Annotated in this window: 381 protein-coding genes, 5 tRNA genes and 1 pseudogene (2 of these 387 only partly in view); 198 read left to right on the forward strand and 189 right to left on the reverse strand. The window is 61.6% G+C overall.

Annotation, left to right across the window (positions count from 1 at the left end):
- Nucleotides 1–845, reverse strand: partial view of a peptide MFS transporter gene (locus KW842_RS01495; RefSeq protein WP_218302316.1) — the 5' portion only. 658 nt of this gene lie to the left of the window's left edge; the window shows 845 of its 1,503 coding nt (coding positions 1–845); it begins with the start codon at nucleotides 843–845; its stop codon lies off the left edge, out of view.
- Nucleotides 846–1,064: 219 nt separating this feature from the next.
- On the opposite strand from KW842_RS01495, the gene ppnN reads away from it, so the two are divergent.
- Nucleotides 1,065–2,435, forward strand: a complete 1,371-nt coding sequence (gene ppnN, locus KW842_RS01500) for a nucleotide 5'-monophosphate nucleosidase PpnN (protein ID WP_218302317.1) — start codon at nucleotides 1,065–1,067, stop codon at nucleotides 2,433–2,435.
- Between the two features lie 98 nt (nucleotides 2,436–2,533).
- Nucleotides 2,534–4,273, forward strand: a complete 1,740-nt coding sequence (locus tag KW842_RS01505) for a diguanylate cyclase (RefSeq protein ID WP_229223432.1) — start codon at nucleotides 2,534–2,536, stop codon at nucleotides 4,271–4,273.
- Between the two features lie 65 nt (nucleotides 4,274–4,338).
- On the opposite strand, the gene lysS is transcribed toward KW842_RS01505, so the two are convergent.
- The 3 genes from lysS to prfB all read right to left on the reverse strand — a co-directional run bounded on the left by lysS (nucleotide 4,339) and on the right by prfB (nucleotide 7,673).
- The gene (lysS, locus tag KW842_RS01510; protein ID WP_218302318.1) at nucleotides 4,339–5,868 is read right to left on the reverse strand and encodes a lysine--tRNA ligase; all 1,530 of its coding nucleotides are present in this window, start codon (nucleotides 5,866–5,868) and stop codon (nucleotides 4,339–4,341) included.
- Nucleotides 5,869–5,894: 26 nt separating this feature from the next.
- Nucleotides 5,895–6,563, reverse strand: coding sequence for an HAD family phosphatase (locus tag KW842_RS01515; protein ID WP_218302319.1), 669 nt, complete (start codon nucleotides 6,561–6,563; stop codon nucleotides 5,895–5,897).
- A gap of 5 nt (nucleotides 6,564–6,568) precedes the next feature.
- A protein-coding gene (gene prfB, locus KW842_RS01520; RefSeq protein WP_218302320.1) for a peptide chain release factor 2 occupies nucleotides 6,569–7,673 on the reverse strand; the annotation gives its coding sequence in 2 pieces (ribosomal slippage) (nucleotides 6,569–7,591 and nucleotides 7,593–7,673; 1,104 coding nt in all).
- A 163-nt stretch (nucleotides 7,674–7,836) separates the two neighbouring features.
- Here prfB and KW842_RS01525 point away from each other — a divergent pair.
- The 12 genes from KW842_RS01525 to KW842_RS01580 all read left to right on the forward strand — a co-directional run bounded on the left by KW842_RS01525 (nucleotide 7,837) and on the right by KW842_RS01580 (nucleotide 22,815).
- Entirely contained in the window at nucleotides 7,837–9,849 is a 2,013-nt protein-coding gene (locus KW842_RS01525; protein ID WP_218302321.1) for a bifunctional 2',3'-cyclic-nucleotide 2'-phosphodiesterase/3'-nucleotidase, read from the forward strand.
- A 182-nt stretch (nucleotides 9,850–10,031) separates the two neighbouring features.
- Nucleotides 10,032–11,189 carry an ABC transporter substrate-binding protein gene (locus KW842_RS01530; protein ID WP_218302322.1) on the forward strand — a complete coding sequence of 386 codons (1,158 nt, stop codon included), beginning with the start codon at nucleotides 10,032–10,034 and terminating at the stop codon, nucleotides 11,187–11,189.
- A 142-nt stretch (nucleotides 11,190–11,331) separates the two neighbouring features.
- Nucleotides 11,332–12,222, forward strand: a complete 891-nt coding sequence (locus KW842_RS01535) for a branched-chain amino acid ABC transporter permease (protein ID WP_218302323.1) — start codon at nucleotides 11,332–11,334, stop codon at nucleotides 12,220–12,222.
- A gap of 3 nt (nucleotides 12,223–12,225) precedes the next feature.
- Nucleotides 12,226–14,154: an ATP-binding cassette domain-containing protein gene (locus tag KW842_RS01540; protein WP_218302324.1), complete on the forward strand. Its 1,929-nt coding sequence runs from the start codon at nucleotides 12,226–12,228 to the stop codon at nucleotides 14,152–14,154.
- Nucleotides 14,155–14,167: 13 nt separating this feature from the next.
- On the forward strand, nucleotides 14,168–14,893 hold the full coding sequence (locus tag KW842_RS01545; RefSeq protein ID WP_218302325.1) for an ABC transporter ATP-binding protein: 726 nt from the start codon (nucleotides 14,168–14,170) through the stop codon (nucleotides 14,891–14,893).
- 223 nt (nucleotides 14,894–15,116) lie between these two features.
- Nucleotides 15,117–15,812 carry a PEP-CTERM sorting domain-containing protein gene (locus KW842_RS01550; protein ID WP_218302326.1) on the forward strand — a complete coding sequence of 232 codons (696 nt, stop codon included), beginning with the start codon at nucleotides 15,117–15,119 and terminating at the stop codon, nucleotides 15,810–15,812.
- A gap of 33 nt (nucleotides 15,813–15,845) precedes the next feature.
- Entirely contained in the window at nucleotides 15,846–17,741 is a 1,896-nt protein-coding gene (locus KW842_RS01555) for a S8 family serine peptidase (protein WP_218302327.1), read from the forward strand.
- An 84-nt stretch (nucleotides 17,742–17,825) separates the two neighbouring features.
- Nucleotides 17,826–18,662, forward strand: a complete 837-nt coding sequence (locus KW842_RS01560; protein ID WP_218302328.1) for an aldo/keto reductase — start codon at nucleotides 17,826–17,828, stop codon at nucleotides 18,660–18,662.
- Between the two features lie 13 nt (nucleotides 18,663–18,675).
- The gene (locus tag KW842_RS01565) at nucleotides 18,676–19,749 is read left to right on the forward strand and encodes a DUF4272 domain-containing protein (RefSeq protein WP_218302329.1); all 1,074 of its coding nucleotides are present in this window, start codon (nucleotides 18,676–18,678) and stop codon (nucleotides 19,747–19,749) included.
- An 81-nt stretch (nucleotides 19,750–19,830) separates the two neighbouring features.
- Complete coding sequence (locus KW842_RS01570) at nucleotides 19,831–20,223, forward strand: RcnB family protein (protein ID WP_218302330.1); 393 nt, start codon at nucleotides 19,831–19,833, stop codon at nucleotides 20,221–20,223.
- 49 nt (nucleotides 20,224–20,272) lie between these two features.
- A complete protein-coding gene (locus tag KW842_RS01575) occupies nucleotides 20,273–20,740 on the forward strand; it encodes a YbaK/EbsC family protein (RefSeq protein ID WP_218302331.1) in 468 nt (155 codons plus the stop codon).
- On the forward strand, nucleotides 20,737–22,815 hold the full coding sequence (locus KW842_RS01580; protein WP_218302332.1) for an alpha/beta hydrolase domain-containing protein: 2,079 nt from the start codon (nucleotides 20,737–20,739) through the stop codon (nucleotides 22,813–22,815). Before KW842_RS01575 ends, KW842_RS01580 begins: the two co-directional genes overlap by 4 nt.
- On the opposite strand, the gene KW842_RS01585 is transcribed toward KW842_RS01580, so the two are convergent.
- The 5 genes from KW842_RS01585 to KW842_RS01605 form a co-directional block, all read right to left on the reverse strand.
- Nucleotides 22,781–23,098, reverse strand: a complete 318-nt coding sequence (locus KW842_RS01585) for a DUF2288 domain-containing protein (protein WP_218302333.1) — start codon at nucleotides 23,096–23,098, stop codon at nucleotides 22,781–22,783. The two genes, KW842_RS01580 and KW842_RS01585, sit on opposite strands and share 35 nt — an antisense overlap.
- A gap of 1 nt (nucleotide 23,099) precedes the next feature.
- Nucleotides 23,100–23,789, reverse strand: a complete 690-nt coding sequence (locus tag KW842_RS01590) for an RES family NAD+ phosphorylase (RefSeq protein ID WP_218302334.1) — start codon at nucleotides 23,787–23,789, stop codon at nucleotides 23,100–23,102.
- Nucleotides 23,790–24,224, reverse strand: coding sequence for an antitoxin Xre/MbcA/ParS toxin-binding domain-containing protein (locus tag KW842_RS01595; protein WP_218302335.1), 435 nt, complete (start codon nucleotides 24,222–24,224; stop codon nucleotides 23,790–23,792).
- Nucleotides 24,225–24,294: 70 nt separating this feature from the next.
- Nucleotides 24,295–25,989, reverse strand: coding sequence for a single-stranded-DNA-specific exonuclease RecJ (gene recJ / locus KW842_RS01600; protein WP_218302336.1), 1,695 nt, complete (start codon nucleotides 25,987–25,989; stop codon nucleotides 24,295–24,297).
- Nucleotides 25,986–27,026, reverse strand: coding sequence for a hypothetical protein (locus KW842_RS01605; RefSeq protein ID WP_218302337.1), 1,041 nt, complete (start codon nucleotides 27,024–27,026; stop codon nucleotides 25,986–25,988). The genes recJ and KW842_RS01605 overlap by 4 nt, the downstream gene beginning before the upstream one ends.
- Before the next feature lie 257 nt (nucleotides 27,027–27,283).
- On the opposite strand from KW842_RS01605, the gene KW842_RS01610 reads away from it, so the two are divergent.
- The 10 genes from KW842_RS01610 to dcd all read left to right on the forward strand — a co-directional run bounded on the left by KW842_RS01610 (nucleotide 27,284) and on the right by dcd (nucleotide 45,981).
- Entirely contained in the window at nucleotides 27,284–33,361 is a 6,078-nt protein-coding gene (locus tag KW842_RS01610) for an SdrD B-like domain-containing protein (RefSeq protein ID WP_218302338.1), read from the forward strand.
- Nucleotides 33,362–33,379: 18 nt separating this feature from the next.
- Nucleotides 33,380–34,105, forward strand: coding sequence for a PEP-CTERM sorting domain-containing protein (locus KW842_RS01615; protein ID WP_218303117.1), 726 nt, complete (start codon nucleotides 33,380–33,382; stop codon nucleotides 34,103–34,105).
- 147 nt (nucleotides 34,106–34,252) lie between these two features.
- Entirely contained in the window at nucleotides 34,253–35,518 is a 1,266-nt protein-coding gene (locus KW842_RS01620) for a lipoprotein-releasing ABC transporter permease subunit (protein ID WP_218302339.1), read from the forward strand.
- Entirely contained in the window at nucleotides 35,511–36,206 is a 696-nt protein-coding gene (lolD, locus tag KW842_RS01625; RefSeq protein ID WP_218302340.1) for a lipoprotein-releasing ABC transporter ATP-binding protein LolD, read from the forward strand. The genes KW842_RS01620 and lolD overlap by 8 nt, the downstream gene beginning before the upstream one ends.
- A gap of 4 nt (nucleotides 36,207–36,210) precedes the next feature.
- Entirely contained in the window at nucleotides 36,211–37,011 is an 801-nt protein-coding gene (locus KW842_RS01630) for a TatD family hydrolase (RefSeq protein ID WP_218302341.1), read from the forward strand.
- A gap of 204 nt (nucleotides 37,012–37,215) precedes the next feature.
- Nucleotides 37,216–40,098 carry a TonB-dependent receptor gene (locus KW842_RS01635; protein WP_218302342.1) on the forward strand — a complete coding sequence of 961 codons (2,883 nt, stop codon included), beginning with the start codon at nucleotides 37,216–37,218 and terminating at the stop codon, nucleotides 40,096–40,098.
- Nucleotides 40,099–40,176: 78 nt separating this feature from the next.
- The gene (locus tag KW842_RS01640; protein WP_218302343.1) at nucleotides 40,177–41,976 is read left to right on the forward strand and encodes a glycosyltransferase 87 family protein; all 1,800 of its coding nucleotides are present in this window, start codon (nucleotides 40,177–40,179) and stop codon (nucleotides 41,974–41,976) included.
- A gap of 97 nt (nucleotides 41,977–42,073) precedes the next feature.
- Entirely contained in the window at nucleotides 42,074–44,497 is a 2,424-nt protein-coding gene (locus KW842_RS01645) for a DNA internalization-related competence protein ComEC/Rec2 (RefSeq protein WP_218302344.1), read from the forward strand.
- A gap of 74 nt (nucleotides 44,498–44,571) precedes the next feature.
- Nucleotides 44,572–45,393 carry an alpha/beta fold hydrolase gene (locus KW842_RS01650; RefSeq protein ID WP_218302345.1) on the forward strand — a complete coding sequence of 274 codons (822 nt, stop codon included), beginning with the start codon at nucleotides 44,572–44,574 and terminating at the stop codon, nucleotides 45,391–45,393.
- Between the two features lie 21 nt (nucleotides 45,394–45,414).
- Nucleotides 45,415–45,981 carry a dCTP deaminase gene (dcd, locus tag KW842_RS01655; RefSeq protein WP_155467252.1) on the forward strand — a complete coding sequence of 189 codons (567 nt, stop codon included), beginning with the start codon at nucleotides 45,415–45,417 and terminating at the stop codon, nucleotides 45,979–45,981.
- A gap of 53 nt (nucleotides 45,982–46,034) precedes the next feature.
- Here the strand turns inward: dcd and KW842_RS01660 are convergent, their stop codons facing one another.
- The 3 genes from KW842_RS01660 to KW842_RS01670 form a co-directional block, all read right to left on the reverse strand.
- Nucleotides 46,035–46,295 carry a hypothetical protein gene (locus tag KW842_RS01660; RefSeq protein WP_218302346.1) on the reverse strand — a complete coding sequence of 87 codons (261 nt, stop codon included), beginning with the start codon at nucleotides 46,293–46,295 and terminating at the stop codon, nucleotides 46,035–46,037.
- 73 nt (nucleotides 46,296–46,368) lie between these two features.
- Nucleotides 46,369–47,928, reverse strand: a complete 1,560-nt coding sequence (locus tag KW842_RS01665) for an ATP-binding protein (protein WP_218302347.1) — start codon at nucleotides 47,926–47,928, stop codon at nucleotides 46,369–46,371.
- A gap of 3 nt (nucleotides 47,929–47,931) precedes the next feature.
- Nucleotides 47,932–48,624, reverse strand: a complete 693-nt coding sequence (locus KW842_RS01670; RefSeq protein WP_218302348.1) for a response regulator transcription factor — start codon at nucleotides 48,622–48,624, stop codon at nucleotides 47,932–47,934.
- A gap of 201 nt (nucleotides 48,625–48,825) precedes the next feature.
- Here KW842_RS01670 and KW842_RS01675 point away from each other — a divergent pair, with 201 nt between their 5' ends.
- The 3 genes from KW842_RS01675 (at nucleotide 48,826) to KW842_RS01685 (ending at nucleotide 51,050) form a co-directional block, all read left to right on the forward strand.
- Entirely contained in the window at nucleotides 48,826–49,407 is a 582-nt protein-coding gene (locus KW842_RS01675) for a Spy/CpxP family protein refolding chaperone (protein ID WP_218302349.1), read from the forward strand.
- Nucleotides 49,408–49,439: 32 nt separating this feature from the next.
- Entirely contained in the window at nucleotides 49,440–50,069 is a 630-nt protein-coding gene (locus KW842_RS01680) for a hypothetical protein (RefSeq protein ID WP_218302350.1), read from the forward strand.
- 75 nt (nucleotides 50,070–50,144) lie between these two features.
- Entirely contained in the window at nucleotides 50,145–51,050 is a 906-nt protein-coding gene (locus KW842_RS01685; protein ID WP_218302351.1) for an intradiol ring-cleavage dioxygenase, read from the forward strand.
- Nucleotides 51,051–51,275: 225 nt separating this feature from the next.
- Here the strand turns inward: KW842_RS01685 and KW842_RS01690 are convergent, their stop codons facing one another.
- From KW842_RS01690 to wrbA, 15 genes are all read right to left on the reverse strand, one after another.
- On the reverse strand, nucleotides 51,276–53,528 hold the full coding sequence (locus tag KW842_RS01690) for an arginine/lysine/ornithine decarboxylase (RefSeq protein ID WP_218302352.1): 2,253 nt from the start codon (nucleotides 53,526–53,528) through the stop codon (nucleotides 51,276–51,278).
- Between the two features lie 196 nt (nucleotides 53,529–53,724).
- A complete protein-coding gene (locus tag KW842_RS01695) occupies nucleotides 53,725–54,297 on the reverse strand; it encodes a DUF4337 domain-containing protein (protein ID WP_218302353.1) in 573 nt (190 codons plus the stop codon).
- Between the two features lie 21 nt (nucleotides 54,298–54,318).
- Nucleotides 54,319–54,804, reverse strand: coding sequence for a dihydrofolate reductase (locus tag KW842_RS01700; RefSeq protein WP_218302354.1), 486 nt, complete (start codon nucleotides 54,802–54,804; stop codon nucleotides 54,319–54,321).
- Nucleotides 54,805–54,877: 73 nt separating this feature from the next.
- On the reverse strand, nucleotides 54,878–55,573 hold the full coding sequence (locus KW842_RS01705; protein ID WP_218302355.1) for an alpha/beta fold hydrolase: 696 nt from the start codon (nucleotides 55,571–55,573) through the stop codon (nucleotides 54,878–54,880).
- Nucleotides 55,570–56,541 carry a thymidylate synthase gene (locus KW842_RS01710; RefSeq protein WP_218302356.1) on the reverse strand — a complete coding sequence of 324 codons (972 nt, stop codon included), beginning with the start codon at nucleotides 56,539–56,541 and terminating at the stop codon, nucleotides 55,570–55,572. The genes KW842_RS01705 and KW842_RS01710 overlap by 4 nt, the downstream gene beginning before the upstream one ends.
- Before the next feature lie 62 nt (nucleotides 56,542–56,603).
- The gene (locus tag KW842_RS01715; RefSeq protein WP_218302357.1) at nucleotides 56,604–58,118 is read right to left on the reverse strand and encodes a DEAD/DEAH box helicase; all 1,515 of its coding nucleotides are present in this window, start codon (nucleotides 58,116–58,118) and stop codon (nucleotides 56,604–56,606) included.
- Between the two features lie 15 nt (nucleotides 58,119–58,133).
- Nucleotides 58,134–59,219 (reverse strand): low specificity L-threonine aldolase, encoded by a 1,086-nt coding sequence (locus KW842_RS01720; RefSeq protein WP_218302358.1) that lies wholly within the window; start codon nucleotides 59,217–59,219, stop codon nucleotides 58,134–58,136.
- 32 nt (nucleotides 59,220–59,251) lie between these two features.
- Nucleotides 59,252–60,010 (reverse strand): sterol desaturase family protein, encoded by a 759-nt coding sequence (locus KW842_RS01725; protein WP_218302359.1) that lies wholly within the window; start codon nucleotides 60,008–60,010, stop codon nucleotides 59,252–59,254.
- A gap of 67 nt (nucleotides 60,011–60,077) precedes the next feature.
- Nucleotides 60,078–61,913, reverse strand: a complete 1,836-nt coding sequence (locus KW842_RS01730; protein ID WP_218302360.1) for an ABC transporter transmembrane domain-containing protein — start codon at nucleotides 61,911–61,913, stop codon at nucleotides 60,078–60,080.
- 52 nt (nucleotides 61,914–61,965) lie between these two features.
- Complete coding sequence (locus KW842_RS01735) at nucleotides 61,966–63,060, reverse strand: carotenoid 1,2-hydratase (RefSeq protein ID WP_218302361.1); 1,095 nt, start codon at nucleotides 63,058–63,060, stop codon at nucleotides 61,966–61,968.
- On the reverse strand, nucleotides 63,060–65,639 hold the full coding sequence (locus KW842_RS01740; protein ID WP_229223434.1) for an FtsX-like permease family protein: 2,580 nt from the start codon (nucleotides 65,637–65,639) through the stop codon (nucleotides 63,060–63,062). Before KW842_RS01740 ends, KW842_RS01735 begins: the two co-directional genes overlap by 1 nt.
- On the reverse strand, nucleotides 65,639–66,070 hold the full coding sequence (locus KW842_RS01745) for a DUF4124 domain-containing protein (RefSeq protein WP_218302362.1): 432 nt from the start codon (nucleotides 66,068–66,070) through the stop codon (nucleotides 65,639–65,641). The genes KW842_RS01740 and KW842_RS01745 overlap by 1 nt, the downstream gene beginning before the upstream one ends.
- 11 nt (nucleotides 66,071–66,081) lie before the next feature.
- Nucleotides 66,082–67,488, reverse strand: a complete 1,407-nt coding sequence (locus KW842_RS01750) for an FAD-binding oxidoreductase (RefSeq protein ID WP_218302363.1) — start codon at nucleotides 67,486–67,488, stop codon at nucleotides 66,082–66,084.
- 7 nt (nucleotides 67,489–67,495) lie between these two features.
- Nucleotides 67,496–67,903, reverse strand: a complete 408-nt coding sequence (locus KW842_RS01755) for a DUF2069 domain-containing protein (RefSeq protein ID WP_218302364.1) — start codon at nucleotides 67,901–67,903, stop codon at nucleotides 67,496–67,498.
- Nucleotides 67,904–67,908: 5 nt separating this feature from the next.
- Nucleotides 67,909–68,514 (reverse strand): NAD(P)H:quinone oxidoreductase, encoded by a 606-nt coding sequence (wrbA, locus tag KW842_RS01760; RefSeq protein ID WP_218302365.1) that lies wholly within the window; start codon nucleotides 68,512–68,514, stop codon nucleotides 67,909–67,911.
- 63 nt (nucleotides 68,515–68,577) lie between these two features.
- Here wrbA and KW842_RS01765 point away from each other — a divergent pair, with 63 nt between their 5' ends.
- Nucleotides 68,578–69,954, forward strand: a complete 1,377-nt coding sequence (locus KW842_RS01765; protein WP_218302366.1) for a YihY family inner membrane protein — start codon at nucleotides 68,578–68,580, stop codon at nucleotides 69,952–69,954.
- Here the strand turns inward: KW842_RS01765 and KW842_RS01770 are convergent.
- On the reverse strand, nucleotides 69,938–70,705 hold the full coding sequence (locus KW842_RS01770; protein ID WP_218302367.1) for an alpha/beta fold hydrolase: 768 nt from the start codon (nucleotides 70,703–70,705) through the stop codon (nucleotides 69,938–69,940). The genes KW842_RS01765 and KW842_RS01770 overlap by 17 nt on opposite strands.
- A 1-nt stretch (nucleotide 70,706) precedes the next feature.
- A complete protein-coding gene (locus KW842_RS01775; protein ID WP_218302368.1) occupies nucleotides 70,707–71,795 on the reverse strand; it encodes a PLP-dependent transferase in 1,089 nt (362 codons plus the stop codon).
- A 195-nt stretch (nucleotides 71,796–71,990) separates the two neighbouring features.
- Between KW842_RS01775 and KW842_RS01780 the strand changes: the two genes are divergently transcribed.
- The gene (locus KW842_RS01780) at nucleotides 71,991–72,446 is read left to right on the forward strand and encodes a CBS domain-containing protein (protein WP_218302369.1); all 456 of its coding nucleotides are present in this window, start codon (nucleotides 71,991–71,993) and stop codon (nucleotides 72,444–72,446) included.
- 68 nt (nucleotides 72,447–72,514) lie between these two features.
- Here the strand turns inward: KW842_RS01780 and KW842_RS01785 are convergent, their stop codons facing one another.
- Nucleotides 72,515–74,776 (reverse strand): bifunctional diguanylate cyclase/phosphodiesterase, encoded by a 2,262-nt coding sequence (locus KW842_RS01785; RefSeq protein WP_218302370.1) that lies wholly within the window; start codon nucleotides 74,774–74,776, stop codon nucleotides 72,515–72,517.
- 251 nt (nucleotides 74,777–75,027) lie between these two features.
- On the opposite strand from KW842_RS01785, the gene aroC reads away from it, so the two are divergent.
- The 3 genes from aroC (at nucleotide 75,028) to KW842_RS01800 (ending at nucleotide 78,089) form a co-directional block, all read left to right on the forward strand.
- Entirely contained in the window at nucleotides 75,028–76,137 is a 1,110-nt protein-coding gene (gene aroC / locus KW842_RS01790; RefSeq protein WP_218302371.1) for a chorismate synthase, read from the forward strand.
- A gap of 3 nt (nucleotides 76,138–76,140) precedes the next feature.
- Nucleotides 76,141–77,292: an MFS transporter gene (locus KW842_RS01795; RefSeq protein ID WP_218302372.1), complete on the forward strand. Its 1,152-nt coding sequence runs from the start codon at nucleotides 76,141–76,143 to the stop codon at nucleotides 77,290–77,292.
- Nucleotides 77,293–77,570: 278 nt separating this feature from the next.
- The gene (locus tag KW842_RS01800; protein ID WP_218302373.1) at nucleotides 77,571–78,089 is read left to right on the forward strand and encodes a DUF4351 domain-containing protein; all 519 of its coding nucleotides are present in this window, start codon (nucleotides 77,571–77,573) and stop codon (nucleotides 78,087–78,089) included.
- 12 nt (nucleotides 78,090–78,101) lie between these two features.
- Here KW842_RS01800 and KW842_RS01805 read toward each other — a convergent pair whose 3' ends face one another.
- Both KW842_RS01805 and KW842_RS01810 read right to left on the reverse strand, forming a co-directional pair.
- Complete coding sequence (locus tag KW842_RS01805; protein ID WP_218302374.1) at nucleotides 78,102–79,598, reverse strand: HDOD domain-containing protein; 1,497 nt, start codon at nucleotides 79,596–79,598, stop codon at nucleotides 78,102–78,104.
- Nucleotides 79,595–81,268: a bifunctional diguanylate cyclase/phosphodiesterase gene (locus tag KW842_RS01810; RefSeq protein WP_218302375.1), complete on the reverse strand. Its 1,674-nt coding sequence runs from the start codon at nucleotides 81,266–81,268 to the stop codon at nucleotides 79,595–79,597. The genes KW842_RS01805 and KW842_RS01810 overlap by 4 nt, the downstream gene beginning before the upstream one ends.
- A 258-nt stretch (nucleotides 81,269–81,526) precedes the next feature.
- Here KW842_RS01810 and KW842_RS01815 point away from each other — a divergent pair, with 258 nt between their 5' ends.
- From KW842_RS01815 to KW842_RS01830, 4 genes are all read left to right on the forward strand, one after another.
- On the forward strand, nucleotides 81,527–83,197 hold the full coding sequence (locus KW842_RS01815; RefSeq protein WP_218302376.1) for an isovaleryl-CoA dehydrogenase: 1,671 nt from the start codon (nucleotides 81,527–81,529) through the stop codon (nucleotides 83,195–83,197).
- Nucleotides 83,198–83,250: 53 nt separating this feature from the next.
- Nucleotides 83,251–83,901, forward strand: a complete 651-nt coding sequence (upp, locus tag KW842_RS01820; protein ID WP_218302377.1) for a uracil phosphoribosyltransferase — start codon at nucleotides 83,251–83,253, stop codon at nucleotides 83,899–83,901.
- Nucleotides 83,902–83,904: 3 nt separating this feature from the next.
- Nucleotides 83,905–84,258: an Hpt domain-containing protein gene (locus KW842_RS01825; RefSeq protein WP_218302378.1), complete on the forward strand. Its 354-nt coding sequence runs from the start codon at nucleotides 83,905–83,907 to the stop codon at nucleotides 84,256–84,258.
- 246 nt (nucleotides 84,259–84,504) lie between these two features.
- Nucleotides 84,505–84,708, forward strand: coding sequence for a cold-shock protein (locus KW842_RS01830; RefSeq protein ID WP_020703630.1), 204 nt, complete (start codon nucleotides 84,505–84,507; stop codon nucleotides 84,706–84,708).
- A gap of 57 nt (nucleotides 84,709–84,765) precedes the next feature.
- On the opposite strand, the gene KW842_RS01835 is transcribed toward KW842_RS01830, so the two are convergent.
- Entirely contained in the window at nucleotides 84,766–85,674 is a 909-nt protein-coding gene (locus KW842_RS01835) for a LysR family transcriptional regulator (protein WP_218302379.1), read from the reverse strand.
- A 157-nt stretch (nucleotides 85,675–85,831) separates the two neighbouring features.
- On the opposite strand from KW842_RS01835, the gene aceB reads away from it, so the two are divergent.
- On the forward strand, nucleotides 85,832–87,424 hold the full coding sequence (aceB, locus tag KW842_RS01840; RefSeq protein ID WP_218302380.1) for a malate synthase A: 1,593 nt from the start codon (nucleotides 85,832–85,834) through the stop codon (nucleotides 87,422–87,424).
- Nucleotides 87,425–87,494: 70 nt separating this feature from the next.
- On the opposite strand, the gene gloB is transcribed toward aceB, so the two are convergent.
- The gene (gene gloB / locus KW842_RS01845; RefSeq protein ID WP_218302381.1) at nucleotides 87,495–88,301 is read right to left on the reverse strand and encodes a hydroxyacylglutathione hydrolase; all 807 of its coding nucleotides are present in this window, start codon (nucleotides 88,299–88,301) and stop codon (nucleotides 87,495–87,497) included.
- Between the two features lie 20 nt (nucleotides 88,302–88,321).
- Between gloB and KW842_RS01850 the strand changes: the two genes are divergently transcribed.
- From KW842_RS01850 to KW842_RS01865, 4 genes are all read left to right on the forward strand, one after another.
- On the forward strand, nucleotides 88,322–89,098 hold the full coding sequence (locus KW842_RS01850; protein ID WP_218302382.1) for a class I SAM-dependent methyltransferase: 777 nt from the start codon (nucleotides 88,322–88,324) through the stop codon (nucleotides 89,096–89,098).
- Nucleotides 89,091–89,531, forward strand: coding sequence for a ribonuclease HI (rnhA, locus tag KW842_RS01855; RefSeq protein WP_218302383.1), 441 nt, complete (start codon nucleotides 89,091–89,093; stop codon nucleotides 89,529–89,531). Before KW842_RS01850 ends, rnhA begins: the two co-directional genes overlap by 8 nt.
- Nucleotides 89,532–89,565: 34 nt before the next feature.
- Nucleotides 89,566–90,291, forward strand: coding sequence for a DNA polymerase III subunit epsilon (gene dnaQ, locus KW842_RS01860; protein WP_218302384.1), 726 nt, complete (start codon nucleotides 89,566–89,568; stop codon nucleotides 90,289–90,291).
- 59 nt (nucleotides 90,292–90,350) lie between these two features.
- Nucleotides 90,351–90,425 (forward strand) — tRNA-Val (locus KW842_RS01865).
- 473 nt (nucleotides 90,426–90,898) lie between these two features.
- On the opposite strand, the gene KW842_RS01870 is transcribed toward KW842_RS01865, so the two are convergent.
- Nucleotides 90,899–91,237, reverse strand: a complete 339-nt coding sequence (locus tag KW842_RS01870; RefSeq protein WP_218302385.1) for a hypothetical protein — start codon at nucleotides 91,235–91,237, stop codon at nucleotides 90,899–90,901.
- A gap of 14 nt (nucleotides 91,238–91,251) precedes the next feature.
- On the opposite strand from KW842_RS01870, the gene KW842_RS01875 reads away from it, so the two are divergent.
- Nucleotides 91,252–91,875: a hypothetical protein gene (locus tag KW842_RS01875; RefSeq protein ID WP_218302386.1), complete on the forward strand. Its 624-nt coding sequence runs from the start codon at nucleotides 91,252–91,254 to the stop codon at nucleotides 91,873–91,875.
- Nucleotides 91,876–91,964: 89 nt separating this feature from the next.
- Here KW842_RS01875 and KW842_RS01880 read toward each other — a convergent pair whose 3' ends face one another.
- The 3 genes from KW842_RS01880 to KW842_RS01890 all read right to left on the reverse strand — a co-directional run bounded on the left by KW842_RS01880 (nucleotide 91,965) and on the right by KW842_RS01890 (nucleotide 93,761).
- Nucleotides 91,965–92,192 carry a hypothetical protein gene (locus tag KW842_RS01880; RefSeq protein ID WP_218302387.1) on the reverse strand — a complete coding sequence of 76 codons (228 nt, stop codon included), beginning with the start codon at nucleotides 92,190–92,192 and terminating at the stop codon, nucleotides 91,965–91,967.
- Nucleotides 92,193–92,384: 192 nt separating this feature from the next.
- Nucleotides 92,385–92,651, reverse strand: coding sequence for a translation initiation factor IF-1 (gene infA, locus KW842_RS01885; protein ID WP_161006096.1), 267 nt, complete (start codon nucleotides 92,649–92,651; stop codon nucleotides 92,385–92,387).
- An 828-nt stretch (nucleotides 92,652–93,479) separates the two neighbouring features.
- Nucleotides 93,480–93,761, reverse strand: a complete 282-nt coding sequence (locus KW842_RS01890) for a hypothetical protein (RefSeq protein ID WP_218302388.1) — start codon at nucleotides 93,759–93,761, stop codon at nucleotides 93,480–93,482.
- A 240-nt stretch (nucleotides 93,762–94,001) separates the two neighbouring features.
- Here KW842_RS01890 and KW842_RS01895 point away from each other — a divergent pair, with 240 nt between their 5' ends.
- Complete coding sequence (locus KW842_RS01895; protein WP_218302389.1) at nucleotides 94,002–94,313, forward strand: hypothetical protein; 312 nt, start codon at nucleotides 94,002–94,004, stop codon at nucleotides 94,311–94,313.
- Nucleotides 94,314–94,386: 73 nt separating this feature from the next.
- Nucleotides 94,387–94,809, forward strand: a complete 423-nt coding sequence (locus KW842_RS01900; protein ID WP_218302390.1) for a hypothetical protein — start codon at nucleotides 94,387–94,389, stop codon at nucleotides 94,807–94,809.
- Nucleotides 94,810–95,058: 249 nt separating this feature from the next.
- Here the strand turns inward: KW842_RS01900 and KW842_RS01905 are convergent, their stop codons facing one another.
- From KW842_RS01905 to KW842_RS01920, 4 genes are all read right to left on the reverse strand, one after another.
- A complete protein-coding gene (locus KW842_RS01905) occupies nucleotides 95,059–95,304 on the reverse strand; it encodes a hypothetical protein (RefSeq protein WP_218302391.1) in 246 nt (81 codons plus the stop codon).
- A gap of 5 nt (nucleotides 95,305–95,309) precedes the next feature.
- Nucleotides 95,310–95,549, reverse strand: coding sequence for a hypothetical protein (locus tag KW842_RS01910; RefSeq protein WP_218302392.1), 240 nt, complete (start codon nucleotides 95,547–95,549; stop codon nucleotides 95,310–95,312).
- 74 nt (nucleotides 95,550–95,623) lie between these two features.
- A complete protein-coding gene (locus KW842_RS01915; RefSeq protein WP_218302393.1) occupies nucleotides 95,624–95,830 on the reverse strand; it encodes a hypothetical protein in 207 nt (68 codons plus the stop codon).
- 236 nt (nucleotides 95,831–96,066) lie between these two features.
- Nucleotides 96,067–96,414, reverse strand: coding sequence for a hypothetical protein (locus KW842_RS01920; RefSeq protein WP_218302394.1), 348 nt, complete (start codon nucleotides 96,412–96,414; stop codon nucleotides 96,067–96,069).
- Between the two features lie 183 nt (nucleotides 96,415–96,597).
- On the opposite strand from KW842_RS01920, the gene KW842_RS01925 reads away from it, so the two are divergent.
- The 3 genes from KW842_RS01925 to KW842_RS01935 all read left to right on the forward strand — a co-directional run bounded on the left by KW842_RS01925 (nucleotide 96,598) and on the right by KW842_RS01935 (nucleotide 99,629).
- Nucleotides 96,598–96,804, forward strand: a complete 207-nt coding sequence (locus KW842_RS01925; RefSeq protein WP_218302395.1) for a hypothetical protein — start codon at nucleotides 96,598–96,600, stop codon at nucleotides 96,802–96,804.
- Between the two features lie 147 nt (nucleotides 96,805–96,951).
- A complete protein-coding gene (locus KW842_RS01930; RefSeq protein WP_218302396.1) occupies nucleotides 96,952–99,093 on the forward strand; it encodes a TonB-dependent siderophore receptor in 2,142 nt (713 codons plus the stop codon).
- Between the two features lie 269 nt (nucleotides 99,094–99,362).
- Nucleotides 99,363–99,629 carry a DUF6447 family protein gene (locus tag KW842_RS01935; RefSeq protein WP_218302397.1) on the forward strand — a complete coding sequence of 89 codons (267 nt, stop codon included), beginning with the start codon at nucleotides 99,363–99,365 and terminating at the stop codon, nucleotides 99,627–99,629.
- On the opposite strand, the gene KW842_RS01940 is transcribed toward KW842_RS01935, so the two are convergent.
- From KW842_RS01940 to KW842_RS01950, 3 genes are all read right to left on the reverse strand, one after another.
- Nucleotides 99,626–100,303, reverse strand: coding sequence for a DUF2459 domain-containing protein (locus KW842_RS01940; protein WP_218302398.1), 678 nt, complete (start codon nucleotides 100,301–100,303; stop codon nucleotides 99,626–99,628). The genes KW842_RS01935 and KW842_RS01940 overlap by 4 nt on opposite strands.
- 67 nt (nucleotides 100,304–100,370) lie before the next feature.
- The gene (locus KW842_RS01945; protein ID WP_218302399.1) at nucleotides 100,371–100,637 is read right to left on the reverse strand and encodes a zf-TFIIB domain-containing protein; all 267 of its coding nucleotides are present in this window, start codon (nucleotides 100,635–100,637) and stop codon (nucleotides 100,371–100,373) included.
- A complete protein-coding gene (locus tag KW842_RS01950) occupies nucleotides 100,638–101,597 on the reverse strand; it encodes a TerC family protein (RefSeq protein ID WP_218302400.1) in 960 nt (319 codons plus the stop codon). It lies immediately after the preceding gene.
- Between the two features lie 111 nt (nucleotides 101,598–101,708).
- Here KW842_RS01950 and nhaR point away from each other — a divergent pair, with 111 nt between their 5' ends.
- Nucleotides 101,709–102,608, forward strand: a complete 900-nt coding sequence (gene nhaR, locus KW842_RS01955; RefSeq protein ID WP_218302401.1) for a transcriptional activator NhaR — start codon at nucleotides 101,709–101,711, stop codon at nucleotides 102,606–102,608.
- A 57-nt stretch (nucleotides 102,609–102,665) separates the two neighbouring features.
- Nucleotides 102,666–103,763, forward strand: coding sequence for a calcium:proton antiporter (locus KW842_RS01960; protein ID WP_218302402.1), 1,098 nt, complete (start codon nucleotides 102,666–102,668; stop codon nucleotides 103,761–103,763).
- Nucleotides 103,764–103,792: 29 nt separating this feature from the next.
- Here the strand turns inward: KW842_RS01960 and KW842_RS01965 are convergent, their stop codons facing one another.
- Complete coding sequence (locus tag KW842_RS01965) at nucleotides 103,793–105,823, reverse strand: glycoside hydrolase 43 family protein (protein WP_218302403.1); 2,031 nt, start codon at nucleotides 105,821–105,823, stop codon at nucleotides 103,793–103,795.
- A 108-nt stretch (nucleotides 105,824–105,931) separates the two neighbouring features.
- On the opposite strand from KW842_RS01965, the gene KW842_RS01970 reads away from it, so the two are divergent.
- On the forward strand, nucleotides 105,932–106,933 hold the full coding sequence (locus KW842_RS01970) for a LacI family DNA-binding transcriptional regulator (protein ID WP_218302404.1): 1,002 nt from the start codon (nucleotides 105,932–105,934) through the stop codon (nucleotides 106,931–106,933).
- On the opposite strand, the gene KW842_RS01975 is transcribed toward KW842_RS01970, so the two are convergent.
- Nucleotides 106,930–108,456, reverse strand: coding sequence for a cryptochrome/photolyase family protein (locus tag KW842_RS01975; protein ID WP_218302405.1), 1,527 nt, complete (start codon nucleotides 108,454–108,456; stop codon nucleotides 106,930–106,932). The two genes, KW842_RS01970 and KW842_RS01975, sit on opposite strands and share 4 nt — an antisense overlap.
- 144 nt (nucleotides 108,457–108,600) lie before the next feature.
- On the opposite strand from KW842_RS01975, the gene KW842_RS01980 reads away from it, so the two are divergent.
- The 4 genes from KW842_RS01980 (at nucleotide 108,601) to KW842_RS01990 (ending at nucleotide 113,034) form a co-directional block, all read left to right on the forward strand.
- Nucleotides 108,601–108,870 (forward strand): iron transporter, encoded by a 270-nt coding sequence (locus KW842_RS01980; protein WP_229223435.1) that lies wholly within the window; start codon nucleotides 108,601–108,603, stop codon nucleotides 108,868–108,870.
- The gene (locus KW842_RS01985; protein WP_218302407.1) at nucleotides 108,867–110,474 is read left to right on the forward strand and encodes a PepSY domain-containing protein; all 1,608 of its coding nucleotides are present in this window, start codon (nucleotides 108,867–108,869) and stop codon (nucleotides 110,472–110,474) included. Before KW842_RS01980 ends, KW842_RS01985 begins: the two co-directional genes overlap by 4 nt.
- Nucleotides 110,471–110,848 carry a DUF3325 domain-containing protein gene (locus KW842_RS27375; protein WP_229223436.1) on the forward strand — a complete coding sequence of 126 codons (378 nt, stop codon included), beginning with the start codon at nucleotides 110,471–110,473 and terminating at the stop codon, nucleotides 110,846–110,848. Before KW842_RS01985 ends, KW842_RS27375 begins: the two co-directional genes overlap by 4 nt.
- A gap of 74 nt (nucleotides 110,849–110,922) precedes the next feature.
- The gene (locus tag KW842_RS01990; protein WP_229223437.1) at nucleotides 110,923–113,034 is read left to right on the forward strand and encodes a TonB-dependent siderophore receptor; all 2,112 of its coding nucleotides are present in this window, start codon (nucleotides 110,923–110,925) and stop codon (nucleotides 113,032–113,034) included.
- On the opposite strand, the gene KW842_RS01995 is transcribed toward KW842_RS01990, so the two are convergent.
- A complete protein-coding gene (locus KW842_RS01995) occupies nucleotides 113,035–114,318 on the reverse strand; it encodes a M20/M25/M40 family metallo-hydrolase (RefSeq protein ID WP_218302409.1) in 1,284 nt (427 codons plus the stop codon).
- Between the two features lie 21 nt (nucleotides 114,319–114,339).
- Entirely contained in the window at nucleotides 114,340–116,544 is a 2,205-nt protein-coding gene (locus KW842_RS02000; protein WP_218302410.1) for an ATP-binding protein, read from the reverse strand.
- A gap of 129 nt (nucleotides 116,545–116,673) precedes the next feature.
- Here KW842_RS02000 and KW842_RS02005 point away from each other — a divergent pair, with 129 nt between their 5' ends.
- Both KW842_RS02005 and KW842_RS02010 read left to right on the forward strand, forming a co-directional pair.
- Complete coding sequence (locus KW842_RS02005) at nucleotides 116,674–117,834, forward strand: branched-chain amino acid ABC transporter substrate-binding protein (RefSeq protein ID WP_218302411.1); 1,161 nt, start codon at nucleotides 116,674–116,676, stop codon at nucleotides 117,832–117,834.
- Between the two features lie 166 nt (nucleotides 117,835–118,000).
- Nucleotides 118,001–119,620 (forward strand): glycosyltransferase family 39 protein, encoded by a 1,620-nt coding sequence (locus KW842_RS02010; protein ID WP_218302412.1) that lies wholly within the window; start codon nucleotides 118,001–118,003, stop codon nucleotides 119,618–119,620.
- A 21-nt stretch (nucleotides 119,621–119,641) separates the two neighbouring features.
- Here the strand turns inward: KW842_RS02010 and KW842_RS02015 are convergent, their stop codons facing one another.
- Nucleotides 119,642–121,882: an outer membrane beta-barrel family protein gene (locus KW842_RS02015; RefSeq protein ID WP_218302413.1), complete on the reverse strand. Its 2,241-nt coding sequence runs from the start codon at nucleotides 121,880–121,882 to the stop codon at nucleotides 119,642–119,644.
- A 143-nt stretch (nucleotides 121,883–122,025) separates the two neighbouring features.
- Between KW842_RS02015 and KW842_RS02020 the strand changes: the two genes are divergently transcribed.
- The 3 genes from KW842_RS02020 (at nucleotide 122,026) to KW842_RS02030 (ending at nucleotide 124,905) form a co-directional block, all read left to right on the forward strand.
- Nucleotides 122,026–122,415, forward strand: coding sequence for an OsmC family protein (locus KW842_RS02020; RefSeq protein ID WP_218302414.1), 390 nt, complete (start codon nucleotides 122,026–122,028; stop codon nucleotides 122,413–122,415).
- Nucleotides 122,416–122,503: 88 nt separating this feature from the next.
- Nucleotides 122,504–123,505: a choice-of-anchor J domain-containing protein gene (locus KW842_RS02025; protein ID WP_218302415.1), complete on the forward strand. Its 1,002-nt coding sequence runs from the start codon at nucleotides 122,504–122,506 to the stop codon at nucleotides 123,503–123,505.
- On the forward strand, nucleotides 123,502–124,905 hold the full coding sequence (locus KW842_RS02030) for a PA domain-containing protein (RefSeq protein WP_218302416.1): 1,404 nt from the start codon (nucleotides 123,502–123,504) through the stop codon (nucleotides 124,903–124,905). The genes KW842_RS02025 and KW842_RS02030 overlap by 4 nt, the downstream gene beginning before the upstream one ends.
- Before the next feature lie 14 nt (nucleotides 124,906–124,919).
- On the opposite strand, the gene KW842_RS02035 is transcribed toward KW842_RS02030, so the two are convergent.
- Nucleotides 124,920–125,252, reverse strand: a complete 333-nt coding sequence (locus KW842_RS02035; protein WP_218302417.1) for a PilZ domain-containing protein — start codon at nucleotides 125,250–125,252, stop codon at nucleotides 124,920–124,922.
- A gap of 84 nt (nucleotides 125,253–125,336) precedes the next feature.
- Between KW842_RS02035 and KW842_RS02040 the strand changes: the two genes are divergently transcribed.
- Nucleotides 125,337–126,665: an ATP-dependent DNA helicase RecQ gene (locus tag KW842_RS02040; protein WP_218302418.1), complete on the forward strand. Its 1,329-nt coding sequence runs from the start codon at nucleotides 125,337–125,339 to the stop codon at nucleotides 126,663–126,665.
- Here KW842_RS02040 and KW842_RS02045 read toward each other — a convergent pair.
- From KW842_RS02045 to KW842_RS02055, 3 genes are all read right to left on the reverse strand, one after another.
- Entirely contained in the window at nucleotides 126,570–127,700 is a 1,131-nt protein-coding gene (locus tag KW842_RS02045) for an esterase-like activity of phytase family protein (protein ID WP_218302419.1), read from the reverse strand. The two genes, KW842_RS02040 and KW842_RS02045, sit on opposite strands and share 96 nt — an antisense overlap.
- A gap of 17 nt (nucleotides 127,701–127,717) precedes the next feature.
- Nucleotides 127,718–128,866, reverse strand: a complete 1,149-nt coding sequence (locus KW842_RS02050; RefSeq protein ID WP_218302420.1) for a GTP-binding protein — start codon at nucleotides 128,864–128,866, stop codon at nucleotides 127,718–127,720.
- Nucleotides 128,867–128,951: 85 nt separating this feature from the next.
- The gene (locus tag KW842_RS02055) at nucleotides 128,952–129,377 is read right to left on the reverse strand and encodes a Fur family transcriptional regulator (RefSeq protein WP_218302421.1); all 426 of its coding nucleotides are present in this window, start codon (nucleotides 129,375–129,377) and stop codon (nucleotides 128,952–128,954) included.
- 44 nt (nucleotides 129,378–129,421) lie between these two features.
- On the opposite strand from KW842_RS02055, the gene KW842_RS02060 reads away from it, so the two are divergent.
- Both KW842_RS02060 and KW842_RS02065 read left to right on the forward strand, forming a co-directional pair.
- On the forward strand, nucleotides 129,422–129,760 hold the full coding sequence (locus KW842_RS02060) for a hypothetical protein (protein WP_218302422.1): 339 nt from the start codon (nucleotides 129,422–129,424) through the stop codon (nucleotides 129,758–129,760).
- 96 nt (nucleotides 129,761–129,856) lie between these two features.
- Nucleotides 129,857–131,845 (forward strand): TonB-dependent receptor, encoded by a 1,989-nt coding sequence (locus KW842_RS02065; protein ID WP_218302423.1) that lies wholly within the window; start codon nucleotides 129,857–129,859, stop codon nucleotides 131,843–131,845.
- 9 nt (nucleotides 131,846–131,854) lie between these two features.
- On the opposite strand, the gene KW842_RS02070 is transcribed toward KW842_RS02065, so the two are convergent.
- Entirely contained in the window at nucleotides 131,855–132,424 is a 570-nt protein-coding gene (locus KW842_RS02070; RefSeq protein WP_218302424.1) for a TetR/AcrR family transcriptional regulator, read from the reverse strand.
- A gap of 151 nt (nucleotides 132,425–132,575) precedes the next feature.
- On the opposite strand from KW842_RS02070, the gene KW842_RS02075 reads away from it, so the two are divergent.
- Entirely contained in the window at nucleotides 132,576–134,183 is a 1,608-nt protein-coding gene (locus KW842_RS02075; protein ID WP_218302425.1) for a methyl-accepting chemotaxis protein, read from the forward strand.
- A gap of 62 nt (nucleotides 134,184–134,245) precedes the next feature.
- The gene (locus KW842_RS02080) at nucleotides 134,246–134,950 is read left to right on the forward strand and encodes an ABC transporter substrate-binding protein (RefSeq protein WP_218302426.1); all 705 of its coding nucleotides are present in this window, start codon (nucleotides 134,246–134,248) and stop codon (nucleotides 134,948–134,950) included.
- Between the two features lie 6 nt (nucleotides 134,951–134,956).
- On the opposite strand, the gene KW842_RS02085 is transcribed toward KW842_RS02080, so the two are convergent.
- The 4 genes from KW842_RS02085 to hmpA form a co-directional block, all read right to left on the reverse strand.
- Nucleotides 134,957–135,682 carry an ABC transporter ATP-binding protein gene (locus tag KW842_RS02085; RefSeq protein ID WP_229223438.1) on the reverse strand — a complete coding sequence of 242 codons (726 nt, stop codon included), beginning with the start codon at nucleotides 135,680–135,682 and terminating at the stop codon, nucleotides 134,957–134,959.
- Nucleotides 135,661–136,515 (reverse strand): ABC transporter permease, encoded by an 855-nt coding sequence (locus KW842_RS02090; RefSeq protein ID WP_218302427.1) that lies wholly within the window; start codon nucleotides 136,513–136,515, stop codon nucleotides 135,661–135,663. The genes KW842_RS02085 and KW842_RS02090 overlap by 22 nt, the downstream gene beginning before the upstream one ends.
- A gap of 11 nt (nucleotides 136,516–136,526) precedes the next feature.
- Nucleotides 136,527–137,513: an aliphatic sulfonate ABC transporter substrate-binding protein gene (locus KW842_RS02095; RefSeq protein ID WP_218302428.1), complete on the reverse strand. Its 987-nt coding sequence runs from the start codon at nucleotides 137,511–137,513 to the stop codon at nucleotides 136,527–136,529.
- A 94-nt stretch (nucleotides 137,514–137,607) separates the two neighbouring features.
- Nucleotides 137,608–138,789: an NO-inducible flavohemoprotein gene (gene hmpA, locus KW842_RS02100; protein ID WP_218302429.1), complete on the reverse strand. Its 1,182-nt coding sequence runs from the start codon at nucleotides 138,787–138,789 to the stop codon at nucleotides 137,608–137,610.
- A gap of 147 nt (nucleotides 138,790–138,936) precedes the next feature.
- On the opposite strand from hmpA, the gene KW842_RS02105 reads away from it, so the two are divergent.
- Nucleotides 138,937–141,015 carry a TonB-dependent siderophore receptor gene (locus tag KW842_RS02105; protein ID WP_218302430.1) on the forward strand — a complete coding sequence of 693 codons (2,079 nt, stop codon included), beginning with the start codon at nucleotides 138,937–138,939 and terminating at the stop codon, nucleotides 141,013–141,015.
- A gap of 142 nt (nucleotides 141,016–141,157) precedes the next feature.
- Entirely contained in the window at nucleotides 141,158–141,907 is a 750-nt protein-coding gene (locus tag KW842_RS02110) for a Crp/Fnr family transcriptional regulator (protein ID WP_218302431.1), read from the forward strand.
- Between the two features lie 15 nt (nucleotides 141,908–141,922).
- Here KW842_RS02110 and KW842_RS02115 read toward each other — a convergent pair whose 3' ends face one another.
- Entirely contained in the window at nucleotides 141,923–142,150 is a 228-nt protein-coding gene (locus KW842_RS02115) for a hypothetical protein (protein WP_218302432.1), read from the reverse strand.
- 168 nt (nucleotides 142,151–142,318) lie between these two features.
- On the opposite strand from KW842_RS02115, the gene KW842_RS02120 reads away from it, so the two are divergent.
- Nucleotides 142,319–143,755, forward strand: a complete 1,437-nt coding sequence (locus KW842_RS02120; protein ID WP_218302433.1) for a SulP family inorganic anion transporter — start codon at nucleotides 142,319–142,321, stop codon at nucleotides 143,753–143,755.
- A 90-nt stretch (nucleotides 143,756–143,845) separates the two neighbouring features.
- Here the strand turns inward: KW842_RS02120 and KW842_RS02125 are convergent, their stop codons facing one another.
- The 6 genes from KW842_RS02125 to KW842_RS02150 form a co-directional block, all read right to left on the reverse strand.
- Nucleotides 143,846–146,140, reverse strand: a complete 2,295-nt coding sequence (locus tag KW842_RS02125) for a hypothetical protein (protein ID WP_218302434.1) — start codon at nucleotides 146,138–146,140, stop codon at nucleotides 143,846–143,848.
- Nucleotides 146,137–146,856, reverse strand: a complete 720-nt coding sequence (locus tag KW842_RS02130; RefSeq protein ID WP_218302435.1) for a DUF3142 domain-containing protein — start codon at nucleotides 146,854–146,856, stop codon at nucleotides 146,137–146,139. Before KW842_RS02130 ends, KW842_RS02125 begins: the two co-directional genes overlap by 4 nt.
- 50 nt (nucleotides 146,857–146,906) lie before the next feature.
- The gene (locus KW842_RS02135; RefSeq protein WP_218302436.1) at nucleotides 146,907–148,346 is read right to left on the reverse strand and encodes a catalase; all 1,440 of its coding nucleotides are present in this window, start codon (nucleotides 148,344–148,346) and stop codon (nucleotides 146,907–146,909) included.
- A 131-nt stretch (nucleotides 148,347–148,477) separates the two neighbouring features.
- A complete protein-coding gene (locus KW842_RS02140; RefSeq protein ID WP_218302437.1) occupies nucleotides 148,478–149,005 on the reverse strand; it encodes an OmpA family protein in 528 nt (175 codons plus the stop codon).
- Nucleotides 149,006–149,120: 115 nt separating this feature from the next.
- Nucleotides 149,121–151,295, reverse strand: coding sequence for a 3'-5' exonuclease (locus KW842_RS02145; RefSeq protein ID WP_218302438.1), 2,175 nt, complete (start codon nucleotides 151,293–151,295; stop codon nucleotides 149,121–149,123).
- Between the two features lie 3 nt (nucleotides 151,296–151,298).
- Nucleotides 151,299–152,426, reverse strand: a complete 1,128-nt coding sequence (locus KW842_RS02150) for a LacI family DNA-binding transcriptional regulator (RefSeq protein WP_218302439.1) — start codon at nucleotides 152,424–152,426, stop codon at nucleotides 151,299–151,301.
- Nucleotides 152,427–152,614: 188 nt separating this feature from the next.
- Between KW842_RS02150 and KW842_RS02155 the strand changes: the two genes are divergently transcribed.
- From KW842_RS02155 to KW842_RS02180, 6 genes are all read left to right on the forward strand, one after another.
- On the forward strand, nucleotides 152,615–153,865 hold the full coding sequence (locus tag KW842_RS02155) for an Hsp70 family protein (protein ID WP_218302440.1): 1,251 nt from the start codon (nucleotides 152,615–152,617) through the stop codon (nucleotides 153,863–153,865).
- 3 nt (nucleotides 153,866–153,868) lie between these two features.
- A complete protein-coding gene (locus tag KW842_RS02160; RefSeq protein WP_218302441.1) occupies nucleotides 153,869–154,492 on the forward strand; it encodes a PolC-type DNA polymerase III in 624 nt (207 codons plus the stop codon).
- A 75-nt stretch (nucleotides 154,493–154,567) separates the two neighbouring features.
- On the forward strand, nucleotides 154,568–155,947 hold the full coding sequence (locus KW842_RS02165) for an SEL1-like repeat protein (RefSeq protein WP_218302442.1): 1,380 nt from the start codon (nucleotides 154,568–154,570) through the stop codon (nucleotides 155,945–155,947).
- 79 nt (nucleotides 155,948–156,026) lie between these two features.
- On the forward strand, nucleotides 156,027–156,779 hold the full coding sequence (locus KW842_RS02170) for a hypothetical protein (RefSeq protein ID WP_218302443.1): 753 nt from the start codon (nucleotides 156,027–156,029) through the stop codon (nucleotides 156,777–156,779).
- Between the two features lie 1,104 nt (nucleotides 156,780–157,883).
- A complete protein-coding gene (locus KW842_RS02175; protein ID WP_218302444.1) occupies nucleotides 157,884–158,336 on the forward strand; it encodes a hypothetical protein in 453 nt (150 codons plus the stop codon).
- A gap of 464 nt (nucleotides 158,337–158,800) precedes the next feature.
- The gene (locus KW842_RS02180; protein ID WP_218302445.1) at nucleotides 158,801–159,046 is read left to right on the forward strand and encodes a hypothetical protein; all 246 of its coding nucleotides are present in this window, start codon (nucleotides 158,801–158,803) and stop codon (nucleotides 159,044–159,046) included.
- A 197-nt stretch (nucleotides 159,047–159,243) separates the two neighbouring features.
- Here the strand turns inward: KW842_RS02180 and KW842_RS02185 are convergent, their stop codons facing one another.
- From KW842_RS02185 to KW842_RS02195, 3 genes are all read right to left on the reverse strand, one after another.
- Entirely contained in the window at nucleotides 159,244–159,411 is a 168-nt protein-coding gene (locus KW842_RS02185) for a Flp family type IVb pilin (protein ID WP_090177941.1), read from the reverse strand.
- Nucleotides 159,412–159,456: 45 nt separating this feature from the next.
- Complete coding sequence (locus tag KW842_RS02190) at nucleotides 159,457–159,624, reverse strand: Flp family type IVb pilin (RefSeq protein WP_154360730.1); 168 nt, start codon at nucleotides 159,622–159,624, stop codon at nucleotides 159,457–159,459.
- Nucleotides 159,625–159,801: 177 nt separating this feature from the next.
- The gene (locus tag KW842_RS02195; protein WP_218303067.1) at nucleotides 159,802–161,556 is read right to left on the reverse strand and encodes a GGDEF domain-containing protein; all 1,755 of its coding nucleotides are present in this window, start codon (nucleotides 161,554–161,556) and stop codon (nucleotides 159,802–159,804) included.
- Nucleotides 161,557–161,765: 209 nt separating this feature from the next.
- Here KW842_RS02195 and KW842_RS02200 point away from each other — a divergent pair, with 209 nt between their 5' ends.
- The 6 genes from KW842_RS02200 (at nucleotide 161,766) to KW842_RS02225 (ending at nucleotide 170,175) form a co-directional block, all read left to right on the forward strand.
- Nucleotides 161,766–162,389 carry a methylamine utilization protein gene (locus KW842_RS02200; RefSeq protein WP_218302446.1) on the forward strand — a complete coding sequence of 208 codons (624 nt, stop codon included), beginning with the start codon at nucleotides 161,766–161,768 and terminating at the stop codon, nucleotides 162,387–162,389.
- Nucleotides 162,390–162,391: 2 nt separating this feature from the next.
- Nucleotides 162,392–164,806, forward strand: coding sequence for a bifunctional diguanylate cyclase/phosphodiesterase (locus KW842_RS02205; RefSeq protein WP_218302447.1), 2,415 nt, complete (start codon nucleotides 162,392–162,394; stop codon nucleotides 164,804–164,806).
- Nucleotides 164,807–164,896: 90 nt separating this feature from the next.
- Nucleotides 164,897–167,071 (forward strand): prolyl oligopeptidase family protein, encoded by a 2,175-nt coding sequence (locus KW842_RS02210; protein ID WP_218302448.1) that lies wholly within the window; start codon nucleotides 164,897–164,899, stop codon nucleotides 167,069–167,071.
- A gap of 156 nt (nucleotides 167,072–167,227) precedes the next feature.
- Complete coding sequence (locus KW842_RS02215; RefSeq protein WP_218302449.1) at nucleotides 167,228–168,430, forward strand: ammonium transporter; 1,203 nt, start codon at nucleotides 167,228–167,230, stop codon at nucleotides 168,428–168,430.
- 187 nt (nucleotides 168,431–168,617) lie between these two features.
- On the forward strand, nucleotides 168,618–169,346 hold the full coding sequence (locus tag KW842_RS27380; protein WP_229223439.1) for a PEP-CTERM sorting domain-containing protein: 729 nt from the start codon (nucleotides 168,618–168,620) through the stop codon (nucleotides 169,344–169,346).
- Nucleotides 169,347–169,452: 106 nt separating this feature from the next.
- Nucleotides 169,453–170,175, forward strand: coding sequence for a PEP-CTERM sorting domain-containing protein (locus KW842_RS02225; RefSeq protein ID WP_229223440.1), 723 nt, complete (start codon nucleotides 169,453–169,455; stop codon nucleotides 170,173–170,175).
- Here KW842_RS02225 and KW842_RS02230 read toward each other — a convergent pair.
- The gene (locus tag KW842_RS02230; RefSeq protein WP_218302450.1) at nucleotides 170,172–170,747 is read right to left on the reverse strand and encodes a helix-turn-helix domain-containing protein; all 576 of its coding nucleotides are present in this window, start codon (nucleotides 170,745–170,747) and stop codon (nucleotides 170,172–170,174) included. The two genes, KW842_RS02225 and KW842_RS02230, sit on opposite strands and share 4 nt — an antisense overlap.
- A gap of 115 nt (nucleotides 170,748–170,862) precedes the next feature.
- Between KW842_RS02230 and kbl the strand changes: the two genes are divergently transcribed.
- The 3 genes from kbl to KW842_RS02245 are packed head-to-tail and all read left to right on the forward strand — an operon-like array spanning nucleotide 170,863 to nucleotide 174,463.
- Complete coding sequence (gene kbl / locus KW842_RS02235) at nucleotides 170,863–172,065, forward strand: glycine C-acetyltransferase (protein ID WP_218302451.1); 1,203 nt, start codon at nucleotides 170,863–170,865, stop codon at nucleotides 172,063–172,065.
- 17 nt (nucleotides 172,066–172,082) lie between these two features.
- Nucleotides 172,083–173,051, forward strand: a complete 969-nt coding sequence (locus KW842_RS02240; protein WP_218302452.1) for an NAD-dependent epimerase/dehydratase family protein — start codon at nucleotides 172,083–172,085, stop codon at nucleotides 173,049–173,051.
- A gap of 35 nt (nucleotides 173,052–173,086) precedes the next feature.
- Nucleotides 173,087–174,463, forward strand: coding sequence for an L-serine ammonia-lyase (locus KW842_RS02245; RefSeq protein ID WP_218302453.1), 1,377 nt, complete (start codon nucleotides 173,087–173,089; stop codon nucleotides 174,461–174,463).
- Here KW842_RS02245 and KW842_RS02250 read toward each other — a convergent pair.
- Both KW842_RS02250 and KW842_RS02255 read right to left on the reverse strand, forming a co-directional pair.
- Nucleotides 174,444–175,640 (reverse strand): M56 family metallopeptidase, encoded by a 1,197-nt coding sequence (locus KW842_RS02250; protein ID WP_218302454.1) that lies wholly within the window; start codon nucleotides 175,638–175,640, stop codon nucleotides 174,444–174,446. The genes KW842_RS02245 and KW842_RS02250 overlap by 20 nt on opposite strands.
- Nucleotides 175,630–176,010: a BlaI/MecI/CopY family transcriptional regulator gene (locus tag KW842_RS02255; RefSeq protein WP_218302455.1), complete on the reverse strand. Its 381-nt coding sequence runs from the start codon at nucleotides 176,008–176,010 to the stop codon at nucleotides 175,630–175,632. Before KW842_RS02255 ends, KW842_RS02250 begins: the two co-directional genes overlap by 11 nt.
- 118 nt (nucleotides 176,011–176,128) lie before the next feature.
- Here KW842_RS02255 and KW842_RS02260 point away from each other — a divergent pair, with 118 nt between their 5' ends.
- Nucleotides 176,129–178,051 carry a cytochrome c/FTR1 family iron permease gene (locus tag KW842_RS02260; RefSeq protein WP_255583225.1) on the forward strand — a complete coding sequence of 641 codons (1,923 nt, stop codon included), beginning with the start codon at nucleotides 176,129–176,131 and terminating at the stop codon, nucleotides 178,049–178,051.
- Here the strand turns inward: KW842_RS02260 and KW842_RS02265 are convergent.
- A complete protein-coding gene (locus KW842_RS02265; RefSeq protein WP_218302457.1) occupies nucleotides 178,048–180,774 on the reverse strand; it encodes a bifunctional diguanylate cyclase/phosphodiesterase in 2,727 nt (908 codons plus the stop codon). The genes KW842_RS02260 and KW842_RS02265 overlap by 4 nt on opposite strands.
- A 146-nt stretch (nucleotides 180,775–180,920) precedes the next feature.
- Between KW842_RS02265 and thrC the strand changes: the two genes are divergently transcribed.
- From thrC to moaD, 3 genes are read left to right on the forward strand one after another with little or no spacing between them, the layout of a single operon-like run.
- Nucleotides 180,921–182,399, forward strand: coding sequence for a threonine synthase (thrC, locus tag KW842_RS02270; RefSeq protein ID WP_218302458.1), 1,479 nt, complete (start codon nucleotides 180,921–180,923; stop codon nucleotides 182,397–182,399).
- A complete protein-coding gene (gene glp / locus KW842_RS02275) occupies nucleotides 182,399–183,616 on the forward strand; it encodes a gephyrin-like molybdotransferase Glp (protein WP_218302459.1) in 1,218 nt (405 codons plus the stop codon). The genes thrC and glp overlap by 1 nt, the downstream gene beginning before the upstream one ends.
- Nucleotides 183,616–183,870 (forward strand): molybdopterin converting factor subunit 1, encoded by a 255-nt coding sequence (gene moaD / locus KW842_RS02280; RefSeq protein ID WP_218302460.1) that lies wholly within the window; start codon nucleotides 183,616–183,618, stop codon nucleotides 183,868–183,870. The genes glp and moaD overlap by 1 nt, the downstream gene beginning before the upstream one ends.
- Nucleotide 183,871: 1 nt before the next feature.
- Here the strand turns inward: moaD and KW842_RS02285 are convergent, their stop codons facing one another.
- Nucleotides 183,872–184,117 (reverse strand): hypothetical protein, encoded by a 246-nt coding sequence (locus KW842_RS02285; protein WP_218302461.1) that lies wholly within the window; start codon nucleotides 184,115–184,117, stop codon nucleotides 183,872–183,874.
- Nucleotides 184,118–184,161: 44 nt separating this feature from the next.
- On the opposite strand from KW842_RS02285, the gene KW842_RS02290 reads away from it, so the two are divergent.
- A complete protein-coding gene (locus KW842_RS02290) occupies nucleotides 184,162–185,430 on the forward strand; it encodes a TIGR03862 family flavoprotein (protein ID WP_218302462.1) in 1,269 nt (422 codons plus the stop codon).
- On the opposite strand, the gene KW842_RS02295 is transcribed toward KW842_RS02290, so the two are convergent.
- From KW842_RS02295 to hpnD, 4 genes are all read right to left on the reverse strand, one after another.
- Nucleotides 185,417–186,223, reverse strand: a complete 807-nt coding sequence (locus KW842_RS02295; RefSeq protein WP_218302463.1) for a head GIN domain-containing protein — start codon at nucleotides 186,221–186,223, stop codon at nucleotides 185,417–185,419. The two genes, KW842_RS02290 and KW842_RS02295, sit on opposite strands and share 14 nt — an antisense overlap.
- 10 nt (nucleotides 186,224–186,233) lie before the next feature.
- A complete protein-coding gene (locus KW842_RS02300) occupies nucleotides 186,234–187,028 on the reverse strand; it encodes a DUF1700 domain-containing protein (protein ID WP_218302464.1) in 795 nt (264 codons plus the stop codon).
- Between the two features lie 119 nt (nucleotides 187,029–187,147).
- Nucleotides 187,148–188,515, reverse strand: a complete 1,368-nt coding sequence (gene hpnE, locus KW842_RS02305; RefSeq protein WP_218303070.1) for a hydroxysqualene dehydroxylase HpnE — start codon at nucleotides 188,513–188,515, stop codon at nucleotides 187,148–187,150.
- A 52-nt stretch (nucleotides 188,516–188,567) separates the two neighbouring features.
- On the reverse strand, nucleotides 188,568–189,401 hold the full coding sequence (gene hpnD / locus KW842_RS02310) for a presqualene diphosphate synthase HpnD (protein ID WP_218302465.1): 834 nt from the start codon (nucleotides 189,399–189,401) through the stop codon (nucleotides 188,568–188,570).
- Between the two features lie 120 nt (nucleotides 189,402–189,521).
- Between hpnD and KW842_RS02315 the strand changes: the two genes are divergently transcribed.
- The gene (locus KW842_RS02315; protein ID WP_218302466.1) at nucleotides 189,522–189,935 is read left to right on the forward strand and encodes a hypothetical protein; all 414 of its coding nucleotides are present in this window, start codon (nucleotides 189,522–189,524) and stop codon (nucleotides 189,933–189,935) included.
- A gap of 142 nt (nucleotides 189,936–190,077) precedes the next feature.
- On the opposite strand, the gene hpnC is transcribed toward KW842_RS02315, so the two are convergent.
- On the reverse strand, nucleotides 190,078–190,920 hold the full coding sequence (gene hpnC, locus KW842_RS02320) for a squalene synthase HpnC (protein ID WP_218302467.1): 843 nt from the start codon (nucleotides 190,918–190,920) through the stop codon (nucleotides 190,078–190,080).
- 167 nt (nucleotides 190,921–191,087) lie between these two features.
- On the opposite strand from hpnC, the gene KW842_RS02325 reads away from it, so the two are divergent.
- From KW842_RS02325 to KW842_RS02380, 12 genes are all read left to right on the forward strand, one after another.
- The gene (locus KW842_RS02325) at nucleotides 191,088–192,209 is read left to right on the forward strand and encodes an efflux RND transporter periplasmic adaptor subunit (protein WP_218302468.1); all 1,122 of its coding nucleotides are present in this window, start codon (nucleotides 191,088–191,090) and stop codon (nucleotides 192,207–192,209) included.
- Complete coding sequence (locus KW842_RS02330; protein ID WP_218302469.1) at nucleotides 192,206–195,295, forward strand: efflux RND transporter permease subunit; 3,090 nt, start codon at nucleotides 192,206–192,208, stop codon at nucleotides 195,293–195,295. The genes KW842_RS02325 and KW842_RS02330 overlap by 4 nt, the downstream gene beginning before the upstream one ends.
- A gap of 172 nt (nucleotides 195,296–195,467) precedes the next feature.
- Nucleotides 195,468–195,554, forward strand: a tRNA-Leu gene (locus KW842_RS02335).
- A 32-nt stretch (nucleotides 195,555–195,586) separates the two neighbouring features.
- Complete coding sequence (gene tig, locus KW842_RS02340) at nucleotides 195,587–196,927, forward strand: trigger factor (protein WP_218302470.1); 1,341 nt, start codon at nucleotides 195,587–195,589, stop codon at nucleotides 196,925–196,927.
- A 161-nt stretch (nucleotides 196,928–197,088) separates the two neighbouring features.
- Complete coding sequence (gene clpP, locus KW842_RS02345) at nucleotides 197,089–197,706, forward strand: ATP-dependent Clp endopeptidase proteolytic subunit ClpP (protein ID WP_373925132.1); 618 nt, start codon at nucleotides 197,089–197,091, stop codon at nucleotides 197,704–197,706.
- Between the two features lie 160 nt (nucleotides 197,707–197,866).
- On the forward strand, nucleotides 197,867–199,135 hold the full coding sequence (gene clpX, locus KW842_RS02350; protein WP_218302471.1) for an ATP-dependent Clp protease ATP-binding subunit ClpX: 1,269 nt from the start codon (nucleotides 197,867–197,869) through the stop codon (nucleotides 199,133–199,135).
- Between the two features lie 265 nt (nucleotides 199,136–199,400).
- Nucleotides 199,401–201,812: an endopeptidase La gene (gene lon, locus KW842_RS02355; protein ID WP_218302472.1), complete on the forward strand. Its 2,412-nt coding sequence runs from the start codon at nucleotides 199,401–199,403 to the stop codon at nucleotides 201,810–201,812.
- Nucleotides 201,813–201,993: 181 nt separating this feature from the next.
- Nucleotides 201,994–202,266: an HU family DNA-binding protein gene (locus KW842_RS02360; protein WP_218302473.1), complete on the forward strand. Its 273-nt coding sequence runs from the start codon at nucleotides 201,994–201,996 to the stop codon at nucleotides 202,264–202,266.
- A 49-nt stretch (nucleotides 202,267–202,315) separates the two neighbouring features.
- Nucleotides 202,316–202,391: transfer RNA gene (locus KW842_RS02365), tRNA-Val, on the forward strand.
- A gap of 58 nt (nucleotides 202,392–202,449) precedes the next feature.
- Nucleotides 202,450–202,526, forward strand: a tRNA-Asp gene (locus KW842_RS02370).
- Nucleotides 202,527–202,555: 29 nt separating this feature from the next.
- Nucleotides 202,556–202,632, forward strand: a tRNA-Asp gene (locus tag KW842_RS02375).
- A gap of 174 nt (nucleotides 202,633–202,806) precedes the next feature.
- Nucleotides 202,807–204,720, forward strand: a complete 1,914-nt coding sequence (locus KW842_RS02380; protein WP_218302474.1) for a SurA N-terminal domain-containing protein — start codon at nucleotides 202,807–202,809, stop codon at nucleotides 204,718–204,720.
- A 42-nt stretch (nucleotides 204,721–204,762) separates the two neighbouring features.
- On the opposite strand, the gene mnmH is transcribed toward KW842_RS02380, so the two are convergent.
- Complete coding sequence (mnmH, locus tag KW842_RS02385) at nucleotides 204,763–205,815, reverse strand: tRNA 2-selenouridine(34) synthase MnmH (protein WP_218302475.1); 1,053 nt, start codon at nucleotides 205,813–205,815, stop codon at nucleotides 204,763–204,765.
- Complete coding sequence (locus KW842_RS02390; protein ID WP_218302476.1) at nucleotides 205,812–206,459, reverse strand: arylesterase; 648 nt, start codon at nucleotides 206,457–206,459, stop codon at nucleotides 205,812–205,814. The genes mnmH and KW842_RS02390 overlap by 4 nt, the downstream gene beginning before the upstream one ends.
- A gap of 31 nt (nucleotides 206,460–206,490) precedes the next feature.
- Here KW842_RS02390 and KW842_RS02395 point away from each other — a divergent pair, with 31 nt between their 5' ends.
- Nucleotides 206,491–207,204: an ABC transporter ATP-binding protein gene (locus tag KW842_RS02395; protein ID WP_218303071.1), complete on the forward strand. Its 714-nt coding sequence runs from the start codon at nucleotides 206,491–206,493 to the stop codon at nucleotides 207,202–207,204.
- An 11-nt stretch (nucleotides 207,205–207,215) separates the two neighbouring features.
- Here the strand turns inward: KW842_RS02395 and KW842_RS02400 are convergent, their stop codons facing one another.
- The gene (locus tag KW842_RS02400; RefSeq protein ID WP_218302477.1) at nucleotides 207,216–208,727 is read right to left on the reverse strand and encodes an NAD(P)H-hydrate dehydratase; all 1,512 of its coding nucleotides are present in this window, start codon (nucleotides 208,725–208,727) and stop codon (nucleotides 207,216–207,218) included.
- A gap of 105 nt (nucleotides 208,728–208,832) precedes the next feature.
- On the opposite strand from KW842_RS02400, the gene KW842_RS02405 reads away from it, so the two are divergent.
- Together KW842_RS02405 and KW842_RS02410 are read left to right on the forward strand one after the other, a co-directional pair.
- Nucleotides 208,833–212,429 (forward strand): hydantoinase B/oxoprolinase family protein, encoded by a 3,597-nt coding sequence (locus tag KW842_RS02405; protein WP_218302478.1) that lies wholly within the window; start codon nucleotides 208,833–208,835, stop codon nucleotides 212,427–212,429.
- A gap of 270 nt (nucleotides 212,430–212,699) precedes the next feature.
- Nucleotides 212,700–213,701 (forward strand): TraB/GumN family protein, encoded by a 1,002-nt coding sequence (locus KW842_RS02410; protein ID WP_218302479.1) that lies wholly within the window; start codon nucleotides 212,700–212,702, stop codon nucleotides 213,699–213,701.
- Here KW842_RS02410 and KW842_RS02415 read toward each other — a convergent pair.
- Entirely contained in the window at nucleotides 213,698–215,338 is a 1,641-nt protein-coding gene (locus tag KW842_RS02415; protein ID WP_218302480.1) for a response regulator, read from the reverse strand. The genes KW842_RS02410 and KW842_RS02415 overlap by 4 nt on opposite strands.
- A 226-nt stretch (nucleotides 215,339–215,564) precedes the next feature.
- Between KW842_RS02415 and purL the strand changes: the two genes are divergently transcribed.
- Nucleotides 215,565–219,614: a phosphoribosylformylglycinamidine synthase gene (gene purL / locus KW842_RS02420; protein WP_218302481.1), complete on the forward strand. Its 4,050-nt coding sequence runs from the start codon at nucleotides 215,565–215,567 to the stop codon at nucleotides 219,612–219,614.
- Nucleotide 219,615: 1 nt separating this feature from the next.
- Here purL and KW842_RS02425 read toward each other — a convergent pair whose 3' ends face one another.
- From KW842_RS02425 to KW842_RS02455, 7 genes are all read right to left on the reverse strand, one after another.
- The gene (locus KW842_RS02425) at nucleotides 219,616–220,293 is read right to left on the reverse strand and encodes a DNA alkylation repair protein (protein ID WP_218302482.1); all 678 of its coding nucleotides are present in this window, start codon (nucleotides 220,291–220,293) and stop codon (nucleotides 219,616–219,618) included.
- Between the two features lie 76 nt (nucleotides 220,294–220,369).
- Entirely contained in the window at nucleotides 220,370–221,146 is a 777-nt protein-coding gene (locus tag KW842_RS02430; RefSeq protein WP_218302483.1) for a peptidylprolyl isomerase, read from the reverse strand.
- 92 nt (nucleotides 221,147–221,238) lie between these two features.
- On the reverse strand, nucleotides 221,239–222,015 hold the full coding sequence (locus KW842_RS02435) for a peptidyl-prolyl cis-trans isomerase (protein ID WP_218302484.1): 777 nt from the start codon (nucleotides 222,013–222,015) through the stop codon (nucleotides 221,239–221,241).
- 92 nt (nucleotides 222,016–222,107) lie between these two features.
- Nucleotides 222,108–222,389, reverse strand: a complete 282-nt coding sequence (locus tag KW842_RS02440) for a BolA family transcriptional regulator (protein WP_218302485.1) — start codon at nucleotides 222,387–222,389, stop codon at nucleotides 222,108–222,110.
- Nucleotides 222,386–223,015 carry a septation protein A gene (locus tag KW842_RS02445; RefSeq protein WP_218302486.1) on the reverse strand — a complete coding sequence of 210 codons (630 nt, stop codon included), beginning with the start codon at nucleotides 223,013–223,015 and terminating at the stop codon, nucleotides 222,386–222,388. Before KW842_RS02445 ends, KW842_RS02440 begins: the two co-directional genes overlap by 4 nt.
- Before the next feature lie 23 nt (nucleotides 223,016–223,038).
- Nucleotides 223,039–223,437 (reverse strand): peptide-methionine (R)-S-oxide reductase MsrB, encoded by a 399-nt coding sequence (gene msrB, locus KW842_RS02450; RefSeq protein ID WP_218302487.1) that lies wholly within the window; start codon nucleotides 223,435–223,437, stop codon nucleotides 223,039–223,041.
- 14 nt (nucleotides 223,438–223,451) lie between these two features.
- The gene (locus KW842_RS02455; protein ID WP_229223443.1) at nucleotides 223,452–224,843 is read right to left on the reverse strand and encodes a protein adenylyltransferase SelO; all 1,392 of its coding nucleotides are present in this window, start codon (nucleotides 224,841–224,843) and stop codon (nucleotides 223,452–223,454) included.
- A 210-nt stretch (nucleotides 224,844–225,053) separates the two neighbouring features.
- Here KW842_RS02455 and KW842_RS02460 point away from each other — a divergent pair, with 210 nt between their 5' ends.
- The gene (locus KW842_RS02460; RefSeq protein WP_304514693.1) at nucleotides 225,054–226,679 is read left to right on the forward strand and encodes a 3-(methylthio)propionyl-CoA ligase; all 1,626 of its coding nucleotides are present in this window, start codon (nucleotides 225,054–225,056) and stop codon (nucleotides 226,677–226,679) included.
- A gap of 249 nt (nucleotides 226,680–226,928) precedes the next feature.
- Nucleotides 226,929–228,545, forward strand: a complete 1,617-nt coding sequence (locus KW842_RS27690; RefSeq protein ID WP_218302488.1) for a methyl-accepting chemotaxis protein — start codon at nucleotides 226,929–226,931, stop codon at nucleotides 228,543–228,545.
- A gap of 36 nt (nucleotides 228,546–228,581) precedes the next feature.
- Here the strand turns inward: KW842_RS27690 and KW842_RS02470 are convergent, their stop codons facing one another.
- Nucleotides 228,582–228,803, reverse strand: a complete 222-nt coding sequence (locus tag KW842_RS02470; RefSeq protein WP_218302489.1) for a DUF2798 domain-containing protein — start codon at nucleotides 228,801–228,803, stop codon at nucleotides 228,582–228,584.
- Between the two features lie 96 nt (nucleotides 228,804–228,899).
- On the opposite strand from KW842_RS02470, the gene KW842_RS02475 reads away from it, so the two are divergent.
- Nucleotides 228,900–229,799: a LysR family transcriptional regulator gene (locus tag KW842_RS02475; RefSeq protein WP_218302490.1), complete on the forward strand. Its 900-nt coding sequence runs from the start codon at nucleotides 228,900–228,902 to the stop codon at nucleotides 229,797–229,799.
- On the opposite strand, the gene KW842_RS02480 is transcribed toward KW842_RS02475, so the two are convergent.
- The 6 genes and pseudogenes from KW842_RS02480 to KW842_RS02500 form a co-directional block, all read right to left on the reverse strand.
- A complete protein-coding gene (locus KW842_RS02480; protein WP_218302491.1) occupies nucleotides 229,792–230,484 on the reverse strand; it encodes a DUF4197 domain-containing protein in 693 nt (230 codons plus the stop codon). The genes KW842_RS02475 and KW842_RS02480 overlap by 8 nt on opposite strands.
- 51 nt (nucleotides 230,485–230,535) lie before the next feature.
- Nucleotides 230,536–231,075, reverse strand: coding sequence for a chemotaxis protein CheW (locus KW842_RS27825; protein WP_373925133.1), 540 nt, complete (start codon nucleotides 231,073–231,075; stop codon nucleotides 230,536–230,538).
- A gap of 48 nt (nucleotides 231,076–231,123) precedes the next feature.
- Nucleotides 231,124–232,053: pseudogene (locus KW842_RS27830) on the reverse strand (chemotaxis protein CheW); the annotation flags it as partial.
- Entirely contained in the window at nucleotides 232,046–232,621 is a 576-nt protein-coding gene (locus KW842_RS02490) for a chemotaxis protein CheD (RefSeq protein WP_229223444.1), read from the reverse strand. The gene KW842_RS02490 and the pseudogene KW842_RS27830, both read right to left, overlap by 8 nt.
- 11 nt (nucleotides 232,622–232,632) lie before the next feature.
- Nucleotides 232,633–233,448 (reverse strand): protein-glutamate O-methyltransferase CheR, encoded by an 816-nt coding sequence (locus tag KW842_RS02495; RefSeq protein WP_218302493.1) that lies wholly within the window; start codon nucleotides 233,446–233,448, stop codon nucleotides 232,633–232,635.
- A gap of 2 nt (nucleotides 233,449–233,450) precedes the next feature.
- Nucleotides 233,451–235,148, reverse strand: coding sequence for a methyl-accepting chemotaxis protein (locus tag KW842_RS02500; protein WP_218302494.1), 1,698 nt, complete (start codon nucleotides 235,146–235,148; stop codon nucleotides 233,451–233,453).
- 288 nt (nucleotides 235,149–235,436) lie between these two features.
- Here KW842_RS02500 and KW842_RS02505 point away from each other — a divergent pair, with 288 nt between their 5' ends.
- The 3 genes from KW842_RS02505 to KW842_RS02515 all read left to right on the forward strand — a co-directional run bounded on the left by KW842_RS02505 (nucleotide 235,437) and on the right by KW842_RS02515 (nucleotide 239,125).
- A complete protein-coding gene (locus KW842_RS02505; RefSeq protein ID WP_218302495.1) occupies nucleotides 235,437–237,518 on the forward strand; it encodes a 3-hydroxyacyl-CoA dehydrogenase NAD-binding domain-containing protein in 2,082 nt (693 codons plus the stop codon).
- 199 nt (nucleotides 237,519–237,717) lie between these two features.
- Nucleotides 237,718–238,368: an FxDxF family PEP-CTERM protein gene (locus tag KW842_RS02510; RefSeq protein WP_218302496.1), complete on the forward strand. Its 651-nt coding sequence runs from the start codon at nucleotides 237,718–237,720 to the stop codon at nucleotides 238,366–238,368.
- Between the two features lie 142 nt (nucleotides 238,369–238,510).
- Nucleotides 238,511–239,125, forward strand: a complete 615-nt coding sequence (locus KW842_RS02515; RefSeq protein ID WP_218302497.1) for a transposase — start codon at nucleotides 238,511–238,513, stop codon at nucleotides 239,123–239,125.
- 42 nt (nucleotides 239,126–239,167) lie between these two features.
- Here KW842_RS02515 and KW842_RS02520 read toward each other — a convergent pair whose 3' ends face one another.
- Complete coding sequence (locus tag KW842_RS02520; RefSeq protein WP_229223445.1) at nucleotides 239,168–240,865, reverse strand: MFS transporter; 1,698 nt, start codon at nucleotides 240,863–240,865, stop codon at nucleotides 239,168–239,170.
- 201 nt (nucleotides 240,866–241,066) lie between these two features.
- On the opposite strand from KW842_RS02520, the gene KW842_RS02525 reads away from it, so the two are divergent.
- From KW842_RS02525 to KW842_RS02550, 6 genes are read left to right on the forward strand one after another with little or no spacing between them, the layout of a single operon-like run.
- Nucleotides 241,067–242,245 carry an acetyl-CoA C-acyltransferase gene (locus KW842_RS02525; RefSeq protein ID WP_218302498.1) on the forward strand — a complete coding sequence of 393 codons (1,179 nt, stop codon included), beginning with the start codon at nucleotides 241,067–241,069 and terminating at the stop codon, nucleotides 242,243–242,245.
- A 5-nt stretch (nucleotides 242,246–242,250) separates the two neighbouring features.
- On the forward strand, nucleotides 242,251–244,092 hold the full coding sequence (locus tag KW842_RS02530; protein ID WP_218302499.1) for an acyl-CoA dehydrogenase: 1,842 nt from the start codon (nucleotides 242,251–242,253) through the stop codon (nucleotides 244,090–244,092).
- Between the two features lie 22 nt (nucleotides 244,093–244,114).
- Complete coding sequence (locus tag KW842_RS02535; RefSeq protein WP_218302500.1) at nucleotides 244,115–244,894, forward strand: SDR family oxidoreductase; 780 nt, start codon at nucleotides 244,115–244,117, stop codon at nucleotides 244,892–244,894.
- Complete coding sequence (locus tag KW842_RS02540; RefSeq protein WP_218302501.1) at nucleotides 244,891–245,895, forward strand: NADP-dependent oxidoreductase; 1,005 nt, start codon at nucleotides 244,891–244,893, stop codon at nucleotides 245,893–245,895. The genes KW842_RS02535 and KW842_RS02540 overlap by 4 nt, the downstream gene beginning before the upstream one ends.
- Nucleotides 245,892–246,803, forward strand: a complete 912-nt coding sequence (locus KW842_RS02545) for an SDR family oxidoreductase (protein WP_218302502.1) — start codon at nucleotides 245,892–245,894, stop codon at nucleotides 246,801–246,803. Before KW842_RS02540 ends, KW842_RS02545 begins: the two co-directional genes overlap by 4 nt.
- Nucleotides 246,804–246,849: 46 nt before the next feature.
- Nucleotides 246,850–247,275, forward strand: a complete 426-nt coding sequence (locus tag KW842_RS02550) for a GNAT family N-acetyltransferase (RefSeq protein ID WP_218302503.1) — start codon at nucleotides 246,850–246,852, stop codon at nucleotides 247,273–247,275.
- An 8-nt stretch (nucleotides 247,276–247,283) separates the two neighbouring features.
- On the opposite strand, the gene KW842_RS02555 is transcribed toward KW842_RS02550, so the two are convergent.
- Complete coding sequence (locus KW842_RS02555) at nucleotides 247,284–247,655, reverse strand: flagellar protein FlaG (RefSeq protein ID WP_218302504.1); 372 nt, start codon at nucleotides 247,653–247,655, stop codon at nucleotides 247,284–247,286.
- 94 nt (nucleotides 247,656–247,749) lie between these two features.
- On the opposite strand from KW842_RS02555, the gene KW842_RS02560 reads away from it, so the two are divergent.
- Nucleotides 247,750–249,198 (forward strand): pyridoxal-dependent decarboxylase, encoded by a 1,449-nt coding sequence (locus tag KW842_RS02560; RefSeq protein WP_229223446.1) that lies wholly within the window; start codon nucleotides 247,750–247,752, stop codon nucleotides 249,196–249,198.
- Nucleotides 249,195–250,412 (forward strand): RimK family alpha-L-glutamate ligase, encoded by a 1,218-nt coding sequence (locus KW842_RS02565; protein WP_218302505.1) that lies wholly within the window; start codon nucleotides 249,195–249,197, stop codon nucleotides 250,410–250,412. Before KW842_RS02560 ends, KW842_RS02565 begins: the two co-directional genes overlap by 4 nt.
- Here KW842_RS02565 and KW842_RS02570 read toward each other — a convergent pair.
- From KW842_RS02570 to KW842_RS02585, 4 genes are all read right to left on the reverse strand, one after another.
- On the reverse strand, nucleotides 250,401–251,336 hold the full coding sequence (locus KW842_RS02570) for a hypothetical protein (protein ID WP_218302506.1): 936 nt from the start codon (nucleotides 251,334–251,336) through the stop codon (nucleotides 250,401–250,403). The two genes, KW842_RS02565 and KW842_RS02570, sit on opposite strands and share 12 nt — an antisense overlap.
- Before the next feature lie 119 nt (nucleotides 251,337–251,455).
- Entirely contained in the window at nucleotides 251,456–252,199 is a 744-nt protein-coding gene (locus KW842_RS02575) for an NRDE family protein (protein ID WP_218302507.1), read from the reverse strand.
- Nucleotides 252,190–252,477 (reverse strand): DUF4936 family protein, encoded by a 288-nt coding sequence (locus tag KW842_RS02580; protein ID WP_218302508.1) that lies wholly within the window; start codon nucleotides 252,475–252,477, stop codon nucleotides 252,190–252,192. Before KW842_RS02580 ends, KW842_RS02575 begins: the two co-directional genes overlap by 10 nt.
- A gap of 1 nt (nucleotide 252,478) precedes the next feature.
- Nucleotides 252,479–253,495 (reverse strand): folate-binding protein YgfZ, encoded by a 1,017-nt coding sequence (locus tag KW842_RS02585; protein ID WP_218302509.1) that lies wholly within the window; start codon nucleotides 253,493–253,495, stop codon nucleotides 252,479–252,481.
- 156 nt (nucleotides 253,496–253,651) lie between these two features.
- Here KW842_RS02585 and mltG point away from each other — a divergent pair, with 156 nt between their 5' ends.
- Genes mltG through KW842_RS02605 form a run of 4 tightly spaced genes read left to right on the forward strand, consistent with a single transcriptional unit; the run spans nucleotide 253,652 to nucleotide 256,695 of the window.
- Complete coding sequence (gene mltG / locus KW842_RS02590; protein WP_218302510.1) at nucleotides 253,652–254,641, forward strand: endolytic transglycosylase MltG; 990 nt, start codon at nucleotides 253,652–253,654, stop codon at nucleotides 254,639–254,641.
- 9 nt (nucleotides 254,642–254,650) lie between these two features.
- Nucleotides 254,651–255,256, forward strand: a complete 606-nt coding sequence (gene tmk / locus KW842_RS02595) for a dTMP kinase (protein ID WP_218302511.1) — start codon at nucleotides 254,651–254,653, stop codon at nucleotides 255,254–255,256.
- Between the two features lie 16 nt (nucleotides 255,257–255,272).
- Nucleotides 255,273–256,301 carry a DNA polymerase III subunit delta' gene (locus tag KW842_RS02600; RefSeq protein ID WP_218302512.1) on the forward strand — a complete coding sequence of 343 codons (1,029 nt, stop codon included), beginning with the start codon at nucleotides 255,273–255,275 and terminating at the stop codon, nucleotides 256,299–256,301.
- Between the two features lie 10 nt (nucleotides 256,302–256,311).
- Nucleotides 256,312–256,695: a PilZ domain-containing protein gene (locus KW842_RS02605; RefSeq protein ID WP_218302513.1), complete on the forward strand. Its 384-nt coding sequence runs from the start codon at nucleotides 256,312–256,314 to the stop codon at nucleotides 256,693–256,695.
- Nucleotides 256,696–256,698: 3 nt separating this feature from the next.
- On the opposite strand, the gene KW842_RS02610 is transcribed toward KW842_RS02605, so the two are convergent.
- Both KW842_RS02610 and KW842_RS02615 read right to left on the reverse strand, forming a co-directional pair.
- Nucleotides 256,699–257,247, reverse strand: a complete 549-nt coding sequence (locus KW842_RS02610; protein WP_218302514.1) for a DNA-binding protein — start codon at nucleotides 257,245–257,247, stop codon at nucleotides 256,699–256,701.
- 21 nt (nucleotides 257,248–257,268) lie between these two features.
- Nucleotides 257,269–258,474, reverse strand: coding sequence for a cation:proton antiporter (locus tag KW842_RS02615; RefSeq protein ID WP_218302515.1), 1,206 nt, complete (start codon nucleotides 258,472–258,474; stop codon nucleotides 257,269–257,271).
- A 154-nt stretch (nucleotides 258,475–258,628) separates the two neighbouring features.
- Here KW842_RS02615 and KW842_RS02620 point away from each other — a divergent pair, with 154 nt between their 5' ends.
- Nucleotides 258,629–259,408, forward strand: coding sequence for a TatD family hydrolase (locus tag KW842_RS02620; RefSeq protein ID WP_218302516.1), 780 nt, complete (start codon nucleotides 258,629–258,631; stop codon nucleotides 259,406–259,408).
- Nucleotides 259,405–260,064, forward strand: a complete 660-nt coding sequence (locus KW842_RS02625; protein ID WP_218302517.1) for an ankyrin repeat domain-containing protein — start codon at nucleotides 259,405–259,407, stop codon at nucleotides 260,062–260,064. Before KW842_RS02620 ends, KW842_RS02625 begins: the two co-directional genes overlap by 4 nt.
- Here the strand turns inward: KW842_RS02625 and KW842_RS02630 are convergent.
- Complete coding sequence (locus KW842_RS02630) at nucleotides 260,061–260,858, reverse strand: alpha/beta fold hydrolase (protein WP_218302518.1); 798 nt, start codon at nucleotides 260,856–260,858, stop codon at nucleotides 260,061–260,063. The genes KW842_RS02625 and KW842_RS02630 overlap by 4 nt on opposite strands.
- Nucleotides 260,859–260,977: 119 nt before the next feature.
- Between KW842_RS02630 and KW842_RS02635 the strand changes: the two genes are divergently transcribed.
- The 3 genes from KW842_RS02635 to KW842_RS02645 all read left to right on the forward strand — a co-directional run bounded on the left by KW842_RS02635 (nucleotide 260,978) and on the right by KW842_RS02645 (nucleotide 263,553).
- Nucleotides 260,978–261,901 (forward strand): methyltransferase domain-containing protein, encoded by a 924-nt coding sequence (locus KW842_RS02635; RefSeq protein WP_218302519.1) that lies wholly within the window; start codon nucleotides 260,978–260,980, stop codon nucleotides 261,899–261,901.
- A gap of 57 nt (nucleotides 261,902–261,958) precedes the next feature.
- Nucleotides 261,959–262,207, forward strand: coding sequence for a hypothetical protein (locus tag KW842_RS02640; RefSeq protein WP_218302520.1), 249 nt, complete (start codon nucleotides 261,959–261,961; stop codon nucleotides 262,205–262,207).
- Nucleotides 262,208–262,311: 104 nt separating this feature from the next.
- On the forward strand, nucleotides 262,312–263,553 hold the full coding sequence (locus KW842_RS02645; protein WP_218302521.1) for a hypothetical protein: 1,242 nt from the start codon (nucleotides 262,312–262,314) through the stop codon (nucleotides 263,551–263,553).
- Nucleotides 263,554–263,567: 14 nt separating this feature from the next.
- On the opposite strand, the gene KW842_RS02650 is transcribed toward KW842_RS02645, so the two are convergent.
- Entirely contained in the window at nucleotides 263,568–264,476 is a 909-nt protein-coding gene (locus KW842_RS02650; protein WP_218302522.1) for a LysR family transcriptional regulator, read from the reverse strand.
- Between the two features lie 99 nt (nucleotides 264,477–264,575).
- Between KW842_RS02650 and KW842_RS02655 the strand changes: the two genes are divergently transcribed.
- Complete coding sequence (locus KW842_RS02655; RefSeq protein ID WP_218302523.1) at nucleotides 264,576–265,028, forward strand: ester cyclase; 453 nt, start codon at nucleotides 264,576–264,578, stop codon at nucleotides 265,026–265,028.
- Between the two features lie 20 nt (nucleotides 265,029–265,048).
- Here KW842_RS02655 and KW842_RS02660 read toward each other — a convergent pair whose 3' ends face one another.
- Genes KW842_RS02660 through KW842_RS02670 form a run of 3 tightly spaced genes read right to left on the reverse strand, consistent with a single transcriptional unit; the run spans nucleotide 265,049 to nucleotide 267,939 of the window.
- Nucleotides 265,049–266,140 carry a S41 family peptidase gene (locus KW842_RS02660; RefSeq protein ID WP_218302524.1) on the reverse strand — a complete coding sequence of 364 codons (1,092 nt, stop codon included), beginning with the start codon at nucleotides 266,138–266,140 and terminating at the stop codon, nucleotides 265,049–265,051.
- Nucleotides 266,141–266,158: 18 nt separating this feature from the next.
- Nucleotides 266,159–266,908: a LytTR family DNA-binding domain-containing protein gene (locus KW842_RS02665; protein ID WP_218302525.1), complete on the reverse strand. Its 750-nt coding sequence runs from the start codon at nucleotides 266,906–266,908 to the stop codon at nucleotides 266,159–266,161.
- The gene (locus KW842_RS02670) at nucleotides 266,905–267,939 is read right to left on the reverse strand and encodes a sensor histidine kinase (RefSeq protein WP_373925121.1); all 1,035 of its coding nucleotides are present in this window, start codon (nucleotides 267,937–267,939) and stop codon (nucleotides 266,905–266,907) included. The genes KW842_RS02665 and KW842_RS02670 overlap by 4 nt, the downstream gene beginning before the upstream one ends.
- Before the next feature lie 242 nt (nucleotides 267,940–268,181).
- Between KW842_RS02670 and KW842_RS02675 the strand changes: the two genes are divergently transcribed.
- On the forward strand, nucleotides 268,182–268,379 hold the full coding sequence (locus tag KW842_RS02675) for a hypothetical protein (protein ID WP_218302526.1): 198 nt from the start codon (nucleotides 268,182–268,184) through the stop codon (nucleotides 268,377–268,379).
- On the opposite strand, the gene KW842_RS02680 is transcribed toward KW842_RS02675, so the two are convergent.
- Entirely contained in the window at nucleotides 268,376–269,413 is a 1,038-nt protein-coding gene (locus tag KW842_RS02680; protein WP_229223447.1) for a phospholipase A, read from the reverse strand. The genes KW842_RS02675 and KW842_RS02680 overlap by 4 nt on opposite strands.
- 233 nt (nucleotides 269,414–269,646) lie before the next feature.
- Here KW842_RS02680 and fusA point away from each other — a divergent pair, with 233 nt between their 5' ends.
- Nucleotides 269,647–271,758: an elongation factor G gene (fusA, locus tag KW842_RS02685; protein WP_218302528.1), complete on the forward strand. Its 2,112-nt coding sequence runs from the start codon at nucleotides 269,647–269,649 to the stop codon at nucleotides 271,756–271,758.
- Here fusA and KW842_RS02690 read toward each other — a convergent pair.
- A complete protein-coding gene (locus KW842_RS02690) occupies nucleotides 271,755–272,243 on the reverse strand; it encodes a hypothetical protein (protein ID WP_218302529.1) in 489 nt (162 codons plus the stop codon). The two genes, fusA and KW842_RS02690, sit on opposite strands and share 4 nt — an antisense overlap.
- A gap of 57 nt (nucleotides 272,244–272,300) precedes the next feature.
- Here KW842_RS02690 and KW842_RS02695 point away from each other — a divergent pair, with 57 nt between their 5' ends.
- On the forward strand, nucleotides 272,301–273,530 hold the full coding sequence (locus KW842_RS02695; RefSeq protein WP_218302530.1) for a hypothetical protein: 1,230 nt from the start codon (nucleotides 272,301–272,303) through the stop codon (nucleotides 273,528–273,530).
- 2 nt (nucleotides 273,531–273,532) lie between these two features.
- Here KW842_RS02695 and KW842_RS02700 read toward each other — a convergent pair whose 3' ends face one another.
- The gene (locus KW842_RS02700; protein WP_218302531.1) at nucleotides 273,533–274,588 is read right to left on the reverse strand and encodes an acyltransferase family protein; all 1,056 of its coding nucleotides are present in this window, start codon (nucleotides 274,586–274,588) and stop codon (nucleotides 273,533–273,535) included.
- A gap of 215 nt (nucleotides 274,589–274,803) precedes the next feature.
- Between KW842_RS02700 and KW842_RS02705 the strand changes: the two genes are divergently transcribed.
- The 3 genes from KW842_RS02705 to KW842_RS02715 are packed head-to-tail and all read left to right on the forward strand — an operon-like array spanning nucleotide 274,804 to nucleotide 279,571.
- Nucleotides 274,804–276,390, forward strand: coding sequence for a methyl-accepting chemotaxis protein (locus KW842_RS02705; protein ID WP_218302532.1), 1,587 nt, complete (start codon nucleotides 274,804–274,806; stop codon nucleotides 276,388–276,390).
- A gap of 2 nt (nucleotides 276,391–276,392) precedes the next feature.
- Nucleotides 276,393–278,189: a sensor domain-containing phosphodiesterase gene (locus KW842_RS02710; protein ID WP_218302533.1), complete on the forward strand. Its 1,797-nt coding sequence runs from the start codon at nucleotides 276,393–276,395 to the stop codon at nucleotides 278,187–278,189.
- A gap of 8 nt (nucleotides 278,190–278,197) precedes the next feature.
- Entirely contained in the window at nucleotides 278,198–279,571 is a 1,374-nt protein-coding gene (locus KW842_RS02715; RefSeq protein ID WP_218302534.1) for a DUF2799 domain-containing protein, read from the forward strand.
- On the opposite strand, the gene KW842_RS02720 is transcribed toward KW842_RS02715, so the two are convergent.
- Entirely contained in the window at nucleotides 279,568–281,757 is a 2,190-nt protein-coding gene (locus KW842_RS02720; protein ID WP_218302535.1) for a TonB-dependent siderophore receptor, read from the reverse strand. The two genes, KW842_RS02715 and KW842_RS02720, sit on opposite strands and share 4 nt — an antisense overlap.
- 119 nt (nucleotides 281,758–281,876) lie before the next feature.
- On the opposite strand from KW842_RS02720, the gene KW842_RS02725 reads away from it, so the two are divergent.
- The 6 genes from KW842_RS02725 (at nucleotide 281,877) to KW842_RS02750 (ending at nucleotide 286,525) form a co-directional block, all read left to right on the forward strand.
- Nucleotides 281,877–283,046: a PepSY domain-containing protein gene (locus KW842_RS02725; protein WP_218302536.1), complete on the forward strand. Its 1,170-nt coding sequence runs from the start codon at nucleotides 281,877–281,879 to the stop codon at nucleotides 283,044–283,046.
- A complete protein-coding gene (locus KW842_RS02730) occupies nucleotides 283,043–283,228 on the forward strand; it encodes a hypothetical protein (RefSeq protein ID WP_218302537.1) in 186 nt (61 codons plus the stop codon). The genes KW842_RS02725 and KW842_RS02730 overlap by 4 nt, the downstream gene beginning before the upstream one ends.
- 75 nt (nucleotides 283,229–283,303) lie before the next feature.
- Entirely contained in the window at nucleotides 283,304–284,245 is a 942-nt protein-coding gene (locus KW842_RS02735; RefSeq protein ID WP_218302538.1) for a phosphate acetyltransferase, read from the forward strand.
- A gap of 4 nt (nucleotides 284,246–284,249) precedes the next feature.
- The gene (locus KW842_RS02740) at nucleotides 284,250–285,443 is read left to right on the forward strand and encodes an acetate/propionate family kinase (RefSeq protein WP_218302539.1); all 1,194 of its coding nucleotides are present in this window, start codon (nucleotides 284,250–284,252) and stop codon (nucleotides 285,441–285,443) included.
- Entirely contained in the window at nucleotides 285,440–286,216 is a 777-nt protein-coding gene (gene fabI / locus KW842_RS02745) for an enoyl-ACP reductase FabI (RefSeq protein ID WP_218302540.1), read from the forward strand. The genes KW842_RS02740 and fabI overlap by 4 nt, the downstream gene beginning before the upstream one ends.
- A gap of 12 nt (nucleotides 286,217–286,228) precedes the next feature.
- A complete protein-coding gene (locus tag KW842_RS02750) occupies nucleotides 286,229–286,525 on the forward strand; it encodes an RNA-binding protein (RefSeq protein WP_218302541.1) in 297 nt (98 codons plus the stop codon).
- Here the strand turns inward: KW842_RS02750 and KW842_RS02755 are convergent.
- Genes KW842_RS02755 through KW842_RS02785 form a run of 7 tightly spaced genes read right to left on the reverse strand, consistent with a single transcriptional unit; the run spans nucleotide 286,522 to nucleotide 294,977 of the window.
- A complete protein-coding gene (locus tag KW842_RS02755; protein WP_218302542.1) occupies nucleotides 286,522–288,183 on the reverse strand; it encodes an FAD-dependent oxidoreductase in 1,662 nt (553 codons plus the stop codon). The two genes, KW842_RS02750 and KW842_RS02755, sit on opposite strands and share 4 nt — an antisense overlap.
- Before the next feature lie 40 nt (nucleotides 288,184–288,223).
- Entirely contained in the window at nucleotides 288,224–289,588 is a 1,365-nt protein-coding gene (locus KW842_RS02760) for an FGGY-family carbohydrate kinase (RefSeq protein ID WP_218302543.1), read from the reverse strand.
- Nucleotides 289,585–290,592, reverse strand: coding sequence for an ABC transporter permease (locus tag KW842_RS02765; RefSeq protein ID WP_218302544.1), 1,008 nt, complete (start codon nucleotides 290,590–290,592; stop codon nucleotides 289,585–289,587). Before KW842_RS02765 ends, KW842_RS02760 begins: the two co-directional genes overlap by 4 nt.
- A complete protein-coding gene (locus KW842_RS02770) occupies nucleotides 290,589–291,584 on the reverse strand; it encodes an ABC transporter permease (RefSeq protein ID WP_218302545.1) in 996 nt (331 codons plus the stop codon). The genes KW842_RS02765 and KW842_RS02770 overlap by 4 nt, the downstream gene beginning before the upstream one ends.
- Nucleotides 291,575–293,092: a sugar ABC transporter ATP-binding protein gene (locus KW842_RS02775; RefSeq protein ID WP_218302546.1), complete on the reverse strand. Its 1,518-nt coding sequence runs from the start codon at nucleotides 293,090–293,092 to the stop codon at nucleotides 291,575–291,577. The genes KW842_RS02770 and KW842_RS02775 overlap by 10 nt, the downstream gene beginning before the upstream one ends.
- 11 nt (nucleotides 293,093–293,103) lie before the next feature.
- On the reverse strand, nucleotides 293,104–294,090 hold the full coding sequence (rhaS, locus tag KW842_RS02780; protein ID WP_229223448.1) for a rhamnose ABC transporter substrate-binding protein: 987 nt from the start codon (nucleotides 294,088–294,090) through the stop codon (nucleotides 293,104–293,106).
- 17 nt (nucleotides 294,091–294,107) lie between these two features.
- The gene (locus KW842_RS02785; protein ID WP_218302548.1) at nucleotides 294,108–294,977 is read right to left on the reverse strand and encodes a DeoR/GlpR family DNA-binding transcription regulator; all 870 of its coding nucleotides are present in this window, start codon (nucleotides 294,975–294,977) and stop codon (nucleotides 294,108–294,110) included.
- A gap of 268 nt (nucleotides 294,978–295,245) precedes the next feature.
- Here KW842_RS02785 and KW842_RS02790 point away from each other — a divergent pair, with 268 nt between their 5' ends.
- From KW842_RS02790 to KW842_RS02800, 3 genes are read left to right on the forward strand one after another with little or no spacing between them, the layout of a single operon-like run.
- Nucleotides 295,246–297,324 (forward strand): bifunctional rhamnulose-1-phosphate aldolase/short-chain dehydrogenase, encoded by a 2,079-nt coding sequence (locus tag KW842_RS02790; RefSeq protein ID WP_218302549.1) that lies wholly within the window; start codon nucleotides 295,246–295,248, stop codon nucleotides 297,322–297,324.
- Nucleotides 297,325–297,339: 15 nt separating this feature from the next.
- Nucleotides 297,340–298,635, forward strand: a complete 1,296-nt coding sequence (rhaI, locus tag KW842_RS02795; protein ID WP_218302550.1) for an L-rhamnose catabolism isomerase — start codon at nucleotides 297,340–297,342, stop codon at nucleotides 298,633–298,635.
- A complete protein-coding gene (locus KW842_RS02800) occupies nucleotides 298,632–298,952 on the forward strand; it encodes an L-rhamnose mutarotase (RefSeq protein WP_218302551.1) in 321 nt (106 codons plus the stop codon). Before rhaI ends, KW842_RS02800 begins: the two co-directional genes overlap by 4 nt.
- Here the strand turns inward: KW842_RS02800 and KW842_RS02805 are convergent.
- Nucleotides 298,940–299,797, reverse strand: coding sequence for an alpha/beta hydrolase (locus KW842_RS02805; RefSeq protein ID WP_218302552.1), 858 nt, complete (start codon nucleotides 299,795–299,797; stop codon nucleotides 298,940–298,942). The two genes, KW842_RS02800 and KW842_RS02805, sit on opposite strands and share 13 nt — an antisense overlap.
- A 60-nt stretch (nucleotides 299,798–299,857) precedes the next feature.
- Here KW842_RS02805 and KW842_RS02810 point away from each other — a divergent pair, with 60 nt between their 5' ends.
- Nucleotides 299,858–300,487, forward strand: a complete 630-nt coding sequence (locus KW842_RS02810; RefSeq protein WP_218302553.1) for a DUF1080 domain-containing protein — start codon at nucleotides 299,858–299,860, stop codon at nucleotides 300,485–300,487.
- Nucleotides 300,488–300,595: 108 nt separating this feature from the next.
- On the opposite strand, the gene KW842_RS02815 is transcribed toward KW842_RS02810, so the two are convergent.
- The gene (locus KW842_RS02815; RefSeq protein ID WP_218302554.1) at nucleotides 300,596–301,549 is read right to left on the reverse strand and encodes a LysR family transcriptional regulator; all 954 of its coding nucleotides are present in this window, start codon (nucleotides 301,547–301,549) and stop codon (nucleotides 300,596–300,598) included.
- 127 nt (nucleotides 301,550–301,676) lie between these two features.
- Between KW842_RS02815 and KW842_RS02820 the strand changes: the two genes are divergently transcribed.
- On the forward strand, nucleotides 301,677–302,807 hold the full coding sequence (locus KW842_RS02820) for an alkene reductase (RefSeq protein WP_218302555.1): 1,131 nt from the start codon (nucleotides 301,677–301,679) through the stop codon (nucleotides 302,805–302,807).
- Nucleotides 302,808–302,870: 63 nt separating this feature from the next.
- Here KW842_RS02820 and KW842_RS02825 read toward each other — a convergent pair whose 3' ends face one another.
- From KW842_RS02825 to KW842_RS02840, 4 genes are all read right to left on the reverse strand, one after another.
- Nucleotides 302,871–306,077: a di-heme oxidoredictase family protein gene (locus tag KW842_RS02825; RefSeq protein ID WP_218302556.1), complete on the reverse strand. Its 3,207-nt coding sequence runs from the start codon at nucleotides 306,075–306,077 to the stop codon at nucleotides 302,871–302,873.
- A gap of 249 nt (nucleotides 306,078–306,326) precedes the next feature.
- Nucleotides 306,327–309,053 carry a pentapeptide repeat-containing protein gene (locus tag KW842_RS02830; protein WP_218302557.1) on the reverse strand — a complete coding sequence of 909 codons (2,727 nt, stop codon included), beginning with the start codon at nucleotides 309,051–309,053 and terminating at the stop codon, nucleotides 306,327–306,329.
- Nucleotides 309,050–312,952 carry a hypothetical protein gene (locus KW842_RS02835; protein WP_218302558.1) on the reverse strand — a complete coding sequence of 1,301 codons (3,903 nt, stop codon included), beginning with the start codon at nucleotides 312,950–312,952 and terminating at the stop codon, nucleotides 309,050–309,052. The genes KW842_RS02830 and KW842_RS02835 overlap by 4 nt, the downstream gene beginning before the upstream one ends.
- Before the next feature lie 106 nt (nucleotides 312,953–313,058).
- A complete protein-coding gene (locus KW842_RS02840) occupies nucleotides 313,059–315,029 on the reverse strand; it encodes a U32 family peptidase (protein ID WP_218302559.1) in 1,971 nt (656 codons plus the stop codon).
- A 162-nt stretch (nucleotides 315,030–315,191) separates the two neighbouring features.
- Here KW842_RS02840 and KW842_RS02845 point away from each other — a divergent pair, with 162 nt between their 5' ends.
- The 4 genes from KW842_RS02845 (at nucleotide 315,192) to KW842_RS02860 (ending at nucleotide 320,419) form a co-directional block, all read left to right on the forward strand.
- A complete protein-coding gene (locus KW842_RS02845) occupies nucleotides 315,192–315,773 on the forward strand; it encodes an RNA polymerase sigma factor (RefSeq protein ID WP_218302560.1) in 582 nt (193 codons plus the stop codon).
- Nucleotides 315,770–316,726, forward strand: a complete 957-nt coding sequence (locus KW842_RS02850) for a FecR domain-containing protein (protein WP_218302561.1) — start codon at nucleotides 315,770–315,772, stop codon at nucleotides 316,724–316,726. Before KW842_RS02845 ends, KW842_RS02850 begins: the two co-directional genes overlap by 4 nt.
- 69 nt (nucleotides 316,727–316,795) lie before the next feature.
- Nucleotides 316,796–319,174: a TonB-dependent receptor domain-containing protein gene (locus KW842_RS02855; RefSeq protein ID WP_229223449.1), complete on the forward strand. Its 2,379-nt coding sequence runs from the start codon at nucleotides 316,796–316,798 to the stop codon at nucleotides 319,172–319,174.
- Between the two features lie 9 nt (nucleotides 319,175–319,183).
- Nucleotides 319,184–320,419 (forward strand): ComEC/Rec2 family competence protein, encoded by a 1,236-nt coding sequence (locus KW842_RS02860; RefSeq protein ID WP_218302562.1) that lies wholly within the window; start codon nucleotides 319,184–319,186, stop codon nucleotides 320,417–320,419.
- Here KW842_RS02860 and KW842_RS02865 read toward each other — a convergent pair.
- The 5 genes from KW842_RS02865 to KW842_RS02885 all read right to left on the reverse strand — a co-directional run bounded on the left by KW842_RS02865 (nucleotide 320,361) and on the right by KW842_RS02885 (nucleotide 327,474).
- Complete coding sequence (locus KW842_RS02865) at nucleotides 320,361–321,809, reverse strand: PepSY domain-containing protein (RefSeq protein ID WP_218302563.1); 1,449 nt, start codon at nucleotides 321,807–321,809, stop codon at nucleotides 320,361–320,363. The genes KW842_RS02860 and KW842_RS02865 overlap by 59 nt on opposite strands.
- Nucleotides 321,810–321,826: 17 nt before the next feature.
- Nucleotides 321,827–324,217 carry a TonB-dependent siderophore receptor gene (locus KW842_RS02870; protein ID WP_218302564.1) on the reverse strand — a complete coding sequence of 797 codons (2,391 nt, stop codon included), beginning with the start codon at nucleotides 324,215–324,217 and terminating at the stop codon, nucleotides 321,827–321,829.
- A gap of 81 nt (nucleotides 324,218–324,298) precedes the next feature.
- On the reverse strand, nucleotides 324,299–325,288 hold the full coding sequence (locus KW842_RS02875) for a FecR domain-containing protein (protein WP_218302565.1): 990 nt from the start codon (nucleotides 325,286–325,288) through the stop codon (nucleotides 324,299–324,301).
- Between the two features lie 11 nt (nucleotides 325,289–325,299).
- A complete protein-coding gene (locus tag KW842_RS02880; RefSeq protein ID WP_218302566.1) occupies nucleotides 325,300–325,830 on the reverse strand; it encodes a sigma-70 family RNA polymerase sigma factor in 531 nt (176 codons plus the stop codon).
- Nucleotides 325,831–325,896: 66 nt separating this feature from the next.
- Nucleotides 325,897–327,474 (reverse strand): DUF5605 domain-containing protein, encoded by a 1,578-nt coding sequence (locus KW842_RS02885; protein WP_218302567.1) that lies wholly within the window; start codon nucleotides 327,472–327,474, stop codon nucleotides 325,897–325,899.
- A 118-nt stretch (nucleotides 327,475–327,592) separates the two neighbouring features.
- On the opposite strand from KW842_RS02885, the gene pelA reads away from it, so the two are divergent.
- A complete protein-coding gene (gene pelA / locus KW842_RS27395) occupies nucleotides 327,593–330,040 on the forward strand; it encodes a pectate lyase (protein WP_229223450.1) in 2,448 nt (815 codons plus the stop codon).
- A gap of 36 nt (nucleotides 330,041–330,076) precedes the next feature.
- Here pelA and KW842_RS02895 read toward each other — a convergent pair whose 3' ends face one another.
- The 17 genes from KW842_RS02895 to KW842_RS02975 form a co-directional block, all read right to left on the reverse strand.
- Nucleotides 330,077–330,505: a hypothetical protein gene (locus KW842_RS02895; protein ID WP_218302568.1), complete on the reverse strand. Its 429-nt coding sequence runs from the start codon at nucleotides 330,503–330,505 to the stop codon at nucleotides 330,077–330,079.
- A gap of 7 nt (nucleotides 330,506–330,512) precedes the next feature.
- On the reverse strand, nucleotides 330,513–332,603 hold the full coding sequence (locus tag KW842_RS02900) for a DUF4157 domain-containing protein (protein ID WP_218302569.1): 2,091 nt from the start codon (nucleotides 332,601–332,603) through the stop codon (nucleotides 330,513–330,515).
- An 18-nt stretch (nucleotides 332,604–332,621) separates the two neighbouring features.
- Nucleotides 332,622–336,767, reverse strand: coding sequence for a G8 domain-containing protein (locus KW842_RS02905; protein ID WP_218302570.1), 4,146 nt, complete (start codon nucleotides 336,765–336,767; stop codon nucleotides 332,622–332,624).
- Between the two features lie 137 nt (nucleotides 336,768–336,904).
- Nucleotides 336,905–338,263 carry an ATP-binding protein gene (locus KW842_RS02910; protein ID WP_218302571.1) on the reverse strand — a complete coding sequence of 453 codons (1,359 nt, stop codon included), beginning with the start codon at nucleotides 338,261–338,263 and terminating at the stop codon, nucleotides 336,905–336,907.
- Nucleotides 338,257–341,889: a contractile injection system tape measure protein gene (locus KW842_RS02915; protein WP_218302572.1), complete on the reverse strand. Its 3,633-nt coding sequence runs from the start codon at nucleotides 341,887–341,889 to the stop codon at nucleotides 338,257–338,259. Before KW842_RS02915 ends, KW842_RS02910 begins: the two co-directional genes overlap by 7 nt.
- 5 nt (nucleotides 341,890–341,894) lie before the next feature.
- Nucleotides 341,895–344,813 carry a glycoside hydrolase domain-containing protein gene (locus KW842_RS02920; protein ID WP_218302573.1) on the reverse strand — a complete coding sequence of 973 codons (2,919 nt, stop codon included), beginning with the start codon at nucleotides 344,811–344,813 and terminating at the stop codon, nucleotides 341,895–341,897.
- Nucleotides 344,810–348,352: a hypothetical protein gene (locus tag KW842_RS02925; RefSeq protein WP_218302574.1), complete on the reverse strand. Its 3,543-nt coding sequence runs from the start codon at nucleotides 348,350–348,352 to the stop codon at nucleotides 344,810–344,812. The genes KW842_RS02920 and KW842_RS02925 overlap by 4 nt, the downstream gene beginning before the upstream one ends.
- 14 nt (nucleotides 348,353–348,366) lie before the next feature.
- Nucleotides 348,367–348,786, reverse strand: coding sequence for a GPW/gp25 family protein (locus tag KW842_RS02930; protein WP_218302575.1), 420 nt, complete (start codon nucleotides 348,784–348,786; stop codon nucleotides 348,367–348,369).
- Between the two features lie 3 nt (nucleotides 348,787–348,789).
- Nucleotides 348,790–349,089 carry a PAAR domain-containing protein gene (locus KW842_RS02935; RefSeq protein ID WP_218302576.1) on the reverse strand — a complete coding sequence of 100 codons (300 nt, stop codon included), beginning with the start codon at nucleotides 349,087–349,089 and terminating at the stop codon, nucleotides 348,790–348,792.
- A 19-nt stretch (nucleotides 349,090–349,108) separates the two neighbouring features.
- Entirely contained in the window at nucleotides 349,109–350,908 is a 1,800-nt protein-coding gene (vgrG, locus tag KW842_RS02940; RefSeq protein ID WP_218302577.1) for a type VI secretion system tip protein VgrG, read from the reverse strand.
- Nucleotides 350,905–351,585: a tail protein X gene (locus KW842_RS02945; RefSeq protein WP_218302578.1), complete on the reverse strand. Its 681-nt coding sequence runs from the start codon at nucleotides 351,583–351,585 to the stop codon at nucleotides 350,905–350,907. The genes vgrG and KW842_RS02945 overlap by 4 nt, the downstream gene beginning before the upstream one ends.
- Before the next feature lies 1 nt (nucleotide 351,586).
- Nucleotides 351,587–351,775, reverse strand: a complete 189-nt coding sequence (locus KW842_RS02950; protein ID WP_218302579.1) for a DUF5908 family protein — start codon at nucleotides 351,773–351,775, stop codon at nucleotides 351,587–351,589.
- Nucleotides 351,772–352,317 carry a phage tail protein gene (locus KW842_RS02955; RefSeq protein WP_218302580.1) on the reverse strand — a complete coding sequence of 182 codons (546 nt, stop codon included), beginning with the start codon at nucleotides 352,315–352,317 and terminating at the stop codon, nucleotides 351,772–351,774. The genes KW842_RS02950 and KW842_RS02955 overlap by 4 nt, the downstream gene beginning before the upstream one ends.
- Nucleotides 352,314–352,769 carry a phage tail protein gene (locus KW842_RS02960; RefSeq protein ID WP_218302581.1) on the reverse strand — a complete coding sequence of 152 codons (456 nt, stop codon included), beginning with the start codon at nucleotides 352,767–352,769 and terminating at the stop codon, nucleotides 352,314–352,316. Before KW842_RS02960 ends, KW842_RS02955 begins: the two co-directional genes overlap by 4 nt.
- Before the next feature lie 38 nt (nucleotides 352,770–352,807).
- The gene (locus tag KW842_RS02965; protein WP_218302582.1) at nucleotides 352,808–354,592 is read right to left on the reverse strand and encodes a phage tail sheath C-terminal domain-containing protein; all 1,785 of its coding nucleotides are present in this window, start codon (nucleotides 354,590–354,592) and stop codon (nucleotides 352,808–352,810) included.
- Nucleotides 354,593–354,635: 43 nt separating this feature from the next.
- Nucleotides 354,636–355,823 carry a hypothetical protein gene (locus tag KW842_RS02970; RefSeq protein ID WP_218302583.1) on the reverse strand — a complete coding sequence of 396 codons (1,188 nt, stop codon included), beginning with the start codon at nucleotides 355,821–355,823 and terminating at the stop codon, nucleotides 354,636–354,638.
- The gene (locus KW842_RS02975; protein WP_218302584.1) at nucleotides 355,820–356,416 is read right to left on the reverse strand and encodes a DUF4255 domain-containing protein; all 597 of its coding nucleotides are present in this window, start codon (nucleotides 356,414–356,416) and stop codon (nucleotides 355,820–355,822) included. Before KW842_RS02975 ends, KW842_RS02970 begins: the two co-directional genes overlap by 4 nt.
- Nucleotides 356,417–356,671: 255 nt before the next feature.
- Between KW842_RS02975 and KW842_RS02980 the strand changes: the two genes are divergently transcribed.
- Nucleotides 356,672–357,361, forward strand: coding sequence for a hypothetical protein (locus KW842_RS02980; protein ID WP_218302585.1), 690 nt, complete (start codon nucleotides 356,672–356,674; stop codon nucleotides 357,359–357,361).
- 1 nt (nucleotide 357,362) lies between these two features.
- Here the strand turns inward: KW842_RS02980 and KW842_RS02985 are convergent, their stop codons facing one another.
- Nucleotides 357,363–358,151 (reverse strand): sigma 54-interacting transcriptional regulator, encoded by a 789-nt coding sequence (locus KW842_RS02985; protein WP_218302586.1) that lies wholly within the window; start codon nucleotides 358,149–358,151, stop codon nucleotides 357,363–357,365.
- A gap of 273 nt (nucleotides 358,152–358,424) precedes the next feature.
- Between KW842_RS02985 and KW842_RS02990 the strand changes: the two genes are divergently transcribed.
- A complete protein-coding gene (locus KW842_RS02990) occupies nucleotides 358,425–360,263 on the forward strand; it encodes a DUF4157 domain-containing protein (RefSeq protein ID WP_229223451.1) in 1,839 nt (612 codons plus the stop codon).
- 229 nt (nucleotides 360,264–360,492) lie between these two features.
- Nucleotides 360,493–361,521 (forward strand): hypothetical protein, encoded by a 1,029-nt coding sequence (locus tag KW842_RS02995; protein ID WP_218302587.1) that lies wholly within the window; start codon nucleotides 360,493–360,495, stop codon nucleotides 361,519–361,521.
- Between the two features lie 12 nt (nucleotides 361,522–361,533).
- Here the strand turns inward: KW842_RS02995 and KW842_RS03000 are convergent, their stop codons facing one another.
- From KW842_RS03000 to KW842_RS03010, 3 genes are all read right to left on the reverse strand, one after another.
- Nucleotides 361,534–362,208 (reverse strand): Hpt domain-containing protein, encoded by a 675-nt coding sequence (locus KW842_RS03000; RefSeq protein ID WP_218302588.1) that lies wholly within the window; start codon nucleotides 362,206–362,208, stop codon nucleotides 361,534–361,536.
- Nucleotides 362,209–362,251: 43 nt separating this feature from the next.
- Nucleotides 362,252–368,233, reverse strand: a complete 5,982-nt coding sequence (locus KW842_RS03005; RefSeq protein ID WP_218302589.1) for a response regulator — start codon at nucleotides 368,231–368,233, stop codon at nucleotides 362,252–362,254.
- A gap of 144 nt (nucleotides 368,234–368,377) precedes the next feature.
- Nucleotides 368,378–368,638 (reverse strand): NHLP-related RiPP peptide, encoded by a 261-nt coding sequence (locus tag KW842_RS03010; protein ID WP_218302590.1) that lies wholly within the window; start codon nucleotides 368,636–368,638, stop codon nucleotides 368,378–368,380.
- A 116-nt stretch (nucleotides 368,639–368,754) separates the two neighbouring features.
- On the opposite strand from KW842_RS03010, the gene KW842_RS03015 reads away from it, so the two are divergent.
- On the forward strand, nucleotides 368,755–369,948 hold the full coding sequence (locus tag KW842_RS03015) for a putative peptide maturation dehydrogenase (RefSeq protein WP_218302591.1): 1,194 nt from the start codon (nucleotides 368,755–368,757) through the stop codon (nucleotides 369,946–369,948).
- Nucleotides 369,949–369,983: 35 nt separating this feature from the next.
- On the opposite strand, the gene KW842_RS03020 is transcribed toward KW842_RS03015, so the two are convergent.
- Nucleotides 369,984–370,289: a carboxymuconolactone decarboxylase family protein gene (locus KW842_RS03020; protein WP_218302592.1), complete on the reverse strand. Its 306-nt coding sequence runs from the start codon at nucleotides 370,287–370,289 to the stop codon at nucleotides 369,984–369,986.
- A 171-nt stretch (nucleotides 370,290–370,460) separates the two neighbouring features.
- Here KW842_RS03020 and KW842_RS03025 point away from each other — a divergent pair, with 171 nt between their 5' ends.
- Nucleotides 370,461–370,775 (forward strand): hypothetical protein, encoded by a 315-nt coding sequence (locus KW842_RS03025; protein ID WP_218302593.1) that lies wholly within the window; start codon nucleotides 370,461–370,463, stop codon nucleotides 370,773–370,775.
- 14 nt (nucleotides 370,776–370,789) lie between these two features.
- On the opposite strand, the gene KW842_RS03030 is transcribed toward KW842_RS03025, so the two are convergent.
- On the reverse strand, nucleotides 370,790–371,818 hold the full coding sequence (locus KW842_RS03030; RefSeq protein ID WP_218302594.1) for an AraC family transcriptional regulator: 1,029 nt from the start codon (nucleotides 371,816–371,818) through the stop codon (nucleotides 370,790–370,792).
- On the reverse strand, nucleotides 371,815–372,708 hold the full coding sequence (locus KW842_RS03035; protein ID WP_218302595.1) for a GGDEF domain-containing protein: 894 nt from the start codon (nucleotides 372,706–372,708) through the stop codon (nucleotides 371,815–371,817). Before KW842_RS03035 ends, KW842_RS03030 begins: the two co-directional genes overlap by 4 nt.
- 307 nt (nucleotides 372,709–373,015) lie before the next feature.
- On the opposite strand from KW842_RS03035, the gene KW842_RS03040 reads away from it, so the two are divergent.
- The 3 genes from KW842_RS03040 to KW842_RS03050 all read left to right on the forward strand — a co-directional run bounded on the left by KW842_RS03040 (nucleotide 373,016) and on the right by KW842_RS03050 (nucleotide 379,952).
- Nucleotides 373,016–375,580 carry a TonB-dependent receptor gene (locus KW842_RS03040; RefSeq protein ID WP_218302596.1) on the forward strand — a complete coding sequence of 855 codons (2,565 nt, stop codon included), beginning with the start codon at nucleotides 373,016–373,018 and terminating at the stop codon, nucleotides 375,578–375,580.
- Entirely contained in the window at nucleotides 375,581–377,443 is a 1,863-nt protein-coding gene (locus KW842_RS03045) for a phytase (protein WP_229223452.1), read from the forward strand.
- Nucleotides 377,444–377,546: 103 nt separating this feature from the next.
- The gene (locus KW842_RS03050) at nucleotides 377,547–379,952 is read left to right on the forward strand and encodes an acyl-CoA dehydrogenase (RefSeq protein ID WP_218302597.1); all 2,406 of its coding nucleotides are present in this window, start codon (nucleotides 377,547–377,549) and stop codon (nucleotides 379,950–379,952) included.
- Here KW842_RS03050 and KW842_RS03055 read toward each other — a convergent pair.
- Nucleotides 379,909–380,718 carry a ferritin-like domain-containing protein gene (locus KW842_RS03055; protein ID WP_218302598.1) on the reverse strand — a complete coding sequence of 270 codons (810 nt, stop codon included), beginning with the start codon at nucleotides 380,716–380,718 and terminating at the stop codon, nucleotides 379,909–379,911. The two genes, KW842_RS03050 and KW842_RS03055, sit on opposite strands and share 44 nt — an antisense overlap.
- Nucleotides 380,719–380,894: 176 nt before the next feature.
- Between KW842_RS03055 and KW842_RS03060 the strand changes: the two genes are divergently transcribed.
- From KW842_RS03060 to KW842_RS03095, 8 genes are all read left to right on the forward strand, one after another.
- Entirely contained in the window at nucleotides 380,895–381,425 is a 531-nt protein-coding gene (locus tag KW842_RS03060) for a PRC-barrel domain-containing protein (RefSeq protein ID WP_218302599.1), read from the forward strand.
- A gap of 98 nt (nucleotides 381,426–381,523) precedes the next feature.
- Entirely contained in the window at nucleotides 381,524–382,954 is a 1,431-nt protein-coding gene (locus KW842_RS03065) for a circularly permuted type 2 ATP-grasp protein (RefSeq protein WP_218302600.1), read from the forward strand.
- Nucleotides 382,955–382,956: 2 nt separating this feature from the next.
- Nucleotides 382,957–383,904, forward strand: coding sequence for an alpha-E domain-containing protein (locus tag KW842_RS03070; RefSeq protein ID WP_218302601.1), 948 nt, complete (start codon nucleotides 382,957–382,959; stop codon nucleotides 383,902–383,904).
- A gap of 13 nt (nucleotides 383,905–383,917) precedes the next feature.
- The gene (locus KW842_RS03075; RefSeq protein WP_218302602.1) at nucleotides 383,918–384,718 is read left to right on the forward strand and encodes a transglutaminase family protein; all 801 of its coding nucleotides are present in this window, start codon (nucleotides 383,918–383,920) and stop codon (nucleotides 384,716–384,718) included.
- A gap of 41 nt (nucleotides 384,719–384,759) precedes the next feature.
- Complete coding sequence (locus KW842_RS03080) at nucleotides 384,760–385,635, forward strand: proteasome-type protease (protein ID WP_218302603.1); 876 nt, start codon at nucleotides 384,760–384,762, stop codon at nucleotides 385,633–385,635.
- A gap of 49 nt (nucleotides 385,636–385,684) precedes the next feature.
- Nucleotides 385,685–386,059, forward strand: coding sequence for an Hpt domain-containing protein (locus KW842_RS03085; protein WP_218302604.1), 375 nt, complete (start codon nucleotides 385,685–385,687; stop codon nucleotides 386,057–386,059).
- A 289-nt stretch (nucleotides 386,060–386,348) separates the two neighbouring features.
- Nucleotides 386,349–386,777, forward strand: a complete 429-nt coding sequence (locus KW842_RS03090) for a hypothetical protein (RefSeq protein WP_218302605.1) — start codon at nucleotides 386,349–386,351, stop codon at nucleotides 386,775–386,777.
- Between the two features lie 72 nt (nucleotides 386,778–386,849).
- Nucleotides 386,850–387,761: a LysR family transcriptional regulator gene (locus KW842_RS03095; RefSeq protein WP_218302606.1), complete on the forward strand. Its 912-nt coding sequence runs from the start codon at nucleotides 386,850–386,852 to the stop codon at nucleotides 387,759–387,761.
- Here KW842_RS03095 and KW842_RS03100 read toward each other — a convergent pair.
- A complete protein-coding gene (locus KW842_RS03100) occupies nucleotides 387,758–388,813 on the reverse strand; it encodes an SDR family oxidoreductase (protein ID WP_218302607.1) in 1,056 nt (351 codons plus the stop codon). The two genes, KW842_RS03095 and KW842_RS03100, sit on opposite strands and share 4 nt — an antisense overlap.
- On the reverse strand, nucleotides 388,813–390,093 hold the full coding sequence (locus KW842_RS03105) for a nucleotide sugar dehydrogenase (protein WP_218302608.1): 1,281 nt from the start codon (nucleotides 390,091–390,093) through the stop codon (nucleotides 388,813–388,815). The genes KW842_RS03100 and KW842_RS03105 overlap by 1 nt, the downstream gene beginning before the upstream one ends.
- A gap of 134 nt (nucleotides 390,094–390,227) precedes the next feature.
- Between KW842_RS03105 and prsT the strand changes: the two genes are divergently transcribed.
- From prsT to KW842_RS03120, 3 genes are read left to right on the forward strand one after another with little or no spacing between them, the layout of a single operon-like run.
- Nucleotides 390,228–392,777 carry an XrtA/PEP-CTERM system TPR-repeat protein PrsT gene (gene prsT / locus KW842_RS03110; RefSeq protein WP_218302609.1) on the forward strand — a complete coding sequence of 850 codons (2,550 nt, stop codon included), beginning with the start codon at nucleotides 390,228–390,230 and terminating at the stop codon, nucleotides 392,775–392,777.
- A gap of 44 nt (nucleotides 392,778–392,821) precedes the next feature.
- Nucleotides 392,822–394,726, forward strand: coding sequence for a hypothetical protein (locus tag KW842_RS03115; protein ID WP_218302610.1), 1,905 nt, complete (start codon nucleotides 392,822–392,824; stop codon nucleotides 394,724–394,726).
- Nucleotides 394,723–395,475, forward strand: coding sequence for a serine protease (locus KW842_RS03120; RefSeq protein WP_218302611.1), 753 nt, complete (start codon nucleotides 394,723–394,725; stop codon nucleotides 395,473–395,475). Before KW842_RS03115 ends, KW842_RS03120 begins: the two co-directional genes overlap by 4 nt.
- Here the strand turns inward: KW842_RS03120 and KW842_RS03125 are convergent.
- Both KW842_RS03125 and KW842_RS03130 read right to left on the reverse strand, forming a co-directional pair.
- Nucleotides 395,417–396,187 carry a long-chain N-acyl amino acid synthase gene (locus KW842_RS03125; protein ID WP_373925122.1) on the reverse strand — a complete coding sequence of 257 codons (771 nt, stop codon included), beginning with the start codon at nucleotides 396,185–396,187 and terminating at the stop codon, nucleotides 395,417–395,419. The two genes, KW842_RS03120 and KW842_RS03125, sit on opposite strands and share 59 nt — an antisense overlap.
- Nucleotides 396,188–396,276: 89 nt before the next feature.
- Nucleotides 396,277–396,870, reverse strand: coding sequence for an XrtA/PEP-CTERM system exopolysaccharide export protein (locus KW842_RS03130; protein ID WP_218302612.1), 594 nt, complete (start codon nucleotides 396,868–396,870; stop codon nucleotides 396,277–396,279).
- 125 nt (nucleotides 396,871–396,995) lie between these two features.
- On the opposite strand from KW842_RS03130, the gene KW842_RS03135 reads away from it, so the two are divergent.
- The 13 genes from KW842_RS03135 to KW842_RS03195 are packed head-to-tail and all read left to right on the forward strand — an operon-like array spanning nucleotide 396,996 to nucleotide 414,067.
- On the forward strand, nucleotides 396,996–398,519 hold the full coding sequence (locus tag KW842_RS03135) for an XrtA system polysaccharide chain length determinant (protein WP_218302613.1): 1,524 nt from the start codon (nucleotides 396,996–396,998) through the stop codon (nucleotides 398,517–398,519).
- Nucleotides 398,520–398,530: 11 nt separating this feature from the next.
- Nucleotides 398,531–399,268: an XrtA-associated tyrosine autokinase gene (locus tag KW842_RS03140; protein WP_218302614.1), complete on the forward strand. Its 738-nt coding sequence runs from the start codon at nucleotides 398,531–398,533 to the stop codon at nucleotides 399,266–399,268.
- Nucleotides 399,252–400,781 (forward strand): TIGR03016 family PEP-CTERM system-associated outer membrane protein, encoded by a 1,530-nt coding sequence (locus KW842_RS03145; protein WP_218302615.1) that lies wholly within the window; start codon nucleotides 399,252–399,254, stop codon nucleotides 400,779–400,781. Before KW842_RS03140 ends, KW842_RS03145 begins: the two co-directional genes overlap by 17 nt.
- An 11-nt stretch (nucleotides 400,782–400,792) precedes the next feature.
- On the forward strand, nucleotides 400,793–401,935 hold the full coding sequence (wecB, locus tag KW842_RS03150; protein WP_218302616.1) for a non-hydrolyzing UDP-N-acetylglucosamine 2-epimerase: 1,143 nt from the start codon (nucleotides 400,793–400,795) through the stop codon (nucleotides 401,933–401,935).
- Nucleotides 401,935–402,765, forward strand: a complete 831-nt coding sequence (locus KW842_RS03155) for an XrtA system polysaccharide deacetylase (protein ID WP_218302617.1) — start codon at nucleotides 401,935–401,937, stop codon at nucleotides 402,763–402,765. The genes wecB and KW842_RS03155 overlap by 1 nt, the downstream gene beginning before the upstream one ends.
- A complete protein-coding gene (locus tag KW842_RS03160; protein WP_307729782.1) occupies nucleotides 402,762–403,796 on the forward strand; it encodes a FemAB family XrtA/PEP-CTERM system-associated protein in 1,035 nt (344 codons plus the stop codon). The genes KW842_RS03155 and KW842_RS03160 overlap by 4 nt, the downstream gene beginning before the upstream one ends.
- Before the next feature lie 5 nt (nucleotides 403,797–403,801).
- A complete protein-coding gene (locus KW842_RS03165; protein ID WP_218302618.1) occupies nucleotides 403,802–405,043 on the forward strand; it encodes a TIGR03087 family PEP-CTERM/XrtA system glycosyltransferase in 1,242 nt (413 codons plus the stop codon).
- Nucleotides 405,040–406,602 (forward strand): exosortase A, encoded by a 1,563-nt coding sequence (gene xrtA, locus KW842_RS03170; protein ID WP_218302619.1) that lies wholly within the window; start codon nucleotides 405,040–405,042, stop codon nucleotides 406,600–406,602. Before KW842_RS03165 ends, xrtA begins: the two co-directional genes overlap by 4 nt.
- Nucleotides 406,589–407,752, forward strand: coding sequence for a TIGR03088 family PEP-CTERM/XrtA system glycosyltransferase (locus KW842_RS03175; protein WP_218302620.1), 1,164 nt, complete (start codon nucleotides 406,589–406,591; stop codon nucleotides 407,750–407,752). The genes xrtA and KW842_RS03175 overlap by 14 nt, the downstream gene beginning before the upstream one ends.
- Nucleotides 407,753–407,754: 2 nt before the next feature.
- Entirely contained in the window at nucleotides 407,755–409,680 is a 1,926-nt protein-coding gene (locus KW842_RS03180) for an XrtA/PEP-CTERM system amidotransferase (protein ID WP_218302621.1), read from the forward strand.
- Nucleotides 409,680–410,891, forward strand: coding sequence for a TIGR04063 family PEP-CTERM/XrtA system glycosyltransferase (locus KW842_RS03185; RefSeq protein WP_218303084.1), 1,212 nt, complete (start codon nucleotides 409,680–409,682; stop codon nucleotides 410,889–410,891). The genes KW842_RS03180 and KW842_RS03185 overlap by 1 nt, the downstream gene beginning before the upstream one ends.
- Entirely contained in the window at nucleotides 410,888–413,314 is a 2,427-nt protein-coding gene (locus KW842_RS03190; RefSeq protein ID WP_218302622.1) for a glycosyltransferase, read from the forward strand. Before KW842_RS03185 ends, KW842_RS03190 begins: the two co-directional genes overlap by 4 nt.
- A gap of 12 nt (nucleotides 413,315–413,326) precedes the next feature.
- Nucleotides 413,327–414,067 (forward strand): class I SAM-dependent methyltransferase, encoded by a 741-nt coding sequence (locus KW842_RS03195; protein WP_218302623.1) that lies wholly within the window; start codon nucleotides 413,327–413,329, stop codon nucleotides 414,065–414,067.
- Here KW842_RS03195 and KW842_RS03200 read toward each other — a convergent pair.
- From KW842_RS03200 to KW842_RS27400, 6 genes are all read right to left on the reverse strand, one after another.
- A complete protein-coding gene (locus tag KW842_RS03200; RefSeq protein ID WP_218302624.1) occupies nucleotides 414,054–415,208 on the reverse strand; it encodes a hypothetical protein in 1,155 nt (384 codons plus the stop codon). The two genes, KW842_RS03195 and KW842_RS03200, sit on opposite strands and share 14 nt — an antisense overlap.
- A gap of 1 nt (nucleotide 415,209) precedes the next feature.
- Nucleotides 415,210–416,613 carry an MBOAT family protein gene (locus tag KW842_RS03205; protein WP_218302625.1) on the reverse strand — a complete coding sequence of 468 codons (1,404 nt, stop codon included), beginning with the start codon at nucleotides 416,611–416,613 and terminating at the stop codon, nucleotides 415,210–415,212.
- A complete protein-coding gene (locus KW842_RS03210) occupies nucleotides 416,603–417,646 on the reverse strand; it encodes a glycosyltransferase family 4 protein (protein ID WP_218302626.1) in 1,044 nt (347 codons plus the stop codon). The genes KW842_RS03205 and KW842_RS03210 overlap by 11 nt, the downstream gene beginning before the upstream one ends.
- A 2-nt stretch (nucleotides 417,647–417,648) precedes the next feature.
- A complete protein-coding gene (locus KW842_RS03215; RefSeq protein WP_229223506.1) occupies nucleotides 417,649–418,977 on the reverse strand; it encodes an oligosaccharide flippase family protein in 1,329 nt (442 codons plus the stop codon).
- A 71-nt stretch (nucleotides 418,978–419,048) separates the two neighbouring features.
- Nucleotides 419,049–421,127: a glycosyltransferase gene (locus KW842_RS03220; protein ID WP_229223453.1), complete on the reverse strand. Its 2,079-nt coding sequence runs from the start codon at nucleotides 421,125–421,127 to the stop codon at nucleotides 419,049–419,051.
- Between the two features lie 18 nt (nucleotides 421,128–421,145).
- The gene (locus KW842_RS27400; protein WP_229223531.1) at nucleotides 421,146–421,319 is read right to left on the reverse strand and encodes a hypothetical protein; all 174 of its coding nucleotides are present in this window, start codon (nucleotides 421,317–421,319) and stop codon (nucleotides 421,146–421,148) included.
- Between KW842_RS27400 and KW842_RS03225 the strand changes: the two genes are divergently transcribed.
- Nucleotides 421,258–422,466 (forward strand): putative O-glycosylation ligase, exosortase A system-associated, encoded by a 1,209-nt coding sequence (locus KW842_RS03225; protein ID WP_229223507.1) that lies wholly within the window; start codon nucleotides 421,258–421,260, stop codon nucleotides 422,464–422,466. The two genes, KW842_RS27400 and KW842_RS03225, sit on opposite strands and share 62 nt — an antisense overlap.
- A complete protein-coding gene (locus tag KW842_RS03230) occupies nucleotides 422,463–423,296 on the forward strand; it encodes a polysaccharide deacetylase family protein (RefSeq protein ID WP_218302629.1) in 834 nt (277 codons plus the stop codon). The genes KW842_RS03225 and KW842_RS03230 overlap by 4 nt, the downstream gene beginning before the upstream one ends.
- Here the strand turns inward: KW842_RS03230 and KW842_RS03235 are convergent.
- Genes KW842_RS03235 through KW842_RS03245 form a run of 3 tightly spaced genes read right to left on the reverse strand, consistent with a single transcriptional unit; the run spans nucleotide 423,226 to nucleotide 427,816 of the window.
- The gene (locus KW842_RS03235; RefSeq protein WP_373925123.1) at nucleotides 423,226–425,037 is read right to left on the reverse strand and encodes an asparagine synthetase B; all 1,812 of its coding nucleotides are present in this window, start codon (nucleotides 425,035–425,037) and stop codon (nucleotides 423,226–423,228) included. The genes KW842_RS03230 and KW842_RS03235 overlap by 71 nt on opposite strands.
- Nucleotides 425,034–426,260, reverse strand: coding sequence for a pyridoxal-dependent decarboxylase, exosortase A system-associated (locus KW842_RS03240; RefSeq protein ID WP_218302630.1), 1,227 nt, complete (start codon nucleotides 426,258–426,260; stop codon nucleotides 425,034–425,036). The genes KW842_RS03235 and KW842_RS03240 overlap by 4 nt, the downstream gene beginning before the upstream one ends.
- The gene (locus KW842_RS03245) at nucleotides 426,257–427,816 is read right to left on the reverse strand and encodes an acyl-CoA ligase (AMP-forming), exosortase A system-associated (RefSeq protein WP_218302631.1); all 1,560 of its coding nucleotides are present in this window, start codon (nucleotides 427,814–427,816) and stop codon (nucleotides 426,257–426,259) included. Before KW842_RS03245 ends, KW842_RS03240 begins: the two co-directional genes overlap by 4 nt.
- Before the next feature lie 160 nt (nucleotides 427,817–427,976).
- On the opposite strand from KW842_RS03245, the gene KW842_RS03250 reads away from it, so the two are divergent.
- The 6 genes from KW842_RS03250 to KW842_RS03275 are packed head-to-tail and all read left to right on the forward strand — an operon-like array spanning nucleotide 427,977 to nucleotide 432,402.
- Nucleotides 427,977–428,678 carry a GNAT family N-acetyltransferase gene (locus KW842_RS03250; protein ID WP_218302632.1) on the forward strand — a complete coding sequence of 234 codons (702 nt, stop codon included), beginning with the start codon at nucleotides 427,977–427,979 and terminating at the stop codon, nucleotides 428,676–428,678.
- Nucleotides 428,657–428,899 (forward strand): acyl carrier protein, encoded by a 243-nt coding sequence (locus KW842_RS03255; protein WP_218302633.1) that lies wholly within the window; start codon nucleotides 428,657–428,659, stop codon nucleotides 428,897–428,899. Before KW842_RS03250 ends, KW842_RS03255 begins: the two co-directional genes overlap by 22 nt.
- Entirely contained in the window at nucleotides 428,896–429,732 is an 837-nt protein-coding gene (locus tag KW842_RS03260; protein ID WP_218302634.1) for a hydrolase 2, exosortase A system-associated, read from the forward strand. Before KW842_RS03255 ends, KW842_RS03260 begins: the two co-directional genes overlap by 4 nt.
- Nucleotides 429,732–430,559 carry a hydrolase 1, exosortase A system-associated gene (locus tag KW842_RS03265; RefSeq protein ID WP_218302635.1) on the forward strand — a complete coding sequence of 276 codons (828 nt, stop codon included), beginning with the start codon at nucleotides 429,732–429,734 and terminating at the stop codon, nucleotides 430,557–430,559. The genes KW842_RS03260 and KW842_RS03265 overlap by 1 nt, the downstream gene beginning before the upstream one ends.
- Nucleotides 430,553–431,800: a glycosyltransferase gene (locus tag KW842_RS03270; protein WP_218302636.1), complete on the forward strand. Its 1,248-nt coding sequence runs from the start codon at nucleotides 430,553–430,555 to the stop codon at nucleotides 431,798–431,800. Before KW842_RS03265 ends, KW842_RS03270 begins: the two co-directional genes overlap by 7 nt.
- Entirely contained in the window at nucleotides 431,797–432,402 is a 606-nt protein-coding gene (locus KW842_RS03275) for a tetratricopeptide repeat protein (protein WP_218302637.1), read from the forward strand. The genes KW842_RS03270 and KW842_RS03275 overlap by 4 nt, the downstream gene beginning before the upstream one ends.
- Here the strand turns inward: KW842_RS03275 and prsR are convergent, their stop codons facing one another.
- Genes prsR through KW842_RS03290 form a run of 3 tightly spaced genes read right to left on the reverse strand, consistent with a single transcriptional unit; the run spans nucleotide 432,403 to nucleotide 437,094 of the window.
- Nucleotides 432,403–433,743: a PEP-CTERM-box response regulator transcription factor gene (gene prsR / locus KW842_RS03280; RefSeq protein WP_218302638.1), complete on the reverse strand. Its 1,341-nt coding sequence runs from the start codon at nucleotides 433,741–433,743 to the stop codon at nucleotides 432,403–432,405.
- Nucleotides 433,715–435,730 carry an XrtA/PEP-CTERM system histidine kinase PrsK gene (gene prsK, locus KW842_RS03285; protein ID WP_218302639.1) on the reverse strand — a complete coding sequence of 672 codons (2,016 nt, stop codon included), beginning with the start codon at nucleotides 435,728–435,730 and terminating at the stop codon, nucleotides 433,715–433,717. The genes prsR and prsK overlap by 29 nt, the downstream gene beginning before the upstream one ends.
- A complete protein-coding gene (locus KW842_RS03290; protein WP_218302640.1) occupies nucleotides 435,730–437,094 on the reverse strand; it encodes a TIGR03013 family XrtA/PEP-CTERM system glycosyltransferase in 1,365 nt (454 codons plus the stop codon). The genes prsK and KW842_RS03290 overlap by 1 nt, the downstream gene beginning before the upstream one ends.
- 165 nt (nucleotides 437,095–437,259) lie before the next feature.
- On the opposite strand from KW842_RS03290, the gene nadB reads away from it, so the two are divergent.
- On the forward strand, nucleotides 437,260–438,873 hold the full coding sequence (nadB, locus tag KW842_RS03295) for an L-aspartate oxidase (protein WP_218302641.1): 1,614 nt from the start codon (nucleotides 437,260–437,262) through the stop codon (nucleotides 438,871–438,873).
- Entirely contained in the window at nucleotides 438,870–439,409 is a 540-nt protein-coding gene (locus KW842_RS03300) for a GNAT family N-acetyltransferase (protein ID WP_218302642.1), read from the forward strand. The genes nadB and KW842_RS03300 overlap by 4 nt, the downstream gene beginning before the upstream one ends.
- Here KW842_RS03300 and KW842_RS03305 read toward each other — a convergent pair.
- The 5 genes from KW842_RS03305 to KW842_RS03325 all read right to left on the reverse strand — a co-directional run bounded on the left by KW842_RS03305 (nucleotide 439,396) and on the right by KW842_RS03325 (nucleotide 444,187).
- Complete coding sequence (locus KW842_RS03305) at nucleotides 439,396–440,175, reverse strand: ABC transporter substrate-binding protein (RefSeq protein WP_229223454.1); 780 nt, start codon at nucleotides 440,173–440,175, stop codon at nucleotides 439,396–439,398. The two genes, KW842_RS03300 and KW842_RS03305, sit on opposite strands and share 14 nt — an antisense overlap.
- 51 nt (nucleotides 440,176–440,226) lie before the next feature.
- Nucleotides 440,227–441,093, reverse strand: coding sequence for a carboxylating nicotinate-nucleotide diphosphorylase (gene nadC, locus KW842_RS03310; protein ID WP_218302643.1), 867 nt, complete (start codon nucleotides 441,091–441,093; stop codon nucleotides 440,227–440,229).
- Entirely contained in the window at nucleotides 441,090–442,244 is a 1,155-nt protein-coding gene (nadA, locus tag KW842_RS03315) for a quinolinate synthase NadA (protein ID WP_218302644.1), read from the reverse strand. Before nadA ends, nadC begins: the two co-directional genes overlap by 4 nt.
- A 6-nt stretch (nucleotides 442,245–442,250) precedes the next feature.
- Entirely contained in the window at nucleotides 442,251–443,852 is a 1,602-nt protein-coding gene (locus KW842_RS03320) for an ABC-F family ATPase (protein WP_218302645.1), read from the reverse strand.
- Nucleotides 443,853–443,977: 125 nt separating this feature from the next.
- On the reverse strand, nucleotides 443,978–444,187 hold the full coding sequence (locus KW842_RS03325) for a hypothetical protein (protein ID WP_218302646.1): 210 nt from the start codon (nucleotides 444,185–444,187) through the stop codon (nucleotides 443,978–443,980).
- A gap of 182 nt (nucleotides 444,188–444,369) precedes the next feature.
- Between KW842_RS03325 and KW842_RS03330 the strand changes: the two genes are divergently transcribed.
- Nucleotides 444,370–444,828, forward strand: a complete 459-nt coding sequence (locus tag KW842_RS03330) for a hypothetical protein (protein ID WP_218302647.1) — start codon at nucleotides 444,370–444,372, stop codon at nucleotides 444,826–444,828.
- Here KW842_RS03330 and ldcA read toward each other — a convergent pair whose 3' ends face one another.
- From ldcA to queE, 5 genes are read right to left on the reverse strand one after another with little or no spacing between them, the layout of a single operon-like run.
- Nucleotides 444,829–445,749, reverse strand: coding sequence for a muramoyltetrapeptide carboxypeptidase (gene ldcA / locus KW842_RS03335; protein WP_218302648.1), 921 nt, complete (start codon nucleotides 445,747–445,749; stop codon nucleotides 444,829–444,831). It abuts the gene before it with no gap.
- Nucleotides 445,750–445,759: 10 nt separating this feature from the next.
- Nucleotides 445,760–446,704, reverse strand: a complete 945-nt coding sequence (locus KW842_RS03340) for an alpha/beta fold hydrolase (protein WP_218303088.1) — start codon at nucleotides 446,702–446,704, stop codon at nucleotides 445,760–445,762.
- Nucleotides 446,705–446,753: 49 nt separating this feature from the next.
- Nucleotides 446,754–447,236 (reverse strand): tRNA adenosine(34) deaminase TadA, encoded by a 483-nt coding sequence (gene tadA, locus KW842_RS03345; RefSeq protein WP_229223455.1) that lies wholly within the window; start codon nucleotides 447,234–447,236, stop codon nucleotides 446,754–446,756.
- Nucleotides 447,226–447,675: a 6-carboxytetrahydropterin synthase QueD gene (gene queD, locus KW842_RS03350; RefSeq protein WP_218302649.1), complete on the reverse strand. Its 450-nt coding sequence runs from the start codon at nucleotides 447,673–447,675 to the stop codon at nucleotides 447,226–447,228. Before queD ends, tadA begins: the two co-directional genes overlap by 11 nt.
- 11 nt (nucleotides 447,676–447,686) lie before the next feature.
- A complete protein-coding gene (queE, locus tag KW842_RS03355; RefSeq protein ID WP_218302650.1) occupies nucleotides 447,687–448,322 on the reverse strand; it encodes a 7-carboxy-7-deazaguanine synthase in 636 nt (211 codons plus the stop codon).
- Nucleotides 448,323–448,472: 150 nt separating this feature from the next.
- Here queE and KW842_RS03360 point away from each other — a divergent pair, with 150 nt between their 5' ends.
- The gene (locus KW842_RS03360) at nucleotides 448,473–449,234 is read left to right on the forward strand and encodes a sensor histidine kinase (protein WP_218302651.1); all 762 of its coding nucleotides are present in this window, start codon (nucleotides 448,473–448,475) and stop codon (nucleotides 449,232–449,234) included.
- A 43-nt stretch (nucleotides 449,235–449,277) separates the two neighbouring features.
- On the forward strand, nucleotides 449,278–450,198 hold the full coding sequence (locus KW842_RS03365; RefSeq protein WP_218302652.1) for a GGDEF domain-containing protein: 921 nt from the start codon (nucleotides 449,278–449,280) through the stop codon (nucleotides 450,196–450,198).
- On the opposite strand, the gene KW842_RS03370 is transcribed toward KW842_RS03365, so the two are convergent.
- From KW842_RS03370 to KW842_RS03380, 3 genes are all read right to left on the reverse strand, one after another.
- Nucleotides 450,199–451,917, reverse strand: coding sequence for a DUF4214 domain-containing protein (locus tag KW842_RS03370; RefSeq protein WP_229223457.1), 1,719 nt, complete (start codon nucleotides 451,915–451,917; stop codon nucleotides 450,199–450,201).
- A 100-nt stretch (nucleotides 451,918–452,017) separates the two neighbouring features.
- Nucleotides 452,018–452,266, reverse strand: a complete 249-nt coding sequence (locus KW842_RS03375) for a hypothetical protein (RefSeq protein WP_218302653.1) — start codon at nucleotides 452,264–452,266, stop codon at nucleotides 452,018–452,020.
- Complete coding sequence (locus KW842_RS03380; protein WP_218302654.1) at nucleotides 452,263–453,045, reverse strand: DNA/RNA non-specific endonuclease; 783 nt, start codon at nucleotides 453,043–453,045, stop codon at nucleotides 452,263–452,265. Before KW842_RS03380 ends, KW842_RS03375 begins: the two co-directional genes overlap by 4 nt.
- Nucleotides 453,046–453,335: 290 nt before the next feature.
- Here KW842_RS03380 and KW842_RS27695 point away from each other — a divergent pair, with 290 nt between their 5' ends.
- The gene (locus KW842_RS27695; RefSeq protein WP_218302655.1) at nucleotides 453,336–454,934 is read left to right on the forward strand and encodes a methyl-accepting chemotaxis protein; all 1,599 of its coding nucleotides are present in this window, start codon (nucleotides 453,336–453,338) and stop codon (nucleotides 454,932–454,934) included.
- Here the strand turns inward: KW842_RS27695 and KW842_RS03390 are convergent.
- Nucleotides 454,885–455,538, reverse strand: a complete 654-nt coding sequence (locus KW842_RS03390) for an HAD family phosphatase (RefSeq protein WP_218302656.1) — start codon at nucleotides 455,536–455,538, stop codon at nucleotides 454,885–454,887. The two genes, KW842_RS27695 and KW842_RS03390, sit on opposite strands and share 50 nt — an antisense overlap.
- Nucleotides 455,539–455,721: 183 nt before the next feature.
- Between KW842_RS03390 and KW842_RS03395 the strand changes: the two genes are divergently transcribed.
- Nucleotides 455,722–458,397 (forward strand): PAS domain S-box protein, encoded by a 2,676-nt coding sequence (locus KW842_RS03395; protein WP_218302657.1) that lies wholly within the window; start codon nucleotides 455,722–455,724, stop codon nucleotides 458,395–458,397.
- On the opposite strand, the gene KW842_RS03400 is transcribed toward KW842_RS03395, so the two are convergent.
- The gene (locus KW842_RS03400) at nucleotides 458,394–459,032 is read right to left on the reverse strand and encodes an FABP family protein (protein ID WP_218302658.1); all 639 of its coding nucleotides are present in this window, start codon (nucleotides 459,030–459,032) and stop codon (nucleotides 458,394–458,396) included. The two genes, KW842_RS03395 and KW842_RS03400, sit on opposite strands and share 4 nt — an antisense overlap.
- 51 nt (nucleotides 459,033–459,083) lie before the next feature.
- Nucleotides 459,084–460,052 (reverse strand): MBL fold metallo-hydrolase, encoded by a 969-nt coding sequence (locus KW842_RS03405; protein WP_218302659.1) that lies wholly within the window; start codon nucleotides 460,050–460,052, stop codon nucleotides 459,084–459,086.
- Between the two features lie 153 nt (nucleotides 460,053–460,205).
- Here KW842_RS03405 and KW842_RS03410 point away from each other — a divergent pair, with 153 nt between their 5' ends.
- A protein-coding gene (locus KW842_RS03410) for an NCS2 family permease (RefSeq protein ID WP_218302660.1) crosses the window boundary here: on the forward strand, nucleotides 460,206–461,373 show its 5' portion. It continues 131 nt past the right edge of the window; 1,168 of the gene's 1,299 nt are visible here — the first part of the coding sequence; its start codon is at nucleotides 460,206–460,208; the stop codon falls past the right edge of the window.

Here is a 461,373-nt window from a genome sequence, read left to right on the forward strand (position 1 = left end):
TTACCGTTCTTGATGCCTTCGACCAGCAGCATGACCGCCAGAATGATGAACAGTATGCTCAGCACTACCTGCAAGTTCTTGGCGCCCGCAGCCAGCAGCGTGTACACCAGCGGGATCACGCACAGCGAACCGATAATCACGTACAGCAGGCGTTTCGGATCGGCAGTCTGCGCATCCGGTGCGCCGATGCCTTTCAGTTGGGCGCGGCCGATGTAGAACCATACCAGGCTGACCAGCATACCGACGCCAGCCGAGATGAACACCACCTTATAGGCCGGCATGCCGCCGGTGCCGAAGACGGCCGAAGCCAGCCACTCGGTCAGCACTGGCGCCACCATCGCGCCGGCGTTGATGCCCATGTAGAAAATGGTGAAGCCGGAATCACGGCGCGGATCAAGCGTGGTGTACAGCTTGCCGACCATGGTCGAGATGTTCGGCTTGAACATGCCGTTACCGACAATGATGGTCGCCAGGCCGAACTTGAATATAGTTTCATTCGGCAGCGCGATCATGAACAGGCCGGCCGCCATGAAGCCGGCGCCGACCAGGATGGAGCGCTGGTAACCCAGCACGCGATCGGCCACATAGCCGCCGAACAGCGCCGCCGCATACACCAGCGCCAGGTAGGAACCGTACACCAGGTTGGCGGACGATTCGCCGGCCGCATCGCCATTATAGAACTGTGCCACCACGTAGAGCACCAGCGCCCAACGTATGCCGTAGAACGCAAAGCGTTCCCAGAACTCGGTCATGAACAACATCCACAGTGGGGCAGGGTGCCCCATGATCTGCTTAAACTCCGGAATAGCGGCTTCCGTGTGGGTGGTGGTGGTCGCACCGCTCATGCGGCTCCTCCTAATAATTATGGTCTAAAGGACTGGCTTCCCTTGTGGGGCAGCCAAATTGGGCGCCATTTTAATCTACAAATCGTTTACATCGGACATTTTGATAGCTGCACTGCACAAATGTATTCAGTGTGATAACGATTCAGTAGCCCACGGACGGCTGAGTTGTCGTATATTGATGGCGCAACACCCATAGAAACTGAATAGGATTTACGCATCATGGAACATGACGTTGTCGATACCCAGATTTCCCCCGAAGGCCACCTGGAGATACTTTCCAAGGCCGAAGTCAACAAACTGCTCGATACCAGCCAGGGTGGCCTGTATAACGTGTTCCGCAAATGCGCGCTGGCGGTGCTCAACTGCGGCAGCACCATCGACGATGGCAAGGAACTGCTGGAACGCTATGAATCGTTCGACATCAGCATCGTCCAGCGCGAGCGCGGCATCAAGCTGGATATCAAGGGCGCGCCGGCGATCGCTTTCGTCGACGGCAAAATGATCAAGGGCATCCACGAGCACCTGTTCTCGGTGCTGCGGGATATTGTATTTGTCAGCAACGAGGTGACCGACAATCCCAAGTTCGACCTGGGCAAGACCGAAGACATCACCGATGCGGTGTTCCACATCCTGCGCAATGCCAATGTGCTGAAGCCGATGCTGAACCCAAACCTGGTGGTGTGCTGGGGCGGCCACTCCATCAACCGCGCCGAATACAATTATTCGAAGGAAGTCGGCTACGCAATGGGCCTGCGCGACCTGGATATCTGCACCGGCTGCGGCCCTGGCGCGATGAAAGGCCCGATGAAGGGCGCCACCATCGGCCACGCCAAGCAGCGCCTGCACCGCGGCCGCTATCTGGGCATCACCGAGCCGGGCATCATTGCGGCGGAATCGCCGAACCCCATCGTCAATGAACTGGTCATCATGCCGGACATTGAAAAACGCCTGGAAGCGTTTGTACGCACCGGCCACGGCATCGTGGTCTTCCCAGGCGGCGCCGGCACGGCCGAAGAAATCCTCTACATTCTCGGCATCCTGCTGCACCCGGATAACGCCGGGATCCCGTTCCCGCTGATCTTCACCGGGCCGGAAACCTCGCGCGACTACTTCGTGCAGATCAACCAGTTCATCCACGATACCCTGGGTCCGGAGGCGCAGCAGCGCTACAAGATCATCGTCGATGATCCGGAGCTGGTGGCGCGCGAAATGCAGGCCGGGATCAAGGCGGTGCGCGAGTTCCGCAAGGCGCGCAGCGATGCGTATTACTATAATTGGAGCCTGAAGATCGACGCCGAGTTCCAGCGTCCGTTCCCGCCGACGCACGAGAATATGCGCAACCTGAGCCTGCACAAGAACCAGCCGGTGCACCTGCTGGCCGCCAATCTGCGGCGCGCGTTTTCCGGTGTGGTGGCTGGCAACGTCAAGGAAGAGGGCATGCGCGCGATCGAGCAATACGGTCACTTCGAGATCCACGGCGACAAGGAAATCATGGGGCCGATGGACGCGCTGCTGGCCTCCTTTGTCGCGCAAAGCCGCATGAAACTTGCAGGAAAGCCTTACACCCCGTGCTATCGCGTGATTCAATAAGTACCAAGGCGCGTGCGTGGCTGGTCCACGCGCGCGTTGTTTTGCTACTGATTCTTTGTTGTCTGAGTGGTCCTTCGCTTGCCGTCGATGCCTCGGCTTTGCCGCATGGGTCGCTGTCGCTGACGCCTTACCTGACCGTGCTGGAAGACCTGCAATCGGTGCTGGACTTCGACGCCGCGCGCCAGCGCGCGTCAGCATTCCGCAGCGCCGGCAAGGCGGATGAAGCGCTGAGTTTTGGCTACACCCGTTCCACCTACTGGTTGCGGCTGGAGCTGACTAACCCCACCGACAAGCCGCTGGACCGCATGCTGGAGATCAGCAATGCGCGCCTCAGCGACATCCAGTTCTACCGGCCGGACGCGCAAGGGCGCTACAGCGTGCATCGCACCGGCAGCGCACACCCGTATGCGACGCGGCCGTATCCGAATCGCTACTACGTCTATACACTGCAACTGGCGCCGCACGCGCAAGAAGTAATCTATGTGCGCATCTGGTCCGAGGGGGCCAAGCTGATCCCCATGACCCTGTGGGAGCCAATTGCCTACGCGGCCTACGAGCGCCAGGACTATCTGGTGCAGGGCGCGTATTTTGGCACGGCGCTGGCGATGACGCTGTTTAACCTGGTGCTGTTCCTGACACTGCGCGACCGCTTGTACCTGCTATATGTCGCCTTCGTGCTGTTTACGGTGATTGCGCTGTCCGGCCAGAACGGACTGGCGCATGAATGGCTGTGGCCTGCTATCGGCGGCAGCTGGCCGAACAAGGCGGCCTCGCTGGGCTTCTCGCTGTCGGCCGGCATGCTGACGGTGTTCATGCGGCGCATGATCAATACCCGTGAAGTGGTGCCGCGCCTGGACTGGATACTGCGCGTGCTGCTGGTGTTCTTCTTCACTGCGCCGATCGCAACCATCTTCTTTTATGTGGAAACGGCGGGGCAGATCACCACTGCCTGGGCGGTATGTTCGCCGCTGATCATGCTGGTGGGTGTGGTGTGCGCGCTTAAACGCCAGCGCAGCGCCTACTATTTTACTGCGGCGTTTGTGCTGCTTTTCGTCGGCAATTCCTCCAGCTCGCTGGCGGCGCTGGCTATTTTGCCGCACAATCCGCTGACCAATTACGGCAGCCAGATCGGCTCCTGCGTTGAAATGATGATGCTGGCGTTTGCGCTGGCGGACCGCGTCAACGTCATGCGCCGCGAAAAAGAAACGGCGCAGCGTGAGGCGCTGGAGGCGCAGGCCAACCTGATCGTTGGCTTGCAGGCGTCCGAACGCATGCTGGAATTGCGGGTGGAACAGCGCACGCATGAACTGCAAGTGGCGAATGACCATCTGGCGGCGCTTAGCATGACCGACGGCCTGACTGGCATCGCCAATCGCCGCCGCTTCGACGAGGTGCTGGCGGCGGAGTGGGGCCGTGCGGCCCGCCAGCAGCATCCGCTGGCGATCGGCTTGCTGGACATCGACTTCTTCAAGCAATACAACGACCACTATGGCCATCAGGCGGGCGATGATTGCCTGCGCCGCGTGGCGCAGGCGTTCAAGGCGCAATTGCAACGTGGGGGTGACTTGGTTGCGCGTTACGGCGGCGAGGAATTTGTCTTCATCGCGCCAGCGGTGGACGCCGAGCGCGCGATGCGGATTGCGGATGCGGTGTGCAAGGCGATTGAGTCGCTGGGGCTCCCGCACATCAAGACGCCGGGCGGCACGCTCACCGTCAGCATCGGCGTCGCCGCATGGATACCGCTGCCCGGCACCTCATCGCAAGACATCCTGCGCGCCGCCGACCAGGCCCTCTACCGCGCCAAACAGCTCGGCCGCAACCGCGCCGAAGTGCACTGAGATGCGGCTCAGTCAAACGAAAAAAAAGCCGCTCGGTTGAGCGGCTTTGGGTGGGGTGTTGAAGATTACTCTTCGCGGCGCAGGTGCGGGAACAGCAGCACGTCGCGGATGTTCGGCGAATCGGTGATGATCATCATCAGGCGATCGATACCGATGCCGCAACCGCCGGCTGGCGGCATGCCGTATTCCAGCGCGCGGATGTAATCGGCGTCGTAGAACATGGCTTCCTCATCGCCAGCATCCTTGGCGGCGACTTGCGCCAGGAAGCGTGCCGACTGGTCTTCCGCGTCGTTCAGCTCCGAGAAGCCGTTGGCGATCTCGCGGCCGACCATGAACAGTTCGAAGCGCTCGGTGATGCCTTCACGGCTGTCGGACGCGCGCGCCAGTGGCGACACTTCGACCGGGTAGTCAATGATGTAGGTTGGCTCCCACAGTTGCGCTTCCGCAGTCTCTTCAAACAGCGCCAGTTGCAGCGCGCCCAGGCCGGCGGTGGTGAATGGCTTCACGCCGAACTTCAGCAGTTCCTTCTTGATGTACTCTGCGTCGTTCAGCTGCTCGGCCGTGTACGAAGGCGCGTACTTGTTGATCGCTTCCACAATGGTCAGGCGGTGGAATGGCTTCGACAGATCCAGCTCGCGGCCGCCGTAGGTCAGCTTGGCGGTGCCGTGTGCGTCGATCGCAGCCTGGCGGATTACCGCCTCGGTGAAGTCCATCAGCCACTTGTAATCGGTGTAGGCCGCGTAGAACTCCATCATGGTGAATTCTGGATTGTGACGGATCGACACGCCTTCGTTGCGGAAGTTGCGGTTGATTTCGAACACGCGGTCAAAGCCGCCGACCACCAGGCGCTTCAGGTACAGCTCAGGCGCGATACGCAGGAACATCTGCATGTCCAGCGCATTGTGGTGGGTGATGAACGGCTTTGCGGCGGCGCCACCTGGAATGGTGTGCAGCATCGGCGTTTCGACTTCCATGAAGTCGTTCTTTTCCATGAAGCGGCGGATCGACGAGATGGCGGCGGTACGTGCCTTGAAGGTGCGGCGCGTCTCTTCGTTCATGATCAGGTCCACGTAGCGCTGGCGGTACTTGGTTTCCTGGTCGGCCAGGCCGTGGAACTTGTCCGGCAGCGGGCGCAGCGACTTGGTGATCAGGCGCAGTTCGCTGACCTTGATGGTCAGTTCATCGGTCTTGGTCTTGAACAGCGTGCCGACCACGCCCAGGATATCGCCCAGGTCATAGTGGTGCAGCGCGGCCATGGCGGCTTCGCCGGTCAGGTCCAGCGTGGCGTAGATCTGAATGCGGCCGTCGGCTTTCGGGCCGGAGGCATCCTGCAGCGTGGCGAAAGCGGCCTTCTTGCCTGCTTCGCGCTTCAGCATCATGCGGCCCGCCAGCGTGACGGTGACCGGAGCAGCTTCCAGCTCTTCGCGGGTCTTCTCGCCGTATTGCGCGTGCAGGTCGGCAGCCTTGTGTTCAGGCTTGAAGTCGTTCGGGAAGGCGACGCCTTGTTCGCGGATGGCGGCCAGCTTGGCACGGCGCTCCGCAATGATTTTATTTTCGTCAGGAGCGGCTGCTTGGTCTTGAAGATCCGTAGTCATGGTCTTTACTTTTGTTGAGGTGATGATTAGTTAGTGGCGGAGGCGAACAATTCGTCCACATCCAGCTCGCTGAAGTCGCGTACGACGGCGATCACGTTGTCGAACTCCTTAAACGCTTCAGCCGGCAAAGTGGTTGTCAACACCACCGCGCGCATACCGGCACGGCGTGCTGCTTCCACGCCCAGCGGCGCGTCTTCAAACACGATGCTGTCAGCCGGCTGCGCGCCGGCGCGCTCGGCGGCCAGCAGGAACACGTCCGGATTCGGCTTGCCGCGCGCCACATCGGCGGCGCCGGCGATGGCGTTGAATTCCTTGCGCAGATCCAGGCCATCCAGCGTGAAGTCGATGTTTTCGTTCGGCGCGGCGGTGGCAACGGCCAGCTTGATGCCGGCTGCCTTGGCGCGCGTGATGAAGTCGACGAAGCCGGTGGTCGGCGCCAGGTGCGGTGCATACATCTCGCGGTACAGCGCTTCCTTCTCGAAATCGAGCGCCGCGCTTTCTTCCTTGCTCAGCGATTTGCCGAAGTAGGTGCTCATGATTTCATGGCCCTGGCGACCCGCCGTGTTACGGAAGAAGTCATCCGCGTCGATCACATGACCGCGGCGCTGGAAAAATTCCAGCCACGATTTCACGTGGAAGGACATATTGTCGACAATGGTTCCGTCCATGTCGAAGATGAATGCACGCTGAGTCATTAAAATTACACGCCTTGTTTGAGCGAAGCCGAAATGAAGTCGTCCAGGTCGCCATCCAGCACGCCCTTGGTATTGCCGGTTTCGAAGTTGGTGCGCAAGTCCTTGATGCGCGACTGGTCCAGCACGTACGAGCGGATCTGGTGGCCCCAGCCGACGTCGGTCTTGGAGTCTTCCAGCTTCTGCTGCTCGCTCATGCGCTTGCGCAGTTCCAGTTCGAACAGCTTGGCCTTCAGCATTTCCATCGCCTCGGCCTTGTTGCGGTGCTGCGAACGGTCGTTCTGGCACTGCACCACGATGCCCGACGGGCCGTGGGTCAGACGCACTGCGGAGTCGGTTTTATTAATGTGCTGGCCACCGGCGCCCGAAGCGCGGTAGGTGTCGATACGCAGGTCGGCAGGATTGATCTCGATGTCGATCGAATCATCCACTTCCGGATAAACGAACAGTGACACGAACGAGGTGTGGCGGCCGCCGGCCGAGTCGAACGGCGATTTGCGCACCAGGCGGTGCACACCGGTCTCGGTGCGCAGGAAGCCGTAGGCGTATTCGCCTTCCACTTTCAGCGTCGCGGTCTTGATGCCAGCCACCTCGCCATCGGATTGCTCCATGATCTCAACCTTGAAGCCCTTGCGTTCGCAATAGCGCAGGTACTGGCGCAGCAGCATCGATGCCCAATCCTGCGCCTCGGTGCCGCCGGCACCGGCCTGGATGTCGACGAAGCAGTTGTTCGGGTCCATCGGATTGCTGAACATCCGGCGGAATTCCATGCCTTCGATGACCTTGCGGACTTCTTCCGCATCGACGATCAGCGCTTCCAGCGTATCGTCGTCGCCTTCTTCCTTGGCCATGTCGATCAGGTCGGCCATGTCTTTCAGGTCGGCGTTGGCCTTGGTCAGCGCGTCAACAACGGCTTCCAGCGATTTTTTCTCTTTGCCCAGGTCCTGGGCTTTCTTCGGATCGTTCCAGACGGCTGGATCTTCCAGCTCGCCGTTTACTTGCTCAAGCTTGTCGACTTTGCGATCGAAGTCAAAGATACCTCCGAAGTTCGGCTTCGCGCGTGGTCAAATCGGCGAGCAGGGAGGTGAGGGCGTTAATGCGTTCGGCTTCCATGGTTTTCTTCTTTTCTAAGGCTGAAATCAAACCTTGGATTATACCGTAAGCGGCTACGCTCTCCCAGCGCCGCGCCGCCAGCGGTGTCGCGGCGCCGAAATGCTGCCATTTATGCCACAAAACGACGGTAAACGTATAGAATATCGCAGCCTGTCACTTCATCATGCCATTCATGCGTCTCGTTTATTTCGCCTTGCCGTCACTGCTGATCGGCTGCACCAGCCTGCCACATGGCGGCGTCACGCCCGCCGGCGCCGAGGCCAGATTCGCGCTGCTGGAAACCAGCGACCTGCACGCCAATGTGCTTAGTTATGATTACTATAAGCTCCAGGCCGATCCTGCCGTCGGCCTGGAACGCACCGCCACGCTGATCAAACAGGCGCGCGCCGAATACCCGAACAATCTGCTGCTCGACAATGGCGACGCACTGCAAGGCACGGCGTTGGCCGACTACCAGGCGCTGGTCAAGCCAGCAGGCTGCGGCGACACGCTGGCCATCTACAAGGCCATGAACCAGCTGGGCGTCGATGGCGCCGGCATCGGCAACCATGAATTCAACTACGGCCTGGCCTATCTGAACCAGGTCACCGGCAGCCATTTCAATGTGGATGGCGTGCCGGCCGACGCGCCGCGCTGTGCTGGCCCGGCTTTCCCCATCGTGCTGGCGAATATCTACAGCGTGAAATCGAAGCAGCCGCTGTTCCAGCCCTACCGCATCCTGACCCGCCAGATCCAGGCCACCGGCCCGGATGGACAGCCACTGACGGCCAGCATCAAGATCGGCATTATCGGCTTCACGCCGCCGGGCGTGCTGTCGTGGGACAAAGCCTGGCTGGAAGGGAAAGTCTACGCCGAGGGCGTGCGCGAAGCGGCGCAAAAATACATCCCGCAAATGCGTGCCGAGGGTGCCGACCTGGTGGTCGCCATTTCCCACGGCGGCGTGGACGGCGCGCCGTACACGCCGGAGATGGAAAACGCTAACTACTACCTGGCCCAAGTGCCGGGCGTGGATGCGCTGCTGATCGGCCACGCACACCTGCCGTTCCCGGACGCCGCCAGCAAGGCGGCCGGCTTCAACCTGCCGGGCGTCGACAAGGTCAAGGGCACCATCCACGGCGTGCCGGCGGTGATGGCCAACCTGTGGGGCAAGCACCTGGGCATGATCGGTCTGCACCTGAAATATGACGGCAGCCGCTGGCTGGTCGACCAATCGCGCACCACGGTCGAGGCGCGCGCCACCCGCCAGGCGGATGGCAGCTACGTCGCCGCCGACCCGGCCATTGCGCCGCTGGTCGCCGCCGAACATGCGGCCACCATCCGCTATGTGCAGACGCCGGTTGGCAGCAGCGATTTCCGCATGAGCAGCTACTTTGCCGACGTTGGCGACATCAGCGCGATTGAGCTGGTCAACCAGGCGCAAACCGCCTATGTGCGCGACTACGTCAAAGCCAACCTCCCGCAATATGCATCGCTGCCAGTGCTGTCGATGGCGTCGCCTTTCAAGACCGGTGCGGCCGGTGTCGCCGACTACACTGACGTCAGGCCGGGCGCGGTGGCGCTGAACAATGCCGCCGACCTGTATCTGTACCCGAACGCGCTGCACGCCGTGAAGCTGGACGGCGCGCAGCTGAAAGCCTGGCTGGAAAAATCGGCTGAGCGCTTCAACCGCATCGACCCGGCCAGCAGTGCTCAGCAGGAACTGGTCAACACCGGCTTTGCCGGCTTCAATTTCGACATGCTGACCAGCGCGGACGTCAGCTACCAAATCGACGTGACCCAGCCGCTTGGCCAGCGCATCGTCAATCTGCGTTACCAGGGCGCGCCGCTATCGGCGTCGCAGTCCTTCCTGGTGGCGACCAATAACTATCGCGCCAGCGGTGGTGGCGGCTTCCCCGGCCTGGACGGCAGCAGGACCGTGATCGCCGCACCGGACTCCAGCCGCGACGTGCTGATCGGCTACATCCAGAAAACCAGACAATTGAGCCGCACCCGCAACGGCGCCACGCGCAGCTGGCGTTTCGCACCGGTCGCCACCAAGGGCGCAGTGGTGTTCCATTCCGCACCCGGCCTGCTGGAACTGGCGCGCGAGGCTGGCCTGGCCGGCGTCAGCCAGCTGAAAGCTGACGATGGCGGCGGTAAAGGCTTTGCCCTCTACGCGATAGACCTCAGCAAATAAAGCGCCCGCGCCTGGCATGTAATCCTTACCGCTGGCTTACATGCTTGCACCGTGCGAGCGTGCTGCGATGCCGCACATCTATCTGTTGCTGATGACGTTCTACTAACCTACAATGGTTTTCCGATGGGGCGACTTTCCAGCGTACGACTACTATAAAAACGTTGTATAACAGGAGATGACACATGAATTTCAATTTGAAATTGCTCGTTGCAGGTCTGGCACTCGGTTTCGCGGCTACCTCTCAGGCAGCTGAGCCCATCAAGATCGGCGTGGCCGGTCCGTTCACCGGCGGTTCCGCGCCGATGGGCGTCTCGATGCGCGACGGCGTCAAGCTGGCGGTGGCGGAGATCAACGCCAAAGGCGGCGTGCTCGGCCGCCAGATCCAGCTGATCGAACGCGATGACGAAGCCAAGAACGAACGCGGCGTGCAAATCGCGCAGGAACTGATCAACAAGGAGCGCGTGGTCGCCACGGTCGGTTACATCAACACCGGCGTGGCGCTGGCCTCGCAGCGCTTCTACCAGGAAGCCAAAATCCCGGTGATGAACAACGTCGCCACCGGCTCGGTCATCACCCAGCAGTTCGCCAAGGAGCCGGAGAACTACATCTTCCGCAACTCCGCCAATGACCAGATCCAGTCGCAGATGATCATCAAGGAAGCGGTCGATAATCGCAAGTTCAAGAAAGTCGCCATCCTCGCCGACTCGACCAACTACGGCCAGCTGGGCCGCGAAGACCTGGAAAAAGTGCTGGCCTCGCGCAGCATGAAAGCGGTGGCGGTGGAGAAGTACAACATCAAGGACGTTGACATGACCGCCCAGCTGCTGAAGGCCAAGCAGGCCGGTGCGGAAGTGGTGCTCACTTATGGCATCGGTCCTGAGCTGGCGCAGATCGCCAACGGCATGGAAAAACTCGGCTGGAAAGTGCCGCTGATCGGCAGCTGGACGCTGTCGATGGCCAACTTCATCGACAACGCCGGTAAGAACGGCAACGGCACCCGCATGCCGCAGACCTTCATTCAGGAACCGAACACGCCGAAGCGCAAGGCCTTCATCGACGCCTACATCAAATCCTACAACCCGCCGCAAGGCCGCATGCCGTCGCCGGTGTCGGCAGCGCAGGGCTATGACTCGATCTACCTGCTGGCTGCCGCGATCAAACAGGCCAACAGCACCGATGGTCCGAAGGTCAAGGCCGCGCTGGAAAACCTCAACGAAAAAGTTGAGGGCGTCGTCACCACCTACGACAAGCCCTACGGCAAGGACGATCACGAAGCCATCACCGCCGACATCACCGTCTTCGGTGAAGTCAAGGATGGCAAAGTCGTACACGCCAAGTAGGAGCGCTTGGCAGCGTCGTTCCCGCGCGGGCGGGAACCCATACGAAGTTTCCCGGCAGGCGCTCTATGGATTCCCGCCTGCGCGGGAATGACGGCTATCGTGGCGGCGCTCGCCATTTTCTTCTCGTCCGCAGGGGAATACTATGGAAATCCTGTTGCAACTGGTGTTCAGCGGTATCGCGCTGGGCATGATCTATGCGGTGATCGCCTTCGGCTACCAGCTCACCTTCGCCACCTCCGGCACGCTGAACTTCGGCCAGGGCGAATCGCTCATGCTGGGCGCTTTGGTGGGACTCAGCCTGGTCGGCACCATCCACGGCGGTCCTTACATGAGCTACTTGCTGATGATCCCGCTGGTGATCGTATTCGGCGCGCTGCAAGGCATGTTCGTTGAATGGATAGGCGTGCGGCCGGCTATCAAGATCAAGTCCGAATTCGGCTGGATCATGTCGACCATCGCGCTGGCCATCATCTTCAAGAACGTGGCCGAGAACATCTGGGGCAAGGATGATCTGACCTTTCCATCGCCGCTGTCGTCGGCGCCGATCGAGATCCTCGGCGCTAACGTGCAGCCGATGCAGATCGCGGTGGTGGTGGGCGCGCTGGCCATCATGGCGGCAGTCGAAATCTTCAATCGCAAATCGATCTACGGCAAAGCGGTGGTCGCCACTGCCAATGACCGTGACGCGGCAGGTCTGATGGGCATCAACACCGGCGCGGTCATCACTTTTTCCTATGCGTTATCGTCGGCTGTCGCCGCCTTTGCCGGCGTGCTGGTAGCGCCGCTGACGCTGACCGGCGCCACCATGGGCGCCTCGCTGGGCCTGAAGGCGTTTGCGGTGGCGATCATCGGCGGCCTGACCTCGGGCGTTGGCGCCATTGTCGGCGGGCTGATACTCGGGATCACCGAAACCACCGCCGGCTATTACATCTCGACCGGGTACAAAGACGTGCCGGGCCTGTTGCTGCTACTGCTGGTGCTGGCGGTGAAACCGTCCGGCCTGTTCGGCAAAGCTGCCATCAAAAAGGTCTGATCCATGAAGAGGACGATCATCGCGGCAAGCGTGGCGGGGCTGGCGGTACTGGCACTATATCCGGTACTGATTCCTAATCCTTACTATATCCATCTATTTGAAACGATACTGATCTACGCGATACTATTATTTGGCCTGGACATCGTGGTCGGCTACACCGGCCAGGTGTCGCTTGGCCACGCGGGCCTGTTCGGCATCGGCTCCTACGTCACCGGCGTGATCGTCTTCAAGCTGGGCGCGCCGTTCTGGATCGCCATTCCTGGCAGCGTGATCGGCGCAGCGGTGTTCGGCGCCATCCTCGCGCTGCCGGCGTTGCGCGTCACCGGCCCGTATCTGGCGATGGTCACGCTGGCCTTCGGCACCATCATCCAGATCCTGATCAACGAAATGACCTTCCTGACCGAAGGGCCGATGGGCATCAAAATCTCCAAGCCAGTGCTGTTCGGAGAAAAGCTCAGCGAAGTGCAGTACTACTACATGGTCGCGGTGCTGATGGTGATATCGCTGGTGGTGGTGCACCGCATACTCAAGTCCAACCTGGGCCGCGCGTTCGAAGCGCTGCGCGACAGCCCGATCGCGTCGGACTGCATGGGTGTCTCGGTGTACCGCTACAAGGTGTACGCCTTCATCATCAGCGCCGGCTTCGCCGGGCTGGCCGGCAGCCTGTACGCGTATTCGGAAGAATATATCTCGCCCAACACCTACAATTTCGAGCTGACCATCCTGTTCCTGCTGGCGGTGATCATGGGCGGCCGCAAGACCCGCTCCGGATCGCTGATCGGCGCGCTGATCGTGGTCATGCTGCCCAGCCTGCTGGCCGATATCGAACTATTCCGCAAGATCGCCGTGGCCGCCGCCGTGCTGGGGGTGATCGGCTCGGCCGTCGCGATTGCCCGCAAGCGCGCCACGCCGCGCGGCGTCGCCGTGCCGCTGATCGCCACCATCGGCATGGCCGCGTTCTCGTACAAGCTGGAAAACATCGTCGATTGGCGGCTGACCATCTTTGGCCTGATGACGCTGTTCGTGGTCTACTATCTGCAAGACGGGATAGTCGGCTTCCTGCAAGGCTTGTTCGGCCGTGCACGTGCGCACGCCAAGCCGGCGGCATCGGGCGCCGGCGCCGAGCCTTTCCCGCGCGCGCAAGGCGGCAAGGCTGGCGACACGCTGCTGGATGTCGAACAGATCCTGATGCAGTTCGGCGGCCTGAAAGCGCTCAACCAGGTCAACCTGAACGTTGTGCAAGGCTCGGTGCATGGCCTGATCGGTCCTAACGGCTCAGGCAAAAGCACGATGATGAACGTCCTCACCGGCATCTACAAACCGACCGCAGGGAAGGTGGCGTTTGCCGGTGCGGTGATCTCCGGACGCACACCATCCCAGATCGCGTTGGGCGGTGTTGCACGCACCTTCCAGAACGTGCAGCTATTCGGCGAAATGACCGCCACTGAAAACGTGCTGGTCGGCCTGCACAACACCTTTGCCTCAAATGTGCTGGACGTGATGCTGCAAACGCCGCGCTACAAACGTGAAGAGCAGGCCGCGCGCGAACGTGCCGCCAGCATCCTTGAATTCGTCGGCCTGGTGGACATGGTCAACGAAGAAGCGCGCAATCTCCCTTACGGCAAACAGCGGCTGCTGGAAATCGGCCGCGCGCTGGGCCTCAGTCCGCGCCTGCTGCTGCTGGACGAGCCGGCGGCCGGCCTGACCGCGCCGGACATCAAGGAGCTGATGGCCATCATTCGCAAGATCCGCGACCACGGCATCACCATCATCCTGATCGAGCACCACATGGACGTGGTGATGGCCTTGTCCGACACCGTGACGGTACTGGACTTCGGCCAGAAAATCGCCGAAGGCAAACCGGCCGCCGTGCAAAGCGATCCGAAAGTGATCGAAGCTTACCTTGGCGGCAGCAGCGACGCCGCGCACTGAGAAGGATACCCATATGCTCTCGATCGCCAATCTGCACGCCGCCTACGGCAAAGTCGAAGTCTTGCACGGCATCTCGCTGGACGTCCCGAAAGGCAAGCTGGTGACGCTGATCGGCTCCAACGGCGCCGGCAAAACCACCACCATGCGCGCCATCTCCGGCATGATCAAGCCGAAGGGCGGCAAGGTCACGCTGGACGGCAAGGACATCACCGGCAGCGACTCGCACAAAATCGCCCGCGCCGGGCTGGCGCACTCGCCTGAAGGGCGGCGCGTGTTTGCCTCCATGAGCGTGACCGACAACCTGCTGCTGGGCGCCTTCCCGCGCTTCACCCGCGCCCGCCCGAAAGGCGACATCAAACACGATCTGGAAAAAGCCCTGGAACTGTTCCCGCGCCTGAAAGAACGCCAACACCAGCTGGCCGGCACACTATCCGGCGGCGAACAGCAAATGCTGGCGATGGCGCGCGCCGTCATGCTCAATCCCGAAGTGGTGCTGCTGGACGAACCCTCAATGGGCCTGGCGCCTATCCTGGTCGAAGAAGTATTCCGCATCATCCTGCGGCTGAAATCCGAAGGTGTCACCATGCTGCTGGTGGAGCAGTTTGCCGCCGCCGCGCTCAACGTCGCCGACTACGGCTACGTCCTCGAAAACGGCAGCATCTCCGTCCACGGCCCCGCCGAAAGCCTGAAAACCGACCCCAAAGTCATCGCCGCGTATCTGGGTGGTGGGCACTCCTAGGGAACTGGATTCGTTGCTCGATAGGCATGATTAAATATCATGAGTGTCATAAATGCATGAGGCTGTCAACATGCACTCTATAGCTTTAGTTGTTTTGACGACAAAATATTTATTGTTGAACAGTTTTCAATCTGACTTGTAATCCAGTATAAAATCGATTGCATAGATGACATGATTAAAAATCATCTATCTCTCATTCTTATACATAGACCAGGACAGATCGATGACTAAAAAAGTACATTTTACGCAGTCCTTGCGCACGCTTGCAGGCGCAACCTTGCTGCTTCTGGCGACTGGCGCCGCCCACGCTGCTGCGGTAAGCGAAAGCGGCGATGCCGGCGAACTGATCAACTCGGCCCAAACCTTTTCCGGTAACAGCGCCATTTCCTCCATCACGGGCTCGCTGCTGAGCACCTCGCAAAGCGATTATGCCGACCTGTTCCGCGTCTATCTGTATGCCGGCAGTATTTTCAGGGCGACTACCACCGCCTCGGTATGGAATACCAATAACTTCGATACCGCACTGTTTCTGTTTGATGCAAGCGGCCACGGCGTAGTGGCGAATGACGACGATCCCAATGTCGGGCCCCAGTCCACCATCACGATCACCCAGTCGGTTGGCGCCAGCGGCTACTACTACCTGGCCATTGCCGGCGCAGGCTATACCCCGGTGAGCGCCGGCGGTTCGATTTTCGGCGATCTGATCGGCAAGGACCAGGTGCAGGCAGTCGGTGTTGGTGGTAGTGGTGCATTGAGTGCCTGGCAGAGCACCAGCGGCGAGGGTGACCGCTATCAGATCGTGCTGCAAGGCGCTTACGCCAGCGCGACGGCAGTGCCGGAGCCAGTCAGCATCACCATGTTGATGGCTGGTCTGGGTCTGGTCGGTGCTGCCGCGCGTCGCCGTCGCGCCCAGGCCTGATCCGTCGAACGCAATTCAGAGAAGATGACATCCATGAAAACCGCACACATCACTCCTTTACTGGCGCTGCTGCTGGCTGGCGCTACCGGCCTGGCCCAGGCCCAGCACACCAAACTCGATGCTGGCCTGTCCGACCTGGTCGACAAGCTGAAAACGCCTGCCGCCGCGCGCCAGGCCGCTACCACCGGCTTGCAGGCCACCCATGAAGGCCTCACTGACAGCAGTGGCCGCGTGCTGGTCGATATCTACCTGGATGGCCAGAATACGCTGGACGCCGTGGTCGCCAGCCTGAAAGCCGCCGGCGCGAATGTTACCGGCATCAATGCGGCGTTCCGCCGTGGCGCGGTCTCGGCCTATGTGCCGCCCAACCAGATCGAAGGCCTGGCTGCGACCACTGGTCTGCGCGTCATGAAACTGTCGCTGCGTCCGCAGCGCAATGTCGGCGTGACCACCTCGCAGGGGACCAAAGTACTGCGGTCGGATGCGGCCAACGCCGCCGGCATCACCGGCGCCGGCGTCACTGTCGGTGTGCTGTCCGATTCGTATGATGGTTCACCGGCCAGCTTCACCAGCATCCGTGCCGCCCACGACATCGCTAGCGGTGACCTGCGCGCGCCCAAATTTGTCATCGACCTGAATGACGCAGGCAACACCGACGAAGGCCGTGCGATGATGCAGATCGTGCAGGACGTCGCGCCTGGCGCCGACCTGTGCTTCGCCACCGCTTTTGCCGGCGAGGCCGCATTTGCAGACAACATCCGCACGCTGCGCACCCACCCGAGCTGCCGCGCCGATGTCATTGTCGATGACGTGTTCTACTTCGACGAGCCGTTCTTCTCGGACGGCCAGGTAGCACAGGCGGTCAATGATGTGGTCACCAGCACCACGCTGGCGGGCAAGCAAGTCAGCTACTTCTCGTCGGCCGGCAACCAGGGCGCGGCCGGCGGCGGCGGTGCTATCGATGTCACGAACCCCAGATTTTCGATCGCGCCGGCCAATATCGGTAACATCAAGCTGGCCTCCACTGCGACCTGCAGCAGCTCGCCAGTGAGCGGTTCGACCAAGGCCAATGTCGGTGGTGGCTGGCTCGATTTCGGTGGCGGCAGTTATGTCACCCGTGTCAACTACGCGCCGGCCGGTTCGCGTCTGGTGTTGCAGTGGGATGATCCGTTCTACGCTGGCGCGGTCAGCACTGACCTCAATCTGTATTTCTTCGACGACGCCGGCAACTGCGTATTTACCTTCGCCAGCAATAACATCGCGACCGACAATGGGATGGAGTACATCAGCCTGTCCGGCGGCACCGGCCTGACCTCGTTGCGCATTATGATAGCCCGAACCAGCGTTGGTGCGCACACTGCCACACGCGTGCGCCTGGCTAATTTTGACGGTTTCGACGGCGGCGCCTTTGGCACCTTCACTAGCCCGACCACCTTCGGCCACAGTGCGGCGGTGAATGCCAATAGCGTGGCGGCTTACCGTTACACCTATCCGGCCACGCAGGTATCGCCGTACAAACCGGTGCTGGAACCCTTCAGCAGCGTCGGCCCGGTGGTAATCACGCTGGACGCGGACGGCAGGCGCCTGCCGGTGGCCGAAGTGCGCAAAAAGCCTGACCTGGCCGCACCGGATGGCGGCGATACCACCTTCTTCTTTCCTGGCCAGGACTACGAAGGCAACGGCCGTCCCAACTTCTTTGGCACCAGCGCGGCCGCACCGCACGCTGCCGGCGTCGCAGCGCTGTTGTTGCAGAAAGCCGGCGGTCCGACCAAGCTGACGCCGAAGCAGGTCAAGAGCTTGCTGCAAACTTCGGCACCAGCCCGCGTGCCGCCGTATTCGCCAGCTGGTACTGCGGCATCCAAGCTGTGGAGTGTGTATGACGGCTTTGGCCTGATCGACGCCACGGCAACACTGAATAAGCTGCCTTGATCGCTGATTCAGCCCGCTGAAAATCCGGCGCCCAGTGGCGCCGGATTTTTTTATACTGTTGGTTCGACTACACAGGAGACAGCCATGAAGACGCTGCAGATGGGCGAACGCGAAGTGCCGGTGCTGGGGCAGGGCACCTGGAATATGGGCGAGCAAGCGAGCCGCAGGCAGCATGAGGTGCGGGCGCTGCAGCTTGGTCTGGATCAGGGCGTGACCTTGATCGATACCGCCGAGATGTACGGCGAGGGCGGGGCGGAGGAGGTGGTTGGCGAGGCGATTTCCGGCCGGCGTGACGAGGCCTTCATCGTCAGCAAAGTCTATCCGCACAACGCCAGCTTTGAAGGCGCGCAGCAGGCTTGCGAGCGCAGTTTACGGCGCTTGAAAACCGATTGCATCGATTTATATCTGCTGCACTGGCAAGGCCATCACCCGCTGGCCGAAACCTTCGACGCTTTCGAAACGCTGAAGCAAGCCGGGAAGATCAAAGCCTACGGCGTCAGCAACTTCGATCTGGAAAACATGGAAGAGGCGCTGACCTACGGCGCGCCCGCTACCAATCAGGTGCTGTACAACCTGAGCAAACGCGGCATCGAGTTCGATTTGTTGCCGTGGGCGCGCGAGCGGCAGATCCCGGTCATGGCTTACTCGCCATTGGAAACCTCCGGCCGCGAGCAGGCGGTGCTGCTGAATCATCCTGGCCTAAAGGCCGTCGCCGATGCGCACAACGTCACGCCGGCGCAAATCGCGCTGGCCTGGGTGCTGCATCAGGATGGCGTGATTGCTATCCCCAAGGCTGTCGATCCTGTACACTTGCGCGCCAACCGCGCCGCGGCCGATATCGTCCTCTCAAGCGATGATCTGGCCGCATTGGACCGAGCATTCCCGCCGCCGCGCCGCCGTCGCCCGCTGGATATGCGTTAACGATGAAGAGACTATGTTAAATCGACTGAAGCAGCTGTTTTCCCCGAAAGACATCAGCAACCACGTTCTGCTCAACGCGTATAGCACCGTGGCTGATGCGCCCAAGCCGGCGTTCCCGCATGTGCTGAACGGTCGCAGAGACCTATCCGACGCTGAAATGGGCCCGCACCTGAATGGCTTCATGCACTACCTGGCCGAGCAGAACGAAGGCAAGATGACGCGCACCCGCTACCACGTGATTCGCCATCTGCAACGCACGCAGCAACATCTGAGCTTCGCCGTGGACGCCGCCGATCTGGACGCGTTCCGCGCGTGGGCCGCAGCCGCCAATGCACTGATCTTCATGCAGGACGGCAGCGTGCGCGATCCGCAAGGCCGCGTGCTGCTGGCGGTGTCCGGCGAAGATGGGGATCCGGAGGCGGTTATCCCTTATCCGCCACAAGCCTGGGAGCGCAAGGCGCGCACCGAGGCGCTGCTGGCCGGCCGCAAGATCGATGTGCCGGCGAGTCTGCCGCCGCTGGTATCCGAGCCGGAGCTGCGCCTGCGCGCGCCGGAAGATATCCTGCGCCGCATGCTGGCGCTGTTCGTGGTCGCCATTCGCGCAGAGTCGCTGACCAGCAAGAACCCGATTGCGGTAGATGATCTGCAACAGCGCTTCCCGCCGGCCTTCGCCAACCTGACCGACGCCGAACGCGCCTTCCTCGCGCAGGAAACCCCAAGCGAGCAGGAAATCACGCAGTTCCTGTGGCGTTACGAAGCCATCCTGGTGCTGCAATGGGCGCTCGGCCTGCAAGCCGAACTGCCGTTCCCGGATGCGATCTGCGATGTATCGTCGATCTCCGGCAAGGTGATCGAACGCGGCACCGATGGCTTGCGCAAGCAGCTGACTGCGCGCACGCCAGGCGAAATCCTGGATGCGCTGGACCTGCACTACCGCCTGCACTGGGCCAGCCGCCAGGCCATCCTGAAGAAGGCGCCGGTGGCGGCTGGTCTCAACGATGGCGTGCTTCAGGAGCGCCACTATGCGCTGAATTGGCTGGTGCGTTTCGAAGACCGCGAATGGGATGATGTCGATACGCCAACCTGAGTAACGTTCGTTTGCGTACAGAAGCTTATCCCGCCCGAAGGTAAGCTGTATCTATCGAAGCACTTTACAAAGGAGTTCGATATGAACCGCAAACTGATTACCGCTGCCGTGCTGGCAGCCATGGTAGGCATGACTGGCGCAGCTTCGGCGCAAGACCGTCACCGCAACGACGACCGCCGTGGCGGCCCTGATTTCAGCCGTCACGACGAGCGCCGCAACGATCGTAACGACTATCGTCATGACGACCGCCGCGACGGTCGCCCTGATCATCGTGGCGCCGGCCCGCGTCATAACTTGTACAAGGGTGGCCGCCTGCCGCCCGAATACCGCAGCCGCCAGTATGTGGTGAACGACTGGCGCGGACACCGCCTGAGCGCTCCGCCACGCGGCTACCATTGGGTCCAGACCGGCAGCGATTACGTGCTGGTTGCGATCACCACCGGCGTCATCGCCAGCCTGCTGCTTGCAAACTAAATAGCTCTGCTAATATGCTGGATAGTCCACACTATCCAGCATATTTTCTATGAGCCTGCAATCGGTACGAGAATTCTTCCACGCCCGCGATATCCAGATCCCCATCATTGAAACGGATGCCAGCACCGCGACGGTAGCCCTGGCGGCGGAGGCGCACGGCGTTGAGCCGGGCCGCATCGCCAAGACGCTGGCTTTTCGCGTAGCGGAGGACAAGGTGATACTGGTGGTGGCCAGTGGTACGGCGCGGGTCGATAACCGCAAGTTCAAGGAAGCCTTCGGCAAGGGCAAGATGCTGTCCGCCGATGAGGTGGTGGCCCTGACCAGCCACCCGGTTGGCGGCGTTTGCCCATTCGGCCTGCCGCAACCGCTGCCGGTGTATCTCGACCACACGCTGAATCACTTCGACGAAGTGCTGCCCGCCGCCGGCTCGATCAATAGCGCCATCCGTATCACGCCGGCGCTGATGGCGACCTTGACCGCTGGCCAGTGGGTGGATGTCTGCGGGAGCGCGGCATGAAGCGCTCCTTGATGGCATTGGCCGTAGCCGCAACCGTCGCCAGCGCACACGCCGCCGTTGAGCGCATTGAGGTTACAGAACGCATGCCGTTCGCGCCTGGCGTCACCTTTGGCGAATACGGCGCATATGAAAAGATACGTGGCGTGGCCTACTATGCGCTTGATCCGAAGGCGGCCGCTAACGCATCCATCGTGGACCTGAAGCGTGCGCCGCGCGACAAGAAAGGCCGCGTGCTGTTCTCCAGCGAATTCGTGCTGCTGCGACCGACCGGCGCACAGCCGACCACCTTGCTGTATGACGTGAATAATCGCGGCAATATCGCCATCCTCGGCCAGGTCAACGGCCACAGCCCGGCGCAGAACGATCCGGGCAGCGCCGCCGATGCCGGCGATGGCTTCCTGATGCGGCACGGCTTTTCGCTATTGTTCTCGGCATGGACCTGGGACGTGGCGCCGACCGTGTCGGCAGCAGGCACGCCGCCATCGCGCCCGCTGGTGTTCGCGCCGCCAATCGCCAAGGGCGTCAAGGGCAAGGTGCAGAACGAATTCACCGTCAATACGCCGGCCGACATCGTCAGCTACGCTGGCATGCGTGGCCTGACCTATGAACCGGCCACGCCGAACGATCCGCATGCGCAGCTGACCCAACGCGCGCGCCAGGGCGACAAGCGCCAGCAGATCCCGCGCAGCGCGTGGAAGTTTGTGGCGCCAGAATTGAAAGGCGGCCCTGGCCGCGTGCAGCTGGAGGGCGGCTTCCAGCCGGACACCATTTACGAGATTACCTATGTCGCCAAAGATCCCTACATTACCGGTGCGGGTCTGGCCGGTATCCGTGATCTGCTGTCTTACTTCCGCGATCATCCGTTTGAAGGTGCGCCGGCGCCGCGCAATGTGCTGATGTTTGGCATCAGCCAGTCAGGCCGTTTGATCGGCCGCATGATGCATGATGGCCTCAATGTTGATGAAGGCGGCAAGCTGGTATTCAACGGTGCGTATTTGCAGGTGCCGGGCGCCGGTGGCTCGGCGGGCTTCAACAGCCGCTTCGCGCAGCCGACCCGCCATCCATCGATGATGGAGGAGCACGACTATCCGGCCGATGCATTCCCGTTCACCAGCACGCCAACACGCGACCCGGCTAGCGGCAAAACCGCCTCCACGCTGGACAAGGCGCGCGACAAGCAAGGCAATCTGCCCAAGCTGTTTTACGCGAATACCTCTACGGAATTCTGGAATCGCGGCGCTTCATTGATCGGTACGACACCGGATGGCGAACGCGATGTCGCGCCGGCCGATAACGTGCGCATCTACGGTTTCATGGGCGCTCAGCACTACGTCGGCCGCTCGAACAAGCGTGCACCGTTCAGCGCCTGCGTCTCCACCAGCGATCACTACCTGCCGATGCGCGCGCTGATCGTCGCGCTGGACGAATGGACTGTCAAAGGCACGCCGCCGCCAGCCAGCGCTTATCCAAGCCTGGCCGACGGCACGCTGACCACTGTTGCCGACTACCGCGCCATCTTCCCCAGAGGATTGGGCATCACGCCGCCAGAGCAGAACTTGCGCGAGCCGCGCCTTAATTTTGGCTTGCGCTTCGCGTCGCAAGGCATCGCGGATACGGTCCCGCCCAAGCACGGCGATGACTACGAAACCCGCGTGCCCACGCCGGATGCTGACGGCAACGATAGGGGAGGCGTGCGCCTGGTGGAGCTGCAAGCGCCGCTCGGCACGCACACCGGCTGGAACCTGCGCGCACCTGAAACCGGCTTTGCATGGGCCACTTCGCGTTTCGATGGCAGCTTCGTGCCATTCGCGCGTACGGAAACGGAACGTGTGGCGTCCGGCGATCCACGTCCTAGCCTGGAAGTACGCTATGCCAATCGGGACGCCTATGCGGCCGCTGTGCGCGCCGCAGCGGAGCGGCAGGTGGCGGCGGGCTTGCTGTTGAAGGAAGATGTGGAACGCACGCTGAACAAGAACCTGGGCCTGTACGACCGCATCCTGGCGCGCGATCCCGCCGACCAGGGCTGCGGTTATTTATTCCCTAATTCAGCGCCTTCTGCTCCTGTACCAGGATGAACGGGCTGACCACGCAGGCCCACAGCTCGGCGTTCGCTTCGAGCCAGGCCTGCGCCTGCTGGTCGTTGACCTTGGCTATCTGGCCGGAGTTCATCCATTGCGTGATGTTGGCCTTGTCGTCGTGCGAGATGCGCACCGCCACATCGACCAGGTCGAGCGAGTTGGCGACCCACACCACATTCCCCTGCGCGAAGTGTTTCAGCAACTCGGTCCACGGCAGGCGTGCCGTTTCGCGGTTCACTTTGTTGCGGAGTTCAAGGTCTTTTTCTGGTTTGGTTTGCATATTAAATAATTTCTATCTTCGGTACAGGGCGACCTTGCCATGTTAACCGATAGGCCGCGCCTTTGCGAACATTGCCCACCAGCGCAGGACGGAAGCAGGCCAGATTGGTGCCGCCTGCACGCCGCACGCTCGGGTAGATGACGCCCAGGGAGCCGCCTTCCAGCAGGCGCTCCGCCAGTGTCTGCGATTCGATATAGCTGTCCGGCGCCATGCACGCGGCGTAGCGCGCTTGTCCGCGCAGGTCGTGGAAGGTAGCGGTGAAATCCGCCAGCATGCATTGATACTGCGCGCTGTCGTCGAAACGGTTGATCTCGGCGTATTCCACCGCCTTGTGGAAGCTGACTTCCGCCAGCGCCGTCTCCACGTCAAACGCGCAGTACCACGCGCCACGGCGGCCGTCGTTAAAGCGGCTGCCTTGCGGATGCGCGTAGGTAAAGGCGGCGTTGACGATGCGGAAGTTGGGCACGCCGAATACCAGTTCATCGACACTGATGCCAGCCGCGCCGCCGTTCTGCGTACGCAGGCGGGCGTTGGTGGCGTTATCCAGGTCGAACAGATCGTGCAGATGGTCGTCGCTGTCGGCCAATGGCGCCAGCACTGAGTCCTCCACATCCGCAAAGCGGGAGGGCAGCAGACGGCAGGTGTCGAACTGGCGCAGCGTGGTTAAAGGCGGAACGAGGCTGACCGGCACTTACAGCCCTCCGCGACGGGCGTCCAGCAACTGGCGCACGGTTTGCATGGCAATCAGGCCGCCGCTCAGCATATAGGCCAGCGGCGTGCGGCCCTCGAAGATTTGATTGTTGTTGGGCAGGGCTATCCATTCGTCGGCGAGCTGGTCGCCGTAGATGATGTGCAGCGCCTTGTAAATGCCGAGCAGGTAGGAAATACGCGTGATGCAGTCGACTTCCAGCGTGCGCTCCGGATTTTTTTTCCAGTCGTAGTAGGCGCTGTTTGACAGGCCGCCCAGCAGCTGGCGCGCGTCCTCGTCGCGCACCTTCCAGGTGGCGGCCAGTTTGAAAAAGCCCTTCAGGGCCGACTTGGACAGCCGCTCGCGTTCGGCCTTGGCGTTCAGGTCCACCAGCACGGTTGGCTCGAAGCGGCTGCGGGGGTAGGCGTAGGTCAGCATAAATCCTCCGGTAATGGATTCTTTATACTCCTTTTTCGGATGAATTGCAATCCTTTTCAGGATTGGCGCGCTAGGCCGCCTCTGCGTGCTCCACCAAAAGTTGCACTTTGGTTACGCCGTTGTACTCGTTGGCGTCCAGCCGGAACGCCACGCGGGCGCGGTCGCCGAGGGCGTCGGTATGGCCGAACCAGATGGCGTCGTAGCGGGCGCCGTTCTTTTCCAGCAGCAGCTTGAGGTGGCGTTCTTTCAGAATGCGCTGGCTGACGACCCGGAAGTCGTCGCAGAACACCGGCGGCGCAAAGCCCTGGCCCCACACCTGGCCGGCCATCAGCTCGATGAAGGTGGTGGTGTAATAGGCGTCTTCCAGCGGGCCGTCCGTCTCGACTACGCGTTCCAGTTGCTGCTTGCTCAGCCACGCGCGGCCGACTTCCTCAAACGCCTCGGCAAACGCGTCAAACGCCTCCGCGCGCAGCGTCAGGCCTGCCGCCATGGCGTGGCCGCCGAACTTGTCGATCAGTGATGGCGCTTTTTTGTAGACCAGGTCCAGCGCGTCGCGCAAATGGAAGCCCGGAATCGAGCGGCCGGAGCCCTTGATCCAGCCATCGGCGCCCGGCGCGAAGGTGATGGTCGGGCGGTAGAACTTTTCTTTCAGGCGCGAGGCGACAATGCCGATCACGCCCTGGTGCCAGGTATCGTCAAACACGCAGATGGTACTGCGCTCGGCCGGTTCGAAGGCGTCGAGGTGCAGCATGGCCGTGTCCTGCATATCGGCTTCGATTTCGCGGCGCTTCAGGTTGATGTCGTTGAGCTGTTGCGCCAGTTGCCAGGCGCGGTCCTCGTCATCGGTGACCAGACATTCGATGCCCAGCGACATATCCTCCAGCCGGCCGGCCGCGTTCAGGCGCGGGCCCAGCGCGAAGCCGAGGTCGAAGGGATTGGCGTTGCGCGCCTCGCGGCCGGCCACGCGGAACAAGGCAGCCACGCCGGCGTGCATGCGGCCGGCGCGCATGCGCTTCAGGCCCTGCGCCACCAGGATGCGGTTATTGGCGTCGAGCTTGACCACGTCGGCCACGGTGCCCAGCGCCACCAGGTCCAGCAGATTGTCCAGCTTGGGCTGGGTCTGGGCGTCGAACACGCCGCGCTTGCGCAACTCGGCGCGCAGGGCCAGCAGCACGTAGAACATCACGCCAACGCCGGCGATATGCTTGCTCGGAAAGCCGCATTCCGGCTGGTTCGGATTGACGATCACGCGCGCGGCGGGCAGGGTGTCGGCCGGCAGGTGGTGGTCAGTGACGACGACTTCAATGCCGCGCCGGTTGGCTTCGGCCACGCCGTCGATGCTGGCAATGCCGTTGTCGACGGTGATGATGATGTCTGGCTGCTTCTCGCGCGCGGTCAGTGCCACGATTTCCGGCGTCAGGCCGTAGCCGTACTCGAAGCGGTTGGGCACGATGAAGTCGATATCGGCGCCCATGGCGCGCAGGCCGCGCAGCGCGACCGCGCAGGCGGTGGCGCCGTCGCAGTCATAGTCGGCCACGATCACCATGCGCTTGCGCGCCCCGATGGAGTCGGCCAGGAACGCGGCGGCCGCATCGATATGCAGCAGGCCGGACGGCGGTATCATCGCCGTCAGTTCGCTGGATAGTTCTTTGACGTCGGTCAGGCCGCGCGCCGCATACAGGCGCGCCAGCACGGGGTGGACGCCGTTCTGGCGCAGCATTTCGGATTCGCGGAACGGGAAGGTACGGGTGCTAATACGGGTCATGATTGGTTCAACAGGGTATTCAGGGTGGGCTTGCGCCAGAATTTTCTTTGCGCCAGCTTGTTGCTGGTGACCGTAGTCCAGCCATGGCGATGGCTCAGCACCAGCTTGACGCTGTCGACGCGGCCGTCTTTGAGCGCGGTCAGCAGCGGTGCAAACCAGTCCTGCTCCAACTGCTGCATCCGCGCCAGCCAGTCGGCCCAGTCGCCCACCTGTGCGGCGGAGATCAGGCCGCCGAGCATGGCGACGCCTGGCTGGACAATCAATTGCTGCGCGTCCGGCTGGTGCTGGGGCGCGGCAGCCAATGCCGCCATCCACGGCGTGCCATCGCCGATCGCCACGCAACCCGACGAGGCGGCAGGTCCGGCGCCGCCCCACAGCCAGCAGGAATTGATCGGTTGCAAGCCGCGCGCCTGGCGTGCCTGATTGATCGGATGTTCATGCCACAGCATCTGCACCTCGTTTTGCAGGCGGCGGAAGTCGCGCGCGTGCTCGCCCTCGGGCAGCCAGTCAGTCATGCTTTGGGTGGTGGTGGCGTCTGGCGACGCGGTATTCAGGTCTGCCCAGTCATCGGCGCGCATGAACCACAGGCCGGGCGCGCCATGCAGCAGCGTCTTGCCGACCTCCTCAAAATAGGGGCGGGCGATGTCGTACAGTCCGCGCGAGTCGGCTTCGCTGATTTGCAGCGAGCGCAGGTCGGTCAGCAGCATATGGGTGCGCGAGATCTGCACATGCGACGGTTGCAGCATGAACCAATGGCCTTCGGCCGCTTGTGCCGCGAGGCCGCAGCCGCGCATGCAGGCGGTGGCCAGCGGCGCGCTGGTGTCGGCGCGCTCGGGCGCGGTGGCCAGGCCCAGCGTGTGCGCCAGCCACGCTTCGTGCGGCAACACCCGGCTGTTGTTGTCGAAAATAGTATATTGAAAGCTGCTGTGGCGAGACAGCAATGCAGCCAGTGCGGGGGCGTTCAGCGCGCGTATCAGGTCGCTGGCCAGCTCCGGCGGTGGTAGTGCAAAAGGGAGTGCGAGGGTAATTTCAGTCATCCCGAGATTGTAGGGCATTGCGAGTTTTGATGAATAATTCTTTATAGAAACAATAATTTCGAAAATACCACAAAGATATAAAAAAACTTAATGATTGTAAGTAAATGTTCGCTATAATTGCGGCAACTAATATGTTTTAAATGCATTACTTCAAATTGCGTGATGCACCCAGGTCTACCTGCCACTGCCTACCCAATCCCCCGTAGCAGCCGTGCTGGCCCAACTGATAACTCCAAAAACAACTTTGAAGGCCTTGTATGAGCTCGATTAATATTGCTACTTCTATTCACGTTTACGAAGATACCAACGGTACTTTTGATATCCGCGACATCCTGGCCGCCGCCGGCTACACCGCCAGCAATTCGCTGAAAATCAGCTCGATGACGGTGGCGCTGCCGGACGGCAAACTCTCGTCCAAGGACACGCCACTGTTCGGCAAAGTCGACGCGGATACGATCTACGTGCGTCCGGGGCAGTGGGCAGAGCACTATAACGGCAAGTTTGTGACCTATGAATTTGTGATGGACCAGGGGGCTGCAAACACCATCACGCTGACGCTGGATGTCATCATTGATCCGGTCAACGATGCGCCGACCGGCGCCAACAAGACTTTCAATCTGGGAAATGGCGCGCCGGTGGTGCTGGCACAGGACGACTTTGGTTTTGTGGACAAGATCGAGCACGACGCGTTTAAATCGGTGATCATCACCTCGCTGCCATCATCCGGCAAGCTGACGCTGAACGGCGCGGCAGTTGCCGTCGGCGCCGAAATCTCTGCGGACGACATCGCTGCCGGCAAGCTGGCGTTCGAGCCTGGCCAGAACACCTCCGGCAGCTTCGACGTTGGCTTCAAGGTACGCGACAACGGCGGCCTGGTTGGCACCGGTGCGGCCGATACCAGCGCCACGCCGAACTACCTGACCTTCAACGTGCCGCAAGCGCACATCGGCGATTTCGTCTGGGAAGACAGCAATGGCAACGGCGTGCAGGACAGCGGCGAAGCTGGCCTGGCGGGCGTGACCGTGCAACTGAAAGACGCCAGCGGCCAGGTGGTCAAGACCACCACCACCGACGCCAGCGGCCAATATCATTTTGATGCCGATGTGGGCACTTACAGCGTCAGCGTCAAGCCGCCGGCAGGCTATGCCGCCACCCAGCAGGGCCAGGGCGGCAACGGCGCGGCCGACAGCGATATCGACGCCAGCGGCAACACCGGCGCCATCGTGCTGACGCCCGGCGACACCAACAACAAGGCCGACGCTGGTCTGTATCGCCCAGTGTCGCTGGGCTCCACCGTCTGGTACGACAGCAATCGCAATGGCGTGCAGGATGCCGGCGAGGCGGGCGTGGCTGGCGTCAAGGTCACGCTGCTGGACGCCAGCGGCAATCCGGTGGCCGGCGCTACTGCCACCACCGACGCCAGCGGCCACTACCAGTTCAGCAATCTGAAGCCAGGCGCTTACAGCGTGCAGTTCGACAAAATCAGCCTGCCGGCCAATTATCTGTTCACCAGCGAAGGCAAGGATTCGGACGCCAATGCCGACACCGGCGCTACCGCACAAGTCACGCTGGCCTCGGGCGACAGCAGCCAGCACCTGGACGCCGGCATCGTCATCAAGCAAGCCACCGTGGGCGACCTGGTCTGGGAAGACCGCAATGGCAATGGCGTGCAGGACAGCGGCGAGCAGGGCATTGATGGCGCGACCGTCACCCTGAAAGACAGCAACGGCAACACCGTCGGTACCGTGGTGACCCATGACGGCGGCCAGTACAGTTTCAGCGTCGATCCTGGCACCTACAGCGTGTCGGTCAGTGCGCCGGCTGGCTATGTGGCGACCGGTGCGGGCCTGGGTGGCAACAGCACTGCCGACAGCGATATCGACGCCAGCGGCAAGTCCGGCGCTATCACGCTGGCACCAGGCCAGGTCAAGGCCGATGTGGATGCTGGCTTCTACCGCTACGCCTCGCTGGGCGATAAAGTCTGGTACGACAGCAACCGCAACGGCGTGCAGGACAATGGCGAAGCGGGCGTGGCTGGCGTGAAGGTCACGCTGCTGGACGCCAGCGGCAATCCGGTGGCCGGCGCTAGCGCCACCACCGACGCCAACGGCAACTACAGCTTCACCAACCTGAAACCAGGCAACTACAGCGTGCAGTTCGACAAAGCCACGCTGCCAGCCGATTACGACTTCAACGCCGGCCAAGGTTCCACCGTTGACGCCAGCGGCAAGAGCGGCCAGGTCGCGCTGAATTCCGGCGACAACAATCTGGACCTCGACGCCGGCATCGTCATCAAACAGGCCACCGTGGGCAACCGCGTGTGGAACGACACCAATGGCAACGGCGTGCAGGATAGCGGCGAGCAGGGCGTCGATGGCGCTACTGTGTCGCTGAAAGATGGCAACGGCAATGTGGTCGGCACCGTGGTCACCCACGATGGCGGCCAGTACAGCTTCACCGTCGACCCTGGCACCTACACCGTATCGGTCGCACCACCAGCAGGCTATGTGTTCACCGGCGCGGGCAAAGGCGGCAACGGCGCGCTGGACAGCAACGTTGATGCCAATGGCAATGCCACCGTGACGCTGACGCCAGGCCAGAGCAACCAGGACGTCGATGCCGGTGTTTACCGCCCGGCCTCGCTGAGCCAGGTGGTATGGTTTGACGCCGACCGGGACGGCCGCCTGAACAACGGCGAAACCGGCGCCGCCGGCGTCAAGGTGATCCTGCTGGACGCCAATGGCACGCCAGTGCCGGATGCCGTGGCCACCACCGACGCGGACGGCCACTACCAGTTCACCAACCTGGCGCCAGGTGTGTACAGCGTGCAGTTCGACAAGAGCACGCTGCCGGCCGGCTACAACTTCACCAGCGCCGCACAAGGCGCGCCAGGTAATGGCGGCTCCGACGCCGACACTGGCACCGGCAAGACCGCCCAGATCACGCTGAGCGGAGGCGAAGACATGACACTGCGCGCCGGCCTGGTGGTACAGCAAGCCACCATCGGCGACCGCGTATGGGAAGACAAAAACGGCAATGGCGTACAGGATGACGGCGAAGCCGGCATCGTTGGTGTCAAGGTCGACCTGAAGGACGAGAACGGCAACGTGGTCAAAACCACCACCACCGGCGCGGACGGCAAATACAGCTTCACTGTTGATCCGGGCAAGTATGCCATTTCGGTCACCGCGCCAGGCGGCATGACCGCCACTGGCCAGCATGGCGGCGCGGACGGCGTTGACAGCGATATCAACGCCGACGGCCAGAGCGATCTGATCACGCTGACGCCGGGCCAGTCCAACACCAATGTTGACGCGGGCTTCTACAAAGGCGCGGCGCTGGGCGATCGCGTGTGGCTGGATGCCAACCGCAACGGTGTGCAGGACAGCGGCGAAACCGGCGTGGCCGGCGTTAAAGTGCTGCTGCTGGACGCTTCGGGCAACCCAACCGGCGCCAGTGCTACCACCGACGCCAACGGCAACTACAGCTTCACCAACCTGAAGCCAGGCACCTACAGCGTGCAGTTCGACAAGGCCACGCTGCCGGCCAACCATGTATTCACCAGCGCCGACAGCGGCAGCAACGACGCCAAGGATTCGGACGCCAGCGTCAACACTGGCAAGACCGCCAACGTTACCCTCAACTCGGGCGATGTCTACAGCGACCTGGACGCCGGCATCGTGGCTCTGCCAGCCAAGCTCGGCGACACGGTATGGGAAGACAAGAACGGCAACGGTGTGCAGGATGCGGGCGAGGCCGGCATCGGCGGCGTCACCGTTCAGCTGAAAGACAGCACCGGCAAAGTGGTGCAGACCACCACCACCGCAGCCGATGGCAAATACAGCTTCAGCGCCGATCCGGGCAGCTACACCGTGTCGGTGAAAGCACCCAATGGCTACCAGTTCACCGGCAAGGATGCGGGCAGCGACGACAATCTGGACAGCGATGTCAACGCCACCGGCCAGAGCGGCCTGATCACGCTGGGTGCCGGCGAAATCAACAACACCGTGGACGCTGGCCTGTACAAATCCGCGTCGGTCGGCGACCGCGTCTGGCTGGACAGTAACAAGAATGGCGTTCAGGACAGCAGCGAGTCCGGCGTCAGCGGCGTTAAAGTGATGCTGATGGATGCCGAAGGCAAGCAGGTTGGCCTCACTGCCACCACCGACGCCAACGGCAACTATCTGTTCAGCAATCTCAAGCCGGGCAGCTACACGGTGGTGTTCGATAAATTGACGCTGCCGGAAGGCATGACCTTCGGCAACGCTGCGAACGCTACGCAGACGGTGACGCTGACGTCGGGCCAGGTCAACAAGAATGTGGACGTGGGCGTGCTGGCTGCCGCCACCATCGGCGACCGCATCTGGCTCGACAAGAACGGCAACGGCGTGCAGGACGACGGCGAGAGCGGCAAGTCCGGCGTGACCGTTGAGCTGCGCGACACCAGCGGCAAGGTGGTCAAAACCACTACCACCGATAGCAGCGGCAATTACAAGTTCTCGGTGGAAGCGGGCACCTACGCGGTCAACGTCAAGGCGCCGAGCGGCTACTATGTCGCGGGCAAGGACGCCGGCAGCCTGGGCACCGTTACCGTGACTGCTGGACAGAACGTCACCAATATGGACGCCGGCGTGTATCAAAAGGGCGAAATTGGCGACAAAGTTTGGATCGACCTGAATGGCGACGGCATTCAGCAGAGCAATGAAAGCGGCGCCAAGGGCGTCAAGGTCACGCTGCTAAACGAAAAAGGCGTGGCGATCGCCACCGACATCACAGACGCCAGCGGCGCGTACGCGTTCACCGACCTGGCGCCGGGCAAATACTCGGTCAAGTTCAGCGCGCCGGACGGCTATGGCTACACCAAACAGGATCAGGGCAGCAACGACAACGTCGATTCCGACGCTGACGCCAACGGACTGACCGCGCAGTTCACGCTGGCTTCGGGCCAGGTGGACAAGACCCGCGATGCCGGCATCGTCAAGCTGGGCAGCATCGGCGACCGCGTGTGGGAAGACGCCAATTACAACGGGGTTCAGGACAGCGGCGAGAAGGGCGTGGACGGGGTGACCGTCAAGCTGTACGACGCCGCCGGCAAACTGCAGGCCACCACCGTCACCCATGACGGCGGCCAGTACCTGTTCGACGATCTGGCAGCCGGCAACTACAAGGTGGAAGTGGTCAACAACAGCGGCTGGTACTTTACCAAGTCCGGCCAGGGCAATGACGGCAACGACTCGGACGTCACCACGGTGTCGGGCAATAGCGGCAAGACCGGCAATATCAACCTGGGCATTGGCCAGAACATCACCACCGAAGACGCCGGCATCTACCGCAAGGCCAGCATCGGCGACAAGGTCTGGCGCGACGCCAACCACAATGGCGTGCAGGACAGCGGCGAAGAGGGCATAGGCGGCATCAGCGTGGCGCTGTACGACGCCAGCACTGGCAAGCAAGTTGGCTCGAGCATCAAGACCGACGCCAATGGCAACTACAAATTCAGCGATCTGAATCCAGGCAACTACTACCTGCAGTTCGACAAGACCGATGTGAAGGTGTATTTCGCGTCGGACCGCTCGACCTACAATATGAGCAACTGGAAGTGGGGCGTCAAAAACACCGGCAGCAACGATGCGATCGATTCGGATGTCAAGGGCGACGGAAAGGAATACACCAACGTCACCAAGACCGACACCATCACGCTGACCTCGGGCAAGAACGACCTGAGCTGGGACGCCGCCATCACGCCGATCGCGATCGACCTGAATGGCGACGGCATCCACACCATCGCCCGTGAAGACATGACCGGCAGCTTCGATCTGCTGGGCACCGGCAAGGCAATCCAGTCGGGCTGGCTGTCGAAAGGCGACGGCTTCCTGGCCATCGATCGCAATGGCAACGGCGCGATCGACGATATCAGCGAACTGTTCGGTGGCGCCAGCAAGGGTTCGGGCTTCGCCAAGCTGGCCAGCTACGACAGCAATGGCGACGGCGTGGTGGACGCGCATGACGCCGATTTCGCCAGCCTGCTGATCTGGCAGGACGCCAACAGTGACGGCAAGACCGACGCCGGCGAACTGATGACGCTGACCCAGGCCGGCGTCATCAGCCTGACCGTGGCGCACACCGAGCTGCCATTCCTGGATGCCAACAACAATCTGCACCTGGAGCGCAGCAGCGTCACGCTGGCGAATGGCAAATCGGCCGATATGACCGATGTGTACTTCAATGTGGCGGCATCGGACGCGGCAGCGGCCGGCGTCAGCTTGCCAAGCATGGGCGAACTGTTGCAGGAAACCGCCCAGCTGGTGGGCCAAAACCCGGTCGCCATCGCTTAAGAGAGAAGAGAACACACCATGAACATCAAATTTGCACTGAAAGCAGCAGCCTTCGCCACCACGCTGGTAGTTTCGACTTTGAGCCTGGCCGCCGATGCCGATCCTTATAGCCACGTAATTAACGACGGCGACCAGATCGTGGACGTGGGTCACCTGTTCCGCAACAACGACAAATCGATGCTCCAGCAGCAGGGCATTGGCATCTACGATATGACCAACCTCAATAAGGCGTCGCAGAGCTTCCTGGCGTTCTGCATTGAACCTACGGTTGATCTGGTCGGCACAGCGCAGTATTACGCCAACTACAATACCAATTTGTTGGGCACATTCAGCGCGGACCAGGTCAAGGGCATCAAGGCCTTGTATGAAACCTCGTTTAAAACGCTCGACTCGCACGAAAGCAAGATGGCATTTCAGCTGGCGCTGTGGGACATCAGCGCCGACGACGGCAGCATCTACGCCCCGACCGGCATCCAGTATTTCTCCAGCACCGAAGAGGGCGAGCCGGTCGCGCTGGCGGATGGCATGCTGACCAGGGCCAAGGCCTACCTGGCCAGCGGCGGCACGCTGAATACCTATACCTACACCACGTTCACGGCGCAGGATTCGCAGACGCTGCTGGGTGCATCGATCACCGCTGCCGTACCCGAGGTTGAAACCTGGGCCATGCTGGTTGCCGGCCTGGGCCTGGTCGGGTTCATGGGCCGCCGCCGCAGCGGCAAGACGGGAAAAATCACGGCTTAATCCGTTCTTAAGCCGCCAGGCCGCGCCACGCAGCTGAATGCTGTCCGGCGCGGCTTTTTTATGGGGAAAAGGTTCGGTGTTTCACCCATGAAAGCCTGTTTATATGGCACACTTCGGGCTTATCGAGTTTGATCCCTCCCGGAGCATATGAGCATTATCAAGAATCTGCCGTTCGAGTGGCTGGTGGGCCTGCGCTATACGCGGGCTGGCAAGCGCAGCGGACGCAATAGTTTTATTTCGTTTATCTCGCTGATTTCCATGGCCGGCATTGGCTTGGGCGTGGCGGCGCTGATCGTCGTGCTGTCGGTGATGAACGGCTTCCAGAAAGAAGTGACTGACCGCATGCTGTCGGTACTGGCCCACGTCGAAATCTTCGATGGCCGTGGCGCGATGCCGAACTGGCAGCAGGAAGCGCTGGAAGCGCGCAAGAATCCGGCCGTGATCGGCACCGCGCCGTTCGCTGAAACCCAGGGCATGCTGGTGCGCGATGACGTGCTGCGCCCGGCGGTGATCCGCGGCGTGCTGCCGGAAGAGGAGCCGCAGGTTTCCGATGTCGCCAAACAGACCAAGCGCGGCAGCTTCAATGCGCTGCAACCGGGCGCCTATAACATCGTGCTGGGCATCGAACTGGCGCGCGCCTTGCGTGTCAACCTCGGCGAGAAAGTGACGCTGGCGCTGGCACAAGGCCAGCCGACGCCGGCCGGCGTGCTGCCGCGCCTGCGCTCGTTCACCGTGGTCGGCATCTTTGAGGCGGGCCACAACGAGTTCGACTCGGCGCTGGCCTTCGTGCACCTGACCGATGCCGAAAAGCTGCTGCGGATTGAAGCGCCGGCCGGTCTGCGCCTGCGCCTGAAAGATATGCACCGCGCGCCGGAAGTGGCGCAGGAGCTGAAGAATTCGATGTCCGGCGACCTCTATGTGCGCGACTGGTCCAAGCTCAACGCCAACTGGTTCGCCGCCGTGCAGACCGAAAAACGCATGATGTTCATCATCCTGACCTTGATTATCGCGGTGGCCGCCTTCAATCTGGTGTCGACGCTGGTGATGACCGTGACCGACAAGCAGGCCGACATCGCCATCCTGCGCACACTGGGCGCATCGCCACGCTCGGTCATGAAGATATTCATGATCCAGGGCGCGCTGGTCGGCATCCTCGGCACCGCGCTGGGCGTGGGCGGCGGCGTACTGGTGGCGCTGAACATCGACGTCATCGTGCCGTTTATCGAACATTTATTGGGAGTGCAGTTCTTGTCGAAGGATATTTACTACATCAGCAGCGTGCCGTCGGACCTGCGCTGGCCGGACGTGTTCAAGATTGGCGGCGTGGCCGTGGTGCTGGCGTTTGTCGCCACCTTGTATCCAAGCTGGTGGGCCGCCCGCGTGAAACCTGCGGAGGCGCTGCGCTATGAGTAATTTGGAACCTGTTGTCCTCTCGTGCCGCAACCTCGGCAAGACCTTCACGCAAGGCGCGTACTCGGTCAACGTCTTGTCCGGCATCGACATCGATGTGCGGCGCGGCGAACGCGTGGCGATTGTCGGCGCGTCCGGCTCGGGCAAATCGACCTTGCTGCACCTGCTGGGCGGCCTCGACACGCCAAGCAAGGGCAGCGTCACGCTGCAAGGTAATGACTTCGCCAGCCTGAGCGAAACCGCACGCGGCGACCTGCGCAACAAATCGCTGGGCTTTGTCTACCAGTTCCACCACTTGCTGCCTGAATTCAGCGCGCTGGATAATGTGGCGATGCCGCTGATGATACGCCGCGTCAAGCGCGACCAAGCCACCTCGGCCGCGCAGCAGATTTTGCAGCGCGTGAACCTGGCCAAGCGCGTGTCGCACGTGCCGGGCGAGTTGTCGGGCGGTGAGCGTCAACGCGTGGCGCTGGCGCGCGCGCTGGTCACGCAGCCTGCCTGCGTGCTGGCCGACGAGCCGACCGGCAATCTGGACACCGCCACCGCGCAGCAGATTTTCGACCTGATGCTGGAGCTGTCGCGCACCTTGGGCACAGCCTTCGTCATCGTCACCCACGATATCGAACTGGCGCGCCGCTGCGACCGCGTGCTGCGCATGACCGAGCAGGGATTGCAGCCGGACGAGGGCTGACGCGATGTGGATCGACACCCACTGCCACCTCGACGCCCACGAATTCGGCAGCGAATCCGCGGCGCAGGCGGCGCAGGCCCAAGGGCAGGGTGTGGGCATGATCGTCATTCCGGCGGTGGAGACGGCCAACTTCTCCATCGTCGCGGAACTTGCCGGCAGCATTGACAACGGTTGCTACGCGCTGGGCATCCATCCGATCTACGTACCCAAGGCCCAAGAGGACGACCTGCGCGTGCTGCGCGAGCAGGTCGCTGCTGCCATGTCCGATCCGCGCTTTGTCGCCTTGGGCGAGATCGGCCTGGACTTCTTTATCCCCATGCTGACTGAGCCGGCGATGCGTGAGAAGCAGATCTACTTCTTCCGCGAACAGTTGAAAATCGCCCGTGAATTCGGGCTGCCGGTGCTGATGCATGTGCGCCGCTCGCAGGACGTGATCCTCAAGCATGTGCGGCAGATCCCGCCCGCCGGTGGCATCGCCCACGCCTTCAACGGCAGCGACCAGCAAGCCAAAATGTATATCGAGCTGGGTTTCAGGCTTGGCTTCGGCGGCGCCATGACCTTCACCCGCGCTTTGCAAATCCGCCGCATGGCGGCCGAGCTGCCGCTGGAATCCATCGTGCTGGAAACCGACGCGCCCGACATCTCGCCGGCCTGGATACACCCTGGCCGCAACAGCCCTGACCAGATTCCCCGCATCGGCGCCGTGCTGGCCGAGCTGCGTGGCCTGAGTCTGGAAGAAGTGGCTGCCGCCACCACCGCCAACGCCCTGGCAGCGTTGCCGCGCCTTGCAATGCCTGCTAAGTAATCGATTAACGTTGCAAATACGCCTCAGCTGCTTCCAGTATGGAAGCAGCCTGCAGCGTTCATTCCTCAGCGCTGCGCTTGGGGCGATATACAAAACAGTATCAAACCAGGAATAAATGTGATTGGATTGCGTGTTGCGATCTCCATAAGATGATTTTTGAGCGGTACTAAAACTGCATCAAAAAAATTAGACAAGGGAGACAAAATGCACCACCAATCTATCCGCACTGCGGCGGCCTCCGTTCGCCCACTCCACCTGAAACTGTCGGTTGTCGCGCTGCTGGGCGCTGGCCTGCTGAGCAGCGCCTCGGTGTGGGCGCAAGCCGCCGACGAAAAGACCGAGCCAACTGACAGCACGACCGTGGTCGTGACCGGCGTCAAGGCATCGCTGATCAAAAGCCTGGCGATCAAGCGCACCAGCGACCAGGTGGTGGAGTCGGTCGTTGCAGAGGACATAGGCAAGCTGCCCGATAACAATGTGGTCGAAGCGCTGCAGCGCGTGACCGGCATTCAGGTCACCAACCGCGCCGGCGGCGAAGTCGGCACCTTGTCGATTCGTGGCTTGCCCGACGTGCAAACCACCTGGAACGGCCGCAATATCTTTACCGCGTCCGGTACCCAAGTCGCGCTGCAGGATATTCCTTCGACCCTGGTGCGCCAGATTGACGTCTACAAGACGCGCGACGCCAGCCAGTTGGACACCGGCATTGCAGGCCAGGTCGACGTCAAGTCGCTGCGGCCGTTCGACTTCAAGGGGCCGAAAGTGTCGATCTCGGCGCGTGGCACCTATCTCGAACCGGCGGAAAAGACCAACCCCCAGCTTAGCGCCATGTTGAGCAACCGCTGGGAAACCGGCATCGGCGAAATCGGCGCCCTGGTCAATCTGTCGGCCACCCAGACGAAGTACCGCAATGAAAGCGTGACACCGGGCGCCATGGTGCCGTTCACGAGCCCGAACGCCTCTGAAGTGCCCCCAGGTTACACGCCCCTGCAGCGCATCACCGACACCAGTATCTGGACCCCTGGCACCCATACCGGCTTGCCGACGACAGCCGGTTCGACGCTGGATTTCAACGGCAAAGCCTATCCGTATTATCTGGCCCGCGACGCCGTGTTCCAGAGCGACGTTCAAGGCAAGCGCGAGCGTCCGGCCGCCAATCTCGCCTTGCAGTGGAAGCCGGACAGCGATTCGGTCTACACCTTCGAATCGATGTACAACGGTTATCGTGACAAGTCCTTCAACCAGTTGCTGTTCAGCTTTGTCGACTGGTGGGGCGACCTCGGCAGCAACCCTGCCAGCACGATGACGACCTTCCCAGGAACCAACATCATCAAGAGCCGTACCGTCAACAACGTGTATGGCTTCAACAGCGGCGACTACACCACGTCGGCAACCGATTCCCGCATTTATGCCCTGAACGGCAAATGGAACGTTGGCGACCGTCTGAAGCTGGACGGCGATCTGTCGTATCAAAGCAGCACCTATCACTCGGAATTCACCGCCACCCGTATTGATCGCGTTGCGCCTTCCATCAACGTCGACTTCAATGCCGGCGGCGGTAACACGGCCTTCAGCTTCAACAACAACGCCGATCTGACCGATCCGACCAAGTGGAATGTTGCGCAGTTCTACGATAACGCCAACCGCAACAAGGGCAGCGCCACGACGGCGAATCTGACGGGCGTCTACGATGCCGACTGGGGGCCGCTGGAGACGCTCCACTTCGGCGTGCGCTTCGACGACCGCAAGGCGTCCGAGGCGAACCGGACGCAATCGGGCACCTTGAACCGCAATCTGGCCTCGCTGGGGCCTGAGTATGCCTCGACCAATGCGAACTTTGGCACCGACATCTCCAATGTTCCGCGTTCATGGCTGGAGCCGAATGCCTACTACATCCGCAGCCATATCGACGACTGGCGCAAGCTGTATAACTCGGTCGATCCGAACTTCCTGACCACGGACAAGCTGAGCCTGCAGAAGACCTTCGAAGTCGAAGAAAAGACCAGCAACCTGTTCTTGATGGGGAATACCCGGCACGAACTGTTCGGCAATCGCCTGCGCGCCAACTTCGGCGTGCGCTACGTCAAAGTCGATACCGACATGACCTTCTACAAGGTGGATGCCACCACCAAGGCGGTCACGCCTTCCGGCGCCAGCAAGTCGACCAGCAAGGTGCTGCCGAGCATGACGCTGATCTACGATCCAGCCAAGGACGTGGTGCTGCGCTTGAACTACGGTGAAACCCTGCGCCGCCCGAACTTCGGCGATCTGAATCCGGTCCTGCAACTGGCTGACGACGTGTCGAAGGTCGGTTATGGCTCGGGTAGCGGCGGCAATCCGGACCTCAAGCCGACGCGCTCCAAGAACCTCGATCTGACCGCAGAGTGGTACTTCCAGAAGGACAGTGCAATTTACGGCACGGCGTTCAAGCGCAAGATCGACGGCCTGGTCGTGGGTTTGCGCCGCAAGGTGCACGTCGATCCTGCCAACGATCCGTTCCGCAACTCGACCTCGGGCGGCGACCATACGAACGGCTATGACTATGTCATCAACTCGCCGGTCAACGCTTCCGATGGCGACATCAGTGGCGCCGAACTCGGCTTGATCTACTTCCCGAAAGGCCTGCCGAGCCTGCTGGACGGCCTGGGCTTCCAGGGCAGCTACACGCAACTCACCTCGTCGCAGAATGTGCCTGAGGTTAATGATGCCGGCGACGTTGTCGCCCAGCTCAAGACCCCGTTCTTCGGCGTGTCCAAGCGCTCGTACAACGCCACCCTGGCTTACGAAAAAGGTCCGGTCAGCGCGCGCCTGTCCTATGTCTGGCGCTCGGGCTTCCTGGCCGCCAATGAAGCCGCCTTGTTTGCCAATCCGATTGGTATCTGGCGTCATCCGGAAAAGAGCGTGGACATGCAGGTCTCCTACAAAATCAACGACAATATGTCGGTCGACATCAGTGGTGTCAACCTGACCAACGAAATGCAGCAGCAGTACTACCACTTCGGCAATGCGGGTAACGCGCAGCTGACCAATTTCGGTACGCTCCAGATCGGACGTTCGGTATCGGTTGGCTTGCGCTGGAAGATGTAAGTCAGCGGGGCGGCGGGGCGCAAGTCGCGCCGCCTTGGCTTTTTTGTAAAATTGCAAAGTGGAACTATAATATTGGCCTTGTCTTCCTTGTCCGCCAATATGAAAGCACGCATCGCCGTAGTGCTGGTTCCCATCCTGTTCGGATTGTTCTCGGTCATCATCGGCCAGGACGACAACTGGGACCTGCGCAACTACCACGTCTACAACGTCTACGCGCTGCTGAACGATCGCATCGGCTACGACCTTGCGCCAGCGCGCTTCCAGACGTTTTTCAATCCCACCATCGACCTGCTGTACTACGGCCTGAACCTGGCGCTGTCGCCGGTAAGCGCCGGCTTTGTCATGGGCGTGTTGCACGGTCTGAATTTTGTGCTGCTGCTGGCAATCGGACGCCAGCTGGCTGGCCCGGAAGGGGGCGGCCGTTGGCCGTTGCTGTTGGCGCTCGCCGGCGTGCTTGGTCCGGGTTTCCGTGGCGAGCTGGGCAACACGATGGGCGACAACCTGACCGCTCTGCTGGTGCTGGGCGCGCTGTACGTGCTGTTGCTTCGCTGGGAAGCGCTGGCGGCGCGCGGCGGCCGGGCGCTGATGGCGGCTGTGCTTGCCGGCTTGCTGATGGGCCTGGGAGCGGGTTTGAAGCTGACCAACGCCTTGTATGCCATCGCACTATGTCTGGCGTGCCTGGGCCTGCCGCTGGCATGGCCGCGCCGCCTCGGGGTGGCGCTGCTGTTTGGCATCGGCGTGCTGGCCGGCATGGCCGTCACTGGCGGCTGGTGGTTCCTCAAGATGTGGCAGCTGTTTGGCAATCCGACCTTCCCACAGTTTAACGACATCTTCCATAGCCCTTGGGCCTTGGAGAACGGTGTCATCGACACATATTTCCGGCCGAAGAACTGGCTGGAGTACCTGCAGTGGCCGTTCATTTTCGGCGTCAACTGGCGCCGTGTGACGGAAGTGGCGCACCAATTGGGCATGTGGCCGGTGCTGTATGTGTTGTTTGGGGTGGCGGCCTTGGCGGCGCTGTGGCGTCGCGCGCGCGGCGCGGCGCAGGCGGTGCTTGATCCGCGCGCATGCTTCTTCCTGTTGTTCTTCGGCCTGGCGTATCTGGTGTGGATGCGGGTGTTCAGCATCTATCGCTATCTGATCGCGCTTGAGCTGTTGGCGCCGCTGGCGATCTGGCTGCTGTGGCGCAGTATTGCGGTGACGCCGAAGGCGGCCAGGCGGCTGGCAGGCGTTACGCTGGCGGTGTTGCTGGTGTGCGCTGTGCCAACGCCGAAGTGGGGGAATGCCGCCTGGGGCGAGCGCAACTTCAGCGCAACGGTGCCAGCGTTTGTGCAGCCAGAGCAAAGCGTGGTGTTTATCGCACAGCCGGATCCACCGTTGTCCTGGCTGACCACGATGTTCCAGCCGCAGCTTAAGTTTATCGGCGTCGATATGGGTTTTCCGGAGTCCGACGCGTGGCGCACCCGTATGCGCCGCGCTGTGGCTGAGCGCAGCGGACAGCACTATGTGCTGCTCAGTGCCGTCAAGGATGAGAAACTGGATTCGCTGCAAAACAAGCGCGTCGCGGCGGAATGGCTGGGCTGGACCAAGGATGCATCCGGTTGTGCCAGGCTGGAATGGCTGGGGCGCCACGTGCGCTTGCAGGCGGACATACGACACTTGCCAGGTGGCGCTTGCACGCTGGAACTGCTCGCGCAACATCGCAACATCGATCTGGAAACGCCGAATCGCGCCATAGCGGATGCAGCAGCCGCCCATCTGGCGCGTCATGGTATTGCTTTGGACGTCGCCAGTTGCCGAGCGCATCCGGCCGCCGTGGGCAGCCGAACCTATATGTACCAATTGTGCCGTGCTACGCCAGATGCGGGCTGGAGATAGTCCACCCGCCAATTCACTGAGCTGTATCAAACGGCGGCAGGCTTGACGGCCTGCCGCCGTTGTCGTTTGCGTAGTATCGCAGCAGGGAGGCGAGGCTATGCGGATGGCGTTGATTGGCTTTGCGTTGGGCGCGGCGGGCTTGCAGATGCAGGCCAGCCTGCCGTCGCTGGCGCTGATGGCGGCCATGGCGTGTGCCGTCGCCGCCTTGCTGCTGGCGCGGCGCTTAATGGGCCGTTGCCACGCTGTCATCCGAGCAGGCGCGGCTTGCCTGGGTGGCGCCGCGCTGGGCTTTCTGTGGGCGGCGTGGCTGGCGTACCGGGCGCTGGCGCCGCAACTGGCCTTCGAGGATGAGGGGCGCGACATCAAGCTGGTTGGCATTGTCGATAACCTGCCATACCGTTTCACGCAAGGCGTGCGCTTTAACTTTGCGGTGGAGAGCGCAGAGGGGACCGCCGTGCCGCCCAGGATTGCGCTTTCCTGGTATGCGGGGTATCGCGATCAGCTGGCCGAAGTGCCGGCGCTGCTGCCAGGCGAGCGCTGGCAGCTGACGGTGCGCTTGCAGCGGCCGCACGGCAACGCCAATCCCTATTGTTTCGACTACGAAGCCTGGCTGCTGGAGCAGGGCTTGCGCGCCACCGGCTATGTGCGCCTGGCCCGCGACAACCGGCGGCTGGACAGCTTTGTACCCGGCGTCGGCAATCTGCTGGAGCGCAGCAGGACGGCGCTGCGCGAGCGCATCCTGACTGCACTGCCAGGCAAGCCGTATGCCGGAGTGATCGTGGCGTTGGTGATAGGTGAACAGCGCGGCATCGACCAAGCTGACTGGCAGGTGTTTAACCGGACCGGCATCGGCCATCTGATATCGATTTCGGGATTGCACATCACGATGGTCGCTGGTTTGTTTGCATTGCTTGCATTTAATTTGTGGCGCTGCTCGTTCTTCACACGCGCTCAGCTGCCATTGCGGCTGCCGGCCCAAAAGGTGGCCGCTTTGGTGGGCGCGGTGGCCGCGCTGCTGTATGTGGCCCTGGCCGGATTCGGCGTGCCGGCACAGCGCACCTTGTACATGCTGATGGTGGTGGCGGCCGCACTGTGGCTGCATCGCCTGACCAGTATTTCGCATGTGCTGTGCACCGCGCTGGGCGTGGTGGTCCTGATCGATCCGTGGGCCGTATTGTGGCCGGGTTTCTGGCTGTCGTTTGGCGCGGTGGCGATTATCCTGTACGCCACACTGGGCCGCACCGCGCAGCGGGCGGCACGCCGCACGCCGCGGCGCGTGCCGCTGCCGTTATCGTGGCGCACCCGCTTGTGGCGTTCGCTGCAAGTGGGCGCGCAGACGCAATATGCGGTGACGCTGGGCCTGATCCCGCTGACGATGCTGCTGTTCGGACAGGTTTCGGTGGTGAGCCCGCTGGCCAATGCGGTGGCGATACCCTTGATCAGCCTGATCGTCACGCCGCTCGCACTGGCCGGCAGCATGCTGCCGATGGCGCTGGCCGCACCCGTGCTGGGCGTTGCGCACTGGCTGGTCGAGATGCTGGCGGCTTCCTTGCAATGGTTTAGCGCCTTGCGGCACGCGGTATGGGCGGCGCCGGTGCCGCCGTTCTGGCTGTTCTGCTGGACGATGTTCGGCACGCTGTGGCTGCTGGCGCCGCGCGGATGGCCGGCCCGCTGGCTGGGCCTGGCCACCTGGATAGCGCTGCTGGCGGCCGAACCATCGCACCCGCAGCCGGGCCGGATGACGGTGACGGCGTTTGACGTAGGGCAGGGCATGGCGCTGCTGATTGAAACCAGCCATCACCGCCTGCTGTACGACAGCGGCCCCGCCTATAGTCCCGAGTCCAACGCCGGCAACCGCATTATCCTGCCGTATCTGCGAGGGCGTGGCATCGGCGCGCTGGACGGCCTGATCATCAGCCATAGCGACGCCGATCACTCCGGCGGCGCGCTGAGCGTGCTGGACGGCGTGCGCACCGGCTGGGTGCTGTCCTCGCTGTGGCCGCAGCACGCGATTGCCCGCGCCGCGCGCCAGCACGTGCAGTGCGCCGCCGGCCAGCGCTGGACCTGGGACGGCGTCCACTTCGAGATCCTGCACCCGCTGCCAGCCAGTTACGCCAACGCCGCGCTGAAGCCCAACGCGCGCGGCTGCACGCTGAAGATTACCGCTGGCGGCAAATCCATGCTGCTGGCTGGCGATATCGAAGCGGAACAGGAGGCGCAATTGCTGGCGCGCGCTGCGGCGCAGCTTCGCGCCGATGTTCTGCTGGCGCCGCATCACGGCAGCGGCACCAGCTCGACCCCGGGCTTTCTGCTGGCGGTGCAAGCGCAAGCCGCCATCTTCCAGGTCGGCCACCGCAATCGCTACCGCCATCCAAAACAGGAAGTGTACGACCGCTATGGCGCGATGCGGATACAACGCTACCGCACCGACCAGCAGGGGGCGCTGACGCTGGAATTTGGCGATACGCTGGCCATTTCCAGCTACCGTGCCCGTCATCCCCGTTATTGGCAGGCCCGCTAAATTAGAACGTTTCCACCAGCCGACCCGGCGCGCTCCCATTACAATGGGGCAAAATAACCATACGGAGACTGCTTGTGAGCAAGCCCAAGCTGCATTTCGCGCACGCCAACAGCTATCCGGCGGGCGTCTACCGCCAATTTTTCGCCTTGCTGGCCGACGATTTCGAACTGCAAACCCTCGACATGCATGCGCATAACCCGCGCTACCCGGTCACCGACGGCTGGCCGCATCTGGTCGAGGAGTACATCAACGAATTGAGTACCCGCTACACCGAGCCGGTGATCCTGGTCGGCCACTCGCTGGGCGGTATGCTGAGCCTGATGGTGGCGCAGCAGCGTCCCGACCTGGTCCGCTGCGTGGTGATGCTGGACGCGCCGGTGGTCGGAGGCTGGCGCGCTTTCGCCTGGCGCATGATCAAGCGGCTGGGCCGCGCGTACACGGTGCCGCCGGCCAAGTTCTCTATCCGCCGCCGCAACGTCTGGCCGACTGTCGAGGCGGCGTACCAGCACTTTGCCGCCAAGGATATTTTCGCCGCCTGGGCGCCAGGCGTGCTGGGCGATTATATGGAGAGCGGCCTCAAGCCGCATCCGGACGGCGTGCAGCTGCGCTTCACGCGCGAAAACGAGACCGCCGTCTACGCGACTTTGCCGCACCACCTGCCCAGCATCCTGCGCCAGCCTTATCCGGTACCGATCGGCTTCATCGGCGGCGACAATTCCTGGGAAACCAGCCAGTCCGGCCACCAGCACACGCAGGCGCTGGTCGGCAAGCACTTTCGTATCATCCAGGGCGGCCACCTGTTCCCGATGGAGAGTCCGGCCGCAGCAGCGCAGGCGACCAAGGAAATGATTGTGGCGTTGCTCTCAGGCTTTAGCGTAAAATCCCGGGCATTGTAAAAACTTTAGGATTGCCTCGCGATGACGATTAAAAGCGATAAATGGATACGCCGTATGGCGGAGCAGCATGGGATGATCGAGCCTTTCTTCCCGGACCAGATACGCCAGGAAGACGGCCGTAAGGTAATTTCATACGGCACTTCGTCGTACGGCTACGACATCCGCTGCGCCGATGAGTTCAAAGTGTTCACCAACATCAACAGCACCATTGTCGATCCGAAGAACTTCGATTCGAACTCCTTCGTGGATGTGAAAAGCGATGTCTGCATCATCCCGCCGAACTCGTTCGCGCTGGCGCGCACCATGGAATATTTCCGCATTCCGCGCAGTGTGCTGACGGTTTGCCTGGGCAAGTCGACCTACGCCCGTTGCGGCATCATTGTCAACGTGACGCCGTTCGAGCCGGAATGGGAAGGCTATGTGACGCTGGAGTTCTCCAACACCACGCCGTTGCCGGCCAAGATTTACGCCGGCGAGGGCTGCGCGCAGGTGCTGTTCTTTGAAAGCGATGAAGTGTGCGACGTGTCGTACAAAGACCGCAACGGCAAATATCAGGGCCAGCACGGCGTGACCCTGCCAAAAGCGTAAAATTCCTTACCGATCGTCTGACAATGCCGCCCCGTTCAGGGCGGCGTTGTCGTTTACAGCTTGATATCCTGCGGCCGCAGCGCGACGTAAGGCTGGATCGACAGCAGGCTCGGGTCGATATCGGCCAGGTCGCTGGCGTAGCCGCGCGCCTTGGCGTCGTCCGACGCTTCCTCGGCGGCATACAAGCCTTGCAGCATCAGCAGAAAGCGTTCGCCGTCGGTGGCGGTCTGCTGCAGTTCGGCGTCCACTTGCGCCAGCGCTTCATCCGGCTTTCCTTGCACACGTAATTGCGCGACCTTGAGCAAAGTTTCCATGACGACTCCATGTCGGTAAAACTGTACTATATCAAATTATTTCCATGTGGAAATAATTAATTAAAGCACAGCGTTACCGTTTTATCGGCAGCAGCATTTCCACGCACAGGCCGCCGCCGGTGCGATTGCTGGCCTTGATGCTGCCGCCATGCGCCTCGATGACGTGCTGGGCAATCGCCAGGCCCAAACCGTGGCCTTCGGCGCCGGCGTTGCTGGAGCGGAAGAAGGGCTGGAAGATGATTTCCAGGTCGGCCGGGGAGACGCCCGGTCCGCGGTCCAGCACACGGATCACCAACTGGCTGGCGTCCGGCAGCGTGCGCGCCTGCAACTGCACCTCGCCGCCTTCCGGACTGTGCTTGATGGCGTTGCGGACCACGTTTTCAATTGCTCGGCCGAGCAGGTCCGGCTGGCCGATCACCTGCACATCGGCTTCGCCTTCCTGCACCACGCTGCGCTGCTGGCTGGCGGCTTCGTAGCTGGCGTCGTCGGCGATCTGGCCGAGCAGGTCGGCCATGCTGATTTCTTCCTGGCTGGCCTTGATGGCGCCGGCTTCCAGGCGGGCCAGTGTCAGCAGCTCGCCGACCAGCTTATCCATGCGCACGCTTTCCCGTTCGATGCGCTCCATCGACGCGCTCCATTTTTCCGGCTGCTGGTGGGCCAGGCCGATGGCGGCCTGCAAGCGCGCCAGCGGCGAGCGCAGCTCGTGCGACACATCGTGCAGCAGTCGCGTCTGGCCGTCGATCAGGCTGCGCAGGCGGGCGGTCATGATGTCGAAGTCACGCCCCAGGTCATTCAGCTCGGTGCCGCTCTTGCCGCTGGCGCCGGCAAAGCGGGGCGACAGATCGCCGTTGGCGGCGGCGTCAAACGCCTGGCGCAAGGCGCGGATGGGGCGCGAGAAGTACCACGCCAGCAGCACAGCGACCAGCAGGCTGGCGGCGGTGGCGGCGGCAAGCGGTAGCCAAGGTCCCATCGGCTGGAAGCGTGGGCCCCAGGCGCGGTCACCCCCTATGTCAGGGCCACCCTGCATGCCCGGTCCGGGCATGGCGCCAAAGCCTGGGCCGGGGCCGGGTGCACCTGCGCCCGGATCAGATTCGCGTGGCGGGCCGAATTGCTGGCGCCGGCCACGGTCATCGTCGCCTTGCAGTACTGAGGCGGCTTTCATCGCCATCTGCGGACCGCCGCCGAGGTTGGACAGCAGTGGACGGTTGTCGCCGCCATCCATGCCGCGCAGGCGTTCGCCCGACGGCAGGAACAGCAGGTAGCGCTTGCCGTCGTCACCGGTCACCTGGCGCACGCCACGGCGGCGGCCATCTTCCTTCAGGCGCTGACGCGATTCCTGTAGCGTCTTGGTGTTGACGATGCGGCCCAGCAGTTCGTGTTCGTTCTCGTCCACCGCATAGACACGGTGGCGGTCCATATTCTCCAGCATCCGCGTCAAGGCTTTGACGCCGCCGTATTCCAGCGTGGCGGCGGCCGCATTGATGGCCATTTCTGCCGGCGGGCTGGTGTCCAGGTTGACTTGAGGGATTTGTTGATTGCGGTTTTTCAGCCAGATCGCGCCGCCGATCCCGACGGTCGCTGCAAACTGCGCCAACAGAATGGACAGGAAAAACTTCCAGAACAGACGGCCCAAAGCTTACTCCTTGATCAGCTGATAGCCGAGGCGGTACACGGTTTGCAGGCAGGAGCGGCCGTCGGCGATGGTGCCAAGCTTGTGACGCAGCGAGCTGAGGTGAACGTCGATATTGCGGTCGAAGCGTGCCAGCGGGCGGCCCAGGCCTTGTTCCGACAGGGTGTTCTTGCTGACCGGACGGCCGGCGTTACGTGCCAGCACTTCCAGCAGGTTGAATTCGGTGCTGGTCAGCTCCAGCTTGTCGCCGGCCCAGGTGGCGCGGCGCTGTTCCGGCCACATGGTCAGCTGGCCAACGGTGATCGCGGTTTGCTGGCCGTTGTCGGCCGGGGCGCTTTGCGCGCGGCGCAGGATGGCGCGGATGCGCGCGGTCAGCTCGCGCGGGGTGCAGGGCTTAGCGACGTAGTCGTCGGCGCCGAGTTCCAGGCCGACGATGCGGTCGGTGTCGTCGCCACGGCCGGTCAGCATCAGGATCGGCAACTGGCTGTTGGTGCGGATGCGGCGCAAGGTTTCCAGACCATTCATGCGTGGCATCATCACGTCGAGGATGGCGATCGAATACAGGCCGGTAAAGGCTTCGGCAGTGCCGGCTTCGCCGTCGTGGGCGGTCTTGACTTCAAAGCCTTCCTGCTCCAGGTATTCCTTGAACATACCCACCAGTTCGATGTCGTCGTCTATCAGCAGAACTTTACTCTTCATTGCATTTTCTCTAGGTACAGTTCATTCATCTTAACAGTTCAAGGTGGCGCCAAGGCGTGGTTTTACCCGGTTTTACAACATCTTGCTGTTGGGTAATTGGATGTCAGAACGTCATTTTTACCTTGATTTACGTTGCCCTAACGTTACTTAACACAGCCGGCCCAGAGAATGATGGTTCACTACCAATCAAGGATTATGGGCATGAAAACATTCAAACTAAACCTCCTGGCCGCCGTGCTGGCGATGCCGTTGATCACCATGGGAGGCGCCGCCCGCGCCGATGAGACGAGCGCAGATCAACCGCCGATGGCGCAAGGTGAACACGGTCCGCGCGGTCCCGGGCATGATGGTCCGGGCCCAGGCGGTCCGGGCGGTCCACAGCGCGGCGGTCCTGATCGCGGGCCTGAACATGGTCCTGGCTTTGGGCCTGGTCCTGGCTTCGGTCCTGGCCCCGGTTTCGCCGCACGTCCGCCATTCTTCCGCGGCGTGGAGCTGAGCGAAGCGCAACAGGACAAGGTGTTCACCATTCTGCATGCCGAGGCGCCTTACCTGCGCGAACAATCGAAAGCTGCCGCCAAGGCGCGCGAGGCGCTGCGCCAGTTGGCCACCGCCGACAAGTACGACGACGCCAAGGCCGCCGCATTGGCCAGGGAAGCAGCCAGCGCGGACGCCAATATCGTGCTGCAGCATGTGCGCACCCAACAAAAATTGCTGGCCGTGCTGACAGCGGAACAGCGCAAGCAGCAAGCGGAAGAAAAGCCACGCCATCCGCAGCGCCCGTAATCCTTCCTTCAACCTGATCAGCGGAGATTCGTATGTCCATCAGCGCCCTGAGTTCCACCAGCGCCGCCAGCGCGCTCAGTTTTCTGAGCCGTCTGGGCGGTTCCAGTAGCAGCGCCAGCAGCACGCAAGAGGTGCGCCCGCCGCCACCGCCGGAAGGCGGCGGATTCGCCGACGCCATCGCCGAAGCGCTGAAATCGATCGGCATCACCGACACCAGCAGCGATACGTCGGCCACCTCGGCCAGCGCCGACAGCAGCACCGACAGCACCGACGCGACCGATGTGGCGGCGGCACTGGGCAGCTTCCTGCAAACCTTGATGGGTGCGCTGCATGCGCAAAACAGCGATGCTGCGGAAGCACCGCCGCCATACGCTGACCAGCAGGGCGGCGGTGGTCCAGGCAAGCTGGAATCGGACCTGCAAAGCCTGATCGCCAAGCTGAGTTCCGGAGTAACGGATAGTGGCGACGACGCCGTCGACCAGCTGGAGTCCTCATTCGCCAATCTGCTGGATAAGCTGGGCACCACCAGTGCGGCCAGCACGGACAGCAGCGATGGCACCAGCACCGACGCCGCCACCAAGCTGGCGGCCTTCCTGCAAGCGCTGTCGACCAAGGTTGGCGGCAGCGGCACCAGCGGCAACCTGGTCAACACCACGGTTTAACGCCTTCAACCAGTAGCAACCGCCGCCGCATGCCATGTGCGTTGCGGCGGCTTTCTGACCCAAGTAGGAGCAGGCATGGAAAACCATCACGACGAACACGAACATAGCCTGGCGGCCGATCTGGCCGCGATGCTCAACCTGAATAGCGACCGTCGCCAGACGCTGCGCTGGCTGCTGGCTGGCGCCTCGGTGCTGCCGGTGGCCGCCTGCGGAGGCGGTTCCGGCAGCGACGCCAGCACAACATCGACCTCCACGAGCACGGCGACGACTACCACGCCAACCACCACCACGCCAACGACGACCACGCCTACCACCACCACACCAACTGTCGGTTCGTGCTCGGTGATTCCGGAAGAAACCGGCGGTCCGTACCCGGCCGACGGCACCAACAGCAACACCAGCGGCGTGGTCAATGTCCTGACTCAGTCCGGTGTGGTGCGCAGCGACATCCGCAGCAGCTTTGGCAGCGCCAGCGGTACTGCGGCTGGTGTGCAGCTGACCGTCAAGCTACAAATCGTCAACGCCAACAACAACTGCGCGGCGCTGGCGAATGCCGCCGTCTACCTGTGGCATTGCGACCGCGATGGTAACTACTCGCTGTACTCCAGCGGCGTGACCAATCAGAACTACCTGCGCGGCGTGCAGGAAACCGACAGCAGCGGCAACCTCACGTTCACCACCATCTATCCGGGCTGCTACTCGGGCCGCGTGCCGCATGTGCACTTTGAGGTCTACCCATCGCTGGCCAAGGCGAGCAGCGCATCGAACCGCATCAAGACCTCGCAATTCGCTTTTCCGGATGCGACCAGCAACGCGGTGTATGCAACCACGGGCTACAGCGCCAGCGTGCGCAATATGGCGTCGATCAGCCTAGCCACCGACAACGTCTTCAGCGACGGCTACTCGCTGCAGATGGCCACCATCACCGGCAACGTCACCGACGGCTTTGTCGCCACGCTGGTGGTGGCTGTTTCGGCCTGATGATTGCCGCCTGCGGGCGGCTTACTCTTTCGGACGCATCATCTTGGCCATGTTGACCAGGCGCGCTTTGGTACTGCCCGCAAAGGTGGCGGCTGATCCACGTCGTACACCTGCTCGACGGTGATCTTTTCTATCTTCTGCGGTACTTTGGACTTTACCAGTTAAGTTTCTTTTTGGGAATAAAAAAGGCAGCCGAAGCTGCCTTTTCCGTTACGCGTTACGCGCTTATTGTTTGACGCAATCCACGAAGTAACCACGCTTGCCGTCCACCTCGCGCTTGACCAGACCGTGCACATCGGTCTCGAAGCCTGGGAAGCGTTCGTTGAAATCGCGCGCGAAGCGCAGGTAGTCAACGATGGTCTTGTTGAAGCGCTCGCCCGGAATCAGCAGCGGAATGCCTGGTGGGTAAGGCGTCAGCAGGATCGAGGTGATGCGGCCTTCCAGTTCGTCGATCGCCACGCGTTCGATCTCGCGGTGCGCCATCTTGGCGAAGGCGTCCGATGGCTTCATCGCCGGGATCATGTTCGACAGGTACATCTCGGTGGTCAGGCGCGCCACGTCATAGGCTTTGTAGAAGTCGTGGATCTGCTGGCACAGGTCGCGCAGGCCGACTTTTTCGTAGGCTGGATTGGCGGCCGCGAACTCTGGCAGGATGCGCCACATCGGCTGGTTCTTGTCGTAGTCGTCCTTGAACTGCTGCAGCGCGGTCAGCAGCGTGTTCCAGCGGCCTTTGGTAATGCCGATGGTGAACATGATGAAGAACGAGTACAGGCCGCACTTCTCGATGATGACGCCGTGCTCGGCCAGGTACTTGGTGACGATCGATGCCGGAATGCCGGTCTCGTCGAACTTGCCGTCCAGCGACAGGCCAGGGTTGACGATGGTCGCCTTGATCGGGTCCAGCATATTGAAGCCCGGTGCCAGCTTGCCGAAGCCGTGCCAGTCGTCTTCCGCCTTGATGATCCAGTCTTCGCGCGAGCCGATACCTTCTTCGGCGAACTCGTTCGGGCCCCAGACCTTGAACCACCAGTCGCTGCCCCATTCCTGATCGATCTTCTTCATGGCGCGGCGGAAGTCCAGCGCTTCCAGAATCGATTCTTCCACCAAGGCGGTGCCGCCTGGCGCCTCCATCATCGCAGCCGCGACGTCGCACGAGGCGATGATCGAGTATTGCGGCGAGGTCGAGGTGTGCATCAGATAGGCTTCGTTGAAGGCATCCTGGTCCAGCTTGACCGATTCCGACTCGCGCACCAGCACCTGCGAGGCTTGCGACAGGCCGGCCAGCAGCTTGTGGGTCGACTGGGTCGAGAAGATCATCGACTCCTTGGCGCGCGGACGGTCCTTGCCGATCGCGTGCATATTCTTGTAGAAGTCGTGGAAGGTGGCGTGCGGCAGCCAGGCTTCGTCGAAGTGCAGGGTGTCGATCTGGCCGTCCAGCAGCTCGCGCAGCGTTTCCACGTTGTAGACCACGCCATCATAGGTCGACTGGGTGATGGTCAGAATGCGCGGCTTCTTGTTCACGGCTTCGCGCGCGAACGGGTTGGCTTCAATCTTGCGCATGATGCTCTCCATCGAGAACTCTTCCAGCGGGATCGGGCCGATAATCCCCAGATGGTTACGCGTTGGCATCAGGAACACTGGAATCGCACCGCACATGATGATCGAGTGCAGGATCGATTTGTGGCAGTTGCGGTCAACTACCACGATGTCGCCAGGCGCGACGGTCGAGTGCCACACCATCTTGTTCGAGGTCGAGGTGCCGTTGGTGACGAAATAGCAGTGGTCGGCGTTGAAGATGCGCGCGGCGTTGCGCTCGGACTTGGCTACCGGGCCAGTGTGGTCCAGCAGTTGGCCCAGCTCTTCGACCGCGTTGCAGACGTCGGCGCGCAGCATGTTCTCGCCGAAGAACTGGTGGAACATCTGGCCGATCGGCGACTTCAGGAAGGCCACGCCGCCCGAGTGGCCAGGGCAGTGCCACGAGTAGGAACCGTCGTTGGCGTATTCCACCAGCGCGCGGAAGAACGGCGGCGCCAGGCCGTCCAGGTAGGACTTGGCTTCGCGGATGATGTGGCGCGCGACAAATTCCGGCGTATCTTCAAACATGTGAATGAAGCCGTGCAGCTCGCGCAGGATGTCGTTCGGGATGTGGCGCGAGGTGCGGGTTTCGCCGTACAGATAGATTGGGATATCAGCGTTCTTGTGGCGGATTTCCTCGACGAAGGCGCGCAGCGATTTCAGCGCGGTGTCGGTGTCCTCGGTCGAGCCGGTGCCGAATTCTTCATCGTCGATCGACAGCACGAAGGCCGATGCGCGCGATTGCTGCTGGGCGAACTGGGACAGGTCGCCGTAGCTGGTCACGCCCACCACTTCCATGCCTTCTTTTTCCATCGCATCGGCGAGGGCGCGAATGCCCAGGCCGGACGTGTTCTCGGAACGGAAATCCTCGTCAATAATGACGATGGGGAAACGAAATTTCATGCATGTCTCCAAAAAAGCAAGCCGCCCCTGACTTATGTGGAGGGGCGGACAGGGCGCGACCAACACGGCCGCAAAAAATAAGAACGGGATTCTCGCAGAAATAGCGGCTCTGCGGGAAAAAAATTATCGTAACAGAATGCACGACCGAGATGACGCCACCGTGACAGTCGGCATCATGTCGTTCAATCAATATTGCTTAGTGGCCACCGAGCCATGCCAGGGCGCCCAGCACCAGGCCGACGCCGGCCACGCCATAGGCCAGGCCCATCATCCACTTCTTGCGTGTCAGCAGGGTGATGGCCGCCAGCGAGATGGCGATTTGCTCGGCGGTGGTCGCCAGCGCCCACTCGTGGTGCTTGTGCATGGCTTCTTCCGACTTGTGATTCCACTCCTTGGAGGATTCCTCCCACTTTTCGGCTTCCTTCTTGATGTCTTCCTTTTCCTTCTTGTAGCGGGCGACATCGGCCTCATAGCGCTTTGGCTCGACGCCGGGCAAGGTCATGGCCAGCTCGGCCAGATTCTGGCGCGCCGATTTGGCCTGATAATAATTCCAGCGATTGGCGGCCTCGGTCTTGTCGATGGCGGCATTGTTCTTGTACATCGCCGCGTCATTCTGCGTGGCGCCGCCAAGGTAGCCGAAGGCTGCGCCAACGGTGGCGAGGATGGCAGTCATGACGGCGATATTGTTGGAAAAACCGTCATTGCCGTGCGCTGCGTGTTCCACCGCGTGATCGTGCGGGCCGTGCACATGGAAGCCTGAACCTGACATGGGTATCCTTGAATATAAGACTTAGGCCTTGCGGCGCAGGGTGACGAAAGCGTAGTGCAAGCCGGAGGCTTCCGATACGTGCTCTTCGCGGGCGGCTTCCTGCCACGCGCTGGCGTCGATTTCGGGGAAGAACGCATCACAATCGAAGGTATGGGCGATTTGCGTAATAATCAACTGCTCGGCCAGCGGCAGCGCTTGCTGATAAATCTCGGCGCCGCCGATGACAAAGCCTTCCGCACCGTCCAGCAGCGCGATGGCGGCTTCGATCGAAGCAACCACTTCCACGCCGTCTTTTCGCCAATTAGCGTTACGCGTAACGACAATATTCCGGCGGTTCGGCAGCGGGCGGCCAATCGAGTCAAAAGTCTTGCGGCCCATGATGATCGGATGGCCGGTGGTGGTGCGCTTGAAATGCGCCAGATCTTCCGGCAGCTTCCACGGCAGCGTGTTATTGATGCCAATACCGCGCTGTGCGTCGGTGGCGACGATGATGGTGAGTTTGCTCATATTTTCCAATCCGGGGTCAGTTCTGCCAAACGTACACGAGCTCGTGTACGTTTGGCAGAACTGACCCCAGGTTTTAGTTGTAAAAGGCTTGCATTTGCTCGGCCAGGATTTGCGGCGCTTCCAGCGGGATCATGTGGCCGCTGCCTTCTGCCAGCATGTGCAGCTGTGCGGCCGGCCAATTGGCGGCGAGGGCGCGTACGTCATCGGCGGGTGCGAGCTTGTCGTGCTCCGCGCCGATAATCATGGCCTGGCATTGCAGCGCATGCACGCGGTCCATCAAGTCGGGGCGCTCGATGGTGCTGCGGAACTGCGCCAGCAACACGTCCTTGCCCAGGTCTACCGCCATCTGCTGGATCACGCCGACAATGGCGGGATCGTCCAGGTGCTCGGGCGCGACGATTTCACGCAGCCGCATCTGCGTCATGCCGGTGTAGTGGTTCTTCTCCAGCTGCGGAATGATGCGCAAGCGGGTGGCCTTTTCCTTGTCGAGCAGCTTTTTGCCGGCGCTGCCGATGATGGTCAGCGATTGGACGCGTTCTGGATGCGCCAGCGCGTATTCCATCGCCAGGTAGGCGCCCAGCGAGAAACCGACCAGATTGGCCTTGGGCGCGCTGTGGGCGCCGATCAGCTCCAGCATCTGCTCGCGCGTGTGGGCCTTGTACAGCGGGACGTGGTTGAACTCAAAGCCTTCGCCCAGCAGCGGCAGCAGGCGGCCCCACATGCGCTCGTCGCACAGCGTGCCGGGCACAAAGTCCAGCCGTGTCGTCATACCGCCATCGGCGCGGTGATAGGCGCGTGGTGCTGGTAGCCTTCCAGAGAGAAGTCGGATGGTTCGATTTTTTCCAGCCACTCCGGCTCGTACTTGCCGGTTTGCGCGAACGACGGCACGCGGTCGGAGATAAGCAGCTGCGGCAGCGGGAAAGGCTCGCGCTTCAGCTGTTCCTGCACCATGTCCATGTGGTTCTCGTAGATGTGCGCGTCGCCGATGAAGTAGGTGAACCAGCGCGGCGTGTAGCCGGTCAGGCGGCCCACCAGATGCATCAGCGCGGCGCCTTCCGCCAGGTTGAATGGCGTGCCGAGGCCCAGGTCATTCGACCGCACGTAGAGGCACATCGACAGTTCTTTGGTGGCCGGATTCGCAATGAACTGGTACAGTAAATGGCAGGCCGGCAGCGCAACCGCGTCCAGTACGGCCGGATTCCAGCCGTGGAACAGGATGCGGCGGCTAGCCGGATTGTTGACGATGGTGTCCAGGCATTCGCGCAGCTGGTCGATGGCTTTGTACAGCAGAACCTTTTGCACGCCATCTTCCTCAAGCTGGGAGACGACGGTAAAGCCGTTCTTCTGCGCGTTGGCGATTTGTTCGGTCTGCACAGCGTCCAGCAGCTTGTAGCCTGGCCACTGGCGCCACTGCACGCCGTACACCGGACCCAGGTCGTCCGTGCCCAGCCGGTAGGGATTGTCGAGCCATTGCTGATTTTCGTTGGCGTTCTGGTCCCACACTTTGCAGCCCAGCGCGCGGAAATCGGCGGCGCTGCGCGAGGCGCGCAGGAAGGCGCACAGTTCGCCGACCACGGATTTGAATGCCAGTTTCTTGGTCGTCACCGCAGGAAAACCTTTACTCAGGTCGAAGCGCATCATCGCGCCCGGCACGCTCAGCGTGCGGATGCCGGTGCGGTTGTCCTGCCAGCTGCCGCTGTCGATGACGGTCTGGATCAATTCCTGGTATTGCTGCATTCAGTTCTCCAACATGGGTGTCGCTCAAAGACGCGTATTTTAGCAGGGCGCCCGAACCGGCGTCAGCGCGCGCCCGGCTTGGATTTGCGCGCGCCCGGCTTGGCTGCGGCGCGGCCATCTGAGCGGGCTTGCGACTTGGCACCGCGTCCGCCAGTCACCACGATGGCGCCTTTGGGTGTGCCGCCGGTGGCGCCGCCCAATCCGCGTCCGCGCGGTTTGGCGGCCGGGGCGCGCTCACGCTCGCGGTTTGCCGGTTTGGCGACTTTCTCTGGTGGTGTCCACACGCCCAGCGACTCGCTGCCGCCAGCGGGACGCGCAGCAGCCTTGTCTGCGGCCGGCGCCTTGGCAACCGGTGCAGCGCCGGATGGGCGTTTGGCAGCGTTAGGAGCGGGACCCTTGCGCGCCGGCGCTGCGGAAGTGCCGGATGAAGTTTCGGGGACGCGGTGATCCGCTTCGAAGCCTGGCTCGACGTAGCGAGGAATCGGCTGGCGGGTCAGCGTTTCAATCGCTTTCAGCACATCCACTTCATCTGCGCAGACCAGCGATATGGCTTCGCCTTCCATGCCGGCGCGGCCGGTGCGGCCGATGCGGTGGATGTAATCTTCCGCTACGGTAGGCAGGTCGAAGTTCACCACTTGCGGCAGCGCTTCGATATCCAGGCCGCGCGCGGCGACGTCGGTGGCGACCAGCAACCGCACTTCCTTGCGCTTGAACCGCTCCAGCGCGCGCAGTCGGGCCGGTTGCGTCTTGTCGCCATGGATGGCGTCTGCCGTAACGCCGTGTTCATGCAGGGTTTTCACCAACGCATCCACGCCTTTGCGGGTCTTGACGAAGACCAGCGCCTGCGCCCATCCCAGCTTGTTCAGCAGGTGCAGGAACAGTTCCGGTTTGCGGCGCTTGTCGGTGGTAATCAGCCACTGCTTGACGGTTTTGGTGGCGGTGTTGGCCGCCGCTACCTGGATCGATACCGGGTCTTTCAGCATGCCGCCGGCCAGCTTGCGGATCTGGTCCGAGAAGGTGGCCGAGAACAGCAAGGTCTGACGCTGCTTGGGCAGTGCCGCCAGCAGAATGTCGAGGTCACGCTCGAAGCCCAGGTCCAGCATGCGGTCGGCCTCGTCCAGCACCAGCGTTTGCAGCAGCTCGAAGTTGATGGCGCCCTGATCGTACAGGTCGATCAGCCGGCCCGGCGTCGCCACCAGCACATCCAGCCCCTTGCGCAGCTTGGCGATCTGCGGTGCGATATCGATGCCGCCATAGGCCACGGCGCTGCGCAGCGGCAGGTTGCCGCCGTAGCTGCGGAAGCTTTCGTAGACCTGCTCGGCCAGTTCGCGGGTTGGCACCAGCACCAGCGCGCGCGTGCATTGTGGCGCGGTGACGCCGTCCATGGTCAGGCGTTGCAGGATGGGCAGGGCGAAACCGGCGGTCTTGCCGGTGCCGGTCTGCGCGGCCGCCATCACGTCGCGGCCCGCCAGTACGGCGGGAATGGCTTGCTTCTGAACTGGTGTGGGCTGCTTGTAGCCCAGCGTGTTCAGCGTGCGCAGTAAAGGATCGATCAGAGCGAGTGCTTGAAAAGTCATGTAGGTGTTCAGTAGTTAGTTGGCCAGCGCGCCGGACCATAGAGTCAGAATCTCGCGCACGCGCTGGTCCGGCAGATGAAGCAGATTGTCGCCGACATACAGCTCGACCGAGCTGCGTTCCGGCAGCGCCGCATGGTTGGCGCCATTAAATAGCCACACGCCATGCTGTTCGGCGATGCGGCTGCGGATTTCCAGCGCCCGCTCGCGGCCGACCGGCAGGTGGATGTGCAGCATGTTGGCATGCGGCTGCGCCGGGTTCGGTGTCAGCAAAGGAAAATCGCGCAGCGCTTCGTACAACCACTGCGTGCGCTTGAAATAGTCCGGCATGGCCGCTAGCCGCTCATCGAACTGCATCGCCGCCGCAACCACATATGGCGTGCGCTGATGGACATTGCCGCCCTGGCGCCGATACCATTCCGCTGCCTTGGCGACAAACGCCGCGCTGCCGGCCAGCATTGCGCCGCCCATGCCGGCTATGCCTTTGTACAGCGATACGTAGACGCTGTCGAAGCCAGCCGCGATGGCGCCGGCGGACTGGCCATACGCTGCTGCGGCTTCCCACAGGCGCGCGCCGTCCATATGCAGGTGGATGCCTTGCGCGCGGCAGTAGGCCTTGATGGCGGCCAGTTCGTCCCAGCCTGGGCACTGCCCGCCGATTTCACGGGCCGGCAGTTCCAGCGCGGCGGCGCCCAGCTGGTCGGGAATCGCTTGCAGTTCATCCAGCGTCCAGGGACGGTGCGGGTCGCCGATTTGCAGCGCGTGGAAATGATCGAACAGCTGATGGTTGCCGCGTTCGTGCTTCAGAATATGCGAGGTGGGATGCAGCGCGACCAGCTTGCTGCCGCGCTCCGCGCAGGCGATGCGCAGCGCCGTGGCTTGCGTCATGGTGCCGGTGATGCAGAACACCGCCGCCTCAAAACCGAGCAGGCGCGCGACTTTCTGTTCAAAATCCTGTATCAGCCTGTCGCTGCCATAGACATCATGCGCGACGCTGTGCGTCTCGCACCACTCGCCCATGGCCGCAAACAATTCGGCCGGCGAGAGGGCGCGATGGCCTGGCAAATGCGTGCGGCACCGTTGTTTGAGTTCTGCGTCGGTCATGGGGAGTTCCTGAAAGGCAGAATGTTACCACTTTAGCCCGCCCCGGCGCGGAATCCCGCCGTCTGGTAATGCTGGTCATAGTCCGGTGACAGTGTGCCCAACATGCGGTCCCAGAACAGAAAGTACCAGCTGAAGTTATAGCGTGCCCTGGCATGGTGGACGTTGTGTGCGGTTGCCGTGTTGATCCAGCGGCCCAGCCAGTGCTGCGACATCGCGCGCGGATAGAGTTCATAGCCAAGGTGCGTGTAGACCGCATACGCGGTGTTGATCAGGCCAAAAATGAACAGCGCCCAGCCGGTCATGGGGATGATCAGCAGCGTCAGCACGGCTGCGCCGCTGTCAACCAGCGCTTCCAATGGATTGACCGAATACGTCGTCCATGGATTGGTATGGGTGGAGCGGTGATGTGTGCGGTGGAACCAGCGAAACAGCCGGCGGTGATGCATCAGCCGGTGCGTCCAGTAGAAGTAGGTGTCCTGCACGATCATCGCCAGCAGTATGCTGAGGAAGAAATAAGCCCAGCCGTGATGGGCGATGCGCGAATAGAACTGCGTGTATTCGCCAAAGCCGAGAAAGAACAGGATCGGCAGGAAGCTGGAAAACACGATGATGCTGCCGACCGAGGTGAATAGCTCGCGGCGGATTTGCGCAGGCTGCACCCGCGCTGCCTGCAATGGCAAGCGCTTGCCGGGCCGCGCGCGCCACCACAGCCACAAGGCGAAGAACACGCCGGCGATCACCGCATAATACAAAACTGTCTGCTGAAGGCTGAACAGGATCTGGTGCAGCATGGCGTCTCCGTGGGGATGGGAAACGCCATCTTAAGGTCGGCGCGGGCCGGCTGTGCTTATGAAAGCATTAATGCTGGGTGTGGACGTGATGGAACTGCAACGCGGCCAGGTTGGCGTAAATGCCGCCCAGCGCGACCAGCGATGCGTGCGTACCGGTTTCGACGATTTTGCCGTCTTCCATGACGATGATGCGGTCCGCGCGCTGCACGGTGGCCAGGCGGTGCGCGATGATGACGGTGGTGCGGCCGACCATGGCCGCTTCCAGCGCCGATTGCACCAGGCGCTCCGATTCCGCGTCCAGCGCGCTGGTGGCTTCGTCCAGCAGCAGCAACGGCGGATTTTTCAGCAGCGCGCGCGCGATGGCGATGCGTTGGCGCTGGCCGCCTGACAGGCGCACGCCGCGCTCGCCCAGGAAGGATAGGTAGCCTTGCGGCAGGCGCTCGATGAATTCGTGGGCAGCGGCCAGCTTGGCGGCGGCGATCACTTCCTGGTCGGTGGCGCCAGCGCGGCCGTAGCGGATGTTTTCCATCGCGTTGGCCGAGAAGATCACCGTATCTTGCGGCACGATGCCGATGGCTTCGCGCAGCGTGTGCAGGTCCAGCTGCGTGATATCGACGCCGTCCAGCTTGATGCGGCCGCGTTGCGGATCGTAGAAGCGCAGGAACAGCTGGAACAGCGTGGTTTTGCCGGCGCCGGATGGGCCGACCACGGCCACGGTTTCACCCGGCTTGATGTCCAGCGAAACGTGATCGAGCGAGTTGGTTTCAGGACGCGAAGGGTAGGAGAAGATCACATCGTCCAGCGTCAGCGCCGCGCCGTTGGCGGCGCGCGGCGGCAGCGACAGCGGTTGCGCGGGCGACTGGATTTTGGATTTGACCGACATCAGCTCCAGCAGTCGCTCGGTGGCGCCGGCGGCGCGCTGTGCTTCGCCCATCACTTCGGACAGCGCGCCGATCGCGCCTGCCACGATGGAAGCGTACAGGATGAACTGGCCCAGGTCGCCGCCGGTCATGTCGCCCGACAGCACGGCATGCGCGCCCAGCCACAGCACGAACACGATGGCGCCGAACACCAGCACGATGGCCAGCATGGTCAGCACCGCGCGGGCACGGATGCGGCGCATCGCGGTCTGGAAAGCACCCTCGACCGAACCGCCAAAGCGCGTCGATTCGATCTTCTCGTGCGTGAAAGCCTGCACGGTTGGCATGGCGTTGAGGATTTCGCCGGCCATGGCGGAAGCATCGGCCACGCGGTCCTGCGAGTCGCGCGACAGCGTGCGTACGCGCCGGCCGTACATCACGATCGGCAGCACGGTCAGGATCAGCAAGCCGATGATGATGGCCGACAGTTTGGGACTGGTCACAAACAGCATCACCAGACCGCCGATGAACAGCAGCACATTGCGCAAGGCCATCGAAATGCTGGTGCCGACCACCGATTGAATCAGCGTGGTGTCGGTGGTGATGCGCGACAGGACTTCGCCGGTCTGCGTGGTTTCAAAGAATTCAGGGCTTTGTGTGACCACATGCTTGTAGACCGCGCTGCGGATGTCCGCTGTAACGCGTTCGCCCAGCCAGGAGACGGTGTAGAAACGGGCCGCTGTTGCCAGCGCCAGGATGGTCGCCAGGCCGAACAGCGCCAGGAATACCAGGTCGACGTGCTGGATGCTCTTGGCGCCGGCGCCGCCGAAACCCAGGTCGATCATCTGTTTGAAAGCGGCCGGAATGGCCAGCGTGGAGGCGGCGGCCACCACCAGCGCAACCCCGGCCATGAAGAACTGGCGCTTGTACGGCGAGAGGAAAGGCGCCAGTCCACGCAGGGTGGCGAGGCTGCCTTTTTTCAGTTCACGGGAAGTGCTCGGTGCAGCGGCGGTTGGCGTGCTGGCGGTGGTGCTATTGGTCATCTGGTAGCTGCGCTTACTTTAATATACTTTAATATCTTGTTAGACGTTGTTCTTACAGTTTTATTGCACGGACATAGCCGGTCATTTCCAGGTAGGCGCGTCCGGCCGGCTTGCCGTCGCGGTTCAGCGTCACCGCGCCTTCCCAGTACACCGCGCCGGTGGAGCGGCGCGAATCCAGTTCCTGATCGTCCTGCAGCGGCACGATGTCCCACACCGTCCCGCCAGTGGTCAGTTGCGTCGCCACCGGATACACAGCCTTGGTGCGCGGCGACTGCCAGCGCTTTTGCGGCGTGAAGCGCACCTGGTCCGGGGCAAACTGCGTGATCTTACCGGATGCATCGCGCCATGTCGCGTGCGCCCATAGTGTAGCACCTGTCTTGCTTCTGACCTGGAATGCCATCAAGGCCCCGCCGTCATTGAGGTTGGCGCCGAGCCAATCCCAGCCCGTGGCCTCGGCGTCCAGCGCTTCGCTGGACCATTCGTGGTCCAGCCATGCGGTCCCGGTGACGCTTGTCTGTTGATTAAGACGGCTGATGCTGCCGCTGACTTGCAGGTGCGGCTGGCTGTAGTAATAACTGCTTTGCGCCGGACGCGGGCCTTTGCGCGAGTAGCCGCGTTCACCTTGCAGCAGGTCCGGCTGGGTTGGCGTCAGCTTCAGGTCGTACTTGAATTCCGGTCCGTCGACGTGAACGGTGTAGCTGCCATCCGCGCCGCGCACCATATGCCAGTCTTCCAGCTTGACGTTGGTGTCGCCGGTCTTGGCGTAGGACAGGCCGAAGCCTTCGCGCGCGCTGCGCTGGTCGTGCAGCAGCTTGCCATGGGCCGGATCGGATAGCGCGGCGTGGCCGATGATCAGCTGCTTGGGCGCGAATTGGCTGGGATTGGCGCGGTCGTGCGTACTGGCGCTGCGGAAAAAAGTGACCTGGAATCCCAGTGGCTTGCCGTCCGGCGTGTTGAGCCAGCCGGTCACGTACCACCATTCGGTTTTGTAGTCCGGATGCGCGCCGTAGTCTTTGGGGAAGGCCAGCGACTGGCCGGCCGGCAGCGGGACCACGACGGGAAACTGTGGTGCGGCCGCATAGGCGGGCAGCAGCGTGGCAGCAAGGGCCAGCATGGCAGCCAGCGCACGAGCGATGCGGATGAACATTACCAGTCCTCCCTGACGGCGCGTATCGGTCCGCCGGACAATGATTGACGGCCGGCCAGCAGCGCTGTGAGCGCGGCGGCGGCCAGCAGCAGTCCGGCCACGCTGGCCAGCAGCGGCCATGGCATGTGCAGCTGCATGGTCCAGTGGAAGGACTGTGGATTGACGACGAAGACCAGTATCAGACTGATCACCCAGCCCAGCACAAAGCCGGTGACGATGCCCAGGCCGGTCAGCGAACCGCCCTCGATGGCCAGGATCGCCAGCACCTGCTTGCGCGTGACGCCGACGTGGCGCAGCATGCCGAATTCCCTGGCGCGCGCCAGCGTCTGCGCCGAGAAGGTGGCCGCCACGCCGAACATGCCGATGACGATAGCGATGGCTTCCAGCAGGTAGGTGATGGCAAAGCTGCGGTCGAATACGCGCATGCTGATGGCGCGGATCTCGGACGGTTCGCTGGCGTCCAGCGCGGCGGAGAAGGGCAGGTGTTTCAGTGCCGCCAGTGTGGTTTCGGGCTTGGCGCCCGGCTTGAGTGTCAGCGCCACGCCGCTGGCGTCCTGCTCGCCGGTGATGGCGCGGTAGTCGCCCAGACGCATCTGGATGGTGCCTGTAGGGCGGGCGTAATCGCGCCACACGCCGGCCACGGTGAAGGCGTGCAGCTTGCCGTTCAGCGGCAGTTCGATGCGCGCGCCTGGCTTCATGCCGTACAAGTCGACCATGGCTTCGGATGCCCATACCGGCGGAGGCGCGCCTGGGCCGGGAACTTGCGTTTCACTGACGATGGCCAGCGAACGGCCCGGATCGGCGGCGTCGATGTTGCGCGCCATGAGAGTGACGGCAGGGCGGCCGGGCGCCAGCGAGACGTTGCGCGTGCGTAGAAAGTCGGCGCTGGCGACGCCGGGCAGCGCCGCGACCGCAGCTTGTTCATCCGGCCGCAAGCCCGCCGTGACGCCGCCGCTCGCCGTGCTGACATAGATATCGGCCGGCAGCACATGCAGCAGCCAGTCATCCAGCGATACACGGAAACTGGCGACCATGATGGCCATGGCGACCATCAGGCTGAAGCTCGACAGCACACCGCCAAGCGCGATGCCGGCCTGGCTGGAGGCATTGGCAAGCCGCGACAAGGTCAACGTCACCACCGCCGAGGCACCCGGCCGGTGAGCGGTGGCGGCGCTCCAGCGCTGGTGCGCGAAGCGGAACACGATGGCGGCCAGGCGCGGCATCAGGCCGATGGCGCCGATCAGCAGCAGCGCGATCGACAGGTAGCCGAACAGCGGCAGCTCAAATACCGGCGGCGCTTGCGACAGCAGCGCGGCCAGCGCCATGCACGCTAGCGATGGCCAGGCGCGCGCCAGTCGCGACATTGCGGCTTCCTCAGTACCGGATTTCAGCGCGACTGCAGGTTTCGCGCGGGCCGCGTCCAGCGCTGGCGCGGCGCAGCCCAGCAATGCGACCGCCACGCCCAGCGCGAAATAGATGGCCGCCGCCACTGGCGTGAAATGCACTTGCGGACGTACGCCGGAGAAAAAGCCCGCGCCGAGGTCTGCGCCCATGAAGTGCAGTGCGGCGGCGGCAATGCCATAGCCCGCCGCGATGCCGAGCGCCGATCCGGCGATGCCCAGGCACAGGCCTTCGATCAGGATCTGGCGTAGCAGCCGATGGCGGTCCAGGCCCAGCACGCGCAGCAGCGCGAACTGGCTGCGGCGGCGTATCACCGACAGGGCCTGGGTGGAGAACACCAGGAAGGCGCCAGTAAACAGCGCCACCAGCGCCAGTACGGTCAGGTTGACGCGATAGGCGCGGCTCATGCCTTCATTGCTGCTGTTTTGTTCCTGGTCGTTGGGCTGGTTGATGCGGAAGCGGCCTGGATACTGGCTTTGCAGGTCTTTTTCCAGTTGATCTTTGAATACTTCGCGGTTGACGCCATCACGCAGTTTGAGGTCGATGCGCGAGAGCTGTCCGAGTTTCCCGAACCGCCATTGCGCCGCGCCGATGTCCATGATGGCGATGCGCTGGCCAGCGCGGGCGCCAGGTACAGGACCAGCAACGCGCAGCGACAAGCGGCTGGTGCCTACTTGTAGCGTGATGCTCCCGCTAGCGGGTTGCAGCCATTGCTGGGCGGCGGGCGATAGGAAAACGGCGTCGTCGGATAAGGTGTCGCCGATATTGTCATCGGCCGGGATGCCGACCAGGTCGGGGGAGATATAGCCGGCGCGGAACGCATCGGTGGCGATGATTTTCAGCGCGGTACGTTCGCCAGGAACGGAGGCGTCGAATTCCAGCACCGGAGAGGCGACGGCGACGCCTTCGCGCTGGGCCAGCGCCGGATAAATTTGCTCGTCGAAGAAGGGCTCGGTGCCGCGCACCTGGATGTCGGCCACGCCGGAAAGACCTTTGATGGCGGCGGAGAATTCGTTGAAGGCAGCAGCGTTGATCAGATGGATGGCGAAGCCCAGCGAGATGCCGACCGCAATCGCCGCAATCGCCACCAGCGCCCTGACCGGATGCGCGCGCCATTCGCCCAGCAGCAGCCAGCGTGACAGCTGCCGCATTGAGGGCGAGGGTGGGTGGTCGGACATCAGCGGGGACACTCCAGCGCCATCGCTTCACCGGCGCGGTGGGCGCGCAGGCGCGCGGCTTCGGTGGCCTGGCCGGTGGCGCGGCGGGCGTCTTCATCGGCCCAGCGTTTGTTGAGTTTCAGCTTGTCGCACTTTTTGCGCTGCACGGCGGCCGCTTGCGCTGCGCGGGTGGAATCGCGGTCATCGCGTTCCTGCTGCTTGAGGCGCGCCTTTTCCAGCGCGTCGGCCTGTTTCCGCTGGCGTTTCAGGTCGCGCGCGGCGCTGGGATCGGCTTTTGGCGGTGCAGGCGCGTCCAGCGTGGCCATTTGTGCGCCGGCCGCGCAGGGCGTATCGCTGTAACTGACCTTGCCGTTCATCGTGCACTTGTAGATGCTTTGCGCGTAAGCCGCCGCAGTGGCGGCCCACAGCAGGACCATAATCAGCAATTTCATTTCAGCCTCGCTCACAGGATTTTCCCTGGATTCATGATACCCAGCGGGTCCAGCGCGGCTTTGATGGCTCGCATGATATTCAGCTCTACCGGCGATTTATAGTGTGCCAGTTCCTCGCGTTTCAGTGCGCCGATGCCATGTTCGGCGGAGATCGAGCCGCCGAAGGACATCACGCTGTCGTACACCACGCGGTTGACCTTGTCCTGGTTCAGCAGGAAAGCTTCGTCCGAGATGCCGGCCGGCGGTGCGACGTTGTAATGCAGGTTGCCGTCGCCCAGATGGCCGAAGCACACCAGCTGGCAGCCGGGGAAGGCGGCGTCCAGATGCGGCCCGGTGGCGGCAATGAAGTCGGCGATGCGCGATACCGGCAGCGAAATATCATGCTTGATGTTTTTGCCCGCCCTGGCCTGCGCCAGCGGGATATGTTCGCGCAACTGCCACAGGCCCGTCGATTGCGCCACCGACGACGCTACCACTGCATCGCTGATGACATTGCGCTCCAGCGCCGCGCCGATGGCCTGTTCCAGCAGGCCGACCGCATGCTGTTCCGATTCGCTGCTCGACAATTCCAGCAGCACGTATTGCGGATGTGCGGCAGCGAAAGGCTTCGGCAACTGCGGGAATTGCCCGGCCACCAGATCCAGGCAGTAGCGCGACATCAGCTCGAAGCCGCTCAGGCTGGCGCCGCAATAATCCTGCATCAGCACCAGCAGGCGCAGCGCGTGCGCCGGCGAAGGCAACGCCGCCAGCGCGGTAATGCTGGCTTTCGGCTGCGGGTACAATTTGAGCACCGCGCCGGTGATGACACCCAGCGTGCCCTCCGCGCCGATGAACAGGTCGCGCAAATCATAGCCGGTATTGTCCTTGCGCAGGCCGCGCAGGCCGTTCCAGATTTCGCCTTGCGGCGTCACCACTTCCAGTCCGAGACACAGCTCGCGGGTGTTCCCATAGCGCAGAACCGCCGTGCCACCCGCATTGGTGGCCAGGTTGCCGCCAATGGTGCAACTGCCTTCGGCGGCCAGCGACAGCGGGAACAGGCAGCCCTCAGCGGCGGCAGCCTCCTGAATGCGTTGCAGGATGCAGCCCGCATCCACCGTCATGGTGCGGTTGACCGGGTCTACCTGGCGGATGCTGTTCAGCCGCGACAATGACAGTACCACCTGCGCGCCGCTAGTATCCGGTACGCTGCCCAGCACCAGGCCGGTATTGCCGCCTTGCGGCACCAGCGCCACGCGATGTTCGGCGCAGGCGCGGACCAGCGCCGCCACCTGATCCACCGATGCGGGACGCAGCACCGCCAGCGCCTTGCCGGTAAAACGCTTGCGCTGGTCGGTCAGGAAGGACGCCATGTCGGCCGGCGTGGCCAGCACATGGCCGTCGCCGACGATGGCGCGGCATTGCGCGAGGAAGTCCATCATAAATCCCTCATTTGACCGTGTTGATCTTTACCTTGTCCAGCAGCTCCTTGGCCATCTTCCTGGCGGCGCGCTTGTAGGGACGCAGGTACAGCACCGCGCACACAAAATAGACGCATACCACGGCCGCCTCGCCCCAGCCCAGCCAGGCCGACAGGTCGCCGGTGTCGCTCCAGCCGCGCACCACGCCTTCGGCAAAATACAGCAGGATCATCATCGAGGTCCATTGCAGCGTGTAGATATCGCGCTTGTAGACGCCGTACAGCGGCAGCAGCAGCGGCGCCGCCTTCAGCACCAGCCACGAGCCGCCCGGCTTCAGCGGCGCCAGCACCATCTCCCACAACACACACCAGACAATCAGCGTCACCAGGCTGCCGATCGCGCCCCAGTGAAAATACTTTTGCATTGTGGTTTCCATGGCGCCTAACCCTTCAATTTGACTGCTGTTTCGGCCAGCCGCTTGCCTAAAGCGATGGCCAGGCGTTTTTCGTCTTCGGTAATGACCTTTTTGCCATCCAGGCCCGACCAGTGGCTGGCGCCGTAGGGCGTGCCGCCGCTGGAAGTGGTCATCAGTTCGGGATTGGTATATGGCAGGCCCATTACCATCAGGCCGTGGTGGAACAGCGGGATCATCATCGACAGCAGCGTCGATTCCTGCCCGCCGTGCAGGCTGCCGGTGGAGGTGAATACGCAAGCCGGCTTGCCAGCCAGTGCACCGGACAGCCACTGGCTGGCGGTGCCGTCCCAGAAATACTTCATGGCCGAGGCCATATTGCCGAAGCGCGTAGGCGAGCCAACGGCGATGCCGGCGCATTCGGCCAGATCGTCCAGCTCCACGTAGGGGGCACCATCTGCCGGCACGTCCGGTTCGGTGGCCTCGGTCACGCTGGAGACGGCGGGTACGGTACGCAGCCGTGCGTCGCAGCCGGGCACGCTTTCGATGCCTTGCGCGATCAGTTCCGCCAGTTTGCGGGTCGCGCCGTGGCGGGAGTAAAACAGTACGAGAATAGTCAGATTAGAAGGGTTCATCAGCGGTATTATAGGGCGCTTTGGCGGATGGTATCATTGCCACTGTTGTCACGATTGATACTTATGTACGAAAAATATCTCCGCCCGACCTTGCTGTACCTGTTCCGCACCTGCCGCAGCGGCATCCAGGTGGTTCGCTCGCTGTCCTGGCCCGAGGTGCGCGACCTGATTCTGTTCGCGCGCCGCCGCTTGCGCGAAGAGAGCCTGCCGCAGGTCGCCGGCAGCCTGACCTTCACCACCGTGTTCGCGCTGGTGCCGCTGCTGACCATCGCGCTGGCGATCTTCACCACCTTCCCGATGTTTAACGCGTTCCGCAGTTCGCTGGAAGCGTACTTCGTGCAGAGTGTGATGCCGAAGACGATCTCCAACAACATCCTGAATTACCTGACCATGTTCGCCTCCAAGGCGACGCGGCTGTCGGCGGTAGGCGCGGTGACGCTGATTTTTACCTCGATCGCGATGATGAATCTGATCGAGCGCGTATTCAACCGCATCTGGCGCGTGCGCGGGCAGCGCAGCTGGACCCGGCGCATTCTGGTCTACTGGGCGCTGATTACGCTGGGACCCTTGCTGATCGGCGTGTCGCTGACGATGTCGTCGCAGGTGTTCATGGCGACCAGCGACCTGGTGGGCCATGTGCCGGTGCTGGGCGCGCTGATCTACACCGTGCTGTCGCTGGCGCTGACCATGGCCACCTTCACGCTGCTGTATGTGGTGGTGCCGAACCGCGACGTGGACTGGCATGACGCAGCCTGGGGCGGGCTGGTGGCCGGCCTGGCGTTCGAGCTGGCCAAGCGTGGCTTCGCCATCTTCATTACACAGTTTCCGACGTATTCCAAAATTTACGGCGCATTGGCGGCGGTGCCGCTGTTCCTGCTGTGGGTGTATGTATCCTGGATGATTACGCTGATCGGCGCCTTGCTGGCGGCCGCGCTGCCGGTGGTGAAGTATGAGCGCTGGTGGCACGAGGCGCAGCCGGGCGGGGAGTTTGTCGATGCGATGGCGATCCTGAAAGTGCTGCATGTGGCGTGCAAGTGCGGCGATACGGCATTGGTCAGCGCCGGCCATATCCGCGAGCGCACGCGTCTCGGCTTCGATGAGATGGACAATCTGCTGGAGCGCATGCTGGCCGAAGGCTGGGTCGGCCGGGTGGCTGTTGCAGCGCCGAAGCGGGTCCAGTGGGGCAAGCGTGTCAGCGATGGTTCTGACCATTGGGTGATCCTGGCGAATGTGGAAAAACTGACGCTGGCGGAGGTCTACCGCCTGTTCGTCTTCGCTGGCATGCCGGTTAACGCCGGCGTGGTGGCGGACGGCGAGGATGAGCGCGACCAGCGCGCCGCGCGTGAAGCGGCATTGCTGGCGCGGGAAGTGGAAACCGCCGTGGAAGTTGGCCTGGGCAAGAGCCTGGCCGATCACTTCGGTCCTATCGACTGCCGATAAAGTCGAGCAGGGCGTTCAGCACGCCTTGCGGCTGTTCGCTCATCAGCGCGTGGCCGCTGTCCAGTGTCGCCGTTTGTGCGTGCGGGATGGCGGTGGCGAGTAACTTGCTTGATTTTGGCGGCGTCATCATGTCGCTGGCGCCCAGCAGGAGCAGGGTGGGGCAGCGTACCGAGGCTGCCGCCAGCTCGCCGTTGGCGTAGCTGTTGCAGGCGGCGAGATCGGTGTGCAGGCAGCCCGGCATGCGCTGCATCAGGCGTCGCGCGGCGTTGCGGGTGGTGTGGCTGGCCAGCGGCGAATGCGACCAGCCGGCCACCATGTCGATGGCCGCCAGCTCGTTGTCGCGCGCTGAAGCCAGCAGCGTGTCCGCGACTTTCATCGGGTAAGCGCTGCCCGCCATGGCCAGCTGCGTGACCCGCTGTGGCGCCTGAAATGCCGCCTCCAGCGCGATCAGCGAACCCATGCTGTGCCCTATCAGTGCCGCTTCACGCACATCCACCGCATCCATCAAGGTCAATAGCCAGCCGGCCATCTCCGGCACACTGGCTTTGGGCGCGCCCTGGCTGCGCATATGGCCGGGCAGGTCAACCGCCAGCACGCCATAGCCGAGATGCGCGAAGCTGCGCGCCTGCTGCGTCCATACGGAGTGATCATTCTGTGCGCCGTGGATAAAGATCAGCGTCGGCCGGGCCGGATCGAAGGGCAGGCCGCCGGTGTAGCAGTAGCTTGGGATGCCTTGTACAGTCAGCAGCATGTCAGGCTCCTTTCTGCGACAGTTTCAGGGCGCGCGACAGGTCGTTCAGCAGGTCGTCCGCGTCCTCCAGCCCTATCGACAGCGACAGCTTGCCGTGCTCCGATGCCGGCGGGATGATCTGCGACCGGGAGCCGCCGACCTCGCCGGCGGCCGAAAACAGCTGCAGTGCGTCGGCGAAGCGCTGCGCACCCTTGAGCTGGAAGGACAGCGCCGAACCGCAGCCTTTCGGCAGCAGGCGCTGCGCCACCGCATGGTCCGGATGCGAAGGCAGCTCCGGATAATGCAGGGCCGATACCGCCGGGTGTGCGGCCAGCAGTGCAATCACCTTGCGGGTATTGGCGATATGGCGCTCCATGCGCAGCGGCAGCGTCTCCAGACCTTGCAGGATGATGGCGGCGTGGTGAGGACTGATCGGCGCCAGGTTTTCGTGCCGCGCGCGCAAGGCAAAGGCAGTGACGTCCGATTCTTCGGCAAACACCACGCCGGGGATGGCGTCGTATGGTTCGCACAGCTCGGCGTAGCGGCCGCTGTGGTCGTAGGCGGCTTGCCAGTCGAACGAGCCGGCGTCCACCAGCAGGCCGCCCATCGCGGCCGCGTGCAGCACCAGGTCGGCGCCGTGGTCGATGGGCTTGAGCAGCCAGGGCGTGGTCAGCGTGGCGTCCACCATCAGCGGCAGATGCTGCGCATGGGCGATGGCGGCAAGGGCGGGAATGTCCAGCACTTCCAGCCCGCCGCCGAGAGTGTCGGCAAACAGCAGCCGGGTTTCGGGCTGGATGGCGGAACGCCAGGCGTCCAGATCGCACGGGTCGACAAAGGTGGCCTGGACGCCGTAGCGTTTCCAGGTATGCGCCAGCAGGTGGCAGGAGCGCGGATGCAGCGCGCGCGAGGCGACGATATGTGTACCGGCGCCGGCAATGGTGCTGATGGCCAGGTGCAGCGCCATGTCGCCGCTGGCGGCCGCGATGGCGGCGACCCCACCCTCCAGCGCCGCGATGCGTTCCTCCAGCATGGCGACGGCGTCATGCTGGCCGAAATCCGCGCCGGCGTGCAGCGACAGGGTATGAAAACCGGGAGAATTAAGGCCGCTCATGATGTCCCATTGGAATTATGTTTATGCTGCGCATCCTAACCTGAAATGCAGCGTGGCAACCGCACGACAACAATGTTATGTTTTGCCTATCGGAAGCACTGGCTTTTTTGCCGGTCATGGGCTACATTCGCTACAAGGCTTAGAACAACTAGAACTCCCATTCACAGAGCGTATAAGCGAACAGGACGGCCCAATATGAAAGTCTCGGAAATTCTCCAGGTGAAAGGTTCCATCCTTTACACCATCTCTCCCGATCAACCCCTGTCGGACGCGGCCAATACCATGGCCGAGAAAGACATCGGCTCGCTGGTCGTCATGGAATTTGGCGACCTGGTGGGCATGCTGACTTTCCGCGAGGTGCTGCGCGCACTGCACGAAAATCAGGGCACGGTGGGTGGTGGCACGGTGCGCAAGCACATGGAAGACCATCCGATTACCGTGACGCCGGACACCGACGTCAACGAGGTGCGCCGCATCATGCTGGAAAAGCACGCGCGCTACCTGCCGGTGATGAACGCCAAAACCATCCTCGGCGTGATCTCCTTCTACGACGTGGCGCGCGCGGTGCTGGAAGCGCAGAGCTTCGAGAACCGCATGCTGAAGGCTTACATCCGCGACTGGCCGGCCGAAGCCGAGCAGGCCACCGACTAAGCGGCGCCAGTACGCAACAGGCCACGCGGCCGCACTGCGCTGATCAGCGCGGTGCGGCCGCGTGTGTTTCAGGTGGCGCTTTCCAGCGCGTCGTTATTCAGCCAGCCATCGAGCGCGGCGGCCGTCATCGGACGGGCGAACAGGAAGCCTTGCGCCAGCGGGCAGCCCAGCGCTTGCAGGATTTGCGCCTGGCGTTCGTCTTCCACACCTTCCGCAATAACAGACAGGCCGAGGTTGCGGCCCAGCTGGATCACCATTTCCGCAATGCTGCTGCCGCGCGCCGAACCGGTGATTTCGGTAACGAAGGCGCGGTCGATCTTCAGCCGGTCGATCTGCAAGCGCTGCAGGTAGGACAGCGACGAGAAGCCGGTGCCAAAGTCATCGATGGCGATGCTGACGCCGGTCTGCTTGATCTGTGCCAGCATCTTGATCAGCATGTCCGGCTCTTCCATGGCCATCGATTCGGTGATTTCCAGTTCGATATTCTGCGGCGGCGCGCCGGTATCCTCCAGCGCGCGTTTCAGCATATCGAGGAAGTGCGGATGGCGGAACTGCACCTGCGATACGTTAATCGACATCATGAAATCGTGGTGGCCGGATTTGCGCAAGTCGACCAGCTCGCGGCAGGCGGTGCGCATCACCCATTCGCCAAGGTCGATGATCAGGCCGGAGTACTCGGCAATCGGAATGAAACGGTCAGGCGAGATGAACTTGCCGTCCGGCGTCTGCCAGCGCAGCAGCGCTTCGGCGCCAACCGGATTGCGCGTCACCAGGTCGATCTGCGGCTGATACACCACAAACAGCTGGTTCTGACCGAACGCCGTGCGCAGCGCGTGCATCATGCGCACCCGTTCGCGGATCTCGACGCCCATCGAGCGCGAGAAGTAGAAATGGCCGGCGCGTTGCTGGGACTTGGCGCGTTTCAGGGCAATGTCGGCGTCTTTCAGCGCGTCGGCGCCGCTGCCTTCGTGCTCGCCCAGGCGCACCAGGCCCAGCGTGGCTGAGAGCTGCACGTCTTGCCCGTCGATGCTGAAGGCGCGCTGGAACAGGCCCAGGATGTTGCCCGGATTGACTTGCTCGGAATTGCCCAGCACGCAGAAGATGTCGCCGCCGATGCGCGCCACGGTCACATGCGCGCCAAGCTCGGTTTGCAGGCGGTTGGCGACGCCGATCAGCAGCAGGTCGCCAAACTGGTGGCCCAGCGCGTCGTTGGTTTCGGCGAAGTGGTCCAGGTCGACCAGCGACAGCGTGGCCTCGTCGCGCGCCGGCCCGGCCACCGTGGCGTCGAGAATTTCCACCAGGCGGGTGCGGTTGGGCAGCTTGGACAGCTGGTCGTAGAAGGCCGCGTTATGCAGATGGGACATCAGTTCCACATTATCCAGGCCGACCGCCACATTGCTGCAGAAGACTTCCAGCAGCCGCTCGTCGATCTCGGTCGGCGCGCGGCGCACTTCCAGGAAGGCGACGAAATCGCGGCTGGCCTTGCCGGCAAAGTAGAGCGTGATGTAATCCGCACCATACAAATTGCAGCGCTGCGCCAGCGATGCCTCCAGCGCGTCGTGTATGCGCTGGTCCTCGCGCACGGTCAGCGTGATGTTGTCGAGGTGGCGGAAGGTGCCCGTGGTGGCTATCACCATCAGCTCGTGGCAGCCCTCGTCCGGGCATTCCTGTACGCACAGCACGCCGTTGGCCTCGCAGCCGAGCAGGTCGCCGATTTGCGCCAGCACGCCGGCGGCAAAGTTTTGCACGCCGTGCAGCGCCATCAGCTCGGTGCTGGCGGCAACAATCTGGTTCAGGCCGCGGCGGTTGTCGTTGATTTTGCGGATCTGTTCGTAGGAGCGTATCGCCGCCGTCACCGTGGTGAACAGCTTGATGCGGGTCAGCTCCGACTTGGTCTTGTAATCATTGATGTCGAAATCGCGGATGGCGTCGATTTCCGGCGCATAGCCGGGCTGGCCGGTACGCAGGATGATGCGCACATCGTGCAGTTGCAGCGTTTCGCGGATGTAGCGTACCAGGTGCAGGCCGGCGTCGTCCTGCTCCATCACCACATCCAGCAGGATGACGGCGATTTCGGTTTCATGCTTGAGCAGCTCGCGCGCCTGTCCGGCAGAGTAGGCGTGGACAAATTCCAGCGGCCGCTGCTGCATGTCAAGGTTGCCAAGCGCGAAGGTGGTGGTCGAGTGGACGTCTTCGTCGTCGTCGATAATCATGACCCGCCACACATTGCGGGCGCCAGTCATGGCAGGCGCAGCCGGATGCTCTTCTAAGAATACCAAATCGTCTTGATCATCCTTGGACTGCTCAAGGGGCGTGACCGGTGGGGGCATGTGTAGCTTCTCCAGATTACTCGGTGTTCTTGCGTTCAAGTATAAGCGAATTGTCAAAAAGAATGCAGCTTTCCAGGGCATTCAGCGGCACGGTGCACACTGTTGTGCTAGTTGCATTGTACTTGTATCAAAAGAATGATATTTCGCCAAGTGAAACTTGCATTCGGGAAAATGCTGTGCAGCCATCCCGCCACACCGCGTCGGCTGGTAGAATGAGGGACTTTCCCCTTTTTTCCGAAGATTCTTTTCCTATGTCCGGCAATACTTTTGGCAAATTGTTCTCAGTAACTACTTTTGGTGAGTCGCACGGTCCCGCGATTGGTTGTGTGATCGATGGCTGCCCACCGGGATTGCCGTTGTCGGAAGCCGACATTCAGCCGGAACTGGATCGCCGCAAGCCGGGCACCTCGCGCCATGTCACGCAGCGCCAGGAGTCGGATACGGTGGAAATACTGTCGGGCGTGTACGAAGGTGTCACCACCGGCACGCCGATTGCCTTGCTGATACGCAATGAAGACCAGCGCAGCAAAGACTATGGCAATATCGTGGAAAGCTTCCGTCCTGGCCATGCAGACTACACCTATTGGCACAAGTATGGCGTCCGCGATCCGCGCGGCGGCGGCCGCTCGTCGGCGCGCCTGACGGCGCCGGTGGTCGGTGCGGCAGCCATCGCCAAGAAATGGCTGCACCAGCAGTACGGCACGGTGTTCAAGGGCTGCATGAGCCAGCTGGGCGAGATCGAAGTGCCGTTCCAGGACTGGCAGCATGTGCCGGACAATCCCTTCTTTGCCGCGACCGGCGACGCCGCCGTCATTGAGCGCATGGAAGCGTATATGGATGAGCTGCGCAAGGCGGGCGATTCCATCGGCGCGCGCATCGACGTGATCGCGCAGAATATTCCGGTTGGCCTGGGCCAGCCGATTTACGACAAGCTGGACGCGGATATCGCGTACGCCATGATGGGCATTAACGCGGTTAAAGGTGTGGAGATCGGCGCCGGCTTCAAGTCGGTGGCGCAGAAGGGCACCGAGCACGGCGACCCACTGACGCCGCAGGGCTTCGTCGGCAATAACGCCGGTGGCGTGCTGGGTGGTCTGTCGACCGGCCAGGACATCACGGTATCCATCGCGATCAAGCCGACTTCGTCGATCCGTACGCCGCGTCCGTCCATCGACAAGGCAGGCAATCCGGTGATGGTGGAGACCTTTGGCCGCCACGATCCGTGCGTAGGCATCCGCGCCACGCCGATCGCCGAGGCGATGCTGGCGCTGGTGCTGATCGATCACGCGCTGATGCACCGCGCACAGTGTGGCGACGTGCATGTGGCGACGCCGAACATCGCGCCGCCGGTTCACGGTTAAGCGGTGCCGGCACAAGCACTCAGCTTCGCCTTATTCCTCTTCTGCTACTACGCCCACGCGGGCACCTGGTCGACCTACGCGACGCTGTATTTTGCCGACAAGGGCATGACCGTCGCGCAAATCGGCGTGCTGATGTCGATGATCCAGGTGCTGCGCATCGTCGGCCCGAATGTGTGGGGCTACGTCGCTGATCATTACGACCGGCGCGTGCTGGTGCTGCGGCTGGCCGGCTTTGCCGCGCTGGTGGGGTTTTCCGGTTTTTTCTTCGGCAGCACCTTTGGCCACTTCATGCTGGCCATGGTAATACTCAACCTGTTCACCAGCGGCCAGGCGCCGATCTGCGAAGCGCTGATGCTGTCCGAGATGAAGGGCGACCTGACTTACTACGGCCGCATCCGCATGTGGGGCTCGATTGGCTTCATCATCTCGGTGACGCTGGCGTCCCTGGCGCTGGAATACTACGGCATCCTCACGCTGCCGTGGGTGGCGGCGGGACTGCTGGTGGCGACCATCCTGGCCGCGTTCCGCCTGCATGACGTGCCGCGCCGCACGCATAAAACGCCGCCTCCACCGTTGCTGTCGCTGCTGCGCCGGCGCGAAGTGCTAGCCTTCTTTGCCTCGACCGCGCTGATGGTGGCGGCGCACACCTCGCTGTACACCTTCTATTCCTTGTACCTTGAGCGCAACGGCTACAGCAAGACCGTGATCGGCGCGATGTGGTCGCTGGGCGTGCTGGCCGAGGTGCTGCTGTTCTATCACCAGGCGCCGCTGTTCAAGCGCTGGGGTGCGATGCGCATGATGTACCTGGCGCTGTCGATTGCGGTGGTGCGCTTCCTGATGATCGGCTTTGGCTCGCACATGCTGTGGCTGTTGATCGTGGCGCAGCTGATGCATGCGGCCACGTTCGCGCTGCACCATTCGTCGTCGGTGATGTCCTTGCAGCGCTGGTTCTCCGGCCCCTTGCAGGCGCGCGGGCAGGCGCTCTACATGAGCATCTCCTACGGCATCGGCGGCTCGCTGGGCGGGCTGTTCCTGGCACAGCTGTGGGAGCGGGCAGGCGCCGAGTCAGTCTATTACGTGGCCGCGCTGCTCACCGCACTGTCGGCGTTGGCGGCGACGCTGTCATTCCGCTGGCAGCACAGTGACGAGCATTAATCCGCATCAATACGCGTCCACATGGGGGAGCCATAAACTGCATTGATGCAGAACTCCACGCCACCCGCGCATTATGATTCCCCCTGGAAAAGCGCGTTGACACATGCTTTTCGCGACTTCATGACGTTCTTCTTTGCTGAGATTGGTGCGCAGGTAGATTGGTCAAAGTGGCCGCGTTTCCGTGACAAGGACCTGGCGGGTATCACTTTTGGAGGTGCTCCGGGTGGACTGGTAGTCGATAAGCTGGTTGAAGTCTGCTTGCGCGACGGCGCTTCACAATGCACACTGATGAGCTGCTGGCGTCGCACAATCCCTTTGCTTGGATTACGCTGGCCCATCTGCGTACACTGCAGGCTGGTCACGACGCGGATCGGCTGTATGCCGCCAAGTGGCATCTGACCAAACTACTGTACCAACACGGCTGGCGCAAGCAGCGCATAATTGTGCTGTTCAAGGTGGTTAACTGGATGATGGTTTTACCCGAGCTGCATCAAAGGCGTTATTGGCGGGCTATTCGCAGGCTTGAAAAGGAGCTGAAAATGGAATGGATCGATCCGGTGGAGCAATCGTTTATCGAAAAAGGCATGCAGAAAGGCTTGAAGAAGGGATTGCAGCAGGGGCAGCAGCAAGGCCTCAGGCAAGGGGCCGTGCTGTTGTTAGAGCGGCAGCTTGTTCGGCGGTTTGGGCCGTTGCCGGTGACTTTACGCTCCAGACTAGCGAAAGCAAGCATGGAGCAACTGGGAGAATGGAGCGATAAGCTGCTGGAAGCCCAGTCCTTGAAGCAGGTGTTTGCGTAAGCGCAATGCGCCCTAACGCGTCATTGCTTCCGGCGTGACGCCGTGGCGGCGCTCGACCGCGCGCATGACCACCGCGCGCATATCGTTCAGCAGCGAGAATTCGGTCTGGCTCAGCGAAATCGGCGGGAAGGATTCATCCCAGTCGCCATACAGGAAGCCCGCTGGCTGGCCGTTGGCGCAGAGTGGCAGGATCACAAAGCTGCGTGCATCTGCAAGCGAGCTGCGCCACCACAGCGGCAGTTTGGCGGCAAACTTGGCGTCACGCGCGTTTTCGATGAAGATCACGCGGTCGCTGTTGAGCGCAGCGTGGAAGACATTCGGCTCGTAGGCGTCGTCAAATATCATCGAAGACAGCAGCTCGCCGGTGCCTTCGCCGAAGCTGATCTTGGCGGCGTACTGGTTGTCCTTGCGGTTACGCACAAACGCCACTGCGCGCGAGAAGTCCAGGCCTTTGTACACCGTCTCCAACGCGATCTGCACCATCTGGCCAGGACTCGCGCTGTCGAGCATATCGCGCATGTCGGACAGACCGCTGAGCAGGATCTTGTTGCCGGCAGCGCGCTGACGCGTCTTGGCCAGCGCCTTGGCGCGGCGCTCTGCCGGGCGCGAGAGCGGGGCGATGCTCAGGTCGTTGGCGGCGATGACCTTGGCCTGTTCAATTGCATGCAGCAGGTTGGACGACTCCACGCCGAGCATGGCCGCATAGCTTTCGCTCAGCTGGCGGACTTTTTCCGCGCCGGCCGCGTCGTCATGCCACAGCGATTCCGCGCAGCTGGCAGCCATGGTGGACAGCGCGGCGATCCAGTCGGCTGGCGAGACTTCCGCACCGACGTCGGCCGGGTCCAGTTTGCGCATGCCGTTCAGCAGCGCCTTCGGCAGTCCCCAGTGCAGTGCCGCCGCATGGCCGATTTCTTCCAGGCTCAGGCCCAGCAACTCGGGCGCCGCATCTTCCGGCGTGCGCTGGCTTTGATCGGCAAGGCGCTGCAATTCATGCCAGCGCTCCGGCATGTAAAAGGTCAGCATCATCCGGCCCAGCGTATGCAGCATCGAGCAGACCACGGCCTCTTCGCCGTGGCGGCTTTCGGCGGTGTAGGCGATTTGTTGCGCCACAATGCCAGCCAGCACGGCTTTTTCCATTTCAATGTGGGCGATGGTGGTGTCGGCCGAGGTGGCGGCCAGTTCCTCGATCAGCTTCAGGCCCAGCGCCAGATGGCCAATGGCCTCGGTGCCCAGCACCAGCACCGCTTTCGACACGGTGTTCACATGCTGGCCGAAGGCCGAATACATGCCGCTGTTGGCCAGCCGTAGCACTTTTTGCGTCAGCACCGGATCGGACAGCACGGTGCGGGTCATATTGAATTCCTGCTCGTCCTCGCCGCGCATGGCGCCAAGAATGGCGGTAATGGCTTTGGCAAAGCCCGGCATGTCGCCGCGCCGGCGGGTGCAATCGCCCAGCTCGGTCAGCGTCTGGTTGCCGAGCGGCGTGGCGGCCTTGTAGCTGTTGATCATGGATGCCCCTGGCGCAGTTCCGCCGGCACCACATTGGCGTGGATGCTCTCCTTGAGCGCAGCCAGCGCCACATTCGCCGCCATCGGCTTGCCGGTCAGGTAGCCCTGGATGTACTGGCAGCCGCGCTGTTCCAGGTATTGCAGCTGCTCTTCTGTTTCCACGCCTTCCGCCACCACCGACAGGTCAAGGTGCTTGGCCAGGTCGAGCACGGCGTTGCAGATGGCGCCGTCTTTTTGCGAACCAGGCAGGTCGCGGATAAACGTACGGTCGATCTTCAGTACGGAAATCGGGAAGCGTTTCAGGTAGGCTAGGGAGGAATAGCCAGTGCCGAAGTCGTCGATGGCGATGCGCGCATTGCGCTCGGTCATTTTTGAGAGGATGGACTCGGCATGCACCGGATCGATCATCAGCGTGCCTTCTGTGATTTCTAAAACCAATTGCTCACCAAGTAGGCCGGAGAAAGCAATTGCATCGTCCAGCACATCTAAAAATTTGTCATTTCGGAACTGTCGTGGACTGATATTAACAGAGATATACAGGTTCCGCTTAGCAACTTCTTCGAATTGCTTGAGCTGGACGCAAGCCGCTTTCAGCGCCCAGGCGCCCAGCAGGTTGATCAGGCCATTGGTTTCGGCGATCGGGATAAAGCGCGCCGGCGGCACCATGCCCAGGGTAGGATGCTTCCAGCGCATCAGCGTCTCAAAGCCCTGGATTTCGCGTGTGTGGGCATCCACGATAGGCTGGTAGTACAGCAGGAATTCACCTTCGCGCACCGCCTGGAACATGGCGGCTTCCAGTGAAATATCATGCTGCGGCGGGCTGGTGTGCTCGGGGCTGTAGACCACGGCGCGCGCCTTGCCGGTTTCCTTGGCGCGCGACATGGCGGCGTCTGCCAGTGCCAGCAGGCGGATTTCGTCTTCCGCGTGTTGCGGATAGACCGCGACGCCCACCGAGGCGCCCATGTAAATGGTATGGCCGTCAATTTCAAACGGCGCCTGCAGCGTGGCGATCAGGCGCCCGGTGACCAGCTTGATCTGCGCTTCGGTCGCGGTGCCGGGCAGGATGGTGACGAATTCATCGCCACCGACGCGGGCCAGCGTATCGCTGTCGCGCAGCGTCTTGCGCAGGCGCTGCGCGGCCATGCGCAGCATGGCGTCGCCAACCGGATGGCCGAGGCCGTCGTTGACTTTCTTGAAGCCGTCGATGCCGATGGTGGCGACGGCGAAACCCTGGCCAGAGCGGCGCGCGTTGGCGATCACCATGCGCATCCGGTCCGACAGCAGCAGCCGGTTCGGCAGTTCGGTCAGCGCGTCGTGAGTGGCCATGTGGCGCAGCCGCTCTTCGGTGGCGTGCTGCAAGGTCATGTCGCGGCCGACCACCAGCAGTTCCGGCGCAGCGTCGGCGTTGTGATAAGAGGAGATGCGCAGTTCGTGCCAGATTTCGATATCGGGCGTCTTGATGCGGATTTCCAGCAGGCGTGGCGTGCGCGTTTCCAGCACCGCCGCCAGCGCTGGCGCCAGCTGGGCCTGATCCAGATCGGCAAGCAGCTTGCTGAACGCGGTGCCTACCAGCGGCGTCGCACTGCCGATGCGGGCAATTGCACGTTGGCTGGCAAACAGCAGCTGGCCTTGCTGATTCAAACGGAAAACAACATCACCAGCCTCTTCCATGAGGTTATCCAATTCCTGACGCGGCTGGGGTGTAACACTAGTTGGCATCGCGAAGACTATTTCTTTCTATTGGTGTCTATTTAAGCATGTAACAATCTGATGGCTCGAATCTTGCAAAACCAGAACGAAATGTATCACTGATGACAGTCAAATTGCATGGAAAATGGCAACATTGCAGTGACTTTTACATAATTATGTTGAGATTGGTCTAAAAGCGCTTTCATAATCCGTAGCGAGGTGGTTGGGAGGGAGGCAAAAATGCAGCATTTCGATACGCACGAGGTGAGCAATACCGTTGCTCCGCTGGAGAACTTCAACCTGTTTGCCGCCGATCCGGCGTTGCAGGAAGCGCTGCTGCGCGAAGGCGGCGCCGATGCGGCCGCGTCGCTGCACGCGCTGGGTGCGGAGCTGGGCAGGTCGGAGACGCTGGATTGGGCGCGGCTGGCCAATCTCTACCCGCCACAGTTGCACAGTTTCGATCGCCAGGGCAAGCGCATCGACGAGGTGGAATTCCATCCCGCCTGGCACAGCCTGATGGCGCTGCTGGTCGGGAACGGCGCCCACGCCTCGCCATGGCAGGGCGGCGCCGGCGCGCAGGTGGCGCGGACGGCCCGTTATCTGCTGTTTGGCCAGGTGGAGAATGGTTCGCAATGTCCGGTGACCATGACGTATGCGGCGGTGCCGGCCTTGCGGCAGGCGCCACGCATCGCGCGCAAATGGCTGCCGAAGATTTTATCCCATCAATACGACCCGCGCTCGCTGCCCATCGAGCAGAAGCATGGTGCGCTGATCGGCATGGGCATGACCGAAAAGCAGGGCGGTTCGGACGTGCGCGCCAATACCACCCATGCCGAGCCCGTGCCGTCAGCAGAGGCGCTCGCCTTGTTCGGCGAGGATGGTGAGGATGTATTCCGCATCGTCGGCCATAAATGGTTTTTCTCGGCGCCGCAAAGCGACGCACATCTGATCCTGGCGCAGACCGGTGCCGAAGGCCTGTCTTGCTTCTTTCTGCCGCGCTACCTGCCGAACGGCAAGCGCAATGCGATCCGCGTGCAGCGGCTCAAGGACAAGCTGGGCAACCGCTCGAATGCCTCGTCTGAAGTGGAGTTCGCCGGCGCGTACGGCTGGTTGATCGGCAAGCAGGGGCGCGGCATTCCGACCATCCTGGAAATGGGTAGCCACACGCGCCTGGATTGCATTCTCGGCAGCGCCGGTGCGATGCGTGCCGCGCTGACGCATGCGCTGCATCACGCACGTCGCCGGCTGGCGTTTGGCCGTCCGCTGGCCGAGCAGCCGCTGATGCAGAATGTGCTGGCCGATATGGCGCTGGAATCGGAGGCTGCGACCGTGTTCGCGATGCGGCTGGCGCGCTGCTTTGACGAAGCGGCCGATCCGGCCCAGGCCATGCTGGCGCGGCTGCTGACGCCGGCTGGCAAGTACTGGATCTGCAAGCGCGGCCCCGGCTTTGGTGCGGAAGCGATGGAGGTCGTCGGCGGTAACGGCTATGTCGAGGACGGCCCGCTGGCGAGGCTGTACCGCGAGCTGCCGGTCAACTCGATCTGGGAGGGTTCGGGCAATGTGATGTGCCTGGACCTGCTGCGCGCACTCGCCAGGTCGCCGGCGGCGTTGGAGGTGCTGGCGGCCGAGCTGGCCCTGGCCGGCAATGGCGACACCTGCTTCGTCGCCTATCGCAGCACCTTGCTGGCTGATCTGGCGCAACAGCAACAGCCGGACGAGTTCGGCGCCCGCGTGCGCGCCGAACGAGTGGTGCTGGCGGTGCAAGCCGCATTGCTGCTGCGGCACGCGCCGCCGTACGTGTCATCGGCGTTCGTGGCGTCGCGCCTCAAGCGCGAACCGGGCGGCGCTTACGGACGGCTGCCGTCGGGCGTGGATTGCGCGGCGATCCTGGGCCGGGCATTGGTGGAATAGGGCGCATGCCTAGTATAATGAGGCATATAACTACCTGAACACGAGCACACCTAATGAAACAAGATCCGCGTTTTCCTAAGCTGTTCATCACCGATCATCCACTGATTCAGCACAAGCTGAGCCACATGCGCGCCAAGGATACGTCGACCCGTACCTTCCGCGACCTGCTGAAGGAAATCACGCTGCTGATGGGCTACGAGATCACCCGCGATCTGCCGCTGACCACCCGCACCGTTGAAACCCCGCTGATGACCATCGACGCACCGGTGATTGCCGGCCGCAAGCTGGCCATCGTGCCGATACTGCGCGCCGGCATCGGCATGAGCGACGGCCTGCTGGATCTGGTGCCGTCGGCGCGTGTCGGCCACATCGGCGTGTTCCGTGATCCAGAGACGCATCAGCCTGTTGAATATCTGGTGCGTCTGCCGGACACCGCCGAGCGTACCTTCATCCTGTGCGACCCGATGGTGGCGACCGGCAATTCGGCCGTGCATGCGGTGGACGTGCTGAAAAAGCGCGGCGTGACCGACGACCAGATCATCTTCCTGGCGCTGGTGGCGGCGCCGGAAGGCATCGAAGTGTTCCAGAAAGCCCATCCAGGCGTGAAGATCTACTGCGCCTCGCTGGATTGGCACCTCAACGATCACGCGTACATCGTGCCTGGACTGGGCGATGCTGGCGACCGCATTTTCGGCACCAAGTAAATCATGGCGACTCCTGTTGATCCCGATTTCCGCGCCCGTCTGGCGGCCCTGAACGACAAGTTTGCCGCTACGGTGCCTGCCACCCTGGCCAAGATCCGCACCGCGCTGGACGCCTGCCTGGCAGCTGGCGAGCAGCCATCGCAGGATGCGCTGCATCAGCTGCACGAGGCGCTGCATGGTGTGGCGGGTTCCGCCGGCACCTTTGGATTTGCAGTATTTGGCCAGGAATCGCGCCGCGTCGAGCAGATGGTGCGCGCAGTGCTGGCGACCGGCAATGGTTGGGCTCCGGTGCCGCAGGAGGTCGAAAAACTGCTGGCATGGGCGGCGCGTGACGCCAAGGCCGAGACGTTTGAATGAAACGTGCGCTTGATCTAGCGCAAACTCTTTAAGATCAAGTTGTCTATAGTGACATTCACTGCCCTGCGCGAGCGCTTTCTGGTCAAAAAAAGATGCTTTGCATTTATTTTCACGAAAACGTGCTTTTCTCTCGTAAATGGGTATAATACGGGCATCGTTTAGATTCAAGAGTAGTACAGATTGTCTTTCTTGCCTCAAAAACGATATCACGGGCGCAAGCCCAAATTAACTGAAATAGGAATTGTAATGGCAACTGGTATCGTAAAATGGTTCAATGACTCGAAGGGTTTCGGCTTTATCACCCCTGACGAAGGCGGCGAAGATCTGTTCGCTCACTTCTCGGCGATTCAGTCGGCAGGCTTCAAGTCGCTGCAAGAGAACCAACGTGTTTCTTTCGAAGTAACCGCTGGCCCTAAAGGCAAGCAAGCTTCGAACATTCAGCCAATCTAATTCGCTGGATCTAACGATCAAGAAATCCTCGTTCCTCGAGGATTTTTTTTTGCCTGTTCACTTTGTCTTGCGCCAGTAATCCGGCAGTGCATAGCTGCGCCGCAGGAAATCGACGAAAGCCCGTATCCGCAAAGGCAGATGGCGGCGCTGCGCGAACACCGCATAAATATCATTGCCCGGCGCCGAGTACCCGTCCAGCACGGTTTGCAATTTACCCGCCTCGATCGCGCTACCCACTTCCCACATTGAACGCCACGCCAGCCCTTTGCCGGCCAGCGCCCATTCATGCAGCACCTGGCCGTCGTTGCTGGCCATATTGCCGTTGATCTTCAACACCACGTTCTTGCCATCCTCGCGGAAGGTCCAGCCACGCTGGCTGCCTTCGCTGCTGATCGCCAGGCAGTTGTGCCTGGCCAGGTCGGCCAGCGTCTTCGGCTCGCCATGGCGCTTCAGATAGGCCGGCGCGCCTACCACCACGCGCTGATTATCGGCCAGCTTGATGCTGACCAGGCTGGAATCCGGCAGGCTGGCGATGCGGATCGCTACATCGATGCCTTCGCCGACGATGTCGACCACGCGGTCGCTCATATTCAGCGTGGCCGTGACGTCACGGTGCTCGGTAAGGAAGGAGGGCAGCAGCGGGGCGACGTGCTGTCGGCCAAAGCCGGCCGGTGCCGAGATCATCAAATGCCCGCTGGCGTGCAAGCTGCGTTCGGCCACCGCCGACTCCGCTTCCTCCAGCTCGGCCAGGATGCGCTGGCAGTCTTCCAGGAAGGCGGCGCCTTCATCGGTCAGCGCCAGCTTGCGCGTGGTGCGTTGCAGCAGCTTGACGCCCAGCCGCGCTTCCAGCGCATCCAGCCGGCGTCCTATCATCGCCGGCGCGATGCCTTCGGCGCGCGCGGCCGCCGACAGGCTGCCTCTGGCGACCACCTCAACAAATGTAGAAATCTGCCTGAATTGCCCCATGCCGCTATGTCTCCGTCACTTTTTACTAAAACGCATAGATGAAGTGATTTTTAGTCTTGTTTGTATAACTAACGAGTGAATATACTTTATAAAAACACCGCAATGCAACAAGCATATAATGAGATTGATTCGTTAATATTTTTTACGGAGACTACACATGACGACCATTACTCTGCCAGCCGGCATGGAAATTACGGGTGACATCAAGCCCGGCTACGAAACCATTCTGACCCCGGACGCCCTGGCGCTGGTGGCCAAGCTGAGCCGCGAGTTCGAGTCGCGTCGTCAGCAGTTGCTGGCAGTGCGCGTGGAGCGCGCCAAGGGTCTGGACGCCGGCGAGCGGCCGGACTTCCTGCCCGATACCGCGCACATCCGCAACGGCGACTGGAAAATTGCGCCGATTCCGAAGGCGCTGGAGTGCCGCCGTGTGGAAATCACCGGCCCGGTCGAACGCAAAATGGTCATCAACGCGCTGAATTCGGGCGCGGACAGCTATATGACCGACTTCGAGGACTCCAACACGCCGAACTGGGACAACCAGATCACTGGCCAGATCAATATGAAGGACGCGGTGCGCGGCACCATCGCGCTGGAACAAAACGGCAAGTCCTACAAGCTGAACGACAAGGTTGCGACACTGGTGGTGCGTCCGCGCGGCTGGCATTTGGACGAAAAACACGTGCGGGTGGACGGCAAGCGTATTTCCGGCGGTATTTTCGACTTCGCGCTGTTCCTGTTCCACAACGCCAAAGAGCAGATCGCCCGCGGCGCCGGCCCGTTCTTCTACCTGCCGAAAATGGAATCGCACCTGGAAGCGCGCCTGTGGAATGACATCTTCGTGATGGCGCAGAAGGAAATCGGCCTGCCACAAGGCAGCATCAAAGCCACGGTGCTGATCGAAACCATCCTGGCAGCGTTTGAAATGGATGAGATCCTGTACGAGCTGCGCGAACACAGCTCGGGCCTGAACGCCGGCCGCTGGGACTATATTTTCTCGTGCATCAAGAAGTTCAAGCTGGACAAGGATTTCTGCCTGGCCGATCGCGCCAAGGTCACCATGACCGCGCCATTCATGCGCGCCTACGCCTTGCTGCTGCTGCGCACCTGCCACAAGCGCAACGCGCCGGCCATCGGCGGCATGGCCGCGCTGATCCCGATCAAGAACGATGCGGAGAAGAACGAGATCGCCATGGGCGGCGTGCGCAACGACAAGGCGCGCGATGCGAGCGACGGCTACGACGGCGGCTGGGTGGCGCACCCTGGCCTGGTCGACCTGGCCATGGCCGAGTTCAAGAAGGTGCTGGGCGATAAGCCGAACCAGATCGACAAGCAGCGCCTGGACGTGGAAGTCAACGCCGAGCAGCTGCTGGACTTTAAGCCGGAAGCGCCGATCACCGAAGCCGGGCTGCGCTACAACATCAACGTCGGCATCCATTATCTGGGCGCCTGGCTGACCGGCAATGGCTGTGTGCCGATTCACAATCTGATGGAAGACGCGGCTACCGCCGAGATCAGCCGTTCGCAAGTGTGGCAGTGGATACGTTCCAGCAAAGGCGTGCTGGAAGACGGCCGCAAGGTCACGGCCGAGATGGTGAGTGCGATGATCCCGGAAGAGCTGGCCAAGGTGCAGGCTGCCGCGCCAGGCGGCGACGGCCCGACTTATCCGCGCGCCGCCGAAATCTTCGAAAAGATGTCGACCTCGGAAGCGTTTGAAGAGTTCCTGACGCTGCCGCTGTACGAAGAAATCTAACAACGTCGTCCCCGCGCAGGCGGGGAGCCATACTCAGCATGGACTCCCGCGTGCGCGGGAGTGACGTGGGTTAGAAGTCATTCTTCCACAAGCGCAGCGCGGTGAAGGTCGCCAGGGGCGTGTCGATGCGATCGAGACGCCCGGCCTTCACCAGTTGTTCGGCAATCGCCGGTTCGCGATAGCGCAGGAAGGGATTGGTCGCCTTCTCGATGCCGATGGTACTTGGCACCGTCGGCACATCGTGCTCACGCTTGTCCGTCTCTACCTTTACGCGTTCTTGCAGCGCCACATTGTCCGGATCGACCACGCGCGCAAAGCGCAGGTTGGACAAGGTGTATTCGTGCGCGCAATACACTTTGGTATCCTCAGCCAGCGCCGCCAGCTTGCCCAGCGAGCTGATCATCTGCGCCGGCGTACCTTCAAACAGGCGGCCGCAACCGCCGGCAAACAGCGTATCGCCACAGAACAGCCAGGCCGGCTCATTGCCGTCCGCTTCGCGCACATAGGCAATGTGGCCCATGGTGTGTCCCGGTACATCCAGCACCGACAGCTTGAGCGCCAGGCCGGGCACATCGAAGGTCTTGCCTTCGCCGACCGGCAGCGTCACTGTAGTGATAGTTTCATTGCGCGGACCGAAAACAGGCACCTGATAATGCTGTAATAATTCAGGCACGCCACCGATATGGTCAGCATGGTGATGGGTGAGTAGAATGGCGGTGAGCTTGAGGCCGTTTGCTTTCAGCGCCGCCAGCACGGGCTTGGCGTCGCCGGGGTCGACCACTGCGGCGTGCGTGCCATCATGTATCAACCACAGGTAATTATCGCGGAATGCTGGAACCGTAAGAATACTGAGAGCTTGAGTAGAAGATATGGTCATTGGATTGCAAAAGGCTAAGCATGGATAAGGCGGGGGCGGAGAAATCCATTATAGCGCTGGAAGGCTGGCTGCAAACGCCCGCTGGCGTGTACATGCGCGCCTGGGAGCAAAGCTGTCTCGATAACTTGACCGCCGACATCTTCGGCTACAACGCGGTGCAGATCGGCATGCCGCAAATCGATGCGCTGGCGGCTAGCCGCATGCCCTACAAGCTGCTGGCCGACCGCAAGGTGCGCGCCGCTCAGCCCCCGTTGCGTGCGGTCGATGTGACGCTGGACTATACCGAACTGCCGTTCGCATCGCAGAGCATCGATCTGGTGGTGCTGCCGCATGTGCTGGAATTCTCCACCGATCCGCACCAGGTATTGCGCGAAGTCGAGCGGGTGCTGATTCCGGAAGGTCAGGTCATCATCTGCGGCTTCAATCCGGCCAGCTTGTGGGGTGCGCGGCATGTGCTGCGGCGCGTCGGCGGCACGTCGTTCCTGCCCAGGACGGAAGAGCTGATCTCTATGCCGCGCATGAAAGACTGGTTAAAATTATTGAATATGAGCGCCAGCCAGAGCCATATCGGCTGCTATGCGCCGGCCTGCCGCACAGAAAAATGGCTCAAGCGCTACGCCTTCATGGATAATGCCGGGTCGCGCTGGTGGCCATACTTTGGCGGCGTCTACATCATACAAGCGGTCAAGCGGGTGAAAGGCATGCGCTTGATCGGTCCGGCATGGACCAGAAAAACGGCCAACGCCCCGGTGGGCGTGCCGGTAACGAACAAACGACGGGAACAGCAGGATGGATAAGGTTGAAATTTTTACCGACGGCGCGTGCAAGGGCAATCCTGGCCTGGGCGGCTGGGGCGCATTGCTGGTGGCCGAGGGCGCCGAGAAAGAAATCTGCGGCGGCGCGCGCGACACCACCAATAACCGCATGGAATTGCAGGCGGTGATCGAAGCGCTGTCGGCTTTGAAACGTCCGTGCACGGTGGTGCTGCACACCGACAGCCAGTATGTGCAAAAAGGCATCAGCGAATGGATACACGGCTGGAAAGCGCGCGGCTGGAAAACCGCGTCCAAGGAACCGGTCAAGAACGAAGACCTGTGGAAGGCGCTGGATGCGGCGCAGCAAATGCATACGGTCGAGTGGCGCTGGGTACGTGGCCATAACGGCCATCCGGGCAATGAGCGTGCCGATATGCTGGCCAACCGTGGCGTGGAAGTGGCGCGCGGCCGCTGATATACTGTACCGCTGGAATTAATGACTGAACACTATGCGCCAAATCGTACTCGATACTGAAACTACTGGTATCAACCCCAAGCTGGGCAACCGCATCCTGGAAATCGGCTGTGTTGAGCTGAACAACCGCATGCTGACGGGGAATAATCTCCATTTCTATATCAATCCGGAGCGTGATTCGGAAGAGGGCGCACTGAACGTCCACGGCCTCACCACCGAGTTCCTCAGCGACAAGCCGAAATTCCGCGAAATTGTTGAGCAGCTGCGCGAATATATCCAGGGCGCAGAAGTCATCATCCACAATGCGCCGTTTGACCTGGGTTTCCTGAATCACGAATTCAAGCTGCTGAATTTGCCGGATTTCTCCGACCACATCGGCGGCGTGATCGACACGCTGGTGCAGGCCAAGGAGCTGCATCCCGGCAAGCGCAACTCGCTGGACGCGCTGTGCGACCGCTACGGCATCTCCAACTCGCACCGCAAACTGCACGGCGCGCTGCTGGACGCGGAGCTGCTGGCGGACGTCTATCTGGCCATGACCCGTGGCCAGAACAGCCTCGGCATGGATGTGGAAGAAGAAGTGGTCAATACCGGTGACATGCTGGAGCCGGTGGCCATGGCTGAGATCATTTTCATGCCGGCCTCGGAAGAAGAACTGGCAGCGCACGCCGACACACTGGCCGGGCTGGACAAGGCGGTCAAAGGGCAGTGCATCTGGACCGCATCGCTGAATCCGCCGGCCCCGGCCGAGGCGGCATAGATCAGCATGAGGGGCTCTTGCGCTTCCCGCAGGCAAGGTCTATAATGCTGGCACTCAACGGGAGGTTAGCTCAGGGGTAGAGCACTGCATTCACACTGCAGGGGTCGCAAGTTCGAAACTTGCACTTCCCACCAAAGAATTCCAAGTGAATCAATCACTTACCAAAAAAGCCGATCTTTAAACAGATCGGCTTTTTTGTTGGGTGTAATTTTTGGGTGCAATTTATTTCACGGTTGCTCGCCGGGAATGTAATCGTGTCCTTCCCAATGCGGGACTTCTCGATCTTAAACACCTCGCCTCGCCGCGCGCCGGTTAATAGCGCGCCACATATGGCGGCCTGGGCAACCGGCTACGATGCCAATCGACTCGGTATTGGGTTCGTTGCCATTGTGAGTGGCGAATATCATTAGGTTTTCATTTCAGACGAAGCGCTCGACGATCACTTCGGCGGCGATAACGCGAAAACGTCGGCTGCGCGCGGGAGTTGTTTGACACGCATCGAGCACGCATTGAGCTCGTAGCCAGTGCGCTGATCGACGGTGGGGCTGTGGGCGAGGTACCATCAAAACGGACGATTTCGCCTAAGCCGTCGACCATCTAGGACAGCTCAATCACGACTGGCGCTCGCAATAATTGGTGATTTGCCGTCGAAAATCGGCAAGCCGGTCTTGCCTGCCGCTTCAGCTGCCGCTTTGGGGCGCACCTGATCGTAATGCGCATCGCAGCAGAAGCCTTGCCCCATCCACAGGTGGTTCGACGGCCAGCCGCAGAAGCAGGCCTGGAACGGATCGGACTTGTTGGCGCTATACCAGCCTGCGCCTCCTTCGCCCACGGTTGGCTTTCTTCTTGTACGCTCACGGCCATCAGACTGCCCTCTACCCACGTCATCGCCACATCGGCAGCAGGCCTTTACCGGGGCCAGCTCGGTTTCGGTGTTTGCGCTCATGCTAAAATTTCCTCATGAAAATATTGAAATTGCTAGTCGGCGTATCTGTTGTAAGTTTCGTTGCGTTCTTCATCGGGTATTTTTCCGCTAAGTTCTACATCGCACCGCCTTCGACTAGTGCCGATTGCGCGGCTTGGGCTGGAGCGATGGGCACCATTGCTGCTTTCTTCAGCGCTGTTTGGCTAGCCACTGCTGCAGAGCGAAAGAACAGTAGGCAGGAGCATGCTCGCGCAGTTATTGCGGGGGCATCGATCATGCCAAGCATAGAGTTGATGTGTGATGCGCTCGAGTTGGTTGAAGTGATGCTTACAGCTGGAGTTACAGTATCTAATAGCGACTTTTCAGCGGAGTTGATGCGGATACTTTCGGTGCCTGCGGCTTGGGACCAGGACGACCTCCTTCCACTGATACCCATCCCAGAAAATGTTGCTGCTTCGTTGGCGCGGGCATCTTCAACATATTCGCAAGTGTTGGCGCAAGCCCAAGCCATCGCTCGATTCGAAAACGGTACGAATTCCGACCTGACGCTTATGTTCCAAACTTTGTTACCCGAACCACTAGGCAAGGTGCACACACGGCTTAAAAATGCGCGCACGGTGATCTTGCGCTTTGTCGACGCCGCGGAACCGCCGTTATAGTTGCGCTGCCATGAGTTTCTTCCTGTCATCGACCTTTACATCAAGATCCTGCGAAGGCCAGAGGTTGTCGGCGGCCAGCTGGACGACGTTCAAGCCAGTTTGATATGCTTGATGATGTTGGTGGTGTCGAAGTGCGCGAAGCTGCGCGAGAAGCCGCCGATGCGCGGGGACAGGAGGCTGACGGGAAGGGTAGGGAAGTAGCGCTGAGCGTCGGTAATCAGCCGCGCGCCTGGTGCAGGATAGGTTTTCTCAGAATCGACCAGGATCGCAGCGAGAGTTCGGCGGTTGACGGTGATAATCGCGGCAGAATATTGCATTCAGGAATTATGTCAGAGCGCAACATTTTTCTATAGCTTACGGGTGAGCACCATGCAAACCGTAACGCATTGACATCCTATATCCAGGAAGAGCGGAGGCGACGCCGCGCGCGTTGCTGCAGTCGTGGCGCATCGGTGTCACCCTCAACTGCAGGTCAGTCGTCAGCTACTGCACGTTGCTATGGGGCGAACTCAGCGCCTGTTTCGGAAGTTCGGGCGAGAGGCCGTTGCTCTGGGCGAGTCGATATGACGGAACGTGATCCGGCCCTTGCTTAAATCGTATGCGGACAGTTCAAGGGTGACGCGGTCTCCGGCAAGGATACGGATGAAATTTTTTTTCATGCGGCCAGCGGTGTAGGCAATTAGATTGTGGCCGTTTTCCAATTCGACGCGGAAACGACTGTCGGGCAGGATGTCTTGGACAACGCCTTGCATCTCAATGAGTTCTTCTTTTGCCATGACTTAGCCCCCTTGTACGAGGTGGATTTGTCGAGCTTGTCCACCGAAATCTGAGTTGGCGAGCTTGTACGAGACAAGCTTGTGTTCAAGCGAGCCTGCTGGCTGCGCTTCAACGAAATCACTGATGTTGGCCATGACATCATAGCCACCGGCATTCGGCCTGATCTGGCCTATGCCTTTTAACCTGCTAAACCAATGGATAGTTCCTGTATGTGTACTGATATGCTTCTCCTGGCTGTGGACGAATGAGCCCAACTCTAAAGTAGAGCCATAGGTCGAGAATCGGACAGGAATGGGCTAAGCCTAAACAGGAAGGAAACAGGACGGTGACAAAGTACCGAGGTTGGACGTCCAGTGTACAGCAAAAGGTTGTATTAACCTAATAACGCATATATGAGGACCTTCATCGCTGGAGCACAAACCGAACCGCCCTTGTGGTGGTCTTTCTATTTGAGCGTCTAGTTGCGGCTTCAAAGAGCGCCTATTGCTGGTCACCGCCATGGATTGGATCTGACTGACGCCGCCGGCTAGTAGAAGATAGGACGCGTAGCGCGATTGGCGTCGGGATACCGTGCTCGACTAAGTAGTTCCACGCTGCAACCGAGCCATGTAAATCATCAACCACTAGCCCATGCTCTATCGTCTGCGACATGTCGAAATCAGTACGCATTTTCATGGCGTTCCTCTTGGCTCGTTGGAATTGCTCGGTTCAAGTTGGCACAACGATATTAATGTGGCTAGCGAATTCTAAGCTGTGAAAAATTTATCGAACCTGCGTTAATCCCGAAGCCACCGCAGAGGATGAGACCTCAGGGCGGCAATGGCACTTCACTGTGCTGGCGGCGGGCTGCGGAATCTGTTCAGCCGATCATGCGCCAGTTGCGCCGCATTTTGAATGGTAAGTTCACGCGCTGCGTGGAACTTCGCAAGCAGCTCACGGAATAGATTGGTTTTGTCCAGATTGGCCCGCAGATCGGATTCTTCGAAATCCAATACGAACATTGTCTCCATAGCGGTCAGGCCTGTGAAGACAGTTTTACCGTTTTCGTCGATCACCAGCACGCCGGCGCCGAATAGTGCGGCGCGCGTATCTTCTTCAAACTGAACCATAGGCCCTCCAATTTTTGTTAGCGCAATCTTATTGATTTTAGATCGCAAGGTAGCGAATGCAAGCTCGACTGGACTACAGCAAACTGCTCAGTTGTTTTTATGTGCGCGCAGTTTAGTCGGAAAGAGCGCTGCCCACCGAAGCCGCAGGCCGTCGGTTCGACTCCTGGCGCGCACCAGTTCTCCCGTTCATCCCTGATGGGCCTTTGCCGCCTCCAGGAGGCTTTTTTATTCGAGGTGACCATGCGCGACATCATGACGCCGCACCAAATCTACCCCGCGCTGCAGGTGCTGCTCGGGCTGCCTGATCACTGCATCTCGTTCGAGCTGCGCGTGGCGGCGGGCCAGGCCGGCGTTGCCATCACCTGCGAGCATTACGTCGCGCTTGACGCTCCGGGCCTCAAGCGGTTGGAGTCGGCTTTCAGCGAGTACGAGTTGGTGCACAAGCCAGCGCGAGTGACTGAAGAGTGGATGATACCGTGGGGTGTTGACCGCCCCCGCGCCGGTGCAGTGCGTGCCGAACTCCCGAGCACGGCCCCCTGGCCATACAAATGAAGTGCGCCGCCAGCGGCTAAATCCGCGTGAATTGCGTTGGTAGTAAAATGCAATTTTTACTGCGGAGTAATGAATGTTACGTATTGCAACGTGCGCACTCGTCGCTTTGGTTGTTTCTGCATGTGCGACGTCCCCAGTGCCAGTTAGCCAGGCTTCGCCCATTCCTAGTTCAAGGCTATTTGCTTTTCAAGAGAAGAATGAAAAGCGGACCGTTTCTATTTCGGTGACGCGGGACTCTGGCATGTTAGGGGTTGTCTGCCCAATTGCCTTGACTATCAATAAAGTCAGTGCGGCCAGGCTCAATGCAGGCGAAACTGGGAAGTTTTATCTTGAACCAGGGGAGGCTGTTTTAACCGTCGAGAAAACGGATAGCTGCGCACTGCCCGGCGAGCACGGGGCGACGCTAACGGTCAATCTCCGTAAAGATGACCGGAAGAATTTCAGAATCTGGCGAAAGCCAGGCCAACTCATCGGAATCGAGACGTCCGATATGTGAAGTACATTAGCGACCAGCTTCCCACCAATAGCTGATCGAAACAGCGAGGCCGCCCGGGCAAGCTGGCGGTTTTTTTTATTGCCGCGCGCGGAGCAGCAAGCGATCCGCCGGCGGTCTCGGGCATCAAGCCACTGCGTGCATGGGGCGCCACACCTGAAATATACAGGCTCAAAATTGACCTGGCACGGGCTGCGAGATGAGTTCAAGTTCTGAGAGTCCGCAGCGGGCGAGTAGTGGACTCTCTACAGGTCAAAAGGTTGGCGCACGCCAGAGGTGAATGAAATTGCCATCAGCTTTGGCTTCACTCTCTCCATGCTGTTCACTCACCGCGCTCTGGCGCCTTAACTCTGGTTCTGCCAGTACCCTCAGGATGACCTGCTGAGGGACGGCATAGTATTTCATATAGGCCCAGGCGGTAGCAGCACCTTTAGTGGGATCAAGGGCAATACCACGGTTGACCATGCATGCCATTTTTGCATCGGTTCTGGTGTACATGATAATCAGCTAAAAATCTGCTTGAGGCCGATCTTGATGTCTTCGGTTGCCAAGGCAACTCCCCAGTCGCAAGCCGCGTCATGGGTTTGGCGTCCGTCGGTCTCGGGCGTACTCCAATGGGAGATTACTTCGTTCCCCTTTTTAATTTGGTAATCGGGGTACCAAAGTGCTCCACGCAAACTGGCAGCTACTTCGATATCGAACCCATCGTACGATGAGGCGCGCACTCCTACTCTGCTGTCCATATGGACTCCTTTGGAATTGGTGAGACTCGCTGCACTACTGCGGCCAGTCTCATAGGCCAGTAGTGGTTTTTGAACTAATTCTTAAAGCGCTCGACTGTCTTAAAAGCTGCAATCGTTTTGGAGCGCGCTGTGTTTACGCGTGTGAAAAGGTCGGGCGCAAGAAGTGAGTACTTTTCGATTTTGGCGCATTGAGCTAACTCGTGGGCCATCTCGTGTTCTTCGGCCGCCGCAATTGCGTAGGCGCGAAAGGCGTCGATTCCTTCTTGGCTATAGGTATGCATATTTGCCTCATGGTTTTGCACATCGCTTGGCATAAACCAAAGTGGCTACCGCATCAGAATCGGTGTACCTACAGCATATGGAGGCGATTAATATGTTTGCAAGAGATGTTACATTACTTGATTTAAGTCAGGCAACATTGGCTTCACTCGCGCGCTGCATTTGCGCGTCACGGCTAGCATGACCGCACCGATCCCGAATGAAACACGCAGGCACGGCACGCTGGAATCTCGCCGCGTTAAGGGGCGCGTGCGACGTTGATGCTTGTGATCGATATCGCCACCGGATCGCTGGCCGGGAAGCTGTCGGCAAGTGCCTCATCCAACAGGGCTTCGGTTTGTGTTCCTAAGGCTCCTGCCCGGGACAGGCAGACAGTGGCATGCGCTGCGGCGTGTTTTTGGCGGAGATGAGAATAGATGTTTTGGTGTGCCGCAGTTTGCCTATCATTGAATGTTTTTTGATAAAGAAGAACGAATTTCGATTCGCGAGACGTCAGCCCCACAAGGCTTTCGTGTCCATTGGCATCATGCCAAAGTGAACCATCAGTACTAAGTTGAGCACGTTCCGCAATATTGAGGTTGAGCATGGCATCTCCGATCGACTGTGAAGCCGAACCTGCCGGCCCCATATTAGGTAAGCCTCCAATCCTATGCGCATACAAGTGGACGTGGCGCGCAGTTAGAAGGTGGCGAACGGCGCTTGCTTCAGTTCCTAAGGTGTTGGTCCGGGGTGCAAATCCTCGTCGGGGCACCAGTTCTCCCGTTCATCGTTGAAGGGCTTCGACGGCATCGAAGCCGGCGAAGCCGCGCGCAAGGCGCTGGAAACCGTGAAGAGCCTGTCCGCCGGCGATCTGAAAACTGCTGCCCGGTCTGGCGTTGATGATCGAGTACGAAGAGGTCCTCGCGGCCGTTTTTTTCAATTGCTCGCTGCCGCAGGTGGAGCCTCATCTTTTGAATTTACCGTTCAGGCGCGTTAATCAGCGGTTCGTCGCATAGATCACCAAGCGTATGTATTTCTCGCTATAGTGCGGCTTGCTCCATCTTATTGAAAGATTAACTGCATGAGAGTCACACCCATTCCATTGGCGGAATCCAAAGGGAACGCAATAGAGCGGAAATTAGTATTGGCCGTCGCGCTTGCGGTGGCGGGCAGCGGGACGGCCCTGGCCCAGCAGGCCCCCGCCAAGGCGGCGGACAAGGATGCGGACAGTCCGGTCCAGAAAGTGGAAATCAAGGCGCAAGCCGAGGAATACGATCCGCGCCGTGACGACACGGCCAGCAAGACCGTCATCACCAACGCCGAGATCATGAAGTACGGCGATACCAATGTGTTTGATGTGCTCAAGCGCGCGCCAGGAGTAACCGTGATCGGCAATTCAATCCGCATGCGCGGCCTGGGCAACTACACGCAGGTGCTGGTCAACGGTGAGCGCCCGCCGCCAGGGTTCTCGCTGGACACGCTGCCGCCGGAACAGATCGAACGCATCGAGGTGGTCCGCGCGGCATCCGCCGAATTCTCGATGCAGGCCATCGCCGGCACCGTCAACATCGTCCTGAAGCGGGTGGTGGCGAAGACGCAGCGCGATCTGCGCGCGAACCTGTCGCATGCCGACGACCAGCGCGATGCCATTCTGCTTGGCACGCTCGCCGACCGCAGCGGCAATCTGTCGTGGTTTGTCAACGGCCTGGCTGGCCGCACGCTGCGCGATGCGCCGAGTGGCGGCAGCGATGATTTCACCAATCCGCAGGGGGCGCTGACCCAGCAGCGCGACTGGTGGCGCCGGAATCGTTCAAATAATGCCTTCCTCGGCCTGCAGCCGCGCTTGAACTGGAAACTGCCGGATGGCGACCAGCTCAACGCGAACGCCTTCCTGCAAATGGGGCGCTCAAACGGCGACGGCGCAACCCATTACCACGAAACCACCGGCCGCTTCGGCAATCCCGATTATGTCGACTTTACCAATCAGAACGTGTCGCGTACCCGCTTCTTCGGCGGTGAGCTGAACTGGATTGCCAAGCTGGGCGGCGGCAAGCTGGACGCCAAGCTGAATATCACGCAGGGCAAGGTCAGCAACGACAGCACCTCGCTATCGGCCACCACCGATAACTTGATCGTGCTGGACCGCGATTCGACCAGCCGCAGCGATTACGATACCATCGGCAGCACCGGCAAGTACACGCGCACCCTGTTCGAGGGGCACGCGCTGGCCGCCGGCTGGGAGATCAACCAGCAAAGCACCGAGGATGAGGTGCTGCGCGTGGAAGGCATAGTCGGGGCCACGCCGCGCATTATCCCGGAGCGCTTCAAGCCGCGGGTGCTGCGTTATGCCGCGTTTGGCCAGGATGAATGGAACCTCACGAAAGACTGGTCGGTCTATCTGGGCGCGCGCTGGGAAGCGATACGGACCGACAGCGAAGGCACCGGCCTGGTGGAGACGCAGTCGAAAAGCCATGTGCTGGGGCCGGTCGCGCAGACGCTCTACAAGTTTCCGGACAAGAGCGGCCGCCAGCTGCGGCTGGCGCTGACCCGCACCTACAAGGCGCCCAGCACGCAGCAGTTGACGGCGCGCCGCTATGAGGCGGCGGAGAACACCCGTTTCAATCCCGACTCCAGCGGAAATCCCAATCTGCGGCCGGAGCTGGCGAACGGGATAGACCTCACCTACGAGCATTTCTTTTCGCCCAGCGCGGTGTTTTCGGTGGGAACCTCGCAGCGCCGCATCCGCGACTACATCCGTACGCGCTTGACGCAGGACGATCGAGGCCTGTGGTTGAACCAGCCGCTGAACGATGGCAAGGCCACCGTGCGCACGCTGGACGTCGAGCTGAAGTTTCCACTAAAGGTATTGCTGAAGGACGGTCCTAATGTGGATTTGCGCGCCAGCGTTAATAAGAACTGGTCGCGGGTCGAGACGGTACCTGGCCCGGACAACCGGCTGGACCAGCAGGTGCCGCTGTCAGCCAACCTCGGCGCCGACTACCGCGCCGACAAGCAGACCTTCGGCGCCAGCTTCGTCTACCGTCAGGGCAGTCCGGTGCGGACTTCCGCTGAACAGACGGTTCGCCTGTTCCAGCGGCGCGACCTGGATGTGTACTGGCTGTACAAGTTCAATCCCGGCCAACAGCTGCGGCTGTCCGCCAACAACCTGCTGGGCGAGAACAACTACGGCTACTCGCGCTACGAGGACGTGAACGGTGTCAGCCGCCAGGCCAGCCTTACGCCGGGCTCGGTGAAACTGGGGGCAAATCTTGAACTGAAGTTCTAACGGCTCCGCCGTGGATGATTATCGGATATTTCCTGAGCGCATTCTACTTTTCATGTGCGCAACAAAGTCGGGCATTGCACGATGAAAGTTCAGGACTAATCTGATACAATTTTGCGTACCGTGGAATACGGTAGCAATGGCTTCACACTGCAGGGACGCAAGTTCAATACTTGCAACGCCCACCAGAATTCAGAAAAAAGCCGATCTAGCGATAGATCGGCTTTTTTTCTGGGTTGGATTTCTATTCAAGTATCAGAACAAGGAAAATAATGAGTCTGCCACAATATATTACGATCAACGGAACGGCGTACGCCTCGGAAAACCTGAATGATGCCGCGAAAACGCAGGCGATGAACGTGCAGGCGGTCGATGCTGAACTGGCGCGTCTGCAACAGCAGATCGCTATCGCCCAGACTGCGCGCAATGCCTATGTGTCGGCGCTGATCGAATCCGTGAAAGGCAAAGGCCAGGAAGCTGCCGCGGAAAAACCCAAGAAACCACGCGCACCGCGCAAGCCTAAAGCGCCAGCCGCTTAATTCCCTGATACGCCGCCGGCTCGCTGGCCGGTGGCGGTTTCATTTTGTAATGCCGCGATGCGCGCCGCCTGCTCGAACACGCTACGCGCCGTCAAATTAAAGCCTGAAATCGGCACTTCGGCCGCGCGCAATGCGCCAGCCAGCCATGAATTGCAGTTGTTGAACAGGCTGTAATTGCCGGTCGCCTGGTAGAAACGCTCGGGACTGTTGCTCTGCTTGCCCAGGTAGATGGGCTTGCCATCGGGATTGGCCGCGATGCTGCGGTCGATATATTCCACCAGTTGTTGATAGCCGCGCTCGGTGACCGCCAGCGCAACGGTGTCGCTCGCCTGCGCGCCCAGGGGCGGATTGGTTTCCCGGCCGCCGACCTGCAGCGCCGGGTAGTCGGACGCCACCAGCGCCTTGACCGCTTTCGACCACGGCGGATGCTCGGTCACAAAATATTCGCCATCGCCCCAGCCCACCATCATGTAGCGCTGGTCGTGAAAATCCGCCGCCAGCTTCGGGCTGCGCGCCAGCATGGACTTGCCGTCAAACAGCAGGGCGGTGTGCCAGCCAAATTGCACCACGTAGACGGTGTGCGGCGTCGGCCCTTTGCTCAGGTCGGCGCGGCTGGGTACACTGGCGCAGCCAGCTTGCAACAGGACGGCAATCAGAAGAAACAGTGATTTCATTAAAGAGGAGGGCAGGCGCGCTAAGGGGTGCAATTCTACAATACCGCGCCTGCGCTCCCTCAGCCTCTTAGAAATCGAAGATATCGCTGAGGAAGCTCTCCCGCTTTTTCTTGTGCTGCGGATAGTGGCCATGGCCCGCCTGCTGCTGATAGCGCGGATCAGGCGCACGCTGCTGTTGCGGCGGCGGGGCCACATTGCCGACCGAGCGTTCGACGATCTTGTCGAGTTCGCCCCGGTCCAGCCACACGCCGCGGCAGCTCGGGCAGTAGTCGATTTCGATACCCTGGCGCTCACTCATCACCAGGCTGACGTTCTTACATACTGGGCAATCCATTTATTTCTCCTTACGGGTCGAATACAGGCTGGCGATGACGCTGCCAGCGATCAGGGTGGCCACCACGGTCAGCGAGATATGCACCGGAATGTGCAGCCATGGCAACAGCAGCATCTTCGCGCCGATGAAGCACAGCACCAGTGCCAGGCCGTACTTGAGCAGGTGGAAGCGGTCGGCAACATCAGCCAGCAGGAAGTACAGCGCACGCAGGCCAAGAATCGCAAACAGGTTCGACGTGAAGACAATGAACGGATCATTGGTGATCGCGAAGATCGCCGGGATCGAATCCACTGCAAACACCACGTCGGTGGCCTCGATCAGGATCAGCACCAGCAGCAGCGGCGTGACGTAACGCTTGCCATCCTTCCAGACGATGAATTTCTCGCCATGGTCGCCTTCGGCCACCGGCAGCGTGCGGCGCGCCAGCTTCAGCACCGGGTTGTTCTTCACGTCCGGCTCCTCGTCCACGGCCTTCAGCATGCGCACACCGGTGTACAGCAGGAACGCGCCGAACAGGTACAGCACCCAGCTGAACTCGCTCACCACCCAGGCGCCGGCCCAGATCATGATGGCGCGCATCACGATCGCGCCCAGCACGCCGTAGATCAGCACCCGGCGCTGGTACTCGGGCTTCACCTGGAAGGCCGAGAAAATTAGCAGGAAGATGAAGACGTTATCGACCGACAGGGCTTTCTCGATCAGGTAGCCGGACAGGAATTCCAGCGATTTCTGTTCGGCGATTTCGGGCCCGAGCGTGCCTTTGAGGTGCCACCACAGGCCCAGGTTGAACAGCAGCGCCAATGAGAACCAGCCCAGCGACCACAGGCCTGCCTCCTTGATCGATACCTTGTGCGCCTTGTTGCCGCCGAAAACCCATAGGTCCAGGGCTAGCATCACCAGCACAAAGGCGATAAAGCCAGCCCACATCGGGCCGCTTGCCATGCTTTCTATTCCGTTCATATTGCTCTCCGGGCTTATTGAATAATGGGGCTATGATAGATAGCTGGAATTCATCGCACAATTCGAATATATTTGCATAAATCATCCAAAAAATCGATGCATCTGCTTTCCATGTCCAATCTCAACTACAAACATCTGCGGTACTTCTGGATGGTGGCGCGCAGCGGCAGCATCGCCAAGGCCGCTGAACAGCTCCATCTGACGCCACAATCGATCTCCGGTCAACTGACGGAATTTGCCGAGACGCTGGGGGTGGAATTATTCCGCCGCGTTGGCCGCCGGCTGGAGCTGACCGACACCGGCAACCGCATCCTGCGCCACGCCGAGGATATTTTCAGTGCCGGCGACGCGCTGCTGGACGTGGTGCGCGACCAGGCCGCAACCCAGGTCAGCGTGTTTCGCGTTGGCGTGTCGGATTCGGTGTCGAAGGCGGTCGCCTGCGAGCTGGTGGCGCCGGCGTTGACGCTGGATGATCCGACCCGGCTGGTGTGCCGCGAAGGCCGGCTGGCGGCGCTGCTGGCGGACATGGCGGTGCACCGTCTCGACCTGATCATCACCGATCGGGCCATGCCCAGCCACCTGAGCGTGCGCGCCTACAGCCACTTGCTGGGCGAGAGCGAGCTGGGCGTGTTTGCCACTGCCGCGCTGGCGGATACGCTGAGCGGCCCGTTTCCTGAGTGCCTGAACCACGCGCCGCTGTTGCTGCCGGGAGAAGACGTGGCCGTACACGCCAAGCTGATGCAATGGCTGCACACCCATGTGCCACGCCTGCGGGTGGTCGGCGAATTCGATGACAGCGCCATGATCAAGGCCTTCGGCCAATCGGGCGCCGGGCTGTTCTTCGCGCCGGCGGCCATCGCGGACACCATTTGCGCCCAGTACGGCGTGATCATGCTGAGCACCATACCGTCGCTGCGCGAGCAGGTGTATGCGATTACCACCGAGCGGCGCATCAGCCATCCGGCCACGCAGGCGATCCGCCAGGCGGCGCGCGAGGCCTTGCCGTCTTAAGTCTTTTTAAGACTTATCTATGTTATTGTCCGGCCTGTTACCAGAGAGAGATAGCCCATGAAAATACAAAATACCCTCCCTGTGTGGACCATTGCCGCACCTGTTTTAGGCTGGCTGGCGCTGATCGCCAAGTCGCTGCTGGGCGGCGAGGGCGCGCCTGGCGTGCTGATGTTGACCGTGCTGGCGGTGTGCCTGTTTGCTGGTGTGCTGGCGGCGGTGTTCCATGCCGAACTGGTAGCGCACAAGATAGGCGAGCCGTTCGGCACGCTGGTGCTGGCGGTGGCGGTGACCTCGATTGAAGTGGCGCTGATTGTCTCGCTGATGGTGGCCGGCGGCGCCGAGACCACCGGTCTGGCACGTGATACCGTGTACGCCGCCGTTATGCTGATACTGAACGGCATGGTCGGCATCTGCCTGCTGGTCGGTGGGCGCAAGCACGGCGAACAGAGTTTCACTGCAACCGGTGTCTCGGCCGCACTGGCCACATTAGCGGCAATTTCGGTGTTGACCATGGTGCTGCCGAACTACACCACCACCACGCCTGGTCCTTCCTACAATACCAGCCAGCTGATCTTTATCGCGGTGATTTCGCTGGTGCTGTACGGTACGTTCGTGCTGGTGCAGACCGTGCGTCACCGTGACTACTTCCTGCCGCAGCAACCAGTCGCGCATGAAGACGACCACGCCCCGGCGCCGCCAGCGCGCATGGCCTGGATCAGCGGCGCGCTGCTGCTGGCTTGCCTGGGCTGCGTGGTGCTGCTGGCCAAGTCGCTGTCGCCATCGCTGGAAGCGGCGGTGGTCAGCTGGGGAGCGCCGAAAGCGCTGGTCGGCATCATCATCGCCGCCGTGGTGCTGCTGCCGGAAGGGATCGCCGCATACCAGGCGGCCCGCGCCAATCGCCTGCAAACCAGTCTGAATCTGGCATTGGGCTCGGCCTTGGCCAGCATCGGCCTGACGATTCCGTGCGTAGCCATCGTCGCACTGCTGAATGGCTGGACGCTGACACTGGGCATCGACATCAAATCGACCGTGCTGCTGGTGCTGTCGCTGATTGTCGCCTCCTTGTCACTGACCGGTGGCCGCACCACCATCATGCAGGGCACCGTCCTGCTGACGATATGCGCGGTCTATCTGTTCGTGACTGTGGTCCCCTGAGCGGCGGCTGGGCGCTGATGGGACCGATCTCAATTGGGCGTGGTCCAGATGAAGCGCACGCCATCGCTGCCGTCGGGGATGGGGCCGGGGCTGTCGGCGATCAGTGCGCCGGTTTGGGGATGGATGCGCAGGTAGAAGTTGGTTAGCAGTGACATCAGAATCAACTCCCCGGTCGGCGTTTCCATCCACTGGAAGCTGTGCGCGACGCCGGGGCGCGTGGCTTGCAGCGTGGCGCCGCCATCCAGGCCGACGCTCAGGTAGTTATCGCCGGAGCGCAGTGCGACCCGGCCCAGGCCCATGTCCTGTACGGTGACATTCAGCGGCTGCGCCGGCGCGCGGCCGACTGCGGCTTTCAGCTGGATCTGCTTGTCGTAAGGGATGGCGCGCATCAGGCCGCGCGGATAAGGCTGGTGGATGTCGATGCTGTCGAAGTCCGCCATGCCGCCTTGCTGCTTGCCGGTGTTGTAGGCGAACAGGCCGTAGCGCACGCCCTGGAAGGTGGTCAGCTGGAAGATCATGGTGAACTCGTCGCCGATAGGCTGGAAGTTCTGGCCGTCGATGGAATAGCTGAAGCGTGCTTTCTCGTTCAGGAAGTCGCACTCGGCGCGCAGCCAGACACGCTTGGCGCCGATGGCGATCTGTGTGCTGCGGTTACGCGCCTGGTCGAACAGGACCAGTGACAGCTTGCTGTCCTTGCGCGCCACACCCAGCGTCGCATAGGGCAGGTTCAATAGCGCCAGGCCGGCCACGTCGTTGTCCAGCAGGCCGCTGGCGTCCAGCACCACCGTGGGCGACGAGACTGGACCGATGGCGCGCTGAGTCAAGGTATTGCGCGCATCCCAGAAGCTTTCCGCGTGCAGCGTATGCAGACGCAGGAAACCAGGCCGCTCGCTCAGCGACCATTTATCCTCCACCGGGACGTGATTCCACTGCCATAGCGGTTTCAGCGCAGGCTCGGAAAAATCGTCGCTGCGTACGAAAGGCACGCGGATCTGCTGCGCCTCCTTGGTGCGCGGCTTGACCCAGGTGCGCGGATTGCGTCCCAGGTTGCCCGGCAGTCCAAAATACGGCCAGCCATCCTGCCAGGTGACCGGCGCAAGGCTCAGCAGGCGGCCCACCGAGTTATAGTCCATCATCGAAAAGCCCCACCATTCACCGGCCTCGGTCAGCACGATGCCGCCCTGGTGCATGGCGGTCGCATCGCGCGAGGCCGGATTCGGCGGGACCACCTCGAACGGATATTGTTTGTTCTTCAGCCGGTAACCGCGGACCAGGCCAAAGCCCTCATCTTTGCTGATCGCCGGATTCACTTCATACGGGCCGAAGACGTGGTTGGCGCGTGCCGCCGGCATGCGGAAACCGCCCGCATAATTGGCGCTGAGGATGTAGTACTTGCCGCCTATCTTGTAGAAGTGCGCGCCTTCGCCCATGCCGTCAGTCTTGGAAAACAGCACCTGCTCGGTGCTGGGCACGATGTCCAGCAGGTCGTCGGTGAGCTGGGCGATGTGCATATCCTGGTGTCCCCACACCGCATACGCCTTGCCGTCATCGTCGAACAGCACCGACAGGTCGTGCAGGCTGCGCTTCATCTCCCAGTGCGTCCACGGGCCGCGCGGATTGATGGCCGAGTAAATCTGCGTGCTGCGCCCATTCACATTGGTGAAGATGTAGAACACGCCGTTGCGGTAGCGCAGGCTGGGCGCCCAGATGCCCTGGCCATAGATATTCTTGCCATCCTCCAGCCGGTAGGCCGGACCGAAGTCGAGCCGCTCGGCGGCATAGCTGAGGAATTCCCAGTTGACCAGGTCCCTGGAGCGCAGCACCGGCAGGCCGGGCATGGCGTGCATGGTGGTGCCGGTCAGGTAAAACCATTCGCCGACGCGTATCAGGTCGGGGTCGGAGAACTCATCGTAGAACAGGGGATTGGTGAAGGTGCCGTTGTTGTTGTCCGGCGTCCAGGTGCGGTGCGTAAGCGCTGAGCCGGTGCGCGGCTCTGGCTGTGCGCTGGCGGTATGCGTCAGCGCGGCAAGCATGATGGCGGCAAACACGGCTTTTTTCATCGTTTCCCCTGTTTGTTATTTGTCGCGCAATTGTACCTGCGCGCGGCAGTTGTGGTGCAGATGTCAATTAGATAGAATGATTACGCTACCAACATCCTGAAAGAAACGATGCCCGCAACTCCCGTCACCCTGATCGATGTCGCCAAGGCGGCGGGCGTCTCGCCGATTACCGTGTCGCGGGCACTCAACGAACCGAATCTGGTGAAGCCGGCCACGCTGGCCAAGGTGCAGGAAGCGGTCAAGCGCACCGGCTATGTCAAGAACATGCTGGCCGGCGGCCTGGCTTCCAGCCGCAGTAAGCTGGTGGCGCTGGTGCTGCCGACGATTTCCACCCAGACCTTTGCCGACATGGTGCAGGGCGCCACCGACCGCCTGACGGCGGCCGGCTATCAGCTGCTGCTGGGTATCGTCGGCTATGAAACCTGGCGCGAAGAGATACTGGTCGAAACCATCCTGAGCCGTCGTCCGGACGGCGTGATCCTGACCGGCGCGCTGCACACCGACAGCACCCGGCAAAGGCTGATGCAGATCGGTACCCCGGTGGTGGAAGCCTGGGATCTGACCCAGCATCCGATCGATATGGCGATCGGCTTTTCGCACGAAGAAGTGGGCCATGCCTGCGCCCAGCATTTGCTGAAACAGGGCTACCGCCGCTTTGGCATGCTGACCGCGAACGATCCGCGCGCCGGGCAGCGCACCCAGGGTTTCCAGGTGGCGCTGGCCAGGCAGGGCGTCAACGTCATCGCCTCGCATGTGGTGCAGGCGCCGGGCGCCTTGCCATTGGGGCGCAAGGGCGCGGTGCAGCTGCTGGATACGCATCCGGAACTGGATGCGATTTTCTGTAGCTCGGACACGCTGGCGCACGGTGTGCTGATCGAAGCGCAAAGCCGCGGCCTGCGCGTGCCTGAAGACCTGGCCATCATGGGCTTCGGCGACCTGAATTTTTCCGCCTACACCAATCCGCCGCTGTCCACCGTCAAGGTGGATGGCGCCAAGATCGGCGCGCTGTCAGCACAGGCTTTGCTGGACCGTTTGTCCGGCGCCAGCGCAGCAGCCGCGCAACGCGTGGTCAATACCGGCTTTGAATTGATCCAGCGCGGCAGCACTTAAAGTTCTTCCACGCGACTGCGCAAGTCTGCGGCGTGTGCACGCACTGCCGCCAGCGCATCCTTATCCATCCGTTGCAGCTGCTGGTAGACCATGCCGAGCCGCTGATTGCTGGCCAGCTGGTGCCGGTTGCGGTCGAAAAAATCCCAGTACAGGGCATTGAACGGGCAGGCGCGTTCTCCCAGCCGCGCCTTCTTGTCGTAGTGGCAGCCCTTGCAGTAATCGCTCATCCGGTCGATGTAGGCCGCGCTGGAGACGTAGGGCTTGGTCGCCAGCAAGCCGCCGTCGGCAAACTGGCTCATGCCCAGGGTGTTCGGCAGCTCGACCCACTCGAAGGCGTCGATATAAATCCCCAGATACCACTGGTGCAGCGCTTGCGGCGACAAGCCCGCCAGCAAGGCGAAATTCCCGATCACCATCAGCCGGTTGATGTGGTGGCTGTGCGCGTGCTGCAAGGACTGTCCGATCGCGGTCGCCAGGCAGCGCATGCGTGTATTCCCATCCCAGAACCACCATGGCAATGGTGTCTGATGGCCGAATGCGTTCAACTGTTCATAGCCGGGCATACGCTGCCAGTAAATCCCGCGCACGTACTCGCGCCAGCCCAGGATCTGGCGGATATAACCTTCGGCCGATTCGAGCGGCGCCGCACCGCTGCGCCAGGCGGCTTCCACACGTTCGACCACGGTGCGCGGTGACAGCAGCTTGACGTTCATCGCAAATGACAGCAGCGAGTGGAACAGGCGCCAGGCCTTGATGCTCATCGCATCCTGGTAGCGGCCGAAGTGGGGCAGGGCGGTGGCGATGAACTGCTCCAGCTGCTGCAACGCTTCCTCATGGTTCAGCGGCCAGCCGAAATTGGCCGCGTTCGGTTCGCCGAAACTCTTGGCGCCGGACGCCTGGATGGTTTGCCAGAGGACGCTGTGGTCGTGCATGACGCGCAGGTCGGCAGGCTCCCAGGGAATGCCGTGCCAGGCCTCGCGGTTGTCGTGGTCGTAGTTCCACTGGCCGCCGGCCGGTTTCCCGGCGCCTGACATCAGCACCCCGTGCGTGCTGCGCATGCGGCGATAGAAATGCTCCATCAGCCATTGCTCGCGGCCGGCGAAAAGCTGGGCCGCCTCGTCGCGCGTGGTGTAAAAGTGTTCGGTGTCGTCCATCCGGGCGGGGATCGGCAGGCCTGCGGCATAGCCGGACAGCTGCTGGTCCAGCCGCCACTCGTCCGGCGCTTGCCAGGCAAATTCGGTGGCCTGGTAGTGCGCCAGCAGGTAGTCGAGGTTGGCCGGCAGGGACTGTCGGTTGGCCGCATCGTCAATGGTGAGGTAGTGGACCTGGTGGCCGGCCTCGTGCAGACGCCACGCAAAATCGCGCATGGCGGCGAAGATGGCGATGATTTTTTGTGCATGGTGCAGCACATAATCGGTTTCCTGCCGGATTTCCATCATGACGAATACTTCGTCGCTGCTGGTGCGCTTGAACCAGCTGTGCTGATGATTCAGCTGGTCGCCAAGGATCAGTTTGAGTCTCATTTCTTTGCAATGTCCGAAGATGGACGATGCTAGCACGAACCGTGTCGGGCTTCGGCAATCTTGACGGATTCGTCATCAGACAACTATAATACGAATCATTATCACTTCGATTCAGCGTTTTACCTCCTTATGAAGCACATCCTGATGAACTATCGGCTCCGCGTCGCATCACGCGCGCTGGCCGCGATCGGCGGTGGTTACGCTGTTTCCGCGCTGGCAGTCGCCGCGCTGGCCATTGCCCTGCCGGGTCGTGAGGTTGACCGGGTGGTTACCGCCACGCTGACCGGGCTGGTGGTCTATCCCTGCGCGGTCATGTGGTGCTTCGCCACCAGCACCGCCTGGCGAGCCTGGCTCGGCCTGGCGGTCATCGGCCTGTTGTTGTGGGCCGTAGTATTCTTCGGAGGCCGCGCATGAAAGAAGGTTTCCGCCAATCGATGGCCTGGCTGCACACCTGGTCCGGCCTGCTGGTCGGCTGGGTGCTGTTCATGGTGTTCGCCTGCGGCACCGCTAGCTACTTCCGTGACGAGATCACGCTGTGGATGAAGCCGGAGCTGCATCACGCCTCGCACGCCGTGGTGGAGCAGGGCGTGGCCGTGGCCCAGATTCAGAATTTGCTTGAGCAGCGCGCCGCGCGCAGCCCGCGCTGGTTCATCACGCTGCCGTCCGAACGCGAACCAGCGGTCAGCGCCAGCTGGGCGCCGCCGCCGTCCAAGCAGGAAGGCAAGCCGCGTGGCCGCCGCCGCTTCGAAAACGCCAGCATCGATCCGGTCACCGGCCAGGAATTGAGTGCGGCCCGCGCCACCCGTGGCGGCGACTTCTTCTACCGCATGCACTTCGACATGCACTACATGCCGGTGCTGTGGGCGCGCTGGATCGTCGGCGCCTGCGCCATGTTTATGCTGGTGGCGATCATCTCGGGCATCGTTACGCACAAGCGCATCTTCAAGGATTTCTTCACCTTCCGGCCGAACAAAGGACAGCGCTCCTGGCTGGACGCGCACAACGCCACCGCCGTGCTGGCGCTGCCGTATCACCTGATGATCACCTACACCGGCCTGGTGACGCTGATGTTCATGTACCTGCCGCAAGGCCTGAACGCAGTGTACAAAGAGTCCAACGCGTTCTTCGCCGACCTGAACGGCGGTCCGCGCGCCGAGGTCAAAGCGTCCGGCATCCGCGCGCCATTGACGCCGCTGGCGCCGCTGGTGGCGCAAGCCAGCCAGCAGTGGAACGGCGCCCAGGTTGGCCGCATCACCGTCAGCCAGGCGGGCGACAGCGCCGCCACGGTCACCGTGACGCAGCGCCAGGACGGCGCCGGCATCAATACCAGTCTGCCATCGATGACCTTTGACGGCGTCACCGGCAAGCTGCTGAGCGAAGCGAACAAGAACAGCGCAGCCGTCGAGACGCGCGGCGTGATGGTCGGCCTGCACATCGGCCGCTTCGCCAGCCCGCTGCTGCGCGGCCTGTTCTTCCTGTCCGGGCTGGCCGGCTGCGCGATGGTGGCGACCGGCGTGCTGCTGTGGGCGGTCAAGGAACGCCCCAAGCATCTGAAAGCCAGCGCCCATGGTCGCATCGGTTTCGGCCTGCGCCTGGTGGATGGCTTGAATCTGGGTGGCATTGCCGGCCTGTTGATCGCGATGAGCGTGTTCTTCTGGGCCAACCGCTTCGTGCCGGTAGGCTTGCAAGGGCGGCCGGACCTGGAGATTCAATGCTTCTTCACTGCCTGGGGTATCGCCGCCGTGCTGGCATTGGCTTTCCCTGCGCGCTGGATGTGGCGCATACAATTGGCGGTAGCCGGCCTGCTGTTTGCGCTGCTGCCTTTGCTGAATCCATTGACCGGTGGTGCTGGCCTGTTCAGCAGCATGGCGCAGCGCTTGTGGCCAGTGGCCGGCTTTGATCTGGTGGCGTTGGCGCTGGGCCTGACGCTGCTGTGGGCCAGCAAGCGGCTGGGCAAAGTCAAGGCAGGCGCCAAGGCGCCAGTAAAAGTAAAAGCTGATAAAGAGGTAGCGGCATGATGGCAATCACGAATACTGCGGCGATGATTGCCGCACTCTCCAGCGCGACCGGTGGCTTCGCCGCGCTCAGCCTGGCGATGGACCGCCACTGGGAAGGCTTGCACGGCCGCGGCAACCTGCCGAGCGACAGCACGCGCCGCATGCTGCGCTGGTCGGGCGGCATCGGCTTGCTGGTGTCGCTGCTGGTATGCCTGTTCGTCTGGGGCGCATCGCAGGGATGGGTCGCCTGGGCCGGCATGCTGACCGCCGCCGCCATCAGCCTGGTGCTGATCCTCAGTTACGCCGGGCGCGCGATTGTGCGCATCGGCTGGGCTGCGGGCGGCGTCAGCGCCGCCGCCATCGCCCTGGTCGCGCTAGGCCGCGCCTTCATTTAAAACCCGTTTTTCATACAGGAGTAATTACGATGTCACGTCGTTGTCCCCGCACGTCCCTACCACTTACCACCATCATGTTCGCTGTCAGCGTGCTGGCGCATGCCGAAGAAACTGACACCGTGATGCCAACCGTGGAAGTGGTCGGCGCCGCCGATAATTCCTTCGCCGCCAAGAAGGCATCCGTGTTCAAGGGCGTGGATTCGATCCGCGATATTCCGCAGCCGGTCACCGTGCTGACCCGCCAATTCCTCGACGACCGCGTGCTGCCGGACTTGCACGACGTGATGAAAAACACCCCCGGCGTCACCGTCGATTACACAGACAGTGAACGCGTTGGCTACTACTCGCGCGGCTTCTCGATCGATGCGCTGCAAATCGATGGCTTCACCATGAACCAGGGCGGTTCGATTTTCGTGCAGCCGGATACGGCGGTGCTGGAGCGGGTCGAGATCTTACGCGGCGCCTCGGGCATGCTGCGCGGCTCGGGCAATCCATCGGCGGCGGTCAACCTGGTGCGCAAGCGTCCGACCAAAACCTTTCAGGCCTCGCTGAACGCGCTGGCCGGCAGCTGGGACCGCAAGCGCGGCGAAGCCGACGTATCCGGTTCGCTGAACGAGGCCGGCACGGTGCGCGCCCGCGCGGTGGTGGTCAAGGACAAGAAGGAATTCTTCCAGCAAGCCCGTAACGAAGACCGCGAAGTCCTGTACGCCGTGGTGGAAGCCGACCTGACGCCACGCACGCTGCTGACCGCAACCCTGCAACACACCGACCTGGATTCGACCGGCGCCTGGGGCAACCTGCCGCCGAACTTCGACGGCACGTCGCTGAACATGCCGATCGATACCTACCTGGGCGCGTCGTGGAACCGCTGGAACCGCTATAACGACCAGGCATCGCTGGAACTGGAACACCGCTTTGAAAACGACTGGACGGTGAAGCTGGGCGCCGCCTGGACCGGCCTGCACATGAAGCCATGGGGCTTCAAGCAAACCTCGTTCTCGCGCACCAGCACCACCAATCCTTATCTGGTCAATGTCAGCGTGTCTGCCTATACCGGTGACACCAGCAACCAGCGCGTGCTGAGCGCCGTCGCCAACGGCCCGTTCCAGCTGTTCGGCCGCAAGCACGAAGCCACCTTCGGCGTCGAGTCGCAGGAAGTGGACAGCATCGGCACCTCCGGCTACTTCGGCCTGGGCGCGAAGACCAATGTCGATATCCGTACCTGGAATCCGTACACCGTGGTGGAACCGGTGGTTGGTGCAGGCCAAGGCACAGCCTACGCGGCCGCCGGTAACAAGACGCACCAGCAGGGCGCTTACGCCACCACGCGTTTGTCGCTGGCGGATCCGCTGAACGTGCTGCTGGGTGCGCGCCTGAGCTGGTGGGACTACCAGGTTCCGGGCGCTCCGGCCAGCAGCTACAAGGTGACGCGTGAAGTGACGCCGTTTGCCGGCGTGACCTATGACCTCACCAAGCAGATCAATGCTTACGCCAGCTACACCGAAATCTTCACACCGCAGAACTACAAGGACGCCGGCGGGGCGATCATCGCGCCGGTGCGCGGTGAAGACTACGAAGCCGGTTTCAAGGGCGAGTTCATGAACGGCCGCCTGACCGCGTCGCTGTCGGCCTTCCGCATCAATAACAACGGCAAGGCTGCGCTGGACACCAGCACCGCCAACCCGTGCATGCCTTACTATCCGACCAGCTACTGCTACACCACGGGCGGCAAGCAGCGCAGCGAAGGCTTTGAGGCGGAGATCAGCGGCGAAGTGCTGCCTGGCTTGCAACTGACCGGCGGCTACACCAACACCCGCACCAAGTACCTGAGCGACAGCAGCGCGGCCAACGTCGGCCAACCTTTGCGCAGCATCGATCCGCGCCATCTGGTGCGCGTGTTTGCGACCTACCGTCCGGGCGGTGCGCTGCAAGGCTTCAGCATCGGCGGCGGCGTGCAGGCGCAGAGCGAAACCTTGGTAAAGTCGGGCGCGGTGACTGCCCACCAGGGCGGCTACAGCATCGTCAACGCGATGATCGGCTACCGCTTCAACAAGACCTACGCGCTGCAAACCAATGTCAACAACCTGTTCGACAAGTTCTACTTCGCCAAATACGCCGCCACCGGCTTCGGCAACTACTACGGCGATCCGCGCAACGTGCAGGTGTCATTGCGCGTCACGCTGTAATCAGCGCGCCAGCGGAGCGTCCAGCCCGCGCACGCCCACCAGTCCGAGGATGGTCAGCATGGCATTCTGCGGGCCGGTGTATGCGTTGCGGGCCGACCACCATTCCAGTTTTTCGGCGTGGTAGCCGCCGGAAGCACCGCCGCCGGACATGGTAATCGCCGGGATGCCAAGGCTCATCGGCAGATTGGCGTCGGTTGAATGCGCGGCGTCCAGCAGCGCAGGGCGGCCGAGTACCTTGGCCGCCGCCAGCGCGGTCTTGACGATCACCGCGTCAGTGGGCATCTGGCCGGCGGGGCGGTCGCCGATCAGCGTCACCTCGGCGCTGATCGCCTGGCTGTTCCAGCGCTGGTTGGTTTCGCTGACGCCGCGCTGGATCGCATCCTTGATCTGCTGTTCCACCCTGGCCAGCAACGCTGCATCCGCCGAACGGATATCGATCAGCAGCGAGGTTTCGGCCGCGATGCTGTTCACCGACTGGCCACCCTGAACTACTCCCACGTTGAAGGTCACCTTCGGCTGCGCCGGCACGCGCACGTCGTCGATGTGCGCGATCACGCGGCCCGCCGCATGGATGGCTGACGGCAGACCGAAGCCCTCGTAGCTATGCCCGCCCGGCCCGTGCAGCGTCACTTTAAAGCGGCGGCTGCCCGCGCCCATGTAGGTAACCGGATCGCCGTCGACGCCCAGCGCCGGCTCCAGGCCGACGAAGGCCTTGATATCCTTGCGCTGCTTGAACAAATGCTTGACGCCTTTCAGGTCGCCCAGGCCTTCCTCGCCGACGTTGGCGACAAACAGCACATCGCCTTCGGTCTGGATGCGCGCATCGTGCAGTGCCTGCGCCACGGCCAGCATGGCGGCCAGCGAGCGGCCGTTGTCGGCGATGCCGGGTGCATACAGGCGGCCATCTTTTTCGCGCACGGTCAGGTCGGTGCTGGCCGGGTAGACGGTGTCCAGGTGCGCCGCCAGCACCACGGTGGGGCCTTTGCCGCTGCCGCGATGCGTGCCCAGCACATTGCCCGCCTCATCGATGTGCACGTCGGCCAGGCCGGCGGCCTTCATCCGCTGTTCGTAATCGCGGGCGCGCGCCGCCTCGGCAAAGGTCGGCGCGGGAATGGCGTTAATCGCCAACATCGCCTTTTGCGTCGCCGGTTCGCTCTGTTCAATATAGGCTAGCGCCTGCTTGACGGCCGGTTGCGCCGCGATGCGCGCCAGCGCTTGTTCCTGGGCCAGCGCCTGGGCGGGCAGGGCGGCGGCGATGGCGAGACTGAGTAGCAGGTGTTTCATGAAGTTCCGCTTGGTGATGGTTTAGTGTAGCCGGGCGATCAGCGTCAACAGCGCATCCACATCGACCGGCTTGACAAAGTAATGGTCAAAGCCCGCAGCGATGGCCAGCTCGCGGTCTTCGCGGCGGCCGTAGCCGGTGACCGCCACCAGGGTGGCGCGCGCCGTATGCGGCAATGCTCGCAAGCCGCGTGCCAGGTCGTAGCCGCTGATGTCGGGCAGGCCGATATCCAGCAAGCACAGCTCCGGCGACTGGGCCTGGGCGATTTCCAGCGCCGCCAATGCGGTATGCGCCACGGTGACGTGGTGGCCGCCAGCTTCCAGCAGCAGCTGCAAGGTTTGCGCCGCGTCGATATTATCATCCACCACCAGCACGCGCAGCTTGTGGGCCGTTTTGGCGGCCGGGCCGGATCGGGCCGGGTCCGGCTGCCGCTGCGTGCCCGGCAGGATGATGGTGAAGGTGCTGCCCTGGTGTTCGCCGCCGCTGTCGGCCTCGACGTGGCCGCGGTGCAGCTCGACCAGCGACTTGACCAGCGCCAGTCCCAGCCCCAGTCCTCCCTGCGAACGGTCCGGATTGCGGTCGGCTTGCGCGAACAGCTCGAACACGCGGCTGCGCAGCTCCGGCGACATGCCGATGCCGTTGTCGCTGATAATCAGCCGTATATTATTGCCGTCGGCGCGCGCGATCAGGCGGATCGCGCCGCCCGGCGGCGTGTACTTGGCCGCGTTGTTCAGCACATTCACCAGCACCTGCACCAGCCGTTTGTGGTCGCCGGTGACCATCAGCGGCGATGGCGGCAGCACCACCTCGAAACGGTGTTGGCGCGACTGCATCAGCGGCTCCGCCTGTTCCACTGCGTCGGCGACGATGCGCGAGACGTCGAGCGGCACGCGCATCAGCGTCACCAGCCCGCGCGTCACGCGCGACACGTCGAGCAGGTCGTCCACCAGCCGCGTCATGTGGTGCACCTGGCGCACGATGATGCCGGCGGTGCGCTGCACCGCCGCTTCGTTGGCGTGGCCGCTTTGCAGCAGCTGGGCGCCGGCGCTGATCGGCGCCAGCGGGTTGCGCAGCTCGTGCGCCAGCATTGCCAGGAACTCGTCCTTGCGGCGGTCCGCCTCGCGCAACTGCTTCTCGGCTTTCACATGCTGCGCCTCTTTTTCCTGCAAGGCGGCGGCCATGGCGTCCAGCGCGCGCGCCAGTTCGCTGATTTCTTCCTTGCCGTAGCTGATGCCGCTGCGCGCCGCCAGCGTGCCGGAAGCGATGCTGTTGGCGGTGCTGACCAGCTTTTGCACGCGGCGCAGCACCAGCACGTCGCCGACAAACCATGCGGCCAGCACGGCCAGGCCGATGGTGGCGGCCAGCGCCAGGATGTCGAGTAGCTGGTCGTTGCGCGCGTTGGCGGTGATCTCGTCGGCCGGGATGCCGATGGTGACCGTGTAGTCGGACAGGCCGTCGCTGCCGACGCGGGCGAAGCGGTGCAGGCGCTCGATGCCGTCGGGGCCGGTCAGCAGCACTGGTTTGCCCGGCTCGGCCGCCATGGCGATGCGCATCGGTTCGGAAACCGGCTTGCCGAACCATTGTTCAGGCTGCGGCCTGCGCGAGATGATGTTGCCTTCGGAATCGGCGGTCAGCAACAGCGAGCCGGGCGGCAGCTGGATGTCGGCCACGAAGCGGTCCAGCTTGGTCAGGTCGAGCGCGGCGAACACCACCGCCTTGACCTTGCCCTCGTCATCCAGCACCGGGTAGGTCAGGTTGACGGTGTGCTTCTGGATCACCCTGCCGAAGATGTAGCCGCCGGCGACAAAGCGCTTGAGGTGCACGGCGCGGCGGAAATGCGGCCGGTCGGCCAGATTGACCGGGGTGTTGAACGGCACGGCGCTGCACGTCACGTCGCCATTCAGCTGGATCAAGCCGATATTGGCGTAGTCGGGATTCTGGCGTTGCAGATTGGCGAGCAAGCGGGTGCACTCGGCGTGGTCGCCCATCAGGTCGGGAATGCTGGCCAGGTCGCGCAGGATCTGGCGCGCGCCTGCGATCGACTTCGCCTCGTTGGCGGCGGCCAGATTGGTCAGGCGCTGCAGATTGTCTTCCGCCACTTCCACCGCATGGGCACGCTCCCGCGCGCCGTTAATCACGGTCATGACCGCGATGGGGGAGATGGCCAGCATCACCAGCAGTATCAAGCGGCTGCGCAGACTGTTCAGCTGGAAAAGCAGGAAGGCCACAGAATTTTCGACTTTAGGAAATATTTATTCTACTTCATTCAGTCCTGGGCGCAGCAAGGTATTTAGCAATCGTGCGCAGAGGTCTGGTATGCTAACGGCCTTATTTAATTCGGCATCAATGAGGATTTCATGCAATTAATAACAAAAACAGCTTGCCGCGCATTGGCGCTGGCTTTTGTTGGCGCAATCGGCGCCGGCGCCCAGGCGCAGGACACCATCAAGATCGGCCACGTTGCCGCCACCTCCAGCGCCATCGCCCACCTGGGCAAGGACAATGAGAACGGCGCGCGCATGGCGGTCGATGAGCTGAACGCCAGGGGCGTGACCATAGGCGGTAAAAAATACAAGATCGTGCTGCTGGCGGAAGATGATGCCGGCGATCCGAAACAGGCCACCACCGCCGCGCAAAAGCTGGCGGACGCCAAAGTGCTGGGCGTGATCGGTCACCAGACTTCGGGCACCACCATTCCGGCCTCGCGCATTTACTATGACGCTGGCATTCCGCAGATTACGCCGTCGGCCACCTCGCCGCAGTACACGCGCCAGCGCTACAACACCACCTTCCGCAATATCGCCAACGATGAGCAACTGGGCCCGGCCCTGGCGCGCTACGCGATGCAGACCCTGCAGGCCAAGCGCATCGCCGTGGTGGACGACCGCACCGCCTACGGCAAAGGCCTGGCCGACGAATTTGCCAAGACCGTCAAGCGCACCGGCGCGGCCAGCGGCAGCAGCATCGTCTCCACCCAATACACCAACGACAAGGCGACCGACCTGATGGCGATCCTGACCGCGATCAAGGCCACCAAGCCGGACATGGTGTTCTTCGGCGGCATGGATGCGGTAGCCGCGCCGATGCTGCGCCAAATGAAGCAGCTGGGGATTCCGGTCAAGTTCATGGGCGGCGACGGCATGTGCTCGGATTCGGTGCCGCGCCTGGCGGGCGAGGGCATGCACGACGGCCAGGTGATCTGCGCCGAGGCGGGCGGCATCGAGCCGGCGCAGGAAAAAGGCATGGCTGATTTCCGCGCGGCGTATAAAAAGCGTTTCGGCATTGAGGTGCAGACCTACGCCGCTTACTCGTACGATGCGCTGATGACGCTGGTGGACGCGATGCAGCAGGCCGGCTCGCCGGAACCGGCCAAGTATCTGCCGTTCCTGGCCAAAATCAAGCACAAGGGCGTGACCGGCGCCACCTCGTTTGATGCGCGCGGCGACGTGCAGGACGGCGCCATCACCATCCACACCTTCAAGGGCGGCAAGCGCCAGAAGCTGGCCGTCATCAAATAATTCGGCCAGCTGGCCAATGTCGCCGCGCTGGAAAACTTTGTGCTGCCCCGGTAAATACGCATACCGGCGCGCTGCCGGGATTGCACTCCGGAGTAAGCCGGCGTTAATACGCCGTTCATGATGGCTGAAATAGACTGCGCGCTTTGATACGCATTCTGTTTCCGCCATGGCCGTCTTCTTCCGTTCCAAGTCAGCACTCTACCTGCTGGCCGCCGTCTTCATCCTTGGTTCGCTGCTGGTGCTGGACATCCGCACGCTGATTCCGCCCGATGAGGGCCGTTACGCCGAAATGGCGCGCGAGATGTTCCTCAGCGGCGACTGGGTCACCACCCGCCTGAACGGCATCAAATATTTCGAGAAACCGCCGCTGCACACCTGGATGAGCGCCCTGGCGTTCAGCTTGTTCGGCCTCGGCGAATGGCAGGCGCGCTTGTGGAACGGCGTGTGCGGCATCGCCGGCGTGTTCACGGTGGCGTATACCGGACGCCGCGTGTTCGGCGGCCGCGCCGGATTGTATGCCGCGCTGGTGCTGGGCTCCATGCTGTTCTGGGCGGCGGCGTCGCAATTCAATTCGCTGGATTTGCCGGTGGCCGCCAGCATGGCGCTGGCCCTGTGCGCGTTGCTGATCGCCCAGTGCGATGACGCCACGCCCGCCGAACGGCGGTACTGGATGCTGGCCTGCTGGGCCGTGATGGCACTGTCGGTGCTGACCAAGGGCCTGATCGGCGTGGTGCTGCCAGGTGGGGTGCTGGCGATTTACCTGCTGGTCAGCGGCGACCGCGGCATCTTGCGCCGGCTGCATCCGCTGGCTGGCGTGGCGGTATTCCTGCTGGTGGCGCTGCCGTGGTTTGTGCTGGTGGCGGTGCGCAATCCGGAGCAGCCGCAATTCTTCTTCATCCACGAGCATTGGGACCGCTTCTTCCTGAAGACCCATCACCGCGAAGGACCGTGGTATTACTTCCTGGTGCTGATGCTGCCGGCGGCCGTGCCGTGGCTGCCGGTGCTGCCGGCCGCATTGGCGGCGGCGCGCAAGCGCGTTGAGGGACGCTTCCAGCCGGCGCTGCTGCTGCTGGTGTGGATCTTGTTCATCATGTTCTTCTTCAGCTATTCCAGCTCCAAGCTGCCGGGCTATATGCTGCCGGTGTTCCCGGCGATGGCGCTGCTGACCGGCGCCTATCTGGAGCGCATATCGCGCGGCATGGCAATGATGGCGGCGGTGCTGCTGGCGGCAGTGGGCGTGGTCGGATTGGCGTGTCTGTCGTTCATCACCGCGATGGACACCACGCTGCTATGCATTGGCTTCGGCGCGGCGGTAGTGTGCGGCCTGGGTGCGTGGCTGGCGGAGGCGCGCGGGCTGCGCATCGGCACGGTGCTGGCGATTGCGCTGGGCGGCTGGCTGCTGACGCAATTGAGCATGGCGTCGCATGAACCATTCGGCCGCGCCAAGGCGGGCCTGGAAGCGGCGCTGGCGGTGCGCGGCGAACTGACGGCGCAGACGCTGGTGTACTCGGTCGGCACCTACGAACAATCGATGACGTTCTACTTGGGCCACACGGTGATACCGGTGGACTTTGAAGGGGAGCTGGAATTCGGCCTGGCGCAGGAACCCGAGCGCGGCATGCCGTCGCTGGAGGACTTCTACGCCCGCTGGCGGGCAGGCGCCGCGCGCGGCGAGAAGCAGTATGCGATCATCCGCAACGACTTGTATTTCGAGGCGCGCAGGCTAGGCCTGCCGATGCGCCAGCGCGGCAAGGTGGATGACGCGGTACTGGTCTCCGCGCCGTAATACCTGGCCAGACGGCTGCGATCAGACGCCTGGCGGCGGGCCGCCAGGACCACCGGGACCGCCCGGACGCGGTCCCCAGCCACCGCCTTCATCCTGCTTGTTGGCGTTGGATGCATTGGCGCCGCCGAAGCGGTAGGACAGGCCGATGTAGACCACCCGGCCGTCGAAGCGGCGGGTGCTGGTTTCGCGCAGCGTGCTGCTGTTGATGATGGTTTCCATCTTGTTGGTGTTGAACACGTCGGTGACGTTGGCCACCAAGGTCATCTGCGGCGTCACGGTATAGCGCCAGCTGGCGTTGACCGAATGGTTCGGCGAACGGTAGCCCTGGCCGGACAGCTGCTTGCCCATCATCTGCAAGGCCAGCTGGAACTGATTGGCCGGATCGTACTGGTAGTTCAGCCGCACGCGGCCGCTCAGCGAATTGGCGGTGCGCTCCACCAGCACGCCGGTGTCATCGTAGAATTTCTGCTGCGAGCGCGCCAGATTGCCGCTGGTGTTCAGCGTCAGCGATGGCGTCAGCTTGCCGTTGACAGTGAACTCCAGGCCGCTGGAATGGCTGCCTTCGCCGTTGGCCTTGGTGGTCAGCAGCACGTTTGGCGCGACGAAGTAGCGATAGTCGACGATGGCGTCGGTGTCGCGGCGGTAGTAGCCGCGCAGATTGGTTTCCAGGCCGCCGAAACGGGTTTCATAGCCCACTTCAAACGAATCGGTTTTGGTCGGCCTCAGGTCCGGGTTGCCCGAGGAGACGTTGAATTCGTCGCGGTAGGTGACGTAGGGATTGAGCTCGTTGGCGTTCGGGCGGCGGATGCGGCGCGCATAGGAAAAGCGCATATTCGCGTTGTCGTTCACCTTGTAAGTGGCAAACGCGCTCGGGATGTAGTTGATGTAGTGATTTGTGCCCGCGACCGCGCTGGTGATCTGGTTGATGTCCATGTCGGTGTACTCGGCGCGCAGGCCGGCCAGCGCGCCCCAGCGCTCGTTCAGCCGCAGCTGGTAGCTGCCGTACAGCGCATACACGGTTTCATCCAGGTCGTAGGCGTTGGTGCGGCCGTTGTTGACGGTCGCCGCGCCAGTCAGCGGGTTGATGTCGGTGTACAGTGTATTGAAGGAGTTGTCGTTGGTCGCCACCTTGTAGCCCGCCTTGGCGGTGCCGCCCCACAGCGGACGCTCGTAGTCGCCGGTAAAGTCGACAATGCGGGTGCTGAACTGGCTGTGCTGCGCGGCGCGGGTGTCGGCCATGCCTGGCGTGGCGTAGTCGTTGGTGTAGTCGCTCTGGTTATCGTTCTCGGAGGCGGAGACGCGCAGGTCGATCTTCAGGGTTTCGCCTGGCAGTTCGCCCTTGTGGTCGTAGCGGCCGCCCCAGCTTAAGTTGGTGCTGTCGCCGGTGCGCGTGGTGCTGCGCACGTAGTCGCTGGCCGGGATCAGGGTGGTGGCGCCGTTGACGTAATGGTCGCTGGAGCGCTGGTCGTTGCCGCGGCTATTGTAGGAGGCGCTGCCGGTCAGCGTGTCGGTCTGGCTCAGGTTGTAGCTGACGCTGCCGTTGACGCTGGCCATATCGTTCAGGCCACGGCTGGACGATTGCTGGGTGCTGTGCACGAACTGGCCGCTATTCGCGTCCAGCCGGTCGCGGCTGACATCGGCCACCGAGTTGCGGCCGTCATGGCGCACGTTGGCGCTGCCCTGGAAGCCCCATGGACCCTCGTTATAGCTGCCGTTGACGGCGCTGTTGTAGCGGCCGGCGGTGCCGCCGTTGCCGTTGACGGTCGCCATGCCGCCTGGCTTGCGGTTGCGGCGCATCACCAGGTTCAGGATCGGACCGCCGCCTGCTTCGTTGCCGAATTGCGCGCCGGGATTGTTGATGACTTCGATCGATTCGATATCGTCGGCCGCCATCGCTTGCAGCGCCGGGCCACGGTTATCGCCTTGCAGCAGCGCTGATGGCTTGCCGTCCACCATGATCTGTACGGTGCTGCTGCCGCGCAGCGTGACGCTGCCGTCCGAATCCACACTGACCGACGGGACATTGTTCAGCGCATCGGCGGCGCTGCCGTTGGTGCTGGAGACGTCGGATTTGACGTCATACACCTGGCGGTCGATGCGGTTGGTCGGACGCTCTGCGGAAACGGTGACTTCCGGCACGACCGGCGCGGCTTCCTTGGCCTTGGTGGTACTTGTGGCGGGCTTTTCGGGGGTGGTGGTTTGGGCGTAAGCTGGCAGGATGGCGCTGCTGGTCAGGCAGCAGGTAAGCAGTATCTTTTGCATGGTCTGGACGGTACACGGTTACGCTAAAGTAGAGTTGCCATTATACCAGCGGCAACATGTCGCAGCGCCGCATTTACCCTTCTTTACCAGCGCTTTACACAGCGGTTTACACTGAGATTTATACATAGAAAAGGAACACAGCAATGGCACGCGGTACAGCACACATTGGCAATGACACTTATACCACCCGGATCGAGGTCGGCGGCCACGCCCTGGTTGGCGATGAACCGGAACGCAACGGCGGCCGCGATGCCGGTCCGGCGCCTTACGACTTTGTGCTGGCCGGGCTGGCGTCCTGCACCGCGATTACGCTGCGCATGTACGCCGACCGCAAGCAGTGGCCGGTCAGCGGCGTGGACGTCGACTTGAAGCTGAGCCGTGCCGACGACGGCAATATGGTGGTGCAGCGGACGCTGAATATCGCCGGTGATGTGGACGACGCGCAAAAAGCCCGCATGATGGAAATCGCGGAAAAAACGCCGGTCACGCTGACCCTGAAAGCAGGCATGCGCATCGACACCAGGCTTGCCTGAAAATTTTTCTTCTCCGGGGAACTCGGCAATACAGCCTGCGGTCTAACCATGGCAGGTTGAGCCGTATAACGATTCCTTGGGGGATGTCATGGACTTGATCAAACGTCTGGCAGGACTGCTGGCGGTTTCCGTCAGTTGCTCCGCTGTAAGCGCGCCCTTGCTGGTAGAGGGTTTTGACAACGTGGCTGCGCTGGCAGCCAAAGGCTGGCTGCTGGAAAATCACAGCGCGCCACCGGGCAGCACCGGCTGGTTCCAGGGCGATCCGGCGGTGTTTGCCGCCGCCGGTGGCCCGGCTGATTCGTATATCGCCGCCAACTTCAACAATGCCGCGTTTGGCGGCGCCATCGACAACTGGCTGATCACGCCGCAGCTGCAGCTGGTCAACGGCGAGTCGCTGAATTTTTCCTTGCGGCTGCTGGGCGAGGGCGCGCTGGACCGGGTCGAGGTCTACCTCAGCAGCGGAGGCGGGTATGCCTTGCTGGCCGGGTTTGAGTCGGCGGCCGATACCGGCTGGCTGGACCGTAGCGTGCTGGTCAGCGGTCTGGCTGCGCCGGCCATCGGACGGTTTGCCTTCCGCTACGTGGTGGATGACACCAGCCTCAACGGCAACTACATCGGCCTGGACACGGTCAGCGTCAATGCGGTGGCGGAACCGGCCACCATTGCGCTGTTCTGCCTCGGCGTGATCGCGCTGCGGCGGCGAAAACGTCCGCCGCGGCGCTGGCGGGCCATCATCAGCCTGCCGCTGACGGCGATGGCGGTGCAGGCGGCGCATGCGGATGAGCAAGGCGTCATGCGCTTTCCCCATGTAACGGTGGTGGCGCAGCCGGCCGCAGCTGGCGTGCCAGGGCAGGGCGGGATGACGGCTTACAAAGATCCCCAAAGCGGGCGTCTGAGCGGTCCCACCGCTGAACAAGCCGCCGCGCTGGCGGCCGCCGCGCGCACCGATGTGCCAATCGCGCGCCGTGCTCCACCACAAATTGCCCGGCCCGGCCACGGCGGCATCAGCCTGAAACTGGAGCAGCGCCAGTTCCGTTACGCGCTAACGCGCAAGCCGGCCGCCGACGCGCCGCCGGGAGAATCGCAATGAAAACCTCACTGATTGCGATCCTGGCGGCGCTGTTTTGCAGCACCAGCTGGGGCGCCGCCACCATCACCATCGTCAACGGCGACCAGCCCGGCGTCGGCTTCAATGACGCGACGCCGGTGATGCCGGTCGGCGGCAATACCGGCGTCACGCTGGGCGTGCAACGCCTCAACGCCTTCCAGGCGGCGGCCAGCCTGTGGGGGCAGACGCTGGACAGCAGCGTGCCGATCCGTGTCCTCGCCACCTGGGACGCGCTGCCGTGCACCGACACCGCCGCCGTGCTTGGCAGTGCCGGCGCGCTGGAGGTGTTTGCCGACTTTCCCGGTGCACCGCAGCCGAACGCCTGGTATGGCAAGGCGCAGACCAACAAACTGCTGGGCTTCGACGCCGATCCGGAGGTGCCCGATGTGCGGGCGCGCTTCAATCTCAATCTGGGCCAGCCAGGCTGCTTTAGCGGCTCGCCGTTTTACCTGGGGCTGGATAATCAGCATGGCGCCAACACCGACCTGGTGACCGTGCTGCTGCACGAGTTCGCGCACGGCCTGGGCTTTCAGACCTACACCGACGACGAAACCGGCGAGATGCTGGCCGGCGTGCCCAGCATCTGGGACTATTTCCTGCTCGATAGCAGCACCGGCAAGGTGTGGAAGGATATGAGTGACGCCGAGCGCGCCGCTTCGGCAATCAAATCCGGCAAGCTGGTGTGGAACGGCGTGCAGGTCACCGCTGCGGCGCAGGTGGTGTTGCGAGCCGGCACGCCCTTGCTGAGCGTGCTGACACCAGCCGACGTGGCGGGCGTCTACCAGATCGGCGCGGCCGATTTCGGCCCGCGCCTGAATAGCCCCGGACTGACTGGCGAAGTGATGCCGGTGGTCGATACGCCGCCTGACCTGGGGCTGGCCTGCGCGCCGCTCGGGGCGCTTAACGCCAGGGCCGTCAGGGGTAAGATCGCGCTGATCGACCGGGGCCTGTGCACTTTTGTGGTCAAGGTGCGCCATGTGCAGGATGCTGGCGCCATTGGCGTCATCATCGTTGACAATGCCGCCGGCGCGCCACCGCCGGCGCTTGGTGGCGTGGACCCTTCCATCGTCATTCCAGCGGTGCGTATCACGCTGGAGGATGGCCTGGCCCTGAAGGCGGCCATCGCCAAACGCACGCGTATGCGCTCCGGGATGTTTGCCAATCTCGGGCTGAACCTGGCGGTGCGCGCCGGCACGGACGCGCTGGGCCGCATGCTGATGTACGCGCCACGGCCCAACCAGCCGGGTTCATCGGTATCGCACTACGATGTCAGCGCCGCGCCGAATCAGTTGATGGAGCCAGCCATCAACGCGGATCTGCGGCATGCGGTCAAGCCGCCGGAGGATTTGACCTTGCCGCTGCTGAAGGATATCGGCTGGTGACCGGAGGGTGAGGATCAGGCTGGCGCCGTGGTCACATAGTCCACGATGCGGTCGGCGCAGGCTTCGGAAATGGCGATGAAGCGGGCGCCGTTGCGGTAGCGGCCGTGGGTGCCTATGGCATTGCTATTGACCACGGTCAGCTTGATTTCGTTGCGGATTGCGCTGCCGGGAAAGCTGAAATTCAGCAGCAGCTGCTCGTCGGTGGGCATGGCGTGGTCGCTGACAAACGCCACGCCCATGCGCGAGATATCAATGATCTGCGTAGCTTGCGTGTGACTGCCATGGAGGTCGGTAAGGTAGGCATCCACCTGCAGCAGGCGCCTGACATGTTCTCTTCTCGGGTCCATCGTTTTTTGGGATAGCCGCTAAAAACCAATAGTATAGTGTGCCGCCGTACATACCGGCCATCTATATTTGCATACGCTGGGGACATGACTACCACTCTCAACAAGCAAATTGAGCGCCTGCTGCGCAAGGTGTTCGGCATTGAAGCGCTGCGCGATGGCCAGCGGCGCGTGATCGACAGCGTACTGGCCGGGCGCGATACCCTGGCCGTCATGCCGACCGGCAGCGGCAAGTCCCTGTGCTACCAGTTACCGGCGCGACTGATGGACGGCGTCACGGTGGTCGTGTCACCGTTGATCTCGCTGATGAAGGACCAGGCGGAAAAGCTGGAAGAAGCCGGCATTGCCACTGCCGCGCAAGTCAATAGCAGCCTGTCGCGCGCGGAGGAGCTGGAAGCGCTGGACGCCATCGAAAAAGCCGGCAAGGACGTCATTTTCTGCACCCCTGAGCGCCTGGCCAACCCGGAGTTCCGGGACTTGCTGCGGCAGTCGAAGATTGCGCTGGTGGTGATCGACGAGGCGCACTGCATTTCGCAATGGGGCCATGATTTCCGGCCCGCCTTCCTGGAAATCGGCGCTGCGCTGGAGACGCTGGGCCGGCCGCAGGTGCTGGCCCTGACCGCCACCGCCACCGCCGATGTCATCGACGATATCCGCCGCCAGCTTGGACGCAAGTCTGTGCGGGTGGTGAACACCGGCATCTACCGGCCCAATCTGCAATACCGGGTGCGCCAGGTGACCAATCCGGACGAGAAAAATCAGACGCTGCTGGAACTGGTGCGCAGCACGCAGGGCGTTGGCATCATCTATGCGGCCACCGTCAAAGCGGTCAAGCAAACCTGCCAGCTGCTGCTGGACGCAGGGGAAAGCGTCACGCTGTACCACGGCCGCCTGAAAGCGGCGGAGCGCGACCAGAATCAGAATCTGTTCATGAATGGCGAGCGCCGCGTCATGGTGGCCACCAACGCCTTCGGCATGGGCATCGACAAAGTCGACACCCGCTTCGTCATCCACCTGCAAGTGCCGGGCAATCTGGAGGCGTATTATCAGGAATCCGGCCGGGCAGGGCGCGATGGCGAAGACGCCGAATGCACGCTGCTGTACGACCATGACGATACCCGGCTACAGAAGTTCTTCCTGATGAAGAGCAAGGCACCCGATGAGAAGCATGAGCTGGACCGGGAAAAGCTGGAACGCATGATCGGCTACGCGCAAAGCGGCTTTTGCCGCTGGAAGCTGCTGCTCGATTATTTCGGCGATCCCTTGCCGGACTTCGAGCGCTGCTGCCGCTGCGACAATTGCCTGTCGCCGCCCGTCATCTCAGGGGAGGACCTCGAACAGCAGGAACTGGGTGACCTGGGCCTTGTTAAAGTTGTCGTCGGAGACCATCATCAGGCTGGCGTGGCCGTTGCCTAGGCGTGGCCCGAAGGCGACGCCTTCCAGATTGTCGATGATGGGCAGGCCGAGCGTGCCCAGGTCCAGCACCAGCCGCTTCTTCATCGGCGTGTAGGCGGCATCGTTGAGCGTTGGCAGATGCTGGATATCGCTGGCGCCGTCCAGCGAGATTTCGTACAGCCGCACAAAGGTGCGATAGCTGCCGTCCGCGCCTTGCACGCCGGCGCGCTCCAGCGCCAACAGCCGCGTATCGCTGACCGCCAGTATTTCGGAGATGCCGTTGTCAGCCTCCATGCCGGGCGCCGGCGCGGCGGGAAGCGCGTCCAGCGGATAGGCGTACTGTCCCAGCACCTTGCCATCGCGGCTGAAATGCGTGATACGGTTGACCGCGCCGTGCTGCGGATCGGGTTCCGCGCCGTCCTGATACATCGGGCCTTCCAGCGACACCCACAGTGTTGCGCCGTCCGGCGAGAAGCTGATACCTTCAAACGCCTGGTTGTTGCGCGGCCCGGACTGCTGCTGCTTCGATACGGTGAACATCGCCGGCAACGGCAGGCTGGCCAGGTGGCGGCCATCGCGCGTGGCGTGCCGCACGAAAGGATCGAGCCCCAGCCGCACATCGCCTTCGCTGGCGTACCAGATGCTGGCGTCGCGCGGATCGATCCGCATCGATTCCAGGTCCGGCACTTCGCCGACGCCGGGCTGGTAGGCTTCCTTGGAAGGATAGGCGCTGCCGTCCGCTTGCAGCAGCGTGGTCACGCCGCTCAGCTGCACCGACCTGAACGCGTGCTGGTCGAACCCCAGTTTGGCGCGGTAGTAGCGGGCCGGATTGTGCTGCGAGCGGTCGTCGCTGATCATCACCCATTCATCGTTGGCGGCGTCGTAATCGATGCCGGACAGGCCGCCGACCAGCGTGCCCTGATACTGCATATGCCAGGGCAGGCGCTGCTCACCGATGAAACGTAGTTGGGTAATGGCATCCGGCTGGCGCGGCGTCAGCTGCGCGCATCCGGCCAGAGCCAGTGCGCAAGCAAGGGTCATGAGCGTCTTTTTCATGGGGCCGCATCATATCATCACTCGATTTGCCATTCCGGGAAAGGATCGGGCAGGCTCCGCCATGCGGCTTCGCCGCCGGATTGCTCGGCCTTGGTCAGCACACAGTAGGAAAAAGCCTCTTCGATGGCCGCGCGGTCCAGCTGGCGGCCGATGAACACCACCTCGTTGACGCGGTCGTCATACGGCTCGGCCCAGCGGCCGACCGGTTCCAGTGAGGCGATCTTGCCGGCGCGTGAATAGGCCACCGCCCATTCCGGCCGCGTGGCCAGCCACAAATAGCCCTTGGCGCGTATCAGACCAGGGAAACCATGGTTGAGGAAACGGTCGAAGCGCTGCGGATGCAAGGCGCACGGTTCGCGCAGCACAAAGCTGGTGATGCCGTATTCCTCGGTTTCCGGCGTATGCTCGCCGGCCAGCTCGCGCGCCCAGCCCGCCATCTCGCTGGCTTTGTCCAGATCGAACTTGCCGGTGCCGAGGATTTTATGCAGCGGCACATTGCCGCGCTCGGCGTAGATGATCTCGGCTCCCGGATTCAGCGCCTTGATCACGGCGCGCACTTCCCCCATTTGCTCCAGCGTGACCAGGTCGGTCTTGCTGACCACGATCACGTCGGCAAACTCGATCTGCTCGGACAGCAGGCCGGCCAGCGAGCGGTCGTCGCCTTCGCCGGCGGTTTCGCCGCGCTGCGCCAGGAAATCGGTGCTGTTGTAGTCGGCCAGCAGGTTGAGCGCGTCAACCAGCGTCACCATGGTATCGATGCGCGCCACCTGGTTCAGCGAGCGGCCGTGTTCATCTTCAAAGTCGAAGGTGGCTGCCACCGGCATCGGCTCGCCGACACCGGTTGATTCGATCAGCAGATAATCGAAGCGGCCTTCGGCGGCCAGCTTGCGCACTTCCAGCAGCAGGTCTTCGCGCAGCGTGCAGCAGATGCAGCCGTTGCTCATCTCGACCATTTTTTCCTCGGTGCGGGAGAGGGCTGCGCCGGCGTTGCTGGCGCCGTCGCGCAGCAGGCTGGCGTCGATATTCACTTCGCTCATGTCGTTGACGATGACGGCGACGCGCAGGCCGTCGCGGTTGGCCAGGATGTGGTTGAGCAGGGTGGTTTTGCCGGCGCCGAGAAAACCGGACAGGACGGTAACGGGCAGGCGGGTATCTTGAATGGACATGACAAACCTCACTTAAATGCAATCGGGTTGCATCTTAAGCGGGTTCGTCGGTAAACGCAACCAAGTTGCGATTAAAGTGACTGTATCAGTTTTTTGGCTTGCAGTTCGGGCAAGTACCTTTGATCAGGAAATCGATCTCCTGCGTCTGGAAACCTTCCGGCAGCTTGATCTTGCGCGGCAATGCCAGGTCGGTGAAGCAGGTCACTTGTTCGCACTGCACACACTGGAAGTGCGCGTGTTCGTGGGCGTGGTGGCCGGCCCCGGCACGGAAGCGCCACACCTGATCGGCGCCGGCGATACGGTGGATCAGTTCATTCTCGGTCAGCCATTCCAGCACGCGGTACAGCGTGACGGAGTCCAGTTCCTCATGCTGCTTGCTGAGCAACGCCTGGATTTCGTGGTGGGTGAGTGATTTTTCCTGGCCCAGCAGGAACTCCAGTACCAGCACGCGCTGGCGGGTGACACGGGCGCCGGTGGCTCGGATCTGTGATTCGGCGATAGATGTTTGCATCCCGCTATGGTAACACGGCGCGTAATGCGGTTAGAATACCGCCCATGTATCGCCGCCGCTATATAGTCCATGCCTTGCTCGCGCTACTGCTGCTCCTGACGCAGCAGCTGGGGGTAACGCACGTCTATAGCCACTGGAGCGAGGCCGAGCAAAGCGCCCGGCTCAGCGAAGAGGACCAGGCCAAACATCGCAAGCGCGTCGCCGTCCACAAGGTCTGCGCCGAATGCGTGACGGTAGCCCAAATGGGCGCCGCCATCACCAGCGCGCCGCTGACGCTGGCGCTGTCCACCCTCAGCACTGGTCCGGTCACGCTGCAGCTCACGCTGCCCGCATGCGAACGCACCATCTGCGTCTTCCAGTCCCGCGCCCCCCCTCTGGCCTGACACCCAAAATCCGTCCTGAATTTTGCTTTTTTCGCCGCTGCGCGGCCCGATCCGGGCCGCCGCGCGCGATCGTCACCCCATTGCTAGAGGTTTTACATGAATATCCAACGTACGCTGCTGGCCAGCGCGATCCTGTCCGCCTATTCCACGCTGGCTTTCGGCCAGACCACTGCTGCGCCTGAAGTGCAGCAAGTTATCGTCACCGCCAACCCATTCGGCACCACCGCCAATGATCAGATCCTGACCCCGGCCAAAGTGCTGTCCGGCGACGAGTTGCGCGACAAGGCCGGCAGCTCGCTGGGCGAGACGCTGTCGCAGGAGCTGGGCGTGTCGGCGTCGGCGTTTGGCGCCGGTGCTTCGCGTCCTATCATCCGTGGCCTGGAAGGTGCGCGCGTCAAGATGCTGGAAAACGGCATGGCTGTTTCCGACGTCTCCGGCCTGTCCAACGACCACGCGGTGGCGGCCGAAGGTGCGGTGGCGCAGCAGATCGAAATCCTGCGCGGCCCGGCGGCGCTGCTGTATGGCTCGGGCGCCATCGGCGGCCTGGTCAACGTCGTCAACGAGCGCATCCCGACCGCGCTGGAACCCAAGCTGACCGGCCAGGTCGAAGCGCGCGCCAGCAGCGTGGACCAGGGCCGCAATCTGTCCGGCACCATCGACGGCTCGGTCGACAAAATGGCCTGGCATATCGACGGCAATCTGCGCAATACCGGCGACTACAAAATCCCAGGCAACCGCGTGCTGGGCGATCCTGATTCAGCATCCGGCCGCCTGCCGCACTCGGACACGCGCGAGCGCAACGCCGGTCTCGGCGCCTCGTTTGTCGATAACTGGGGCTTCGTCGGCGCGTCGGTGTCGCACCTGACCAATGTCTACGGCATTCCAAGCGACGAAGGCTCGAAGATCGACCAGAAGCAAACCCGTTACGACATCGACAGCCTGGTCAAAGCGCCGTTCGCGGGCTTTGAGACCTTCAAGTTCAAGGCCGGCTTTACCGATTACGAACACGCTGAAATTGGCGAAGACGGCGCAGCGGAAGTCATCTTCAAGAACCGCTCGACCGAAACCCGCGCCGAACTGACACACAAGCCGCTGGCCGGCTGGCATGGCACTTTCGGCGTGCAAACTGAAAACACCAACTTCTCCGCGCTGAGCGGCGAGGGTGGCCCGGACACCGTGCCGGTGACGCATTCGACTTCCAACGCCGCCTTCCTGGTGGAAGAAACCGACTTCGGCCCGGTCAAGTTCAACGCCGGCGGCCGTGTCGAACGGGTCAAGCGCGAGCCGGTGACCGGTGTAGACCGCGCCTTCAACCTGCGTTCCGCGTCGGTGGGCGGCATGTGGCCGTTCGTGCCTGGCTACGCGGTCGGCGCCACGCTGTCGTACGCGCAGCGCGCGCCGTCGACCGAAGAACTGTACTCGGCCGGCCCGCACGACGCCACCGTCACCTTCGACATCGGCAACGCCGACTTCAAGAAAGAAACCTCGCGCAATATCGAGCTGAATGTGCAGAAGACCACGGGCCTGGTGCGCTGGAAGGCCAATATCTTCCGCAACAAGGTGAGTGACTTCATCTACGGCCACATCACCGGCAATCTGCTGGACGAGGAAGGCAATGCGGGCGACGAGCTGCGCGAGCGCATCTTCGAACAGGCCGACGCCACCATCCACGGCGCCGAAGCGGAGCTGGAATACAACCCGACCGGCGCCGGCTGGTCCGGCCGCGTATTCGCCGACACCTCGCGCGGCAAGCTGGATCGCGGCGGCAGTCTGCCGTTGCAGCCGGCCACCCGTTTTGGCGTCAGCACCGCCTACAAGATGGGCGCGCTGCGCGCCGGCCTGTCGCTGGTGCACGCGCAGTCGCAGGACCGTCTGGCTTCGTTCGAGAGCACCGATACGCCGAGCTACAACCAGCTGAACGCGAACGTCTCGTACAACCAGAAAGTGGATGGCTACGACCTGACCTGGTTCCTGCTGGCCAAAAACCTGACCAATGACGAGATCCGCGTATCGACCTCGGTGTTGAAAGACATCGCACCGCTGCCGGGCCGTAACGTGGTGTTCGGCGTGCGCGCCAAGTTCTAAGAAGCGGTGTTAGTCGGGCGCCGCAAACTGGCGCTCGACCAATGCGATCAAGGTGTCTTGCATCTGCTGCCGCTCGTGCGTGGAGAAGTGGCGGATGTTGAGCATTTCCAGCAGCACGAAACCATCCAGCGCGGTCCATACGGACAGCGCCAGGCCGGCGCTTTCCGTCAGGCTGGCCAGACTGCCAGTCCCATTGTCGTACATGCTTTTGACCGGTTCCAGCAGGGACGGGTAGCTCGACGCGGCGGCCAGCAGATTGGCCATGATCTTCTTTTCCCGCGCGCCCATGGCGAACGCGTAGTTGATGCGGGCAATCAAAAACTTCTTCAGCGCCTGTTGCGGATCCAGCGCCGGATCGACGCAATAGGAATCAAGTTGCGCGCGCATGCGCTCGACCAGCCCATGCAGCAGCGCTTCCTTCGACTTGAAATGATAAATCAGCCCGCCTTTGGTGATGCCGGCGCGCGCGGCGACGCCGTCGAGGGTAACGTCGTGCACGCTGCCCTCGGCGATGAGGGATTCCAGCACATCCAGCAGCGCATCGCGGTTGCTGACACGTGCGCCGTTAGTAGGGGTCATGAGGTTGCTTAGCAATATGTAATAACACGTAATTTTACTACGCTGACCATTTGCTACCAAATTTTTGACTAGTGGTAGATATATCACAATTAACCTTTCCCAAAAGTAATGGTGTACTATACGTGCAGTATAGTTTACTTGAGGAGAACGCATGAAATTGAAGTTAAAACAGCGCTTGATGCTCAGCCTGGGATTGCTGATGGGGCTGTCGTTGCTGATCGGCGGCGCCGGCATGCTGGGCGTTCGGGCGGTGGACCGGAATATCAGTGAGATTCTCGATCTCAATAATCCCCAGATGCTGTACGCGAACGAATTGCAAGCATCGATCCAGGACCGCATGCTGGCGGTCCGCAACGTCATCCTGCTGGCCGATCCGGCCCTGGTGGCGCCGGAGGTAGAGCGCATCAAGCGCCAGGAAAACGTGTACCGCGAAACCTACGCCAAACTGGGCAAGATGTTTGACGATGAAATCACCACCACCGCAGAGGAAAAGCGCCTGTTCGCCAGCCTGCGCGACTACGAGAATGCGGCGCTGCCGGTGTTTAACGAGGTGCTGGAGGCCGGTGTCAATAACCAGCGCGAACTGGCGACCAGCCTGGCCATCAACAAATTGCGCCCACTGCAGCGTGCCTGGGCGGATGGCGCGCAAGCCTTGAAGGCCAAGGAGATCGAACTCAATCAGCAAGCCGGCGTCGCCGCCAAAGGCAGCGCGGAGGCGGCTTATTCGACCATCTCGGTGCTGTCGCTGATTTCGCTGTTGCTGAGCGTGCTCGTGAGCTATCTGCTGACGCGCGGCGTCATGAAGCAGCTTGGCGGCGACCCGGCCGAGGCGCAGGCGATTGCGCGTGAAATCGCCGGCGGCAATCTGGCGCATTCGGTGGACACCGCGCATCTCGACAAGGATAGCCTGATCGTGGCGCTGGAGCAGATGCGCTCAAGCCTGAACCGCATGGTGGCGGAGATCAAAGGTTCGGCCGACGCCATCGCCAATGCCGCCACCGAAATCGCAGTGGGCAATAGCGACCTGTCGCGGCGCACCGAGGAGCAGGCGTCGTCGCTGGAAGAAACCGCCGCCAGCATGGAGGAGATCACCGCGACCATCGGCAACAACAGCCAGAACGCCATGCAGGGGCAAGGGCTGGCCGAGACAGCGTTGCAGTCGGCTGCCGCCGGTGGCGAAGTGGTGGAGCGCGTGATCTCGGCGATGGACAAGGTCTCCGACGGCAGCGCACGCATGACCGAGGTGATCGGCACGATCGAAGGCATCGCGTTTCAAACCAATATCCTGGCGCTGAATGCGGCGGTGGAAGCCGCGCGCGCGGGTGAGCAGGGGCGTGGCTTTGCCGTAGTCGCCAGCGAAGTGCGCGCGCTGGCGCAGCGCTGCACCGTGGCGTCGCAGGAGATACGCCAGCTGATCATGGGATCGGTGTCCGACATCGACAGCGGCTCGGCGGCGGTGACCGAGGCCGGACGCGCGATGAGCGACATCTCCGGTGCAATCGGCCGCGTCAACGGCATCATGCGCGAAGTGGTGGCGGCGTCGGTGGAGCAGCGTTCCGGCGTGGAGCAGGTCAATGCGGCCATTATCAGCATGGACGACGTGACGCAGCAAAACGCCGCTCTGGTCGAACAGGCGACAGCGGCGGCGCACGCCTTGGCCGGACAAGCCGAAGGACTGCGCGCCACCGTCGCGCGCTTCAGGGTGGAAGCGACGCTGCTGGCCGCGCAGCGCCTGCAATCGCTCAAGCTGTTGAATTGATGCGATCTGGTTTTCTGCGCGCTGCGCTACTATGCTGCGCACTCGGATGGCCGGCAGGCGGCATGGCCGCCCCGGCTGAACCATTGCGGTTGCTGAGTTTCGATCTGCCGCCGTTTGTCGAGGCCCGCGCGGATGGCGCAGCGCAAGGCGCGGCAGTGGAGATGGTCAGAGAAATCTTCGCGCGGATGCAAATCGGCGCGCGGTTGCAGCTCTATCCGCTGGCGCGTTCTTTGGCGATGTTCGACAGCGGTCAGGCCGATGGCATCTTCACTGTTAAAAAGACGCCGGAAAGAATGGCGCAATACGCTTTTTCCAGCCGCCCCTTGTTCACGCAGGAGACGATGCTGTTCGTGCGCAAGGATTCGTCGATACGCTTCAATGGTGATTTACGGGTGCTGGCCGGCCGGGTGGTTGGGGTGGTGCGCGGCGCGTCCTATGGCGATGTGTTTGATCAGGCGGCGGCAAAAGGCGTGTTTGCCCGCATAGAATCTGTGTCGCGCGACGAATCCAGTTTCCGCAAACTGCTGGCGGGCCGGATAGACGTGGTGGTCAGCGGCCGTGAGGTTGGATGGGCCACCTTGCGGCGGCTTGGCGCGGCGCGCAGCGCGCGTGTCGCAGGCAAGCCGCTGGAGACCACCGGCGGCTACCTGATGTTTAACAAGGGCACGGTGGACGTACGCTTTCTGCGCAAGCTGAATGCAACCATCGCCGGCATGCAGAAGGATGGCAGCGTGAGCCGGATACGTATCAAATACGGTTTGCAGTAGTTGCGCTCAGACGTGCAGGCTTTGCAGGATGGACGCTTTCAGCTGGGCGGCTTCGATGTCGCCACGCTGGCGCGGCGCCGGGCCGGGATGGAATTCGGTCAGCCCACCGTCCAGAAGCACCACGCGGTCGCTCAGGTAGAGCGCCTCGTCGATATCGTGCGTGACCAGCAGCACAGTGAGCTTGTGTTCGTAGGCGACTTTGAGCAGCAGGTCCTGCAGCTTCATGCGGGTGAAGGCGTCAACGGCGGAAAAGGGTTCGTCCAGCAGCAGCACGCGCGGTTGCGTGAACAGTCCGCGCGCGATGGCGGCGCGCTGCGCCTGTCCGCCGGACAGCTGTTTCGGCAGTGCTGCGGCGTGATCCTGCAAGCCGACTTCGGACAGCAGTCGTGTGACCAGCCGTTGCGTAGACAGCGCGTTGCCGCTGTCGAAGGCGACGTTTTCCGCGACGCTCAGCCATGGAAACAGGCGTGGCTCCTGGAAGATAACGCCGATATCGCGGCTGACGCCATGCAATGGCTTGCCATCCAGTTTGACCTCACCGCTGAAATCCCGGTCCAGTCCCGAGGCAATCGACAGCAGGCTGCTTTTGCCGCAGCCGCTGGCGCCGATCAGGCTGACGATTTCGCCTTCCTGCAATTGCAGGCGCAGATCGCGCAGGACAAGGCGTGTGCCGTAGCGTTTTTCCCTGACGTGGATGTCGATGGCGATGCTCATGCGTAGCTGTCGCGCCATGCCAGGCTGCGTTTTTCGATGGCAGCCATCAGGCTGTCGCTGATCTTGCCGAGGATGGCCAGCAGCGCGATTGCCGCCAGTACGATATCGGCGCGGCTGGTTTCGCGTCCGTCCGATAAGAGATAGCCGAGACCCCGGCTGGCGGCGATCAGCTCCGCCGCCACCATGAACATCCAGGCCAGACTAAGGCCATTGCGCAAACCGGTAAGGATGGCAGGCAGCGCGGCCGGCAGCAGCACGCGCCTGGTCAGCGCGACACTGGATAATCGGTATAGCCGCGCCACCTCGATCAGCTTGCGGTCCACGCCGCGTATGCCGGACGCCACGCCCATGTAGACCGGGAAGAAGGCGCCGATCGCGATCAGCACGATCTTCGGCGCTTCATCAATGCCCAGCCAGAGTAGCAATAGCGGCACCCACGCCAGCGAAGGAATGGCGCGCAGCGCCTGGAAAGTCGGATCCAGCAGCGCTTCGGCATGGCGGCTCAAGCCGACCGCCGCACCCAGCAACACTGCCAGCGCCGCGCCAGCGGTGAAGCCCAGCGCCACCCGCGCCGTGCTGGCGCCGATGTGGCCTGGCAGTCCTTGTGCGCCCAGGTCGCGCAGCGTGTCGATAATCTGTGACGGGGCGGGCAGCAGATTGGCCGGAATCAGTCCGGCGCGCACCGCCAGCTCTAGCGCCGCCAGTGCCGTTACCGGCAGCAGCAAACCGAGTAAGGCGCGCCGCCAATGCCGGCCTGCTGGCGGTCGCGGGCTCGCCGGCGCCGCGCTTTCCGCAGCGTGCAGGTTTGCCGGCAAGGCGGGCGATGACGATGCGGCCAACTGACTGCTCATGGCGAGGACTCCTAGGCCCGCGCGATGTACTGCTGCGCGAAGCGGGTATCGATCAGTTCCGCAATGGCGCGATTCAGATCGGTATCGCGCTTGACCAGCGCTTCATCCTTCAGGATAGGGGCTGCCACCTGCAAGGCCTTGACATGCTCGCTGCCCGGCTGCGGATTACTGAAATCGCTGCGCAGCTTCACTTGCAATAGCGCCACAGGCAGCGACACCTTGGCCTCTTCAGACAGGATTTTCGCCGCTTCGGAAGGATGGGCCCGTATCCAGGCGCGCGCCTTCTCATAAGCCTTGATCACGCGCGCCACTTCGGCGGGGCGGGTGGCCAGGAAGTCCTCGCGCACGTTGAGGAAGCCATAGGTGTTGAAGGCGACGTTACGGTAGATGAGTTTCGAGCCGTTTTCCAGCTCGCTGGCCGCCATGTGCGGATCAAGCCCGGCCCAGGCATCCACCTTGCCTTGTTCCAGCGCGGCGCGGCCATCGGCGTGTTGCAGGCTGACGTGTTCAATATCGCTGCGCTTCAAGCCTGCCGTCTGCAAGGCGCGCAGCAGGAACAGATAGGGGTCGGTGCCCTTGGTTGCGGCCACCTTCTTGCCCTTCAGGTCAGCGATGCTGCGGATGTTGGAATCCTTGCCCACCACCAGCGCAGTCCATTCGGGACGCGAGAAAATATACGGCGTCTTGATCGGATTGCCGTTGGCCTTGGCCAGCAGCGCCGCCAGGCCGGCGGACGAACCGATATCGATGCTGTTGGCGTTCAGGTACTCCAGCGCGCGGTTGCTGCCGGCGCTGAGCACCCAGCGGACCTGCACGCCGTCGGCCTTGAATTCATCTTCCAGCCAGCCGAAGCGCTTCAGCACCAGGCTTGCCGGCGAATAGTAAGCGTAGTCCAGCCGCAGTTCCTTGAGCGGCGCCGCGACCACCAGCGATACGGGAGCCAGGCCGGAGAGGGCGGCGCTGCCGGCCGCCAGTTTCAACAGAGTTCTGCGCTTCATGTTTTCCCAAAGTCAGGCGTGAATACGGAAAGTATTACATCCACACCCGACTTGGTACACGAAGATATCCGGCTTTACTTAGTTGAAAACCGCATCAGGCCAGCGCTTCCGCCGGGCCGAAGAACTCATAGTAGGTCTGCGACTGCGGCACGCCCAGCTCCGCCAGGTGCGACTTGATCGCCTTCATGAACGGTGTCGGTCCGAGGAAGTAAGCTTCCACGTCGCGCGTCTGCGGCATCCACTTGCTCAACTGCTCAGGATTCAGATACCCAGTCGCGTGCGCGCGCGTGTCCTGCGCGTCGGCCTTCTCGTAGCAGTAGAAGCGTTGCAGCTGCGGGTGCTGGTCGGCCAGTGCGTCGATGTGATCGCGGAAGGCGTGCACTCCGGCGTGGCGCGCCGCGTGGATGAAGTGCACCGGGCGGTTGCTGGTCAGCGCTTCGGTCAGCATCGCCAGCGTTGGCGTGATGCCGACGCCGCCGCTGATCAGCACCAGCGGCTTGTCGTTATCGGTCAGCACAAACTCGCCGGAAGGCGGGAACACCTCGATGCTGTCGCCCACCCGCACCTGATCGTGCAGGAAGTTCGACACCAGGCCGCCCGGTTCGCGCTTGACGCTGATGCGGTAGGTCTGTCCGTTCGCCACGGCGGACAGAGAGTACTGACGGCGCTGGGGGTTGCCGCTGACATCGACATTGATGCCGATGTACTGGCCGGGCTTGTGCAGCGCGATCTTGCCGCCATCGGCCGGCGCCAGCACGAAGGAGGTGATTTCATCGCTTTCCACGGTCTTCGACGCGACCTTGAATGCGCGGCCACCGCGCCAGCCGCCTTCGGCCTGCTGGTTTTCCTGATAGATGTTTTCTTCCGCGCCGATCAGGATATCGGCCAGTTGGCCGTAGGCTGCACCCCAGGCGTCGATCACCGCGTCGGTGGCGATTTCTTCGCCCAGCACTTCGCGGATCGCTTTCAGCAGCGCGGCGCCAACCACCGGATAGTGCTCCGGTTGAATCTGCAGCGATACGTGCTTGTTAATGATGGTGTTGACCAGCGGGCCCAGATTCTCCAGCTTCTCGATATTTTTTGCGTACATCAGGACCGCGTTGGCCAGTGCGCGCTGCTGCGTGCCTTCGTGTTGATTGGCCTGATTGAACAGCGGCGTGACGTGCGGCGAATCGCGGAACATGGATTTGTAGAAATGGCGGGTCAGGGCTTCGCCGCCTTGTTCAAGCAATGGAACGGTGGCGGTAATAATGGCTTTGTGTTCGGTGCTAAGCATGGTTTTTTCTGTCGGTTGTGGGTGGAATCAAAAAAGAAGTATAACATATGAATGTTTAATCCGCTTGGCTCGCCGCAAACCCATCTGGAAATTGAGAATGAGAAGTGTTATCATTCAAAGTTATTAATCTATAATAACTATCATCACATGACCACGTACTTCTCGACACTCGCTCCATTCAAACTGACCGCGCTGGCTGGCGCGGTTGCCCTGCTGATGGCGCCAACCGCGCTGCACGCCCAGCAAACCGACGACACGCCGATGGAATCGATCCAGGTATCTGGCAGCTGGCTGGGCTCCGGCTTGCAAAACAGCGTCAAAAACTTTGCCGGGGCCCGCACCGTTATCGGCAAGGAAGCGATTGAAGAAAGCGGCGCCGCCAATATCGGCGACGTGCTGCGCCGGATTCCGGGCGTGCAATCGACCGATAACTCCGGCACTGCCGGCAGCGCCATCTCGCTGAACATCGGCATCCGCGGCCTGACCGGCCGCTATTCGCCGCGCTCGACCGTGCTGCTGGACGGCATTCCGCTGGCGGTGGCGCCGTATGGCCAGCCGCAGCTGTCGTTCGCACCGGTAAGCCTGAACAATGTGGAGTCGATCGACGTCGTGCGTGGCGGCGGCGCGGTGCGCTACGGTCCGCAAAACGTCGGCGGCATCATCAACTTCCGCAGCCGTGCGATTCCGGAAGGCGAGGGCATCCACGGCGACGCCAGCGTGCGCTATAACGACTTCGGCGAAGGCGGCGCCAACCGCCAGTACAGCGCGTTTGCCGGCGGCACCGCCAGCAACGGCTTCGGCCTGGCGCTGATGTACTCGGGCATGGAAGGGCAGGAATGGCGCGTGGGCAGCGACGAGAAAGTCAACGACGTCGCGCTGAAATGGCGCTACCCGCTGAACAGCCACAGCGAGGTATACGGCAAAGTCTCGTACTACGACGTCAAATCGCAAACGCCGGGCGGCCTGACGGTGGCGCAATACAACGCCAACCCGTTCCAGAACACCCGTCCAAGCGACTTCTGGAGCGGCGACCGCAAAGGCGCGGACATCGGCTACCTGAACACCATCTCGGCCACGCAGGAATTTGAAGTCAAGGCCTACTACAACGAAAGCTTCCGCCAGAGCGCCCTGATCAATGCTGCCCGGACCCAGATCACCTGGCAGCCGCGCAACTACAAAACGCTGGGCGTGGAGCCGCGCTACACGCAGCGCTTCAGCACTGGCGGCCTGACGCATGACGTCACCTTCGGCTACCGTTTCCTGCGCGAGCGCGGCGACGACAACAGCTACATCCAGACCGTATCAACCGGCGTGAATGGCGCGACCACCAGCTTCCTCAACAGCACCGATGCGCACGCGGCCTACATCGACGACCGCATCGCGCTGGGCCATTGGCGCATCACGCCGGGCGTGCGCTACGAGAAAATCAGCTCGACGCGCGACGACATCGCCGGCAAATCGCGCTTCGAAAGCGACAACAACAAGGCGCTGCCTTCGCTGAACGTGGCCTACCTGGTCAACCGCGCGCTGACAGTGTTCGTCAACTACACCACCTCGTTTGGCGCGGTGCAGAATACCCAGCTGAACTCGCAGACGCCGACCAATCCGCTGAAGCCGGAGCTGGCGAAAACGGCGGAGCTGGGCGCGCGCTGGAAGTCCGGCTCGGTCAGTGCAGAAGTCACCGCCTTCCAGCTGAAGTTCGACAACCAGATCGCGCAAGTGCCGGGCATCACGCCGGCGACCTTCCAGAACATCGGCGCGACCAAGCACGACGGCCTGGAAACCGCGCTGGACTACAGCTTTGACGATGCCAGCGCGCTGGCCGGGCTGAACCTCTACGCCAACTACACCTACACCAAGGCGATCCAGGACTCGGGCGCGACGGCGGGTCTGGACGTGCCGTTCTACTCGCGCAACACCGACACGGTCGGCGCGCGCTACCGCGTTGGCGCGTGGACGGCCAACCTGTCCAGCACCCACCAGACCAAGCAATACTCCGACACCGCCAACACGGTGGCGGAGGCGGCCAGCGGCGGCGCCGGCATGATACCGGGCTTCCGCCTGTGGAATGCGCAGCTGTCGTGGAAGCAGCCGTCCTACGAAGTCGCGGCCGGCGTCAACAACATCGCCGACAAGCGCTACTACACCCGCAACGTCGACGGCAACGCCGGCCGCATGGTCGGCGCCCCCCGCACCGCCTACCTGCAACTCCGCCTCGCCTACTGACCCCGGATTAGGACGTAGGACTAAGATGACATTTTGCAATGTTCGCTGCCTACATAGGACTACAAAGTGGTCCTATACCGCTGGCTTAGGCCGATGGCTATAGTGTCTACATCAACCAGACAGACACTTATAGAGGCACACCATGAACGCAATCCATACCGCCCCAGCTACCCAACAGACCGTCAGCCTGATCGGCGCGCAACAGAATGATTTGCTGCGCGCATTGTCGCGTGATGATCTGCTCGCCCTGTTTGGCGACCTGGAATTGGTGACGTTGCCAGAAGGTAAGCATCTGTTTGATTACGGCGATACCGTTGAATACACCTACTTCCCGACCAACGCCATCGTCTCGCTGCAATATGTGATGGAAGACGGCGCGACCACCGAAATCGCCGTTGTCGGCCGCGAAGGCGTGGTCGGTGTCGCGCTGCTGCCTACCGAGCGCGCCAGCTACGCCGCCGTGGTGCAAACCGCCGGCTATGGCTATCGCCTGAAAACCTCGATGCTGCGCGAAGTGTTCTACGCCGGTGGTCCTCTGGCCCAGCAACTGATGCGCTACACCAGCATGATGTTCGCCCAGTTGGCGCAAAGCGTGGCCGGCAGCCGTCATACCAGCATCGAGCAGAAACTGTGCCGCTGGCTGCTGGAACGCCTGGACCGTTCGCTGTCCAATGAGCTGAAAGTGACCCAGGAGATGATCGCCAATATGCTGGGTGTGCGCCGCGAAAGCATCACCGGCGCGGCCGGCAAGCTGGCTCAGGAAGGCCTGATTACCTACCGCCGCGGCCTGGTGACCGTGCTGGATCGGGATAGCATGGAGCGCCGCGCAGGCAGCTGCTACCAAGGCCGCGTCAATCACACGGCATCGGCCCAGCAACGTTACGCAGCGTAATAATAGAAGAGGAAGTTAGTGCAGGACGCGCGACGGCGGATTAATCAGGAAACCACCAAAATCCACCCGCGCCGGCAGACGCGACGCCAGGTCCTGGTCCAGTTTGCGTTGCACCAGTTTATGCCAGGCGCTGGCCCAGCGCGCCGCCAGCTGGGATTCTTCCGCCGAACGCGCGTACAGCGTTCTTTCCACGGCGAGTTTCTGGCGTTGCAGGGCGTAGCTGGCGGAGATCAGAGTAGTCATGGCGTAGTTTGACTGGCAAGTTAATCGAAGATGCGTTGCCATTGTGCCTTCGCCACGCCGGTTTTGAATGTGCGCCAGTTCACCCATAACGATGAGTAAACCCCGTCAACCGTGTAAAATGACCGGGCTGTTGCTTTTTCGTCCCGACTCTTTCCGGCTTTCCCCCTCATGAATTTCTCAAAAAACGCGCTGGCGGGCTTGACCACGTCCTTTGCGCTGGTGCCTGAGTGCATCGCTTTTGCACTGGTTGCACACCTCAATCCGCTGGTCGGCCTGTATGGCGCGTTCTTTATTTGCACGATCACGGCAATTTTCGGCGGCCGTCCAGGCATGATTTCTGGTGCAGCTGGCTCGATGGCAGTGGTGATCGTGGCCCTGGTTGCCCAGCACGGCCTGCAATATTTCTTGGCCACGGTGGTGTTGAGCGGCCTGATCATGCTGCTGTTTGGTCTACTGCGGCTCGGCAAACTGGTGACCATGGTGCCGCATCCGGTGATGCTGGGCTTTGTCAACGGCCTGGCGATTGTCATCGCATGGTCGCAATTACAACATTTCAAGGTGGATGGCGGCTGGCTGCAAGGCGTCGCCATGGCCTGGATGTGCGGCCTGGTGCTGCTGACCATGGCGATTGTCTATGTGCTGCCGCGTCTAACCAAGGCCTTGCCGCCGGCGCTGGTCGCCATCGTCGGCGTCGGCGTGTTGTCGGCTATCTTGCATCTGCCGGTGCGCACGCTGGGTGACATGGCGCATATCGCCGGCGGTCTGCCATCCTTCGCTTTGCCCGAGGTGCCGCTGACGATGGAGACGCTGCGTATCGTGCTGCCATATGCCTTCCTGATGGCGATGGTAGGCCTGCTGGAAACCCTGCTGACCTTCAACCTGACCGACGAGATCACCGAAACGCGCGGCCTGCCGAATCGCGAGTGCGTGGCACTGGGCGTCGCCAATGTCACTTCCGGCCTGTTCGGCGGCATGGGCGGTTGCGCGATGATCGGCCAGACCATGATCAACCTGAGCTCCGGCGGCCGGACGCGCGTGTCCGGTGCAGTGGCGGGCGTGATGATACTGCTGTTTATCCTGTTCCTGTCGCCGTTGATCGAGCGGATTCCGCTGGCGGCGCTGGTTGGCGTGATGTTCGTGGTAGCGCAGGAAACCTTTGCCTGGGGCTCGCTGCGTGTACTGGGCAAGGTGCCGCGCCATGACGCGCTGCTGATCGTCGCGGTGACCGCAATTACCGTGGCCACCGATCTGGCGATGGCGGTGCTGTGCGGGATTATCATCGCTGCGCTGAGCTTCGCCTGGCGCCACGCACGCGATATTCGCGCCGAGGTGAGCAGCACCGGTGGCGTCAAAACCTATACGCCGCATGGCACGCTGTTCTTCGCGTCGATAGCGCATTTCAATGCGTTGTTCGATTTGTCAGATGATCCGCAACAGGTGGTGCTGGATTGCCGCCACCTGCGCCTGGTCGATCACTCCGCCGTGGTGGCGGTGGCCGTGCTGAGCGAGCGTTACGCAAAAGCCGGTAAGACGCTGCAGGTGCTGCACCTGTCCAAGCGCTGCGAAATGCTGCTGCAACGCTCGGGTGTGATGGCTACGGCATAAACTCGGCGTCCAGCAATTGGTCGATGGAGCAGGGCAGATCCGGCGGAAAAACATTTTGCTTCCGATCGTCATCGTAGCATTTGAGGCGGCTCAATAGAAATAAGGCGTCTTGCTTGCCCACTCGGTTTTGCCGTAGCGCTTGTGCAGCAGCGAGAAGGCGTTGCGGGACAGTGTCTTTGCATCCGCGTCCAGGCAACCGCCGCGTGTGGATTGCACGGTGACGTACAGCAGCCAGGGCAGCATCGGATCGTTGGGTTGCGCCTTGGCGCGCGCCATCACCGCGTCGCCGATGTAGCCGGTGGCGGTTTTCAGCGCGCCAAGCTGCGCCAGTTCCTTGTCGCGCACGGCGGTGTTGCCCAGTTCCGGCATCGGCAGCGAATCTTCCGCATCAGTGTTTTCCATGTAGCCCGCGCCAGCTTTGGACGGCATTTTGCACCACATATCGGCGCGGGTTTCTTCCTGGCCGCGTGGCTGGTCTGCCAGCGCATAGCTCTGAAACACCGGCGACATGCCGTAGTTCAGCGCGCTGACCATCAGCGTGTGATGGCGCTCTGGCGCGGTGGCTAGTTTGCGGTACTGTGCTGCGGCACTCGCCAATGCCGGCGCCATTTTCTCTACCTGATTTGAGGCCGACAGCGCCGCTTCCTGCTGGCCCAGCAGGTCGAAGCGCATCCACGCGGCGCTGGCGATACGCGCGCGCCATGCCGCCGGCAGTTCGGACTGCGTGGCTACACTGAGCAAGTCTGCGGCGGACAGGCCGCTGTTCAGCCAGCGCTGGCCGTCGGCTGCGATATCGACATTGGCGATGCGGTTCTTCGCCAGTTCGCCGGTATCGGCATCCAGGTCGATGGCCTGGGTGCGCAGCAGGTATTTGGCCGCATCGGCAGGCGAGGTAGCGACTGCAAAGCGCTCCTGCAGGAACAGGTTGCGCGCGCTGCTGGATTGGGTGCTGGACAGCACTGGGCTGGCCAGCACGGCGTCGCTCAATGCGCGTGCTTTGTCGGCGCGACCGGCCAGGCGATTGTGACGCACCAGCGCCCGGCGCAGCGTCAGATATTCAGGTGCGCTGGCCGGCGCTTGCAGCGCGGCTTGCTCCTGCTCGGGCGTCAGCTTCGCAGAGAGCAGGGCGCTTGCCATCAGCCAGACGCGCGCTTGCGGCTTGCTGCCCTGTTTGACATAGCGCTGCCACTGCGCCAGCGCATGCGCCTGATCGCCTTGCTGTACGGTGACGATCCAGTCGACGAAATCAGCGCTGTTGCGCACATCGCTGCGCACCGGCGCGTGCAGCAGATCGTCGGCCAGCACGCGCCAGTCACCAAGGTGGTCGTCGGTGTACGGATTGGCGCGCGGGTCATCAAGCAGCTTGCTCAATTCCGCAAAACGCAAAGCCGGGGTGAGGTAGACCTGCATCGAACGGCCGATGGCGCGCGAGGCTTCGTGCAGCGGCGCCAGCGCGGGATCGGCCAGGATGTGCGCGATGCTGGCCTGGATACCCGCCAGTTTTTTCTGCTGCGTCGCCTGCCTGGCCGCCGCCGCTTCCGGCTCTTCGGCGCGGATCGCCTGGGCTTCCTTCCAGCGCTGCTCCTCCGGCATGTAGACCGCCGCGCGGGCCTGCGCGCGCAGGCTCAGATACTCGCCCCAGCCACGCAGTGGATGCTTGTCGGTCGCGCCGATGGCGGCAAACAGCTTGGCGGCACGCGCGTAGTCTTCGCTGTAGAAGGCTGCTGACGCCACTTGATACTGCTGCATCTGGCGCCAATACAGCGCTTCGGACGCGGGCAGTTCCACCGGTGGCGGAATCACCGGCTTCGGCCGCTCGTAGATGCTGCGCGTGGAGTCGGGATCGTCGCCGCAGGTTTTAAACACCTGCCGCTGCGAGCCTACCCATGCAGCCAGCCGTTCCGGCGTCGCGTCGCTACGCTTGGCCAGTGTATTGAGTGTCTCGATAGCGAAGCTGTAGCTGGTCAGCGGGCAGTTGATGTAGCCGTAGACCAGGCTATTGCCCGGCCTGGCCACTGGCACCGGTCGTTTGAGGGCGGCGCTGACTGCCAGCTCCCATTCCTTGTAGCCGCCCGCGCCCTCGGACGCATCCACCCAGCCACCGCGCCGATTGCCGATGGCGCGCAGCAGGCCTGCTTCCGCAGTCGGCGCTTGTTTTGCGGCGTCCGCGCCAAGCATCACGCTGCGCCAGGCCGAATACAGATAGAGGCGGTTGTAGCTGTTCATCACCACGCCCAGCTCTCCGCTGTCGTAGCGGGACAGCGCGATATCCGGTGCGCTGCGGTTGACGTAGGGATCGTAAGGCCCGCCGCCGCTGGCGTGTGCGGCGCTCACGCATGCAAGCGTGGCCGCAGCGGCAAGGGCGAGATGGAATCGGATCTTCATGGTGTACTCCTTGAAAGTGGCGGCAGGTCCGCGCCGTCGCGTTTCCACGCGTAGCGGTCGAACCAGTAGTTTTTGGCATAGCGCTTGTTGACCGCCGGCGCGAAAGCTTCCTGTGGCGAGAAGCCGGCGCTGCGCGCGCGGCAGCTGGCGTGCAGTGTGGCCGGTGAATGTTCCAGTATGTCGCGCATGGCCGCGCTGTCTTTGCCCATGCGGAAGAACATCGGCACCACTTCGTCGGCGGCCAGGTCGTCCAGCCATGCCGGCGAACGGCACCACCAGGCCAGCGCGGTGACGCTGAGTTTCAGCCGGGGCGGCAAGGCCGCGCGGATGTCTTGCACCAGGGAGCGGTAAAACACGCGCTGCGAGGGCTTGGCCTCCATGTCCAGCTGCACCCAGCCGGAGCTGCTGGCGGCTGCGGCGTCGAGCAGCGCGCTGATGATGATGGCGCGGCTTTGCTCGATGCGCGTGGGAGGATTGACGGTGCTGACTTCCACATGCAGCACCGGCGTGACCAGTGTCGCCGGTGGCAGCGCGGGCCAGCGCTTGCGCGGCCGCAGCAGGATGTCGTCGCCAGTGAGGAGGATATGCCGCTGCAGGACCGCCGCTTCATGCGTGGACCATGCGGGCAGGCGTGCTTCGTCCCACAACCATGCGGTGTGCTGCGCAAGCGCAGCGGCGGGACAGAGCAGCGTAAGAATCAGAAGAATAAACGGCATCGATACAATGAAGCGGCGTCAGACATCAGGCCGCCCCATTGTACCCTAGCTTACTTGCCTTCCAGTGCCGCGATGGCGGCGGCAACGCCGGCGCCGTAGGCCGGATCGGCCTGGGTGCAGTTGTCGATGTGACGCTGCTGCACCGGCTTCGACACGCCGTGGATGGCGCGCGCGGTGTTTTCAAACAGCAGCTGCTTCTTCTCGGCGGTCAGCAGGCGGAACAGGTTGCCGGGCTGCGAGTAGTAGTCGGTGTCGACGCGGTGATTCCAGTGGTCGGCCGCGCCCTCCAGCGTCAGCGGCGGTTCCTTGAACTGCGGGCTTTCCTGCCACTCGCCACGGCTGTTCGGCTCATACGGCGTCTGGCCGCCGCCATTCGGCGTCACGCGCATGGCGCCGTCGCGATGGTAGCTGTGGAATGGGCATTTCGGCGCATTCACCGGGATCTGGTGGTGGTTGACGCCGAGGCGGTAACGCGCCGCGTCGCCGTAGGAGAACAGCCGCGATTGCAGCATCTTGTCCGGCGAGAAGCTGACGCCGGGCACCACGTTGGCGGGCGAGAAGGCCGATTGCTCGACTTCGGCGAAGTAGTTTTCCGCGTTGCGGTTCAGTTCCAGCACGCCGACGTCGATCAGTGGATAGTCGCCATGCGGCCAGACCTTGGTCAGGTCGAACGGATGGTAAGGCACTTTGGAGGCATCGGCTTCCGGCATGATCTGCACCGCCAGTTTCCAGCACGGGAAGTCCTTGTTTTCGATTGCATCGAACAGGTCGCGCTGCGAGCTTTCACGATCAACGCCTACCAGCGCCGTTGCTTCGGCGTCGCTGAGGTTCTCGATGCCTTGCTGCGAAACGAAGTGGAACTTGACCCAGAAGCGCTCATTGGCGGCGTTGATGAAGCTGAAGGTATGGCTGCCGAAGCCGTGCATGTGGCGGTAGCCCTTCGGGATGCCGCGGTCGCTCATGACGATGGTCACCTGGTGCAGCGCTTCCGGCAGCAGGGTCCAGAAGTCCCAATTGTTCTCGGCACTGCGCAGATTGGTCTTCGGATCACGTTTGACGACGTGGTTCAGGTCCGGGAATTTCAGTGGGTCGCGGAAGAAGAACACCGGCGTGTTATTGCCGACCACGTCCCAATTGCCTTGTTCGGTGTAGAACTTGACGGCGAAACCGCGAATATCGCGTTCGGCGTCGGCCGCGCCGCGTTCACCGGCGACGGTGGAGAAGCGCATGAAGATATCGGTCTTCTTGCCGACCTCGGAGAACAGCGCCGCCTTGGTGTATCGGGTGATGTCGTGGGTGACGGTGAAGGTGCCGTGGGCGCCGGAACCTTTGGCGTGCATGCGGCGCTCGGGTATCACTTCGCGCGCGAAGTGGGCCAGCTTTTCCAGGTGCCATACATCTTGCAGCAGGACCGGGCCGCGTGGACCTGCGGTCTGGGTGTTTTGGTTGTCGACGACGGGAGCGCCGGCGGCAGTAGTGAGATTTTTCATGAAACTTCCTTCGCCTGTGTGGGATGAATGGAAACTTCCAGCATAACGACTACTACAGTTTTTTACCGCTCTCAAAAGAGAGAGTCACAATGAAAAACGCCCGGCATTGCCGGGCGTTTGATACGACTGAATTACTTGCTTGGGTAGACGATGTCGTCGCGACGGTCGTGCGCGCGGGCTGCGTCGTCGGTGCCGGAGACTTTCTCTTTACCGTACGATACGGCTTCCACTTGGCCTTCTTTCACGCCTTGTGCTTTCAGGGCGGTAGCCAGGGCTTGTGCGCGCTTCTGGCCCAGGGCCAGGTTGTATTCTGCGCCGCCGCGGTCATCGGTGTTGCCTTCGACTTTGATCGCTACGTTCGGGTTAGCCGACAGGAACTTGGCGTGATCAGCAACCAGTGCGTCGAATTCTGGCTTGACGGTGTACTTGTCGAAGTCGAAGAATACGCTACGGTTTTTGTAGATCGAGCTGTTTGGGTCCAGGTAAGCTGGCAGCGGTGCTGGTGCAGGCGCTGGTGCTGGTGCTGCAACCGGAGCTGGTGCTGGAGCTGGAGCTGGTGCTGGAGCTGGTGCCGGGGTTGGGGTCGGTGCTGGGGTCGAGCAAGCGCTCAGCAGAGCGATGGTGCAGGCTGCCAGCAGGATATTGGTTTTAGCTTTCATCGAAATTACTCCCGAATTGGTTTTGTTTGTGGGGGACACGCTAGGTGTGAGGCTGTTCCGCAGCCCGCGAGCGGTATTATATAAGGGTTTCCCTCTGAAATATTGGTGTCTTGCATTATTTTTTCAACCAAGATAAAAAAGGCGTCAAATCCATGTCGCCTTCGACGTACCAGGCACGGCGGGCGATGTCGAATTTTGCGCCCAGGGCCTTGACGTGGTCCTTGTCCTGGAAGCCGGCGGTTAAGTAGTAACGCGTAGATGGCGCGGCCGCTGGCGCACGCTGGTTGCGCTCGACGGCGGCTTCGGCGGCTGCTGAAGATTTAGGCAGTCGCATCTGCGCGATAAAGCCGCTGCGCTTGGCCGTGTCGGCTGGCGACAGCAGCGTCAAGCGTGCGCGGGCGCGGGTTGCTGCCACATAGAACAAATTTTCTTCTTCGCGCCGTGGCTGCGCCGGATGGGGGAATTCGCCGTCTTCCAGGAAGGCCAGGATCACGTGCTCGAACTCCTTGCCCTTGGCGTTGCCGGCGCATTCGATCAGCACCGACTTGCGGTCGCGCTTGCGGCGCACGAAGGCTTCGCGCGCGTTGACCGCGTTCCAGAACTCGCGCAGGCTTTGCTTTGAAGCGGTGGCCGCATCCAGCAGGCTGGCGATGGATTTGTGGATGACGCTGGCGTCGTAGGCGCGCACAAAGATGCGCCGCGCCGTTGCGGCCAGCTGCACGCGCTCACACAGTTCGGTCAGCACGGCGGCGGCCGGCGTGGCCGGATCTACCTCGGATAGCCAGGCCAGCGCGGCAATCACGGCGCGCTTGGTGCCGGTGCTGGCGACATCGCGGTAGCCTGGCTCGACGCCGTCGCGGCGCTCATCGTCGATCAGGAACAGCTCGCCCAGCAGGTCCGGGCTTTTCAGGATCTGCTGCTTGAAATTGTCCATGCTGCGCGCATGGAATTTCATTTCGCTGAAGGCGACCAGCGCATCCACGATGGCGACCCGTACCTGTTCCGACTTCACGGCGGCGAAATCCTTGAGCGCGATCGCCAGCAGGCCGCGCAGGAACAGGATCTCGTCGCGCTGAAGATAGCCGGCCATGGGCGGCGTGCGGTAGTCGATATCGGCCTCGATCAGCGCATTTTCGATGGCCATCGACTGGTGGCGGTCGCGGATCAGGATGGCGCAGCCGTCGTAGTTGTGGCCGTCGGCCTTCCACTGGCGCACGGCGGCCACTGCGCGTTCGGCGCAGCCGGCGGCGTCGTCATAGTGGGCTTGCAGGATCTCGGTACGCAATGGCAGGCCGGATTCCACCGGCTTTTGCTTGAACTCGGCCATGGCATAGGCCAGATGCGGGCCATGGCGCCAGGTCTGCGTCAGCGGATAGCGGACCAGCTTGGGGAAGCGCTCGGCAAAGCGGCGCGTCAGGTAAGCATCGCTGGCGCCCAGTTTGGCGTGGATGACCTGGTCCTTGTCGCCGGCGCCGACGAAGAAGCATTGCTGGCGGTCGATCAGCGCCTCAAGGATGCGGAAAGCTGCCTCGTTCAGGTCGTGCAGCTCGTCGCACAGCACCAGCCGGTAGTCCGGCAACTGCTCGGCCAGGCGGGCATTGGTGTGCAGATTGCACGCCAGGTCGTAGGTGGCGTCGAATGGGCCACGGAATACCGCGCCGGCGCCGCCATCCAGGCGCAAGGTTTCGTATTCGATGGTGGTCAGGTAGTCGGTCAGCGTGAGGCCTAAAATTTCGGCAGCTTCTTCCGGCGCCATGTATTCCACATCGGTTTCCAGCGCCATGGTGGCTTTCAGCGTCAGCTGCACTTCCAGGAATTGCGCCAGCGCCAGGCTGTGGGTATGCAGCTCCAGGCCATCGACCGTGCCGGCATAGCGCTCGCCGGCGCGGTCGATGGCTTGCAGCGCGTAGTCTTTCAGGGCGCGCGGATCGCGGCACTGGCGCACCTCGTCATTGTCGGCCAGGTCCATCATCCAGGCCGAGAAATCCTCGAAGCTCAGCACCGCGACGCGCTCCACCAGCGCCGCCGGGACGCCGATCTCCAGCAGGCGGCGGCGCAGCACGTCGCGCGCTTCAGGTGTGAAGGTCAGCGCCAGGATCTGTTCCGGCGCCAGTTTGCGCGCCAGTGCCTCGCCGATGCGCAAGGCCAGCGTGGTGGTCTTGGCGGCGCCGGCGTTGGCGTCGACCAGCACCACCTTGTTTTGCGCCAGTTGGATGGCGCGCTGCTCGGTGGTCGGGATCAGGCCTTGCGGGGTGAAGCGGGGTGTGTTGGTGAAATTCGGCTGGTTCATCCGCTACATTATAGCGACCGGCAGCCGCAAGCCGGTAGCGGCCAGGCCAGGCGTCGGCGTGCCGGCTGGAGTCAGGCGCGCGGTGGCGCCTTCGATGAACTGCGCGTTGAACACGCGTTTCTCGGTTTCCGTGTCGTGCTGGGCTATGCGGGCGCACAGCAGTTCCGCTGCCGCCGCCGCCATTTTCGGCATCGGCTGGCGCAGCGTGGTCAGGTTGTAGCTGATCCAGTTGGATGGCTCGACTGCATCAAAACCGGCCACCGAGAGCTGGCCTGGCACGTCCAGCCCCAGTTCGTGGCGGGCGCAATCGAGGCAGCCGATGGCCATCACGTCGCTGCCGCAGATGATGGCGTCCGGTACGCTGCCCAGTTGGGCGATGATGGCTTTCAAACCAATCGCGCCGCTGCGGTAATCGTATTCGCCAGGCACCACCACCGGCGTTGGCAGCCCCAGTTCGGCGATGCGCTCAACTGCGCCGTAGCGCCGTTCGCTGGCGACACTGGAATCCATATTGCCGCCGATGATGCCGAACTGGCGATGGCCGGCGGCGGCGAGGCGCGAGGCCAGCATGCGGCCGGCCTCCTTGTGGTCGCAGGTGACGATGTTGACCGAGTGGTCGCGCATGGTGCGGTTGAACAGCACCAGCGGCATGCGGCGGCGCTCGAATTCGGCGATATGTTCGTCGGACAGGCGGGCGGCGGCGATCACGCCATCCACCTGGAATTGCCAGACATCGGCCAGCACGCGGTCGACATCGGCCTCGCGTTGCAGCGTGAACAGCAGCAAGCGCTTGCCGCGCGCGGTGAATTGCTGGCTGACTTCGGCCAGCAGCTCGGGATAATAGAGATTGGCCTGGTTGGTGATAATCAGCGCCACCATATTCGAGCGGCGCGTGATCAGGCTGCGGGCTGCGGCGTTGGGGATGTAGTCGAGCAGGGCGGCCGCCTTCATCACCAGCGCATAGGTGGATTTGGAGACGCTGGCGCCCGGCTTGAAACAGCGCGACACTGCGGATTGCGATACCCCTGCCACCTGCGCCACGTCATACGAGGTTACTCGGCGATTCTCACTGGCGATCACCGCTCTCAGCTCGGTCGCGCAATGCTCAACTGTCAGCTTGGATTTGCTCATCGTCTGGAACGCAGGCCCATTGGTTTTTATATTAGTAAAACGAGCATAAATAAAAAATTACCGGATGGCAATAAATATCGTATTTCTGCAAAGAAATATCGCCACGGATGTGGCGCAGTTGCAATGTTTGCCGTAGCAGCGCTTTTTCTGATAAAATCCCGCCCCTTTACCTGAACGGAAGGGGCAAGATGTCCATCGCTTGCGGCGTCGATTTCGGCACGTCCAATTCCACCGTCGGCTGGGTGCGTCCCGGCCAGCCGGTGATGCTGGGACTGGAGGATGGCAAAACGACCTTGCCGTCCGTCGTCTTCTTTAATGCGGATGACGACCAGGTCACTTATGGCCGCGCCGCGCTGGCCGAGTACCTGGCTGGCTACGAGGGGCGCCTGATGCGGTCGATGAAAAGCCTGCTCGGCACCAGCCTGATCGACGGCCAGACCGAGGTCGGCGGCCGCGCGCTGCCGTTCCGCATGCTGCTGGCCCAGTTCATCGGCGAACTGAAACAGCGCGCCGAGCGCTCCGCCGGCCGTGAGTTCACCTCGGCCGTGTTCGGCCGCCCGGTCCATTTCATCGACGACAGCAAGGAAAACGACCAGCTGGCCGAAGACACGCTGGCTGAAGTGGCGCGCTCGGTCGGCTTCAAGGATATTTCCTTCCAGTTCGAACCGATCGCTGCCGCGTTCGACTACGAGTCGCAAATCGACCGCGAGGAACTGGTGCTGATCGCCGACATCGGCGGCGGCACGTCCGACTTTTCGCTGGTCCGCCTGTCGCCTGAGCGTGCCAAGAAGAGCGAGCGCCGCGACGACATTCTGGCCAACGGCGGCGTGCACATCGGCGGCACGGACTTCGATAAATACCTGAGCCTGTCCTCGGTGATGCCGCTGCTGGGCTACGGCAGCCGCCTGCGCAACAACAGCGAAGTGCCGTCCAGCTATTTCTTCAACCTGGCCACCTGGCACACCATCAACCAGGTCTACACCAAGAAAATGTGGACCCAGCTGTCCGACCTGCTGCGCGATTCGGCCGAGCAGGAAAAGCTGGGCCGCCTGCAACGCCTGATCGACGAGCGCGCCGGCCACTGGCTGGCGATGAAATCGGAAGAAGGCAAGATTGCCCTGTCCGGCGCCGAGCAAGTGCAGCTGGATCTGGATCGCCTGGCGCCGCCGGTGGTGCTGGAATTGAATCGCGCGCAGTTTGACGGCGCCATCGATCATCTGGTCGGCTCGGTGGAAAACACGGTGCTGGAGCTGTTGCGCGACGCCGGCGTCACGCCGCAGCAGGTGGATACGGTATTCTTCACCGGCGGTTCCAGCGGCGTGCGCAAGCTGCGCGAGCGCATCGGCGCGCTGGTGCCGTCTGCGCGCAAGGTCGAGGGCGACCTGTTCGGCAGCATCGGTGCCGGCCTGGCGCTGGACGCGGTGCGCAAGTTCGGATAAGCCATGCTCGACCAACCTATCGTCATGCTGGACTTTGAAACCACCGGGCTGACGCCGGTGCAGGGCGATCGCATCACCGAGGTGGCGGCGCTGCGCATCGTGGGCGGCCAGGTGGTCGAGCGTTATGTGTCGCTGGTGAATTGCGGCGTGCGCATTCCATCGTTTATTACCGGCCTGACCGGCATCACGCAATCGATGGTGGACCATGCGCCGCCGGCGGAGCAGGTGGTGCCGGAACTGCTGGACTTCATCGGCAGCGATCCGCTGTCCGCGCACAATGCCAGCTTTGACGAGAAGTTCCTGCGTGCCGAAGCCGCCAGGCTCGATCTGACGCCGCGCCATGCCGCGCTGGTGTGTTCGCTGAAACTGTCGCGCCGCGTGTTTCCGCAGCTGGGCAGCTACAAGCTGGGCCAGCTGTCGGGTTCTCTGGGAATCAAGTTCCTCGGCACGGCTCACCGGGCCGAGGCGGATGCCGAGGTCGCCGCGCAGCTGCTGATCCATATCGGCCAGCATCTGCGGTCGCGTTATGGCATCGGTCAGGTCGATACCGAGCTGCTGGTGTCGGTCAACAAACTGGCTGCCGCCAAAGTTCCCCAATTCCTGAAAAAACGCGGCCAACCCGTTTGACCGCCATCAAACCCTGACCGGGGACGCGTTTTACACTTCTATCAACAGTCTTGTCATGTTGCTCAGGAGTGTATCGTGAAAAAAAAATGTTCGGCCCGGCACGGCTATGATGTTTTCCAATGGTTTCTGGCGGCGGCCGAGCGCGGTGACGCCTATGCCCAGTTCAATCTGGCGCGTCTCTATAAAAACGGTGAAGGCGTGGTGCGCGACGATGCGCAGGCTTTTCGCTGGATGAGCCGGGCGGCCCTGCAAGGACTCGCCTATGCCCAGAATCAACTGGGCGCCATGTACTACTACGGGCGGGGCGTCGACAACGACGACGGGCGTGCGGCTTACTGGTTCCGCTGCGCGGCGCGTCAGGGCGAGGCTTCCGGCCAGCAGAATCTCGGCCTCATGTACCGCAAGGGACGCGGCGTCGCGCAAAGCGACGATCTGGCGCTGGCGTGGATCTGCCGCGCGGCCAAACAGGAACTGGCCAGCGCGCAAACGCTGCTGGGCGAAGCCTATGCCAGCGGTCACGGCGCGCCGCGTAATTATCCGATGGCGTTGGCGTGGCTGCGCAAGGCCGCGCTGCAAAATGATCCCAACGCCCAACTGCATCTGGGACTGATGTACAAGCATGGGCGCGGCGTGCAGCGCAACGAGGCACAGGCGGTGTCGTGGTTCCGGCAGGCTGCGGCGCACGAAAATATCGTCGCGCAGCGCCTGCTTGGCGTGGCGTATGCCGAGGGCCTGGGCGTGACTCCCGATCCTCAACGCGCGTTTGCCTGGTTGCTGCGCGCGGCCGAACAGGAAGACAGCGACGCGCAATTCAATCTTGGCGTGATGCTGGCGCAAGGCCGTGGCGTGGCGCGGGATGATGATCTGGCCTTTACCTGGTATCGCCGCGCGGCCGAAGCAGGGCATGCGCTGGCGCAGTACAACCTCGGCGGCATGTATGCGCGCGGGCGCGGCGTCGCCCATGACGACCGGCAGGCGCTGGCCTGGTATCGGCTGGCGGCGGAGCAGGGCACGCCGCACGCGCAATTCAATGTGGCCGTCATGTATGCCAACGGCTATGGCGTCAGCAGGGATAACCTGCTGGCCGCCGCCTGGTATCGCAGCGCGGCCGAGCAGGGCGACGCCAGCGCGCAAAACAATCTGGGCGTGATGTACGCCAACGGGCTGGGCGTCGCCCATGACGACGTGCAGGCGGTCGACTGGTACTGCCGCGCCGCAGAGCAGGATCATGCGCTGGCGCAGTTCAATCTGGGCGGCATGTATGGCAGCGGACGCGGCGTTGCTCGCGATCCGGCCTTGTCCTTCATGTGGCTGACGCTGGCGGCGCAGGCTGGCGATGTCGCCGCCATCAGCAACCGCCGCAAGATGCGGCTGGCGATGACGCCGCAAGCCATCGCCGCCGCGCAGGAGCTGGTGCTGCGCTGGCGCGATGCGCATCCATGTGATGTGCGATAGCGCGCCAATTCCCGCAATGTTGATATTTGTTGGCAACATGCTATCCTTGCGCGGAATCTTTACTTGCAGCTGAAATTTTATGACAGCCAGAATGTTGATTTGCCTTTTATGTTTTGCGTCATCTTCGTGCTTCAGCGGTGAAATCGAGGACGCATTAAATCGTGCCGGACTCGTCGAAACTCCCATACCCACTGGCGAGGCCTGGCTCGCGGCCAACCATCACCTGGTCGACTATGTCATAGCAAACGACGCCGGCAAGCTCGCCATCAAGGAACTGAAGATGCTGAGGCAGCCACAGGAAATCAAGCTCAGGTTCAATGGCAAGACGCTGATTGGCGAGAACAAAGGTGAATGGGGCGGTAGCCTTTCTGTCGTCAGTCAGGATGGAACGAAACAGATACTCATCCCTGAGAATATCGTCCAGCTCATCCAGGAAGAAGACGAGCTGTTCGTATTCACCGGCCTGGCACATCTGTTCTCCGCGCACGGCGCGATCTATAAAGTCGTGCGTGATAAAGAGGATGTCAAAGCCGAAAAATTGACGCTGCTGCCTGGCGCGCCGCAGGTGGTGATTGCAGAGAGAAACGATAGGGGCTACTTTGGATTTCTTATCGTTACCAACGACGGCCTGGTCAGATTTACTCCGAAATATCTGGATCTGAAGGTGCTTGCGATTGACCAGTTCTGGAGTGGCCTATATCCGACCAGCGCTCAGCTGGTGGATAATCAACTGATGATTGGGATGCGGTCTGGCGTTGCAGTGGTCAGCACGGCCGCTGGTATCCCGATCCGGGTCAAACAAATTCAGTACTTCTCACGCAACGCGCAATAGCGAGGCCAGTGCATGGGTTCTGCAGCGCTGCGCTGCGTGGTGTTATCTCTTACGTGATAAGGACTGATAAATGTCGAGAGGTGAACGCGTAAAGAACATCGCAGACGGATTGTGTGGCTCGTTCGCCAGCCGTAACAATGACGTGGGCGGGTATTGGACAATCGGAAAGCTATGTTTGCTGGCTGAGCAGCATAATCAGAAAGCGGCGTCGCTTGATTTATTGGCCATTTCGCTACAGCCGCCATCGTCTGAGTTCGCACTGGTACTGGCTTGCTGTCGCCGCCTTCTCGAAAAACTCGCCCGCGTCTCCGGGCATCCGGTTTGAAGAACTCACCACCGCATGCATAACGGTTGATTTCTCACCTCCACCTTGGCCCAGAATCAGCTACTACAAGCAGAAGTGGGGAGCGCAGTTCCTTGTGACTGTCATCATTAGTGCAGACGGCAGGCGCGACGGCATCATGCGCCACGGTGGTTATTGCCGGCCGCACCATCCCGATAGCGAGCGCCGCCGGCACGGCTGCTGAAGAACCGGCGATGCCCGGTGATTTGCCCCGACGTCAAGATCTGAGAAATCTCTTGGACTTCTCGCGTAGTGACAAATAGTGAATTTTGCGGTGAGGCTAGATGATATTCTAGGCATTGTGGCAGATTCGGCCACAACCGGACATACGAATTTGAAAGGCTGGCAATGCACTTCGCTACGATGTTAAGTATTGCAGGTTGGACTGTTGCGATGGCTAGCAGTGCTTGGCAAAAGCAATGGCTGCTGTCGTTAATTTTCGTTTTTTCGCTAAGCTACACAATTTTCGATAAGGTATTTCCGAACCTTCTGCCAGAACATGTGGTTACTGGTTTATCCGTAATCTCTCTGGGGTTGGCGATGATTTTTTGCTGGCAGACTTTTTCTCGCAAAAGAGTCATTTAGCGGGCAGGAGCAGGGATTGACAACTGCGAAAAGGATGAAAATGAGCGGTAATTTAGAAGGTTCACCCGTTTGCGGAATTTTTAATAATTTTACTCGGCGCGGTTGTCTATATACTAAATTTGCATCGATTGTCGATGCTTGTACTCCGTACTCCTCTATTTAGCGAGCGATGAAAAATGACTGTAGAGAAGACGACTGCTGAGTTATTACAGGAACGGGAAGGTTATCCTTTCGGGAAGCCTCGTCCATATTCGCCGAATCATAAGAACATCTTGGCGGAAGGGCTGGCTGGCCCTCAAATTGAAGACATGCCTTTGTTTTCCAGGAAGGGAAAATTTATACTCATCTTTCTAGCTATATTACTTGGATTGTATTGCGTACTTGGACTGGCGATAGACGATTTGTTTATACCAGTGAAGCGTTCTCCGGGCGTACACTATCGCGGCATCGCAGCATGGCTAAATTTCGGAATGATTTTAAGTTTTTCTGGCTGTTTAATCACCATGGCCATTTCCAAATATGAAGTTGCGCAACGGCGGGTGAGTCATAAGACTTTATTAAAGGTTTTGTGTGTTAGCCTAATGTGTTTCATGCTCGCTGGCATAGTTATGGGCCCGATAGGTCTATGACTGGAATCCGGAGTTTTGGGGCAAGGGGGGATTTACTATGCATAATTATTTAAAAATAGGCTGAAAAAAATGCCCAATGTTTTGGCAATTGTATTTTGGTGGTTCTATATAATTATTTGTCCGGTTTGTACGATTGCAGTATTGATCTTTTCAGTGAGCTTTAGCAAGGGTAGATATATCAATATTTGCCGCGCTCTTGGTTGTATTTTTTTATTGGTTTTAGTCTTTGGGACTGCAACTACATCGGTCGGGCCAATGTCATGGTGGTTCGCAGATATGGTGAGCAGTAGAAATGATATCAATTATTACGTCTGGCAATATGCCGTTGCCTGCATTATTATTCAAGCGTGTGTAATACCTGCTAAGTTATTGCTTTTGAAAATATCGCGCCGAAATGTGGGTTCAAGCGGTTGAATCGCCGCACAGGGACGGTATTTGACGAATTGACATCACGAGAAAATCTTATGAATCCAGAAGTTAAATTCGCACGTATTGGCATGTTCATTTACGGCGCTTGTCGGCATGGAGGCGGTATTGCCGACGTGCACAACTGGATGGCAGAAGAGCTAGGAGTGGCGCAGCCAAACGAAGGCGATGAGGCTGCCCAGACGAGTTTGCAAGCTGAGTATTTTGCCAAGTACCTGAGCGATGAACAATTTTCGGAGAGTCACCAGCGATTTATGAACATGATGAAATCACGCGCAAGCTGATTCGCCGAGATTCGCCATTCCCGCGCTTCGGCGGGAATCCATAATGCCATCTGTATGCATGCTCAGCATGGGTTCCCGCTTTCGCGGGAACGACGAACGGTGGCTTTTGTGGGGGACGCGGCCCCTCCTGATATTTCAATTCCTGAAGTAAAAAAACCGGAACAGTAGTTCCGGTTTTTGTTTGCCGATGGCGGCAATTACGACGATTTGATCAGGCCAGAGATGTAGGTCAGAGAGGCGGTGATCTTAGGGCCGAGGATAGCCAAGCCTGCGGTGATCGCTGCGGCGATGGCGGCTGCCATCAGAGCGTATTCGATCGCGGTGATGCCGTCTTCGTCGCGGATGAAGTGTTTAATTGCGTTCATGGTTGTTCTCCTGAGTTTGATCGATGTGAATGAATGGCGTCTGGATTACGACGATTTGATCAGGCCGGAGATGTAGGTCAGCGAGGCGGTGATCTTAGGGCCAAGGATGGCCAGGCCAGCGGTGATCGCTGCGGCGATGGCGGCTGCCATCAGGGCGTATTCGATAGCGGTGATGCCGTCTTCGTTGCGGATGAAGTTGGTGATTGCGTTCATGATGAGCCTCGTTAAAGTTTGGTTGAGTAAAGGGTTACTACATCAACTAAAACGGGGTTCAGGTTTTAGGTACTGCGTTACTGCTTGTGTGCTGCCGATGAAAGACATTCTACGCAGCCCAGGTGCACAAAACATCGGACAAACGTCACTTTATGCAGTGACATTTGTCATTCCCGCTTATTGCGGCTGGCGGCGGTCGAGGAACAGGCTGTTGCCATGCACTTTCTTGGCCTGCTTCTTGGACTCCGCCGCTGCAGTGGCAATCTGATGGTGGCTGTAGTACTGGTGCGGCTCAACCCGGATTGCGCCGATCGACAGGCTCATCAGCGAGTAAAACACTTTCTTGCCCTGGCGGTCTTCGCTGAGATAGCCACTGCGCTCGCGGTCTTCGGTGCTGTAGAAATTGAGCACACTGACACTGAATTCACTCAATACCGACTGGCAACGCTGTTCCCAGTCCTCGCTCTGGAATAGCACCATGAAGTCGTCGCCGCCGATGTGGCCGACGAAGTCGCGGTCCGGGTCGCTGTGGCTGCGCAGCAGATTGCCGGTCAGCTGGATGATGTCGTCACCACGCCGGTAGCCATAGACGTCGTTGAAGGGCTTGAAATGGTCCAGGTCAAAATAGCACACCCAGAAACGCGTCCCACTTTCCAGCAGCCGGTCGATATGTTCGTTGATCGGCACATTGCCCGGCAGTTGGGTCAGCGGATTGGCATAGCGCGCCGCGTGGATCTGCATCTGCGTGATCTCGCGCATGAGGTCGTGGCCGGTGCCCATGCCCAGATAGCGGCCCTGGTCGGTAATGATGAAGCCGTTAAACAGGTGATGCGCATCCGCTTCGGCCATGCGGTAGCTAAGCTCCTGCAAGCTGGTGCTGCGGTCGGCAATCAGCGGCTTGCGGTCCATGAACTGCTTGCAGGATTTTTTGCCATACAGTTCGCGTTCGTAGGGGCGGGCGAAGTGTTCGATCATGTCGAAGCGGCTGATCAGCCCGAGCGGGTGGCCGTCGTCCACCACCGGAATGATTTGCAGCTTGGGCTCGCGCTGGAAGATTTCATACACGTCGTTGTTGCTGGTGGCGGTCGATACCGTCACTACCTGGTGCAGCAGCTTGTGGATGCTGGCGGAGTGCTTGTCGCCGCCGCGCTGCGGATACACCGCCACGCCATTGCGCGACAAGGTCTTGACCACTTCGGCGGGCGCCGTGCGCGCCGGCAGCGGCTGCGGGCGGCCCAGATGATAGCCCTGGCCATACGCCACGCCCACATCGCGCAGCACCAGCAGCTCGGCCTGGGTTTCAATGCCTTCGGCAATCACGCGGGTATTGGATTTTTCAGCGATTTCCTGGATCGAGCGCACGAACTGCAGCTTTACCGGGTCATGATTGATGCCCTGGATGAAGTGCATATCGATCTTGACGAATTCCGGCCGCAGCTCCGACCACAGGCGCAGGCTGGAAAAGCCTTCGCCGAGGTCGTCGATGGCGATCTGAAAGCCCATCTTGCGATAATGCAGTACCGCGTCGCGCATCAGGTCGTAGTCGTAGGTGGGCTGGTTTTCGGTCAGCTCGATGATCACGCGGTCGGGGTGGATGCCGATCTGATGGATGACTTCCAGCGTCTCGCCGTGGCGGGCGTCGCGTTGCAGCAGCGACTCCGGGCTGACGTTCAGGAACAGCTTCCCCGGCAGCTGCAATTCGGCGAAACGCTCCAGCACCACCTTGCGGCACAGATGTTCAACCTGCACCGTCAGGCCGTTGCTGCGGGCCGTTTTGAACAGATTCATCGGCGAATGCAAGGGACTATCCGACGGTCCGCGTATCAAACCTTCATAGGCGATGATTTCGCCCGTCTGCATGTGTACAATCGGTTGAAACAGCGCGCTGAGCTGCTTGCGCGCCAGGATGTCGTATAAATGGGCGCGCAGCATGGCATCCTCATCGTCTTCGCGAGGTTTCAGGTAGGTGACGTTGGCGCCACCGGACGGCTGGAGTGCGGAATTCACGATGAATCATTTGCTAATTGTCGGTTTAACTGTACGATCATAGTGTTTGTTTGTGACGGCATGATGAATTTAGGAAACACTTTGTCCAGGACGCGTACTACAATAAGCCTTTGTCAGGGGAGAACAGGGTAGCCATGCATCGTCGCCAAATCGTTTGTTGCTTGAGCCTGTTGGGTGCGGCCAGTGCCGGCGCCACTGGTATTGCAGTGCAAGTGCAGGATACGGCTGGCAAGGTGCTACCCGATACCGTGATCTACATCGAGGCGGAAGGCGCGGCGCCTGCAGCGGGCAAGCCGGTCACCGCACTGATCGAGCAGAAGGGCCTGAAGTTCCTGCCGCTGGTGACCGTGGTACAAACCGGCGCGACCATCAACTTCCCGAACAACGACAAGGTCCGCCACCACATTTATTCGTTCTCGCCGGCGCATAAATTTGACCAGAAGCTGTACTCCGGCCAGGCCGCATCGCCGCAGGTCTTCGACCGGGCCGGCACGGTGGTCCTGGGCTGCAATATCCATGACAAGATGATCGCCTACGTCAAGGTGGTCGATACGCCATACTTCGCCAAGACCGATGGCGGCGGCGCGGTGCGCATCGACTTGCCGGCGGCGGGCAAGTATGTGGTCAAGGCCTGGCACTACAACACGGTTGGCGGCGCCACGCCGGAGCAGGCCTTGACCGTCAAGGCTGGCGAGCTGGCCACGGCGGTCTTCAAGCTGCCGATGAAACCGCCGGTCATAGGTGATCCTGGAGCCTGAGCATGCGCCTACGTTTCCGCAGCCTCGAAAGCCGTATTGTCACGCTATTCCTGGTGCTGATCGTTGCTGTGCAGTTGATAGGCCTGCTGGTGATCCAGCGTGGCATCGACAACAATGCTCGGCTGGCCATCAGCAGCGAGCTGAATAACGGCACCAAGGTGTTCACCCGGCTGCTGGAACAGAATGCGCAAAGCCTGCGTTTCGGTGCGCGCCTGCTGGCGCGCGACACGGCCTTCGTGGCCGCCATCGGCAATAACGACGAAAGCGACCGCTCCACGATTGTGTCGGCGCTGGAGAATAGCGGTGCGCGCATCAAAGCCTCGCTATCGATGCTGATCAGCGATGAGCGCAAGATCACTGCGACCACCAACCCGGTGCAATCGATGGGACTAGAGAAAATGGCGCTGTCCCTGCTGGACGCAGCCGAGGCGGCGGACGGCGCAATCGGTATCGCGATAGTCGACCACCGGCCGTTCCAGATTGTTGCCATGCCGGTCAAGGCGCCGATCACCATCGGCTGGATCGTCATGACCTTCCCGATCGACCGCCAGCTGGCCAACGATATGCGCGAAGTCAGCTCGCTGCACACCACCGTGCTGACCCGTGGCCAGCAAGGCAAATGGCTGCAGGCCGGCTCCACGTTTGTCGGTCCGTCCGCGCAGACGGTGGTCGATCAGTTGCAGGCGCTAGGTCCGACCTTGCCCACGCTGCCGTTCGACATCACCGTGGAAACCGGTCAATACAGCGCGCGCTTGCTGTCCATCGGTGCGGACGATGGGCAAACCGCCAGCGTGCTGCTGGCACGCTCTATCGATGAGGCCACCGCCGAATACCGCCGCCTGGAACGCTGGCTGGTCGGGCTGACGCTGGGCGGCATCATCCTGTCGGCGTTGGCCATCGTCTTGACTGCCAAGCGCATCGCGCAGCCGATCAGCGAACTGGTGGTCACCGCCAAGCGCCTGGAGCAGGGCGATTACAAGACACCGATCGACAGCGCGCGCGAAGATGAAATCGGCCACCTGGCGCATGCCTTTGACGCCATGCGCGAAGGGATCTCCAAGCGCGAGCAGGAAATCCGCCGCCTGGCCTATTGGGACACGCTGACCAATCTGCCGAACCGCGCGCAGTTCGTGCTGCTGCTGAACGACGCCTTGCTGGAAGCAGGCCGTCGCGGTGAAGCGCTGTTCGTGCTGATGATGGACCTGGACCGCTTCAAGCACGTCAACGACGTAATGGGCCACAGCTTCGGCGACGCGCTGCTGCGCCAGGTGGCGGGCCGGCTGCAACTGCTGCTGGCCAACCGCCGCCAGCTGTCGGCACAGGTGGCGCGCCTGGGCGGCGACGAATTCGCCGTACTGCTACCTGCCGCGAACATCGACGCGGCGCAGATCATGGCCGCCGAAATCCTGCAGGTGCTGGAGACGCCGCTGTCGCTGGAAGACCAGATGGTTGATATCGGCGCAGGCCTGGGCATCGCCGGTTATCCCGAGCATGCCGACGACGGCGAGACTTTGCTGAGCATGGCCGAAGTGGCGATGTACACCGCCAAACAGCGCAACGACGGCGCGGTGGTGTATGACCCAGGTATGGACAAGAGCAGCGCCAAGAGCCTGTCGCTGCTCACCGAGTTGCGCAACGCGGCCGAACGCAACGAATTCCGTCTGCATGTGCAGCCCAAGATTTCGCTACAAAGCGGCAAAGTGGTGGGCATGGAAGCGCTGGTGCGCTGGGTGCATCCGGAGCGCGGCAATGTCTTCCCCGATGAGTTCATTCCCTTCGCCGAACAGACCGGCTTTATCCGCGTGCTGACGCGCTGGGTGATGGAGCGCTCGGCGGAACTATGCCGCGAGCTGGCCAGCCAGGGCCATCATCTGAAAGTGTCGGTCAATCTGTCCACGCGCGACCTGCTGGACCAGGACCTGCCGGCCAAGTTTGCCGAGCTGCTGGCCCAGCACAAGCTGACGCCAGGCTCGTTCTGCCTGGAGATCACCGAAAGCGCCATCATGGACGATCCGGTGCGCGCGCAGCATACGCTGGAGCGCCTGAGCGACATGGGCGTGGATTTGTCGATTGACGATTTCGGCACCGGCTATTCTTCGCTGGCTTACCTGAAGCGCCTGCCCGTAAATGAGCTGAAGATCGACAAATCCTTCGTGCTGAATATGGAGAAGGACGAGGGCGATACCAAGATCGTCCGCTCCACCATCGACCTTGGCCACAATATGGGCCTGCGCGTGGTGGCCGAAGGGATTGAGAGCGAAGCGGTATGGCGCTTGCTGGCGGAGCTGGGCTGCGACCAGGGCCAGGGCTATTTCATGAGCCGTCCGATCCCGGCTGACCAGATGATCGTGTGGCTGGAAAAATGGCGCGCCCCGGTCTCGGTGACGGCGCCTGCCGAAGAAACCGAAGCCGGCTAGGCCGGATAAGCGCTTTAACTTTTTGCTAAGCTGGCGGCTTCACGTTATGATCTGTGTTCCTGATGAACCTTATATGGATACGGATCACACATGCAACGTAAAGCACTTTTGGCCACACTGATCATCTCTCAAGCCACCATGGCGCAGACCTGCCCGGCGCCCGGCGCGGCAGTCAATTACCCTGTGTCGCGCACGGTCGACCAGCAGGACAATTATCACGGCACCGTCGTCGCCGATCCGTATCGCTGGCTGGAAGACGCCAACAGCGCCGAGACCAAGGACTGGGTCGAGGCGCAGAACAAGCTGACCCAAAGCTACCTGACGCAGATTCCCAGCCGCGAAGCCATCAAGGCGCGCCTGACCAAGCTGTGGAACTACGAGCGTTTCAGCGTGCCGTTCAAGGAAGGCGGCCGCTATTTCTACAGCCGCAACGACGGCCTGCAAAACCAGTCGGTGCTGTACACCATGAAGACGCTGGCTGACGTGCCGCGGTTGCTGCTCGATCCGAACACGCTGGCAGCCGATGGCACCGTGGCATTGGCCGGTCTGGCAGTCAGCCCTAATGGAAAATACCTGGCCTACAGCACCGCCGCTTCCGGCTCCGACTGGAACGAAATCAAGGTACGCGATATCGAAACCGGCAACGACGTTGAAGACCACATCAAGTGGGTCAAGTTCTCGCGTACCGCCTGGCTGCAAGATGGTTCCGGCTTCTTCTACAGCCGTTACGACGAGCCGAAAGAGGCCACCAAGCTGGCTGACGTGAACTACTTCCAGAAGCTGTACTTCCACAAACTCGGCACGCCGCAAAGCGCGGATGCGCTGGTGTACGAACGTCCGGACCACAAGGACTGGGGCTTCAGCGCCGAAGTGACCGAAGACGGCCGCTTCCTGGTGATCAACGCCTCGCAAGGCACGGAGAATAAGAGCCGCGTGTTCTACAAGGACTTGAGCAAGAAGGACGCGAAAGTGGTCGGCCTGCTGGAGGAGTTCGACGCCGCCTATGATTTCATCGGCAACGATGGCCCGGTATTCCTGTTCCGCACCGAGCGCAATGCGCCGCGCGGCCGCATCGTCAGCATCGATACCCGCAAGCCGGGCGTGTTGAACTGGAAGCAGATCGTCCCGGAAAGCAGCAACACCATGGTATCGGCATCACTGGTCAACAACCAGCTGGTGGTTGATTACCTGAGCGACGCGCATAGCCTGGTCAAGGTCTACGACCTGAAAGGCAAGGCACTGCACGATATCGAACTGCCAGGCCTGGGCACTGCCGGCGGCTTTAGCGGCAAGCGTTCGGACAGCGAAACCTTCTACTCCTACACCAGCTTCAACACGCCATCGACCATCTACCGCTACGACCTGAAGGCGAACAAGAGCAGCGTGTACCGCCAGCCGAAAGTGGACTTCGATCCAAGCGCGTTTGAAACCCGCCAGGAGTTCTTCACCTCGCGCGACGGCACCAAGGTACCGATGTTCATCGTCTCGAAAAAAGGCCTGAAGCTCGATGGCAGCAATCCGACTTACCTGTATGGCTACGGCGGTTTCAATATCTCGCTGACGCCGGCCTTCTCGGTGGCCAACCTGGCGTGGCTGGAAATGGGCGGCGTGTACGTGATGGCCAATCTGCGCGGCGGCGGCGAGTACGGCGAATCGTGGCACGCGGCCGGCACCAAGCTGCAAAAGCAGAATGTGTTCGACGACTTCATCGGCGCGGCCGAGTGGCTGGTGTCGCACAAGGTGACCTCGCCAGCCAAGCTGTCGATCGGCGGCGGCAGCAATGGCGGCCTGCTGGTTGGCGCGGCGATGACTCAGCGTCCGGACCTGTTCGCGGCGGCGATTCCGCAAGTGGGCGTGCTGGACATGCTGCGCTTCCACAAATTCACCATCGGCTGGGCGTGGACTTCGGACTACGGTTCGTCGGACAACGCGGACGAATTCAAGGCGCTGGTCAAATACTCGCCGCTGCACAATCTGAAGAAGGGTACTTGCTACCCGGCGACCATGATCACCACCGCCGATCATGACGACCGTGTGGTGCCGGCGCACAGCTTCAAGTTTGCCGCTGCCGCGCAGGCCGACCAGGCTCCGGGCGGCGCGCCGATTTTGATCCGCATCGACAGCAAGGCAGGCCATGGCGCCGGCAAGCCGACCAACAAGCAGATCGAGGAAGTGGCGGATCGCTGGGGCTTCCTGACCCGCGCGCTGCACATGCCGGGTGGCGAGGCGGCGGCCGAACCGGCAAAGCTGTCCGCACCAAAATAATGCCTTGTTTTAGTGCGCACCGCATCAGTGCGCATTTTTGCACCATTTGAAAATCCATTGAAATCAATCACTTAAGATTTTGCACCAAATTGGAACGATTATTGCTTCTTGCATGAAACGTTCTTAACTTATGCATTGTTTTGGGGAGTGATTTTGATGGATGCACACAAAGACGGCGCCAACGCATTATTTATCCTGCTCGGCGCCATCATGATACTGGCCATGCACGCGGGCTTTGCTTTTCTGGAGCTCGGCACCGTGCGCAAGAAAAACCAGGTCAACGCGCTGGTGAAGATCCTGGTCGACTTCGCCGTCTCGACCATCGCCTATTTCTTCGTTGGCTATGGCATCGCCTACGGCATCCATTTCTTTTCCTCGGCCGAGGTGCTGGCGGATAAAAACGGCTACGAGCTGGTCAAATTCTTCTTCCTGCTGACGTTTGCCGCCGCCATCCCGGCGATTATTTCCGGCGGTATCGCCGAGCGCGCGCGCTTCCACCCGCAGACCATCGCCACCGCCTTGCTGGTCGGCCTGGTCTATCCGTTTTTTGAAGGCATCGCCTGGAATGGCCGATTCGGCATTCAGGACTGGCTGGCGCACACCTTCGGCGCTGTCTTCCACGACTTTGCGGGTTCGGTGGTGGTGCACGCCGTCGGCGGCTGGATCGCCTTGCCGGCCGTGCTGTTGCTGGGCGCGCGCCGTGGCCGCTATATGAAAAATGGCGGCATGGCGGCCCACCCCCCATCGTCGATTCCGTTCCTGGCCCTGGGCGCATGGATCCTGACCGTGGGCTGGTTCGGCTTCAACGTGATGAGCGCGCAGTCGCTCGACAAAATGAATGGCCTGGTGGCGGTCAACTCGCTGATGGCCATGGTTGGCGGCACGCTGGTGGCGCTGATGATGGGCAAGAACGACCCTGGTTTCGCCTATAACGGTCCCTTGGCTGGGCTGGTGGCGGTATGCGCCGGTTCGGACCTGATGCATCCGCTGGGCGCGCTGATCACTGGCGGCATTGCTGGCGCAATCTTCGTCTGGATGTTCACGCTGGCACAGAACAAATGGAAGGTGGACGATGTGCTGGGCGTGTGGCCGCTGCACGGCTTGTGCGGTGCATGGGGCGGTGTCGCGGCTGGTATTTTCGGCTTGAAGGCGCTGGGCGGAGTAGGTGGCGTGTCGCTGTGGTCGCAGCTGTTCGGCACGGTCCTGGGGGTGGCAGTCGCGCTGATCGGCGGCTATGCGGTCTATGGCGTATTGAAAGCCACCATGGGCCTCCGTCTCGATCCGGAGGAGGAATTCCACGGCGCTGATCTGTCGATACACCGCATCAGTTCCACGCCGGAGCGGGAGTCCAACTGGTGAGGATAGTTTTGTCAACTGTTGAGTAGTTATCCGTCCACAATTTAACAGTGTTTGTGTTTTTTTAATGGCAGGGAGCGTCAGACTAGAACATACTTAATTTTCGTTATTAATTTATTAGTTATTTGTTTAACGAGGATAGAAGAGTTCTAAAATGAAAATTAAGCTACTTAGCAGAACGTTAGTCATCTTGTTTGGGGTAACAGGATGCGCCGCCAGTGCGCTGGCGGGCAATATGGTCGAGGTCAACGGCCTCCACACGAAGTTCATCTACGACGCTGACTTCTGGGGTACGAATAATGTCACGGTTCAAGGCGATACGATTTCGTTTGCGACCGGGCATATTTATTCGGCCGTAGCGGACGTGGCCGTTGGCCAGGAGCCGGATTACACCGTCGAAACCTGGACCACCAACGGCGTGTTCCGTGGCGTGCTGGCGGTGGCCAAGGACAGCTACAAGCTGGATGCGGCGGTCGGCAACATCATTCACGGTCAATACAGCGTGGACTCGGGCGGCCAGGTGATGGCGTACTCGAACGGCTATGTGGTCGGTGGCGACTGGAGCAACGGCGTGTTCAGCGAGCAAAGCGCGCTGGGCAGCTACCACAGCCAGTTCGCCATTGGCAGTGCTGGCGGCATGGCGTCCTCCGGCGGCTGGGACAGTAACAGCGTGTCCAGCGGTCCCGCGCAGCGCTACGACGCCCTGGCACTCAGCCTCGGCCTGACCGGCTGGGTGCAGCAGTCGGGGCCAGGGCAGAGTTCAGCCTCCATCCAGCAAGTGAGCTTCAGCTTCTCCTCTGTCGCTGCAGACACCCCGGTGTCCTCGGTGCCTGAACCGTCCACCTACGGAATGATGGCTGGCGGCCTGGCATTGCTCGGCCTTGTCAGCCGCCGCCGCAGGCGCACGCTTGCCATGTGATTTTACGGGCCCTGCGGGGCCTTTTTTTATGTGGGGTTAACTTCGGTTTTGGTAGTGCGTCAGAGCAGGTGCTTGTAGTTCATCCATTTTCTTTAAGGGGAAAGTCATGATCAAGAAGCTATTACATCGTTTGCTGGCTGGGGTGTTGCTGGCAGCGGCAACCGTGGGCTCAGCCCAGGCTGTCAATTTTGTGGAAATCCAGAGCGACACGATGAGGTTTTTCTACGATGCCGATTTCTGGGGAAATAACGCGGTTTTCGCATCAGGCAACACGATCTCTCTTTATTTGAATGATGACTTTGACATACAAACCAGTTTGCACACCGCCACGCGGAGAGACATTCTTCAATCCGGCGAGTCAGCGTTGAGTGTATTTGCGGTGCGCAAGGATGGCGGCCCGATTCAAGCGTCAATATTTAGCCTGACCAAAACGTTCTTTGAGCTAGACGCGCACGGTAGTTCGGTCAGTGCTTATATGGAGGGGAGCGTGTTTGGCGGCGAGCTATCGAACGGCCACTTTGTCAATCTAGGCTCGCAAGGACTTTTCTCCGGTAGTGCCAGCATCGCTTCGGCCGGGACAGCCTACAGCGGCATGTTGACCTCGATTGCCGTCACCGATCCAATCTACGCGAGCTTTTCGGCGGTTGGCATTAGCACGCAATTATTGCTGGGGATTGGCCAACTCGGCTATGGCAGCGTGCGCGCCGATATGAGCAGCATCAGCTATACGTTTGACGTATCGACCATACCCGAGCCGCACAGCTATGTGATGGCGATGGCGGGGCTGGGCCTGGTCGGCTTTGCCGCCCGCCGCCGCAAACGCGCCTAACGGTGTATCACCACCAGCAGCGCCTTCGCTTCAGTTTTGCCGACGTTACGGATGATGTGCTGCTGGTCACCTGGGTAGCGCGCGGTCGCGCCCAGTTTGACTTTCTTCTTGCTTGCTCCTACTTCCACCTCCACCGAGCCGTGCAGCACTGTCAAATGCTCCTGCGCGCCGGGATCGTGTCCTTGCGAGGCCAGTTCGCCGCCCGGCGCCAGCGTCAATTCATACCATTCATATTTGCTGGCCAGTTCCAGCGGGCCGAGGATGCGCAGCACATAGCCCGCGTGCAGGCCGGGCAGGGTGGGGGTTTCGTGCGCGTCGACCACGCGGATAGTCTCCGTTTCGCGGTGTGCCGTCGCCAGTAGCTCACCGATCTGCACGCCCAGCGCATTGGCCAGGCGCCAGGTGATGGCGATGGTTGGATTGGCCTTTTCGCGTTCTATTTGGGATAACATGGACTTGGAAACGCCGGCGATGCGCGACAGGTCTTCCAGCGTCAAGCCGCGCGCCAGACGCAGTCGTTGCAGGGCGGCGCCGACTTCTGGCGGGGCATTGTTAGGAACAGGTATTGTCATTGTTATTGGGTTGCGGAGTTCACTGGATCGCTTTAAAATTCAATATATCGAATTTGAATTCGAAATAACGAATTTCGCATAAGATAGTGAAATCGTATCACATACAAGGACCATCATGAGCGATCAAAAAAGCAACTTCTACAGCGGCCTCCAGCAAAATCTGGATCAACTGCGCGAGCAGGGCCTGTACAAGCCGGAGCGCGTGCTTGCCTCGCGCCAGGGCGCGGAAGTGGTCAGCGACGATGGCCGGACCCTGATTAATATGTGTGCCAACAACTACCTCGGCCTGTCGGGCCAGGAGTGGGTGGCGCAGGCTTCCATCGACGCGACCAACAAGTATGGCTACGGCCTGTCGTCGGTGCGCTTCATCTGCGGCACGCAGACCGTGCACAAGCAGCTGGAGCAGGCGATTTCCCAATTCCTCGGCACCGAAGACACCATCCTGTACGCAGCCGCCTTCGACGCCAATGGCGGCGTGTTCGAGCCGCTGTTTGACGAAAACGACGCCATCATCTCCGACGCGCTGAACCATGCTTCGATCATCGACGGCATCCGCCTGTGCAAGGCGGCGCGCTTCCGCTACGCCCACAACGACATGGCCGACCTGGAGAAGCAGCTACAAGCGGCCGCCGACAAGCGCCATAAAATCATTGTGACCGACGGCGTGTTCTCGATGGACGGCACCATCGCTCAGCTGGACAAGATCGTCGCGCTGGCCGAGCAATACGGCGCGCTGGTGATGATCGACGAATGCCACGCCTCCGGCTTCATGGGCAAGACCGGCCGCGGCACGCACGAGCACCACAATGTGGTCGGCAAGATCGACATCATTACCGGCACCTTGGGTAAAGCGCTGGGCGGCGCCATGGGCGGTTTTACCTCCGGCCGCAAGGAAGTGATCGAGATGCTGCGCCAGAAGTCGCGTCCTTACCTGTTCTCCAACACGCTGGCGCCATCGATCGCCGGTGCATCGCTGACGGTGCTGGAGCGCCTGTCCTCGTCGACCGAGCTGCGCGACCGCCTGCACGAAAACACCGCTTACTTCCGCAAGGAGATCGAGCGCATCGGCTTCACCATCAAGCCAGGCACCCATCCGGTGGTGCCGGTGATGCTGTTCGATGCGCCGGTGGCGCAGAAGTTCGCCGCGCGGATGTATGAGTTGGGCGTGCTGCTCAGCGGCTTCTTCTACCCGGTGGTGCCGATGGGCCAGGCGCGCGTACGCGTGCAGTTGTCGGCGGCGCATACCCGCGAGCAGCTGGAGACCGTGCTGAGAGCATTTGAACAGGCTGGCCGCGAACTGGGCCTGCTGAAGAACTAAACATCAGGAATAATCAAATGAGTCAGCAAAAAATTCTCGTCATCGGCGCCAATGGCCAGATTGGCAGCGAACTGGTGGAAGCACTGGCCGCGCAGCACGGCGCACAAAACGTCATCGCCAGCGATGTCAGTCCGACCAATCTGTATGGCGCGGCGCGCTACACCACGCTGAATGTGCTGGACAAGCAGGCGCTGTGCGAACTGGTCACCGCCGAAGGCATCACCCAGGTTTACCAGCTGGCGGCGATGTTGTCCGCCACCGGCGAAGCCGCGCCGCTGAAGGCGTGGACGCTGAATATGGACGGCCTGCTGAATATTCTGGAAGTGGCGCGCGAACGCGGCGCCATCGGCAAGCCGCTGAAAGTGTTCTGGCCATCGTCGATTGCCGCTTTCGGCCCGAACACGCCGGCCGCCGATACGCCGCAGCTGACGGTGATGGACCCGACCACTATCTACGGCATCAGCAAGCTGGCCGGCGAGCGCCTGTGCGAATACTACTTCCTGAAATACGGCGTGGACGTGCGCTCGATCCGCTACCCCGGCATCATCAGCTACAAATCGCCACCGGGCGGCGGCACCACCGATTACGCCATCGCCATCTTCCACGCGGCGCTGCGCGGCGAGCGTTATGAATGCTTCCTCGGCCCGCAGACCACGCTGCCGATGATCTACATGCCGGACGCCATCCGCGCCACCATCGAATTGATGGATGCACCGGCGGAACAGGTCAAAGTGCGCTCTTCGTACAACGTGGCTGGCGTGTCGTTCAATCCCGAGCAACTGGCTGCCGCGATCACGCGCAAGCTGCCGGACTTCAAGATCGCCTACAAGCCGGACAGCCGCCAGGCCATCGCCGACTCTTGGCCGCAAAGCCTGGACGACGCCACCGCCACCGCCGACTGGGGCTGGACAGCACGCATCGGCGTGGATGAAATGGTCGACAGCATGCTGGCGAATATCGACGTCAGCCTGGGCAAGGCCGCCTGAGAGCGCGCCTCCAACGAGAAAGAGAGAGACAACAGATGGACATGAGCGTTTTTGATTTATTCAAAATCGGCATCGGCCCGTCGAGTTCCCACACCGTGGGACCGATGGTGGCGGCACGCCGCTTTTTGCAGGACAACGCTCCGCTGGATGACGTGACCGAAGTCAAGGCCGAGCTGTATGGCTCGCTGGCCCTGACCGGCATCGGTCACGCCACCGATAAAGCCGTGCTGCTTGGCCTGATGGGCGAAACCCCGCAAGGCGTCAATCCAGCGCAGGTAGACGCGCAGCTGGCCGCCGCCGAAGCGGCAGGGCAGCTTGCGCTGCTCGGCCAGCACGCTGTCCCGTTCAAGCGCGGCACGCACCTGATCTTCCACATGGCCGAATCGCTGCCCGAACACCCGAATGGCATGCGCTTCACGCTGACCCGCAAGGATGGTGGCGCCACCAGCAAAGTCTATTACTCGGTTGGCGGCGGCTTTATCCGCGAAGAAGGCGAGGAAGCGGCGGCAGTGGCTGCGATCGCCGTGCCATACCCGTTCGGCACCATGGACGAACTGCTGGCGCACGGCGTGCGCAGCGGCTTGACCATCCCGCAGATGCTGCGCGCAAATGAGTGCGCCCGCATCAGCGACGAAGAGTTGAACGCCGGCCTGGATAAAATCTGGCATGTGATGCGCGACTGTATCGTGCGCGGGCTGGAAACGCCGGGCCAGCTGCCGGGTGGCTTGAACGTCAAGCGCCGTGCCGCCAGCCTGTGGACGCAGGCGCGTGCCAACATCAGCAATCCGAACAGCCTGCCGCACGATGCGATGCACCAGGTCAGCCTGTACGCGATGGCGGTAAACGAGGAAAACGCCGCCGGTGGCCGTGTGGTCACTGCGCCGACCAATGGCGCCGCCGGCATTATCCCGGCCGTGCTGCGCTACTATGCGGAAGACTGCAAGCCAAGCGACCCAGCCACCGGCGTGCGCAACTTCATGCTGACGGCCGCTGCGATCGGCATGCTATGCAAACGCAATGCGTCGATCTCCGGCGCGGAAATCGGCTGTCAGGGCGAAGTCGGCGTGGCGTGCGCCATGGCGGCGGCGGGCCTGGTGGCGGCACTGGGCGGCAGCAATGGGCAGATCGAGAACGCCGCCGAAATCGGTATCGAACACCATCTGGGCATGACCTGCGATCCCATCGGAGGGCTGGTCCAAATTCCCTGTATTGAGCGCAACGGCATGGGCGCCGTCAAGGCCATCACGGCCGCCTCGCTTGCTCTGAAAGGCGACGGCACCCATTTCGTCAGCCTCGACGAAGTGATCGAAACCATGCGCCAGACCGGCGCCGACATGCAGGCCAAGTACAAAGAAACCTCGCTGGGCGGCCTGGCGATCCACGTCATCACCGTTAATCACGCTGCCTGCTAACGTCCAGTTGCAGTTTGAAGTTGCCGACGGCGACGGCTGCGGTTTCGTTGATCGCTACCAGCAGTCCTGGGCTGCTGACCACTTGGTCGTCATGTTTGATGAAGGCTTTCACGAACACGGAGGTGTCGCTGGCTTTGCTTAGCAGCAGCTCCGTGCGCCATATGCCATCTTTCCCTTGGCTGGCCACGGCGGCCGGTACGCCTTCCTGCATCAGCAGCGTGGGCGCGGACGTTTCGCCGCCGGCGTTCAGCTTCATCTTGACCAGGTATTTGTCTGTACTTTCCACGCCGGCGTTGGCTGCCATCGCGCCGTAGCCGCATGCTGCGATAAAGGTGGTGACAGCGATGCGGCCCGCTACGCGGCGAAACATGCTGGGAGGCGTTTTCTGCAATTGCATGAGGCGTTCCTTGAGTGGATGAGTGGACTGCCATTGGCAGTGGATCAGTGCTGTTTGCGTGGATATCTGCGTTTTCAGCATGGCGTCGGCGTAGCTGCGTTTTAGCAGCGGATGGTCGAGCATGACAACCGCGTCGCACGCCAGTTCCTGATCCTGCCGGAATCGGCGCGCGGCCAGGTGCACCAAAGGATGAAACCAGAGTGCGCACTGAATCGCCGCGCAGATGGCATTCATCAGCGGATCGCAGCGGTGTACGTGTACGGCTTCGTGAGCGAGTATCAGCTGCTGCTCTTGCGCTGTATAGCGCGTGGCGAAATCTGCCGGTAACACAATCATCGGCCGCCAGAGACCGACGACGGCGGGGCCTGCGTCGGTACGCTTGCTGTGATAGATGTCGCCATCGCGCCGCAGTAGGCCAATATGCTGGCGGTAGCGCCGGTGCGCGACGCCGTACCAGGCCAGCATCGCCACGGCGACGACCAGCCAGGCCGCCAACAGCCACTGGTGCCATTGCGGGCCAGTGCTGGCGGGGGATGCGCCTGCGCCGGCATTGGCGAGATGATGTAGCGGCGCGACGATCGGCTGCACTGGCGCCGGCATATGCGCAGACGACAACGTGGCCATCGCCAGCATTGCGGCCGGCACTGCGGCCCAGGCCATATAGGCTATTCGCGCGCCGAATGCGCGGCGTAGCGGCACGCGGGCGGCGCATAGCAGCGGAATTACCACGCTGGCAATCAGGCTGGCGGAGATCAGTGTGTGCAGGATGTCATTTGCCATCGCTCAGCTCATCAACAAGGCGCTTCAGTTCATCGAGATCGCTGGCGCTCAGTTTGCCGTGTTGACCGAAATGCGCTACCAGCGGAGCGATACGCCCGCCGAACAGGCGCTGCACCATGCTGCCGGTCTCTGTCACCAGCCATTGGTCGCGCGTCAGGAGAGGTGAGTAGAGAAAGCGCCGGCCATCCTTCTCGGCGCGGACAGCGCCTTTCTTGAGAAGCCGATTCAGCAGGGTCTTGATGGTGGCGACCTGCCATGCTTGTTGATCGCTGAGTTCTGTCACGACTTCTTCCGCCGTTCGCGGACTGCCCCGCCACAGCACTTCCATGACTTGCGATTCAGCCTCGCTAATGTGGACAGTTGATTTCATATGGTTAACGATTACATATGTAATCAATCATGTCAATGCTTCTTCTGCAGAAATGATGGAATTGTCTTATAGTCACCGGCTTGAATAAGCGATGACAATAAGAATCATGTTGATGACGATGAAAATCTGGTTTCGGTGCGTGTTAATAGCATTGCTGGCAATTGGTACTGCAAGCGCGCAGGCGAGCGATCCCAGCGCGGGCGCCAGGCAGTTGTGGCAGTTGATTGACTACGTTGCGGTCGATTACGGCGGTGCGGTGGAAAACGGCAAAGTGGCCAGCACCTCAGAATATGCGGAGATGCTGGACTTTACCGACAACGCCGCCAAGCAGGCTGCGGGCTTGCCGCCGCATGCCTCTCAGGCAGCGGTAGTGGCCGCAGTGACTGACCTGCGCGCCGCGGTCATGGCCAAGGCCGATGCCGCCGAAGTGAAGCGCCTGGCACACCACGCCAATGCCTTGCTGATTGCCGCCTATCCGATTCCGGTCGCACCCAAGGCGCTGCCGGATCTGGCGCGTGGCGCGGCGCTGTATGCCGCGCAGTGTGCCTCCTGCCACGGTGCGGTGGGGCACGGCGACGGACCGCTTGCAGCATCGCTGGAGCCCAAGCCGATTGCCTTCTCTGACACCGAGCGTGCGCAATCGCGCAGCCTGATGGCGCTGTACCAGGTGATTTCGCAAGGCGTGGAGAGCACCTCGATGGCCAGTTTCGCCGCCTTGCCGGAAGCGGACCGCTGGGATCTGGCCTTCTTTGCCGGAGGCCTGTCCTTCGACGCTGCCGCGCGCGCGCGTGGCGAGAAGCTGTGGAAGGAAGATCAGGCGCTGCGTGCGCATTTCCCGGACCTGTCCGCAGTCACCACGCTGACGCAGGAGGCCATCGCCGCGAAAATCGGCATGGAGAAGGCGCACGACCTGAGCGCCTACATCCGCAGCCAACCGGCGCAGGCCGAAGCCAGCAAGCCAAGCGGCCTGGCGCTGTCGCGTACGCGCCTCGCTGAAAGCCTGGCTGCCTTGCATGCGGGCGACCGCGCTACGGCGACCAATCTGGGCCTGTCCGCTTATCTGGACGGCTTCGAGCCTATCGAACCGGTGGTCGGCGCGCGCAACAAGTCGCTGCTCACGGCTGTCGAAAGCGCCATGCTGGCTTACCGTTCCGCCGTCGCCAACGGCGATGTCGCACGGGCTGATGCGGTGGGCAAGGAACTGGCGCAGCTCTTCACGCTGGTCGAGGCCGAGCTGGGTGAAGCCAAGGCTGACCCAATGACCACCTTTGTCGGCGCGCTGACCATCCTGCTGCGTGAAGGCGTCGAGGCGCTGCTGATCGTGATCGGCATCATCGCCTTCCTGCGCAAGGCGCAGCGCAAGGACGTTATGGCTTACGTACACGCTGGGTGGGCCGGCGCGCTGGCCGCCGGTGTGCTGACCTGGGTAGTGGCGACCTATCTGGTGACGATCAGTGGCGCCAGCCGCGAAGTCAGCGAAGGCGTCGGCTCGGTGTTTGCCGCGCTGGTGCTGTTGAGTGTCGGCCTGTGGATGCACCAGAAGAGCAGCGCCGGGCGCTGGCAGGAGTACCTGAGCGAGAAACTGTCGGCGGCGATGAGCCGCAAGACCGCGTGGAGCTTGTTCGCGCTGTCCTTCATCGCCGTGTACCGCGAAGTGTTCGAGACGGTGCTGTTCTACTCCGCGCTGGCGGCGGATGGCAACGGCGGTGCACTGCTGGGCGGCTTCATCGCGGCGGTGCTGTTGCTGGCGGTGATCGCCTGGGTGCTGCTGCGCTCCAGCGCCCGCATGCCGATCGGGAAGTTCTTCGCCTGGACATCGGGCTTTGTCGCGGTACTGGCGGTGATCCTGATGGGTAAAGGCGTCGCCGCCTTGCAGGAAGCCGGCTGGGTCGGCGTGACGCCGGTCAGCTTCCCGCGCATCGACCTGTTGGGCGTGCTACCGACCGCAGAAACGCTGGGCACGCAAGCCTTGGTGCTGCTGATCTTGCTGGCCGGCTTTAGCTTCAACCGCTTCGCTGCGTCGCGCCGCGTGAAGTCTTAATTCTCCAGCAGGGCGCGGAAGGCGTCCGGCGCGAGCGGCTTGCTGAAATGGTAGCCCTGCATCTCATCGCAATGCTGCTCGCGCAGGAATTCCAGTTGTTCCACCGTTTCCACGCCTTCGGCTATTGTGGTCAGGCCAAGGCTGCGCGCCATATTGATGATGGCGCTGACGATGGCCTTGTCCTCGGCGTCGGTACTGATGTCGCGCACGAAGGACTGGTCGATCTTCAGCTTGTAGACCTTGAATTTCTTCAGGTGGCTGAGCGACGAGAAGCCGGTGCCGAAATCGTCGATCGACATGCGGATTCCCCGGTCGTGCAGCTGGTTCATGGTGGCGATGGCGCCTTGCGGGTCTTGCAGTGCCACGCCTTCGGTCAGTTCCAGTTCCAGATACTCGGGCGGCAGGCCTTCTTCATATAGCACTTGCGCCACATGCGAAGGCAGGTCGGCGGTGCGGAACTGGATCGCTGACAGGTTCACCGCCATGACGATCGGTGCATGGCCGGCGTCCAGCCAGGCACGGGCCTGGCGCACGGCCTGGCGCAGCACCCAGTCGCCGATCTGGATAATCAGGCCGCTTTCCTCGGCGGCCGGAATAAATTCGGCTGGTGACACCGTGCCCAGCTCCGGCGTACTCCAGCGCAGCAGCGCTTCCGCGCCGATGATGCGGCCGGTCTTTAGCGATACCTGCGGCTGGTACACCACATGCATCTGGTCGCGTTCCAGCGCGTAGCGCAGCGCGTTGACCAATTGCAGATGCCGCGCGGCGCGCTGCTGCATGGCGGCGGTGAAAAAGCGGAAGTCGTGCCGGCCGGCGCGCTTGACCTGGTACATGGCGGCGTCCGCCCGTTGCAGCAGGGTTTCCACATCCAGGCCATCTTCCGGATACATGGCGATGCCGATGGATGCCGAGACTTTCAAGTCGTGCAGGCCGACCGTGTAGGCCTGGCCGGTCATGTCCAGCAGCTTGCGCGCGACATCGCTGGCTTCGCTGCTGCCGACGTTGCGCAGCACGAAGATGAATTCGTCGCCGCCCAGCCGCGCCACCAGGTCGCCGTCGCGCAGGCAGCTGCTCAGGCGCAGCGCCAGTTCAGACAGCAGCGAATCGCCCACGGTGTGGCCCAGCGAGTCGTTGATGTCCTTGAAGTGATCCAGGTCCAGCATCATCAACGCCAGCGAGCTGCGGTTGACGCGGGCCTGCTCCAGCAGGTGACGCGCGCGCTCATGTAACTGCGAGCGGTTCGGCAAGCCGGTCAGCACATCGTAGTGTGCGAGGTAGTGCACGCGCTGGTCGGTCTGCTGGCGTACGGTTTCGCGGTCGAAATTCTTCAGCGCGAATTCGATATCCAGCGTCATTTCCAGCAGCAGTTCGCGCACTTCGTGGTCGAAGGCGTTGAGGGTGCTGGAGTAGGGGGCGAAGAAGCCGATGATTTCGCCGTCGCGGCGCAGCGGTATCGCCGCCGATGACGCCCAGCCGTAGCGCATGCCGTGCGCATGCCAGTAAGCGGTTTCCGGGGCGTGCTGGTAGTCCTGGCACCAGTACGGCTGGCCGCTGTGGTAGGACAGGCCGATTGGACCGCGTCCTTCCGGCGTATTCGGGTCCAGCGACACTTCCAGCTGGTCGAGATATTCGACGCCGCCGCCAAACGACGCGGCCACATTGATGCGGCCATGCTCCTTGTCGATCAGTCCTATCCACGCCATTGCCATGCCGCCGTAGCTAACCACGTCGCGGCAGATGCGTTCAAACAGCTCGGTTTCGCTGTGGCTGCGCACGATGGCCTGATTGCACTGACTGAGCGCGGAGTACAGGCGGCTGATGCGCTGGATGCGTTGCAGCGCCTCGATGCGCTCCGTATCCAGCCGCGCCAGGCTTTGTTGGGTATGGGCCAGCCAGCTCCACACGCTGTCGCGCACCTTGTCCGGCACATTCAAGGGCTCGGAGAAGTCGCCGCGCCCCAGTTTCTCCATGCCGGCCCGCAGCTGATCAACCGAGCAGCCAAGCGAGTCGTCCAGCCGGCGCTTGGCGCGCCATACCAGCAGCACCAGTACCACCGAGCTGCACATGAAGGCGAAGCGCGCCAGGTTGGCGTCCAGCGCGGTTTCCTCGACCGCCTGGCGGGTGCGGCGGTCGACACTGTCGTTGACGGCGCCGATGGGCCGCATGATGTCAGCCTTGGCGCGATGGTAGGCGCTGTCGTGCAGCATGGCGGTGGCGCCGCTGATGTCGCCGGCGGCGCGCAGGTCCATGGCCGCGACCTCGATGCCGACCAGTTTGTCCGATTCGTTCTTGGCGGCGGCCAGCAGCGCCAGTTCCTCGGGCGCGAAATGCGCTTCCCGCATCAGCTCCATCAGCGGCACGGTGACGCCGGAGGAGCGCGGCCGCTGGCCATTGGCCAGTACCAGGTCCCAGTAGACGTTTTCATAATTCTGCGGGCGCGTGGCGCGGCCTTCGCGGATGTCGACGATTTCCTGATAGTTGAGGCGGTAGCGCGTATCGCCGGTGGCGACATAGGTGCGCGCCATGCGGGTCAGATCGTCGGAAGACTGGCGTAGTTCCTCCACCAGGTTATGCGAGGCGTAGCGCAGTTCATTCGCCTGGTCGATGCGTTTCTCGGTCCAGACGTAGAGCATGAAGGCCACAGCCACCAGCAGCAGGGTGCCGAAACAGGCCCACAGATAGCTGACAAATTGGGTTTGTGACGAACGAGCTGGCGACTTCATGATGTTGAACGGTGACACGGTGAAGTTTGACAGTATATGGCATGACCATAAAACAACGTGAATTTCACCGGAACGCGCGAGTCACACTATAATAAGCCCTCGCCTTTGAACCGTCCTGCAGCTCAACTGGAATTTTCTTCTTATCTATGCAATACGTGTCTACCCGCGCCGCCTCGTCGGCCGCCGCTTCGTCTTCCCAACAATTTTCGGACATCCTGCTGGGCGGCCTTGCTGCTGACGGCGGCCTGTTCCTGCCTACCGCCTACCCGCAAGTGACCGGCGCGGAGCTGGATGCATGGCGCCAGCTGTCCTACGCCGACCTGGCATTTGAGATTCTGAAGAAGTTCGCGACCGATATTCCGGAAGCCGACCTGCGCGCGCTGACCGCCAAGACCTACACCAAGGAAGTCTACAAAAACGTCCGCCAGGGCGAGAAGGCCACCCAGATCACGCCGCTGCGCGTGCTGGAAGAGGGCGAGAATGGCGCCAGGCTGGTATTGCAAGCGCTGTCCAACGGCCCGACCCTGGCCTTCAAGGACATGGCCATGCAATTGCTGGGCAATCTGTTCGAATACGCGCTGGCCAAGCAAAACGCCGAACTGAATATTTTCGGCGCCACCTCGGGGGACACCGGCAGCGCCGCTGAATATGCGATGCGCGGCAAAAAAGGCATCCGCGTGTTCATGCTGTCGCCGCACAAGAAAATGAGCGCCTTCCAGACCGCGCAGATGTTCAGCCTGCAGGACCCGAACATCTACAACATCGCCATTGAAGGCGTGTTCGATGATGCGCAGGATATGGTCAAAGCGGTGTCCAACGACCTGGAATTCAAGGCCAAATACAAGATCGGCACGGTCAACTCGATCAACTGGGCGCGCGTGGTGGCGCAGGTGGTGTACTACTTCCGTGGCTACCTGTTGGCCACCACCTCCAACGACCAGAAAGTATCGTTCACCGTTCCATCGGGTAATTTCGGCAATATCTGCGCCGGCCATATCGCCCGCATGATGGGCCTGCCGATCGATAAGCTGGTGGCAGCCACCAACGAAAACGATGTGCTGGACGAATTCTTCCGCACTGGCGTGTACCGTGTGCGCAAGCCGGCCGAGACTTACCACACCAGCAGCCCGTCGATGGATATCTCCAAGGCCTCCAACTTCGAGCGCTTCGTCTACGAACTGGTGGGTCGCGACGGCGACCGTACCCGCGCACTGTTCCAGAAAGTGGAAACCCACGGCGGCTTCGACCTGTCCGGCAAGCCTGGCAGCGATGGCGACGAGTTCAAGCTGGTGGCGCAATATGGCTTCAAGTCCGGCAAGTCGACCCACCAGGACCGCGTCGACACCATCCGCGACGTGGCGGACGACTACGGCATCGTCATCGACACCCACACCGCTGACGGCATCAAGGTGGCGAAAGAGTATATGGAACCGGGCGTGACGATGATCGTGCTGGAAACCGCGCTGGCGGCCAAGTTCAACGAAACCATTCTGGAAGCGCTGGGCGAGGATGCCGAGCGTCCCGAAGGCTTCGAGAGCATCGAAGACCTGCCGCAGAAATTCGTGGTCATGAAGCCGGATGTCGCTGCCATGAAGGCCTACATCGCTGCCAACACGGGCCTGTGATGAGCGAACCGCGTAAGCCGATGCTGTCGGTCAGCGAAGCGCTGGCGCAGATGCTGGGCGCCGCGCGCCCGGTGGCGGAAGCGGAGTTGATCCCGACGCTGGCCGCCAATGGCCGCGTGCTGGCCGAGGCGCAAGTCTCCGGCATGAACGTGCCGGGCGCGGACAATACGCAGATGGACGGCTACGCAGTGCGCGCCGCCGATTGCGCCAGCGGCAGTGCGGCGCTGACGGTATCGCAGCGGATTCCGGCCGGCCATGTCGGCCAGCCTTTGCAGCCGGGTACCGCCGCCCGCATCTTCACCGGCGCGATGATCCCGCAAGGCGCAGACGCGGTGGTGATGCAGGAGCAGTGCGAGCTGGCGGGCGATGTGGTCACCATCAGGCATGCGCCCAAGTCCGGCGAGTGGATACGCCGCGCTGGCGAAGACATCACCAGCGGCAGCGTGGTGCTACCGGCTGGCACGCGCTTGCGCAGCCAGGAACTGGGCCTGGCCGCATCGGTTGGCCTGGCGGAATTGCCGGTCAGGCGCAAGCTGCGCGTGGCGGTGTTCTTCACCGGCGACGAGCTGACCATGCCGGGCGAGCCGCTGGCGCCGGGTGCGATCTACAACTCCAACCGTTTCACGCTGCGCGCTTTGCTGGAAAACCTGGGCTGCGAGATCACCGACTTCGGCATTGTGCCGGATTCGCTGGACGCGACCCGCTCGGTGCTGCGCGAAGCGGCGCAGGGCCATGACCTGATCGTCACCTCCGGCGGCGTATCGGTCGGCGAGGAAGACCATATCAAGCCGGCGGTGGAAGCCGAAGGCAAGCTGAATATGTGGCAGATCGCCGTCAAGCCGGGCAAGCCGCTGGCGTTTGGCGAAGTGGGGCAGACGTTCTTCGTCGGCCTGCCGGGCAATCCGGTATCGAGCTTCATCACCTTCATGCTGTTCGTGCGGCCGTTCGTGCTGCGTTTGCAGGGCGTGGAAGCTTCGGTCGCGCCGCGTGGCTTCCAGATGCGCGCCGACTTCGAGTGGCCCAAAGCCGACAAGCGCAACGAGTTCCTGCGCGCCCGCATCAACGAGGCGGGCGGCGTGGAGCTGTTCCGCAACCAGAGTTCCGGCGTGCTGACGTCCACCGTGTGGGGGGATGGCGTGATCGACAATCCGCCCAACAACCCGATCGCCGCTGGCGACCTGGTTCGATTCATCCCGTTTAGCGAGTTATTGTACTGATGGTTATTACTGTAAAATTTTTTGCCAGCGTGCGCGAAGCAGTCGGCGCGTCGTCGGAATCAATGGCGCTGCCGGACGGCGTGGTGACCGTGGGCGCGCTGCGTGAGCACCTGGCCGCGCGCGGCGAGCAGTGGGCGCAGGCGCTGGGGCATCCGGCGCTGCGCATGGCGTACAATCAGGTGATGTGCGACGCCAGCACGGCGCTGGCCGACGGCGCCGAGGTGGCGTTCTTCCCGCCGGTGACCGGGGGCTGATTTACTTCTTCGCGTGCTTGTCCTTGTAGGCCGTGGCGACATTGTCGCAGGCCGGGCAGGCCATGGCGTTGCGGAAGCGGCGCCACGCGGTGTAGGTGAACACGCCCGCCGCGATCAGCGCCCATGAGGCGGCGCTGATGTAATCCTCCTTGGCGGTCGAGCCCTTGAACCATTCCACCGCCGCCAGTATCGCAAACAGCGGCACGGCGGCCAGCAGGAAGCGTTTAATCCAGAATAGCGCGCCCATCGTCTCTCCCTTGCTTATTAATTATTGAATATTGGACCGAGTGCATGCAGTCTAGTTTGACACCTTTTTGCGTCGCCGTCATCGGTGGCGGCCCCGCCGGGCTGATGGCCGCGCAAACGCTGGCGCAGGGCGGGGCGCAGGTGGATGTCTACGACGCCATGGCTTCGGTCGGCCGCAAGTTCCTGTTGGCGGGGCGCAGCGGCATGAACATCACGCATGCGGAGCCGTATGCTGATTTTGTAACGCGTTACGGTAATTCTGCGGAAGCGTTGCGGCCGATGCTGGATGCGTTCGGGCCGCAGCAGGTGCGTGATTTTGTGCGCGACCTGGGGCTGGAGACGTTTGTCGGCACCTCCGGGCGGGTGTTCCCGACCGATATGAAAGCCGCGCCGCTGCTGCGCGCCTGGGTGCACGCGGTGCGTGAACGCGGCGTGCAGTTCCATATGCGGCATCGCTGGCTGGGCTGGCAGGATGGTGCGCTGCGTTTTTCTGCACCAGGCGAGGACGGTACGCCGGCCGCACGCGAAGTGCTGGCGCGCCCGGACGCGGTGATCCTGGCGCTGGGCGGCGGCAGCTGGGCGCGGCTTGGTTCCGATGGCAGCTGGATGCCGGTGCTGGCGCAGCGCGGCGTGGCGCTGGCGCCGCTGGCGCCGTCCAATTGCGGCTTCGATGTCGACTGGAGCGCGCATTTCAGTGAGCGCTACGCTGGCGAACCGCTGATGACCGTGGCCGTCATCGCCCGCGACGCGCATGGCCAGGAAATGCGCAAGCAGGGACAGTTCGTGGTGACGCAGGGCGGCGTCGAGGGCAGCCTGATTTACGCGCTGTCCGCCGCGCTGCGCGACCAGATCGCGGCCGAAGGCGGTACCACCATCTGGCTCGACCTGCTGCCCGATCTGAGCGCTGACCGTGTGGCCGATGAAGTGTCGCGGCCGCGTGGTGCGCGCTCGATGGCCAGCCATTTGCAGAGCCGCCTGGGCATCAAGGGCGTCAAGGCTGGCTTGCTGCGCGAGTGCCTGAGCAAGGAGCAATATGGCGACGCGGCGCATCTGGCACGCGCCATCAAGCGGCTGCCGCTGCGGCTGGCGCGTCCGCGCCCCATCGATGAAGTGATCAGCACCGCCGGCGGGGTACGCTGGGACGCCTTGCAGGGGACGATGTTGAAAGCCGTGCCGGGCGTGTTTGTGGCCGGCGAAATGATCGACTGGGAAGCGCCGACCGGCGGTTATCTGCTGACCGGCTGTTTCGCCAGCGGCGTTGCCGCCGCCCGCGATGCGCTGGCGTGGCGCCAGCGCGAGCTTAGTCCCAGCTAACTTCGCCGGAGCCGGTGCGGTTGACGTTGCGCTGATTCGGGTTGCCCAGCACGCGGATATCGCCGCTGCCGTGCAAGGTCAGTTCGGCCGACTGCTTGGCGAAAACGTGACTGGTGCCGGAGCCGCGCAGGTTGACTGTCACCGCATCGGCCGCCAGGTGGCGTGCATTCAGGTCGCCGGAGCCGGTCAGTTCCACTTCAAGCACCTTGCAGCTGCCGGACGCCGTGATCTGGCCGGAACCCATCATTACCAGCTCAACGTGTTCGCTGCTACCGGCATTCAGATTCAGATTGCCGCTGCCATGCAGGCCGCCGCTCAGCGAGCGATAGCGTCCGCTGAACGCCAGATTGCCCGAACCGTGCAGCTGCAATTCCATACGTTCACCGTTAAATCCGGACACCTTGGTGTCGCCGCTGCTGCTGATCGCCAGTTCCTCCAGCGACGGTAGCACCAGTTCCACCTTCAGGCGATGGCGCGGATTCAGCAGCATGCCCTTGGTGCCGATGTGCAGGTCGCGGCCATCCTGAATGGTTTCCACATTGCCCAGCGAACGCTGTTCGCCGCGCACCCGCAGCGAGGCGGTCGGGCCCTGGGTCAGCGTCAGATCTATTGGGCCGCTCAGCTCCACCACGGTGGCCATGGCATCGATCTTGCGGGTTTCGCTGCTCAGCGAGCGGCCGGCGTTGCTGGCCGGGCTGCTGCTGCCGTAGGCCTTCAGCATGCTATAGCTGACGCCGACCAGGGCAAACGCCAGCAGCAGCAAGCCGGCGCCGATTTTCATTAATGCTCGCATGGTGTACTCCTCAACGCCCGCGCAGCAGCGACATATTCATCGCCGCATAGCGCCTCAGGCCTAGCATGGTGTAGCGCGTCAGCACGATGCTGATCAGGCACAGGCCGATGCCGCCCAGGATCAGCCCCAGCCCGATCAGCGACTGCGTGGTGCGCGCACCGCTGTCGAAATCGGTGGTGATGAAGACATCGCCAGTGGCGACGGCTTCGGCGCGGTTCAGCAGCTGGCCGCTGCGGCTCAGGCCTTCCTCGCGGGCGCGTGCTTCATCCGGATTGTCCTTGTTGACCTGCACGCCCATGCTGTCGATCGACACGCGCCAGCCCTGCGCCTCTTCCTCCTCGGTGCGGCTGTCGAAATGCGAATTGGTGAATTCCATGATGTGGCGCAGCGGGCCTTCCAGCGCCAGTTCGTTCTGGCCCGACAGTCCGCTGGCGGTCAGCGCCACGCCGCCGATGTAGAAGCCGAACGCGGCAATATAGATCGCGCCCAGCAGGCTGGCGTAGACCATGGCCGGGATCACCATGAACAGGTTGAAGATAGCCAGGCCGATAAACGACACCACCACCCGTGCCAGGTTGAACGGGGTTTTCTTTTGCTCGAAAGCGCTCAGATGGGCGTTGGCGCGCAAGGTCATGGCGATCTTGCGCGGCTCGTCCAGCTCCTGGTAGACCTCGGCCTCGCTGCGCCCGGCGACCAGGCCGTCAATGAAGCGCTGCTCGTAGTAGGCCAGCGTCTTGGCCACCGTTTCCGGCGGCAGACCTTGCATGGCTTGCTTGAGCGCGTCGAGGTAGTGCTGCTTGGTCATAGTAAATCCATAATATTGCTTGCCTTTTGGCCGATGATGCCACTGTACGCATCCGGACGTCCGGGTGCCACAGGCATGTGACAGGCTGCATAAATGGCGGAACAGGCGACCAAAACGGGCTACTGGACGGTGTTGCGCTGGAGCAGCCTGGCTGCGGCAACACCGCTGCGCACCGCCGATTCCAGGGTGGCCGGGTAGTCGCCGGCCGTATAGTCGCCCGCCAGCACCAGGCCGGGCAGGCCGGTGGCGTTGTCCGGACGGACCAGTCCGGGGGTGCAGGCGTAGGTGGCGCGCTTTTCGGTGATGACCTTGAACCAGGCCGGACGGCCCAGCTCCGGACGCTGGAAATCCACCGCCAGCTGCACCGCCACCGCTTCGGCCAGCAATTCCTGTGGCTGGGCGGCAGCCGGGCCGGAGGCGCTGATGATGACCGCCAGCAGGCCGGCCTGGCTGGCGTCCAGTTGGCCGCGGTCAAACACGAACTGGCCGTAATGGTGGCTGTACGGATCGTCCTGCAAGGCATAAAACGGCAGTTCCAGGCGGAGGCCGGCGTCATATTGCAGGTAGACGGTGGTGATGGCTTCCGGCTCGAAGGCGGTCAGCTGGCTGCATAGCTGGCTGGTGTCCTGCGCCGCAATGTCGTGCAGCAGCGTGGCGGCCTGGCTGGCGCCGGTGGCGATCACCACGCCGCTGAAATAGGTGCTCCAGGTGCCGCCGACGGCTGAACCGCTGATGTCCAGCTGCCACAGCCGGCTTTCGATCGAATGGATGGCTTGCACTTTGGCGCCGCAGCGCACCGAGCCGCCATGCGCGTCGACGTGGGCGGCGGCCGCTTCCGGAAACAGTTTGCTCAGGTCGGCGCGCGGCAGCAGCATGTCCGAGGCGCGGCGCTTGGCGCCCAGGCTGTCGCGCAGCACGTTGAGGAAGACTTGCGCCGAGGCGCGTTCCGGCGGCGTGTTCAGCGCCGCCAGGCACAGCGGGCGCCACATCAGCCGGGTCAGACGTTCGGTCTGGTCGAAGCGCTCCAGCAGTTCGCTGACGCTGCAATCGGTGTTCAGGCGCCAGCCCATCCAGCGGGCGGCGGTGGAAAAGCGCGCCAGGCTGAGTTTGTCTTCGCGGGTCAGCCCCTTGGCCTTGAGCAGCGCCGCCAGCAGGTGCAGCGGCGCGGGCAGCGGCAGGGCGGGCGCGACAAAGTCCATGCCATTGGTGTCGGGCGGGTAGCGCATTTGCAGCGGCAGCGTCAGCAGTGCCTGCTCGCGGTCGACGCCGGTCAGCTTCATCAGTCGCAGCGCTTCGCTGTAGGCGCCCAGCAGGATGTGTTGGCCGTTGTCCAGTTGGGCGCGATCGGTGTCGACCCGGCGCGCGCGGCCGCCCAGGGTGCGCGCGGCTTCCAGCAGCGTTACCTTGTAGCCGGCCTGCGCCAGTTCGACGGCCGCGCTGCAGCCGGCCCAGCCGGCGCCGATGACAGCCACCGAGCGCGAACTCATGCCCGGTTCAATGTGGCCGCGCTTGTCCGCCGGTGTGCCGGCGATGTCGTGCTCAGCCACGGATATAGGTCTTCCATGCCAGCCACAGCTTGCGGATCGGCGTCAGCGAAATGCGGTGTTGCAGCACATGGTAGCCGTCCGCCTCCACTTCGCTCAGCAGCGTGCGGTAGATGGCGGCCATCATCAGGCCGGGGCGCTGGGCGCGGCGGTCTTCTTTCGGCAGCAGCGCGTAGGCTTCGTCATAAGCTTGCTGGGCGCGCGCGATCTGGAACGCCATCAGCTTCTCGAACTTGTCGGTATGCTTGGCGTTGAGGATGTCGGCGGCGGTGACGTTGAACTGCTGCAGCTCGCTGATCGGCAGGTAGATGCGGCCCTTGCGCGCATCCTCGCCGACGTCGCGGATGATGTTGGTCAGCTGGAAGGCATGGCCCAGTTTTTCGGCGAATTGCAGTGTTTGCGGATTGGTGACACCGAAAATGCTGGCCGACAGGATGCCGACCACGCTGGCGACGTGCCAGCAGTATTTGCTGAGCGCGGCGTAATCGAGATAGCGGGTCTGGTTCAGGTCCATTTCCATGCCGTCGATAATCGCCTGCAGGTGCTCTTCCTTCAGCTTGTACGGCTGGATATGCGGTTGCAGCGCCTGCGTGACCGGGTGGGTCTGCGCGCCGGCATACATATTGTTGATTTCTTTGCGCCACCAGGCGAGCTTGATGCGGGCGACCGATTCGTCGGTGCATTCATCGACGGTGTCGTCGACTTCGCGGCAAAAGGCATACAGGGCGGTGATGGCGCGGCGACGCTCCGTCGGCAGGAACAGAAAGCTGTAGTAAAAACTGGAGCCGCTTTGTGCGGTCTTTTGCTGGCAGTAGTCGTCGGGAGACATGTATAAAATAGCAATGGAGCTGTTCGAAGCCGCTATTCTATAGGAAGGGCATAGACTGTGGTCTGCAAACTGTATCGATTGAGGATACAATATGTTACCTTTGACCGGAGTCCTGTACATATGAATTATCGGATTGTGACCGCGCTGATCGTTCTGCCAGTGATCGCTGGGTGCGAGGGCTCGTCCGCAGAGGACACTGCGCCGATGAAAACCGCCACTTACTATACGCAGCACCTCGACGAGGCGCGCGCGGTAGCCAATCGCTGCAAGCTGATGGATGTGCAAAAGCAGCGCGAGCTGAGTCTGGGCGATTACCAGGAGTGGCAGATTTCCAATGAAGGCGTGAATTGCCAGACGGCCTTGTCGGTATCGGAGGCGGCGTCGGTACGCGAGCTGGTGCTGAAGCAATCCAAGCCGCCGGCGCCGGTCGCCACGCCGAAAGTCGCGCCGCCGCCGTCATCCGCCGTCCCGGCCTTGCGCGGCCAGAGCGACAACCAGAAACTCAACGCCGCCCAGACGCTCGCTCCTGTGTAAGGGCGTTCAGCTTGCCGTCATTGCGACGCTTCGCTGGCGGCGATCTTTGCGTCAACTTCTTCTTGGGTCATGTCGGCCTGATGCGGCTCCGGATCTGCTTAACCAGTACAGGCTGGCCGCTGCGGGCGTCAAATGAGTTGGGTCAAGCGGTGCGCAGCGCGGCTTTCAGTTGCTTTTTCATGCGCAGCGAGGCCCAGAAAATTCCCATCCAATCACGCTTGGTGAGCTTGGGGCGGTGCAGGAATACGTCGTATTCGACCGCTTCGATCGCATCCAGGATGCGCAGGCCGCCTTGCACCACCATGCGCAGCTCGAAGCCGATGCGGCCCGGCAGCCGCAAGGCCAGCGGCGCGCCGCTCAGCAGTAACTGACGCGCGCGATCCACTTCAAACCGCATCAGCGAGCGCCAGCGCGGGCGGGCGCTGACGTGATCGAGCGCCGCCGGCGACACCGCATAACGGTTCAGGTCTTCCAGCGGAATATAAATGCGCTCCTTGTGCAGGTCGATCGCCACATCCTGCAGGAAATTGATCAGCTGTAGCGCCGAGCAGATCGCATCCGAATCGCGTACGTTTTCCTCGTCGGCCGCGCCGTACAGATGCAGCATCATGAAGCCAACCGGATTGGCCGAACGCGCACAGTAATCCAGCAGCGCGTCGAAGGTCTGGTAGCGCGACACCACCACATCCTGCTTGAAGGCCGACAAAAGCTCATACATGGGCTTGAGTGGCATATCATATTCCCGCACCACCTGCGCCAGCCGCTCGAACATCGGCGTGTGCTCGCTCGCGCCTTGCGCGATGCGGTCCAGTGCCGCTTCGTAGCCCTTCAGCGCTGCCAGCCGTTCTTCAGGCATGGCGTCGCCTTCGTCGGCCAGGTCGTCGGCGCTGCGGGCGAAGGCGTAGATGGCTTCGACAGCCGGGCGCAGGCGCTTGGGCAGCAAAACAGAGGCAACAGGGAAGTTTTCGTAGTGGTCGACCGGCATAGAACGGACAGGCGTCGGGCGCCGGTTTGATGTTTTTCCAGCGCGTAATAGTAGTTGGATCTTGAAACAAGAGCAAGGCTAAATAAATGACGCCAAGGTCATTTGCAAAGATGGTTGTTCGGCTTATAATCAATAAATAACCCTTCAGTCATTAAAAGGATGCGGTCGTGTCTACTCTCAAGAATGTGCTGCTGGCTGCCTCGGCGCTGGCTCTGCTGGGCGCCTGTTCCAAGCAGGTGGAAAAAACCGAAGACATCCGCCCGGTGCGGGCGATACAGCTGGCTGCCAGCGATGTCGATGTCAATGCCGAATTTTCCGGCGAAGTAAAAGCGCGGGTGGAATCGCAACTGGGCTTCCGTGTCGGCGGCAAGATCGTCAGCCGCAAGGTGGACGTGGGCACGCTGGTCAAAAAAGGCCAGTTGCTGATGCAACTGGACCCGCAGGACCTGCAACTGTCGCAGGCACAGGCACTGGCCAGCTTGCGCTCGGCCGAAACCAATCGTGATCTGGCCAAGGCCGAACTGGCGCGCTATCAGGAATTGCGCAGCAAGAGCTTCGTCAGCCAGGCGGTGCTGGACGCCAAGGAATCCACTTATAAATCGGCGCAGGCGCAGGTGGATGCCTCGCAAGCCGCCTATCGCGGCCAATCCAACCAGGCCGCGTATGCGGCGCTGTTGGCGGATGTGGATGGCGTGGTGACGGCGGTCAGCGCGGAAATCGGACAGGTGGTCGCGGCCGGCACGCCGGTGGTGAAGGTGGCCAAGTCGGGCGAGAAGGAAATCGTCATCGGCATACCGGAGGATAAGGTGGACACGCTGCGCAGGGTTGAGGACGTACAGGTGCGCCTGTGGGCCGATCCGAACAAGGCCGTGCCGGGCAAGATCCGCGAAATGTCTCCGGTGGCCGATCCGTCCACCCGTACCTACACCGCCAAGGTGTCGATACCGGACTCGCTGGCCGAGGCCAAGCTGGGCATGACGGCGGTGGTGCAATTCGCCTCCAAGACACCAGTGCCGCAGATCAAAGTGCCGCTGACCGCGCTGTTCTATGAGAAGAAAGCCAGCTCGGTGTGGATCGTGGAGCAGGGCGCCGTCAAGCTGGTGCCGGTGAGTATCGGCGGCGTGGCCGGCAACGATATCGTGCTGTCCAGCGGCGTCAAGCCGGGCCAGACCGTGGTGACGGCCGGCGTCAACCTGCTGAAGCCGGGCCAGAAAGTGAAAATCCTGGGCAATGATCTGCCTGTGGCCGCACCCGCCGCTGCGCCCGCCGTCGCCGGGGCCGCCAAATGAAGGAAGGATTCAATCTTTCACGCTGGGCGCTGGAGCATATCCCGCTGACCCGCTACCTGATTGCCGTGCTGCTGATCGGCGGCTTCCTCAGCTACAGCAATCTGGGCCAGGATGAAGATCCGCCGTTCACCTTCCGCGCGATGGTGGTGCAGGCCCAATGGCCGGGCGCGACCGCGCTGCAGATGGCCGAGCAGGTCACCGACAAGCTGGAGAAAAAGCTCCAGGAAACACCGGGCATCGATGAAATATCCAGCTACTCCAAGCCGGGCGAAACGCTGATTATCCTCAAGCTGCGGGAATCCACGCCGCCGAAAAATGTCGCCGAAGCCTGGTATCAGGTACGCAAGAAGATCGGCGACATCAAGCTGACGCTGCCGTCCGGCGTGCAGGGGCCGTTCTTCAACGATGAATTCGGCGATACCTACGGTTCGATCTTTGCCCTGTCCGGCGACGGCTTCACCTATGCCGAGATGAAGGACTACGCCGACTTCGTGCGCCAGCGGCTGCTGAGCGTGCCGCTGGTGTCCAAGGTCGAGCTGTTCGGCGTGCAGGATGAGAAGATCAATATCGAGTTCTCGCACAAGAAATTTGCGCAGCTGGGCATTTCCTTCGAGGCCATCGTCAACCAGATCGCCACGCAGAACTCGGTGGAGTCCACCGGCGTGCTGGTGACGCCAACCGACAACCTGCAAGTGCGCGTGACCGGCGCGCTGAAAACCGTCAGGGACCTGGAAAACCTGGAGCTGCGCGCCAATGGCACCACCTTCCGCCTGGGCGACTTCGCCACCGTCAAGCGCGAATACCAGGACCCGCCGGGCAACAAGATGCGCTTCAACGGCAAGGAAGTGATCGGCCTGGGTGTGTCGATGGAAAAGGGCGGCAATATCATCCAGCTCGGCAAGCACATGGAAAAGACCGTGACCGAGCTGAAGGCCAAGCTGCCAGTCGGTATCGAACTGGAGCGCGTATCGGACCAGCCTGAGGCGGTGAAAGCCTCGGTGGGCGAGTTCGTGCACACGCTGATCGAGGCGGTGCTGATCGTGCTGGGCGTCAGCTTCGTCGCGCTCGGCCTGCACAGCAAGCCCAAGCTGCGGCTGGACGTGCGTCCGGGCCTGGTGGTGGCGCTGAGCATTCCGCTGGTGCTGTCGGTGACTTTCCTGTTCATGCGCATGCTGGACATCGACCTGCACAAGATTTCGCTGGGCGCGCTGATCATCGCGCTGGGCCTGCTGGTGGACGACGCCATCATTGCGGTCGAAATGATGGTGCGCAAGATGGAGGAGGGCATGTCGCGCTTCGACGCCGCCACCTTCGCCTATAAATCCACCGCCATCCCGATGCTGACCGGCACGCTGATTACGGTGGCGGGCTTCCTGCCGATCGGCCTGGCCAAATCGGCGGCCGGCGAATATACCTTCTCGCTGTTCTCGGTCAATGCCTTGGCGCTGGTGATTTCGTGGGTGGTGGCGGTGACCTTCACACCTTACCTCGGCTACGTGCTGCTGAAAGTCAAGCCGCACGCCGATGGCGGCAACGACCACGACCTGTTCGATACGCCTGGCTTCCGCCGCTTCCGCGCGCTGGTCAACTGGTGCGTCGAGTACCGCTGGATCACCATAGCCGCGACGCTGGCGGTGTTTGCGCTGGGCGTGTACGGCTTCAAGTTCATCGAGAAGCAGTTCTTCCCTGACTCCAGCCGTCCCGAACTGATGGTGGAGATGTGGACGCCGGAAGGCACGACCTTTGCGGCCAACGAGGCGCAGGTGAAGAAGTTTGAAGCCTTCATCCGCAAGCAGGATGGCGTGCTGAGCGTGACCAGCTATGTGGGCACCGGCTCGCCGCGCTTCTACCTGCCGCTGGACCAGATTTTCCCGCAGACCAACGTGTCGCAGATCGTGGTGCTGCCGAAAGACCTGAAGGCGCGCGCCGCGCTGCGCGACAAGATCGTCGATGTGTTCAAACACGACTTCCCGGAAGTGCGCGGCCGCGTCAAGCTGCTGCCGAACGGGCCGCCGGTGCCGTACCCGGTGCAGTTCCGCGTCACCGGCACCGAAGTGGAGAAGGTGCGCGCGATTGCCGACCAGGTCAAGGACATCATGCGCGCCAATCCGAACACGCTGGGCGTCAACGACAACTGGAATGAATCGATCAAGGTGCTGCGCCTGGATCTGGACCAGGACAAGATGCGCGCGCTGGGCGTCACCTCGCAAACGGTGATGCGCGCCGCCAACACCATCCTGTCCGGCACCACCATTGGCCAGTTCCGCGAAGGTATCAAGCTGATCGACATCCGCATCCGCCAGCCCCTGGACGAGCGGGCGACGATTTCGGTGCTGAACGACACGAATATCCCGACCGCCAGCGGCAAGTCGGTGCCGATCAGCCAGCTGGCGCGCGCGCACTTCGTGTGGGAGCCGGGCGTGGTGTGGCGGGAAGGGCGAGACTGGGCGATTACCGTGCAATCGGACGTGGGCGACCACATCCAGGGCCCGACCGTGTCCAGCCAGATCGAGCCGCAGCTGAAGGCGCTGCGCGACGCGCTGCCGGCTGGCTATGCGATCACGGTCAAGGGCGCGGCGTCGGACAGCGGCGCGGCGGAAGCGTCGATTGCCGCCAATTTGCCGCTGGCGATCTTCCTGATCTTTACGCTGCTGATGCTGCAGCTGCATAGCTTCTCGCGCGCGCTGCTGGTGTTCCTGACCGGACCGCTGGGTGTGGCGGGGGCGGCAATGGCCTTGCTGCTGCTGGGCAGGCCGCTGGGCTTTGTGGCCAATCTGGGCATTATTGCGCTGTTTGGCATGATTATCCGTAACTCGGTGATTCTGGTTGACCAGATCGAGCAGGATATCAAGGCGGGCCACGATCCGTGGACGGCGATCGTTGAATCGGCGGTGCGCAGGTGTCGTCCGATTATCCTGACGGCGGCTGCGGCTGCGCTGGCGATGATTCCGTTGTCGCGTTCCGTATTCTGGGGGCCGATGGCGGTGGCGATTATGGGCGGGCTTATTCTGGCCACAGCGCTGACTTTATTGTTCCTGCCAGCGCTGTATGCAGCCTGGTTCAGAGTGAAAAAGCCTATTAAATAAGCAAACGGTGTATTTTTTTAGCGGAATGTTGGCGACATAGTAAAAATCGTCACCATTCCGCTAAAAACCCGTTAGAATATCGCGTTGAAGTTGAAAGCTCCTGCATCAAATAGCAGGAAGAGGGCGACCCTTTTCACTTACAGGTCGCCCTTTGCTTTTGTGCAAACATGCCGCGAGGATGGCGAAATTGGTAGACGCACCAGGTTTAGGTCCTGACGCCAGCAATGGTGTGGGGGTTCGAGTCCCCCTCCTCGCACCAACTGTACTTTTTATTTTTTGGACGATTTTTACATGGCAACTGCAGTCGAAACCTTGGGCAAACTCGAACGTCGTATCACGATCTCCTTCCCGCTGACCGAAGTCCGCGCTGAAGTTGAGAAGCGCCTGAAAGTGCAAGCCAAAACGGCTAAGGCACCAGGCTTCCGTCCGGGCAAAGTTCCTCTGAAAATGGTCGCGGCACAATACGGTTATCAGATCGAAACCGAAGTGCTGAATGATAAAGTTGGCCGCGCTTTCAACGACGCCGCAAACGAAGCCCAACTGCGCGTTGCCGGTTTCCCGAACATCGAGCCTAAGCAAGAATCGCCAGCCGGCGTGCTGAGCTTCGACGCAACCTTCGAAATCTACCCAGACGTCGAAATCGGCGACCTGACCACCGTAGAAATCGAAACCGTTAAAGCCGAAGTCAGCGATGCTGAAATCGACAAAACCATCGAAATCCTGCGCAAACAGCGCGTGCACTTCCACACCAAAGGCGAAGCCGGTGAACACGGCGACGGCGGCGAAGCTGTTGCTGCCAACGGCGACCGCGTGACCGTGGACTTCGTCGGTTCGATCGACGGCGTGGAATTCCCAGGCGGTAAAGCCGAAGACTACCCATTCGTGCTGGGCGAAGGCCGCATGCTGCCAGAATTCGAAGCCGCGACCGTCGGCCTGAAAGTCGGCGAAGCCAAGACCTTCCCACTCGCCTTCCCAGAGGACTACCATGGTAAAGACGTGGCCGGCAAAACCGCCTCGTTCACCATCACCCTGAAAAAACTGGAATGGGCGCACCTGCCGGAAGTTGATGCAGAATTCGCCAAATCGCTGGGCGTGGCTGACGGCGACGTCGCCAAAATGCGCGATGACATCAAAGTCAACCTGGAACGTGAAGTTGCAGGCCGCGTAAAAGCACGCAATAAAGAAGCCGTGATGGAAGCGCTGGTCAAGAGCGCCACCCTGGACGTGCCGAAATCGCTGATCGCCCAGGATACCGAGCGTCTGGCCGAAATGACCCGTCAAGACATGGCGCAGCGCGGCATGAACGTCAAGGACGTGCCATTCCCACCAGAACTGTTCGCTGAAAAAGCCGAGCGCCGCGTGCGCCTGGGCCTGATCCTGTCGCAACTGGTTGGCGAGAACAACCTGCAAGCGCAGCCAGAGCAAGTCAAAGCCCAGATCGAAGACTTCGCACAAAGCTACGAAGATCCACGTGAAGTGCTGAAGTACTACTACAGCGACCGTCGCCGTCTGGCCGAAGTGGAAGCCCTTGTATTGGAAGAAAACGTCGTCAACTACGTCCTGGGCCTGTCGAAGACTTCGTCCAAGGCCATCGCCTTTGACGAACTGATGGGAAGCAACGCACAAGCGTAATTCAGTTAGGTTAGAATCAAGACGGCGCCACCCGCCGTCGTTCCGGCGCAAGCTGGAATCCATAGAACGCAAGCTCAGTATGGACTCCGGCTTTCGCCGGAGCGACGGTAGTGGTAAAGTTTCTGAACCTGGCTGCTTCACAAGGAAATAGAATGACTGGTATGAACCGTAATCCGGCACTGGATACCGAAATGCTCGGCCTGGTGCCGATGGTGGTGGAACAAAGCGGTCGCGGCGAGCGCTCGTATGACATTTACTCGCGCCTGCTGAAGGAACGTATTATTTTTATGGTCGGTCCGGTCAACGACCAGATGGCCAATCTGGTGGTCGCCCAGCTGCTGTTCCTGGAAAGCGAAAATCCGGACAAGGACATCTCGCTGTACATCAACTCTCCTGGCGGTTCGGTATCGGCCGGCTTGGCGATCTTCGATACGATGCAGTTCATCAAACCTGACGTATCGACGCTGTGCACCGGCATCGCCGCCTCGATGGGCGCGTTCCTGCTGGCCGCTGGCGCCAAGGGTAAGCGCTTCTCGCTGCCAAACTCGCGTGTCATGATTCACCAGCCGTCGGGCGGTTCCCAGGGCATGGCATCGGACATCGAGATCCAGGCCAAGGAAATCCTGTACCTGCGCCACCGTCTGAATTCGATCATGGCCGAACGCACCGGTCAAAGCATCGAACAGGTTGCCAAAGACACCGATCGCGATCGTTTCATGTCGGCGGAAGAGGCGGTAGAGTACGGTCTGATCGACAAAGTGTTGACCAACCGGGCCTGATGCTTCCCCCGCAGCATTGCTAAAAAGACGCCCGGACGTTTAATCGTTCGGGCGTTTCGTTTTTATTTCGGGTAGCATGTAGTTGGAGGCATTTTTTTCCAAACTTCAAACATGCTTCCTTGTAACGGCTAAGCCATTCTGTAACCAAAGATAACTGCCCATGTCAGACAAAAAATCCTCCAGCGGCGAAAAACTTCTGTACTGCTCGTTCTGCGGCAAAAGCCAGCACGAGGTGAAGAAGCTGATCGCCGGCCCGTCGGTATTCATTTGCGACGAGTGCATCGATCTGTGCAATGACATCATCCGCGACGAAACCTCGGCCATCGAGTCGGTTTCGGGCGCCAAGTCGGACCTGCCAACCCCGCATGAAATCAAGGACTTGCTGGACCAGTACGTGATCGGCCAGCAAACGGCCAAGCGCATCCTGTCGGTGGCGGTGTATAACCACTACAAGCGCCTCAAGCATCTGGGCAAGAAAGACGACGTCGAACTGGCCAAGTCCAATATTCTGCTGGTCGGTCCTACCGGCTCGGGCAAGACCCTGCTGGCGCAGACGCTGGCGCGCATGCTGAACGTGCCGTTCGTGATCGCCGACGCCACCACGCTGACCGAAGCCGGCTATGTGGGCGAGGATGTCGAGAACATCATTCAGAAACTGTTGCAAAGCTGCAACTACGATGTGGACAAGGCGCAACGCGGCATCGTCTACATCGACGAGATCGACAAAATCTCCCGCAAGTCGGACAACCCTTCCATTACCCGCGACGTCTCGGGCGAGGGCGTGCAGCAGGCGCTGCTGAAGCTGATCGAGGGCACCATGGCCTCGGTGCCGCCACAAGGCGGCCGCAAGCACCCGAACCAGGACTTCGTGCAGATCGACACCACCAACATTATGTTCATCTGCGGCGGCGCGTTCGACGGCCTGGCCAAGGTGATCGAGAACCGTTCGGAGAAATCCGGCATCGGTTTCGGCGCCTCGGTGAAGAGCAAGTCCGAGCGCAACGTCAGCGAAGTGCTGATGGAAGCGGAACCGGAAGACCTGATCAAATTCGGCCTGATCCCTGAACTGGTAGGCCGTCTGCCGGTGGTGGCCACGCTGGCCGAGCTGACTGAAGAGGCGCTGATCCAGATTCTGGTCGAGCCGAAGAATGCGCTGATCAAGCAATATTCGAAGCTGCTGGAAATGGAAGGCGCGGAGCTGGAAATCCGGCCGGCCGGCCTGCATGCGATCGCCAAGAAAGCGCTGGCGCGCAAAACCGGCGCCCGCGGCCTGCGTTCCATCCTGGAGCACGCGCTGCTGGATACCATGTATGAGCTGCCAAATGAAACCAACGTTACTAAAGTGGTTATCGACGAGAATACCATTACCAGTGGCGCTAAACCTTTGTTGATTTATCAGGAGCAGGCTAAAGCTTCTGGTGAGAATTAAATAACTTGTGCACACTTGCCTCACGCAACAGCAAAATTCATTTCGCATCCGTTGGGCAAGGCGGTACAATAAAAATCAATAAGAGAATACAGGCTTCAGTCGGAAAGCCACTCGTGACAGCCTGTCGCGCGTGGCTTTTTTATTTAGCTATTCTTTTAGAGTGAAGAAAACATTCTTTAATATGAGGAATTATTTCTTGCAGCTCGGTCTTGTGATTCGGCAGGTCAGCGCCACATCATAATCACGCTTTCACATAAGGTACGCCATGACAACTTCCAAATTAACTGAGCAAACTCAACTGCCGTTATTGCCGCTGCGGGACGTCGTCGTATTTCCGCATATGGTGATACCGCTGTTCGTAGGGCGCCCAAAATCGATCAAGGCGCTGGAAGCCGCTATGGAGCAGGGCAAGAGCATCATGCTTGCCGCGCAAAAAGCTGCTGCCAAGGACGAACCTTCTGCTTCCGATATCTATGAAATCGGCTGCGTGGCCAATATTCTGCAAATGCTGAAGCTGCCGGACGGCACCGTGAAGGTGCTGGTCGAAGGCGCCCAGCGCGCCCGCATCAACAAGATCACTGATACGCCGTCGCACTTCGTGGCCGATCTGACGCCGCTCGATTCCGAGCTGGGCGACGATTCGGAAATCGAAGCGATGCGCCGCGCCATCGTTCAGCAGTTCGACCAGTACGTCAAGCTGAACAAAAAGATTCCACCGGAGATCCTGGCTTCGCTGTCGGGCATCGATGACGCCGGCCGCCTGGCCGACACCGTGGCCGCCCATCTGCCGCTCAAGCTGGAGCAGAAACAGGTGATCCTGGAGATCTTCAGTGTCGCCAAGCGCCTGGAGCATCTGCTGGGCCAGCTGGAAGGCGAGCTGGACATCTTGCAAGTCGAAAAACGCATCCGTGGCCGCGTTAAGCGCCAGATGGAGAAATCGCAGCGCGAGTACTACCTGAACGAACAGGTCAAAGCCATCCAGAAAGAACTGGGCGAGGGCGAAGACGGCGCCGACCTGGACGAGCTGGAGAAGAAGGTAGCACTGGCCAAGATGCCGAAAGAGGCACTGGACAAGGCCACCGCCGAGCTGAAAAAACTCAAGCTGATGTCGCCGATGTCGGCCGAAGCCACCGTGGTGCGCAATTACATCGACACCCTGGTCAGCCTGCCATGGAAGAAAAAATCCAAGGTCAACAACGACCTGAGCAACGCTGAAAAAGTGCTGGAAGGCGACCACTATGGCCTGGAAAAAGTCAAAGAACGCATTCTGGAATACCTCGCGGTGCAACAGCGCGTGGACAAGCTGAAAGCACCGATCCTGTGCTTCGTCGGTCCGCCAGGCGTAGGTAAAACCTCGCTGGGCCAGTCGATTGCCCGTGCCACCAACCGCAAGTTCGTGCGCATGGCGCTGGGCGGTGTGCGTGACGAGGCCGAGATCCGCGGTCACCGCCGTACCTACATCGGCTCGATGCCGGGCAAGGTGCTGCAATCGCTGGCCAAGGTCGGCGTGCGCAACCCGCTGTTCCTGCTGGACGAGATCGACAAGATGGGCGCCGATTTCCGTGGCGATCCTTCGTCGGCGCTGCTGGAGGTGCTGGACCCTGAACAGAACCATACGTTCTCGGACCACTACATCGAGGTCGACTTCGACCTGTCGGATGTGATGTTCGTGGCGACCTCGAACTCGTATAACATCCCGCCGGCGCTGCTGGACCGGATGGAAGTGATACGCCTGTCCGGCTACACCGAGGACGAAAAGGCCAGCATCGCCATCCGTTACCTGCTGCCGAAGCAGATCAAGAACAATGGCCTGAAAGAGGAAGAAATCTCGGTCAGCGACGCCACCATCCGTGACATCGTGCGCTACTACACCCGTGAAGCCGGTGTGCGCTCGCTGGAACGCGAAGTGTCGAAGATCTGCCGCAAGGTGGTGAAGATGCTGCTGCTGAAGAAGACCGAGAAGAAGGTCACTGTGACGCCGAAAAACCTGGACAAGTTCCTGGGCGTGCGCCGTTACGACTTCGGCGTGGCCGAGAAGGAAAATCAGGTTGGCCAGGTGGTCGGTCTGGCATGGACCGAAGTGGGCGGCGATCTGCTGACCATCGAGTCCGTGACTATGCCGGGCAAGGGCAACGTCATCCGCACCGGCACGCTGGGCGATGTGATGAAGGAATCGATCGAAGCCGCGCGCACCGTGGTGCGCAGCCGTGCGGCGCGCCTGGGCATCAAGCCTGAGCAGTTCGAGAAGTCCGACATCCACATCCACGTGCCGGAAGGCGCGACGCCGAAGGACGGTCCGTCCGCCGGTATCGCGATGACCACCGCCATGGTGTCGGTCTTCACTGGCATTCCAGTCCGTGCCGATGTGGCCATGACCGGTGAGATCACGCTGCGCGGCGAAGTGCTGCCGATCGGCGGCCTGAAAGAGAAGCTGCTGGCAGCGCAGCGCGGCGGCATCAAGACCGTGCTGATCCCTGAGCAGAACGTCAAGGATCTGGCCGATATTCCGGACAATGTCAAAAACAAACTGGAGATCGTGCCAGTGCGTTGGATCGACAAAGTGCTGGAAGTGGCGCTGGAACGCCAGCCGGAAGCACTGGTGGAAACCGCGCCAGTAGAAGCGGTGGCAGCCGCCGCCGCCAAGCCGGATGCTCAGGGTGACGTGGTAAAACACTAACTTTCAGCGGTAATATCATTAAAACAGGCGCTTATCTAGCGCCTGTTTTTTTATTTTTACCTGTTTTTCTATTGTGCAGCCTTGACACGATAGCGGGCTGGCTTGTTTAATACGGCCTGAAATTTTCGTGTTGCCGTATTTTAAGCGGGAACAGATATAACCTTTGTGACGGGGAATTGCTTTGAATAAGACTGAATTGATCGACCATATCGCCACCACCGCTGATATTTCGAAAGCGGCTGCTGCACGCGCACTGGACGCAGTGATTGACGGTGTTACCACCACCCTGCAAAAGAACGACAGCGTGACCCTGGTCGGCTTCGGTACCTTCTCCGTGAGCGAACGCGCCGCCCGTACCGGCCGCAATCCGCGCACCAAAGAAGAGATCGTTATTGAAGCGGCGAAAGTTCCTAAATTTAAAGCTGGCAAAGCTTTGAAAGATGCTGTAAACTAACGGACTTCGGTGAGCAGCAGCGGCAACAAAGCTGTTCACTCAGGCAAATGGGCGGTTAGCTCAGTTGGTAGAGCGGAGCCCTTACAAGGCTTAGGTCGGGAGTTCGAGCCTCTCACCGCCCACCAAAAAACATTTGCCAGAAATTAAGTTTCACTGTAGTATGTAGCACCTTGATATTCAGCTGGAGCGGTAGTTCAGTTGGTTAGAATACCGGCCTGTCACGCCGGGGGTCGCGGGTTCGAGCCCCGTCCGCTCCGCCAACAATATCAAGACGATGTAGTACCAACTAGGAGCGGTAGTTCAGTTGGTTAGAATACCGGCCTGTCACGCCGGGGGTCGCGGGTTCGAGCCCCGTCCGCTCCGCCAAGAACAAGATACCCCGCAGCTTATAATGAGCTGCGGGGTTTTTCTTTTTCCGGAACTGATAATTCAACATTGAATATCCGATATATTCCTTGTAAAATCCGGCAACCGGAATAGGCGAACGTGGGTTCGCCTTTTTTGTATGTGCAAGTCCTACTTAATCCGAATTGGCAGACCATGTTTGAATTTATTCGTACCCATCAACGCTTGATGCAAATCCTTCTGGCGATCGTCATCGTGCCATCGTTTGCATTTGTCGGTATCGGCAGTTACCAGAGCTTTGGCGATGACGCCAATACCATCGCCAAAATCGATGGCAAGCCGCTGACCCAGCAGGAATTCGACACCGCCGTGCGCAACCAGCTGGACAGCTATCGTCAGCGCCTGGGCGCACAGTTTGACCAGAAAATGTTCGACACCCCGGAGTTCAAGCAGAACATCCTGGACCAGCTGATCGCGCAACGCGCCATTGCTGCTGAAGTCATCCACAGCCACCTGAGTGTGACCGATGCCCAGCTGCAGAAAGCCATCATGGACCAGTTTGGCGGTCCTGCCGGCTTCGACATGGAGCGTTACAAGGCCATCCTGGCCGCGCAAGGCCTACGTCCGGAAAACTATGACGCCAGCATGCGCCGCGACCTGTCGCTGCAGCAACTGGCAACCGCTATCGAAGGCACTGGCTTTGCACCACGCAGCGTGGCCGGCAAGCTGTCCGACATCATTTCGCAAGAGCGCGAAGTGCAGGAACTGCTGCTGCCAGTGGCCGACTTCGTGCCAGAGGTCAAAGTGACCGACGAGATGGTCAAAGCCTTTTACGACAAGAACAGCAAGTTCTTCGAAGTGCCTGAGCAAGCCAAGATCGAATACGTGGTGCTGAACAATGACGTGGTGGCCGCTCAGGTCAACGTCAGCGACGCGCAAGTGGCGGACTACTACGCCAAGAACTCGGCCCAGTTCACCACGCCGGAAACCCGCCGCGCCAGCCACATCCTGATCGCCGTGAAGAAAGGCGCCAGCGCCGCTGACACCGCAGCCGCCAAGGCCAAGGCAGAAGCCATCGTTGCCGAACTGCGCAAGACTCCGGCTGACTTTGCCAAAGTGGCGAAAGCCAAATCGGAAGATCCAGGTTCGGCCGAGCAGGGCGGTGATCTGGGCGTGATTGAAAAAGGTTCGCTGGTTGCGTCCGTGGAAACCGCCATCGGCAAGCTGAAGCAGGGCGAGATCAGCGATGCTGTACAGTCGGAATTCGGCTGGCACGTGCTGACCGTGACCGAGTTGAAGCCAGCCGTGGTCAAGCCGCTGGACGCGGTGAAAACCGAAGTGGCCGATCTGCTGAAAAAACAGCAGGCCGCCAAGAAATACTCGGAAATGGCTGAAGCCTTCACCAACACCGTCTACGAGCAATCGGACAGCCTGAAACCGGTTGCCGACAAGCTGGGCCTGAAAATCGAAACCGCCGTCAATGTATCGCGTACTCCATCGCCGATGGCTGGTCCGGCGCAGTACAACAACGCCAAGTTCCTGACCGCGCTGTTCTCCAACGACTCGATCAGCAGCAAGCGCAACACCGAAGCGGTTGAGACTGCGCCGAACATCCTGGTGTCGGGCCGTATCGTCGAATTCAAGCCTGCAAGCAAGCGTCCGCTGGCTGAAGTCGATGCGCAGATCCGTCAGCGTGTGACCATCGAAGAAGCGGCCAAGCTGGCTGCCAAGGCGGGTGAAGAGAAACTGGCCGCGTTCAAGAAATCCGGCGAAGCCACCGGTTTTGGCGCTGCCAAACTGGTGTCGCGCGCCAAGCCTGAAGGCATCAACGGCCTGGCCCTGCAATCGGTCATGAAAGCTGACACCACCAAGCTGCCGGCCTATGTGGGCGTGGACGTGCCAGGCACCGGCTACGGCCTGTACCGCATCGCCAAAGTGCAGCAGCCTGCGACGCTGGACGAGGCGCAGCGCAAGCAGGAAGCCGAGCAGATCGGCAGCATGATTTCGCAGCAGGAAATGGCGCAGTACGTTGAACTGCTGAAAGCCAAGGCCAAGGTGAAAGTCCTCAAGCCGATCGCTTCGACAACCACCGTGACCGAAGTGAAGTAAAAATGAGGTGATAAAAAAGGCCGCTGATACAGCGGCCTTTTTTTACGCCTGCAGCTTGCGCGCCGCAGCGGCGAAAGCATCTTCGCTGATGTCGGGCAGGTCCAGCGGCGTTGCCTGGGCATAGCGGCTGAAATTGCGGTCGATAGAGCGCAGGTAGGCCGGGTCGTAATGCTGCGCTAGCAGCGCATCCACCAGTTCCGTCATCTGGCCTGCCTGCGACATGGCCTGCCATTGGGTGATCTTTTCCTTGCCGTGCAGCTGCGTCAGATGTTCCAGCTGGCCGTTCAGTAATGCCGGGCTGCCCAGGAAGTGCGCGTAATCGGCCATCAGCAGGTTCACGCGCTCGGCGCGCGGCAGCGTCAGCGCAATGCAGTCGGAGGCGCGCATGGACGCCATCAGCGCGGCCGGCACGCGCAGATTGCCGACCTTCTTGCTTTCCGCCTCCACGAACACCGGGCGGGCAGCATCGTAGCGGCGCAGCACGTCCCAGATGCGCGTCTCAAACGCCTTCTGGCTGGGCTGCTCGGTGCTGGGCAGGTGGCCCAGCACCGAGCCGCGATGCGCCGCCAGCTGTTCCAGATCCAGCACCTGCGCGCCTTGCGCGGCCAGCGTCTCCAGTAGCCGGCTCTTGCCGCTGCCGGTGGTGCCGCACACCACTTTAAAGGCCAGCTCCGGCGCATGCTCCAGCGCGGCATTCACTTCCTGCCGAAACGCCTTGTAGCCGCCCTCAAGCTGCACCACCGGCCAACCGATCTTGGCCAGGATGTGCGCCATCGCGCCGCTGCGGTTGCCGCCGCGCCAGCAATAGACCAGCGGCCGCCATTCGCGCGGCTGGCCGATCCACAATTCCTCGATATGGCGAGCGATGCTCTTGGCAATCAGCGCGGCGCCCAGCTTCTTTGCTTCAAACGCTCCCACTTGCTTGTACATGGTGCCGACGCGGATGCGTTGCTCGTCATCCAGCACCGGCGCGTTGATGGCGCCGGGGAGATGGTCGAGCGCGTACTCGCAGGGGCTGCGGGCGTCGATGATGGCGTCGAAACTGTCGAGCTGGGGCAGCACCTGATCGATGCTTAACACTTCCGGGTACTTCATTTTGTCTTGATGATTTTTTGCAGGGTAGGCCAGATATTGGCCAGGATAATCGGATGCGCCTCGGCCAGCGGGTGCAAGCGGTCCGGCTGGAACAGCTGCGGCTTCTCGGCCACGCCGTCGAGCATGAACGGCACCAGTGGCGCCTTGATATCCTTGCTCAGCACGCCATACATGGCAAAAAACTTGTCGGCGTAGTCGCGGCCGTAATTGGGCGGCATCCGCATGCCGATCAGCATCACCTTGGCGTTAGCCTTGGTGGCGGCCTCATTCATGGCCAGCAGATTGGCTTTGGCGGCGGCCACCGGCAGGCCGCGCAGGCCATCGTTGGCGCCGAGTTCGATCACCACCAGGTCCGGCTTATGCTTGGCCAGCAGGGCCGGCAGGCGCGAGCGGCCGCCGCTGGTGGTCTCGCCGCTGACGCTGGCGTTGACGATCACCGCATCGATGTTATTCTGCTTGAGTTTCTGTTCAGCCAGTGCGACCCAGCCGGTGCCGCGCGACAAACCGTACTCGGCAGATAAGCTATCGCCGAGCACAAGCACGGTTTTTGGTGCAGAATAGGCGCTCGCCGCTGCCGATAACAGGAGCAGGGCGGCAAAGATACGCAAGATTTTTCCAGATAAACAATTAAACTGATTCAGCATGCCCGATTTCCCTAAAGCGTCTACGCAATTCATGCCGGATGGACCGGCCTCGTCGCCATCGCCTGTAGCGGCGGCTCATGTGCAGCCCGCCATCGCCGTCAGCGGCCTGGCCAAGCGTGTCGCCGATGCGGCTGGCGAACTGACGATCCTGCACGAGGTGGATTTTACCGTGCAAAAGGCTGAGACGCTGGCCATCGTTGGTGCATCGGGTTCCGGCAAGTCCACCTTGCTCGGCCTGCTGGCCGGCCTGGACACGCCAAGCGCTGGCAAAGTAGTGCTGGACGGCGTCGACATCTACGCACTGGATGAAGACGGCCGCGCTGCCTTGCGCAAGGAAAAGCTTGGCTTCGTCTTCCAATCCTTCCAGCTGCTGGCGCACCTGACCGCAGTGGAAAACGTCATGCTGCCGCTGGAACTGGCGGGCATCGCTGGCGCGCGCGACAAGGCTGAAGCCATGCTGGCCCGTGTCGGCCTCTCCAGCCGGCTGAAGCATTATCCCAAATACCTCTCCGGCGGCGAGCAGCAACGTGTCGCCCTGGCGCGCGCCTTCGTCACCGAACCGCCGCTGCTATTCGCCGACGAACCTACCGGCAGCCTCGACGCCGCCACAGGCGAAGCCGTCATCCAGCTGATGTTCGAGCTCAACCGCCAGCACGGCTCCACGCTGGTGCTGGTCACGCACGACCAGGCCATGGCGGCCCGCTGCGGCCGCACCATCACCATCGCCGCCGGCCGCCTCGTCTAACACTCGCGGATTTAGCGGGCGTGGTGGTCGACCATGCGATTGAGGGCGGTGCGGATGGCGGGGATCAGTTCGCCGGCGGTCAGGCCGATCGGGCCGCAGCCTTCGGTGACCAGGACGTCGGCCGCCATGCCGTGCAGCCAGACTGCCGCCAGCGCGGCTTCCCATTGCGGCCAGCCTTGCGCCAGTAGCGCGCCGCACAGGCCTGCCAGGACGTCGCCGGTACCGGCTGTCGCCAGCGCCGGGTTGCCGGTGGTGTTGATGACGGCGTTGCCATTCGGCGCAGTAATGATCGTGCCGGAACCTTTCAGTATGACGATGGCGTTTAATCGGGCAGCCAGCTCGCGTGCGGCAGATAGCCGGTCAGCTTGTATTTGCGCGATGCTGACATCCAGCAGACGCGCGGCTTCCAGCGGATGGGGCGTGAGGATGGCGCTTGCCGGGCGTTTGGCCAATGCGCTTTGCAAGCCAGGGGCGGAGGCCAGCAGGTTCAGGGCGTCGGCATCCGCCAGCAAGTTGTTCTCGCTGGCGATGGCGTCCGCCAGCAGTGCCCGCGCTACGGAGGATGCACCCAGGCCGGGGCCGATCACCAGCGTGGCCTGGCTCAGATCGAAGTCCTGCGCGGCGCGGCACATCAGCTCCGGCTGGCCGGGATCGGCGGCCAGCGCATCTTCAACAAACAGCGCATAGACTCGGCCTGCGCCGCTGTTGAGCGCCGTGCGTGCCGACAGAATAGGCGCACCGCTCATGCCGCGTGCGCCGCCAATCACGGCCACATTGCCATAGCTGCCTTTGTGCGAGTTGTGGCGGCGCGCGCGCAAATGCCGCGAGAAGAATTTGACGTCGTTCAGGTGCAGCCTCGCCGCCGGGAAGTGGCTGGCGTCGATGTCCAGCCGCGCCACGTCAACCAGGCCGGCGTAGTCTCTGCCATCACAGGTGTGCAAGCCAGGCTTGTTGCCGATGAAGGTGAGTGTATGGGTGGCGCGGATGGCGACACCATCCGGCCCCACCACGCAGCCGGTGTCCGCATCCAGCCCGCTCGGGACATCCAGCGCCAGCACATTGCCGGGCAACCGGTTGATCGTCTCCACCAGTGCCGCCAGCCGGCCGTCAACAGGGCGTTTCAGGCCGATGCCAAACAGGCCATCGACCACCAGGTTCCAATCGGTCGCCGCGATGCGCGCGTCATCCATTTCAAGCAGCGGCACTTCGCTGTTACGCGTGCGCTGCTGGGCGGCCTGGCGTTCGGGCGAGGTCGCGTTAGCGTCGGCCGGTGCGTAATGAACCAGCGCTACCTGCGCACCGGTGTAGGATAGATGTGCGGCCACTTCCATGGCATCGCCGCCGTTGTCGCCCGGTCCGGCCAGCACCAGCACTTTGGCCAGCTTGGTCGAAAACGGCAGCAGGTCCAGCGCGGCGTTGGCGCCTGCCTGGCCGGCACGCTGCATCAGGGCACCCGGCGGCAGCGATAAGGCGGCCGCACGTTCGATGGCGCGCACCTCGGCGACGGTGTAGAGTGGATTCATCGTGCCATTTTAGCATCTGTGTTCTATAAAGTTTATACAAAGGCCACTGGCAAGCCACACTCCCGGCGCACTACAATAGGCGCTTCACAGCTTAGCGAGGCATGCATGGATTGGCAATTCTGGGTAGACCGGGGCGGCACGTTTACCGACATCGTGGCGCGCGCGCCGGACGGCCGGCTACGCACGCTGAAGCTGCTGTCCGAAAATCCTGAACACTACGCCGACGCCGCGATTGCCGGCATCCGTCAGCTGATGGGCGTCGCCCAAGGCGAGCCGATTCCGGTGGCGCAGATCGGCGCGGTGAAGATGGGCACTACAGTCGCCACCAATGCGCTGCTGGAGCGCAAAGGCGAGCCAACCGCGCTGGCCATCACGCGCGGCTTCCGCGACGCGCTGCGCATCGCTTACCAGAACCGGCCACGCCTGTTCGACCGCCGTATCCTGCTGCCGGAACTGCTCTACAGCCATGTGATCGAAATCGATGAGCGCATCGGCGCGCATGGCGACACCGTGACCGAACTCGATCTGGACGCGGCCCGCACCGGACTGGCGCAAGCTTACGCGCAAGGCCTGCGCTCGCTGGCGGTGGTGTTCATGCACGGCTACCGCTATCACGCGCACGAGGCCAAGGTTGCCCAACTGGCGCGCGAGATCGGCTTCACACAGGTATCGGTATCGCACAACATCAGCCCGATGATGAAGCTGGTGGCGCGCGGCGACACGACCGTGGTCGATGCCTATCTGTCGCCGATCCTGCGCCGCTATGTCGACCAGGTAGCCAGTGAACTGCCGGGCGTGAACCTGCAATTCATGCAATCGAATGGCGGCCTGACCGACGCGCGCGCCTTCCAGGGCAAGGATTCGATCCTGAGCGGCCCGGCCGGCGGCATCGTCGGCATGGTGCGCGCGTCCAAGCTGGCGGGCTTCGACAAGGTGATCGGCTTCGACATGGGCGGCACTTCGACCGACGTGTCGCACTACTCGGGCGAATTCGAGCGGGTGTTTGAAACCCAGGTGGCCGGCGTACGCATGCGCGCGCCGATGATGAGTATCCACACCGTCGCGGCGGGCGGCGGTTCGATCCTGCATTTCGACGGCAGCCGCTATCGCGTCGGACCTGATAGCGCGGGCGCCAATCCCGGCCCGGCCAGCTATCGGCGTGGCGGTCCGTTGGCGGTCACCGACTGCAACGTCATGCTGGGAAAAATCCAGCCGCAGCATTTCCCGCAGCTGTTCGGCGCCGACGGCAAGCAGCCGCTGGACGCCGCCGCCGTGCGCGCGCGCTTTGCCGAGATGGCGGCCGAGATCGCCGCTGCCACCGGCACTGACACCACGCCAGAGCAGGTGGCCGAAGGCTTCCTCGATATCGCGGTCGGCAATATGGCCAACGCCATCAAGCAGATTTCCGTGCAGCGCGGCCACGACGTCACTGAATATGCGCTGACCAGCTTTGGCGGCGCTGGCGGGCAGCACGCCTGCCTGGTGGCCGATGCGCTGGGCATGAAGACCGTCTTCGTCCATTCGCTGGCGGGCGTGATGTCGGCGTATGGCATGGGCCTGGCCGATCAGGCGGCGATGCGCGAGGCGGCGGTGGAGCTGAAACTCAGTGCGGATGCACACGCTGAACTGGAAACGCGCCTGCAAGCGCTCGGACGCCAGGCGCGCGCCGATTTGCATGACCAGCAGGTTGACGACGCACGCATCTCGCTGATCCGCCGCGTGCACCTGCGCTACGAAGGCACGGATACCGCGCTGATCGTGCTGTTCGATACGCTGGAATCGATGCAGCGGCAGTTTGAAACGGCATACCGCAAGCGCTACTCCTTCCTGATGCAGTCGCGCGCGCTGATCGTGGAGGCGGTGTCGGTGGAGGCGGTCGGCAAGTCCGACGCGCCTTCCGAAACGGTGGAGCCGGCGCCGCGCCGCGTCTCCGGCCTGACGCCGCATGCGGTCGCGCCGATGTACAGCGGCGGACAGTGGCGCCAGACCAGCTTGTACCAGCGCTCCGCCACACGCATAGGCGACATCATCAAGGGTCCGGCGATTATCGCCGAGTCGAACGCCACCACCATCGTGGAAAGCGGCTGGCAGGCGGAAGTCTCGCTGCACGACCATCTGGTGCTGAAACGCGTGGCGGCCTTGCCGGAGCGGCGCGCGATCGGCACCACGGCCGATCCGGTGATGCTGGAGATTTTCAACAACCTGTTCATGTCGATCGCCGAGCAAATGGGCCTGCGGCTGCAGAACACCGCCCACTCGGTCAATATCAAGGAGCGGTTGGACTTCAGCTGCGCCATCTTCGACGCAGACGGCAACCTGATCGCCAATGCGCCGCATATGCCGGTGCACCTCGGCTCCATGGGCGAGAGCATCAAGACCGTGATGCACGAAAACGCAGGCCGCATGCGGGCTGGCGATGTGTTCATGCTTAACGACCCATACAACGGCGGCACGCACCTGCCCGACGTTACCGTGATCACCCCGGTGTTCGATCAGGCTGGCGCGCGCATTCTGTTCTATGTCGGCTCGCGCGGCCATCATGCCGACATCGGCGGCACCACGCCCGGCTCGATGCCGCCGGATTCGCGCGTGATCGAAGAAGAGGGTGTGTTGATCAACAACTTCAAGCTGGTCGATGGCGGCCAGCTGCGCGAAGCAGAAACGCGCGCCTTGCTGGCCGGCGCGCAGCATCCGGCGCGCAATCCGGACCAGAACCTGGCCGACCTGCGCGCGCAGATCGCCGCCAACCAGAAAGGCGTCGACGAATTGCACAAGATGGTGGCGCACTTTGGCCTGGACGTGGTGCAAGCCTATATGGGCCATGTGCAGGACAACGCCGAGGAAGCGGTGCGGCGCGTTATCAGCGCCTTGCAGGATGGCGGGTTCACGCTGCCGCTGGATAACGGCGCGCAGATCCAGGTGGCCGTCCGCGTCGATCACGCCTCGCGCAGCGCGGAGATTGATTTCGGCGGCACTTCGGCGCAGCTGGACAACAACTTCAACGCGCCGTCGGCGGTGTGCATGGCGGCGGTGCTGTACGTGTTCCGCACGCTGGTGGATGACGAGATTCCGCTCAACGCCGGCTGCCTGAAACCGCTGAAGGTGCTGATACCACCGGGTTCGATGCTGAATCCGCGCTATCCGGCGTCGGTCGTCTCGGGCAATGTGGAAACCTCGACCTGCATCACCAACGCGCTGTATGGCGCGCTGGGCGTGATGGCGGCGGCGCAGGGCACGATGAACAACTTCACCTTTGGTAATGCGAAGTACCAGTATTACGAAACCATCAGCGGCGGCTCCGGCGCGGGCGAGGGCTTCGACGGCACCTCGGTGGTGCAGACCAATATGACCAATTCGCGCCTGACCGATCCGGAAATACTGGAGTTCCGCTTCCCGGTGCGGCTGGACAGCTACGCCATCCGCGAAGGCAGCGGCGGGGCGGGGCGCTGGCGCGGCGGCAACGGCGGTGTGCGCAAAGTCCGCTTCCTGGAAGCGATGACCGCCGCGATCCTGTCCAACAACCGCATCCACGCGCCGTTCGGCATGGCTGGCGGCGAGCCGGGCGCGCTGGGCCGCAACAGCGTACAGCGCGCCGATGGCAGCATGGAGCAACTGGGTCACATCGGCAAGACCGATATGCAGCCGGGCGACGTGTTCATCATCGAAACGCCGGGCGGCGGCGGCTTCGGGACGTCAGGCTGATCAGGGGGCGCCAAACGATACCCTGGGCATCGAAATCCGCCACCTCCCATTCGGGGCTTGTTCTGTGCTCGCTGGGCGACGTACAGTTGAATTTTAGACAGGTAACAGGAGGAAACAATGCGCACACTACTGAGGATGTTCCAATCCCCCAGCTCGCCGCGCGCCGCCATCCTGTCCGCCTTTCTGCTCTGCGGTTTGTATTTTGTTTCCTGGTATTTCATCAGCCACTGCTTAGCCAGTGGCGTAATCGCTTTCTGATCAAGGACCCCGATGCTCAAACGCCTGCTGCCCACGCTGCTCCTGCTGCTGCCCCTGACCGCCGCGATGGCGCAAGAGGAAACGCCACCCGCCGCCGAGGCGCCCGCCGAAGGGGAGTCGATTTTGCTGGTTGGCCAGCGTCCCGGTCCGGGCTTGTGGAAAGTCAGCAAGGGCGATCACGTTTTGTGGGTGTTCGGCACCTACTCGCCGCTGCCGGAAAAAATGGAGTGGCGCTCGCAGCAGGCAGAGGCCATCCTGGCGCAGTCCCAGGAGTATCTGGCGCCGCCGGGTGCGCGTTTCCACATCGGCTTCTTCAAAGGTTTGACCATGTTGCCGACACTGATAGGCCTGGAGAAAAATCCCGATGGCGCCACCTTGCAGGAGGTCTTGCCAGCCGATGTCTACGCCCGCTGGCAGCCGCTGAGGGAAAAATACCTGGCTAAGAATAGCGGCATCGAGCGCGAGCGGCCAATCTTTGCCGCGCAAAAATTGTATGAGGCCGGCTTGACGCAGGCTGGCCTGACGCGCGGCTCCGCGGTCAACAAGAAAATCGACGGCATCGTCAAACAGTACAAAATCAAGACCACGCATACCAGCATCGATCTGGATACCAGCAACGCCCGCGAGGCACTGGGCGATTTCAAGAAGTCGCAATTGGCCGATACCGTGTGCTTCACCAAAACGCTGGATCGCCTGGAGGCCGATCTTGACGCGATGCGGGTGCGCGCCAACGCCTGGGCCAAGGGCGATATCGAAGTGATCCAGAAACTCAGCTTCCCCGATAACAAAGCCGCTTGCGATGACGCCATGCTGAATGCGGAGTTCGTCAAGAAGCAGCCGGCATTACAGAATGTGAAGGAGCGGGTGCAAACGGCCTGGCTGAGCGCGGCCGAAAAAGCCCTGGATCGCAACACCACCAGCTTCGCTCTGCTCAACATGACCGACATTTTAGGCAGCAATAGCTATCTGAACGCGCTGAAAGCCAAGGGCTACGAAGTCGTCAGCCCGGATTAAGCGACTGCCGAAATACCGTACTTGCGCTGGGTGTGGTGATATTGCGCCGTCAGCACTTCCAGCGACGGATGCGCCGGGTCGAGGCGGCGCATGCGTTCCAGCAGGAAGTGGCATTGCTCGCCCAGCGGCGCTTCCCAGCCCAGGTCGTCCAGCTGCTTGAGGATGGCCGAGGCGGCGGCCGGCAGCAGCGACATATTGCCCGGCGCCTTGCGCAGTCCGGCATTCAGCGTATCCACCGCCGCACGCAGGTCGCCGTGTGCGCGCTGGTCGCTGGCGTGCGCCAGCAATTCGTCCACCTGGATCTTGATCTGCTCGCCCATGCCTTGCGCCAGGTCGTGCCGGCCAGCTTTTTCAAACACTTCCACTGCGTCGTCCATTGAGACGCCGCTTTCGGTATCGTTCATCAGGTTCAGCATCAGGTCGGATGCCTGCTGGTCCAGCTTGACGCTCAGACAGCTGTGCACCAGGCCGATTTTCAGACCGGTCGACAGGCCACGGCTGCCGGCCACCGCGTTCACCGCGTTGGTCAGCTCGCTGGCGGCGGCGCTCAGGTTGCCGGCCATTTCCTGCACCAGCCCGGCGGCGATGGCGCGGCACACGTCCAGATTCGGGCTGCTGCGCAAGGAGCGCTCCATGTCGCGGATTACGCCGCTGGCCTGGTTGGCGTCGCCTTTCTTGACCAGCGTTTTGACCAGCTTGACGTGGTCTTCCGGATCGCGGAACTCGGAATACTTGGCCTTGGCCACCACCTGCTTGAAGGCTTTCTCGGCCACGCCGACATCGCCGGTTTCAAACGCCACTTCGCCCAGGTGGCGTAGCCGGCGCACCATATGCGGCGAAATCTGCACCGCGTCTTCAAGGACTTTCTTGGCCGACTCCTGCTGGCCCAGCGCCTCGTGGGTGCGCGCCAGCAGGTCGTAGGCGGCCATGTAGCGCGGATTCTGCTCCAGCAGCAGTTGCAGGGTTTCCTGGGCTTCTGCGTATTTGTGCAGGCCGTAGCGGCAGCGTGCCAATCCGAGATGCGCCCAGGCGATGGGGCGGGTCATCAGTATCCACAGATAGGCCTGTTCCGCTTCGACCAGATCGGCGATGGAGAACAGCAGCTCGGCGCGCAGGCGGGCGAAATCGATGGCGTAGCGGGGATTTTTATCCTCGGCCGCCTTGCATTCTGCAATCGCCTTGCGGACATTGCCCATTTCGATGATCTGGTAAATCGGCAGGAACAGCGCGCGCCGGTCCACCGCGCGGTGGATGCGCTGGAGCAGGGCGTCGACAGTGAACGGTTTCAGCACATAATCGGTCGGCGTCAGCTCGGCCGCGCCAATCACCTTGCCGTACTCGCCTTCGGAGGTCAGCATGATGAAGATGGTCCACGCCGAAATCAGCTTGTGATGGCGCAGGTCTTCCAGCAGCTGCTGGCCATCCTGGCCGTTCGCCTCGCCGCTGCCATTGCCCAGGTCGTATTCACACAAAATGATGTCGAACGGCTTTTTCGCCAGCTGGCGTATCGCCGTGCCGGAACTGACCGCATACTCGACCTTGGTGATCGACGCCTGGCTCAGCATATTGTGCAGGTTGCCGCGCATGCCCGGATTCGGGTCGACGATCAGCACCGACAAATCGCTATATTCTGCCATTGTTCACCACGAAAGCTAAGATTTGCTCAGCATACTCCATGGCAAATCAAAATACCTGCTTTTCCGCTCAAAATGTTGCTTCCATGGCAGCTTTTGCTTGGTAGAGACACTATATAGCAACGCTGATAGCGGGTATAATGTCGGCAAAGGAAAATCTGCAAGACCAGTATCTCGTGCCTCATTCCCCTTTAAACCGCAGCCTAGCTGCATCAACTATCTTCCAACCATGCTGATTCTGCCGGGCTCTAACGCCCTGTCCGCATTCCGTAGCCAACGCCTGTTGAACCAATTGCAAGCGGTGCTGCCGTCCGTTGCCGCCGTCCAGGCGCGCTATGTCCACTTCATCGATGCCGGCGCGCCGCTGTCGGCCGATGACACCAAGAGCCTGCAAGGCCTGCTGACCTACGGCGAGCCGGCCCACGCCGACAACACCGACGGCGCGGTCGAGGAATTCTTCGTCATCCCGCGTTTCGGCACCATCTCGCCATGGGCCTCGAAGGCCACCGACATCGTCCACAACTGCGGCATGGTGCACATCAAGCGCGTCGAGCGCGGCGTGGCGTATCGCATCAACCTGAAGACCGGCATCCTGGGCAGCGCGATCGGCGCGCCGAAAAAGCTGAGCGACGACGAAGTGCAGGCGGTGATCGCGCTGCTGCACGACCGCATGACCGAATCGGTGCTGCGCTCGCCGGACGACGCGGCAGGCCTGTTCCGCGAACTGCAGGCGCGTCCGCTGGAAACCGTGGATGTGATCGGCAGCGGCAAGGCCGCGCTGGACAAGGCCAACGCCGACCTCGGCCTGGCCATGTCGGACGATGAAGTGGAATACCTGGACGCCGCCTTCACCAAGGCTGGCCGCAATCCGACCGACGTCGAACTGATGATGTTCGCGCAGGCGAACTCCGAGCACTGCCGCCACAAGATTTTCAACGCCGACTGGACCATCGACGGCGTCGCCCAGCCGAAATCGCTGTTCGGCATGATCAAGAACACTCACCAGCTGCAGCCCAAAGGCACTGTGGTCGCCTACAGCGACAACTCCTCGATCATGGAAGGCGCGGAAGTGATGCGCTTCTTCCCGCAGGACGGCAGCAACGAATACGCGCCGATGACCGAGCTGACGCACACGCTGATGAAGGTCGAAACGCACAATCACCCAACCGCGATCTCGCCATTCCCTGGCGCTTCGACCGGCGCCGGCGGCGAAATCCGCGACGAAGGCGCGACCGGCCGCGGCGCCAAGCCGAAGGCTGGCCTGTGCGGCTTTACCGTCTCCAACCTGCTGCTGCCAGGCGCCGTGCGCGCATGGGAAAGCGACGCCGTGGTGACCGCGCCAGTGGCGGATTACCGCGACAGCGGCCAGCCATACGGCAAGCCGGAGCGTATCGCCTCGCCGCTGCAAATCATGATCGACGGCCCGCTGGGCGGCGCCGCGTTCAGCAACGAGTTCGGCCGTCCGGTACTGGGCGGTTACTTCCGTACCTACGAACAGAACATCGGCAAGCAGTTCGCCGGCGCGCACGACACCGTGTTCGGCTACCACAAGCCGATCATGATTGCCGGCGGTATCGGCAATATCTCGTCGCAGCACACCCACAAGAACGATATCCCGGTTGGCAGCCTGCTGGTGCAGCTGGGTGGTCCTGGCATGCGCATCGGCATGGGCGGCTCGGCCGCATCGTCGATGGCGACCGGCACCAACACCGCCGATCTGGACTTTGACTCGGTCCAGCGCGGCAACCCGGAAATGGAACGCCGCGCCCAGGAAGTCATCAACGCCTGCTGGCAGCTGGGACCGAAGAATCCGATCATCTCGATCCACGACGTGGGCGCCGGCGGCCTGTCGAACGCCTTCCCGGAAATCACCAACGACGCCAAGCGCGGCGCGATCTTCGACCTGCGCAAGATTCCGCTGGAAGAGAGTGGCATGGCGCCGAAAGAAATCTGGTCCAACGAGTCGCAAGAGCGCTATGTGCTGGCGATTTCGCCGGCTGACCTGCCGCTGTTCCAGTCGATTTGCGAGCGCGAGCGCAGCCTGTTCGCCGTGGTCGGCACCGCCACCGAAGAGCGTCAGCTGAAGCTGATTGACCCGGAGCTGGGCAACGAGCCAGTCGATATGCCGATGGATGTATTGCTGGGCAAACCGCCAAAAATGCAGCGCGACGTACACCACGTACAGAACGATTTCCCGGCCATCGACCTGACCGGCATGGACCTGGAAGAAGCCGCCAAGCGCGTGCTGCTGCTGCCGACCGTCGGCGACAAGTCCTTCCTGATCACCATCGGCGACCGTACCGTGGGCGGCATGTCCGTGCGCGACCAGATGGTTGGTCCTTGGCAGGTGCCAGTCGGTGACTGCGCCGTCACCGCGATGAGCTTTGAAGGCTATCAGGGCGAAGCGATGGCGATGGGCGAGCGTACCCCGCTGGCCGTCATCAACGCCGCTGCGTCGGGCCGCATGGCCGTGGCGGAAGCGGTGCTGAACATCGCCGCCGCGCCGATCCGCTCGATCGAAGACATCAAGCTGTCGGCCAACTGGATGGCGGCCTGTGGCCAGCCTGGCCAGGACGCCGCGCTGTACGACACCGTCAAGGCAGTCGGCATGGAGCTGTGCCCGGCGCTGGGTATCTCTATCCCGGTCGGCAAGGATTCGCTGTCGATGCGCACCACATGGAAAGAGGGCGATGAGGCCAAGGCCGTGCTGTCGCCAGTGTCGCTGATCGTGTCTTCGTTCGCACCGGTGTACGATGTGCGCAAATCGCTGACGCCGCAACTGCGCACCGATGTCGGCGACACCTCGGTCATCCTGATCGACCTGGGCCGCGGCAAGAACCGTCTGGGCGCCTCGGCACTGGCGCAAGTCATGGGCCAGCTCGGCAACTCGGTGCCGGATGTCGATAATCCGGAAGATATCAAAGCCTTCTTCGCCGCCATCCAGCAACTGAACGCCGACGGCAAGCTGCTGGCCTACCACGACCGTTCGGACGGCGGCCTGTACGGCACGCTGACCGAAATGGCCTTCGCCGGCCGCACCGGCCTGTCGATCAACCTCGACATCCTGACCCTGGAAGCGGGCCACGGCGCCGACCAGGGTGACGCCAAGAACTGGGCCACGCAGATTGCCGAACGCCGCAACGAGCAAACGCTGAGCGCGCTGTTCTCGGAAGAACTGGGCGCCGTGATCCAGGTGCGCGCCGAAGAGAAATCGGTGGTCATGGACGTGCTGCGCTCGTTCAACCTGGGCGCTTGCAGCCACATCATCGGCAAGACCAACGACCGTGGCGTGATCGAATTCACCCGCGACGCCAAAGTCATCTACAACCAGCCGCGCGCCGAACTGCACCGCCTGTGGAGCGAAACCAGCTGGCGCATCGCCCGCCTGCGTGACAATCCTGCTTGTGCCGATGCTGAATATGACCGCCTGCTGGACGAACAAGATCCTGGCATCACGCCTAAGGTCACCTTCGACCTGACAGAGAACGTCGCCGCGCCATTTTTGGCCACCGGCGTGCGTCCGCGCGTGGCCATCCTGCGTGAGCAGGGCGTGAACTCGCACATCGAGACGGCGTACGTTATGCACCAGGCCGGCTTTGCCGCAGTCGACGTGCATATGAGCGACCTGATCTCGGGCCGCACCAAGCTGGACGACTTCCAGGGCGTGATCGCCGTGGGTGGTTTCTCGTACGGCGACGTGCTGGGCGCCGGCGAGGGCTGGGCTAAGACCATTCTGTTCAACAGCGCGCTGTCCGACCAGTTCGCCAAGTTCTTTGCCCGCAAAGACACCTTCGGCCTGGGCGTCTGCAATGGCTGCCAGATGATGAGCAACCTGAAGCCGCTGATTCCTGGCGCGCAGGCCTGGCCGAAGTTCACCACCAACAAGTCGGAGAAATTCGAAGCCCGCTTCGCCATGGTGGAAGTGCTGGATTCGCCGTCGATCTTCTTCAGCGGCATGGCCGGCACCCAGACGCCGATCGCCATCGCCCACGGCGAAGGCTACGCGGACTTCTCGCAGACCGGCAATATCGGCGAGGCCATCCACGCGATGCGTTTCGTTGACAACCGTGGCGCAGCCACCGAAGCCTACCCATACAACCCGAACGGCTCGCCGCAAGGCCTGACCTCGGTGACCACGCCGGATGGCCGCTTCACCGTGATGATGCCGCACGCCGAACGCGTGTTCCGTACTGTCCAGCATTCGTGGGCGCCGGAAGCGTGGGGCGAGGAATCGCCATGGATGCGCATGTTCCGTAACGCGCGTAAATTCGTGGGTTGATTTATCCGAGGTGTTTATTTGCCTCACGGAAGGAGAGCGGCGCAAGCCGCTCTTTTTCTTTGTGGGTAAATAATCGGACTGTCTCTGGCGCATGCCGGGCATAATCCCTTAAGGCCCAGCCGATGGCTTTTTGAATAAAGAATTCTTTTTCGTGCGCAAGTGTCAGGCAGTCATTAAACAAGCGCTGCTCGTCGGTTTGATCGCGCCAGCCCAATTGATGTAATAGCGCGATGCGGCGTATCCACATATTATTATCGTGCAGCGCCTGGTCCATATAATCGTGCTGATGGCGTAATATGTCGCCAATAATGCCCGCCATTGCGTCGACTGTATCCCACCATGGTTTATCGGCCACCAGCGTAAATAATTCTGGAATATCGGCTGATGTTAATTCCTTCCAGTGTATCGCCAGCATGTCCAGTGCCACGTACTGATATTCGCGCTGCGGCTGCAACCACAGTGCACCGGCATGCGCTAGCAGTGCTGAAGCGCCAGCGCCTTTCAAGCCGCTCAGCAGCGGTTTGCCGGCTGCGCGGCGCTGCGGCGTGCCGACGCCGAGGACGTCGAATTGGTCGCGCATGTAGGCGCGCATGGCTGGTGCGCGGTGCGGATCCGCGGCAGAGGTAAGGGCGCTGCTTAGCCCTGGCAGGAAGGCAGGATGTATGCTGGCTGTTGGCATGATTGTGCTGGTTTCTGGCAGGTGACGGACGTAAAAAAAGCGCCTGCATGCAGGCGCTTTTATGAGCTCATCCAGCTTACTGGATCTTGGCTTTTTTCAGCAGCTCTTCGCGGTAGGCGGCGATTTTGCGCTGTTGCAGGGCTTCGGCGACCTGGCCTTTGACTTCAGCCAGCGGCGGCAGCTGGGTTGGGCGCGATTCTTCCAGTTTGATGACGTGGAAACCGAATTCGGTTTTCACTGGGGTCTGGGTGATTTCACCGTTTTTCAGTGCGATCATGGCGTCGGCAAATGGTTTAACCAGTTTGCCTGGAGTCATCCAGCCCAGATCGCCGCCATTATTGGCGGAACCGTCTTTCGATACTTTGGCCAGCTCTTCGAATTTACCGCCGGCTTTGAGCTTCGCGATAATATCTTTGGCTTCCTGTTCGGTGGCAACCAGAATATGACGCGAGTGATATTCGGTTGGGCCGACAGCAGCTTTATACTTGTCGTATTCAGCCTGGATTTCAGCATCTTTTACCGGGTTTTTCTTGACGTAATCCGCCAGCATCGCATTGATGGTAATGCTTTGACGGGCGTTATCAATCGCTGCGGTGACTTCCGGCTTTTTACCGTAGCCTTGTTTATCGGCTTCTTGCAGCATGACTTCGCGGCTGATCAGCTCTTTCTTGACCATGTCGCGCAGCTGCGGCGAATCTGGTTGCTGGCCCTGGGCGACAACTTGTTTGACCATTTGATCAACCTTGGCGGCTGGAATCGCTTTGCCGTTCACGGTGGCGGCGTTCTGCGCAAAAGCTGGTGCTGCCACGACAGCGATCAGGGCTAACATCAGACGGGCTGGCTTCAACATCATTATTTAAATCCTTAAAAAATTACACTCTGAAGGTGCATCATACCAACGCAGAATCAAAAACGGCGCCCCGCAGGGCGCCGCCTTTCATAACATTACTGCACTTTTGCTTTCTTTACCAGTTCTTCCTGATAAGCTTGTACTTTCTTCTGTACCAGCGCTTCAGCAACTTGCGGCTTCACTTCTTCCAGGGTAGGCAGTTTGGCCTGACGGATATCGTCCACTTTGATCACGTGGAAGCCGTTCGGGGTCTGCACTGGCTTCTCGGTGACCTGGCCTTTTTGCAGGGCCACGAATGCTTGCGAGAACACTGGTGGGAAGGACGAAGGCGAAGCCCAGTCCAGATCGCCGCCGTTGGCTGCCGAGCCGGTGTCTTTCGACTGCTTGGCCAGGTCTTCAAACTTGGCGCCGCCCTTGATCTTGGCGATCACGTCGTTGGCTTCCGCTTCGGTGCCCAGCAGGATGTGGCGAACGTGGTATTCCTTGTCGCCAGCCTGAGCGACGAATTTGTCGTATTCAGCCTTGATGTCGGCGTCCGACACTGGGTTTTTCTTGACGTACTCTGCCAGCAGGGCGTTGACCATGATGGCTTGGCGGGCGTTTTCGATCGCAGCCTTGACGTCGGCGTTCTTGGCGTAACCTTGCTTGTCGGCTTCCTGCACCAGCACTTCGCGGCTGATCAGGTCCTTCTTGATCAGTTCACGCAGTTGCGGCGAGTCAGGTTGCTGGCCTTGGGCCACAACTTGCTTAACGACGGCCTCTACGCGCGAGGTTGGGATCGCCTTGCCATTAACAACGGCAACGTTTTGCGCAAAAGCTGGTACAGCGACAACGAGAAGTGCAATCAGCAACTTGGCTGGCTTGAAAGTCATTATTAATTCCTGTAAGGGGAAAGTTTTAGCGAATTTAACTTGGACGGCTATGTCTTCATTATTTTTAAAAGCCGATAAAGGCGACGCCGGCATCAAGCTTCCGACGGAGCCAATGCCGTAATGGCCAATGCATGAATTTCTTTATGCATCATATCGTGCACAGAATCATACACGAGTCGATGTCGCGTGACGAGTTTAAGGCCCTCGAATTGTAACGAAACAATTCTGACGTTGTAGTGCCCGCCGCCAGAGGCCGCGCCGGCGTGCCCGGCGTGGGATGCGGAATCGTCTTCCAGCACCAGTTCAACGGGCGCCAGCTTGGCTTCCAGGGCGGCGCGGATGCGGGCCAGCCGGGTATCTTGAATCTGGTTCATGCCTGGTCCTTCATATGGCGCGACAAATACACGGTCTGGCCGATAATAAATACAAACATGATGCCGGTCACGCCAAAGGTTTTGAAATTGACCCAGGCGTCGGTATCGCCTTTAAACAGCACAAAGGCCAGATACCAGTTCAGCGCGCCCATGATGGCAAAGAAAATCACCCATGCCATATTCAGCCGCGACCAGATCTGGTCCGGCAATTGGATAATTTCCTGCATCGACTGGCGCATCAGGTTCTTCTTGAACAGCCAATCACTGACCAGCAGGCCGACCGCGAACGCCCAGTACAAAATACTCAGCTTCCACTTGATGAACACTTCGTCATGCAGGTAAATGGTCAGGCCGCCGAAGACGGTGAACAGTACCAGCGTCACCCACAGGGTGCCGGTGACTTTCTGCTTGCGCAGCTTCAGCCAGCCGATCTGGCCGACCGTGGCCAGGATGCCGATCACCGTGGCCAGCACGATCGGCGATTGGTCGGCGGTAACCGAACCGCCGGACACCACGCCGCTCATATAAGTGTTGATGAAGTGCTGGGCAGCTTCTTCATTGCCGCCGGCAATTTTATAGGCGACGAAGAAGCAAATGACGGGGAGCCAATCGAACAGGAATTTCATGATCTCTTTATTAGTATGGTGGGTCAGTCTTCAGGATCGAAGCGCAGCGACGCCGAGTTAATGCAATAGCGCAAACCGGTTGGCGGCGGACCATCCGGGAATACATGTCCCAGGTGCGCGTCGCACACACCGCAAATGGTTTCGGTGCGCAGCATACCATGGGAGCGGTCGACTTTTTCCACCACATTGGCCGGATCGATCGGTTCAAAGTAGCTCGGCCAGCCGCAGCCGGAATCAAACTTGGTGTCGGAACGGAACAGCGGCGTGTTGCAGCACACGCAGGTGTAGATCCCGTGCTCATGATGATCCCAGAACTTGCCGGTAAAGGCGCGTTCGGTGGCGGCGTGGCGCGTAACCTGATATTCCATCGGATCGAGTTCGGCGCGCCATTCGGCGTCGGTTTTGACAACTTTATTGCTCATGGCTTATTTCTCGCTTAAGAAGAACAGCTGACCTCTAAATGGCTTGCCCAGTCCGGCGGCAAGGCGGCGTAGTGTTCGTGCTCGGGCTGTTCGTCATAGGGGCGCTGCAAGACCTTCAGCAGACGCTCCACTTCGGAAAAGTCCTTATTTTGCGCCTTTTCAATGGCCACTTGAGCCAGATAGTTTCGCAGCACGTATTTGGGGTTGGTTTGATTCATCGCAAGCGTGCGCGCCGCGTCGTCGCTGGCCTCGGCGCGCAAGCGGGCGCGGTAGCGTTCGGCCCAGGCGTCGAAGGCCGCACGCTCGATGAACAGGTCGCGCAGCGGCGCGTCGCCACTGGCGTCGGCGGCGCGCATGCCGCTCAGGCGGCGGAAGAATAGCGTGAAATCAACACCCGGCAGGATGCTGAACAGCTCGTCCACCAGTGCGCGGTCCTCCTCGGCGTGCTGGTCCAGCATGCTCAGGCCCAGCTTGGCGTGCAGCAGCGTGTCGATGCTGGCGGCGAAGGCCGGCTGGTAGACATCCAGCGCCGCCTGGGTGGCCTCGACTTCGCCGATCAGCGGCAGCAGCGCCTGCGCCAGCGCATAGCAGTTCCAGTGGCCGACCTGCGGCTGGTTGGCGTAGGAGTAGCGGCCTTGCTGGTCGGTGTGGTTGCAGATGTGGTTGGCGTCGAAGGCTTCCATGAAGCCATAGGGGCCGTAATCCAGCGTCAGGCCGAGGATGGACATATTGTCGGTGTTCATCACGCCATGCATGAAGCCGACAGCCTGCCAGTGCGCGATCATGTGCGCGGTGCGGCGCGTGACTTCCTCCAGCAGCGCTGCGTAGGGATTGTTTGCCTCGCGCAGCGCCGGGTAAAAGCGGTCGATGACGTAATCGGCCAGGATCTTGAGCTCATCGTTGCGTTTGCGGTTGTACCAATGCTCGAACGAGCCGAAGCGCACGAAGCTGGGCGCCATGCGCACCACCACCGCCGAGGTTTCGACGCTTTCGCGCATCACGCCCTGGTCCGAGCCGGCCACCGCCAGCGCGCGCGAGGTGGGGATGCCCAGCGCGTGCATGGCTTCCGAGCACAGGAATTCGCGGATCGACGAGCGCAGCACGGCGCGCCCGTCGCCCATGCGCGAGTAGGGCGTCAGGCCGGCGCCTTTCCATTGCAGCTCCATCGGTCCTTCGGCCGTGGCGACGTCGCCAAACAGGATGGCGCGGCCGTCGCCCAGCTGGCCCGCCCACACGCCGAACTGGTGGCCGGAATACACGGCGGCCAGCGGCTGCGCGCGCTCCGGCACGGCATTGCCGATCAGGATGTCAAGGCTGGCGGCAAGGTCTTCCGGCGTCAGCCCTATCATCTGCGCGGCCGGTTCGCTGACGCCCACCAGGTAAGGCGAGGGCAGCGGGGTTGGCATCAAACGGGTGTAGAAAGCAGGTGGCAGGGACGCGAAAGAATTGTTCAGCGGCAGTTTGGCGGCAGTGATGATGTACTCCAGAGTGTCTTAGGCTAGGATTTTACCGCAGCGGGCGGATGTGGCAGTGCAGCATAAAAAACCGTTGACGCTGCGCGCGCCGAGCCGCCACACTCGGGCCACAATACCAGCGCACACGGAGACCGCATGTTGATGGGCCAGATGATGGATCAGCCTTTGCTGATTTCAACGATACTCGACTTTGCCGCCCGCCATTACGCGCGCAGCGAGATCGTCTCGCAGCGCGTCGAAGGCGATGTGCACCGCTACACCTTCCACGATTGCCGGCGCCGCGCCATGCAGCTGGCGCAAGCCTTGCAGGCGCTGGGCGTCAGCGCCGGCGAGCGGGTCGGTACGCTGGCGTGGAACGGTTACCGCCATCTGGAGGCATATTACGCCGTCTCCGGCAGTGGGGCCGTCCTGCACACCATCAATCCACGCCTGCATCCGGAACAGCTGGCCTACATCTGCAACCACGCGGAAGACCAGTACCTGCTGTTTGATTTCTGCTTCCTGCCGCTGATCGAAGCGATCGCGCCGCACTGTAGGACGGTCAAGGGCTGGATACTGCTGGGCGGCCCAGAGCGCATGCCTGCGGCCACCACCATTCCTCATCTGCTGTGCTACGAAGACTTGCTGGACGCCCAATCCGGCGACTACGTCTGGCCGGTGTTCGACGAGAACGCCGCCGCCACGCTGTGCTACACCTCGGGCACCACCGGCAATCCGAAAGGCGTGCTGTACTCGCACCGCTCGACCGTGCTGCATGCTTATGCGTCGGCCTTGCCGAACGTGCTGAATGTGTCGTCGCGCGATGCGGTGATGCCGGTGGTGCCGATGTTCCACGTCAATGCCTGGGGCTTGCCGTATTCGGTGCCACTGAGCGGCGCCAAGATGGTGTTTCCCGGCCCGGCGCTGGACGGCAAGTCGGTCTACGAGCTGATGGAAAAAGAGCGGGTGACCTTCTCGGCCGGCGTGCCGACTGTCTGGCTGGGGCTGATTAATTACTGCGTGCAAAACCAGCTGAAGTTCACCAGCTTCCGCCGCACGGTGATTGGCGGTTCCGCCTGTCCGCCGGCGATGATGAACACCTTGATCGACGACTTCGGCGTCGAAGTCATCCATGGCTGGGGCATGACCGAGATGTCACCGCTGGGCACCACCGGTGGCTTGCTTAGCAAGCACTTGGCCCTGCCCAAGGCCGAACAGCGCAAGATCCTGCAGAAGCAGGGCCACGCCATCTATGGCGTCGACATGAAGATCGTCGATGAACTGGGCAAAGAACTGCCGTGGGATGGGGCGAGCTCGGGCAGCCTGCTGGTCAAAGGCCCGTGGATTGCCGCCAGCTATTTCAAGGGCGAGGGCGGCGATGTGCTGGAGGATGGCTGGTTCCCGACCGGTGATGTGGCTAGCATCGATCCGGATGGCTTCATGCAGATCACCGACCGCGCCAAGGATGTCATCAAGTCCGGCGGCGAATGGATAGGAACGATTGACCTGGAGAATATCGCCATGGCGCACCCGGCGGTAATGCAGGCAGCCTGCATCGGCGTGTCCCATCCGAAATGGGATGAGCGGCCGCTGCTGGTGGTGGTGCGCAAGCCGGGCCAGGACCTTAGCCGTGAACAGCTGCTGGCGCATTTCGATGGCAAGGTCGCCAAATGGTGGCTGCCTGACGACGTGGTCTTTGCCGACGCCTTGCCGGTGGGCGGCACTGGCAAAGTACAGAAGAACAAATTGCGCGAGCAATATCGCGACTATCAGCTGCCTAGCGCCTGATTTCCCTCTCTCTAAAGCAAGAGTCCGGCCACGCGCGGGGCCTTTTTGTTGCCGCTCGGCATGAAACTGGATTCATTTCACAAATAAACTGTTTGACTGCTAACGACTTCGCCGCTACATTATTGCCCTACGGCACTTTTAAGGCCACTCCGGCCAACCCAGGCGCGCACCCCGGTTAGCATCACCAGTCCCGGCGATAGATAGCTATTCGACACGCTCCCGGTTTATCCTATAGAACGAGAAAACGATATGTTTAATAGCATAACTATACGTACGCGCCTGATCGCCACCATGGGCGTGCTGGGCATTGTGATGCTGGCCCTTGGTGGCCTCAGCATTTTCGGCCTGAATACCGTCAACTTTGCATTGAAGGACGTGTATTCCAACCAGATGGCGTCCACGGTCGCGCTGGGCAACGCCAAGAACTTCCTCAACCGCGCGCGTTTCGTGATCGACCGTGGCGTGTTCCATCCGGAAGCGGCAGACCTGGAGAAAACCCTGGGCCGCGCCGAAGGCTTCTTGCAGGACGGTGAGAAAGCCTGGAAAGCTTATCTGGCGCTGCCGCTGACTGGCGAGGAGAAGACTCTGGCTGCCGATCTGGACGCCAAACGCACTGTCTACCTGGCTGAACTGCGTGGCCTGATGGCGGCGCTGCGCGTGCATGACGAAGCCAAGATCGAAGAAATGTCGATGAAAACGCTGTCGGCGCAGTTCGGCATCTTTGACGCCGCGTCGAACAAGCTGGAGCAATACCAGCTGACCACCGCCAAGGATCACTACGACGAGAGCCAATCATTCTTCACCAGCTTCACCACCGGTTTCACCATCGCGCTGGCGCTGAGCGCAGTGCTGATTATTTACTCGGCAATGCGCCTGCTGGCCGCTATCCTGCGTCCACTGGAGCACGCGCTGGGCCACTTCGACCAGATCGCCACCGGCAACCTGGCCAACCAGATCCACATCCAGCGCGACGATGAAATGGGCTTGCTGATGAAGGGCCTGATCAAGATGCAAGACCAGATGTCGAACACCGTCAGCAGCATCCGCACCGGCAGCAGCGCAATCGCCACCGCCAGCGCGGAAATTGCTTCCGGCAATCTGGACCTGTCGCGCCGTACCGAGAACCAGGCGGCTGCGCTGGAAGAAACCGCGTCGTCGCTCGAAGAACTGACCTCGACCGTGCGCCAGAACGCCGACAACGCCCGCCAGGCCAACCAGCTGGCGCTCAGCGCGCAGGACGTGGCAGGCAAGGGCGGCATGCTGGTGTCGCAAGTGGTGGACACCATGGGCAACATCAACACGTCGTCGCGCAAGATTGCCGACATTATCGGCGTGATCGATGGCATCGCCTTCCAGACCAACATCCTGGCGCTGAATGCGGCCGTGGAAGCGGCGCGCGCCGGTGAGCAAGGCCGCGGCTTTGCCGTGGTGGCGACCGAAGTGCGCAACCTGGCGCAACGCTCGGCGGCTGCCGCCAAAGAGATCAAGGAACTGATCACCGAATCGGTGGAGCAGGTGGACGCCGGCAATCAGCTGGTCGACAAGGCCGGCGCGACGATGGGTGAAATCGTCAACAGCGTCGAGCGCGTCACCAGCATCATGACCGAAATCATGGTGGCCGGCGAAGAGCAAAGCGAAGGCATCAACCAGATCAACCAGGCCATTGTGTCGATGGACGAAGTGACGCAGCAGAACGCCGCGCTGGTGGAAGAGGCGGCTGCTGCCGCCAACGCCATGCAGGAACAGGCCGCGCAGCTGGAAGAAATGGTCAGCACCTTCAAGCTGGACAGCAGCAGCGCCGCTAACCCTCACCGCCTGGGCAACCGCGCGGCGCCACGCCGGCCGGCACTGGCGCTCGGCCAGTAAGCTAACAGGGCGCTGCGGCGCCCTTTTTTTTCGTTTTCAAGAAACCATGCGGCTGGCCAGGCGATGCACCATCGGCCCGCACAGCATGACGATGGTGAAGGCGGCGGGCCAGGCGGCCATGAAGGCGGTCTTCCAGTGCGACATGAAACCGGCGCTCAGGCCGAGGTTCAGCCAGGTCACCCATCCGCTCATCAGTGACGACATCAGCAGCGACATCAACAAGGCGAACATGGCGCGCATACGCAGGGCTGGATTCATTGCATTTCTCCGGTAGTGGTAAAACCGACAGCGTAGAGACTTGCATCAATCTATACTAGAGCCATATTTTTAATTTCAAATTCCAAATATGACATCATGCTCGATGATTTAGCCCTGTTTGTATCGATTGTGGAGGCGGGTAGCCTGAACGCCGCAGCCGCCAGGGAAGCGCTGCCGCCTGCCACCGTGACGCGCCGGCTGCAAAAGCTGGAGAGCGAGCTGGGCTACCGGCTGCTGAACCGCAGCGCGCGCCGCATGCAGCCGACGGCGGAGGGTATGCAGTATTACGAACAATGCCGTCCGCTGGTGCATGCGCTGCGCCAGGCGACGCAGCGGCTGGACGCCAGCCTGTCTGCGGTGTCGGGCAATATCCGCGTGCTGGCCCCGGTCAACTTTGCCAGCGGCTTGCTGACGCCGGCATGGACCAGCTTCATGCTCAAATACCCGGAGATCAATCTGGAACTGGAATGCTCAAACCGCTTGCAGGATCTGGTCGGCAGCGGCGCCGATCTGGCGATCCGCGTCGGCACGCTGGGCGATTCGACCTTGATGCAGCGCCGCCTCGGCAGCGCCGGCCTGGTGATGGTGGCCGCGCCATCCTATCTGGCGCGCGCCGGCACGCCGCAGGCGCCGGCGCAGCTGGAGCAGCACGAGCTGATCGTGGCCGAGCCGCTGCGCACCTGGCGTTTGCGCCAGCCCGGCAGCGGCGTGGAGATCGCGTTGCAGCCGCAAGCCCGCTTCCGCGTCAATGAAATGCGGCTGGCGGTGGAAATGGCGGCGGCTGGCATCGGCGTGCTGCTATGCCCCTTGCTGCAATCGCGCGACCTGCTGGACCAGGGCAAGCTGGTGCGCGTGCTGACCGATTGGATGCCGGAACCGCGCCATGTCTACGCGGTGTGGCCGCAGCGCCGCTACCTGCCGGCGCGGGTGCGGGTGCTGCTGGAGCATCTGGCGGAGTTCGCGGCCAGCACGCCGTCCTTGCAGGAATTTACTTGAGCGCGCCGAACACTTTGCCGATCAGCTTGCTGCCGGTGCCGATCGGATCGGCGCGGATGGCTTTTTCCTCTTCGGCGATCATGGTGTACAGGCCGTCCAGCGCGCGCTGGGTGACATAGCCTTCGACGGTGGCCTGATCCTTGGCCAGCACGCCCAGCTTGGGCGCCAGGCTCATGGCGGTGTTGTACTTGCTTGCCAGGCCGGATTGATCGGTGACTTTCTTCACCACCGGCTGGAATTGCACGGCCAGCTTGTCCTGGGTCTTGGCGCGGAAGAAGTCGGTCACCGAGGTATCGCCGCCGGCCAGGATGTTTTTGGCGTCGCTGATGGTCATCGATTTGACCGCGTCCAGCAGCAGCGGCTTGGCCATGGGCACGGCGGATTCGGCGGCATGGTTCATCTGCACCACCAGCTCATCCAGTTGCTTGGCCTTGCCGGTCATTTTCAGCAGCGGCCGCGCCTGCTCCAGAATTTTCGGCAGCGGGATGCGCACTTTGGGATTATTCAGGAAACCGCCGTCGGCGCCGAGCTTGGCGACTGCAGCGTTGGAGCCGGTTTCCAGCGCCGCCTTCAGGCCGCCGGAAGCGTCGGTGTTGCTCAGGTCCGCCAGCGAGATGGCGTAGGCGCTGGCCGCCAGCAGGCTCAGCAGCAGCAGCAGGGTGAGGGAACGGCGGGATATCGGCATGGCGGACAGTGCTCCAGTATGGTCAATGGCGCTACTGTACCGCAGCCCCGTTCACGCCGCCAGCGCGGGCATTTCGCCGGCCAGCCGTTCCAGCAGCCGGTCGCACTGGAACACGCTCAGGGTTTTGCGAGTCTCGCCTTCGCCGATATCGATTACCTCATCCATTTCGCTGCGCGGGTCGCCTTGCGCATTCTGATTGCGCATCATCTTCGGCGCCCCGTAGCGTTTGCTGTCCTCGACGGTCATGATGTTTTCCACCGCATCCACCATCAGGCCGTAGCACTCGCCATCGCGCACCACCACCAGGATTTTCGACTGGGAGCTGTCTTCCAGCGGCGGCATCCGGTACAGGCCGCGCAGGTCGATGACACTGATCATCTGCTGGCGCAGGTTCAGCATGCCGAGCATGAAGGCGGGCAGGCCGGGCGGGCGGGTGATCTCGCCGGCGCTGACATCGATAATCTCGCGCACCTGGCGGATCTCCACCGCGTAGCTGTTCTCCAGTGTGAAGCTGATGTAGACCTGGCGCTGGATGCGCCGCGCCTCGCGCCGCTCATGGCTGGCGATCAGTTCCGCATCCTTCGGATACAGATTGGCGTGGCCGGTACGCATCTCCTTGATTTCATTGCTGGAGAAAATCTGCTGATGGTCGAGGAAGAAAATATCGCCCAGCTGCGGCTTCGACAGGCAACCGCCAAACATCCCGGCACGCGCCTTGCTCAGCATGGGAATCGGCATCACTTCTTCGCTGTAGAAATTGACGATGTTATCGACCGAATCGACCAGGAAGCCGATGGTCGCGTCATCGATGCGCGCCACGATCACACGCTGGTCGGGGCTTTGCGTGCGCTCCACGGCGGCGCCGGCATTCAGCAGCGTGGCGAAATCGACCACCGCCACCGGACTGCCACGAAAATTGATGCGCCCCAGGCATAGCGCACTGTTCAGCACCGAAGGCTGCAATTCCGGCACGCGGATAATCTCCTGAATCGCGCTCATCTCGAACGCAAACGATGATATGCCGACGCAGAAACTCACGCATTGGCGGCGCTCGCCATGATGGCGGCGGGTCTGCTTGTCGGTGCATTGCAGCGCCAGCACTTGCGGCACGTTTTCAATGCGCACCAGCGCATCGGGATCGAGCACCTGCACCAGCCGCGCCCCTTGCTCCAGCAGAATGGTGCCGGCCACCACGCCGCGTTTTTCCCCATCGGTGTAAGCCAGCTTGCTGCGCTGTTCGGGACGGACGCGCAGGATTTCGCCGGTGGCGTCAAACAGGATGCCGACCAGCACGCCTTGATAATCGAGGATAGCGATCTTGTCGGTGGGCAGCGCCGCGCGCGCTTCGGGACTGAACACCCGGCCCAGGTTAACCACCGGGATCACGCTGCCGCGCAAGGTGAACACGCCCTCCAGAAACTTCGGCGACAGCGGCAACGCCGACACCTTGTCCGGATAGTTGACCACTTCGCGGAAGCAGCTGGCGGGCAGGGCGAACTCATCGTCCCCCAGCACGAAGGAGCCAAACAGCTCGGTGCAGGAAACGGCGGCGGCGTCAGCTTCAGGCATGGATGGTCCTTGCGTGGTTGGTGGCGGTGGCGACGATTTCCTGTACCGAGTAGGTGCAAGTGGCGCAATCGATGGTCAGCGTGCGGCCGCACTTGCCGCCGACGCGGCAATAGACGACGTTCAGGCCAAATTTGCGCAGGTGCTTGCGCGCCGCCTCGGCATTCTGCTGGCCGATCTGCAAGCGGCTGGAGCAGCTGTTGAGCATGGTCGCGCCGCCAGCCAGCACCACTTCGATGTCGGCACAGTCGTCCGGCGTGGCGCCGATCAGGCGCAGCAGCGAAGGCACGGCCTGGTTGACGTAGCGGGCGCCGAATTCGTCGCTCATCTGCGCGCACTCGGGCAGCAGGCAGTGCGCCATGGCGCAGCGGCCGCGCTTCTTCCAGATCAGGCCGATGCCGACGCAGGAACCCAGCAGCGCCTGTAATTGATCGGTGCGGCCCCCCGCCTTGAGCTGGCCCATGGCAACTTGCAGCGGGGCGCGCGGACCGTTGCCTTGCGCCCATGGCATGGGTGCGGCGCTGCCGCCGGGTAAGGGCTGCGCCAGAGGGAAATTGAATATCGCTTGCATGGTAGACCGCCTTATTCCATTCGGTAAATCATAGGCCGGTCGAACTGGTAGGCGGTATTGAGGCCAGAGATCGATTCGGATTCCCCCACGATCATGATGGCGTGGGGCGCCATGCTCGGGCGGGCTTGGTTCAGTATCAACTGCTGCTGCTCCTGATCGAAATAGATCAGCACATTGCGCAGGAATACCAGATCAAACTGCCTGGCTGGCCGTAACGGAGTCAGCAAATTATGTTGGGCTAACTCCACGTTTTTCTTTAGTGCATCCACCACCCGCAGGCCGCTGGCACTGGGGCGGAAGTACTTCTTGACCCAGTCCGGATGCGTGGACTGGATGCGTTCCACCGAGCGGCCGGTGTACTGCCCGTCGCGCGCCAGCGCCAGGATCTGCTGCGAAATATCGGTCGCATGGATCTGGTAGCCGAAGCCCGGATTGGCCGCCGCAAACTCTTCGCACAGCATGGCCATCGAATACAGCTCCTCGCCGCTGGAGGCCGCCGCCGACCACACTTTCAGTTTTTTGCCTTGATGCGCCTGCCACCACTGCGGCAGGAATTCCTTCTCGACGTAATCCCACACCTGCGGGGTGCGGAAGAACAGCGTGTCATTGGTAGTCACCAGGTCGATAAAATGCGGTATCTCGGCCCGGTCCTGCTCCACCTTGTCCAGATAAGCCTGGTAGCTGCCCAGCTTCAGCGCCTGCACGCGCGGGCGCAGACGACGTTCCAGCAGCACGCTCTTGCGCTCCGTCATCGCGATGCCGGTATGCTTGCGCACCAGCGCGATCAGCGCGGACAGCGTCGCCGGAGAAAATCCGCCGGCGTCCATGACTACACCGTGAAGCCGGAGACCGTCTTATTCAGGTCGCCAGCACGCTGGTTCAAACCTTCGGTCGAGCGGGCGATGCTGTCGCACGCAGCGGCCGACTTTTCGGCTTCCTCGGCGATGTACTGCACGGCGGTGCTGACTTCGCGCGCCGTCAGCAGTTGCTCGTTGGTCGCCTTGGAAATATCGGAAATCGCCTCGGTGGTGCGCACCACGCCGGCCAGAATCTTGTCGAAGGCATCGCTGGCCTGGCGCGAAATCTCGCTGCCGGCGGATACGCGCTTGACCGACTCGTTGATCAGCTTGGAAATCTCCTTGGTGGCCTGCGACGAGCGCTCGGCCAGCTTGCGCACCTCATCCGCCACCACCGAGAAGCCCAGGCCGTGCTCGCCGGCGCGCGCTGCTTCGATGGCCGCATTGAAGGCCAGCATATTGGTCTGGTTGGCGATGTCGCTGATGACCTTGACGATTTCGCCGATGTCTTCCGACGAGCGGTTGATCAGGTCCATCGCTTCGATCGATTTGGCCACCGCCTTGGCGCCGACTTCCGCCTCGTGCTGGGTCGATTTGGCCATTGAATCGGCATCCGAGGTATTACCGGCGATGATGTTGATCGAGCTGGTCAGGCCGTCGATGGAGGCGTTCATTTCCTCCACGGTGGCGCCCAAGGCCTGGGTGCCCACTGCCACGCCATTGCTGCGCTCGGCGATGGTGGTGGCGGCATCCGCCAGGCCGCTGGCGGACATCACCACGTCGCTGATCACTTTGCGCAGGTCGGCAATCATCTTGCTGATGCCTTCGGCTAATTGATCCAGCGGTTCGTTGCCGTCGACGATGACCTTGCTGGTCAGGTCGCCGTTGGCAGCATGCTCCACCGAGTCCAGCAGGCGGGCGATTTTTTCGCCGTCCGCCTTGGCCTTGGCCGCAACCGATTCCTCCAGCTGCACCTGGGCGGTAATATCGCTTGCATATTTGACTATTTTATATGGTTTGCCATTTAAATCGAGAATCGGATTATAAGTGGCTTGTATCCATATCGTTTTCTTATTATTTCCCAAACGCTTATAACGGCCACTGTCGAATTCGCCACGATTTAATTTTTGCCAGAAACGTTTATACTCGGCACTAGCAGCATAATCGGCATCGCAAAAAATCCGGTGATGCTCGCCTTTAATATCATCAAGGTAATACCCCATGACATCAAGGAAGTTTTCATTGGCGGTCAGGACATGGCCCTGCATGTCGAACTCGATCACCGCCTGGGCCTTGCCGATGGCGCTGACCTTGCCTTCGTACTCGGCATTGCGCATGCGATTCTCAGTGATGTCGGTGGCGAACTTGATGACCTTGTACGGCCTGCCGTCGGCATCCATGATCGGGTTGTACGAGGCGTTGATCCAGATTTCACGGCTGCCCTTGGCCAGGCGCTTATATTCGCCCTGGTCGAACTCGCCGGCCGCGAGGTGGGTCCAGAACTGCTTGTAGGCGGGCGAGGAGGCAAATTCCGGTTCGCAGAACATGGCGTGATGACGGCCTTGCACCTCGTCCAGCGTGTAGCCGACGGCGCGCAGGAAGTTGTCGTTGGCGTGCAAAATCTTACCTTCCAGGTCAAACTCGATCACCGCCTGTACGCGGTTCAACGCCGCGTGGATGGCTTGCAGTTCTATATCTTGTGTTTGTATTACCTGGCTTGGGGCATTCATTAGAGTTTCCCTGTCAAATATAGTTGGATATTCAATTGATATTCGTGGATTGGGAATATGCGTTGCTTTCGATTATTTCCGGTATTCAAAGTCAAAGCAAGCTGAGCAATAAAGAATTCTTCCTTTAGTGTACTCTGCAAGCGACACCGTCATCGTAGTTTCACGCCATTGCAAAGCGCCGCGTCCTGATTCAAAAGTTTGGCATCCTCAGAAAAAAATAACACGATCGTTCTATTTGTGAGGTATAGTGAGTGAGCCTGGCATTCCAACCAAAAATAAGGAAGAGACATGACTGCTGAATATCAAGTGCACGGCTCGGTAGCCGTCGTTACGCTGAACAATCCGCCGGTCAACGGCATGGGCCTGGAGACGCGCACCGCCGCGGTCGCCGGCATCCAGCGCGCGCTGGCCGATGACGCGGTCAAGGCCATCGTCATCACCGGTGCCGGCAAGGCGTTCTCGGGCGGCGCCGACATCAAGGAATTCAATACGCCGAAAGCGCTGGCCGAGCCCAGCCTGCACACCTTCATCGCCACCGCCGAGAGCTCGACCAAGCCGGTAGTGGCCGCCATCCACACGGTGTGCATGGGCGGCGGGCTGGAGCTGTCGCTGGGCTGCCACTACCGCGTGGCGATGCCGGGCGCACAGATCGCGCTGCCGGAAGTGAAGCTGGGCCTGCTGCCAGGCGCCGGCGGCACGCAGCGCCTGCCGCGCGTACTGGGGCTGGAGCCGGCGCTGAACATGATCGTGTCCGGCAATCCGGTGGCCTCGGAAAAACTGCCAGCACTGTTTGACGAAATCTTCCCGGCCGATGCCGACCTGCTGACCTCGGCAGTGGCCTTCGCCGAGAAAATCGCCGATGCGCGTCCGCTGCCGAAAGTGCGCGACCGCAAGGTCGACTACCCGAACCACGAAGCTTTCCTGCAATTCTCGCGCAACACCGTCAAGGCCATGGCCGGCCCGTTCCCGGCGCCGCTGGAGTGCGTGGAAACCGTGGCCGCGTCGGTCACGATGAAATTTGACGACGGCATGAAATTCGAACGCGAGCGTTTCCTGCACCTGATCCAGACCACCGAATCGAAAGCGTTGCGCCACGCCTTCTTTGCTGAGCGCGTCGCCAGCAAAGTGCCCGATGTGCCGGCTGATACGCCGGTGCGCACGATCAAGTCGGCCGCCATCATTGGCGCCGGCACCATGGGCGGCGGCATTGCCATGAACTTCCTTAACGCCGGCATCCCGGTCAAGCTGCTGGAAACCAGACAGGAAGCGCTGGACAAAGGCATTGCCACCATCCGCAAGAACTACGAAAACACCCTGAAAAAAGGCAAGCTGACGCAGGAGAAACTGGACCAGCGCATGGGCCTGCTGAGCAGCACGCTGTCCTACGACGACATCGGCCAGGCCGACATCGTGGTGGAAGCGGTGTTCGAGGAACTGGGCGTCAAGGAAGCCGTGTTCCGCAAGCTCGATGAGGTGATGAAACCGGGCGCCATCCTGGCCACCAACACCTCGACGCTGGACGTGGATAAAATCGCCGCCTTCACCAAGCGCCCGCAGGACGTGATCGGCACGCACTTCTTCTCGCCGGCCAATGTCATGAAACTGCTGGAGATCGTGCGCGGCAAGCAAACCGCCAAGGAGGTGCTGGCGACCGCGCTGGCGCTGTCGAAAAAGCTGAAGAAGACCGGGGTGGTGTCGGGTGTGTGCGACGGCTTTATCGGCAACCGCATGATCGAACAATACAGCCGCCAGGCGGGCTTCCTGCTGGAAGAGGGCGCCTTGCCGGAACAGGTCGACAAGGCGGCCGAAAAATTTGGCTTCGCGATGGGACCGTTCCGCATGGGCGACCTGGCTGGCAATGACATCGGCTGGGCGATCCGCAAGCGCCGCTATGTCGAGAAACCGGACATCAGCTACTCGAAAACCGCCGACCTGCTGTGCGAAATGGGCCGCTACGGCCAGAAAACCGGCGCCGGCTGGTACGACTACAAGGCCGGCGACCGCAAGGCCTATCCGAACCAGGACGTGAATGCGATGATCGTCAAGCACTCGGCGGATCTGGGCATTACGCGCCGTAAAATCAGCGATGAAGAGATAGTCGAACGGCTGGTGTATGCGCTGGTCAACGAAGGCGCGCTGATCCTGGAAGAGGGCATTGCGCTGCGCGCGTCGGACATCGACATGGTCTACCTGACCGGCTACGGCTTCCCGCTGTACCGCGGCGGCCCGATGTTCTACGCCGACACGGTCGGCCTGCCGAATGTGCTGGCGGCGATCAACAAATACGCTCGCGGCCACCAGGGCGGGGCCTGGAAACCCGCGCCGCTGCTGCAACGCCTGGCGGCGGAAGGCAAGACCTTCAACGGCTAAGCATCGCAGTTGGTGTCACAAAATGCTCACATGCCAAAAAGAAATGTTACTGGCCTGTGAGCATTTTTATAAAAACTCCGCTATAATTTTCAGCAACAGCAGCATCCTTCCTTCGACGCCCTAAAAAACGGTTCGGAGATGAATTCCGGCATCCTGATTTGATGCTGGCATACACCTTCCAATTTTTTAGAGGCTCACCATGAAACGCATCTTCCTCGCCGGCGCCATTGCGTTGGCTGCCATCACCTCGGCGCACGCGGCCAGCATCACCGGCCTGAAAAATACCGGCCTGGGCGCCAGCGGCAGCGGCGACAGCAACTACAAACTGACTGCGGCCAGTAGCGACACCACCATCAGCAGCACCGTACCGGTCATCAGCTACGACAGCCAGTGGCCGATCAACCCATGGCTGGCGAACAGCAGCAGCTCCAAATGGATCACACCGACGGCTAGCCAAAGCCAAAGTTTTGACGCCTCCAGCGCCGGCACTTACACCTACACACTGTCGTTCGACCTGACCGGCTACAACGCGGCCAGCGCCGCCTTCACGGGCCGTCTGGCGGCGGACAACTCTGTCACGATCAAGCTCAACAACACGGTCATCGGTACGGCGACCGGCTTCAGCGACTGGACCAATTTCAGTGCCGACAGCGGTTTCGTTTCCGGCACCAACAAGCTCGACTTCGTGGTCAGCAACTGGGCGCAAAACAGTGGCAACCCGACCGGCCTGCGCGTCGAGTTCGCCACATCGAGCGTGATGGCAGCCGTCCCCGAGCCAGAAACCTACGCCATGCTGCTCGGTGGCCTGGCGATGTTAGGCGCGGTAGCGCGCCGCCGCAAGCAGAAGTAGAAGTACGCAAGTAGCAGTAGCACACTCCTAGATCTTCACCGCCCTCCGGGGCGGTTTTTTTATCCGGGGTCAGTTCTGCCAAACGTACACGAGCTGATCTGTATCACGGCCGGGATGCGTGATTGGGATACGGTATCAGCCTATGAGCCGACCATTACGACTGGAGTTTGCCGGCGCCGTCTACCACGTCACTGCACGTGGCGATCGGCGGCGGGCGATTTATCGCGACGATACCGATCGTTACGCGTGGCTGGAGATACTTGGGCACGTTTGCGCGCGCTTCAATTTCACCGTGCATAGCTTCTGCCAGATGGGCAACCACTATCATCTGCTGCTGGAAACGCAGGAACCAAATTTATCTCAAGGCATGCGTCAATTGAATGGTCAGTATTCACAGTACTTTAACCGTCGCCACCAGCTTGTTGGCCATGTATTCCAAGGCCGCTACACGGGAATTCTGGTGCAAAAAGAGCGCCACCTGTGTGAGTTGTCGCGGTACGTCGTCCTCAATCCTATACGCGCAAAAGTGGTGCCGAAATTGGATCAATGGCCGTGGAGCAGCTATGCGATGATGATCCAGGCGAAGCCTCCTCCTCATTGGCTGCAAACCAGCTGGTTGCTCATCTCCACCGCCTACACCATGAAGCAAATCGCCGCGTACTTCCATATTTCCGACCGCACCGTTAGCCGGATAGTGCAGCGCATCGAGCGACTACAGCAGAGCCCGTGTACGTTTGGCAGAACTGACCCCGGATGAAAAAAGCCGCCCATAGGCGGCTTTGGTGGGGGACAGGGGGGCTTAGTCCGCCGCGTAGATGTTGTTGTCCTTGGTTTCGCCGACGAACAGCGCGCCGATCACCAGGGTGATCAGGGCGATGATGATCGGATACCACAGGCCGTAGTAGATGTCGCCCTTGAACGCCACCAGCGCGAACGAGATCGTCGGCAGCAGGCCGCCAAACCAGCCGTTGCCGATGTGGTAAGGCAGGGACATCGAGGTGTAGCGGATGCGGGTCGGGAACATTTCCACCAGCATCGCCGCGATCGGGCCGTACACCATGGTCACATACAGCACCAGGATGAACAGGATCAGCACCATCATCGGTTTGTTGATCTGCGACTCGTCCGCCTTGGCTGGGTAGCCGGCCGCTTTCACCGCTGCCGCTACTTCTTTCTTCAGCGCCGCGTCAGAGTCTTTCGAGGCTTTGTCGAAGTTCAGGCCGTCCGGGGTCAGCACCGCGTTGAAGCCAGTGATTTCCTTGTCACCTACCTTGATCTTGGCCACGCTGCCAGCCGGCGCATCCTGCTTGGTGTAGTTCACCGAAGCGTTGGACAGGATGCTGGTGGCGATGTCGCACGAGGAGGTGAATTTCTTCTGGCCGGTCGGGTTGAACTGGAAGTTGCACGATGCAGGATCGGCATACACCACCACCGGCGAGTTTTTCAGCGCCGCTTCCAGCTGTGGATTGCCGTAGTGGGTCAGCGCGCCGAACAGTGGGAAGTAGGTGACAGCAGCGATCAGGCAGCCGCCCAGGATGATCCATTTACGGCCAATCTTGTCGGACAGGATGCCGAAGAAGATAAAGAACGGCGTCGCCAGGGCCAGCGACAGCGCAGTCATGATGTTGGCGCTGGCGCCATCAATTTTCAGGACCTGGGTCATGAAGAACAGCGCATAGAACTGGCCGGTGTACCACACCACCGCCTGGCCCATGGTCAGGCCGATCAGCGCCAGGATCACCACTTTCAGGTTTTTCCATTGGCCGAAGGCTTCGCTCAGCGGTGCTTTCGAGGTTTTGCCTTCGGCTTTCATTTTGGCGAAGGCCGGCGATTCATTCATCGACAGACGTATCCACACCGAAATACCCAGCAGCAGCACCGATACCAGGAACGGCACGCGCCAGCCCCAGGCGTTGAACGCTTCTTCACCGATGGCGGTACGCGTGCCCAGAATCACCAGCAGCGACAGGAACAGGCCCAGCGTCGCGGTGGTCTGAATCCAGGCCGTGAACGAGCCGCGCTTGCCTTGCGGCGCGTGTTCCGCCACATAGGTCGCCGCGCCGCCATATTCGCCACCCAGCGCCAGGCCTTGCAAGATCCTTAGCCCGACCAGGATGATCGGCGCCGCGATGCCGATCGCCGCGTATCCGGGCAGCAGCCCGACAATGAAGGTGGACGCGCCCATGATCAGGATGGTGATCAGGAAGGTATATTTACGGCCGACCATGTCGCCCAGGCGGCCAAACACCACGGCGCCGAACGGGCGCACAATAAAGCCAGCTGCAAACGCCAGCAGCGCAAAGATGAAGGTGGTAGTCGGTTCGCCGATGAAGAATTGCTTGGCGATGATAGGTGCGAGCGAGCCGTACAGATAAAAGTCATACCACTCGAACACGGTGCCCAGCGAGGACGCGAAAATCACCTTGCGTTCTTCGGCGGTGATCGGCGCGGATTGCTTGGGTAGGTTGCGGGAATCCGCAGTACCGCTATTTGCCATGATGTGTCTCCTTTGATTTTTTAGGATATTTTTCCCCGGCTGAGATAGTTAGTACTTCGTCAGCTTGATCCGAGTGTGGGCGCGTAAACTTACGTCATGCTTTCACGAAACTTACGCCAAACTTACAATAATATTTGCGAACGACCGTACTAAAACTGTGCTATTCTGGGTCGAATAACTCATTAACTATAGGAGACTCTCATGATCGACGCCGTCATTGTTTCTACCGCCCGTACCGGCCTGGCCAAGTCGTGGAAAGGCGCGTTTAACATGACGCACGGCGCCACGCTCGGTGGCCATGTGCTGCAAGCTGCGATTCAGCGCGCCAATCTTGAGGCGGGCGAGGTCGAGGATGTGCTGATCGGCTGTGCCAATCCCGAAGGCGCCACCGGCGGCAATATTGCGCGCCAGATCGCCATCCGTGGCGGCTGCCCGGTGACTACCGCCGGCATGACCATTAACCGTTTCTGCTCGTCCGGCCTGCAAACCATCGCCACCGCTGCCCAGCGCATCATCGCCGGCGAGGGGGATATTTACGCGGCCGGTGGCGTCGAATCGATCTCCTGCGTGCAGCAGGAGATGAATATGCATATGTACAAGGAAGTCTGGCTGTCGCAAAACAAGCCGGAAATCTATTGGCCGATGCTGCAAACCGCCGAAACCGTCGCCAAGCGCTACGGCATCAGCCGCGAGCGCCAGGATGAATACGGCGTGCAGAGCCAGCAGCGCGCCGCCGCAGCGCAAGCCGCCGGGCTGTTCGACGCCGAGATCGTACCGATGACCACGGTGATGGGCGTGGCCGACAAGGCTACTGGCCAGTTGCTGTCGCGCGAAGTGACCATCTCCGCCGATGAAGGCATCCGCGCCGATACGACGTATGAAGGCGTGTCCAAGATCCGCACCGCGATTCCGGGCGGGGTGATCAGCGCCGGCAACGCCAGCCAGTTCTCTGATGGCGCCTCGATGGCAGTGGTGATGAACGCGCAGACCGCTGCCGCCAAAGGCTTGCAGCCGCTGGGCGTGTTCCGCGGCTTCGCCGTCGCCGGCTGCGAGCCGGACGAGATGGGCATAGGCCCGGTGTTTGCCGTGCCCAAGCTGCTGAAGAAAGCCGGCCTGAAGGTCGAGGACATCGGCCTGTGGGAGTTGAACGAAGCCTTCGCCGTGCAGGTGCTGTATTGCGCCGATACGCTGGGCATCCCGATGGACCGGCTCAACGTCAACGGCGGTGCGATCGCGGTTGGTCATCCTTACGGTGTGTCAGGTGCGCGTCTGGTCGGCCATGCGCTGATCGAAGGCAAGCGCCGTGGCGTCAAATATGTGGTGGTCACCATGTGTATCGGTGGCGGCCAGGGAGCGGCGGGCCTGTTCGAAGTGGTGTAAGCACCATGCGCTCTACCATATTGTCGCGCCGCGACCTGTCTTTCATGCTGTACGAATGGCTGGACGCGGAGGCTTTGACGCGCCGCGCCCGCTTTGAGGATCACAACCGCGAGACTTTCGACGCAGCGCTCGACACCGCCGAACGTCTGGCCACCGATCTGTTCGCCACGCACAATAAAAAGGCCGACAGCAACGAGCCGCATGTTGTGGACGGCAAGGTGCAGATCATTCCGGAGGTGAAGACGGCGCTGGAAGCCTTCTCGCTGGCGGGCCTGATGGCGGCCGGCCAGGACTATGACCGCGGCGGCATGCAGCTGCCGGTCGTGGTCGAGAAAGCGCTGGCGGCGTATTTCACCGCCGCCAACGTCAGCACTTCAGCCTATACCTTCCTGACCATGAGCAATGCCAATACCTTGCTCAAGTGCGCCACGCCGGAACAGATCCAGACCTACGTCAATCCGATGCTGTCCGGCCGCTTCTTCGGCACCATGTGCTTGTCCGAGCCACAGGCCGGCTCCAGCCTGTCGGACATCAGCACCCGCGCGGTACCGGACGGCGACGGGCAATACCGCCTGACCGGCAACAAGATGTGGATCTCCGGCGGCGAGCATGAGCTGACCGAGAACATCATCCACCTGGTGCTGGCCAAGATTCCCGGCGAGGATGGCAAGCTGATCCCCGGCGTCAAAGGCATTTCGCTGTTCATCGTGCCGAAATTCCTGGTCAAGCCGGACGGCAGCCTAGGTGCGCGCAACGATATCGAACTGGCAGGCCTGAATCACAAGATGGGCAACCGCGGCACCACCAACTGCCTGCTGAATTTTGGCGAGAAGGGCGGCGCCATCGGCTACCTGGTCGGCAAGCCGCACCATGGCCTGGCGAATATGTTCCATATGATGAACGAGGCGCGCATCGGCGTCGGCCTGGGCGCGGCGGTGCTGGGCTACACCGGCTATCTGCATGCGCTGGAGTATGCGCGCAACCGTCCGCAAGGCCGCCACCCGGCGCAGAAGGATGCGGCCCAGCCGCAGCTGCCGATCATCCAGCACACCGACGTCAAGCGCATGCTGCTGGCGCAGAAAGCGTATGTCGAAGGCGGGCTGGGACTGGTGCTGTACAGCGCCCGCCTGGTCGACGAGCAGAACACCGCAGACACGCCGGAAGCGCGCGAACATGCGGCCCGGCTGCTGGATTTCCTGACGCCGATCACCAAATCCTGGCCATCGCAATGGTGTGTCGAGGCCAACAGCCTGGCCATTCAGGTGCACGGCGGCTACGGCTACACGCGTGAATACAATGTCGAACAGTTTTATCGCGACAACCGGCTGAACGCCATCCACGAAGGCACGCATGGCATTCACGGCCTGGACCTGCTGGGCCGCAAGGTGATGTTGCAGGACGGCGCCTTGTTCCGCGCCTTTGGCGCCGAGCTGCGCAAGACGGTGCGCAAGGTGCGCGGCAGCGTGGGCGCGCCGGATGCGGTCGGTCCGGGGCTGGCCACCATCAGCGTCGAACTGCTGTCGCATGCGGATGCGCTGGAACAAGCCTGGCAGAGCGTGGAAGAAGTGACGCAGAAGCTGTATGCTGTCGGCGATTTGAACAAGACGCTGGCCAACGCGAGCCTGTATCTGGAAGCGGTCGGGCATGTGGTGGTGGCGTGGATCTGGCTGCAGCAGGCCTTGCTGGCGGCGGCGTCGCTGGCCAGCGGCGACACGGATTTCTATCGCGGCAAACTGCAGGCCTGTTTGTATTTCTTCCAGTGGGAGCTGCCGAAGGTCGGGGCGCAGCTGGAGCTATTGGCCAGCATCGACACCACCACGCTTGAGATGCAGGATGCGTGGTTTTAAAAAACAACGAGGAGACAAAACGATGCGTACTACCCAAGAACTGTTTTCGCTGGCCGGCAAGACCGCGCTGGTCACCGGCGGCTCGCGCGGCCTGGGCTTGCAGATGGCGCTGGCGCTGGGCGAGCAAGGCGCCAAGGTGGTGATCTCGGCGCGCAAGCAGGCCGAGCTCGATGAAGCCGTCAGCTTCCTGACCCAGCGCGGCATCAGCGCCCACGCGGTTTCCGCCGACCTGTCGCAGGACGCGCAAGCAGAGGCGCTGGTGGACGCGGCCATCGCCCATCTCGGCCACATCGACATCCTGATCAACAACGCCGGCGCCAGCTGGGGCGCGCCAGCCGAAGACCACCCGGTCGAAGCCTGGGACAAGGTGATGGACTTGAACATCCGCAGCATCTTCGTCGTCTCGCAACTGGTCGGCAAACGCTCGATGATCCCTCGCCAGTCCGGCCGCATCATCAACATCGCTTCGATCGCCGGCCTGGCCGGCAACCCGCCAGGCACGATGCAGACCATCGCCTACAACACCTCGAAAGGCGCGCTGGTCAACTTCACCCGCACTCTGGCCGGTGAATGGGGCCGCTACGGCATCACCGTCAACGCGCTGGCGCCGGGCTTTTTCCCTTCCAAAATGACCAAGGGCCTGCTGTCCGCCATGGGCGACCAGCTGACCGGCCATGCGCCGCTGAACCGCCTTGGCGATGACGAAGACCTGAAAGGCGCGGCTGTGCTGTTCGCGTCCGACGCGGGCAAGCACATCACCGGCCAGATCCTGGCGGTGGACGGAGGCGTTTCGGCAGTATGACGATCCCAGAGACTTACCAGCGCATCGTATTGGCAGCGCGTCCGCGCGGTCCGGTCGCCCCGGAAAACTTCAGGCTGGAGACCGTGGCTGTGCCCGCGCTGGCCGATGGCGAGGTACTGATCCGCAATCACTACCTGTCGCTGGACCCGTATATGCGCGGCCGCATGAGCAAGGCCGCCAGCTATGCGGCCTCGCAGGCGCTGGATGACACCATGATCGGCGGCACAGTCGGCCAGGTGGTCGCGTCGCGCAACGCCTGCTACCAGGTCGGCGACTACGTCAACGGCATGTTGGGCTGGGCCGAAATGGGCGTGTCAGACGGCGTATTGTTGCGCAAGCTGGACCTCACCCGGATTCCGCTGTCAGCCTACCTCGGCGTGGTTGGCATGCCCGGCATGGCCGCGTGGTACGGCTTCAACCAGATCATGGAAGCGGCCGCCGGTGAAACGGTGGTGGTGTCGGCCGCCAGCGGCGCGGTCGGCAGCGTGGTCGGGCAATTGGCGCGGCTGCGCGGCTGCCGCGTGGTCGGCATCGCCGGTGGCGCGGAAAAATGCGGCTATGTGGTCAGGGAGCTGGGCTTCGACGCCTGCGTCGACTACAAGGCCGGCAAACTGGAGGCCGACCTGGCCGCAGCCACGCCGGATGGGGTCGACGCGATCTTTGAAAACGTCGGCGGCGCTTGCCTCGACGCTTCGCTGGCGCGCACCAACGCCTTCGCCCGCATCGCACTATGCGGACTGATCGCCGGCTACAACGGCGCCGATATGCCGATCAAGAATTCGCGCGTGCTGCTGATCAATCGCCTGACCGTGCGCGGTTTCATCATCACCGAACACATGGAGTATTGGCAGCAGGGCTTGCAGGAACTGGCCGTGCTGGTCGCCAATCGTCAAATCAACTACCGCGAATCGGTGGCGGACGGCCTGGCCGCCGCGCCGCAAGCGTTCATGGGCCTGCTGCAAGGGCGTAATTTTGGCAAACAACTGGTGAAGCTGATATGAAAACATTCCGAGACAAAGTGGTTGTGATCACCGGCGGTGCAAGCGGCTTGGGCCGCCAGTTCGCCAACGTCGCCGCGCGCGAAGGCATGAAGCTGGTGCTGGCCGATGTGCAGGCCGACGCGCTGGAGCAATCCACCGCCGAACTGCGCGCCCAGGGGGCCAGCGTCATCGCACGGCTGTGCGATGTGCGCAAGGGCGAGCAGGTGCAGGCGCTGGCCGATGCGGCTGTGGCCGAATTTGGCGCGGTGCACCTGGTGTTCAACAACGCCGGCGTCGGTTCGGCCGGTTTGATCTGGGAAAACACCGAGGCCGACTGGGAATGGGTGATGGGCGTTAATGTCTGGGGCGTGATCCACGGCGTGCGCATCTTCACCAGGCTGATGCTGGACGCCGCCGCCCGCGATCCAGAATTTGAGGGGCACATCGTCAACACCGCGTCGATGGCCGGCCTGCTGAACGCGCCGGCGATGGGCGTGTACAACGTCTCCAAGCACGCGGTGGTGTCGCTGTCCGAAACCCTGTATCACGACCTGCAACTGGTCGGTGCGCCGATCGGCGCTTCGGTGCTGTGCCCGTACTTTGTGCCGACCGGCATCAGCCAGAGCCACCGCAACCGTCCGGACGACGTGCGTATGAGCGCCGGCCCGACAGCCAGCCAGATTGCCGCACAGTTCATGACCGACAAGGCGGTTTCGTCAGGCAAAGTCTCGGCGGAGCAGGTCGCTGAAATCACCTTCAAGGCGATTGCCGATGGCCAGTTCTATATCTACTCGCATCCGGACGCGCTGGCCGGCGTGCGCGTCAACCTGGAAAGCGTGGTTGGCGGGACCAATCCACCCGATCCCTACGCCGCCACGCCGCAAATCCGCGAACTGTTGCGCGCCAAGATCCTGGGTGCTTCCAAGTAAGTAGGTTGACGTGCGACAATCGTATTTTGGTCGAAAGGAAAATACGATGAGCACCTACCACATCACACTCGGAGACTGGGGCACCTTGAGCGCGGACGCCAAGGCCATCCGTACTGAAGTGTTTGTCGAAGAGCAGGGCGTGCCCGCCGAGCTGGAAATGGACAGCATGGACGCGCTGTGCCTGCACGCGGTGGCCTATGACGCCGACGGCACCCCGGTAGGCACCGGCCGCCTGCTGCCGGATGGCCATATCGGCCGCATGGCGGTGCGCAAGGTGGCGCGCGGCAGCGGTGCCGGCGGCGCATTGCTGCAGGCGCTGATGGCGCAGGCCAGGACGCGCGGCGACCATCACGTCGCGCTGAGTGCGCAAACCCACGCGGCGCCATTCTACGAGCGCCACGGTTTTGCCATCGATGGTGAAGAGTTTTACGAAGCCGGCATCGCCCACATCAATATGCAGCGCAACTTCTAAAGAACGGATCAGGCCTCGCTGTCGATCAGCAGGCCTTTCGTTGTCAAATTCTTGCCGATTTCCAGCGACTGCTCGGAAGGGAATTGGCGCAGCACTTTCTTCGTTTCGGTATCGATCACCTTGACCACGGACCTGCCGCTGTCGTCGTCGATACTGAAATGCACCTCACTGTTGTTTTCCAGGAAACGGTTGATCGCGTCAACCGACTTTTTTAACTCAGTTTTACTCGGTGCGCTGGCCTGGGCCGGGGCGTTAGCGGCGACAATAGCTTTTGCGGCGTCAGCGCCCGCGTTCTTTCCAGAGACGGGCATGGACGCCGCCGCCGCCGTGGCGGCGGTTGCGGGTAGCACAGCGAAACCGTAGATGCTGCTCGTGTCCATGATGGTCGTTTTCCTTCCTGTAAGTGGGGTAGTTCATTCGGTGGATTGCCCCGCTACTGGAGATAACGGCAGGTTGCAGAAAAAATTGAGTCAAATGGCAAAGAAAACCCAAGAAAATTTCGCCGGCCCTCTGGATCCGGCGGATTGGCAGCAGTTCCGGGCGCAGGGCCATCGCATGCTGGACGATATGATCGACTACCTGCAAGGCATCCGCCAGCGTCCGGTCTGGCAGCCGATACCGGACAGCGCCCGCGCCGCTTTCCGCAGCGGCATGCCGGCGCAGGGCAGCGAGCTGGCCGAAGTGCACCAGCAGTTCATGGACCACATCCTGCCGCATACCGTGGGCAACGTTCATCCGGGCTTTTTCGGCTGGGTGCATGGCGGCGGCACCCCGGTCGGTATGCTGGCCGAGATGCTGGCGGCCGGCCTGAATGCCAATTGCGGCGGCCGCGACCACATTCCGATCGAGCTTGAGCGCCAGATGGTGCGCTGGATGGCGGAGCTGTTCGAGTTTCCTCCCCACGCATCCGGCCTGTTCGCCACCGGCAGTTCGATGGCGAATATGATCGCGGTGCTGGCGGCCCGCTACCGCGCACTGGGGCGCGAGGTGCGCACCCATGGCGTGCCGCCGAAGCGGCAGCTGGTGGCCTACGCGTCGGCAGGCGCACACGGCTGCATTGCGCAGGCCATGGACCTGGCAGGCCTGGGCAGCGCTAACCTGCGCAAGATACCGGTGAACGCGCAATTCCAGATGGATGTGATGGCGCTGGAAACCGCCATCACGGCCGACCGGCAGGCCGGCTTGCAGCCCTTCCTGATTACCGGCACGGCTGGCACGGTGGATGTTGGCGCGATCGACCAGTTGCCGTTGCTGGCGGCCATCGCGGAGCGCAACCGCCTGTGGTTCCACGTCGATGGGGCATATGGCGCCTTGGCGGCGCTGTCGCCGCCGCTGCGTCCGCTGCTGGAGGGCATCGAGCTGGCGGATTCCATCGCCTGCGATTTCCATAAATGGGGACAGGTGCCGTACGACGCCGGCTTCATCCTGATGCGCGACGGCGCGGCGCACCTGGATACTTTCGCCAGCCGCGATACCTATCTGCGCCGCGATACGCGCGGCATGGCCGCCAATTCGCCGTGGCCGTGCGACTTCGGCCCGGATTTGTCGCGCGGTTTTCGCGCGCTGAAAACCTGGTTCACCTTCCAGGTGTTTGGCGCGCAGCGGATCGGCCAGGTGATTCATGAAACCTGTTTGCTGGCGCAATACCTTGAAGAGCGCGTTGCGGCGCAAGCGGAGCTGGAGTTGCTGGCGCCGGTTGCGCTCAACATCGTCTGCTTCCGCTACCGCGCCAGCGATGCCTTCAACGCGGCGCTGATCGTGCGGTTGCAGGAGTCCGGCATTGCCGCTCCCTCCGCTACCACCATCCAAGGACAGCTGGCGATCCGCGTCGCCATCGTCAACCACCGCACCGGCCAGCAGGACATCGACGCGCTGCTGGACGCGGTGCTGAAACTCGGCACATCTGATCTGGAGCCTGCATGACTTTTGACACACATACCATCGGCCAGCACAACGCGCCGCTGATCGGTGTGGCGCCGCTGATGCGCCGCGCTTTCGCCGGCGAAGACCTGTCGCCAGTTGGCCAGACGCTGCTGGAGCGCGCTCAAGCCTATCCCAATGACGCCCACGCCTATATGGATTTTTCCACCGTGCTGCAACTGACCGGCAACCGCGACGACGCGCTGGCGGTGCAGGCGGAGGCCATCATGCTGCAACCGCGCTACACCATCGCCGCCCGCCGCGATCCGGGCCTGACCTTGCTGGTGCTGATGGGGCCGGGCGATCTGATGGCCAACACGCCGGTCGAATTCCTGGTCGAGAACAGCGATGTGACGCTGGAGCTGCTCTACCTGCGCGCCGACGAGGACTTTCCCGAGGAAGTGCCGGAACACGATGTGATGCTGGTGGCTGTGGCAGAGTCGGAAGCCAGCCAGGTGCTGCTGAAGCGCCTGATGGAATACACCAGCGGCTGGCCGCGCCCCGTGATCAATCGGCCGGAACAGATACGCATGCTGTCGCGCGATGGCGCCTGCGCGGCCTTGCGCGGCGCGCCCGGAGTGGAAATGCCGGTGTCGATACGCACCGGTTTGGGCGCGCTGAATGCGATCGCGTCCGGCGCCTTGCCGGTCGAAACGCTGTTGCCGGATGGCGGATTCCCGATGATCGTGCGGCCCCTGGGCTCGCACGCAGGCACTAATTTGCAGAAGATCGACACCCCGGCGGCGCTGGGCAAGTACCTGAAGGAAGTGGAAGGGCCGCAGTTCTACGTGTCGCGCTTTGTCGACTACCGTAGCGATGATGGGATGTTCCGCAAATACCGCGTGGCGCTGATCGAAGGCCAGCCCTTCATCTGCCATTACGCGATTTCCAAACACTGGATGATTCATTACCTGAACGCCGGCATGACCGAAAGCGCGCAGAAACGCGATGAGGAAGCCGCCGCCATGGCCAGCTTCGATCAAGGCTTTGCACAGCGGCACAAGGCGGCGCTGCACGCCATCAATCAACGCATGGGCTTGCCGTACCTGGGCATCGACTGCGCGGAAATGCCGAACGGCGAGCTGCTGATCTTCGAGGTCGACAACGCCATGATCGTGCACGCGATGGACCCGGAGGAGATGTTCCCCTATAAAATCCCGGCGATGCAGAAAGTGTTCAAAGCCTTCCGTGATTTGCTGGAACGCTCACGCGCCTAGCAGCCGTTCGAAGAACTCGCGCTTGCTGGCGTAGCGTTCGCTGCGCCAGTCCACTTCCCAATGCATCACCAGTTCGCCGTGTTGGTGAATGCTGATCGCCATCGGCTGGTTCATCCATCGCTGGTGGACGTGGCAGGCGAACGATTCGGCAAAGTCCTCGTGCACGCTGGAGGCGGCATACAGCGTCGGGAAGCTGGTACGTTTCAAGGCGCGATAGATATCGGTGATGTAGGCGGCAGGCAGGCGTGTGTCGCCGTCGTAATGCGAGACGCTGCCGCGCAGCGGAAAGTCATGGCCAGGCAACGGCACGATGCGGCGCTGTTCATCGATATGCCAGGACAGCGGCAGGAAAGCGTAATCATCTTCGCGGCCATGCTCGGGCAGGCCGCTCCACCAGTCCGGCACCAAGGCGCGGCCGGCGCTCAATGCGTGGCCTAGTTCGTGCAACAGCAGGAACTGGATCGCATGCAGCAGACTGTCGTCATCGTCATGTGCAATCCGCGTTGTCAGCGTGATCGAGGCGGATTGCTCGAACGGCGAACGCTCGCGCCAGCTGGCCCAGGCATTGGCGTTGTCGTGCCGCAGCGCTTCGATATCCAGCACGATGATCAGGCCGAGGAATTCGCTGCGCGGCGAGACGACGATATCGGTCACCGCCGATGAGCCCACGCCGTTGGCGAAATACACACCGAGAAAACTGTCCTGCAAACGTGCCGTAACAGCATGCGGCACGGCCTGCATGGCCTGGCGTATCAGCGCCAGCAGCGCTGCATCCGGCATCGCCGGCCGCGTCTGAGCGCTGACGCGGCCGGCGTTAACCAGTGCGATATGCTGTATGGCTTCGCACGGCGCGGGGCCGTAACGTTCATTCAGGGGTAGATCAAAAACATTAATCCAGGAGCTATCCGCGCTGGCAATAATCATGAAAATAAGACGCTTGTACTGCCATGGGCAAGAACAGCCATCTTATAAAATTCATGTGTTAAGCCGTGTTAAGGTGGGTAAATTTCAAAAAATTCCGGGGAGCGCAATGCAGCCTGCTGCTAGTGGATCAACATCTCTTGCAGCGTGGCGGGGGCGTTGGCGTAGAGTTTGACGACGGTCGAGGTGCGGGTGCCGTAGCCTGGACTTTCGATGCGGACTGCGGACAGCACGCGTTCCAGATCGCGCGGCACGCCGGTTTCCGGCAGGCGCATGTCGGGCGCTGGAGCGGTGTCGGCCAGCATTTCGAAAAAGGCGTCGTCCGGCGCGCCCAGGCATAGCAGGCTGGCGAACTGGGCTTTGGTCTTGACCACTTTCGGCCAGGGCGCATCCAGCAGCGCGTTCGACAGGCCGTAGACGCCAGGCTCTAGCGGCTTGCCATTGCGCGTGTCATTGTCGCCTTTGTTGGAATACCAGATCAGGGTGTCGCGGTCGCCCAGCACCAGGTTGAAGCCGTTGTATTGACCGGCGGTGGCGCGGATGGCCGCGACATATTCTTGCGGCGTCATGCTGCCGGCCAGATAATCGGCCACCAGCTGGCCGCGCGATGGCGCATTGTCCTTGTGCTCGGACGGCGCGCGAATGTTGGTGATGGCGGCAAAGCGCGATGGTCCGCCATCTTCGCCGGCCTGGGTGATGCCCATCCAGCTGCCGCCGGCTTGCAGGTCGCGGCCGGCGTAAATCTGCGGGTGTTCGGGCCATGGGCCAGCCGGCGCGGTGGCGCGCTGGTAGAACTCATCGCGGTTGGCGGCGGCGATCAGCGGCACTGCTGGCACCACCTGCCAGGCAAAGACGATCAGGCACATGGGACGATATCCATAAACACTTCGGTGTGACGCAGTCCGGTGGTGTATTGATCCACACCGGACTGTGCGACGGCCTGCTGCAATATTGCCGCGAAGCCCTCCGGCGTGCTGGAATAGACTTCCATCCACGTTTGCAAGCCTTCCCTGGTTTCCGGACGGCGCTTGAGCTGGCACACAACGCCATGGCGCTGCGTCAACCCGGCCTGCATGGAGGCGACCGCTGCCAGCAAGGACGGCGCATCGCTGTCCTTGACCTTGTAGTAGATATACAGATCCATGCTAGAGGTCGAGTGGTTCTAGCACATAAGGCATGTCGAGGAAAGCCAGTGCCGGTCCCTGCGCCGAACCCAGCCGCACGGACGCCGCCTCGATCGCCGCCAGCTTCATCTCCACCAGTGCATCGACGCCGCCATTGCCGTTCGGCGCGGCGTTGACGATCATGCCGCAAGGCTGTTCAGGATCGGCGGTGGCGAATACTTCCTGGCCCGCAGCCGCGCTCAGGTCAGGAATGCTGACCAGCGTGGTACGGCGCTTGAGCTTGCCAAGATACTGGCTGCGCGCGACGATTTCCTGGCCCGGATAGCAACCCTTCTTGAAGTTGACCCCGCCCAACAGCTCGAAATTGATCATCTGCGGCACAAACTGTTCTTGCGTGGCCTTGCCGATTTGCGGAATGCCGGCGTGGATCTCCGACAAATGCCAGGCATCGTTGCCACCCACATTCAGCTTGTCGGCCAGCTCGGGCACGACATTTTGCGCAGTTTCCGCGGACAACAGCCACTGATAGCGCGGCGCGCCAAACGCATCGGCAACGCGGATCAGCGTGCCCAGCGGGTGATCCAGCTTGCTGAACGGCTGGGCGGGCAGGGCGTCGAACCAGCTTTGCAGCGCGGCGTCAGCCAGAGCGCCGCCCAGACCCAGCACGACCTGATGAGCTGGCAGCTCGCCGGCGTCGCTCAGCTTGGTTTTGGCACGCAGCACAAACATCGACAGGCGCTTTTGCACCGCTGCCTGTATGTCGCGCGGCAATTGCAGGAAGATCGTCGTCTCGTTGCGCCACATCAGGAACGAGGCCAGCAAGCGGCCCTTCGGCGAACAATAACCGGCCAGGCGCGCTTCGCCCTGGCCCAGGTGTTCGACGTCGTTGGTCAGCTGGGTGTGCAGGAAACTGGCCGATTCCTCGCCGTCCAGGGCGATCAGGCCGAGGTCGGTAATCGGGGCGACAAAACCGGCGGCCAGTTGCGTGGCGGCCAGTGGGGCGGCTTGCTGCGCTAAAAGTTCATTCCAGGAAGGCATAATTTTCAATCTTTTGACGGTGAAAGCATTATCATTACGGGCTCATTATAGTGATGTCGCGCAGATCGCGTCGGATGACGCACAAAACGCGACACTGGCGCACGCTGTCAAGAACTGGCAAGCTGTGCGACTTGATCCAACAATACGGCTTTCATAATGGCTTTTATCAAAAAAATAATTGGACTATGTTTCTTGCTGGCGCTCGCCGGCGGCGGTTATTTCATGTACTGGTCGCAGAATCCCATCACTCCGGAGGGAGCCGAGGCCATTGATTTCACCATCACGCCCGGTAGCGGCGCCCACGCCGCCGGCCAGCAGATTGCCGAAGCCGGCGTGCCGATCCAGCCCTTGCTGTTCAACCTGCTGGCGCGCGTGACCAATAAAAGCGCCAAGCTGAAAGCCGGTTCCTATGAACTGAAGCCAGGCTCGACTCCGCTGCGGCTGATCGACCAGCTGGCGCGCGGCGAATTCGCGCAGGAGCAGCTGACCATCATCGAAGGCTGGAGTTTCCGCCAGATGCGCGCCGCCATCGCCGCCCACAAAGGCCTCAAGCATGATACGGTGGCGCTGTCCGACCAGGAAGTGCTGAGCGCGATCGCTTCCGACTACAAGCAGGCCGAGGGCCTGTTCTTCCCGGATACCTATCTGTTTGCCAAAGGCGCCAGCGACCTGCAAATTTACAAGCAGGCGCATGTGATGATGTTGACCCGCCTCAATGATGCGTGGGCCAAGCGTGATACGGCGTTGCCTTACAAAACGCCGTACGAGGCGCTGACCATGGCGTCCATCGTCGAAAAGGAAACCGGCCAGAAGTCCGAGCGCGCCATGATCGCCGGCGTATTCGTCAACCGTCTGCGCCTGGGCATGCTGCTGCAAACCGATCCGACCGTGATCTACGGCATGGGCCTGAAATACGACGGCAAGATCCGCAAGAAGGATCTGGAAACCGACACCCCTTACAATACCTACACCCGTACCGGCCTGCCGCCGACGCCGATCGCCTTGCCAGGCGTGCAGTCGCTGACGGCGGCCATGTCGCCGGCCAAGACGGCGGCCCTGTATTTCGTCTCGCGGGGCAATGGCACCAGCCAGTTCTCGGACAACCTGAACGATCACAATCGGGCAGTCAATCAGTATCAACGATAATAAGAGTTAATGAGCAAATTCATCACCTTTGAAGGCATCGACGGCGCTGGCAAGTCCACGCACATCGCCTTTGTCAGCGACTACCTCAAGCAGCGCGGCATCGAGCTGGTCAGCTCGCGCGAGCCGGGCGGTACGCCGCTGGGCGAAAAGCTGCGCGAGATCGTGCTGCACGAAAAAATGCACCTGGAAACCGAGGCGCTGCTGGTGTTCGCCAGCCGCCGTGAACATCTCGCCCAAGTGATCCAGCCGGCGTTGGCGCGCGGCGCCTGGGTGATTTCCGACCGCTTCACCGATTCCTCGTTCGCCTACCAGGGCGGTGGCCGCAAGCTGAGCCTGGCCAAGCTGGACACGCTGGAGCAATGGGTGCATCCGGAACTGCAACCGGACCTGACCTTGCTGTTCGACGTGCCGCTGGAAGTGGCGCGCGCGCGCCTCGACGCCACCCGGGAGCTGGACAAATTCGAGCAGGAAAAGGCGGATTTCTTCGCCGCCACCCGCAACGAATACCTGCGCCGCGCAGCCCAGTATCCGCAGCGCTTCCGCGTCATCGATTCGACCCAAAGCATCGCCGATATCCAGCAGCAGCTGACCGTCATCCTGGACGCGTTCTTTTGAAATAGAATACTGAATAATGAGCAATTCCATCTACCCGTGGCAGGAATCGTCGTGGCAGCAGCTGCAAACGCTGCGCCAGCGCATGCCGCACGCCATCCTGTTCCATGGCGCTGCCGGGATAGGCAAGTCCGACTTCATCGAAAAATTTGCCCAGGGCCTGCTGTGCGAGGCGGTGCTGCCGGATGGCCACGCCTGCGGCCAGTGCGCCTCCTGCGGCTGGTTCTCGCAGCAGAATCACCCGGACTACCGCCGCGTGCGTCCCGAATCGATGGAAGACGAACCGGTCGAGGGCGAGGAGGGCGAAGGCGAGGCCAAGAAGGCTGCCAAGTCCAAGGCCCCATCCAAGGACATCAAGATCGAACAGATCCGCGCGCTGGCGGATTTCATGAATATCTCCACTCACCGCCAGGGCTTGCGGGTAGTGGTGCTGTATCCGGCCGAAGCGCTGAACATGCCGGCTTCCAACGCCTTGCTGAAAACGCTGGAAGAACCCCCGCCAGGCACCGTGTTCCTGCTGGCGTCGAACAGCCTCGACCGGCTGCTGCCGACGATCCTGTCGCGCTGCCGCAAATTCGCCTTGCCGATGCCGAGTCACGATGAAGCGCTGGCCTGGCTCAAGGCGCAAGGGGTGGCGGACGCGGACAGCTGGCTGCGCGAGCAGGGCGGTGCGCCACTGGCTGCCATGCAGCAAGCCGAAACCGGCAGCCGCGAGGAACTGGAAACCTTGCTGCAACTGCTGGCCCATCCAACAGTGGAGGGCGCTTTGAAAGTCGCTGACAAGCTACAGAAAGTGCCGCTCAGCGGCCCGGTTTCGTGCTTGCAGCGCTGGCTTTATGATGTGTTTTCCTACAAACTGGCGGGTAACATCCGGTATTATCCTCGTTACCAGAAAGAGCTTGCCAGCCTGGCCGACAAAGTCCACGTCAGCCGCTTGCTGACAGCGATCAAAAGCGCCAACGAACGCCGCGCGACGGCTGACCATCCGCTGTCGCCCAAGCTGTTCCTTGAGGATATGCTGCTTGACTATGCTCACTGCTGTGCCTGAAAGGTAAAGTATGTCCGCTGCCAGCCCGCTCGACCAGAACACCAGGCCCATGGCGCCTCGGCCGACGGTGCTGTCGCTGGCAATCAAGGAAAAGGCGGCGCTGTACGCAGCTTACATGCCGTTCCTGAAAAACGGCGGCATGTTCGTGCCGACGCAGAAGCCTTACAAGCTGGGCGACGAGGTGTATCTGATCCTGGCGCTGATGGACGATCCCAACAAATATCCGATTGCCGGCAAGGTCGCGTGGATTACGCCGCCCGGCGCGCATAACAACAAGGCACAGGGCATCGGCGTGCATTTTCCGGATGATGAGAGCGGCCGGCGCGCCAGGCTGCGCATTGAAGACATTCTAGGCGCGGCCTTGCGTTCCTCGCGCGCCACCCACACTTTGTAAGGCTTACATCAGGCGCGGCGCCAGCTGCATTTGCGGGCTGTCGAAGTCGATGGTCGCCGAGCGGCCGCCGGACAGGATGATGTTGAAGGCGGTATCGTCACGCTGGCCGCCGCGCGAGCTGGCGAACAGATTGCTGAAGTCGCCGAATCCGCCTTCCTGCGGCAGCGCGCCGTAGGTTTCGATTTCCAGTTCCTCGACGCGTGCGGACAGCCGCTCAACGGTGGCGCGCAGCGCCGCCAGTTCGCGGTCCTTGGCCTGCAGCTGCTGCTCATGACCGGCGCAGAGTTCGCGGAAGCGGCGGTCGGCATCGTCGTGCAGGCGGCTGGCCAATTGTTCGACCAGCGCATTCACGCTGCGCTCGGTGGCGTCGCGGCGGATGCCGCCGGACTGGCTGTCTTCCTCCTGCAACTCTTTCAGATGCTTGTGGATGGTCGACTTGGAGCCGGTGCCCAGGTCATGGCGGACCGCATCAACCGAAGGGTAGCGCCCCTCGGCCTGTAGCCGGTCGCGGCTGGCTTTGACTTCTGCCTTGGTTAATCCGGTACGCGCCATGTCTCTGTCCTTGTTGGTTTGCTAGCTGGCTTGCCCCACCAGCCCGCGGTTCTGTGCACGATTGAGTTTAGGGTGCACAACCGGAATCGTCAACATGGTGCTGCCGACCGCCATCAGCAGCAGGGCGGTGAACGTCTCGCCGGTGATGATTTGCTTGTCCAGCAGGATGTTGGCAAACACGATTTCAATCAGCCCCTTGGATTGCAGCAGCCAGCCAATGATCGAGGCTTCGCCATCCTTCCACTTAAGGATTTTGCCCGAGATATGCGCCGCCGCCACCTTGCCGCCCACCGACGCCAGCAACAGCAGGCCGGCCACGAAGAACACCGAATAGCCGCCCACATCCCATTTGGTGCGCAAACCGGTGCTGAGGAAGAATACCGGCATCATGATCAGCAGCACGTTCTTGAAGATGGCGTCCAGTGCTTCCTGGCCGAACCATTCGGCGTCCATCACCACGCCGGCCAGGAAGGCGCCAACCATGAAGTGCAAGCCGGCCCAGTCGGCGCCGAATGCACACAGGATCAGCCAGATCAGCGCCACCGCCCAGCGGTCGTTGGTTTGCAGGCGCGCCATCAGGCGGCGGAACACAAAGGTCAGCAGCGCGAAGGCGGCCAGGAAGCCGGCCTGACGGCCAACCCGCTCCCAGTCCAGCATCAGCAGCGCCAGTACGCCCCAGATGGCAACGTCGTCCAGGCTGGCGTAGCGCAGCAGTCGCTGGCCCATCGGCTGGCGCAGGATCTCCAGCTTGTCCAGCAGCATCACCAGTACCGGCAGCGCGGTCACGGCGCAGGCCATGCCGGTGCCGATCATGAATTGCCAGTCGGCTGCCTTGGCGCCTTTCCAGCCTTCGTAATTCAGCAGCAGCAGGGCCGCAGCGCAGCCGCAGATCAGCGGCACGGTCAGCGACAGGCCAGCGGTGGTGAAGCTTTCGCGGCGGTGCAGCCAGGTCTTGCGCAGGTCCAATTCCACGCCGGCCAGCATCACGAACAGCATCACGCCCCACAGGGAAATGCCGTTGATGGTCTTGACCACGTCCGGATTGAAGACGAATTTGTGATAGTCGGGGAAGGCGCTGCCCATGATGCCAGGACCGAGGATCAGGCCCATGATGATCTGTACCACGACCAGCGGCGCGAAGTAGTCGGTGCGGCCGAGGCGCCATACCAGATAGGGAACGGCGAAGATCAGCAGCATCGCCAGCAGAAAGATTTCGGTAGTACTCATTCAGTCTCCTATTTGTTTTGTAATGGAATTACGTAATTACATACCGTGCGGTGATAGTAAAATGAAATTAGCAAACTGGAAAGCGATTTCTTGATCTGGCGTGGCATCGCTTCCACAAAAACGGTGGTATAGCGTGATCGGTTACAATCCCGGCATGTATATCGACTCTCATTGCCATATCAATTTTCCGGAGCTGGCAGCCCGTATGCCTGAAATCCTCGCCAAGATGGCGGATAACCAGGTGACCCACGCACTGTGCGTGTCGGTCGACCTGCCGGATTTCCCGCAGGTGCTGGCGCTGGCCCATCAGTATCCGCACATCTACGCCTCGGTCGGCGTGCATCCGGATTACGAGGACACGCCCGAACCGTCGGTCGAGCAGCTGGTCCAGCTGGCCGATGATCCGAAGATCATCGCCATCGGCGAAACCGGGCTGGATTACTACCGTCTGGAGGGCGATCTGGAATGGCAGCGCGAGCGTTTCCGCACGCACATCAAGGCGTCGCGCATCACCCGCAAGCCGCTGATCATCCACACCCGCAGCGCCAGCGAGGACACCATCCGCATCATGCGCGAGGAGGGTGCCGGCACGGACGCGGGCGGCGTGGCCGGCGTGATGCACTGCTTCACCGAATCGCTGGAAGTGGCGAAGGCGGCCATCGAGATGGGCTTTTATATTTCCTTCTCGGGCATCGTGACCTTCAAGAGTGCCAAGGAGTTGCAGGCGGTGGCGCTGGAACTGCCGCTGGAGCGCATTCTGATTGAAACCGATTCGCCTTACCTGGCGCCGGTACCGTATCGCGGCAAGATGAACGAGCCGGGCTTTGTTGCCCACGTGGGCGAGTACATCGCCAGGCTGAAGGGCGTATCGGTGGAAGAAGTGGCGGCGCAAACCACGGCCAACTTCCGCAAACTGTTCAGCGTGCCGGCATGATCAAGCGCCGCCTGCTGATCCTGAGTTTGCTGGCAGCGGCGCTGCCGGCTTTCGGCGCCGGGCAGACCGACGATGAAGTCAGCTTCATCCGCGCGGCGCAGTTGGACGCGGTCAGCCGCGTGCAAACCGCGCTGCTGCGCGGCGTCAATCCGAACACGCGCGACTCGAACGGAGAGACTGGCCTGATCATCGCCATGCGCTACGAAGCGCTCAACGTCGCGCGCCTGCTGATGGATACGCCAGGCATCGAACTGGAAGCCAAGGCGCCGAACGGCAACACCGCGCTGATGATGGCGGCCTTCCGCAAGAATCAGACAGCGGTGCTGGAGCTGTTGAAGCACGGCGCGCAGGTGAATCAAAAAGGCTGGACGGCATTACATTACGCCGCCGCTGCAGGCAGCGTCGAGATCACTTCGCTGCTGCTGGAAAAGCATGCCTACATCGACGCCGAAACGCCGTCCGGCATGACGCCACTGATGATCGCCGCCCGCGAAGGCCAGGAAGATGTCGTAGCCTTGCTACTGAAAGAAGGCGCCGACGCCACGCTGAAAGACAGCGGCTTCCACCTCACCGCCGCCGAATTCGCCCTCAACGCCGACAAACCCTGGATCGCCAAAACCATCAACGCCTTCCTCGCCAGCAAAGCGAATCGCTAGCTCAGCGACGCCAGATAGTCGTTGATGGCATCCGAGCTGGCCGACGGTGAGCTCAGGTGCGGGCAGTGGCCGATGTTGTTGATGACGGCGAGCTGGCTGTTCGTCAGGTGGGCGTGCAGGTAGTCGCCGACTTCGCGCGGGGCAATCAGGTCGTCGCTGCATTGCAGGATCAGCGCCGGGACGGTTGATTTTGCCACGTCCGCGCGGTGATCGGCGGTGAAGGTGACGCGGGCGAAGTGACGCGCGATCTCGGGATCGTTGCGCTCGAAACGGCTCTGCAGCTCTTTCGACAAGGCCGGATGCGGCGCACCCATGATCGCCGGCGCCATGCGCTTGACCCAGCCGGCGTAGTCGATTTCCATCAGTTGCAGCAGACCGTCAATGTCTTCCGGATTGTAGCCGCCGACGTAATCGCCATCATTGATGTAGCTGGCAGACGGCCCGACCATGATCTGCGCAGTGAATTTTTCCGGTGCCATGATGGACGCCAGCATGCCGATCATCGCGCTGACAGAATGGCCGACAAACACCACCGGCTGTTTCGCATACAGGTCGATCGCATCCAGTACGTCCTCCGCATGGCCATGCAGCGTGCTGTATTTGTCGCGGTCGTAGGCGCCCAGATCGGAGCCGCCGCTGCCCACCAGGTCCAGCAGCACCACCCGGTAGCGCTGCTGGAACGACGGATAAATGAAGCGCCACATGGTCTGGTCGCATCCGTAGCCGTGTACAAACATGATGGTGGCCGGGCCATCGCCATGACAACGGACGTTATTGCGACGCTGTACAGACATGTTTTTCGTAGACTCCTGTAAAGCAATTGAGAATTGGAGGGTATTTTCTCCGCAGTTCTCTGCATGGTACATCAACAATCTTAACCATAATGGCTCCAGTGCATCAACCAAGGACCGCCATGCTGAACGAACGCGAAATCGAGAGCTGCTATCTGGGGCAGTTTATTCCACTCCACTACCATCACAATATGCTGATGGATCAGAACCGCATGCACGGTTTCAAGTCCGCCATCAGCTACGCCGTGAAGCCGGGCGCGAAAGTGCTGGAGCTGGGCGGCGGCACCGGGGTGCTGTCATGGTTCGCGGCGGCGCAAGCCTCCAAGGTGTATTGCGTCGAGTTCAATCCGGACATGGTCAAGGAAGCGCGCAAGTTCCTGTCGATGAATCCGAATGGCGAAAAAGTCGAGGTGGTGCACGCCGACGCCTTCGAATACCTGCCGCCGGAGCCGGTGGATGTGGTGATCTGCGAGATGATCCACGTCGCCATGCTGCGCGAAAAACAGGTGGAAGTGATCGAATCGTTCAAGCGCCGTTATCTGGAACGCTTCGGCGGCCCGCTGCCGGTGTTCCTGCCGGAAGCTGTCATCATGGCGGTGCAGCCGCTGCAGCAGGAGTACGATTTCGAAGGCTTCTACGCGCCGATCGTTCAGTTCCAGGAAACCACGGTCATCTATCCTGGTACCGTGGAAATGTCGCAGCCGGCCGTCTACAGCATCATCGATTTCAACCAGCCGAATGAGCTGGTGTATGCGTGGCAGGGCAAGTTTGTAGTAGAACGCAATGGCGAGATCAATGCCATGCGCTTCGTCACCAAGAACATTCTGGCGGTGGTGCAGGAGCGCTCCAGCACCATCGACTGGCTGAACCATTACATGACGCTGCCGCTGGCCACCCCGGTCAAGGCGCGCGAGGGCGATGTGCTGCAAGTGAGCTTCCAGTACCGCGCCGGCGGCGCGATCGCCTCGCTGCAAGCGTCGCTGAAAGCCGAAGTGCTGTACGAAGCAGTGCTGCAGCCAGCCCAGCCGATTCCCGCGTTCGCGTAAAAAGTCCCCACGGAGGTCGTTCCGGCGCGTATATTTCGTCTTTTAAGAAGGAGTACCATGAGCCAGATCGACCAACGTTACATCATTCAGCAAAACAAAATCGCCGACGGCGAGAGCAAGCCGCCGGTGTTTGCCAAAGTCATGCGCAGCAAGGAAGGCGTGTTCGAGGGCGTGTCTTTCATCAAATCGAAAGACAAGGCCTCGGTGCTGACCATCGAGCAGGCCAACGAGGCGATCGCTTGGGCCAACAAAAAGAAGCCCAACGCCAAAGAATACGTTACCAAGATTATTTGCTTGGGCCAGTAATCTCAGGCAGTTGGCGCGCGTAGTGACAAATAGTGAAGTTTGCAAACGAGCAAGATGCTATCATCGCCATCTTCACTAACCCTCCTTGATCGGTCCACACTCCCATGTTCGTCCGTCTCGCTTTCCTCGCCGCCACATTGACGCTCGGCATCGCCAACCCGGCCTGCGCCGACACCACCATCCTCGATAAACTCAAAGCCAACCGGCTCGCGGTCACGCTTGACAAGGGCACGCTGTCGGGACCTGGCGCGGAACCGCTGCTGCAGGCTTCGCGCCAGGCGCAGTACGTGTTGCTTGGCGAGGATCACGGTGTCGCCGAGATCGCCCAGTTCTCGTCCGCCTACTTCAATGCCTTGGCCCCGGCCGGGTTCACGACCCTGGTCACGGAAAACGGTGCCGCCGTGGCGGGCGCGCTGGAAGGTATGCTCAAGCGCCCCGACGCGGTTGCTGCGATCGCCAAGTTCCACGCCGCCTATCCCGACGCCATCGCTTTCTACACCATGCGCCAGGAAGCGGAGATGCTCGCCAGCTTTGCCCTGGCTGCAGGACCGCGCTTCCAGCAATGGGGCATCGACCAGGAATTCGTGGGCGCGGCCAAATACCTGATCGCCCAGATGCTGGCCCAGCCAGTGAATCCGGCCGCCCGCGCGAAGCTGGAAGCCTTGCGTCAAAAGGAAGCTGTCGCGTATCAAAAGGCGGTGGCCACCGGCAATCCCTTGGAGTATTTGCTGTTGTCGGCTGCCAGCGAGGACCTGGATTCGCTGCGCCCGCTGCTGGCCGGCCCTAAAGAAAAAACCGCGCTAGGCCTGCTCGACGCACTGCTGGAGAGCCGTGCCATCTATCAGAAGAGCATCTCGAAAGTCGCCGGCGACCGCGATATCTCCAACCTCATGCGTGTGGCGCTGTTAAAGCGGACCCTGAGCGCCCGGTTAGGCGCGCAAGAGCAAAAGCTGTTGGTCAAGGTCGGCGCATATCACGCATACAAGGGTGTTAATCCGCTCGGCAATCGTGACATCGGCAATTTTCTGGCTGAACGCGCCGAAGGCCAGGGGCGTACCTCGCTGCACCTGATCGTGTTGGCGGCGAAGGGGACGCAACTGAGATTCGCAGGGGCGGGCAAGCCGCCTCGGGCGGCACCGTTCGAAGTCGACAGCTCCGCTGCTAAACTGCTGGCCAGTGCGGGTCTGACTGACGGCAGCTGGTCGCTATTTGATCTGCGGCCATTGCGGCCAGGTTCGAACAAACTGGCGGCGGGCGACATTGAACTGTTCAACCTGATCAACGGCTACGACTTCGCCGTGATGATCCCCGAAGGCAGCGCTTCCGCGCAGCTCGGGACGCCGTAAGGGAAGAAACGGCGCTAGCGGTCCAGGTAAGGCGCCAGGATTTCCTCAAGCCATGCGATAAAAACGCGCACCCGGCGCGACAGGTTATGGCGGTGAGCCACCACGATAGACACCGGCAGGGATTTCGGACGCAGGTCCGGAAGAACTTCGATGAGCTCGCCGCTGTGTAGATATGGTTTGAGGCTCCAAAGTCCCGCCTGGATCAGCCCCAGTCCGGCCAGTCCTGCGCCATGATAGGTTTGCACGCTATTGACGCTGATCGATCCAGGCAGTGCGAGCACCGCAAAACTCTGGCCTGCCGGATATTCCCAGCCAAACCGCCTGCTGCCCAAGATCGGGCTGTAGTGCACCATGCGATGGCCTTGAGTCAGCAGGTCGTCGAGCGAACGTGGGACACCATATCGCTGCAAGTAGGCGGGACTCGCCGCATTGACCATCCGCACGGCGCCAAGCCGACGTGCGACCAGTGTGTCGTCAACGATGTCGCCTACCCGCAGCACGCAATCCATTCCCTCCTGAATCAGGTCGACACGCCGGTCTGTGCTTGATAGTTCGATCTCTATGCCTGGGAATTTATCCATAAACGTCGGCAACGCAGGCAGCACTGTGGAGCGCGCGAATTCGGTTGGCAGATCGACGCTCAGACGACCGCTTAGCGGAGCATCGCTTCCAGCGAACATCGTGCTGAGCGCTTCGGCATCGGCCAGCAGGGCGCACGCACGCGCATAGAAGCTGCGGCCGTCCTCGGTCAACTGTACCGACCGGGTTGAACGGTGCAGCAAACGTGCGCCTATCTGCGCCTCCAGTTCGCGTACCACGTTGGACGCCCGGCCCTTCTGAATGCCCAGACTCTCGGCCGCATGCGTAAAGCTGCCCATTTCGGCGATCCGCACAAAGATCGCCAGCGCCTCAAGGTTTTGCATTGTGATTTATTTGGATAACAATGGGTTTTTATTGGCATACTTTATAGCAAAAGTGTTGCCGGGCATAGTGAAGTCCCTTGACTCAAACCCATTACGCTCATGAATATATCCACCACAGACTTGTCCGCACAATTACGCGCCGAACGCATCGCAGTCGAAACGCTGTATCGCGCATTCAGTGAACAGAATCCCGATTTGGTCGATGCTATCCTCGCGCCGGACTGGCAGGATATTCCGCTTGCACCGGGCCAGGAGCCAGGCCCGGCCGGCATCAAGCCTATCATTCGCATGCTTGCTGCCGCGCTTCCGGATGTCCGTATCACGATCCACGATATGCTCCAGGAGCCAGGCAAGATTGGCGTGCGCGCTGAAATCAGCGGCACGCATCTGGGAGCGTTGTTCGGCATCCCGCCAACCGGCAAAAAGGTGCGCTTCCGTTTGCACGAGTTCCATACCGCTGCCAGCGGATTACTAACCACCACATGGCATATGGAAGACTGGTTCGGTTTATTCCAGCAATTGGGCCAGTTCCCACCCCACCAAAGGGACTAGCATGCGGCAGAAGCTGTCCCTTAAGGTTCTCCTCTAAGCGTGTAGACTGGTTTCTCGGTTTCCCCTTTCTCCACCATCGCAAGCTGACGCTGCAGTTCCTTGCGCTCAGTATCGTCTTTCGCTGTTGACACCAGCTTGCGCAGGATGGCGACGTGCGCCGTTTGCAGGGCCTGTGCCGCAGGCACGGCAATGTCCGGCTTCACACCAACGTTCTCCCAGTTGGTTTTGCTGACAACATTGGTCGTGCGCGAGGTCGGGATGGCAGCAATGATATCGTGCCCCAGGCTGAACCAGCCCACGGGATTAGAACCGCCGCCCGTGGTTTCGCCGACCAGCGTACCACGCTTGTGTACCTGGAAGTCATAGGCACAATCCTCGCCGGCGGAAAAGGTGCGGGCCGAGGTCAGCACGTACACGGGCTTGTCGTAACGCTGCGCGACCGATGGAACTGTCCAGATCTGGCGTGTCGTATTCTCCGGGCGATCGTAGATGTCGATCAGGTGGCGCTGGTCGCCATGCGGGAAAAAATGACTCATCAGGTAAGCCACGCCGGCCGGGCTGCCGCCGCCGTTGCGGCGCAGGTCGAGTATCAGCGCATCGGTTCCGGCTAACAGCGACATTGCCGCCGATTGCGCCGCGCTGGCGAACTCCGGGCCGCCGAAGGCGCGCAGCTCGATGTAGCCGATATTGCCGGGAAGGCGTTCGATCTTCTCGATGTCGAAGCCGCGCCGCGCGGCCCGCTCGCGCCATTCATTGATCTTGGCTTGGCTGGGCACGTCGGCGCGAGTGCGCTCAGTGAAACCTTCATAAAACACGGCGGAGAAATGCTTGTCGCGGCTGAGTTCGCGCAAGTCCAGGGCCAAGGCCTCGCTGAATGCTTTCACGCTGGTGGCGGACGCATAGCCTCCGCTGGCATTTTTGCGTGTAATGTCACGCCCCAGGCGCGCGCCGACGGCCGGTTCGATGTAATTCGCGTTGATTTTCGCCACCAGCGTCTGCAGGATCGCAGTGCGGTCGGACGCGCTCAGCGGCGAGTCTTCTGCCGCGATGGCGGGGAGGGATAACAGCGTGCTCAATACGATACCTGCGATAACATTCCTGCTACGTGACATACAGTTCTCCAGGTTGGACTACGAATGGGTTCTTGCGTCGCGCTGTTGTAGCGCGTCCGCCAAGTCGGGCACATAGGTGCGGCTGGCTCGCAGCACACTGCCATCGCGCAAGCGCAGCAGCGCGTCCCGGTTGGTGAGCGAGCGGAGCTCGGCGATCATGTCCAGCCGTACGATGGCCGAACGGTGCACACGATGGAAGTGGCGCGGATCGAGTTGCTTGGCCAGGTTGTGCAAGCGCTCGCGCACCAGCCATGTCTTGCCGTTCGCGTACAAGCTGACGTAGTCGCCTTCGGCCTCGATGCGCTCGACGTCGGCAACCGGCACCAGCACCGTGCGCGAGCCGTTACGCACACTGAAGCTGCGCAATGCCGGCGCCACCGTCGCGGCAGCGCCCCGGCAGCGGTAGGGAAACGCCTGCTGTGCACGGTCAAGCGCTTCGTCAAAGCGCTCGTCATCGACAGGCTTGAGCAGGTAATCGAGGGCAGCCAGCTCGAAAGCTTGCACAGCGAAGCTGTCATAGGCGGTGAGCAGGATCGCCATCGGCCGCTGCGCCGTCGGCAGTGCGGCCATGACGTCGAGGCCAGACTTGCCAGGCATTTCCACGTCGACAAACACCAGGTCGGGCTTCAGCGCCACGATCCCTTCGTAAGCGCTGGCACCATCAGCAAATTCGCCAAGCAGTTCGAAACCGCTGCGCTGCGCCAGCCGGACTTTGACCGCCAGTCTGGCGAGCGGCTCGTCGTCAATGATCACAACCCGGATGTTCATGCTGCCGACTCCATGCCGCGCAGTGGCAGGGCGATGCGCACGTGGAAGCGGCTATCTGTACGCCACGCGGCGGACACCAGATGATCTGCGCCATACAGATGGCGCAGGCGTTCCCTGACGTTGGCCAGGCCGATACCAGTTCCCGCGCGCGCCTTTTGCTGCCCATCGTTTTGCACGTCAATCAGCAGACGTGTGCCGTCACGCTCGACAAAAATGTCCAGCCGTCCGGGGGTGGCCAGCGGCGCGATACCGTGGCGTATCGCATTTTCGATGAGGGGCTGCAGCACGAGATAAGGGACAGCGCTGTCAAACAGCTCAGGGCCGACCTTCATCGTCAGACGCAGGCGCTCGCCCAGCCGTGCTTTTTCAATGGCGAGGTAGGCGTCCAGCAAGGCCAGTTCATCGGCCAGCGCATGTTCGTGGCGGCCGTCGTGCGCCAGGGTGGCGCGCAGGAAGTCGGACAGGCATCCCAGCATGCGGTTGGCTTCACGGTTGTGCTGAGCCGACACCAGCGCGGAGATCGCGTTCAGGGTGTTGAACAGGAAGTGAGGGTTGACCTGTAGACGCAGCGCGCGCAATTCGGCGTCGCGCGCCGCGCTTTGCGCCCGGGCCAGATGCAGCTGCAGCCTTTGCAGCGACAGGTAATAGCCCGCCACCGCATGCACTGCGCAGAACGCGATCAGCGCCAGCCAACAGCCATCCAGCCCGCGGAGCAGCTCGTCCCAGTGGTAGTCCGTTCCCATGCCGAGCGAGATGGCCAGGCGCTGGCCAAGCACGGCGTTCACGACTGACATCACATAGCTGGCGGCCAGCAATACGACTGCCATGCGCAGCCACGGCCAGCTACGTCGCCACATTGCCCGCTGCAGCAGCGTCAGCGGCAGCAGCCAGGCCAGACAGGCGACAAAGAAAAGAATACGAAAAGCGGTCACATTGGCATGACCAATGGAAGGCAGGCCGAGGATGACCATGCAGGCGCAAAAGGGTAGTGCGGCCAGCACGGGTACGAGCAAAGGGGTTTCGACTTTCACGCAGGGTTTCCAGAAGTGCAATTCTGTAATTCTATCTAAGAAGCACTTACCTTAGGTGTTGCCTGGGCGGTGGTCCAGTCAAATGCGACTAACCGTGCACAGCCTGCGACTAACCGTTCGTCCCCCGGAAAACGGCGTTTACTCGCGGTTTTTTGCAGTTGGTCGCACGGCGATTGCGTGTCAGCCAGCACTCTACTAAAGTGACATGGTGGACAAATAATTAATCGTACCGGGGGCTTCTCATGCTGAGTTTTGCGCTGTGGCTGGTGTTGCTGTTCCTTTGTTGGCCGCTGGCCTTGCTGGCGCTGGTGCTGTATCCGCTGGTATGGCTGATCACCTTGCCGTTCCGCCTGATCGGCATCGGCGTCGAAGGCGTGTTTGCGCTGCTGCGCGCCGTGGTCATGCTGCCGGCGCGCATCCTTGGCGGTGCGCCGCGCTAGAAATCGACCAGGAAGCCCGCGCCGATGGATTTCTGCGCGTAGTTGTAGTCGATCAGGCTCTGGCCGTAGCCGCTGAAGCCTTGGACATAGCCTTTCAGGTTGGCCGCCACCGGGAAGGCCCAGCCCACTTGCAGCGCGCCGTGATTGGTCGAGAAGTTGCGCCGCCCCATGACTGAAATCTCGTGGCCATCCCAGCGGTAGGTGGCGCGCACATCGCCGTGGCCCAGGTAGTCGGTGATGTCGATGTTGTCGTTGTCCGAGCGGGCGTTGTCCAGCCGCTTCCACAGGCGGAACGACACGCCAAACTTGCCTTTCTCCGCCCCCAGTTCCGCATAGATCCGGTTCCAGCTGCGCGATAGCGTGGATGTCTGCCCATTCGACTGATGGTTCAGCCCCAGCGTCAGATGGCGCACGTCCAGAATCCCCAGATCCAGCGCCAGCGGCGTGGTCAGCATCAGCTCCGGCTGGTAGTTGGTTTCGCGGAACGGGCTGGACGCTGCGCGGTTATACGCTTGCCAGAAGCTGTTCTGGGTGTAGCCAAACCACAAATCCACCGGTGTGCTGAGCAGATGCTCGATCATTTTCATCTTGAAACTGATCTGATAAGTCAGCTCCACGTGCTTGGATTTGATGCCGGCCGGCGTAAACTCTTCAAAAGGCGCATCATTGGAGCTGCTGCTGTAATTGGCCAGCAATAAGTAAGTGTCATGATGCGGACGGAAGTTGAACACGCCACGCTTGGACGCGCGGTCCAGCTCCCATTCCTGCACCATGCGCGATACCGTGCCTTCGGGCGGGATGGTGGTCAGTTCGGCGACTTTGGGCGGCAGCGTGGGTTCGGGCGGTGGTGCGGCTGGCTGGGTACGGGCCGGTGCATCGGTGGCCTCGGCGATTTTGGCGTTGATGTCGGCGGCTGGGGCGACGATGGCGTTTTCGCCGGCGGCCTTGACGGCAGGCGCCACTTTGGCCAGGCCGTCATAGCAAGCCAGTCGGGCGCTGGCGTCGCCCAGCACGGAACAGCGTTCCAGGCGCATTTCAAGCTCGGAAGGTTGGGCCAAAGCCAGAGCCGGAGCCATGCCTAAAGAGAGGAAGAGGGTAGTTTTTGGTCGCACACGCATGCAGTTTTTCCCGGTCAGAGGTAAGCTAAGAGATTATGCATAACACTACATTAATTGCCACAAGTTACGTCGCACGCTAAAGCGCTCTTGAATTCGGCCGCGATTGCCGCACTTGAGACTTCCGAAGCAGTATCCCCAAGGAGATTGTAATGACCCGCAAGACCCCCATCGAGCGCTATCGCAATATCGGCATCAGCGCCCACATCGACGCCGGCAAAACCACGACCACCGAGCGCATCCTGTTTTATACCGGAGTTAACCATAAAATTGGTGAGGTACACAACGGCGCGGCCACGATGGACTGGATGGAGCAGGAGCAGGAACGCGGGATTACCATCACCTCGGCCGCCACCACCGCCTTCTGGAAAGGCATGGCCGGCAATTTCCCTGAACATCGCATCAATATCATCGATACGCCGGGCCACGTCGACTTCACGATTGAAGTCGAACGCTCGATGCGCGTGCTGGACGGCGCCGTGATGGTGTATGACGCGGTCGGCGGCGTGCAGCCGCAGTCGGAAACCGTGTGGCGCCAGGCGAACAAGTACAAAGTGCCGCGTATCGCCTTCATCAACAAGATGGACCGCGTCGGCGCCGATTTCTTCCGCGTGCGCGAGCAAATCGCCAACCGCCTGAAAGGTGTGGCCGTGCCTATCCAGGTACCGCTGGGCGCCGAGGACAATTTCCACGGCGTGATCGACCTGGTGAAGATGCGCGCGATTAACTGGGATGACGAGACGCTGGGCGTCAAATTCACCTACGAGGACATCCCGGCTGATTTGCAAGCGGTGGCCCAGGAATGGCGCGACAAGATGGTCGAAGCCGCCGCCGAAGGCACGCCCGAGCTGCTGGAAAAATACCTTGATGGCGGTGTGCTGAGCGAGGAGGAGATCAAGGCCGGCCTGCGTCTGCGTACCATCCGCAACGAGATCGTGCCGATGCTGGCCGGCAGCGCCTTCAAGAATCGCGGCGTGCAGGCCATGCTGGATGCGGTCATCGAATATCTGCCTTCGCCGGTGGATGTGCCGGCGATCGCCGGTACGGATGAAGAGGACAATCCTATCGAACGCCATCCAAGCGACGAAGATCCATTCTCTGCGCTGGCCTTCAAGATCATGACCGACCCATTCGTCGGCCAACTGACCTTCTTCCGCGTGTACTCGGGCGTGGTGAATTCCGGTGATACGGTCTATAACCCGACCAAGTCGCAGAAAGAACGCCTGGGCCGCATCCTGCAAATGCACGCCAACGAGCGCAAGGAGATCAAGGAAGTCTACGCGGGCGATATCGCCGCCGCAGTGGGCCTGAAAGGCGTGACCACCGGGGATACGCTCAGCTCGCCGGATGACGTGATCGTGCTGGAGAAGATGATCTTCCCCGAGCCGGTGATTTCGCAGGCGGTGGAACCGAAGACCAAGGCCGACCAGGAGAAAATGGGCATTGCTCTGAACCGCCTGGCGCAGGAAGACCCGTCGTTCCGCGTGCATACCGACGAGGAATCGGGCCAGACCATCATGTCCGGCATGGGCGAGCTGCACCTGGAAATTCTGGTGGACCGGATGCGGCGCGAATTCAGCGTCGAGGCGACCGTCGGCAAACCGCAAGTGGCCTACCGCGAAACCATCACCAAGGTAGCCACGGATGTCGAAGGCAAGTTCGTCAAGCAGTCCGGCGGCCGCGGCCAGTACGGCCATGTGGTGCTGACGCTGGAACCACTGGAACCCGGCGGCAAAGGCTATGAATTTGTCGACGCCATCAAAGGCGGCGTGGTGCCGCGCGAGTTCATCCCGGCGGTCGACAAGGGCATCCAGGAGACGCTGCGTTCAGGCGTGCTGGCCGGCTATCCGGTGGTGGACGTGCGCGCCACGCTGACCTTCGGTTCCTACCACGACGTGGACTCGAACGAGAACGCCTTCCGCATGGCCGGTTCGATGGCCTTCAAGGACGGCATGAAGCGCGCTGGCCCGGTCTTGCTGGAGCCGATCATGCAGGTCGAAGTGGAAACGCCGGAAGAGTTCATGGGCAACGCCATGGGCGATCTGACGTCGCGGCGCGGCATGGTGCAGGGCATGGACGAGATTCCCGGCGGTGGCGGCAAGATCATTCGCGCCGCCGTGCCGCTGGCCGAGATGTTCGGCTACTCGACCACGCTGCGTTCACTGACGCAGGGTCGGGCGACCTACACGATGGAGTTCAAGAACTATGCTGAAGTTCCGAAACACATCCTGGAGCAGATCGCCGTGACCAAGGCAAAAGCTTAAAAGGCTTTGACTTTCAGCTGTACGGAGATGCCGCCGTACAGCCGGTCCTTGTACGACGGGATGATGCCGATGTTGACGCCTACCCGTTTGTACTCGTAGCTCAATGTAGGAATGGCGGCGGGGAACCAGCCGCCATTGCGCATTTTCGGGTAGCCGTCAAACGCGCCCAACACCGCGCCGATGCGCACCGGGCCGATTTTCCACGGCTGGTAGTAGACGCCGAGGTAGTTGGAATAAGCGCGGTCGCTGTTGTAGAAGCGGCCCGCCGTGGCCGACGCCACTGTCGAGAAGCGCCATTCGGCGCCCAGGCCGCCATTGGCGCCGTTCAGGTCTTTATCGCTTTGAAAATGCCAGGTGTGGAAACCACCGTTCAGCCACACTTCATTCAGTGGCGCCGATTCGATGGTCTCGAAGCTGTCGGCCAGCGCCGCGCCAGACATGCAGGCCAGCAGCGCCAGGCCGGCGATACGCAAACTTTTGATCATCCGAAGCTTTCTTCGTCAGGTTGAGGACGTAGGATTATAGCCGTGTATGATGGCTGGATGATATTCCGCTCCCATCCCGTTCTGCTGGCGCTGGCAACCTTGGCCAGTGGCGCCCAGGCTGCTGAATGGCGCGGCTTGCTGGACTTGCGCGCCGTCGAAGCGGACACCAGCCGCAGCTTCCTGAACAGCGGCATGGGCAAGACCCGCTATGACAGCGACACGCGGCCGCTGAGCATCGGCCAGGCCGTGCTGCATGGCGCTTTCGATGTCAGCGACAGCATCAGCGCCAATCTGGAATTGAGCGCTGACCAGCAGCACCTCGGCCGCGTGGTCGATGTACGCGAAGCGTGGCTGGCCTGGAATCCGCTGCCGGCCGGCGCATGGAAAACCCGCGTCAAGGCCGGCTTCTTCTTTCCGCCAACCAGCGTGGAAATCGATTACGACAGCATCGGCTGGGTGCCGGAACACACCATCTCCAGTTCCGCTATCAACAGCTGGATCGGCGAAGAACTGCGCACCAATGGCATTGAATGGAGCGCGCGCCGCCTTGGCCGCCATGCCGATGCGCCGTACGATGTCGGCCTGGTGGCGGCGGTCTTCAACGGCAACGACCCGACCGGCACGCTGCTGGCGTGGCGCGGCTGGTCGATCAGCGACCGCATCGGCGGCCGCCATGACGGCTTGCAGCTGGCGGACCTGCCGTCCTATGCGCCGGGCGGCACGATTCCGGCGCAAAGCCGCACCATCCATCCGTTCCGCGAAATTGACGGCAGGCTGGGTTATTACTACGGCGCGAACCTGAGTTTTGGATCGACACTGGAATTGGCGTCACTGCGTTACGATAATTTGGCGAACGCTTCCGCGATCAAAGACGATCAATGGGGCTGGCGCACGCGCTTCACCCATGTCAGCGCGGTGTGGCGGCCGCGCGGCGCGTGGGAGCTGATGGCGCAGGCCATGCGCGGCGATACGACGATGGGACGCAGCCTGGTGGCGCTGGACTTCCAGTCCTGGTATGTGCTGGCCAGTCATCCGCTCGGTCCCGGCACGGCGAGCATGCGATACGACCGCTTCCGCGCCCGCGAGCATGACCACGTACCCGCCGATCCGAATGGCGAAAACGGTTACGGCGTGGCGCTCGCGTATTCGATGCCGCTGAACGATTACGCCTCGCTGATGAGCGAGGCGCTGCTGGTGCGCAGCGACCGCGCGGCGCGGCGCCAGATCGGCGAGCCTGCCTTGCAAACGGAGCGCAGTCTGGCGCTGTCCTTGCGCCTGAAGTGGTGAGATTAAATCGTGATGCGCCAGCCGCGCCGCCACGCATAGCCCATCGCCAGCCAGAAAACGGCGGTGAACGAAGCGGCAAACGCCATCGAAGCGAATTCCTGTCCGAACAACGGCGCCAGCGGCGCGCGGAACACCTGTTCATACAGCGGCCCCATGACACCGCTGGCGGCCAGCGCGCAGGAGGCCAGCCACGAACCGGCGTAAGCAGCGATGGCGTTGACGCCCATCGCGCGGCCCAGCGGCGGCCAGCCGCGCACGTCGATCAACTGATAGGCGAGGGCGATGGCCAGCATGCCGAAGCCGCCGGTCCACAGCACGAACGATGAAGTCCACAACTGCTTGTTGAGCGGCAGCGCCAGCGACCACAGGCCGCCCACCAGCATCGCCAGCGCACCGGCCGCCGCCAGCGTACCAATACGGCCACGGCGCAGCAGATCGCCGGCGCGCATCCCCAGCAGCACCGTGCCCAGCGACGGCAAGGTGCTCAGGATGCCCTCCGGTTCGTGCGCCAGGCCGGTGGCGGAATCGAACTGGTAGGACCAAGGGCCGAGCAAGGCCGTGTCGATACGGTCCGCCAGATTGGTGTTCGGTTCCATGCCGCCGCCAGCCAGCAGCGCCCAGTAGCCCAGCAGCGTGGCCGCGAGCAGCGCCCACTGCGTCCGCGCATTCGGCAGATACAGGGCTATCAATCCAGCCGCCGCGAAGCAGATGCCAGTCCGCTGCAGCACACCCAGCAGGCGGAAATGCGCATCCATGGCAAACATCGACACCACATTCAATGCGATGCCCAGCGCCACAATGCGCGCGCCGCGCAGCAGCACCGCTTGCGCCAGTGGCGGCCGGACCGCGCCGGCTTCAATCTGCCGGCCCAGCGCCAGCTGGATCGAGACGCCAACGATCAGCATGAACACCGGGAAGATAAAGTCGGCCGGCGTGCAGCCATGCCAGTGTGCGTGCTCCAGCCAGGGATAAATATGCGACCAGTCGCCGGCATCGTTCACCAGCAGCATGGCCGTCACGGTCAAGCCGCGTACAGCATCGACAGAATTGATACGCATGGTTTTTTGTTCATATTTGCCAGCGCGAACAGTAGCACGTCATCCACCGTTGGAGAGGTGTTTTCTTGCATTTTGAGTAGTAAAGTTTCATGCACGGCCATGCGAGTTATTTCAAATAGGAAATTTCTATTAATTCCATTGAATTAATGCATTTAACTAAATTGCTGGCGTGAAATATGATGCGAGTGTCTCGTATGCGATTTAAAGGAAACAAGATGCAAACCCATAAAAATGAAATCAGCGTCGCCGCCCGCCTGGGCATCGGTTTTGGCATCATCCTGGCGATGATGTTGGCATTATCGGTATTCAGCGTGCTGAAGGTGAATGCGATTGATAACAGCTTGCAGCACATCAGCGAAGTCAATAACGTCAAGCAGCGCTACGCCATCAACTTTCGCGGAAGCGTGCATGACCGCGCCATCGCGCTGCGCGATGTAACGCTGGTCAGCGACGCCGAAATGGCCGGCGTCACCGCGCTGATCGAACGGCTGGACGGCGACTACCAGCGCTCAGCCCGGCCGATGGATGCCTTGTTCAGCGACGCCAAGGCGAAAATCACGCCGGAAGAACGCGACTGGCTAAACAGGATCAAGCAGAGCGAAGCCCGCGCCACGCCGCTGATCAAGAAAATCATCGCGGCCCGCAACGCTGGTGATCTGGATGGCGCGCGCAAGATGATGCTGGACCAGGCCAAGCCGGTGTTTGTTGACTGGCTGGCCAGCATCAACGGCTTCATCGACCAGGAAGAGAAAATGACCGAGGCCGAGTCGGAGCTGGCACGCCATGGCGCGCACAACTTCCAGTCGCTGGCCTTGGCTTCGGTGGCAGTGGCGATTGCCATCGGCGTTGTGGTGGCTTGGCGCGTGACCCAATACCTGCTGCGCGCGCTGGGCGCCGAGCCGGCGGAAGTCAAGGCGCTGGCCAATGCGGTGGATCGCGGCGAGCTGTATCACGAAGTCGATCTGCGCGGCCAGGATCAGAACAGCATCATGGCGGTGCTGCTGAAAATGAGCCGCAACCTGCGCGCCACCGTGACCGAGGTGCATCAGGCTTCGGTGGCGGTCAGCAGCATCAGTGATCAGATCTCCGAGCAGAACCAGCATCTGTCCGGCCGCACGGAAGACCAGGCTAGCTCGCTGGAGGAAACCGCGTCGGCGATGGAAGAACTGACCGCCACCGTCAAGCAGAACGCCGACAGCGCGCGTGACGCCAACCGCCTGGCGCAGAATGCTTCCGACATCGCCAGCAAAGGCGGCGAGATTGTCGGCGAAGTGGTGCAGACCATGAATGCGATTGATGAATCCTCACGCAAGATCGAAGAGATCATCAGCGTCATTGACGGCATCGCCTTCCAGACCAATATCCTGGCCCTGAACGCGGCCGTGGAAGCAGCGCGCGCTGGTGAGCAAGGCCGTGGCTTCGCCGTGGTGGCCACCGAGGTGCGCAATCTGGCGCAACGCAGCTCCAGCGCCGCCCGCGAAGTGAAGGCGCTGATCGATACGTCGGTGGCGCGCATCCATGCCGGCACCGAGTTGGTGGAGCACGCCGGCAGCACCATGCGCGACATTGTCCACAGCGTCAAGCAGGTCAGCGATATGGTCGGCGCCATCACCACGGCCAGCAACGAGCAGAGCGTGGGCATTGAGGAAGTCAACCGCGCCATCGCCCAGATGGACCAGGTGACGCAGCAGAACGCCGCGCTGGTGGAACACGCGGCCGCCGAGGTGGAGGTGTTGCAGGAGCAGGCCGCGCATCTGAACCACTCGGTCAGCGTGTTCAAGACCCGCCGCGCAGGAGCGTAAACATGCCGCTGTTGCCGAAGAACTCCGAACCGGAACGCCTGGAAGCGCTGCACCGGCTGGGCATCCTGAATACCAACACCAGCGAGTACTTCGACGCCATCACCAGGCTGGTGATGGACTTGTACGGCGTGTCCGGCGCGTATATTTCGCTGCTGGACAGCGACCGGCAGTGGCTGAAATCCAGTGTCGGCCTGTGTCCGCCGAATACGCAGCGCGACCAGACTTTCTGCAACTACACCATCCAGCAAGCCAGCGTGCTGGTGATTGAAGACGCGCTGCTGGATGAGCGCTTCGCCAGCAACCCGATGGTGAGCGGGCCGCAGGGTGTGCGCTTCTACGCCGGAGCCCCGCTGATCACGGCGGAAGGCTACGCCGTCGGCGCGGTGTGCATCATCGATCAGCAACCGCGCACGCTGAACGTCGGCGAACAGGACAAGCTGACCCGGCTCGCATCGCTGGTGATGTCGCACATTACACTGGGCCGCGTGGTCGGCCATGTGGATGCAGTCAGCGGCCTGCCCAACAAGTACCAGATGTTCGAAGACCTGAGCGCCTACGCGCAGGCGTCTGCAGGCGAATACCGTGTGTTGGCCGGAATCGACATGCCGGATGCGGCCAAGGCCTTTGAAATCATCCGTGTGCTGGGCGCCGGTGTGTACGATGCGCTGGTGCGCGAAGTCGGCGCTCGCCTGCTGCGGCTGTTCGAGGGCAGGGCGCAGGTGTACCACCTGACCGACGCGCGCTTCGCCATCCTGTCGCGCGACGGGGATACCGATGGTTTCATCCGTTATCTGCACGCGCTGGAGCCGGAGCTGCAGGCGCCGCTGACCAGCCTGAATATTCCGATGGCGCTGACCAGCTTCGGCGGCATCGTGGTGTTCGACCTGTGTGCCGACGCGGCCCAGGATGCGCCGCGCAAGGCTGCCGCCGCCATCAACCAGTCGGCGCTGAACCAGCAGCGCTGGAGCTGCTACAGCAATGCCGAGGATGAAAAGCAGAAGCGCGCTTTCCGGCTGCTGAACGATGTGCGCCACGCCATCGCCCACGATCATTTCGAGCTGGTGTACCAGCCCAAGCATGAGTTGAACAACGGCGCCTGCCTGGCCGCCGAGGCGCTGCTGCGCTGGAATCACGCGGAGCTGGGGCCCGTATCGCCGGCGGAATTTATCCCGCTGATCGAAAAGACCGCGCTGATCGGTCCCCTGAGTCACTGGGTGATACGCACCGCCATCCGCCAGATCGGCGCGTGGCATGCGGCCGGCCATGCGATCAAGGTAGCGATCAATCTGTCCGCCTATAATTTTGAAGAGCCGGATATTGTGGCGCGGCTGGCTGCTACTTGCCGCGAGTTCGAGGTCGATCCGCGTTATGTGGAAATCGAATGCACTGAAGGGATCTGGATGGAGGCGCCCGGCATTCTGGATGCGTTGCACGCGATCCGCGACCTGGGCATGAGTCTGGCGCTGGACGATTTCGGCACCGGCTACAGCAACTTCGCCTATTTGCAGAAAGTGCCGGCCAGCGTGGTCAAAGTCGATCAGTCGCTGATCCGCAATGTGCACGCCAATCCGCGCGACCAGCGCATCGTGCGCTCGCTGATCGCGCTGGCGCGTGAGCTGGATTATCAGGTGGTGGCGGAAGGCGTGGAGACGGAGCAGTCGCTAGGCCTGATCCGGAGCTGGGGCTGCGACCTGGCGCAGGGCTATCATTTCGCGCGGCCATTGAGTGCGCCGGCCTTCATCGCGCACGCCGTGGCGCATCGCGACAGACATCCCGGGATTGCAGAACTGGCATTATAATCCGGGCCATGAAAACCTCATTGCGCCTGATTCCCCTGTTGTTGCTGCTGGCCGGATGCCAGTCCCACATGCAGCGTGTCGCTGATTGCAAGGCCGGCGACTGGCAAGCCATCGGCCATAAAGATGGCTTGATGGGGGAGCCGGCCAGTTATGGCGAGCGCAAGGACTTCTGCGACGACCATGCCGGCAAGCCTGCGGCCACCGATGCGGCCGCGCGCTACGCCGCTGGCTGGACGCAGGGGAATTGGGACGCCTGGCATGCGCTGGGCAGCCATGACGGTGTGCAGGGCGGGCAGCCGCAATTCGCGCGCGCCGCCAACACCGACGAAATCCGCAAGCACAAGACGCCGCTGAACCGCGCCGCCTATGACGCTGGCTGGACCGAAGGGAATTCGCGCTACTGGCAAAATCTCGGCCAGCGCGAAGGCACGGCCGGCATGCCGCTGACGCAGAAGGAAGTCAACCGCGATAACGCCGGCGCAGCGCAGCTGCGCTTCGATGACGCTGCCTACATCGATGGCTGGCGCGCCGGCAACCGCACCTTCTGGGCGGACGCCGGCGTCAGCGACGCCCGCAATGGCACACCCGATGCCGAATTCCGCAACCGCGCCGTTGCAGCGCGCCGCGCTGGCGTCGACGTACAGGAAGAAGCGTATCGCACTGCCTGGAAGACGGAGATCGTCAACTATTGGCGCAATCTCGGCACGGCGGACGCCACCAGCGGCAAGGAGTTTGGCACACGTGGCCGCGAAGCCAAGGCCAAGGGCTTGAAAATCCACGAGCAGGAATACCGTCAGGCCTGGGAGACGCGCTTGACGGAATACTGGCGCCAGACCGGCGCCGACGACGGTTACGGCCATCCCTATCAACTGGAAGAACGGATGGCCAACGCCAGCCGCGCCGGCGTGTTCGTCATCCCGGCCACGCGCGACACTTACACCAACGCCTGGCGGCAGGAAAACGCCCGTTACTGCACGCCGGACAACGTGTTTGAGCGGGGCCGCAGCAATGTGGGCATGGCAGTGGAAGTGTGCGCGCCGGCTGTGCAAAGCCAGTTAAAGCACGCGTATGTCAGCGGCCAGGATTTTGAGATCGCCGCAGTAAAACGCCAGCAAGCGCTGGCCGATGCGAACGAACTGGCCAGCCGCCTGCGCGATGGCTACGCGCGCCTGTCGCGACTGGAGCGCGATATGCGCGCCGCCCAGGAAGCGAAAGACCGTCCCACCAATGAGGAAACGGCCCGGCAGGAGCGTCGCCGCGAACAAGAACGCCGCGAGCTGATCGACTATCTGCAACGGCTGGAGCGCCAGCTGGATGAGGCCCGCCGCTGGGCGGACCGTCATGACCAGCAAATGCAGCGCCTGCGCCGCGAGATTTATTAGAAGCCGACCGTCGCCGACACCGACACGGTGCGCGGCGCGCCCAGGATCAGGTAGTTCGAGTTAGGATAGCCGCCAGCGGAAGCCCAGTAGCTCTTGTCGGTGACGTTGTCCACGCGCGCGCGGAAGGTCACGTCGCGCTCCATGATGCGGGTGGCGTAGCTGGCGCCCAGATCCAGGCGCGTCCATGACGACAGTTTCTGTGTGTTGGCCGCGTCAGCATACTGCGACGAGGTGTAGACTGTGCGCGCATTCAGGCTCAGGCCGCGCACACCCGGAACATCCCAGTCGGCGCCGAGGTTGACTTGCGTGTCAGGCACGCCAATCACGTCCTTGCCCTGATTGAGCGCGTCCTTGGTCACGCGCTGGGAAGCATCCAGCAGCGTCAGGCCGCCCAGCAGGCGCAGCCCGCGCAGCGGCATGCCGTACACAGTCATCTCCAGGCCCTGGTTGCGCTGCTCGCCGTACACGCCGAAGTAGCTGTTCTGCACATAGGCCGATGGCTGCTTGGTGCTGAATACGGCGGCCGTGGCGCCCAGCGTGCCCACTTCATACTTCACGCCGATTTCCTTTTGACGGGACACGTACGGCGGGAAGATCACGCCGTTGTTGAGAATGCCGTTGCCGGATGCGGTCGGGCCTTGCTGCAGGCCTTCGATATAGTTGGCGTACAGTGCCACGGCCTTCACCGGGCGGTAGACGATGCCGGCCATCGGCGTGACCTTGGTTTCCGCGTAGTGGGCGTTGGAGACGCCGCTATTGTAGTCGTAGCCTTCGGCCTTGATCGACTGATGGCGCGCGCCGACAGTCAGCAGCACTTTATCGTCGAGCATCGACAGCGTGTCCGCCAGCGCGTAGCTGGTGAAGATGGTCTTGGCAGTGACGCCCGGCGCGTTCAATACGCCGCCGGTGAAGAAGTTGGCCGGTGGGGCGGTGACGTTCACCGGCGCGTAGATATTGGTGGCGATGCCGCCGAAAGTGCTGAAGGCATAAGCGTTCTTCGATTCCATCCAATAGCTGGAGGCGCTGGCGCTGATGCTGTGGCCAACACTGCCGGTGCGCAGCCTGGTGCGCAGGCCGACTTCGCCGGTGCGCACATTGTCGTGGCGGACGTTGTCGAAACGGTAGGCATTGGCGGTGCCGTCTGCGGCGGTGACGGTCGGCTCGGACAGTACGTTGTTCTCGTCGCCGCTGCGCGCGCCGAAGGCGGCCCACGCCACGGTGTCCTTGTTGATGTCCCATTCGCCGCGCAGGGTGCCGAAGGTGTCGCGCTCGTTGGAGTGGGTCCAGTCCTGCGCCCAGTTGCTGCTGCTGTCCGGTACGGCCGGCAGTGCGATCACGCCGCTCGGCGTGACGGCCGGACGTGGCGAGGCCAGTTTGTGGTCCTGGTAGCCCAGGTCCGCGGACAGGCGGAAGCCACGGCCCTGGTAGTCCAGGCCGACCGAAGCGACGCTGAGTTCACGGTGTTCCTTGTCGACGCTGGTGTCGCCGTCGCGGCGCGCGACGTTGACGCGGATGCCGGCGCGGTTCTCTTCGCCAAAGCGGCGGCCGATGTCGGCGGCGGCGTAACCCTGGCCGCCGCTTTCCACGCCGACCGTCACTTGCGTCAGCGGCGCATTGCCGGCGCGTTTAGGCAGCAGGTTGATCGAGCCGCCGATGCCGCCGCCGCCTGGCGCCGCGCCATTCAGGAAGGAGTTCGCGCCACGGAAGACTTCTACGCGTTCCAGCAACTCGGATGCCACGAACTGGCGCGGCAGCACGCCGTACAAACCGTTATAGGCCAGATCGTCCGAGCTGACCGCGAAACCACGAATCACATACAGCTCCTGGAAGTTGCCGAAGCCACGCGCCACGCGCACCGACGGATCGTTTTGCAGCACATCGGCCACACTGCGCGCCTGCTGCTCCTGGATCAGGTCCGAGGTGTAGTTCAGCGAGTTGAATGGCGTGTCCATGATGTCGACATTGCCCAGCAAACCCACGCGGCCGCCACGCGCTACCTGGCCGCCGGCGAAGTTGCGCGACAGGCCGTTGGCGGAAGCATCGGCGGAAGCGTTGATGACCACCGTCTGCACCTTGTCATCGGCGCCCGCCGTTGCGGCGGATTCGGTTTGGGCTTGGGCGCTGGCAGCAGCCAGCAACATGGCGGCGAGGGCTAGGGGAGAGCGTTTCAGGTTGTAGGTTTGCATGGTGATTTACTAACTATATGAGAATAGTTCTCATTATAATCCTGGCCCGGATTTTTTGCTTTAAATGAGAGTAATTTGCATTATCATTGTAGTTTGAGTACCGCAACCTGGATAATTAAATGACACCGACCAACGTCCGTCGCTGGGCATGGATACATAAATGGAGCAGCCTGGTCTGCACCGTGTTCATGCTGCTGCTTTGTATTACCGGCCTGCCGCTGATTTACCATCACGAGATTGATCACGCGCTGGGCAACGCCATCGAGGCGCCGGCGATGCCGGCCAGTACGCCGATGGCCAGCATGGACGAGGTGATCGCCGCCGGCAAAGCGCTGTACCCGAACAAGATCGCCATGTATCTGTCGCAGGAAGCCGACGAACCGGCGATCTGGTATCTGACGATGGGCGACCATCCGACCGACGAAAAATTCAAATCCATTGCTGTGGACGCGCGTAGCGCCAAGGTGCTGGGCGAGCCTGGCTTTGAAGGCACTTTTCTGGGGGTGATGTTCCACCTGCACGTCGACCTGTACGCCGGCTTGTGGGGCAAGCTGTTCCTCGGCTTTATGGGCCTGTTGCTGGTGATCGCGATCATCTCCGGCGTGGTGCTGTACGCGCCGTTCATGCGCAAGCTGGAATTCGGCGAAGTGCGCCGCGAACGCGGCCCGCGCGTCAAGTGGCTGGACCTGCACAATATGCTGGGCATCGTCACACTGACCTGGGCGTTCGTGGTCGGCGCCACCGGCATGATCAACACTTGGGCCGACCTGATGCTGAAATACTGGCAGTACACCGAGATGGCGGAAATGGTCGCGCCATACAAAGGCCTGCCGCCGCCTGCTCAGCTTGGTTCGATGCAGAAGTCGCTGGATAACGCGGTGGCTGCGGAGCCAGGCATGAAGATCGGCTTTGTCGCCTTCCCAGGCACGCCGTTCACCAGCCCGCACCACTACGGCATTTTCATGCGCGGCAACGAGGCCTTCAGCTCGCGCCTGTACAAGCCGGTGCTGGTTGATGCGCAAACCACCGAGATCACCGACCGCCGCAACCTGCCATGGTATCTGACCGGCCTGCTGATTTCGCAGCCGCTGCACTTCGGCGACTACGGTGGCGCGTGGATGCAGTTCCTGTGGGCGGCGCTGGACGTGATCACCATCTTCGTGCTGGGCAGCGGGCTGTATTTGTGGCTGAAGCGCGGCACACCCGCACCGGCGCGCAACGTGGTGAAAGAAGAAGACGCGCTGGTGCAAGTGGCGCCGGCACTGGCAACGGAAGGGGAGGCACGATGAGCAGCCCATTCATGCGCATGTGGGGCGCGCCCATCCTGCTGGCCATCCTGACCACGGTTGGCCTGATTTCCGCGCTGTTGGGCGATGGTGTATGGGACTATGTCTCGGCTGTCGCGCTGGGTCTGCCGGTACTGTTATGCATCTGGTTCGGCTTGCGACGGAAGAAACAAACAGTTTCTTGATGCAACGCACAAAAACTGATTGCTTTATTTGCGCTGATTGTTATCATTTCCGTGCTGTCCTATAGAGGAGATCGCATGGAAAGACTGCACCCGCACTACGATAGATTGATCGCTGCAGCGCGTCATGCCGGCCCGGCAACCGTCGCTGTAGCCCACCCATGTGACCGCAATGCGCTGGAAGGCGCGCTGGACGCGGCGCGCATGGGTTTGATTAACCCGATACTGGTCGGCCCCGTGGACCGCATCCGCGAAGTGGCCGACGCGGCCCACCTGGATATCTCGGCGCTGCCGATTGTCGATACCGAACACAGCCACGCCTCTGCGGCCCGGGCCGTGCAGCTGGTGCATGAAGGCCAGGCCACCGCGCTGATGAAGGGCAGTCTGCATACCGATGAATTGATGGGCGCCGTGGTCGCCACGGCCACCGGCCTGCGCACCGCGCGCCGCCTGAGCCACTGCTTCGTCATGGACGTGCCGGAGCGCGCCGAGCCGCTGATCATCACCGACGCAGCCGTCAACATCGTTCCTACGCTGGCCGACAAGGTCGACATCGTGCAGAACGCCATCGACCTGGCGCATGTGCTGCGCTTCAATCCGGTCAAGGTGGCGATACTGGCCGCCGTGGAAACCGTTAGCGCCAAGATGCCGTCCACGATCGACGCCGCCGCGCTGTGCAAAATGGCCGACCGTGGCCAGATCACCGGTGCGCTGCTGGATGGCCCACTGGCGATGGACAACGCCATCGACCCGCAGGCGGCCGCCATCAAGCACCTGGTATCGCCGGTGGCCGGCCAGGCCAACGTGCTGCTGGCCCCCGATCTGGAGGCGGGGAATATGCTGGCCAAGAGCCTGACCTTTATGGCTGGCGCCAGCGCCGCCGGCATCGTGCTGGGCGCGCGCGTACCGGTAATCCTCACCAGCCGTGCGGATACTGTACAGGCACGCCTGGCCTCGTGTGCGGTGGCCGTACTGGTGGCGCACAGCAAGCTGTCTGGCTCGCGTATTCTCGGGAGCTGACACCATGCAGGCCAACGATAGCGTCATCGTCATCAATGCTGGTTCCTCCAGCATCAAGTTCTCTATGTATAGCGGCCCCGCGCTGGACCTCACCATGCGCGGCAAGATAGAAAACCTGTACAGCGGCGTGGCGCATTTCATTGCGCAGGACGCCGGCGACCGTGTGGCAGGGGAGCGCTATTGGCGCGACGGCCCGCTGGATCACGAAGGCGGCATGCGCTTCCTGATCGACTTCGCGCAAACGCATCTGGACGGCCACCGCGTGATTGCAGTCGGCCACCGCATTGTGCACGGCGGCGTCGCCCACAGCGGCCCGCAGCGGCTGGATGCGGCGCTGGTGGACGAGCTGGAAAAGCTGGTGCCGCTGGCGCCATTGCACCTGCCGCACAACCTGGCGCCAGTGCGCTCGCTGATGGCGATGGCGCCGCATGTGCCGCAGATCGGCTGCTTCGACACCGCTTTCCACGTCGGCCAGCCAGCCGAGGCGCAGGAGTTCGCGCTGCCCGCCGAGATTACCGCATTGGGCGTGCGCCGCTACGGTTTTCATGGCCTGTCTTACGAGTACATCGCCAGCGTGCTGCCGCAGGCGGAACCAGGCCTGGGTCACGCACGCGTGGTGGCGGCCCACCTGGGCAACGGCGCCAGCATGTGCGCCATGGACGGTGGTCGCAGCGTCGCCAGCACCATGGGCTTTACCGCCGTTGACGGCCTGCCGATGGGCACCCGCTGCGGCGCGCTCGATCCGGGCGTGGTGCTGTATCTGATGCAGGAACTGGGCATGGACGTGGCGGCCGTGCAAAAGCTGATGTACCAGCAATCCGGCCTGCTGGGCGTATCCGGCATTTCCTCGGACATGCGCACGCTGGAGCAGAGCGACGATCCGCGCGCCAAGGCGGCGATCGCGCTGATGGTGTACCGCATCGGCCGTGAACTGGGCTCGCTTGCTGCCGCGCTGGGCGGACTGGACGCGCTGGTGTTCTCCGGCGGCATCGGTGAGAACAGCGTCGCCTTGCGCGCCGCCGTCTGCCGCGACGCCGCCTGGCTAGGCGTGCAACTGGACGAAGCCGCCAATGCGGCCAAGCCACGCGGCATCGCCCGTATCAGCAAGGCTGGCAGCAAGGTCGGTGTGTGGGTGGTGCCCGCCAACGAAGAACTGATGATCGCGCGCCATGCGCTGGACGTCGTGGAGGTCGCATGAGTACTGACATCATCTATCCCATCCTGACCGGCAAGCGCGCGCTGGTGGTCGGTGTGGCCAATGAGCATTCCATCGCCTGGGGCTGCGCGCTGGCCTTCCGCAAGCTGGGTGCGGACGTGGTGCTGACCTATCTGAACGACAAGGCACTGCCGCATGTCGCGCCGCTGGCCGAGCAAATCGGCGCGCAGCTGCTGCCGCTGGACGTCACCCAATCCGGCCAGCTGGAGGCAGTGTTCGCTACGCTGGCTGAACAAGGCAAGCTGGATATTCTGGTGCATTCGATCGCCTTCGCGCCCAAGGCCGACCTGCAAGGCGGTCTGCTGGAATGCTCGGCCGAAGGATTTTTGCAGGCGATGGACGTGTCCTGCCATTCCTTTGTGCGCATGGCGCGGCTGGCGGCGCCGTTGATGAAGGAGGGCGGCAGCATGTTCGCCATGAGCTATCACGGCGCAGACAAGGTGGTCCCGAACTACAACGTGATGGGGCCGGTGAAGGCAGCGCTGGAAGCGTCCTGCCGCTACCTGGCTTACGAGCTGGGACCGCGCGAGATTCGCGTGCACGCTATTTCACCCGGCCCGTTGCAAACCCGCGCAGCATCCGGCCTGAAAGATTTCGACCACCTGCTGGCCGAGGCGGTGACGCGCGCGCCGCTGGGCGAACTGGTTGACATCATAGATGTCGGCAACACCTGTGCCTATCTGGCCTCGCCGTACGCCAGGCGGCTGACCGGCAGCACCGTGTATGTGGATGGCGGCCTGAATATCATCGCTTGAAAGGAGCGGCATATGCAAGTTATTTTGTCCGGACTGCACGGCGACGCCTGTGAAGTCAGCATCGCCGAGGACCTGGCGGTGTATTTTCACGTCAGGAATGTCAGCATGATCAGGCAGGGCATGGACGATAATCCATGGGCGCTGATCGAAGTGGCGGATTCCTATGAGCGGGTGTGGAATGTGTGCAATCAGCTACGCGGGGTTTTCCATCGCGGTAAAAAGCTGCACCTGTACATACCGCTGCACCAGGAAGACGTGTTCCACGAATTTCACGAACTGGAAGCGCATCACCGCATCAACTTCCGCTAGCTGCGATGGGCGAGGAAGCCGTGGATCTGCGACACCACGGCCGCGCCTTCGCCGACCGCCGCCGCCACGCGCTTGGTTGAGCGGGCGCGCACGTCGCCGATGGCGAATACACCCGGAACGCTGGTTTCCAGGTGGGCGCGTTCGTGGGAATGCTCTCCCGGCACGTCGGAACCGGTGAGAATAAAGCCCTTGTCGTCCACCTGTACACCGCAGTCGCCCAGCCAGCCGGTGTTCGGGTCCGCGCCGATGAACAGGAATACGCGGCAAATGTCATGGTCTTTTTCAAGCCGGCTGCGGTTGTCGCGCACGCGTACCCGGCGCAAGCCATCTTCCTCGTTGCCTTCCAGCGCCACGATTTCCGACTCCACATGCAGTTCGATATTGGGCGTGGCGGCGATGCGTTCGATCAGGTAGCTGGACATGGTCGAGGCCAGGCTGTTCTTGCGGACCAGGATGTGCACCTTGGCCGCATGGCTGGACAGGTACACCGCCGCCTGACCGGCCGAATTGCCGCCGCCGACCAGTATCACTTCTTCGCTGGAGCACATGCCGGCTTCCAGCGGCGAAGCCCAGTAGTACACGCCGCGCCCTTCGAACAGCTTCAGGTTGGCCAGCGAAGGCCGGCGGTAGCGTGCGCCGCAGGACAGCACCACGCTGCGGGCCTGCAGCAAGGTCAGGCTGCCGCACATCTCCACTTGCAGCGGATAGGTGTCGCACAGCAGGCGGCCCGCCGGCGCGGGAATCGCCAGCTTGACGCCGAATTTCTGCGACTGCACGAAGGCGCGGCCGGCCAGTGCGCCGCCCGATATGCCGGTGGGGAAGCCAAGGTAGTTCTCGATGCGCGCGCTGGCTGCGGCCTGGCCGCCATAAGCGCGGGTTTCCAGCGCCAGCACCGACAAGCCCTCCGAGGCCGCGTACACGGCAGCGGCCAGGCCGGCGGGACCGGCGCCCACGACGATCACGTCCCATACCACGTCCGGGCTCAGTGGAGGCAGCGTGCCGAGACAGCGGCCCAGGTCCACCGTGGTGGGATTTTTCTTGACGCCGCCGTCCGGGCAAACCGCCAGCGGCCAGTCCTGCGGCCCCGGCTGATAGTGTTCGACCAGCGCGCGCGCCTGTTCGTCGCACTGCGGATCGAGCACACGGTGCGGCAGGCCGTTACTGGACAGCCATCCCTGCAAGGCATGCAGCCGCGCATGGCCAGGCGGGGCAACCAGCACCACGCCGCCGTCCTTGTTATCCAGCTGCTCGACGCGGCGCAGGATGAAGGCGCGGACGATGCGCTCGCCCAGTTCCGCGTCGGAGATCAGCAGGGCGCGCAGTTCTTCGGTACTCAGCGCCAGCACTTCAACATCGCCCAGCGCATGCACATTGACCAGCGGCGGCGCACCTGCCAGCTGGCTGATTTCGCCAATAAACTCGCCCACATCATGTTCTGTGATGACGGAGCTGTTGCCCAGTCCATCATACCGGCTAACCCGGACGCGTCCTTTCAGCAGCACATATATGCCGAAACTGCTGCGGCCCGCTTCGACCAGCTGCTCACCTTCGCGGAAGCAGACCAGATTCCCGAAGCGGTGGATGCGCTTGATCTCCGCTGGTGTCAGCTTGGGCAGCGCCTGGGCGGTGCGGGTTTTGTAGGTGTCGTAGATGGCCATGACCGTAGTCTAGCGCGATTTTTTCCCCGCTCGCCAGATTCTAAAGTAAGACTTTCAGCCAGCGTTGTTTATATTCCAGCCAGCCGGAAAGGACCAGCGGTGCGGCGCTTTGCTTGCCGCCGGGCGGCGTGTGCCGCCAGTGATGCAGCATCCAGCCGCCACAGGTGGTGCCGCTGCTGTCGTCAGTGCAGCTGATTTGCCGTTGCGGGCGCAATGCGGCCAGCAATGGCGCGAACCACGGATTGCCGGTGAAGCTGCCTTCGACCACGACGTCCGTATCGACGCCCAGCGCGTCCAGGCAGTAGTCGCTCATCAGCACGCAGTACAGCGTGGCAAGCGCGTAACGCTGGCGGGCGTCACGCGGCAAGGGGCCGTGGACGCCACCTGTGCGCTGGGCAAACGGCCCGGTGGCGCCGGCAAAGCTGGGCAGGGCGAACGTGCCTTGCGCAATCAGCGCTTGCAGGTCTTCGACAGTGCAGGTTTCGGCATCCTTGCCAGCGAGCTCGCCGAACTCACGCCCGCCCATGAAGCGTATGCAGGCCACGGCCTGGCCAAGCGCATTGCTGTTGGCGAGCATGTCGGCGTCCTCACGCAGGCCGTCCAAAGGCATGCCCGGCGCGGCGGCGATTACCCAGGTGCCGGTCGATAGCACGGCTGGCGGCTGTTCCGCCGTCAGATGGCGCAGCAGCGAGGCGTTGCTATCGTGGATGCCGCACAGGATGCTGCAGTCGGCGGGCAGCCCGGTACGTTGCGCCAGTTCCGGCTTGATGACGCCCAGCGGCGCCCACGCAGGCCGCAATGGCGCAAACAGGCGGTTCCAGCCCATGCGCTCCAGCAGCGACGAGTACTGCTTGCTGGCGGGCAGCCACAGGTCGGTATGGCAACCCAGCGACGTCACTTCGCTGGCCGGCATGCCGCACAAGCGCCAGGCCCAGTACTGCGGATACATCAGGATGTAGCGCGCGCGGCGGAATTGCCTGGGAAAGGACTGCGCTTGCCATGCCAACTGGCAGCCCAGGTTCAAGCCGGCCGGCAGCATGGGCGAATAGGTGGCGGCATATGGCGGACGCTCGACCGCGTAATGCGCCTGCTGTGCTACGGGCATTTCGTGCTCGTAATCCAGCACCGGCAGCACCAGGCCTTCATCATCTACCAGCGCTGCGGTGGCGCCGTGCGTGACAGGAACGATGGCGCCAACCCGCGCCAGGCTGGCATAGGCCCGCATCCCGTCGAGCATCCACTCCCAGATGCGCTCCGTATCGTAATGTGGGTACAGTCCTTCGCGCAGCACGGCGTTGGCCATGCGCCGTTCGGCCAGCACCGCGCCCGATACATCCAGCAGCACCAGCTTGACGTTGGTTTTGCCGATGTCGAGGACGATGGTGGCGTCTTCCGGCAGCGTCATTTCTTGCGCCCGCTGAGCAAGCGTGGCAGGGCGATGGTTGCCAGCAGCAGCATGCCGATCACAATGGTCATGTAGATGCCGGGAATGTTCGCCATTTGCAGGCCGTAGGTGACTGTGCCCAGCGTGAGCACCGCCAGCAGCACGCCGCCGATGGTGCCTGCACCGCCAGCGATGCTGACGCCACCGAGGATGACCATGGTGATCACTTCCAGCTCCCAACCCATGGCGATATTCGGTCGTGTGCTGCCAATACGTCCGGTGAGCAGATAACCCGCCAGGCCGGCCATGGCGCCGGTCAGCATGAACAGCGCCATGCGATAGCGGTCCACGGCGATGCCGGAGAAGCGCGCGGCGACAGGGTTATTGCCAATCGCGTAAATGCGGCGCCCCCAGCTGGTGGCGTGCAGCAGCACTGCGAACAGTGCGGCAAACACCAGCAGGATGACGAATTCACGCGGCACGGCGTCGAAGAAATAGCCCTGGCCCCAGTCGGCCATCGCTTGCGGATAGCCGGTGAAAGCCTGGTCGCCCAGCACCACGCTGGCCAGTCCACGGAACAGCGAGACGGTGCCGATGGTGACGACGATCGACGGCAGGCCGAAGTGCGTGACCATGATGCCGTTCAGGCAGCCGCACAGCATGCCGGTGCCGACGGCAATCGGCAGCAGCAGTTCCGGCGGCATGCCGTTGGCGTGCGCCAGGCCGATGGCGACCGAGGATAGCGCCAGGATGCCGGAAACGGAAATGTCGATCTCGCGGCAGATGATCAGCAATGCCATCGGCAGCGCGATCAGGGCTTTTTCGCTGAAGTTGAAGGTGCCGTCGGCCAGATTGTCGAGGTCCAGGAAGTGCGGCAGCAGCACGCCGTTGGTCAGGAAGGCGAGCAACAGCAACAGCGCCAGCAGGCTTTCGCGCCGCGCCAGCAAGGCGCGCAGCCCAAAGCCGGGACGGTCGGCGATCACGTAACGGGAAGATGAGGTCATGGTGTTGGTGGTGGTGGTCATGCCGCAGCCTCCGCCGGCTTGGCCACGTGCAGCGGCAGGATCTGCCGGCCGCCTTGTTTGCCGTTGCGGGCGTTAATCAATACCGCAGCCAGAATGACGATGCCGGTCAGCGCGCTTTGCCAGAATGGCGACACCTTCACCACTGGCAGCGCGTTGCCGATCACCGCCAGGAACAAGCCGCCCAGTACCGCGCCGGCGACACTGCCGCAACCGCCGGCGATGCTGACGCCACCGATCACGCACGCCGCGATGACGGTGAATTCAAAACCGTAGGCGATTTCGGTGTAGGCCACGGCGTAGCGCGCAACCCACAGATAGCCGCACAAGCCTGCCATGCCGCCGGACAGACCGTAGGTCCACATCAGCCGGCGCGCGATGGGAATGCCGACATAGCGTGCCGACGAAGGCGCGTTGCCGATGGCGTACAGGTCGCGGCCGAAGCGGCTGTGCCGCGCCACGTACCATGCCGCCAGCACGGTCAGCGCAGCGATCCAGACCAGGTGTGTGACGCCCAGCAACTGCGCCAATGGGAAGGCGATGAACTCGGGTGGCATCTGGTGCGACGACACCCACGCGCCGCCGGACAGCACGAACACCATGCCGCGATACACGCTCATGGTGCCGAGGGTGACCACGATGGGCGGCAGATCGAGGTAGCCGATCAGGTAGCCATTGATCAGGCCCAGCGCCAGCCCGATGACCACCGCCGCCAGCACCACGGCAAGCAGCGGCAGGGTGGGGAAGCGCGCCGCCAGCAGCGCCGACATCATGCCCGCCAGCGCCAGGGTGGAGGCCATCGACAGGTCGATGCCACGGGTGACGATGACCAGCATCTGCGCCAGCGCCAGCATGACCAGCAGGGTGCTGTCGGTTAGCAGATTGGCCAGGCTGCCCGGCGTGACGAATACCGGCGCACGTGCGCCGACCAGCGCGATCAGCGCAATAATGCACAGCGCCAGCTGGGTTTCCCGCATTTTCAGCATCATGCGCATTCCTCCAGCGGCTGCGCGCAGCCTGAGGCGGCGGCCACGATCAATTCCGGCGTGGCCTCGGCACGCGCGTAGACGTTTTCAATCCGGCCCTGATGCATCACCACGATGCGGTCGGCCAGGCCCATCACCTCCGGCAGCTCGGACGACACCAGGATCACCGACAAGCCCTTGGCCACCAGTTCGCTGATGAAGCGGTGCACGGCCGCCTTGGAACCGATGTCGATGCCCTTGGTCGGTTCATCGAGAATAATCACTTTCGGATCGGTCGCCAGCCATTTGCCCAGCACCACCTTCTGCTGGTTGCCGCCGGAGAGTTCGGAGACGTTCTGTGTCAGATGCGCCGCCTTCAGTTCCAGCTGTTCCGCATAGTGGCGCGCCACGGCGGTTTCCTGCGCACGCCGGCCGCGCAGGAAGAAACCCACGCGCGACAAGATCGGCAGCGTAATATTGTGCAGGATCGGCAGCGTCAGGTGCGCACCCTGGTGTTGCCGGTCTTCGGGCACATAGGCGATGCCATGCGCGACGGCGTCCGCCGGGGAAGCGATGTACACCTGCTTGCCGTGCAAGGACACCGTGCCGCGCACGCCCGAGGTCAGGCCAAACAGCGCCTGCATCACCTCCGAACGGCCGGCGCCGACCAGGCCATAAAAGCCGAGGATTTCGCCCTGGCGCAGCGAGAAGCTGACATCGTCAAATTCGGTCGGATGGCAGAAATTGCGCACTTCCAGCACCACCTCGCCCGGCGTGACGGCCGCCTTGGGGTAGGCATCCTTGACCGAACGGCCGACCATCAGCGACACCAGTTCCGGCTCGCTGATATCGGCCAGCGCGCCTTCGGCGATGAACTGGCCGTCGCGCAGCACCGTGTAGCGGTCCGCCACCGCGAAAATTTCATCGAATTTGTGCGAGATGAAGATCACCGCCGTCCCCGCCGCGCGCAGCTGGCGGATGATGCGGTACAACTCCTGGATTTCGCGCTGCGACAGCGAGGCGGTAGGCTCGTCGAGAATGACCACCCGCGCGTCCTGCGACAGCGCGCGGGCGATTTCGACGAAGTGGCGCTGCGCCACGCTCAGGTCCTTGACGCGCGCACGCACCGGCAACGTGACTTCCAGCCGCTCGAACAGCTTTTGCGCTTCGCTTTCGATGCGCTTCCAGTCGATGCAGCCACGCATGCAGGGCTGGCGGCCGACGTAGATATTCTCGGCCACCGTCAGTTCGTCAAACATCACGGTTTCCTGGTGCACCGCGGTGATCCCCGCCTGCATTGCATCCTGCGCGCTGCTGAACGACACCGCCTGGCCGGCCAGGGCGATGCTGCCTTCATCGGGTTGATAAATGCCGGTCAGGGTTTTTACCAAGGTCGATTTGCCGGCGCCGTTCTCGCCAATCAAGGCCATCACCTCGCCGGCGCGCACCGTCAGCGACACCTGATTCAGCGCGACGATGCCCGCAAAACGCTTGCAGATTCCGGTCAGTTGCAGGACCGGGCTTGTATTCGTAGTCATGGAATGCCTGGTCAGAAGATCTTGGAGAATTTATCGACGTTCCCCTTGTTATAGGTGAACGGCGGCGCCATCGAACCTTCGCCATTGGCGTCGATTGCGATGCTGCCCATGCGGCCTGCGTTGATGCTGCCGCCCGGCCGGGCAGTCGGCTGGTTCTTCACAAAGTCATAGGCCGCATAGGTGGCCGCGTACCCCAGGTCGATCGGGTTCCAGATCGCGAACTCGCGCACCGCGCCGCTCTTGACGTGGCCCGCCATCTCCGACGGCAGACCCAGGCCGGTGACAAACACCTTGCCGACCAGGTGTTCATCGACCACCGCCTTGCTGGCGGCGTTGATGCCGACCGTGGTCGGCGCGATGATCGCCTTCAGTTTGGGGTAGCTGCGCAGCAGGCCAATGGCTTCGCGGTAGCTCTTGTCCGACTGGTCGTCGCCGTAGGCCACGGACACCAGCTTCATCTTGCTGAACTCGGGTTTCTCCAGCACCGTCTTCATCACGCCGATCCAGATATTCTGGTTGGTGGCTTGCGCCGACGCGGACAGGATGGCGATTTCGCCTTCGCCGTTGATGGCGTCGGAAGCCATTTGTATCTGCTTCAAGCCGATCAGCTCCGCGTTGGAAGGATTCAGCTGCATCAGGCGGCCGTCCTTGGCCAGGCCGCTGTCGAAGGAGATCACCTTGATGCCGCGCGCCATGGCCTTTTTGGTGATCGGCACCAGCGCGTTGGGATCATTGGCCGAGATGACGATGGCGTTGACCTTCTGGCTGATCAGCGAGTTGATGATCTCGATCTGGCCTTCGGCGCTGGGGGTGGTCGGACCGGTGTAGATAATCTCCACATTTTTCAGCTCGGTGGCGGCGTCCTTGGCGCCGCTGTGGGCCGCGTCGAAGAAGCCATTGCCGAGATTTTTCACCACCATGGCAATGCGGATCTGGTCAGGCGCTTTTTCCTTGCAGCCGGTGACGGCCGCCAGCAAGCCAGCGGCAACGGCCGCCAATACGATCTTCCTGAGCTTCAATGGGCCGCCTCCGTGTGATACATGCCGGCCACCGCCTCATAGCCATATGGCGCATTGAATACCGATGGCGTGAGCTGCTGCGGTATCGCTTCCGGCTCCACGGTGACCACGCGCACGCCGGATTGCTCCAGCAGCTGCACGGCGGAATCCGAAGCGTCGGTGTCGGTGATGACGGTCGATACGCGGTTCAGGCCACACAGGATCAGGCCAGCTTTCTTGGCGAACTTGGAGCTGTCGGCCAGCACGATCAGTTCTTCGGCTTGCGAGATCAGGCGTTTTTCGGCCTGGATCAGCAGCGGATCGGCCTCCATCAGGCCAAGCAGCGACAGGCCGTAGACGCTCATGAACATCTTGGCGGCGTAGTGGTGCTGGGTGATGTCGTTGTCGAAGGGGCTGAGGATGACGTTCTGTTCGCGGTACACCTTGCCGCCGGGGACGATGATCTCGTTCTCGCTGGAAACCAGCAAGCGCTCGGCCATCAGGAAGGAATTGGTGAGGATTTTGAGGTGATGGTCGACCAGGAATTCCGCCATCATGAAGGTGGTGGTGCCACCGTTGATGATGATGGTTTCGCCGTCGTTGCAGATACTGGCCGCATACCGGGCGATGGCGCGTTTGTGCTCGCCACGGCACTGGATATTGTTCTGGAAGGTCTCGCTGCTGAGCGTGAAGCCGCGCTTTTTCTGTTCCAGGTTGGCGGCGCCGCCGCGCGTCCTGGTGAGCAGATTGCGGGCCGCGAGCCAGCTGATGTCGCGCCGCACGGTGGCGGGCGAGGCGTTCAGCCATTCGACCAGTTGCGGCACACTGGCCGTATTATGTTCGGCAAGCAGTTTCAACAAACGCTTGCGACGCTTGTGATTTACCATTTCAGTCTCCTTTTATATCGGTCTACTACCGTCATTTCTGCGGCGTGCCTGTTTATTAACGATAAAGGCTAAACACTTCCAAATCGCTCGTCAATCACTGTGCGATCAAATATTTGATTGTTTTGATATGCGTTACCATTTTTGATCACAATTCAATCATCGCTGTGATTATTTGGTTGTTGGTCATTTTCTTGATTGCTTGCGCATTGACACCCATCTGCCGCTGCTTTCTACTGATCGAAGTAAAAACACAACACGGAGACACGCAATGAAAGAACCCCCGATCACTTCTTTATGGGACGATGCCGCAGCCGCCAGCATGAGTGAACCCGAGCTGCTGCTGTACCGTTCCAATCTGCTTGGATCGGATCTGCGCATCACCAACTTCGGCGGCGGCAACACCTCGGCAAAAGTGATGATGGCCGACCCGCTCAGCGGCGAGCAGGTGGAGGTGCTGTGGGTGAAGGGCTCGGGCGGTGATCTGGGCAGCATCAGGCTCGATGGTTTTTCGACGCTGTACATGGACAAGCTGCGGGCGCTGAAACACCGCTATCGCGGCCTGGCGCACGAAGACGAGATGGTGGCCTATCTGCCACACTGCACCTTCAACCTGAACCCGCGCGCGGCCAGCATCGACACGCCGCTGCACGCCTATATCGACCGCAAGCACGTCGACCACATGCACCCGGATTCGGTGATCGCGATTGCCGCCTGCGCCAGCAGCCAGACGTTGACGCAGCAGATTTTCCAGGGTGGGCTGGGCTGGCTGCCGTGGCAGCGGCCCGGCTATGACCTCGGTCTGAAGCTGGAGGCGCTCTCGCAATCGCAGCCGCAGCTGAAGGGCATCATCCTCGAAGGACACGGCCTGTTCACCTGGGGGGATAGCGCCAAGTCCTGCTATGAGACCACGCTGGCCATCATCAAGCGCGCCGAGGAATGGCTGAGCGCGAACCTCAGGCAACCGGTGTTCGGCGGCCAGGCCAGCACGCCGCTTCCGTCCGCCGAACGCGCCGCGCTGGCGGCCAGGCTGATGCCGCTGCTGCGCGGGAAAATCAGCCGCGACGAATACAAGCTGGGGCACTTCGACGACAGCGACGCGGTGCTGGAATTCGTGTGCAGCCGCGATCTGGCGCCATTGGCGGCGCTGGGCACGTCCTGCCCGGATCACTTCCTGCGCACCAAAATCCGTCCGTTTGTCATCAACTACCAGCAGGATTTCGATCAACTGGTGGCAGGACTGGACGATGCGCTGGCGCAGTACCGTGCCGATTACGTGGCCTATCACACCCGCTGCAAGCGCGATAACAGCCCGGCGGTGCGCGACGCCAATCCGATTATTTACCTCATCCCCGGCGTCGGCATGCTGTCCTTCGCCAAGGACAAGGCCACCGCCCGCATCGCCGGCGAGTTCTACATCAACGCCATCAACGTGATGCGTGGTGCGAACGGCGTGGACACCTATGTCGGCCTGCCGGAACAGGAAGCCTTCGACATCGAATACTGGCTGCTGGAAGAAGCTAAGCTGCAACGCATGCCGAAACCGAAGTCGCTGGCCGGCCGTATCGCGCTGGTGACCGGCGGCGCCGGCGGCATCGGCCAGGCGGTAGCGAAACAGCTGCTGCAAGAGGGCGCCTGTGTGATGCTGACCGATATCGACGCGGAAGCGCTGGCGCAGGCGCACAAGGATCTGGTCAAGACGGCCGGCAAGGATAACGTCGGCAGCGTGGTCGCCAACATCACCAGCGAGGCAGCGGTGGAAGACGTGCTGAAGGCGGCGGCGTTGCGCTTTGGCGGACTGGATATGCTGATTTCCAACGCCGGCATCGCCTCGTCGGCGCTGCTGGAAGACACCACGCTGGAAGTCTGGCAGCGCAATCAGGACATTCTGGTGCAGGGCTATTTCCTGGCCAGCCGCGCGGCCTTCCGCATCATGAAGCAGCAGAAGCTGGGCGGCGCGATGGTGTTCGTGGCCAGCAAAAACGGCCTGGTGGCGTCGGCCGGTGCGTCTGCTTACTGCACCGCCAAGGCGGCGGAAATCCACCTGGCGCGCTGCATTGCGCTGGAGGGAGCGCCGCATGGCATCCGCGTCAACGTGGTCAATCCGGACGCAGTGATACGCGGCTCGCGCATCTGGGACGGCAAGTGGAAGCAGGAACGCGCACAGTCGAATAAAATCGAAGCCGACGATGTGGAGGAATTCTACCGCCAGCGCAGCATGCTGAAGTTGAGCGTGCTGCCGGAAGATATCGCCGAGGCGGTGTACTTCCTGGCCAGCGACAAGGCGGCCAAGAGCACTGGTAATATCCTCAACGTCGACGCCGGCAATGCCGGGGCATTTACACGATAAAAACAAGGGGACAATGTGAGTACGATCATCGACAGCGGCCGCGTGGCCGAGCATAACGCACAGCTGCGCGCCGGTCTGAATGCGGATTACGAGGCGCTGGGCGGCATGCTGGCCCGGCGCGGCCTGGACATCGAGCGCCTGACCGCGCTGGCGCAAACCTTTGCCGTGGCTTTGCCCAGCTGGGGCGTGGGCACCGGCGGCACGCGCTTTGCGCGCTTTCCCGGCAAGGGCGAACCGCGCAATGTGTTTGAAAAGCTGGACGACTGCGCCGTCATCCACCAGCTGACGCGCGCCACGCCGGGCGTATCGCTGCACTTCCCGTGGGATAAAACCACCGATCCGGCAGCGCTGCGGCAGCAGGCGGAAAGCCATGGCCTGTATTTTGATGCGGTCAATTCCAACACCTTCCAGGATCAGGCGGGCCAGCAGCACAGCTATAAATACGGCAGCCTGACTGCCAACGACGCCGCCACGCGCGCGCAGGCGGTGGCGCACAATATCGAATCTATCGAGCTGGGCAAGGCGTTGGGCTCGAAGGCGCTGACCGTGTGGGTGGGCGACGGCGCTAATTTCCCCGGCCAGCATAATCTGCGCGGTGCCCTGGAGCGCTATCTGGGCAGCATGCGCGACATTTATGCGGCGCTGCCGGCCGACTGGCTGCTGTTCATCGAGCACAAGCTGTTTGAGCCGGCGTTCTACGCCACCACCATCGCCGACTGGGGCACCAGTTTCGCTTGTGCGCAGACGCTGGGCGACAAGGCGCGCTGCCTGGTCGACCTGGGCCACCACGCGCCCAACACCAATATCGAAATGATCGTCGCGCGGCTGGCGCAATTCGGCAAGCTGGGCGGCTTCCATTTCAACGACAGCAAATACGGCGATGACGATCTGGATTCCGGTTCGATCAATCCCTTCCAGCTATTCCTGGTGTTTAACGAGCTGGCCGATGCGGCGCAGCGCGATGGCGACACCTTCAAGCCAGCCTACATGCTGGATCAGTCGCATAATGTCACCGATCCGATCGAAAGCCTGATGAATAGCGCGGTGGAGGTGCAGCGCGCCTTTGTACAGTCGCAGCTAGTGGACCGGACGGCCTTGCGCCAGCATCAGGAAGCCAACGACGCGCTGCAATCGGCGCAGGCGCTGAAGCAGGCCTACCGCACCGATGTCAGCGCCATTCTGGCAATGGCGCGGTTGCGCGCCGGCGGCGCCATCGATCCGCTGGCTTGCTATCGCGACGCCGGGTATCGCGCCAGGGTGGCGGACCTGCGTCCGGCGGTGGCGGGCGCCAGCGGTAGCGGCATCGTATGAGCGCCAACATCCGCGCTTTCCGCATGCAGCTCAAGCCGGGGTCGGTGGCGGAATACAAGCGGCGCCACGATGATTTGTGGCCGCAGCTTGGCCGCGCGCTGCGCGACGCTGGCATCTACGACTATTCGATCTTCCTGGACGAGGAAACGCTGCACCTGTTCGCTGTGCTGAAGCTGTGGCCCGACCACGCGATCGATGATTTGCCGCTCAAACCCATCATGCAGCGCTGGTGGGACAACATGGCGGAGCTGATGGTGGTGGAGCCGGGAAACCGGCCTCGCGAGTGGCCGCTACAGCAGGTGTTTCACTTCGCCTGAGTGAGCAAGCCCCGATCGCGCAGCCATTCTTCCGCGCGGCGCGGCCATTGCGACGAGGTGCCCAGGCCTTCGCGCATGCCCATGCCATGGCCGCCATGCTCGAACAGATACATCTCGGCCGGCACCTTGGCCTTGGTCAGCGCCTGGTAAAACAGGATGCTGTTCTCAACCGGCACCGAGGTGTCGGCCTGGGTGTGGATCAGCAGCGTGGGCGGGGTGGCGGCGGTGACCTGTTTTTCCAGCGACATCAGCGCCAGACTCTCGGCCGACGGCTTGGCGCCCAGCAGCGCGGTGCGCGAACCGGCGTGGGCGGCCGGGTCCTGCATGGTGATCACCGGGTACATCAGCATCAGGAAGTCCGGCCGGGCGCTGACGTTGTCCAGCGCAGCGCCGGTGCGGCCCAGCGGGCTGTCGAACAGCGTGCCGGCGCTGGCCGCCAGGTGGCCGCCGGCCGAGCTGCCCATGACGCCAATGCGGTCCGGGCGTATACCGAATTCCGCCGCCCGCGCGCGCAAGGTGCGCACTGCGCGCAGCACGTCCTGCAATGGCGCTGGATGTCCGTACTCCTGCATGCGATACTTGAGCACAAAGGCGGTCACGCCCAAGGTGCCCAGCCAGTTTGCGTACTGGTCGCCTTCGCGCGCGGTGGCCATGCGCACATAGCCGCCGCCGGGGCAGATGATCACCGCCGTGCCGTTGGGATGATCGACCGCCGGCGCCACCATGGTCAGCGTGGCTTCGCTGACGTTGGAGGTGTAGCCGCCACCGATTTTTTCAGCGCCGATGTCGCGTTTGCCCGGCACGCCTTCCGGCCACAAAGAAATGACGTTGCCTGCTGCTGCCATTGCTGAACCGGCCGCGCCAAACATTAAAACAAGAAGTAGTTTTTTCATGAAGGAGACAGAGTGAACAAGTTGTTGAGTGCTGCAATATTAACCGTCTGCGCGCAATCCGCAGCGGCGGTAGACCTGTTTAACGGCCGCGATTTCAGCGGCTGGGAATTGCAAACCACGCCGTCCGCCAGCATCGTCGACGCCTTCCGCGTGCTGCCGGACGGCGTGATCGCCTCGACCGGCGCGCCGTCGGGCTTTCTGGCCACCACGCAGCAGTACCGCAACTATACCTTGCACGTGGAATGGCGCTGGACCGGTAAGCCAGGTAATGGCGGTGTGCTGTTGCATATCAGTCCCGGCGAATTTGACCGCGTATGGCCGGTCAGCCTGCAAGTGCAGACCAAGAACGGCAGCGCCGGCGACCTGTTGCCGATGGCGGCCGGCAGCTTTGCCGAGCCGCTGACCAGCGCGCCGGGGGCTGCCACGCGCATCAAGGCGCATACCGCGCCGGACAGCGAGAAAGCGGTAGGGGAGTGGAATAGCTGCGACATCGTCAGCCGCGATGGCACAGTGGAAGTGACGGTGAATGGGGTACTGCAAAATCGGGTGACGCATGTTGCTCCCGCATCGGGACGGATCGGCTTCCAGCTGGAAGGCACGCCTTATGAACTGCGCCGCGTGGCGCTGACGCCACTGGACTGAGGAGAAAACCCTGCCGGCTCAGGAGACGATGGAAGAGCGGACCGGCAGGGAAGGAGTGCGGATCAAGTATCGGAGATCCCCGGACGGCATGTCAACAGCGTGCGCGATCTAATCATTTTTATGATCATTCCTGACAAACGCTCCGCAGCGGAAGATATCCGGCTGATCGCTAGCAAGCTGCAACAGTCCATCAATCACCACCCGCACCTTGGGCTGGATATAGCGCGTGCGCGGCCAGATCGCATGGATGGGCATGCTGGCCCCTGCATGCTGGTCCAGTACAGTCACCAGTTCACCGCTGATCAAATGCTGGTGTACCAGCCAAGTGGGTAACTGCGCCAGGCCACAGCCATCCAGTACACTTTGCAATATCATCTCGCCGTCATCCAGCGAATGGCGGACCTGAATTTCCTGTTCCTCGATCTGCCCGTTCTGCACCTTGAGCAGCCAGCTGGCCCTGCCGCCGCGCCGCCAGCTGATGATGCAGTCATGTTCAAGCAAGTCCGCCCTCTCCATGGGGGTGCCGCGTTGCCGCAGATAGACTGGTGCGGCGCAAATCACCAGGTGCTGTTCTCCCAGCTGGCGGGCCACCAGTTCGGCGTCGTCGTGCAGATCACCGATGCGCACCGCCAGGTCGATACCGTCGGCGATCATGTCGGTGATGCGGTCGCCAAAACTCAGCGCCAGATCCAGCGCCGGATGCCGCTGTACCAGCGTAATCAGGGTCGGGCCGATATAGCGGCGTCCGAACGCGCCCGGCAGGTCGATGCGCAGCAAGCCACGCGGTTCCGCCAGTCCGGTGGACAGGCAGTTTTCGGTATTGGCGAGATCCTCGGTTACGCGCAGGCAGGCGGCCAGATAAGCCTCGCCGTCATTGGTCAGCGTAAGCTTGCGCGTGGTGCGGTGAAGCAGCTTGAGGCCCAGCCGCGTCTCCAGGCGCGATACCGCCTTGCCGACGGCGGAACTGGTCACGCCCAACTGGTGTGCCACAGCCGTAAAACTTTGCAGCTGCGCAGTCAGGATAAATTCTGAAATGCCGTCGAATTGGGCTTGCTGGGCCATGTCAACCTCCTTGAATCCACAATTCTATACTTTGAGGATGAAGTCCATGGAATTATTTAGTATTTATTGGAGTTGAATTCCAGTTTAAGCTGATTCCCTGCCTTAACTTTTCTTGTCAGGACCATCTATGACCCAGCTTTTCCAGCCTTTCCCACTCGCCGGCCGCACGCTGTCCAACCGTATTGTGATGGCGCCGATGACGCGTTCGCGCGCGCCGGATGACGTGGCGACCGAAGCCATTGCGCTGTATTACGCGCAACGCGCCACTGCCGGCTTGATTGTCAGCGAGGGCACGCCGATCTCGCGTGAAGGGCAGGGCTATTTGTTCAATCCGGGCATCTATACCAGCGAACAAGTCGCCGGCTGGCGCACTGCGACGCAGTCCGTGCGCGCGCTGGGCGGCAGCATGTTCGCGCAGCTTTGGCACGTGGGCCGCGTGTCGCACCCGTCAATCCAGTTGCAGGGCGGTGCGCCGGTCAGCGGCAGCTCCCGTATCGCTGAAGGCGGCATGGCGTACGGCTACCTGGAAGATGGTGAGCCGGGCATGGTGGCGACTACCGCACCACGCCAGCTGGCGACGGAAGAAGTGGCACGCGTGGTGCGCGACTTTGCCGATGCGGCGGAAAACGCGGTGCAAGCAGGATTCGACGGCGTTGAAATCCATGGCGCCAATGGCTATCTGCTGGAGCAGTTTTTGAACCCGCTGGTCAATGACCGCAACGACCAGTACGAGGCGAGCGCGATGGAAAACCGCTTGCGCTTCGCACTGGAAGTGGTGGATGCGGTGATTGCCCGCATCGGCCGTGAGCGGGTTGGCATTCGCCTGTCGCCATACGGGCGCTTGTACAGCATGCCGCATTACGACGAAATTGATCAAACCTATATCGCGCTGGTGCAAGCGCTGGGCGAGCGTGGCATCGCCTACGTTCACATCATGGACCAGTCGGGGTTTGTGATCGGCGAGGACAGCACGGCCGATTCGGTATCGGCAAAAATCCAGAAGCTGCTGCGCACCTTCCGCCCGCTGTTGCCGGAAACCGCCTTGATCCTGGCCGGGAATATGACGCGCGAACGGGCGGAGGCGCTGATTGAGGATGGCGTCATCGACCTGGCGGGCTTTGGCCAGCCCTTTATCGCTAATCCGGACCTGGTTGCGCGCTTGCGCAATGGCTGGCCGCTGGCACAGCCGGACCGCGCCACCTACTATGGCGGTAACTCGCGCGGACTGACGGACTATCCGCCTTATCTCGCGCAATAAAAAATGCCGGGCACCGCGAGGCGCCCGGCATGAAAGACAACTAAGGAAAGATTACAGCGAGGATTACAGCGACCGCAGGAACGCCAGCAAGGCGTCGCGGTCGGTTTTGCTCAGCACCTCGAAGCGCTGGCGCGACTTGGCAGCTTCGCCGTCGTGCCACATGATCGCCTCGGTCAGGTTGCGTGCGCGGCCGTCGTGCAGGTAGCCGACCTTGGCGCTGTTGCCCATGACTTTTTCGGTGTAGCCGATGCCCCACAGCGGCGCGGTACGCCACATATTGCCCTTGGCTTGACCTTCGACGAACTTGTCGGCCAGGCCAGCGCCCATGTCGTGCAGCAGCAGGTCGGAATACGGACGGATGGTCTGGTTGCGCAGTTCCGCAAACAGGTGGCCCGAACCGGTTTTCATTTCCACGGTGTGGCAAGCCGCGCAACGCATGCCCTGGAACACCTTGGCGCCGGCGGCTACCTTGGCTGGGTCAACGTTCAGATCATCAATCGGCGCCACGCCTTTCGGGAAACCACTAGACAGGCTGCGTTGGGCAGGCACGGCCACCAGCGCCAGGTAACGCGACAGCGATTGCAAATCTTCTTCCGAGATGCCTTTCTGAGCGGCGGCGGAAGCGCAACCGGCAGGATCGGTGTTGCACGAACGGTTGCGGTACACCGGCGACGTGACTGCCATGTCTTGCAGCAGCGCCGAAGCCGTCTGCTGGCGCAGCGTCGCTTTAGATGCCTTCCAGCCGAAGCGGCCCAGACGCACCGCGCCGGATTCCGGATCGTAGACGTAGTTGGCTACGCCTTTGACGCCATCCACGTCGGCAGCGCTGGTCACGCGCGCCAGGATGTCGGCTTCCGGCACGGCTTCCAGCAGGCCTGCGCCGATGATCGGTTGCGCGGCGCGCAGCGATACGGTGTCCGGCGTAGGACCTTCAAACGCCAGCTTAGGCTTGCGCAGTTCCACCGAGGTGCCGTCAGCCAGCTTCTTGGTGACGCTTTCGAAGCCGGAGACACGTACGCCAGTGCCCCAGTTCTGCGGCGCGCCGGTGGACGAGATGGCGTTCATCTGCACGGCGGTGCCGTAGGTAGGATGCGGCAGCTGCTGGCCAGCGGCGTTGGTGGTGGCGACACGCACCGACATGCTGTCCAGCTTCTGGTTCACCGCAACCGGCGCCGCGCTGCGGCCGTTGTTGACGTGGCAGGCGAAGCACGACGACTGGTTGAAGCGCGGACCTTGCAGGCCCACGGCCGCATCGTAGCGGTCATTGCCCGCTTCGTTGTGGTCACCGGTGGTGAAGTTGGTGTGGAACAGGCGGCGGCCTTCAACAAAACGCTGCATATTCTGCATGCCGATGTTGGTGTGCGGCTGCTGGAACATGAACAGCGCGTTGTCCGCATAGTTGTAGCTCACCGAACCCAGGCCGCCGGACAGCGTTTCCGCTGGCAGCGGCACGGAGTTCAGGCGCGGCTGCACGCCGTACCATGGCTTCAGGCCCTGGCCAACAACGTACACCCACTCATACGAATAGTAGCGGATGCCGCCGTTGTCGCCTTTCGACAGCATCGACTCGGTGGTCGAGAACATCGATGGCGATACTTCGATCACATCGCCCTGCACCAGCGGACGCGCGTCGATGCCTTTGCCCGCGATAGGGAAGCCGTTGGCGTCCAGCGCGGTCATGCCCGGATAGTTCTTGACCTGCAGCGTGCATGCACTGTTGATGCCATTGGCGCTGGCCAGCTTGTTGTTGGCCGGGTAGCCGATCGGCTTGCAGACCTTGACGCTGTCGTCCACCAGCTGGCCTGGCGCCATCCAGCCGTAGCCGGTCACGCCCGGCCGGTCGATGGCCCGGAAGAAGGCGATGCCGCCGCTCAGGAAGTCCACCGTGGTGTATTGATTCACCGTCAGCGTTGGCTTGGTGACGCCAGCCACGCGGCTGTTGTCGATGATCTCCACGCCCCAGGTGCGGTTCTTGAAGTATTGCGGCACGAAGGTCAGGTAGTTGCCCGGACCTTTATCAACCGGCAGGCCGGTGGCGGGATCAACGGTTTCGTTAGGACCGTAGCCGATTTCGTTCCATTCTTCGCCGCGCTCGCGGCCGTGACGCGCCAGGCCGCGCGCGCCGAAGCGGGTGACCAGCGTGCCGTCGGGCAGCGAGAATTGCAGCGATTCGATCGGATCGGCCGATGCTGGCAGTGGCGCCCAGCCGGCGCCGCTGGCAGGGAACTTCAGCGGCGAAGTGGTGGAGCTGGCCAGCGAGTTGTCGCTGCCCGGCGTTTTGAACTCGACCTCAAACAGCGAATAGCCGTACTGGGTGGCGCGCGCCACGCCTTGCAGGCGGATGAAGCGCGCGTTGACGCCGAGGTTGAAGAATTCCTCGGTGCCGCCCTGGCCGTTGCCCACGGCGCGGATCTGTGTCCAGTCATTGCCGTTGTCGGACACCAGCAGGTTGTACTGCTTGCCGTAGGCGTTTTGCCAGATCAGCTTCATGTAGCCGACCTGGGTTTTGACGCCGAAGTCGTACTGAATCCAGGCGCCGTCTTCAAACGCGCTGGCCCAGCGGGTGTTCAGCTTGCCGTCGATGGTGTTGGCCGCCGTGTCGCCCTGGTTTTCCAGCTTCGACGAGGTGGCGTTAACCGGCTTTAGCGCTACGCCAGGCTTGGTTGGATCGACGATCACCGGATCGGTGGTGGCCGGTGGCGTCTCAGGTTCGGTCGGGGAGGTGGCCGCGCCGCCGGAGTAGGCCTGAATCTCGAAAATTGAATAGCCGTAATTGGTGGAACGCTTCACGCCCTGCACGCGCAGGTAGCGGCCTTGCGCGCCCAGGCCGGTCCAGTCCTCGATGCCGCCGGCACTGTTGTCGACCGTCTTGATGGTGGTCCAGGTGGCGTTGTCGTCGGATACCTGCAGCAGGTACTGGGTGGCGTGCGCGTTTTCCCACTCGATGCGAACGCGGTTGATAGGCTTCGAGACACCGAAGTCCAGGGTCAGGTATTGATTATCGTTGAACAGGCTGCCCCAGCGCGTGCCTTGATTGTGGTCGATGGCCGCTGCGGCCGACAGGTCGCCACGCTCGGAACCACTGGAGCTTGCCTCGACCGGCGTCAGCGCGACTTCCGGCTCAGCGGCGGCGCCACCCATCACCTTCATGGCGCTGGCAGTGCGGTTTTGCGCTGCCGGCGTGTTATCGCTGCCGCCACCGCAGGCCGCCAGCGCGAGGCTGAGTGCGAGCGGTAGCCCTGTTTTGCTTAATCGTTGAAACGTTTCCATTGATCGCTGTCGATGTGGAAGAAAGTTCATGCTATCCCCTTGGCTTTTGGCTGGTATGAAGTGGTTGCCTAACGGTATTCCGCGAGCGCCGCGCATTTTCCTATAGAAAAAGTTTTAATAGCGCACGAATCGACAGCAATTCGTACACCGTAAAAAAATTTCCATGTGGAAATGAACGTGAAGATAGCTTAGGGGGTGTTGACTGTCAAGCTAGTTGAGCAATAGTGCAACGCGAGGCTGTTACTTACTTTACTCAACAGAGAGCGGGCAGTAGTGTTTTTGGGACGGTATGCAGGTTGGCGGTTTAGGCAACATGGCTGCCGTCGCTCTCAGCCATCGCTCGTCCCAGTCCTTTCTCTGCCCGAGTAGCTCACCGTCCGGCAGCCGAGTTTTTTCATCCATATTATTTCGATGAAATGCTGTCGCTGGGAGCAGGGTATTTTGCACAATCTCCAATTGATTATTTAGCCCCAGTCGCTGTATTTTTATGTCTTTCGCAAAAACATCAACTTTATCCGAATTCTCCAGCAGGACGTAGCTTGCATAGCCCTGTACCCTATCTTCTGAATCGTTTATCCGCCAGCTTTTGAGGTTGCCTTTAATTTTTGCCTTAGGGCCTAATTTTAAGTGCCTGTTTTCAACCAGCTTTTGATCAAAAGATTTTCCGATTGGAGGGGGAATATCGGTTTCATTTTTTATTTTCGAGGCCTGGAGCTCAGTCAGGAATGCTTTTTCCAAAGTAAATAAGTAAACGCCATTGGTGCTTGGGATCGCAGCGCCATCGAAATTTACGCCTTGGAGTTTGGCGTCGGTAAAATCTGCTTCCGCCAAGTGAGCCTTGCTAAGCTTTGTCGCAATCGAAACGCCGGGAACCGGAGAAAGGTCCGCACCTTTGAACTTTGTACCAATAAGGTTTGCAGAACTCAGGTCTGCTCCCTGCAGAATGACCCGGCTCAAATCGGCTGAAGCAAGATTGGCGTTTGCCAGCTTTATTTGCGTCAAAACGGCCCCCTCCAATTTACACTCCGGCCCGTACAAGTGTGCACCTTCGGCGTCAACACCCTCAAGATTCGCGTTGGTCAGATTGACGTTAACCAGATAAGCACTATTTAAGTAGGCATGTTGCGTGGGTACCAGGGCAAGCAACTCATAATGACCATCCGCACGACGCTCGCTCCGGATCAGCGGCACGGCGCCTGCTTCTTGCTCAATCTGCTCAGACATTCTTTGCGACAGAGCAGCCACATCTGCCTGACCGATATGTGCCAGGGAAGTACGGCTGATAACTTTATACATACCAAATTGTGCGCCCGTTAATATAGCGTTCTGGAATTCTACATATTTCAGATCAGCGCCGTGGAAGAGGGCACGCTGGAACGACGCGCCTATGATGTCCTTCCCTTCGGTGACTGAATTAAATTTTGCCCCTTTGAGGTCCACATCTATCAGTATGACGTCGTCAGCCTGCAGAGCGGTCAAGTCAGTGGTCGCCAGGTCCGATATCTTTGCACCGGTCAGATCAAGCGCGGTCCAGTCTTTGCGGAACATGCCCGCTTTAAACGAGGTGCCGGCCAAGTTGGTACGCTGCGTGGTGTCTTTCGAGGTAATCGGCCGTTGCAGGCATGACACCGTCGACAAATCCCGATCTTTAAGATTCGTCCCTTGGATCAGGGTTGCGCTCATCACCGCATTGGTAAACTCTGCTTTGGTCAGATCAAGGCCAGACAAGTTGGCTTCAGTCAGGTTTGCGCCGCTAAAGTTCACTTTGCCTAGCGTGGCGAATCTGAAGTTCGCTTTAGTCAGGCTTCGTTTGGACAAGTCCATTTTAGGAATAAGAGCGTATTGCGCACTCAAGTTGTCCAGCTTTTTCGGCAAGTCGCTGACGGTTGCATTGCTCAGGTCGAGACAATCCCATTTCAGCCCAATCAAATCGGCGTTCAGCTTTGCCCCTATCAGTTTGGTCAAAGGAGTTTTGCTGTTGGGGGTGTCGACGGAAAAACGGGGCATCAATTTGATGTCGAATTTTACCGTAGTTAAATCGACGCCCGACAGGTCAGCACCGCAAAAATCTGCGCTGTTGACCACGCAGCGGTCTAATTTGCTGCCGCTAAGGTCAGCGCCCGAGAGCATCGCGCCGCTGAAATTGGCGCCACGCAAATCACATTTGCTGAGATCTGCGCCACGCAGATCCGCCTTCACAAACGATAAATAGGGGGGATCGACATCCTCGCCACGGTCCCTGAATACTGCGTCAACGAATTTGGCGCCCCGCAGGTCGCAGCATGTAAAGTCAGTACTCCAACAGACGGCGCCGGCCCAGATGCTATTGGCGAGTTTGGCGGCTGAATCTTTGCTGCCATAAGTCGTACCGATGTTGGAACTCTTGCTGAGGTCTGCCGAGGTCAGATCGCATGGATACATGTGGGCACGGTCCAAGCGTGCATACTGCAGTTTTGCTTTTGGAGCATTAAGACAAGCAAAATGATCCTCCAGATTCACATAACGCAAATCCAGCGCCTTTTCCGCGTCGACAGGCGTAAATTGCCAGGCAGCCGGCTTGAAGAAGGGATTCGTCGTTGGATGCAGATATAACAAACTCTCGTCCTTGTCATGTCCCGCTGAGGCGCCCAACCAGGATTCGCCTATCCGGATCCAGGCCGATCCACCGGTGTTATCGATGCGACAGTCTTCGAACACTGAAGTTACAGGCTGACGGTCAAAAACTAGATTGCCCACGCCGACGCTACCCTGCGATGGCAGATCAATCATGAACGCACCTTCGCGCTGCTTAATGGTCACAGGCGTGTGGCATGTGAGCATAAAGTCTGACTTGACGCCCTGATATAAGCGGACAGCCATTGCCTTGCTGACCTCAGTGGTCAGGCGCACCTCGCTTCCTGCCAGCGTCAGATAATACGTTTTTTTCATCGCCTCGGTGGAGGCGATGAATGCACCGAAAAAATAATATTCCGTCATGCTGTGGTCTGATTACTGTTGGGTAACGATGGCGCCCACTGACTGATCGACGGCTCGTGCGGGCCGCTGGCATGTGTCAGGGTCTCATAATTGAGCGTGAATAGCGTGCGCCAGTGGTCGACGGAAATCTTGGCCGCACTGATGCAAGCATCGCCTTGCTTGCTTGGTGTACGGCTTAAGTGGCTGCCATCTGGGTTGTAGATATCCAGTCGGTAGTCGTTCGGACTGCTGCCGCTATTCAGATGCGACAGTACATAGATAAAACCTTCCGGCTCACAGGCAATGTCGAGATACTGCAGTTGCTCCGCACGCGGGTTGAGCGCCAGCGTGGCAATCAGCTGTTGAACCTGAAGCTTGTTTTCTGCGTCCTTTTGGATACGGAAGGTCTGCGCGTTGGTGGCGTCACGTAGCAGCCAGCGGCTGCCCGGGCTTTCCATCTCAACCGAGAAGTCAGCCAGGCCGCGCACCGGTATTTCGTGGCCGTCGTTGCGCACATCGAAGGCCAGTTGGTTATCGGGATCGTGTATCAGCCATACCTGATCGGGCGTTACCACTTCCACAAAGGCCGTTGGCGCTAACGTTAGCCCTTTGCCGGTAAGCGCCTGGCGAACGGTCTCGCTGAGTTCAGCCTTATTCAGCTCCGCCTGATGCGCCGCTTCCAGATAGGCGCGCGGCGCAACAGATGGCGTCAGCTGGGCCAGCAACGCGATCGTCAGCGCGGGCGATACCCTACGCTTGTCGAGCGTGACGGCAAAGCTAGCGTCGAGTTCAAAATGCAGGGGACCGGCGAAACACTGCACCGCATTACCGGTTGTATCGAATGCCTGGACCCGGCTGTTGTTCTGCTCCAGCAGAAGCACGCGGCCGTCGGCCGTGACTGTCATGGCTTTCGGGCCATTCAACAGGCCTTCTAGCGCCCCTTTGCCACTCATGGGGATGGCGAGTTCCGCTTGCGCGTCGCTGGTGGGAGCCTCCTGCAGCTTGAGGATTTCCATCTTGCTCTCCGCGTAGTTGACGCCGATTGCGTAGCCGCCGGGATGCACAATCACCGCGTCCAGGTTTTGCTGGTTGAATACGCCCCAGCTCTGGTCTGAGCCGTAGTCAAAATCGGTGGCCGGGGCACTCAGGTCGACATGGCGCAGATGCAGCTTGCTGTCGCGCGAGCCGCGCGGATCGAGGTAGAAGTTACGCGGGCTGAATTCCGGGTAGGGGGAGGCATATGCCATAATCCCGGATGGCCGCCGCTTGAGCACATACAGTACACCGCCGCCAGGCTGGTTCAGCGTCCATACGCTTTCTTTGGCGACGATCACCTTGCTGACGGTGTTTTCAAGCGGTTTTCCTGCGTCGTTGAATGCGCTACGGATATCGGCAGGAACCACCTGGTCTGCGGAGTCCAATGCTTTTTGCAGCGTCAGGGGCAGTGTCAACAGTGCTTCAGGGCCGAACTGGTCCAGCGTGAGATAGGGCTGCACCGAGAAGCCACGCGATGGGAATTTTGCCCCTTTGTTGGGATCGGCCAGTGTACTAATGCATTGGAATACATGCATAGGTGTTTGCACGCGGGTCGTGTCATTATCCAGCGGCAAGCCCATTTGGTCAGCCCGCCAGGTGTAGCCCAGCCGATAGGCGTGGTTGTTCAAGCTCAGGTTGATCAGCTTGGTCACATGGCGGATACCGTCGCTATCCACGGTTTTTGCCACCGCTGTTGGCGCTTGGTGAGTATCACGCCAATAGCGTGCACCATTCTTATCCAGACTGAGTACCTTCTTGTGTTCGTAGACAGTCGAAGAGGTGAGTGGCACTAGCCGTTCAATGATGGCGCCGCCGACCTGGATTGTGCTGGAGCCGTCGGTGGTGGCGGCGTTGATCCAGTCGCTGACCCAGGCGCCACACATCCACTGGTTCTTGGCATACAGGTTCACACTGATCTGAATGTTCTCACCATTCCCTGCTGCGACGTTGACAAAGGTGTGCTGAATAGTCTTGCCAAGAGTACTTCGAGGAAACGGTCCCATCGTTTGCGAGGTCCCGCTTTGGTGCGTCAAAGTTAGGGTGTAGTAATCGAGCTGTAACGGCCAGACCGCGTCTTCACCTCCATGCACAGGATCTGGTTTGACCGTGACCGCGACATCAATCGCGCGGCTCAATTTCAGATCGTAGACTGCGGGTGCGTTGGTGACCGCCACCGTGGTTGAGATCATCATGCCGGTAGCGGCGGTCAGGCACATCACTTTCATGACCCAGCCGGCAATCGGCATCGCCTGCGCCACTTGCGCGCCTACTACGCGCGCCACCAAAGGTTTAGCGATCAGGTGTATCAGCGCCTGGCTGAAGATAATGCTACCGATGGCAGCACTCGCTTTGCGCAGGAAAAGTTCCGGCGTCATGGTTTTCAGCCAAGCGTCGCCATCTTCGCAGAGTACCCCCAGTAAGGCCTCCAGCACCAAAGGGTTTGTGAACAAGCTGTACAGCCAGGAGCTGGAGTCCATGCCAACGCCAAAGCCAATCATCAGGCCCGGCACGCCGTAGTTCAGAATGCCGGTGGTATTTCTGCCGAGGTGGTCAACCTCGCTATCACCCTTGCCGGTGCCCAGGCCTGCCAGCAGGATGCGCGCCTTGACTGCGCCGTCGGCAAACGGGAACACTAGTGTTGTGGTGTTCCCGCCGAGCGGAATACCCATGATGCAATCCGCAGGGCGAATGAACTGCAGATATTTCTTGCTGGCGGTGCCGCGATATTGCGCGCTCTTGATGCGCTCCACCCAGTCTTTTGGGGTGATAGGTTTATCCTGGCTATCGAGAAACTCGACATACGCGCCGAGGCAGCGATTAGCTTTGTTCTTGACGCCGATGCGTACCGTTTGGGTATCGCCGTCAAATTCAATATTGTCGCTGATCTCCAGTCCCCAGCTGGAGCCTGGATTGGCAAGTGTCCATTTGTACATCGCGCCTTCCACTGCGCTTTGCAGCTGGCTGGCCGGCTTGCCGATACCTTGTTTGTCTTGAGTCGAAGGGATGCCCAGCGAACGTTGCCAGGCAATGCCCTGCAAACGGGCCTCATCTTTGAGGATGCGCAGCAGATAGTCCAGCGTCGGCTTGGCTGCCTGCAGCGTACCTTCATGCAGGTCCGTCAACGGCAGCCGGCGGTTACCGTCGACATCGGTTGGCCATTTGACTTCGACATTGTCGCTGCCGATCAGGCCCGCAGGTGGCTCGACTGGCGTGCCATCAGCATGGCGCGCGATGGTGTTAATCGTCCAAGGGTCTCTGTGGCCAGCAGGATGGCGCGAAATGTATTGCCATAGTTCCGGATGGTGATCAAGCGCATCCTCGATGTAGTAGTCTAGCATGTCAGCCGCGATTTCCGGATTGATCGAGGCAACTTCAGGATGGTTGAACAGGATGGTTTTTGCCGCTTCATAAGGCGTCATGAAATCGCCGGCATCGGCCAACAGGGTAAAATTTTCGTGGCTGGCGGCCTGTCGAAGCAGCGGGGTGGCATGCAATTGGCCCAGAACCGCTGGATGGCGTGCTTTTAAACTGTCGCGCTGGCGGCGCCGCGCAGCAATTTTTCGACTTTCCAGAGGCACGTGGATGCCCGTGGCAACGATGTCGCCTATGACAGATTCAGAATCGGCTGCCGGGCGAGTGGCGTAATACACGGTTAATGTGGTGGCGGAAAACTCGACTTCATCGACAAAGTGGGTAATCCGTCCCAAGTGTTCACCAGGAATCGCCGCCAGCACCTGATTTCGTTCGCGATGTGCACTGAGTGTTTCTGGCGTGTGCAACGTAATCGAATATTCTTTGCCGCCAGCATGGAGTGTCAGCGGTGCATCTATAGCCTCAGTCAAAGACAGATGCAGGGTGCGGAAAGAGGTGGCACGCGTGGACATAGTGGTTTTCCGGAAAGTTTTAGAATACTGCAATGCTAAAACTTTCCAGTGAACCTGTATGTCACGTAAACGTGCTACACGGCACTCCTTGGAACGATAACGCTACTTAGGCGCGCGGGCGCTGGCGGTGGAATACCAGAGGGCTGTACGGGATGTTGGACGGCGGCGCCGATTTCAGGATGCCCGGTTTCATCGCGCCGACCACGTGCATTTCGCACGGCTTGCAGTCGAACCGCAGGGTGTAGGTTTCGTCGCCGCTGACCAGGGTCATCGGTTCGGCGCGCACCTGGCCCTGAACGCCTTGCACGCCCTTGGCCTGTTTCGGGCACAGATTGAAGGAGAAGCGCAGGCAGTGCTTGGTGATCATCAGCGGCACTTCGCCTGGCTCTTCGTGCGACTCATACGCGGCGGCGATCAGCTGCACGCCATGCTTGTGGTAGAAGGCGCGCGCTTTCTCGTTGTAGACGTTGGCCAGATAGCTCAGCTGCGTGTCCGGATACACGGCCGGCGGCTCGGCACCTGCTTTACGGGTAGGACGGTCCCAGGCAGCGAGGCGCACGGCCTCATGCGCCTCGATGGCCTCGCGGCGCAGCGCGTTGATCGCGGCCGATGGCACGAACCATGGCTGCGACAGTTTCAGCTCGACGCTGTCACACACAAACATGGTGTTGCCCAGCTTGGCCAAACTGGCACGCAGCGAGGCATCGGCCTGGTCGGCGTTTTGGGCAGGCTGCAGCGCGATGGCCGCGCTGGTGTCGCTGACAAAGCCGTCTTCGTCGCACAGCGACAGGCGCAAGCCGTCTTGCTGTTCGCTCAGCGTCAGGTGCAGGCCGACTTTGCGGTCGGCGGATTTCTTGTTGAGCGACGCTTCCCAGTGGTGGTCGCGGTTGCGCTTGATGGAGGTGCCGACTTTCAGGCCGGGCAGGGCGCTGATTGCCTCGTTCGGGAATACGCGCCAGACCTGACCTTCCTCGTTTTCGTCGAGCTTCTTGACCACGTTGGCCTGCACGCCCTGGACTTCGCGCTTGTGCATATAGTTCAAGCCGTCGCCATTGGCCATGGACGCATTGGTCACCACGTCGAAATGGTCGGTGGCGACACGGCTGACCGTGCCCAGTTCGACGCCCACGTATTTAGGGCTGTCGAAGGCGCCGATATCTTCCAGGCGGCCGTTGGCGAAGTAATCGGTGTGGCCGCGGTGGAAAGTCTTGTCGACATCCGGCGTGAACATGATCTCGGTGCGGCCGCTGGCGGCGCGCGTGAATTCGGTGCGGCGCTCCAGAATCTCATCCAGCAGCAGGCGGTAGTGGGCGGTGATGTTCTTCACATAACCCATGTCCTTGTAGCGGCCTTCGATCTTGAACGAGCGGATGCCGGCGTCGACCAGTGCTTCCAGGTTGGCGCTCTGGTCGTTGTCCTTCATCGACAGCAGGTGTTTTTCATACGCCACCACGCCGCCCTTGCTATCGCTCAGCGTGTACGGCAGGCGGCAGGCTTGCGAGCAGTCGCCACGGTTGGCGCTGCGGCCGGTGTCGGCGTGCGAGATATAGCACTGGCCGGAATACGCCACGCACAGCGCGCCGTGGATGAAGTATTCCAGCGGCGTGTCGACGTCGGCGTGGATCTTTTTGATCTGTTCGATGGTCAGCTCGCGCGCCAGCACCAGCTGCGAGAAGCCGACGTTGCCGAGGAATTTGGCCTTCTCTGCGGTGCGGATGTCGCACTGCGTGCTGGCGTGCAGCTGGATCGGTGGCAAGTCCATTTCCAGCAGGCCCATGTCCTGCACGATCAGCGCATCGACGCCGGCGTCGTACAGTTCCCAGATCTGCTTGCGGGCTGCTTCCAGTTCGGCGTCGTGCAGAATCGTGTTCAGCGTGACAAAGATGCGCGAGTGGTAGCGGTGTGCGAATTCCACCAGCCGCGAGATTTCCTCGATCGAATTGCTGGCGTTATGGCGCGCGCCAAAGGCGGGGCCGCCGATATACACGGCGTCCGCACCATGCAAAATGGCTTCACGGCCGATTTCGGCGGTTTTGGCGGGCGACAGCAATTCAAGCTGGTGGGCTAGCAGAGTCATGACTACATTCCTTACAATCGAAGGCGGGAATTATAGCGAAATCAGGACCTTAAGTCATTTTGTGTACCATATTGGCCGCTTTGAAAAGATTTATTTGTCAGTACATAGCGGATTTTTATGACTTGTTCGTCTTAGCCGGTGTCTCCCTCATTTTTACTTCACATGCCCACTGACCTGGACGACTGGTTTGTACGCGAGGTGCTGCCGCTGGAGGCGGCGCTGGCCCGTTTCCTGCGTCGTCATCGCCAGCCCAGCGATGATGTTGCCGATTTATTACAGGAAGTCTATGTGCGGATCTATGAATCCGCCGCCCGGCACCGTCCGGAGCTGGTACAGGCCTTCGTCTTCGCTGCCGCGCGCAACCTGCTAATTGATCAGGCGCGCCGCGCGCAGATCGTCTCCATCGAAGCTTACGCCGACCTGGAAACGCTGGATCTGTCCAGCCATGAACTGACGCCCGAGCGCCACGCCAGCGGCCATCAGGAGCTGCGGCTGCTGCAAAACGCGCTGGAACAGCTGCCGCTGCGCTGCGGTGAAGTGGTCCGGCTACGCAAGATCGATGGAATGTCGCAGCGCGAAGTCGCCGAGCACATGGGGATTGCCGAGGACACGGTGGAAAAACAGATCGCGAAAGGTATGCGTGCGCTGGCGGACGCGCTGCTGCTCAAAGGAGTGGTAGTCAATATGTCAAAATTGACAGCCCGGATACGTGGCAAGAATGAACAGAAAGGTGGCCCGCTATGATGTGCAATGCCGCCGAGATTGAAGCGCAGGCCGCCGAATGGCTGGCCAGACGCGATCGGGATGACTGGAGCGAGCAGCAGCAACAGGCGTTCGACGCGTGGATTAATGCCGCCACCGCGCACCGCATTGCGTGGCTGCGGCTGGAAAGTATCTGGCAGCGTGCCGACCGTCTGGGCAGCCTGCATCATCCGGGCCGCAGCGCCGTCCCGGCTGCCGCGCTTTTCAGTCAGCGGTACTGGCGCATTGCTGCCGGCGTCACGCTGGTGGTCGGGGCGGCGTGGATTGCGACCATCGGCTTGCGCGATCAGCCGACGCAATATAAAACGGCGCTGGGCCAAAGTACCTCATTGGCGCTCGATGACGGCACGCGGGTAACGCTCAACACCAACACCAGGTTGTGGGCAAAGCTGGCCAGTGCGCGGCGCGTGGTCTGGCTAGACAAGGGCGAAGCCTATTTTGAAGTCACGCACGACGCCAGCCGGCCTTTCGTGGTGGAGGCGGGTTCGCGCCGCATCACTGTACTGGGCACGCGCTTCTCGGTGCGCCGCGATGACGATGGCCAGGTACAGGTGACGGTGGCGGATGGCCGCGTGCAGGTCAGCCCGACCGCCGATGGCGCCACTGCCGTACCGGCCATCATCACCCGCAACGACAGCCTGCTGGCGAAGGGCGATGCGGTGCTGGTCAGCCATGAGACGGATCAGCAGACCACCAGCCGCCTGAGCTGGCGCCAGGGCCGGCTGGTGCTGGACCAGATGACGCTGGCGCAGGCGGCGCAGGAATTCAACCGCTACAACAAGCGGCAGCTGCTGATTGCCGACCCGGTCGCGGCGCAGCTGCGCATTGGCGGCAGCTTCAATGTCGACAATATCGATGGCTTTGCGCGGCTGCTTGAGCAAGGCATGGGGCTGAAAGTCGCGCGCCAGGGCGACATCATCAAAATATATCGCTGACGCATACCGGATTGTGTGGTGCTGCTCGTCTTAACGGATGGGCAGTATCCAATCACTTCAAAATAGGGCATGAACATGGTTCGTCATACACTGGCTATCGCGGTGCTGGCTTTATGCACGGCGGCACAGGCGCAAACGCGCGACATCAGCATCGGCGCTGGAGATCTGAAAACCGCGCTCGATGCGTGGAGCACGCAGGCGGGCGTGCAGGTACTGTATAGCAGCGCCGATATCGAAGGCGTGCAAACCAAGGGGGCACGCGGTACCTTGTCGGCCGACGAGGCGTTGAAACAGCTACTCGCCAACAGCGACTTGCAGGTGCGGCATGACGGCGCCAACGCAGTGGTCATCTTTCGCGGCGCAAAACCGGCCGCAGTCGCCGCTATCAACACCGCAGCCCAGCCAGAAGCCAGCGGCGACAGCCTCGCCAGCATCACCGTCACCGCGCAAAAGCGCAGCCAGGCAGCCCAAAGCGTCCCCATCTCAATGACCACGCTGTCGGCGCGTGTGATTGAAGCGAACCGCGTGCAGAATCTGCAGGATGTCAGCCGTTTGACGCCGGGACTGCTGGTGTCGTCGTTCAGCCAGGCCAATCCGACTATTGCGATACGCGGCATCAGCAATACGTTTTCGCAGATCGGCGTGAGCAAGCCGGTGGCCGTGGTGGTCGATGATGTCTTTATCCCGCGTAACAGCGCCGCGAGCTTTGAGCTGTTCGACCTGGATAGCATCAATGTGCTGAAAGGGCCGCAAGGCACGCTATTTGGGCGTAACGTCACTGGTGGTGTCATCGTGATCAACACCCGCCAGCCTGCGCTGGACGAAAGCGCGGCGGAAGCGCAAATCACTTTCGGCAAGCTGGGCGAGCGCCAGCTCAATGGCCTGGTCACCACGCCGTTGAGCGAGGCGGCTGCCTTCAAGTTCTCCACCTCGCTGCGCGAACGCGACGGCTATGGGCGCGACCGCCTGACCGGCCAGGAGGAAGATGACCTGAACAGCCGCAACTACCGCGCGCAACTGCTGCTCAAGCCTGATAGCGATATCGAAGCCACCCTCAGCGCGGATTACAGCGAAGACTGGAATGGCGGCCGTACGCTGTCCTCCAATACGCTGGGCGACGATGGCAATTCGCGCACTTCCGAACTCGGCGTGCCGCAAGGCTTTCAGCGCTATATCTCCGGCATCTCGGCCAAGCTTCACTGGAGGCTGCCGGCGGGTGAGCTAACAGCCATCAGCGCCTATCGTAGCTCGCGCGCCAGCGAAGACTACTCCGGCGTCGGCGTTCACTACAGCCTGCTGACCACCGGCAGCCAGAGCATCACGCGCGACGCCGACAATATCGACACCTGGTCGCACGAGCTGCGCTACGCCAGCCCGAAATGGGCTGCGGGCGATTTCGTCACCGGCCTGTATTATATGAGCGAAGAGGGCAGCCGCTTGCTGGCGACGCACGGCCTGGCCGCCCGCACCGGTGCGCTGGCCAGTTCGACGCTGGCCGACCAGCAGGTCGATACCAAAAGCCTGGGCGTGTTCGCCGACGGTGTGGTGCACCTGCCCGCCGCTTTCGACCTCACAGCCGGTGTGCGCTACACGCACGACGAGAAGACCGGTAATCTGACCCGCACCGACTTCGTGCGTCCAGCCGCGACTTTCACCAGCAACGGCGTCAAGGCCAGCTGGAGCGAGTTCACGCCACGCCTGGTGCTGAGCTGGGAGCCACAAATGAACCTGATGTTCTATGCCAGCGCCACGCGCGGCTTCACCGCTGGCGGTTTTAACGGCGATGCCGCAACGGCGGCCATCTTCCACAAGTCATTTGACCCAGAGAAGGTGAGCAATTACGAGGCTGGGGTCAAATCGCAATGGCTTAACAACCGCTTGCGCCTGAACGCATCGGTGTACAAAATGAAGTACACCGACAAGCAGGAATTGGTGAACAATGCGCTGACCGGCATCCTGACCATCGTCAACGCAGGCAAGGCGACCGTCAAGGGCGGCGAGCTGGAACTGGCGTACAAGCCGCTGAAATGGCTGGAACTGTCGGGCGGTTATAGCCATGTGGATGGCGTGTATGACAGCTTCGCCGTCGGCACTTTCAACTACACGGGCAATCCGCTGTCGTCGTCGCCTCGCAATCAGTACTCGGCCGCAGCCAACATCAGCCTGCCGATGGGGGCGGCCGGATTCCTGACCGCAGCCGCCAACTACGCATGGCGCGATACTTACAACACCGGCGCTGCCAACGATCCCAATTTGCAGATTCCCGGCTACGGCCTGGCCAATATGAGTGCGGGCTACGAGTCGCCGGACCGCAGCTGGAAAGTCACCGCCTGGGTGAAGAACGCCAACGACACACGCTACATCCTGACCCGATCGACACAGGTGGTGCGCGCGGAGTATGACGGCGAGCCGCGCACCTTCGGCGTTACACTGGGCGCGAAGTTCTAAGGAGGCGGCATGCATCATCAACTACATCGCCGCCAGTTTGTACTGGGGATGCTGGCCGCGCCGCTGGCAATACGTGGCGCACTGGCTGCGGTGGCGGACGCGCGCCTGTCGCCGTGGACGCCTGGTTGCCTGGACATTCATCACATCGCTACAGGCCGCGGCAGCGCCACGCTGGTGATCATGCCGGACGGGACCAGCATGCTGATCGACGCTGGCGCTACCAACAACAAGCTGGATGTATCAGCGGCGCCGAAGCCGAATGCACAGCGCCGTCCGGGCGAATGGATAGGCCGATATGCGCAGCGCCACCTGCGCGCCACCGGCCGCCAGCAGCTGGATTACGTGCTGCTGACGCATATCCATCCAGATCACCTTGGCGATGTCGACGATGCTTCGCCCCGGTCGGCACAGGGCGACTACCGGCTGTCCGGCGTCACCGACGTGGCGGAGCTGCTGCCGATAGGGCGCTTGATCGACCGTGGCGCGCCTGATTATAGCTACCCGGCCAAGCCCAAGGGGACGTATGCGGAGAATTACTTCGCCTTTGTCAAATCGCGCTTGCAGCGCGGGTTGGTGGTGGAGCCTGCGCGTCCCGGCAGCAGCAGCCAATTGGCGATGCGCAGCATCTCCGACTCCTTCGGCATCCGCGTTGTCGCCGCCAACGGCGAGGTCTGGACTGGCAGCGGCGAGCAGGCCAGGTCGATGTTCCCGCCGCTGGCCAGTCTGGTGCGGGCGGATTATCCGAATGAGAATGTCTGTTCAATCGCACTCAAGGTCAGCCTCGGGAAATTTTCGTACTTTACAGGCGGCGACCTGACCAGCTACACCTTCGATGGCGAACTACCGTGGCTGGACGTGCTGGGCGCCGCCGCGCGGGTGGCGGGTCCGGTCACCGTAGCCACGGCCGATCACCACGGCATGTTTGACGGCTTGAGCGCCGATGTGGTGCGGGCGCTGCGTCCGCAGGTGTGGGTGATCCCAAGCTGGCATATCTCGCATCCGGACATGCTGCAAATGGAGCGCATGCTGAGCCAGCGCCTGTATCCAGGGCTGCGCGAAATCTACGCGACCTCGGTGATGACGGAAAATCACCTGGCCAACAAGCGCCTCACCAGCCAGATGCACAGCCGCGATGGCCACGTAGTGGTGCGGGTACAGCCGGATGGTGCTGCGTACACAATTTACGTCACCGATAACGGCGATGAGAACGATACGATAAAGTTGGAAAGCCGCCACACTTTATAAACCCGCAGGCCAGGCATAGAAAAGCCGCATCGAAGATGGGAAACGCGCGGGGAGCGGATATGACATCGACTAATGCCAGCGCTATCCATAACAGGGCCGCCGTATGCCATTGCTCTCGCCAGCTCCGCGAAGCCGGCCGGCAAGCGGCATGCAGCGCGCAGATTCCCCAGCAGAGGAAAAAACAGTGGATCTCCCACTGCGCACGGTCCGGCATGTCCAACGGCAGCAGACGATTCGCCAACAGGAAGGCCGCGACCGCGCTGGCCAGCCCGGCGATGCACATCACATTGGCGCGTTCAACGAAACGCCGGCCGTCGGTCTCGCGCTTGGCGGTCCACAGCAGCATGCCGGTGGCCACCATTGCCGCGCCCAGCATGCTGCTGATGAAATACAGGCAGCGCAATACGGGATCGGCGTAACGACCCAGATGCAGCGCGTAAGCCGTGCCCCAGGTGGACAATGCAGCACTGGCGCTGTCTTGCCTTGCCAGCAGTGTGCCGTTCACGCCGTCAAACAGCAGGTACGATGGGCTGACCGAGAGACGGCGAGTGTCGCTACGGGCAATGGCGAGCCTGGCCGACGCATCACCAGGATGTGTAACGATGATGCGGCCGACGCTGTCCTTGCCCCATTGCGCAGTGGCTTGCGCCATCAATGGCGCTAAATCGGCCAAGGGCGTGTCTTTTCCGCTGCGGGCCGGCGTATCGAAGCGAACCTGCATGACTTTGGCCAATTCGGAGCGCGCCTGCTGCTGGCCAAACACCCCCGCCGCTCCCCACGGCATATAGGTAAACATCAGCGTTACCAGGCCGGTATAGACGATCATCAGGTGAAACGGCAGGCCCAGCACCGAGCCTGCATTGTGCGCGTCGAGCCAGGAGCGCTGCCCTTTGCCGGGCCGGAAAGTGAAGAAGTCGCTGAAAATTCGCCGATGCACGATGACGCCGCTGACCATCACCGCCAACGCCATCACCGCACACAGACCGACTATCCAGCGGCCCAGCGTGCCGGGCAGGTAATGCAGTGAAAAATGCAGATAGTAGAAAAACTCGCCGCCTTGGGTAGCGCGTGGACGCAGCAGGGCGCCGCTGGCCGGATCCAGCAGGGCGCGCTGATAGTCGTCGCCTTGTTCCCACGCGACGTCGATCACATTGCTGCGCGTCCCCGGCAGATCGATCTGCCACTGTTCGGCGCCGGCGGCCTGCTGTGCGAGCGTGGCCAGCGCGCGCTGCGCTGCCTGCGTTTGATCCAACATCGCCGGCCGGGCGGGAATTTCAGGCCGCAGCCATTGCGTCAGCTCGTCGCGGAAGTAGCTGATGCCGCCGGTGATGAAGATGGCGTACAGCAGCCACCCCGCCAACAGCCCGGCCCACGTGTGCAGGCCGGCCATGGACTGCCGCAGGCCCATCAGAACCGGTAGCTGGTGCTCACGTTGACAGTGCGTTCGGCATTCCGGTAGCAGAAGGTGCCGTCGCAGTCCAGTAGGACCTGTTTGTTAAACAGATTGCTCACATTGAGCGAGAAGCGCCATGGTCCTTGTTCCCAGCCCAGCGCGCCGTCGATCATGCCGAAGTCAGGATTGGTGATGTTCTCGTTCGAATAGTCCTGATACGAGCGCGCCTTGCCAAAGTAGCGCACACCCAGCGCTGCGTGCGCCAGCGCCGCATCGCTCAGCCGGAAGTTGTACTTGGCCCATACCGAAGCGCTGTGTTTGACTGCGCCTGGCTGCGACAGGCCGCGATCGCCATAATTGCTTTCCTGGATATCGGAATCCAGATAGGTGTATTGGGCGACGATGCTGAGGTTGCGCAGGACATCCGCGCGCGCCTCCAGCTCCAGGCCGCGCGACCGGACCGAGCCGGTCTGCACAATCGCATCCGGGTCCAGCGCGGCAGCCGTGGTGACGTTTTTGCGCACCAGATTGAACACCGACGCGGTATAGCTGACGTTGGCATGATCCGGCTGGTAACGTACGCCAGCCTCGAACTGGCGGCCGGTGGATGGTTTCAGCAGCTCGTTGTTGATGTCGCGCCCGATCTCCGGCGAAAACGAGGTGGAATAGCTGATGTACGGCGCCCAGCCGGATTCAAACAGATACACACCACCCAGGCGGCCAGTAATTTTGCTGGCAGACTGGCTGTAAGCCTCGGTGGAAGTGCCGGCCGCCGGCAGCACGCGGGTGTTGGAATTTTCCGCCCGGTCGCGACGCACACCGGCGGTCATCACCCATTGATCCCATTTGACCTGATCTTGCAGATACAGGCCGGTTTGCTTCAGCGGATACAGTTCGTAGCGCGGCGAGGCCGAGGCGGCGATGGGCTGTTTGTCGCCGTAGACCGGATTGTACAGGTCCAGATTCGGCATTGGCGTGATGCTGTATGGGTAGCGGTCGGTGGTCTTGTTGTCCGCGTAGTCCACGCCTGCCAGTACATTGTGCGCCAGTGTACCGGTACGGAAGTTAGCCTGTACGCGGGTGTCGGCCTGCAGGCCGCGCCAGGCGGAACCGCGCGGGTAGAACAGGCGCGTGACCGAGCGGCCGTCGGCCAGCAGCGCGCGCGGGAAGACATTGGTTTCGTCGCGATCCAGCTCGGTGTAGCGCAGGTTTTGCTGCACCGACCAGGTGTCGTTGAAACGGTGCTCGAACTCGTAGCCGAACATGTGATTCTCGCGCTTCCAGCGGTTGTCCTTGCCGCCGAGATTGACGCTGGCGGAAGGCTGGCCGAGCGGACCAGGATGCGCCAGCTGATTCGGCCAGGCATAGGACTGGTCATCTTTCTGATACTGCGCCAGCAAGGTCAGGCGGGTATTGGCGTCCGGCTGCCAGGTCAGCGCCGGCGCCACATAGACGCGGTCGTCGCGGTCGAAGTCCAGGCGGGTGCCGGAATCACGGCCCAGCATGGTCACGCGATACGTCCATACGCCACGCTGGTCCAGCGCGCCACCGACATCGACCTTGATCTGCTTGCGGTCATAGGTGCCGTATTCGACGCCGATCTCGCGCACCGCGCTCGCCGATGGACGCTTGGACACGGCGTTAATCATGCCGCCCGGTGGCGACTGGCCGTACAGCACCGAGGCGGGGCCGCGCAGCACTTCCAGTCGTTCCAGCCCGTAAGGCTCAATCGGCGCGGCGTAAGCGCGGCCGGAGGTCAGCAGGCCGTCGCGAAAAATGCCTGCGGTGCCCAGCTCGAAGCCGCGCAGCATCGAGAATTCATCCACCGCCCATGGCTTCATGTTCGGCGTGACGCCGGCGGTGTAGCGCAGCGCTTCATCCAGCGTTTCGACCTTGCGGTCGGCCAGTTCGTCCGCCGTCACGACCGATACGGATTGCGGATTTTCGATCAGGCGGATATCGGTCTTGGTGGCGGTGGCGCTGCGCCGGGCGACATAGCCGTCAACGTGATTCAGTGCGGTTTCGCGCTCGCCTTGTACTTTCACTTCCGGCAGCGCCAGCGGGACGTTGCCACGCGGAGCGACCGTCGACGCGGCACCTTCTTTCAGCACATAGCGCCCGTTGCCTTGCGTGACGGCTTCCAGTCCGCTGCCGGCCAGCAGACGGCCCAGCGCCTCTTGCGGCGTCAGTTGCCCTTGCAGGCCTGGGCTGTTTTTACCAGCCGTGAGCGCGCCATCGGCCGCGACATACACACCGGATTCGACGGAAAAACGGGCGATGACCACGTTCAGCGGACCGGCAGGAATATTGTAAGCGCGCGGCGCGGCGTCGGCGGCCAGCGCCAGGACGGGGGCGGTGACGGCCAGCATGCCGGCCAAGGCGTGTTGAGCAAAATGGGAGGTCATTACAAGCTTTCGGAAATGGAAAATAACTGTTTTCACTATGCTTTCCGAACGACATCCAAAAAAGGGAACCAGTTTGTTGAGTTATTTTCCTGGCTTGACGCTGACCCACCACGGCAACACCGAGCGCACTTGCACCGGCAGCGCCGCTTCCAGCATTGCCAGCGCCTGATCCGTATCGCGCAGCGGGAAGCCGCCCACCACCCGCAGACTGGCAATTGCCGGATCGCACGCCAGGTAGCCATGCCGATAGCGCGACAACTCGGCCAGAAACTGCTCCAGCGGCAAATCTTGGGCAATCAGCATTCCTTGCGTCCATGCCTGGCGCGTGGCCGGCAGCGTAGCCGCTGCCGCGATCTGGCTGCGCGAGAACTGTGTTTCCTGCCCGGCATTGATGATGCGCGGTGCGAAAGGCACGTCGGCCGGAGTGATCTCTACGCGCCCCTGGCTCACACCTAGCTGGGTATGCCCGTCGAACTGCCGCACTTCAAAGCGCGTACCCAGCGCACGCATCGCGCCGTGGCGGCTGCGCACGATGAAAGGGCGGGGCGGCTGCTGCGTATCCGGATGGGTTTCGACCAGGATTTCGCCCTTATGCAGCACCAGCAGCCGTTGGCTGTCATCGTAGCGCTGATCCAGCACGGTATCGGTATTGAGCCAGAGCTGGGTGCCATCGGCCAGCACCACCTTGCGGCTTTCGCCGACGCCGGTGCGGTGCGATGCGCCCAGACCGGCCAGCGTCGCCTGGACTTCCTCCTGTCGTGCCACTTGCCAGCCAAGGCCCGCCGTCACCGCCGTCAACACCAGCGTCTTGATGAATTTACGCCGTTTGCGCAGCTGGCTGGCGGCGTGCAGTGCGGAACCGGCCGCTTCGGGTGCCTCTTTGGCGAAGGACACGCCCTGGCTGATCGCCTCCACTCGCGCCCACGCGCTGCGATGGCTGGCATCACTGGCCAGCCAGGCTTGCCAGCGCTGGCGCTCGTCCTCTTCCACCTTGCCGGAGCGGAAAACCGCAAACCACTCGGCGGCCTGTTCAAGCGTGGCGAAGGGAATCGCGTCGTGGCGATGGTCCATCGATGTCATGCTCAGCCCATCGCCGCGTTGAAAGCAGCGCCAGCTGCCAGGCAGTGCAGCATGGCCTGCGCCATGTATTTTTTCACCATGCGCTCGGATACCTGGAGCCGTTCGCCGATTTCGGCATAGGTGAGGTCGTGCAGGTGCGCCAGCAGGAAGGCCGTGCGCGGCTTGTCCGCCAGACTGGCCAGGATGCGGTCGACTTCCATCAGGGTTTCAATCATGATGGCCTGGTGTTCGGCCGAAGGCTGGAATGCCTCCGGGAGATCCATCAAGGCCGCCACCCAGGCGCGTTCGATTTCCTCGCGCCGCCAGTGATCGACCACCAGGCCTTTGGCGATGGTGGTCAGGTAAGCGCGCGGAGGCTGCCGTCCATCCAGCTCGCGGGGACGGACCAGCAGGCGCAGAAAGGTATCCTGGGTGAGGTCCTCGGCGGTGAAGGAACATCCCAGCTTCCTGCGCAGCCAGGCTTGCAGCCAACCATGATGGTCGGCGTACAGGGTATGCAACTGCGGCTGCGCAATGGACTCGGAGCCCGTCATTCGTCTGCACCTCTGAGATGTGAATAATTCTCATTATTATATACTGAGGTGCAAGGCGCAAAGAAGCTATAGCTCCTCTTCTACGATTTCAGTGCTTTTCTTCTCTTGAAGCGGTGCGACCGGCGCGCCGATACGCTGGATGCGCAGCGCCATAAACGGCTTGCCGGGCAATTTGACGACGCGTTTATCTTTGTCGGTCACTGTGTAGCGGGTGGGATCAGTCAGCTCAAACGTCTCTGGAACCCGCGAAATCGTCATATTCCAGGTATCAATCACGTCCACCTGGAAGCGCATGCCTTTGCGGAGTTCACGCTGTGGCAGCACGAACGCCCATTGCTTGGGCTGGTCCTCGCCCAAGTAATACAGGTAGTAATCGCCAGCCTTGCCTGCGGCATTCATCACGAAGGCTTGGTCGATCGGGGTCAGTCCCTCGGCGGGACCGGATTCAACGATCTTGCGCAGAAAGGCGATGCGTTGCGGACTGCTGCCGTCCAGCTTGCCGCCTCCGCCGATCCAGCCGTTGTCGATAATTTCACCGTGGGTGGCGTAGGCGCCGCCGGTCAGCGCGATCCAGAAGCGGCGCGTCAGTTCCTCGCCACTGAGCTGGCCCCAGCGGCTGGCGGAATTGCCTTCGTAATTGATCTCGTCGTGGACGATGGGCTTCTTATAGATATCGCGCAGCAAGGGCGACACACCAAACACCTTCACCGCGTTGTAATACTGAAGGCTGACGTGGGTGACCCACGGCTTGTTGTAGTCATACAGCCGGTCGGCGTTGTGGATCGAGCGCAGATGATTGTAGGGATCGTATTTCTGCACCAGCTGGAAATAGTGGTCGAAGTCTTCGTCGCTCAGGTGCTTGATATAGCTGTTCTCGTTGGCCAGGCTCCACCAGATGTTCTGGAACGCCGCGAAGCGCGCCACCATGTACTTGACGAAGCGGCGATTGGTGTCATCGTTGGTGGTATCGAACCCCCATTGTCCTTTGTCGTAAGGGCGGAACAGGATCAGGTCGACCTGTATGCCCAGGTCGCTCAGTCTTTGCACATCCCGCTCCAGGCTGCGGAAATAGGCGGGATTGAAGCGGGAGAAATCGAAATTCTCCTTGGCGGTGCCGACGAAGGGGAATTGCGTCAGCTTGTCTGGTCCCTGCACGTAGTACGGCTTGTACGGCGGCACCGCGAGCATGCGCGCCTTGTTGAAGGCCGTGCCTTTCAGTGTCGCCAGCGTTTGCAGCTTGCGCGACTCGGGCTGGAACGCCCATTCATAAATGGTGGTGCCGAATGGATAAAACCGGCTGCCGTCGGCGTAAGCGAAATGGTAGGTGTTGGCGACGCGGACAGGGCCGCGATTTTTGCTCTCGACGCAGAGCAGGGCGCCGGTTTTGTTATTCAGTTCAGCATAGTTGCTATGCGTGGTGTAGGTCCATTCGCCTTCCCGGTCCGGCATGAAGCGGATTTTGTAGACCCCGTCGCCATCATAGAATCCTTCCGGCCGGTAGCTGTTGTCGCCCTGCCTGAAAGTTGCGCTGAGTTCCAGACTGGCATCCGGATTGCCTGCCGTCGGGCCGGGCAGGGTGATTTCGTATATGCCGTATTTGGGTACGCGCTGCTGCGCCCAGCTGGTGCTATGGAGTGCGCACAACAGAAATATGCCAAAGAAGAAATTCCTCATCGTTTTTCGTTCCCTCAAAGCAGCGTTGCATATAAATTATGTCATCATACATCTGATGACTTATCCCATCAATCGAGGAAAAAACATAATGATTAGAGACATCTTGATTGTGACGACGCTGACTTTGGCTGCCTGCGCACTGCCAGCGCAAGCTGCCGTGATTGGCCGTACCGTGCCGGCGGCGCCGCTGACAGACCCTCAAGTGGAGGGGCGGCCGGAGTGGCAAGCGTATCTGTCACGCTCCCGCGCATTGATGGCGGCCGACAAGGCCGCGCTCAGGGCGGAAAAGAAAGAGGGCGCTACGCCGGTGGCACTGGAATCTTCCGCCGGCATCAAAACCATGCCGCTGAACCGTCCGGCCGCGTGGTATGCCTCGGCCGAGGCGCGCCATGTTGCCGACGTGATCGTCAGCTTCCAGACACCGGCTGGCGGATGGAGCAAGAACACGCCGCGCGATGGCGCCTTGCGTCAGCCTGGCCAGCCTTATGTGGCCAGCCATGCCAAGGCCGCGCCGGACGATGTCCCTTGGGGCTGGGTCGGCACCTTCGACAACGACGCGACCACCACCGAAATGCGTTTCCTTGCCCGCGTGGCGCACGCGGCGCCGAATACCGCTTATCAGGCCAGTTTCCTGCGTGGCTTGCAGTATATATTTGATGCGCAGTATCCGAACGGCGGCTGGCCGCAGGTCTATCCGCTCCAGGGTGGTTATCACGACGCCATCACCTATAACGATGACGCCATGGTGGACATCGTCAAGCTGTTGTCGGCAGTCGCCAAGGGCAAGGAGGAATTCGCGTTTGTGCCGGAGCAACTGCGGCACAAAGCCGGCCAGGCCGAACAGCGCGCGATCGACTGCATTCTGGCGTCGCAGGTGCGCATCGACGGACGCCTGACGGCGTGGGCGCAGCAATACAGTCCGGTTTCGCTGCAACCGGCCGGGGCGCGCAATTTTGAGCCGGATGCGCTGTCCAGCGCCGAAAGCAGCGGCTTGCTGATGTTCCTGATGCAGGTTGAGGCGCCCACGCCTCGGATCACGGCCGCGATTGATAGCGGCGTCGCCTGGCTGCAAGCGACAGCGTTGCGTGATCAGGCATGGCGCGATACGCAGCAAGGCCATGTGCTGGTCGCCCAGGCCGGCGCGCCCTTGCTGTGGGCACGCTACGTCAGCCTGGAAACCGGCAAGCCGGTATTCGGCGACCGCGACCGCACCCTGCATGATGATGTATCGGAGCTGTCGCCAGAGCGGCGGAATGGCTACGCCTGGTATGTCACCAGTGGCCAGAAAGTGTTGACCGCCTATGCACGCTGGAAAAAAAGTGCGGCGCTGCCACGCGTGATCGTCTCCACCGATATCGGCGGGACTGACTTTGACGACTTTCAATCGCTGGTCCACCTGCTGGTGTACAGCGACAGCATCGACCTGGAAGGCATGATCGCGTCGCCATGGGGCGAGGGCAGGGATCGCAAACAGCATCTGCTGAAGATCATCGACGAATATGCCAAAGATTACCCGAAGCTGCGTACCTGGTCGGAGCGCTATCCGACGCCGGAGCATTTGCGCGGCATTTCCAAGCAGGGCGGTCTGGATCAGGCGGTTCCGCCTGGCTGGGGCAAGCCGACTGAAGGCTCCAACTGGATTGTTACCAGTGCGCGCCGGGATGATACGCGTCCGCTGTGGGTATTGCTGTGGGGCGGCTTCGAGGACCTGGCGCAGGCATTGCATGATGCACCGGAGATCACATCCAGGCTGCGCGTGTATATGATTGGCGGTCCGAACAAGAAATGGTCGACCGCCGCCTATGACTACATCGCGCGCGCGCATCCGGACTTGTGGATCATCGAAAATAATTCCACGTATCGCGGCTGGTTCACCGGCGGACGTCAGGATGGCGATCTTGGTAACGAGCGTTTTGTCGCGCAGCATGTGAAAGGCGTCGGCGCGCTGGGCGATTATTTCGCGGCGATTGCGCCCAAGGTCAAGATGGGCGATACGCCGTCGCTGGCGTATGTGCTTGGTGCGCATCCGGAAGACCCGGCCCACGGCGGCTGGGGCGGACAGTTTGTGCGTGCGTGGGATCGTCCGCGCATCACGTTCAGCGAGCCGCCCTCGGCAAAGGATGAGGTCGAGACATTTGCGGTCATGGAGTTGATTTATCGGCCGGCCGGCCAGGCACCAGCCCAGCCTCATGCAGCGCTAATCGTGGATAAGCAGGAATTCAAAGGCACGCTGGAGAAAGACGGTAGCTGGCATTTCCTGTTTTCGCCCAAGGAAAGCAAGACCTGGTCATATCGGATCAGCAGCAACCATCCGGGCTTGGATGGACAGACAGGCGGCTTCACGTCGCGGCTCCCGACACCCGCACAGACCGCACGCCCATCCGGCAAATATCCAAACTGGTGGACCGATAATCCGGCGACGGATTTGATGGAAGGCCAGGAGCCCGGTGCGAAAACCATCAGCCGCTGGCGGGTAGCGTTTCTGCGGGATTTTGCAGAGCGGCTGAAGAGAACACGGATTGCAGAAAAGCCTTAGCTTGCTCAAGACCGGACCTGGCAGTGCTTGAGGTCGCTAGCTCAACTGATCTGGAGCCATGCTGGATAAAACAAGGAAACCATAGTGGTACTCAGCACTCTGGGGATCGGCGTTGAGCGCCAGGTCGGTGACGTTGTCGTACAGTTGCCTGATGTCGTGTCCGGCCATCGCCTCACGTACTTCGCTGGCTAATCCGGCCTCCATATGATTACCCAGAACAGGAAACATGCGCGCATAGGCAGCTAACTGTGCGCCAGCGCCGGTGCTGAATAAAGCTAGTCCGATTAATGCTGCCTGCACCGTGTCGCGGGTTTCGTAGCGCATCAAAAATGTGGCCAGCTCTGCCGGCAGCTTGAATTGCTCCTGCGCTTTCAGCTCCCCGACCAGCTCCCGCAACGCCGCAGTGCGGTTGAACTCATCATCCGGCGACAGTATTTGTCGTGCAATCTCATCGATATTCATCATGTGCCTCTCATAATGGCTGATACCGGATAATACGACCCTTCTTGCTAAATTCAATTACGCCCAGCACGTATTGTCTGAAGAAGTCGGGATGGTGCATAGGCTGATCGTTGATCCGCATATCCCGCCAGCCAAAGTGAATATCGACTTGACCCTTCGGGGTTGATGTCTCGGCTCGGAGAAAGAACAGCTTGCTCACGTCAATGGCAACTTCTGGATCGCCATTCATCTTCGGCATCAAATGCCTGGAGAACTCCAATTCGTTCGGTTCGCGGACGGAACCGGTTTTCCCCACAGCGCCGTATTTGGATTTATCGCGAATGTCCATGCCGAAAGTCTCAATGTATCCTTTCGGGAAAATCAGACCATAAAATCGCTCCTCGCGTTTTTTTGTATCTGAACGGAAATTTGTTGAGCCCAGGTAGTCGGCCGCAAACACTTTTTCACCGACTCCGCCGCCACCGCCGAATGTAAGCTCGTCCCCCATCTCGCTTGCAGGGTTGGCGTAGGCCTCGGTGATTCCTTTAAATATCCGCACAAACGCCAGGTCAACTTCGTGGACGTGGATGATGCCGGTATCTGTCACCGCTCCCGTGCGGCGTGACAGCACATCATAGCTGCGTTCCAGCTCCATGATGGTTGAGTTCAGCGTCAATACCGGTGCTTGTCGTATAAACGTTTTAACATTGGGTGCTGAGGTAGTGACGGTGATAGGTGAGATTGTGCGGAAATCAAGCGCGCGCAGCCTCGCGGCGAGCATATTGTGCAGCTCTATCACCATGTTCAATTTGGTGATCTTGGTATTGCCCACAAAACGTTTTAATAAATTGTTGGCGGCTGTCAGCGCATCAAATTGGTTCTCTGGACCGTGTCTCTTTAAGACCAGGCCCAGCAATGTCCGAAGCTTATCCGTTGCCACATTATTTATATACAGCAGTGCGTCTTGTTTGAATGTTGTGATCAGAGCTTCGCTCTTTGCACGCGACAGTTGTTGTTCCGACCTCTTCTCGCCGTCAACGGGAGTGTTGAAACGACTGGTGACGCCTTCGGCCGTTTTCATATTTTCATCGCTTAACAAGATGAAGCTCTCAACCAATCGCGTAACGACTTTTTCAGGAATCTTTTCGGGAGATTGCAGCTCGACCAGCGCTTGTTCGATGATCGGCGTCGATATGCGTACAAATTCCTCGTAGGTCTCAGTGGTCGCTCCGCTGCTGGTTGAATTGATGAATTTTCCCGCTTGTAGCTCCAGCGAACGACGCGTCATTTCCCGCTTCGAATTGCCGAGTTTTATATTTTCATCTGGCGAGGGGACGAAGGGCACAATCTCCGTGTCGCTGGCTGACCAGTCGCCAGACTCGAAGCCCAAGCCGAGATTCAGCCATTCGGCGCGACTGTGCGCTATGCCTTCCTCGGCACGCACTGGTTCCGCCAAGTTGGTGTTATCCTCGATCTCGTAATACAACATCCCGGTATCGGGTCGATAAAACCAGCGTAGCCCGTCCAGCTGCCGGTCCCAGAGCAACACGCCGCTGCGACCATCGCTAATCCATTTCAGCTGCATTAAATTGCTGGGTACGGACTGCTGGATTGGCGCATGCTTGCCCGGAGCTTGCTCGTGGCTGGCGAGATCGCCCATCAGATCGGCTTCGCGTTCAAGGCCTGCATCATCATTGATGGCAAGCTCAGTCTTCATCTGCACAGTCGGTTTCACTCTCCCTTGTTTTTGTTGCACCACATGCCAGGCCTCGTGCGCCAAGTGTTTTTCCTGGCCGGGAGCAAGATGAATATCGCTGCCCTGGGCGTAGGCGTGAGCGTGAAGCTGAGCTGGCTTTGCCGAGTTGCGGTGCACACGCACGTCGGACATGTCGAAGCCGGATAGCGCTTCAAGATTGGCCTTGAGCTGATGAGGCAGGCCGTTCCGACTATGCGCCTGCGCCATCTGTGCTTGCTGCCGCAGCTGTAGCGCCTGGGGTGAACTATTGGCCTGGAGCGCATAACGCTGCAATGCGGGCGAGCCAGCCTTGCTGCCGCTGCCAGCCTGCGGATGCTTTGCAGCAGTGTTGCTAGGGGCGCGCTGATGATGCGCATAGTCGGACATAGGGATTTCCTTAAACGCTCAGCGGCTGGTCTTTTCGCACACAGTCGGATGCAAGGGATAGGTAAATCCGCTGGCGGGCGGGTAGCCCCCGCGGATATTCGCCGGCGACCATGGCGGTGTCAGCAGGCACTGATAAGGGAAGTCCTGCGTTACCGGCACCACTCCGGCATTCATGGGCTGGAAGCTATAGGTGATCCGGTTGCCGGCAGGCGGAGGCAGGCCGGCCTTCGGCGATTTGATTGCCGACAGCGCACTGCCGTCTGGCGGCGGCGCACTGTTGCCGATGGCTGGATTGCCCGCCACGGGCAGGCCGTTCGGCTGCATCGACGGCGTGCCGTAGACGAAATGATACTGATTGTCACGCTCAAATTCCGCCTGCATGACCGGATAGGCCGGCGCACAGCTGCCGCATGCGGCAGGCGAGGGCAGCGGCGCGGCAACGCCAAAGTCCACCAGATAAGCGGCACAGCCGATGCTACCGCAGATAAACAGGTCGGTCGCTCCGGGCTCGTCTTTTGCGACCAGGCAGGAGGCGTCCAGCGCGGCTTTAACGGTGGCCGGGTCGCTAAACGGCTTCAATTGCTGGGTGCGCGCCAGTTGCGCCGCATACTGGCTGGCCCCGCCGCCGCAAGTGCCGTACGGCGACGCCAGATGCTGCACCGGCTGGTCTTCGAGCATGTAGAAGTACAAAGTCTGGTGCTGTGTGTCGTAATACCAGCTTTGCTTGTCGATGAACGCCTGGATGTCGGCCTTGGTCGGCTTGCTCAACTTCATCAGCGCCAGGTAGGGACCTTGGAAGTTGGCCCACTGTTCGGCCGGCGTCTTGCCGCTGGCCTTGCTCAATACCTTGCCGTAGGGGTAGCCAAGTTCGGTGTAGGGGGCGGCATTGTAGGGCGCGGCATTGGCTGCGCGGTTCAGGCAGTCCTGCCATTTGGCGGCGGCAGCGCCCTGGTTCTGATTGAACACATTGTCGCAACTGGTGGCCGCGCCGCCGGGAGCGTTATACGCTGGCGGGAAAGGACTCGCGCCATATTGTTGCCCACCCCACTGGCGGCGGATACGGCTGACGCTGATCTGCGCTGGCGTGGGCGTCGGCTGGTAGATGGCAATCCGGTTGATAAAGAATTCGCCGGCCTTGCGTACTGGCGAGTCGGTGTAGCTGAGCAGCAGGGTTGGCATGAATGCTGCCGGCTGCAACTGCGGCGAGGAGTGCTCGAAACCGGTCGCGCCAAGCAGCGTGTACCCCATGCGGTCCATGACGAATGGCTCAAAAATAGGCTGGCCACCGCGCCCGTACAGCAGCAGGCTGGGATAGCCTGGCTGGTCTGCCGCCTGCATGTCGCGCTGTATCCTGAGGCGGAAGTTGGCGACCGGGTTGATGACCGACTCGACATTCAGCGTCGCATACTTGTGCGGGCTCATCAGCGCACTGGCGCGGAAGTTATTGGGGCCGCGTGCGTGCGGCTCGTCGACCGTCAATGAGGTGGCGTAGTACGCCAGATTGTTCAGCGACACCGGCGCCAGGCCAGGCGCCGGGTTGCCGGCGCGGTCGACGATGCGCAGGCCGGACAGCTGGCTGTCCTTGTCTAATATCACGGTGGTCTTGTCGCCGTCGTTGAGCGCGCCTAGATTGACGTCGTCGGTGTACACCTGGTGCTTGAAGTCGGTATTTTCCCAGATGCTGTTGCGGATGTATTGCGTCGGCGGCACCGACTGCGCATTCGACTGCTGCCACGCGGTGGCGGCGTCGCCGACATAGCCGTTGAACATGCTGGTGGTCTTGCCGTCGATGGCAGGCGGCCCCTCCAGCTGGCCAAGCACGCCGTAGGTGGCGATGTTGCCGATATCCGTTACGGTCAACAGCCGTGCCGCAGGATCGGAAGGATACAGGCTGGTGGGATCGGCGCGGAAGTTGATAAAGCGGTTGTGCTCGATGCGCGCCGGACCGTCATAGTAGCTGTAGCCGACCGAGTTGAATTTCGGATTCGGGAAAATCCCCCAGGCGTTGTTGAGCAAGGCGACATCGGTGCATTCCTGCATCCAGTTATTGGCGGCGTTGGCACAGGCTGGATAGCGCTCCACATTGTTGCGCGTCATGCCGGCAAACACGCTCTGGTGCACCAGGCCCCAGAAACCGGGGAAGGTGCCCTCCGGGCCGCCGCCGACCAGCAGCGACACGCCATGCAGGTTGGCGGCAAAGCGGCTGTTGTGCACGGTGACATAATTACTGCGCATCCATAGCCCGGCCTGGCGCGAGCGGGTCACCGTGTTATCGTTCAGCAGCAACACGGCGGCATAGGCGCTCGGCCCGTTCAGCGTCGGCTGCGCATCCTGCGTATTGCCGGACTGATCGTCGTTGTCGATGCCGTTGAAACAGGCATGTGCGCGGTTGCCGGTGAACTCCGGATAGGCGGAGCGCACCTCGGCACCGCCCTGCGCCAGCAGCCAATAGCCGCGTCCCTGCGCCTGGCAGCCAGCGACGGTGTTGTTGACAAAGGTATTGGCCAGGTTGGTGATCCAGAACCCGCCGGGGAAGTTTGCGTCGATCGGATTCTTGTTCTGGCTTAGCGTGGCGGAGGTGTCCGGAATGTTCTGGATGGTGTACCAGTTGGCTGCGCTGTGCGAAGCCTGCATGTAGTCGCCATCCCAATACAGGCTGCCCGGCGAACGTGGATAGCTGTACGTTGCGCGCGCCGCCATGGCGCCGGCCACCAGGTTGCGCATCAGCTGATTGCCGGTGATGCCGGCGCCGTCCTCCAGGTAGACACCCTGACCAACAGTACGCACGCAGGAATTGTTAAACAGATCAGTGTTGCCGGTGTGATGCAGCACGAAGCATTTGTTGTAGCTGTGGTGTACGCTGACATCCTGCACCAGCACCGCGTTCGCCGGCGCTTTCCCGAGGTGGTGGAGGTGAACCGGATAGCGGCCGACCACGCCTTGGCCAAACTTCGCGATCTCGACGCCGACCAGTTGCAATGTGGGCGCCGGTTTGCCCGTGCCGCTCAGCATCGCTACCAGATGCCCGCCAGTGTATGGCAGGGCGTCCCCGGCCTGGCCCGCCACTGACGTCAGGGTAATGTTACGCGACAGCAGGGCTACTGCGGCCCGTTCGTCAATGCCGTAGTTACGTTCCGGGCCGTCGTAAAAGCTCCTGGCCTGGAGGCTGACATCAATGGCCTGGCCGCCGGCGGCCACGACTTTCTGGGTGCCCGCCGGATAGCTGCCCGGCGTCGGTGTCAGGCCGCCGAAGTGATAATGCTTCAACGGCGTGTTGTTGAGGTCCGTGCAATTCGCGCCGTTACTCAGTGTCACCTGGCTGACCTGTGCCGGTAAACCCAACTTGGACGCCTGCGGATCCGGATTCTGCGCCGTCTGCACCTTGCAGACTTGAACAATCTCCGTCTGATGCGAGGAAAAACTGGTGGTGGCCACGGCAATCCAGTCACCTGGCTGCCAATCGACCTGCGTGGACAGGGTGAGCAGATTGTCCTTCCCAGTTGGCACAGGGGCGCTGACGTTGGCCGCATCATTGTATGTGGCGGACGGGCCGGCCGGAACCGCCAGGTAAGCCCAGCTGCGCGTGCCGCTGACCGCATTGATGAAGGCCGGCGTTTGCGCCGGATTGTTGGCGTGCTGGTCGGGAAGCGCGGACAAGCCTTTGGCGCCGTACAGTGCCAGGACGCCGCCATCCATGACCGTAATGTCGCGCACGTTGGCCGTTGGGTCGGCCGACGGGGATGGCGATACAGAGGCATTGCCGGCCATGATAATGGTGATGTGGTTTTGGATGCCCTTGGTCGGCGTGCCGGCTTGCATGCTGCCGCCATTCTTTATCAGGAAGGAGCTGGCATAAAGCGTAGTACTGTTGCCGGTGCCCGGATCCAGCAATTGCAATTGGCCACCGGTATCGATCACCACCGGTTTCAGCGGCGCTGCGGCGCTGCTGGCGGCGCCGTCGGCAGGGGCGACGCTCACCTTGCTGCAGGGCGTGTCGGCCGCGATCCGCAGCACCTCCACCGCCGCCACCTTGACCTGGCAGTGCGGATTCGCCAACGCGGTGGCCAGTGTCATCGCGGCGCCTGCGGGCGCCCATGCCGCCAGCAGTGCCAGGGCGCAAACCATCTTGCGGAACTGATATATCAAGCGTGGAAAGGTAATCATGATGCCTCCTTGAGGGGAAGTTAAGGCAGCTACTGTGTGACTTCGGGCCGCACGCCCAGGACAACTTGCCGGAACTGCCGCGGCGGGGTGGTGTGTGTAACTTGCATCGTTCGGCTCCTGTAGTAGGGGATTGCCGCCTAGCGGCTGGTGTATTGGCCTTCTTTTTGCAATTCCAGTTTGACGCCGGCCATGATGTCGGCCAGTTGCACGACGGCCGGGCTGCGCATCACCGCGCGCAGGCAGGCGTAGCGCAACACATTGATGATGGCCCCGCCCGCCAGCGGGTATTGCGAGGCCAGCGGCGCGAAGTCGATATTGTCAGCCAGCGCAATCCGGCCGGTGCGGAACAGCTTTTCCCATAGTGTCAGGCGTGCCTCCTCGTCCGGCATGGGGAACAGGATGGTCGACTGGAAGCGGCGGGCGAACGCCTCGTCCATATGGCCGCGCTGGTTGGTGGACAGGATAATGGTGCCGGGAAAGTCCTCCATGCGCTGCAGCAGGTAGGCCACCTGCTGGTTGGCCGAGCGGTCGTTGGCGGTGCTGGCTTCGGTGCGCCGGCCGAACAGCGCTTCGGCTTCGTCGAAGTACAGTATCCAGTCGCGGTCCTGGGCGCGGTCGAACAGCAGGGCCAGATTTTTTTCGGTTTCGCCTATCCATTTGGAAATCACGCGCGACAGGTCGACCCGGTACACCGGCATGCCATGATGCTTGCCCAACAGGCTGGCGGTCAGTGTCTTGCCGGTACCGGGCGGGCCGTGGAACAGACAGCGGTAGCCTGGCTTGAGGCGGCGCGCCAGGCCCCAGTCTTGCATCAGCGTGCGGCTATGGCGCATCCAGGCGCCGATCATGTCGATCTGGCTGCGGGTTACCGGGTCGAGTACCAAGTCATCCCAAACCAGCGGCGTGTCGATGCGTTCCGCCGCGAAGTCTTGCATGGCCTCGCCATCGCCACTCGCCAGCAGTATCGCCAGGCACTCCTCGGACAGACGCAGCGCGGCGGCGCTGCGCGGCTCGCCCGCAGCGCTGCTGTCGATCGCCAGCAGGCGGGCCGCGCGCAATGGCTGCTGGCGGCCCAATAGTTCCAGCGCTTGCAGGCGCGCTGCGACGTCGGCGCCGGCCAGCAGAAAGATCGCGGTCTCGATGGTCGGCAGGAAGCCGCTATGCGACTGGCTGTTGAGTCCGCCAAATTCGCTGAAGCGGCGGCCGGTGGCCTGGTTTTGCAACAGCAAGGGGTCGAGCAGTTCAGGCGCCAGCTGCGGCGCCAGGGCAAGAATCAGCACCAGCCGTTCGCTGGCGCTCAACGCCAGTTGCGGAAACAGCACCAGCCACGGCCCTGGCGCAGGCGCGGCGGGCATGTCGCAAGGTACAGGCTGCTGCGCGAAATGCAGCGCGAAACGCCAGTCGATCACGGCGCGCAGCCATTGCAGCTCGCTTTCCAGCTCGGTAGCGATTCCGGCTGCCGGCGCCGGATTGGCATGCAGACGAAGATTTACCATTCGACGCTCAGCTCCTTTTCCATCCATGGGTGGAGGATCACGGCGTAGCCCCAATTGATCTGGTCGAGCAATACATCGACGGTCTTGCGCGGCACGGTCAGCGTCCATTTGCCGTCTCGGCATTGCAGCCGGCCGTTACGTTGCAGGAAAGTCTCGCGCAAGCCGGCGATCGAGGTGTTGCCGATACTGGGCCAGTTGCCGATAACGGCGCCCAGCAGTTCCTCGCAGGTGTGGCACTCGGCGTCGGTCGGCTCGATCGCGGCGGCGACCGGTGTGTCCGGCGGCAGACCGCATAACAGCTTGCTCAGCGCCAGTTCGGGCTCGGCGGCGTCGCAGCGTCCATCCACCAGGTATTGCAGCAGGTGGACGGCGCGGCTTGCGTCGGCGCTACCGTGGATGCCCAGGCGGCCATCGCCGTCCTTGCTCAGCAGTCCGAGCTTGTTGAACAGCATGGGCAGGAAGACATGCATCAGCACCACGCCGGCGCCACCGATGTACAGGATGTCGCCATCTTGCGCTGCTGCCGTCTGACGCGCAGCGGGCGGGCGGATGGGCTGCAGGGCCGACGCGCCAGGCGGGCGCAGCACCGCGGTCAGATGAATATAGCCGCCCTGGCTGGCAAGACGCCGTGCTTGCAGCAGGATGCGCTTGGCGTGGTCGGGCGTGGCCGGTAATTGTTGCAGCAGCGCGGCAGCGACCTGGCGCTGGCTGGCCTCGGCGGGATCGGCCAGCAGCGCCCAGATCGTTTGCCAGAGCAGGTGCGAGAGCTGGCTGTGCGGGGGCGCTATGCCGCTGCGTCGCCACGCCGCCGCCAGCACCTGCTTCAGGTCGAGGATAAAGTCGGCCAGCGCCGGCGCCAGGCGATGCAGTATGCGGGCCAGCAATTCTTCCGGCAGCTGGTCCAGCCAGCGCTGCCGCGCCGACGGATAGGCCAGGCCGGTGCGCAGCGCTGTTTGCAGCGCGTTGCCGCCAGCGGCCAGCAGTTGCGCCAGTTGACGCCGGGCTGGTGCAGCCAATGGATCTGTGTCGTTGCCGGCCAGCCAGGCCAGCAGCAGCGCCGGATCTTGCGCCGTGCGCGCCGGGTTTGCACTGTCAGATGCGGCGGCGGCCGGTGTCGCGGCCGGGCTGTCGGGATCGGCCGGTGGATGGGCCGGCAGCGCGACAGGAACGGACGGCGGCGCCAGGGCCAGCATCAGCGCATCGGCTGTTTCTGGCCGCAGGTGCGGGCTCAGCCGGCGCAACCGTCTGCTCAGGCGCTCTGCATGCGCGTCATCGAGCAACTGGTGCAAGGCGACCTCGGTATAACTGTCAAGATCGGCCAGCAAGCCGTCGATATGCAGGCTGGAATCAGCCCACCAGGGCAGCACGCCGTGATCCAGCCAGTGGCGCAGCATGGCGGCACGGTCCAGGCGGGCGCCTGGCCACGCATGCGATCCGGGACCCGCGAGCGGCGTACCGCGCCAGGCGGCATCCAGCACCTGGCGCCAGGCCGAGCCAGTGCTGGCGCCGGGTTGCGCCGCCAGTACCTGGGCCCACAGTGCCGCCTGGCCTTGCTGTCCGGGTAACAGGCTGGCGACGATTTCTTCCGGCAGCATCCAGTTCAGCAAGCGTTCGGTCAGCGCCTGCGTATTGCCGGACGCCGCCGCCAGCAAGCGGCGCAGCAGGGCGGAGAAGCCGCGCGGGTTGGCCGCTGCCAGCATGCTCAGTTGCGCGCCGCCTTGCTCTGGCTGGCCGCTGCGCAGATATTGTTCAGCCAGCGCAATCGCTGCTTCGGCATGCAGCAGCGGCGCTGACTGCGGCGCAGGCGGCGTGGCTGAGGGCGCGGCAAACAAGCCATCCAGGGCCTCACTCAGTGCAGTGTCGACCGCACCGGGCCGCTGCGCCTCGGCGGCAATCGCGGCCGGCAGACTGCTGGCCGGGAGGCCAGCCTGGTCAGCCAGCGCCTGCAGCAAGCGACGCAACCATGCGCGCCGTTCGAATGGCTCGCCAGCGCTGTCCAGCACGGCGCGCAGGGCCAGCGGCCTTAGCGCCAACTGATGAATGGCGCTGGGGGCCTGGCGCCATCCGGCGATCAGGCGCGACAACTGCTCCAGGTCGGTGGCTACTATATCTGCGTGGGCGGGCACGCTGTGCGCCAGCATGGCGTTGAATTGGCTGGCCGAGCAAGCCTCCAGCCTGGCGTTCAGCGCGCGGTGATCGCTGCCCAAGCCTTGCAAATCAGCCAGCATGGCGGCGGGATGGCCGGTGGCGGCATCGTCGGTGTGCAGTTCAGCGGCCAGCACGGCCAGTCCTTCGGGTAGCGAACTCGACAGCGGCTGGCGCGCGCGCAGCCGCCGCAGCGCTTGATGGAAGGTGTCCAGCAGCTTTTTATAACTGATGCCGGCGCGTACAGCCAAGCCTTGCAGCAAGCGCCGCAGCCAGCTGATGCGGTTGAATTGAGAGCCCGCTTCCCGTAACAGGTAGCGTAGCGCGATCAGCCTGACCTGATGCTCGAAGCGGCCCACGCTGAGGCTCAGCGCTGGCTGTTGCTGATGCAGCAGTGTCAGATCGTCCAGATAGGCGAGAATCACGCCGCCGTGCTGAGGCTGCAGCTGTCCGATGATGCCGCCGAATACCGGCGCGGTCATCGGCTGTACCAGCAAGTCCATCGCGACGGGATGGGCAGCGGCGCTGCGCAGTTGGGTCAGCAGCTCGTCTGCTGCACTGCCGGCGGCCGCTGCGGGGAGGTGCTGTGGTACCACGCCGCCCAGTTCGTCCAGCAGTTCATCCAGCGTGCTGAGCAGTGAGCCGGCCAGCGGCTGATGGCCGCGCGTGCGGCTGGCCACCGTTTGCATCAGCGCCAGCAGGGTGGCGTAGCTGAGTCCCTCTGCGGCAGCCACGCCGGCCAACAGCGCGGCCAGGTAGCGGCGCCGGTTGAACTGGGTGCCGGCTTCGTGCAGCAGGTATTTCAAGGTGACGATCCACAAGGAGTGCCCGAGCTCCGGCTCGCTCAGCCGCACCGCCGCTGCGTCAGTGTGGCAGCGGCGGAAGTCCGTCAGGTAGGCCAGGATCACCGCCGCGTCGGCGGGACTGAGCACATGCAGCAGCGCGCTCAGATGCGCTTCACCGGCCTGCAGCACCAGCCGCTCTATCGCGTGGCGCTCGCCGGCGCGGCGGCGCAGCAGCGCAGCCAGTGCGGCCGGCTGCAGTTCGATCAGGCGGGTCAGCATGGCGGCGGCGTCGTAGACCTGCTCGGCGCTGCGGAACGGTAGTGCGCCATTGCGCAGGTACAGGTCGAACTCTTCCAGCATGGCGGCCGGCAGCGACAAGGCGCGGGCTGCATCGCTAGGGTGGTGGGTGGCGGCTTCGATGGCGTCCGCGAGGGCGCTGCGCAGGGCGTGTTCGAGCGCGGCGGGCAGGTCCAGCTCCAGCCGCTCGGCCGCGATGTCGTCCAGTTCTAGATCGAGGCGGGCGATGCGGATTTGCACGCCGGCCGGCGCCAGCGCATCGAACACGGTTTCGATCAGGGCGGGCAGGCGTTGCCATGCCATTTCCTCGGCACGGCCGCGTAGCCGCAGCGCGGCCGGCAGGCTGCCGGTGTCGATGTTCAGGCTGATTTTGCCGATGTGGTGGACGTGAAGGGGCATGCTGTTCACCAGAGTCGATTGGCGATGGCGGGTGCCGCCACGTCTGCCTGGTCAGGCGCTTGCCAGCAAACGACCTGCCCGGAACCCGCGCTGACGGCGCAGCGGCGGTAGCGGAGCTGGTGCAGTTGCTGCTGCGCGTCGTTTGAGGTGGCGTCGGCGTAGCTGGCGTAGCCGTCGAACGCCAGGCCGTCGAGCGGGTGGCCGCTTGCAGGCAGCGGGACGTCGGCCAGGTGCAGACCGGCGGCGTAGCCGGACTGGATGACGGCTTCGCGCCAGGCATTGCCGTAGGCGGGCAGGGCGCTATCGGCCAGGTCGGCGGGACGCAGCCAGATGCTGACACCAGGCGCCAGACCGGCCAGCCGTGTCAGCGCGGCGGCGCGTTTGCCGTCGCGCCGGCCTTGTTCGGCGGTCAGTAGGCAGCCTGTTGCAGGGGTGTGCTGCATCGCCATAATCGCCAGTCCGGTGCCAAGAATAGCATTGGCTTCGTCGAAGCTGAAGTCGCCGCCAGGCGCGCCCAGCGTGAGATCGCGCAGGATGAATTGCAGGCCGAGCGCCGCCAGCGCCCTGGCCTGCGCAGCGTCAAGGCGAGCGGCGACGCAAGCGCCGATGGCGCCAGTTTGCACCGCCTGCAGCTCGCCGCCGAGCAGGCGCAAGCCGCCGGGTGGTGTTGGCGCTGGCGCGGACTTGGCCGGAACTTGCGCTACCGGTGCGGGCGGTGGCGGGTGTGCAATCTGTGTCAATACCGGCACCTCGTCGTTGGCGGGCTCGGCTGTCAGGTAGGCCGCAGCGTTGGCGGCCGGCTGAGGCGCCGGAAGCAGTGCAACCGGGCGCGCCACCGGTTCGCGATGCGCGGCGGCGACCGCTGGCTGCAGGAAGGTCGCCAGGCGGCGGCTGGCCGCGCGGCGTTTCGCAGGGCGGCCCGAGCGCAGGGCTTGCAGCCAATCCTCATACAAGGCGTAAAAATGCGCCATCCGGTGCGGGCGCAGGTACAGCACATCGACCACCACATGCGCCGGCGTGTTAGCCCTCAGGATGGCGTACACCTGGCTGCGCCAGCCGGCTGGAGCGGCCTCATCGGCGTCCTCGTCCTCATCCTCCTCGTCAGGGAGCTGCGTCACGGCGGTAACGCGAAAGCTGAATTGCGCGCCTGACGGTAGCGCCTGGTCTTCAGCCTCGCCATCGACAGGCAACAGGGCGTCACGCAACAGCAGCCACTCGATCAGGCACAGTTGCACGGCGTTCCCTGAATTCAACATGTCCAGCTCGATACGGGCACGGACTTCCAGTCCAGCCTGCTGCGGCCCTCGCCCCCGGTAGTCGATGCCGCGTCCCCGGTCATGCGTGGCGGGCACCATCGCGCGCAGCAGCTCCCGTTGGGCCGTGATCAACGCTGTTCGCTGGCCGGCCTGCGCCACCAGTCCACAGGCAGAGCCCGGCGGCAAGGCTAACGCGGAGGCATACAGCGACAGCAGAAAGCCCAATATCGCGGTTTGCCTTGCCTCGACCGGGTCCTGGCGAGCGATCAGCAATTGCATCTGGTGTTCATAATCGTCATGCAACAGCGGCGCCACGTCCGGCACGCTGCCGCGCAGTGATTGCCAGGCATACGTGCGGTCCCCGCCTGCAGAGATCGAAAACAGGTCGCGGACGAAAGCCAGCTGGCTGAAGTAGTCGGCCATCAACTGGTCATAAGACATCAGATAGCCCTTGAGCTGACGCGCCTGCGCGCGCCGCAAGGAGTCGGCGCTTGACGGCAGGCCATAGCTGCCGATGCCGTACACCGCAGGAAACTGTTCCTGTACAGAGCTGTAGCGCGACAGGTCCTGGCCCGTGCCGACAGGCGCCGCGTAGGCCGCGTGATATGCTTCTTCCAGCGTGTAGCTGCGGCGCTGCTCGTCCCAGGCGCGGTCCAGCAGGCGCCTCACCCGCGCCGGATTGGGGCGGCATTCCACGCCGTCATGGAAGAGCCGGATGCCGTCCTCGCCGGCGCGTGCGCGCCATTCGAGATGCAGGATGGCCCCGTCGCCGGCTGGTACGATGTCCTCCGCACCGTACTTCTGCCCGTTGGCGCTCAGCAGCATGTTCTCCACCTCCAGCACGCCTGCCACGCTCGCCATTGCTTCCACCACGCTGCCCACCGCCACATTCGAAGGTAGCGGCGTCAGCTGGTCATCGGCGATGAAGCCACGCAGCAGTAGGGGGCCGCCGAAGATCTCCGCCGTGCTGCGGCCGGCGGCAAGCTGGGCGGCCAGCCCGGTGCGCAACGGTTCCGGTGACAGCACCATGCCGATGGCGAACAGCAGTTGCGCCATCACCGAATCCGCGTCCACGCCCTGGTCGAGATACACGTCGGCGCGCACGCTGGCGATCACCGGTGCCAGCACCTTGCAGTCCTGCACGTCCTCGCACAGTGCCCGATGCGCGGTGTAGGCGTCCAGCACGCGCGTGGCCAGATCATCCTGTGGCAGCGCATCGCAGACGCAGTCATCCTGCCGCGCCAGCACGTCGATGCGATACAGGCCGTTGACGCCGCCGGAGTCGGCTGGTTTGAGTGGAGTCAGCCAGATATTGCCGGCTTCCGGCACGCAGTCCAGCAGCAGCTTGCGGAATTGCTTGATGGTGACAGGGCTGACCGGCATGATATCCCGCGCCGCGTATAGCCCTTGCCGCGGCAGTGAGACGATGCCGCTATCTGGCGCGCCCAGCAGATCTGCCACGTCGAAGCCGGCGCGGTAGGACAATTCGGTGAGCGCGTAGCATAGCTGCTGCAGTATCAGGACGCCGGAGTCGGAGTCGTTGTAGTTGGTCCAGCGCTCGCCCGATAGCACTTGCACCAGTGCGATGCCTTCAGTGAGCAGCGCCTTGTAATCCAGTCCTGGGCTGTCGGGCGGGGAGCGCGGAATGGTGACTGGCGTATTGCTCATGTCGCCGCTCCGCGTCCGAGGGCTTGCGAGGTATCAACACGGCCGCTGAGGGCATGCTTCAGCGCCGATGTGTAGTAGGCGACCTGGCCCGTTTCTGCGCCGGTGACGGCCAGCTTGAGGATGGCTTTAACGTACGGCCGCTGGCGGATAAAATTGGCGATCTCTGGACGCGTGTAGTAGCGTGTTGAGCGGGTGTCCGTGGCAGGCCAGGGGGACAGCCAACTGATCAACTCGGTGTTGAGACGGCTGATGCAGTCGGCCTCATGTTCACCCGCGACAAACAGCAACTCGGCGACGACCTGCAGCCGCGTGTAAGGCGGGTTGCTGACGCTCAGTTCAATGAACGGGCTGCTGCGGGCAGCCAGGAAATCGCTGATGGCGGCCAGCATCTGGCCGCTGTTGGACGGGCAGGTGGCATCGTCGACAGCGGGGGTGTCCGGTCCAGGCACGGGGGTGATCCAGACTTGTCCGGCGCGTGGCATGGCGCCGTTGCCGCTGGCGGGGATGACAGCCACTTGCCACAGTGACGGAAAGGCGTCGAGCAGCAGGTTGGCATAGTCCCATGCCTGGATGGCGACCTCCTTGTGGCGCAGCCGCTCGGCGATCCACTGGTCGAAAGCGGCGCCGGTGGCTTCGGCGCGTCCGCCGGCCGATGGGGCGGGCTGGACGATGTCACCCAGCGTATCAAGTGCGGGGTCGGCGCTGCTGATGCTGCCGGACGGCAAAGGCGTACCCAGTTGCCGGGCCCCGCCAGGACCTTGCCAGACGGCGTAGGCGGCGTTCATCCAGAGCGCGGACAGTAACGGATATTGGCTGGGGTCGCCTTTGCCGAGGCTGACCCGCAGATATTGGGGCGCGGCATCGGGCGGGACCAGAAAGCGGATGATACCGGTCTGGCGCAGGCCGTTGCTGGCGTCACGCACCAGTTGCAGCGGCTGCCAGTTGCTGACGCCGTTGGTGCTGTAGCGCCAACTTGGCGTGGGCAGACTGCCGGGCCAGCCACCCGCAGGGGGGACTAGTTCAAACAGCACGCTGATGGCGCTGGCTGGTGCGGAAAGGCTGATGTCCAGTGTGGCGGTGTCAGGCAGCGGCTGCAGCAGTGCTTGGCCTCCCTCCGTTGGCCATGGCTGCGGCGTTATTTCTCCGAATGCTTGCAGGTGGAACCAGTGCAACGGCGCAACGCTGTCGGGCGTGGCGCTGGCGCTGTAATCGACGCTGAGGCCCTGAGCCTGCGGCAGCCATGGCTGATTGGGGAAAGCCAGCGGCGCAGGCGTTGGTGTTGGTGTCGGCGTTGTAGCCGGCGTTGGGCCTGGCGTAGGCGCTGGCGCGGGTGACGGTGGACACTCCAGCTGTTCGCCACAGCCGGCTTTCTTGCAAGCCTCTACGGCGGCAGCGGAAGTCAGGGCGAGCGATGCGGCCATCACGTTGGGGGCATACAATACGTCGCCGAACGCATAAGATGGCGTTGCCAGCACCACTTGCATCGCGCTCAATGTGGGGTCGTAAATGACGGGAAGGGGCTCCGGTGTCGGCCCCATATCCAGAACGGTTTTCTGCGAGGGCGTTCCCTTATCAGGACTGAACAACTGCTGCTGCTCTTTTTCCACCTGCCATGCACCAGGATTCAGCACCGTCACGTTGACCTTGAATGCTGCGTTATCAAACAACGTGCCTGGCTTACAAGTTTCGCCATTCTCATTGATAATGTAATTCTCGTAGTAGCCTTTGAAGCCGTCTTTGGTGGCCGGCAAGCCAAACCAGTTGATCGTTAATTCGCACGTCGTCAAACGTTTGGCAAACAATTCCGGCGCCGCGACAGTCAATGCAGCGCCCGCTACCGGTGGCGAACCGAACAGAGTGAATGGCTGGGCAGGGTCCAGGGGACCGCCTGGGCCGGTCAGTTGCAGTTCTGTCAGACCGGCCACTGCTACCTGCAGTCCGATGCTCTCCAGACTCAGCCGCGACAGTATGGCGTAGGGAAAGACATATGTTTCAGTCAGCTGGCTCGTGACCGGCGCCCTCAAGGGCAGGCGTTCCTGCACCAGCGTGGCCAGCAGCACCGGCATGCCGCCGAATTCCGCTGCTTGATCCGCAAACGGCGCCGAGGCGCTGGCGGCGATAGGCAAGATGTATTGCAGCTGATAGTTCCTGTCGGCTGGCGTGGCTGGCTGCACTGTGTATGTTGGCACATCGGCCCAACCGTCGGGCGTGGTGTAGCGCAGCATAAAGCCCACCGTCAGGATGCGCGCCAACACTGTTTCCGGGCTCATGTTCGCGCGTGCACCGAGTATGGTCAGGTCGGGCAGGATCCCGGCCCAGCTGTCGGCCGAGACCGTCAGTGTCAGAGTGACGGTGCGCGTGCCGCCCGCCATCAGCAAGCTGTTGCTGGCCAGCGCGAAGCCCAGGCTGGCCAGCGAGCTGGTCAATGCCCCCGCGTCGCCCACGGCGCAGGCGCCAAACAGCGGAAATGGCGTGGCGATCATCGGCGCGCTGTCCGCCAGCGCCACCTCGCCACTGTAGACCTGGGCTGGCGCCAGCGGCAGCCCGAGCGCCAGCGGCTGCTCAAGCAGCGTGACCGTGCGCATGCCGCTAATGACGGCTGCGTCCACCGTCAGCGCCGCTTCCAGCGCGTACAGGATGGGTTCCGACTCGGCATCAGTTCCCGCGAGGAAGGTGGCGCCCTTGGGCAGCGTCGTCTGTGCCAGGCCATCGGCCGGCGTGAAAGCCAGTGCCACCCGGTCCGGCACGCACTGCCGCACGGTCTGGCGTAACACGGCCTCATGGTAGAAGCGTTGCAAGCGCGCAGGGAAGCTATTGATACTGTGCTGCGCATGGCGGAACAGCTGGGCAAATGCATCCCACAGGCCGGACTGCGGTGCATGGTCGCCACTTTGCAGCGATGGCGCCAGGCTGGCAAGCGCATCGCTTTGGACACGCTCCAGCTCCACGATCAATGCGGCCAGCAAGGCCTCCAGCAGTGCCAGCAGCATCTTGATCCAGCGGCTGCCTGTCTGCTCGCGCAACAGGCGTGGCTCGGCGGGCGCGTATTCCAGATGCGCCAGCAAGGGCCGCGCGGCGTCCGCCAGCGCCGGGATGCGCTGCGCCGTCAGCAGTTGGGGTAGCGCCTGGTGCAGCGCGCTGCCTGGCGAGAGGCCCAGCGCGGCGTCGATGTCGACGATGCTCAACAGGCGCAGTAAGCCGCGCGTCAAGGTGCGCCAGTGGGCCAGGCGCTGTTCGCCGTCGGCGGCACCGGCCAGCGCCTCCAGCAGCAGGTCCAGCTCGAATTCGATGTCGCCGATGTCCAGCGCGGCGCATAGCGCCGCCGCGATGCTGGCGTCGTGCTGGAAGAATCCGGCCCAGTCGCCGTCCGGCTGGTCATGCACATCGTAAAAGCGCAACAGCGCGCCGTATTCAGCGGCGAATCCGAGTACGCTGGCCAGGCTGCGGCCATCCACCTGCACCGAATCCGGCGCGGGCGCGCTGAGCCGGCGGTCGCGCTGGCTCAGCGCGTTATTCAGGGGCAGGGGGCGGATATCCATGGAGCGTTATCCGGCTATGCCGGCGATATGGTGGCTTCGTTCAGATAGAAGGGATAAACCAGATTGCTGCGCGAATTGGTCTGGCGCACCACATAATCAATCGTGATCGCCAACTGGCCACGCAGTGGATCGACCTGGGACAGTTCGATCCGCAACACTTCGACGCGCGGCTCCCAGTTGAGTATCGCCAAACTCAGCGTCGACTTGATCTCGCTGGCCATGGTAGTGTCGAGCGAGTCAAACACGCGCTGATGCAGATCGGAGCCGTAGGCCTCCAGCATCAGCCGTTCGCCAATATTGGTCGAGAGCAGCACCCACAGGGATTGCTGGATATTCGCGTCGCCAGCGGAAATGACCACGCTGGCCGCGCTGCGGCTGAAGGTTGGCGGGAAGCTCCAGCCGGCGCCAAGGAAGGAGGGATCGCGGCCGCGCATGCGTCAGCCGCCTATCATGACGGTCGGCAGGCCGAGTACGATGCTGCCGCCGTGCGCCGTGGTGTCGCCCATGCGGGCCGCCGGGCGACCGCCGATCAGCACCGACGACGAACCCTTGACGATGGCGTCCGGCGGCCCGACGCACACGCACATATCGCCCACGCAGGCGGCTGGCAAGCCGCCGATCAGCACCACCGGCACGCCGGGGCCGGTAATCGGTCCGCCCACATGCGGCACGGGGACCGGGCCGGGATTGACCATCGGGCAGGTATGCATATCGGTTTGACGGGCGGCGGGTGGCATGGTGGACTCCTCGATACGGTTAGTTGATTTTGACCAGCGCACCTTGCACCGTCACCATGGCGCTGGAGCTGAGCTTGGCGCTGGCGCCGCCCTGGGCGGCAAAGCTGGCGTCGGCCTTGGCGTCGATGGTGGCGCCGGCGATGCTGACCCCGCCGCTGCCCTTCAGTGTCAGCTTGCCGGTGGCGCTCAGGCTCAGGTCCTGCTGGGCCTTGATGGCGATGCTGCCGGCGCCCTTGATTTCGATGCTATTGCCGGCCAGCGTGATGGTGTTGCCATGTTTGTCCTTGATGACCAGCTGGTCGGCCTTGTCATCCAGCCGGATGCTGTGCTGGTCCGGCGTTTCGATGCTGATGGCGTTCTGTTTGTCGTCGAAATCGATGCGCAGTTTGCTGCGCGTGACGATGGACTTGAGGTTGTTGGCGGCGCTGGGCAGCGCGGGCGGCGGCAGCTTCTTGCTGTATACCGCGCCCAGGATGACGGGAAAGCGCGGATCGCCGTTCATGAAAGCAAGCAGCACTTCGTCACCGACCTCGGGATAGAACATGGCGCCGAATTCCTTGCTAGCGTAGAAGCTGGCCAGCCGCGCCCACAAGCCCAGTTTGCCTGCCTGCAGCAATGGCAGCGATACCTGGACACGGAATTCGCCGGCCGGATCGCCATCCAGCTTCAGCACCACGCCGGTCTGTACATTGGCCATCGCCGCCAACTGGCCTGAGGCCGGCGGCGCGTTCACCGCCGGCGCGCGTTCGGTAAACCATTCCGGCGCCATGCCGATGGTGGCGCGGGTCGACCAGAAACCATCGCTGACGCTGTGCTGCACGGCCGACACATAGGCGTCGCCATTGAAGCGGCTGCCGAGGCCCTCCAGCGTGACCATCACGCCCGGCGCCGCCAGCGCGCTGCCCTGGAATAGCGCTTCGCCGCGTATCTTGGCCAGCCGCGACTTGGTCAGTTCGGCCGAAGTCCAGGCAGTGAGGTCGGCTTTTGCCAGGCTGGCGCCGGTCTGCTGCACATAGTCGGAGACGCCGAACACCTGCGCCAGCTGGTCGAAACTGAGGTTGCCTGGCGCGCTGACGGTGCTGCTGCCGGCCGCCGACCCGGCCACCGCCTGGGTGGCTGGGTCCCAGGCGTAGCTGTGGATGGCGCTGGCCCGGTACTGGGTGGTGGCGTCCATTTCAGCATGGAATTCCAGCAGCGACAGCCCATAGGCCAGCGTCAGCACTGGTGAGGCAGAGGTGTCGGGCGGCGCCACCACGATCTTGCCAGCCGAGGCGATCACCAGCATGCCATTCAGCTGCGCGCGCGTCAGCATCAGGTCCCAGTCGCTGCAGTAGTATTGCACCACCGACGGCTGCTGCGGCGTGGTGGCGCTGACCTTGGCTTCCAGCCCGGCGTCGCCGATCAGCTTGGAGATCACCTTGCTGTCGGTGGTGTTTTCGAAGATGGCGCTCTTGCGCGCCAGCGTCATCACGGTCGCCTTGTCGGTGGCGTCGACGATCAGGCGCGAGGCGCCGTCGTTGCTGATCTCCAGTCCCTGCTGGTAGATCAGGCCGGAAAATACCTCGCTGCTTTTGCCGTCATAGCCCAGCGCTATTTTCAGCGGGCTGCCCGGGATCAAGGTCTTGGTTTCGCTGATCGGGAAGGTGGCCAGGTGGGGATCGCCGTCAGAGATCACCAGCCGCGCGCGCGGCAGCTTGTTGACGCCAGTCCAGATGTCGACCGACACCACCTGATACGCGCTATCCAGCGCCTTGCCGTCGGCGGTGATGCTGATGGTGACCAGCTCGCCGCCGGTCAGTACCGGTGATGGCGCGCTCATGCCGCACCTCCCGCCAGCGGCGGAAACGCCAGTTGCGTGCCCGGCAGCAGCTGGCGGAAGTCGGCCAGCCCGTTGCTTTGCGCCACCCTCAGATAGTACTGGCTGTCGCCGTAAATGCGGTAGCACAGGCCGGGCAGGGTGTCGCCGGCAAACACCGTCACCAGGTGGGTCATGTCGGGCGACTGCAGATTGGCTTTTTTGGCCAGCACCACTTCGGTCGCGAACGAGATAAAGGTCACCGACAACTTGGCGCGCAGCGGTGTACCGTCCGGCCGGAACAAGGTATAGGCGACGTTCAGCTTGCTCAGCACGCACTGGAACTGCAGTTGCGCCCAGGTCAGTTTCAGGTATTTCGGCTGGTGGATCGCGCCCTGCACATTGACCGTCATGCGCTTGAAATGATCAATGACGTCCGTCACCCCGTTGGCGGTGGAATCGGGCGTGGGCATGACGCCGGTGGCGTCGACGATCAGGTCGAAGGCGACGGTTTCCTGGCACACGCGGTTGAAGCTCGGCGACGCACCGCTGCTGCCCTGTGCCTGGCGGTTATTGTGCTTGATGCCATAGTCGTGGGTATAGCTGGCCGGATTGATCCACACCTCCAGCGTATCGACCACGCTGCTGAAGTCGGGCTTGTCGTAGGCGTCGATGCGCATGTGTTTCAGGCTGCCGGCCATGTCAGCGCTCCGCCTTGCGCCGCAGTACCTGCAGCACTTCGCGCACACAGGCGCTGACCAGGGCCTGCTGCTGGGACGGACTGATGGGCGCGTCGTCGCAGCAGCCGTCCGCCGGCCGCGCCGCAGCGGCTGTTTCGCCAGGCTCGCGCACCGCGACCCTGACCCCGATTTCACCGATATTCAGACTCATTGCATCAGCTTTTCGTATTCAATCAACGCGCTCACCGGTGGCACCATGGCCAGCGCGTCGGTCAGTGGAAGGCGGGTGATGGTGGCGTAGGTAAATTCCAGCACCTCGGTCAGCACCTCGTTGCGATTGGCGTCGAACGGCCCGGTGACCCAGCGCACCGGCCACGCGCGGTACAGATTCCACGCCACCCGCGGCAGGCGGTCGGGACCGAGCAGCATCACCACCAGCGCCTGCGTCAGGATAGGCGCACCAAGGTTGGAGCCAACCGTCTGCGCCGCCCATTCGGACAGAAAGGAGGCGCGCGTGACGTAGCCGCGCCGCAGCACCAGGTTGGGGGTGGTGGTTTGCCCCGGCAACTGGTGGACGAAACGGTTCTCGCCGCCTTCCTTGACCGCTTCCAGTTCGATCTTGGCCTCCAATCCGGAAGCCTCCTGGAAACTGGCATCGGCTATGCTGCTCAGTTGCAGGGCCGTGCCGGTGCCCGCCACCATGACGGTAAAGAAGAAGCCCGGTGGCGGGCGGTAGCCGTTCTCGAATATCACGGTGCGGAAATGACCATGGTTTCGAAGGCCAGCTCGACGCTCTCGACCGCGACTTCATTGCCTTCCGACTTCAGCTCGGTGCCGGTGACCTTGATCGGGAAGGCGTTGTTGAGGGTCCACACCATTTTCGGCGCTGCCGTCTCGTCGAGCAGGCTGACCACGATGGTGACACGGGCGATGGTGTTCATCTTGATCTGGTTGAACCAGTCCCACAGCGCGGTGTCATTAATGAAAATGCCCTTGCGCAGGGTGACGTTGCCGACCTTGCCCAGGCCCGGCATTTTGATCGGATAAAAGCTGGGGCTGTCGCCGTGGCGGTATTCGATCGGCGTGACCTCGGTGCTGAGACCGGTCACTTCCTGGAAACTGACCACGCCCGCCGGCAAGCCGCTGACGGAGAAATAGAACTTGGGCAACGGCCAGATATTTGTGGATTGTACTTCACCTGCCATGATGGACTCCTGTAATTAAGATGGTCTGCTTACGCTGCTTACACGCCTTGCATGGTCTGACGGAAGGTCAGTTCGATGAACTCGGCAGGATGGATCAGTTGCACGGTGACGTTGACGATCATGTAGCCGTTCAGCACGTCGAGCCCGCTCATGGTGGTCGGCACGCCACAGGCCACGGTGAAGGCGTCGCTGGCCTTGTCGCCCATCAGCCCGCCGGCCTGCCAGAACTGGGTCAGGAAGTTGGAGATGCTGGACGTGACGGTGACCCAGGTACCGCCGTTGTTCGGCGCGAACACATACTGCTGCAGCGCCGCCTTGATCGATTGCTCGATGTAGATCAGGGTGCGGCGCACCTGCACATAGCGGTAGTCCAGGCTGTTGGCGTCGAGCGTGCGTGCGCCCCACACCACGGTGCCGCGGCCCGGGAAGGCGCGCAGGATGTCAATCGCGTTGCCGTTCAGCGGCGCGTTGTACTCGCCCTGCTGCTTGTCGGTGACGTCGACCTTGGGCGCGCTGATTTGTGCGAGCGAGACGTTGGCCGGTGCGTTCCAGACGCCGGTGGTGGCGTCGTTGCGGCTCCAGACGCCAGCCATCGCGCCGCTCGGCGGTGTGATATTGAGCTGGTCGGCCAGGATTTGCTCGATCTGGCCCAACAGCGGTACCGCGTTGGATATATACTGGTCTAGCGCCAACTGGTCGGCGGGGGCGATGGATGGCTTGTAGAGGCCATCGTTGACCAGCGACACCAGGCGCGCTACGCCGTTATCATCTTTGGTGGCCAGGCTGGTGGAAGTGCCGAACGGGGTGGTGCCAGTGACCGGGAAGGCGGCGCCGATGCGGGCCGCGACATCCTTGAATTTCGGCGTGAGCACCGTGGCCGTGCCCTCATTGCTTGGCTGGTACTGTTCCCAGGCACGCGAGGTCAGCAGGTTATTCATTAGCAAGGCACTCTCTTCGGTGCCGCTCAGGTTGGTGAAGTCGATATCGCTGATGCTCAGCAGCGTCGATTGCAGCGTTGGTCCATACGCTACGCCATAGCTGAAGGAATCGGCGGCCGGTGCAATCGCCTCCCAGAACCCCTTGACTTGCCCGTCCATGTCCGTCCATGCCTCGGGATCGAGCGCGCCAGGCAGGTCGAGCAGTGCAACCCGGTCTTGCAGCGAGCTGGCCTGGCGCATCATTGCTGTTGCCAGCGTGCTGTATTGGGAGTATTTGCCATTTTCCTTCGGCAATTGGCAGGCGTCCGGAATCACGATGATGGTCGGGCCTTTGGTGGTGCGGGCCACTTCCAGGCCTTTTTCCAGGTCGGCCAGCTTGATCTCGGTCGGCGTGGCGCCCAGGCCGGCGGTCGCTTCAAGCGCCCCGGTCAGGCTTGCTTGACCCCAGTAGTTGTTGACCGATACCACAAAGCAATCGCCCCCGCCGTTCGAATAAAACAGCTGTAATGCGGTGTAGAGATTGAAGCGGTAGGCCACTTCGTCGGAGGTAGCAACCAGGAAGCGGTTGTCGGCCGCCGGCTCGACTTTGTCCGCATTCACCGTCAGCGCTGTGGACTGAAAGTCAAACGCCTTATCGGCGAGCAATACGACGCCGCGCGCGTCAAAACCGCCGCCGAAGTAATTCTGGTAGTCAGCCATCGACCTGAGCGGAATCGCCTGGCCATACACCTGCTTCTGGCTGGACGGGTCGGCGGCGGTTTCGGTATAGCCGATGAAAATCGGCACGGCCGTCGGCACGCCGACGATGGAGGCCGGGAACGACGGGAATTCAGTCACGTAAACGCCTGGCGTTTTACGGTCCTTTGCTAGAGATGTGCTGGTCATGGGGCGTTTTCCTTCGGGTTAAAGTGTCAACAGTGGGGCCGCTTCAAACATAGATGTAAATCTCGGAAATTCCCTGGTCGGGGAATTGGGGGATCGCCCAGACCGGGTCGCTGGCCGCTACCGGCAGGCGGCTGATCCGCAGCGGATTTTCATGTCCGGCGCCATCCTGGCGGCGTCCGGTCAGAGAAAACGCGTAGTCCGAGCGCTGCCGCAGCGGCAGCGGGCTGTCGGCGCATAGCGCGATTGCGCTGGCGCCGCTGGGCAGTATCACCGGCGCCGCTGACGCGGTGAAATGGGTGCCGGCGCCGGTAATGCGCAGCCGCTGCAGCTGGCCGCCGGGTTCCTGCGACACCACCAAATACTGCCAGTAGGTGTTGCGCGCAGTGAACGGCAAACGGTATGCCGGCTGCGTCAGCACGGCAGGCTGCTTGGGCAGCGGCGTTTGTACCGGGTAGACGCCGGGGGAGTGCCCGGTCGGCCGGGTCAGCAGGATATCCAGCAGCAGCAATGCATCGATGTGCTGCGCCACATACAACACGGTGCGCGTCTGCAATACCGCTCCCGCCTCATCGATGGTGTCGATGGTGTAGCGGCCGAACGGCAGCGAGCTCATATTCAACCAGGCATAGCCGGCTGCATCGAAGATCACCGGGTCCTGGTCCTGCACCGGATAGACCACCGCGTGGCTCAGGTCGCGCACCTCGACATGCGCGCCCGCTGGTCCGCTCAGCGTCAGATCGCGTCCGACCACCGGGCATAGCGCCGCGCCGGTAACGAACTCGCCGGGGCACAACAACGCTGCTTCGTCCTGGACATGGGCATCGCGGTTGCACAGATACAGGTTGCGGTCAGCCAGGCAGGTGCCGATAGGCAGACGGGTGAAATTGATGAACGCCGAATTCTTGAGCCGCAGGCAAAAACTGAGCTTTTGCCAGAATGTGCTGACCACCTCGTCGGCGGCCGGGGTCAGCAGGTAATTGGCGAGCTGCGTCAGCCGGTCGCTCTGGATATACATGCTGAAGCCGTACTGCTCGGCACGGAAAACCATGCCCAGCTCGCTCATCAGACGGCGGCTGTCCGGCGTCGGTTCGACCACAAAATCCGGGCAGCAGTCCTGGCTGGCGGCGTAGTAGTCATGCGTAATCGCCACGCTGAACATTTTTTGCAGCGCCGGCCCGCTCGCTACGGGTGCGGCGAACTGCAAACGCGTAGGACGCGGGGCGGCGCTCATGACAGCGTGCCCGCAGCCGGTGTTTGTGCCGTCCCCATGCCGGTAGCCGGCTTGGCCAGCGCCTGCATGGCGCCCGCATCGAACGGCAGTTGGCGCAGTTTGTAAAAGGCGCTCGGCAGATATTTGGTGCCGAGGTTGCCCATGATGTAGCTAACGTCGATAGGCCCCAGCGTTTCCAGCTCCATCGCCAGCTTGTAGACCGGCGGCGCCAGGTCGGGACTGTTGTCTTGAGTGAAATACGGGCGTTGCTGGAAGAATGACAGCAACAGCGAAATCGCCTGCAGGCCTTCCGAATAGTTTTTGTCGGAGAAGTTGGCCATGAACATCAGGTGCAGGTTGACGTAGATCGGCGGGCTGACCACCGCATAGCCGTCATTGCCGCCGCGCGTAGCGCTATAGGTACTGACGGTGTTGTCGCGGGTGATGTTGTGCAAGGTCATGACGACCTTGTCCTTGATGTACTCGTTCACCGAGCCATCGTGATCGACCAGACTGGACAAGACCACCCACTCATCATTGCGATGATTCAGGTTCTGCATGTATTCGTTGGCGGCCTGGCAGATAACTTCCAGCGCGTTCCTGATATTCGACATGATCGGGGTTGGGGAAAGGTCGATTCAGCCGCCAAGATACGGTTGGCCGCAGTCATCCACCAGTAACAACGCAGTAACGGCATCGTAACAGCAGAGTAACGGAAGAGTCCGGAAGGTTTCCGGAAGGGCCCGGGACGGCGCCAATGCTATGTTCGATGCACACTACCGAACCGGAGAACCATCATCAACACTGCGCTATTTTCGACGACCAACACCCCGCTGCTAGCCGACGAGATTCGGGCTGCGGCGGGCAGGGTGATCGCCAGCCGTCAGTTTGCCAAGGCGCGCCGCTGTGCCGCGCTGCTCAATTACCTGGTGCAGAAACTGCTGACCGGCACGGTCGACTCGCTGTCTGAACACGATATTGGCATCGAGGTGTTCGGGCGTGATCGCAGCTCGTATCATACCTGCGACGACCCCATCGTGCGGGTACAGGTGGGACGTCTGCGCCAGCGACTGAGCGCATTCTATGCTGAGGAAGGCAGCGCCGAACGGGTGCATATCGAACTGCCGGCCGGCAGCTATGTACCGCGCCTTGCCTGGTGCGGCCAGCCGGTCGCGCCCAATGTTACGACCGGCGGCCCGCAACTGGCAATGCGGCCGCTGGCCTGCCTGAGCGATAGTCTGTCGGCGCGCACCTTCACCTCCGGTCTGAACGATGAATTGCAATATGGTTTGCACCGTCAACTAGCCGAGCGGCTGCTCGCCTGGAGCAGCCAGGATGCTGCCGATAGCGCGGCCCGCGAAGGCCTGCAAGTCCTTGAAGGTTCGGTGCGCCAGGACGCCACGCTGACGCGCGTCTCGCTGTGGCTGCGGCGCGCGCCAGGCGGTGAGGTAATCTGGCACGAGCAATTCGACGGCCGTTCGGACGGTTCCATTGCCGCCCAGGAGCATCTGGCCACGCTGTGCATCGCCTGCCTGCTGCCTTGCGTGGCTGCGCAGTAGTTCAGAACGAGGTGGCGACGGCGCCGCGGCGCGTCCAGTGGAAGCCTGCCTCAGGCGCGCTGCTGAAGTTGCTGTCGCCGTCGAGCCGTAGCACATTGGTTTCGCAGACCAGGAATTCCTGATGGATAAAATTCTCCAGTTCGCGCACATTGCCTGGCCACGGACTGGCGATCAGCATGGCTTCGAAGCGTGCCGACATGGTCTTGAGAGGCAAACCATATTGCTCGCTATAACGTTGCAGGAAGCAGTGCGCCAGCAGCATGGCGTCGCTGGCGCGCTCGCGCAGCGGCGGCATGCGCAGCGCCAGCACGTTCAGGCGATAGAGCAGATCGGTGCGGAACTTTCCGCTGGTCGCCAGTTGCCGCAGGCTGGCATTGGTCGCCGCCACGACGCGCAGATTGGCGCGGCGCATGCTCAAGCTGCCAGCGCAGCGGTAGCTGTGATCCTGAAGAAAACGGAGCAGGGCGGCTTGCGCTTCCAGGTTCAGCGCATCAACCTCGTCAAGAAACAGCGTGCCGCCCTCGGCTGCATCCACCAGCCCGCTGCGCTCGGCGTCGAACGCCGGCGCCTCCTGGCCGAACAGCTGGCGCTCCAGCGGGCTTTCGCCAAGCGCTGCGCAATTGACCAGGACAAACGGCGCCGCATTGCGCTCGCTCAGCGCATGAATGGTGCGTGCCGCCAATTCCTTGCCGGTACCGGTCTCGCCTTCGATTAATACAGTGGCGTCGACCTTGGCGAAGGTGCGTAAATGCGCCAGCGCGGTTTGCAAGGCCGGCGATGTTCCGATCAAGATTTGTTCCTGCAAGTCTGTCATGGCGGTCACCTCAGTCATGCAAAAAATTGTAAACAGCGTAAGGGCGCGAATTCTATTCAATTGTCACTTGCAACATATCTGGCCGTTTGGCTTTCCCCTAGCCCCTCAGTCGCGGCGGTGTTACGCGCTGTTACTTAACGCGCAAATACTTTGGCCGCATTCTGTCTACTTCGTTGCGCCACGCCTAGTGTTGCCGCTGGTCGTTTTCGGATTGGATTTCTTCTTTAAATAAAAGCCAGGGAAGCTGACATGAAAATGCATACCACGAAGGAAGGGACCGAACGCCAGGCTGGCGGCACTACTCAAAACGCGCAAGCGCAACACGGCGTCAATGCGGTGACACAAAACAGTGCCACTGCGGCGACGCTGCAGAGCTATCAACGAATGGCAGACCATTCATCCAAGTCTGTGCAACTGAGACAGTATGCAGCGATGGCGGGCAGGGCGGCTATGCAAGGAAAGTTTGATTCTGCCCAGAGCCAGGAGGAGGAGACCGCGCAATTAGCGGCCAAGCCGAACAATACTGGTTTGCCCGATCAGCTGAAGTCAGGCATTGAGTCGCTATCAGGCCAGAACATGGATCATGTAAGGGTTCACTACAATTCAACGAAGCCGGCGCAGTTGCAGGCACACGCTTATGCGCAGGGCAGTGAGATCCATCTCGCTCCGGGGCAGGAGCAGCATTTACCGCACGAAGCCTGGCATGTTGTGCAGCAACGTCAAGGTCGAGTCAAGGCAACCGCCCAAGCCAAAGACATCGCCATCAACGATGATGCTCAGCTTGAGAAAGAGGCCGACGTGATGGGCGAGCAGGCACTGCAAAAAGCGCCAATCCAGCATAAGCAGCATACCCAAACTTCATCATCGCAATCATCGAACGCGGTGGCCCAAGGACGCTTTTATGAAAAGACCCCCGGCGGCGCATTCGTTTGGTGGAACCGCCCCATCGCTCTGGCAGGTGGCGCCAAGAGCTGGCGGTCATTTATTGATCCGGCTACTGGAACCCAGCAGCAGCACAATGGCTACGGTGTCTGGTTTCAGTTTAATAAGGGCGGCACTGATCGTCAAAAGGTCAAGGGAACCCGCGCGGCTAACGGAAATACACCAGGGCTAACGCTGGGTGATCAGACCCATCCTTTGGCGCCAATGGCCTGGACGGGAAGCCGCAATTGGCCAGCCACTATGAAAGGCGTGAATTCGGCGCTAAACCTGCGGGGCGCTGTGCCGGGCGCCGCTCTCAGTCCAGGTAACACAGCTTGGGGGCACCAGGTGGCGATGCAGTGGGGCGGCCCCGCCGCGCAGTGGAATGCTGCTTCGGCGACAAATGATGGCGGTGCGAATCAAAATGCGCAGGAACAATACCAGACGGAAGTGGAAAATGCTGTAAATCGGGTCGCAGCATTACCTGGTCGTAATCTCGATGACTTCCGCATCAAACATACAGCATATATGTACAGTGGAACTCATGTGGCTAAATATATGCGCATCAAAATTTACTGGAGAAACGCTGCTGGCAATCATATTAAATTGGTTGATCAAGTCACGCCGGATTTTGCCTTGCATATGGCCGGCGGCGCGGGAGGGGGTGTTGCCGGGTTTGGTACACAGATAGCCAATCAATTAACGGCTGGCGTGGCATTGGCTACCCGCCGTCAGACCGATCCCACCACCGAAATGTCATGGAACGCTACGCCCACGGCGGCGCGTCCGAGGAAGTGTTTCCTTACCACTGCTTGTGTGGATGCCCGCGGACTGGCGGATGATTGTGAGGAGCTGTCAATACTCCGTGCGTTTCGCGATGGCCCAATGCAAGCACTCCCAGGAGGGGCTGCGCTAGTTCAGGAATATTACCGTATTGCGCCTGCCATCGTAGATGCGATACAAAGCCATCCGCATGCCGCAATGCTGCTTGATCGTTTGTATGGCGACTTGGTACAAGGGTCTATTCAATTGATTGGGGACGGTAAGTATGCACAGGCCATGGCGCATTATCGTTCTTGTGTACTTGCTATCAGGCAGCAACTTCAGGCAGAAACCAGCGCGAACAAAGAAGCGGGCTTGGCACATCAAGTCTCTGAGATAACCTGAAGGTTTCAAACACCTCTGTTTGATAAACTGACCCAAGGCAGTCTTTCTGAACAAAAATGAGGGCGATGCAGGCTGAGTTCCCAACCGAAAAGTTGTGCCGTGCATTGACGGTGTCGCGTAGCGGTTTTTATGCCTGGCTGAGTGCAGCGCCTTCGAAACGTGGCGCGATGACGAAATCCTGATTTTCGCATAATTTATATTATGTAAAATGAGAACTGGAGATAATACGATGAGAACGTACGCAAAGGATCAAAGGGAAACCACAACGGATCCGAATTTCCTGCAGACCGTTGCCAAACATGCTGCGCAATTGCATGGCGAATCGCCCAGTATCGCGGTGGACACGAGCGCCAAGTCGTCTGCACTGCAACGCCATCAGCGCATTGCGAACAACTCACCACATGCTGCGCAGCTAAGGCAACAGATGGAAATGATGGCTGGTGCCTTCCGCTCTACGGCATCTGCGCCGGTTCAGGTGCGGGAGAATTCGGCTCCCCCATCCGCGCTGCAGTTAAAGGGAAAACACAAACAACAAAAGGGAAAACACAAACAACACGTCGATGCAATCGACACAAGTGAACATGAAGGCCACCAAGGGAATATCCAGCGCAAGATGGTTGAAGTTTGCAAGGCACTGCTTGGTGACGCTGACGAATTGAAAGACTGGTTTAAAAACGTCGTCACCAATGGCTTATGCGGTGGATGGGCTGCGTTGCACCGGGCAGCCCCTGACTTATTGTTGGATGTATGGAGAACCCTTGAAGGCTGGAATGAGAGTGATGGAGTTGACGCCTTGACGGAAGAGGATCAAAAGAAAATTGTCACGGTAGTCACGACAGCTTACGACACGATGAATGCGCTTGAGCCAGAAGCAGAATACGGCGAATCTCCCGAACAAGTGCGCGAGTTGGGCGAGGCAGTTGTCCCTAAGCACACGAGCAAAGTGTCTAGCTTCACCTTGAGCATACCCGAGGCTGCCGGTGGCGGGCGACTGCTGTTAAATAAGATGCTTGACGAGCCCAAGGCAAAAAAAGCGGGGAATATCTGCACATTTCACATCGAAACCCAACGACACCACATGAGTATGCGAACGCGTGCTGTAAACGGCGAGGTCAGGATACTCGATATGGTCGAATCCGAGCGCCGTGGTGTCGTCATATTTCCAACCACGGCTGAGGCCATCGGGGTGCTTGATTCTGGCCTGTATCTGGCCCTCTCCAACTTCAAGGTCGAAGTCGAAGTGTTCCTCGATATGTGATAGTGTTTGAGGTTAAAACTGAGTTGCACGAAGTGTCTGCGTCAAGCTGCTCAGCAGCTTGACAGCGCCGTCAATATCGAGTTCCTCAAACTGGTCGATGATGGCTGTAGCGCTAGCGGCCAGTGGTCCGCTCTGCAACGCACCGGCTAGCTGTTCCAGAAGCGGGATGGCGGCATAATCGCCGTTTTCCAGCAAAGGTGCAATGCGCAACGCCAGCGCCAACGCCGCATCACGCCGCGGCGCACTTGACGCAGCAGTGTGTGCTGAGCCACCCGATCGCGAAACGACAAAACGCGACAACCCGTCGAGCACCTGCACCATGTCGTTCACAAAGGCTGCCATCAGCGCCGAAACCGCCTTTTCGTCGGCGGCGTATGCCGCTGTCTCAAGCGCGGCTGCAGAGACGGACAGGCCGCGAGCGCACAAGTAAGACGCGGCGCCTTTCAGCGTATGCGCAATGCGCCCCACTTCGGCATAGTCACCGGCCAGATGGCAAACCGCAATAGTTCGCGGCACTGCTGTATATTCGCGCAGGAAGGCCTGCGCCGCGCGTAGCAGCAGCGCGTGGTTGCTGCCCAGGGTGTGGTAAGCACCGGCAAGGTCTACGCCTGCCAGTTCGGGAAGTTCCGGCAAGACAGCGCCCTCCTCTGCTGCAGCTGCAGCGTCAATGGTCTTGGAGAGATTCATGCGCTGGCTCCCGTACCTGAACTGTGACGATGGCGGCGCGTGATCATGCGTTCAGCACCAATTCTTCAGCCCTGCGCCATAACACACGGTTGCGGCCCTCGCCCTTGGCATCGTAAAGATGCTGGTCCGCCGCCGCCAGCAGCGCTTCCATCGTTTCGCTCCGCCCAGGTGCAAGTGTTGCGCCACCGACGCTGATGGTAATGGTCGGCGCACACACCGACCCGTCGTGCTGGATCGCCAGTGCCTCAATTCCCTCGCGAATGCGCTCGCCGATCCGCATCGCTGCCGGTCGAGGCGTATCGGGTAGCACCAGCACAAACTCTTCCCCGCCGTAACGCGCCCCCAGATCGGCAGGCCGGCGCAAGTTGGCGCTCAAGACCCGGCTCACTTCACGCAGCACCTGGTCTCCCATCGCGTGGCCGTAGTGGTCGTTATATTGCTTGAAGCAGTCGACGTCGAGTAGCATCAGCGACAGTGTTGCGCCGTTGCGCTGCGCTCGGTCCCATTCGGCAGCGTAGTATTCATCGAAGCGGCGGCGGTTTGGCAGTTCAGTAAGGCCGTCGATATGTGCCTGTACTTCCAGAAGGTTGCGTTGCCGCGCTAATTGGAGGTGGATCGCTACGCGGGCCTTCACCACGGCCGGACTGAATGGCTTGGTGATGTAGTCGGACGCACCTATGCTCAGCCCCAGCGCCTCGTCGCTGGTGCTATCAAGACCGGTAATGAAGACCACCGGGATATGCGCGGTGCGCGCCTCGGCCTTCAGGCGGCGCAGGACTTCATGGCCATCCAGCTCTGCCATCATGACGTCAAGCAGTATCAGGGCTGGCTGGTGGCGTGCTGCCCATTCCACAACGTTGCGGCCGTTCTTCGCCACTGTAATGGTACATAGCGACTGCAACAAGTCGGCCAGCACTTCGCGGTTGATCGCATCGTCGTCGACAATCAGCACGCGCTGCAGTTCCGCTACCTCACGTTCACTGCCGAGATGCGCTGCTGATGCGGACACAAGCGCGCTTGCAGGCATGTCCATCAGCGCCCCAACCAGGGGCGCCAACAGCTCCGCCAGCGGCCCGCGCAGTTGACGTGCCTCGTCATCGCGGCCCTCGCGCAGTGCCTTTTCCAGCATGTCGCAGGCAACGGCCAGCGGCATTGCGCCGATGTATTCGGCCGATGATTTGAGCGTATGCACAAAGCGGAGTAAGGCGCCGTCGGCCAGCGCGTCTTCGTTGGCGAGCATCGTCTGTGCGGCAGCGCCGTATTCGTTTTTAAACCGCTCCAACACCTTGTTGAGTAATGCCGGGTTATGTCCGACACGGCTCAAGGCGCGTTGCCAATCGACGCCGGCGATGGATGGCAGACTGCTTGCCAGTGCATTGCTTTGAGCATTGATAGGGACTTCGGCAGCAATGGCAGCATGATCGCCAGCCACTACCTGCGTACGTGGCGTGATCCAGCGCAGCAGCGTATTCATCAACAACACTGGGTCGATAGGCTTGGTTAAATGGTCGTTCATGCCAGCTGCCATGCTGGCGGCATGATCGCCGCTCATGGCGTGCGCCGTCATGGCGATGATCGGCAGGCTGTCGTAGTTGGACATCGCGCGGATGGTGCGTGTCGCTGTCAGGCCATCCATGACCGGCATCTGTATGTCCATGAGCACCAGATCGTAGTGCATCGTCTGCACCATTTGTACCGCTTGCATACCGTCCAGTGCAACGTCGACGGTGATCGGCGCGTCGGCCAGGAAGTCCAGCGCCACATCGCAGTTAATGGCGTTGTCCTCGACCAGCAGCACCCGTGCGCCGGCCAGGCTGGAGAGGTCGCGCCCCTCGGCTGGCCGTACGCGGGCCACGCGCTCACCGCTTTCGGGCGATCTCAAAATATCGATCAGGCTATCATAGAGCAGCGATGGGATCACCGGCTTGATCAAGAAGCCGTCCAAACCGGCGTCATCGACTTCGTGCAGCACATCTTCGCGGGCATAAGCGCTGACCATCAGAATCGCCGGCGTGGCCGTGATGCGATCGTCGCTACGGATCCGGCGTGCGGTTTCAATGCCATCCCAGATCGGCATACGCCAATCCATCAGCACCACGTCGAAGGGCGTGCCAGCCGCGCTTGCTTCAAGCAATAACTCCATGGCGATCGGGCCGGACTCGGCGCTGCCGACAGCTTCTATGCCGAAGGATTTGAGTATGCTGCATAGCACTTCGCGGGAGGCGGCGCTGTCGTCGACCACCAAAACACGGTGATGGCCGAATGACGCTTGCCCACCCTGCGCCAATGCTGGCGCAATGCCGAGGTCCACCGTGAAGCTAAAGCGGCTGCCGACGCCAGCCTTGCTCTCGACGGCGATCTCTCCCCCCATCAACTCCACGAGCTGGCGTGAAATCGCCAATCCTAAACCGGTGCCGCCATATTTCCGGGTAATTGAGCTATCGACCTGCGAGAATGACTGGAACAGGCCGGCCAGTTGCAGCTCGGTCATGCCAATACCAGTATCGCTCACGGCAAAGCGCAATGTCGCGCCGGCCTTGCGCTGTTCGACCAGTTCGACGCTGACCACGATCTCGCCGCGTTCGGTGAATTTAGCGGCGTTACCGGTCAAGTTGAGTAGCACCTGTCCCAGTCGCAAGGGATCGCCCAGCAGCTGGCGCGGCACATCCGCAGCGATGCTGAAAATGACTTCGACACCTTTTTCTTCGGTCTTATGGGCGATCAGACCGGCAAGATTACCGAAGATTTCGTCAAGCTGGAACGGCACGTTTTCCAAGTCCAGCTTGCGCGCCTCTATCTTGGAAAAATCCAGGATATCATTGACGATGCCCAGCAGGTTTTCAGCCGACCACAGGATTTTGCCCAGGTAGCCGCGCTGCTTGTTGTCGAGCTCAGTGCGCAGCGTCAGCCGGGATAAGCCGATCAAGGCATTCATGGGGGTGCGGATTTCGTGGCTCATATTGGCCAAGAACTCGCTTTTGGCCAGCGACGCGGAAACCGCTTCGGCGCGTGCGCGCTCGATGAGGTCCAGCGCGCGCGCCTTCTGGAAGGCGGATACAAAATGCTCCTTCAAGCCGGTCAGCAATTCCTGGTCGCTTTCGTCGAAAGCCATGCTGTCGTGGCGGTTGCCGAACACCAGGTAGCCTTCGACGCGCTGATCGACCAAAATCCGCATCGCCAGTTGCGCGCCCTTCTCCGCGCCCTCGCCGTAGCTCAGGAAGATATCCTCGGCAATCGCACCGCTGGCCGGCGCGTAGCATAGCGCCGCCTGCTCAGCGTCCAACGCCGGGACATCTACGGCGACACCGTCGCGGCTCCACGCTGCGTGGACGGTAAAGTCGCCGCTTTCCTTGTCGCGCACCAGCGCGAAAGCCGTTTCGACACCCTCGATGATGGTCCCTTCCCGCAACATGGCTTCAAGCAGTTGGTCAAAGTCGACCTGTTCGTTGACCGACCGGACGATCGCGTTGAGTTTTTCCAGGTGCTGCGTACGCGACATGACACGCTCTTCCAGCACTTGCGTGGCATGTTTCAGCTTGCGTACTCGCCATGAGTACAAGCTCCAGGCCAGCAAGCCGGCCGCCAGTGCGTAGCCCAGCGTCGCCCACCAGGTCTGGTACCAGGCCGGCAGCACCCGCACGGGCAGCGTCAGTTCTTGATCGCTCCACTGGCCGATGCGGTTCGAGCCACGCACCTGCAACCGGTATTCGCCAGGCGGCAGGCTGGTGTAGGCGGCAACGCGACGCGTGGCGTCCATCTCAACCCAGTCGCGATCATAACCCTCCAGCCGATAACGGTAGCGGTTCTGTGCCGGCGCGGAAAAATCCAATGCGGCAAATTCGACTTCGAAACCCTGCACCTCCGGCGGCACCACCAACGGCGCTCCTGCAGCGTGCAAACGCCCTGGCGGGACCGACAACGCTCCCAGGTGAATCGCGCTCACGGCCACCGGCGGGCGCCAGTTCCAGGTGGCGATCCGGTCAGGGTGGATGGCGCTCAAGCCGCCGGCGCCGCCGAACACAACATCACCGTCTGCCGTCAGCGCGGCGGCGCCGACGTAATAGGCGCGGATGGCCAGGCCATCGGCACGATTCAGGGTGCGAACACGCAGGCTGTTGACGTCGGCCATGGCGATGCCGTCAACGGTGCTGATCCAGATGTTGCCCCGCGCGTCCATCAGCAGGCCGCAGGCATTCATATTGCTCAGACCGTCGGCAATGCCGATGCGGCGCCACTGCGGCTTGCCGGCCGCGTCACGCCCGGTCAGCACGTTGACGCCACCGCCGCTGCGGAGTGCCACCCATAGCCGTCCCTGAAGGTCCAGCGCCAGCCCGGAGACAAAGCCGGCCGACAACGCTGCGGGCTGGCCGGTCTCGAAAGGAATCCGTTCGATGGCGCCGCTGACGGTGTCCAGCTGATTCAAGCCATTGCGGGTACCGATCCAAAGTTTGCCGCCCGGCGCCAACAGCAGTGACTCGATGCGGTTGTCGGTCAGGCCAACGTCCTTGGTGGCGCCCTGCGTATAGCTTTTCAAGGCGCCGGTGAGCGGTTGATAGCGCAGCAGTCCATTGGTCGTGCCTAGCCACAGCGTATCGCCGTCGGCCACGATGCGTGAGACGCGCGGATACTTTTCCGGCTGGGGCAAGGCCACACGCCTGATCTGGCGGCCTTCTGCATCGGCTCGGTAAAGGCCGAGCTGGGTGCCGATCCAGACCTCGCTTTTCGGCCCTGCCCCTTGCGCCATGGACAAGGTAAGGCGAGCCGGCAGCGCGCTATCGGGTTTGCTGAGATCGGCACGCAGGGCGGCACGGCGCTTGCCGTCGGCGTCAATGATGTCGATGCCGCGATCAGCCAGTGCAAGCCATAGGCGATTCTGGCTGTCTGTCATGACAGCGGTGACGTCGGCGTCCGGTTGATCGATGCCGCCATAGGCCGTGTGAACTGCGCTCGATAGCGGGTCGTAACGGTCCAGGCTGCGCTCGGTGCTGACCCACATCAAGCCGCTGCGGTCGCGCAGCACTGCGGCGGTTCGGTCGTGACCGAGGCTGGTCGCGACTTGCGCCTGGTGACGAATGTGGCGTACCGCACCGGTGTCCGGGGCGTATTCGGTGACGCCGCCGCCGTAGCTGCCGATCCACCATATGCCGGGACGCAGTTCCTCGATCGACAGCACCATGTTATCGCGCAATTCCGGGGCAGCCGGAATATGCAGCACATTGCCTGTCACCGCCGCAGCTTCGACGACACCAATGCCGCTCCTGAGCGTGCCAAATATCACGCGGCCGCGGCTATCCTCGCTCAGCGCCAGTATGCTATCCACCCAGGCGCCGCCGTCGGGCCCTTTGACGGGTACTGCTGAAAGCTTGCCGGTGGCGGCGTTCAGCCGCGACAGCCCAGTGGCTGAGCCGATCCAAAGATTACCGTGGCTGTCGATACGCAGTGCCCGAATCTGGTTGTCACGCAGGCCGTCCTGAGACTTGGCGGCTGCGCGGTAGTGCGTGATGGCGCCGCTGGCAGGATCAAGATAATCGAGGCCACCGGCCGTACCGACCCAAACCCCGCCTCGTTTGTCGCCGGCGATCGCCGTCACGGAGTCGTGGCTCAAACCTTGGGCGCCAGATCCGTAGCGGACGAAGCGCTCCTCCTTCTGGTCGTATAGTGCAAGCCCTGCGAAGGCAGTGCCCACCCAAAGCCGGCCCAGCGGATCGCGGTGGGTGGTTTGCACGAAGTCGCCGGGCAGTGAACTGGGATTCGTGGCATCGTGCTTGAACACACGCATGCGGTAGCCGTCCCATCGTGCCAGCCCACCCTGCGTACCTAGCCAGATAAAGCCGTCGCCATCCTGCGTCATGGACATGACAATGGGATCGGGCAGACCTTGGTCAACGCCCAGGTGTTCGAAATGTGCTGTGGAAAGCTTATCCCAGCGGTCTTCGGCGACTTGCTGCGCACTGGCTGGGGCTATCCCTGACACGATCCATGCCATCGTCAGCGTGAGCAGCCAGTGAGCGGTGCGCAGGCTCATGCGAGCACCGGGATGATGGGATGGGTGTAGCGAATGACCATTTTGCAGACGTGCAGCCAGTACGGAGGGGAAGTTTTCAGAGGACCGATTCAGAGAACATCCGCAACGGCGATGGCCGCCGTTGCGTTGACGGTGAGGCGTGCGTCAGACGGTGCCTGCCAGGATGAACAGCGCCATGGCAACCGGGCTGCCCAGCTTCTCCTGCAGTGCTTCGCGGTTGGCTTGTATCACGTCCTTGGAAGGCAAGGTACGTACGTCCGGAATGTCGCCGGCACCAGCAGTAATGCCAATACTTGTCAACGCTGCGGTTGGCTGTTCCAGCAATTGGGCACGAAAATCATCGTCATTGGCAAGCTTGTTCAGAAGCGTATTAACAGCGTCTTGGGAGTGCGATGGCTGAGTCATGTAAAGCAACCTTTCGATAGTTAATGGTTATGATTTGTAAGGCAGAAATTATCCTACGTTACAATGGTATTAGCTGCAACATATTTTAAATCAAAGCATTATCAAGGACCGACTCCATGCTACTCAGACGCTGCGCGATTTTATATATGGAACCCCGCGAGGACCTCCACCTCGACCTCAAGGCCCTGTTCGCAGGAACCAGTGCGCTGGATTCATCGGTTCAATGGGTGGCGCTGGCGCCACACATCGGCCGCGAGCTCAATATCAACGCCGCCGAGATGATGGCATTGGGTAGGATTGGCGCGGCATTGTGGGTGGAACGCGCAGACTGCGAACAGCGCCACAGCGAGGAAGTTGTCGCCCGGCTGCTTGAGTTGGGATTACTGATAGCGCATGGCGGCGAACCCGACGAACCGGCACAGCTAGCCTCTGCTCGCGACCGCGACACAGCATTACGCGCGCAGCACTGGCATTCGCTGGCAGCCCTGACACACACATTTACGCGCTGGGAAGATGTTTGCGCGGAAACTGGCACCAGATTCCCGAGCTTCGATCTATTGCAGGCCGAATACGGCCCGCCCCCGCCGACCACGCTGGAGTTCGGAACGGAGGACCACGATGTCGTGCTGCCGGCACCGGCTGATGGAACACTCGACAAGGTGTTATTGAACCGATATACGTGCCGCAATTTTGACCCGGACGCCAGTTTGCCGCTTGCGTTGGCGGCGCGGCTGCTGCAGCGCACCTTCGGCGCCCAGGAACAACGTCTGATGTCACCCACGGCGACCGCGCCGGGAGCGCTGGCATTGAAGAAAACCAGCCCGTCCGGCGGCAGCTTGCATCCTATGGAAGCCTATATACTTGTGCAACGGGTTGATGGCGTGAGCCCTGGGCTATATCACTATCACCCGGTGCGTCATGTGCTGCAACCTCTGCGTACGCTGGACGCCGAGCAGGCCTACAAACTGGCGTTCGATGCCGTCGCCAACCAGCACTGGTTTGCCAACGCGCCGATGCTGGTGGTGATGGCCGCGCGCGTGGAGCGCAATTTCTGGAAATACCGCAAGCACGCCAAATCCTACCGCGCGCTGACGCTTGACGCCGGGCACTTGTCGCAGACCTTCTACCTGCTTGCTACGGAGGCTGGCGTGTCCGCTTTTATTACCGCCGCGATCAACGAAATCAAGGTCGAACAAGCCCTTGGGCTGGACCCGCTGAAGCATGCTGTCATCGCCATCTGCGGCTGCGGCTACGCGGCGGCGGAAACAACGATGGTGGAATTTCGCCAGGGGGACCTGACCGGGTGGTAGTTGTCCTCACTGGACCTGGTGTTGGCATCTTGGCTTTACTGATCGTAGGCTTCCACGGCTGCTGGCAACGCACTAATGACTACCGCGCCAGCAGCCGGCAATCCGAGCAGCACCGCGCTGATCACCTCCTGCCGCGATGCGCCCAGTGATTTGGCCGAAAGCACATGAAACGGGATGCCTGAGGTATTCCCCAGTGCGGCAAGCACCGCGATGTACGCCAGTTCTTCGGTTTTCTTATCCAGCGCACTGGCTTTGTCCAACTCTTTTACCGTCTGCATCCACGCCTGTGCTTGCGCTGGGGCTTCTTGCGTGAACATGGCGTAGGCTTTTGAAATGCCCATGGCGATCTCCTTTAATGAATTCCGTAACGATACACGCCAATGCGGCTGGCGCGGCATTAAGGCCATTTTAGGCATGAGCGCGCAATCATCGCTGCGGGCTTCACGCGAAATATTGGTGGTTTGCTGACGATCAGATACAATTATCGTGACGCGTTACCTTAAAAGGAAACCATGAAGCAAGCGGCAGATAACAAGCCACTGGAACCGGATATGCCTGTCGCCAAACGTGGGCGCGGACGGCCCATCACCGGCAAGGCCGTAAGCAGCGCCGAGCGCCAGAAGGCTTATCGTGATCGCAGGCGCGAAGAAAAAGCCGCGATTATTATTTCTCGTAACGCGTCACAAGAAATGCCACCGGACGATGGCTCCCCTCGCCGCCTGATCGCCGAGCTGGACAAAGCGCATAAAACGATCGAACAGCTGCGTCACGATAATGATCTGCTGCTGCGTGAGCTGGCCGTGTTAAAGAAACTTCTTAAATCGTAACGCGTTACATTAATTTAGAATTGCAGTAGCGCGTCACGCAACAAGCTTGGCGCCAGCCCGGTCCAGCGCTTGAAGGAGCGGCGGAAATTGGTGGCGTCGTGGAAGCCGAGGTACTGCGCCACCGCTTCGTTGTCATAGCCGCGCATCTGGAACAGCTGCATGGCGACGTGCGCCCTCACCCGGTCCAGTTCCGCCTGAAAGTGGCTACCGTGCCGCGCCAGGTGGCGTTTCAGCGTCGCCGGACTGGTGCCGAAAGCGGCCGCGCTGCCTTCCAGCGTCGGGCCCATGCGGATATTTTCCAGCAGATAGTCATACAGCGCCGTCAGCAGGCTGGGCGTCAGCGCCGGCGCGTCGCTTGCCATGCTTTGCAATGCGACTGAGGCCGCCATCGCATTGCCGCGTGGCCAAGGCCGGTCCAGCCAGGCGGGATCGATCAGCATCGCGTCCAGGTGGCAATTGAAACGCAGGTCGCTGCCCAGATGCATCTGGTGCTGCTCCACATGCGCCGGTGCGCTGCGGTTGATGCAGTATCGCCAGGGCAGACGCTCGCCGCTGAGCCAGCGGCACATGGCGGTCACGGCGGTCATATGCATTTCCACCAGCGCTGGCAATTGGCTTGGGGCGCTAAAGCTGTCGGTCCAGTACAGCACGGCCAGGCCGCCTTCTTCGCGAAACCGCGGCGTCAGCAGCGGGCAAAGCCGTGCGTGGCCGGCGCACAGGATGTCCAGCGCCTGCCGCAGATTCTGCGCTTGCAGCAGCGCGTGGCTCAGCGCGCCGTCATGGCCGGGCAGCATTTGCTGGCCAAGCATGAAGCTGCTGTCCGGGCTGGCCAGCGCGCGCATGATGTTGGCGAGTAGTTGCAGGTATTCCTGCGGCGTCAGCAGGCAATCGGCGGCCGGCATGTCCCAGTGAGACAGGCCGGTGCCGCGCAGCAGCTGGTCGCCGCTGTGATGCAAGTCCTGGCTGCAAGCGTAATCCAGCACCAGCGCCGCATGGTGGCGCGCCGGGATGAAGCGCTCAGCGCTTTGCCGGTAAGCGATCACGCAACCGCTCCGGCTGCGCGCTGCTCGGCTTGCAGCGCCAGGTCGCGGCTCAGCTGCGCCAGCAACTCGTCCGGTGCGGTGCTTGCGGCGGCGGTGGCATGGCGGACGCTGATGTGGACGCGTCCGTCCTTGGCGTGGTGGCGCATCTGGCCGACCATCGCCGACAAATGGCGGGCCAGCGCTTCAGCTTCGGTCACGCTGGTGTCGGGCATCAGCAGCGCGAAGCGGTCACCGGCGTAGCGGCACAGCAGGTCATCATTACGCAAATTCAGCAGCAGCATGTGGCCGACCGCCTGCAAGACGCGATCGCCTTCGCGCTGGCCGAATTCTCGGTTAATCCGGTGGAAGCCGTCGATGTCCAGCAGCACCAGCGCGCATTGCTGCCCCGGCCGGTGCGCCTGCTCGTGCTTGATCTGGCGGCGCAGGTAGTCGGCGTTGGCAAGCTGGGTAATGCGGTCGAAGGCACGGTGGTCGCGGAACAGGCGCTCGCGCTTCTGCAAGTGTTCGTTGAGACGGAATTGTTCGTGGCGCCAGTAGTACATGCCGCAGGTGACGAACAGCATGCCCAGCGGCACCAGCGCCTCCAGCCAGTGATCCCAGCGTGCCGTTTTACTGATCGCGTAGAACTCGTCCATGCAGTCGGCAAAGGAGCCGATCATGATCATGGCCAGGCCGCCCGCCAGCAGTCTGGTCACCAGGCCGCCGGGGCGGCTGCTCAGCGTGAACAGCACCCAGCTTCCGGCCATGACGGCGGTGCCGCCTTCGCTGACGATGTCGGTCCACTTCCACAGATGGAAAGGCTTGGCGACCCCCAGCGTTGAGTACAGGAAGACGCAAGCCACCAGGGCAAGGCCGGAAACGATCAGCGTGAAGCGGTGTAATTGCAGCATAGGGATGGCTAGGACGTGATGGGTGCGCGCGCAGCTTAGCCCTGCTTTATGACCTGGGTGTGACAAATAACCACATTGGCAGATATCCAACACTTGCACGCTAACAGGTGCAAACAGCTCACTCGCCTTCGCCAATCTGCGGCCATATGCGCCGCGCACCCGTCAGGCAGACGAACGCAACAGGTCATTCAAGCTCATTTGCGCTCGGGATAGGCTGTTTGCCTCCATCGGTATGACAAGCTGTCACGCAATTGACATATTGGCTACCTAGAATCCGCTCCGTTCTCTATCTCACTGACGGTAACCAATGAAAACTACTGCACACAAGAATTCGACTCCCCGCCTGTCGGCCCTGACCGTCGGCGTGCTGACCATGCTGGCTGGCGTGAATCACGCCGCCGCCCAGACCGGCGCGCAAGCGGAGACCAGCAATGCCGCCACTGCACTGGCCGCCAGCGCCAACAGCGTGGTCATCGCCGGCCAGCGCTCCAGCCTGCGCAACGCCATCGCGGCGCAGGAAAAGGCCGACAACATTGTCAGCGTCATCAGCAGCGATGACATCGGCGGCTTGCCGGATAAAAATGCCGCCGAAGCGCTGGCCCGCCTGCCGGGCGTGTCGGTGCAGCGCGACCAGGGCGAAGGCCGCTACGTCAGCGTGCGCGGCCTGGGCCCGGACCTGAACGCAGTCACCATCAACGGCGCGCTGGTGCCGTCGCCGGAAGCCGGCCGCCGTGCCGTGGCGCTGGATGTGTTGCCAGCCGGCCTGATCCGCTCGCTGGAAGTCAGCAAGACGCTGACGCCTGACCAGGATGCCAACTCGCTGGGCGGCACGGTCGAGGTCAAAACCCTGTCCGCCTTCGACCTGCCAGGCAAGCTCTTGTCCGGCGCGATAGGCGCCAGCCGCGACCAGAATATCGGCAAGACCAGCCCGAACGGCAGCATCCTGTTCGCCGACCGCCTCCTGGACGGCAAACTCGGCGTCGCTGGCGGCCTGAGCTTCGAGAAACGCGAATTCGGCTCGGATAACGTCGAAACCGGCGGTGCCTGGGATGAAGGCAAGCTGGCCGGCGTCGAGCTGCGCGACTATCTGCCGACCCGCGAACGCCGCGCCGCCGCGCTGAACCTGGATTACCGCGTGGATGACAACAGCAAATACTTCCTGCGCAGCTTTATCAGCGACTTCAGCGATGACGAAGTACGCGATCGCCTGACCATCAGCAACGTCGCCGGTGGCGGTCTGGCGGTCGGTCAAACCGCCGCCGCCCGTGGCGAACGCCGCCTGCGCCAGCGCAAATACACGCAAACCATCAGCTCGGTGGTGGCCGGTACGGAACACAAATGGGATGGCTGGAAGCTGGAAGTCTCCGGCGGCATGAGCAAGGCCAAGGATGATGCGCCGGAGTCGATCAACGATGCGCGTTTCCGTGGCAAGAGCAACTTCAGCAACGTCGGCTTCACCGATACCCAGATCCCGCGCCTGACTGGTCCGGACGGCCTGTATGACGCCAGCAACTACAAGCTGAACTCGCTGGCGCTGAAGCAAAGCTACGCAGAAGATAAAGAGCATCACATCCGCTTCGACCTGGGCCGCAAATACGACCTCGGTGAAGGCACCGGCAAGTTCAAGTTCGGCGCCAAGCTGAGCCGCCGCGAGAAGGATAACAACACCGAAGTCTGGTCTTACAGTAGCAGCCAGATCGGCAGCGCCAGTACCGCCCTGGCCGACTACGTAAGCGGCAGCGAGCTGGATTTCAAACTGGGCCGCATCGGCAAAGCCATTGATCCCGCCAAAATCCGCCAGCTGGCGTCCGGCCTGAGCCGCGCCAAAGCCCGCGTGCTGGTTGACTCCACCGTCGACGACTACGGCCTGAAAGAAGACATCGACGCTGGCTACCTGCAACACAGCTATGACATCGACGCCTGGCATCTGTTGGCCGGCGTGCGCGTTGAACGCACCCGTTTTGAAGCGGCCGGCAATAACATCAACGAGGAAGATGAAACCATCTCCGCCGTGAGCCGCAAGCGCTCCTACAACAACTGGCTGCCGACGCTGCAAGCCCGCTATGACCTGGATGGCAAGACCAGCGTGCGCGCCGCCTTGACCCACTCGGTGGTGCGCGCCAACTTCGATCAGCTGAAGCCGGGCATCAGCCAGTCCAGCGACACCGAAGCCACCATCGGCAATCCGGATCTGGCGCCGTTGAAATCGACCAATCTGGACCTGGGCATCGAGCGCGTGCTGGGCGAGGATGGCGCGGTATCGGCTTATGTGTTCCACAAGGGAATCAAAAACTTCACCTACACCACCAACCTGGCGGGCAGCGGCGCGTGGGCCAACTACAGCTCGGCCATCACCTACGCCAACGGCGACAAGGCCAGTGTGAAAGGTATCGAACTGTCGTATATGCAGCCGCTGCGCATGCTGCCCGCACCGTTTAATCACCTGATCGTTGGCGCCAACGGCAGCATCACCCGTTCGGATGCCAACATCGCCCGCTTCGATACCGACGCCAAGCGCATGCGCTCGCGCAGCATCAACCTGCCGGGCCAGTCGGACCGCGTGATGAATCTGATGCTGGGTTATGAAGACGGCCCGCTGAGCGCGCGTATCGCAGTCAACTACAAGTCGCCATACCTGCTTGAACTGGGCGATGACATCCTCGATAGCAAGCAGGACCGCATTGTCGATACGCAGAAACAGGTGGACTTCTCGGCCTCGTACCAGCTGACCAAGCAATTGCAGCTGAATTTTGAAGCCGCCAATCTGAATCACGAGAAGTATTACACCTACCTCGGCAGCAAGGCTTACAACGCACAGTATGAGCAATACGGCCGCACCTATAAACTGAGCCTGAAAGTGAGCCTGTTCTAAATGATGAAATCGTTTATCACCACCGTTGTTCTGGCCGCGCTGGCGACGAGCGGCCAGCCGGTTCAGGCCGCGACCATGCTGCCAGGCCTGACCGCCCAGGCGCACGAGCTGTCCGCGCTGCCGGGCGGCGGCTGGCTCAGCATCGACAAGACCGCGCTGCGCCTGCTGGATGCGAACGGCAAGGAGCGCGCCCACATCATGGTGCGCGCCAAGCATCTGGACACCCGTCCGCAAGGAAAGAATGTGCTGGCGGTTATCGTCGACGCCAACAAGGAACAGGCCGTTCCCGTGCTGGTGGACGTGCAGGCCGGCACGCTGACAGCGCAAGCGCCCTTCCCTGCGCCAGCCTTCGGCATCGAATCGGCCTGCCTGTACCGCGACGCACAGCAGCTGGACCATCTGTACCTGCTGGCCAAGGATGGCCAGGCCGAGCAGTGGGTGATGCAGGGCGACAAACGCCTGCAAGTCCGCAAGCTGGCCCTGCCGCCGCACAGCAAACATTGCCGCGCCGACGACAGCGCACACCAGTTGCTGGTCAGCGAGGAAAGCGCCGGACTGTGGGCCTACAACGCGGATGCAGAAGGCGTGCCCAGCCGGGAGGCGGTACTGCTAAAGCGCCCCTACGGTACGCTGGAAAAAGGCGCTGGCGCGCTGACTGTGGTGCCGGGCGGCGTGGCGCTGCTGGACGCCAAAGGCAAGCAATTGCATCTGCTGCGCCGCGATGGCGGTAAATGGAGCAATGTTTCCGCCACTGACACCGGCTTCAAAGGCGCGGAGCAACTGGCTTCGACGCTGGGCGCCGATGGAAAATTGCAATTGCTCATGGGTGGCGAAGATGCCGGTGGCTGGCAAGTGCGCACGCCGGCCTGGACTGGCGCGGCTGTGCCGGCCAGCGACGGCAAGGCCATCGTGATGGCGCGCACCCAGACCGAACCGGTGGCGCGCCAGGGCGATGCGGCCGATGATCCCGCCATCTGGCGCAATCCCGCCGATCCTTCCGGCGCGCGCATCCTGGGCACCAACAAGAAGCAAGGCTTGCTGGTCTACGACCTGCAAGGCAAGGAATTGCAACTGCTGGAAGTCGGCAGGCTGAATAACGTGGATGTGCGTCAGGACGTGACCGTTGGCGGCCGCAAACTGGATCTCGCGGTCGCCACACAACGCGATGAGAACAGCGTCATGCTGTTCGCCATCGACGCCCAGGGCAAGGTAACGACGGCAGGCTCCTTCCTGACCGGCCTGAAGAATATCTACGGCATGTGCCTGTATCGCCCAGCGGACGGCGGCCTGGAAGCCTTCATCAACGACAAGGATGGCACTTTCCTGCAATATCGTGTGGAAGCCAGCGGCAATGCGATTTCCGGCAAACTGCTGCGCCGCTTCAAGGTCGATACCCAGCCGGAGGGCTGCGTGGTGGATGACCGCAACCACCGCCTGTTCCTGGGCGAAGAGCGACGCGGCGTGTGGACTGTGTCGGCCAAAGGCGATGCACCGGCCAAGCTGAGCATGATCATGCCGGTCGGTCCGCAACTGGTGGCCGATGTGGAAGGCATGGGCATCTACCACGGCGACAAGGCGGACTATCTGGTGGTGTCCAGCCAGGGCGACAACAGCTATCTGGTGATGGACGCCAAGCCGCCATACAAGGTGCGTGGCAGCTTCCGTGTCGGCTACAACCTGGTGGCCGGGATCGACGGCACCTCGGAAACTGATGGCCTGGAGGTCAGTTCGGCCAACTTCGGCGGCCCGTACAGCAAAGGCATGCTGGTCATCCAGGATGGCTACAAGCGCCTGCCGGATGGAGCGCAGAACTTCAAGTATGTCTCCTGGGACGATGTGGCCAGGGCCTTGAATCTGGACTAAGCAGCGCAAGCCCGCCTCCCGGCGGGCTTTTCGCTTATGAGCGCTAGCGTACAGTGGGCTCTCCTGGTCGGCGTTATGGTGCGGCTAACAAGAGGAGATTCCCATGCTTATATGGATAATCGCGGCCGTGCTGGCCGCCATCGTCATCATCATCTTCGCGGCCGCACCAGTGCGCCGCAGTCTGATCACACCTTCTATCTATGCGCTGTTCAAGCGCATTCTGCCGCCGATGTCGGATACCGAGCGCGATGCGCTGGAGGCCGGCACCACCTGGTGGGACGCCGATCTGTTCTCCGGCCGTCCGGACTGGAAAAAATTCCTCAAGCTGCCGCCGCCGACGCTGACTGCCGAGGAACGCGCTTTCATGGACAATGAAGTGCGCCAGCTGTGCGAGATGGTGGATGACTGGGAAGCTACGCAAGTCTGGCAAGGTCTGCCTGCCGCAGCCTGGCAGTTTGCGCGCGACAAGGGCTTCCTTGGCATGATCATCCCCAAGCATTACGGCGGCAAGGCTTTCTCGGCTTATATGCACTCCCAGGTGGTCATGATGCTGTCGACGCGCTGCTCGGCGCTGGCGGTGCAGGTGATGGTGCCCAACTCGCTGGGGCCGGCCGAACTGCTGCTGCACTACGGCACCGATCAGCAAAAAGACTATTACTTGCCGCGCCTGGCTAAAGGCGAGGAGATCCCCTGCTTCGCGCTGACCAGTCCATACGCCGGCTCCGATGCGGCCGCGATTCCAGACACGGGCGTGGTCTGCATGGGCCAGCATGAAGGACGCGAAACCCTTGGACTGCGCGTCAGCTGGAACAAGCGCTACATCACGCTGGGACCGATCGCCACTCTGCTTGGCCTGGCTTTCCGCGTCGAAGACCCTGATGGTCTGCTAGCGCCGGACACCAAGCCGGGTATCAGCTGCGCGCTGATTCCGGCAAATCATCCCGGCGTGGTGATCGGGCGCCGCCATTGGCCGCTGAACGCCGTGTTTCAGAACGGCCCGACCAGCGGCAAGGATGTCTTCATTCCGATGGAGTGGATCATCGGCGGCCCGCAGCAAATCGGCAAAGGCTGGCGCATGCTGATGGAATGCCTGGCGGCCGGCCGGGCAATTTCGCTGCCCTCGGCCAGTGTTGGCACCGCCAAGCTGGCGGTGCGCGGCACCAGCGCCTATTGCGCCATCCGCCGCCAGTTCAATACCGCCATCGGCAAGTTCGAGGGTGTCCAGGAAGCGCTGGCCCGCATGGGCGCCAACCTCTACATGATGGATGCGGCGCGGCGGCTATCCGCGCTGGCGGTGGACCTGGGCGAGAAGCCGGCGGTCATCTCCGCCATCGCCAAATACCATGTGACCGAGCGTGGCCGCGAGGTGGTCAATGACGGCATGGACATCCTCGGCGGCAAAGGCATCTGTATGGGACCGTCCAACTTCCTGGCGCGCGCCTACCAGCAGATTCCGATCGCCATCACGGTCGAAGGCGCGAACATCCTGACCCGCTGCCTGATCATCTTCGGCCAGGGCGCCATCCGCGCCCATCCCTATGTGCTGAAAGAAATGCGCTCCACGGCGGACAGCGACCAGCAGCGCGGCCTGAAAGATTTCGACGCTGCATTTTTTGGCCACATGCGCTTCACCATTGCCAATTCCGTGCGCGCCCTGTGGTACAGCCTGACCGGCGGCATTAGCGCGCCCGTGCCTAAGGGCGCTGCCAGCGAAATGGCGCCCTACTACCGCGCCGTCGGCCGCCTGTCGACCGTGTTTGCGCTGATGACCGACCTGTCGATGTTCACCCTGGGCGGCGACCTGAAGCGCCGCGAGCGCATTTCCTCGCGCCTCGGCGACGCGCTGTCGATGCTGTATCTGATCAGCGCCGCGCTGAAGCGCTACGAGGACGAAGGGCGCCAGGAAAAAGACGCGCCTTATGTGCACTGGTCGGTGCGCGACGCGCTATGCAAGGCCCAGGATGCGCTGGACGGCGTGCTGGCCAACTTCCCGAGCCGCCCTGCCGCACTGCTGGCCCGCCTGCTGGCCTTCCCGTTTGGACTACCGTACGCGCCGCCATCGGACAAGATCGGCGCCCAGATCGCCACCGCCATGCAAACCCACGACGGCGCGCGCGAGCGGCTGCTGGCCGGCAGCTTCCTGGCCGATGATTTGCGCGATCCGGTCGCTTGCGGCGAGCTGGCATTCGGTTTGATTAGCCTGGTGGAAGACATCGAACGCCGTCTCAAGCCCGCTATCAAGGAAGGCAAGCTGCCGCCAGTTCCGCAGAGCCTGCCTGACATGGAGAACTGGATCGCCGCCGCCGCCGCGCAGGGCCTGGTGATGCCGGAAGAGCGCCGCGCCATGTCCGACTTTGCCCGTTATACGGACCTGTCAGTGCACGTCGACGACTTCCCTCCGGATCTGAATGCCGCAGCAGACGCCAGCAAGCGCCGGCAGATGGCACCGCCAGCAGGTGGTCGCGTTACTGCGGCTGAGGAAGCAGCGCCTTCAGCTCGTCCTCTGTAAAACCGGCCTGGCGCCGCGCTTCCAGATTGAATGGACCGCGCGGCGTTGGGGCGTTGTACTGGCGCGCCAGTTCGGCATAGGTTGGGATGAGTTCCAGACCGCGCTGGCGGCACAGGTAGCCATACCAGCGGTTGCCGATCTCGACGTGGCCAATTTCATCGCGCAGGATGATGTCCAGAATCGCGGCGGCCTGCTTGTCGCCGGCCTGGAATAGCTTGGCGCGCAGTGGTGGATTAGCGTCCAGCCCGCGCGCTTCCAGCGTGCGCGGCACCAGCGCCATGCGCGCCAGCACGTCGTCACAGGTTTTTTCGACCATCTCCCATAGACTGTCGTGCGCGATGAAAGCGCCGTAGCTGTAGCCCAGCGCCAGCAAGTGGTCTTGCAACAGCGAGAAATGGTAGGCCTCTTCCTTGGCCACTTGCAGCCAGTCGGTGTAGTACCCGGCCGGCAGGTCTGGGAAACGCCAGATGGCGTCCAGCGCCAGGTTGATGGCGTTGAATTCGATGTGCGCCAGCGCGTGGATCAGCATCGCCCTGCCCTCCGCTGTGTTCATCGCACGGCGGCCCACTTGCAGCGGCGGCACCAGTTCCGGCCGGTCCGGCCGGCCTGGAATCGCAGCTGTTGAGGACAGCGTGGCGTGCGGATCAGGCAGGCAAGCACCGTCCTGCGACGCAAGCGCCATGGCGTATACCGCCGCTACTTTGGCCGCTGGCGCCGGTTCGATCAGGCATTCCAGCGCGCGGGCGCGGAGTTCAACTACAGCCATACTGTTCTTTCCAATTTCACGAGGGCGATAGTTTAACACTAGGTTCTTGCGGAACTCAGTGCTGTCCTACAGGCACACCGCACGCGCACCTATACCTCAACTGTCGCGTGACACGCATCATGACGGCTGTCACCGCGTTACCAACACGGGACCTTACCAACCATCTGGAGACCATCATGAGCTATCTCGACCGCGACACCTATGGCATCTATCGCAACGATAACTACGTCGATACCGACGATACAGGCCCAGGCCCACGTCTGATGGGCGCCGATACCCTGATCGGCGAAGATGTCTACAACCGCCAGGACGAGGACCTGGGCGACATCAAGGAAATCATGCTGGACATGCGCAGCGGCGAAGTTGCCTATGCCGTGCTGTCCTTCGGCGGCTGGATGGGCATGGGCGACAAGCTGTTCGCCGTGCCTTGGCAGGCGCTGCAACTGGACACCGTCAACAAGCGCTTCCTGCTGGACGTGTCCAAAGAGCACCTGAAAAACGCGCCTGGTTTCGACAAGGACAATTGGCCGGACATGGCCAGCACCGAGTTCAACACCCAGCTGCATGACTTCTACGGCACCCAGCAGAACATCCCCGGCGGCGTGACGTCCACCGGCAGCGTGATGAGCAGCGGCAGCGGCAGCCTGCAAAGCGATCCAGGCTACGGCAGCAGCATCGGCTCAGGCAGCGGCAATCTGTCCCGCTAAGTAGCACGTTTAAAAGGTAATCCTGCACCAAAATCGGGCATTCCCATTGGCACGTTTCTTGATAGAAGAGTAATCGTGCACAACTGGGAATGTTCGATATGGCAAAATTCTTCAATGAAATGACCGCAGACGGCCTGGCCCACACTGCCAGCGCCGAAGTCCGTGAACACTACCGCGAGTTCTGCGGCTGGCTGCAACGCCAGTCACAGGAAACCATCGAGCGCAAGCGCGCCGAGGCGGACCTGACCTTTCGCCGGGTCGGCATCACGTTTGCCGTGTATGGCGACGATGCCGGTACTGAACGGCTGATTCCCTTCGATACCATTCCCCGGATTATTCCGGCGGCCGAGTGGAAGCAGCTGCAAACCGGGCTGGTGCAGCGCGTTAAGGCGCTGAATATGTTCATCCACGATATTTATCACGACCAGAACATCATCAAGGCCGGCATTATTCCTGCCGAGCAGATTTATAAAAACGCGCAATACCGGCCCGAGATGCAAGGCATCAATGTGGCATCAGATATCTACGCCCACATCGCTGGCGTGGATATTGTGCGCGCCGGCCAGGGCGAATTCTATGTGCTGGAAGATAATTTGCGCGTGCCGTCCGGCGTTTCCTACATGCTTGAAGACCGCAAGATGATGATGCGGCTGTTCCCGGAGCTGTTTGCCCGCAACAAGATCGCGCCGGTCGATCATTATCCGGACATGCTGCTGGATAATCTGCGTTCGGTGGCGCCGATGGGCATCAACGATCCCACCGTGGTGGTGATGACGCCGGGCATGTATAACTCGGCCTATTTCGAGCACGCCTTCCTGGCGCAGCAGATGGGCGTGGAGCTGGTGGAAGGCAAGGATCTGTTCGTCAGCGATAACACGGTGTTCATGCGTACCACCCGCGGTCCGAAGCGGGTGGATGTGATTTACCGCCGCCTGGACGACGATTTCCTCGACCCGCTGGCGTTCCGCCCGGATTCTTCACTTGGCGTGCCGGGGTTGTTGTCAGTCTACCGCGCAGGCCGCGTCACGCTGGCGAACGCCATCGGCACCGGCGTGGCCGACGACAAGTCCATCTATCCCTATGTGCCGGACATGATCAAGTTTTACCTGTCCGAAGAGCCGGTGCTGAATAATGTGCCGACCTACCAGTGCCGCCGAAAAGAAGATCTGGCCTACACGCTGGCCAATCTGCCGGACCTGGTGGTCAAGGAAGTCCACGGCGCGGGCGGCTACGGCATGCTGGTCGGTCCGGCCTCGACCAGGGCGCAGATCGAAGATTTCCGCCAGCGGCTGATCGCCCGCCCGGACGGCTACATCGCCCAGCCGACGCTAGCCCTGTCCGCCTGCCCCACTTATGTCGACAGCGGCATCGCGCCGCGCCACATTGACTTGCGGCCGTTCGTCCTGTCCGGCAAGACGATTTCCATGGTGCCAGGCGGCCTGACCCGCGTAGCGCTGCAGGAAGGCTCGCTGGTGGTGAATTCGTCGCAAGGCGGCGGCACCAAAGACACCTGGATACTGGAGAAATAATCATGCTGAGCCGAACCGCAGACCATTTGTTCTGGATGGCGCGCTATACCGAGCGCGCCGAAAACACCGCGCGCATGCTGGATGTCAACGTGCAGACCTCGATGCTGCCGCAGTCCGACGCGGAAAACGCCCAGGGCTGGCGTGCCCTGCTCGGCATCTCCGAGCTGCAATATGCGTTCAATCAAAAGTACCAGTCGCTGGAAGGCCGCGAAGTGATCGATTTCATGGTGCGCGATCCAGACAATTCATCGTCGATTGTTGCCTGTCTGACGCAAGCGCGCGAAAACGCCCGCGCCGTGCGCGGCACGCTGACCACCGAAGTGTGGGAGATTCAGAACCAGACCTGGCTCGACATGCAGCGCCGCCTGAAAAGCGATCTGCTGGAAACCGATCCCAGCAAATTCTTCGAATGGGTCAAGTACCGCTCCCACCTGTCGCGTGGCGTTACGCTGGGCACCATGCTGCGCGACGAGGCGGTGCATTTCATTCGTCTCGGCACCTTCCTGGAAAGGGCCGACAACACCGCCCGCATCCTGGACGTCAAATACCATGGCGGCGCGGCGGAAAGCGGCGAAAACATGAGCCAGCGCGACTTTTATTACTGGGGCGCGATGCTGCGCTCGGTGTCCGGCTTTGAAATCTACCGCAAGGTGTATCGCGACGTGATTACCCCGGCGCGTATCGCCGAGCTGCTGATACTGCGCGGCGATATGCCGCGCTCGCTGCTGGCCTGCATGGACGAGGTGGTGCAGAACCTGCATGCAGTGCGCAATGATGTATCCGCCGACACCGAACGCTTCGCCGGCCGCCTACGCGCCGAGCTGCAATTCGGCAAAATCGACGACATTCTGGCGGAAGGACTGCACGACACCTTGACCCGTTTCCTGGCCGACATTTACGAGCTGGGCAACCGCGTCAGCCGCGATTTTCTCGTGCCGCTGGCCGCTTAAGCGAAGGAATCCCATGCGATTAAGCATACGCCATGAAACCCGCTATACCTACACCCTGCCGCTGGCCTATACCATCCAGCAGCTGCACCTGACGCCGCGCGTCGAGCCGCAGCAACATGTGCTGGCCTGGAACCTGTCTACGCCCGGCCATGTGCACGCCTATGCGGATGCCTACGGCAACCAGTCGCACATGATGACCATGAACACGCCGCATCAGACGCTGTCCATCGTCGCCAGCGGCGTGGTCGAGACAGTCGCGCCTGAGGCGGGCCGCATTGTGGCAGACGCACTGTCGCCGCTGGTGTTTACCGTGCCGACCCGGCTGACGGCGGCAACGCCCGGCATCCTGGAACTGGCGGCGTCCTGCTTGCCCGACGGAAAGGCAATGACGCGTGACCTGATGTGCCTGGCGGAGCACATCTTTGGTGCAGTCCGGTATCAAAGCGGTGCGACCGCAGTTTCGACCACTGCCAGCGATGCGCTCGCGCTGGGCCAGGGCGTCTGCCAGGATCACGCCCATCTGTTCCTGGCCTGCTGCCATGCGCACGGCATTCCGGCGCGCTACGTTTCCGGCTATATCGATCCCGGCAACACTGGCCATGCTGCCAGCCACGCCTGGGTGGATGCCTGGGCCGAGGACCGCCATTACACCGGCTGGGTCAGCATCGACGTGACCCACGCGCGGCAGATGACGGATGCCTACTGCCGCCTGGCGATCGGCCGTGATTACGACGGTGCGGCGCCGGTACGCGGCATGCGCCGAGGTGGCGGCGCCGAGTCGCTGAGTGTGGATGTCCAGATCGTGCCCCAATGAGCAGTGTAAAATAATCGGACTTTAATGATGAATTTGCAAAGATGACTTACTGTGTGGGCATGCGCCTGAATGCCGGGCTGGTGTTTTTATCCGACTCGCGTACCAACGCGGGCGTGGACCAGGTCGGCACGTTCCGCAAGATGAGCGTGTTTGAAATCCCCGGCGACCGCATGATGGTGATGATGACTGCCGGGAATCTGTCGATTTCCCAATCCATACGCCAGCTGGTGGCTGAACTCAAGAACGAGGATGGCCACAGCATCTGGACCGCACCCAGCCTGTACGACGCGGCGCGCATCCTGGGCGAAGCAGTGCGCCAGGTGCACGTGCGTGATGCCGAGGCGCTGTCCTCGTTTGGCATTGAGTTCAACGTCAGCATTATTTTTGGTGGCCAGATCAAGGGCGAGCGCTGCCGATTGTTCCAGATTTACTCCGCGGGTAACTTTATCGAGTCGCACGACGAGAACAGCTATTTCCAGATTGGCGAGGCCAAATACGGTAAGCCCATCATAGACCGCGTGGTCAGCCCGGCCACATCGCTGGATGACGCCGCCAAATGCGCGCTGATTTCCATGGACTCCACGCTGCGCTCCAATGTGTCGGTCGGCCTGCCGCTGGACTTGCTGGTGTACGAAAGCGACAAGCTGGCGGTCAGCCATTTTGTAACAATTGATGAGCGAAACGACTATTTCCAGATGATACGCAACACCTGGGGCCATCAGCTCAAGAGCGTATTCGAGGGGCTGGAGGCGCCAGTCTGGAATGCCGCGCCTGAAACGCCTGGCAATGTGTTGCATTCCACCAACGCCAGCAGCAAGCCGGTGCGGGTCGCGCCGCCGACAGCTGTGGCTGCGCGCTCGGCCCCTGCCCTGCCGCTGCAGACCTTGTCTCAGCAATTTTATGACGGGCAACAGTAAAGTCCTGTCGCGTGTGATAGGATAAAAACAAGCTGTCACGGAGTCCTGCATGAGCGAAGAAAGCATCTTCTCAGTCGATACCCTGGTGAAGTACATGGGCAATGACGATAAGGCGGTCGCGATCGTCCATAAAATCGTCCGCGACGCCTGCGTGCCGCGCATGGCGCCGTTTGAGCAGGCCGGCGCGGCGCTGCGCGAAGGACGGCTGCACGATGCAGGGAAAATCTTTCATACTGTGCGCGGTTCGATCGGTGCACTCGGCGCCAAGCGGCTGGTTGCCTCTTCGCTCAAACTGGAGCAGGCAATTGCTGAACGGGAGACGGCGGCCATTCCTCCGCTGTTTGCGGCAACGGAATCCGAGTATCAGCTGGTCTTGCAGCACGCGGATGACTGGTTGCAACGCAATGCGCCGCCTGGCGCCTGATTTACCCTCCATCATTCACGATTTGTGAAGTGCACGATTTGCTGCACTGCACAGCGCACACCCGTCGGCGCAGCGCATTTCGGCGCTATTTCCTATTAACGTATCGTTACAATTGTTACCCAGGTTTGCCATCTCTATACGAGTTGCACAAAATCTTCATGCTAATATCGCCAGCACTTGAAGTTCATTCCTGTTGAACTTGTGTAAGAGACAATTTGCCAGGACGCAAGTATAATGGTGCGATGCACCGAATGTGGCATGTAAAGTTTTAATCAAGGGTATTTACTTTATGGAATTATTCAATAAGTCTGGTGTATTGCTGTCTTCCGTGCTGGTCAGTATCGGCGCGCTGATTGCCTGCCAGGCCCAAGAGGATGCGATTCCCTCATCGACCGTGATTGAAGCCGCAGCCATGCAAATCGGCCCTTCCGGCCAGCCAGCCGCTGAGCGCCGTCTTCAGGAATGGGCAGATCAAGGCTCGCCGGTCGCCCAGCGCGAACTGGCGCTGCGCTACCTGTCCAATCCCGACAAGCGCCACGAAGCCATGCAATTGTTTGAACGCGCCGCCAGTGCAGGCGACGCGCAAGCTGCTGTCGGCCTGGTCGGCATGGGCCATCAGGGCGGCGCGATTATTTCCAGCAGCGGTGCTGGCAATGGTGCGATGAGCGCCGGCCGCGTGATCAAGGAAGCGGCCACTGCCAACTACATGGCCCGTTAATTGTAACAATACGTAAGTCACTGAGCCGCCTCACCTCCCCCGGTGCTGCGGCTTTTTCTTTTGGAGTGAGGCATGGACCGCTTGCGTGCGCTGGAAGTCTTTGTGGAAGTCGTCAAGCGTGACGGCTTTGCCCGTGCCGCCGAGGCGCTCGACACCTCTCCGGCCAACGTCACCCGCTATATCAGCGACCTGGAAGCGCACCTGCAAACCAGGTTGTTGAATCGCAGCTCGCGCAAGATGTCGCTGACTTCAAGCGGCGAGGCGCTGTTTGAGCGCGCCAAGTCGATACTGGATGACGTGGCGGAAGCCGAGGCCATCGTCTCGTCCAGCACCTTGCAGCCGCATGGCGTGCTGCGCATTAATGCCCCACTCAGCTTCGGCGTGCTGCACCTGGCGCCGTTGTGGGCCAAATTCATGCGTCTGTACCCCGAGGTGCAGCTGGATGTGTCGCTGATCGATCGTGTGGTCGATATCGTCGAGGAAGGTTATGACATGGCGGTGCGTATTTCGCGTGCGGGTTCGCCAGCCAATGTGGCGCGCAAGCTGGCGACTTCCAGCAACGTGTTGTGCGCCTCGCCGGAGTACATACAGCAGCGCGGCATGCCGCGCACGCCGGCTGAGTTGCTCCAGCACGATGGCATCGGCTACAGCTACGCCGCCAACGCGGACGAATGGCAGATGCTCGACGCCAGCGGCCAATCACATATCGTCAAGATGCCGTGTGTGATGCATACCAATAACGGCGACACGGCGCGTGCCGCAGCGCTGGGCGGCCTGGGCATCATCTGGCAGCCCACTTTTCTGATCGGCGCCGACCTGCGCGCCGGCCGGCTGCAACGCGTACTGCCGGATTACCATCTTCCGGATATGGATGTGCTGGCGGTTTACCCCAGCCGTCGCCACCTGAGCGCCAAGGTGCGGGTAATGATCGATTTTCTGGTTCAGGAGCTGGCCGGCACGCCGCCCTGGGATCGCGCCGCTTAGCGTTGCTGCTGATACCAGCGCAGCGCTTGTCGCAATCCCCGGCGCAAGTCGTGCGTCGGCGCATAGCCAAGCAGACGGACAGCCTTGCCGATGTCGGCCTGCGAGTGACGCACGTCTCCCGCGCGGAACGGCGCATATTGCGGCTGATAGTCCCGCAAATGAGGATGCCGCTCCACCAACAGCTCGTGCAGCAGCAAATACAGCTCGTTCAGGCTGGTGCGCATATTTAAAGCGATGTTGTAGACCTGGTTGACCGCTTCCGGCTCGGCCGCCAGCGCCGCCAGCAAGTTCGCCTGGACCGCGTTGGCGACGTAACAGAAATCCCGGCTATTTTCGCCATCGCCATTGATTAGCAGCTGCCGCTTGCCGATCATGGCGGCGATCCATTGCGGTATCACGGCAGCATAGGCGCCATTGGGGTCCTGGCGAGGACCGAATACATTGAAATAGCGCAGGCCGATTGTTTCCATCCCAAAGCATCGCGCGTACACGCCCGCATACAGCTCGTTGACGTGCTTGCTCAGCGCATACGGCGATAAGGCGCTGCCGATATGCTGCTCCTGTTTGGGCAGGCCGGGATGGTCGCCATAGCTGGCGCTGGACGCGGCATAGACTACCCGGCGCACGCCCGCGTGACGCGCCGCTTCCAGCATGTTCAGCTGCCCGGTCACGTTGATATCGTTGCACAGCAGCGGGTCGTCGATGGAGCGGCCGACCGAGCCGAGCGCGGCCTGGTGCAGTACGTAGTCGGCGCGGTCGCACGCCTGCCGGCAGATGGTCAGATCACGCACGTCGCCCTCGATCAATTCAAAGCAACGCCATGCGCCGGCGCCGACCAGATCGCGAACCTGGTCCAGATTATGCCGATGGCCGGTGAGGAAATTGTCTACCCCAATCACGCGCTGCCCCAGCTCCAGCAGCGATTGCAGTAAATTGGAACCGATGAAGCCGGCCACGCCGGTGATTACCCATCGGTATTGTTCGCCTTCCAGATGTTCGCGCGTGGCTTGGTAGGCGCTGGTCGTCGGTGTGCCGTTTTCGTAATCACTCATCACAGCCTCCAGACACTCAGGCCGCTTTCACGCAGCGGGGCTGGATCGAATTGGGATTTCAGATCGACGAAGCAGCCGTGGGGGGCGACTTTTTTGAGTATCTGCTGTAGCGGTCGGGTGCTGAGTTCGCGATGGGCAACGGCGCTGATCAGCGCTTCGGCCGCCGGCAGCTGGTCCCACGTTTCCAGCCGCACGCCGTATTCGTGCAAGGCTTCGTCGGCGTCGGCGACGGGATCGTGGACGTGCACCTGCAAGCCGTAGGATTCCAGTTCACGGATCAGGTCGGCCACTTTGGAATTGCGCAGGTCCGGGCAATTTTCCTTGAACGTCAGCCCGAGCACGTTGACGTGGCAACCTTTGAGCTTGAAGCCGGCCCGCACCATTTCCTTGACGGTTTTCTCGGCGACAAACTTGGCCATGTTATCGTTGATGCGCCGGCCGGCGAGGATAACGTCCGGATGGTAGCCAAGCATCACCGCCTTATGGGTTAAGTAGTACGGGTCAACGCCGATGCAGTGGCCGCCGACCAGGCCGGGGCGGAACGCCAGGAAATTCCACTTGGTGCCGGCGGCTTGAAGCACTTCCAGCGTGTCGATGCCCAGCCGGTCGAAGATGATGGCCAGTTCGTTCATCAGTGCGATATTCAGGTCACGCTGGGTATTTTCAATGACCTTCGCCGCTTCCGCCACCTTGATGCTGGAGGCGCGGTGCACTCCTGCCATGACCACGCCTTCATACAGCGCCGCGACGCGTTCCAGCGTGCTGGCGTCATCTGCAGCCACCACTTTGCGGATGGTCGCCAGCCGATGCTCCCGGTCACCGGGATTGATGCGCTCCGGCGAAAAGCCGACATGGAAATCGCGCTGCCAGCGCAAGCCGGAACATTGTTCCAGGATCGGGATGCAGACCTCTTCCGTTGCGCCGGGATACACCGTGGACTCGTAAATCACCACCACGCCGGCCTTCATGTGCCGTCCCACCGCCTGGCTGGCAGCCTTCAATGCGCTGAAATCGGGATTGTGCGCATTGTCGACCGGCGTTGGCACGGCCACCACGATGTAATCCGCCTCCGCCAGTGATGCAGGATCGGTGCCCATCTCCAGGTGGCATGCTTCGGCAAACTGGGCGGCGCTGACTTCGCCGCCGGGATCGAGGCCGCGCTGGTAGCACGCGACTTTGCGCGCCGAAAGATCCAGACCGATGGTGCGCCGGTGCGCGCCGAACGCCACCGCCAACGACAAACCGACATATCCCAGTCCCACTACGGCAACAACTTCCATTTCGGCACCTGTCAGAGAAGGTTAAACACGCTGTGTCTGCCGATTCTAAGAGTGGTTTTCGCCGCGCCGTTTGAGGCTGATCAACGAGTGCTGCGCCTATCGTTCCTACTCTATAGTTTTGAGGGGAGATTGCTATGATGTTGTTGCGTGTAGGCTGGATCGTGCTGCTTCTGGCCGCTTGCGGCCGCACGCATGGCGACGCTGAGCTGATGGCGCAGGCCCGTCAATATATGGCGCGCGGCGAACCCAAGTCGGCGGTTATCCAGCTGAAGAACGTGCTTCAGCAGACGCCTGCCAACAGCCAGGCGCGCTTGATGCTCGGGCAGCTATATCTTGATACCGGCGATTTGCCCTCGGCGGAAAAAGAGTTGCGGCGCGCCGTGGAACTCGGCGCCCCTGCCAGCGATGTCCTGCCCTCACTGGGCAAAGCACTGTTACAGCAGGGGCAATATCAAAAGCTGCTGGATGACGTCCCCGCCAGCCAACAACAGCCTCAGCTACAAGCGCTACGCGGCCATGCATTGCTAGGCTTGCATAGACTCGATGAGGGCAGAGCCGCATTCGAAGACATCACCCAACACCATCCCGGCTCCACAGCTGCGCTGCTGGGCCAGGCGCGCATTGCGCTGCTGGACCAGCATCAGGAACGTGCGCTGGCGCTGGCGCAGCAGGCATTAGCGCTAGGGAGCGATGACATTGACGCCTTGCGCATGCTCGGCGACCTGCTGCGCTTGCAAGGCAGGAATGCCGAAGCCCTGGCGGCGTACCAGTGCATACTCAAACTCCGTCCGGTGCAATTGCAGGCGCATGTGGACTTGGCCAATCTCCATATTCAGTCTGGCAGTCTGAGCGAGGCCCGCCGCGAACTCGGCATTGCGCGCCAGATTGCGCCGAATAGCCTGATGCTGATCTACACCACAGCGCTGCTGGATTTCAAAGAGAACAAAATGACCGCCGCGCAGGATAATCTGGCGCTGGTATTGCGCGCCGCGCCGTATCATTTGCCGAGCAATTTGCTGATGGGAGCGGTATTGCGTAGCAAAGGCGCTCACCCGCAAGCCCAACAGCATCTGCGCAAGTTCCTTGAAACCAATCCCGGCCATCCCTACGCCAGCAAGCTGCTGGCCGCATCGCTGATGAGTACAGCTGCCCCTGAACAGGCGCTGGACATTATTGCGCCGCTGCTTCAGCAGCAACAGCAGGATCTGGAAATGCTGTCGCTGGCTGGTGAGATTTACCTCAAGCTACGCCAGTATGGAAAATCGGCAGATTATTTCGAACGCGCTAGCAAGCTTGCCCCGCAAACGCCGATGCTGCGCGCCGCGCTGGCCATGAGCCACCTGGGATTGGGCGACAACGATCGCGCGGTGTCGGAACTGGAGCAGGCGGCCACGCTGGACGCCAAATCATCACGGGTGGCGACCTTACTGGTGCTGAGTCAGCTACGCAATCGTCAGTTCGACAAGGCACTGGAGTCGGTCAAGCGCATGGAAGCGCTGCTGCCGGATAATCCCATGGTGCAGAATCTGAAAGGCGCAGTGCTGCTGACGAAGCGCGACAGATCCGCCGCGCGCGCGAGTTTTGAACGCGCCATTGCGCTCGATCCCCTGTTCCTGCCCGCACTCGACAATCTGACCAGCATGGATGTTCAGGAAAAAAAACCGGAGGTGGCGCGCTTGCGTCTGGAAACCTCCCTGGCCAAGGACAGGAACAACGCCGATATCATGATCGCCTTGTCCAATCTGGCGCTGGGCCAGGGTAAACTGCCGGCGGCACGCAGCTGGCTGGAGCGGGCTGTCCAGGCGCGGCCTGAGTCGCTGGAGACATCACTGAAACTGGCGCACTTTTATGCGCGCAGCAACGATGCGCCTAAAGCACTGGTGCTTGGCCAAAAACTGCTGGCGACCAATCCATCTCATCCGCAAGTGACTGCCTTGGTCGCGGCCTTGCAGTCGCAGTTGGGCCAGCGGGATGCAGCGCTCGACAACTGGAGCAGGCTTGCGGTGCTGCAGCCTAATTCCGCATTGGTACAGCACCAGTTGGCGGGCGCGCGCGCCGAAGCGAAGGACAAGACAGGTGCAGAGCAGGCGCTGAACAAGGCGCTCGCCTTGTATCAGAAGGATTATGATCAGCAGCCTTCCACCACCACCCTGCTCGCCTTGTATGGCGCGCTGATCCAGGCCGGCAAAGTGGGCGACGCGCGGATGCGTGTACAGCAATGGCTGGGCAAGCAACCAGGCGACGTCACCACGCGCACGTACTTTGCGAGCAGTTTGTTGGCGCAGAAAGCATACCCGATGGCCATCAGCCAGTTTGAGGAAGTGCTCAAGCAGGCGCCCAAACAGGTGGTGGCACTCAATAATCTGGCGTGGCTGTATCAGCAGCAACGCGATCCGCGAGCATTGGCATACGCCGAGCAGGCGCACCAGCTGGCGCCGAACAACGCAACCGTCAGTGATACGCTGGGTTGGGTACTGGTGGAGCAAGGCAAGCTCGAACGGGCCTTGCCGCTGCTAAAGCACGCATCCTCGCAGCAGCCGGTCAGCAACGAAGTCCGCTATCACTATGGCGTAGCACTGTCCAAGTCCGGCGACAAGCGCGGCGCCCACGAGCAGCTTGCGCCGCTGCTGGCGGCAAAGGATTTTGATCGCCATGACGCCGTCAAGGCGCTATTGGCGCAGTAGCAGCCATGCCTGTTCGCTCAGCATGGTCCCGGCTGACGGCTGTGATGTTTTCCGTCCTGTTTGCCGCATCGCTAAGTGTCTACCCACTGGCGGGAAACTACTTGCTAGTTGTTCTGGTCGCTTATGCGCTGTTGCTGCTCTGGCGCCCCACGCTTTGGCTGCTTGCCATGCCGGCGCTGCTACCGGTACTCGATCTGGCGCCGCAGACTGGCTGGTTCTTTCTTGAGGAAATAGACCTGTTGCTGATGCTAACGGCCATGTTCGCCTACTGGAATTTGCCCACTCAACCGGCTGACATGCCTGAGTGGCCACTACTCTTCCGCTGTGGAGCGATCCTGCTGGCGGTGGCTTGCGCCATCGGTCTGTGGCGCGGCTTACAGCCATGGCCAGGTTTCGGTGTGAACACTTTCAACAACTATCTCAGCCCCGGCAACGCTTTGCGCACCGTGAAAGGCTGGTTGTGGGCGTTCATTCTGGCGGCGCCGCTAAAACACGCTGCCGGTCCACAACTAAAGGGGCTGCGCGGCTTACTGATGCCCGGCATGATGCTCGGTCTGCTGCTGGTCTCGGCGACAGCTATCCGGGAGCGCATGCAGTTTCCCGGTCTGCTTAATTTCGCCAGCGATTACCGGATCACCGGGCCGTTTTCCGCCATGCATACCGGCGGTGCTGCCCTTGATGGTTATTTTGCACTGGCGCTGCCCTTGCTGGCAGTCTGGCTTGTTGACCGGGGCGCGCCGGCGCGCAATATCGGCGCCACGGCGCTGCTGCCGCTGGCGTTGTACGCGGCGCTGGCGACGTTCTCGCGCGGCCTCTACCTCGGACTGCTGACTGCCGTGGTCATTTTGACGCTGCCATCACTACTTAAACGGCCTGCGCTCATGGTCGCCGGGGGCGTCGCATTGGCGGCACTGGATGGTGCGTTTCGTGTTGCCGGTTACCGCGCCTTTGGTCTGTTGCTGCTGATATTCAGTGCGCTGACAGCCAGGCTGAGCCGCACATTGCTGGCGGGCCTGCTGGTGCTGTCCGCAGCCGTACCGGTATATCACGGCTACTATGTCGGCGAGCGTTTCAGCACGATCGCCGGGGATTGGCAGCATCGGCTGAGGCATTGGCGCCAGGTTTTAGGCATGATGAATGGCGCTCTGAGCACAGCTGTATTCGGTATGGGGCTGGGCAGTTTTCCTGCAACGTATTTTTGGCATAACCCGCAGCGCGAGCTGCCACCCAGCTATCAGTTTGTGGACGACGGCAGCAACCGTCACCTGCGTCTTGCGGCTGGTGAGTACGCTGCCGGCTACGGTGAACTGCTGCGCATGCTGCAGGCAGTAACGCTTAGACCGCACACCAGGTATCTGCTGAGCGTAGAGGTGCGCAACTTTGGCAAACCGGGGTTTCTCCATATAGGACTGTGCCAGCGTCACTTGCTGTATCCGCAAAGCTGCGTCGCGACACCGCTGCGGCAGATTTCCTCCGCGCCGGATTGGGGGCTTTACCAATACACCATCGATTCTGGACTGCTGGGCGCTGACAAGCTGCCGGTGAAGCTGGAGATGGCAGCAGAAGGCCAGCGGGTGGTACTGGATATCGACAACATCAGCCTTCGCGCTTTTCCGGATGGAGCGGAACTGCTGCGCAATGGCAGTTTTGAGGACGCCAATCGCCACTGGTTCTTCAGCAGCGACCGCAATCACCTGCCCTGGCACATCAAAAATCTGGCACTGAATCTGTATTTTGAGTTAGGCAGCCTTGGCCTCATCGCGTACGGAATGATGATGCTCAGCGCTGTCTCGGCCTTGCTGCAACCGCGCGACGCGCCATGGCTGGCGGCCTTGGTCGCATTCCAGGTCGTAGGACTGTTCGACAGCCTGATCGATGTTCCACGCATTACCTTGTTATCCACCTTGCTGCTCTGTGCTGCAAACTTGCAAACAAAGGCCCGCCCATGAAAATCCTGCTGCTGATACTCAGTCTGCTCTCACCGGTCGCGGCCGAGGAGCTGACGCGCACAATAGACGCCGTCAAGCCTTCAGTTGTCGGCATCGGGACCTTGCAGCAGGCACGCGGGCCGGCCATTGCCTTCGTCGGCACTGGTTTCGTCATCGGCGATGGCTTGACGGTGGTGACTGCCGCGCACGTCATCAATGACCTGGTCAACTCCGGGCAGGGTACGACGCTAGGCGTGCTGGTACGCACCGCCGACAGCGCGCAATTCCGCGCCGCCGCAGTCATCGCGATGGACAAAGAGCACGACCTGGCCCGGCTGCGCATCAGCAAAGGCAGCGCCTTACCAGCGCTACGCCTGGGCGACTCAAACAAAGTCCGCGAAGGCAAAGCGCTGGCCTTTACCGGATTCCCGCTCGGCATGGTGCTTGGCCTGAATCACGTGACCCACCGCTGCATTGTTTCCGCCATCACGCCTCTGGCTACACCAGCAGTCAACGCCAAACAGCTGGACGGCAAAACAGCGCGCCAGCTAAGCAAGCCCGCCTATCCAGTCTTTCAACTGGATGGAACAGCCTATCCCGGCAGCAGCGGCAGCCCGCTCTTTGATCCGGAAACCGGAGAAGTCGTTGGCATCGTCAACATGGTGTTCGTCAAAGGCGTCAAGGAATCCGCCATCAGCGCGCCCAGCGGCATTACTTATGCTGTGCCGGCCAACTACTTGAAGTTGCCCCCATCACAAGACGCCCGGTAATCCCCGGCTCATCCCAGATCGGGAAAAAGAAGGGATAGAACGAACGTTCGTTGCCGTGCTGCTCCATCATGCCGCCGAACTTCTCGATCTGCTCGCCCATATAATCGAGTTCCAGGCGTAACAGCACGGCCGGCGCCCCCACGCGCGTGCACTCGCGCTCTCCGCCAAAATCGCGGAAACCGAGCATACGCTTGTAGAACATCACATGGCGCGGGTTCACCTCGATCACATAATCCGTGTAGCCATGAATATTGTGGGCGTAGATGTAGGAAATATGGATCAGCGCTGCAAATACGCGCTTGGAAACGCCCTTGTCGATCGCCAGCCGGGATGGCTCGCACAGGCGCCGGTCCTGGGCGCGCAGCAGATCCAGTTTGTCACCGAAATTTTCGTCCGCCGGCAGGCCGATTTCGCTGTCGTCCAGGCAAAGCGACATAGTGCCAACAGTATCACCGCCGGTTTCGGCAAACAAAGTGATCTTGTTCGGCAAATGCGTCGCGTGGGGATCGATCGAATAGCCGCGCCAGCCATACATCTTCTTCAGCAGCAGACTAGCGGCTTCGCGCCGTCCCTGCGAGTTGGCCATGCGGATATGAAAAATTTGCTGGTCCAAGGGGTGATCCAATGCAGCTGCCGTCTTGCCCTCACCGATGACGAGGTCGCGCATGGTGTTGCCAACCTCAAAAGAAACTATAGCGTCGTCATATTGCACGATTGGCTTCCTGTCTTGTGGTACATAACCATCAGACCAGCGGCTCAGTTAGAAAGTTCCCGGAAAAAGTGAAATAAATTTTCGAAGGTTTAGAACCAGCCTTCGGGTATCACCAGAATGTCGCCCGGCAGTACCGCAACGTTGGCGGAGATATCGCCATCCCGTAGCAAATCCTGCAAGCGCACCGGCACGATTTCCCGCTTGCCGGCAACTGTTCGGATGAGATTGGCCTTATTGCCCGCCGCAAAATCGGTGATGCCACCCACGGCGATCAGCACGTCCATCAGCGACATGCCCTGTCGGTACGGCAGCGCCTGTGGCCGCGCGGCCTGGCCGATGACTCTTATTTGCTGCGCATAGGGCCCGACAAAGCTGGTCACGATGACCGTCACCATCGGCTGCTGGATGTATTTGGCAAGCGCCTTTTCAATATCCCGCGCCAATTCGGTCGAGGTTTTCCCCGCTGCGGGCAAATCTTCCACCAGCGGTGTGGTGATTTTACCGTCCGGTCGCACCGGCACGCTCAGCGACACTTCCGGGTTGCGCCAGACGTTGATGTTGACAACATCGCCCGCGCCGATCTGGTAATCGGCTTGCAGCGGCGCCGCTGGCGGCTCGTCCAGCGCAACGCGGTGAGCGCAGCCGGCCAGCCAGGCTGCCAGTAAACAGATCAATGCACGCATAGTGATTCCTCCTCATTGCCATGATTCAGAAAACTTGGCGCTCTCTGCTTGATGTGCCTCAACGTCTGCCCAGTTAGGAAAAATATAATCTGAATTCCCCGCCTTGCTACTGGAGAAGTTGGAATATGGAGGAGCTCATCAGCCAGTTGATCACCAGCTTGAAGGGGATATGGAAATATCGCTGGTATGCCATCGCGGTAACGTGGCTGGTGGCTGCGGCGGGATGGACCCGCGTGGCGATGCTAGCGGATGACTATCAGGCTTCGGCCAGGGTGTTTGTCGACACGCAAAGCATCTTGAAACCCCTGCTGGCGGGCATGACCAGCGTGCCCAATATCGAACAGCAGGTGTCTATCATGAGCCGGACCCTTCTCAGCCGTCCCAATGTCGAGCGCGTCATGCGCATGGTGGATATGGACATCCGCGCCCGCACGCCACGCGAACAACAGCAGCAACTGGACGAGCTGATGAGCAAGATACGCATCAATGGCACTGGCAATTACGATATTTACACCATCACCTACAACCACCGTGATCCGCGCATCGTGCGCGATGTGGTGCAATCGCTGCTCACCATCTTTGTCGAAGGCAGCTTCAAGGGGAAAAGCGGCGAAACCCGCAAAGCCGTGCAGTTTATCGAGGATCAGATCAAATCCTACGAAGACAAGCTGGCAGCTGCCGAAAACAGCGTCAAGGAGTTCCGCCTGAAGAATAACGGCTTGCTGCCGCGCCAGGGCGTCGACTATGGCAACCAGTTGCTGCAATCCTCCGATGCGCTGAACAGCGCCCGGCTGGAACTGGCCGAGGCGGAACAAGCCCGCAACGCCATCGCCAACCAGATCAGCGGCGATGAACCCATTCTCGGCGCCGACCTGGCGCCGGCCGCCATCGAGAATCCCGAACTGGACGGCCGCATTTCCGCGCTCAACAAGAATCTGGACGCACTGCGCATGCAATACACCGAGCTGCATCCCGATATTGTGGCCGCCAAGCGGCTAGTGGCGCAACTGGAAGAACGCAAGGTTCAGGAAAGCAAGCTCAAGCACAGTGGCGATCCCGGCAAGCACTACAGTCCCATGCTGCAACAGCTGAAAGTGGCGCAAACCGAGGCGGAAGCCCGCATTGCCGCCATCAATGCGCGCGTGCAGGAATTCACGCTGCGCCATCAGCGTCTGCTGGCGCAGGCTAACGCTGTGCCGGAGGCAGAAACGGCACTGGCGCAACTCAATCGTGACTATCAGATCAATAAGGAAAATTATGAAAAGCTGATCGGCCGGCGCGAGGCGGCCAAGCTGTCAGGCGAGCTCAGCTCAACCACGGAAATGATGTCGTTCAAGGTCATCGATCCGCCGACCGTTCCCTTCACGCCGATTGGGCCCAACCGGGTGTTGCTGTACTCGCTGACCTTGGGCGGCGCCTTGCTGTGCGGTGCGGCAGCCGCCTTGCTGATCAGCCAGGTCCGCCCTACTTTCCTCAGCCCCGAGGAATTGCACAGCCGTACCGGCTTGCAAGTGTTGGGCACTGTAGCGATGAACTGGACCGATACCGAAAAAAGCAAGCGCCGGCGCGGCAAATACTGCTTCGGCGGCGCACTGTCCTGCCTGTTTGCGGCTTACGGCGGCATGCTGGCCTCCACCTTGCTGCGCTAAGGAGAACTGCAATGGACGTGCTCGCCCCGCAACAAGTCGACATCAACCTGTCACGCCTGCAGCAGCTCGGCATGGTGACGCAGGACGGCGGCCGCACCACGGTGGCGGAGGACTTTCGCATCATCAAGCGGCCTCTGCTGCGCAATGCGCGCGGCGATAAGGATGGGCCAGCGATTCACCATGGCAATCTGATCGTGGTCACCAGTGCCATGCCGGGTGAAGGAAAAACTTACTGTGCCGTCAACCTGGCGATGAGCATTGCGATGGAAATGGACATCACCGTACTGCTGGTAGATGCGGATGTGGCGCGGCCCTCGGTGCTTAAAGTGCTGGGACTACCTCCGGCGCCGGGGCTGATGGACATTCTGCTGCGCGACAAGACTGATCTTGCGGACGTGATATTGCGCACCAACGTGGCGACACTCAGCATCCTGCCGGCCGGCCGCGCCAATAAGCACGCCACCGAATTGCTGGCCAGCCGAAGCATGAGCCGGCTGCTGACGGAAATTGCCGAACGCTACGCCGACCGCATCGTCATTTTCGATTCGCCACCGCTGCTGATGACCACCGAGGCCAGCGTGCTGGCAACACAAATGGGGCAAATCCTGATGGTGGTCGAGTCCGAACGCACCACGCAGCACGCGGTCAAGCAGGCTTTGCGACACATCGAGCAATGTCCCCATGTCAAGCTGCTCTACAACAAGAGCAGCGCCTTTTCGGGCGGCGGATACTATGGTTATTATGATTAGCCTGGCACATCGAGGTGGCTCCTGTGGCTGGACCTTGATCGTGCTGCTATGGTGGCCTGCTGTGGCCGAGCCGGCAGACTGGAGCGTCTCGCCGACTGTGCGGCTGCGTGAAAGCTATACCGACAATATGAATCTTGCGCCTGACGGCAAGGCGCGCGGCCAATTCATTACCGAAATCTCGCCTGGCGTCCTGATCAACACCAGCGGACCGCGCTTGCAACTGGCGCTGGCCTACACCTTGCAGCGCGTGGCGTACACCGCGCAACCGGGGCGTAGCAGCCAGCAGCTGGACGCCAATGGCCATGCGGAAGTGCTGCCGGACTGGCTATTTCTCGACGCGCGCGCAGGCATCACCCAACGCAATGTTTCCGCGTTTGGCCCGCAGCTGGTCGATCCGGCGCTAATCAACAGCAACACCAGCACGGTGCGCACACAGTCGTTCAGCCCTTATTTGCGGCACTACTTCCACGGTCTGGCCACTGCGTTACTACGCTACGACTATCAGCACGTCGGAAGCGGCGGTCTGCTGGATGTGCGCAACAAGACGCTGAGCCTGCAACTTAGCGGCGATAACGGTGGCCGTGGCTGGAATTGGGATATCAGTCTGCGCCGTAGCGAAATGGACGATGCCGCGCTGGCGCCGGTCACCATGAGCAACGCCGCGCTGACGCTGAGCTACCCATTCAACAGCAGCCTGGGCATCTTCGCCACTGTCGGCTACGAGAAGCAGGACTACCATTCGCTCAGCGCACAGCCGCAAGGCAGGTACGGCTCGCTTGGCGCGATCTGGACGCCATCGCCACGCACCAGATTGTCGGCCAGCGTCGGCCGACGCTACTTTGGAAAAACCTACGGCCTGGACGCCAGCTATCGTCTGCGCAGCATGCTCTGGACGCTTAGTTACAGCGAAGACATCACCACCACCCACGGCGAGTTCCTCAGCATTCCACCGGCAGGCCTGAGTGATTTCTTGTTTGAATTGTGGGAGACGCGCATCCCCGACCCGCAGCTGCGCTTGAAAACCATCCAGGTCTTCCTGGCGATATCGCAGATGATGGGGACCGATGGCAACGTCAATTTCTTCAGCCATCGCTACTATTTACAGAAACAGGGACGGCTGTCCGGCGTCTATAGCACGCCGCGTAGCGCCTTGGCGATTCATCTTGCCACCACTGGCCGTACCGGCCAGACCACCAACGCCATCGATAGCGTCCTGCTGGGGCCGGATCAATTGACACTGAGCGACCGCACCCGCCAGACCAGCGTGCAGGCCGGCTGGAACTGGCGCATGTCGGCACGCGGCAACCTGACCATCGGCGCCAGTCACAGCCGCGCCAAATCACTGACCACCAGCCGTGAAGACCGGAATAGCGCGATCACGCTGGGTTTGACACGGCAACTATCGTCACGCATCAGCGCCAGCGCCGACCTGCGCCATGTACGCCACGCCAGCAACGCCAGCGGCAATTATCGTGAAAACGGCGTTGGCGCATCAGTCATCGTATCTTTCTAGGAAGCCGATATATGTCGCGTCCTTATCGTATCGTTTGCGTCGTCGCCGCCCGTCCCAATCTGATGAAGATGGCGCCGCTGCTACATGCCTTCCAGCCACCGGAGAGCCAGGTCGAAACCATTCTGGTCCACACTGGCCAGCATTACGACGCTGATATGGATGCGCAATTCTTCGGGGCGCTGAATTTGCCTGCCCCGGATTTTCGTCTGGAGGTTGGTTCGGGCAGCCACGCCGTGCAAACAGCCGAAGTGATGCGCCGTTTCGAGCCGATACTGGATCAGCTCACCCCCACGGCGGTACTGGTCGTGGGCGATGTCAACTCGACGCTGGCGTGCGCCCTGGCTGCGGCCAAGAAAAATATCCCGGTGCTGCATGTGGAAGCTGGCTTGCGCAGCTTCGATCGCAGCATGCCGGAAGAAATCAACCGTGTGTTGACCGACCAGATATCGGACTTGCTGTTCACCAGCGAAGCCAGCGGCACCAGTAATCTACTGCGTGAAGGCATTCCGCCGCAGCGCATCCATTTTGTCGGCAATGTGATGATAGACACGCTGCTGCAACAGCTGCCGCAAGCACCAACCGCAGCCAGCGTGCTGCGCCGGATGCATCTGGCTGGATTTATCGGCGAAGGCGAAGCGTATGCGCTGTTGACCTTGCATCGTCCCGCCAATGTCGATGACCCTCTGCGCTTGCGGGCATTGATGACTGCCATGGTCAAGCTTAGCGGGGATTTGCCTGTGCTGTTCCCGCTGCATCCCCGCACCCGCAACATGCTCAAGCACTACGACCTGGGCGGATTGCTCGACACGCCCCGGCTGGCGTGTCTGGCGCCGCTCTCCTACCTCGATATGCTGGGGCTGATGAAACACGCCTGCATGGTCTTGACCGACTCCGGCGGCGTGCAGGAAGAGACCACGGTGCTGCGCGTGCCCTGCCTGACACTGCGTGACAATACCGAACGTCCAGCCACCGTCAACGAAGGCAGCAACGCCATTGCCGGCCACGATCCATCGGTAATCCTGGCGCTGTGCCGCGACATCTTGCGCTACGGCGGGAAATCAGGCCGCATCCCGCAATACTGGGATGGCCATGCGGCCGAGCGCGTCGCGGCCGCCACCAGCACGTGGCTGCAAGCTCGCCGGGAGCGACGCTGATGAACGCGCTGACCATCGATGTGGAAGATTATTTCCAGGTCTCCGCCTTTGCCAAGCACATCAGCCGAACGGACTGGCCGCAGTTACCGTGTCGCGTCGAACGCAACGTAGACCTGATTTTAGAGCTGCTATCCGAGCGCGGCACACATGCCACTTTTTTCACACTGGGCTGGATCGCCGAGCGCTACCCATTGCTGATACGGCGTATCTTGCAGCAAGGCCATGAGCTAGCCAGCCATGGATATGCGCATCTGCGGGTCGGCGAACAAACTGCGGATGAATTTCGGCACGACATCACGGTCAGCAAACACATTCTGGAACAAGTTGGCGGCTGCGCGGTACTCGGCTATCGCGCACCAAGTTTCTCTATCAACCACGCCAACCTGTGGGCGCTGGGGGCGCTACAACAGGCCGGCTATCGCTACAGTTCCAGCATTTACCCTATCCGCCACGATCATTACGGCATGCCTGATGCGCCGCGTTTCGCCTGGCGTCCGCTCGGTGATAGCGGCGTGTTGGAGTTACCGGTCAGTACATTGCGGATTTGCGGCCATAACTTGCCGGCCGGTGGAGGAGGCTACTTCCGACTGTTACCTTACGCCGCCTCAAGCTGGGCTTTGCGCCGCATCAATTCGCATGACCAGCAAGCTGGCATATTTTACTTTCACCCTTGGGAACTTGATCCTGACCAGCCAGTGTTGCCAGGTATCAGTATGAAGACCCGGTTTCGTCACTACCTCAACCTGCATCGTACGCAAGCGCGCATCAAGCGATTGCTGGGTGACTTCCACTGGGGCCGGATGGACCATATTTTCTTGGAAAGCGCATGATGGACTACGCCGTCAGGCTCATGGGATCGGAAGACCGCGGACGTTGGGACGATTTCGTGCAGCGCTGCCCTGCTGCGACCTTTTTCCATCGCGCAGGATGGCAGCAAGTCATCGAAGAAGCATTTTCGCATCCAACCTGGTTCATGTTTGCGCAATCAGCCCACGGTGAAATCCGCGCCGTGCTGCCGCTGGCGCAAATCAAAAGCCGGCTATTTGGCAATACGCTGTGCTCGTTGCCATTTTGCGTGTATGGGGGGATTGCAGCAGCCGATGCGGATGCCGCCCGCGCAGTCGACGAGGCGGCCCAAAAGCTTGCCGCCAGCCTGCAAGTCGATCATCTGGAATATCGCCACATGCAAGCGCACCACGCCGGCTGGCTGCACAAGAATACCTACGCTACATTCCGCAGACCGCTCCACGCGGACGCCGAAAAAAACCTGCTGGCCATTCCGCGCAAGCAGCGCGCCATGGTCAGAAAAGGCATCGCCGCAGGCTTGAGCAGCACGCGAGATGCCGGTACGGATCGCTTTTTCGACTGCTACGCACGCAGTGTACATCGCTTGGGCACGCCGGTCTTCAGCCGACGCTATTTTCAGTTGCTCCAACGGGTTTTCGCGGATGACTGCGAAGTCCTGTGCATAGAGAAAAAGCAGCAAGCCATCTGCGCAGTGCTCAGCTTCCGCTTCCGCGATGAGATCCTGCCGTATTACGGAGGCGGCGGCGAGCAGGCGCGCAAGCTTGCCGGCAACGACTTTATGTACTGGGAGGTGATGCGCCGCGCCTGCGATGATGGCTGCACCTTGTTCGACTTTGGCCGCAGCAAGTACGGCAGCGGATCGTTTGCCTTCAAGAAGAACTGGGGATTCGAGCCGCAGGCCTTGCAATATGACTATCAGCTATATCGAGGCAGGCAATTGAAGGATCTTCAGCCGCTTAATCCGCGCTTCAAGATGCTGATAAGGGGCTGGCGGCTGTTGCCCCTGCCGTTGGCGAATCTGATCGGTCCACATATCGTTCGGCATTTGGGATAGCAAACATGCGCGACCTGCTCTTCCTATGCCATCGGCTGCCATATCCACCCAACAAGGGTGAAAAAATACGCGCCTATCATGCGTTGCAATACCTGCGCCAGCATTTCCGTGTGCATGTGGGTACGTTTATCGATCACGACGACGATGCCGCCTACGCCCGCAAAGTGGCGGCCGGTTGCGCCAGCAGTTGCTTCGTGCGCATGCCGCCGCACTGGGCACGCTTGTCCGGTTTATCCGCGCTGCTGCGGGACGAGGCGCTGAGTCTCCCCTATTTTCGCCATGCTGCCCTGCAGCGCTGGGTCGGCAAAACGCTGGAAGAACATCACATAAGCGCCTGTCTCGCCTACTCCGGACCGATGGCCCAGTATCTTCCAGCCGCCACATCGCATGGCAAGCTATGGCGCGTGTTGGACCTGGTCGACGTCGATTCCGAAAAATGGCACGGCTACGCCGACAACAAGCCTTGGCCTGTCTCCGCGCTATATCGCCGCGAAGGCCGTTTGTTGCTGGAATTTGAGCGCAAATCTGCCGCCGAATTTGACCAGGTGCTGCTGGTTTCCCAGGCCGAAGCCGACTTATTCCGGCGACGCGCGCCTGAATCCTCCCACAAAGTAAATCACTACAGCAATGGCGTGGACAGCGATTACTTTGCGCCGTCAGCGACGCATTCATCGCCATTCGGCGCGGCGCCCGCCATCGTCTTTACTGGCGCCATGGATTACCAACCCAATATAGATGCAGTCAGCTGGTTCGCGGAGCGCGTGATGCCGCAATTGCGCTCCCAGCATGCGGAGCTGGAATTTCATATCGTCGGTTCCCGGCCTACGGCACAGGTACGTGAGCTGCAGCGCCTGCCCGGTGTGCAAGTCAGCGGCACGGTGCCCGATGTGCGGCCTTATCTTCAGCATGCGGCGCTGGTGGTCGCACCGCTGCGGCTGGCAAGAGGGTTGCAAAATAAAGTGCTGGAGGCCATGGCTATGCGGAAAACCGTGGTGGCCACACCGCAGGCGCTGGAGGGAATCAGCGCGATCCATGGCGCGGAGGTGCTGCGCGCCAACGGCGGCGCGGACTTCATCAGCATTATCTGTCAACAGTTACATGCGCCGGATGACGCCATCGGCGATGCGGCGCGCCGGCGCATCCTTAGCGATTATCGTTGGAGCGACAACTTGCAACGCCTGGGCCACGCGCTAGGTATGCAGGCGATGCAGCCTGATCAAGTCGCCGAGATGGAGCGCGCGCCATGAAAGCCGCCCATGCAGCCTTGCTGTCGGCGGTCGCGACGCATCCGGTACGCTCGCCAGGCATGCGATGGCAGCACGGCTGCCTGGTCGTCACATTGCTCATCTTGCTGGCCGTTTACCTACCAACCGCCAGCACCATCGTCAGTGTCTGGTGGCGCTCGCCGACATTCAATCACGGCTTCCTGATACTACCGGTTGCTGGATGGCTGATCTGGCGGCAACGGCTACGCCTGGCTGGCATTGCGCGTCAGCCATGGCGGGCCGGTTTGATGCTGGTGGCAGCCTTGGGCGCAGCCTGGATGCTTGCTGCCGTCGCGAATGTGCAAGTACTACAGCAGTATTGCCTGGTGCTGATGTGTATCGTCACCGTTGTCACTTTGTACGGCACGAATCTGGCAAGCGCCATTGCGTTTCCGCTCGCATATACCTTGCTCGCCGTGCCATTTGGCGAAATATTCATGCCGCCTTTGATCGATTTTACGGCCCACTTTACCGTCACGCTGTTGAAGCTGGCCGGCATTCCGGTCTTCCAGGAAAATAATTATATTGCCCTGACGACTGGAAACTGGTCTGTGGCAGAAGCTTGCAGCGGACTACGCTATCTGGTGGCCTCCCTCGCCCTGGGCATGCTCTACGCCTGCATCAACTATCAAAGCATGGTTAAGCGTTTGATATTTATCGGAATTTCGCTGCTACTGCCAATTCTGGCGAATGGTTTGCGCGCCTGCATGGTGGTTTTGATCGGCCATTGGAGCGATATGAAGCTGGCTGCCGGTGTCGATCATCTGGTTTACGGCTGGTTATTCTTCGGCGCAGTGATGACAGTGCTCTTTTGCTGCGGCGCTTATTGGCGCGACGCAGAACCGCCGTTGATCAGCGCTCCCGGCGCGCGGCCTATGCCGCAGACGCCCCCCAAGCGCTTCATTGCCACTGCTATCGCCATTGTCGGACTGGGCGCAATCTGGCCGCCGCTGGCCGCCTACATCCTGCGTCCACCACTGGACGATATGCCAGAGCAGAAACTGTCGCTCGCGCCTCCCGCAAAACCATGGCGCGCCAGCCGCATGCGAGCTGGCGACTGGCACATGCTTCATCGCGGCGCGCCGCAGCGCATCGCTCAAAATTACAGCGACGGGCAGCGCGTCGTCTCGTTGCAGCTCACCTGGTATCGGCACCAAACCGAAGGCGCGGAGCTGCTGGCGCCGGTACGCCGCACCGTTGTTGCCGGTGCACCGCAGTGGGAGGAAGTCTCTGCCAGCCGACGCAAGCTGATGCTGGCCGGCCGCGAACTGACGGTACGCCAATCCATCCAGCAAGCGGCACACTATAAGCTGCTGGTGTGGCGCTGGTATCGGCAGGGCGAGGTGGAAACTGCCTCTCCACAGATGTTGAAGCTGCTGCTGGCCAAGGCCAAGCTGACGGGCGACAGCGATGCGGGAGCAGAAATCATCATCGCCAGCGCCTACGATGAGCAACCCGTGCGCGCAGAAGCCGCCATGCGCGCGCTGCTGACCACTATGCTACCCGCCATCGACCAGGGACTCGCCCATGTCAACCGCTGACAACGCACCACTGATCGTTCACCTGATTCACCGGCTTGATATCGGTGGACTGGAGAACGGCCTGGTCAACCTGATCAACAACCTGCCGCCCGAGCGCTATCGGCACGCCATCGTCTGTCTGGAAAGCGCTGGCGACTTCCGTCTGCGCATCCGCCGTCCGGACGTAGAGATCATCAGCCTGAACAAGCGCCAAGGCAAGGATTGGCGGCACTACCTGAGTTTGTTTCAGACGCTCAGGCGTCTCCGCCCATATTTGATCCACACGCGCAATCTGCCCGGCATCGAAGCGCAATTGCTCGCGGCGATAGCAGGCGTCCGGCTACGCGTGCATGGCGAACATGGCCGTGACATCGCCGACCTGCAAGGAACGCGACCGCGCTACCGCATGCTGCGTCGCTTGCTGGCGCCACTGATCGGACATTTCATCACCGTCAGCAAAGAGCTGGAAACCTGGCTGGTCAGCGCAATCGGCGTGCGGCCGCAACGCATCAGCCATATCTGCAATGGCGTCGACAGCGTGCGCTTTCGTCCCCACCGCGGCCCGCCCTGCACCATTGGCCCCGCCGGATTCGCCGATGAAAACACGTTCATCATTGGCAGCGTCGGCCGCATGGCGGAGGTCAAAGACCACATGACGCTGGTGCGCGCGTTTCTCATCCTGATCTCCCATGGTGGCCTGGCACCGCAAAGACTGCGGCTGGTCATTGCCGGAGATGGCCCCTGCCGCCAACACTGCCTGGAGATGCTGCATGCAGCTGGCGCGAATAATCTTGCCTGGCTGCCCGGCGCGCGCGACGACATTCCGCAACTGATGCGGTCAATGACGATCTTTGTCCAGCCCTCGCTGACAGAAGGCGCTTCCAACACCGTACTGGAGGCGATGGCGAGCGGCCTGCCCGTGGTCGCCACCAATGTAGGCGGCAATCCCGAACTGGTGCAAAACGACCGGACCGGCATGCTGATCCCGCCAAACGATCCTGCCCAGCTAGCCTATGCCATTGACCAGTACTACCGCGCGCCCAGCCTGGCGGCACAACACGGCGCCCGCGCGCGCCGCCGCGTGCTGAGCGAATTCAGCCTGGCTGCGATGGCCGACGCCTACCAGGCCGTGTACGACCGCCTGATCCAGCAGCCCATGATGAAAGGATAGCCATGTGTGCCATTGCAGGGATTTTTGACCTTTACCATCAGCCGGACATCGATGCCGGCCTGCTGCAAAGCATGACCGATATCCAGCGCCACCGGGGGCCGGACCAGTGCGGCATGCATCGCGAACCGGGCATCGGCTTGGGACACCGGCGTCTCTCCATCATCGACCTGAGCGGCGGCCAGCAGCCCTTGTTTAACGAAGATCACAGCGTGGTGGTGGTCTACAACGGCGAAATCTACAACTTCCCGGCCCTGATCCGTGAATTGCAGCAGTTCGGCCACACCTTCCGCACCCAATGCGACACCGAGGTCATCGTCCACGCATGGGAACAATGGGGCGCGCGTTGTGTCGAGCATTTTCGCGGCATGTTTGCGTTTGCATTGTGGGATCGCCGTCAACGCACTCTGTTCCTGGCGCGCGACCGGTTGGGCATCAAGCCGCTGCATTACGCGGTGCTGGACAACGGCCAGTTGATCTTCGCATCGGAAATGAAAGCGCTGCTGGCGCACCAGCAGCTGCGCCGCGACCTTGATCCGCTGGCCGTCGAGGACTACTTTGCCTACGGCTACATCCCCGAGCCGCGCAGCATTTTCCGCCAGATTCGCAAGCTTGAGCCGGGACATACCTTGCTGGTGCGCCACGGCCGCATGCCGGGTCAGTCGCACCGCTACTGGGATATCCCGTTTGTCGTGCAACCGCTGATCAGCCAGCAACACGCCGCCGATGAACTACTGGCCAGATTACGTGAAGCGGTCCACCTCCGCATGGTGGCGGAGGTACCGCTTGGCGCCTTCCTGTCTGGCGGCGTGGATTCCAGCGCAGTGGTCGCCATGATGGCGCAACAGTCCAGCGCGCCCGTGAATACCTGTTCAATTGCCTTCGACGACGCGCAGTTCGACGAATCTGCTTACGCCAACATGGTCGCAAAGCGTTACGGCACCAGCCATCATAGCCAGCGCGTTGCGCAGCACGACGCCGGACTGATCGATCAGCTGGCAACGCTCTACGACGAACCATTTGCCGACAGCTCGGCCCTGCCGACTTACCGTGTGTGCCAGCTTGCGCGCCAGCGTGTGACCGTGGCGCTCTCCGGCGACGGCGGTGATGAGAATCTGGCCGGTTATCGACGCTACCGCTGGCACCTCCACGAAGAACGCTGGCGCGCACTGCTGCCGCTGGGCTTGCGCCAGCCCGTATTTGGCACGCTGGGACGGCTGTACCCAAAGGCCGACTGGGCGCCGCGTCCATTGCGCGCCAAGAGCACTTTCGAAGCGCTGGCACGGGATTCGGTCGCGGCGTATTTTCACGGCGTCAGCATCATGAAAGACAGCATGCGTGCGCAACTCTTCAGCCCAGCGCTGAAGCGTGACCTGGGCGAGTATCACGCCATCGAAGTGCTGCGCCGTCATGCCGGTAGTTCCCCTGCCGATCATCCCTTGTCGATGGTGCAGTATCTGGACTTGAAAACCTATCTACCCGGCGACATCCTGACCAAAGTGGATCGCGCCAGTATGGCGCATGGGCTGGAAGTCCGTGTGCCGCTGCTTGATCATACCCTGGTGGAATGGCTATCCGGCCTGCCGCCGGCGTTGAAGCTGCGAGGCGGTGTCGGCAAATATCTTTTCAAGCAAGCGCTGGCGCCGTACTTGCCGGATGAACTGCTGCACCGGCAGAAAATGGGCTTTTCGGTTCCGCTCGCGGACTGGTTGCGAGGCCCGCTGCGATCCCGCTTGCATCGCAGCCTGAATAGTTCCGTGCTGGCCGGCTGCGAGATGTTCAACCTCGACTATGTGCAGCAACTATTCCAGCAACACCAAATTGGCAGACGCGACCATAGCGCGCCGCTATGGTCGCTGATGATGTTTGAATCCTTCCTGCGTCAAATGCGCGTAGCGCCGGATCACAGCGCCGCGCGACAGGCGGCATGATGCGCATCCTGCACATATTGGACCACTCTGCGCCGCTGCACAGCGGCTATACCTTCCGGACCCTGGCCATCCTCGGCCAGCAACGCCGGATGGGATGGCAGACCCTGCACCTGACCAGCGCCAAGCAGGGCGCGGCGGCGGCCGAGCAAGATATCGACGGCTGGCACTTCTTTCGCACACCACAGAATCCGCGCTGGTGGGCCCGCTTGCCGGTGTTACGCCAACTGACGATCGTATCAGGGCTGACCCGGCGGCTACGCCAGATTGCCAAGGCTGCGCACCCCAATGTGCTACATGCGCATTCGCCGGTGCTGAATGCCTTGGCCGCGCTACGGGTTGGCCGCGCACTGCGGATTCCCGTCGTTTACGAGATCCGCGCATTTTGGGAAGACGCGGCGGCGCATCACGGCACCAGCCCGCATGGCGGCCTGCGCTATCGTCTTAGCCGCGCACTGGAGACATACGCGCTGCGGCGGGTAGACGCCATCACCACCATCTGCGAAGGCTTACGGGAAGACATCGTCGCACGCGGCATCCCTGAGCAGCGCATCACGGTGATTCCCAATGCCGTGGACAACGAGCGCTTTCATGCCGTCATCTCACCGCCGAATCCGCTACTGGCACGCCGGCTTGCCCTGAATGGCGGCCCGGTGATCGGCTTTATCGGCTCATTTTATGCCTATGAGGGCTTGGCGCTGCTGGTGCAAACCATGCCGCAGATGCTGGCCGCCTGTCCGTCTCTGAAATTGTTGCTGGTTGGCGGCGGCCCACAAGGTCCAGCGCTGCGGGCACAAGTTGAGCAGTTGGGTCTTCAAAATAGCGTCCGTTTCGCCGGCCGGGTCGCCCATGAACAAGTTGGCGAGCTGTACGGCCTGATCGATATCCTGGTCTATCCGCGCCTGCCGATGCGGCTGACGCACCTGGTGACGCCGCTCAAACCACTGGAAGCGATGGCACAAGGCCGCCTGATCATAGCTTCCGATGTTGGCGGCCACCGTGAAATGATCACGCACGGACAAACCGGCATGTTGTTTGAAGCCGGCAACGCCGCCGCCCTGGCGGCTCAAATTGCCCACCTGCTGCGCCATCGCGAACTGTGGCCAGCCCTGCGCAAGCGGGCGCGCGCTTATGTTGAGCGGGAGCGCAACTGGCCTGCCAGCGTGGCCCGCTACCGGGATGTGTATCAACGCCTACTGGCGCCCGCACCATGAAGGGCTTGCGTATCACCCTGATCGGCCCGATGCCGCCACCAGCGGGCGGGATCGCCAACCAGACTATCCAACTCGCAAGGCTGCTCACCGAAGCCGGGGCGGAAGTCGAATTGGTTCAAGTCAATCCGCGCTGGCGTCCCGCTTGGGCGGCCGGACTGCGCGGTGTGCGTGCTTCGCTGCGGCTGATGCCTTATCTGTGGCGGCTGTGGTGTGCGGCCGGCCGCGCGCAGCTGCTGCATGTGATGGCTAATTCCGGTTGGTCATGGCACCTGTACGCCGTGCCTGCCATCTGGATCGGCCGATTGCGCGGCAAAAACGTGGTGGTCAACTACCGCGGTGGCGAAGCAGCGGCGTTTCTGGCCCGTAGCCCGAGGCTGGTATGTTTCAGCCTGCGCCGCGCGCACGCGGTGATCGTGCCGTCCGCCTATCTGGTGGGTGTCTTCGGAGCGCACGGCATCACCGCGCAAATTGTGCCGAACATCGTCAATCTGGCGCGGTTTTCCCCGGCGGAGCGGCGGCACGGCCGCAACCACATTCTCATCGCACGCCATCTTGAGCCTTTGTATGACCATGCGACGGCCTTGCATGCATTTGCCTTGCTGCGCCGGGATCTGCCATCTGCCTGTCTCACTATTTGCGGTGAGGGACCGGAGCTGAGACGGTTACAGATGTTGGCCGAGTCCTTGCAACAGCAGGCAGCGGTGCATTTCATCGGCAAGCTGGAGCATTCTGCCATGGCCCAGCAATATCAGGCGGCCGATCTGCTGCTGAATCCCAGCCTGGCCGATAATATGCCGAATTCCGTGCTGGAAGCTTGGGCAAGCGGTATTCCGATTGTCAGCACCAATGTCGGCGGCATTCCAGACTTGATCCAGGATGGCCACAACGGGCTGCTGGTGTCTCCTGGCGACGCGCGCGCCATGGCCGACGCCATGCGCATGCTGTTAAAGGACGAGGTGATCGCACAGCGTCTGGCCGATGCCGGACTCGCGGCGGCGCAGCACTATAGCTGGCGAAATATCGCACCATTGCTGGCGGCCCAGTATCGGCGCGTTATTCAGCGGCCGCCGCAGTCTGTCTATACCGCCTTGGTTTCTTCGCTGCTCTTCCCGCTGCATGAGTGGCTCAAGCGCCACAACAGCCCAGTGCTGCGCCGGCGTCTGGAAATAAGCCAATGGTGGCCGGCAGCGAGACTGGAGTCGCTGCAACTGCAACGCCTGCGCGAGCTGCTGCTGCATACCTCAGAGCATGTAGCCTATTATCGCCAACTGTATGCCCGTATCGGCTTCGATGCCACCCGCGTGCACGAACTGCGCGATCTGCGTCAGCTGCCCATACTGCGCAAGTCGCATATCAACGACCACCGCGACGATTTTTGCGCAGACGACGCCGGCGCCATGCAGCGCTTTACCACCGGCGGTTCCAGCGGTGAAGCGCTGATTTTCTACCTTGGCAAGCAACGTATCAGCCATGATGTGGCAGCAAAATGGCGCGCCACACGCTGGTGGGGCGTCGACATTGGCGACCGCGAAGCGGTGATGTGGGGGTCGCCGATCGAATTGCATGCCCAGGACCTGTGGCGCGCGCGCCGCGACCGGCTTTTACGGAGTGATCTCCTACCTGCCTTCGATCTGTCGCCAACGCGCCTGGACGCGTATCTGGCGCGCCTTCAGCAACAACGCCCGGCCATGCTGTTTGGATACCCATCGGTGATGTGCCTGCTGGCCCGGCACGCTCAAATGCGTGGCATAGCGCTGGATCGGCTCGGCGTTCGCGTGGTCTTCGTCACCGCCGAGCGCCTGTACGAAGACCAGCGGACATTGCTCACCAAGGCCTTTGCCGCACCGGTAGCTAATGGTTATGGCGGCCGTGACGCCGGTTTCATCGCGCACGAATGCCCCGAGGGCGGCATGCATATCACGGCCGAAGATGTGATCGTGGAGATTCTCGACACGCTCGGTGAACCCGTGCCGGTTGGGGAAAACGGCACCATCGTCGTCACCCACTTGGCCAGCCACGACTTCCCGCTGATTCGCTACGCAACCGGCGATGTGGGCGCGCTCGATCCACGTCCATGCACTTGTGGGCGAGGATTGCCACTATTGAAGCGGGTCGAAGGCCGTGTCACCGATTTCGTTGTGGCCCGCGACGGCACGGTCATGCATGGCCTTGCGCTGATTTATATATTGCGCGACATGCCTCAAGTACGCGCCTTCAAGATTATTCAGGAGAGCCTGGAGTACACCAGGGTGCTGCTGGTCGCGGTAGACGGCGTACCGCCTTCTCTCCGCATGAGCATCGTCAGCCAGTTCCGCGCGCGGCTTGGCGACACCGTGGAGGTTGTGATCGAAGAAGTCAGCGCCATTCCCAGCGAGGCATCCGGAAAACACCGTTATGTGGTGAGCAAAGTCGCCAGCCACTAAAGGAAAACCACCATGTCGCTGATGCTTGATGCCCTGATTCTGCTGCTCGTTTTGTACAGCTTGTTCAAGCTGCGCCGAGCCCATCTGCTGCTCTACGATATGCGCGACCAATCGCGGCAGGATAACGTCCAGATGTTTCGTCAGCTGGAAGCGCTGCAGGGGCTGTATGCGGAACTTGACCTGGGCGCTAGCCTACCTGCGACACGCGACTGGGCAGCATCCCCGGATTTTCTGCTGGCGCTGACACGGCATGCGCGCGCTAAACAACCGTCGCTGGTGGTGGAATGCAGCAGCGGCGCGTCGACACTGGTTCTGGCGCGCTGCATGCAACTCAACGGCGCCGGCAAAGTGCTAAGCCTGGAACATGATCCGCACTACGCTGCGCAAACGCGAGCCCAACTGCGCCAGCACGGATTGCAGGATTGGGCGCAGGTGCTGGATGCGCCGTTAAAGCCGCTCATGCTGACCGGCGAATCATGGCCATGGTATGACAGCTCCGCCCTGCCCCCAGATGCCAGCATCGATATGCTGGTCATCGACGGCCCGCCGCAAGCGACACGCGAGATGGCCCGTTATCCGGCCGGACCCATGCTGTTTGAGCGGCTAGCACCGTGTGCCTACGTCTTTGTTGACGACGCTAATCGCATTGACGAACTGGAAATTCTAAGACGCTGGAAGCAGGCTTATCCAGCATTGCATCAGTCAACACTGGCCTGTGAGAAAGGCTGTGCGGTACTGATCAACGGCGGCTGACCATGCCGGTTTCAATCGGATGATCCCGATGATAGCGGCTCCGAGCCAGCCGCTGCGCAGCCTGATGCGCGGCCAGCGTCGCAGGCAGCAGTTCGACGCCAAATTGACCAGTGCCGGCGCCTGTCAGACGATCCAATATCATTCGCCCCACATTTTCGCGGTAATGCGAGGTTTCCCAGTAATTCCTCATCTCTGCCACGCCGCTGGCCTGCGGCGGATGCTCGGTCGTGATCTCGTTAAAGCCAGAAAAATCAAACACCCGCACATCGCAGCCTTGCCGACGACTGCGCTCCGCCAGCGCAGCCAGCTGGCGCTGCCAGGATTCCATTGCTGCCCACTTCCCGCTCCAGTACAAGGCATCCATGGTCATCGCATGGGTCGGATTAATGTACAAGCGCAAACCAATACCAGCTCTGCACAAGCTGGAGGCACTCAGATCCAACTCCCGCATCGCGTCCGCGGCCGGCCCCAGGCCGCGTGCGAAATCGCGCACCCGGGGCAGGATAGCGGCGCTGGTTCCGCCGAGGTTATCAATCCGGTCGCGGACGCAACGGCCATCCCGTTGTCCGTACAGCGACAGGCTAGACTGGCAAACCGCGCCAAAAGTGCCGCGCAGCAGCCGCACAGAATCCAGTGTCATATCAACGCTGATCGCTCGCTTGAGGTTGATCAGCGCGCGCCGGAGCAAATAGAACCGGTCCGTCGCCACCAGCGCACGGTCAAAGTCCGTATTACCCACTTCCAGCGAAAACGACGGCGCATCGATGCCCCAGACAACTAGCTCCAGCGGGCTGACAGCAGCGGCATGGCGCACCATTGCCGCTGCATCGCCCAAGGTGGCGCCAGACAGCGCGGCGTTGAATACTCGCCTTGGGCCGAACACCGCCGTAGCTGCCGGCAGTGCCAATTCAGTGCGAGAATTACCGACGTACAGGATTTCTGGTCTGAATCGGGCCAACGCATAAGTCTTCCCCCAAGGACTGAGTTTTTCACGGCCCGGCAGCAGCCGCTGCAAGTGCGGCGTGTTCCATTGATGTATCAGATAAGGATCGACGTAGTAGTTGAAGGCGGCCACCGGCGTGACCAGCGCCAGGCTCACGCCGCAAAAACTGCTGACATAGCTCTGCCAATCGGTACGCATATCAGAATTGAAAGTAAAGAAATTCGCTGACCCGATTCATATTCAGCAGGCAGCTCAGGAAAACCAGCGCCATCAAAGCGCCGCGCCACGTACTTGGCTGCCATTGCCTGCACTGCCCAAACAGTTGCTGCGTATTCGGCGCCCAGAAGGCCAGCGCCATGGCCACCATCAAGGCCGGAATTGCCGGCCCGCCAAAGTCGATCCAGCGGATGCCATCGAACGCCGGCTGCCAGCCCAGCCCGGCAATTTCCACCGACCAGACAGCGATTCCACGAGGCAGCGACACGCCATTACCACCGGTCAGCCCCAGCAAGATCTCTCCGGCGGTCGTCAAGTCCGGCGCGCGGAACACAACCCAGGCCAACATCACCGCCAGCAGCGTCAACCAGCGCCCCCACCAATAAGGCGCAGAGCAAGGCATCACCGTGCGCCATAGCTGATGCAGCACCAGGTAGACACCATGCAGTGCGCCCCACACAATAAAAGTCCACCCTGCACCGTGCCAAAGCCCGCCCAGCACCATCGTCAACAGCAAATTCCGATAGCGATTGAACGTCCCAGCGCGGCTGCCGCCTAGCGGAACGTACAGATAATCGCGCAGGAAGCGGGACAAGCTCATATGCCAGCGCCGCCAGAACTCACTGATATTCGCGGCCTGGTATGGCGAATTGAAATTTAACGGCAGCCGCACGCCAAACAGCAGCGACAATCCGATCGCCATATCGGAATAGCCGGAAAAGTCGAAGTACAGCTGCATGGTGTAAGCCAGCGTTCCAATCCAAGCCTCGATCAGTTGTGGCTGTGCATGCGGTTCGAATACCGGCGCCACCAATATCGAAATGGGATCGGCCAGCAATACCTTCTTCGCCAGGCCGATGACAAAAATGGAAAGGCCGAGACCAATATTCTCCATGGTAAAGCGTGCCGGGCTGTTGAATTGCGGCATCATCTCCTTGTGGTGCAGCACCGGCCCCGCGATCAGATGCGGGAAATAACTGACGAACAAAGCATACTGCGGCAGCCTGTATTCCCTCGTGCTATGACGCTGGCAATCGACCAGATAGGCAATCTGTGTAAAGGTAAAGAAGGAAATACCAACCGGCAGCACGATATTCCAGTTCTGTCCAGGCAAAAAGAAATTGGCATATTTGTAGTAGCCCAGCAACGCCAGATTGGCGCCTATCCCGAATGCCAACAGTCGCCGGTGCCGCGCGCACCAATAGTTGAACAGTATAGATCCGAGCAGCAGCGGCAGATACCGCGTGTCCCAGTAGCCATAGAAGAACAGCGACGCCAGCGCCAGCCATGCCGCGATCCAGTCCGCGCGCCAGCGCAGCAGGAAGAAGTACCCTGCCAGCACCACCGGCAAATAGAGGAACAGAAAACTGAACGAGTTAAACAGCATCGTGCAGCTCCTGGTAGCAATCCGCAATACCGCGCGCGACGCGCTGCCAGGTAAATGCCTGCACCAGGGCGCTGACCATCTCGCGCGGCGGAGCACAGGCGATGAATGCCTGTATCTCCCGGCCAAGCGCAGCCGTATCGTCCCAGCGTAGCTGTTTCAACGCGAATTCGCTGCCAGCAAGCCGGAGCGCGCTCTGGTCGGTCATCACCACCGGCGTGCCTGCTGCCAGCGACTCCAGCACTGTCAGCGGGAATACCTCGCCCTGACTCGGCAAAGCAAGCACGGACGCAGCGGCGTAGGCGCTGGCCAGCAGAGGATCGTGATGCGGCAATTGACCTAGCCAGCGCACCTTGGGCGAGGCCAGCAATTTCGCCAGATAGCCCTGATGCTGGCGTTGCGCCTGGCCGATCAACACCACCGGCAGATTCAGCCGCTCCAGCGCTCTCACCAGCCCCAGCTGATTTTTATACGGTGAAATCGCCCCCACCATCAGCACAAACGGCCCATCCAGCTGGATATGCTGGCGAAAGTGCGTCGCATCAGCGTGGAAAAAATGTTCGGCGATGCCGTTTGGCAGGACGCGTATCGCTGATGGCGCGACCTTGAAGCCCTCGATCAACGATTTTCGCTCAGGCTCGCCAAGCGCGATAACAAGCTGCGCCAGTTGCACCGCGCGCGTGGCCTGCGCATAGCTCGTCTGCACATTCCACTGCGTGAGTCTGCCTGCCAGTCCCTCCGCAACGCGCGCGCACCACGCGGAACGCTGATTCCAGCCTGGCGATACCAGCGCCGATAGCAGCACCGGTACGCCAACCTCGTTCGCCAGTTCCACCACACGGTCATTGCCATTAATTGCGGAAAAGACGTGGATGACATCAAAGCTATCGATCCGCTCACGATTGGGATCGACCAGCACCACGTCCAGTGCAGGCAATGCCAGCTGGTGCAATGCCGTGATGGTAGCGCGCACCTGTATCTGCAATCCGCCTTGGCGCTGGAACAGCATGGGATAGGAGAGGATGCCAACACGCATGACTAGCTCCTCAACAATGCCGTGGCCAATTCATGCCGGACGCAGCGGATTGCTGCCAGCCACAGCAAGGCGCACACCGCCGATGCCGCCAGCAATTGCTCGACCGGCGGCAATGGCCATGACGTCACCACCGCAGAGCCGGTCAGGCAAATGCCGGCCACCAGCGCGCTACACCATGTTGCCTCCAGCAAGGAACGGCAAGTGATGCGCGCAAAACGACGCAGATAAAAGAGCGTCAGCCCGCTGCGAATGACAGCGCCGAAGACGATCGCCCAGCCTATCCACAGCAGACCAAAAGGCGCTGCAAGCAACACAGCAAGTACGCGCGCCAACACTGCCATGGCATCCAATCGCGCCTGTGCTTGCACCTGTCCCATCGCCACGAATAAATAGCGCGCCATGCTGAACATGCTATACACAGCCGAGCCTATGCAGATGACCCGGATGACGGGCACAGCAGCGCTCCACTGATCGCCGTACAAAATGTGCACCAGCGCCGGCGCCATCAGCGCAACGAAACCGAAAAACGGCCATCCCAGCGCCGTCATATAACTCGCCGTGGTCAAGTATGCCTGACGCACATCAGCGCCTGAGCGTGCCTGCGCGGAAAACATCGGAAAAATTACCGGCGAAATCGCAGCAGTCACCAATTGATTAAAAACATTGATCACGCCCATGGCCTTGCCATAGATGGCAACCTCTGCCAGTCCAGCCACTTTGCCGATGACGAGATCCGGCGCCGCGACGCCGGCCTCGTCAACGAGCGTGCCGGTCGTTGATACGGCGCCAAACGACAGAATCTCGCGCATCCCATGCCAGGTCGGCAACCATGGCAAATCCGCCGGGCGGAAGCACAGCACGGCAATCAGCGTCGCCACTGCGCCAGCCACTGCGCCGAATGCCAGACTCAGATAGCCCCAGCCCAGTACGGCCAGCATGATGGTGGACGCCGTCTGCGTCGCGCATTGAATGGTATTAATCACGAAGATCGCCGAAAACCGCATCTGTCGCCGTAGGCAAGGCAAGGCAATCGCACTGAACGGCAACAACATAAAATTCAGCGACAGCAGCTGTAGCAGCACCTGCAAGCGCGGTTCATCATAAAACCAGGCTGCTGCATAACTTGCCGCGAAGACCAATCCCGCCAGCGACCAGCCGACCATGATGCTAACGCCCATCGCCGCGCGTAACCTGGCATCATCCAGCACTGGCGCCTGGATGATGTAGCTGCCCACGCCGAAGTCACGCAGCACTTGCGCCAGCGCCACCAGCACCGCGCCTATCGCATAGACACCCACCTCATCGGGCGTCAGCAAGCGGGCCACTACCATCGCACCCGCCGTGTTCAACACCAGCAGCGTATATTTCTCGGAAAACGAGAACACAAAGGACAGGCGCGATGTCATAGCAAACCGTCATAGAATGCGCGTACCTGCGCGCCGACCACGTCGTCGCTGTAACGCTGGACGGCTTCCGCCCGGCCATGTTTGCCCATTTCAGCGCGCCGGACTGGATCGGCAAGCAATTGTGCTACCAGATTTGCCACTGCGACAGGATCATCGGCCGGCACCAGCAGGCCGGCCCGGCTGTCGCGCAGGATATCGGCGCTGCCTGGCACATCGCTCGCCACCGCGGGCACGCCACACGCCATGGCCTCGATGGTAGCGATACCGAATCCTTCGTTACGGCTCATCAGAAGATGCACATCCAATGCCGGCATCAACTCATGCACTGCTTCGACAAATCCGGTAAATGTGATCCACGCGAGCAAGCCCGATTGCGCAGCTTGTTCGCGCAAAGCCGCTTCCAGCGGGCCTGTGCCGATCATGACCAGATGCAGGCCGGGAAATCGCTGGCGCAGCAACGAAAACACTTCAATTGCCATCGCTGGCCGCTTTTGTTCGGACAAGCGCCCGACCACGCCCATCACCAGCCCCTGCTGCGGCAACCGCAAGTGCTGACGTGCCTGTATCCGTATCGCCAGCGACGGGCGGAAACGCTGCGTATCCACCGAGTTGGGTATCACCGCCATGCGCGCATCGGACGGCAGGAATCGCTGATAAATCGCGACAAAATGCGCCATGGCAGAGGCCGATACCGCATAAATCCCGCGCACGCGGCTGAACGCCTGCTTGAGCAGTTTGTCATGCCATCCGGTAAAGCTGGCTGGAGGAAAGGCGTTGTGAACGCTGATCACTGCCGGCAGGCCACAATGCTGCGACAGCCATAACATCGATGCCCCGTAATTGGTCCAGCACAGTGCAATATGAATCAGGCTGGCCTGGAAGGCGCGCAACCTGCCCGCCGCAAACCAGCGTGCGCGTAACAGGTGCAGCTGTCGCCAGCGCCACTCACCTTCAAAGACCGGTGGCGGACTGAATTCCGCCAGCGTGATCTGCTCGCTGGCAAGGCGTCGCGCCCAGTCTTCCATGCCGTCGAAACGGCGCAAGGCCAACATGCCCGAGTAACCGGCAGCCTGTAGGTAACGCACTTCCTGCGCCATGCGCAGCTCCATGCCGCCCAGTTCACCGGAGTAGCTGGTCACGAGCACATCACACTGGCGCCGAGGCGCGCCGCGCCAAGCCTCATAAAAATAGCCTCGCAAGAATGCCAGCTCCCAGCGATGTCTGAATTTTCGTCCGATGTCGCCGCTCGCCATCGCCAAGCCCAGCGAGCCAAGCTCGACGAGATAACGCCGCAGCATCCAGCGCGGCACGCCGAGCCGCTCAGCGAACTTGCCGGCTTGCTCCTGACGATATTTGCCACGTCCGAAACGCCCAGCCTTGCGCAAGATATAATCGATGCGAACTTGATGCACACGAATCTGATGCGCTACCTTGGGCGCGCCACAAAACCATGCGGGATAGCCAGCCAGAGCCAGCCGCCGCGTGAACTCCGTCTCGCTACCCATGGCGTAGTCCGCGCCATTCGGACCGATGCAGGTGTCGAAACGATGGCCAGCAGCGAAGACCGCCGGGCGTATCGCCATGTTCGCGCCCCAAACCAGTCCGGGAAATACCGGGCCATCTGGCAGCGATGGCGATGTCAGCCCGTAGGTAAGCCCGGTAGGTATCAAGGGTTGCAGCCAGGGGGGCGGCGGCGCTTCCCAGTCCGGCAAGATGGTGCCGCCGAAGACGCTGTAGGCCGGATTGTCGATGGCGCAGGCCTGCCACTGCAATAGCCAGTCAGGCGATGGCGTTGCGTCGTCATCGGTAAAGATATACAAGGCCCCCGCTTCCACAGTGATCGCCTGTAGCGCCTGGTTCAAGGCCCGATTCTTTCCAGCTTGCGGCTCGTGCAACACCTGCAAGGGCAGCCGGCTGGCGTAGGCAGCAAGCAACTCGGCCGTGCCGTCGTTGCTGCCATTATCGACGATCAGCAAGCGCCAGCCGTCCGCTGGCACGATCAGCCGGCAATAAGCATCCAGAACCTTGGGTAAAGTTGCGCTCCCATTGCGGGTCGCCATGAGTACGGTCAACAAGCTGCTGTCTCCCCTGTTTTATGCTTGTGAGACTAAAAAGCCAGTGTACTGACAGGCTCCAGACACATCGTTGAGCTTTATCAATGACTCCATGCGCGACATACTTGTTACTCTGATCGTTTTTTCCAGCTTGCCGCTGATAATCAAAAATCCCGTCAACGGCGTGTTGATGTGGATCTGGATCAGCGTCATGAATCCGCACACGCAAGGCTGGGGCTTCGCCACCACCTTTCCGTTCGCCCAAATCATTGCGGTCATCACCCTGTTCAGCCTCGTTACCTCGCGCGCGCCCAAGTCGCTGCCGGCGTGCGGCATCACATTCACGCTGCTGGCGATGATGTTGTGGATGAACGTGACCACGCTGTTTGCGATTTTCCCTTCCGCATCGCAGGCGCAACTGGCCAAGGTCATGAAGATCATGCTGATGAGTTTGGTGACGCTGGCACTGATACGCAGCCGTGAAGACCTGCATCGCATGATTTGGGTATTGGTGATTTCGCTGGGCTTCTACGGCGTGAAAGGTGGCGTATTCACCTTGCGCGAAGGCGGCAATTTCCGCGTATGGGGACCGACAGGAACCTTCATCGGCGGCAACAATGAAATCGCGCTGGCCCTCATCATCGCGATTCCGCTGATGCACTATCTCCAGCTAAGCACCGAGCGGCGCTGGGTACGCCACGGCCTGACGCTGACCATGCTGCTAACCGGCATGGCCGCGCTGGGCTCCTACTCGCGCGGCGCACTGCTGGCGATCGCGGCAATGCTGCTGCTGATGTGGCTCAAGAGCAAAAAGAAGCTGCCAGGCGCGCTGGTCATGACACTGCTAGCGCCATTGGCACTATTATTCATGCCGGATCGCTGGACGATGCGCATGGATAGCATCGCTGATTATCAGGCGGACACATCAGCGACAGGCCGCATCAACGCCTGGCTGATGGCCTACAATCTGGCCAGGGACCGTTTCTTCGGCGGCGGCTTCGAAATCGCGGAACCATCCGTGTTTCAGCTCTACGCCCCCGATCCAGGCGCCGTCCACGCCGCGCACAGTATTTATTTCCAGGCCTTGGGTGAACATGGCTTTATCGGCCTGGCCCTGTATCTTCTGCTGGGACTGCTGACCTGGCGCTCCGCAGCCTGGGTGGTGCGCAACAGCGGCAACGATCCGGAGTTGCTATGGGCAGGCAATCTGGCCAGGATGATACAAGCAAGCCTGATCGGATTTGCCGTTGGTGGTGCTTTCCTCAGCCTGCTGTATTTCGATGTGCCCTACTACCTGATGGCGGCCGTCGTGAGCCTGCGCATATTGACGGCGCGAAAACTGGCCGAGGCCAAACGATGAACCGCCTCTCCATCCTGATCTACCACCGCGTCCTGCCCTGGCCCGATGCTTTGCTGCCCAGCCTGCCAGACGTGCGGCGATTTGATCGCCAGATGAAACTGCTGAAGCGCTATTTCGAGGTGCTGCCGGTGAGCCTGGCGATAAAGCTACTACACCGGCAAGCGCTGCCGCCGCGCGCCGCCTGCATTACTTTCGACGATGGCTACGCCGACAATGCCACCCACGCACTGCCAGTCCTGCGAAAGCACGAACTAAGCGCGGCCTTCTTCATCGCTACCGCTTACCTGAATGGCGGCCAAATGTGGAATGATGACGTGATTGCCCATGCACGCCAGGCTCGCCTCACGCCCCACGAGCTGGATGCATTGCTGCTGCAACTGAAATACCTGCCGTTTGAAGAGCGCGACAAAGCCGCGCGTGCGCTCGCGCCAGCATCCCAGGCACCACTGATGCTGACCACCGAACAAGTGCAAAGCTTGATCGCGGCCGGCATGGAAATCGGGGCACACACACACAGCCACCCCATTCTTTCCAGCATGCCGGATGCGCTGGCCATGGCAGATATCCGTCGCGGAAAAGCCGTGCTGGAGACAATAACGCAGACACCGCTCACCATGTTTGCCTATCCAAACGGAAAACCCGGCACAGATTATGACCAGCGCCATGTGCTGATGCTGCGCCAGCTTGGCTTTGATATCGGATTCAGCACGGTTGCCGGGGTGGCCTACGAAGGCAGCGACCTGCTGCAACTTCCTCGCTTCACCCCTTGGGAACCAGATCGTCTAAGGTTTCTGCTACGTTTATTGGCGCAGCGACGCGTGCTGGCGTAGCGTGATGGTGCAGCCACTGCTCCAGCATCATCAGCACCCAGACCATGGTTCCATGATAAGCCGGATGCTCATGCACATGGGTTTGCAGCAGCTGATCGATAAAACCGGCGCGCACGATGCGGCGCGACTTCAGATCGGCGAGGCTATCGTAGGCCAAGGCCCGCAAGCGCGCATCGGAAAGAAGCCATGCGCCGAACGGCATGCCGAATCCGTGCTTTTTCTTGCGCAAGATCGCCGCCGGCAAATGCTCGCGCAGCGCCTGTTTAAAGAAATAGCGCAAGCGCGTACCGCGCAGCTTGTCATCAGGGGGAAGGCGCGCGGAGAACGCTAGCATCTCATCGCTCAGAAACGGAAACGCCGGTTCCACGCCAGCCAGTTCACAGGCGAGATTCACCTTGCGTAGATCGTTGTCCGCCAGCGTGTAGTGCAAGTCCAGGGCCTGCATGCGGTTGATCTGGCTAAGGCGATCGGGTTGCCAGTAACAGTGGTTCAATTGCGCCAGCGGTGCGTCCATATCCACGACATGCAGAAAATCCGCTTCCAGCATCTGCGCCGGGCCGTAACGTGACAGCAGATTATAGCTTTCCAGCCGCGCCGGCATCGGCGCCAATGCCTGCTGCACATAGCTTCGCGCCTTGTTCAGCAGCGCTATCTCTAGCTTTCCGGCGAGTCCGAACAGTAGCGGCTCCAGCACCAACTGGCGCGCCGCAGACGGCAAACGCTCATAGCGCGAGAACACCGCCTGGCGCGCATAACGTTCGTTGCCGCCAAAAAGTTCATCACCGCCATCGCCACCCAGCAAACGTGTCACGCCGTCAGCAGCGGCTATTTGCGCACAAAAAAAAGCGGGGACGACCGACGCATTACCGAACGGCTGGTCTGCCGCCGCCGCAATGCGAGGTATGCTGTCCGCCACGTCGTCAGCGGTAAGATAGTATTCGTGGTGGTCGGTCTGAAAATGCCGGGCGGCGATGCGTGCATACACCATCTCATCGTAGCCCTCGACATCGAAGCCGATCGAATAAGTACGAGCTGGCTTTTCGAGTAGGCCCGCCAGCGTGGAACTGTCCGTTCCTCCGCTCAGAAAAGCGCCAACTTTGTCTGTCCCTTGCGCTGCGCTGCTCACCGCGCTGCGTAATGCCTGCTGAAACTGCTGCTTCATGACCGCAAATGGCAAGGCGCGTTCTTCCCGGAAGCGCATTTGCCAATATGCTCCACGCTCCGCACGCCCATGGCTATATAGCAGAAACTCTCCCGGCCCCAGGCGCTGCCGATGGCGATAAACGCTGCGCGGCGACGGTATCATGTGGAAGTAGAGATAATCGTACAGCGCCTGCGGATCCAGCTCGCCTGCTGGCAAGGAGGCGGCTGACGTGGAAAACAGCAGCTGCCGCGCATCACTCTGATAGTGCATTGCATGCACCCCGCTGCGGTCTATCGCCAGCAATACCGTTTCAGAAGCGCCATCAACCACACACAGGGCGAAATGCCCGGCCAGTTCCGCGCAAACCTGTTTGCCGCGCGCACGCCAGGCTGTCGCCAAGCGCTCAGCCAGCCTTTCGCCGCTACCATCAAGCGTCGCCGAACCGCATATCGCGGTCAGCAAGCCAGCTTGCTGATGTATGCTGACGCTGGAACCTGTGGCAGCCAGCCCTCCATCGCCGTCAAGCAGCATGCTGGCCGCGCGCAGTGGTGCCGGTTGATTACGCCCCAGTTGCAGGAAACCGCACAGGCCGCTCACACCAGCACCTCAAGCGGCGGTGGATGGCCCAGAAACGCTATCGGGCTCGCTGTCAGCCCATAGGCGCCGGACTGGAAAACCACCACCAGGTCGCCAGGCATCGCACGCGCCAGCTCAATATGCTCGGCCAACACATCCAGCGGCGTGCACAGCGGCCCGACGACAGTCGCCATTTCGCGCGGTCCCGCGCGCATGCGGTTGCCTATCGCCACCGGATAATTCTTGCGTAAGACCTGACCGAAATTCCCGGATGCGGCCAGATGGTGATGCAATCCACCATCGGTAATCAGGAATACCTGGCCATGCGAGAATTTCCTCTCCTGCACACGGCACACGTAGATCCCGCCCTCCGCGACCAGATAGCGTCCCAGCTCCAGCACCAATTGGGTCTGGGGCGATGTAGAGCAAAGCAACTGAGCTGCCGTGTGCAAGCCTTCGGCCACCGCCGCCAAGTCCAGGGCGCGCTCGCCTGGAAAATATGGCACGCCAAACCCGCCGCCGATATTCAGCATGCGCATCGGTGACGGCGCGCACTCCGCCAGTTGCAGGCTCAATTGCACACACAGACGCTGGGCTTCGCAAATAGCGCTGGCGGACAAATTCTGCGCGCCACAGAATAGATGAAAGCCTTGGAAATCCAGCCCCAGGCTCGCCATTTTTCGCAGCATGGCCGGTACACGTTGCGCATCCACACCGAATTGCCGGGCGCCGCCGCCCATTTTCATGCCAGCATGTTTCAGCTCAAATTCCGGATTAACCCGTATCGCGGCGCGCGGTGTCATCCCCAGCGCTTCACCGATGTGGGCGGCGCGCTCCATCTCCTGTTCCGACTCAAGATGCAGCAATACCCCTGCCGCCACCGCGCTGCGCAACTCGGTATCACGCTTGCCAGGACCGGCAAAGCTGATATGCGATGGCGCCATGCCCGCGTCCAGCGCGGTTTTCAACTCGCCGGACGAAGCCACATCGAAGCCGTCTACCAGTGGCGCCATCATCTGCACCAGCGCCGGCATGGGATTGGCCTTGATCGCGTAATGCACATGCACGCGCGCCGGGAGCATCTGGCGCAGCGCCGCAACGCGTGATTGGATGTGCTTGCGTTCGTAGGCATAAAACGGCGTCTGACCGACACGTTCGGCCAGCCTGGTCAGCGCAATCCCAGCGATTTGCAGGCAGTCATCCTGCACTGGAAACTGCCGCAGTTCCGCATGCGTGGCATTCATCGGCGCGCCCCCAGTTCCTGCGCCAACAGGCGGCGGTCGATCTTGCCATTCGGATTACGCGGCAAGGGCTGGGTACGTACCTCCAGCAACGCTGGTACCATATAAGCAGGCAATGCGCGCTTGCACACTGCTAACAACTCCGCACTGTCCAGTTCGTCTACCACCGCCACCAGCGCGATTGCCTGCCCCAGCATCGGATGCGGAATGCCAAACGCCGCAGCCTCGATCACCATGCCGCTTGCGTAGACTACTTCCTCGATCTCGGCCGGGCTGACGCGATAGCCGGAGGTCTTGATCATGTCATCAGTCCGTCCGATGAAATACAGATAGCCCTGGTCGTCCGCGCGTACCGTATCGCCGGACCAGACCGCCAATTCCGGAATCGGCACGCCGCTTTGCGCCGGCAAGGGGCGAAAGCGCTCGGCAGTGCGCGCCGCATCGTTCCAGTAGCCCATGGCGACCAGTGCGCCACGGTGCACCAGCTCGCCCGGCTCATCCGGCCCGCAGGGCGTGCCATCTTCGTGCAACACCAGAATCTCGGCGTTCGGAATCGCTTTACCAATCGAGCCCGGACGTTGTTCCATCTGTTCTGGCGGCAGATAAGTAGAGCGAAACGCCTCGGTCAATCCGTACATCAGATAAATGTCTGTTTGCGGCAAGACGCGGCGCAGCGCCGTAATGGTGTGCTGCGGCATGACCCCGCCGGAATTGGTGATGTAGCGCAGCCGGCGCGGATGCTTCCAGCGCATATCGGCCAGTTGTATCCACAGCGGCGGCACGCCGGCCAGGCCGGTGATGCGCTCATGATCCACGGCATCAATCACGTCGCGCAGCAGCAGATGATTGAGCAGCACTGCGCACGCGCCGACGGCAAAGGCAGTCGTCAGCTGACTCAGGCCATAATCAAAACTGAGGGGCAGCACGCACAAGATACGGTCATCCTGTGTATTATTCAAATAGACAGACACGCTGGATGCACCCGCAACCAGATTACGGTGCGACAGAATCACACCTTTCGGCTTGCCGGTGCTGCCCGAGGTGTACAGGATGGCCACCATATCAGCATCAATCCGACGATGCGGCATGCGTGGCGCTGCGGCTTGCATGCTGGCGCGCCAGGAATACAGGTGCACGCCGGGTATCGGCTCCAAGCCATCGATCGCACCGACGACAATTACCGTATGCAGGTCGGGACACCGGCGCAGCGCCTCGCCCAGTTGCGTCAACCGCTCGCGCGATGTCACAAGAATGCGCACATTGCAGTCCGCCGCGATATACGCCACCTGATCGGGCCTCAACACTGGATTGATGGGAACGAACACACCGCCAGCCGCCGCCGCGCCAAACATGGCGATGACGGTTTCCTCACACTTTTCCAGATACACCGCCAGCCGCTCGCCAGGCGCCAGATCATGGGTCAGCCAGGCTTGCGCCGCCTGCTGTACCAATCGCGCCAGCGCATGGTAGTTCAAGCCAACGCCCTGGTAGCTCAGAGCCTGCCGCTCCGGCATCTTATGCGCCGACTCGAAAATCAGTTCTTGTAGAAGTTGCGCCATGAGCGTGGGCCTGGAAGGTAGACGGTCCTCCATCATCAGGACAAACACCGACACCGGTTTTGACCCGCATCAAAGACTGCATGCGCTTGCGCTAGCGCAAACGGCGCACCAGGCAAGCGTAGTCTAATCAGAACTCCGCGTTCCGATCGGATGACATTCCATGAAAATTCGGTTGCCTATGGGTGTGCTGAACACCTGCCTGTATCTGCTGGCCCGCTTGCTGGAGCGGCTAAGCGGCAAACGCTGGGCGCTGTATCGGTATTTTTTTGTAGCCCAGTACGTAGCGGATACGCCATTCACGCCGATGCGCGGCCAGGACATTCAAATCCAGTCGCCTGGGCCGGACGATGCGCTGCCGTCCAACTATCCCCGTCCTGCCCGTGTCGTACGCGAACGCTACGCACAAGGCGCGCGCAGCTTGACGGCGTGGCGCGGCGGCCGACTGGCAGGTTTCCTCTGGCTGATTCAGGGGACTTACAAGGAAGACGAAGTCCGCGTCCGCTACCAGTTGGCGTCACCCCGCGCATGCTGGGATTTCGACGTGTGGGTGCTACCCGAGGAGCGCCTGGGCTGGGTATTCCGCCGTTTGTGGGAAGCTGCGCGGCAGCATCTGCGCCAACGCGACATACGCTGGAGTTGCAGCCGGATCTCGGCCTTCAATCCGGCATCCCTGCAGGCTCACGCGCAGATTGGCGTGGTGCGGCTCGGCCACGCGATATTTCTTCGCTGCGGCGAATGGCAATGGATGCTCGGCAGTCTGCGGCCTTATTTTCATCTTTCGCGCAACGACGCATCGTGCCCACAACTGATCTTTGACAGCAGCACATTACAGGAGCCGCCATGTCGCAGCTTTCGCAAGTGATCAATATACTAAGATCCACACTGGGCCTCGGCCAATTGCCGCTGGCAGCGGAAACGCCGCTGCTGGGCAGCCTGCCGGAACTCGATTCGATGGCAGTGGCGAACCTGATACTCGCACTGGAACAGCAATTCGGCTTCGAAGTGCAGGACGACGAAATCAGCGCCCGCCATTTCACTACAGTTGGTTCGCTGGCAGATTTCGTCGCCAGCAAAATGGCATGACCGTGGATTCATCGCCGCTCGCCGCCCTGCCGTTTTTTCTTGCGGCTGGCGATGGCGAACGCTTCTGCCTGTACCACGAACCCAATCCCGGCGTTCCGCCGCGCGGCGCCGTCCTGTATGTCCATCCGTTTGCCGAGGAAATGAACAAAAGCCGCCGCATGGTTGCCTTGCAAGCCCGCGCGTTCACGCAGTCGGGATTTGGCGTGATGCAGATCGACTTATACGGTTGCGGCGACAGCAGCGGTGATCTCCGGCAGGCCAGTTGGGACCTCTGGCTTGCCGATCTTGCCCGCGCCCGGAATTGGCTGGAGCAACGTGACCATGGACCGTGTTATGTATGGGGATTGCGCCTGGGCGCCTTGCTGGCCCTGGATCATGCACGAAAATCACATCCGGCTGGATTGATATTATGGCAGCCGTCTTTGAGCGGCGGCGCTTACCTGAACCAATTCGCGCGCCTGCAAAGCGCCGGGCGATTGTTTTCGGATAGCCCAGCAGTGGAACAGGACACAGAAATCGCTGGATACAGAATCTCTCCCTCACTGTCCACGACGATCCGGCAGCTGGATGCGGCCAGCATGCCGCCGCGCTGTCCAGTGCAGTGGCTTGAACTGAACATCCAGCCCAGAGATGCCGCCGGCATGTATGCCGAAGCGGCCGGCGCCACCGCCAGCCTGCAACCAGCGTCGGCGCTGCTGGTTGAACGCTGGCGTGAAGAAGGCGCCACAGTCCACGCGCAAGCCGTCCACGGCGATCCGTTCTGGATGAGCACCGAAATCGGCATCTCGCGCGCACTGCTGGAGGCGACCAGCATCCCTATGGAGCACCAGTAATGCCACAGCAGCGCGCACTCCAGTTCAACTGCCATGACTGCCGTCTGTTCGGCATACTGCATGTGCCGGATGAGCCATGGACGCGCGGCGTGCTGGTGGTCACAGGCGGCCCTCAGTACCGCGTTGGCAGCCACCGTCAATTCGTCCTGCTGGCACGCCATCTGGCCGAACAAGGTATTCCAGTAATGCGCTTCGATTATCGCGGCATGGGCGACAGCGAGGGCGAGATGCGCGGTTTCGAAGATATTCAGGACGATCTGGAAGCCGCCGTCGGTGAATTCTTCAACGCCATGCCACAGCTGAAAGAGCTGGTGCTGTGGGGGCTGTGCGACGGCGCCACCGCGGCCGCGTTTCATGCTGCGAATGACCCGCGCATCACCGGCCTCGTGATGGCAAATCCCTGGGTGCGCACCGCGCACGGCGAGGCGCGCAGCACCTTGCGGCACTATTATCTGCAGCGAATCCTTGACCGCGAATTCTGGCGCAAGCTGGCGCGCGGCGGTTTCAGCCTGAGCCGTGCGCTCGGATCGTTCGGGCAATTGACCGTCGCCGCAGCCCGCCCCACCGCGCAGGTGGAGTCGCTACCCGAGCGGCTTTACCATGCATTACAGCGCTTTCGCGGCCAAATTCTCATTATCTTGAGTGGTGCCGATTTAGGAGCGCGCGAGTTCATGGGCCTGCCGCGCCAGCATAAACACTGGTGCGCGCTGCTGTCGTTACCGCGCGTTCGCCAGGCCAGCATCGCCAACGCCAACCATACATTTTCTCGTCAGGTCTGGCGTGATGAAGTGGCGGATATCTGCGCCCGCTGGATACGCTCATGGTAAAACGCGTACTCATGATCGCCTACCACTACCCTCCGATACGCGGCGGCAGCGGGATGCTGCGAACACTCGCCTTCACGCAGTATCTCCCTCGCTTCGGCTGGCAGCCGATAGTGCTATCGGTCAGTCTGAATGCTTACCCGGTTCATGGCGCCGAAGAAGCTGCGCCGATTCAGGTACACCGCAGCTTTGCGTTAGACATATCACGCCAACTCGCCATTCGTGGCCGATATCCCTCCATACTCGCGCAGCCCGACCGCTGGATATCGTGGTGGCCGGGCGCGGTGTGCGCTGGCTTGCGGCTGATACGCGAGCAACGTCCAGACCTCATCTGGTCCACCTATCCCATCGCCACCGCGCATTTGATCGGACTCACGCTGCACCGCATGACCGGCCTGCCGTGGATAGCGGATCAACGCGACCCGATGCTGGACACGGACTATCCACCGGATCCACGTCGCCGCCGCATCCATCAATGGATCGAGCGCCAAGCCATGCAGCGCGGTGCGGCTGTAGTCTGCACCACGCCCGGCGCGGTGCGCGATCTGAATCAGCGCTACCCCGGCGACAGCCGCAAGCAAATAGCGCTAATTGAAAACGGCTACGACGAAGCCTGCTTTATCGCTACCGAGCGTGCCAAACCGGCGGCCGCATCATCGGGCGGGCCATTTCGACTGCTGCACAGCGGCGTTATCTACCCATCCGAGCGCGACCCAAGCACCCTGTTTGCTGCGCTGGCACGGTTGCAAGCCGAGGGGGCAATTTCACCCAGCAGCTTACGTCTGGTGCTACGCGCCTCCAGTCATGACGATCATTTAAGCACCCTGGTCAATCAACACCGTGGGCTGGCAAACATCATCGAGTTTTCCCCGCCTCTGCCTTATCTCGAAGCGCTGGCCGAGATACAACATGCGGATGGGCTCCTGCTTCTACAAGCCGCCAACTGCAACAACCAGATTCCTGCAAAGCTATACGAGTACTTGCGCTCGCGTCGCCCAATTCTCGCGCTGACGCATCCGGATGGCGACACCGCCGCCTTACTGCGCCGCGCAGGCATCGACACCATGGCGCCTTTGGACCAGGCTTCGAGCATTGCCCATGCATTGCTGCGATTTCTGCGGCAGTGCCAGAAAAATCAAGCACCAGTGGCGCCGTCGTCGCTGATCGCCGGCCATTCGCGCTTGGCCCGCAGTCAGGAGTTGGCGCAGCTGATGGATCGCATCTGCCTCAAGGAGTCACCATGAAATCCTGTATCGCCGCCCTCGCACTAGCCTGCGCCGTCGCACAGGCAGACGAATGTCCCGCCTACGTTAAGCACGATCCGGGCGGCGACTACACTAACGCCGATGATCGCCAAGGCCTGGCGGTGGTCGAAAACTTTCATTTCACGCCGAACGTCGAGCGGCTGCTCCGAGGTGCGAGCGGTGCGCTAGGCGCGGACATCAGCTACACATTGGAGCATTTTCCGAACCACCATCGCGCCTTGTCGGCCATATCACGCCTGGCGCTGCGCGATAAGAACCGCAAACCGCCTGGCGCGCGCTACACCGTCGAGTGCTTCTTTGATCGCGCACTCCGCTATCGTCCGGATGATGCTCGCGTGCGTTCGCTCTATGGCAGCTATCTGCTGGCAATCGGACAGGCGGAAGCCGCTCTAGAGCAGCTGGAACAAGCCGCCCGCCTTGAGCCGGACAATCCCACCGCGCACTATAATCTAGGGCTGCTCTACGTTAAAAAGAAAAACTTCGACCAAGCTCGCGCCAGCGCGCGCAAAGCCTACGACATGGGATTCCCGCTTCCCGGCTTGAAAAACAAACTCTCGGCGGCAGGCGAATGGCGCGACTGATTATTTCAGGCCATGGTGGCTCATCAAATCGTATAAGGTGGGCCGGCTCACACCCAGTAACTCCGCAGCTTTGACGATGCTGCCATCGGCACGCGCCAGCGCCTGCGCCATGACGCGATATTCAGCGTTTTCCCGCACCTGGCGCAGATTCAGGTTCTGCGCGTCGCCATCCGGCAGGCCAAGGTCGGCGGCCGTGATCTGTGGGCCATCCGCCATGATGACGGCACGGCGGATGCAGTTCTCCAACTCCCGCACATTGCCAGGCCACGCATGTGCTTCAATCGCGGCCAGCGCATCTGGACTAAATGACAGTACAGAGCGCGATTCGGCAGCGCAGAACTTGTTACGGAAGTGATGCGCCAGCAGCGCGCTGTCGCCGGTGCGTTCGCGCAGCGGTGGGATGGCCAGCACAATCTCGCTCAAGCGATAATAGAGGTCTTCGCGAAAGCCGCCTTCCGCCGCCAATGCCTTCAAATTACGATGGGTCGCACAAATTACCCGTGCATCGATACTGATTTCGCTGCGCCCGCCCACGCGTTCGATCACCCGCTCCTGCAGGAAGCGCAGCAGCTTGGCCTGCAGGGACAAGGCCATATCGCCTATCTCGTCCAGAAACAGCGTTCCGCCGTGAGCTAATTCCAGCTTGCCCGGCGTTTGCCGCTGTGCGCCGGTGAACGCGCCTTTTTCGTAACCAAATAATTCGCTCTCCAGCAGATGCTCGGGAATGGCCGCGCAGTTGATGGCGACAAAGCGCTTGTCATGCCGAGGACTCAGCTGATGCAGTCCGCGCGCCACCAATTCCTTGCCGCTGCCGGAATCGCCTTGCAGCATGACCGTGGCCGAAGATGGCGCGACTTTTTCCACACTGCGGCAAAGCTTCAGCAGCGCCGGATCGCGGCTGATAATCCCGGCCAGCGGCGAATCAGACTGGATTTGCAGCATGCGCCGGTTCTCCTGCTGCATGCCATGCAGATAAAAGGCGCGCGCGACCACTAGCGACAGCATTTCCATATCCAGCGGCTTCTGATGGAAATCGTAGGCGCCGACGGCAACTGCTTTCAAAGCGTTGCTGCGCTCCTGATTACCCGACAAGATGATCACCTTGGTATCCGGCGCGGCGGCTAATATTTTTGACAGCAAGGTAAGTCCCTCGCTGGCGCCATCCGCATCTGGCGGCAAGCCCAGGTCCATGGTCACCACCGCCGGCTGGTGCCTGCGCAACTGCGCCATCGCGGCCTCGCGGTTGTCGGCGACCACGACTTCGTAGTCGTCCAGGGCCCAATACAGCTGCTTTTGCAGGCCGGGATCATCTTCAACCACCAGTATTTTGTGCTTGCCCATGCTCGAACTCCTTGTACAAAGGTAGCGTAATGCGAAATGTTGTTCCTTCGGAAGGCGCGCTGCTGGCCTGAAGCTGGCCGCCGACTTCCAGCAGATACTCGCGGCTCTCAAAGACGCCGATGCCCATTCCGGATGCCTTGGTCGAAGAAAATGGCTGGAACAGGCGCTCGCGCACAAATTGTTCGCTCATGCCTTTTCCTGTATCGGACACTTCGATGATGGCGTGCCCGCCGCTGGCATAAGCTCGCAGGCAAATGCTCCCGGTACGCGGCGTCGCATCGATGGCGTTCTGAATTAAATGACCGACCACGCGCTCCAGCCGCTGCCAGTTGGCCAGCACGGTCAGCTCGCTCGCGCCGCATTCCAGTGACGGCTTCGGTTCACTGCCGGCATGGGCCTGAACGGCGCGCTTCAGCAGCTGTTCGAGATTGAGCAGTTCTGCCGCATCCGGCATATCGTCTTGTCTTAGCTTATGCAGCAGGTGTTTCATTTTCCCGAGCGAGTGAGACAGTGTTTCCAGCATGTCCTGCTGAAACGCGGGATTGGTCTTGTGCTTTTCTGCATTCGCCAGCAATAGCGACAGTTGCGCAATCAAATTTTTTAAGTCGTGGACGATAAACGTCGACATGCGGCTAAAGGACTCAAACTGGCGGGCTATGGCCAAACGCTCGGCCGAGGTGCGATGCGACAGATAACTCGCTGCTTGGCTTCCTGCTATTTTAAGCACATCCCGCACCTCCCAGTTCACATGCAGCGATACGCGCGGAGGCGCCAAACAGGTGAAACCAAACAGACCGCCGTCCAACAGCAGTGGGATCACAAGCCACAGTCCTTCGCTCCAAGCCGGCGGTGTCGAGTCCTGATAGCGTTCGGGATTCAACCGCCAGTCACGCATGTCCACCACCCAACCACGGTTGGCCAGCAATTGGCACAACGGACTGTCCGCGCATTCCTCCACCTGCGGCAGCGGCCAGTTCCAGCGAGCGGCGGGCCGGTAGTGGCCATCTTCACGCCGCAACCACAGTGTACCGGCGGGACTTTCGACCAGCACCGCCATTGCTTGAATCGCGCGTTCAGCCAGACCATCCGTATCATTGGCCAGCGCGCGGGTGAAACGCTGCCATTCTTCGCGATAATCGTAGCGGCCCTGGTAGAAGTGCTTGCTGATGAACAGTTTGAGCCGGGCACGGGTCGCGCCAGAAAACAGCACAGCGGCGAGCAACAACACCGAGCCGCACAAACAGGCCATCTGCATCAGCGCGCCCCAGGCGCCGCCGACATAGCGTAAATACCAGGCGCTGAGCGCCATCGCCATCAGATACGCAGCAGCGCCGAGTAGTGCTGCCGAATGAAACATAATCTGACGCGACAATTGGAGCGCAGGCGTCCACACCGGACCGCGCGACACGGCAACCGCCAACATCGGCGCGCTCAGAGCATTGATGACGCCCCGCGCCGCCCAGATATCCGGATTAACGCGCCGCAGCAGCATGGCGTCGCTATACAGGTAAAAATCGTAGCAGAACAAGGCACCGATGCCGAGGCAGGCATACTTTATCCCCCATCGGGTGTTCTGCGGCGCGTTGCGATACACATGTTCAACCAGCAGCATGCCGAACACCGACGACGCCAATGGCAGCGAGGCACGCAGCAGCGCTGGCGCAGCCGGCCAGAACGCCACCATTAATGCTGCCGCCGCCGGCAGCGACGCGCAGGCCAGCAAGCGTGCCCGAGCGCTAGATAGCAACAGCAGCAAGAGCAGCCAGCCGCAGGTCCGCAACGTCTCCGCGACATCCGCTGCCGTGCTGCGACCTGCGGTGGCGCAAGCAGCCCACAACATGGTCAGGATTGCGGCAACAGCAATCGCGCGATGATGCGCGGCGGTCCGCCAACTTCGCCACAACAGCCAGATCGCCAGCAAGCCAAATGCGAACGCCGCGACGCCATGGCTAAACGCCGCTACCGGCGAAACGCCATTCCATGGCATTACCGGCCGCCTTTGCCGAACAACACCACCTGCACGGTATCCACTAGGATCAGCAGATCCAGAAACAGGCTACCATTCTTCAAATAGTATAAATCGTATTGTAATTTTTGCAGAGCATCCTCAGTGGAAGCCCCGTAACGGTAGCGCACCTGCGCCAGGCCGGTGATACCGGGCTTGATCCCGTGCCGCACGTTGTAGTACGCGATTTGGTCGCACAGTTGCTCGACAAAGTACGCACGCTCCGGCCGGGGGCCGACAAAGCTCATTTCGCCCCTGAACACATTCAGCATCTGCGGCAATTCGTCAATGCGCAGCTTGCGTATCCAGTGCCCGACCAGCGTTACGCGCGGATCATCCGGCACGGCCCACTGCGGCCGGCCGTCGTGCTCCGCATCCTGCCGCATGCTACGAAACTTCAGCACCTGGAACAAGCGCTTATCTCGGCCTACACGCTCCTGCCGGTAAAACACCGGGCCGCCGTCCTCGACCTTGATAGCCAGCGCGGTCGCCAACATCACTGGCAAAGACAGCAGGCCGATCGCCGCGCTGACCAGCAGATCGAATATACGCTTGATGGTGGCGCGCGTCAGACTCTGATTGAAGCCGCCGCCAAATATCAAATAACTTGGCTGTAGCGAATCGAGTCGTATTTGGCAAGCCTCGCGTTCAAAGAACGCCGCGGCATCCGTCACCGGCACCCCGCCCAGCGCGCATTCGAGCAACTGCCTGACCGGGAAAGCGCCGTTGCGCCGGTCGCCAACCGTCACAATGATTTCATCAGCGGCATAGCGCTGCGCCAGCGTCAGCAAGGGCAAGTCCGCTGGCAACAGCATCCCGGCAGGCACGGCGCGCACCTCGCCCTTGACCGGCACAAAGCCAACCACACGGAACGGGTGAAAACCGATGCGGCCAGTCGCCAGCTGCAGGCATTCGCGCGCCACCGCGCCATCGCCCACGATCATCAGGCGCTGCACCAGCATGCGCGACTGCGCCGAGGTGAACACCAGCAGCCGCGCCGTCAGCACCGCCACCCCGCCAAGCAGAAACACCACACTGCCCGCTCGCATCTCCGGCAATACCATGGCCAGCAACTGCATCACGGCGAATCCGAGTACAAATGATGGCGTCAGGCGCAATACCGTGCTGCGGACGTACCGGCGCGACTGGTCATGCTGGTACATGCCAAAAGTGCTCATGCTGAATACGATCACCAGCGCAAACGCCAGCGCGGCAAAGTAAAGCTGCCCCGGATCGGACAGCCACAAGGGCGCACTGGCAACCGCCGCCGCCAGCAGTATCGACACTTCCAGCAACAGCAGCGTGAAGGCGATTCTCGACACATAATGATGAAAGATCCTGATCACGATAACCTCCCCGGACGGAACTTCCATGATGCGGAACACCTGCGCAGACGTTTTGAGCCACCACAATTGTCGCGCAATCCATCCCATCAAAAGGGCTTTTTATGACGTGACTATGACAAATAGACTATAGTCATGGTTCATTTACCTTCACGTAACGACGTAATCATGAAATTTGATGTTGCAATTGTCGGCAGCGGATTGGCTGGCCTGTCGGTCGCCCTCCATCTGGCTGAGACGCGGACCGTAGCGATTGTTTCCAAACGTGCGCTGAAGGATGGCGCCAGCAACTGGGCGCAAGGCGGCATCGCCGCTGTACTGGACTCGGGCGACAGCCACTCCCAGCACATTGATGACACGCTGATCGCCGGCGGCGGCCTGTGTGACGAAGGCGCCACCCGCTACATCGTCGAACATGGCCGCGAAGCGATCGAATGGCTGATCGAGCAAGGCGTGCCCTTTACCCGCGACGAATCGGCGGAACTGGGCTACCACCTGACGCGCGAAGGGGGGCATAGCCAGCGCCGCATCATCCATGCCGCCGACGCCACCGGCAATGCAGTGCAAACCACGCTGGAGGAAAAAGTCCGCGCCCATCCGAACATCACCCTGTTCGAACACCATTGCGCGATCGACCTGATTACTTCCGACAAGCTGGATAACGGCAAGAAGAGCCACGCACAGCCGAAATGCCATGGCCTGTACGTGCAGGATGAGCGTACCGGTCAAGTGCATACCTTTGCGGCGGAACACACCGTGATGTGTACCGGTGGAGCCGGTAAAGTGTACCTGTACACCACCAATCCAGACACCGCCAGCGGCGACGGCATCGCCATGGCCTGGCGCGCCGGCTGCCGGGTATCGAACATGGAATTCATCCAGTTCCATCCAACCTGCCTGTACCACCCGTACGCCAAGTCTTTCCTGATTACCGAAGCCATCCGCGGCGAAGGCGGCTTGCTCAAGCTGCCGCCGGAAGCTGGCGCCGCAGCGGGCCAGCGCTTCATGCTGGCGCACGACGAACGCGCCGAACTGGCGCCACGCGACGTGGTGGCGCGGGCCATCGACTTCGAGATCAAGAAGCGCGGCCTGGATTACGTCCACCTGGACATCAGCCACAAGCCAGCCGACTTCCTGATCGAACATTTCCCGACCATCTACGCGCGTTGCATGGAACTGGGCATCGACATCACCAAGGAGCCGATTCCTGTGGTGCCGGCAGCCCACTACACCTGCGGCGGCGTGGTCACCGACATGCATGGCCGCACCGACCTGCCAGGCTTGTATGCGGTCGGCGAAACCGCCTGCACCGGCCTGCACGGCGCCAACCGCCTGGCCAGCAATTCGCTGCTGGAATGCGTGGTGATCGGCCGCGCCTGCGCCATGGACATCACCGCCAAGGAGAAAGGCGAAGTGCCGTACCTGCCGGATTGGGACGAAAGCCGGGTGGAAGACGCCGACGAAGAAGTGGTCATTTCCCATAACTGGGACGAATTGCGCCGCTTCATGTGGAACTACGTCGGCATCGTGCGCACCACCAAGCGGCTGGAACGCGCTCAGCACCGGATTGCGCTGCTGAAGGAAGAAATCGACGAGTATTACCAGAACTTCCGCGTCTCGCACGATTTGCTGGAGCTGCGCAACCTGGTCGATGTCGCCAGCCTGATCGTCCACAGTGCCTTGCTGCGCCGCGAGAGCCGTGGCCTGCACTTCAGCCGCGATTATCCCGAGACGCTGGCAAAAGCGCTGCCAACCATCCTCACGCCGCCGGCGCGAAAATGATCCAGGTCCGCCACGCGACGCCAGCCGACATCCCGGCCATGGAAGCGCTGATTGCGCGCTCCGGCATCGCGCTGAGCGCCGGCTTCTACACGCCCGAGCAAGCGCAAGCCGTAACGCGTTATGTGTTCGGCGTGGATACCCAGCTGGTGGCGGACCAGACCTATTTTGTCATCGAGAAAGACGGCCAGCTTGCCGCCTGCGGAGGATGGAGCAAGCGCAGCACCCTGTTTGGCGCCGACCGCACCAAGCAAGGCGCCGATCCGCTGCTCGACCCGGCCAGCGAGGCGGCCCGCATCCGCGCCTTCTTTGTTGATCCTTCAGCTGCCCGCCAGGGATTGGGACGCATGCTGCTACAGCACTGCACCGATGCGGCGGCGGCGGGCGGCTTTCACACGCTGGAACTGGCGGCCACCATGCCTGGCGTGCCGCTATACACCGCCTGCGGTTTTACGCTTGTCGAACCGATCGAGATCACGCTGCATGGCGATGTGAAAGTGCCGCTGGCAAAAATGCGCAAGTCGATCAAGGCGGCGTGACATCGTAACGGCGCGCCAGCTTTTGTAGCTCGCCGCTCTTCATCATCGCCGCCAGCAGACGGTCGTACTGCGCCGGCAGCTCGCGGTAGCGCGGCGCCAGCGGATAGGCGAAGTAAGCATTCTGCACATCAATCAGCGGCGCCAGCGCCAGCACCTTGTCCTGCAATCCCAGCGCAACGATTACCGGCTCGGTATCGCGGCGGTTCGACGCAAACATTTCCACATGCGTGTGCGACAGCATGCGCAAGCCGTTTTCCACTGTATTGGTGACGCTGATGTGCAGCTGCGGCGCGGCGGCCGTAAAAGCCGGACCATAATTCCAGCCGTTGATCACAACGATGCGCCGGCCTTTCAGCAAGCCATAGTCTCCCGCCCACACTGGCATCGCGTCGGCGCGCACATAGAATGCCAGTTCATCCTGAAAAAACGGCTGCTCGCTGTAGCGCAGGACGCGCTGGCGTTCGGGTGTTTTATACGGCGCGACCAGCAGGTCGGCCTTGCCGCCGCCGACCACTTCCATCGCACGGCGCCACGGGTAGATTTCGAAACGGGCCTGATAGCCGTGGCGTTGCGCCAGCAGCCGCACCAGTTCCACACCCAGTCCGGAGAATTCGCCATTGGGCAGACGCTCGAACACACCGACATTCCTGGTGCCGGCCGCCACCAGCTCGCGGCGGATCGGAGGACGTGCACATGACAGCAGCGGCAAGGCGCTCAACGCCATGCCGTACAAGCCAGTCAAATAAAGCCGACGTGCCTTCCGCAAGCGGACCTCCCCTGCCGGAACTCCGGCATCCTGCGGTTTATTCTACGCGGATTAGGCGACGATGCGCAAAGAATAATCGGTCGCGCGAATATCCTTGGTCAGGCTGCCGATGGAAATGCGGTCCACGCCGGTTTCGGCAATCGCCCGCACTGTATCGAAGTTGATGCCGCCCGAGGCCTCCAGCAAGGCGCGGCCGGCATTGATCGCCACCGCTTCGCGCATCATGTCGGTGCTGAAGTTATCCAGCAGGATGGACAGCGCGCCGGCATCCAGCGCTTCCTTCAATTCCGCTATCGACTCCACTTCCACCTGAATCGACACACCTTTGTTCAGTGCTTTGGCGGCCAGCACAGCGTTGGTGATGCCGCCAGCCGCCGCGATGTGGTTTTCCTTGATCAGGATGCCGTCATACAGCGCCAGGCGCTGATTCTGGCCGCCGCCCACGCGCACCGCATACTTCTGCGCCAGGCGCAGGCCAGGCAAGGTTTTGCGGGTGTCGAGTATCGCGGCGCGGGTGCCGGCAATGACATCCACGTATTTGCGGGTGGCGGTCGCCACCCCAGACAGCAGCTGCATGAAGTTCAGCGCGCCGCGTTCGGCGGTCAGCAGCGCGCGCGCCGGACCTTCGATGGTGCACACCACGCTGTCGGCCTTCATCATATCGCCTTCGGCATACTTCCAGTCGATTTCAATCCCGGCCTGCATGCAGTTCATCACGCCTTCAAACCAGGACGCGCCGCACAGTACCGCGTCTTCGCGCACGATCACGCGGGCTTGCGCACGGCCGCCTTCCGGCACCAGCAGACCGGTCAGGTCGCCGCTGCCCACATCTTCCAGCAGCGCCGCGAGCAGATTGGCCTCGAAGGCCGACTTCAACGCGTCGTCAAACGGCGCGAACTTATTGATCAAAGTGCTCATGCAGGACCAATTCCCGAAAACAGTTTAGCTTCTTGTGCCAGATCAGGGCCAGGCTGCACCTTGGCCTTCTTGGCCGCCGCGAAGTCCAGCATGCGGCTGATCGAGGTCACGGCTTTCTTGCCGATTTCCGGATCAACGAAGATTTCATTGGCCGCGCTGATCGCCGGGCTGTCCATATTCTCCAGCAGGTCGGCCAGATTCTGCAGGCCGTTCATCGCCATCCACGGGCAATGCGCGCAGCTCTTGCAGGTAGCGCTATTGCCGGCGGTTGGCGCGACGATGAAGCGCTTGTTCGGCGCCGCGGCCTGCATCTTGTGCAGAATGCCGTTGTCGGTGGCGACGATGAAGGTATCGGCGTCCGACTCGACGGCCGCATTGATGATCTGCGTGGTCGAACCCACCACATCGGCCAGCGCCACCACATTGGCTGGCGATTCAGGGTGCACCAGCACCTTGGCGTCCGGGTACTGCGCCTTCAACAAATCCAGCTCAATGCCTTTGAATTCATCGTGCACCAGGCAGGAGCCCTGCCACAGCAGCATGTCTGCGCCGGTCTGCTTCTGGATGTAGGAACCCAGGTGCTTGTCCGGCGCCCACAGGATCTTCTTGCCCTGCTCGTGCAGGTGCTTGACGATATCCAGGCCGATCGACGAGGTTACCATCCAGTCGGCGCGTGCCTTGACGGCGGCGCTGGTATTGGCATACACCACCACCGTGCGGTCAGGATGCTGGTCGCAGAAAGCGGTGAATTCGTCGGCTGGGCAGCCCAGGTCCAGCGAGCAGGTCGCATCCAGGTCCGGCATCAGGATGCGCTTTTCCGGGCTGAGGATCTTGGCCGTTTCGCCCATGAAGCGCACGCCCGCCACGATCAGCGTCTTGGCCGGGTGATCGCGGCCGAAGCGCGCCATCTCCAGCGAATCGGAAACGCAGCCGCCGGTTTCCTCGGCCAGGTCCTGCAGGTCGGCGTCGACATAGTAGTGCGACACCAGCACCGCCTGCTTTTCCTTCAGCAGACGCTTGATGCGTTCCTTGAGTTCGATGCGCTGCTCGGGGCTAGGCGTCGCTGGCGTGCGCGCCCAGGCGTGGGCGGTGCAGCTGGCGCCGTCTTGTGGATGTTCATACTCGACGGGTTTGATCTCAATGGCTTGCATGATGGCTTAGGCGATACCTTGGCTGGTCAGATACTCTTCGTAGTTACCGCGGAAATCGACGATTTCGTTGTCCTTGATTTCGATGATGCGGTTCGCCAGCGACGAGACGAATTCGCGGTCGTGCGAAACGAAGATCAGGGTGCCGGCGTATTTATCCAGCGCGATGTTCAGCGACTCGATCGATTCCATGTCCATGTGGTTGGTCGGTTCGTCCAGCAGCAGCACGTTGTGACGGCCCAGCATCAGCTTACCGTACATCATGCGGCCTTTCTCACCACCGGACAGCACGGTGACCGACTTCTTCACTTCGTCACCGCCGAACAGCAGGCGGCCGAGGATCGAGCGCACGGCTTGATCATCATCGCCTTCCTTGGTCCACTTGCCCATCCAGTCGGTCAGCGTGATCTCTTTGGCGAAATCTTCGGTCGGGTCCTGCGGCATGTAGCCGACATTGGCGTTTTCCGCCCACTTGACCATGCCGTGATCGGCGTGCAGACCGGCGATGTCATCACCGCCGATGCAACGCAGCATGGTGGTCTTGCCGGCGCCGTTGGCGCCAATGATGGCAATGCGCTCGCCCGCTTCCACCATGATGCTGAAATTATTGAACAGCGTGCGGTCGTATTTCTTGCTCAGGCCTTCGGCTTCCACCGCCAGGCGGTGCAGCTTCTTCTCGCCTTCGAAACGCACGAATGGATAGGCGCGCGAGGACGGCTTGATGTCTTCCACCTTGATCTTGTCGATCATCTTGGCGCGCGAGGTCGCCTGGCGGGCCTTGGACTTGTTGGCCGAGAAGCGGCGTACGAAGTCCTGCAGCTCGGCGACTTTCTCTTTCGCCTTGGCGTTGTTGGCCAGCTGCTGATTACGGGCTTGGGTCGACGCCAGCATGTAGTCGTCGTAATTGCCTGGGTAGATCTTCAGCGTGCCGTAATCCATGTCGGCCACGTGGGTGCACACCTGGTTCAGGAAGTGGCGATCGTGGGAAATGATGATCATGGTGGAATTGCGCTCGTTGAGCACATCTTCCAGCCAGCGGATGGTGTTGATGTCCAGGTTATTGGTCGGCTCGTCCAGCAGCAGGATGTCCGGATTCGAGAACAGCGCCTGCGCCAGCAGCACGCGCAGCTTCCAGCCTGGCGACACGGCGCTCATCGGGCCCTGGTGCAGGTCGATGCTGATGCCCACGCCCAGCAGCAGCTCGCCGGCGCGCGCCTCAGCAGTATAGCCGTCGTATTCGGCGACTTTGCCCTCCAGGTCGGCGGCTTTCATGTAGTCGTCGTCGGTGGCTTCCGGATTGGCGTAGATCGCATCGCGCTCGGCCATCGCGGCCCACATCTCGGTGTGGCCCATCATCACCACATCCAGCACGCGCATTTCTTCGTAAGCGAATTGATCCTGGCGCAGCTTACCCAGACGCTCGTTCACATCCAGCATCACGTTGCCACCCGACGGCTCCAGGTCGCCACCCAGAATCTTCATGAAAGTGGACTTGCCGCAGCCGTTGGCGCCGATCAGGCCATAGCGGTTGCCGTCGCCAAACTTGACGGAAATGTTTTCAAACAGCGGCTTGGCGCCGAATTGCATCGTGATATTGGCTGTGCTGAGCATGTAGAGTTAGACTTTTCTGAATTAAATCATGCCGTTAGGCGGAAACCGGACATTATACAACACCGTCACGCCCCTCGCCTCTCAGTGCCGCACGATAAATATCAAGAACCTGGCAGCGGGAATGCTTATTTTGGCAAGCCGACGCGCGCGGCGTAGCTGGTCGCCAAGGCTTGAGCGAGCGTGGCGATCACCTGGGCGTTCGGCGACTGGCCGGGCGTGGTGGTGAACGGCGGCTGGGAAGCCAATTGTGTCGCGACACCGATTTGCGCCCGCAAAATCGCCTCCGCTTGTTTCAGGTGGGACTCGGTCTCGACTCCGAAATGACTATAAGACATTGATTTCTCCACAAGTTAAGGACAAACGATATTAGCACGCCCTGGATCCGACAAAGATTGGCAGACAGACAGCTCGGGCCAGGCTGATGATGCTGACAGAGCTGTTGGTGGTCGGCGGCGCCAGTAATATAATCAGGTCAAGACGGCGTCCACGCGAAGGCGCCCATTACCTGGAAAACTCAATGAAAGCTTTGCTCGTTTTGCTGGCCGCATCCGGCTCCGCCCTTGCCTCTGATGCTGACCTGCTGCGCTGCCGCGCGCTGACCGATGTCGCCGCGCGTGTAGCGTGCTATGACGCGATCCCGCTGGCAGCTGGCAAGGCCGCTCCCAAGCCAGCCGTCTCTGCCGCCGCAACGCCGGCAGCCGCCAGCGCCAACTTCGGTCTGAGCGCCACGCAGATGCGCAAGCCGGATGAGCCCAACTCCGTAGAGTCGACGCTTGTTGGCCGCATCGACGGCTGGGGACCAACTACGCAATTCCGTCTGGCCAACGGCCAGGTGTGGCGCGTCGCCGACGACAGCTCCGGCTCGGTCACGGAAATCGAAAATCCAAAAATCACCATCACCCGCAACAGCCTTGGCACCATCTTCCTGGAAATCGAAGGCAGCAAGCAGGCGCCGCGCGTGCGCCGCCTGCAATGATTACAACGTCGGGTAGTCGCTGATCGTCAGATCGAAGCCGCGTTCGCTGGAAACCAGGTGCGCCAGGCCGCCATACGGCAGCGTGGCGCGTTCCTTGATATGCCCGAACGGCAGTCCGGTCAGCACCGGTATCGGCAGGCGTGAACGCAGATAGGCCAGCATCGTTTCAAAGTCATAGCCGTTATCCATGGCATTCAGCTTGTAGCCGGAAAAGTCGCCTAGCACCAGCGCCTGCTGGCGATCCAGCACGCCGGCGTACAGCAGCTGCAGCACCATGCGCTCGATGCGGTAAGGATGCTCGCTAATATCCTCGATGAAGCAGATGCCATCATTCAGCGCCTGGAAATACGCTGTGCCGAGCAGGCTGACCAGCATCGCCAGATTGCCGCCCCATAGCTTGCCGCTGACATTCACCAGCGGATTATCCGAACCGCCCTCGCCGACCGTGCCGCGCACCTGGTGCACCGGCCCGCGCAGGCAATCCCAGAACTGGTTCAAGGTGTACTCCACAGGCTCGGCGCGGATAAAATCATCGCAGATCATCGGCCCGCCGAAGCTGACGCGCCCGGTCTGCTTCAGCAGCGGCATCTGGAAGGCAGTGAAGTCGCTATAGCCGACAAACAGCTTGCCGCTGTCCGCCATCTTGTGAAAGTCGATCATCGGCAGCAGGCGCGACATGCCATACGAGCCGCGCAGTGCAATCACCACCTGCACGGCAGGATCGGCCGCAGCGGCGTTCAGCTGCGCCAGGCGCCACTCGTCGGTGCCGCCAAAGCGCTGAAACCGTTGATCATCGTCGTAGTAGTTATGCACCAGGTAGCCCTGCTGTTCCAGGCGGCGTACGCCGGCCAGCAAAGCATCGTTGTCCGGCGCGCGGCCGCTGGGCGCCGCAATGGCGATGCCGATTTTCGGTGTGCTCAAAGTATCTCGATTATTGATGTGTGCCGCTGCCGGTGCGATGCCGTGTCAGCGGAGGAAGGTCTGGCGCCATATTACCGCGCAGGTGCTGGTCCAGCAAGGCAAGCAGGCGCTCGATCAGCTGCGGCGGCAAGTCGTGTCCCATGCCTTCGATGATGTGCAGCCGGGCGCCGGGAATCGACTGGGCGGTATCGACGCCGCACGCCACCGGTACCAGCGGATCGGCCGCGCCGTGTATCACCAGCGAAGGACAGCGTATCTTGCGCAGCAACGGCGTGCGGTCGCCGCTGGCGACAATTGCAACCAACTGGCGCGCGATGCCATCCGCGCTGACGCTGCGCTCCAGCGCACGTTCGATGGAAGCGCGCAGCGTGCGCTCAGGTATCGGGAAAGACGGACTGCCGATCAAACGGAAGGTGGCCATGCTGTGTTCCACCACCTCGTTGCGGTTGCGCGGATCGGGCGGTGGCCGCATCAGCGCGTTGCGCGCCGCCGGCTCCGGGCCGGGCAAGCCACGCCGCCCGCTGCTGGACATGATGGAAGTCAGGCTCAGTGTACGGCCGGGAAAGCGCGCTGCAAACAGCTGCGCGATCATGCCGCCCATCGAAACGCCAAGCAGATGTGCCTTGCTCACGCCAATTGCATCCAGCAGGCCGAGCGCGTCGTCAGCCATATCGTTCAATGTATAAGGGGCGGCCTGCTTCCAGCCCACCAGCGACTTCAGGTAGGTCCACAACACATTCGGTTTTTTGTATTGATGCAGTTTGCTGGACAGGCCGACATCGCGGTTGTCGTAGCGGATCACGTAATAGCCCTGCTCCACCAGACCATCAACCAGATCCTGCGGCCAGGCGATCAGCTGCATGCCCAGCCCCATGATCAGCAATACCGGCGGATCAAGCGGATTACCACTGGTTTCGTAGGCAATCGTGATGCCGTTTGCTTGCGCGGTAGCCAACGCCGTCTCCCTCAATCCCGAACCATCGGTGGGATTGAGCATACCACTTTTACTCTTGGGTGGCGCGTCTGGCTGCCGTGGCCGCCGCGCGGCGGGCGGCAAAAAAGTTCTTCAGCATGGCGCCGCACTCGTCGGCCATGACGCCGCCGACAACCTCGGTGTGGTGATTCAGCTGCTCCTGCTCAAACAGATTGAGCACCGAGCCGCAGGCGCCGGTTTTGGGATCGGCGGCGCCGAATACTACCTTGGCCAGACGCGCATGCATCATCGCGCCGGAACACATAACGCACGGCTCCAGCGTCACATATAGCTCGCAGCCCGGCAGCCGGTAATTGCCGAGTTTTTCGGCGGCGGCGCGCAGCGCGACGATTTCCGCATGCGCAGTCGGATCATGCTGGCCGATCGGCTGGTTACAGCCAACCGCAATGACTTCACCATCCTTGACGACGACGGCACCCACCGGCACCTCGCCGAGATTCCACGCTTGCTGCGCCTGCTCCAACGCCAGGCGCATGTAGGCGTCAGACGCCATCGGTGATTTCAGCCCAGCAGTTCGGGGTTTCGTGCAGCACCAGCTTGTGCAGGTGCAGGCCGGTGCCGTAGCGGTCCTTGTAAGCGGCTTTCAGGATGCCGAAAGCCACGTGGGCCAGGTTTTCCACGGTCGGAATGCGGTCGATCACCACGGTTTTATGGTTCGGCAGCGTCGCCAGGAACTCGCGCACGGCGTTGTCTTTTTCATAGACGATGAAGGCGTGGTCCCAGACATCGACCAGATGCTGCTTTGCCAGCGCCTTGATGTCGGAAAAGTCCATGATCATGCCGTTGTCGGAATTCCCCTCTACGTCAATGATATTGCCGGTCAGCGTGATTTCCAGCGTATAGCGGTGACCGTGCAGATTGCGGCACTGGCTCTTGTGATCAGGAATACGGTGGCCGGCGTCGAACTCCAGCTTGCGGGTGATGGTCAGCACGAATTGCTCTCTTATGGTATCTGTAATAGTTTATGGGTCTGCAAGCTCAGCTTCCACTTCGGGTTGCGCTTGCAGGTTTCGATCGCCAGCTTGATATTGAAATCAGCCAGCGGGCCATCCATGGCCTGCACGTAGAAATTCTCGAAGTCCAGCTGTTCGTAGAGTGACAGGTCCTGATTCGCCTGCGGGATCACCACCTTGATCTCGCTGCCTTTCTTGACCACCAGCTCGGAGCCCATCTTCGGGCTGACGCAGATCCAGTCCACGCCGTCCGGCACCGGCAGCGTGCCGTTGGTTTCAATCGCGATGGTGAAGCCGACCGCGTGCATGGCGTCGATCAGCGGTTTGTCGAGTTGCAGCAGCGGTTCGCCGCCGGTGAACACCACATACTTGCTGGCGGCATACGTCTCCGGCCACAGTGCGTTGATGGTGGCTGCCAATTCTTCAGGCGATTTGAACTTGCCACCGCCTTCGCCATCGGTGCCGACAAAGTCGGTGTCGCAGAACTGGCAAATGGCGCTGGCGCGGTCGCTCTCGCGGCCAGTCCACAGGTTGCAGCCAGAAAAACGGCAGAACACGGCCGGACGGCCCGCGTGGGCGCCCTCACCTTGCAACGTGTAGAAAATCTCTTTGATGCTGTAAGTCACGATAGTTCCTGATAGGACAACCCTCAATTATATCTCACGCCACACAATCCGGATAGCAACAGCCAAAGACTGAAAAACGTTGACATTCCACAATGCTTCTTTGCGGCAAGCGGGCTAAGGTGGCTTGTGGGTCATCCTGGGAAGAACACCATGCGATACGCGCCAGCCTTGCTTGAAATCGACTTCTTCTGCGCCGGCGGCTGCCTGCTGGCTTGCGTCGCCGGACTATTTTTATGCTGGCGCCAGCACCTGCAAGCGCGCCGCGCGCTCGGCGAGGCGCGCTGCCAGATTGTGCGCCTGGCCGCCGCCCAGCAATCGCTGCGCGACGCCGAACGCCGCCGCATCGGCCGCGACCTGCATGACGACCTGGGGCAGCATCTGCTGGCGCTCGGCATGAGCGCGGCGACGCTGACCAGCCAGCATCCGGCGCTGCACCTGCAACTGGCGCCGATGCAGGAACGGGTGCGCCAAGCCACCCGCGCATTGCGCTCCATTGTCCACGATTTGGACGCCGAAGCCCTGGAATCCGGACTGGAAGGCGCGGTACAGCAACAGATTGCGCAATTTTCGCGCCTGAGCGGCGTCCGCTGCCGGCTGGACGCCGAGCCGGCAGCTTTCGCCGCCACGCCCGGCAAGGACATGGACCAACTACTCTATCGCGTGCTGCAGGAGTCACTGAGTAATATCGTGCGGCACGCGCACGCTTCCGAAGTTTGCGTCGGCCTGTGCCGCCAGGAGCATAGCCTGAGCCTGACGGTGCGCGACAACGGCGTCGGCCTGCCACAGCAGCGGCGCGGCCACGGCTTGCGCGGCATCGCCGAGCGCGTCGCCGAGGCTGGCGGCCGCTTCGACATCGCCAGTATGCCGGGCGTCGGCACGGCGCTGACCATGTCCTTCCCCTTGTACTCCTAAGCAAAGGCGCGCCATGACCGGAATACAAAAAGTCCAGCACCTAATGGAATTTTCGCAAGCAAACCAGCAGCACGGCTTTGCCCTCAAGCTGATGGAACTGCTGGTGATCCCTACCTTTGTCATCGACACCGCCGGCAAGGTCATCATCTGGAACCGCGCCTGCGAACGCCTGACCGGCACGGCGGCATGGGAAGTGCTGGGCACTTCGGATCACTGGAAAAGCTTTTACCACGAGCAGCGGCCAACGCTGGCCGACCTGGTGGTCCAGGGCAGCAGCAGCGATCACAATCTGTGTGCGGAAAACTGGTGCGATATGCCGCGCGTCGGCCGGCGGCGCTTTCTGGCCGCAGACGCCAGCCCGATCTTCGACAGCGACGGCAAGCTGCTGGCGGTCGTGGAAACGCTGCGCGACATTACCGACGAAAAGCGCGCACAGGTCGCGCTACAGCAGCTGGCGACGCGCGACGGCCTGACCGGCCTGGCCAACCGCCGCTGCTTTGACGACACGCTGAACGCCGAATGGCAGCGCGCGCTGCGCAACCAGCAGCCACTCTCACTACTCATGGTCGATGTCGACAACTTCAAGCAATACAACGACGCCTACGGCCACCTGGGCGGCGACGAATGCCTGCAACGCATCGCCAGCGCGGTGTCCAGCGAGATGCGCACCAACGATCTGGTGGCGCGTTACGGCGGCGAGGAATTTGCGGTGATCCTGCCGAATCAGTCATTGAAAGGCGCGGCGATTGTCGCGGAACGTATCCGCTGCCGGGTCGAACAGCTGCGCCTGCCCAACCTCGGCAGCAAGCAGCATGTGGTGACCGTAAGCATAGGCGCGGCTACCGCGCTGGTGGTGCCCGAAAACGACCCCAGCCAGCTAGTAGCGACGGCCGACTCAGCGCTTTACCGCGCCAAGCACATGGGCCGCAACCGCATCAGCCTGCCGGGCGCCGATGAGCGGTGATCAGACTGTCAACCAAGGCGTGTAAGCAATCCCGACTGGAATGATCTTGGCGATTAAGTCAATGTTTTCGGCGGACTCGGAGAAGTTCACCAGCAACTGCTCCCGCGACATGCCATTATTCAGCGCGTTCAGTTGCACCGCGAAACCGGCCGCATCCGGCGCGCGGTTCAACACATTGTTGTACAACTTGGTTACATAAACATCGTTACCGGCATTGGCGCCATAGGCTTCTTCAAATTCGGGATTGTTGATAAATCCCCTGGCGACCGACAGCAAAGCCTGGCCATGATCCATGCGGTAAAGCCAGAAGCCCATGCCAACATCGTCCGGCCCGCGATCGAATACCGCGCTGTACAGACGGTACAGCTGCCCGGAAACGCCGTCGGTGTCCAGCGCCAGCCCAGTCTTGTCACTGAATTCAACCCGCTCCACACCGGCCAGCAAGTCGGTGCCGCCGCTGCCAACCTGGTCCCTGAACGTGACCCCGCCATTTTCAGCCGAGACCACAAAATCGGCACGCTTGCCGCCAAAGTTCACCAGATCAAGCCCGCCGCCAGCGGTAATCAGCTGGCTGCCTGCGCCGGCCGTCAGCACATCATTGTTGGCAGTGCCGCTCAAAATCGAATTGAAGCTGGCCAGCGATATCGTCGCGTCGCTGAATTGCAGCGTGGAGATGGCGTTCAGGCTATCCATCCCCTCGCCGCTGACGGACAAGCTGCTCGACTGGCCGCTAATAATGTGCGAGGACAGCGATTTGGCGAACACCACTTTGTCGTTCCCGCCACCGCCAGAGATCACATCATTGCCTGCACCCTGATAAATGACATCGTTGCCGGCGCCGCCGATAATGGTATTGCCAGCGTCATTGGCGTAAATGGTCGCATCGCCTCTGCCAGCAATGGCGCGCTCAATCGTGACGTTGTAGGCGATGGAGATATTGTTATAGCCAGGCGCAGTCGAGCTGAAAGTGCCGGCGTTCAGGTTGATGATGGTGGCGTCGGTGGTCGCCGAAAAATCGAACGTATCGGTGCCGCCCGCATCCCAGATTGCCTGAGGCGCCGAGCTGCGGACAAATCTGTAGGTATCGGCGCCGGTGTGGTAACTCATATTCGCGCCATACAGGTATTGGATGGCCTGGATGTCGTACAGCATCGGCGTGACACCATACAGGCCGTTCAGGCTAAAGCCAGAACCCGAGTGATACGACATCTGCGTATAGTCGAGATTATCCGTCGAGGCTGGCAGGTATGGACCGCCTATATCACTGCCCAGTGAATCGTAATTGCCGGGGTGTTTCAGGCCCAGCGTATGGCCCAGTTCATGGATCAACACCGACAAGCCGAACGATCCAGCGGAAAAATCTTTGCTGTAGCTGCCGGTATTGTTCAGATACAAAGGCGTGGGATCAACGCCGTTTGGCAGGTAGGCATAGCCGCTGCTGGAACGGCCTTGGTCATTGGTGCCTATCTGAAGATTGCCGTTCGACGAAACTTCCCGGAAAGTGATGTTGGCGACGGCCGCCCACGAAGCCAAGGCTGCGCGTATGCCGTCCTTTTGCACCGAGTCCATCGCACTGAAACCGTTGGCGTCCTCGGTCGAGGCGTCACTCGGCACGCGGGTGAGGAAGCTGTAGGTCAGGGTGACGGCTTGGCCAGCCTGGGATTTCCAGCTGGATTCCACCAGCGAATCGATCGAATTATTACCAGTAGTCAGGCTCATTATTGCGCAATCTTGGGACGGTCAAAAAGTTATGCAAGGATAGCACCTTTCACCTCGGAATTGCCTTGGAGATCGGCTAAAGATACCTATGTGCAACAGCTTATTCGAAGGGATTGGCGACCGTGGTAATGACAGGCGGCGGCAGCTGCTCCGGCAGTGCTTGCCCCTCCAGCTTGGCAACAATGTCCGTCAGCAATTGCTGAAGCGCGCGGGCGTCCGCCAGGCCGGCTTTATCGGCAGTCAGGTCGATATCGCCGCTGACAGTGACGCGGTCCAGGCGGTTCTCGATGCTCAGGCCGCCGATATGCAGCACGTCCGATTCATTCTTGTAGGGGGTGAATTTGCTCATTTTTTATCCTTCCGTTGGCGCACATTGGGCAGGCGCAGCGTTAGCTGCTTTTGCGCCGGAGTCAACGACGGCAGCAGGTCGATGCCAATTTTCTCTTCAAGCTGCGCAATGCTCAAGGTTTCATATTGGGCATCGGCACGGTTCTCGATGAAATAGGCGGCGCCCGCATGCTGGCGCGGGCTGTACACCAGCTTGTACAAATGCGTCGGCACCAGCACATTGCCAACCTTGCGCAAATTCCCGCCGATGAAAGCCGGGCCGGTAATCACGTACAAATCGCCCTCCTTCTGCGCCATTTTGCGCACCACGCTTTCGATGCCCGCCCAGATATGCCGGTTCACTTCAGCGTCCTGCGGCACCATATTGGCCAGCGTAAAGCTCTCGTGCTGGGTGGCGCGGTCCGGCATGTCGCCGTTGGGCGCCATGTGGCCGCGATCATAGCCGCTGCGGGCGTAATCGGACAATTCCGCGCGCGCCTTGGCGGACAAGCGGGACTCGGGATGGAAGGTGTTTTCGCGCGACAGCGTCCTGGCGGCCTGTATGTTTTCCGCAGTCAGGTGCTCGGCTGACCACAGCGGCGTGCGCGTGACGCCGCTGTGCATCACGCCAAACACGCCGTAGCACAGCTCGGTGGTGGCGGTGCTCATTTTGCTGTTGCGGATTTCCGGCAGACGGCCATCGACGTAATGGATCGGGCATTCGCTGGCGGCGGCGAAACCGGCGGCAAGCAGGCCGGCGGCGAGCGCTGCGGCGGCCAAAGTGCGCTGTATCAGATGCATGTTTTCCTGGGGCGATAAAAGGTCGCCGCATTCTAGCGGAGCGCCCAACAAACAAAAAGGGCCGCCGTTCAATCGAACGGCGGCCCTCTCAAAACATCCAGCCCTACCAAGGCAATGTTTTTATTTCACGTAAAGCAATACTGCTTGTAATTATACACACGTATTTTCAATTCCGCAAGTTGTTGCTTCCAGTGCAAATATATTCATTCTAGTAAGAAATATTGCTGTCTCTGCATGATTATTTTGGCTACACTCTACATCTCTAATGGCAATTACTAGAATTCTGAATCATGAATATTTCTAATTTGAAGATCGGCCATCGCCTGACTATTGGTTTCTCACTGACCACCATACTGCTGGTGATCGTGGTGGTGGTCGGCGCCTTGGGTCTGCGTGCTACCAGCGACGAAATCAAACTGGTGGTGCAGGACCGCTATATGAAAATCGGCTTGCTCAATGACGTCAAGGATCGGGTTGCCCAACAATCCCGCAGCTTGCGCGACCTGCTGCTGATCGACGCAGGCGAATTGAATGCCGAATACGCGTCGATCGAACAGCGCAGCAAGGAAATCCGCGCCCTGCTCGACCAGCTGGGCGGCATGCTGAAACAGCCGCAGGCGCTGGCACTGTTCAAGGAGTTAAACGACGCGCGCGCCGTCTACTCGCCGCTGCGCGACCAGTTGATCGTCGCTGTCAAAGCTGGCGATAAGGACAGCGCGGCCAGCCTGCTGCTGCACAAGGTGCGTGCAGCGCAAACGGACTATGTGGCAGCGCTGGACAAGCTGATCGCCTTCCAGGCGCAGTTGATGCGGGATTCGGGCGAGCACGCCGAACAAACCGCCAACCGCTCCGGCGCGCTGATGATCGCGCTTGGTGTCGCCGGCGCCGCGCTTGGCCTGTTGGCCGGCTGGTATGTCACCCGCAGCATCGTGCGTCCGATCAGCTATGCGGTGCGGGTCGCGCGGACGGTGGCTGGCGGCGATCTGAGTTCCGATATTCAGGTGCGTACCCGCGATGAGGTGGGCCAGTTATCGGCCGCGCTGCGTGAGATGAATGGCAGCCTGATTTCGATTGTCGCCGAAGTACGCAAAGGCACGGATTCGATCGGCACCGCGTCGGCAGAAATCGCCGCCGGCAATCTGGACCTGTCCGAGCGCACCGAGCGCCAGGCAGGCTCGCTGGAAGAAACCGCATCGTCGATGGAGCAGCTGACGTCCACCGTCAAACTGAACGCCGCCAACGCCAATCAGGCCAACCAGCTGGCAATATCGGCGTCCGACGTGGCAGGCAAAGGCGGCGCGGTGGTGGCGCAGGTAGTCGACACCATGGCCTCGATCAACGCTTCGTCGCGCAAGATTGTCGATATCATCTCGGTCATTGACGGCATCGCCTTCCAGACCAACATCCTGGCGCTGAACGCTGCGGTGGAAGCGGCGCGCGCCGGCGAGCAAGGCCGCGGCTTTGCCGTGGTGGCGACGGAAGTGCGCAACCTGGCGCAGCGCTCGGCCGCCGCCGCCAAGGAGATCAAGGAGTTGATCGGCGATTCGGTGGACAAGGTAGACGCCGGCGCGCGCCTGGTCGATCAGGCCGGCGCGACGATGGAGGAGATCGTCACCAGCGTGCGCCGCGTGACCGATATCATGGGCGAAATCGCCAACGCCAGCCAGGAACAGCTGACCGGCATTGAACATATCAATGGCGCCATCACCGAGATGGATCAGACCACGCAACAAAACGCCGCGCTGGTCGAGCAAGCATCGGCTGCCGCCACCACCATGCAGGAACAGGCCACGCACCTGGTGCAGGCAGTCAGCGTGTTCAAACTGCACGGTGCTCAGTTCAGCCAGGCGCCATCAGCGCTTCAATCTCGGCCTGCACTTGCCCCATAGTGTCCACCACTCGCCAGGCGCCGGGGAAATCATGATGCCGTGTCAGCGCATTGCGCAGGATGATGCAGCGGATGCCGGCCGCCGTCGCGGCCTGCAAGCCGCGCGGTGAATCCTCGATCACCAGCACCTGATCAGCGCTGACACCCAGGCGTTGCAGACCAAGCAGATACGGCTCCGGCGACGGCTTGCTGTGCGCGTAGGACTCATGCGTCAGCACGAACTCAAAATGCCGGCGCAGATCCAGCCGCTGGTGAATGATATCGAAATGGTCGGCATTGGAACTGGTGACCACGCCCATCCGCAGGCGCGGCGACAGCGCCGCCAGCACCTCGGCCACGCCGTCTATCGCCGGAATATGCTCGGACGCCAGCCGCGCCGCATACCGCACATTGCGCGCGCTGCGTTCCGCCTCAATCGCCGCCTTGCTCAATGGCGGCTGCAGCAAATGCCACGCACCGCAGTTATCCGCCAGATACCAGTCGAAAAAATGCTGCGCGCTGAGCTCCAGCCCGAATGGCCTGAACAGATCACGGTTGGCTTCATAAAACAGCTGCTCGGTGTCGACCAGCACACCATCGTTATCCCACAAAATCGCCCGCAGCATAATCCGCATTCCTTGTAAAGAACGGCACGCCGACTGTGGCGTTACCGCAGCGCGCATTGTACTCGCTGGTTTTGCCATGCAGGGTATGACATACTCAAAGCACCGCAGACCACCCACCGCAACATGGCCGTTTTTGCAACGCTACCACGCAGCCTCAAATTTCGTATGACCGGCGTCGTGGTCATGCTGGTCCTGACCGCCACGCTGATCGTCACACTGGTGGCTTTGCTGCTGGCGGAGCGCGACATGAAAAGCGTGATCGGCGACCAGCAGTACGCGCTCCTGACCTCCGCCGCCGCCCAGGTGGATGCACAACTGGCGTCGCGCAAAGTGCTGCTGGCCAGCCTGGCCGACACCATCCCGCTCGACGCCGGCGAAGATCCGCGTGCGATGCAGGCCTTTGTCGACCGCCATCCGGTGGCGCGCAAGGAATTCCTCAACCTGCACCTGTTCACCCGCCAGGGCAGCCTGCTGCACACCCAGGGCGACCATGCGGCAGCCGCACTGGCGCTCAATCCGCGCAGCCGCGCCTTCCTCGAAAACGCGCTGGCCGGCGGCAAGACCGTCATCTCGCCACCATATAAAAGTGTGCTGACCGGCCTCCCCTCCATCATGATTTTGCAACCGGTACACGACGCGCAAGGCGGCGTGGCCATGCTACTGGGCGGCAGCATCGACTTGAGCAACGCGGCATTCCTTGACCAGGTGGCGGCGCAAAAGCCGGGTAAAGGCGGCTTCGTATTCATCATGACCAAAGGCGGCATCCTGCTGCATCATCCGGATGAAAAGCGGCTGCTGGAGCACATCAACGCCCGGCCTGGCTACAACCGCGCCACCGAAATGGCGCTGCGCGGCTTTGAAGGCTGGACCGAAGCGGCCAACAAGGAAGGCAGCGCAGGCATTTATTCATACAAGCAGTTGCAGCAGACCGACTGGATTATCGGTGCCCGCTTCCCGGTCGAAGAAGCGTTCGCATCGATGATACAGATGCGCCACCACGCCATGCTGGCGGCCGCCCTGTTTGCCGCCATCGCCGGACTGATGGCGTGGCGCGCGATCCGCGACCTGCTCAAACCGCTGGACCGGCTGCACCGCAACGTCAACGACATCCGCGCCGGCGTGGCCGATATCAGCGTGCTGCAACGGCATGGCGCCGGCGAAATCGGCGAGTTAAGCGCGGCCTTCCACGAACTGATGGCGGAACGCGAAGCCGCGCAAAAAGCCATCCGCGACAGCGAATCGCTGATCAGCAGCATCCTGGAACGCGCGCCCGACGCCTTTGTCAGCTGCGATAACAGCGGAATCGTCACAAAATGGAACGCCGCCGCCGAACGCACCTTCGGCTACCCGCGCGAAGAAGCCGTCGGCCACGACATCGCCGACCTGATCGTGCCGGCAGCGCAGCGCGGCGCGCACCGATCCGGCATGTTGTACTTTGCGCGCGGCGGCTCCGGCGCCATGCTCAATTCCCGCATGCGGCTCAACGCCATGCACAAGGACGGCCACGAGATACCGGTGGAACTGTCGCTGGGCGCGCTGCGCCACGACGGCGCATACCACGCCACCGCCTTCCTGCATGACATCACCGAGCGGGTACTGTATGAGCAGCAGATCGCCGCCAGCGAAAAGCGCCTGCGCACCGTCGCCGACAGCATGCCGGCGCTGATCGCCTACATTGACCGCGACCTGCGCTACCGCTTCACCAACGAACACTTCCGCTCGCTGCTGGGCCTCGATCCGCGCAGCATGCTGGGCAAGACCGTGTACGAGGTGCTGGGCGCGGAGTTCGCCGACAGCCTGGCGTATCACAGCCAGGCGGCGCTGCGCGGCCAGCGCGTGCATTACGAACGCGAAGGCGTGCATAAAGGCCTCAAACGCCAGATGATGGGCGACCTGGTGCCGGACATCGGCGCTGACGGCAAGGTACTCGGCTTCTACATGATGGCGCTGGATATCACCGAGCGCAAAAACGCAGAATTGCAGCAAGCCGCCAGTGAGAAACGCCTTAAGCTGCTGACCGATAACCTGCCGGTGCTGATTGCCTATCTGGACCGCGAACGCAAGTTCCAGTTCCTGAATCACACCTTCCTCCATTGGTTCGGCATCGATCCGCAAACACTGCTGGGCCGCCATGCGGCCGAAGCCATCGGCACCGACCATTACTACACAGCGGAGCCGCACCTGGACCGTGCCTATCGCGGCGAAATGGTGAGCTACGAATTACAGGCGCGCATGGGCGACCGGCCGCATACCCTGGAAACCACCTTTGTCCCTGAACTTGGCGCGGACGGTGAAGTGCTGGGCATCTACTCGCTGACCCACGACACCACGCACATGAAGCAGATCGAGGAGCGGCTCAAGCATCTGGCGCGTATTGACAGCCTGACCGGCATCGCCAACCGCCTGATGTTCGAGGAAATCCTGCAAATGTCGATCACGCGGGCGCGGCGCAACCGCAAGCCGGTGGCGCTGGCCTATCTGGACATCGATCACTTCAAGGACATCAACGACACGCGCGGCCACGCCGCGGGTGACCTGGTGCTGAAGGAATTTGCCGCGCGCCTGATCGCCAGCGTACGCGCCTCGGATTCCGTGGCGCGGCTGGCCGGTGATGAATTCGTGATCGTATTTGAACAGGTGTCCTGCGCCGAGGAAGCATCGCGGCTGGCCGCCAAGATCGTGGAAGCGGTGCGTCCGCCCTTCACCGTGGAGGGCATGCCGCGCCAGGTCACCACCAGCATGGGCGTGGCGCTGCACCAGGGCGATGAGGAATCGGCGCCGGAACTGCTGGCGCGCGCCGATTCCGCGCTGTACGCGGCCAAGCGCAATGGCCGCGACGGTTACGTCATCGCCAGTTAAGCGGCAACGCCGCTGGCCAGCGGATTCGGCACCGGATCGGCCACGCGGTGCAGCAGGTTGCGGTCGCGGTGATGGAACTCTTCCTCGCCGCGCAGCAGCATCACGGTGTCTTCCTCGTAGCCCCAGCTGCCGTCATCGTTGATGGTGACCTTGATGCGGTACTCGGTGGTCTTGAAGCCGAATTCCAGGAAGGGATTCGAACGGATGCCATAGGTATCGGACTCCAGCCGCGCCACCAGTTCGAATTCCTTTGCATCCGGTTCCACCACGGCGGACGCCATGGCGATCTGGCCGCGCGGGATGCCCAGCGTCTGGATCACGGTCTTGGTCTTCGGCTCCCACAGCCAGTAGCCAACCTGCTCGTGATAGGTCTTGACGTTGTCCGGCTTGTTCACAATGATCAAGTAGCGCAGGCCGTAGAACAGCTGCGGGCCGTTGGTGACGGGATCAATCGGATACAGCTCGATGCGCTCGACATAGGCCTGCTTGCGCGCGCCGTCGGCCTTGGGCTTGATATCCAGCCCGCGCTCGCCCTTCCAGATGCCGGCCATCGGTGCCAGCGGCCCGAGGTTGTTGAGGGTGTTGACGTCGATCGGATGCGGTTCGGTATAGATATCGTTGGAAAACTCGGTCATGCCTGGTTCCTGTTTTGGTGAGGATGTTATGGTTTTAGGCCGCTATTGTAACTACAGCGTAATTTCCATGCCATCGTAGGCTGACACAATCTCCAGCGGCGCCTCGCCGGTCACCTTGGCGTAATGGCGCGTTTCCTCCAGCGCGCGCGCGATGCGCGCATCGTCGTGGAACGGTTCGTGATGGAACAGGCAAAGCTGGCGCACGCCGGCCAGCTGGCACAGCTCCACGCCAACCACGCTGCTCGAATGCCCCCAATCCGCCTTGACCGAAATCGCATCGGCCAGCGTATACATCGCGTCGAAAATCACCAGGTCGGCATCGCGGAAAAAGTCGACAAACGCGACACGCTCGCCGGCGTTATCCAGCTTGTGCTCGGAATCGGTGCTGTAGATCAGCGCCTTGCCGTGCTGCTCCAGGCGATAGCCATACGAATCGCCGGCGTGCAGTTGCAGCTTGGCGGTCACCGTCACATCGCGCAACTGGATCGGCACGCCCGGCGTCATCTGCACAAATTCCACGCTCGCGCCCAGTTGATCGAAGCTGACCGGGAAGCTGATCGGCTCCTGCTGGCGGCGGAAAGCTGTCTCCAGCTCCTGGTGGCAACCATAAATAATGATGCGGTTGCCCGGAATATAGGCCGGCGTGAAGAACGGGAATCCCATGATGTGATCCCAGTGCAGGTGCGACATGAACACATGGTAGGTTTGCGGCTTGCCCGGCCCATACTTCGCAAGCTTGGCGCCGGCCAGTGGACGCACGCCCGAACCCAGGTCCAGAATGATGTGCTCATCGACCTGATCCTGGTCCCAGGCCTCGACCTCCACGCAGCTTGAGTTGCCGCCATAGGTGCCGCGCACCTCGAAGCGCAGCTCATGGTCGATGTAGTCCTCGACCTTTTGCGGAGTGTCGAGATTGCGGCCGATGGCGCCTTGCAGCGCGGCGACCAGCTTGGCGCGGATCTGCTGGTGATTCAGCGCCACCGGCAAGGAACCGCGCGCGCCCCAGATACGTGCCTTCATATAAAGTCTGATTCCATAGATTTTTGAGGTGCGTAAGACAACTATTTTTTCATTATCACATCTTTTTGTGCTTTTGACACTGCCGGTATGCGGCCACCATCCGTGCTATTCTTCGCCCTCGCGATGTAATCAGCAGAACCAGCAGGAGCGCGCATGCCGTCACTAAACCATTATTTCAAGCTCTCCGAACACGGCACCAATGTGCGTACCGAAGTCGTCGCGGGGGTGACCACCTTTCTGACGATGGCTTATATTATCTTCGTCAATCCCGCCATTCTCGGCGACGCCGGCGTGCCCAAGGACGCCGTGTTTGTCGCCACTTGCCTGGCAGCCGCGCTGGGCACCATCATCATGGGCCTGTACGCCAACTACCCGATCGGCATGGCGCCGGGCATGGGTCTCAACGCCTACTTCGCCTACGCGGTGGTGCTGGGCATGGGCGTGCCATGGCAGACCGCGCTGGGCGCAGTGTTCATCTCCGGCTGCCTGTTCATCATCGTCAGCGTGTTCAAGGTGCGCGAGCATATCGTCAACGGCATCCCGCATTCGCTGCGGGTGGCGATTACTGTCGGCCTGGGATTGTTCCTGGCGCTGATCGCGATGAAAAGCGCCGGCCTGGTGGTGGCCAATCCGGAAACGCTGGTGCGCGTCGGCGACATGCATAATCCGCACACCATCATGGCCATCTTCGGCTTCCTGCTGATTGTCACGCTGGACCGCCTGAAAGTGCCGGGCGCGCTGTTGATCGGCATCGTCGCGGTGACGACGCTGAGCTTCTTCTTTGGCGGGAACACTTTCCACGGCTTTGTGTCGCTGCCGCCATCGATCACGCCGACGCTGCTGCAGCTGGACCTGGGCGGCGCCGTGCATATGGGCTTATTCAATGTGGTGCTGGTGTTCTTCCTGGTCGAACTGTTCGACGCCACCGGCACGCTGATGGGTGTCGCCTCGCGCGCCGGGCTACTGGTCAACGGCCGCATGCAGCGTCTGAACAAGGCGCTGCTGGCCGACAGCTGCGCCATCGTCGCCGGTTCGGTGCTGGGCACCTCCAGCACCACCGCGTATCTGGAAAGCGCGGCCGGCGTGCAAGCCGGCGGCCGCACCGGCCTGACTGCGCTGGTGGTAGCTGGCCTGTTCCTGGCCGCGCTGTTCTTCTCACCGATTGCCGGCGTCGTGCCCGCCTACGCCACCGCGCCAGCGCTGCTGTTCGTCGCCTGCCTGATGCTGCGTGACCTTGTCGACGTGGACTGGAGCGACACCACCGAGAGCGTGCCCGCCGCCATTACCGCACTGGTGATCCCGTTCACCTATTCCATCGCGC

Source organism: Duganella sp. sic0402 (assembly GCF_019219065.1).
GTDB lineage: Bacteria > Pseudomonadota > Gammaproteobacteria > Burkholderiales > Burkholderiaceae_D > Rugamonas.

Coding starts and splice junctions, on each gene's coding strand:
- ppnN (WP_218302317.1), top strand. CDS start 1,065: ATGGAACATGACGTTGTCGATACCCAGATTTCCCCCGAAGGCCACCTG.
- lysS (WP_218302318.1), bottom strand. CDS start 5,868: ATGACTACGGATCTTCAAGACCAAGCAGCCGCTCCTGACGAAAATAAA.
- KW842_RS01515 (WP_218302319.1), bottom strand. CDS start 6,563: ATGACTCAGCGTGCATTCATCTTCGACATGGACGGAACCATTGTCGAC.
- KW842_RS01525 (WP_218302321.1), top strand. CDS start 7,837: ATGCCATTCATGCGTCTCGTTTATTTCGCCTTGCCGTCACTGCTGATC.
- KW842_RS01530 (WP_218302322.1), top strand. CDS start 10,032: ATGAATTTCAATTTGAAATTGCTCGTTGCAGGTCTGGCACTCGGTTTC.
- KW842_RS01535 (WP_218302323.1), top strand. CDS start 11,332: ATGGAAATCCTGTTGCAACTGGTGTTCAGCGGTATCGCGCTGGGCATG.
- KW842_RS01540 (WP_218302324.1), top strand. CDS start 12,226: ATGAAGAGGACGATCATCGCGGCAAGCGTGGCGGGGCTGGCGGTACTG.
- KW842_RS01545 (WP_218302325.1), top strand. CDS start 14,168: ATGCTCTCGATCGCCAATCTGCACGCCGCCTACGGCAAAGTCGAAGTC.
- KW842_RS01550 (WP_218302326.1), top strand. CDS start 15,117: ATGACTAAAAAAGTACATTTTACGCAGTCCTTGCGCACGCTTGCAGGC.
- KW842_RS01555 (WP_218302327.1), top strand. CDS start 15,846: ATGAAAACCGCACACATCACTCCTTTACTGGCGCTGCTGCTGGCTGGC.
- KW842_RS01560 (WP_218302328.1), top strand. CDS start 17,826: ATGAAGACGCTGCAGATGGGCGAACGCGAAGTGCCGGTGCTGGGGCAG.
- KW842_RS01565 (WP_218302329.1), top strand. CDS start 18,676: ATGTTAAATCGACTGAAGCAGCTGTTTTCCCCGAAAGACATCAGCAAC.
- KW842_RS01570 (WP_218302330.1), top strand. CDS start 19,831: ATGAACCGCAAACTGATTACCGCTGCCGTGCTGGCAGCCATGGTAGGC.
- KW842_RS01575 (WP_218302331.1), top strand. CDS start 20,273: ATGAGCCTGCAATCGGTACGAGAATTCTTCCACGCCCGCGATATCCAG.
- KW842_RS01580 (WP_218302332.1), top strand. CDS start 20,737: ATGAAGCGCTCCTTGATGGCATTGGCCGTAGCCGCAACCGTCGCCAGC.
- KW842_RS01585 (WP_218302333.1), bottom strand. CDS start 23,098: ATGCAAACCAAACCAGAAAAAGACCTTGAACTCCGCAACAAAGTGAAC.
- KW842_RS01595 (WP_218302335.1), bottom strand. CDS start 24,224: ATGCTGACCTACGCCTACCCCCGCAGCCGCTTCGAGCCAACCGTGCTG.
- recJ (WP_218302336.1), bottom strand. CDS start 25,989: ATGACCCGTATTAGCACCCGTACCTTCCCGTTCCGCGAATCCGAAATG.
- KW842_RS01605 (WP_218302337.1), bottom strand. CDS start 27,026: ATGACTGAAATTACCCTCGCACTCCCTTTTGCACTACCACCGCCGGAG.
- KW842_RS01610 (WP_218302338.1), top strand. CDS start 27,284: ATGAGCTCGATTAATATTGCTACTTCTATTCACGTTTACGAAGATACC.
- KW842_RS01615 (WP_218303117.1), top strand. CDS start 33,380: ATGAACATCAAATTTGCACTGAAAGCAGCAGCCTTCGCCACCACGCTG.
- KW842_RS01620 (WP_218302339.1), top strand. CDS start 34,253: ATGAGCATTATCAAGAATCTGCCGTTCGAGTGGCTGGTGGGCCTGCGC.
- lolD (WP_218302340.1), top strand. CDS start 35,511: ATGAGTAATTTGGAACCTGTTGTCCTCTCGTGCCGCAACCTCGGCAAG.
- KW842_RS01630 (WP_218302341.1), top strand. CDS start 36,211: ATGTGGATCGACACCCACTGCCACCTCGACGCCCACGAATTCGGCAGC.
- KW842_RS01635 (WP_218302342.1), top strand. CDS start 37,216: ATGCACCACCAATCTATCCGCACTGCGGCGGCCTCCGTTCGCCCACTC.
- KW842_RS01645 (WP_218302344.1), top strand. CDS start 42,074: ATGCGGATGGCGTTGATTGGCTTTGCGTTGGGCGCGGCGGGCTTGCAG.
- dcd (WP_155467252.1), top strand. CDS start 45,415: ATGACGATTAAAAGCGATAAATGGATACGCCGTATGGCGGAGCAGCAT.
- KW842_RS01660 (WP_218302346.1), bottom strand. CDS start 46,295: ATGGAAACTTTGCTCAAGGTCGCGCAATTACGTGTGCAAGGAAAGCCG.
- KW842_RS01670 (WP_218302348.1), bottom strand. CDS start 48,624: ATGAAGAGTAAAGTTCTGCTGATAGACGACGACATCGAACTGGTGGGT.
- KW842_RS01675 (WP_218302349.1), top strand. CDS start 48,826: ATGAAAACATTCAAACTAAACCTCCTGGCCGCCGTGCTGGCGATGCCG.
- KW842_RS01680 (WP_218302350.1), top strand. CDS start 49,440: ATGTCCATCAGCGCCCTGAGTTCCACCAGCGCCGCCAGCGCGCTCAGT.
- KW842_RS01685 (WP_218302351.1), top strand. CDS start 50,145: ATGGAAAACCATCACGACGAACACGAACATAGCCTGGCGGCCGATCTG.
- KW842_RS01690 (WP_218302352.1), bottom strand. CDS start 53,528: ATGAAATTTCGTTTCCCCATCGTCATTATTGACGAGGATTTCCGTTCC.
- KW842_RS01695 (WP_218302353.1), bottom strand. CDS start 54,297: ATGTCAGGTTCAGGCTTCCATGTGCACGGCCCGCACGATCACGCGGTG.
- KW842_RS01700 (WP_218302354.1), bottom strand. CDS start 54,804: ATGAGCAAACTCACCATCATCGTCGCCACCGACGCACAGCGCGGTATT.
- KW842_RS01705 (WP_218302355.1), bottom strand. CDS start 55,573: ATGACGACACGGCTGGACTTTGTGCCCGGCACGCTGTGCGACGAGCGC.
- KW842_RS01710 (WP_218302356.1), bottom strand. CDS start 56,541: ATGCAGCAATACCAGGAATTGATCCAGACCGTCATCGACAGCGGCAGC.
- KW842_RS01715 (WP_218302357.1), bottom strand. CDS start 58,118: ATGACTTTTCAAGCACTCGCTCTGATCGATCCTTTACTGCGCACGCTG.
- KW842_RS01720 (WP_218302358.1), bottom strand. CDS start 59,219: ATGACCGACGCAGAACTCAAACAACGGTGCCGCACGCATTTGCCAGGC.
- KW842_RS01725 (WP_218302359.1), bottom strand. CDS start 60,010: ATGCTGCACCAGATCCTGTTCAGCCTTCAGCAGACAGTTTTGTATTAT.
- KW842_RS01730 (WP_218302360.1), bottom strand. CDS start 61,913: ATGACCAATAGCACCACCGCCAGCACGCCAACCGCCGCTGCACCGAGC.
- KW842_RS01735 (WP_218302361.1), bottom strand. CDS start 63,060: ATGTTCATCCGCATCGCTCGTGCGCTGGCTGCCATGCTGGCCCTTGCT.
- KW842_RS01740 (WP_229223434.1), bottom strand. CDS start 65,639: ATGTCCGACCACCCACCCTCGCCCTCAATGCGGCAGCTGTCACGCTGG.
- KW842_RS01745 (WP_218302362.1), bottom strand. CDS start 66,070: ATGAAATTGCTGATTATGGTCCTGCTGTGGGCCGCCACTGCGGCGGCT.
- KW842_RS01750 (WP_218302363.1), bottom strand. CDS start 67,488: ATGATGGACTTCCTCGCGCAATGCCGCGCCATCGTCGGCGACGGCCAT.
- KW842_RS01755 (WP_218302364.1), bottom strand. CDS start 67,903: ATGGAAACCACAATGCAAAAGTATTTTCACTGGGGCGCGATCGGCAGC.
- wrbA (WP_218302365.1), bottom strand. CDS start 68,514: ATGAACCCTTCTAATCTGACTATTCTCGTACTGTTTTACTCCCGCCAC.
- KW842_RS01765 (WP_218302366.1), top strand. CDS start 68,578: ATGTACGAAAAATATCTCCGCCCGACCTTGCTGTACCTGTTCCGCACC.
- KW842_RS01770 (WP_218302367.1), bottom strand. CDS start 70,705: ATGCTGCTGACTGTACAAGGCATCCCAAGCTACTGCTACACCGGCGGC.
- KW842_RS01775 (WP_218302368.1), bottom strand. CDS start 71,795: ATGAGCGGCCTTAATTCTCCCGGTTTTCATACCCTGTCGCTGCACGCC.
- KW842_RS01780 (WP_218302369.1), top strand. CDS start 71,991: ATGAAAGTCTCGGAAATTCTCCAGGTGAAAGGTTCCATCCTTTACACC.
- KW842_RS01785 (WP_218302370.1), bottom strand. CDS start 74,776: ATGCCCCCACCGGTCACGCCCCTTGAGCAGTCCAAGGATGATCAAGAC.
- aroC (WP_218302371.1), top strand. CDS start 75,028: ATGTCCGGCAATACTTTTGGCAAATTGTTCTCAGTAACTACTTTTGGT.
- KW842_RS01800 (WP_218302373.1), top strand. CDS start 77,571: ATGCACACTGATGAGCTGCTGGCGTCGCACAATCCCTTTGCTTGGATT.
- KW842_RS01805 (WP_218302374.1), bottom strand. CDS start 79,598: ATGATCAACAGCTACAAGGCCGCCACGCCGCTCGGCAACCAGACGCTG.
- KW842_RS01810 (WP_218302375.1), bottom strand. CDS start 81,268: ATGGAAGAGGCTGGTGATGTTGTTTTCCGTTTGAATCAGCAAGGCCAG.
- KW842_RS01815 (WP_218302376.1), top strand. CDS start 81,527: ATGCAGCATTTCGATACGCACGAGGTGAGCAATACCGTTGCTCCGCTG.
- upp (WP_218302377.1), top strand. CDS start 83,251: ATGAAACAAGATCCGCGTTTTCCTAAGCTGTTCATCACCGATCATCCA.
- KW842_RS01825 (WP_218302378.1), top strand. CDS start 83,905: ATGGCGACTCCTGTTGATCCCGATTTCCGCGCCCGTCTGGCGGCCCTG.
- KW842_RS01830 (WP_020703630.1), top strand. CDS start 84,505: ATGGCAACTGGTATCGTAAAATGGTTCAATGACTCGAAGGGTTTCGGC.
- KW842_RS01835 (WP_218302379.1), bottom strand. CDS start 85,674: ATGGGGCAATTCAGGCAGATTTCTACATTTGTTGAGGTGGTCGCCAGA.
- aceB (WP_218302380.1), top strand. CDS start 85,832: ATGACGACCATTACTCTGCCAGCCGGCATGGAAATTACGGGTGACATC.
- gloB (WP_218302381.1), bottom strand. CDS start 88,301: ATGACCATATCTTCTACTCAAGCTCTCAGTATTCTTACGGTTCCAGCA.
- KW842_RS01850 (WP_218302382.1), top strand. CDS start 88,322: ATGGATAAGGCGGGGGCGGAGAAATCCATTATAGCGCTGGAAGGCTGG.
- rnhA (WP_218302383.1), top strand. CDS start 89,091: ATGGATAAGGTTGAAATTTTTACCGACGGCGCGTGCAAGGGCAATCCT.
- dnaQ (WP_218302384.1), top strand. CDS start 89,566: ATGCGCCAAATCGTACTCGATACTGAAACTACTGGTATCAACCCCAAG.
- KW842_RS01870 (WP_218302385.1), bottom strand. CDS start 91,237: ATGAGCGCAAACACCGAAACCGAGCTGGCCCCGGTAAAGGCCTGCTGC.
- KW842_RS01875 (WP_218302386.1), top strand. CDS start 91,252: ATGAAAATATTGAAATTGCTAGTCGGCGTATCTGTTGTAAGTTTCGTT.
- KW842_RS01880 (WP_218302387.1), bottom strand. CDS start 92,192: ATGCAATATTCTGCCGCGATTATCACCGTCAACCGCCGAACTCTCGCT.
- infA (WP_161006096.1), bottom strand. CDS start 92,651: ATGGCAAAAGAAGAACTCATTGAGATGCAAGGCGTTGTCCAAGACATC.
- KW842_RS01890 (WP_218302388.1), bottom strand. CDS start 93,761: ATGGTTCAGTTTGAAGAAGATACGCGCGCCGCACTATTCGGCGCCGGC.
- KW842_RS01895 (WP_218302389.1), top strand. CDS start 94,002: ATGCGCGACATCATGACGCCGCACCAAATCTACCCCGCGCTGCAGGTG.
- KW842_RS01900 (WP_218302390.1), top strand. CDS start 94,387: ATGTTACGTATTGCAACGTGCGCACTCGTCGCTTTGGTTGTTTCTGCA.
- KW842_RS01905 (WP_218302391.1), bottom strand. CDS start 95,304: ATGTACACCAGAACCGATGCAAAAATGGCATGCATGGTCAACCGTGGT.
- KW842_RS01910 (WP_218302392.1), bottom strand. CDS start 95,549: ATGGACAGCAGAGTAGGAGTGCGCGCCTCATCGTACGATGGGTTCGAT.
- KW842_RS01915 (WP_218302393.1), bottom strand. CDS start 95,830: ATGCATACCTATAGCCAAGAAGGAATCGACGCCTTTCGCGCCTACGCA.
- KW842_RS01920 (WP_218302394.1), bottom strand. CDS start 96,414: ATGCTCAACCTCAATATTGCGGAACGTGCTCAACTTAGTACTGATGGT.
- KW842_RS01935 (WP_218302397.1), top strand. CDS start 99,363: ATGAGTCTGCCACAATATATTACGATCAACGGAACGGCGTACGCCTCG.
- KW842_RS01940 (WP_218302398.1), bottom strand. CDS start 100,303: ATGAAATCACTGTTTCTTCTGATTGCCGTCCTGTTGCAAGCTGGCTGC.
- KW842_RS01945 (WP_218302399.1), bottom strand. CDS start 100,637: ATGGATTGCCCAGTATGTAAGAACGTCAGCCTGGTGATGAGTGAGCGC.
- KW842_RS01950 (WP_218302400.1), bottom strand. CDS start 101,597: ATGAACGGAATAGAAAGCATGGCAAGCGGCCCGATGTGGGCTGGCTTT.
- nhaR (WP_218302401.1), top strand. CDS start 101,709: ATGTCCAATCTCAACTACAAACATCTGCGGTACTTCTGGATGGTGGCG.
- KW842_RS01960 (WP_218302402.1), top strand. CDS start 102,666: ATGAAAATACAAAATACCCTCCCTGTGTGGACCATTGCCGCACCTGTT.
- KW842_RS01965 (WP_218302403.1), bottom strand. CDS start 105,823: ATGAAAAAAGCCGTGTTTGCCGCCATCATGCTTGCCGCGCTGACGCAT.
- KW842_RS01970 (WP_218302404.1), top strand. CDS start 105,932: ATGCCCGCAACTCCCGTCACCCTGATCGATGTCGCCAAGGCGGCGGGC.
- KW842_RS01975 (WP_218302405.1), bottom strand. CDS start 108,456: ATGAGACTCAAACTGATCCTTGGCGACCAGCTGAATCATCAGCACAGC.
- KW842_RS01980 (WP_229223435.1), top strand. CDS start 108,601: ATGAACTATCGGCTCCGCGTCGCATCACGCGCGCTGGCCGCGATCGGC.
- KW842_RS01985 (WP_218302407.1), top strand. CDS start 108,867: ATGAAAGAAGGTTTCCGCCAATCGATGGCCTGGCTGCACACCTGGTCC.
- KW842_RS27375 (WP_229223436.1), top strand. CDS start 110,471: ATGATGGCAATCACGAATACTGCGGCGATGATTGCCGCACTCTCCAGC.
- KW842_RS01990 (WP_229223437.1), top strand. CDS start 110,923: ATGTTCGCTGTCAGCGTGCTGGCGCATGCCGAAGAAACTGACACCGTG.
- KW842_RS01995 (WP_218302409.1), bottom strand. CDS start 114,318: ATGAAACACCTGCTACTCAGTCTCGCCATCGCCGCCGCCCTGCCCGCC.
- KW842_RS02005 (WP_218302411.1), top strand. CDS start 116,674: ATGCAATTAATAACAAAAACAGCTTGCCGCGCATTGGCGCTGGCTTTT.
- KW842_RS02010 (WP_218302412.1), top strand. CDS start 118,001: ATGGCCGTCTTCTTCCGTTCCAAGTCAGCACTCTACCTGCTGGCCGCC.
- KW842_RS02015 (WP_218302413.1), bottom strand. CDS start 121,882: ATGCAAAAGATACTGCTTACCTGCTGCCTGACCAGCAGCGCCATCCTG.
- KW842_RS02020 (WP_218302414.1), top strand. CDS start 122,026: ATGGCACGCGGTACAGCACACATTGGCAATGACACTTATACCACCCGG.
- KW842_RS02025 (WP_218302415.1), top strand. CDS start 122,504: ATGGACTTGATCAAACGTCTGGCAGGACTGCTGGCGGTTTCCGTCAGT.
- KW842_RS02030 (WP_218302416.1), top strand. CDS start 123,502: ATGAAAACCTCACTGATTGCGATCCTGGCGGCGCTGTTTTGCAGCACC.
- KW842_RS02035 (WP_218302417.1), bottom strand. CDS start 125,252: ATGGACCCGAGAAGAGAACATGTCAGGCGCCTGCTGCAGGTGGATGCC.
- KW842_RS02040 (WP_218302418.1), top strand. CDS start 125,337: ATGACTACCACTCTCAACAAGCAAATTGAGCGCCTGCTGCGCAAGGTG.
- KW842_RS02045 (WP_218302419.1), bottom strand. CDS start 127,700: ATGAAAAAGACGCTCATGACCCTTGCTTGCGCACTGGCTCTGGCCGGA.
- KW842_RS02050 (WP_218302420.1), bottom strand. CDS start 128,866: ATGTCCATTCAAGATACCCGCCTGCCCGTTACCGTCCTGTCCGGTTTT.
- KW842_RS02055 (WP_218302421.1), bottom strand. CDS start 129,377: ATGCAAACATCTATCGCCGAATCACAGATCCGAGCCACCGGCGCCCGT.
- KW842_RS02060 (WP_218302422.1), top strand. CDS start 129,422: ATGTATCGCCGCCGCTATATAGTCCATGCCTTGCTCGCGCTACTGCTG.
- KW842_RS02065 (WP_218302423.1), top strand. CDS start 129,857: ATGAATATCCAACGTACGCTGCTGGCCAGCGCGATCCTGTCCGCCTAT.
- KW842_RS02070 (WP_218302424.1), bottom strand. CDS start 132,424: ATGACCCCTACTAACGGCGCACGTGTCAGCAACCGCGATGCGCTGCTG.
- KW842_RS02075 (WP_218302425.1), top strand. CDS start 132,576: ATGAAATTGAAGTTAAAACAGCGCTTGATGCTCAGCCTGGGATTGCTG.
- KW842_RS02080 (WP_218302426.1), top strand. CDS start 134,246: ATGGCCGCCCCGGCTGAACCATTGCGGTTGCTGAGTTTCGATCTGCCG.
- KW842_RS02085 (WP_229223438.1), bottom strand. CDS start 135,682: ATGGCGCGACAGCTACGCATGAGCATCGCCATCGACATCCACGTCAGG.
- KW842_RS02090 (WP_218302427.1), bottom strand. CDS start 136,515: ATGAGCAGTCAGTTGGCCGCATCGTCATCGCCCGCCTTGCCGGCAAAC.
- KW842_RS02095 (WP_218302428.1), bottom strand. CDS start 137,513: ATGAAGCGCAGAACTCTGTTGAAACTGGCGGCCGGCAGCGCCGCCCTC.
- hmpA (WP_218302429.1), bottom strand. CDS start 138,789: ATGCTTAGCACCGAACACAAAGCCATTATTACCGCCACCGTTCCATTG.
- KW842_RS02105 (WP_218302430.1), top strand. CDS start 138,937: ATGACCACGTACTTCTCGACACTCGCTCCATTCAAACTGACCGCGCTG.
- KW842_RS02110 (WP_218302431.1), top strand. CDS start 141,158: ATGAACGCAATCCATACCGCCCCAGCTACCCAACAGACCGTCAGCCTG.
- KW842_RS02115 (WP_218302432.1), bottom strand. CDS start 142,150: ATGACTACTCTGATCTCCGCCAGCTACGCCCTGCAACGCCAGAAACTC.
- KW842_RS02120 (WP_218302433.1), top strand. CDS start 142,319: ATGAATTTCTCAAAAAACGCGCTGGCGGGCTTGACCACGTCCTTTGCG.
- KW842_RS02125 (WP_218302434.1), bottom strand. CDS start 146,140: ATGAAGATCCGATTCCATCTCGCCCTTGCCGCTGCGGCCACGCTTGCA.
- KW842_RS02130 (WP_218302435.1), bottom strand. CDS start 146,856: ATGCCGTTTATTCTTCTGATTCTTACGCTGCTCTGTCCCGCCGCTGCG.
- KW842_RS02135 (WP_218302436.1), bottom strand. CDS start 148,346: ATGAAAAATCTCACTACTGCCGCCGGCGCTCCCGTCGTCGACAACCAA.
- KW842_RS02140 (WP_218302437.1), bottom strand. CDS start 149,005: ATGAAAGCTAAAACCAATATCCTGCTGGCAGCCTGCACCATCGCTCTG.
- KW842_RS02145 (WP_218302438.1), bottom strand. CDS start 151,295: ATGAACCAGCCGAATTTCACCAACACACCCCGCTTCACCCCGCAAGGC.
- KW842_RS02150 (WP_218302439.1), bottom strand. CDS start 152,426: ATGAGCAAATCCAAGCTGACAGTTGAGCATTGCGCGACCGAGCTGAGA.
- KW842_RS02155 (WP_218302440.1), top strand. CDS start 152,615: ATGTCCATCGCTTGCGGCGTCGATTTCGGCACGTCCAATTCCACCGTC.
- KW842_RS02160 (WP_218302441.1), top strand. CDS start 153,869: ATGCTCGACCAACCTATCGTCATGCTGGACTTTGAAACCACCGGGCTG.
- KW842_RS02170 (WP_218302443.1), top strand. CDS start 156,027: ATGACAGCCAGAATGTTGATTTGCCTTTTATGTTTTGCGTCATCTTCG.
- KW842_RS02175 (WP_218302444.1), top strand. CDS start 157,884: ATGACTGTAGAGAAGACGACTGCTGAGTTATTACAGGAACGGGAAGGT.
- KW842_RS02180 (WP_218302445.1), top strand. CDS start 158,801: ATGAATCCAGAAGTTAAATTCGCACGTATTGGCATGTTCATTTACGGC.
- KW842_RS02185 (WP_090177941.1), bottom strand. CDS start 159,411: ATGAACGCAATTAAACACTTCATCCGCGACGAAGACGGCATCACCGCG.
- KW842_RS02190 (WP_154360730.1), bottom strand. CDS start 159,624: ATGAACGCAATCACCAACTTCATCCGCAACGAAGACGGCATCACCGCT.
- KW842_RS02195 (WP_218303067.1), bottom strand. CDS start 161,556: ATGCTGCGCGCCCATTTATACGACATCCTGGCGCGCAAGCAGCTCAGC.
- KW842_RS02200 (WP_218302446.1), top strand. CDS start 161,766: ATGCATCGTCGCCAAATCGTTTGTTGCTTGAGCCTGTTGGGTGCGGCC.
- KW842_RS02205 (WP_218302447.1), top strand. CDS start 162,392: ATGCGCCTACGTTTCCGCAGCCTCGAAAGCCGTATTGTCACGCTATTC.
- KW842_RS02210 (WP_218302448.1), top strand. CDS start 164,897: ATGCAACGTAAAGCACTTTTGGCCACACTGATCATCTCTCAAGCCACC.
- KW842_RS02215 (WP_218302449.1), top strand. CDS start 167,228: ATGGATGCACACAAAGACGGCGCCAACGCATTATTTATCCTGCTCGGC.
- KW842_RS02225 (WP_229223440.1), top strand. CDS start 169,453: ATGATCAAGAAGCTATTACATCGTTTGCTGGCTGGGGTGTTGCTGGCA.
- KW842_RS02230 (WP_218302450.1), bottom strand. CDS start 170,747: ATGACAATACCTGTTCCTAACAATGCCCCGCCAGAAGTCGGCGCCGCC.
- kbl (WP_218302451.1), top strand. CDS start 170,863: ATGAGCGATCAAAAAAGCAACTTCTACAGCGGCCTCCAGCAAAATCTG.
- KW842_RS02240 (WP_218302452.1), top strand. CDS start 172,083: ATGAGTCAGCAAAAAATTCTCGTCATCGGCGCCAATGGCCAGATTGGC.
- KW842_RS02245 (WP_218302453.1), top strand. CDS start 173,087: ATGGACATGAGCGTTTTTGATTTATTCAAAATCGGCATCGGCCCGTCG.
- KW842_RS02250 (WP_218302454.1), bottom strand. CDS start 175,640: ATGGCAAATGACATCCTGCACACACTGATCTCCGCCAGCCTGATTGCC.
- KW842_RS02255 (WP_218302455.1), bottom strand. CDS start 176,010: ATGAAATCAACTGTCCACATTAGCGAGGCTGAATCGCAAGTCATGGAA.
- KW842_RS02260 (WP_255583225.1), top strand. CDS start 176,129: ATGAAAATCTGGTTTCGGTGCGTGTTAATAGCATTGCTGGCAATTGGT.
- KW842_RS02265 (WP_218302457.1), bottom strand. CDS start 180,774: ATGAAGTCGCCAGCTCGTTCGTCACAAACCCAATTTGTCAGCTATCTG.
- thrC (WP_218302458.1), top strand. CDS start 180,921: ATGCAATACGTGTCTACCCGCGCCGCCTCGTCGGCCGCCGCTTCGTCT.
- glp (WP_218302459.1), top strand. CDS start 182,399: ATGAGCGAACCGCGTAAGCCGATGCTGTCGGTCAGCGAAGCGCTGGCG.
- moaD (WP_218302460.1), top strand. CDS start 183,616: ATGGTTATTACTGTAAAATTTTTTGCCAGCGTGCGCGAAGCAGTCGGC.
- KW842_RS02285 (WP_218302461.1), bottom strand. CDS start 184,117: ATGGGCGCGCTATTCTGGATTAAACGCTTCCTGCTGGCCGCCGTGCCG.
- KW842_RS02290 (WP_218302462.1), top strand. CDS start 184,162: ATGCAGTCTAGTTTGACACCTTTTTGCGTCGCCGTCATCGGTGGCGGC.
- KW842_RS02295 (WP_218302463.1), bottom strand. CDS start 186,223: ATGCGAGCATTAATGAAAATCGGCGCCGGCTTGCTGCTGCTGGCGTTT.
- KW842_RS02300 (WP_218302464.1), bottom strand. CDS start 187,028: ATGACCAAGCAGCACTACCTCGACGCGCTCAAGCAAGCCATGCAAGGT.
- hpnE (WP_218303070.1), bottom strand. CDS start 188,515: ATGAGTTCGCGCTCGGTGGCTGTCATCGGCGCCGGCTGGGCCGGCTGC.
- hpnD (WP_218302465.1), bottom strand. CDS start 189,401: ATGTCTCCCGACGACTACTGCCAGCAAAAGACCGCACAAAGCGGCTCC.
- KW842_RS02315 (WP_218302466.1), top strand. CDS start 189,522: ATGAATTATCGGATTGTGACCGCGCTGATCGTTCTGCCAGTGATCGCT.
- hpnC (WP_218302467.1), bottom strand. CDS start 190,920: ATGCCGGTCGACCACTACGAAAACTTCCCTGTTGCCTCTGTTTTGCTG.
- KW842_RS02330 (WP_218302469.1), top strand. CDS start 192,206: ATGAAGGAAGGATTCAATCTTTCACGCTGGGCGCTGGAGCATATCCCG.
- tig (WP_218302470.1), top strand. CDS start 195,587: ATGGCAACTGCAGTCGAAACCTTGGGCAAACTCGAACGTCGTATCACG.
- clpP (WP_373925132.1), top strand. CDS start 197,089: ATGAACCGTAATCCGGCACTGGATACCGAAATGCTCGGCCTGGTGCCG.
- clpX (WP_218302471.1), top strand. CDS start 197,867: ATGTCAGACAAAAAATCCTCCAGCGGCGAAAAACTTCTGTACTGCTCG.
- lon (WP_218302472.1), top strand. CDS start 199,401: ATGACAACTTCCAAATTAACTGAGCAAACTCAACTGCCGTTATTGCCG.
- KW842_RS02380 (WP_218302474.1), top strand. CDS start 202,807: ATGTTTGAATTTATTCGTACCCATCAACGCTTGATGCAAATCCTTCTG.
- mnmH (WP_218302475.1), bottom strand. CDS start 205,815: ATGAAGTACCCGGAAGTGTTAAGCATCGATCAGGTGCTGCCCCAGCTC.
- KW842_RS02390 (WP_218302476.1), bottom strand. CDS start 206,459: ATGCTGAATCAGTTTAATTGTTTATCTGGAAAAATCTTGCGTATCTTT.
- KW842_RS02395 (WP_218303071.1), top strand. CDS start 206,491: ATGCCGGATGGACCGGCCTCGTCGCCATCGCCTGTAGCGGCGGCTCAT.
- KW842_RS02400 (WP_218302477.1), bottom strand. CDS start 208,727: ATGAATCCACTCTACACCGTCGCCGAGGTGCGCGCCATCGAACGTGCG.
- KW842_RS02405 (WP_218302478.1), top strand. CDS start 208,833: ATGGATTGGCAATTCTGGGTAGACCGGGGCGGCACGTTTACCGACATC.
- KW842_RS02410 (WP_218302479.1), top strand. CDS start 212,700: ATGCTCAAACGCCTGCTGCCCACGCTGCTCCTGCTGCTGCCCCTGACC.
- KW842_RS02415 (WP_218302480.1), bottom strand. CDS start 215,338: ATGGCAGAATATAGCGATTTGTCGGTGCTGATCGTCGACCCGAATCCG.
- purL (WP_218302481.1), top strand. CDS start 215,565: ATGCTGATTCTGCCGGGCTCTAACGCCCTGTCCGCATTCCGTAGCCAA.
- KW842_RS02425 (WP_218302482.1), bottom strand. CDS start 220,293: ATGCCAACAGCCAGCATACATCCTGCCTTCCTGCCAGGGCTAAGCAGC.
- KW842_RS02430 (WP_218302483.1), bottom strand. CDS start 221,146: ATGATGTTGAAGCCAGCCCGTCTGATGTTAGCCCTGATCGCTGTCGTG.
- KW842_RS02435 (WP_218302484.1), bottom strand. CDS start 222,015: ATGACTTTCAAGCCAGCCAAGTTGCTGATTGCACTTCTCGTTGTCGCT.
- KW842_RS02440 (WP_218302485.1), bottom strand. CDS start 222,389: ATGAACCAGATTCAAGATACCCGGCTGGCCCGCATCCGCGCCGCCCTG.
- KW842_RS02445 (WP_218302486.1), bottom strand. CDS start 223,015: ATGAAATTCCTGTTCGATTGGCTCCCCGTCATTTGCTTCTTCGTCGCC.
- msrB (WP_218302487.1), bottom strand. CDS start 223,437: ATGAGCAATAAAGTTGTCAAAACCGACGCCGAATGGCGCGCCGAACTC.
- KW842_RS02455 (WP_229223443.1), bottom strand. CDS start 224,843: ATGCCAACCCCGCTGCCCTCGCCTTACCTGGTGGGCGTCAGCGAACCG.
- KW842_RS02460 (WP_304514693.1), top strand. CDS start 225,054: ATGGGCCAGATGATGGATCAGCCTTTGCTGATTTCAACGATACTCGAC.
- KW842_RS27690 (WP_218302488.1), top strand. CDS start 226,929: ATGTTTAATAGCATAACTATACGTACGCGCCTGATCGCCACCATGGGC.
- KW842_RS02470 (WP_218302489.1), bottom strand. CDS start 228,803: ATGAATCCAGCCCTGCGTATGCGCGCCATGTTCGCCTTGTTGATGTCG.
- KW842_RS02475 (WP_218302490.1), top strand. CDS start 228,900: ATGCTCGATGATTTAGCCCTGTTTGTATCGATTGTGGAGGCGGGTAGC.
- KW842_RS02480 (WP_218302491.1), bottom strand. CDS start 230,484: ATGCCGATATCCCGCCGTTCCCTCACCCTGCTGCTGCTGCTGAGCCTG.
- KW842_RS02490 (WP_229223444.1), bottom strand. CDS start 232,621: ATGCAAGCGATATTCAATTTCCCTCTGGCGCAGCCCTTACCCGGCGGC.
- KW842_RS02495 (WP_218302493.1), bottom strand. CDS start 233,448: ATGGACGCCGGCGGATTTTCTCCGGCGACGCTGTCCGCGCTGATCGCG.
- KW842_RS02500 (WP_218302494.1), bottom strand. CDS start 235,148: ATGAATGCCCCAAGCCAGGTAATACAAACACAAGATATAGAACTGCAA.
- KW842_RS02505 (WP_218302495.1), top strand. CDS start 235,437: ATGACTGCTGAATATCAAGTGCACGGCTCGGTAGCCGTCGTTACGCTG.
- KW842_RS02510 (WP_218302496.1), top strand. CDS start 237,718: ATGAAACGCATCTTCCTCGCCGGCGCCATTGCGTTGGCTGCCATCACC.
- KW842_RS02515 (WP_218302497.1), top strand. CDS start 238,511: ATGAGCCGACCATTACGACTGGAGTTTGCCGGCGCCGTCTACCACGTC.
- KW842_RS02520 (WP_229223445.1), bottom strand. CDS start 240,865: ATGGCAAATAGCGGTACTGCGGATTCCCGCAACCTACCCAAGCAATCC.
- KW842_RS02525 (WP_218302498.1), top strand. CDS start 241,067: ATGATCGACGCCGTCATTGTTTCTACCGCCCGTACCGGCCTGGCCAAG.
- KW842_RS02530 (WP_218302499.1), top strand. CDS start 242,251: ATGCGCTCTACCATATTGTCGCGCCGCGACCTGTCTTTCATGCTGTAC.
- KW842_RS02535 (WP_218302500.1), top strand. CDS start 244,115: ATGCGTACTACCCAAGAACTGTTTTCGCTGGCCGGCAAGACCGCGCTG.
- KW842_RS02540 (WP_218302501.1), top strand. CDS start 244,891: ATGACGATCCCAGAGACTTACCAGCGCATCGTATTGGCAGCGCGTCCG.
- KW842_RS02545 (WP_218302502.1), top strand. CDS start 245,892: ATGAAAACATTCCGAGACAAAGTGGTTGTGATCACCGGCGGTGCAAGC.
- KW842_RS02550 (WP_218302503.1), top strand. CDS start 246,850: ATGAGCACCTACCACATCACACTCGGAGACTGGGGCACCTTGAGCGCG.
- KW842_RS02555 (WP_218302504.1), bottom strand. CDS start 247,655: ATGGACACGAGCAGCATCTACGGTTTCGCTGTGCTACCCGCAACCGCC.
- KW842_RS02560 (WP_229223446.1), top strand. CDS start 247,750: ATGGCAAAGAAAACCCAAGAAAATTTCGCCGGCCCTCTGGATCCGGCG.
- KW842_RS02565 (WP_218302505.1), top strand. CDS start 249,195: ATGACTTTTGACACACATACCATCGGCCAGCACAACGCGCCGCTGATC.
- KW842_RS02570 (WP_218302506.1), bottom strand. CDS start 251,336: ATGATTATTGCCAGCGCGGATAGCTCCTGGATTAATGTTTTTGATCTA.
- KW842_RS02575 (WP_218302507.1), bottom strand. CDS start 252,199: ATGTGCCTGATCGTCTTTGCCTGGCAGGTGGTGCCAGCAGTGCCGCTG.
- KW842_RS02580 (WP_218302508.1), bottom strand. CDS start 252,477: ATGGATCTGTATATCTACTACAAGGTCAAGGACAGCGATGCGCCGTCC.
- KW842_RS02585 (WP_218302509.1), bottom strand. CDS start 253,495: ATGCCTTCCTGGAATGAACTTTTAGCGCAGCAAGCCGCCCCACTGGCC.
- mltG (WP_218302510.1), top strand. CDS start 253,652: ATGGCTTTTATCAAAAAAATAATTGGACTATGTTTCTTGCTGGCGCTC.
- tmk (WP_218302511.1), top strand. CDS start 254,651: ATGAGCAAATTCATCACCTTTGAAGGCATCGACGGCGCTGGCAAGTCC.
- KW842_RS02600 (WP_218302512.1), top strand. CDS start 255,273: ATGAGCAATTCCATCTACCCGTGGCAGGAATCGTCGTGGCAGCAGCTG.
- KW842_RS02605 (WP_218302513.1), top strand. CDS start 256,312: ATGTCCGCTGCCAGCCCGCTCGACCAGAACACCAGGCCCATGGCGCCT.
- KW842_RS02610 (WP_218302514.1), bottom strand. CDS start 257,247: ATGGCGCGTACCGGATTAACCAAGGCAGAAGTCAAAGCCAGCCGCGAC.
- KW842_RS02615 (WP_218302515.1), bottom strand. CDS start 258,474: ATGAGTACTACCGAAATCTTTCTGCTGGCGATGCTGCTGATCTTCGCC.
- KW842_RS02620 (WP_218302516.1), top strand. CDS start 258,629: ATGTATATCGACTCTCATTGCCATATCAATTTTCCGGAGCTGGCAGCC.
- KW842_RS02625 (WP_218302517.1), top strand. CDS start 259,405: ATGATCAAGCGCCGCCTGCTGATCCTGAGTTTGCTGGCAGCGGCGCTG.
- KW842_RS02630 (WP_218302518.1), bottom strand. CDS start 260,858: ATGTCTGTACAGCGTCGCAATAACGTCCGTTGTCATGGCGATGGCCCG.
- KW842_RS02635 (WP_218302519.1), top strand. CDS start 260,978: ATGCTGAACGAACGCGAAATCGAGAGCTGCTATCTGGGGCAGTTTATT.
- KW842_RS02640 (WP_218302520.1), top strand. CDS start 261,959: ATGAGCCAGATCGACCAACGTTACATCATTCAGCAAAACAAAATCGCC.
- KW842_RS02645 (WP_218302521.1), top strand. CDS start 262,312: ATGTTCGTCCGTCTCGCTTTCCTCGCCGCCACATTGACGCTCGGCATC.
- KW842_RS02650 (WP_218302522.1), bottom strand. CDS start 264,476: ATGCAAAACCTTGAGGCGCTGGCGATCTTTGTGCGGATCGCCGAAATG.
- KW842_RS02655 (WP_218302523.1), top strand. CDS start 264,576: ATGAATATATCCACCACAGACTTGTCCGCACAATTACGCGCCGAACGC.
- KW842_RS02660 (WP_218302524.1), bottom strand. CDS start 266,140: ATGTCACGTAGCAGGAATGTTATCGCAGGTATCGTATTGAGCACGCTG.
- KW842_RS02665 (WP_218302525.1), bottom strand. CDS start 266,908: ATGAACATCCGGGTTGTGATCATTGACGACGAGCCGCTCGCCAGACTG.
- KW842_RS02675 (WP_218302526.1), top strand. CDS start 268,182: ATGCTGAGTTTTGCGCTGTGGCTGGTGTTGCTGTTCCTTTGTTGGCCG.
- KW842_RS02680 (WP_229223447.1), bottom strand. CDS start 269,413: ATGCGCCTGGAACGCTGTTCCGTGCTGGGCGACGCCAGCGCCCGACTG.
- fusA (WP_218302528.1), top strand. CDS start 269,647: ATGACCCGCAAGACCCCCATCGAGCGCTATCGCAATATCGGCATCAGC.
- KW842_RS02690 (WP_218302529.1), bottom strand. CDS start 272,243: ATGATCAAAAGTTTGCGTATCGCCGGCCTGGCGCTGCTGGCCTGCATG.
- KW842_RS02695 (WP_218302530.1), top strand. CDS start 272,301: ATGATATTCCGCTCCCATCCCGTTCTGCTGGCGCTGGCAACCTTGGCC.
- KW842_RS02700 (WP_218302531.1), bottom strand. CDS start 274,588: ATGCGTATCAATTCTGTCGATGCTGTACGCGGCTTGACCGTGACGGCC.
- KW842_RS02705 (WP_218302532.1), top strand. CDS start 274,804: ATGCAAACCCATAAAAATGAAATCAGCGTCGCCGCCCGCCTGGGCATC.
- KW842_RS02710 (WP_218302533.1), top strand. CDS start 276,393: ATGCCGCTGTTGCCGAAGAACTCCGAACCGGAACGCCTGGAAGCGCTG.
- KW842_RS02715 (WP_218302534.1), top strand. CDS start 278,198: ATGAAAACCTCATTGCGCCTGATTCCCCTGTTGTTGCTGCTGGCCGGA.
- KW842_RS02720 (WP_218302535.1), bottom strand. CDS start 281,757: ATGCAAACCTACAACCTGAAACGCTCTCCCCTAGCCCTCGCCGCCATG.
- KW842_RS02725 (WP_218302536.1), top strand. CDS start 281,877: ATGACACCGACCAACGTCCGTCGCTGGGCATGGATACATAAATGGAGC.
- KW842_RS02730 (WP_218302537.1), top strand. CDS start 283,043: ATGAGCAGCCCATTCATGCGCATGTGGGGCGCGCCCATCCTGCTGGCC.
- KW842_RS02735 (WP_218302538.1), top strand. CDS start 283,304: ATGGAAAGACTGCACCCGCACTACGATAGATTGATCGCTGCAGCGCGT.
- KW842_RS02740 (WP_218302539.1), top strand. CDS start 284,250: ATGCAGGCCAACGATAGCGTCATCGTCATCAATGCTGGTTCCTCCAGC.
- fabI (WP_218302540.1), top strand. CDS start 285,440: ATGAGTACTGACATCATCTATCCCATCCTGACCGGCAAGCGCGCGCTG.
- KW842_RS02750 (WP_218302541.1), top strand. CDS start 286,229: ATGCAAGTTATTTTGTCCGGACTGCACGGCGACGCCTGTGAAGTCAGC.
- KW842_RS02755 (WP_218302542.1), bottom strand. CDS start 288,183: ATGGCCATCTACGACACCTACAAAACCCGCACCGCCCAGGCGCTGCCC.
- KW842_RS02760 (WP_218302543.1), bottom strand. CDS start 289,588: ATGACGCTGCCGGAAGACGCCACCATCGTCCTCGACATCGGCAAAACC.
- KW842_RS02765 (WP_218302544.1), bottom strand. CDS start 290,592: ATGACCACCACCACCAACACCATGACCTCATCTTCCCGTTACGTGATC.
- KW842_RS02770 (WP_218302545.1), bottom strand. CDS start 291,584: ATGCGCATGATGCTGAAAATGCGGGAAACCCAGCTGGCGCTGTGCATT.
- KW842_RS02775 (WP_218302546.1), bottom strand. CDS start 293,092: ATGACTACGAATACAAGCCCGGTCCTGCAACTGACCGGAATCTGCAAG.
- KW842_RS02785 (WP_218302548.1), bottom strand. CDS start 294,977: ATGGTAAATCACAAGCGTCGCAAGCGTTTGTTGAAACTGCTTGCCGAA.
- KW842_RS02790 (WP_218302549.1), top strand. CDS start 295,246: ATGAAAGAACCCCCGATCACTTCTTTATGGGACGATGCCGCAGCCGCC.
- KW842_RS02800 (WP_218302551.1), top strand. CDS start 298,632: ATGAGCGCCAACATCCGCGCTTTCCGCATGCAGCTCAAGCCGGGGTCG.
- KW842_RS02805 (WP_218302552.1), bottom strand. CDS start 299,797: ATGGCAGCAGCAGGCAACGTCATTTCTTTGTGGCCGGAAGGCGTGCCG.
- KW842_RS02815 (WP_218302554.1), bottom strand. CDS start 301,549: ATGGCCCAGCAAGCCCAATTCGACGGCATTTCAGAATTTATCCTGACT.
- KW842_RS02820 (WP_218302555.1), top strand. CDS start 301,677: ATGACCCAGCTTTTCCAGCCTTTCCCACTCGCCGGCCGCACGCTGTCC.
- KW842_RS02825 (WP_218302556.1), bottom strand. CDS start 306,077: ATGGAAACGTTTCAACGATTAAGCAAAACAGGGCTACCGCTCGCACTC.
- KW842_RS02830 (WP_218302557.1), bottom strand. CDS start 309,053: ATGACGGAATATTATTTTTTCGGTGCATTCATCGCCTCCACCGAGGCG.
- KW842_RS02835 (WP_218302558.1), bottom strand. CDS start 312,952: ATGTCCACGCGTGCCACCTCTTTCCGCACCCTGCATCTGTCTTTGACT.
- KW842_RS02840 (WP_218302559.1), bottom strand. CDS start 315,029: ATGACTCTGCTAGCCCACCAGCTTGAATTGCTGTCGCCCGCCAAAACC.
- KW842_RS02845 (WP_218302560.1), top strand. CDS start 315,192: ATGCCCACTGACCTGGACGACTGGTTTGTACGCGAGGTGCTGCCGCTG.
- KW842_RS02850 (WP_218302561.1), top strand. CDS start 315,770: ATGATGTGCAATGCCGCCGAGATTGAAGCGCAGGCCGCCGAATGGCTG.
- KW842_RS02855 (WP_229223449.1), top strand. CDS start 316,796: ATGAACATGGTTCGTCATACACTGGCTATCGCGGTGCTGGCTTTATGC.
- KW842_RS02860 (WP_218302562.1), top strand. CDS start 319,184: ATGCATCATCAACTACATCGCCGCCAGTTTGTACTGGGGATGCTGGCC.
- KW842_RS02865 (WP_218302563.1), bottom strand. CDS start 321,809: ATGGCCGGCCTGCACACGTGGGCCGGGCTGTTGGCGGGGTGGCTGCTG.
- KW842_RS02870 (WP_218302564.1), bottom strand. CDS start 324,217: ATGACCTCCCATTTTGCTCAACACGCCTTGGCCGGCATGCTGGCCGTC.
- KW842_RS02875 (WP_218302565.1), bottom strand. CDS start 325,288: ATGGACCATCGCCACGACGCGATTCCCTTCGCCACGCTTGAACAGGCC.
- KW842_RS02880 (WP_218302566.1), bottom strand. CDS start 325,830: ATGACGGGCTCCGAGTCCATTGCGCAGCCGCAGTTGCATACCCTGTAC.
- pelA (WP_229223450.1), top strand. CDS start 327,593: ATGATTAGAGACATCTTGATTGTGACGACGCTGACTTTGGCTGCCTGC.
- KW842_RS02895 (WP_218302568.1), bottom strand. CDS start 330,505: ATGATGAATATCGATGAGATTGCACGACAAATACTGTCGCCGGATGAT.
- KW842_RS02900 (WP_218302569.1), bottom strand. CDS start 332,603: ATGTCCGACTATGCGCATCATCAGCGCGCCCCTAGCAACACTGCTGCA.
- KW842_RS02905 (WP_218302570.1), bottom strand. CDS start 336,767: ATGATTACCTTTCCACGCTTGATATATCAGTTCCGCAAGATGGTTTGC.
- KW842_RS02910 (WP_218302571.1), bottom strand. CDS start 338,263: ATGGTAAATCTTCGTCTGCATGCCAATCCGGCGCCGGCAGCCGGAATC.
- KW842_RS02915 (WP_218302572.1), bottom strand. CDS start 341,889: ATGCCCCTTCACGTCCACCACATCGGCAAAATCAGCCTGAACATCGAC.
- KW842_RS02920 (WP_218302573.1), bottom strand. CDS start 344,813: ATGAGCAATACGCCAGTCACCATTCCGCGCTCCCCGCCCGACAGCCCA.
- KW842_RS02925 (WP_218302574.1), bottom strand. CDS start 348,352: ATGGATATCCGCCCCCTGCCCCTGAATAACGCGCTGAGCCAGCGCGAC.
- KW842_RS02930 (WP_218302575.1), bottom strand. CDS start 348,786: ATGCGCGGCCGCGATCCCTCCTTCCTTGGCGCCGGCTGGAGCTTCCCG.
- KW842_RS02935 (WP_218302576.1), bottom strand. CDS start 349,089: ATGCCACCCGCCGCCCGTCAAACCGATATGCATACCTGCCCGATGGTC.
- vgrG (WP_218302577.1), bottom strand. CDS start 350,908: ATGAGCGCGCCATCACCGGTACTGACCGGCGGCGAGCTGGTCACCATC.
- KW842_RS02945 (WP_218302578.1), bottom strand. CDS start 351,585: ATGGCCGGCAGCCTGAAACACATGCGCATCGACGCCTACGACAAGCCC.
- KW842_RS02950 (WP_218302579.1), bottom strand. CDS start 351,775: ATGAGTCTGAATATCGGTGAAATCGGGGTCAGGGTCGCGGTGCGCGAG.
- KW842_RS02960 (WP_218302581.1), bottom strand. CDS start 352,769: ATGGCAGGTGAAGTACAATCCACAAATATCTGGCCGTTGCCCAAGTTC.
- KW842_RS02965 (WP_218302582.1), bottom strand. CDS start 354,592: ATGACCAGCACATCTCTAGCAAAGGACCGTAAAACGCCAGGCGTTTAC.
- KW842_RS02970 (WP_218302583.1), bottom strand. CDS start 355,823: ATGAGCGCCGCCCCGCGTCCTACGCGTTTGCAGTTCGCCGCACCCGTA.
- KW842_RS02975 (WP_218302584.1), bottom strand. CDS start 356,416: ATGTCGAATATCAGGAACGCGCTGGAAGTTATCTGCCAGGCCGCCAAC.
- KW842_RS02990 (WP_229223451.1), top strand. CDS start 358,425: ATGAAAATGCATACCACGAAGGAAGGGACCGAACGCCAGGCTGGCGGC.
- KW842_RS02995 (WP_218302587.1), top strand. CDS start 360,493: ATGAGAACGTACGCAAAGGATCAAAGGGAAACCACAACGGATCCGAAT.
- KW842_RS03000 (WP_218302588.1), bottom strand. CDS start 362,208: ATGAATCTCTCCAAGACCATTGACGCTGCAGCTGCAGCAGAGGAGGGC.
- KW842_RS03005 (WP_218302589.1), bottom strand. CDS start 368,233: ATGAGCCTGCGCACCGCTCACTGGCTGCTCACGCTGACGATGGCATGG.
- KW842_RS03010 (WP_218302590.1), bottom strand. CDS start 368,638: ATGACTCAGCCATCGCACTCCCAAGACGCTGTTAATACGCTTCTGAAC.
- KW842_RS03015 (WP_218302591.1), top strand. CDS start 368,755: ATGCTACTCAGACGCTGCGCGATTTTATATATGGAACCCCGCGAGGAC.
- KW842_RS03020 (WP_218302592.1), bottom strand. CDS start 370,289: ATGGGCATTTCAAAAGCCTACGCCATGTTCACGCAAGAAGCCCCAGCG.
- KW842_RS03025 (WP_218302593.1), top strand. CDS start 370,461: ATGAAGCAAGCGGCAGATAACAAGCCACTGGAACCGGATATGCCTGTC.
- KW842_RS03035 (WP_218302595.1), bottom strand. CDS start 372,708: ATGCTGCAATTACACCGCTTCACGCTGATCGTTTCCGGCCTTGCCCTG.
- KW842_RS03040 (WP_218302596.1), top strand. CDS start 373,016: ATGAAAACTACTGCACACAAGAATTCGACTCCCCGCCTGTCGGCCCTG.
- KW842_RS03045 (WP_229223452.1), top strand. CDS start 375,581: ATGATGAAATCGTTTATCACCACCGTTGTTCTGGCCGCGCTGGCGACG.
- KW842_RS03050 (WP_218302597.1), top strand. CDS start 377,547: ATGCTTATATGGATAATCGCGGCCGTGCTGGCCGCCATCGTCATCATC.
- KW842_RS03055 (WP_218302598.1), bottom strand. CDS start 380,718: ATGGCTGTAGTTGAACTCCGCGCCCGCGCGCTGGAATGCCTGATCGAA.
- KW842_RS03060 (WP_218302599.1), top strand. CDS start 380,895: ATGAGCTATCTCGACCGCGACACCTATGGCATCTATCGCAACGATAAC.
- KW842_RS03065 (WP_218302600.1), top strand. CDS start 381,524: ATGGCAAAATTCTTCAATGAAATGACCGCAGACGGCCTGGCCCACACT.
- KW842_RS03070 (WP_218302601.1), top strand. CDS start 382,957: ATGCTGAGCCGAACCGCAGACCATTTGTTCTGGATGGCGCGCTATACC.
- KW842_RS03075 (WP_218302602.1), top strand. CDS start 383,918: ATGCGATTAAGCATACGCCATGAAACCCGCTATACCTACACCCTGCCG.
- KW842_RS03080 (WP_218302603.1), top strand. CDS start 384,760: ATGACTTACTGTGTGGGCATGCGCCTGAATGCCGGGCTGGTGTTTTTA.
- KW842_RS03085 (WP_218302604.1), top strand. CDS start 385,685: ATGAGCGAAGAAAGCATCTTCTCAGTCGATACCCTGGTGAAGTACATG.
- KW842_RS03090 (WP_218302605.1), top strand. CDS start 386,349: ATGGAATTATTCAATAAGTCTGGTGTATTGCTGTCTTCCGTGCTGGTC.
- KW842_RS03095 (WP_218302606.1), top strand. CDS start 386,850: ATGGACCGCTTGCGTGCGCTGGAAGTCTTTGTGGAAGTCGTCAAGCGT.
- KW842_RS03100 (WP_218302607.1), bottom strand. CDS start 388,813: ATGAGTGATTACGAAAACGGCACACCGACGACCAGCGCCTACCAAGCC.
- KW842_RS03105 (WP_218302608.1), bottom strand. CDS start 390,093: ATGGAAGTTGTTGCCGTAGTGGGACTGGGATATGTCGGTTTGTCGTTG.
- prsT (WP_218302609.1), top strand. CDS start 390,228: ATGATGTTGTTGCGTGTAGGCTGGATCGTGCTGCTTCTGGCCGCTTGC.
- KW842_RS03115 (WP_218302610.1), top strand. CDS start 392,822: ATGTTTTCCGTCCTGTTTGCCGCATCGCTAAGTGTCTACCCACTGGCG.
- KW842_RS03120 (WP_218302611.1), top strand. CDS start 394,723: ATGAAAATCCTGCTGCTGATACTCAGTCTGCTCTCACCGGTCGCGGCC.
- KW842_RS03130 (WP_218302612.1), bottom strand. CDS start 396,870: ATGCGTGCATTGATCTGTTTACTGGCAGCCTGGCTGGCCGGCTGCGCT.
- KW842_RS03135 (WP_218302613.1), top strand. CDS start 396,996: ATGGAGGAGCTCATCAGCCAGTTGATCACCAGCTTGAAGGGGATATGG.
- KW842_RS03140 (WP_218302614.1), top strand. CDS start 398,531: ATGGACGTGCTCGCCCCGCAACAAGTCGACATCAACCTGTCACGCCTG.
- KW842_RS03145 (WP_218302615.1), top strand. CDS start 399,252: ATGGTTATTATGATTAGCCTGGCACATCGAGGTGGCTCCTGTGGCTGG.
- wecB (WP_218302616.1), top strand. CDS start 400,793: ATGTCGCGTCCTTATCGTATCGTTTGCGTCGTCGCCGCCCGTCCCAAT.
- KW842_RS03155 (WP_218302617.1), top strand. CDS start 401,935: ATGAACGCGCTGACCATCGATGTGGAAGATTATTTCCAGGTCTCCGCC.
- KW842_RS03160 (WP_307729782.1), top strand. CDS start 402,762: ATGATGGACTACGCCGTCAGGCTCATGGGATCGGAAGACCGCGGACGT.
- KW842_RS03165 (WP_218302618.1), top strand. CDS start 403,802: ATGCGCGACCTGCTCTTCCTATGCCATCGGCTGCCATATCCACCCAAC.
- xrtA (WP_218302619.1), top strand. CDS start 405,040: ATGAAAGCCGCCCATGCAGCCTTGCTGTCGGCGGTCGCGACGCATCCG.
- KW842_RS03175 (WP_218302620.1), top strand. CDS start 406,589: ATGTCAACCGCTGACAACGCACCACTGATCGTTCACCTGATTCACCGG.
- KW842_RS03180 (WP_218302621.1), top strand. CDS start 407,755: ATGTGTGCCATTGCAGGGATTTTTGACCTTTACCATCAGCCGGACATC.
- KW842_RS03185 (WP_218303084.1), top strand. CDS start 409,680: ATGCGCATCCTGCACATATTGGACCACTCTGCGCCGCTGCACAGCGGC.
- KW842_RS03190 (WP_218302622.1), top strand. CDS start 410,888: ATGAAGGGCTTGCGTATCACCCTGATCGGCCCGATGCCGCCACCAGCG.
- KW842_RS03195 (WP_218302623.1), top strand. CDS start 413,327: ATGTCGCTGATGCTTGATGCCCTGATTCTGCTGCTCGTTTTGTACAGC.
- KW842_RS03200 (WP_218302624.1), bottom strand. CDS start 415,208: ATGCGTACCGATTGGCAGAGCTATGTCAGCAGTTTTTGCGGCGTGAGC.
- KW842_RS03205 (WP_218302625.1), bottom strand. CDS start 416,613: ATGCTGTTTAACTCGTTCAGTTTTCTGTTCCTCTATTTGCCGGTGGTG.
- KW842_RS03210 (WP_218302626.1), bottom strand. CDS start 417,646: ATGCGTGTTGGCATCCTCTCCTATCCCATGCTGTTCCAGCGCCAAGGC.
- KW842_RS03215 (WP_229223506.1), bottom strand. CDS start 418,977: ATGGTAGTGGCCCGCTTGCTGACGCCCGATGAGGTGGGTGTCTATGCG.
- KW842_RS27400 (WP_229223531.1), bottom strand. CDS start 421,319: ATGACGCTGATCCAGATCCACATCAACACGCCGTTGACGGGATTTTTG.
- KW842_RS03230 (WP_218302629.1), top strand. CDS start 422,463: ATGAACCGCCTCTCCATCCTGATCTACCACCGCGTCCTGCCCTGGCCC.
- KW842_RS03240 (WP_218302630.1), bottom strand. CDS start 426,260: ATGAATGCCACGCATGCGGAACTGCGGCAGTTTCCAGTGCAGGATGAC.
- KW842_RS03245 (WP_218302631.1), bottom strand. CDS start 427,816: ATGGCGCAACTTCTACAAGAACTGATTTTCGAGTCGGCGCATAAGATG.
- KW842_RS03250 (WP_218302632.1), top strand. CDS start 427,977: ATGAAAATTCGGTTGCCTATGGGTGTGCTGAACACCTGCCTGTATCTG.
- KW842_RS03255 (WP_218302633.1), top strand. CDS start 428,657: ATGTCGCAGCTTTCGCAAGTGATCAATATACTAAGATCCACACTGGGC.
- KW842_RS03260 (WP_218302634.1), top strand. CDS start 428,896: ATGACCGTGGATTCATCGCCGCTCGCCGCCCTGCCGTTTTTTCTTGCG.
- KW842_RS03265 (WP_218302635.1), top strand. CDS start 429,732: ATGCCACAGCAGCGCGCACTCCAGTTCAACTGCCATGACTGCCGTCTG.
- KW842_RS03270 (WP_218302636.1), top strand. CDS start 430,553: ATGGTAAAACGCGTACTCATGATCGCCTACCACTACCCTCCGATACGC.
- KW842_RS03275 (WP_218302637.1), top strand. CDS start 431,797: ATGAAATCCTGTATCGCCGCCCTCGCACTAGCCTGCGCCGTCGCACAG.
- prsR (WP_218302638.1), bottom strand. CDS start 433,743: ATGGGCAAGCACAAAATACTGGTGGTTGAAGATGATCCCGGCCTGCAA.
- prsK (WP_218302639.1), bottom strand. CDS start 435,730: ATGCCATGGAATGGCGTTTCGCCGGTAGCGGCGTTTAGCCATGGCGTC.
- nadB (WP_218302641.1), top strand. CDS start 437,260: ATGAAATTTGATGTTGCAATTGTCGGCAGCGGATTGGCTGGCCTGTCG.
- KW842_RS03300 (WP_218302642.1), top strand. CDS start 438,870: ATGATCCAGGTCCGCCACGCGACGCCAGCCGACATCCCGGCCATGGAA.
- nadC (WP_218302643.1), bottom strand. CDS start 441,093: ATGAGCACTTTGATCAATAAGTTCGCGCCGTTTGACGACGCGTTGAAG.
- nadA (WP_218302644.1), bottom strand. CDS start 442,244: ATGCAAGCCATTGAGATCAAACCCGTCGAGTATGAACATCCACAAGAC.
- KW842_RS03320 (WP_218302645.1), bottom strand. CDS start 443,852: ATGCTCAGCACAGCCAATATCACGATGCAATTCGGCGCCAAGCCGCTG.
- KW842_RS03325 (WP_218302646.1), bottom strand. CDS start 444,187: ATGTCTTATAGTCATTTCGGAGTCGAGACCGAGTCCCACCTGAAACAA.
- KW842_RS03330 (WP_218302647.1), top strand. CDS start 444,370: ATGAAAGCTTTGCTCGTTTTGCTGGCCGCATCCGGCTCCGCCCTTGCC.
- tadA (WP_229223455.1), bottom strand. CDS start 447,236: ATGGCGTCTGACGCCTACATGCGCCTGGCGTTGGAGCAGGCGCAGCAA.
- KW842_RS03360 (WP_218302651.1), top strand. CDS start 448,473: ATGCGATACGCGCCAGCCTTGCTTGAAATCGACTTCTTCTGCGCCGGC.
- KW842_RS03365 (WP_218302652.1), top strand. CDS start 449,278: ATGGAATTTTCGCAAGCAAACCAGCAGCACGGCTTTGCCCTCAAGCTG.
- KW842_RS03370 (WP_229223457.1), bottom strand. CDS start 451,917: ATGAGCCTGACTACTGGTAATAATTCGATCGATTCGCTGGTGGAATCC.
- KW842_RS03375 (WP_218302653.1), bottom strand. CDS start 452,266: ATGAGCAAATTCACCCCCTACAAGAATGAATCGGACGTGCTGCATATC.
- KW842_RS03380 (WP_218302654.1), bottom strand. CDS start 453,045: ATGCATCTGATACAGCGCACTTTGGCCGCCGCAGCGCTCGCCGCCGGC.
- KW842_RS27695 (WP_218302655.1), top strand. CDS start 453,336: ATGAATATTTCTAATTTGAAGATCGGCCATCGCCTGACTATTGGTTTC.
- KW842_RS03390 (WP_218302656.1), bottom strand. CDS start 455,538: ATGCTGCGGGCGATTTTGTGGGATAACGATGGTGTGCTGGTCGACACC.
- KW842_RS03395 (WP_218302657.1), top strand. CDS start 455,722: ATGCTGGTCCTGACCGCCACGCTGATCGTCACACTGGTGGCTTTGCTG.
- KW842_RS03400 (WP_218302658.1), bottom strand. CDS start 459,032: ATGACCGAGTTTTCCAACGATATCTATACCGAACCGCATCCGATCGAC.
- KW842_RS03405 (WP_218302659.1), bottom strand. CDS start 460,052: ATGAAGGCACGTATCTGGGGCGCGCGCGGTTCCTTGCCGGTGGCGCTG.